This is a genomic window from Sphingobium sp. Leaf26 (genome assembly GCF_001421665.1).
In the GTDB taxonomy this organism is placed as follows: domain Bacteria; phylum Pseudomonadota; class Alphaproteobacteria; order Sphingomonadales; family Sphingomonadaceae; genus Sphingobium.
Window position 1 is genome coordinate 57,672 of the sequence record NZ_LMKV01000012.1, and the last position, 452,019, is coordinate 509,690.

430 protein-coding genes, 8 tRNA genes, 3 pseudogenes and 1 riboswitch (2 of these 442 running past the window's edge) are annotated in these 452,019 nt (G+C 64.4%); of the genes and pseudogenes, 238 read left to right on the top strand and 203 right to left on the bottom strand.

Annotated elements, in window-relative coordinates:
* From ASE85_RS09190 to ASE85_RS09220, 7 genes are all read left to right on the top strand, one after another.
* Positions 1-1,290 carry the 3' end of an SIR2 family protein gene (locus tag ASE85_RS09190; RefSeq protein WP_162237440.1) on the top strand. 2,457 nt of this gene lie to the left of the window's left edge, so the window shows 1,290 of its 3,747 coding nt (coding positions 2,458-3,747); its start codon lies beyond the left edge, outside the window; the stop codon is at positions 1,288-1,290.
* Between the two features lie 656 nt (positions 1,291-1,946).
* Positions 1,947-3,008, top strand: coding sequence for a hypothetical protein (locus tag ASE85_RS09195; protein WP_056686991.1), 1,062 nt, complete (start codon positions 1,947-1,949; stop codon positions 3,006-3,008).
* On the top strand, positions 3,005-3,679 hold the full coding sequence (locus ASE85_RS09200) for a hypothetical protein (RefSeq protein ID WP_056686994.1): 675 nt from the start codon (positions 3,005-3,007) through the stop codon (positions 3,677-3,679). The genes ASE85_RS09195 and ASE85_RS09200 overlap by 4 nt, the downstream gene beginning before the upstream one ends.
* Positions 3,680-3,859: 180 nt before the next feature.
* Positions 3,860-4,303: an AbrB/MazE/SpoVT family DNA-binding domain-containing protein gene (locus ASE85_RS09205; RefSeq protein WP_156358272.1), complete on the top strand. Its 444-nt coding sequence runs from the start codon at positions 3,860-3,862 to the stop codon at positions 4,301-4,303.
* 45 nt (positions 4,304-4,348) lie between these two features.
* Positions 4,349-5,731 carry a site-specific DNA-methyltransferase gene (locus tag ASE85_RS09210; protein ID WP_056687001.1) on the top strand — a complete coding sequence of 461 codons (1,383 nt, stop codon included), beginning with the start codon at positions 4,349-4,351 and terminating at the stop codon, positions 5,729-5,731.
* Positions 5,721-6,110: a hypothetical protein gene (locus ASE85_RS09215; RefSeq protein WP_156358273.1), complete on the top strand. Its 390-nt coding sequence runs from the start codon at positions 5,721-5,723 to the stop codon at positions 6,108-6,110. Before ASE85_RS09210 ends, ASE85_RS09215 begins: the two co-directional genes overlap by 11 nt.
* A complete protein-coding gene (locus ASE85_RS09220) occupies positions 6,094-6,411 on the top strand; it encodes a hypothetical protein (protein WP_056687008.1) in 318 nt (105 codons plus the stop codon). Before ASE85_RS09215 ends, ASE85_RS09220 begins: the two co-directional genes overlap by 17 nt.
* Before the next feature lie 695 nt (positions 6,412-7,106).
* Here the strand turns inward: ASE85_RS09220 and ASE85_RS09225 are convergent.
* Positions 7,107-7,197: transfer RNA gene (locus ASE85_RS09225), tRNA-Ser, on the bottom strand.
* 100 nt (positions 7,198-7,297) lie between these two features.
* Here ASE85_RS09225 and ASE85_RS09230 point away from each other — a divergent pair.
* The 7 genes from ASE85_RS09230 to ASE85_RS09260 all read left to right on the top strand — a co-directional run bounded on the left by ASE85_RS09230 (position 7,298) and on the right by ASE85_RS09260 (position 13,786).
* Positions 7,298-8,188, top strand: coding sequence for a peptidylprolyl isomerase (locus ASE85_RS09230; protein ID WP_056687011.1), 891 nt, complete (start codon positions 7,298-7,300; stop codon positions 8,186-8,188).
* A 100-nt stretch (positions 8,189-8,288) separates the two neighbouring features.
* Entirely contained in the window at positions 8,289-9,404 is a 1,116-nt protein-coding gene (ald, locus tag ASE85_RS09235; RefSeq protein ID WP_056688588.1) for an alanine dehydrogenase, read from the top strand.
* Positions 9,405-9,709: 305 nt separating this feature from the next.
* Positions 9,710-10,540, top strand: a complete 831-nt coding sequence (locus tag ASE85_RS09240; protein ID WP_056687014.1) for a sulfite exporter TauE/SafE family protein — start codon at positions 9,710-9,712, stop codon at positions 10,538-10,540.
* A 99-nt stretch (positions 10,541-10,639) separates the two neighbouring features.
* The gene (locus ASE85_RS09245; RefSeq protein ID WP_056688591.1) at positions 10,640-11,350 is read left to right on the top strand and encodes a response regulator transcription factor; all 711 of its coding nucleotides are present in this window, start codon (positions 10,640-10,642) and stop codon (positions 11,348-11,350) included.
* Complete coding sequence (locus ASE85_RS09250) at positions 11,343-12,695, top strand: sensor histidine kinase (protein WP_056687016.1); 1,353 nt, start codon at positions 11,343-11,345, stop codon at positions 12,693-12,695. The genes ASE85_RS09245 and ASE85_RS09250 overlap by 8 nt, the downstream gene beginning before the upstream one ends.
* Positions 12,688-13,248: a hypothetical protein gene (locus tag ASE85_RS09255; RefSeq protein WP_056687018.1), complete on the top strand. Its 561-nt coding sequence runs from the start codon at positions 12,688-12,690 to the stop codon at positions 13,246-13,248. The genes ASE85_RS09250 and ASE85_RS09255 overlap by 8 nt, the downstream gene beginning before the upstream one ends.
* A 172-nt stretch (positions 13,249-13,420) precedes the next feature.
* A complete protein-coding gene (locus tag ASE85_RS09260) occupies positions 13,421-13,786 on the top strand; it encodes a hypothetical protein (RefSeq protein WP_056687020.1) in 366 nt (121 codons plus the stop codon).
* 34 nt (positions 13,787-13,820) lie between these two features.
* On the opposite strand, the gene ASE85_RS09265 is transcribed toward ASE85_RS09260, so the two are convergent.
* Positions 13,821-15,023, bottom strand: a complete 1,203-nt coding sequence (locus ASE85_RS09265) for a phospholipase D-like domain-containing protein (protein WP_056687023.1) — start codon at positions 15,021-15,023, stop codon at positions 13,821-13,823.
* Between the two features lie 127 nt (positions 15,024-15,150).
* Between ASE85_RS09265 and rpoZ the strand changes: the two genes are divergently transcribed.
* Positions 15,151-15,495 (top strand): DNA-directed RNA polymerase subunit omega, encoded by a 345-nt coding sequence (gene rpoZ, locus ASE85_RS09270; protein ID WP_056687026.1) that lies wholly within the window; start codon positions 15,151-15,153, stop codon positions 15,493-15,495.
* A gap of 123 nt (positions 15,496-15,618) precedes the next feature.
* Here rpoZ and ASE85_RS09275 read toward each other — a convergent pair whose 3' ends face one another.
* On the bottom strand, positions 15,619-15,978 hold the full coding sequence (locus ASE85_RS09275; RefSeq protein WP_056687029.1) for a glycine zipper 2TM domain-containing protein: 360 nt from the start codon (positions 15,976-15,978) through the stop codon (positions 15,619-15,621).
* A gap of 114 nt (positions 15,979-16,092) precedes the next feature.
* Positions 16,093-16,806 carry a uracil-DNA glycosylase gene (gene ung, locus ASE85_RS09280; protein WP_056688594.1) on the bottom strand — a complete coding sequence of 238 codons (714 nt, stop codon included), beginning with the start codon at positions 16,804-16,806 and terminating at the stop codon, positions 16,093-16,095.
* A 109-nt stretch (positions 16,807-16,915) separates the two neighbouring features.
* Between ung and bla the strand changes: the two genes are divergently transcribed.
* From bla to ASE85_RS09295, 3 genes are read left to right on the top strand one after another with little or no spacing between them, the layout of a single operon-like run.
* Complete coding sequence (bla, locus tag ASE85_RS09285; protein WP_056687031.1) at positions 16,916-17,971, top strand: class A beta-lactamase; 1,056 nt, start codon at positions 16,916-16,918, stop codon at positions 17,969-17,971.
* Between the two features lie 55 nt (positions 17,972-18,026).
* The gene (locus ASE85_RS09290; protein WP_056687035.1) at positions 18,027-18,392 is read left to right on the top strand and encodes a DUF962 domain-containing protein; all 366 of its coding nucleotides are present in this window, start codon (positions 18,027-18,029) and stop codon (positions 18,390-18,392) included.
* Between the two features lie 39 nt (positions 18,393-18,431).
* The gene (locus tag ASE85_RS09295) at positions 18,432-19,499 is read left to right on the top strand and encodes a GNAT family N-acetyltransferase (RefSeq protein WP_056687037.1); all 1,068 of its coding nucleotides are present in this window, start codon (positions 18,432-18,434) and stop codon (positions 19,497-19,499) included.
* Here the strand turns inward: ASE85_RS09295 and ASE85_RS09300 are convergent.
* Together ASE85_RS09300 and ASE85_RS09305 are read right to left on the bottom strand one after the other, a co-directional pair.
* Positions 19,477-20,346 (bottom strand): cupin-like domain-containing protein, encoded by an 870-nt coding sequence (locus ASE85_RS09300; RefSeq protein ID WP_056687040.1) that lies wholly within the window; start codon positions 20,344-20,346, stop codon positions 19,477-19,479. The genes ASE85_RS09295 and ASE85_RS09300 overlap by 23 nt on opposite strands.
* Positions 20,343-21,479 carry a GNAT family N-acetyltransferase gene (locus ASE85_RS09305; protein ID WP_056687043.1) on the bottom strand — a complete coding sequence of 379 codons (1,137 nt, stop codon included), beginning with the start codon at positions 21,477-21,479 and terminating at the stop codon, positions 20,343-20,345. The genes ASE85_RS09300 and ASE85_RS09305 overlap by 4 nt, the downstream gene beginning before the upstream one ends.
* Before the next feature lie 171 nt (positions 21,480-21,650).
* On the opposite strand from ASE85_RS09305, the gene ASE85_RS09310 reads away from it, so the two are divergent.
* From ASE85_RS09310 to ASE85_RS09325, 4 genes are all read left to right on the top strand, one after another.
* Entirely contained in the window at positions 21,651-22,652 is a 1,002-nt protein-coding gene (locus ASE85_RS09310; RefSeq protein ID WP_056687046.1) for an NAD-dependent epimerase/dehydratase family protein, read from the top strand.
* A gap of 350 nt (positions 22,653-23,002) precedes the next feature.
* On the top strand, positions 23,003-23,962 hold the full coding sequence (locus ASE85_RS09315; protein WP_056687049.1) for a KpsF/GutQ family sugar-phosphate isomerase: 960 nt from the start codon (positions 23,003-23,005) through the stop codon (positions 23,960-23,962).
* Complete coding sequence (locus ASE85_RS09320) at positions 23,959-24,768, top strand: 3-deoxy-manno-octulosonate cytidylyltransferase (protein ID WP_082462740.1); 810 nt, start codon at positions 23,959-23,961, stop codon at positions 24,766-24,768. The genes ASE85_RS09315 and ASE85_RS09320 overlap by 4 nt, the downstream gene beginning before the upstream one ends.
* Positions 24,769-24,778: 10 nt before the next feature.
* Positions 24,779-25,369, top strand: a complete 591-nt coding sequence (locus ASE85_RS09325; protein WP_056687055.1) for a histidine phosphatase family protein — start codon at positions 24,779-24,781, stop codon at positions 25,367-25,369.
* A gap of 164 nt (positions 25,370-25,533) precedes the next feature.
* Here the strand turns inward: ASE85_RS09325 and dmeF are convergent, their stop codons facing one another.
* A complete protein-coding gene (gene dmeF, locus ASE85_RS09330) occupies positions 25,534-26,574 on the bottom strand; it encodes a CDF family Co(II)/Ni(II) efflux transporter DmeF (RefSeq protein ID WP_056687058.1) in 1,041 nt (346 codons plus the stop codon).
* The gene (locus ASE85_RS09335) at positions 26,571-26,843 is read right to left on the bottom strand and encodes a metal/formaldehyde-sensitive transcriptional repressor (protein ID WP_056687061.1); all 273 of its coding nucleotides are present in this window, start codon (positions 26,841-26,843) and stop codon (positions 26,571-26,573) included. Before ASE85_RS09335 ends, dmeF begins: the two co-directional genes overlap by 4 nt.
* A gap of 62 nt (positions 26,844-26,905) precedes the next feature.
* Between ASE85_RS09335 and crtY the strand changes: the two genes are divergently transcribed.
* The 4 genes from crtY to ASE85_RS09355 all read left to right on the top strand — a co-directional run bounded on the left by crtY (position 26,906) and on the right by ASE85_RS09355 (position 31,131).
* Positions 26,906-28,054 carry a lycopene beta-cyclase CrtY gene (gene crtY / locus ASE85_RS09340; protein ID WP_056687064.1) on the top strand — a complete coding sequence of 383 codons (1,149 nt, stop codon included), beginning with the start codon at positions 26,906-26,908 and terminating at the stop codon, positions 28,052-28,054.
* Positions 28,036-29,538 (top strand): phytoene desaturase, encoded by a 1,503-nt coding sequence (locus ASE85_RS09345; RefSeq protein WP_200928332.1) that lies wholly within the window; start codon positions 28,036-28,038, stop codon positions 29,536-29,538. The genes crtY and ASE85_RS09345 overlap by 19 nt, the downstream gene beginning before the upstream one ends.
* Positions 29,539-29,542: 4 nt before the next feature.
* Positions 29,543-30,124: a TIGR00730 family Rossman fold protein gene (locus ASE85_RS09350; protein WP_056687068.1), complete on the top strand. Its 582-nt coding sequence runs from the start codon at positions 29,543-29,545 to the stop codon at positions 30,122-30,124.
* 110 nt (positions 30,125-30,234) lie between these two features.
* Complete coding sequence (locus tag ASE85_RS09355) at positions 30,235-31,131, top strand: phytoene/squalene synthase family protein (protein WP_268795128.1); 897 nt, start codon at positions 30,235-30,237, stop codon at positions 31,129-31,131.
* 159 nt (positions 31,132-31,290) lie between these two features.
* Here the strand turns inward: ASE85_RS09355 and ASE85_RS09360 are convergent, their stop codons facing one another.
* From ASE85_RS09360 to lptB, 11 genes are all read right to left on the bottom strand, one after another.
* A complete protein-coding gene (locus ASE85_RS09360) occupies positions 31,291-32,637 on the bottom strand; it encodes an ammonium transporter (RefSeq protein ID WP_056688600.1) in 1,347 nt (448 codons plus the stop codon).
* Positions 32,638-32,649: 12 nt separating this feature from the next.
* A complete protein-coding gene (locus ASE85_RS09365) occupies positions 32,650-32,988 on the bottom strand; it encodes a P-II family nitrogen regulator (RefSeq protein WP_004209785.1) in 339 nt (112 codons plus the stop codon).
* A 157-nt stretch (positions 32,989-33,145) separates the two neighbouring features.
* On the bottom strand, positions 33,146-33,721 hold the full coding sequence (locus ASE85_RS09370; RefSeq protein WP_056688603.1) for a DUF924 family protein: 576 nt from the start codon (positions 33,719-33,721) through the stop codon (positions 33,146-33,148).
* 93 nt (positions 33,722-33,814) lie between these two features.
* Positions 33,815-35,257 (bottom strand): metalloprotease TldD, encoded by a 1,443-nt coding sequence (gene tldD, locus ASE85_RS09375; RefSeq protein WP_056687074.1) that lies wholly within the window; start codon positions 35,255-35,257, stop codon positions 33,815-33,817.
* Positions 35,258-35,302: 45 nt separating this feature from the next.
* Entirely contained in the window at positions 35,303-35,530 is a 228-nt protein-coding gene (locus ASE85_RS09380; RefSeq protein ID WP_056687076.1) for a zinc-finger domain-containing protein, read from the bottom strand.
* A 45-nt stretch (positions 35,531-35,575) separates the two neighbouring features.
* Complete coding sequence (locus ASE85_RS23500; protein WP_200928333.1) at positions 35,576-35,743, bottom strand: hypothetical protein; 168 nt, start codon at positions 35,741-35,743, stop codon at positions 35,576-35,578.
* A 148-nt stretch (positions 35,744-35,891) separates the two neighbouring features.
* A tRNA-Val gene (locus ASE85_RS09385) sits at positions 35,892-35,967 on the bottom strand.
* Positions 35,968-36,023: 56 nt separating this feature from the next.
* The gene (locus ASE85_RS09390; protein WP_056687079.1) at positions 36,024-37,043 is read right to left on the bottom strand and encodes a MarR family transcriptional regulator; all 1,020 of its coding nucleotides are present in this window, start codon (positions 37,041-37,043) and stop codon (positions 36,024-36,026) included.
* A gap of 244 nt (positions 37,044-37,287) precedes the next feature.
* Positions 37,288-38,139, bottom strand: coding sequence for a D-amino-acid transaminase (locus ASE85_RS09395; RefSeq protein WP_056687082.1), 852 nt, complete (start codon positions 38,137-38,139; stop codon positions 37,288-37,290).
* A gap of 865 nt (positions 38,140-39,004) precedes the next feature.
* On the bottom strand, positions 39,005-40,528 hold the full coding sequence (gene rpoN / locus ASE85_RS09400; RefSeq protein WP_056687084.1) for an RNA polymerase factor sigma-54: 1,524 nt from the start codon (positions 40,526-40,528) through the stop codon (positions 39,005-39,007).
* Positions 40,529-40,573: 45 nt separating this feature from the next.
* Positions 40,574-41,356: an LPS export ABC transporter ATP-binding protein gene (gene lptB, locus ASE85_RS09405; RefSeq protein WP_056688606.1), complete on the bottom strand. Its 783-nt coding sequence runs from the start codon at positions 41,354-41,356 to the stop codon at positions 40,574-40,576.
* A 434-nt stretch (positions 41,357-41,790) separates the two neighbouring features.
* Here lptB and ASE85_RS09410 point away from each other — a divergent pair, with 434 nt between their 5' ends.
* Positions 41,791-42,093, top strand: a complete 303-nt coding sequence (locus tag ASE85_RS09410; RefSeq protein WP_056687087.1) for a hypothetical protein — start codon at positions 41,791-41,793, stop codon at positions 42,091-42,093.
* Between the two features lie 194 nt (positions 42,094-42,287).
* A complete protein-coding gene (locus ASE85_RS09415; protein WP_235523457.1) occupies positions 42,288-43,046 on the top strand; it encodes a hypothetical protein in 759 nt (252 codons plus the stop codon).
* 137 nt (positions 43,047-43,183) lie between these two features.
* Here the strand turns inward: ASE85_RS09415 and ASE85_RS09420 are convergent, their stop codons facing one another.
* The 7 genes from ASE85_RS09420 to araD1 form a co-directional block, all read right to left on the bottom strand.
* Positions 43,184-45,238 (bottom strand): MGH1-like glycoside hydrolase domain-containing protein, encoded by a 2,055-nt coding sequence (locus ASE85_RS09420; RefSeq protein WP_056687091.1) that lies wholly within the window; start codon positions 45,236-45,238, stop codon positions 43,184-43,186.
* Between the two features lie 116 nt (positions 45,239-45,354).
* The gene (locus ASE85_RS09425) at positions 45,355-48,183 is read right to left on the bottom strand and encodes a TonB-dependent receptor (protein WP_056687094.1); all 2,829 of its coding nucleotides are present in this window, start codon (positions 48,181-48,183) and stop codon (positions 45,355-45,357) included.
* A 253-nt stretch (positions 48,184-48,436) separates the two neighbouring features.
* Positions 48,437-49,864, bottom strand: a complete 1,428-nt coding sequence (locus ASE85_RS09430) for a glycoside hydrolase family 43 protein (RefSeq protein WP_056687097.1) — start codon at positions 49,862-49,864, stop codon at positions 48,437-48,439.
* Between the two features lie 38 nt (positions 49,865-49,902).
* Positions 49,903-50,952: an arabinan endo-1,5-alpha-L-arabinosidase gene (locus tag ASE85_RS09435; protein ID WP_056687100.1), complete on the bottom strand. Its 1,050-nt coding sequence runs from the start codon at positions 50,950-50,952 to the stop codon at positions 49,903-49,905.
* Positions 50,953-51,059: 107 nt separating this feature from the next.
* A complete protein-coding gene (locus tag ASE85_RS09440; protein WP_056687103.1) occupies positions 51,060-52,628 on the bottom strand; it encodes an alpha-N-arabinofuranosidase in 1,569 nt (522 codons plus the stop codon).
* Between the two features lie 20 nt (positions 52,629-52,648).
* Positions 52,649-53,575: a Gfo/Idh/MocA family protein gene (locus tag ASE85_RS09445; protein ID WP_056687106.1), complete on the bottom strand. Its 927-nt coding sequence runs from the start codon at positions 53,573-53,575 to the stop codon at positions 52,649-52,651.
* A gap of 10 nt (positions 53,576-53,585) precedes the next feature.
* A complete protein-coding gene (gene araD1, locus ASE85_RS09450; RefSeq protein WP_056687109.1) occupies positions 53,586-54,578 on the bottom strand; it encodes an AraD1 family protein in 993 nt (330 codons plus the stop codon).
* Positions 54,579-54,781: 203 nt separating this feature from the next.
* On the opposite strand from araD1, the gene ASE85_RS09455 reads away from it, so the two are divergent.
* On the top strand, positions 54,782-55,546 hold the full coding sequence (locus tag ASE85_RS09455) for a FadR/GntR family transcriptional regulator (protein ID WP_200928348.1): 765 nt from the start codon (positions 54,782-54,784) through the stop codon (positions 55,544-55,546).
* Between the two features lie 144 nt (positions 55,547-55,690).
* On the opposite strand, the gene ASE85_RS09460 is transcribed toward ASE85_RS09455, so the two are convergent.
* Complete coding sequence (locus ASE85_RS09460; RefSeq protein ID WP_056687112.1) at positions 55,691-57,001, bottom strand: sugar MFS transporter; 1,311 nt, start codon at positions 56,999-57,001, stop codon at positions 55,691-55,693.
* Between the two features lie 124 nt (positions 57,002-57,125).
* On the opposite strand from ASE85_RS09460, the gene ASE85_RS09465 reads away from it, so the two are divergent.
* Both ASE85_RS09465 and ASE85_RS09470 read left to right on the top strand, forming a co-directional pair.
* Complete coding sequence (locus ASE85_RS09465; protein ID WP_056687114.1) at positions 57,126-58,271, top strand: aldose epimerase family protein; 1,146 nt, start codon at positions 57,126-57,128, stop codon at positions 58,269-58,271.
* Positions 58,271-59,143 carry an SMP-30/gluconolactonase/LRE family protein gene (locus ASE85_RS09470; RefSeq protein ID WP_056687117.1) on the top strand — a complete coding sequence of 291 codons (873 nt, stop codon included), beginning with the start codon at positions 58,271-58,273 and terminating at the stop codon, positions 59,141-59,143. Before ASE85_RS09465 ends, ASE85_RS09470 begins: the two co-directional genes overlap by 1 nt.
* A gap of 193 nt (positions 59,144-59,336) precedes the next feature.
* Here ASE85_RS09470 and ASE85_RS09475 read toward each other — a convergent pair whose 3' ends face one another.
* The 4 genes from ASE85_RS09475 to ASE85_RS09485 form a co-directional block, all read right to left on the bottom strand.
* Positions 59,337-59,636, bottom strand: coding sequence for a hypothetical protein (locus tag ASE85_RS09475; protein WP_056687120.1), 300 nt, complete (start codon positions 59,634-59,636; stop codon positions 59,337-59,339).
* Positions 59,637-59,746: 110 nt separating this feature from the next.
* Positions 59,747-59,899 carry a hypothetical protein gene (locus tag ASE85_RS23505; RefSeq protein ID WP_200928334.1) on the bottom strand — a complete coding sequence of 51 codons (153 nt, stop codon included), beginning with the start codon at positions 59,897-59,899 and terminating at the stop codon, positions 59,747-59,749.
* An 18-nt stretch (positions 59,900-59,917) separates the two neighbouring features.
* Complete coding sequence (locus tag ASE85_RS09480) at positions 59,918-60,628, bottom strand: hypothetical protein (RefSeq protein ID WP_056687123.1); 711 nt, start codon at positions 60,626-60,628, stop codon at positions 59,918-59,920.
* 121 nt (positions 60,629-60,749) lie between these two features.
* Positions 60,750-61,967 (bottom strand): toxic anion resistance protein, encoded by a 1,218-nt coding sequence (locus tag ASE85_RS09485; protein WP_056687126.1) that lies wholly within the window; start codon positions 61,965-61,967, stop codon positions 60,750-60,752.
* A gap of 165 nt (positions 61,968-62,132) precedes the next feature.
* Here ASE85_RS09485 and ASE85_RS09490 point away from each other — a divergent pair, with 165 nt between their 5' ends.
* Both ASE85_RS09490 and ASE85_RS09495 read left to right on the top strand, forming a co-directional pair.
* Entirely contained in the window at positions 62,133-62,828 is a 696-nt protein-coding gene (locus ASE85_RS09490) for a DUF899 family protein (protein ID WP_056687130.1), read from the top strand.
* 114 nt (positions 62,829-62,942) lie between these two features.
* The gene (locus tag ASE85_RS09495; RefSeq protein ID WP_235523459.1) at positions 62,943-63,881 is read left to right on the top strand and encodes a 3-keto-disaccharide hydrolase; all 939 of its coding nucleotides are present in this window, start codon (positions 62,943-62,945) and stop codon (positions 63,879-63,881) included.
* Between the two features lie 33 nt (positions 63,882-63,914).
* Here ASE85_RS09495 and ASE85_RS09500 read toward each other — a convergent pair whose 3' ends face one another.
* Positions 63,915-65,465, bottom strand: a complete 1,551-nt coding sequence (locus ASE85_RS09500; RefSeq protein ID WP_056687136.1) for a S10 family peptidase — start codon at positions 65,463-65,465, stop codon at positions 63,915-63,917.
* 297 nt (positions 65,466-65,762) lie between these two features.
* Positions 65,763-66,998, bottom strand: coding sequence for an aminotransferase class V-fold PLP-dependent enzyme (locus ASE85_RS09505; RefSeq protein WP_056688616.1), 1,236 nt, complete (start codon positions 66,996-66,998; stop codon positions 65,763-65,765).
* A gap of 162 nt (positions 66,999-67,160) precedes the next feature.
* Here ASE85_RS09505 and typA point away from each other — a divergent pair, with 162 nt between their 5' ends.
* The 7 genes from typA to ASE85_RS09540 all read left to right on the top strand — a co-directional run bounded on the left by typA (position 67,161) and on the right by ASE85_RS09540 (position 71,966).
* Positions 67,161-68,978, top strand: a complete 1,818-nt coding sequence (gene typA, locus ASE85_RS09510; protein ID WP_056687138.1) for a translational GTPase TypA — start codon at positions 67,161-67,163, stop codon at positions 68,976-68,978.
* A 185-nt stretch (positions 68,979-69,163) separates the two neighbouring features.
* On the top strand, positions 69,164-69,361 hold the full coding sequence (locus ASE85_RS09515; protein ID WP_056687141.1) for a hypothetical protein: 198 nt from the start codon (positions 69,164-69,166) through the stop codon (positions 69,359-69,361).
* A 78-nt stretch (positions 69,362-69,439) separates the two neighbouring features.
* Positions 69,440-69,841, top strand: a complete 402-nt coding sequence (locus tag ASE85_RS09520) for a DUF805 domain-containing protein (RefSeq protein WP_056687144.1) — start codon at positions 69,440-69,442, stop codon at positions 69,839-69,841.
* 187 nt (positions 69,842-70,028) lie between these two features.
* Positions 70,029-70,559 (top strand): response regulator transcription factor, encoded by a 531-nt coding sequence (locus ASE85_RS09525; RefSeq protein ID WP_268795124.1) that lies wholly within the window; start codon positions 70,029-70,031, stop codon positions 70,557-70,559.
* 67 nt (positions 70,560-70,626) lie between these two features.
* Complete coding sequence (locus ASE85_RS09530) at positions 70,627-70,971, top strand: hypothetical protein (protein ID WP_056687147.1); 345 nt, start codon at positions 70,627-70,629, stop codon at positions 70,969-70,971.
* A 112-nt stretch (positions 70,972-71,083) separates the two neighbouring features.
* Positions 71,084-71,521: a hypothetical protein gene (locus tag ASE85_RS09535; protein WP_056688621.1), complete on the top strand. Its 438-nt coding sequence runs from the start codon at positions 71,084-71,086 to the stop codon at positions 71,519-71,521.
* Positions 71,499-71,966 (top strand): MarR family transcriptional regulator, encoded by a 468-nt coding sequence (locus ASE85_RS09540; RefSeq protein ID WP_056687149.1) that lies wholly within the window; start codon positions 71,499-71,501, stop codon positions 71,964-71,966. The genes ASE85_RS09535 and ASE85_RS09540 overlap by 23 nt, the downstream gene beginning before the upstream one ends.
* 10 nt (positions 71,967-71,976) lie before the next feature.
* Here the strand turns inward: ASE85_RS09540 and ASE85_RS09545 are convergent, their stop codons facing one another.
* From ASE85_RS09545 to ASE85_RS09555, 3 genes are read right to left on the bottom strand one after another with little or no spacing between them, the layout of a single operon-like run.
* Positions 71,977-73,299 carry an ATP-binding protein gene (locus tag ASE85_RS09545; RefSeq protein ID WP_056687152.1) on the bottom strand — a complete coding sequence of 441 codons (1,323 nt, stop codon included), beginning with the start codon at positions 73,297-73,299 and terminating at the stop codon, positions 71,977-71,979.
* The gene (locus ASE85_RS09550) at positions 73,296-74,063 is read right to left on the bottom strand and encodes a response regulator (protein ID WP_056687155.1); all 768 of its coding nucleotides are present in this window, start codon (positions 74,061-74,063) and stop codon (positions 73,296-73,298) included. The genes ASE85_RS09545 and ASE85_RS09550 overlap by 4 nt, the downstream gene beginning before the upstream one ends.
* A 13-nt stretch (positions 74,064-74,076) precedes the next feature.
* Positions 74,077-74,976: an intradiol ring-cleavage dioxygenase gene (locus tag ASE85_RS09555; RefSeq protein ID WP_056687159.1), complete on the bottom strand. Its 900-nt coding sequence runs from the start codon at positions 74,974-74,976 to the stop codon at positions 74,077-74,079.
* A gap of 171 nt (positions 74,977-75,147) precedes the next feature.
* On the opposite strand from ASE85_RS09555, the gene ASE85_RS09560 reads away from it, so the two are divergent.
* The 3 genes from ASE85_RS09560 to ASE85_RS09570 all read left to right on the top strand — a co-directional run bounded on the left by ASE85_RS09560 (position 75,148) and on the right by ASE85_RS09570 (position 78,485).
* Positions 75,148-76,461, top strand: a complete 1,314-nt coding sequence (locus ASE85_RS09560; protein WP_056687162.1) for a NupC/NupG family nucleoside CNT transporter — start codon at positions 75,148-75,150, stop codon at positions 76,459-76,461.
* A gap of 67 nt (positions 76,462-76,528) precedes the next feature.
* Positions 76,529-77,608, top strand: coding sequence for a DUF1176 domain-containing protein (locus ASE85_RS09565; protein ID WP_056687164.1), 1,080 nt, complete (start codon positions 76,529-76,531; stop codon positions 77,606-77,608).
* 172 nt (positions 77,609-77,780) lie between these two features.
* The gene (locus tag ASE85_RS09570; protein WP_056687167.1) at positions 77,781-78,485 is read left to right on the top strand and encodes an HAD family hydrolase; all 705 of its coding nucleotides are present in this window, start codon (positions 77,781-77,783) and stop codon (positions 78,483-78,485) included.
* A gap of 154 nt (positions 78,486-78,639) precedes the next feature.
* Here the strand turns inward: ASE85_RS09570 and egtD are convergent, their stop codons facing one another.
* The 6 genes from egtD to gluQRS form a co-directional block, all read right to left on the bottom strand.
* A complete protein-coding gene (gene egtD, locus ASE85_RS09575; RefSeq protein ID WP_056687169.1) occupies positions 78,640-79,599 on the bottom strand; it encodes an L-histidine N(alpha)-methyltransferase in 960 nt (319 codons plus the stop codon).
* A 1-nt stretch (position 79,600) separates the two neighbouring features.
* The gene (gene egtB / locus ASE85_RS09580) at positions 79,601-80,869 is read right to left on the bottom strand and encodes an ergothioneine biosynthesis protein EgtB (RefSeq protein WP_056687172.1); all 1,269 of its coding nucleotides are present in this window, start codon (positions 80,867-80,869) and stop codon (positions 79,601-79,603) included.
* Positions 80,870-80,950: 81 nt separating this feature from the next.
* Positions 80,951-81,805, bottom strand: a complete 855-nt coding sequence (locus ASE85_RS09585) for a GGDEF domain-containing protein (protein ID WP_056687174.1) — start codon at positions 81,803-81,805, stop codon at positions 80,951-80,953.
* Positions 81,806-81,947: 142 nt separating this feature from the next.
* On the bottom strand, positions 81,948-82,517 hold the full coding sequence (locus ASE85_RS09590) for a cob(I)yrinic acid a,c-diamide adenosyltransferase (RefSeq protein WP_056687177.1): 570 nt from the start codon (positions 82,515-82,517) through the stop codon (positions 81,948-81,950).
* Positions 82,518-82,622: 105 nt separating this feature from the next.
* Entirely contained in the window at positions 82,623-82,853 is a 231-nt protein-coding gene (locus tag ASE85_RS09595; RefSeq protein ID WP_056687180.1) for a twin transmembrane helix small protein, read from the bottom strand.
* 11 nt (positions 82,854-82,864) lie between these two features.
* Positions 82,865-83,767: a tRNA glutamyl-Q(34) synthetase GluQRS gene (gene gluQRS, locus ASE85_RS09600; RefSeq protein ID WP_082462742.1), complete on the bottom strand. Its 903-nt coding sequence runs from the start codon at positions 83,765-83,767 to the stop codon at positions 82,865-82,867.
* A 94-nt stretch (positions 83,768-83,861) separates the two neighbouring features.
* Here gluQRS and ASE85_RS09605 point away from each other — a divergent pair, with 94 nt between their 5' ends.
* On the top strand, positions 83,862-84,428 hold the full coding sequence (locus ASE85_RS09605) for an HNH endonuclease (RefSeq protein WP_056687184.1): 567 nt from the start codon (positions 83,862-83,864) through the stop codon (positions 84,426-84,428).
* 54 nt (positions 84,429-84,482) lie between these two features.
* Here the strand turns inward: ASE85_RS09605 and ASE85_RS09610 are convergent, their stop codons facing one another.
* The gene (locus ASE85_RS09610) at positions 84,483-85,217 is read right to left on the bottom strand and encodes a Crp/Fnr family transcriptional regulator (protein WP_056688624.1); all 735 of its coding nucleotides are present in this window, start codon (positions 85,215-85,217) and stop codon (positions 84,483-84,485) included.
* Between the two features lie 207 nt (positions 85,218-85,424).
* Here ASE85_RS09610 and murA point away from each other — a divergent pair, with 207 nt between their 5' ends.
* Positions 85,425-86,708, top strand: coding sequence for a UDP-N-acetylglucosamine 1-carboxyvinyltransferase (gene murA / locus ASE85_RS09615; RefSeq protein WP_056687187.1), 1,284 nt, complete (start codon positions 85,425-85,427; stop codon positions 86,706-86,708).
* Positions 86,701-88,227, top strand: coding sequence for a PAS domain-containing protein (locus tag ASE85_RS09620; protein WP_056687190.1), 1,527 nt, complete (start codon positions 86,701-86,703; stop codon positions 88,225-88,227). Before murA ends, ASE85_RS09620 begins: the two co-directional genes overlap by 8 nt.
* On the opposite strand, the gene ASE85_RS09625 is transcribed toward ASE85_RS09620, so the two are convergent.
* The 3 genes from ASE85_RS09625 to ASE85_RS09635 all read right to left on the bottom strand — a co-directional run bounded on the left by ASE85_RS09625 (position 88,175) and on the right by ASE85_RS09635 (position 89,544).
* Positions 88,175-88,609: a response regulator gene (locus ASE85_RS09625; protein ID WP_056687194.1), complete on the bottom strand. Its 435-nt coding sequence runs from the start codon at positions 88,607-88,609 to the stop codon at positions 88,175-88,177. The genes ASE85_RS09620 and ASE85_RS09625 overlap by 53 nt on opposite strands.
* A gap of 95 nt (positions 88,610-88,704) precedes the next feature.
* On the bottom strand, positions 88,705-88,923 hold the full coding sequence (locus tag ASE85_RS09630) for a hypothetical protein (protein ID WP_056687196.1): 219 nt from the start codon (positions 88,921-88,923) through the stop codon (positions 88,705-88,707).
* Between the two features lie 3 nt (positions 88,924-88,926).
* Positions 88,927-89,544 (bottom strand): DNA-3-methyladenine glycosylase family protein, encoded by a 618-nt coding sequence (locus ASE85_RS09635; protein ID WP_056687199.1) that lies wholly within the window; start codon positions 89,542-89,544, stop codon positions 88,927-88,929.
* A gap of 91 nt (positions 89,545-89,635) precedes the next feature.
* On the opposite strand from ASE85_RS09635, the gene ASE85_RS09640 reads away from it, so the two are divergent.
* A complete protein-coding gene (locus ASE85_RS09640) occupies positions 89,636-89,953 on the top strand; it encodes a 2Fe-2S iron-sulfur cluster-binding protein (RefSeq protein ID WP_056687202.1) in 318 nt (105 codons plus the stop codon).
* Between the two features lie 21 nt (positions 89,954-89,974).
* Here the strand turns inward: ASE85_RS09640 and ASE85_RS09645 are convergent, their stop codons facing one another.
* Positions 89,975-90,718 (bottom strand): hypothetical protein, encoded by a 744-nt coding sequence (locus tag ASE85_RS09645; RefSeq protein WP_056687205.1) that lies wholly within the window; start codon positions 90,716-90,718, stop codon positions 89,975-89,977.
* 29 nt (positions 90,719-90,747) lie between these two features.
* Complete coding sequence (gene rlmB / locus ASE85_RS09650) at positions 90,748-91,488, bottom strand: 23S rRNA (guanosine(2251)-2'-O)-methyltransferase RlmB (protein WP_056687208.1); 741 nt, start codon at positions 91,486-91,488, stop codon at positions 90,748-90,750.
* Between the two features lie 103 nt (positions 91,489-91,591).
* Here rlmB and ASE85_RS09655 point away from each other — a divergent pair.
* From ASE85_RS09655 to ASE85_RS09665, 3 genes are all read left to right on the top strand, one after another.
* Positions 91,592-91,678, top strand: a tRNA-Tyr gene (locus ASE85_RS09655).
* A 56-nt stretch (positions 91,679-91,734) separates the two neighbouring features.
* Positions 91,735-91,810: transfer RNA gene (locus tag ASE85_RS09660), tRNA-Lys, on the top strand.
* Positions 91,811-91,914: 104 nt separating this feature from the next.
* Positions 91,915-92,235 (top strand): DMT family transporter, encoded by a 321-nt coding sequence (locus ASE85_RS09665; RefSeq protein ID WP_056687211.1) that lies wholly within the window; start codon positions 91,915-91,917, stop codon positions 92,233-92,235.
* 165 nt (positions 92,236-92,400) lie between these two features.
* Here ASE85_RS09665 and ASE85_RS09670 read toward each other — a convergent pair whose 3' ends face one another.
* Positions 92,401-93,423 carry a hypothetical protein gene (locus ASE85_RS09670; protein ID WP_056687214.1) on the bottom strand — a complete coding sequence of 341 codons (1,023 nt, stop codon included), beginning with the start codon at positions 93,421-93,423 and terminating at the stop codon, positions 92,401-92,403.
* A gap of 435 nt (positions 93,424-93,858) precedes the next feature.
* Here ASE85_RS09670 and ASE85_RS09675 point away from each other — a divergent pair, with 435 nt between their 5' ends.
* On the top strand, positions 93,859-95,733 hold the full coding sequence (locus ASE85_RS09675; protein ID WP_056687217.1) for an ABC-F family ATP-binding cassette domain-containing protein: 1,875 nt from the start codon (positions 93,859-93,861) through the stop codon (positions 95,731-95,733).
* On the opposite strand, the gene ASE85_RS09680 is transcribed toward ASE85_RS09675, so the two are convergent.
* Both ASE85_RS09680 and cysS read right to left on the bottom strand, forming a co-directional pair.
* A complete protein-coding gene (locus ASE85_RS09680; RefSeq protein ID WP_056687220.1) occupies positions 95,730-98,666 on the bottom strand; it encodes a CHAT domain-containing protein in 2,937 nt (978 codons plus the stop codon). The genes ASE85_RS09675 and ASE85_RS09680 overlap by 4 nt on opposite strands.
* Before the next feature lie 82 nt (positions 98,667-98,748).
* Positions 98,749-100,263 carry a cysteine--tRNA ligase gene (gene cysS, locus ASE85_RS09685; RefSeq protein ID WP_056687223.1) on the bottom strand — a complete coding sequence of 505 codons (1,515 nt, stop codon included), beginning with the start codon at positions 100,261-100,263 and terminating at the stop codon, positions 98,749-98,751.
* 420 nt (positions 100,264-100,683) lie between these two features.
* On the opposite strand from cysS, the gene ASE85_RS09690 reads away from it, so the two are divergent.
* Both ASE85_RS09690 and ASE85_RS09695 read left to right on the top strand, forming a co-directional pair.
* A complete protein-coding gene (locus ASE85_RS09690; protein ID WP_056687227.1) occupies positions 100,684-101,394 on the top strand; it encodes a Bax inhibitor-1/YccA family protein in 711 nt (236 codons plus the stop codon).
* Positions 101,394-101,699, top strand: coding sequence for a TFIIB-type zinc ribbon-containing protein (locus tag ASE85_RS09695; protein WP_056687231.1), 306 nt, complete (start codon positions 101,394-101,396; stop codon positions 101,697-101,699). Before ASE85_RS09690 ends, ASE85_RS09695 begins: the two co-directional genes overlap by 1 nt.
* Positions 101,700-101,736: 37 nt before the next feature.
* Here the strand turns inward: ASE85_RS09695 and polA are convergent, their stop codons facing one another.
* Genes polA through ASE85_RS23350 form a run of 6 tightly spaced genes read right to left on the bottom strand, consistent with a single transcriptional unit; the run spans position 101,737 to position 107,537 of the window.
* Positions 101,737-104,520, bottom strand: a complete 2,784-nt coding sequence (polA, locus tag ASE85_RS09700; RefSeq protein WP_056687234.1) for a DNA polymerase I — start codon at positions 104,518-104,520, stop codon at positions 101,737-101,739.
* Positions 104,521-104,561: 41 nt separating this feature from the next.
* Entirely contained in the window at positions 104,562-105,287 is a 726-nt protein-coding gene (locus tag ASE85_RS09705; protein ID WP_056687237.1) for an anti-sigma factor family protein, read from the bottom strand.
* Positions 105,277-105,798 carry a sigma-70 family RNA polymerase sigma factor gene (locus ASE85_RS09710; protein ID WP_056687239.1) on the bottom strand — a complete coding sequence of 174 codons (522 nt, stop codon included), beginning with the start codon at positions 105,796-105,798 and terminating at the stop codon, positions 105,277-105,279. The genes ASE85_RS09705 and ASE85_RS09710 overlap by 11 nt, the downstream gene beginning before the upstream one ends.
* 7 nt (positions 105,799-105,805) lie before the next feature.
* Entirely contained in the window at positions 105,806-107,071 is a 1,266-nt protein-coding gene (locus ASE85_RS09715) for a glycosyltransferase family 4 protein (protein WP_082462743.1), read from the bottom strand.
* 35 nt (positions 107,072-107,106) lie between these two features.
* On the bottom strand, positions 107,107-107,286 hold the full coding sequence (locus ASE85_RS23870; RefSeq protein ID WP_235523464.1) for a hypothetical protein: 180 nt from the start codon (positions 107,284-107,286) through the stop codon (positions 107,107-107,109).
* Positions 107,283-107,537 carry a hypothetical protein gene (locus ASE85_RS23350; protein ID WP_056687244.1) on the bottom strand — a complete coding sequence of 85 codons (255 nt, stop codon included), beginning with the start codon at positions 107,535-107,537 and terminating at the stop codon, positions 107,283-107,285. Before ASE85_RS23350 ends, ASE85_RS23870 begins: the two co-directional genes overlap by 4 nt.
* Positions 107,538-107,659: 122 nt before the next feature.
* Here ASE85_RS23350 and ASE85_RS09730 point away from each other — a divergent pair, with 122 nt between their 5' ends.
* Positions 107,660-108,445 (top strand): transporter, encoded by a 786-nt coding sequence (locus tag ASE85_RS09730; RefSeq protein WP_056687247.1) that lies wholly within the window; start codon positions 107,660-107,662, stop codon positions 108,443-108,445.
* Position 108,446: 1 nt separating this feature from the next.
* Here ASE85_RS09730 and ASE85_RS09735 read toward each other — a convergent pair whose 3' ends face one another.
* Positions 108,447-109,598: a serine hydrolase gene (locus ASE85_RS09735; protein WP_056687250.1), complete on the bottom strand. Its 1,152-nt coding sequence runs from the start codon at positions 109,596-109,598 to the stop codon at positions 108,447-108,449.
* 162 nt (positions 109,599-109,760) lie between these two features.
* On the opposite strand from ASE85_RS09735, the gene ASE85_RS09740 reads away from it, so the two are divergent.
* Positions 109,761-110,603, top strand: a complete 843-nt coding sequence (locus ASE85_RS09740) for an alpha/beta fold hydrolase (RefSeq protein ID WP_056687254.1) — start codon at positions 109,761-109,763, stop codon at positions 110,601-110,603.
* A gap of 117 nt (positions 110,604-110,720) precedes the next feature.
* On the opposite strand, the gene nadB is transcribed toward ASE85_RS09740, so the two are convergent.
* The 3 genes from nadB to ASE85_RS09755 form a co-directional block, all read right to left on the bottom strand.
* Positions 110,721-112,325 (bottom strand): L-aspartate oxidase, encoded by a 1,605-nt coding sequence (gene nadB / locus ASE85_RS09745; RefSeq protein ID WP_056687257.1) that lies wholly within the window; start codon positions 112,323-112,325, stop codon positions 110,721-110,723.
* An 87-nt stretch (positions 112,326-112,412) separates the two neighbouring features.
* Positions 112,413-112,952, bottom strand: coding sequence for a hypothetical protein (locus tag ASE85_RS09750; protein ID WP_056687260.1), 540 nt, complete (start codon positions 112,950-112,952; stop codon positions 112,413-112,415).
* Positions 112,953-112,970: 18 nt separating this feature from the next.
* Positions 112,971-113,897 (bottom strand): ABC transporter ATP-binding protein, encoded by a 927-nt coding sequence (locus ASE85_RS09755; protein ID WP_056687264.1) that lies wholly within the window; start codon positions 113,895-113,897, stop codon positions 112,971-112,973.
* Positions 113,898-113,992: 95 nt separating this feature from the next.
* Here ASE85_RS09755 and ASE85_RS09760 point away from each other — a divergent pair, with 95 nt between their 5' ends.
* Positions 113,993-114,439, top strand: coding sequence for a hypothetical protein (locus ASE85_RS09760; protein ID WP_056688626.1), 447 nt, complete (start codon positions 113,993-113,995; stop codon positions 114,437-114,439).
* 101 nt (positions 114,440-114,540) lie between these two features.
* Here the strand turns inward: ASE85_RS09760 and purN are convergent, their stop codons facing one another.
* Positions 114,541-115,491 (bottom strand): phosphoribosylglycinamide formyltransferase, encoded by a 951-nt coding sequence (purN, locus tag ASE85_RS09765; protein ID WP_056687269.1) that lies wholly within the window; start codon positions 115,489-115,491, stop codon positions 114,541-114,543.
* A gap of 102 nt (positions 115,492-115,593) precedes the next feature.
* A complete protein-coding gene (gene purM / locus ASE85_RS09770; protein ID WP_056687273.1) occupies positions 115,594-116,688 on the bottom strand; it encodes a phosphoribosylformylglycinamidine cyclo-ligase in 1,095 nt (364 codons plus the stop codon).
* A gap of 186 nt (positions 116,689-116,874) precedes the next feature.
* Here purM and ASE85_RS09775 point away from each other — a divergent pair, with 186 nt between their 5' ends.
* From ASE85_RS09775 to ASE85_RS09830, 12 genes are all read left to right on the top strand, one after another.
* The gene (locus ASE85_RS09775; protein ID WP_056688627.1) at positions 116,875-118,140 is read left to right on the top strand and encodes a hypothetical protein; all 1,266 of its coding nucleotides are present in this window, start codon (positions 116,875-116,877) and stop codon (positions 118,138-118,140) included.
* Positions 118,137-118,787 (top strand): hypothetical protein, encoded by a 651-nt coding sequence (locus ASE85_RS09780; protein ID WP_056687275.1) that lies wholly within the window; start codon positions 118,137-118,139, stop codon positions 118,785-118,787. The genes ASE85_RS09775 and ASE85_RS09780 overlap by 4 nt, the downstream gene beginning before the upstream one ends.
* A 3-nt stretch (positions 118,788-118,790) precedes the next feature.
* Positions 118,791-120,932, top strand: a complete 2,142-nt coding sequence (locus ASE85_RS09785; protein ID WP_056687278.1) for an RNA degradosome polyphosphate kinase — start codon at positions 118,791-118,793, stop codon at positions 120,930-120,932.
* On the top strand, positions 120,929-122,446 hold the full coding sequence (locus ASE85_RS09790) for a Ppx/GppA family phosphatase (protein ID WP_056687282.1): 1,518 nt from the start codon (positions 120,929-120,931) through the stop codon (positions 122,444-122,446). Before ASE85_RS09785 ends, ASE85_RS09790 begins: the two co-directional genes overlap by 4 nt.
* A gap of 55 nt (positions 122,447-122,501) precedes the next feature.
* A complete protein-coding gene (locus tag ASE85_RS09795) occupies positions 122,502-123,182 on the top strand; it encodes a queuosine precursor transporter (protein WP_056687285.1) in 681 nt (226 codons plus the stop codon).
* A gap of 106 nt (positions 123,183-123,288) precedes the next feature.
* Complete coding sequence (argB, locus tag ASE85_RS09800; protein WP_056687289.1) at positions 123,289-124,206, top strand: acetylglutamate kinase; 918 nt, start codon at positions 123,289-123,291, stop codon at positions 124,204-124,206.
* 93 nt (positions 124,207-124,299) lie between these two features.
* The gene (locus tag ASE85_RS09805; RefSeq protein WP_056687292.1) at positions 124,300-124,818 is read left to right on the top strand and encodes a hypothetical protein; all 519 of its coding nucleotides are present in this window, start codon (positions 124,300-124,302) and stop codon (positions 124,816-124,818) included.
* Between the two features lie 211 nt (positions 124,819-125,029).
* Positions 125,030-125,344: a YggT family protein gene (locus ASE85_RS09810; RefSeq protein ID WP_056687295.1), complete on the top strand. Its 315-nt coding sequence runs from the start codon at positions 125,030-125,032 to the stop codon at positions 125,342-125,344.
* Between the two features lie 28 nt (positions 125,345-125,372).
* Entirely contained in the window at positions 125,373-125,711 is a 339-nt protein-coding gene (locus ASE85_RS09815; protein ID WP_056688628.1) for a DUF167 domain-containing protein, read from the top strand.
* Positions 125,708-126,601: a bifunctional methylenetetrahydrofolate dehydrogenase/methenyltetrahydrofolate cyclohydrolase FolD gene (gene folD, locus ASE85_RS09820; RefSeq protein WP_056687298.1), complete on the top strand. Its 894-nt coding sequence runs from the start codon at positions 125,708-125,710 to the stop codon at positions 126,599-126,601. Before ASE85_RS09815 ends, folD begins: the two co-directional genes overlap by 4 nt.
* Positions 126,598-127,272 (top strand): YybH family protein, encoded by a 675-nt coding sequence (locus ASE85_RS09825; protein ID WP_056687301.1) that lies wholly within the window; start codon positions 126,598-126,600, stop codon positions 127,270-127,272. Before folD ends, ASE85_RS09825 begins: the two co-directional genes overlap by 4 nt.
* A complete protein-coding gene (locus tag ASE85_RS09830; RefSeq protein WP_056687303.1) occupies positions 127,269-127,889 on the top strand; it encodes a MarC family protein in 621 nt (206 codons plus the stop codon). Before ASE85_RS09825 ends, ASE85_RS09830 begins: the two co-directional genes overlap by 4 nt.
* Positions 127,890-128,032: 143 nt before the next feature.
* Here the strand turns inward: ASE85_RS09830 and ASE85_RS09835 are convergent, their stop codons facing one another.
* The gene (locus ASE85_RS09835) at positions 128,033-128,713 is read right to left on the bottom strand and encodes an OmpA family protein (RefSeq protein WP_056687306.1); all 681 of its coding nucleotides are present in this window, start codon (positions 128,711-128,713) and stop codon (positions 128,033-128,035) included.
* Positions 128,714-128,922: 209 nt separating this feature from the next.
* Between ASE85_RS09835 and ASE85_RS09840 the strand changes: the two genes are divergently transcribed.
* Positions 128,923-130,239 carry a hemolysin family protein gene (locus ASE85_RS09840; protein ID WP_056687309.1) on the top strand — a complete coding sequence of 439 codons (1,317 nt, stop codon included), beginning with the start codon at positions 128,923-128,925 and terminating at the stop codon, positions 130,237-130,239.
* A 159-nt stretch (positions 130,240-130,398) separates the two neighbouring features.
* On the opposite strand, the gene ASE85_RS09845 is transcribed toward ASE85_RS09840, so the two are convergent.
* Together ASE85_RS09845 and ASE85_RS09850 are read right to left on the bottom strand one after the other, a co-directional pair.
* Positions 130,399-130,977, bottom strand: a complete 579-nt coding sequence (locus ASE85_RS09845; RefSeq protein WP_056687312.1) for a GNAT family acetyltransferase — start codon at positions 130,975-130,977, stop codon at positions 130,399-130,401.
* A gap of 33 nt (positions 130,978-131,010) precedes the next feature.
* A complete protein-coding gene (locus tag ASE85_RS09850; RefSeq protein ID WP_056687315.1) occupies positions 131,011-131,640 on the bottom strand; it encodes a c-type cytochrome in 630 nt (209 codons plus the stop codon).
* A 173-nt stretch (positions 131,641-131,813) separates the two neighbouring features.
* Between ASE85_RS09850 and ASE85_RS09855 the strand changes: the two genes are divergently transcribed.
* The 8 genes from ASE85_RS09855 (at position 131,814) to ASE85_RS09890 (ending at position 137,222) form a co-directional block, all read left to right on the top strand.
* The gene (locus tag ASE85_RS09855; RefSeq protein WP_056687319.1) at positions 131,814-132,704 is read left to right on the top strand and encodes a prephenate dehydratase; all 891 of its coding nucleotides are present in this window, start codon (positions 131,814-131,816) and stop codon (positions 132,702-132,704) included.
* 133 nt (positions 132,705-132,837) lie between these two features.
* On the top strand, positions 132,838-133,566 hold the full coding sequence (locus tag ASE85_RS09860; RefSeq protein WP_056687321.1) for a sterol desaturase family protein: 729 nt from the start codon (positions 132,838-132,840) through the stop codon (positions 133,564-133,566).
* A gap of 29 nt (positions 133,567-133,595) precedes the next feature.
* A complete protein-coding gene (locus ASE85_RS09865) occupies positions 133,596-133,994 on the top strand; it encodes a DUF2141 domain-containing protein (protein ID WP_056688629.1) in 399 nt (132 codons plus the stop codon).
* A gap of 86 nt (positions 133,995-134,080) precedes the next feature.
* Positions 134,081-134,926, top strand: coding sequence for a MipA/OmpV family protein (locus ASE85_RS09870; RefSeq protein WP_056687323.1), 846 nt, complete (start codon positions 134,081-134,083; stop codon positions 134,924-134,926).
* Between the two features lie 98 nt (positions 134,927-135,024).
* Complete coding sequence (locus tag ASE85_RS09875; RefSeq protein ID WP_056687326.1) at positions 135,025-135,936, top strand: tetratricopeptide repeat protein; 912 nt, start codon at positions 135,025-135,027, stop codon at positions 135,934-135,936.
* A 5-nt stretch (positions 135,937-135,941) separates the two neighbouring features.
* On the top strand, positions 135,942-136,556 hold the full coding sequence (locus tag ASE85_RS09880) for an LON peptidase substrate-binding domain-containing protein (RefSeq protein ID WP_056687329.1): 615 nt from the start codon (positions 135,942-135,944) through the stop codon (positions 136,554-136,556).
* Positions 136,557-136,565: 9 nt separating this feature from the next.
* Complete coding sequence (locus ASE85_RS09885; RefSeq protein WP_056687333.1) at positions 136,566-136,745, top strand: Trm112 family protein; 180 nt, start codon at positions 136,566-136,568, stop codon at positions 136,743-136,745.
* Positions 136,746-136,787: 42 nt separating this feature from the next.
* Entirely contained in the window at positions 136,788-137,222 is a 435-nt protein-coding gene (locus ASE85_RS09890) for a hypothetical protein (RefSeq protein ID WP_056687335.1), read from the top strand.
* A gap of 247 nt (positions 137,223-137,469) precedes the next feature.
* Here ASE85_RS09890 and ASE85_RS09895 read toward each other — a convergent pair whose 3' ends face one another.
* The 7 genes from ASE85_RS09895 to ASE85_RS09925 all read right to left on the bottom strand — a co-directional run bounded on the left by ASE85_RS09895 (position 137,470) and on the right by ASE85_RS09925 (position 145,244).
* Entirely contained in the window at positions 137,470-137,907 is a 438-nt protein-coding gene (locus ASE85_RS09895) for a RidA family protein (protein WP_056687338.1), read from the bottom strand.
* A 20-nt stretch (positions 137,908-137,927) separates the two neighbouring features.
* Positions 137,928-139,196, bottom strand: a complete 1,269-nt coding sequence (locus tag ASE85_RS09900) for an aminotransferase class V-fold PLP-dependent enzyme (protein WP_056687341.1) — start codon at positions 139,194-139,196, stop codon at positions 137,928-137,930.
* Positions 139,193-139,597: a c-type cytochrome gene (locus ASE85_RS09905; protein WP_082462745.1), complete on the bottom strand. Its 405-nt coding sequence runs from the start codon at positions 139,595-139,597 to the stop codon at positions 139,193-139,195. The genes ASE85_RS09900 and ASE85_RS09905 overlap by 4 nt, the downstream gene beginning before the upstream one ends.
* 2 nt (positions 139,598-139,599) lie before the next feature.
* Complete coding sequence (locus ASE85_RS09910; protein WP_056687344.1) at positions 139,600-141,186, bottom strand: flavin monoamine oxidase family protein; 1,587 nt, start codon at positions 141,184-141,186, stop codon at positions 139,600-139,602.
* 112 nt (positions 141,187-141,298) lie between these two features.
* Positions 141,299-141,796 (bottom strand): RidA family protein, encoded by a 498-nt coding sequence (locus ASE85_RS09915; RefSeq protein WP_082462746.1) that lies wholly within the window; start codon positions 141,794-141,796, stop codon positions 141,299-141,301.
* Positions 141,797-141,864: 68 nt separating this feature from the next.
* Positions 141,865-144,396, bottom strand: a complete 2,532-nt coding sequence (locus tag ASE85_RS09920) for a TonB-dependent receptor plug domain-containing protein (protein WP_056687347.1) — start codon at positions 144,394-144,396, stop codon at positions 141,865-141,867.
* Positions 144,397-144,650: 254 nt separating this feature from the next.
* Positions 144,651-145,244 (bottom strand): TlpA family protein disulfide reductase, encoded by a 594-nt coding sequence (locus ASE85_RS09925; protein WP_056687350.1) that lies wholly within the window; start codon positions 145,242-145,244, stop codon positions 144,651-144,653.
* A gap of 43 nt (positions 145,245-145,287) precedes the next feature.
* Here ASE85_RS09925 and argH point away from each other — a divergent pair, with 43 nt between their 5' ends.
* The 4 genes from argH to ASE85_RS09945 are packed head-to-tail and all read left to right on the top strand — an operon-like array spanning position 145,288 to position 148,942.
* Entirely contained in the window at positions 145,288-146,658 is a 1,371-nt protein-coding gene (gene argH / locus ASE85_RS09930; protein WP_056687352.1) for an argininosuccinate lyase, read from the top strand.
* Positions 146,655-146,912, top strand: coding sequence for a hypothetical protein (locus ASE85_RS09935; RefSeq protein ID WP_056687354.1), 258 nt, complete (start codon positions 146,655-146,657; stop codon positions 146,910-146,912). Before argH ends, ASE85_RS09935 begins: the two co-directional genes overlap by 4 nt.
* A 15-nt stretch (positions 146,913-146,927) precedes the next feature.
* On the top strand, positions 146,928-148,193 hold the full coding sequence (gene lysA / locus ASE85_RS09940; protein WP_056687356.1) for a diaminopimelate decarboxylase: 1,266 nt from the start codon (positions 146,928-146,930) through the stop codon (positions 148,191-148,193).
* A complete protein-coding gene (locus tag ASE85_RS09945) occupies positions 148,193-148,942 on the top strand; it encodes a precorrin-2 dehydrogenase/sirohydrochlorin ferrochelatase family protein (RefSeq protein WP_056687358.1) in 750 nt (249 codons plus the stop codon). Before lysA ends, ASE85_RS09945 begins: the two co-directional genes overlap by 1 nt.
* Before the next feature lie 15 nt (positions 148,943-148,957).
* Here the strand turns inward: ASE85_RS09945 and ASE85_RS09950 are convergent, their stop codons facing one another.
* Both ASE85_RS09950 and ASE85_RS09955 read right to left on the bottom strand, forming a co-directional pair.
* Complete coding sequence (locus tag ASE85_RS09950; RefSeq protein ID WP_056687359.1) at positions 148,958-149,578, bottom strand: response regulator transcription factor; 621 nt, start codon at positions 149,576-149,578, stop codon at positions 148,958-148,960.
* Positions 149,579-149,670: 92 nt separating this feature from the next.
* Positions 149,671-150,264, bottom strand: a complete 594-nt coding sequence (locus tag ASE85_RS09955) for a TetR/AcrR family transcriptional regulator (protein WP_056687360.1) — start codon at positions 150,262-150,264, stop codon at positions 149,671-149,673.
* 140 nt (positions 150,265-150,404) lie between these two features.
* Between ASE85_RS09955 and ASE85_RS09960 the strand changes: the two genes are divergently transcribed.
* Genes ASE85_RS09960 through ASE85_RS09970 form a run of 3 tightly spaced genes read left to right on the top strand, consistent with a single transcriptional unit; the run spans position 150,405 to position 154,603 of the window.
* Entirely contained in the window at positions 150,405-151,919 is a 1,515-nt protein-coding gene (locus tag ASE85_RS09960; protein ID WP_056687362.1) for an efflux transporter outer membrane subunit, read from the top strand.
* Positions 151,912-153,060: an EmrA/EmrK family multidrug efflux transporter periplasmic adaptor subunit gene (locus ASE85_RS09965; RefSeq protein WP_056687364.1), complete on the top strand. Its 1,149-nt coding sequence runs from the start codon at positions 151,912-151,914 to the stop codon at positions 153,058-153,060. Before ASE85_RS09960 ends, ASE85_RS09965 begins: the two co-directional genes overlap by 8 nt.
* Positions 153,061-153,073: 13 nt before the next feature.
* A complete protein-coding gene (locus ASE85_RS09970; RefSeq protein WP_056687365.1) occupies positions 153,074-154,603 on the top strand; it encodes a DHA2 family efflux MFS transporter permease subunit in 1,530 nt (509 codons plus the stop codon).
* On the opposite strand, the gene ASE85_RS09975 is transcribed toward ASE85_RS09970, so the two are convergent.
* Positions 154,600-156,177 carry an ABC-F family ATP-binding cassette domain-containing protein gene (locus tag ASE85_RS09975; protein WP_056687367.1) on the bottom strand — a complete coding sequence of 526 codons (1,578 nt, stop codon included), beginning with the start codon at positions 156,175-156,177 and terminating at the stop codon, positions 154,600-154,602. The genes ASE85_RS09970 and ASE85_RS09975 overlap by 4 nt on opposite strands.
* Before the next feature lie 266 nt (positions 156,178-156,443).
* Here ASE85_RS09975 and ASE85_RS09980 point away from each other — a divergent pair, with 266 nt between their 5' ends.
* The 8 genes from ASE85_RS09980 (at position 156,444) to cobA (ending at position 167,754) form a co-directional block, all read left to right on the top strand.
* Complete coding sequence (locus ASE85_RS09980; RefSeq protein WP_056687369.1) at positions 156,444-157,025, top strand: ANTAR domain-containing response regulator; 582 nt, start codon at positions 156,444-156,446, stop codon at positions 157,023-157,025.
* Positions 157,022-158,236, top strand: coding sequence for a CmpA/NrtA family ABC transporter substrate-binding protein (locus tag ASE85_RS09985; protein ID WP_056687371.1), 1,215 nt, complete (start codon positions 157,022-157,024; stop codon positions 158,234-158,236). The genes ASE85_RS09980 and ASE85_RS09985 overlap by 4 nt, the downstream gene beginning before the upstream one ends.
* Positions 158,237-158,590: 354 nt before the next feature.
* The gene (locus ASE85_RS09990; protein ID WP_056687373.1) at positions 158,591-159,838 is read left to right on the top strand and encodes a nitrate/nitrite transporter; all 1,248 of its coding nucleotides are present in this window, start codon (positions 158,591-158,593) and stop codon (positions 159,836-159,838) included.
* Between the two features lie 229 nt (positions 159,839-160,067).
* Positions 160,068-161,288 (top strand): hypothetical protein, encoded by a 1,221-nt coding sequence (locus ASE85_RS09995; protein ID WP_056687375.1) that lies wholly within the window; start codon positions 160,068-160,070, stop codon positions 161,286-161,288.
* 207 nt (positions 161,289-161,495) lie between these two features.
* Positions 161,496-164,033, top strand: coding sequence for a nitrite reductase large subunit NirB (gene nirB, locus ASE85_RS10000; protein WP_056687377.1), 2,538 nt, complete (start codon positions 161,496-161,498; stop codon positions 164,031-164,033).
* A gap of 4 nt (positions 164,034-164,037) precedes the next feature.
* Positions 164,038-164,373, top strand: a complete 336-nt coding sequence (nirD, locus tag ASE85_RS10005) for a nitrite reductase small subunit NirD (protein WP_056687379.1) — start codon at positions 164,038-164,040, stop codon at positions 164,371-164,373.
* Positions 164,373-166,985, top strand: coding sequence for a nitrate reductase (locus tag ASE85_RS10010; protein ID WP_056687382.1), 2,613 nt, complete (start codon positions 164,373-164,375; stop codon positions 166,983-166,985). The genes nirD and ASE85_RS10010 overlap by 1 nt, the downstream gene beginning before the upstream one ends.
* Positions 166,972-167,754 (top strand): uroporphyrinogen-III C-methyltransferase, encoded by a 783-nt coding sequence (cobA, locus tag ASE85_RS10015; RefSeq protein WP_056687383.1) that lies wholly within the window; start codon positions 166,972-166,974, stop codon positions 167,752-167,754. Before ASE85_RS10010 ends, cobA begins: the two co-directional genes overlap by 14 nt.
* A gap of 97 nt (positions 167,755-167,851) precedes the next feature.
* Here the strand turns inward: cobA and mobA are convergent, their stop codons facing one another.
* Positions 167,852-168,376 (bottom strand): molybdenum cofactor guanylyltransferase, encoded by a 525-nt coding sequence (mobA, locus tag ASE85_RS10020; protein ID WP_056687385.1) that lies wholly within the window; start codon positions 168,374-168,376, stop codon positions 167,852-167,854.
* 61 nt (positions 168,377-168,437) lie between these two features.
* Between mobA and ASE85_RS10025 the strand changes: the two genes are divergently transcribed.
* The 7 genes from ASE85_RS10025 to ASE85_RS10055 all read left to right on the top strand — a co-directional run bounded on the left by ASE85_RS10025 (position 168,438) and on the right by ASE85_RS10055 (position 177,910).
* Complete coding sequence (locus tag ASE85_RS10025) at positions 168,438-169,340, top strand: LysR family transcriptional regulator (protein ID WP_056687387.1); 903 nt, start codon at positions 168,438-168,440, stop codon at positions 169,338-169,340.
* Between the two features lie 96 nt (positions 169,341-169,436).
* The gene (locus ASE85_RS10030; protein WP_056687389.1) at positions 169,437-169,889 is read left to right on the top strand and encodes an NAD(P)H-dependent oxidoreductase subunit E; all 453 of its coding nucleotides are present in this window, start codon (positions 169,437-169,439) and stop codon (positions 169,887-169,889) included.
* Positions 169,886-171,520 carry an NADH-ubiquinone oxidoreductase-F iron-sulfur binding region domain-containing protein gene (locus ASE85_RS10035; protein WP_056687391.1) on the top strand — a complete coding sequence of 545 codons (1,635 nt, stop codon included), beginning with the start codon at positions 169,886-169,888 and terminating at the stop codon, positions 171,518-171,520. Before ASE85_RS10030 ends, ASE85_RS10035 begins: the two co-directional genes overlap by 4 nt.
* Complete coding sequence (gene fdhF / locus ASE85_RS10040; RefSeq protein ID WP_056687393.1) at positions 171,517-174,363, top strand: formate dehydrogenase subunit alpha; 2,847 nt, start codon at positions 171,517-171,519, stop codon at positions 174,361-174,363. Before ASE85_RS10035 ends, fdhF begins: the two co-directional genes overlap by 4 nt.
* Before the next feature lie 10 nt (positions 174,364-174,373).
* Positions 174,374-174,679 carry a formate dehydrogenase subunit delta gene (locus ASE85_RS10045; RefSeq protein ID WP_082462748.1) on the top strand — a complete coding sequence of 102 codons (306 nt, stop codon included), beginning with the start codon at positions 174,374-174,376 and terminating at the stop codon, positions 174,677-174,679.
* Between the two features lie 134 nt (positions 174,680-174,813).
* Complete coding sequence (fdhD, locus tag ASE85_RS10050; RefSeq protein WP_056687395.1) at positions 174,814-175,611, top strand: formate dehydrogenase accessory sulfurtransferase FdhD; 798 nt, start codon at positions 174,814-174,816, stop codon at positions 175,609-175,611.
* Between the two features lie 67 nt (positions 175,612-175,678).
* A riboswitch (cobalamin riboswitch) is annotated at positions 175,679-175,889 on the top strand.
* 170 nt (positions 175,890-176,059) lie between these two features.
* Entirely contained in the window at positions 176,060-177,910 is a 1,851-nt protein-coding gene (locus ASE85_RS10055; protein WP_056687397.1) for a TonB-dependent receptor plug domain-containing protein, read from the top strand.
* A gap of 16 nt (positions 177,911-177,926) precedes the next feature.
* Here ASE85_RS10055 and ASE85_RS10060 read toward each other — a convergent pair whose 3' ends face one another.
* Positions 177,927-178,739, bottom strand: a complete 813-nt coding sequence (locus ASE85_RS10060; protein ID WP_056687399.1) for an ABC transporter substrate-binding protein — start codon at positions 178,737-178,739, stop codon at positions 177,927-177,929.
* Positions 178,740-178,777: 38 nt separating this feature from the next.
* Between ASE85_RS10060 and ASE85_RS10065 the strand changes: the two genes are divergently transcribed.
* Positions 178,778-179,776, top strand: coding sequence for a FecCD family ABC transporter permease (locus ASE85_RS10065; protein ID WP_056687401.1), 999 nt, complete (start codon positions 178,778-178,780; stop codon positions 179,774-179,776).
* Positions 179,770-180,546, top strand: coding sequence for an ABC transporter ATP-binding protein (locus ASE85_RS10070; RefSeq protein WP_056687403.1), 777 nt, complete (start codon positions 179,770-179,772; stop codon positions 180,544-180,546). The genes ASE85_RS10065 and ASE85_RS10070 overlap by 7 nt, the downstream gene beginning before the upstream one ends.
* A 39-nt stretch (positions 180,547-180,585) precedes the next feature.
* Here ASE85_RS10070 and ASE85_RS10075 read toward each other — a convergent pair whose 3' ends face one another.
* The gene (locus tag ASE85_RS10075) at positions 180,586-181,791 is read right to left on the bottom strand and encodes a penicillin-binding protein activator (protein WP_056687405.1); all 1,206 of its coding nucleotides are present in this window, start codon (positions 181,789-181,791) and stop codon (positions 180,586-180,588) included.
* An 11-nt stretch (positions 181,792-181,802) separates the two neighbouring features.
* Here ASE85_RS10075 and rsmI point away from each other — a divergent pair, with 11 nt between their 5' ends.
* The 4 genes and pseudogenes from rsmI to ASE85_RS10095 all read left to right on the top strand — a co-directional run bounded on the left by rsmI (position 181,803) and on the right by ASE85_RS10095 (position 184,841).
* On the top strand, positions 181,803-182,645 hold the full coding sequence (rsmI, locus tag ASE85_RS10080; protein ID WP_056687407.1) for a 16S rRNA (cytidine(1402)-2'-O)-methyltransferase: 843 nt from the start codon (positions 181,803-181,805) through the stop codon (positions 182,643-182,645).
* Positions 182,642-182,946, top strand: a pseudogene (locus tag ASE85_RS10085) (YraN family protein). The gene rsmI and the pseudogene ASE85_RS10085 overlap by 4 nt, the downstream one beginning before the upstream one ends.
* 150 nt (positions 182,947-183,096) lie before the next feature.
* Entirely contained in the window at positions 183,097-184,071 is a 975-nt protein-coding gene (gene gshB / locus ASE85_RS10090) for a glutathione synthase (RefSeq protein WP_056687409.1), read from the top strand.
* A gap of 170 nt (positions 184,072-184,241) precedes the next feature.
* A complete protein-coding gene (locus ASE85_RS10095; protein ID WP_056687411.1) occupies positions 184,242-184,841 on the top strand; it encodes a DedA family protein in 600 nt (199 codons plus the stop codon).
* A 1-nt stretch (position 184,842) separates the two neighbouring features.
* Here ASE85_RS10095 and ASE85_RS10100 read toward each other — a convergent pair whose 3' ends face one another.
* Positions 184,843-185,733 carry a tyrosine recombinase XerC gene (locus ASE85_RS10100; protein ID WP_056687413.1) on the bottom strand — a complete coding sequence of 297 codons (891 nt, stop codon included), beginning with the start codon at positions 185,731-185,733 and terminating at the stop codon, positions 184,843-184,845.
* 189 nt (positions 185,734-185,922) lie between these two features.
* Complete coding sequence (locus ASE85_RS10105) at positions 185,923-186,339, bottom strand: hypothetical protein (protein WP_162237438.1); 417 nt, start codon at positions 186,337-186,339, stop codon at positions 185,923-185,925.
* A gap of 149 nt (positions 186,340-186,488) precedes the next feature.
* Here ASE85_RS10105 and ASE85_RS10110 point away from each other — a divergent pair, with 149 nt between their 5' ends.
* Genes ASE85_RS10110 through ASE85_RS10130 form a run of 5 tightly spaced genes read left to right on the top strand, consistent with a single transcriptional unit; the run spans position 186,489 to position 190,756 of the window.
* Positions 186,489-187,367: an MBL fold metallo-hydrolase gene (locus ASE85_RS10110; RefSeq protein ID WP_056688639.1), complete on the top strand. Its 879-nt coding sequence runs from the start codon at positions 186,489-186,491 to the stop codon at positions 187,365-187,367.
* On the top strand, positions 187,352-188,071 hold the full coding sequence (locus tag ASE85_RS10115; RefSeq protein WP_056687416.1) for a DUF4230 domain-containing protein: 720 nt from the start codon (positions 187,352-187,354) through the stop codon (positions 188,069-188,071). Before ASE85_RS10110 ends, ASE85_RS10115 begins: the two co-directional genes overlap by 16 nt.
* A gap of 45 nt (positions 188,072-188,116) precedes the next feature.
* Complete coding sequence (gene nadA, locus ASE85_RS10120) at positions 188,117-189,106, top strand: quinolinate synthase NadA (protein WP_056687419.1); 990 nt, start codon at positions 188,117-188,119, stop codon at positions 189,104-189,106.
* Positions 189,103-189,951 carry a carboxylating nicotinate-nucleotide diphosphorylase gene (gene nadC / locus ASE85_RS10125; RefSeq protein ID WP_056687421.1) on the top strand — a complete coding sequence of 283 codons (849 nt, stop codon included), beginning with the start codon at positions 189,103-189,105 and terminating at the stop codon, positions 189,949-189,951. The genes nadA and nadC overlap by 4 nt, the downstream gene beginning before the upstream one ends.
* Positions 189,944-190,756 (top strand): ribonuclease T2 family protein, encoded by an 813-nt coding sequence (locus ASE85_RS10130; RefSeq protein WP_056687423.1) that lies wholly within the window; start codon positions 189,944-189,946, stop codon positions 190,754-190,756. Before nadC ends, ASE85_RS10130 begins: the two co-directional genes overlap by 8 nt.
* Positions 190,757-190,765: 9 nt before the next feature.
* Here ASE85_RS10130 and ASE85_RS10135 read toward each other — a convergent pair whose 3' ends face one another.
* Positions 190,766-191,188, bottom strand: coding sequence for a DUF4112 domain-containing protein (locus tag ASE85_RS10135; RefSeq protein WP_056688642.1), 423 nt, complete (start codon positions 191,186-191,188; stop codon positions 190,766-190,768).
* 90 nt (positions 191,189-191,278) lie between these two features.
* On the bottom strand, positions 191,279-192,772 hold the full coding sequence (locus tag ASE85_RS10140) for an ABC transporter substrate-binding protein (RefSeq protein WP_056687425.1): 1,494 nt from the start codon (positions 192,770-192,772) through the stop codon (positions 191,279-191,281).
* A 213-nt stretch (positions 192,773-192,985) separates the two neighbouring features.
* Between ASE85_RS10140 and ASE85_RS10145 the strand changes: the two genes are divergently transcribed.
* Positions 192,986-194,422, top strand: coding sequence for a porin (locus tag ASE85_RS10145; protein ID WP_056687428.1), 1,437 nt, complete (start codon positions 192,986-192,988; stop codon positions 194,420-194,422).
* Between the two features lie 487 nt (positions 194,423-194,909).
* Here the strand turns inward: ASE85_RS10145 and rplL are convergent, their stop codons facing one another.
* The 3 genes from rplL to ubiG form a co-directional block, all read right to left on the bottom strand.
* Positions 194,910-195,284 (bottom strand): 50S ribosomal protein L7/L12, encoded by a 375-nt coding sequence (gene rplL / locus ASE85_RS10150; RefSeq protein ID WP_024020785.1) that lies wholly within the window; start codon positions 195,282-195,284, stop codon positions 194,910-194,912.
* Positions 195,285-195,352: 68 nt separating this feature from the next.
* Positions 195,353-195,868: a 50S ribosomal protein L10 gene (rplJ, locus tag ASE85_RS10155; RefSeq protein ID WP_056687431.1), complete on the bottom strand. Its 516-nt coding sequence runs from the start codon at positions 195,866-195,868 to the stop codon at positions 195,353-195,355.
* A 342-nt stretch (positions 195,869-196,210) separates the two neighbouring features.
* Entirely contained in the window at positions 196,211-196,948 is a 738-nt protein-coding gene (gene ubiG, locus ASE85_RS10160; RefSeq protein WP_056687433.1) for a bifunctional 2-polyprenyl-6-hydroxyphenol methylase/3-demethylubiquinol 3-O-methyltransferase UbiG, read from the bottom strand.
* Positions 196,949-197,314: 366 nt separating this feature from the next.
* Between ubiG and ASE85_RS10165 the strand changes: the two genes are divergently transcribed.
* The 3 genes from ASE85_RS10165 (at position 197,315) to ASE85_RS10175 (ending at position 200,685) form a co-directional block, all read left to right on the top strand.
* Positions 197,315-198,580, top strand: a complete 1,266-nt coding sequence (locus tag ASE85_RS10165) for an aspartate kinase (protein ID WP_056687435.1) — start codon at positions 197,315-197,317, stop codon at positions 198,578-198,580.
* A gap of 123 nt (positions 198,581-198,703) precedes the next feature.
* The gene (locus tag ASE85_RS10170; RefSeq protein ID WP_056687438.1) at positions 198,704-199,717 is read left to right on the top strand and encodes an NAD(P)H-dependent flavin oxidoreductase; all 1,014 of its coding nucleotides are present in this window, start codon (positions 198,704-198,706) and stop codon (positions 199,715-199,717) included.
* Between the two features lie 86 nt (positions 199,718-199,803).
* Positions 199,804-200,685, top strand: coding sequence for a hypothetical protein (locus tag ASE85_RS10175; protein ID WP_235523473.1), 882 nt, complete (start codon positions 199,804-199,806; stop codon positions 200,683-200,685).
* 383 nt (positions 200,686-201,068) lie between these two features.
* On the opposite strand, the gene ASE85_RS10180 is transcribed toward ASE85_RS10175, so the two are convergent.
* Complete coding sequence (locus ASE85_RS10180; RefSeq protein WP_056687442.1) at positions 201,069-201,503, bottom strand: winged helix-turn-helix transcriptional regulator; 435 nt, start codon at positions 201,501-201,503, stop codon at positions 201,069-201,071.
* 98 nt (positions 201,504-201,601) lie between these two features.
* Between ASE85_RS10180 and ASE85_RS10185 the strand changes: the two genes are divergently transcribed.
* Both ASE85_RS10185 and ASE85_RS10190 read left to right on the top strand, forming a co-directional pair.
* Complete coding sequence (locus ASE85_RS10185) at positions 201,602-202,342, top strand: SDR family oxidoreductase (RefSeq protein WP_056687444.1); 741 nt, start codon at positions 201,602-201,604, stop codon at positions 202,340-202,342.
* 145 nt (positions 202,343-202,487) lie between these two features.
* Positions 202,488-202,808: a DMT family transporter gene (locus ASE85_RS10190; RefSeq protein ID WP_056687446.1), complete on the top strand. Its 321-nt coding sequence runs from the start codon at positions 202,488-202,490 to the stop codon at positions 202,806-202,808.
* On the opposite strand, the gene ASE85_RS10195 is transcribed toward ASE85_RS10190, so the two are convergent.
* Positions 202,783-203,460 carry a winged helix-turn-helix transcriptional regulator gene (locus ASE85_RS10195; protein ID WP_056687448.1) on the bottom strand — a complete coding sequence of 226 codons (678 nt, stop codon included), beginning with the start codon at positions 203,458-203,460 and terminating at the stop codon, positions 202,783-202,785. The genes ASE85_RS10190 and ASE85_RS10195 overlap by 26 nt on opposite strands.
* Before the next feature lie 112 nt (positions 203,461-203,572).
* Between ASE85_RS10195 and ASE85_RS10200 the strand changes: the two genes are divergently transcribed.
* Genes ASE85_RS10200 through ASE85_RS10220 form a run of 5 tightly spaced genes read left to right on the top strand, consistent with a single transcriptional unit; the run spans position 203,573 to position 206,188 of the window.
* The gene (locus tag ASE85_RS10200) at positions 203,573-204,013 is read left to right on the top strand and encodes a VOC family protein (protein WP_056687450.1); all 441 of its coding nucleotides are present in this window, start codon (positions 203,573-203,575) and stop codon (positions 204,011-204,013) included.
* Between the two features lie 23 nt (positions 204,014-204,036).
* A complete protein-coding gene (locus tag ASE85_RS10205) occupies positions 204,037-204,399 on the top strand; it encodes a DUF1428 domain-containing protein (RefSeq protein ID WP_056687452.1) in 363 nt (120 codons plus the stop codon).
* 36 nt (positions 204,400-204,435) lie between these two features.
* Complete coding sequence (locus ASE85_RS10210; protein WP_056688645.1) at positions 204,436-205,233, top strand: VOC family protein; 798 nt, start codon at positions 204,436-204,438, stop codon at positions 205,231-205,233.
* Positions 205,233-205,724: a VOC family protein gene (locus ASE85_RS10215; protein ID WP_056688647.1), complete on the top strand. Its 492-nt coding sequence runs from the start codon at positions 205,233-205,235 to the stop codon at positions 205,722-205,724. The genes ASE85_RS10210 and ASE85_RS10215 overlap by 1 nt, the downstream gene beginning before the upstream one ends.
* Positions 205,721-206,188 (top strand): SRPBCC domain-containing protein, encoded by a 468-nt coding sequence (locus tag ASE85_RS10220; RefSeq protein ID WP_056687453.1) that lies wholly within the window; start codon positions 205,721-205,723, stop codon positions 206,186-206,188. The genes ASE85_RS10215 and ASE85_RS10220 overlap by 4 nt, the downstream gene beginning before the upstream one ends.
* A gap of 80 nt (positions 206,189-206,268) precedes the next feature.
* On the opposite strand, the gene ASE85_RS10225 is transcribed toward ASE85_RS10220, so the two are convergent.
* A complete protein-coding gene (locus tag ASE85_RS10225; protein WP_235523475.1) occupies positions 206,269-207,552 on the bottom strand; it encodes an oligogalacturonate lyase family protein in 1,284 nt (427 codons plus the stop codon).
* A gap of 133 nt (positions 207,553-207,685) precedes the next feature.
* Positions 207,686-209,134 carry an amidohydrolase family protein gene (locus tag ASE85_RS10230; protein ID WP_056687454.1) on the bottom strand — a complete coding sequence of 483 codons (1,449 nt, stop codon included), beginning with the start codon at positions 209,132-209,134 and terminating at the stop codon, positions 207,686-207,688.
* Between the two features lie 93 nt (positions 209,135-209,227).
* On the opposite strand from ASE85_RS10230, the gene ASE85_RS10235 reads away from it, so the two are divergent.
* Positions 209,228-210,079, top strand: a complete 852-nt coding sequence (locus ASE85_RS10235; RefSeq protein WP_268795125.1) for a LysR family transcriptional regulator — start codon at positions 209,228-209,230, stop codon at positions 210,077-210,079.
* A gap of 216 nt (positions 210,080-210,295) precedes the next feature.
* On the opposite strand, the gene ASE85_RS10240 is transcribed toward ASE85_RS10235, so the two are convergent.
* Together ASE85_RS10240 and ASE85_RS10245 are read right to left on the bottom strand one after the other, a co-directional pair.
* The gene (locus tag ASE85_RS10240; RefSeq protein ID WP_056688653.1) at positions 210,296-211,462 is read right to left on the bottom strand and encodes a pyridoxal phosphate-dependent aminotransferase; all 1,167 of its coding nucleotides are present in this window, start codon (positions 211,460-211,462) and stop codon (positions 210,296-210,298) included.
* Positions 211,463-211,694: 232 nt separating this feature from the next.
* Positions 211,695-212,855 (bottom strand): pyridoxal phosphate-dependent aminotransferase, encoded by a 1,161-nt coding sequence (locus tag ASE85_RS10245; protein ID WP_056687457.1) that lies wholly within the window; start codon positions 212,853-212,855, stop codon positions 211,695-211,697.
* 160 nt (positions 212,856-213,015) lie between these two features.
* On the opposite strand from ASE85_RS10245, the gene ptsP reads away from it, so the two are divergent.
* From ptsP to ASE85_RS10300, 11 genes are all read left to right on the top strand, one after another.
* Positions 213,016-215,289 carry a phosphoenolpyruvate--protein phosphotransferase gene (gene ptsP, locus ASE85_RS10250; RefSeq protein ID WP_056687458.1) on the top strand — a complete coding sequence of 758 codons (2,274 nt, stop codon included), beginning with the start codon at positions 213,016-213,018 and terminating at the stop codon, positions 215,287-215,289.
* Positions 215,290-215,363: 74 nt separating this feature from the next.
* Complete coding sequence (locus ASE85_RS10255; protein WP_056687459.1) at positions 215,364-216,347, top strand: helix-turn-helix domain-containing protein; 984 nt, start codon at positions 215,364-215,366, stop codon at positions 216,345-216,347.
* Positions 216,348-216,416: 69 nt separating this feature from the next.
* On the top strand, positions 216,417-217,343 hold the full coding sequence (locus ASE85_RS10260; RefSeq protein ID WP_056687460.1) for a tetratricopeptide repeat protein: 927 nt from the start codon (positions 216,417-216,419) through the stop codon (positions 217,341-217,343).
* On the top strand, positions 217,334-218,290 hold the full coding sequence (tilS, locus tag ASE85_RS10265; RefSeq protein WP_056687463.1) for a tRNA lysidine(34) synthetase TilS: 957 nt from the start codon (positions 217,334-217,336) through the stop codon (positions 218,288-218,290). Before ASE85_RS10260 ends, tilS begins: the two co-directional genes overlap by 10 nt.
* Positions 218,291-218,423: 133 nt before the next feature.
* Positions 218,424-218,612 carry a hypothetical protein gene (locus ASE85_RS10270; RefSeq protein WP_056687466.1) on the top strand — a complete coding sequence of 63 codons (189 nt, stop codon included), beginning with the start codon at positions 218,424-218,426 and terminating at the stop codon, positions 218,610-218,612.
* A 98-nt stretch (positions 218,613-218,710) separates the two neighbouring features.
* On the top strand, positions 218,711-220,660 hold the full coding sequence (gene ftsH / locus ASE85_RS10275; RefSeq protein WP_056688655.1) for an ATP-dependent zinc metalloprotease FtsH: 1,950 nt from the start codon (positions 218,711-218,713) through the stop codon (positions 220,658-220,660).
* Positions 220,661-221,031: 371 nt separating this feature from the next.
* A complete protein-coding gene (gene guaB, locus ASE85_RS10280) occupies positions 221,032-222,489 on the top strand; it encodes an IMP dehydrogenase (RefSeq protein WP_056687468.1) in 1,458 nt (485 codons plus the stop codon).
* Positions 222,490-222,530: 41 nt separating this feature from the next.
* Positions 222,531-223,706, top strand: a complete 1,176-nt coding sequence (locus tag ASE85_RS10285) for an RsmB/NOP family class I SAM-dependent RNA methyltransferase (protein ID WP_056687470.1) — start codon at positions 222,531-222,533, stop codon at positions 223,704-223,706.
* A gap of 77 nt (positions 223,707-223,783) precedes the next feature.
* Positions 223,784-224,305, top strand: coding sequence for a tetratricopeptide repeat protein (locus ASE85_RS10290; protein ID WP_056688657.1), 522 nt, complete (start codon positions 223,784-223,786; stop codon positions 224,303-224,305).
* A 125-nt stretch (positions 224,306-224,430) separates the two neighbouring features.
* Complete coding sequence (locus tag ASE85_RS10295; protein ID WP_056687472.1) at positions 224,431-225,582, top strand: cupin domain-containing protein; 1,152 nt, start codon at positions 224,431-224,433, stop codon at positions 225,580-225,582.
* A 15-nt stretch (positions 225,583-225,597) separates the two neighbouring features.
* Positions 225,598-225,774 carry a hypothetical protein gene (locus ASE85_RS10300; RefSeq protein WP_443018516.1) on the top strand — a complete coding sequence of 59 codons (177 nt, stop codon included), beginning with the start codon at positions 225,598-225,600 and terminating at the stop codon, positions 225,772-225,774.
* A gap of 110 nt (positions 225,775-225,884) precedes the next feature.
* Here ASE85_RS10300 and ASE85_RS10305 read toward each other — a convergent pair whose 3' ends face one another.
* The 5 genes from ASE85_RS10305 to ASE85_RS10325 all read right to left on the bottom strand — a co-directional run bounded on the left by ASE85_RS10305 (position 225,885) and on the right by ASE85_RS10325 (position 232,159).
* Complete coding sequence (locus ASE85_RS10305) at positions 225,885-226,436, bottom strand: pseudouridine synthase (protein ID WP_056687475.1); 552 nt, start codon at positions 226,434-226,436, stop codon at positions 225,885-225,887.
* A gap of 142 nt (positions 226,437-226,578) precedes the next feature.
* Positions 226,579-227,430 (bottom strand): 16S rRNA (adenine(1518)-N(6)/adenine(1519)-N(6))-dimethyltransferase RsmA, encoded by an 852-nt coding sequence (gene rsmA, locus ASE85_RS10310; RefSeq protein ID WP_056687477.1) that lies wholly within the window; start codon positions 227,428-227,430, stop codon positions 226,579-226,581.
* Positions 227,423-228,418, bottom strand: coding sequence for a 4-hydroxythreonine-4-phosphate dehydrogenase PdxA (pdxA, locus tag ASE85_RS10315; RefSeq protein WP_056687479.1), 996 nt, complete (start codon positions 228,416-228,418; stop codon positions 227,423-227,425). Before pdxA ends, rsmA begins: the two co-directional genes overlap by 8 nt.
* 4 nt (positions 228,419-228,422) lie before the next feature.
* Positions 228,423-229,808, bottom strand: a complete 1,386-nt coding sequence (locus tag ASE85_RS10320; protein ID WP_056687481.1) for a peptidylprolyl isomerase — start codon at positions 229,806-229,808, stop codon at positions 228,423-228,425.
* Between the two features lie 86 nt (positions 229,809-229,894).
* On the bottom strand, positions 229,895-232,159 hold the full coding sequence (locus ASE85_RS10325; RefSeq protein WP_156358276.1) for an LPS assembly protein LptD: 2,265 nt from the start codon (positions 232,157-232,159) through the stop codon (positions 229,895-229,897).
* Positions 232,160-232,332: 173 nt separating this feature from the next.
* Here ASE85_RS10325 and ASE85_RS10330 point away from each other — a divergent pair, with 173 nt between their 5' ends.
* Both ASE85_RS10330 and ASE85_RS10335 read left to right on the top strand, forming a co-directional pair.
* Entirely contained in the window at positions 232,333-233,778 is a 1,446-nt protein-coding gene (locus ASE85_RS10330) for a leucyl aminopeptidase (protein ID WP_056687487.1), read from the top strand.
* 9 nt (positions 233,779-233,787) lie between these two features.
* Positions 233,788-234,225 carry a DNA polymerase III subunit chi gene (locus tag ASE85_RS10335; protein WP_056687489.1) on the top strand — a complete coding sequence of 146 codons (438 nt, stop codon included), beginning with the start codon at positions 233,788-233,790 and terminating at the stop codon, positions 234,223-234,225.
* Between the two features lie 126 nt (positions 234,226-234,351).
* On the opposite strand, the gene ASE85_RS10340 is transcribed toward ASE85_RS10335, so the two are convergent.
* The gene (locus ASE85_RS10340) at positions 234,352-235,800 is read right to left on the bottom strand and encodes an efflux transporter outer membrane subunit (RefSeq protein WP_056687491.1); all 1,449 of its coding nucleotides are present in this window, start codon (positions 235,798-235,800) and stop codon (positions 234,352-234,354) included.
* A gap of 142 nt (positions 235,801-235,942) precedes the next feature.
* Between ASE85_RS10340 and ASE85_RS10345 the strand changes: the two genes are divergently transcribed.
* The 3 genes from ASE85_RS10345 to ASE85_RS10355 all read left to right on the top strand — a co-directional run bounded on the left by ASE85_RS10345 (position 235,943) and on the right by ASE85_RS10355 (position 240,818).
* Positions 235,943-236,506, top strand: a complete 564-nt coding sequence (locus ASE85_RS10345) for a TetR/AcrR family transcriptional regulator (RefSeq protein ID WP_235523476.1) — start codon at positions 235,943-235,945, stop codon at positions 236,504-236,506.
* 113 nt (positions 236,507-236,619) lie between these two features.
* Complete coding sequence (locus ASE85_RS10350; RefSeq protein ID WP_056687493.1) at positions 236,620-237,669, top strand: efflux RND transporter periplasmic adaptor subunit; 1,050 nt, start codon at positions 236,620-236,622, stop codon at positions 237,667-237,669.
* Positions 237,666-240,818, top strand: coding sequence for an efflux RND transporter permease subunit (locus ASE85_RS10355; protein WP_056687496.1), 3,153 nt, complete (start codon positions 237,666-237,668; stop codon positions 240,816-240,818). Before ASE85_RS10350 ends, ASE85_RS10355 begins: the two co-directional genes overlap by 4 nt.
* Before the next feature lie 48 nt (positions 240,819-240,866).
* Here ASE85_RS10355 and ASE85_RS23510 read toward each other — a convergent pair whose 3' ends face one another.
* Entirely contained in the window at positions 240,867-241,829 is a 963-nt protein-coding gene (locus ASE85_RS23510; protein WP_268795129.1) for a tyrosine-type recombinase/integrase, read from the bottom strand.
* A gap of 244 nt (positions 241,830-242,073) precedes the next feature.
* Positions 242,074-242,147 (bottom strand) — tRNA-Cys (locus ASE85_RS10365).
* Positions 242,148-242,364: 217 nt separating this feature from the next.
* On the opposite strand from ASE85_RS10365, the gene ASE85_RS10370 reads away from it, so the two are divergent.
* The 8 genes from ASE85_RS10370 (at position 242,365) to ASE85_RS10405 (ending at position 252,413) form a co-directional block, all read left to right on the top strand.
* On the top strand, positions 242,365-243,003 hold the full coding sequence (locus ASE85_RS10370; RefSeq protein WP_056687499.1) for a protein-L-isoaspartate O-methyltransferase family protein: 639 nt from the start codon (positions 242,365-242,367) through the stop codon (positions 243,001-243,003).
* 20 nt (positions 243,004-243,023) lie between these two features.
* Positions 243,024-244,514: a TolC family outer membrane protein gene (locus ASE85_RS10375; RefSeq protein WP_056687502.1), complete on the top strand. Its 1,491-nt coding sequence runs from the start codon at positions 243,024-243,026 to the stop codon at positions 244,512-244,514.
* A 70-nt stretch (positions 244,515-244,584) separates the two neighbouring features.
* On the top strand, positions 244,585-245,067 hold the full coding sequence (locus ASE85_RS10380; protein WP_056687504.1) for a DUF2497 domain-containing protein: 483 nt from the start codon (positions 244,585-244,587) through the stop codon (positions 245,065-245,067).
* Positions 245,068-245,163: 96 nt separating this feature from the next.
* Complete coding sequence (locus tag ASE85_RS10385) at positions 245,164-247,206, top strand: alpha/beta hydrolase family protein (RefSeq protein ID WP_056687506.1); 2,043 nt, start codon at positions 245,164-245,166, stop codon at positions 247,204-247,206.
* A gap of 38 nt (positions 247,207-247,244) precedes the next feature.
* A complete protein-coding gene (locus ASE85_RS10390; protein WP_056687508.1) occupies positions 247,245-247,460 on the top strand; it encodes a hypothetical protein in 216 nt (71 codons plus the stop codon).
* Positions 247,457-248,059, top strand: a complete 603-nt coding sequence (locus tag ASE85_RS10395) for an AAA family ATPase (RefSeq protein WP_235523478.1) — start codon at positions 247,457-247,459, stop codon at positions 248,057-248,059. Before ASE85_RS10390 ends, ASE85_RS10395 begins: the two co-directional genes overlap by 4 nt.
* 47 nt (positions 248,060-248,106) lie before the next feature.
* A complete protein-coding gene (locus ASE85_RS10400) occupies positions 248,107-250,806 on the top strand; it encodes a valine--tRNA ligase (RefSeq protein ID WP_056687510.1) in 2,700 nt (899 codons plus the stop codon).
* A 155-nt stretch (positions 250,807-250,961) separates the two neighbouring features.
* Entirely contained in the window at positions 250,962-252,413 is a 1,452-nt protein-coding gene (locus ASE85_RS10405; RefSeq protein WP_056687512.1) for an MATE family efflux transporter, read from the top strand.
* A 9-nt stretch (positions 252,414-252,422) separates the two neighbouring features.
* Here the strand turns inward: ASE85_RS10405 and ASE85_RS10410 are convergent, their stop codons facing one another.
* Positions 252,423-254,081, bottom strand: coding sequence for an ATP-binding protein (locus ASE85_RS10410; RefSeq protein ID WP_056687514.1), 1,659 nt, complete (start codon positions 254,079-254,081; stop codon positions 252,423-252,425).
* 212 nt (positions 254,082-254,293) lie between these two features.
* Between ASE85_RS10410 and ASE85_RS10415 the strand changes: the two genes are divergently transcribed.
* A complete protein-coding gene (locus ASE85_RS10415) occupies positions 254,294-255,433 on the top strand; it encodes an acyltransferase family protein (protein ID WP_156358277.1) in 1,140 nt (379 codons plus the stop codon).
* On the opposite strand, the gene ASE85_RS10420 is transcribed toward ASE85_RS10415, so the two are convergent.
* From ASE85_RS10420 to ASE85_RS10470, 11 genes are all read right to left on the bottom strand, one after another.
* Positions 255,403-256,407 carry an LLM class flavin-dependent oxidoreductase gene (locus tag ASE85_RS10420; protein WP_056688665.1) on the bottom strand — a complete coding sequence of 335 codons (1,005 nt, stop codon included), beginning with the start codon at positions 256,405-256,407 and terminating at the stop codon, positions 255,403-255,405. The two genes, ASE85_RS10415 and ASE85_RS10420, sit on opposite strands and share 31 nt — an antisense overlap.
* A 47-nt stretch (positions 256,408-256,454) precedes the next feature.
* Complete coding sequence (locus ASE85_RS10425) at positions 256,455-256,895, bottom strand: Hpt domain-containing protein (RefSeq protein WP_056687516.1); 441 nt, start codon at positions 256,893-256,895, stop codon at positions 256,455-256,457.
* 95 nt (positions 256,896-256,990) lie between these two features.
* Positions 256,991-257,203 carry a sulfurtransferase TusA family protein gene (locus ASE85_RS10430; RefSeq protein WP_056687517.1) on the bottom strand — a complete coding sequence of 71 codons (213 nt, stop codon included), beginning with the start codon at positions 257,201-257,203 and terminating at the stop codon, positions 256,991-256,993.
* A 2-nt stretch (positions 257,204-257,205) separates the two neighbouring features.
* On the bottom strand, positions 257,206-258,573 hold the full coding sequence (der, locus tag ASE85_RS10435) for a ribosome biogenesis GTPase Der (protein WP_056687519.1): 1,368 nt from the start codon (positions 258,571-258,573) through the stop codon (positions 257,206-257,208).
* Positions 258,574-258,668: 95 nt separating this feature from the next.
* Complete coding sequence (locus tag ASE85_RS10440; protein WP_235523480.1) at positions 258,669-260,006, bottom strand: outer membrane protein assembly factor BamB family protein; 1,338 nt, start codon at positions 260,004-260,006, stop codon at positions 258,669-258,671.
* Positions 260,007-260,014: 8 nt separating this feature from the next.
* The gene (locus tag ASE85_RS10445) at positions 260,015-260,713 is read right to left on the bottom strand and encodes a tetratricopeptide repeat protein (RefSeq protein ID WP_056687523.1); all 699 of its coding nucleotides are present in this window, start codon (positions 260,711-260,713) and stop codon (positions 260,015-260,017) included.
* Positions 260,714-260,787: 74 nt separating this feature from the next.
* The gene (panB, locus tag ASE85_RS10450; protein WP_056687525.1) at positions 260,788-261,660 is read right to left on the bottom strand and encodes a 3-methyl-2-oxobutanoate hydroxymethyltransferase; all 873 of its coding nucleotides are present in this window, start codon (positions 261,658-261,660) and stop codon (positions 260,788-260,790) included.
* A gap of 86 nt (positions 261,661-261,746) precedes the next feature.
* On the bottom strand, positions 261,747-264,203 hold the full coding sequence (locus ASE85_RS10455) for a TonB-dependent receptor (protein ID WP_056687527.1): 2,457 nt from the start codon (positions 264,201-264,203) through the stop codon (positions 261,747-261,749).
* A gap of 159 nt (positions 264,204-264,362) precedes the next feature.
* Positions 264,363-264,551, bottom strand: a complete 189-nt coding sequence (locus ASE85_RS10460) for a YezD family protein (protein WP_056687529.1) — start codon at positions 264,549-264,551, stop codon at positions 264,363-264,365.
* Positions 264,552-264,654: 103 nt separating this feature from the next.
* Complete coding sequence (locus ASE85_RS10465) at positions 264,655-265,326, bottom strand: RBBP9/YdeN family alpha/beta hydrolase (protein WP_056688667.1); 672 nt, start codon at positions 265,324-265,326, stop codon at positions 264,655-264,657.
* Positions 265,327-265,504: 178 nt separating this feature from the next.
* Complete coding sequence (locus ASE85_RS10470; protein ID WP_056687531.1) at positions 265,505-265,870, bottom strand: PRC-barrel domain-containing protein; 366 nt, start codon at positions 265,868-265,870, stop codon at positions 265,505-265,507.
* Between the two features lie 87 nt (positions 265,871-265,957).
* Between ASE85_RS10470 and ASE85_RS10475 the strand changes: the two genes are divergently transcribed.
* A complete protein-coding gene (locus tag ASE85_RS10475; RefSeq protein WP_056687533.1) occupies positions 265,958-266,389 on the top strand; it encodes an OsmC family protein in 432 nt (143 codons plus the stop codon).
* Here the strand turns inward: ASE85_RS10475 and ASE85_RS10480 are convergent.
* The 4 genes from ASE85_RS10480 to ASE85_RS10495 form a co-directional block, all read right to left on the bottom strand.
* A complete protein-coding gene (locus ASE85_RS10480; protein WP_268795130.1) occupies positions 266,361-267,239 on the bottom strand; it encodes a DMT family transporter in 879 nt (292 codons plus the stop codon). The two genes, ASE85_RS10475 and ASE85_RS10480, sit on opposite strands and share 29 nt — an antisense overlap.
* 99 nt (positions 267,240-267,338) lie before the next feature.
* Entirely contained in the window at positions 267,339-268,139 is an 801-nt protein-coding gene (locus ASE85_RS10485) for a class I SAM-dependent methyltransferase (protein ID WP_082462750.1), read from the bottom strand.
* Positions 268,140-268,251: 112 nt separating this feature from the next.
* A complete protein-coding gene (locus ASE85_RS10490) occupies positions 268,252-269,784 on the bottom strand; it encodes a CpaF family protein (RefSeq protein ID WP_056687537.1) in 1,533 nt (510 codons plus the stop codon).
* Positions 269,781-271,355, bottom strand: a complete 1,575-nt coding sequence (locus ASE85_RS10495; protein WP_056688670.1) for a hypothetical protein — start codon at positions 271,353-271,355, stop codon at positions 269,781-269,783. The genes ASE85_RS10490 and ASE85_RS10495 overlap by 4 nt, the downstream gene beginning before the upstream one ends.
* Positions 271,356-271,470: 115 nt before the next feature.
* On the opposite strand from ASE85_RS10495, the gene ASE85_RS10500 reads away from it, so the two are divergent.
* Positions 271,471-272,448, top strand: a complete 978-nt coding sequence (locus ASE85_RS10500) for a glycosyltransferase family 2 protein (protein ID WP_056687539.1) — start codon at positions 271,471-271,473, stop codon at positions 272,446-272,448.
* Here ASE85_RS10500 and ASE85_RS10505 read toward each other — a convergent pair.
* The 8 genes from ASE85_RS10505 to ASE85_RS10540 form a co-directional block, all read right to left on the bottom strand.
* Entirely contained in the window at positions 272,445-273,938 is a 1,494-nt protein-coding gene (locus tag ASE85_RS10505; RefSeq protein WP_056687541.1) for a hypothetical protein, read from the bottom strand. The genes ASE85_RS10500 and ASE85_RS10505 overlap by 4 nt on opposite strands.
* 95 nt (positions 273,939-274,033) lie before the next feature.
* Positions 274,034-274,288, bottom strand: a complete 255-nt coding sequence (locus ASE85_RS10510) for an ATP synthase F1 subunit epsilon (RefSeq protein WP_056687543.1) — start codon at positions 274,286-274,288, stop codon at positions 274,034-274,036.
* A 155-nt stretch (positions 274,289-274,443) separates the two neighbouring features.
* The gene (gene atpD / locus ASE85_RS10515) at positions 274,444-275,889 is read right to left on the bottom strand and encodes a F0F1 ATP synthase subunit beta (protein WP_056687544.1); all 1,446 of its coding nucleotides are present in this window, start codon (positions 275,887-275,889) and stop codon (positions 274,444-274,446) included.
* Positions 275,890-275,910: 21 nt separating this feature from the next.
* Positions 275,911-276,795 (bottom strand): F0F1 ATP synthase subunit gamma, encoded by an 885-nt coding sequence (locus ASE85_RS10520; protein WP_056687546.1) that lies wholly within the window; start codon positions 276,793-276,795, stop codon positions 275,911-275,913.
* 3 nt (positions 276,796-276,798) lie between these two features.
* Entirely contained in the window at positions 276,799-277,425 is a 627-nt protein-coding gene (locus ASE85_RS10525; RefSeq protein ID WP_056687548.1) for a LysE family translocator, read from the bottom strand.
* 6 nt (positions 277,426-277,431) lie between these two features.
* The gene (atpA, locus tag ASE85_RS10530) at positions 277,432-278,961 is read right to left on the bottom strand and encodes a F0F1 ATP synthase subunit alpha (protein ID WP_056687550.1); all 1,530 of its coding nucleotides are present in this window, start codon (positions 278,959-278,961) and stop codon (positions 277,432-277,434) included.
* 3 nt (positions 278,962-278,964) lie between these two features.
* Positions 278,965-279,519, bottom strand: coding sequence for a F0F1 ATP synthase subunit delta (locus ASE85_RS10535; RefSeq protein ID WP_056687552.1), 555 nt, complete (start codon positions 279,517-279,519; stop codon positions 278,965-278,967).
* Positions 279,520-279,703: 184 nt separating this feature from the next.
* Positions 279,704-281,275 (bottom strand): S1C family serine protease, encoded by a 1,572-nt coding sequence (locus ASE85_RS10540; protein ID WP_056688672.1) that lies wholly within the window; start codon positions 281,273-281,275, stop codon positions 279,704-279,706.
* A 115-nt stretch (positions 281,276-281,390) separates the two neighbouring features.
* Between ASE85_RS10540 and ASE85_RS10545 the strand changes: the two genes are divergently transcribed.
* Entirely contained in the window at positions 281,391-282,455 is a 1,065-nt protein-coding gene (locus ASE85_RS10545) for a bifunctional transcriptional activator/DNA repair enzyme AdaA (protein WP_056688674.1), read from the top strand.
* Positions 282,456-282,531: 76 nt separating this feature from the next.
* The gene (locus tag ASE85_RS10550; RefSeq protein WP_056687555.1) at positions 282,532-284,043 is read left to right on the top strand and encodes a hypothetical protein; all 1,512 of its coding nucleotides are present in this window, start codon (positions 282,532-282,534) and stop codon (positions 284,041-284,043) included.
* Here the strand turns inward: ASE85_RS10550 and ASE85_RS22390 are convergent.
* From ASE85_RS22390 to ASE85_RS10560, 3 genes are read right to left on the bottom strand one after another with little or no spacing between them, the layout of a single operon-like run.
* Positions 283,964-284,239, bottom strand: a complete 276-nt coding sequence (locus tag ASE85_RS22390) for a DUF1289 domain-containing protein (RefSeq protein WP_327196616.1) — start codon at positions 284,237-284,239, stop codon at positions 283,964-283,966. The two genes, ASE85_RS10550 and ASE85_RS22390, sit on opposite strands and share 80 nt — an antisense overlap.
* Entirely contained in the window at positions 284,167-286,338 is a 2,172-nt protein-coding gene (locus tag ASE85_RS10555) for a primosomal protein N' (protein ID WP_056687557.1), read from the bottom strand. Before ASE85_RS10555 ends, ASE85_RS22390 begins: the two co-directional genes overlap by 73 nt.
* A 47-nt stretch (positions 286,339-286,385) precedes the next feature.
* Complete coding sequence (locus tag ASE85_RS10560) at positions 286,386-287,048, bottom strand: DUF2490 domain-containing protein (RefSeq protein WP_056687559.1); 663 nt, start codon at positions 287,046-287,048, stop codon at positions 286,386-286,388.
* Between the two features lie 130 nt (positions 287,049-287,178).
* On the opposite strand from ASE85_RS10560, the gene fsa reads away from it, so the two are divergent.
* Both fsa and ASE85_RS10570 read left to right on the top strand, forming a co-directional pair.
* Complete coding sequence (fsa, locus tag ASE85_RS10565; RefSeq protein WP_056687561.1) at positions 287,179-287,832, top strand: fructose-6-phosphate aldolase; 654 nt, start codon at positions 287,179-287,181, stop codon at positions 287,830-287,832.
* A 102-nt stretch (positions 287,833-287,934) separates the two neighbouring features.
* Positions 287,935-288,267, top strand: coding sequence for an antibiotic biosynthesis monooxygenase family protein (locus tag ASE85_RS10570; protein WP_056687563.1), 333 nt, complete (start codon positions 287,935-287,937; stop codon positions 288,265-288,267).
* Positions 288,268-288,364: 97 nt separating this feature from the next.
* On the opposite strand, the gene ASE85_RS10575 is transcribed toward ASE85_RS10570, so the two are convergent.
* A tRNA-Arg gene (locus tag ASE85_RS10575) sits at positions 288,365-288,441 on the bottom strand.
* 68 nt (positions 288,442-288,509) lie between these two features.
* A complete protein-coding gene (gene proP, locus ASE85_RS10580) occupies positions 288,510-290,012 on the bottom strand; it encodes a glycine betaine/L-proline transporter ProP (protein WP_056688675.1) in 1,503 nt (500 codons plus the stop codon).
* Between the two features lie 296 nt (positions 290,013-290,308).
* Between proP and ASE85_RS10585 the strand changes: the two genes are divergently transcribed.
* Both ASE85_RS10585 and ASE85_RS10590 read left to right on the top strand, forming a co-directional pair.
* Positions 290,309-291,028 (top strand): queuosine precursor transporter, encoded by a 720-nt coding sequence (locus tag ASE85_RS10585; RefSeq protein WP_056688676.1) that lies wholly within the window; start codon positions 290,309-290,311, stop codon positions 291,026-291,028.
* 62 nt (positions 291,029-291,090) lie between these two features.
* Positions 291,091-292,059, top strand: a complete 969-nt coding sequence (locus tag ASE85_RS10590; RefSeq protein ID WP_056687565.1) for a sensor domain-containing diguanylate cyclase — start codon at positions 291,091-291,093, stop codon at positions 292,057-292,059.
* Here the strand turns inward: ASE85_RS10590 and truA are convergent.
* Entirely contained in the window at positions 292,052-292,807 is a 756-nt protein-coding gene (truA, locus tag ASE85_RS10595) for a tRNA pseudouridine(38-40) synthase TruA (RefSeq protein ID WP_056687567.1), read from the bottom strand. The two genes, ASE85_RS10590 and truA, sit on opposite strands and share 8 nt — an antisense overlap.
* An 18-nt stretch (positions 292,808-292,825) precedes the next feature.
* Complete coding sequence (gene fmt, locus ASE85_RS10600) at positions 292,826-293,734, bottom strand: methionyl-tRNA formyltransferase (protein ID WP_056687568.1); 909 nt, start codon at positions 293,732-293,734, stop codon at positions 292,826-292,828.
* Between the two features lie 53 nt (positions 293,735-293,787).
* Between fmt and recR the strand changes: the two genes are divergently transcribed.
* Complete coding sequence (recR, locus tag ASE85_RS10605; RefSeq protein WP_056687570.1) at positions 293,788-294,384, top strand: recombination mediator RecR; 597 nt, start codon at positions 293,788-293,790, stop codon at positions 294,382-294,384.
* Between the two features lie 228 nt (positions 294,385-294,612).
* Positions 294,613-295,143 (top strand): peptide deformylase, encoded by a 531-nt coding sequence (gene def / locus ASE85_RS10610; protein ID WP_056687572.1) that lies wholly within the window; start codon positions 294,613-294,615, stop codon positions 295,141-295,143.
* A gap of 81 nt (positions 295,144-295,224) precedes the next feature.
* Here def and phoB read toward each other — a convergent pair whose 3' ends face one another.
* The 7 genes from phoB to ASE85_RS10645 form a co-directional block, all read right to left on the bottom strand.
* Positions 295,225-295,926 (bottom strand): phosphate regulon transcriptional regulator PhoB, encoded by a 702-nt coding sequence (gene phoB, locus ASE85_RS10615; RefSeq protein ID WP_056687574.1) that lies wholly within the window; start codon positions 295,924-295,926, stop codon positions 295,225-295,227.
* A 3-nt stretch (positions 295,927-295,929) separates the two neighbouring features.
* The gene (phoU, locus tag ASE85_RS10620; protein WP_056687576.1) at positions 295,930-296,625 is read right to left on the bottom strand and encodes a phosphate signaling complex protein PhoU; all 696 of its coding nucleotides are present in this window, start codon (positions 296,623-296,625) and stop codon (positions 295,930-295,932) included.
* Between the two features lie 17 nt (positions 296,626-296,642).
* A complete protein-coding gene (pstB, locus tag ASE85_RS10625; protein ID WP_056687578.1) occupies positions 296,643-297,431 on the bottom strand; it encodes a phosphate ABC transporter ATP-binding protein PstB in 789 nt (262 codons plus the stop codon).
* Between the two features lie 8 nt (positions 297,432-297,439).
* Complete coding sequence (gene pstA / locus ASE85_RS10630) at positions 297,440-298,684, bottom strand: phosphate ABC transporter permease PstA (protein ID WP_056687580.1); 1,245 nt, start codon at positions 298,682-298,684, stop codon at positions 297,440-297,442.
* Positions 298,681-300,075 carry a phosphate ABC transporter permease subunit PstC gene (gene pstC / locus ASE85_RS10635; RefSeq protein ID WP_056687582.1) on the bottom strand — a complete coding sequence of 465 codons (1,395 nt, stop codon included), beginning with the start codon at positions 300,073-300,075 and terminating at the stop codon, positions 298,681-298,683. The genes pstA and pstC overlap by 4 nt, the downstream gene beginning before the upstream one ends.
* 7 nt (positions 300,076-300,082) lie before the next feature.
* Positions 300,083-301,150 carry a substrate-binding domain-containing protein gene (locus ASE85_RS10640; RefSeq protein WP_200928335.1) on the bottom strand — a complete coding sequence of 356 codons (1,068 nt, stop codon included), beginning with the start codon at positions 301,148-301,150 and terminating at the stop codon, positions 300,083-300,085.
* A 90-nt stretch (positions 301,151-301,240) separates the two neighbouring features.
* Positions 301,241-302,527, bottom strand: coding sequence for an ATP-binding protein (locus ASE85_RS10645; RefSeq protein WP_056687584.1), 1,287 nt, complete (start codon positions 302,525-302,527; stop codon positions 301,241-301,243).
* 147 nt (positions 302,528-302,674) lie between these two features.
* Between ASE85_RS10645 and ASE85_RS10650 the strand changes: the two genes are divergently transcribed.
* The 7 genes from ASE85_RS10650 (at position 302,675) to ASE85_RS10680 (ending at position 308,611) form a co-directional block, all read left to right on the top strand.
* Positions 302,675-303,079, top strand: a complete 405-nt coding sequence (locus ASE85_RS10650; protein ID WP_443018521.1) for a hypothetical protein — start codon at positions 302,675-302,677, stop codon at positions 303,077-303,079.
* A gap of 101 nt (positions 303,080-303,180) precedes the next feature.
* Positions 303,181-304,341 (top strand): glycosyltransferase, encoded by a 1,161-nt coding sequence (locus ASE85_RS10655; protein ID WP_056687589.1) that lies wholly within the window; start codon positions 303,181-303,183, stop codon positions 304,339-304,341.
* A 72-nt stretch (positions 304,342-304,413) separates the two neighbouring features.
* Positions 304,414-304,710: an HPr-rel-A system PqqD family peptide chaperone gene (locus tag ASE85_RS10660; RefSeq protein WP_056687591.1), complete on the top strand. Its 297-nt coding sequence runs from the start codon at positions 304,414-304,416 to the stop codon at positions 304,708-304,710.
* Entirely contained in the window at positions 304,707-305,570 is an 864-nt protein-coding gene (locus ASE85_RS10665; RefSeq protein WP_056687593.1) for an HprK-related kinase A, read from the top strand. The genes ASE85_RS10660 and ASE85_RS10665 overlap by 4 nt, the downstream gene beginning before the upstream one ends.
* Entirely contained in the window at positions 305,567-306,556 is a 990-nt protein-coding gene (locus tag ASE85_RS10670; protein WP_056687595.1) for a nucleotidyltransferase domain-containing protein, read from the top strand. The genes ASE85_RS10665 and ASE85_RS10670 overlap by 4 nt, the downstream gene beginning before the upstream one ends.
* Before the next feature lie 118 nt (positions 306,557-306,674).
* On the top strand, positions 306,675-307,754 hold the full coding sequence (locus ASE85_RS10675) for an endonuclease/exonuclease/phosphatase family protein (RefSeq protein ID WP_056687597.1): 1,080 nt from the start codon (positions 306,675-306,677) through the stop codon (positions 307,752-307,754).
* A gap of 62 nt (positions 307,755-307,816) precedes the next feature.
* Positions 307,817-308,611, top strand: coding sequence for a hypothetical protein (locus ASE85_RS10680; protein ID WP_235523482.1), 795 nt, complete (start codon positions 307,817-307,819; stop codon positions 308,609-308,611).
* 99 nt (positions 308,612-308,710) lie between these two features.
* On the opposite strand, the gene ASE85_RS10685 is transcribed toward ASE85_RS10680, so the two are convergent.
* Positions 308,711-309,259, bottom strand: a complete 549-nt coding sequence (locus tag ASE85_RS10685; protein WP_235523484.1) for a TetR/AcrR family transcriptional regulator — start codon at positions 309,257-309,259, stop codon at positions 308,711-308,713.
* Between the two features lie 129 nt (positions 309,260-309,388).
* Here ASE85_RS10685 and bdcA point away from each other — a divergent pair.
* Positions 309,389-310,107, top strand: a pseudogene (gene bdcA, locus ASE85_RS10690) (SDR family oxidoreductase).
* 10 nt (positions 310,108-310,117) lie between these two features.
* On the opposite strand, the gene ASE85_RS23875 reads toward bdcA, so the two are convergent.
* From ASE85_RS23875 to ASE85_RS10710, 5 genes are all read right to left on the bottom strand, one after another.
* Positions 310,118-310,504, bottom strand: coding sequence for a hypothetical protein (locus tag ASE85_RS23875; protein ID WP_082462752.1), 387 nt, complete (start codon positions 310,502-310,504; stop codon positions 310,118-310,120).
* A 167-nt stretch (positions 310,505-310,671) separates the two neighbouring features.
* The gene (locus tag ASE85_RS10695) at positions 310,672-312,045 is read right to left on the bottom strand and encodes an amidohydrolase (protein ID WP_056687603.1); all 1,374 of its coding nucleotides are present in this window, start codon (positions 312,043-312,045) and stop codon (positions 310,672-310,674) included.
* A 214-nt stretch (positions 312,046-312,259) separates the two neighbouring features.
* Positions 312,260-312,412 (bottom strand): type II toxin-antitoxin system RelE/ParE family toxin, encoded by a 153-nt coding sequence (locus ASE85_RS23880; RefSeq protein WP_235523487.1) that lies wholly within the window; start codon positions 312,410-312,412, stop codon positions 312,260-312,262.
* A gap of 8 nt (positions 312,413-312,420) precedes the next feature.
* Positions 312,421-312,573, bottom strand: coding sequence for a hypothetical protein (locus ASE85_RS23885; RefSeq protein WP_235523488.1), 153 nt, complete (start codon positions 312,571-312,573; stop codon positions 312,421-312,423).
* A 150-nt stretch (positions 312,574-312,723) separates the two neighbouring features.
* Positions 312,724-314,241 (bottom strand): S10 family peptidase, encoded by a 1,518-nt coding sequence (locus ASE85_RS10710; protein WP_056687605.1) that lies wholly within the window; start codon positions 314,239-314,241, stop codon positions 312,724-312,726.
* A gap of 534 nt (positions 314,242-314,775) precedes the next feature.
* On the opposite strand from ASE85_RS10710, the gene ASE85_RS22970 reads away from it, so the two are divergent.
* Entirely contained in the window at positions 314,776-315,315 is a 540-nt protein-coding gene (locus ASE85_RS22970) for a hypothetical protein (protein ID WP_162237441.1), read from the top strand.
* Positions 315,316-315,353: 38 nt separating this feature from the next.
* On the opposite strand, the gene ASE85_RS10715 is transcribed toward ASE85_RS22970, so the two are convergent.
* From ASE85_RS10715 to ASE85_RS10725, 3 genes are all read right to left on the bottom strand, one after another.
* Positions 315,354-315,644, bottom strand: a complete 291-nt coding sequence (locus tag ASE85_RS10715; protein ID WP_056687608.1) for a hypothetical protein — start codon at positions 315,642-315,644, stop codon at positions 315,354-315,356.
* Positions 315,645-315,775: 131 nt separating this feature from the next.
* A complete protein-coding gene (locus ASE85_RS10720) occupies positions 315,776-316,567 on the bottom strand; it encodes a 3-hydroxybutyrate dehydrogenase (RefSeq protein ID WP_056687610.1) in 792 nt (263 codons plus the stop codon).
* Entirely contained in the window at positions 316,564-317,757 is a 1,194-nt protein-coding gene (locus ASE85_RS10725; protein WP_056687611.1) for a DUF3734 domain-containing protein, read from the bottom strand. Before ASE85_RS10725 ends, ASE85_RS10720 begins: the two co-directional genes overlap by 4 nt.
* 260 nt (positions 317,758-318,017) lie before the next feature.
* Between ASE85_RS10725 and ypfJ the strand changes: the two genes are divergently transcribed.
* Positions 318,018-318,893, top strand: coding sequence for a KPN_02809 family neutral zinc metallopeptidase (gene ypfJ, locus ASE85_RS10730; protein WP_056687613.1), 876 nt, complete (start codon positions 318,018-318,020; stop codon positions 318,891-318,893).
* Between the two features lie 6 nt (positions 318,894-318,899).
* Here ypfJ and ASE85_RS10735 read toward each other — a convergent pair whose 3' ends face one another.
* A complete protein-coding gene (locus ASE85_RS10735; RefSeq protein ID WP_056687615.1) occupies positions 318,900-319,241 on the bottom strand; it encodes a hypothetical protein in 342 nt (113 codons plus the stop codon).
* Positions 319,242-319,330: 89 nt separating this feature from the next.
* Positions 319,331-319,522 (bottom strand): hypothetical protein, encoded by a 192-nt coding sequence (locus ASE85_RS10740; protein WP_056687617.1) that lies wholly within the window; start codon positions 319,520-319,522, stop codon positions 319,331-319,333.
* 100 nt (positions 319,523-319,622) lie between these two features.
* Between ASE85_RS10740 and ASE85_RS10745 the strand changes: the two genes are divergently transcribed.
* The 8 genes from ASE85_RS10745 (at position 319,623) to ASE85_RS10780 (ending at position 326,539) form a co-directional block, all read left to right on the top strand.
* A complete protein-coding gene (locus ASE85_RS10745; protein ID WP_056687619.1) occupies positions 319,623-322,307 on the top strand; it encodes a bifunctional [glutamine synthetase] adenylyltransferase/[glutamine synthetase]-adenylyl-L-tyrosine phosphorylase in 2,685 nt (894 codons plus the stop codon).
* A gap of 2 nt (positions 322,308-322,309) precedes the next feature.
* Positions 322,310-322,771 carry a thioredoxin-dependent thiol peroxidase gene (gene bcp, locus ASE85_RS10750; protein WP_056687621.1) on the top strand — a complete coding sequence of 154 codons (462 nt, stop codon included), beginning with the start codon at positions 322,310-322,312 and terminating at the stop codon, positions 322,769-322,771.
* A complete protein-coding gene (locus ASE85_RS10755) occupies positions 322,768-323,577 on the top strand; it encodes a ferritin-like domain-containing protein (RefSeq protein WP_056687623.1) in 810 nt (269 codons plus the stop codon). The genes bcp and ASE85_RS10755 overlap by 4 nt, the downstream gene beginning before the upstream one ends.
* A 109-nt stretch (positions 323,578-323,686) precedes the next feature.
* Positions 323,687-324,412 (top strand): M23 family metallopeptidase, encoded by a 726-nt coding sequence (locus ASE85_RS10760; protein WP_082462753.1) that lies wholly within the window; start codon positions 323,687-323,689, stop codon positions 324,410-324,412.
* A gap of 80 nt (positions 324,413-324,492) precedes the next feature.
* On the top strand, positions 324,493-324,819 hold the full coding sequence (erpA, locus tag ASE85_RS10765) for an iron-sulfur cluster insertion protein ErpA (protein WP_056687625.1): 327 nt from the start codon (positions 324,493-324,495) through the stop codon (positions 324,817-324,819).
* Positions 324,820-324,899: 80 nt separating this feature from the next.
* Positions 324,900-325,676, top strand: a complete 777-nt coding sequence (xth, locus tag ASE85_RS10770) for an exodeoxyribonuclease III (RefSeq protein ID WP_056687627.1) — start codon at positions 324,900-324,902, stop codon at positions 325,674-325,676.
* Positions 325,677-325,745: 69 nt separating this feature from the next.
* Positions 325,746-326,264: a DUF2239 family protein gene (locus ASE85_RS10775; RefSeq protein ID WP_056687629.1), complete on the top strand. Its 519-nt coding sequence runs from the start codon at positions 325,746-325,748 to the stop codon at positions 326,262-326,264.
* Positions 326,261-326,539 (top strand): hypothetical protein, encoded by a 279-nt coding sequence (locus ASE85_RS10780; RefSeq protein ID WP_056687631.1) that lies wholly within the window; start codon positions 326,261-326,263, stop codon positions 326,537-326,539. Before ASE85_RS10775 ends, ASE85_RS10780 begins: the two co-directional genes overlap by 4 nt.
* A gap of 514 nt (positions 326,540-327,053) precedes the next feature.
* Here ASE85_RS10780 and ASE85_RS10790 read toward each other — a convergent pair.
* From ASE85_RS10790 to ASE85_RS10800, 3 genes are all read right to left on the bottom strand, one after another.
* Entirely contained in the window at positions 327,054-327,560 is a 507-nt protein-coding gene (locus ASE85_RS10790) for a hypothetical protein (RefSeq protein ID WP_327196617.1), read from the bottom strand.
* Positions 327,557-329,902, bottom strand: coding sequence for a patatin-like protein (locus ASE85_RS10795; RefSeq protein ID WP_056687635.1), 2,346 nt, complete (start codon positions 329,900-329,902; stop codon positions 327,557-327,559). Before ASE85_RS10795 ends, ASE85_RS10790 begins: the two co-directional genes overlap by 4 nt.
* A gap of 189 nt (positions 329,903-330,091) precedes the next feature.
* Positions 330,092-330,790, bottom strand: a complete 699-nt coding sequence (locus ASE85_RS10800) for an endonuclease/exonuclease/phosphatase family protein (protein ID WP_056687637.1) — start codon at positions 330,788-330,790, stop codon at positions 330,092-330,094.
* An 88-nt stretch (positions 330,791-330,878) separates the two neighbouring features.
* Here ASE85_RS10800 and radA point away from each other — a divergent pair, with 88 nt between their 5' ends.
* Positions 330,879-332,246 (top strand): DNA repair protein RadA, encoded by a 1,368-nt coding sequence (radA, locus tag ASE85_RS10805; protein WP_056688684.1) that lies wholly within the window; start codon positions 330,879-330,881, stop codon positions 332,244-332,246.
* A gap of 113 nt (positions 332,247-332,359) precedes the next feature.
* A complete protein-coding gene (locus ASE85_RS10810) occupies positions 332,360-332,878 on the top strand; it encodes a CvpA family protein (protein ID WP_056687639.1) in 519 nt (172 codons plus the stop codon).
* A gap of 43 nt (positions 332,879-332,921) precedes the next feature.
* Here the strand turns inward: ASE85_RS10810 and ASE85_RS10815 are convergent, their stop codons facing one another.
* The 4 genes from ASE85_RS10815 to ASE85_RS10830 form a co-directional block, all read right to left on the bottom strand.
* A complete protein-coding gene (locus tag ASE85_RS10815; protein ID WP_200928336.1) occupies positions 332,922-333,839 on the bottom strand; it encodes an NAD-dependent epimerase/dehydratase family protein in 918 nt (305 codons plus the stop codon).
* A gap of 5 nt (positions 333,840-333,844) precedes the next feature.
* A complete protein-coding gene (gene proB / locus ASE85_RS10820; protein WP_056687641.1) occupies positions 333,845-334,975 on the bottom strand; it encodes a glutamate 5-kinase in 1,131 nt (376 codons plus the stop codon).
* Positions 334,976-335,121: 146 nt separating this feature from the next.
* A complete protein-coding gene (gene obgE, locus ASE85_RS10825) occupies positions 335,122-336,219 on the bottom strand; it encodes a GTPase ObgE (protein ID WP_056688687.1) in 1,098 nt (365 codons plus the stop codon).
* Positions 336,220-336,350: 131 nt separating this feature from the next.
* Positions 336,351-336,968, bottom strand: a complete 618-nt coding sequence (locus ASE85_RS10830) for a TetR/AcrR family transcriptional regulator (RefSeq protein ID WP_056687644.1) — start codon at positions 336,966-336,968, stop codon at positions 336,351-336,353.
* Positions 336,969-337,022: 54 nt separating this feature from the next.
* Between ASE85_RS10830 and ASE85_RS10835 the strand changes: the two genes are divergently transcribed.
* The 3 genes from ASE85_RS10835 to ASE85_RS10845 all read left to right on the top strand — a co-directional run bounded on the left by ASE85_RS10835 (position 337,023) and on the right by ASE85_RS10845 (position 339,075).
* Positions 337,023-337,859, top strand: a complete 837-nt coding sequence (locus ASE85_RS10835) for a metal-dependent hydrolase (protein ID WP_056687646.1) — start codon at positions 337,023-337,025, stop codon at positions 337,857-337,859.
* A 101-nt stretch (positions 337,860-337,960) separates the two neighbouring features.
* A complete protein-coding gene (locus ASE85_RS10840) occupies positions 337,961-338,521 on the top strand; it encodes a GNAT family N-acetyltransferase (RefSeq protein WP_056687647.1) in 561 nt (186 codons plus the stop codon).
* Positions 338,518-339,075, top strand: a complete 558-nt coding sequence (locus tag ASE85_RS10845) for a hypothetical protein (protein WP_156358281.1) — start codon at positions 338,518-338,520, stop codon at positions 339,073-339,075. The genes ASE85_RS10840 and ASE85_RS10845 overlap by 4 nt, the downstream gene beginning before the upstream one ends.
* Positions 339,076-339,123: 48 nt before the next feature.
* Here the strand turns inward: ASE85_RS10845 and ASE85_RS10850 are convergent, their stop codons facing one another.
* The 3 genes from ASE85_RS10850 to rplU all read right to left on the bottom strand — a co-directional run bounded on the left by ASE85_RS10850 (position 339,124) and on the right by rplU (position 340,600).
* Complete coding sequence (locus ASE85_RS10850; protein WP_056687651.1) at positions 339,124-339,699, bottom strand: GNAT family N-acetyltransferase; 576 nt, start codon at positions 339,697-339,699, stop codon at positions 339,124-339,126.
* 307 nt (positions 339,700-340,006) lie between these two features.
* On the bottom strand, positions 340,007-340,276 hold the full coding sequence (gene rpmA, locus ASE85_RS10855) for a 50S ribosomal protein L27 (protein WP_056687653.1): 270 nt from the start codon (positions 340,274-340,276) through the stop codon (positions 340,007-340,009).
* 27 nt (positions 340,277-340,303) lie between these two features.
* Positions 340,304-340,600: a 50S ribosomal protein L21 gene (gene rplU / locus ASE85_RS10860; RefSeq protein ID WP_056687655.1), complete on the bottom strand. Its 297-nt coding sequence runs from the start codon at positions 340,598-340,600 to the stop codon at positions 340,304-340,306.
* Positions 340,601-340,823: 223 nt separating this feature from the next.
* On the opposite strand from rplU, the gene ASE85_RS10865 reads away from it, so the two are divergent.
* The 3 genes from ASE85_RS10865 (at position 340,824) to ybaL (ending at position 343,171) form a co-directional block, all read left to right on the top strand.
* Positions 340,824-341,225 carry a hypothetical protein gene (locus tag ASE85_RS10865; protein WP_056687657.1) on the top strand — a complete coding sequence of 134 codons (402 nt, stop codon included), beginning with the start codon at positions 340,824-340,826 and terminating at the stop codon, positions 341,223-341,225.
* A 59-nt stretch (positions 341,226-341,284) separates the two neighbouring features.
* On the top strand, positions 341,285-341,416 hold the full coding sequence (locus ASE85_RS24210) for a hypothetical protein (RefSeq protein ID WP_268795126.1): 132 nt from the start codon (positions 341,285-341,287) through the stop codon (positions 341,414-341,416).
* A gap of 117 nt (positions 341,417-341,533) precedes the next feature.
* Positions 341,534-343,171, top strand: coding sequence for a YbaL family putative K(+) efflux transporter (gene ybaL / locus ASE85_RS10870; protein ID WP_056688689.1), 1,638 nt, complete (start codon positions 341,534-341,536; stop codon positions 343,169-343,171).
* Here the strand turns inward: ybaL and ASE85_RS10875 are convergent.
* The 16 genes from ASE85_RS10875 to ASE85_RS10955 form a co-directional block, all read right to left on the bottom strand.
* Entirely contained in the window at positions 343,168-344,706 is a 1,539-nt protein-coding gene (locus ASE85_RS10875) for a cryptochrome/photolyase family protein (RefSeq protein WP_056687659.1), read from the bottom strand. The two genes, ybaL and ASE85_RS10875, sit on opposite strands and share 4 nt — an antisense overlap.
* Positions 344,707-344,758: 52 nt before the next feature.
* Complete coding sequence (locus tag ASE85_RS10880) at positions 344,759-346,549, bottom strand: DEAD/DEAH box helicase (RefSeq protein ID WP_056687661.1); 1,791 nt, start codon at positions 346,547-346,549, stop codon at positions 344,759-344,761.
* A 249-nt stretch (positions 346,550-346,798) separates the two neighbouring features.
* Positions 346,799-347,497 (bottom strand): 50S ribosomal protein L1, encoded by a 699-nt coding sequence (rplA, locus tag ASE85_RS10885; protein WP_056687662.1) that lies wholly within the window; start codon positions 347,495-347,497, stop codon positions 346,799-346,801.
* 4 nt (positions 347,498-347,501) lie between these two features.
* Positions 347,502-347,933 carry a 50S ribosomal protein L11 gene (gene rplK, locus ASE85_RS10890; protein WP_056687664.1) on the bottom strand — a complete coding sequence of 144 codons (432 nt, stop codon included), beginning with the start codon at positions 347,931-347,933 and terminating at the stop codon, positions 347,502-347,504.
* Between the two features lie 409 nt (positions 347,934-348,342).
* Positions 348,343-348,879, bottom strand: a complete 537-nt coding sequence (gene nusG / locus ASE85_RS10895) for a transcription termination/antitermination protein NusG (protein ID WP_056687666.1) — start codon at positions 348,877-348,879, stop codon at positions 348,343-348,345.
* A gap of 70 nt (positions 348,880-348,949) precedes the next feature.
* Entirely contained in the window at positions 348,950-349,153 is a 204-nt protein-coding gene (secE, locus tag ASE85_RS10900; protein ID WP_056687668.1) for a preprotein translocase subunit SecE, read from the bottom strand.
* 172 nt (positions 349,154-349,325) lie between these two features.
* Positions 349,326-349,401, bottom strand: a tRNA-Trp gene (locus tag ASE85_RS10905).
* 63 nt (positions 349,402-349,464) lie between these two features.
* Complete coding sequence (locus tag ASE85_RS10910; RefSeq protein ID WP_056687670.1) at positions 349,465-350,382, bottom strand: YihY/virulence factor BrkB family protein; 918 nt, start codon at positions 350,380-350,382, stop codon at positions 349,465-349,467.
* Between the two features lie 145 nt (positions 350,383-350,527).
* Positions 350,528-350,983, bottom strand: coding sequence for a hypothetical protein (locus tag ASE85_RS23515; RefSeq protein ID WP_200928337.1), 456 nt, complete (start codon positions 350,981-350,983; stop codon positions 350,528-350,530).
* A 568-nt stretch (positions 350,984-351,551) separates the two neighbouring features.
* Positions 351,552-351,965 (bottom strand): excalibur calcium-binding domain-containing protein, encoded by a 414-nt coding sequence (locus tag ASE85_RS23890; RefSeq protein WP_235523489.1) that lies wholly within the window; start codon positions 351,963-351,965, stop codon positions 351,552-351,554.
* 64 nt (positions 351,966-352,029) lie between these two features.
* Entirely contained in the window at positions 352,030-353,253 is a 1,224-nt protein-coding gene (locus ASE85_RS10930) for a dihydroorotase (protein ID WP_056687674.1), read from the bottom strand.
* Complete coding sequence (locus ASE85_RS22975; protein WP_156358282.1) at positions 353,250-353,459, bottom strand: hypothetical protein; 210 nt, start codon at positions 353,457-353,459, stop codon at positions 353,250-353,252. The genes ASE85_RS10930 and ASE85_RS22975 overlap by 4 nt, the downstream gene beginning before the upstream one ends.
* Positions 353,456-354,451 carry an aspartate carbamoyltransferase catalytic subunit gene (locus ASE85_RS10940; protein WP_056687678.1) on the bottom strand — a complete coding sequence of 332 codons (996 nt, stop codon included), beginning with the start codon at positions 354,449-354,451 and terminating at the stop codon, positions 353,456-353,458. Before ASE85_RS10940 ends, ASE85_RS22975 begins: the two co-directional genes overlap by 4 nt.
* A gap of 52 nt (positions 354,452-354,503) precedes the next feature.
* Entirely contained in the window at positions 354,504-356,114 is a 1,611-nt protein-coding gene (locus ASE85_RS10945) for a phytoene desaturase family protein (RefSeq protein ID WP_056688693.1), read from the bottom strand.
* Positions 356,111-357,271, bottom strand: a complete 1,161-nt coding sequence (locus ASE85_RS10950) for an aromatic ring-hydroxylating oxygenase subunit alpha (protein ID WP_235523490.1) — start codon at positions 357,269-357,271, stop codon at positions 356,111-356,113. The genes ASE85_RS10945 and ASE85_RS10950 overlap by 4 nt, the downstream gene beginning before the upstream one ends.
* A gap of 81 nt (positions 357,272-357,352) precedes the next feature.
* Positions 357,353-358,354: a bile acid:sodium symporter family protein gene (locus ASE85_RS10955; protein WP_056687682.1), complete on the bottom strand. Its 1,002-nt coding sequence runs from the start codon at positions 358,352-358,354 to the stop codon at positions 357,353-357,355.
* Positions 358,355-358,455: 101 nt separating this feature from the next.
* Here ASE85_RS10955 and ASE85_RS10960 point away from each other — a divergent pair, with 101 nt between their 5' ends.
* Positions 358,456-359,214, top strand: a complete 759-nt coding sequence (locus ASE85_RS10960; RefSeq protein ID WP_056687684.1) for an enoyl-CoA hydratase — start codon at positions 358,456-358,458, stop codon at positions 359,212-359,214.
* A gap of 86 nt (positions 359,215-359,300) precedes the next feature.
* Here ASE85_RS10960 and ASE85_RS10965 read toward each other — a convergent pair whose 3' ends face one another.
* Positions 359,301-360,239, bottom strand: a complete 939-nt coding sequence (locus tag ASE85_RS10965; protein WP_056687686.1) for a DMT family transporter — start codon at positions 360,237-360,239, stop codon at positions 359,301-359,303.
* Between the two features lie 27 nt (positions 360,240-360,266).
* On the opposite strand from ASE85_RS10965, the gene ASE85_RS10970 reads away from it, so the two are divergent.
* The gene (locus tag ASE85_RS10970) at positions 360,267-360,860 is read left to right on the top strand and encodes a helix-turn-helix domain-containing protein (RefSeq protein WP_235523491.1); all 594 of its coding nucleotides are present in this window, start codon (positions 360,267-360,269) and stop codon (positions 360,858-360,860) included.
* 125 nt (positions 360,861-360,985) lie between these two features.
* On the opposite strand, the gene ASE85_RS10975 is transcribed toward ASE85_RS10970, so the two are convergent.
* Together ASE85_RS10975 and ASE85_RS10980 are read right to left on the bottom strand one after the other, a co-directional pair.
* Complete coding sequence (locus tag ASE85_RS10975; RefSeq protein WP_056687689.1) at positions 360,986-361,333, bottom strand: hypothetical protein; 348 nt, start codon at positions 361,331-361,333, stop codon at positions 360,986-360,988.
* Positions 361,334-361,405: 72 nt separating this feature from the next.
* On the bottom strand, positions 361,406-361,915 hold the full coding sequence (locus tag ASE85_RS10980; protein ID WP_056687691.1) for a MarR family winged helix-turn-helix transcriptional regulator: 510 nt from the start codon (positions 361,913-361,915) through the stop codon (positions 361,406-361,408).
* A 123-nt stretch (positions 361,916-362,038) separates the two neighbouring features.
* On the opposite strand from ASE85_RS10980, the gene ASE85_RS10985 reads away from it, so the two are divergent.
* Positions 362,039-362,113: transfer RNA gene (locus ASE85_RS10985), tRNA-Gln, on the top strand.
* Positions 362,114-362,400: 287 nt separating this feature from the next.
* Here ASE85_RS10985 and ASE85_RS10990 read toward each other — a convergent pair.
* Both ASE85_RS10990 and ASE85_RS10995 read right to left on the bottom strand, forming a co-directional pair.
* Positions 362,401-363,726 (bottom strand): sigma-54-dependent transcriptional regulator, encoded by a 1,326-nt coding sequence (locus tag ASE85_RS10990; RefSeq protein ID WP_056687694.1) that lies wholly within the window; start codon positions 363,724-363,726, stop codon positions 362,401-362,403.
* Positions 363,723-365,480: a sensor histidine kinase gene (locus ASE85_RS10995; RefSeq protein ID WP_056687697.1), complete on the bottom strand. Its 1,758-nt coding sequence runs from the start codon at positions 365,478-365,480 to the stop codon at positions 363,723-363,725. The genes ASE85_RS10990 and ASE85_RS10995 overlap by 4 nt, the downstream gene beginning before the upstream one ends.
* 213 nt (positions 365,481-365,693) lie before the next feature.
* Between ASE85_RS10995 and ASE85_RS11000 the strand changes: the two genes are divergently transcribed.
* Positions 365,694-367,040 (top strand): dicarboxylate/amino acid:cation symporter, encoded by a 1,347-nt coding sequence (locus ASE85_RS11000; protein WP_056687700.1) that lies wholly within the window; start codon positions 365,694-365,696, stop codon positions 367,038-367,040.
* Positions 367,041-367,105: 65 nt separating this feature from the next.
* Positions 367,106-368,548, top strand: a complete 1,443-nt coding sequence (locus ASE85_RS11005; protein WP_056687703.1) for an alginate export family protein — start codon at positions 367,106-367,108, stop codon at positions 368,546-368,548.
* Positions 368,549-368,844: 296 nt separating this feature from the next.
* On the opposite strand, the gene ASE85_RS11015 is transcribed toward ASE85_RS11005, so the two are convergent.
* Positions 368,845-369,507: a TetR/AcrR family transcriptional regulator gene (locus ASE85_RS11015; protein ID WP_235523492.1), complete on the bottom strand. Its 663-nt coding sequence runs from the start codon at positions 369,505-369,507 to the stop codon at positions 368,845-368,847.
* A gap of 138 nt (positions 369,508-369,645) precedes the next feature.
* Between ASE85_RS11015 and ASE85_RS11020 the strand changes: the two genes are divergently transcribed.
* The 11 genes from ASE85_RS11020 to yaaA all read left to right on the top strand — a co-directional run bounded on the left by ASE85_RS11020 (position 369,646) and on the right by yaaA (position 380,218).
* A complete protein-coding gene (locus tag ASE85_RS11020) occupies positions 369,646-370,815 on the top strand; it encodes an amine dehydrogenase large subunit (protein WP_056687709.1) in 1,170 nt (389 codons plus the stop codon).
* Positions 370,815-371,303, top strand: coding sequence for a MauE/DoxX family redox-associated membrane protein (locus ASE85_RS11025; RefSeq protein WP_056687712.1), 489 nt, complete (start codon positions 370,815-370,817; stop codon positions 371,301-371,303). The genes ASE85_RS11020 and ASE85_RS11025 overlap by 1 nt, the downstream gene beginning before the upstream one ends.
* On the top strand, positions 371,303-371,890 hold the full coding sequence (locus ASE85_RS11030; protein ID WP_200928338.1) for a methylamine dehydrogenase: 588 nt from the start codon (positions 371,303-371,305) through the stop codon (positions 371,888-371,890). The genes ASE85_RS11025 and ASE85_RS11030 overlap by 1 nt, the downstream gene beginning before the upstream one ends.
* Positions 371,891-371,893: 3 nt before the next feature.
* A complete protein-coding gene (locus ASE85_RS11035) occupies positions 371,894-372,439 on the top strand; it encodes a methylamine dehydrogenase light chain (RefSeq protein ID WP_056687717.1) in 546 nt (181 codons plus the stop codon).
* Positions 372,436-372,885: a c-type cytochrome gene (locus ASE85_RS11040; protein ID WP_056687720.1), complete on the top strand. Its 450-nt coding sequence runs from the start codon at positions 372,436-372,438 to the stop codon at positions 372,883-372,885. The genes ASE85_RS11035 and ASE85_RS11040 overlap by 4 nt, the downstream gene beginning before the upstream one ends.
* A complete protein-coding gene (locus ASE85_RS11045) occupies positions 372,882-373,355 on the top strand; it encodes a c-type cytochrome (protein ID WP_156358284.1) in 474 nt (157 codons plus the stop codon). Before ASE85_RS11040 ends, ASE85_RS11045 begins: the two co-directional genes overlap by 4 nt.
* Positions 373,356-373,367: 12 nt before the next feature.
* Positions 373,368-375,569, top strand: a complete 2,202-nt coding sequence (locus tag ASE85_RS11050; RefSeq protein ID WP_056687723.1) for a TonB-dependent receptor — start codon at positions 373,368-373,370, stop codon at positions 375,567-375,569.
* A 10-nt stretch (positions 375,570-375,579) separates the two neighbouring features.
* The gene (locus ASE85_RS11055) at positions 375,580-376,983 is read left to right on the top strand and encodes an aldehyde dehydrogenase family protein (RefSeq protein ID WP_056688699.1); all 1,404 of its coding nucleotides are present in this window, start codon (positions 375,580-375,582) and stop codon (positions 376,981-376,983) included.
* Positions 376,980-378,611, top strand: coding sequence for an AMP-binding protein (locus ASE85_RS11060; protein ID WP_056687726.1), 1,632 nt, complete (start codon positions 376,980-376,982; stop codon positions 378,609-378,611). Before ASE85_RS11055 ends, ASE85_RS11060 begins: the two co-directional genes overlap by 4 nt.
* The gene (locus tag ASE85_RS11065) at positions 378,601-379,398 is read left to right on the top strand and encodes a thioesterase family protein (RefSeq protein WP_235523493.1); all 798 of its coding nucleotides are present in this window, start codon (positions 378,601-378,603) and stop codon (positions 379,396-379,398) included. Before ASE85_RS11060 ends, ASE85_RS11065 begins: the two co-directional genes overlap by 11 nt.
* 67 nt (positions 379,399-379,465) lie before the next feature.
* Entirely contained in the window at positions 379,466-380,218 is a 753-nt protein-coding gene (gene yaaA / locus ASE85_RS11070) for a peroxide stress protein YaaA (RefSeq protein WP_056687729.1), read from the top strand.
* Here the strand turns inward: yaaA and ASE85_RS11075 are convergent.
* From ASE85_RS11075 to ASE85_RS11085, 3 genes are all read right to left on the bottom strand, one after another.
* Entirely contained in the window at positions 380,215-380,859 is a 645-nt protein-coding gene (locus ASE85_RS11075; RefSeq protein ID WP_056687732.1) for a DedA family protein, read from the bottom strand. The two genes, yaaA and ASE85_RS11075, sit on opposite strands and share 4 nt — an antisense overlap.
* 124 nt (positions 380,860-380,983) lie before the next feature.
* Entirely contained in the window at positions 380,984-381,901 is a 918-nt protein-coding gene (epsC, locus tag ASE85_RS11080; protein ID WP_056687734.1) for a serine O-acetyltransferase EpsC, read from the bottom strand.
* Between the two features lie 191 nt (positions 381,902-382,092).
* A complete protein-coding gene (locus ASE85_RS11085; RefSeq protein ID WP_056687737.1) occupies positions 382,093-384,885 on the bottom strand; it encodes a TonB-dependent receptor plug domain-containing protein in 2,793 nt (930 codons plus the stop codon).
* A gap of 169 nt (positions 384,886-385,054) precedes the next feature.
* Here ASE85_RS11085 and ASE85_RS11090 point away from each other — a divergent pair, with 169 nt between their 5' ends.
* From ASE85_RS11090 to ASE85_RS11185, 20 genes are all read left to right on the top strand, one after another.
* Entirely contained in the window at positions 385,055-386,977 is a 1,923-nt protein-coding gene (locus ASE85_RS11090) for an isoaspartyl peptidase/L-asparaginase (RefSeq protein ID WP_056687740.1), read from the top strand.
* Positions 386,977-387,423 carry an Lrp/AsnC family transcriptional regulator gene (locus tag ASE85_RS11095; protein WP_056687743.1) on the top strand — a complete coding sequence of 149 codons (447 nt, stop codon included), beginning with the start codon at positions 386,977-386,979 and terminating at the stop codon, positions 387,421-387,423. Before ASE85_RS11090 ends, ASE85_RS11095 begins: the two co-directional genes overlap by 1 nt.
* 79 nt (positions 387,424-387,502) lie before the next feature.
* Positions 387,503-388,978, top strand: a complete 1,476-nt coding sequence (gene pdxR / locus ASE85_RS11100) for a MocR-like pyridoxine biosynthesis transcription factor PdxR (RefSeq protein ID WP_056688702.1) — start codon at positions 387,503-387,505, stop codon at positions 388,976-388,978.
* 35 nt (positions 388,979-389,013) lie between these two features.
* Positions 389,014-389,667 carry an FMN-binding negative transcriptional regulator gene (locus ASE85_RS11105; protein ID WP_056687747.1) on the top strand — a complete coding sequence of 218 codons (654 nt, stop codon included), beginning with the start codon at positions 389,014-389,016 and terminating at the stop codon, positions 389,665-389,667.
* A complete protein-coding gene (locus tag ASE85_RS11110) occupies positions 389,664-391,334 on the top strand; it encodes an amidohydrolase (RefSeq protein ID WP_056687750.1) in 1,671 nt (556 codons plus the stop codon). The genes ASE85_RS11105 and ASE85_RS11110 overlap by 4 nt, the downstream gene beginning before the upstream one ends.
* A 66-nt stretch (positions 391,335-391,400) precedes the next feature.
* On the top strand, positions 391,401-393,641 hold the full coding sequence (locus ASE85_RS11115) for a TonB-dependent receptor (protein ID WP_056687754.1): 2,241 nt from the start codon (positions 391,401-391,403) through the stop codon (positions 393,639-393,641).
* 77 nt (positions 393,642-393,718) lie between these two features.
* Positions 393,719-396,904: an amidohydrolase family protein gene (locus ASE85_RS11120; RefSeq protein WP_056687757.1), complete on the top strand. Its 3,186-nt coding sequence runs from the start codon at positions 393,719-393,721 to the stop codon at positions 396,902-396,904.
* A 75-nt stretch (positions 396,905-396,979) separates the two neighbouring features.
* Positions 396,980-397,969 carry a threonine ammonia-lyase gene (locus tag ASE85_RS11125; protein WP_056687760.1) on the top strand — a complete coding sequence of 330 codons (990 nt, stop codon included), beginning with the start codon at positions 396,980-396,982 and terminating at the stop codon, positions 397,967-397,969.
* A complete protein-coding gene (locus ASE85_RS11130) occupies positions 397,969-398,868 on the top strand; it encodes a LysR family transcriptional regulator (RefSeq protein WP_056687762.1) in 900 nt (299 codons plus the stop codon). The genes ASE85_RS11125 and ASE85_RS11130 overlap by 1 nt, the downstream gene beginning before the upstream one ends.
* A gap of 79 nt (positions 398,869-398,947) precedes the next feature.
* Positions 398,948-400,174, top strand: coding sequence for an amidohydrolase family protein (locus ASE85_RS11135; RefSeq protein ID WP_056687765.1), 1,227 nt, complete (start codon positions 398,948-398,950; stop codon positions 400,172-400,174).
* 16 nt (positions 400,175-400,190) lie between these two features.
* Positions 400,191-401,690, top strand: a complete 1,500-nt coding sequence (locus ASE85_RS11140; protein WP_056687768.1) for a bifunctional 3-(3-hydroxy-phenyl)propionate/3-hydroxycinnamic acid hydroxylase — start codon at positions 400,191-400,193, stop codon at positions 401,688-401,690.
* Positions 401,687-402,118, top strand: a complete 432-nt coding sequence (locus ASE85_RS11145) for a GlcG/HbpS family heme-binding protein (RefSeq protein ID WP_056687770.1) — start codon at positions 401,687-401,689, stop codon at positions 402,116-402,118. The genes ASE85_RS11140 and ASE85_RS11145 overlap by 4 nt, the downstream gene beginning before the upstream one ends.
* Positions 402,115-403,035, top strand: a complete 921-nt coding sequence (locus tag ASE85_RS11150) for a VOC family protein (protein WP_056687773.1) — start codon at positions 402,115-402,117, stop codon at positions 403,033-403,035. Before ASE85_RS11145 ends, ASE85_RS11150 begins: the two co-directional genes overlap by 4 nt.
* Positions 403,035-403,865, top strand: coding sequence for a fumarylacetoacetate hydrolase family protein (locus ASE85_RS11155; protein WP_056687776.1), 831 nt, complete (start codon positions 403,035-403,037; stop codon positions 403,863-403,865). Before ASE85_RS11150 ends, ASE85_RS11155 begins: the two co-directional genes overlap by 1 nt.
* Before the next feature lie 38 nt (positions 403,866-403,903).
* On the top strand, positions 403,904-406,264 hold the full coding sequence (locus ASE85_RS11160) for a TonB-dependent receptor (RefSeq protein ID WP_082462756.1): 2,361 nt from the start codon (positions 403,904-403,906) through the stop codon (positions 406,262-406,264).
* 57 nt (positions 406,265-406,321) lie between these two features.
* Positions 406,322-407,176 carry an alpha/beta hydrolase gene (locus ASE85_RS11165; protein ID WP_056688704.1) on the top strand — a complete coding sequence of 285 codons (855 nt, stop codon included), beginning with the start codon at positions 406,322-406,324 and terminating at the stop codon, positions 407,174-407,176.
* Positions 407,177-407,201: 25 nt separating this feature from the next.
* The gene (locus ASE85_RS11170) at positions 407,202-408,506 is read left to right on the top strand and encodes a glycoside hydrolase family 1 protein (protein ID WP_056687782.1); all 1,305 of its coding nucleotides are present in this window, start codon (positions 407,202-407,204) and stop codon (positions 408,504-408,506) included.
* Positions 408,507-408,519: 13 nt separating this feature from the next.
* A complete protein-coding gene (locus ASE85_RS11175) occupies positions 408,520-409,428 on the top strand; it encodes an alpha/beta hydrolase (protein WP_056687785.1) in 909 nt (302 codons plus the stop codon).
* Entirely contained in the window at positions 409,425-409,859 is a 435-nt protein-coding gene (locus ASE85_RS11180) for a hypothetical protein (RefSeq protein ID WP_056687788.1), read from the top strand. The genes ASE85_RS11175 and ASE85_RS11180 overlap by 4 nt, the downstream gene beginning before the upstream one ends.
* 25 nt (positions 409,860-409,884) lie before the next feature.
* A complete protein-coding gene (locus tag ASE85_RS11185) occupies positions 409,885-413,211 on the top strand; it encodes a glycosyl hydrolase (protein ID WP_056687791.1) in 3,327 nt (1,108 codons plus the stop codon).
* Positions 413,212-413,214: 3 nt separating this feature from the next.
* Here ASE85_RS11185 and ASE85_RS11190 read toward each other — a convergent pair whose 3' ends face one another.
* From ASE85_RS11190 to ASE85_RS11215, 6 genes are all read right to left on the bottom strand, one after another.
* On the bottom strand, positions 413,215-414,537 hold the full coding sequence (locus ASE85_RS11190; RefSeq protein WP_056687794.1) for a DUF3422 domain-containing protein: 1,323 nt from the start codon (positions 414,535-414,537) through the stop codon (positions 413,215-413,217).
* A gap of 87 nt (positions 414,538-414,624) precedes the next feature.
* Entirely contained in the window at positions 414,625-415,377 is a 753-nt protein-coding gene (locus ASE85_RS11195) for a TIGR02186 family protein (RefSeq protein ID WP_056687797.1), read from the bottom strand.
* Positions 415,377-416,291, bottom strand: coding sequence for a sulfite exporter TauE/SafE family protein (locus ASE85_RS11200; protein WP_056687800.1), 915 nt, complete (start codon positions 416,289-416,291; stop codon positions 415,377-415,379). The genes ASE85_RS11195 and ASE85_RS11200 overlap by 1 nt, the downstream gene beginning before the upstream one ends.
* Positions 416,292-416,348: 57 nt before the next feature.
* The gene (locus ASE85_RS22405) at positions 416,349-417,446 is read right to left on the bottom strand and encodes a hypothetical protein (protein ID WP_082462758.1); all 1,098 of its coding nucleotides are present in this window, start codon (positions 417,444-417,446) and stop codon (positions 416,349-416,351) included.
* Positions 417,443-418,831 (bottom strand): glycosyl transferase family protein, encoded by a 1,389-nt coding sequence (locus ASE85_RS11210; protein WP_056687803.1) that lies wholly within the window; start codon positions 418,829-418,831, stop codon positions 417,443-417,445. Before ASE85_RS11210 ends, ASE85_RS22405 begins: the two co-directional genes overlap by 4 nt.
* Positions 418,832-419,514: 683 nt before the next feature.
* Positions 419,515-419,913: a low affinity iron permease family protein gene (locus ASE85_RS11215; protein WP_056687806.1), complete on the bottom strand. Its 399-nt coding sequence runs from the start codon at positions 419,911-419,913 to the stop codon at positions 419,515-419,517.
* Positions 419,914-419,971: 58 nt separating this feature from the next.
* Between ASE85_RS11215 and ASE85_RS11220 the strand changes: the two genes are divergently transcribed.
* The 4 genes and pseudogenes from ASE85_RS11220 (at position 419,972) to ASE85_RS11235 (ending at position 423,311) form a co-directional block, all read left to right on the top strand.
* A complete protein-coding gene (locus ASE85_RS11220) occupies positions 419,972-420,304 on the top strand; it encodes a hypothetical protein (protein ID WP_443018517.1) in 333 nt (110 codons plus the stop codon).
* 147 nt (positions 420,305-420,451) lie between these two features.
* Positions 420,452-421,651, top strand: a complete 1,200-nt coding sequence (sucC, locus tag ASE85_RS11225) for an ADP-forming succinate--CoA ligase subunit beta (protein WP_056687809.1) — start codon at positions 420,452-420,454, stop codon at positions 421,649-421,651.
* 96 nt (positions 421,652-421,747) lie between these two features.
* Positions 421,748-422,382, top strand: a pseudogene (locus tag ASE85_RS11230) (electron transfer flavoprotein subunit beta/FixA family protein).
* Entirely contained in the window at positions 422,379-423,311 is a 933-nt protein-coding gene (locus ASE85_RS11235; protein WP_056687812.1) for an electron transfer flavoprotein subunit alpha/FixB family protein, read from the top strand. The pseudogene ASE85_RS11230 and the gene ASE85_RS11235 overlap by 4 nt, the downstream one beginning before the upstream one ends.
* A 63-nt stretch (positions 423,312-423,374) precedes the next feature.
* Here the strand turns inward: ASE85_RS11235 and ASE85_RS11240 are convergent, their stop codons facing one another.
* Both ASE85_RS11240 and ASE85_RS11245 read right to left on the bottom strand, forming a co-directional pair.
* Positions 423,375-423,722, bottom strand: coding sequence for a glycine zipper 2TM domain-containing protein (locus ASE85_RS11240; RefSeq protein WP_056687815.1), 348 nt, complete (start codon positions 423,720-423,722; stop codon positions 423,375-423,377).
* A 159-nt stretch (positions 423,723-423,881) separates the two neighbouring features.
* The gene (locus ASE85_RS11245) at positions 423,882-424,094 is read right to left on the bottom strand and encodes a hypothetical protein (protein ID WP_056687818.1); all 213 of its coding nucleotides are present in this window, start codon (positions 424,092-424,094) and stop codon (positions 423,882-423,884) included.
* 122 nt (positions 424,095-424,216) lie between these two features.
* Between ASE85_RS11245 and ASE85_RS11250 the strand changes: the two genes are divergently transcribed.
* The gene (locus ASE85_RS11250) at positions 424,217-424,819 is read left to right on the top strand and encodes a hypothetical protein (protein WP_056687821.1); all 603 of its coding nucleotides are present in this window, start codon (positions 424,217-424,219) and stop codon (positions 424,817-424,819) included.
* Between the two features lie 7 nt (positions 424,820-424,826).
* On the opposite strand, the gene ASE85_RS11255 is transcribed toward ASE85_RS11250, so the two are convergent.
* The 5 genes from ASE85_RS11255 to relB form a co-directional block, all read right to left on the bottom strand.
* Positions 424,827-425,009, bottom strand: a complete 183-nt coding sequence (locus ASE85_RS11255) for a hypothetical protein (RefSeq protein ID WP_056687824.1) — start codon at positions 425,007-425,009, stop codon at positions 424,827-424,829.
* A gap of 199 nt (positions 425,010-425,208) precedes the next feature.
* Positions 425,209-425,421: a cold-shock protein gene (locus tag ASE85_RS11260; RefSeq protein WP_056687827.1), complete on the bottom strand. Its 213-nt coding sequence runs from the start codon at positions 425,419-425,421 to the stop codon at positions 425,209-425,211.
* Between the two features lie 185 nt (positions 425,422-425,606).
* Positions 425,607-426,674 carry a hypothetical protein gene (locus ASE85_RS11265; RefSeq protein WP_056687830.1) on the bottom strand — a complete coding sequence of 356 codons (1,068 nt, stop codon included), beginning with the start codon at positions 426,672-426,674 and terminating at the stop codon, positions 425,607-425,609.
* An 89-nt stretch (positions 426,675-426,763) separates the two neighbouring features.
* Positions 426,764-427,027: a type II toxin-antitoxin system RelE/ParE family toxin gene (locus ASE85_RS11270; RefSeq protein WP_200928339.1), complete on the bottom strand. Its 264-nt coding sequence runs from the start codon at positions 427,025-427,027 to the stop codon at positions 426,764-426,766.
* A complete protein-coding gene (gene relB, locus ASE85_RS11275) occupies positions 427,027-427,203 on the bottom strand; it encodes a type II toxin-antitoxin system RelB family antitoxin (RefSeq protein ID WP_056687835.1) in 177 nt (58 codons plus the stop codon). The genes ASE85_RS11270 and relB overlap by 1 nt, the downstream gene beginning before the upstream one ends.
* A gap of 203 nt (positions 427,204-427,406) precedes the next feature.
* On the opposite strand from relB, the gene ASE85_RS22410 reads away from it, so the two are divergent.
* On the top strand, positions 427,407-428,759 hold the full coding sequence (locus ASE85_RS22410; RefSeq protein ID WP_082462759.1) for a J domain-containing protein: 1,353 nt from the start codon (positions 427,407-427,409) through the stop codon (positions 428,757-428,759).
* Positions 428,760-428,761: 2 nt separating this feature from the next.
* Here the strand turns inward: ASE85_RS22410 and uvrA are convergent, their stop codons facing one another.
* The gene (uvrA, locus tag ASE85_RS11285; RefSeq protein WP_056687841.1) at positions 428,762-431,680 is read right to left on the bottom strand and encodes an excinuclease ABC subunit UvrA; all 2,919 of its coding nucleotides are present in this window, start codon (positions 431,678-431,680) and stop codon (positions 428,762-428,764) included.
* Positions 431,681-431,972: 292 nt separating this feature from the next.
* On the opposite strand from uvrA, the gene ASE85_RS11290 reads away from it, so the two are divergent.
* The 3 genes from ASE85_RS11290 to ASE85_RS11300 all read left to right on the top strand — a co-directional run bounded on the left by ASE85_RS11290 (position 431,973) and on the right by ASE85_RS11300 (position 436,988).
* A complete protein-coding gene (locus ASE85_RS11290) occupies positions 431,973-435,167 on the top strand; it encodes a calcium-binding protein (RefSeq protein WP_056687845.1) in 3,195 nt (1,064 codons plus the stop codon).
* 69 nt (positions 435,168-435,236) lie between these two features.
* Complete coding sequence (locus ASE85_RS11295; RefSeq protein WP_056687848.1) at positions 435,237-436,052, top strand: phosphotransferase family protein; 816 nt, start codon at positions 435,237-435,239, stop codon at positions 436,050-436,052.
* 591 nt (positions 436,053-436,643) lie between these two features.
* Positions 436,644-436,988, top strand: coding sequence for a UrcA family protein (locus ASE85_RS11300; RefSeq protein ID WP_056687850.1), 345 nt, complete (start codon positions 436,644-436,646; stop codon positions 436,986-436,988).
* Between the two features lie 68 nt (positions 436,989-437,056).
* Here the strand turns inward: ASE85_RS11300 and ASE85_RS11305 are convergent, their stop codons facing one another.
* Together ASE85_RS11305 and ASE85_RS11310 are read right to left on the bottom strand one after the other, a co-directional pair.
* A complete protein-coding gene (locus ASE85_RS11305) occupies positions 437,057-437,818 on the bottom strand; it encodes an enoyl-CoA hydratase/isomerase family protein (RefSeq protein WP_056687853.1) in 762 nt (253 codons plus the stop codon).
* A 1-nt stretch (position 437,819) separates the two neighbouring features.
* Positions 437,820-438,488, bottom strand: a complete 669-nt coding sequence (locus tag ASE85_RS11310; RefSeq protein ID WP_056688712.1) for an HAD family hydrolase — start codon at positions 438,486-438,488, stop codon at positions 437,820-437,822.
* Between the two features lie 153 nt (positions 438,489-438,641).
* On the opposite strand from ASE85_RS11310, the gene glmU reads away from it, so the two are divergent.
* The 4 genes from glmU to glmS all read left to right on the top strand — a co-directional run bounded on the left by glmU (position 438,642) and on the right by glmS (position 443,134).
* Positions 438,642-439,934, top strand: coding sequence for a bifunctional UDP-N-acetylglucosamine diphosphorylase/glucosamine-1-phosphate N-acetyltransferase GlmU (gene glmU / locus ASE85_RS11315; protein WP_056688715.1), 1,293 nt, complete (start codon positions 438,642-438,644; stop codon positions 439,932-439,934).
* Between the two features lie 59 nt (positions 439,935-439,993).
* A complete protein-coding gene (locus ASE85_RS22980; protein WP_156358285.1) occupies positions 439,994-440,221 on the top strand; it encodes a hypothetical protein in 228 nt (75 codons plus the stop codon).
* Positions 440,222-440,426: 205 nt separating this feature from the next.
* Positions 440,427-441,191 carry a metallophosphoesterase gene (locus tag ASE85_RS11320; RefSeq protein WP_082462790.1) on the top strand — a complete coding sequence of 255 codons (765 nt, stop codon included), beginning with the start codon at positions 440,427-440,429 and terminating at the stop codon, positions 441,189-441,191.
* Between the two features lie 119 nt (positions 441,192-441,310).
* A complete protein-coding gene (gene glmS / locus ASE85_RS11325) occupies positions 441,311-443,134 on the top strand; it encodes a glutamine--fructose-6-phosphate transaminase (isomerizing) (RefSeq protein WP_056687859.1) in 1,824 nt (607 codons plus the stop codon).
* A 333-nt stretch (positions 443,135-443,467) separates the two neighbouring features.
* On the opposite strand, the gene ASE85_RS11330 is transcribed toward glmS, so the two are convergent.
* Both ASE85_RS11330 and ASE85_RS11335 read right to left on the bottom strand, forming a co-directional pair.
* Positions 443,468-445,081 carry a bifunctional GNAT family N-acetyltransferase/carbon-nitrogen hydrolase family protein gene (locus ASE85_RS11330; RefSeq protein ID WP_056687862.1) on the bottom strand — a complete coding sequence of 538 codons (1,614 nt, stop codon included), beginning with the start codon at positions 445,079-445,081 and terminating at the stop codon, positions 443,468-443,470.
* Between the two features lie 241 nt (positions 445,082-445,322).
* The gene (locus tag ASE85_RS11335) at positions 445,323-446,546 is read right to left on the bottom strand and encodes an NADP-dependent isocitrate dehydrogenase (RefSeq protein ID WP_056687865.1); all 1,224 of its coding nucleotides are present in this window, start codon (positions 446,544-446,546) and stop codon (positions 445,323-445,325) included.
* A 314-nt stretch (positions 446,547-446,860) separates the two neighbouring features.
* On the opposite strand from ASE85_RS11335, the gene ASE85_RS11340 reads away from it, so the two are divergent.
* The gene (locus tag ASE85_RS11340; RefSeq protein WP_056687868.1) at positions 446,861-447,595 is read left to right on the top strand and encodes a phosphatidylserine decarboxylase; all 735 of its coding nucleotides are present in this window, start codon (positions 446,861-446,863) and stop codon (positions 447,593-447,595) included.
* Positions 447,596-447,770: 175 nt separating this feature from the next.
* Positions 447,771-448,505: a CDP-alcohol phosphatidyltransferase family protein gene (locus tag ASE85_RS11345; protein ID WP_056688718.1), complete on the top strand. Its 735-nt coding sequence runs from the start codon at positions 447,771-447,773 to the stop codon at positions 448,503-448,505.
* A 100-nt stretch (positions 448,506-448,605) separates the two neighbouring features.
* Here ASE85_RS11345 and ASE85_RS11350 read toward each other — a convergent pair whose 3' ends face one another.
* Entirely contained in the window at positions 448,606-448,833 is a 228-nt protein-coding gene (locus ASE85_RS11350; RefSeq protein WP_056687871.1) for a hypothetical protein, read from the bottom strand.
* Between the two features lie 255 nt (positions 448,834-449,088).
* Between ASE85_RS11350 and rpsB the strand changes: the two genes are divergently transcribed.
* The 4 genes from rpsB to frr form a co-directional block, all read left to right on the top strand.
* Positions 449,089-449,847, top strand: coding sequence for a 30S ribosomal protein S2 (gene rpsB / locus ASE85_RS11355; protein ID WP_056687873.1), 759 nt, complete (start codon positions 449,089-449,091; stop codon positions 449,845-449,847).
* Positions 449,848-449,944: 97 nt separating this feature from the next.
* The gene (tsf, locus tag ASE85_RS11360; protein WP_056687876.1) at positions 449,945-450,877 is read left to right on the top strand and encodes a translation elongation factor Ts; all 933 of its coding nucleotides are present in this window, start codon (positions 449,945-449,947) and stop codon (positions 450,875-450,877) included.
* Between the two features lie 210 nt (positions 450,878-451,087).
* A complete protein-coding gene (gene pyrH / locus ASE85_RS11365) occupies positions 451,088-451,813 on the top strand; it encodes a UMP kinase (RefSeq protein WP_056687879.1) in 726 nt (241 codons plus the stop codon).
* A gap of 3 nt (positions 451,814-451,816) precedes the next feature.
* A protein-coding gene (gene frr / locus ASE85_RS11370) for a ribosome recycling factor (RefSeq protein WP_056687882.1) crosses the window boundary here: on the top strand, positions 451,817-452,019 show its 5' end (the start). The gene runs 355 nt beyond the window's last position; only the first 203 of its 558 coding nucleotides appear in the window; its start codon is at positions 451,817-451,819; its stop codon lies off the right edge, out of view.

The window sequence follows — 452,019 nt, forward strand, 5'->3', positions numbered from 1 at the left end:
GCCAAGGATCCGTTCAAGGCGCTCGCTGCGCTGCGCCTCGTCGCGCGCCGCAAGGAATTTCCGTCGCGCTTCTGGCACAGCCTGGTCGACAATTGGCCTGAAGGCGCACCGCCGCGACTGGTCCGGCTGATGGCGCTTGCCCTGGCGCGCCTCCCACAGGAAATGTTCGTATCGCTACGGCACGGTATCGCCAGCTGGGCACAGAAGCATCTGCCTGCACTGATGCGCACCAATCTCGACCTCGGCCTGGCGGCATTCGACGCCATCGTAGCGCGCTACTTGGGCGCCGAACCCGAACTCCTTCACAGCGGTATCGGGATGGGGAGCGTGGGCGGCGTGCCGCTCGAGCGTTCCGAAGTGTCGCTGATGAAAGCAATCAATTCGCCCGGCGGTCATCTTGCCCAGACCGTGCTGGCCTTGCTCGAGCCGGCCGCTCCGGACGCCATGCCCGACTGGGCCGCGAGACGCTTCGCGCACTTGCTGACCTTGCCCGGGCATGGTGCCGGACACGCCGCCTGCGTCCTCGCCCGGCATTTCCGCTGGTTCGACTATTGGTTCCCGGACTGGACTCGGTCGCTATCCCCGATCTTCGCACTCGACAATCCGCTCGCTGAGGCGGCCTGGCACGGGTTGGCGTTGGCTCCCGACTTCATCGGCGACGACGCCGGGCGGCGGATCAAGCCGCAGCTGATCGCCTTGCTCAGGCGCACCGCACCATTCGCGCTCGATGATGAGGCCCACAAGCGGCTGATCGGGCTGATGGTCAATCTGACGCTCGGACGCGATGGCAAGCGCGCGGTAATCGGTTTCGCCGAAGCCCGGCGGGTGCTGATCGCGACCGACGATGAGGGTCGCGTGGAAGCGCTTGGGATGTTGGCACGGACCAAGCAGACCGACGAAATGTGGACCTACCTGATTCGCCCGTTCCTGCTCGAGGCATGGCCGCGCCAGCTACGATATCAGACCGGCAATACGGCCCGCCAGCTGGCCCAGATCGCCGAACACGCCGAGGCCCGCTTTCCGGAGGTCGTTGCCCTGATCCTGCCGTTCCTGCGACCGGTGGCGCACCTCGACACCTTCGCTTATCGGATCAAGAAGCAGGGCGAAGAGGGTAAGGGTTACAGCGTCGACTATCCGGCTGATACGCTGACGCTGCTCAATGCGTTGGTCGGCGATGATCGCCAAGCGCAACCGTGGAACCTGCGCGAACTGGTCGAATTGATTGGCGAGGCGCAACCGGCGCTGCGGCAAAGCGATCCTTGGCGGCGCCTGAAAGCGCTGACTCAGTGACCTGCCCTCCCTCATTTTCAGGCGTAGGTACGGTTCTTCTCCCAGCGCAGTACCACAACGCCCTGCTGCACAGCATAGGCGGCGTCTAGGCTGAACGAACGGCCGGTTTCGGGATCACGACAATCCAAGCCCAATGGCTGAAATGGGGCGCAAAGCCGCCATCGCGCATTGCGGCTCAAATGTCCGCTATTCTGCTGTCGCTTCTCCAAACCGGACAGAGCGCAAAGTCCCAGCCCTTGGCAAAAGAGGAAAATGCTTCAGCCCCAGATGCAGCCATTTCTCGCAGCTGGTGATGGCTTTCATGGTGGCCAATATCAGTCGACGGTCCGTCAGAAAGCATTTTTCAGAGTGGATTTGGTGAGGCCTGACTCCAAAATATGCCCCGCCGGACGTTGTGTCGACGGCGGGGCCAAGGTTCAGGGAGGTGTCACTCAAGGGGAAGAGTGACGATGCGTTTATGACGGAGATGGCCTGAACACCTGCTGAAACCGCCATTCATCTCCCTGAAATCCCCCAGCATTTGCGCCCATCGCGACATTCCACTTGCCTGCGCCCCCAAGTCGAGCAATGTGGCCTCGCTTCCCGAGAAAGCCGGGAAGCGGGGCGTAGTAACCCCAATTCGCTAGAACTCGGTCACGGCATATTGCTGGGGCCGGGTGGCATGCGCGCATGTCCAGCCGGCAACGGTAAAGGCGCATGCGCCTGCTCTAGCGATCAGGTTACTAACATCCGGCTTCCGAGCCGTCGCCCCGAGAGGACATAGGAGCGACGCACGAGGCCAGGGCCAGAGCGCGGCGCTCCTGAACAGAGGAGCGCGACCACTGAGTGCATCTGCCATCCGCAACGCCGCATCGAAGGGCGAGCTGTCCCGTCAGTCCACACTGATCGAGAACACGCTCGAATATCAGTTCTGCGGCGCCATCACGTCCGAGCTTCTGCTGCGGGGCCATGCCTTCGATCTGCTGCGCAGCGACCGCGACCTGACAGGCTATGACCTTGTCATCGAGGCCAATGGCGTCACGCGGCATATCCAGCTCAAGGCCCAGATCGCAGGCGGCAGGGCAGGGGAGGTGAGCGCCCAGACAAAGCTGGAGACAAAGCCGTCAGCCTGCATCATCTGGAGCACCTATGACCCCGTGACGCTGCGCCCTGCCGCATGGCGCTTCTTTGGTGAGAAGCCGGGTAAGCGCATCACGCCGCTGGGTGACCGCATCGCAAAGCATAGCAGGGGTGACAAGGGCTTCCGACCCCATCACCGGATTGTGAAGGCAAGCCGGTTCGAGAAGGTCAGTGATGTCGAGGAGCTTGTAGACAGGCTCTTCGGCACCACCGACCATGAGATTGCCAGCCTCGTCGACCATATGGCGATCCTTCCTGCACCCGACAGAGAGCCATGGCTGGACGCCGTCCGCGCAGGAGACTTCACCGCGATCCCTGCAGAACTGGACTGGGAAAGCTCCACCGACCTTGCCCATCTGATCGACGGCTACGCCCTGCTCGAACAGCGCGGGCGGGCTGACTTCTCCCTCTTCGCCGATCACGCACTGTCGGTCGCCACCCAGATCGGCCGCTGGTGTGGCGGCGTGACCGAGCTCTGGATCGCCCTGTTCCTCGAGCATCGCCGCTGGCGCCATGCCTCGCCAGTTGAACCTGACGCCGCGCAGCGTGCGCTGCTCGAAACCCTTGTCCGCCAGCTCTGGGAGGCCCTTGTCGCATGAAAATCCGTTTTGCCACGGCTGCTGCCCTTGTCGCAGTCGCCAGCATCTCCGCGCCTGCTCCCGCAAAGGAAAAGACCCCACGAACCTGGTTCGTGACCCGCACCGGAGATCCGGTCACCGGGCAGACGCGCTGCGTGGTGTCAGCCATGGATTATGTAGGGAAGGCCCGATATTCGCGCACCGGCTTTCTCTATCCGGTGATCGAGAATCATCCTAAACATGGTCTGCTGATCGGCGTAAGCAGTGGCGGCCGCTTCCGCCTGCCCACAGGCAATATCCTCTGGCGGGTCGATGACCAACCCTTCCGCGAGATAAAGCCCGAAGACGGTCCGATGCCCGAGGGTACAGCCATCGCAGTACCGCCCGTGCCAGCCGGTACCGATCCTGCGGCGGCAAAGGCCATGGCCGATACGATGGCGCTCGCTACCCGCATGGCCGCCGGCTTCTCTGCCACCAGCACCTTTGCGACCGGCGAGGTGGCAAAGGCGATGCTGGCCGAACTGCGGGCAGGACATGGCCTGCTCTATCGCGCGAAGGCAGCAGCTACCGATACGGGTCTGCCCGACAGCGGCATGTACCGGGTCGGGCAGTTCACGAAGGATGGCCTCAAGCCGATACCGGTGGACGAATCGCTTGAAACATCGCTCGCCCAATGTGGTATGGCCGGGTGAGAAGTGCTCACACTGCCGATGACGCTGATGCGACACGGTGACGGCAGCAAAAATAAATACGTTCCGGAACAGTAGCTTGCTCATTAAAAGTTAGAAGAGTGAGTAACTGAGTTATGTTCCCATATTGACGCCACACCATCGATGAGGGATATCCACATCATCGATGATGTGGAGTGTGCCGTGACCAATGAAGAAATGGACCGCCTGACCGAGGGGCTGACAGCCAAGGCGGCCAAGGTACGTGCCCTCCATGCGGCAGGAGTGTCGACCGGTGATATCGGCCGCTATCTCGGGATCCGGTACCAGCATGTCTACAATGTTCTCCTGCGCGCGGGGCTGATCGAGAAAGCAGCGCCGCCTGTATCGGAAAGACTGCCGCTGAGTGGCGACGAAATTATCGTCGCGCAGGTTGGAAAGGCAGGAGGCATCGAACTCCCTGCCGAAGTGATGGAACGATATGGCCTTGCTCCTGGCGGGACCGTCTACTGCCAGGCCCTGCCCGAAGGCCTGATGATCCTCAGCCAGGAAGCAGCCCTGCGGCAGGTCACTGCACTGGCCCGCGAGAAAATGCCCGAGCAGGCAGCGCTCATCGAGGCGCTGCTGCGAACACAGCGCGACGGGTAGTCGCGCTCCCGCACGGCGGGATAACCCTACACAGGAACCTCACCCATGACTGACCATGACAGCATCCGGGGGGACGGGCTCATCCGTTCCCTCAAGGTAGAACTGCGTCCGCTCGAGGCGGTCCGCCCGGCAAAGCGCAATCCGCGCACCCACAGTGAAAAGCAGATCGGCCAGATCGCATCGTCGATCCGGCAGTTCGGCTTTACCAATCCCATCATCGTAGATGACGAGGGTGTGATCGTCGCCGGGCACGGCCGACATGCGGCAGCAAGGCTGCTTGGCCTTGCCGATGTGCCGGTTATCCCGATTCGCGATCTCGATGCGGCGGAGCTGCGGGCCTATGCGCTGGCCGACAATCGCATCGCTCAGAACGCCGGTTGGGACGAGGAGGTGCTGCGCATCGAGTTTGAGGAGCTTCATGCGTTGGAGCTAGGCTTCGATCTTGAGATCACCGGCTTCTCGACCACGGACATGGACCTGCTGATGTCGCTGACACCTGCCGACGCCAGGCTCGAGAAGATCCCGGAGGTGGACAGCCGGCAGACCTGCAGCGTGGAACGGGGCGACCTCTGGATCCTTGGCAACCATCGCCTGCTGTGTGGCGACACCCGCAAGCCCGAAAGCTTCGTCCGATTGATGGGTGAAGATCAGGCGCGGCTCGTCTTTTCCGATCCGCCGTTCAACGTGAAGATCAACGGTCATGTGGGCGGGCTGGGCAAAACGAAGCATGCCGAGTTTGCCATGGCGACCGGTGAGATGAGCGAGCCGGAGTTCACAGGCTTCCTTGAAACCGCTTTTCGTAATGCGGCCGATGTCAGCATGGATGGGGCCATCCATTATCAGTGCATGGACTGGCGGCACGTTGAGGAGATGATGCGGGCGGGCAGGGCGGTCTATTCCGAGCTCAAGAACATCTGCGTCTGGTCGAAGGACAACGCCGGCATGGGCAGCTTCTACCGGTCGCAGCATGAACTGGTCTTTGTCTGGAAAGTAGGAACGGTGCCGCATCTCAACACGGTCGAGCTGGGTAAGAACGGTCGCTACCGCACTAACATCTGGAACTATCGCGCCGCCACGAAGACGGGCGCTGACGCGGAACTGGCCATGCATCCGACGGTAAAGCCGGTGACGATGGTGATGGATGCGATCAAGGACACCTCGAAGCGGGGCGAGATCGTGCTCGATCCCTTTGGCGGATCGGGCTCCACGCTCATCGCCGCGGAAAAGACCAAGCGACACGGACGGCTCATTGAATATGAGCCGGGCTATTGCGAGGTGACGATCCGCCGTTGGCAGGCGCTGACCCGTAAGTCGGCCATCCTCGAAGCGACTGGAGAGAGCTTCAATGACGTATCCGCGCGGCGGATCGCTGACATGGAAAGGCTGGCCGACGCGGCGCTGGGTGGAGGTGTAAGCGATGGTGACTAACCGTGATCCCCAAGGGCGCTTTCCCAAGGGCAGTTCGGGAAACCGGAAGGGACGCCCCCTAAAAAAGGTGCAGCGCTACGAGACGCTGGAGGATTTCGACAGGGTCATAATCGACACAGCGAATCGTTCGGCAGGCAGAACAAGCGACGGTAAGGAAGGGCCGGTGTTATTCGCCTATGCGGCGCTGAACCTCGCAACTGGCGCAAGCGAAAACCGGCTCGCCGCGCGGCACTTCATCAGGACGGTCCAGGAGGCGGCAAGGCGTCAAGAGGTTCGGGAACAGCAGCGCTGGGAAGCCGAGCATCGGGAGGCGCGTCGTGAAGCCTTTGAGGATGGAGGCGCAGCGGGGCTTGCGGAATTTGATGCGCGCCATCGGTGACATGATGGATGGATGGTCTCCAGGGCAGGATTTGCGCGCGGATCTTCTTGCTCTGGCGGCAAAGCCAGTGCGGATCATCAATGCACACGGAAAAAAAGAAACAGTCTCGCTATTCGAGGCGCGACTGCTCGAACTTGCCACGGGTAAGGCTCCCCGACGCATTCACTGCCAGGATTTCATCTGGCTGCTACTGCAGGCAGCGTCGATGACAGCGCAGGAGTTTGACGCCACTCACATCAGGCATAGGCTCGCACATTCGTCAATCCGCGTTGACAAAGAGATCAGCCAAATCTCGTATTGACCGAGGGATACTTCTGAGCGGTCAGCCAATGATAGCAGGTGAAAAACTGCCTGCTCATTGTTATGAGATGTCCTGCAGCGACGCTCTTTTCTACCTGTTTTTGAAATTAATTCAGAACCGCTCAATTTCCGAAAAATGCTTTAATATCAGTAATATTCGTGGATTTTCGTCTGTCTGTTTCCGAGCATTTTGCCCAAAAGTGAACCATACTCCCATCAGGTACCTTCCGTTCCATCGACGGGCGTTCCTGCTCTCTGCTGAAAAGCTGGAAGGCGGAGGCTTCTGCTCAGCCAACGGAAGTTTATGATGGCACAACTGCCATCCCACCGATTCCGTACGGAGGCACTTGCGGTGGAGAAAAGCAGCTCGGACCCCCCGCGAATCTGGCGCGATCCAAATTCCCTGCGGAAGGAAATCACACCGAAAGGCGCGAAACAGCGCAGTTCAGGGGAGATTTACCCAATTATCTGGATTGTCTGAGACTGTTTGGCGGCGCCAAAGTGGATCGAACCATCGATATGCAATCGACAATTTTCACTTCCGTACTGCTGGCTATCGGCGCGGAGAATTTTGACCGAAATTCCATATTTCAAGTTTGGTTCTGACTCTCTGCAGTACCAAACGAGATTGGAAAGGCGCAGTTTCGCGCGCAAATCTTGGATTTTATCCAGTCTTTTGAACTACTTAAGACTAAATGGCGGAGCGGCAGGGATTCGAACCCTGGATACGCTTTTGGCGTATACTCACTTTCCAGGCGAGCGCCTTCGACCACTCGGCCACCGCTCCGCATGCTCTGGAGGCGGCTCCCTATCGTGGCGCGTCGCACTAGGCAAGGGGCATTGATACAAGGCTTTACATTATCCCGCGCGCCCTGTTTGATCGCGACATGACCCATCGCCTTCCCGCCCTGCTGCTCGCGGCCCTCGCTGCAACCCCGGCTTTCGCCGCCGATCCACCGGCAACGCCCGCCGCCGTCGTGGCACAGGCGCCCGATGCCGCCTGGCAGGCCATCCCTGCCGAGGACCTGCTGGTCATGACGGTGGAAGGTGGCAAGCGCGTGGTGATCCAGCTGGCGCCCGGCCTGTCGCCGCGCCACGTCGCCAATATCGTCAAGCTGGCAAAGGCCCATTGGTGGGACGGGACCAGCATCAACCGGGTGCAGGACAATTATGTCGTGCAATGGGGGGATTCGACCGAAAAGAAGCCGACGCCGCCGGGCCTGTCGGCTACCAGTGCCGATGATTATGGCCTGCCGCTGGCGAACCGCCGTCTGGCCGTCACGCCCTTGCCCTATCCCGATCCCTATGCGCCTTCGACCGGTTTCGTTGCCGGATGGCCGGTGGCGATGGATGGTGCCGCCGCCTGGCTGCCACATTGCTATGGCTATGTCGGCGTGGGGCGCAATGTCTCGCCGGACGCCGGGACAGGGGCGGAGCTTTATGCCGTCATCGGTCAGGCACCGCGTCAGCTCGACCGCAACATCGCCGTCGTGGGCCGGGTGATCGAGGGGATGGCGATCCTGTCCAGCCTGCCCCGTGGGTCGGGCGAACTCGGCTTCTACACGTCGCAGGAACATCCGGTGCCGATCCTGAGCGTCCGCCTCGCCAGCGAATTGCCCGAAGCGGAGCGGCCCCGCTTCGTCATGATGGACACCGGCTCACCCAGTTTCGCACGATATCTCCACCTGCGCGCCAACCGGAAGGATGATTTCTACGATCGCCCCGCCGCTGGTGTAGATCTGTGCAACGCGCCGGTCCCGGTCAAGCCGCTGCCCTGAGCCTAAGGTAAGGTGAGAGGGGCGGATAAAGAAGGAGAATCCTGCGTTATGCTGATGCCATGATGGCGCGGTCCACCGCGCCCTGATCGGGAGAGGCATGATGATCATAGGCACCGTCAAGGAGATCAAGAATCACGAATATCGCGTCGGCCTGACGCCTGAGAGCGTGCATGAACTGACCGCGCATGGCCATCGCGTGCTGGTGGAAAGCGGCGCGGGTGAGGGGATCGGCGCCAGCGATGCGCTTTATGAGCGGGCCGGCGCCGAGATAGGCCCGGCCGCCGCCGGCATTTTCGCCACGGCCGATATGATCGTGAAGGTGAAGGAGCCGCAGCCGCAGGAGCGGGCCATGCTGCGCCCCGGCCAGATTCTCTACACCTATCTGCATCTGGCGCCAGACCCGGAACAAACCAAAGACCTGATCGCTTCGGGCGCCGTCTGCATCGCTTATGAAACCGTGACCGATGCCCATGGCGGCTTGCCGCTGCTCAAGCCCATGAGCCAGGTTGCAGGCCGCATGGCGATCCAGGCGGGCGCCACCGCTCTGGAAAAGGCGCATGGCGGGCGCGGCGTGTTGCTGGGCGGTGTGCCGGGCGTGCTCCCCGCAAAGGTGGTTGTCATCGGGGGCGGTGTGGTCGGGTTCAACGCGGCGCAGATGGCGGCCGGGCTGGGTGCCGACGTCACCATCCTCGACCGCAGCCCGGAAGTGCTGGAAAAGCTCGGCATGTATTTCGAGGCACGGGCCAAGACCCGATTTTCCAATCGCGCCAACCTTGCCGAATGCGTGGCGGAGGCGGATCTGGTGATCGGCGCGGTGCTGATCCCCGGCGCGGCCGCGCCCAAGCTGGTCAGCGCGGCCATGCTCAAGACGATGAAGAAGGGGGCCGTGCTGGTGGACGTTGCGATCGACCAAGGCGGCTGCTTTGAAACCAGCCATGCCACCACCCATGCGGACCCGACCTATATCGTCGATGGCGTCGTCCATTATTGCGTCGCCAACATGCCCGGCGCGGTCGCCCGCACCAGCACCTATGCGCTCAACAATGTGACCTTGCCCCATGCCCTGCACATTGCCGAATTGGGCTGGAAGGAGGCGCTGCGCCGCGACCTGCATCTGCGCGCAGGGCTGAACGTGTGGGACGGGAAGATCACATATCAGGCCGTGGCCGACGATCTTGGCCTGCCCTACACCCCGGCGACAGAGGCCCTGAACTGATCGATCCTGCGACATGATCAAAAACGAACGGCGTCATCCCTTGGCCGGGGATGCGTCGTTTTTCTCATAGGTTGCCGCCATGATTTTGTTTCTCCCCTGCGTCATAGTTTGGGAGAGGGGCTTGCGGGTTCCTGCCCGTCGTTCGTTGAACGGGGCAGGGGGACATGACCACATGCCCCCCATGCAGCTTGATTCCGCCGAAGAGAGGCATGGTCTAACGTCATGGTCGATTACCCCATTTTCGCCGCCTTGATCCGCAAAGGCGAACGCCGCAATATGCGCACCGGACAGGAAGGGGCTCGCTGATGCACACCGACGTCATGACCTGGCTCATTCCACTCGTTTCCATGCTTGCTGCCGGCCTGCTGGCGGGTTTTGCCGCGGGTATCTTCGGCATCGGCGGCGGCTTCGTCGTCGTGCCGGCGCTGCTGGTCGTGCTGCCGCTGCTGGGCGGGACGCATGATGCCATCGCCCATGTCGCCATCGGCACGTCGGCTGCGACCATCATCGTCACCTCGATCCGCTCGCTGCTCAGCCATGCCAAGCGTGGCGCGGTGGAGTTCGAGGTGCTCAAGACCTGGGCGCCCTGGATCGTGCTGGGGTGCGGTGCGGGCGTCATGCTCGCCAGTCATGTCGATGGCACCACGCTCAAGATGATCTTCGGCGGCGGCGTCCTCCTCATGTCGCTCAACTTCCTGTTGCCCAAGGTCAGCGGCAAGGTGGTCAGCGATCATATGCCCTCGGGCATCCTGCGGGTCGGCATCGCCGGCGGCCTCGGCACCTTTTCTTCGCTGCTGGGCATCGGTGGCGGCACCATTGCGATCATGGTGATGACCTTGTGCGGCCGCACCATCCACCGCGCCATTGCGACCGCCTCTGGCATCGGTACGCTGATCGCCATCCCCACCACCATCGGCTTTGCCATCATCGGCCTCAAGGAAGGCGGCCTGCCCTGGGGTTCGCTCGGCTATATCAACATCCCCGCGACGCTGGCGATCGCCTCCATGTCGATGCTGACGGCGCCGCTCGGCGTCGCCGCCGCGCACAGCTTGCCGGCCGGCCCGCTCAAGAAGATATTCGGCGTCTATCTCCTCCTCATCGGCGCCCTCATGCTGCGTGCTGGTCTGAAGTTCTAAAGCCCCTCAGTCCGATATTGCGCAAGGCCGCCAGAGACACGCTTTAACAGGCTTTGTCACTGGCGGCTTTTCGCGTTATCTGCGAGCGGGGGGATCATGATGGCGCAGGCGGACGCAATTTCGGTATTGCTGGTGGAAGATGACGAGGCGGCGCGCGCCAATATCGCCGCCATCCTCGGCGGCGCCGGCATGGTGGTGGAACAGGCGATCGACGGCGCGACCGGCCTTAACCGCGCCGGCGGCGGCAGCCACGACGTCATCATCCTCGACCGCATGCTGCCCCATTTGTCGGGCATCGACATCGTCACCCGCCTGCGCGTCGCGGGCGTCGGCGCACCGGTCCTTATGCTGTCCGCGCTCGGCCGCAGCGAACATCGGGTCGAGGGGCTTGAAAGCGGCGTCGACGACTATCTCGCCAAGCCGTTCGAGCCGGACGAACTGGTCGCCCGCGTCCGCGCGCTCTGGCGCCGTGCCAACCGCCGTAGCCATGAACCGGTGCTGCTGTTCGGCGATCTGGAATGTCATGTGAAGGCGCGCACGGCCTTTCGTCATGGCAAGCATCTGCCGCTCTCGCCCAAGGAATTCGAACTGTTCCGCTATCTGATGGAACATGCCGGCGAAGTGGTGACGCGCGAAATGCTGTTGCGTCAGGTGTGGAAACTCAGCTTCGATCCCCAGACCAACGTGGTGGACGTCAATGTCGGCCGCCTTCGCCGCAAGCTGGAAGACGGGTTCGACGGGCCGGTACTCGAAACCGTCTGGGGCACCGGCTACCGGCTGATCGCGGCGACGGGACCGGGCCTTGCCTAGACCCGGCCTGTTCCGCTCGGTCTTCGGGCGGGTTACGCTTTCGGCGCTGCTGGTCAGCCTGCTCTCCACACTGGCGCTGTTCCTGGTGGTGCAGAAGATCGTGGATGATGACGGCCGGGCGATGCTGGCGCGTGAAGTCGACACCGACCTCGCTGGCCTTGCCGACATCTATCTCAGCAGCGACGTGACGGAATTGCGCGCGCGCATCGCCGACCGGCTCGCCATGAACCGGGAGGATGGCGAGCGCAGCTGGTATCTGCTGACCGACCCGGCCGGTCGTCGCCTCGCCGGCAATCTTGATCGCTGGCCGGTCATCGCCTCCGAAGTGTCGGAGGCGCGCTATATCACCCTGCCCGATGGCGACCGCATGTTCGCCCGCGCCACCCAGTTGGGCACCGGCGCCCGCCTGCTGGTGGGGCGCAGCAGCTATCGCGGGCAGGCATTGCTCGGCCGCCTTGCCACGGCCTTCGCCGTCGCCGGCGCGGGCATCGCGCTGCTCAGCCTGGTGGCGGGGCATTTCGCCGCCCGACGCCTGCGCGCGCGGGTGGAGGTGGTGAACGCCACCTTCGCCGCCGTACGGGCCGGACGGATCGCCGCTCGCGCACCGGGGGCCGGGGGCAATGACGAACTGGCGGAATTGGCCGGCAATACCAATATCATGCTCGATCAGGTCGAACGACTGGTGGAGGCGCAACGCGCTGTGTCGGACCAGACCGCGCATGAAATCCGCACGCCGCTGATGCACCTCGACACCCGAATCCTCAAAGCGATGGAAAGCACGCAGGATGTCGCCCTGCTGCGTACGCTCGACCAGTCGCGCGGGGAAATACGTGGCGTCGTCCGCCTGCTCGATTCGCTGCTAGACATTGCGGGGACGCAGGCGATGCGCGGCGATCCGCGCGGCCTTGCCGAAGTCGATCTCAGCGACATCGCCGAAAGCCTGGCCGATCTCTACGGCGCCAGTGCCGAGGATATGGGGATCGGCTTCCACGCGCGGATTGCGCCGGGGGTGCGCTGCCGCGCCGATCCGATGCAGATGACGCGCCTCATGTCCAATCTGCTCGATAACGCATTCAAATATGTGCCGAGCGGCGGCTCGATCATCCTCGAACTGGCGCCGGGGCCGCGCATCGTGATACAGGATAACGGGCCGGGCATCCCCGCCGCCGATCGGGAACGGGTGTTCGAACGCTATGTCCGGCTTGACGGCGCGCGGGGTGGCGGGCATGGCCTTGGCTTGGCGCTCGCCAGGGCGATCGCAGAGCGGCATATATTGTCGCTGCATGTGGAGGACGCCGCGCCCGGCGCGCGCTTCGTGCTCCAGCCGGAGGTTCGCGATGATTAGGCTGCTCTTGTCCGGATTGCTGCTTGCTGCTGGCCCCGCTGCGCCGGCGGCGGACCTGTCGCCGTCCGATCCCGTATTACGCACCCTGCTGGAGGGTGATGCGGCAGAGGGCGCAGGCAATCATGCGGCGCTGCTCGACACGGCGCAGATACTCAAGGCGCTGGGTGCGACGCCCGCTGACGGACAGGACGATCTGGCGACGCAGTGGACGCAGCAGGCCCATGACCATGGCGTTACCGATTCGGGCCTTGGCTTTCGCGGTCGTGCGCTGGGGCCGGCCTATCGCCATGGCTCGCTCAACGCGGGGGGTAGCGTCACCGTGCGCCAACTGTTCCTCGCGGGGCAGCGGGCCCAGATATCGGTCGCGCCCGCGCGGGGCGCCGCCAATCTGTCGATGCGGGTGCAGGGCGCGGACGGCAATACGCTCTGCGCCAAGCCGGTCGGCGGATCGCAGGCCGACTGCATCTGGTTGCCGCTTTTCACCGACCGCTATGACATCGTCATCGAAAATGGCGGCCCGGCACCGGCGGCCTTCTATCTGGTCGTCCGTTAACAGCATCTACTTGATTTCAGGCGGAAAAATTGCGATGGAGCGGTGATATCCACATCACGGCTCGTCGCCTGCATCTCTCACTTCGTCCATTCTGCACATCCGTTCAGGCGAAAAAGGCCGGGGTTGGCGCGTTGTGCCCGTCATGGTTCAGATCGAAAGAGGAGAAGTGCCCATGACTCGTTCGAAGATTCTCGCCGCCGCTGCCCTGATCGCCATGATCCCTGCCGCCGCAATCGCACAGGAAGGCCCGGTCAGCTATGAAGAGCAACTGGCGCAGGTGGAAACCCAGCTCGTCTATCAGGCGCCGATCGCCGGGGTCGAAAACGACTATTGGTTCAACTATCAGACCGACCTGGCCGAAGCGCGCAAGGAACTGACCAAGGATTTGCGTGGCGCGTCCGATGCAGAGGATAATCGCGACGCCTGGGAGGAATATCGCGCCGAACTGGCCGATGCCCGTGGCGACTATGCCAAGGAAATGGCCGAAAAGGGCTATCCGGTCGGCGAAGTGCGCGTCCTGACGGACAATGGACGCTGACAGATTGTGGAAGGGGTGGGCGCGACCTGCCCCTTCAATCGTCGTCGGGGTCGCGAAAATTCAGCCGCCGCGTCACCGTATAGTCCAGCACCCCGACCAGCAGATAGCTGATCCACTGTTTCAGCAGGGAAAGGCCGCTGCGCCCGGCGCGATAGGCCTCCAGTTCGATCGCGCGGCTGGCTCCGGCTTCCTGCGCGATAAAATCGCGCACCTGCGCGGCAAAGCCGGCATCCTCGATCCGCAGCATCACCTCCAGGTTGATGAACAGGCTGCGCATGTCGAAATTGGCTGACCCCACATAGACGGCATCGTCGATGACGATCAGCTTCATGTGCAGCTTGCAGGGCTGATATTCGAAAATCTCCACCCCGCGTTTCAGCAACGGCCCATAGAGCAACCGGGCGGCCGCCACGGTGGCGCCATTGTCCGACCTGGCCGGCAGGATCAGGCGCGCGCCCTTGCGCCGCGCGGCTCGCGCGATGCGTTTCAGCATGCCGCGCCCCGGCGAGAAATAGGCGGCGATCATGTCGACCCGGCCGGCTTGCTCCAGATCATGTTTCACCACCTGCGCCCAGGGGCTGAGGCGCCGGGTCGGCCCGCCGATCAGCCAGCGGAACGGGTCAGCCGGATGATGATGGAGCGAGGGATGCCATTGCCGCACCATGTGCCGCAAAGTGCGGAAACGGTGCCGGCGCGTCGCCGTCCAGCGCCACAACTGCCCATACCAGCGGCTCATCGCCTCGACCCGATCCCCCTCGATCAGCAGGCCGACATCGCGCCAGCAATCCTCCGCAGGAATGCCGAAATAGCCGTCCTCGACGTTGAAGCCGCCGATCAACAGGCATCGATCGTCGGCGATCGCCATCTTCTGATGATTGCGGATCAGATAACGGGTGGTGCGGCTGGTGCCGAATCGCGCGAAATGCGCGCCGGCCTCGACCAGCGGCGCAAAGAAGCTGTCGGGGGTATGGGACGATCCGAACCCGTCGACCATCAGTGTCACCGTGACGCCCCGGTCGCGCGCCGCGATGAGCGCGTCCCGAACCAGCGTCCCGCTGCCATCCCCGGCAAAGATATAATAATAAAGCTTCAGGCTATGACGTGCGCCGTCGATCAGGGCGATCAGCGCATCACGCAGGGCGGGGCCGTCCGCGATCAGGCGCAGATGATTGCCGTGCAGCGACAGGCGGATATCATCCGCTTCGGTGCAGGCAGGGGCAGGCTCGATGGTCGCCATCGCGCCTCCATGCCTCTTTTAATGACACCCCGCCATGGCTTTATGGCCTTTTCATTGACTCTGCGGAGGGGTGCTGCTAGGCGATCGGTTCAGAATTTTTCCATTCCTTGTTAGCAGGAGGCCCTGTTTGGCCCGCGTTACAGTCGAAGATTGCGTCGACAAGGTTACCAACCGTTTTGACCTCGTCCTTCTCGCCGCCCAGCGTGCGCGGGAAATTTCCGGCGGTGCCGAGCTGACGCTCGACCGCGACCGTGACAAGAATCCGGTCGTCGCCTTGCGCGAAATCGCCGAAGAAACCGTCTTGCCCGCCGATCTCCATGCGTCGGTCGTCGCCTCGCTGCAAAAGGTGCAGATCGACGATGACGATACGCCGGACGAAATCGGCTCGATCGCCCAGTCGGCGGAGGCGCTGCGTCTCACCGCCGCCGCGCCGCCGCGCAACCAGAATATCGGCGGCGATTACGACGGCTGATCGCCCTGCCAGTTTGGAGAGGGAAAGAGGCCCGGCCCGCGCAAGCGGGACCGGGCCTCGACCTTCTTGGAAACGCAAAAGGCGCGGAGGGATGCCCTCCGCGCCTTTCTCTATGGATCGCTGTTAGCAGCTACCGTTGCGGTCGATCGCGCGGCCGGCCAGCGCGCCGGCGCCAGCGCCGATGATGGTGCCGGGGGCACGGTCGCCACGGGTATCGACAGCTCGGCCCAGCAGGGCACCCGCTACACCGCCCAGCAGCAGGCCGGTGGTGCCGCCCGACTTGCGGCAGCCATAGCGGCGATTGTCGCGATAGTCGCGGCGGTCGGCATAGCGCTGGCCACGATAATGATCGCCACGATCGCCACGATATTCGCGATGATGGCCACGACGGTCATGATCGCGGGCGTAAGAGGCCGACGGGATGACGGCTGTCATGGTGGCGGCGGCCAGGGCGGTGGCCATGATGGCCTTGCGAATGAACATTATGTTTCTCCTCGAACCTGTAATCTCTGACTGTGATTCGAGTTATGGCATGCCCCGCTTGTGACGATCCTGAACCGCCCTGTTATCCACCGTTCAGCTAAGCAAATTCTGTCCTTAAAGGGACAGCCCCCGCTGCTCGCCATCCAGTTCCGGCAACGCCCAGTCGATCGCCCCGCGCCCCTTCGCCTCCAGGAAGGCATTAGCCTTGGAAAAGGGCCGCGATCCCAGAAAACCGTTATGTGCGGACAGGGGGGAAGGGTGGGCGGACTTGATCACCAGATGACGGCTCTGGTCGACGAAGCCGGCCTTGCGCTGGGCATAGGCGCCCCACAGAAGGAAGACGACCGGCTCCTCCTTCTGTGCGACGAGCCGGACGATCGCGTCGGTGAACAGTTCCCAGCCCTTGCCCTGATGCGACGCGGCGCGACTCATCTCCACCGTCAGCACGCTGTTCAGCAGCAATACGCCCTGCCTGGCCCAATGCTCCAGAAAGCCGTGGCGCGCGCGCGGGATGCCCAGGTCCGTCTCCATCTCCTTGTAGATATTGACGAGCGACGGCGGCGTCCGCACCCCCGGCTGCACCGAAAAGCATAGGCCATGCGCCTGACCTTCGCCATGATAGGGGTCCTGCCCCAATATCACCGCCTTCACCTGATCCAGCGGCGTCAGGTCCAGTGCGCGGAAATATTCGCCGCCCTTGGGGAAGATGCGCTTCCCCGCCACCTTCTCGGCCTGAAGAAAGCTTTTCAGGCCCTGCATGTGCGGGGCGGCAAATTGTTCGGCCAGCGGCGCGCGCCAGCTTTCGTCCAGCTTGATGGTATCGCTCATGCCGGCCAGATGGCGCGTGGCGCAAAGGCCTGTCAACCGGGCGCATTTGCGGGGCGCGATCACGGTAAAGACTCTTGCCTCGCGCGCCGCTATCCGTAACAGCACATCCATGCCGCTTCACCGTTCGATCAGCCTGCTGGCCGCCCTGGGCCTGTTTTTTGCGCCCCTGCCCAGCGCCGACGCCTTCGGCCCGCCGCCAAAGCCGCTGGTCCAGCAAACCGCCGAGGCCAAGCTGCTGGCCGAATTTACCCGTTTCGCGACCTTGTCCGACGGCACGGTCGGCGTTGCCGTGCGCGATCTCCAGACCGGCGAGACGCAGGCGCTGAACGGCGACACGCTGTTCCCGATGGCCAGTGCCTACAAGGTCGCCGTGGCCGGGCGTATCTTCGCACTGGTCGATGCCGGTGAAGTGCGGCTGGACGACCAACTCGCGCTCGATCCCGCGCTGGCGAGCGAAGGCGGCATTGCCTGGATGTTCAATCGCCCCGGCGCGACCCTGTCGGTCGATCGGTTGCTGGAACTGATGCTGCAAAAGAGCGACAATAATGCGACCGACGTGCTGGTCGCGCGCGCTGGCGGTCCGCAGGCGATTACCGCCTTCGTGCAGAAGCTCGGCGTCACCGGCCTGCGCGTCGATAGCGATACCGCGCATCTTCTCTACCGCGCCATGGGCATCCATCCGCTCTCGGGCAGCTTCCGTCAGAATGCCGACGCCGCGCGCCGGGCCGATCCGCAACTGGTCACGCGCGATATCCGCGACCTGCCCAATCTCGCCTTCGCGATGGAACCGCAGGATACCGCTACGCCGACGGCGATGCTCGACCTCATCACCGCCTATGAATCGGGCCGCGCTTTGTCGGCGGCCAGCACCCAGCGGCTCTTCACCATCATGGCCCATTGCGAAACCGGCAAGGCGCGGATCATCGGCATGCTGCCGCCCGGTACGGCGGTTGCGCACAAGACCGGCTCGCTCAACGGTACCGGCAATGATGTCGGCATCGTCCGCCTGCCCGACGGCCGCCGCTTCGCCATCGTCGCCTTCGTCATGAAGGACAGCAAGGGCCATGTGTCGCGCGACCGGATCATCGCGGAAGCATCTCGCGCCGCCTATGATTATTTCCTTTACGCTCCCGACCGGGCGCACGGCCTGACGCATAACGGTTAACATAGATCGATTCGACCGCTACGCTGGCTTCGGAGAGGATGCCAGAGAGAGACGCATGACCAGCATCACCCGTTTCCGCGACTTTTGGCCCTATTACTTACAGGAACATGCGCGGCCGGGCACCCGCGCGCTCCATTATGCCGGAACCAGCCTGGTCGTGGGGCTGCTTGCCAGCCTGCCCTTTGCCGGCGGCTGGTGGATGGCGGCGGCGGTGCCGCTGGCAGGCTATGGCTTCGCCTGGGCCGGCCATGGCCTGATCGAACGCAATCGTCCCGCGACCTTTCGCTATCCGCTCTGGTCGCTGCGCGCCGATTTCGTCATGTGGTACCGCTTCCTTACCGGCCGCATGGGCCGTGATCTGGCCCGCGCCGGGGTGCGCGCGGACGGCACGGTCGATCCCGCCCGCCGCCTTTCCGCCTGACGACTTGACCGGTTCCTGCGCTCTGCCACAAGGGGCGCGATGACAGTATCCGCGACCTTCTCGCAGCCCGACCGGGCGACTTTGGCGCAGCGCTGGCAGGCGCTGGAGGCGCGATCGGACGGCAGCGTCTTCCTTGGATGGACCTGGGTGTCGGCCTGGCTCGACAGCTATGGGGTAAGGCCCGACCTGCTCGCCGTCACGGACGCGTCAGGGGCCGATGTGGCGCTGGCGCTGGTCGGCCATGCGATGGAGCCGCGACGGCTCGGCCCGGTGGCGACGCTCAGCCTCAACCAGTCGGGCGATCCACAGGCCGATCGGCCCTATGTCGAATATAATGGCCTGCTGGTGGAGAAGGGGCGGGAGGCGGAAGCGACCGCCGCTGCTCTGGCCGCGCTGACCCGTCGCCGCGACTGGCGCGCACTGCGGCTGAGCGGCATCGCGCCCGATTCGCCGCTGCTCGCCCTGCCGGCCCGCCGCCGCACCCGCGTCGACCATTCGCCGGTCTATCAGGTCGATCTCGACGCCGTGCGCGTCGCCGATGGCGATTATCTCTCCTTGCTCAGCAGCAATACGCGCAGCCAGATCCGGCGCGCGATGAAGGATCATGGCGGCCCGCTCCCCGACGTCAGTATCGGCACGCTGGACGATATCGGCCCCTGGCTGGAGGCAATGGCGGCGCTCAATGGTGGCCGTCATGCCGACAATGCGTGGGACGATGCCAGCTTTCGCAACTTCGTCGGCGCGATCGCTGCGCGCGGCCTGCCCACCGGCGCGGTCGAGCTGCTGCGTTTCACTGATGCTGGCGGCGTGGTCGGGCTGCTGGTCAATTTCGTCCATCGCGGCGCGGCGATGAACTATCAGTCGGCCTTCGCCAGCCCGCGCACGGCCAAGGACAAGCCGGGCCTGCTCTGCCATGCTGCGGCGGTCGGCCATTATGCCGCCCGCGACCTCAGCCGCTATTCCCTGCTGGCGGGCAAGGATCGCTACAAGCAGAGTCTCGCCACCTGCGAGGAAACCTTGGAATGGTGGGTGCTGGAACGGTTCAGTCCCCGCCTCGAAGCCGAATCGCTGCTCCGCCGCCTGCTCAGGCGCCCAGCTTCCGCATGATGCGATAGACCAGCCGGCGGATACCCTGCGTCTCAGGCTGGGCGCTGACTGTCCCGACCGGCAAGCGACGCTTGCGCAGCAGGGCGTTGAAGCTGTGCAGTTCGCCCTCGGCTACGCTGCGTTCTGACCGCCACGTCACCGACAGGCTGACCGACACGGTCGGGCCATTTTCGACGAAATGCGGCGCCTTCACCGGCACATGGATGGCATCGCCCGGTTCAAGGCGCACAGCCTTGCCGCGCGCCTTGAATCCGTCCTGCCAGATCAGGTTACGATGCCCGCCGCCATGGAAATCCTCGCTCTTCTGCGCCGGGACCAGATGGTCGTCGCGCGCGGGAAAGACGGTCATCGTCTTCTGCCCCATGATCTGGAGCAGGATATTATGCTCCGGGTCCATATGGAACGGCGTCACGCTGCCGGGAGAGGACAGGAAGATGAAGGCTTCCCGGTGCAGCATCGACCCGGTCTTGCTCGCCACGATCGGCTCCAGTTCCGCCAGCGCATCGTCCAGCAACGCGGCGTAGGCCGGGTCGCGCTCGACATTCTTCAACACTGCCCAGCTACCGTTCGTTTCGATCGTGCGGATCGTCTCGCCCAGCGTCAGCCCGTTGGTCGGCGTGTCTTCGGCGGTCACGCCCAACGGCAGCTTGCCCAGATTATATTCCACCGACGTTGCCGGCATGCGCTCCGCCAGCGTCGCCAGCGCGTCCAGCGTCAGCAGGCCATGGCCTGCCAGTCCATGGCTCAGCTTGGTCGACTGGTCGGGATAGGCGGCGGCAAAGATGGTGCGCGCTTCATCGGGGAAGATGGCGCCAGCGACCGGCGCGATCGGGCTATGGGCGGTCATGCCTGTCCTTTCAGTCTTCTGGCGAGCGCTTCGACGCCATTGGCGATGGCGAAGGCGGCGCTGCGCTGCAACCGTGCCATGCCGCTGCCGTGCAGTGCGATACGATATTGTACGATGGTCCGCCGTTCGGCCCACAGGCTGTCGATCATCGGATGATCGGCGGCGGCGCAACTGTCCATCCAGCCTATCGTCGGATCGTCCTGCACCGCGTGAAGGTTGGCGATCTCGATCAGCACGCCGGGCGAAAAGCGGCCCAGCGATTCGTCGAAGGCGATCTTGAAGGAAAAGGCGCCCTCGCCATGGCGGAAATTGACGAGCATCGCGATCGCCCGCCCGTCCAGGTCGACGCGCAGCATATGCAGCCGCCCCGCCTCGAAGGCGGCAGCGCAGGCGGCACGAAAGAAAGCCTCGTCGGCGGGCCTGCATCCCAGCGCCGTCCCTTCCTGTCCCTTCCATCCCGACGCTTCGAGCGCCAGGAAATCATCGCACCACAGCGCCAGATCGTCCTGCGCGCTCAGCAACCGCGTCTCGACCGTGCCCAGTTCGGCCAGCCTTTTTTGCAGGCGTCGCAATTCCTTGCGCTTCTTGGATCGGACATGCGTTTCCCAATAGGCGTCCGCACTCAGGTCCGACCGCAGCATCGCCCGGTCGTAGCGATGGATCTCCAGCCGCCCGCGCCGCTGCTCGACGCACAGCGCCTCCAGCGCGGCCGCATTGGCGCCCGCTGCATCCAGCCCCTCCAGATGCAGGAAGCCCCCGCCCCAGGGCGCCGCGTCCAGTTGCGCCAGAAAGCCGCGCCAGGCCGCGATCTCGTCGCCCCGCCGGATGATCGGTGCGCCAAAAAAGCCATGATCGTGCATCCAGTTGGCAACGCAACCGATCGGCAGTCGCCCGTGCCGCGCTCGCCGTACCACCGGCAGCAGCCCGATCAGGCGATCACCGTCATATACTTCGATCAGATGCACATCCTGCCCGGCGGCCAGATGGTCGATCGCCGCGCCCAGCATGTCGGGCGCGTAGAAGGCGTTGGCTTCGGCGGCGTCCTGCGCCAGCGCCAGCCAGCGCGCACGCTGGCTCTGCCCGCTTGCGGCGGGAACGGCGGTCGGAAGCGCAGGATGGTATGCCATGTCCATGGCCCTGCCATAGGCGACAAAGATTAGAGTGCGGTAAAGATGCCGAAAAGCCTGCCAGTCGCCGCCCGTTCACGGCCCGGCGATACAGGAAGGGGGGTTTACAAGCCGACATGGATTGGTCGAGACGGGGGTAATGGCCGCGCGCCTGCACCCATGCCGAGAGGGACATTCATGACGATCCTCGTTACCGGAGCCGCCGGATTCATCGGCATGCACGTCGCCGATCGACTGATGGCGCAGGGCCATGCCGTGGTCGGCATCGACAATATGAACGACTATTATCCCGTCTCGCTGAAGCGCGATCGCATCGCCCGGCTCCAGGCGAATCATGGCCGCCTCTTCACCTTCCACGAACTCGACTTTGCCGATCTCGACGCGCTGCATGCGGCGCTTGCCGATCAGGTGATCGAATCGATCGTCCATCTGGGCGCACAGGCGGGCGTGCGCTATTCGCTCATCAATCCCCATGCCTATGTCCGCTCCAATCTGGCCGGCCATGTCAACATGCTGGAACTGGCGCGGGAGCGGCGGGTGCGGCATCTGGTCTATGCCTCCTCGTCGTCCGTCTACGGCGGCAACGACACGCTGCCCTTCCGTGTGGAGGACCGGGTCGAGCATCCCGTCTCGCTCTACGCCGCGACCAAGCGCGCCGACGAACTGATGAGCGAAACCTACGCCCATCTCTTCCGTATTCCGATGACCGGGCTGCGCTTCTTCACCGTCTATGGTCCATGGGGGCGTCCCGACATGGCCATGTGGATCTTCACCGCAAAGATTCTGGCGGGCGATCCGATCCCGGTCTTCAATCATGGCCGGATGCAGCGCGACTTCACCTATATCGACGATATCGTCAGCGGCATCATCGGTTGCCTCGATCATCCGCCGGCGGACGATGGCGCGGCCAAGGCGGGAGGCAGCCGTGCGCCGCACCGGCTCTACAATATCGGCAACAACCAGCCTGAAGAACTGATGCACCTCATAGCCGTGCTGGAGGATGCGATCGGCAGGAAGGCGCAGATCGATTTCCAGCCGATGCAGCCGGGCGATGTCCATGCGACCTATGCGGACATCAGCGCCATATCGCAGGATATCGGCTTTGCGCCCACCACGGGAATCGACTCGGGCGTGCCGCGATTCGTCCAATGGTATCGCGACTACCATGCTGCATCATGACATCATGGTGCGGTGCACCTGCGGAACCCTGAAAGGTTCCGCTGTTTGTCGCTGATATTGCTCGCTTCATCTTGTGCCATTCTGGTTTGTCTCGTTTCGACCCTTCCAATTTTCTTTCGCACTTGCAAAATAGATTGCCATAAGTGCCTGAAACGGCGTAAGCCATCATCCCATGCTGGTTGCAAAACCGGCTAGGGGTCGCGGAACGAGGGAAAGACGACACGTCGAATACGATGGTTCGTCGCCGTGGATCCGGTCGGGGTCTTCCGGTCGGTTGAAACGGAAAAAAGGGCAAACGCGTGTCGACACCAGCTTCGAAGATAGTCCCGTTCGGCTCCGGCAGCCGTATCGTGGAGACTGCCTGCCGCAGTCTGTCCGTTGCGGCCTTCGGGCTCAATGCGCTGGAAGCCAAATTCGCCGACCGCGACTTTGCCGCCACTTTCCTGCGCGTGATCGGCGTCATCATGAAGGTGCGCGGCCGCGTGATCGTCACCGGCATCGGCAAGAGCGGCATCGTCGCCCGCAAGATGACGGCGACCCTCACATCCACCGGTACGCCCGCCATCTTCCTGCATCCGGCCGATGCGGGTCATGGCGATCTTGGCATGATCACCCCGGACGACGTCGTACTGATGCTGTCCCATTCGGGCGAATCGACCGAACTCGGTCCGATCATCCATTATTGCAAACGCTTCGCCATTCCGCTGGTCGCGATCACTGCGCAAGTCAATAGCACCGTCGCCGCCGCGGCCGACATGGCCATATTGATGCCGGAAGTGGAGGAGGCCTGCCCCAACGCGCTGGCGCCCACCACGTCGACCACGGTGCAGATGGCGCTGGGCGATGCGCTCGCCATCTCGCTGATGGAAATGCGCGGCTTCTCGGCCGACGATTTCCACAAATTCCATCCCAATGGCCGGCTTGGCGCGCAACTGGTCAAGGTGCGCGAACTGATGGCCAAGGGCGGCGATGTGCCGATGGTGCGTGAGGATGCCTCGCTGCTCGACGCCACCATCGAAATGACCCGCGCACGCCTCGGCGGCACTGCGGTGGTCGATCGCAATGGCCGCCTGATCGGTGCCTTCACCGACGGCGACCTGCGCCGAACCGTCACCGGCAAGCAGAATCTGACCGATGCGGTCGGTCGCTTCATGACCATGACGCCGTTTGCCGTCACCTCGGACGAACTGGCCTCCGAAGCGCTCCGCCTGATGCACGAGCGGAACATCATGCTGCTCTTCGTCTGCGACAATGGCCGCCTGATCGGTGCCGTCCATATGCACGATTTGCTGCACGCCGGGGTCGCCTGAGCCTTCTCGTCGTCATTCCGGCGCGGGCCGGATCGTCCCGCCTGCCGCGCAAACCGCTCCGCCTGATTGCCGGGCGGACCCTGCTTCATCGTACCATCGCCATGGCGCGCGCCGCGATCGGCGACCGCGCCGACGTGGCGCTGACCGTCGCCACCGATGATGATGCCATCGCCGATCATGCCCGCGCCGTCGGCTGCGATGCGGTGATGACGGACAGCGCCATCGCCACCGGCTCCGGCCGCGCCCTGGCGGCGGCCCTGACCCAGCCGTCGCCACCCGGTTTCGTGGTCAATCTTCAGGGCGATTCGCCCTTTCAGCCGGAGGGCGCTCTGGGTGCCGTGATCGCCGCATTGCAGGCCGGCGCACCGGTCGCCACGCCGGTCATCTCGCTCGACTGGCCCTCGCTCGACGCGCTGCGCGACCACAAGACCCGATCGCCCTTCAGCGGCACCACCTGCGCCCGTGCACCGGATGGTCATGCCCTCTGGTTTTCCAAGACCATCATCCCGGCCATTCGGGGCGAGGAGAAGTTGCGCGAAACCGCGCCTCGCTCGCCGGTGTGGCGGCATGTCGGCCTCTATGGCTATGCGCTGGATGCGCTCCAGCGGTTCGAGGCCTGCCCGCCGACGACGCTTGAAAATCTGGAGGGGCTGGAGCAGTTGCGCCTGCTCGAACTCGGCATTCCCGTCATGACCGTCGCCGTCGATCCGCCGCGGTTCGACAGCAGCGGCATCGATACCGAAGCGGACATCAGCCGGGTCGAGGCGCTGATCGCGCTGCATGGCGATCCCACCCCGCTGCTCTGACCCTGCCCTGATGCGCCGCCTTTTCATCATCCGCCATGGCAACACCTTCGCCAGCAGCGTCGAAGCGCGGCGCGTCGGCGCGCGGACCGATATTCCGCTGGTGGACAGCGGCCGCGCCCAGGCCGACCGGCTGGGGGAATGGTTCGCGCATCAAGCGCTCCCGATCGACCGCCTGTTCTCCAGCCCCCTGAAGCGCGCCCGCGAAACCGCCGATCGCATCGCGGCGGCAACCGGCCATGCGTGCGACGGCAGTCTCGATTGGCTCGGGGAGATCGACCATGGCCCGGACGAGGGCAGGCCGGAGGCGGATGTGCTGGCCCGGATCGGCGCGCAGGCGCTGGCCGACTGGGACGAGCGTGGCATCGCGCCCGATGGCTGGATCGTCGATGCCGACCGGCGCATCGCCGCCTGGCGCGCCTTTTTTGCGGAGGGCAGGGCGGGCACGGACCTGCTCGTCACCAGCAATGGCGCCGCCCGCTTCGCCCTGCTCGCGGCCGGCCTGCCGCTCGCCACGCTCAAATTGCGCACCGGCGCCTTTGGCGAACTGGCCGTGGATGCTGCCGGTGGGGTCGCATTGGTGCGCTGGGACGAGCGGCCTTAGGTTTCAGACCCCGATCCTCGTAAAATCTACTTGCCCTGAGCCTGGCCAGGGCGCTCAACCGCCTGAAGGGTGATGCGATTAGATTGAATCGCATCACCCTTCAGGAGTCTTTTGCTTTCCGCATTGTGCGAGCCGTCATCCGTTCCAGATGACGTCAAAATGCTCTAGCCGCACTCCACCGTGACATGCTCCATGCGCGGCAGCGACCGTACCCGCGCCCGCACCCTGGGGGCATCTGCGCCGGGCGCCAGGCTGATGATCGCGGCATGGGCATGCGGCCCGATGCGCCAGACATGCAGGTCGCGAATGGTCGCGCCTTCGGCCTCCACCAGCCCGCGCACCCGCGCCATCAATGCCGGCTCGGCCGTGTCGAGCAGGATCGCGGCGGTATCCTTCATCAGCCCCCAGGCCCAGCGGGCGATGACCACCGCGCCCAGCAGGCCGACCGCCGGGTCCATCCACCACCAGCCCAGATAGCGCCCGGCCAGCAGCGCCGCGATCGCCAGCACCGACGTCAGCGCATCGGTCAGCACATGCACATAGGCGGCGCGCAGATTATTGTCGGCATGCCCCTGCTTATGGTCGTGCGCATCCGCATGGTCATGGCCATGGTCGTGATCGGCATGTCCATGCCCGTGATCGTGACTATGGTCATGCCCCAGCAGGAAGGCGCTGATGATGTTGATGATAAGGCCGACCACCGCCACCAGCGTCGCCTCGCCAAAGGCGACATGGATCGGCTGAAAGAATCGCATGCCCGATTCGATGGCGATGAACAACGCGGTGCCCATCAGCAACAGGGCAGAGGCAAAGCCCGCCAGATCGCCCACCTTGCCCGTGCCGAACGTGTATCGCGGGTTGCGCGCATGGCGCTTGGCATAGTCATAGGCCGCCGCCGCGACCGCCAGCGCCCCGGCATGGGTCGCCATGTGGAAACCGTCGGCCAGCAGCGCCATCGACCCGGTGATCCATCCGAAGACGATCTCCACCACCATGGTCGCGGCGGTCAGCCAGACGACCCACAGGGTTCGCTTCGCATTCTGGTCATGCCCGGCGGACAGATAGATATGGTCGAAATAATGGCTGTCCCCGCTCTCGTCCTCGTCCGACGCGGGCAGGGCAATCGCCGGTGCATCATGGTCATGGTCATGCCCATGCCGATGATGATGGCCGTCAGAATGATTATGATCGTCGTGCATCGTCATTTCCCGTAGCGGCGGATCAGTGCCAGCATTTCCTCGGTCGCGGCGGTGCGCGCCTCGTCGGACAGGCCCGGCCGGGCAACATGCTCCCGCACATGCTGCTCGATCAGTTCTTCCATCAGGCTGCCCACCGCGCCGCGCACCGAAGCGACCAGTTGCAGCGTTTCCGAACAGCCCGCATCGCCGGTCAACTGCCGTTCGACGGCGGCGACCTGTCCGGCGATCCGGCGCACCCGCGCCAGCAACTTGTCTCGATCCGCAATGATGTGCATAGGGTACCCCCCTATACTATATTTCGGAAGACGCCTAGCCCTCCTTTCGCCTAACAGAGGGCATGATGAATGACCTCGACTGTGACCTGGCCATTATCGGTGGCGGCCTGTCCGGCGGCCTGATCGCGCTGGCCTTTGCGCGCCTTCGCCCGGAGGTTCGGCTGTTGCTGGTCGAGCAGGGCGATCGCCCCGGCGGCAACCATGTCTGGTCCTTCTTCGACGGCGATGTCGCGCCCGCCGATCGCTGGCTCGTCGATCCATTGGTCGCCCATCGCTGGCCGCAGGGCCATCACGTCGATTTTCCGGGCTACCGCCGGGATCTGGATACGCCCTATAACAGCGTAACTACTGTCCAACTCGCTGTCGCACTGGAGCGCGCGCTCGGCGACCGGCTACTCACCAGCGCGCCGGTCACGACACTTGCCCCCGATCATGTCGCACTGGCCGACGGCCGGACGATCAGGGCACGGGCAGTGATTGATGCGCGGGGGGCGGGCGACCTGACCGCCTTGCGCTGCGGCTGGCAGAAATTCGTCGGCCATAGCCTGCGATGTGATGAACCCCATGGCATCGACCGCCCGGTCATCATGGACGCGACGGCCGACCAGCAGGACGGCTATCGCTTCGTCTATCTGCTCCCCTGGGACGACCGGACCATTTTCATCGAGGATACCTATTATAGCGACACGCCGGACCTCGACATCGCCACCCTCGACGCCCGCATCGCGGCCTATGCGCAAGGGAAGGGCTGGCAGGGCGAAGTCGTCCATCGCGAACAGGGCGTGCTGCCGGTCGTCCATGGTGGCGACTTCGATCGCTACTGGCCCACTGACGATCCCGTCGCCCGTGCCGGGGTGCGCGCCGGCCTGTTCCAGCCGATGACGGGCTACTCCCTGCCGGATGCCGTGCGATTCGCGTGCTGGCTGGCGGATCAACCGCTCGATGGCCTGGCCGCCGCCTCCCGCACGTACGCCAGGGCACATTGGCGGCGCGGCGGCTATTATCGCCTGCTGGGCAAGATGCTGTTCGGCGCAGCCCGCCCCGACCAGCGCTGGCGCATCTTTGCCCGCTTCTATCGGCTGCGCCCGGACCTCATCCAGCGCTTCTACGCCGGTCGTTCTTCGGTGACTGACCGTTTGCGCATCTTGTGCGGACGCCCCCCTGTACCCATAAGGGACGCCATGCGAACATTATGGAATCCGCCCGCCTGATGACCAACAGGACAGCGATCGTTATCGGCGCGGGCTTTGGCGGCCTGGCGCTGGCCATCCGGCTGCAATCGGCCGGCGTCGACACGACTTTGGTGGAGGCCCGCGATCGCCCCGGCGGCCGCGCCTATATGTGGGAAAAGGACGGCTTCACCTTCGACGCCGGCCCGACCGTCATCACCGACCCGGATTGCCTGGCCGAACTATGGCGGCTGTCGGGTCATGACATGGCGCAGGACATCGGGCTGGTCCCGGTATCGCCCTTCTATCGGCTCAACTGGCGCGACGGCACCAATTTCGACTATTCCAACGACGAAGTCGCCTTGCGCGCCGAGATCGCCAAGCTCGATCCCAACGATGTCGCAGGCTATGATCGCTTCTGCGACTATGCCGCGGGCGTCTATGAAGAGGGCTATCGCAAGTTGGGGTCGGTCGCCTTCCTCGACTTCGCCTCGATGATCAAGGCCGCGCCGTCGCTGGCGAAATATCAGGCCTGGCGGTCGGTCTATTCGGTCGTCGCCAGTCATGTGAAGAATGAGAAGCTGCGCGAGGCGCTGTCCTTCCACACCTTGCTGGTCGGCGGCAACCCGATGAAGACCAGTTCCATCTACGCCCTGATCCACAAGCTCGAGAAGGACGGCGGCGTCTGGTTCGCCAAGGGTGGCACCAACCGTCTGGTGCAGGCTATGGCGACGCATTTCGAGCGGCTGGGCGGCACGCTGCGTCTGGGCGATGCGGTCACGCGGATCGAAACCTATGGCGACAAGGCAACGGCGGTCCACACCGCGTCGGGCTGGCGCGGGGAGGCGGATGCGATCGCCACCAACGCTGACCTGATGCACAGCTATCGCGACCTGCTCGGCCATCATCCTCGCGGCCAGAAACAGGGCGAGAAACTGGCGCAGAAGCGTTGGTCCCCCAGCCTGTTCGTCCTCCATTTCGGGATCAAGGGCAGTTGGCCCGGCATCCCGCACCATATGATCCTGTTCGGTCCCCGCTATGAAGGGCTGCTGACCGACATCTACGATCACGGCGTACTGCCGCAGGATTTTTCGCTCTACCTGCATCACCCGACCGTCACCGATCCATCGATGGCGCCCGATGGCTATTCGACCTTTTATGCACTCGCTCCCGTGCCGCATATGGGCAAGCTGCCGATCGACTGGGACCAGTTCGGTCCTGCCTATGCCGAGCGCATCCTGGACGAGATCCAGCACCGGCTGATCCCCGATATCCGGTCCCGCATCGTCACGCGCTTCCATTATGCGCCGACCGATTTCGGCCGCGATCTCAACGCCCATATGGGCAGCGCCTTCAGCCTGGAGCCGCTGCTGACCCAGAGCGCCTGGTTCCGCGCGCATAATCGCGACGATGTCATTCCCAACCTCTATCTGGTAGGGGCCGGCACCCATCCGGGCGCCGGCATCCCCGGCGTGGTGGGCAGCGCCAAGGCGACCGCGGCGTTGATGTTGCAGGATCTGGGTTGAATTCATGAAAAGACTGGCTGTTTATTGCGGTTCGGCGACGCCGGCGGACCTCACTTATATCGACGCGGCCCGCCATGTCGGCCGCACGCTGGCGGAGCGCGGCATCGGCGTCGTCTATGGTGGCGGGCGGCTGGGCCTGATGGGCGCGGTGGCGGATGCGGCGCTGGAGGCGGGTGGCGAAGTGATCGGCGTGATCCCCGAAGCACTGGTCGGCGCGGAAGTGGCGCATCGCGGCTGCACGCAGTTGCATGTCGTCCAGACCATGCACCAGCGCAAGCAACTCTTCACCGACCTGTCGGACGGCTTCGTGACCTTGCCGGGCGGCGTCGGGACGATGGACGAATTGTGGGAAGCGATCAGTTGGGCGCAACTGGGCTATCATGGCAAGCCGGTCGGCCTGCTCAACGTCGCGGGCTTCTATGACCAGTTGATCGGCTTCAACCGGCAGATGGTAGAGGCGGGCTTCATCCGTGCCCAGCATGCCGGCATCCTGATCCATGAAGACAGTATCGAATCCTTGGTCGACGCCATGGCCGCCTATCAGCCCCACGAAACGATCTTCGCGATGAAGGCGGCGCGGTTGTGACTGATAGTCCCTCCCCTTCAGGGGAGGGGTTGGGGTGGGGCCGTGCCGCAAGCGCAGCTTCCGTCTCACCCCTGGACCGCGCCGCTCTCGTCACCCATGCCCGCGATAGCATCGCGCGCGGCTCCAAATCCTTCGCCATGGCCTCGAAACTGTTCGACCGGGTAACCCGCGAGCGGGCCTGGCTGCTTTACGCCTGGTGCCGTAAGTGCGACGATATCGCCGACGGGCAGGACCATGGCGGCGCGATGACCGGCGTGCCGGATGCGCAGGCCCGTCTTTCCATGATGCGGGTGCTGACCGACAAGGCGCTGCGCGACGAACCAACGGGCGATCCGGCCTTTGACGGCTTTGGCGTGGTGATGCGCGAATGCGCGATCCCCGCCCGCTACGCCCATGACCTGATCGAAGGGTTCGCGCTGGATGCCCGCGACTGGCGACCACGCAGCCAGGACGACATGTTGCGCTATTGCTATCATGTCGCCGGCGCGGTCGGTTGCATGATGGCGGTGCTGATGGGCGTCGACCCGGAGGATCAGGCGACGCTCGACCGCGCCTGCGACCTCGGCCTGGCTTTTCAGCTTGCCAATATCGCCCGCGACATCAGTGAGGATGAGGCGGCGGACCGCTGCTATCTGCCGCAGGAGTGGCTCGCGGAAATGGATATCCCGCCCGGCGAACATATGAAGCCCTGGGCTCGCCCGCGCCTTGCCATCCTCGCCCGCCGCATGGCCGACATGGCCGCCGTCTATGAACAAAGCGCCCGCCACGGCACCGGGGCCTTGCCGCCCCGCGCGGCCTGGGCGGTGCTGGCGGCGGCGGGCATCTATGGCGACATCGCCCGACAGGTCGCGCGCCGGGGCGATCATGCCTGGGATCATCGCGTGGTCACGTCCAAGCGCGAGAAGCTGGGCTGGGTGGCGCGGGCGGGAGTGCAGGTCATCGGTCGTGGCCGTCGCTGGCCTTCCGGGGCGTCGCGTCCCGCTACCCTCTGGACCCGCCCGGACTGACGGGAACAGCGTCTTTGATCGAAGCATGGGAGCCGATGCTTTCGTATCGGTCCGCCAAAAAAAGGGCCGGTACTTTCGTACCGACCCAAGGCATGTTCGCAGGAGGAACATCGGAAGGCGGGGCGGCGGAACATGCCGCCCGGCCAATATGGTGAAAACTTACTGGTTGTAGGCACGCTCGCCATGTTCGCCCAGGTCGAGGCCTTCATATTCGACCTCCTGGCTGACCCGCAGACCGGTGACGGCCTTGGCGATGAAGATGGCGATGGCGGTGCCGATCGAGGCCCAGATGATGGTCACGACGACCGCTTCGATCTGGACCAGCAGCTTGGCGCCGATCGCATAGTCTGCCGCGCCGGGGCCACCAAAGGCGGGCGAGTAGACGATGGCGGTGCCGATCGCGCCGATCATGCCGCCGATGCCGTGGATGCCGAAGGCGTCCAGCGAGTCGTCATAGCCAAGCTTGGGCTTGAGGACGGTGACGGCGTAGAAGCAGACGATCGAGGCGACGGCGCCCAGGATGATCGCGCCGAACGGGCCGGAGTTGCCGGCGGCAGGCGTGACGGCGACCAGGCCGGCGATGATGCCCGAGCAGAAGCCCAGAGCCGAACCCTTGTGACCGTTCAGCTTTTCGGCAAGCATCCAGAACAGACCACCCGAAGCCGTGGCGACGAAGGTGTTGATCATGGCGAGCGCGGCAGAGCCATTGGCTTCCAGCGCCGAACCGGCGTTGAAGCCGAACCAGCCGACCCACAGCAGGCCGGTGCCGACACCGGTCAGAGTCAGGCTGTGCGGGGCCATCGGCTCCTTGGGGAAGCCGATACGCTTGCCCAGGATGAGGCAGGCGACCAGAGCGGACACGCCGGCGTTGATATGCACCACGGTGCCACCAGCGAAGTCGAGAGCGCCGGCCTTGAAGAAATAGCCCGAAGCGGCCCAGACCATATGCGCGATCGGGAAGTAGACGATCGTCAGCCACACGGCGGCGAACACCATGACGGCCGAGAATTTGATGCGTTCGACCACAGACCCCAGCACCAGCGCCACGGTGATCGCGGCGAAGGTCATCTGGAAGCAGATGAACACATATTCGGGGATTTCGACGCCAGCGGTGAAGGTTGCGGCCTGCGAAGCGGGCGTGACACCCTTCAGGAACGCCTTGTCGAAGGTCGAAACGAAGTTGGAAAGGCCGCTGGTATAGTCGGGGCCGAACGCCATCGAATAGCCGTACATGACCCAGATAAGCATCGCGAGGCAGGCAGCCGCGCCGATCTGCGTCATCACCGACAACATGTTCTTGCTGCGGACCAGACCGCCGTAGAAGAGGGCGAGGCCTGGCAGGATCATCGCCAGCACCAGGATGGTGGCGGTCATCATCCAGGCGGTGTCGCCCTTGTCGACCGTGGCGACGGGCGCCGCAGCGTCCTGCGCCCAGGCGGGCAGGGCAGCGAACAGCGAAAGCGCGGTTGCCCCCGCCACGCTGCCAATTTTCTTGGAAAAGGTCATCATTCCCCCCTTTTACAGCGCGGTTTCGCCGGTCTCGCCGGTGCGAATGCGCACGGCCTGACCGACATCGAGGACGAAGATCTTGCCATCGCCGATGGCGCCCGAATTGGCGGCCGCCTGGGTCGCTTCCACGACGCGCGGGGCGAGGTCGTCATCACAGACCACCTCGATCTTGATCTTCGGGACCATGTTCGTCGAATATTCGGCGCCGCGGTAGATTTCGGTCTGCCCCTTCTGGCGGCCGAAGCCCTTCACTTCGCTGACCGTCATTCCTGCGATGCCGAGCGAGGATAGTGCCTCGCGGACATCGTCAAGCTTGAACGGCTTGATGATAGCCATGACAAGTTTCATGTCGCCCCCTGTTACTGGTGTGCGGGGACATACTCAGCAAGAGCTGTGCCAAACCGTAAAAGGCGCGTTAATGCGGGTTAGGAAGTTCGGCGTGCGCGTTTGACGCCAAAAAATTGTGCAGCGCGACTTTGCTGCCTAAATTTTGTGCAATCGGACGCTACCAGCGCGCGCCTTCTGCGACTGCTGCCGCCTCTTCGGGCGATGTGGGCCGGCCGAGCACTGCGTTTCGATGGGGGAAATGCCCGAACCGCTTTATGGTTGCATGATGTTTTCGCGCGAAATCAAGCGATCGCTCATCGCCGGTGCCTTCGAACAGGGTCAGCGACAGTTCCTGATCCTCGATCGCTTCGCTATGCTGGAACGGCATGTAGAAAAAGAGCCGCCCGGCGCCGCCGATCTGGATATCATAGCCCATCGCGATTGCGCCACGCGCCACGTCCCGCGCCAGCGCATCGGTAGCAAAAGCATCGGCAGTCCCCCGGAACATATTGCGGGGCAACTGGTCGAACAGCAAAATCGCCGCCAGCGCGTCATCCGCGCGATCCAGAAAGCTTTCGGCAGGCAGGCGCTGCTTTTCCAGCCACAATGTGTGGAACCGAGTGGTACATGATTGGTCGAGTGAAGGGTCGTGGTTGTACCAGCCCTGCTCGCCCACCTGATTGAACCAGAAATCGAGCAGGGCGGCGGCCCAGTCGTCCGTCACCGCGTTATGGCTGTCGATCAGCATGTTCATGCGCAAATAAACAAAGAACGCCGGATCGCGTTCCGCCATTCATGCCGCCGCAGGCTCGGGTCGTCGCGTCTCAGCCCGACGATCATCACCCGTTCAGGTTGCGGTGCCACCCACGGTCAGGCCTTCCATCAGCAGCGTGGGCTGGCCCACGCCGGCCGGCACGCTCTGTCCACCCTTGCCGCACATGCCGATTCCCTCGTCCAATGCCCAGTCATGGCCGATGCCGATCACCTTGGTCAGCGCGGTCGGTCCATCACCGATCAGAGTCGCACCTTTGATCGAATCGCCGATCTTGCCATTCTCGACCTTATAGGCCTCGGTGCAGGAGAAGACGAACTTGCCGGACACGATGTCGACCTGTCCACCGCCGAAGCTCTTGGCGAAGATGCCGGATTTCATGCGGCTCAGCAATTCCTCCGGATCGTCCTGCCCGCCCTTGATGAACGTATTGGTCATGCGGGGCATGGGGGCATGGGCGTAGCTTTCGCGGCGGCCGTTGCCGGTGGGGGCGACGCCCATCAGGCGGGCGTTGAGCCGATCCTGCATATAGGCTTTGAGAATGCCATCCTCGATCAGGATATTTTCCTGCGTCGGCGTGCCTTCATCGTCGATGGAGAGCGAGCCGCGGCGATTGAGGATGCTGCCATCATCGACCACGGTGACGCCTGGCGCTGCGACGCGCTGGCCGACGCGGCCGGAAAAGGCGCTGGTGCCCTTGCGGTTGAAATCGCCCTCCAGGCCGTGGCCGATCGCTTCATGCACCAGCACGCCGGGCCAGCCGGGGCCGAGCAGCACGGTCATCTCGCCAGCGGGGGCGGCGATGGAGCGCAGATTGACCTGCGCCTGGGCCAGCGCCGCGTCGATGGCGCGGTTCCAGATCGCCGGATCCATCACCTCGTCATAGAGGTAGCGGCCGCCGATACCGAACACGCCGGTTTCGCGGCGGCCATTTTCTTCCAGAATGACGGAGACGTTGAGGCGCACGAGCGGGCGGATGTCGGTTGCGGTAAAGCCGTCGGCGCGAACGATCTCGACCACCGACCAGCTACCGGCCAGGTTGACCGACACCTGTGCCACGCGCGGATCGCGGGCGCGGGCGGCCGCGTCGATCTCGCCGCACAGCTTCACTTTTTCGGCGAAGGGCACGATCTCCAGCGGATTGGCGTCGGTATAGAGATGGCGGTTGGTGCGCAGCGGTGGCGGAGCGGGCTGGCCCTTGGCCGGATCGAGCAGGCTCAGCGTCTGCGCCGCTTTGGCGATCGCCGCTTCGCTGATGTCATTGGCGTGGGCGAAGCCGGTCATTTCGCCGGACACGCCGCGCAGGCCGAAGCCGGCATCGGTCGAATAATCGGCGGTCTTCAGCCGGCCATCGTCAAAGCCGAAGCTCTCGCTCGCCCGATATTGCAGATAGAGTTCGCCGTCATCGCAAGCGCCCAGCGCCTGTGCGGTCAGGCGGCGGGCGCCATCGGGATCGAGCAGGCCCGGACGATAGAGAAGGCCGCGGGCATCGGTGAAGAGGGGAGCGAGTTCGGTCATGCCGCCCGATATAGGGGCGGCACGGCGGAAGCCCAATAGAAAAGCTTAAAGGCTGGCGCCCGATGCGATATCCGGCTTCGCAGTGACGTCACCATGGTCGGCCACGCCACCGATCAGCACGAAGCGCCGATCGCAATAGCCGCAATCGACATAGCCATGCTCGTCAATCTCCAGGAAGACGCGCGGATGGCCAAGCGCGGCGGGAATGTCGCCGCTGCCGTCGCAGGACACGCGGGACTTGGAGACTCGGATGGTTTCTGGCGGCTGGATCATGGTCCAGCGGTTAGCAGCGGTGCCGCGGCGCTGCAATATGCGGCTTCACATCATCGGCGGTTGGCGCCGGGTGCAGGACTTCTGGCCGTGCGCGTTCGCGGCCTTGACCACGGGATGCCAGTCCGTGCAAGGGGCCGCCGCCATCACCGCAAGCGGGGAGAGCATCAGCACGAGCGGCAGGATCGTCCCGCTGAAAAAGGCTGCGAATGGCATGCACTGACAATGCTATCGGCATGCTTGCTGCGCGATGAACGTTACGGAAGCGGATTGGATGTTCAAGCTGCGCGATTGAGGCGCCCTTCGCGGTCGCTCAGGCGTTTTCCGCGAAAATGTCCCCCGGACATCGTCTTTTCCGAAAAACTGGTGGGCGATGACGGGCTCGAACCGCCGACATTCTCGGTGTAAACGAGACGCTCTACCAACTGAGCTAATCGCCCCCTCTCGGGAGAGCGCCTATCTAAGGGAAAAAGCCGGCCCGTCAAGCACTAGCGTGTCAGGTCGCGAGCAGGCGGCGGCTGGCCCCGAACCAGCGGGTCAGCGCGTCGGCGGCTTCCTGCGCCAGGGCGATGAAGACGCGGCGGCCGTCATGCGGATCGGCCTGGCGCTCGACCATCCCCTTGTCGGTGAGGGTGCGTATCCAGCGCAGGGCGGTGGTCGGCGGCACGGCGGCGGCGATGCACAGGCTCGACACCGACACTCGCTCATGTTCCAGCCGCGCGGCCAGCAGGTCCAGCATCATGTCCCAGGCGGGATCGGCGAACAGGTCACCGGGCAGGAAATCGGCGCGAATCCGCCGGGCGCGCAGCAGATCGCGGACCTGGGTGGCGGTGATGGCCGGTGCCGCCTTGTCCACCGTTGGCGCCGGGAAATCGGCGGGTGCACCGATCGGCGCGAGGGCGGGCATGCCGATATAGTCGCTCGGCCGGTCGGAAATGCGCGGGCCAAGGTCGAAGCTGGGCACGGCCATCCGCGTCCGTTCCGTCAGCGCGTCAAGCGTGCGGGCGAGGCGGCCGACCTCTTCGCTCAGCTGCTGAAGCCGGGCGCCTTCGCGATCAATTTCATGCACCTGACCATTGGCGGGCCGATGTTCGCCGGCGGCGACCAGAGCGGCGGCCAGTTCGGTCCGGTCGGGATTGCATAGCAACTGGCTGTGCGGGCTGCGCAGGCAGGCGAAGGCCAGGTCGACCGTCGCCAGTCCGGCGACCAGAATCACGGCCATCCCGTTCTGAATCGCCTGCGTCTCGATCTGCACCAGCAACCGTTCCAGCAGCGGATTCATGGTCGGGCAGAAGAACAGGATCGCGTCGCATTGCGCCTGAAGATCGAGCCGGATCGGCGCGTCGGCCGATGGCGTCACGCCGAGCAGGCGGAAGCCCGCCGCGTTCGCCACCGGTTCCAGGTCGGCCGCCTCCATCCGGTCCGCCACCACCAGCAAGCTGGCGCGCTCATCACGCGGCATCAGCGGCGCGGCGGAACCCGTTTGGGGGCGTGCGTAGGAAAAATCTTCCATCATGATCTGACTCCCGTTCTACCTTCGTTCCGGAGAATAAAGCAAGAACGGATCGTTTCAGCCGGCAAATCGGCCATAATGGAGTGGCTCTGGAGGAAAACTGGCGTCCGGCCGCGATCAAGGCCCGGTCCGGCATGCCGTTCCGTCCAGCTTGCCGCCATTTCGGCGCCACAATGAAGGAAGTTTCCTATCTCTCAATTAGGGATGGCACTTCCTCCATTATGGAGTCATTTCTCAGCGTCCGATGTCAGACCCCGGTGCGGCGCGCGAAGTCGACATAGAGGCTGCGCATCCGCGTGGCGACCGGGCCGGGCGTGCCGTCGCCGATCGGCTGGCCGTCGATCCGCACCACCGGCAGGCAGAGGGTCGATGCGCTGGTGATGAAGGCTTCCCTGGCGGCGAGCGCTTCCGCGACGGTGAAGGGGCGGCGGATGACGGCAAGGCCGCTTTCCTCCGCCAGCGCGGTCAGCGCCGCGCCGGTGCAGCCGGCCAGCACCGCCTGGCTGTAGGGGCGGGTGACGATGCCCTCGTCGGTGACGATGAAGGCGGTGGAGGAGGCGCCTTCGGTGACGAAGCCATCCTCGATCATCCAGGCTTCCTGCGCGCCGGCGTCCTTTGCGGCCTGCTTGGCCATGGCCTGTGCCAGCAGGCCCACGCTCTTGATGTCGCGCCGCGCCCAGCGCAGGTCGGGCATAGTGGCGACCGCAATGCCGGTTTGCACGCCGGGCAGGTCGACCACGGCCTTGTCCTGCATGAACATGAACAGGGTCGGCTGGGTGCCGGGCGAGGCGATGAAGTCGCGGCTGGCGTCCGCGCCACGGGTGATCTGGAGATAGACCAAGCCCTCGGTGAGGCCGCTGCGCACCACCAGCTCCTTCTGGGCCGCCTCGATCGCATCGAGAGACAGGGGCAGGGCGATGCCGATCGCGGCGGTGGAGCGCTCCAGCCGGGCGAGATGGCTGGCGCTGTCGACCAGCTTGCCGTCGATCACGGCGGCGACTTCATAGATGCCGTCCGCGAACAGGAAGCCGCGATCGAGCGGAGAGATGCGGGCCTCTTCGAGGGGCAGGAAGGCACCGTTCAGATAGGCGACGGACATGATGGGTGCGATCCTTTGATCTGGTTCTGGCGTTTCTGGCCGCCGCTTTTGCCGGTCATGCCGGCGCGGTCAAGGGGCAGGCCGGCGCGGCACGGAAATAGGATTGCGCCCGCTTAACTTCGCACATTTCCCGCACATTGGGACATTGCATGTCCTATGTTGGACATTTTGTTGCGTCGGACGCCTGCGGTTCCCGCATGGGAGTTGGAAAGCGTCGCAGCGATCATAGCGGGTGGTGGCGTAGTAGGACAGGCTTGGGGGATTTGGGTGGATTCACGACTGTCGGCTTTCGGAGAGTTTGGCGGCGATAGCGGACACTGACGAATATGCTATGGATGTTCCATGACCCAACATTGCTGTGACACGATGTCCCATTTTGTAATGTTACCTAAAGAGCACTTGAGTAGAGGCGCTGGCCTCACTGCGTCTCTTGGAATTGAGCAACCGGAACCACCAGAACCGCTCGTCGATTTTTACGCAGCGGTGCCAGTCTATTGCATACAGTCAGTAGCACTGCGATTCTGTCCTTGGTGTGGCGCTTCACTGCCTCTACCAGATGTTGACGCTCTTCCTGACCTAAACTGATCGAATGTCCGCTTTCGGAGTGCAACTCGGCTCAGCTGAACGGCAACAAGTGGTCGGGAGCGGGCTTGTCCCTTACCGTGATCTTCCACCGTCATGCCAGCGAAGGCTCGCATCTCAGGCAGGAGAGCTGAGCGTTAACGGATGGCGCAAGAGGGCCGGCCTCCTTCTACTCCCGCCTGAGACCCCAGCCTTCGCTGAGGTGACGGCAATGAGGCAAGCCACAACAGCCGCCGCGCTTACGCTTCTGGCCGTCAGCCGTCAGAACTCAAAGCTTCCACCTTCACGCCGCCTTGCCCTTCAACGCCTTCTGGCGCCGTCTCTGCACCGACGACCCTATCCCCAGCGCCTCGCGATATTTGGCGACGGTGCGGCGGGCTATGTCCATGCCCTTGGCGCGCAGCAGGTCGACCAGCGTGTCGTCGGACAGGATCGCCTGCGGGTCTTCGGCGCCGATCAGCGCCTTGATATGGCTTTTGACCGCTTCGGCCGAGACGGACCCGCCGTCGCCGCCCGATGACGCCACGCCGCTGGTGAAGAAATATTTGAGTTCGTACAGGCCGCGCGGGCAGGAGAGATATTTGTTGGAGGTGACGCGGCTGACGGTGCTTTCGTGCATGCCGATCGTGTCCGCCACGGCCCTGAGCGTCAGCGGTTTCAGATGGGCGACGCCCTGCTGGAAAAAGGCTTCCTGGGTGCGGACGATCTCGCTCGCGACCTTGATGATGGTCTTTTGCCGCTGGTCCAGTGCCTTCACCAGCCAGTTGGCGCTGGCGAGGCAGTCGGCGAGCCAGGCCTTGGCCGTCTTGTCCTGCGGGCCGCTGGCCAGTTCGACATAATAGCTGCGGTTGACGAGCACGCGGGGCAGGGTGGCGCTGTTGATCTCGATCCCCCAACCTTCGCGTGTCGGTCGCACGAACAGGTCGGGCGTCACCGGCGCGGCGCGGTCATGTGCGAATTGCAGGCCGGGCTTGGGATCATAGCCGCGCAGTTCGGCGATCATGTCCGCCATATCCTCCTCATCCACACCGCAGATGCGGCGAAGCTGGGGCAGGGCGCCCTTGGCCAGCAGGTCGAGATTGGCGAGCAGCCGCGCCATGCAGGGGTCGTAGCGGTCGGCTTCCTTCGCCTGCAACGCGAGACATTCGGACAGGCTGCGCGCGCCGACGCCGGTGGGATCGAAGCTGTGGATGACGCCCAGCACCCGCTCTACGTCGGACAGCGGCAGGCCAAGGCCATGGGCGGTCTGGAGCAGGTTCGCCTCCAGATAGCCGGCCTCGCTGATCTGGCCGATGAGTTGGGTGGCGATGAGCAGGTCCATGGCCGTGAGGGCCGCGCGGGCCTGCCCCATCAGATGTTCCTGCAGGCCGATGTCGGGCGCGGCGAAACTGTCGAAGTCCGGCGCATCCTCGGCATAGCTGCCTGATAGCGCATCCTTGCCGCCGCCGCTGGCGCCATGGGCTTCGGCCATCCGGTCGCCCGGACCATCGTCGATGAAACTGTCCGCGCCATGATCGACGTCGAGCGGGCCGTCGGCCGCGCCCAGCCCCTGCGCGATCAGATCGTCCGCGCCGCCGGTTTCGGCGGGCAGGACGGGCGTTTCGACCATCTGGTCGATGCCGTCGGGTGCCGGCGGGCCATCATCGCCGCCGCCCGATTCGAGCAGCGGGTTTTTTTCAAGTTCGCCCGCGACGAAGGCCTCTATCTCCAGATTGGACAGAGCCAGCAGCTTGATCGCCTGCTGGAGTTGGGGTGTCATCACCAGAGACTGGCTCTGGCGAATGTCCAGGCGGGGGCCGAGCGCCATTAACCGCCGCTCCGATCATAGGGAAGGGCGCGCGCGGTCATCATATCAAAGCTGGAAATTCTCGCCCAGATAGAGGCGGCGGACGTCGGCATTGGCGACCAGTTCGGTCGGATTGCCGGCAAAGAGCACCTGCCCGCCATAGATGATGCAGGCGCGGTCGACGATTTCCAGAGTCTCGCGGACATTATGGTCGGTGATGAGCACGCCGATGCCGCGCGTCTTCAAATCCTTCACCAGATCGCGAATGTCGGCGATCGACAGCGGGTCGATGCCGGCAAAGGGTTCGTCCAGCAACACGATCGACGGATTGGCGGCCAGCGCGCGCGCGATCTCGCAGCGGCGGCGCTCACCGCCCGACAGCGCCATCGCGGCGGAATCGCGCAGGCGGATCAGGCCGAACTCCGACAGCAGTTGTTCGAGGCGGGCGGCGCGGGCGGCCTTGTCCGGCTCCGCCTGCTCCAGCACCGCGCCGATATTCTGCGCCACGGTCATGCCGCGAAAGATCGACGTTTCCTGCGGCAGATAACCCAGGCCCAGGATCGCGCGGCGATACATGGGCAGGTTGGTGATGTCCTGCCCGTCCAGCACGATGCGGCCATGATCGGGGCGGACGAGGCCCATCACCGAATAGAAGCAGGTCGTCTTGCCCGCGCCATTGGGACCGAGCAGGCCGACCACTTCGCCCTTGCCCACGGTCAGCGATACGTCGGACAGGACGACGCGCTTGTCATAGCTTTTGGCGATCGAAATGACCGACAGGCCTTCACCCACTTCCTGCGGGATTTGCGGGCGCTGGGCGGTCCGGTCAGGGGTCATCACATCGTCCATCGTCTTGTCCTTGCAGCCGTTCATGGGGGCACGCGGGAAATTGGTGCGCGCACGGCAGTTGGCAAGCTTTGTGCATGGGATCGCGGCCGGGGCAAGGGGGAAAATGGCGACCGGGGCTGAACAGGAGCGGGCGGGCGTACATTCCGGCCTGCTCTGCGGCGGCCCTTTTACGGTGCGATCAGGCGGACGAATCGCCGCATTCCGTCCTGCGCCCGCGACGTCGGCTCGACGGAGCGTGGCCGATGCGGGATAAGCGGAAGGGCGTATTTCCATCCGGGTTAATCCGCAATTCATGTCGGTTTTTGGCGGAATAGCGTGGGTTTGCCGATCGCTCCATTCGACTGGCAGCACGCACGGCCGGTCAGAATTTCGTTGTCGGTCCTTCCGCGCTCAGCTTCGACTGTTGCGGCTGTGTTACCAATAAGGAGAAAAATATGTCGCTGTCCCTGACGAAAATGGCCCCACTGGCCGTGGTTCTGATCGGTTCGCTGGGCCTGGGTGGCTGCGCCACGAAGGGGTTCGTCCGTGAACAGGTCGCGACCGTGAATCAGCGCGTCGATGCGCTCGACGCGAAGCTTCAGACCACCGATGGCACCGCCCAGCAGGCGTTGGCGGAAGCGCAGTCGGCATCCGGCCAGGCGCAGCAGAACAGCCAGCGCCTCGACCAGTTGAACGGCCGCGTCGATGGTGTCGAGCAGCAGCTTCAGGCCGCCCAGCGCAAGCGCGCGCGCAACTGAGGCCGCAGGGCGGCCTCAAATATCGCATGGACGGCGGGGCACATCCGTCCGTCCATGACGATATGACCATAAAGCGGACGCGCAGCTTCCTTTGCGACCGACCCCCATCGGTGTGCGTCCGTGCCATAAGATCATGACCTTTCCGGCCGGCGCTTCCCCCCTGAGCGCCGGCCCTTTTGTGCCAGAAGTTATTCATGAGTGTAGAGAAGAAGATGATCCGTGCTTTTCTGGCGCTGGCGGGTTTCGCGCTCGTCACCGCCGTCCCGGCCCAGGCGGTGGTCAAGAAGTCCGTCGCCAAATCCGCCGCCGCCAAGAAGAAAGCTGCTGCGAAGAAGAAGGCTGCTGCTGTCGTGAAGGCCGAGCCGGAGGCGCCGCCGCCGATCCTGTCGGACGGTGCGACCCGCGTGGCCGATTGGGTGGGGTCGGCGAAGGACAATCGCGCGCTGCCCTATATCGTCATCGACAAGCCGGGGGCCGTTGCCTATCTGTTCGATGGCAAGGGCAAGATGCTGGACCATGCGCCGGTGCTGATCGGCATCGCGCCCGGCGACGATGCGACGCCGGGGATCGGCGCCAAGAGCCTGGCCGAGATCGGCCCGGCGGAAAAGACGACGCCGGCCGGGCGTTATCTGGCGAAATTCGGCGTGGCGGCGGGTAGGCAGCGGGTGTTGTGGGTCGATTATGCGACGTCGGTGGCGCTGCACACCATCCCGCCGGGCAATCCCAAGGAGAAGCGCAAGGAGCGCATGCTCTCGCCGGGGATCGAGGATAACCGCATCACCTTCGGCTGCATCAACGTGCCCAAACTCTTTTATGCCAAGGTCAGCCCGCTGTTCGGCAAGAAGGGCGGCTATGTCTACATCCTGCCCGACAGCAAGCCGATCGAGGAGATTTTCCCCCGGCTGCGCGTCCAGCCCTTCCTGAACGCCGGCCAGGCGACGGAGGCGGGGTGAGGGCATAACCCGGCGGGGTTATTCAGCAGGGGCGCGGGCGATGCTAAGGCCAGTGTGCGACCCGAAGACTTGCCTTGTCAGGCGAGACTTCACGACTGGCCCGGTGCGTTTGCGCGCACCGGGCTTTTTGCTGTCGATCATTCCGCGAACAGTTTGAATTCGGCAAGGCGGACGGCGGTGTCTTTGGCCTGCGTGAAGAGCAGCCGGACCTTGTTCGTTCGAAGCCGGGACCAACGGACGTCGGTGACGCCGTTGGCGACCGGGCCGCCCTTGGGCACGGCGATGTCGCGCCAGTCTCCGTCCACCCACGCCTGCAACCGGTAGCTTTGCGGCACGGCAAAGCTCTTGTCGTCGGCGAAGAAGGCGAGTTCCGCGCGGGAAAGCTCGGTCGGCTTGCCCAGGTCGATCGCATACCATTGATCGGCGGGCGAGGGTGCCGACGACCAGCCATTGGGCAGTTCCGGGAAGAACCAGACGCGCCCGTCGATCGCGTCATGGACATTTTCCACGTCGGCGTTGCTGGAGGCGGACCCCAAGGGAAATTGGCCGCGCACCAGTTGCACCGCCCGGTTGATCGGGCGCTGGATGGCGGGCGTGGCGGCGCGCGTCACCGGCACTTCGATCCGGCCCAGCGTTTCGCGATGGGCGACCTGCCGCCCGTCCACTTCGATGAAGAGGCCCTTGCCGCGCTTGTAATGGCTGCCGTCCGCGTCCCATGTCACCGCGACCTTGTGGCCATGATAGGGGACGTCCTGCACCCGGAACCAGGCCAGCGCCTGCGGGTCGCCAGCGGCGGGCAGCAGCGGGTTCACCTCCAGCACATCGTCGGCGCGCGGACGGATGCCGACAAGGCCGGTCAGGATCAGGTCGTTGAAGCCGGAGTGGAAATAATGATGGCTGCGGTCCAGGCCGACGATCGGCTTGCCGGTTTCGGGGTGATAATCCTCCTCGATGTCGAGGCGATCCCCCTGATAATGAAGCGCGGCATATTGGCGCAGCAGGCGCATATAGGCGCTGCGCGTGACAGGACCGGTCTGCGTCTGATGATCGAGCAGGTTGGCCATGCCGTGCAGCACCTGCGTCGTCTGATAGGGCCAGACCGGGCCGTTCCACTGACATTCCGGGTCTTTGCCCAGATAGCGATATTGCCGCATATAATATTCGTAGTTGGCTTCGACCGTGCGCATCCCCGCCTTGCCCGCGAGCGAGGCGGGGTCGAGCAGATGTGCCCAGGCCGCCGCATATCTGGCGTCGTCGGGAACGAGGTCGAACATCCAGGGTAGGTAGCCGACCAGTTCGCGATTGCGGATCGGATCCCAATAATTGACGAAGTCGGTCTTCGACTGGTGGCGGTCGATGAAATGGCCGAGCCTGTCGCTCCAAAGGTCGGTCAGGACGCGCTTTTGCAGGGCGTCGGCGCGGGCGGCATAGTCGCCGGCCATGGCCTTGTCGCCGGCCATCTCCGCCATCTTCGACAGGGCACGGGCATTGGCGAACATGTAGCTGTTGACCGAGGGGCGGAAGGCATCGCCGCCCCGGAACCCGTCCTTGCCGCCCGATGCGTCGATCGAGGAGACGGTATATTCGGTGGCGTCGAGCAGCGGCTCCACGAAATACAGCCCCTTGGCGAAGTCATATTTATCGTCCCACAGGCGATAGATATGGTTCATCACCGGCAGATGCTCGATCGCGTCCGCCCGGTCGCCATCGACCAGATAGCGGCCCCAGACGCTGTCCGCCATATGATCGGTGAAATGGCGGTCGTTGCCGCCGCTGCGATACATGAAATTGATATAATCGTCGGTAAAGCGCCGGTCGTTCAGCCAGCGCCCTTCGCCGATATGGAAGCCGCTGGCGTCGTTCAGGCTGGCATAGGGATGCCGCTGCCAGTCGACATCGTCGAAAAATTCGGTGGTGATATAGCCGTCCGCGCCAAGGTCGCGCTGATGCCCGCGATAGAGCGCCCAGCGATAATAATAGACGGCGTCGAGCTTCGGGTCGGCGGATTCGAAGAAGGGGATTCGGCCCCGATACCAGGGCGCGTCGTTGCCGAAGCGCTGCGTGGCGATGGCGGCGGTATCCATCGTGGCGGTGTCCATCCCGGCCATGTCCATCGCGGAACGCGGCGGCGAGGCGGCGCCGATGCCCATCAGGGCGGCCCCCGCCAGCAGGATCATCTTCATCGCGCGCATCGGTCGTCCCTTCGGTGGCGGAAACAAATATGGCGGCCGTAACGGGACTGGAGAGCATCCCGGAACGGCCGCCATGTTATGAGGCCCGGCGAGGAGACGCCAAGCCCCATGGGCACTCAGTCGAACTTGAAACGGACACCCAGCGCGAAGGTGCGGTCGATCAGCAGCGTGCTGGAGTTGAACTCGGTCGGGTTGCCGACATCGCCGAACTTGTAATAATTCTGCTGCTTCGCCTTGGTGATGTTCACCGCGTCGAAGGTGATGCCGATATCCTCGTTCACGTTCAGGGTGAGCTGGAAGTCCAGGCTCTTTTCAGGCGCACGCCACATGCCGATCGGGTTGGCGAAAGCGCGGGCTTCATTGTTGTTCAGGAAGCCCTTGCGCCAGATATAGGACAGGCGCGCGCCAACTGGACCCTTATCGTAGGCCAGCGTGGCGTTGTAGGACAGCTTCGACACGCCGAAGAAGGCGGACTTGGCGGTGCCGGTGATTTCGCCTTCATTGTTGACGACCGGGATCGTCTGTTCGGAATCCAGGATCGTCGCGCTGCCGGTGAAGCCCAGACCGTCCAGGAAACGGGGCAGGTAGGAGGGGAAGTAGGTCAGCCCCAGTTCCAGGCCTTTCAGCGTGCCGTTGGAGGCATTCGCCGGACGGGTGATGTTGAAAAATTCGGTATAGGTTTCGTTGCGCGGCAGATAGTTGTCCGGGATGAACTCCCGCACGGTCAGCGGCACGACCAGACCTTCGATCTTGCGACGGAAGGCGGTCGCATAGATGGCGCTGTTGCGGTCGAAATACCATTCGATCGCCAGATCCATATTCTCCGACTTGGTCGCCCGCAAATTGGGGTTGCCCGAAGACCCGGTGCCAAAGCCGATGCGCGACAGATCGCCGCCCAGCGCCAGATTGGGGTTCAGGTCGCCGAATGCCGGACGACGCAGCGTTTTGCCATAGTTGAACCGGATGCGCAGATTGTCGGTGATGGCGTAGCGCGCGGTAAAGGACGGCAGGAAATCATCGGAACCGGTCGACACGCCGGTCCGGGCGAAATTCGCGCCCCGGTCGAAATATTCATAGTCGGTGTCGATCGCGACATAGCGCACGCCGCCCTGCAATTGCAGCGGGCGCCCGAAAATCTCGACCTCTGCATCGGCCACGATATAGGCGGCCAGGTTGCTTTCCTTGATGCCGAATACGCGGCCAAAGCTGAGCTGATCCGACAGCAGCAGGCCGGGGGCGACACGACGATACAGGTTGCGGACGGCATCCTTGTCCATGCTGCGCGGATCGGCCAGCACCCAGCTGGTCGGTATGTCCGCCCGGCCGTCGAAAAAGCCTTCGTTGGTGAAGGGGGTGCCTTCGCCAAAGGCGTCGAGCGTGACGCCAAGTCCGCCAGCGCCCTGATCGCGGACATAGCTGTCGGCCGAACGATTGTCATAGCGCCAGCCCGCCTTGATGCGGCGCAGGAAGCCTTCGTCCCATTTATATTCGCCGTCCAGCATCATCGTCAGCGCGCTGCCGGTATTCTTGGTGCCGCTGTCGAACAGGTTGCCGACGGTCCACTTGCTCGCGTCGGTCAGGACGTCCTGATTGGCGAAGCTGTAAGCGGGCAGGCCGCCCCCGGCGTTGAAATCGACATCAATGTCGAGCGGACCGCGATCGGTGCGGATGGCAAAGAAGCTCGTTTCGTTCTTGCTGTCCTGATAGGCGATGTCGGCCGAAATCTTGCCGCGCTCACCCACATCCCACTTGGCGTTGAGGGCATAGACATAGCTGTCGGTGCGGTTGGTCGCCATGTCGCCGCTGTTGAAGCCCGCGACCGCGCCGGCCCGACGCGACTTGATGATGTTGGTGCCTTCGAACAGTTCGAAGCTGTTGGCGACGTCGGTGGGCAGGTTGCCCCACCAATCGACGAAGCTGAAGTTCAGGCTGTTGAACGTTTCGCCTTTGAATCCCGTGTAGAACACTTCGGCGGTATAGACTGAGCTGTCGTTCGGCGCCCATTGCAGCGCGGCGTTGATCGCCTTGCGATCGCGCTTGCCATAGACATCGGATGCAATCACGGCGTCGCGTGAGAGATAATAGGGCGTTTCGACGCCATTGATGTTGAGCGTCGATCCCGGCGCGGTGGGCAGGCCCGCGTCGAGGCCAGGCGTCCAGTTTTCATTGGTAGCGCCGGGGAAGATGCGCTGCAACGGCGTCAGGCCCGATCCGGCAGGCGGGGTTTCGGTGGCGAACGGCACCATGGCGCCGGCCTGCAGATTCTGGTTGCGGAATTCGGCGCGGGTATAGCTGCCATTCACCAGGAAGCCGATATCGCCGATGCCGGTTTCCCAGCGGTCGCTGACGAGCAGCGCGACGTTGGGGTTATATTTGTCCGCCAGTTCCGAATAGACGCCGCGCGCCAGGCCCGAAATGGTGAAGCCATCGAAGTCGAGCGGGCGACGGGTCTGCACGTCGATCTGGCCGGCGAGGCCGGTTTCCAGCTGGTCGGCCGACCGGGTCTTGTAAACGTCGACCTGCTTGACGAGGTTGGCGGAGATATCCTGCAACGCGAAGGATGTGCCAGCAGCGGTGAAGATGTTGCGGCCATTGAGCGTGGTCAGCGGATCGGTCAGGCCGCGAATGGTGATGGTGGCCGCTTCGCCGCCGGCGCGATCGGTGACCTGGATGCCGGTGACGCGCTGGAGCGCTTCGACGACATTGTTGTCGGGCAGCTTGCCGACGTCTTCCGACACGATCGAATCGACGATCTGGATCGAATTTTTGCGGACGTTGACCGCGCCGACGATCGAAGCGCGGACGCCGGTGACGACGATGTCGGCGGCGTCATCTTCTGCGGCGACCTGCGGCGCGGCGGTGGTGGCATCCTGTGCGTGGGCGGCGCCCGACAGCATCAGTGCGAAGATGGACGCAGAAGCGAGTGCGACCGGCTTGAAAGCCATTTGGATATCCTCCCCATTTGAGCTGGCGTATCTACGCCATGCATGAATTACTCTGACTAATTATTGCTCCGACAAATGAATCGCAAGCGGAAATTTGCAGTACGTTGCAGTGAAATTTCAGGGATGTGATATTATTGCCGCAGCCAGCAAGATGGGGATAATTCCGCCTGTTCCCGTCCCATCAACACAGAAAATCGGGCGCCCGGAGGATTGCCGGACGCCCGATTGCCTTTGAATAGTCTGACTTATGATGTCAGTCGAGATGCCACCAGACGCTGGGGTCACGGCTCTCCACCAGCGTCAACCGGTCTGCCGAAATGCCGATGGCCTTGCCTGCCACGGCGATCGACACGAAGCGCGCGGCGTGCAGCGTCTTTTCGTCGAAGCGCACGAACTGGCTGCGCAGATTGAAGTCCGCGCTTTTGCTGTCGGGTTGCAGGTTCAACGATCCGTCCCTGCCGGCCACCAGATAATGGTCCGGCATCAGGATGGGGGAGAGCATGACGCTGCGCGCGCCGGCCCGGCCCGGCGTCTGACGGAACTGGGTCTGCGCCAGCGACGGATTGCCCAGGATCAGCGCCATGCCGTCATGCGCCATCAGCCGCGTCGGGTCAGTGGACGAAATGAAGCGTTCCGGCAGGGGACCATTGCCCACCGGTACGCCGAAATCGGGCGTGCCGTCCGCCGTATAATAGAGGCGCTGGACGCGGGTGTGGCGGTCGGGATTCAGCAGCGGGTCGCCCTGGATCACCTTATAGTCGCGGCCGTGATAGACAAGGATGTCGCGGCCCTTTTCGTCCACGGTGAAGCTGTTATGGCCGGGACCGTAGACGCTGGTCTGGTCGTTGCTGACGAACACCGGCTGCGGCGACTTGGTCCAGCTCTTTGCATCCAGCAGGTCGGCATTTTCGTCCGCCGTCAACAGCCCCAGGCAATAGCGGTCGTCGGTGGCGCTGGCCGAATAGGTCATGAACAGGCGGCCGTTGCGGTGCAGGATGGCAGGGGCTTCGGCGACCTTGTAGCCGCGCACTTCCCAGTCGAGCGTCGGCACGGTCAGGCGTGTGACCTGCTCGCCCAGCTTGAGCGGCGATTCCAGTCGGGCGATATAGAGGTTGCTGTTCGTCTCGATCCCCGGTTCGCGCTGCGCCCATGCGAAATAGCGCACGCCCTTGTGCACGAAGCTGGTCGAATCGAGGTTGAAGCTGTCCCATGGCGTTTGCAGTTCGCCCAGCACGCTCCACTTGCCGGTCATCGGATCGGCGCCGTCGCAGACGATCGCATAGGTGCGGATGCGGAACACATCGTCACCGCCGCCTGCTGGGCCGGCCGCGAAATACATATACCATTTTCCGTCGATCTGGTGGAGTTCGGGCGCCCAGATATAACCCGAACGCGGGCCGCTCTTTTCATGGCGCCACAGCACCGCTTCCTTGGCGGTGGCGAGACCCGCGATCGTCTTCGACCGCCGCAGGACGAGGCGATCATATTCGGGGACCGAGCCGGTCAGATAGTAATAGCCATCCTCATGGCGGAAGACCTGCGCATCGGCGCGCTGCTTGACCAGCGGGTTGACCGGCACCGGCGCGTTCGCCTGGGTCGATGCCGCACGGGCGACGCCGGGTACGGCAGAAAGGGCGGCGGCGGTGCCGATGAAGCCACGGCGGGACAGGTGGAAGGGCATCAGAATCTCTCCGAAATCGTTAGTCGGACTAAAAGGGCTCAATATTCGGCTTGCGGCCAGCCGTCAGCCCCCCACCGCACCGGCGCGATACGCAAAGTGGGGGCGCCGTTCGCCTGTTTGTCATAGGCGTGGTAGACGACATAATCCTTGTCTTCCTGGCCGTTGCCGCCCTTGTCATGGAGCCAGCCGGCATGGCCGGGGCCACGGAAGCGCTGCTGTTCCTGAAGGTCTGCGCGCAGGAAGATGGTGCCGCCGCCCTCCATCAACGGGCTGCCATCCTTGCCCAGATAGGGGCCGGTGATATCCTTGGAGCGGCCCATGACGGTGTAATAGGTGCTGTTCACGCCCTTGCAGCAATAGTCATAGCTGACCATCAGCCAGTAATAGCCGCCATGGTCGATGATGAAGGGGGCCTCGACCGGGGCCGGGCCGCCGGCGGGGGCAGGGCGGCGGGCGATGGAGACGGGCGCCTTAGCATCCTTGGGCTTGCCGGTCTTCGGGTCGAGTTCGAACAGCTTGATGCCGGTCCAGAAACTGCCCAGCGACAGCCAGTGACGGCCTTCCCGGTCGATGATGAAATTGGGGTCGATGGCGTTATAATCGTCATCCTTCGTGGACATGACGACGAGGCCCTCGTCGCGCCAGCCGTAATTTTTCGCCTTGGGGTCCAGCGTCGGGCTGGTGGCGAGGCCGATGGCCGAGCGGTTGGAGCCGAAGGTCGATACCGAATAATAGAGGCGGTAGCGGCCGTTCACATGCGCAATGTCTGGCGCCCACATGCCGTCGCTGCCGGGGATCGCTTCCCTGGCCCAGGCGGGCAGGGCGGTGAAGATCGGATCGCCTGCGGTCCAGTGGATCAGGTCCGGTGAGGTGCGCGTCTCGATCAGCCGCTTGCCATGGCCGGTGCTGAACACATGATAGGTGTCGCCTTCGCGGGCGATGACGGGATCATGGGTGGGGACGAGGTCGCCGGTCAGGCGGCTGTTGAGCGTCGCTTTCGCAGGCACGGCCGCTGGCTGCGCGATGGCGGGTGCATTGGTTGCGAACAGGGCGAGGCCCGCCAGCGTGAACATGATCTGCCGCGTCATCCGGGCCTCTCCTTGTCGTCAGCGTCATGCGCCCGCCTGCTGGCGGGCGCATGACGGCAGGGGGATGGAGCGGGCGGTAATTCCACCCACCGCCCGCTCCAAACAGCTTAGTTCAGTTCCAGCACCACCACCGACTTGGCCGGCAGCGTCACGGTCAGCGTGCCGCCGCTGACCTGCGCGCCGGTGAAGGCGACAGGCTTGACGGTATCGGGCGCGTCGAAGCTGTTGTGCGCATTGATCGCCGAAGCGGTCAGCACGCGGCCGGTGACGGTGGCGGCGTTCAGGCCGTCCAGCTTGACCGTGACGGTGTTCGGCTGGTTGGGGTCGAGGTTCGACAGGCCGACATGGACCTTGCCGTCCTTGGCCCTAACGGCCGATCCGCTGACCGCGGGCATGGTGAACTGATCCTTGCCATACCAGGGCGTCTGGATGTCGATCGGCAGCACGGTCGCATCCTGCCACGGCTTGTACATTTCAAAGACATGATAGGTGGGGGTCAGCACCATCGTCTTGCCTTCGGTCAGGATCATCGCCTGAAGCACGTTCACCATCTGCGCGATCGCGGTCATGCGGACGCGGTCGGCATGTTTCGCGAAGATATCGAGATGGGTCGATGCGACCAGCGCGTCGCGCAGCGTGTTCTGCTGGCGCAGGAAGCCGGGGTGGGTGCCCTTGTCCTGCGCATACCATGTCCCCCATTCGTCCACCGCCAGGAAGACGCGCTTGGCCGGATCATATTTGTCCATGATCGCGCTGTGCCGGGTGATGAGGTCGTCCATCCGCCGGGCCTGCCACAGGATGTTGGCCCATTGCGTTTCATCGAATTCGGACGGGTTGCCGATCGGCGGGAAGGCGCCGTTGAGCAGCGTATAATAATGGAGCGACAGGCCGTCGAGCTGCGCGCCTGCCTCGCGCATCATGACTTCGGTCCAGTTGGTGTCATCGACATTCGCGCCGGCTGCGATCTTCATGATCTTCGTGCCGCGCGGCGCCTTGACGAAGGTGGCGTAGCGGCGCGTTTCGTCCGCCGCAAATTCCGGCCGCATATTGCCGCCGCAGCCCCAGAGTTCGTTGCCGATGCCGAAATAGGGGACGGACCAAGGCTCCTTATGCCCGTTCTTCGCGCGCTCGTCGGCCAGTGAACCGGCTGGCGAGGTCATATATTCGACCCACTCCGCCATTTCCTGCGGCGTGCCGTTGCCGACATTGCCCGACACATAGGCCTGTGCGCCGACCTGACGGATCAGCTCGAAAAATTCGTGGGTGCCGACCGTGTTCGGCTCGGTCACGCCGCCCCAGTGGGTGTTGATCTTGACCGGGCGCTTGTTCTTCGCGCCGATGCCTTCACGCCAGTGATATTCGTCGGCGAAGCAGCCGCCGGGCCAGCGGATGATCGGCACCGACAGATTCTTCAGCGCCGAAATGACGTCGTTGCGGAAGCCGTTGGTGTTGGGGATCGCCTTGTCGTTGCCGACATAGAGTCCGCCATAGATGCCGTTGCCCAGATGCTCGGCGAACTGGGTGAAGATCGCCTTGTCATAGACCGCGCCGGGTTTGTCGGCGTGGATGGTGGCGGTGGTGGGCTTGCCATCGGTATCGGCGAGCGCCGCCGTGGTCGACAGCGCACTGGCGCATAGCAGCAGCGCAGCGGAGGCGCGGCGTAGAGACTTCATCATATTCCTCTCCCTTGGAAATGTCAGTCGTGAAAGGCTTGGGTCGTTTCGCGTGTGCCGCGCAGGAAGGCGTCGGCGACCAGCCGCAACGGGCTGGTGTCAACATCCGACCGGCCGCCCCGGATCAAAGTGGCGAAACGGGCATAAAGGCCCGCATATTCGACATCCTCGCCATGGTCGGTGCCGCTGGGCAGGGTCAGAACCGCGCCGCCATGGGACAGCTTGAGCGTGCCCGCATCAGTCTCGACCATGATGTCCCAGCTTTGCGGGCCGGTCTGGCGCCAGTCGAGGTCCATGTGGATCGGCGCGCCCGCGGTGTCGCGAAAGGCAAGGTCGGCGGCGATCGGCGCGGCGCGGTTCTCCGGCAGCACCAAAGTCGCGTCCTTCAGGAAGAAGGGGCGCGGCAGGATATGGGTGACGATCGACAGGGCGTTGATGCCCGGATCGAACACGCCCAGCCCGCCGGGCTGCCAGATCCATGCCTGACCCGGATGCCACACGCGGACATCCTCCCGCCAGACGATCGACACCTTGTCGATCCGCCGTTCGGCCAGCCAGGCGCGCGCCGGGGCGACCCCGGCGGCGAAGCGGCTGTGCCAGGCGGCGAACAGGCTGACGCCGACCTTGTCGGCCTGGCTTTTCAGGGCCTCCACTTCCGCCAAAGTCGCGCCGGGCGGCTTTTCGAGGAAGAGGTGGATGCCCTTCTTCAGCGCCTGCGTCGCCAGATCGTAGCGGACCTGCGGCGGGGTGCACAGTGCGATGGCGTCCACCGCCGGGCCTTGCGCCAGCAGATCGTCCAGGCTGGCATGATGGGACACGCCGTCGAGGCCCGCATCATGCGGGCTGACGGTGGCGGCCAGGCTGAAGGCGCTATTGCCCAGAATCGCGGGCACATGCTGATCGCGGGCGATCTTGCCTATGCCCACGATCGCGATGCGGATCGGGTCCATGTCGATGGGTTCAGAGTTGCTGGACGGCGACCTGAACCGGGGCAGCGCGCTTCAGCGGGTTGCGCACCGGCAGGGTGAAGGGCGCGGCGATGATTTCAAACACATCGCCTTCTTCCGGCACGATGCCGTCGCTGAACGACAGGGTCGCGGTGCCGAAGAAGTGGACATGCACGTCGCCCGCGCGGCGGAACAGGTCATATTTGAAATGATGATGTTCCAGATTGGCAAAGCTGTGCGACATATTGCCTTCGCCCGACAGGAACGGCTTTTCCCAGATGACCTTGCCATCGCGCAGGATGCGGCTGGACCCTTCGATATGCTCCGGCGGGGTGCCGACCAGCAGTTCCGGGCCGAGCGCGGCCTGACGCAGCTTGGAGTGCGCCAGCCACAGATAATTGTGGCGCTCGGTCACATGGTCGCTGAACTCGTTGGCGAGCGCGAGGCCGATGCGATAGGGCGTGCCGTCTTCGCCGATGATGTAGATGCCGGCCAGTTCCGGCTCCTCGCCGCCATCCTTGGCGAAGGCGGGCATGGTCAGCGGATCGGTCGGGCCGACAAGCTGCGACCCGTCGCCCTTGTAGAACCATTCGGGCTGCTGGCCTGCGACGCCGGCGGCGGGCTTGCCGCCTTCCAGCCCTTCCAGGAACATGCGCATCGAATCGGTCTGCTTTTCGACGGCGGCGGCTTCGCGGTGCATCTTGTCGCGGCCTTCGGCGGAGCCGAGGTGGGTCAGGCCGGTGCCGGTCAGTTGCACATGCGCGCCATCTTCATGGTCGATCGGGGCGAGCAGGCGGCTGGCGTCAAATTCAGCGGCGATGTCGACCGCGTCGCCCTGGCCGGCGGCGTCGATGGCGGCGGAGAGGCTGATCTTCTGGGCGATCGCGTGCAGCGCCAGCGCGCGGATGGTGGTGAAACCGGGCACGAACCAGGCAGCGTCGCCGCGAGCGGCGATGACCGACCGATCGCCATTGTCCGAACGGTGCTGCAACAGGCGCAATGTCATGAAAACTCTCCTCCCGCGCGCCTCAAACATGGCGCTCAATCCAACGTGCAAGACATTTCGCCGCGCGCCCGCCATCGCCATGGTGGCGAGCGCGCGGCGGTGAATCTGGTAATTACTCCGACATATTACAGGATGATGGTAATGGCAATGCTTGTATTATAGGGACGGATATGCCTGACTGGGGAAAGGCGAGAGGAGCAGGAATGGTGAAGGAAAACCCGTCTTTGCACAGGGATGAGACGGAAAATGGCGGCGCGGCCAAGCCGGTCCGGGGGCCGGGCCGTCGGCTGCACGGGGCGATCGCGCATAAATTGGGCATGGCGATCTTGTCCGGCCAATATGCGCCCGGCGACGTGCTGTCGGGCGAAGTGGCCTTTGCCGAGGAACTGGAAGTCTCCCGCAGCGCCTATCGCGAGGCGATCCAGGTGCTGACCGCCAAGGGGCTGGTGGAAAGCCGGCCCAAGGCGGGGACGCGGGTCTTGCCGCGCAATCGCTGGAACCTGCTGGACCCCGAAGTGCTGGCCTGGGCCTTTGCCGGGGAACCGGACATTCAGTTCGTGCGCGACCTGTTCGAACTGCGTGCCATTGTCGAGCCGGCGGCTGCCCGGCTGGCGGCGCAGCGGCGCGACAAGGACGATCTGCGGATCATGAAGGATGCGCTCGCCGCGATGCGCCGCCATACGCTGGCGACCGAGGCGGGGCGCGCGGCCGACCGCGATTTCCACAATGCGATCCTGAACGCCACGCGCAATGATGCGCTGCTGACCCTGACCGCCAGCATCGGCGCGGCGGTCAACTGGACGACGCAATATAAGCAGCGCGCCCGCGCCCTGCCACGCAACCCGATCCCGGACCATGTTCGCGTCTATGACGCGATCGCGGCGGGCGATGCGCAGACGGCGGCGGAAGCGATGGGCGTACTGGTCGACCTGGCGCTGGAGGATACGGCCAGCGCGATGGCGGGATGATCCGCTTTGTTCCCCGGCGAAGGCCGGGGTCCAGTTGCGACGTTCCATCTGGACCCCGGCCTTCGCCGGGGAACGGGACAGTAAAAAGGCCGGAGCGGTATGTCCGCTCCGGCCTTTTTGCCGTCCGAAGTGCGACCCTCGGCCTTATTCGGCTGCGATCTGCTGGTCCGGCAGTGCGTGGGTCGTCTTCGACCCCCACAGCGCGTAGAAGAGAATGTAGAGTTCGCAGGCGGCGGTCAGCAGGAAGCTGGTCTGCAATCCATAATGGTCCGCCAGCCAGCCCTGCACCACCACCAGCGCGCCACCGGCGATAGCCATGATGAGCAGGCCGGAGCCTTCCTCGGTCAGCGGGCCAAGCCCCTTGATGCCCAAAGTGAAGATGGTCGGGAACATGATCGAGTGGAACAGTCCGACCAGGATCAGCGCCCACATGGCAGCCGGACCGGTGGTGAAGACCGTCACCAGCATCACGATGAACGCGCCGATCGAGAAGGCGGCGAGGACATGGCCCGCATCGAACTTCTGCATGATTGCCGAACCGGCAAAGCGGCCGACCATCATCCCGCCCCACAGCAGGGTCAGATAATTACCCGCCTGCTCATGCGTCAGGTTGGCGATCTGCGGCTGGCTGACGAAGTTGATGAACAGGTTGGCGACGCCGATTTCCGCGATCAGATAGATGAAGATCGCCGGGATTCCGAACACCAGATTGCGGTGCTTCCAGAGCGAATGCTTCTTGCGCTCTTCCTTGTTGTGGCGCTGCGTCGCATTGCCCATGGCGGGCAGCGGGAAGCGGGCGATGACGACGGCCAGCACCGCCAGCACGACGGCGACGATCACATAGGGCAGGACCACCGACTGCGCGTCGGCCAGCCGTTCGGCCTGCGTCAGGACGACTTCGCCCTGTGCCGTGCCGCCCTTCGACCGGCCGAGGATCAGATAGGCGCCGAACATCGGGGCCAGCATCGTGCCGGCCGAGTTCATCGCCTGCACGAGGTTGAGGCGCGAGGAAGCGGTTTCGGGCTTGCCGACGACCGCGACATAGGGGTTGGCCGCGACCTGCAACAGGGTGATGCCGCTGGCGATCACGAACAGCATGACCAACGTCACGCCATAGGAGGGGATCGACGCGGCCACCGTCATGCCCAGCGCGCCGACCGCCATGACAAGCAGGCCGATGACCATCGACTTTTGATAGCCGACCCGCTCGATCAGCTTGGCCGAGGGGATGGAGGCGAAGAAATAGGCGATGAACCAGACCGATTCGATCAGGGTCGTCTGGGTGTAGCTCAGCTCGAACACGCTGCGCAGATGGGGCAGCAACGTGTTGTTGATGACGGTGATGAAGCCCCACATGAAGAAGAGGCTGGCGAGCAACGCGAGCGCAGGGCCATAGCGCGTGCCGGGGTTATGCGATGCGACGGGCGCAGCGCCTGACGAAATCGGTCCTGCCATTCATCCTTCTCCAGTGCAGTTCCAGTAACAGGCCGCCCGATCAAGGGTTGCGCCTGCTTATTTTGTCGGAGTATATCCCCCTCAACCGCCCGTCAATGGGCGTAGGTTGTTAGGGAGGAAGTCCATGCGAAAGGTCGTCGATTTGAAAACAGCGCTGTCATGCGCTCTGGCTCTCGCCATGGCAAGTGGAACCGCCCTTGCCGCCGAAGCCAGCCGCGCGCCCGCCGGTACCGCCGACGGTGCGGCGATCGAAACGATTACGCTGAAGAACGGCGCGGGCATATCGGCGAAGATCCTGACCTATGGCGCGACGCTCCAGTCGCTGTCCGGCCCCGGCAAGGACGGCCAGATCGCGGACGTGCTGCTGGGCTATGACGACCTGAAGGATTATGTCGATCATCCCAATTTCTTCGGCGTGACCGTGGGCCGCTATGCCAACCGCATCGCCGGCGGCACATTCAGCCTCGACGGCAAAGCCTATCAGCTTCCCCTGAATGACAAGGTCAACTCGCTGCATGGCGGCGGCAAGGGCTTCGACAAGCAGGTGTGGAAGGTCGTGTCGCTCAAGAGCGGTCCCAAGGCCAGCCTGGTGCTGGGCCTGACCAGCCCGGATGGCGATTCGGGCTATCCCGGCAAGCTGGACGTGACCGTCACCTACACGCTGGACGAGAGCGGCAACCTCGGCATCGCCTTCGATGCGAAGACCGACAAGCCGACCATCGTCAACATGACCAATCACGCCATCTTCAACCTTCAAGGCGAAGGATCGCCCGATGGCGCGATGGGGCATCTGCTGACGATCCCGGCCAAGGCCTATACGCCGGTAGACGCCAACCTGATCCCGACCGGCGAACTCAAGCCGGTCGAGGGCGGCGTGTTCGATTTCCGTAAGCCCCGCCGGGTGGCGGACGGGCTGCGCGATGGCCGCGATGCGCAGATCATCGCCGGGCGTGGTTACGACCATAACTGGGCGCTGGACAAGGGCGCGACCCGGACCCCGGAACTGGCCGCCCGGCTGGAAGATCCGGTGTCCGGCCGCGTGCTCGAAGTGCTGACGACCGAACCGGGCGTGCAATTCTATACCGGCAATTTCCTCGATGGCACCTTCATCGGCAAGCAGAGCCATGTGTACCGCATGGGCGACGGCATCGCGCTGGAGCCGCAGAAATTCCCGGACTCGCCCAACAAGCCGAATTTCCTGTCGGCCCGTGTCGATCCCGGCAAGCCCTATCATCATGAGATGGTCTATCGCCTGTCGGTGGCCCGCTGATGCCGGAATGGCGGCTGATCGAGCGCGGCTTCGCCGACACGCTGGGGGAGGGGACGCTCTGGTCGGCGCGCGACAACGCCGTCTACTGGGTCGATATCCTGGCCCCGGCGCTCAACCGGCTTTCATTGAAGGATGGAGCGCTGGAGAGCGGCGCGGTCGAGCGTTTCGCCATGCCCGAGCCGCTCGGCTGGGTGGCGGAGCGTGAGGCGGGCGGGTTCATCGGCGGCTTCCAGAGCGGCTTTGCCGACATCGCGCTCGATCCGCTGGTCATCACGCCGTTTGGCGATCCGGAGCCACATTTCCCCGGCAACCGGATGAACGATGGCAAGGCGGATGCCCAAGGCGCCATCTGGTGCGGCACGATGGACATGAGCGAGTCGCATGATCGCGGCGCGCTCTATCGCCTCGCGCCGGACCGTAGCTGGACCGTGGTGGACAGCGACTATCGCGTGCCCAACGGCCCGGCTTTCTCGCCTTGCGGCCAGTGGCTCTATCATAGCGATACCGCGAAGAAGCAGATGTACCGCTTCCGCCGGACCGAAGATGGCGTCACCGAACGCGCGCCGTTCATCCGGTTCGGTGAAGAGGATGGCTATCCCGACGGCATGACCGTGGATGCGGACGGGCATATCTGGGTCGCCCATTGGGGCGGCAGCCGGATCAGCCGCTTCACGCCGGAAGGGACGCTGGACCGTGCCATCGCCCTGCCGGCGCGACAGGTGACGAACATCACATTCGCCGGCCCGAACCTCGACCGCATGTTCGTCAGTTCGGCCACCGTGGGTCTGGACGATCCGACCGAATATGACGGCGGCTTCTTCGAGGTGGACAGTGGCGTGCGTGGATTGCCGGCCAACCTCTACGCGGGCTGACGTCTGACGTCATCATGTCGATCGGGGCGCGGCTGTCATCGGGCAGCCGCGCCCTTCCTGTATCCGGCACATGGAAATCCGGTTGCGCGCTTGCCGCGAATCAGCTAGAGCGCCGGGACAACGTTGTCATGCCCTCTCCAAAGTCATGCGATGTTGCGATCCCGGACGGCCCGCTGGCGAACTGCACGCGCCATCAGCCGTCCGGGACGACTTTTTCTCTCCCGCCGCCGCCGTCCTCGACTGCATGGTCCTGCCATCGCCGGGCGACGCTGACCGGCTGCCACAGCGCTGGCCCCCAGAAAAGCAGCATCGCGCCCAGACTGGCGCAGGCGAAGCAGATTGCCGCCAGCAGTCCTTGCGCCGGCGTGATCCTGTCGGATTGACGGATCATCATGCGCAACGCCTTGCCCTGCGGCTCCAGGCTGGCGAGCAGGGCGATGCCGATCAGCCGAAGGGCGATCCGCGCGACGGGACGGTGATGGTATCGGGGCATGATGCGGGCGCCTTCCTGACCGGAGAGGCGCTCTATCTATCGCTTGGGGCGGAGGGGTTTGAAGAGGAGAAAAGGCCTGATCGCGTAGAAATTGCGTAGTAAAAGGCCCCTTATCGGCGGCGCCAGCGCCGGAACAGCGATACGCTCAGGAAACCGCCGCCGACCACGGCCGCGATCGCGCCGCCGGCAGACGCCAGCGCCCACGCACCGGCCGCCAGCAGGCCCGTCAGGAAATCGACGATGATGAGCGTCAGATGGATCATGACAGGGACAAGACGGCGCTAGGCCCCCAATTCCTTGGCTTCCTGATATTTCAGCTCAAGAAACCGGTTCTGTGTGGCCAGTTTGTCAAGGTCGCCGCTGGCCAGGCTCTCGCTCATCCGGCCGATTTCGGCGTCGATAACGGACAATCCCTCGACCAGTTGTTTTTCTGGCACGCGGCCATTGCGCGCCTCTCGCCGCAACGGGGCGGGGATCGATTGATAGCCGGTCACCAGTTCGGGCAGATGATCGGCCAGCAGCCGGCGAATTTCCTGCGCGGCCGGCTCCTGATCGCCGAGCCGCTCCAGTTGCGGCGCCAATATCTCCAGCTTGACCCCAATACTGTCGACCAGCGTGACGGCCGGCGCGGGCAGGGCCTTGCGCTGGTTTTCCAGCCAGATTTCGGTCTTGAGCGGCAGGGCCGCGAGGTCGGTCTGCGCCAGCGCCTCCGTCTTCACCCGATCTTCCGTCGGCGCGAGGGCGATCAGCAGCACCGCCGCGATCATCACGCCCAGCGCGATCATGACGCCGGTGGTGCCCAGCGGCAGGACGAAGCCCGCCACCGCGCTGCCCAGCAGGATCGCCAGCACCGCCCAGAAGGCATATTTGACCTTGCGCATCAGTCCGGCATTGCGCCGCTGCCGCGCGCGCGTGGACAGGTTCTGCCCGCGATCGCTATGGCGGCGCAGCACCGCTTCGGCATCGGCCAGCACACGGTCGGATCGGCTCAAAACACGGTCTCCAAAGTCCGTGCGCCCTGAACGAAGCCGCAGGGGGCCGCACTTTTCCTCAGTGGGAAAGAGCAGGGCTTCGACAGGCTCAGCCCGAACGGAAGGAGGGGAAGCATTGCCTTCATCCCTCGATCGCGCTCAGCAACGGATTGTCCGCGCGCACGTCCTTGGCGGCCTGCGCCTGGCCCTCCGCGCGGGCGATGTAGCCCTTGGACTTTTCCACTTCGCCCGACAGGGTGTTCACCGTCGTCTTCATATTCTCCAGCGCCTTCAGCTTGAAGGCGTCGATATTGTCCATCGTATCGTAGATATTCTGGAACGCGCGCTGGAGCGTCTCGATCGGAATCGTGCTGGACGCCGCCTGCTCGTGAATCTGCGCGGTCTGGCTTTTCAGCAATTCGCCGGTCCGGTCGATCATGTTGGCGGTCGTCGTGTTGAGTGCGCTGATCTGTTCCAGCACCAGCCTCTGCCCGGCCAGCGCCTGAGCGACCGTCACCGCCGTCCGCAGCGCCGCGACCGTCGTCGTGCTGGCGCGATCCACGCCCTTGACCAGCTCGACATTATTTTTCTTGACCAGATCCAGCGCCAGATAGCCCTGCACCGTGACCGCCATCTGCGTCAGCAGATCCTGCGTGCGCTGGCGGATGTAGAACAGCGCGCTTTCGCGGATCGCCTTCGCCTTGGCCGGGTCGGACGAATCCAGCTCCAGCGCCTTGTCTTCCAGCCGCGCGTCCATCGTCTTGCTGATATGGATCATCTGTTCCAGACGACCCATGGTCTGCCACATATTCTGGCGTTCCACGTCGATCGCGGCATTGTCCTTGATCAGCACGTCCTTGCCGCTGGCCAGCGACCCCAGGATCGAATTGATATGGCCCTGCGCGCTCTTGTAGCCGTCGAAATAGTCGCGCATCTTGTTGCCGAACGGGATGATCCCGAACAGCTTCTTGGGCGCCAGCAAATTGCCGCGTTTCCCCGGATCGAGATCCTCCACCGTGCGGCGCAGTTCGGCGAGGTCCGCGCCGACCTTGGTGTCGCTGTCCATCGCCCGCACCGGTCGATCGAGGAAGCGGTTGGAATGTCCCGCAGCTTCGGCAATTTCCTTGCGGCCCATATTGGTCAACTGATCGACCCGCGCGCCGAACTCCGGCGAATTGGCGTCCTGCGCGACCAGATCGGCGACGAAGGCATCGACCTTCTCGTCCAGCTTCGACTTCTTCTCATCCTCGATGGGGACGAGGCCCGACGCCTTTTCGGGCGCAACCACCGGCACCGGATCGGGCGGCGTCAGGTTCAGCGTGTCAGCAGTGGCAGTCGTGGTGGGCGCAGTGGTGGCCATATCGTCTCCAGTCGCCATGAGCGGCTTGCCGTGTCATATGGTGATAATACACCGTGGCGCAAGCCTTGTCCGGGGAACGATATAGGGCTTCCGGTGATTGCTTGACAATCGCCCGGCGCAAAGAACTCGCATTGCCCGGCGATCTTGACCGGAGAGGAACCTGCCATGGCCAGCCTGAAACCCGTCGCCGACCTCGTCACCCATCGCAAAGCCCGTTTCCCCGGCGAGAGCGCCGCCTATCGCGATGCCCGCATGGCCTTGCTGGCGGAAGAGATAGAGGTTCGCCGCCACATGACCCGGCTGGTGGAGCAGCGGCAGGCATTGCCGCCCGGCCCGCTGATCGAAAAAGACTATCGCTTCAAGGATGAACAGCGGTTCGATGTCGGCCTGTCCGACCTGTTCGGCGACAAGGACACGCTCGTCGCCTATTTCTGGATGTACGGGCCGGAGAGGGAGCGGCCTTGCCCCATGTGCACCAACTGGATCGGATCGGTCGACGGCAATGCCGCCGATATCAAGCAGCGCGTCGCCTACAAGATTTTCGGCCGCAGCCCGGTCGAGCGGCAGTTCGCCTTCGCGCAGGAGCGGGGCTGGCGTGACACCGACTTCGTCCAGACGATCGGCGACGATTATGCCAATGACCTGGGCCTGCTGACGCCCGACGGCGAATATCCGGCGCTGGTCGTATTCCGCAAGGATGATGAAGGCATCCGCCTCTTCTGGATGAGCGAGATGACTGGCGAGATGGCCGATCCGGGGCAAGACCCGCGCGATGCCCCCGACATCGCCTCGCTCTGGCCGATCCTCGACCTGACGCCGCAGGGGCGCCCGGCGGACTGGTATCCGAAACTGCGCTACTGACCCGGTTCCCGTGGCGCCGGCTCCGATCCGCTATCTACGACCCCAGATTCCTTGACTGCGCAACCAAAGGCGGCTGGATGGTCCGCCTGTCGATGAACGAAGGGTGCCGCAATAGTGAAGCGATGGATATGGGGGCTGCTGATCGTTCCAACGATTGCGATGGCACAGGATTCGCTCGATCGCGCCCGTCGGATTGCCGGCAATCCGGCCGGTCCCGCGCCACGATTGCAACTGGCTGATATCCCGCGCGCCACCGGGCCTGGGCGTGACCTGTTCGATGGCCGCAGCCTGTCGGGCTGGCAACCCTGGCTTGGCTATGCCGACCCCGCCGTCACGTACAAGGGCGATCCCGCCAATGTCCCCATCGGCACCGGACGGGATATGGCCGATGATTTCGCGGTGCGGCAGGTCGATGGCGCTCCGGCCATCTGGATCAAGGGGCAGACATGGGGCAGCCTGGTCCATCAGGCGGACCTGCGCGACTATCATCTGCGGCTCGAATATAAATGGGGCGACGGGCGGTGGGCGCCACGGGAAGGGCAGCCGCCCAATAACGGCCTTCTGTACCATACCCATGGCGTGCCGGGCGACGTGTTCGGCACCTGGCGCCCGTCCGTCGAGTTCGAGATCATGAAGGGATCGACCGGCATGGTCGTGACCGTGGGTGGCAAGGTGCGGGCACAGACCAGCGCCGTCGCCGATCCGTCGATCATCGCCCCGCATCTGCGCTTCCGCCTGGATGGGCGACCGGTCGAGATGATTAACGGCACCGGCACATGGAATGTGGAAGCGGCGACCGACGCCGAACGTCCGATTGGCGAATGGAACAGGCTGGACCTGTATGTGCTGGGCGATCGGGCCGTGCATGTGGTGAACGGCGTACCCGTGGCGCAGGTCAGCGGTCTGGCCACCATCGCGGCCGATGGGAGCCGCCAGCCGCTGAACCATGGCCAGATCCAGCTTCAGTCCGAAGGGGCCGAAACCTATGTGCGCGCCGTCCATGTCGAACCGATCGCCAGCCTGCCGCGCATCGTGGCTGCCTCGGCAAAGTGAAAAGGGCGGTGTCGCCACCGCCCCCTCCGTCCTTCAGCGCGCGCCCTCGGCGTAATAGCGCTCCATGTCGAGCCGCATCTGGTGCAGCGCTTCCGGGTTCAGATAGACCATGTGGCCCGCCGGATAATATTTGAATTGCAGGTTCTGGCGCAGTTGCGGCTCCAGCATCATGTGCTTCAAATCACGCTCGGTCGAGAAGAAGGGCGTCGCCATGTCGTACCAGCCGTTCAGCGACAGCACGCGCAGATGCGGGTTGGTGCGCATCGCGGCGCTCAGATCGGCGGTCACGTCCGCGACATTCTGCTTGCCGCCTTCTGGCGGGCTATGGCTCCAGTCCCACTTGAAATCGCCGCCCTCGCGCGCGCTCAGCCGATAGCTGAGGTCGGTCTTGTAGCCGATCCTGTTCGTCACCTGGTCCAGGAAGCTGCCGACATAAAGGCCGGTGATGCCGGTGCTGGAGGCGTCATATTCCGGCTCCTCGCCCGCCGCATCGGCGTCGATCCCCTTGTAGCGGCTGTCGAATCGTCCGATCGTCTCATGCGTGTCGCGCAGCAATTCCTTGCGGAAACGGCTGAGGCTGACGCGCAGGTTGGCGCGCTTCAAGTAATCGACCGACAGGCCGGTGAAGCGGCTTAGCTGCTGGGCGATCGCATCGCTTTCCTGCGCGCTGATGTCGGAGCCTTTCAGCAGTGCCGTGGCATAAGCGCCGTTGGCGAAGGTGCGCGCTTCTTCGACAAAGGCGTCCAGGCTTTCAGGACGGCCACCGGGCACGCGATTATGATACCAGGCGGTCGCCGCATAGCTGGGCAGATAGCCGACATGGATCGCGTCGAAGCCCGACTGGCGGATGCCGTAATTCATGATCGACGACAGCAGCACCACGCCGTTCAGCGTCAGCCCGCGATCTTCCAGTTGATAGGCGAGCGCCCCGGACCGGGTCGTGCCATAGCTTTCGCCGAAAATATATTTGGGCGACGCCCAGCGGCCGTTCTTGGTCGTGTAGCGGATGATCGCCTTGGCAAAGGCGTCCACATCGCCATCGACGCTGTAGAAGTCGGACGGCTTGGCATCGCCCAGGATGCGCGAATAGCCCGACCCGATCGTATCGAGGAACACCATGTCGGTGCTGCCGATCAGGCTGTCATTGTTCGGGCCGACGTCGAAGGGGGCGGGCCTGACCGCTTCGGGGTTGCCGGTGCGCACATGTTCGGGCGCGAAGCTGCCCATGCGGAGCCACAGCGACGAGGAGCCGGGGCCGCCATTGTAGAGGAAGGTGACGGGGCGGTTCCTGCCGGCCGCCGTATAGGCGGTGTAGAACATGCTGGCGACCGGCTTGCCCTGCGCGTCGCGGATGGTGAGCGTGCCGGCGGTCTGGGTATAGGGGATGCTCTTCCCATCGACGCGGGCCGTGCCCTTGCTGCTCTGGGTGACTTCCTCGACCGGCGCGCTGGCCCAGCTGGCCGCGACCGCTTCGGCGACCTTGTCGGCATGTTGCTTGGCGGCGTCGGGACCATCCTTCTGCGCAAGGGCAGGGGACGCGAGGGCGATCAGGGAGGCGAAGGACAGGATAGCGGCAGGCCGCATCGGGAAAGGCTCCTTACAAGGATATGGTATATTATTGGCGACGGGCCGCACCATAGAAAGGTCGGCCCGCGGGGCAAGGAGATATTGCGCTTTTGTAAAGCAAGGGGTTTCCTTGATCCCTCTCCCCACCGGGGAGAGGGCTGCGCAGACTTGGCAGCTTGCTGCCTAGTCGTAGCTGGGTGAGGGGGAGGCAACCTCACAGAAGTCGGCTGAGTTTGCGCCAGCCCCCTCATCCAACTCCGCCTAGCCGCTACGCGGCAAGGCTTTGTATCCTTCTCCCCCGACGGGGAGAAGGGGTCAACTCTGCCGCAGCCCCTCGATCACCGCCGCCACATCCTCATCACTATTATAGACATGCGGCGAAAAGCGAATCGCCGCGTCGCCGCCGATCTTTGACGCGGCGGTCGCGATCTTCGCCTGCCACAGCTTTGCGCGCAGTGCCGGCACATCGCGGCCGGGGAAGGCGACGGTGATGACCGGGCCGGTGATCGCCGCCTCGCCGCTGCCGAAGGGTCTTGCGCCCGGCACGGCCGACAGCGCCTGCCGCATCGACGCCGCCCGTTGTCGCGCCGCCTGCTCGATCGCCGCCTGGCCCACGCCGTCCAGCACGTCCAGCGTCGCGGCAAAGGCCATCAGGCGCGGATCGTCGCGCTGGCCCAATATCTCATATTTCTGCGCCGTGTTCAGGTTCGCCGGATCGGTCAGCCAATAGCCATGGCTCATCATGATCGGCTGCAATTCCGCCTGTCGCTCGCGCCGGACATAGAGCATCCCGCCCTCCAGCGGCCCCATCAGCCATTTGTGCGTGCTGCCCGAATAGCTGTCGACGCCCAGCGCCGCGAGGTCCAGCCCCAGCCAGCCGAATGTCTGCGCGCCGTCGGCATGAAGCCAGATGTTCTTCGATCGCGCCAGCGTCGCGATCTCCGCCACCGGATAGACGATGCCGCTGATGTTGCTCATGTGCGACAGGAAGATCGCCTTCGTGTTCGGCGTCACGGCGGCGGCAATGCCGTCGAACAGTTGCTGCGCCGATTTCGCTTCGACCGGCACCGGCACGACATGCAGGTCCAGCCCCTCGCGCTCTGCCCGCAGCTTCCAGCTATCCCAGGTGGACGGATGATTATGGTCGGTCAGGATGATCCGGTCGCCGGCCTTGAGCGCCAGCCCCCGCACCGCGACCGTGTTCGCCTCGCTCGCATTGCGGACCAGCGCGATCTCCTGCGCCGTGACGTTGAGACGTCTGGCGATCCGTTCGCGCAGCGCGTCGGCGGCCTTGGGATAGAGCGCGCGACGCTCGACCGACGGGTCCGTCTGGAAGGCGCGCGTCTCCCGTTCATGCACGGCCGCCACGCTGCGGAATGTCGGCGCGATGTTGGCCGCGTTGAAATACCGGATCGCCGGATCGAGGATCATCGCCTCGCGCAGCGCGGGCTTGCCAGCGGCGCTCAGCATGTCGGGCGTCAGGGCCAGAGGGGCGGCAATGGCGGCGGCCTGCATCAGGGTGCGGCGGCTGATGAGCGGGCTGTCGGTCATGGGCGTCTCCTTCATGGGCAGACGGTTCGACGGATGGGGCCGTTCAACCCGCCACCTGACCGCCCGCCCTTGCCGCATCGCATCATTTCCTGTAGGGGCGCGCCCGATAGTCCTGGACAGGCGTGGTGCCGGCCGGGAGAACCCGAATCCCGAAGGCACACTATGTCCCTGCGTAATATCGCCATCATCGCGCACGTCGACCATGGCAAGACTACCCTCGTCGACCAGCTTTTCCGCCAGTCCGGCACGTTCCGCGACAACCAGCGCATCGAAGAACGCGCCATGGATTCCAACGACCTGGAAAAGGAGCGCGGCATCACCATCCTGGCGAAGCCCACCTCGGTCGAATGGAACGGCACCCGCATCAACATCGTCGACACGCCCGGCCACGCCGACTTCGGCGGTGAAGTGGAGCGCATCCTCTCGATGGTCGACGGCGTGATCCTGCTGGTCGATTCGTCGGAAGGCGCGATGCCGCAGACGAAGTTCGTCACCGGCAAGGCGCTGGCGCTGGGCCTCAAGCCCATCGTCGTCGTCAACAAGGTCGACCGTCCCGACGAACGCATCCAGGAAGTGCTGGACGAAGTGTTCGACCTGTTCGTGACGCTGGACGCCACCGACGAACAGCTCGACTTCCCCGTGCTCTACGCATCGGGCCGCAACGGTTATGCCAGCGACGATCCGCAGCGCCGTGAAGGCACGCTGGAGCCGCTGTTCCAGAAGATCGTGGATCATGTTCCCGCCCCCGCGCTGGATCAGGACGCGCCGTTCAGCTTCCTCGTCACGCTGCTCGACCGCGACAATTTCCTGGGTCGTATCCTGACCGGCCGCGTCCAGTCGGGCGTGGTGAAGGTCAACCAGCCGATCCACGCGCTCGACATGGACGGCAATGTGATCGAAACCGGCCGCGCGTCGAAGATCATGTCGTTCCAGGGTCTGGACCGCGTGCCCGTGGACGAAGCCAGGGCGGGCGACATCATCTCGCTCGCCGGTCTGACCGTCGCCACCGTGTCGAACACCATCGCCGACCCGCAGGTCAGCGAACCGATCCAGGCCCAGCCGATCGATCCGCCGACCCTGTCGATGCGCTTTGCCGTGAACGATTCGCCGATGGCGGGCCGTGAAGGCAGCAAGGTGACGAGCCGCATGATCCGCGACCGTCTGGCCCGCGAAGCTGAATCCAACGTCGCCATCAAGGTGACGGAATCGGCCGACAAGGACAGTTTCGAAGTCGCCGGTCGTGGCGAACTTCAGTTGGGCGTCCTCATCGAAACGATGCGCCGCGAAGGCTTCGAACTGGGCATCTCGCGTCCCCGCGTGCTGTTCGGCGAAGACGAGACTGGCGGCAAGACCGAGCCTTACGAAACTGTCGTCATCGACGTGGACGATGAGTTCTCCGGTACGGTCGTGGACAAGATGAACATCCGCAAGGCCGAAATGACCGACATGCGTCCGTCGGGCGGCGGCAAGACCCGCATCACCTTCTCCGCGCCGTCGCGCGGCCTGATCGGCTATCATGGCGAATTCCTGTCCGACACGCGCGGCACCGGAATCATGAACCGCCTGTTCGAGAAGTACGGCCCCCACAAGGGCAAGATCGAAGGCCGCAAGAACGGCGTCCTGATCTCCAACGGCGCTGGCGAAGCCAATGCCTATGCGCTGGGTCCGCTGGAAGAACGCGGCATCCTGTTCGTGGGCGTGGGCGAAGCGCTGTACGAAGGCATGATCGTCGGCGAGAATGCGAAGCCCGAAGATCTGGAAGTCAACCCGATGAAGTCGAAGGCGCTGACCAACTTCCGCGCCAGCGGCAAGGACGACGCCGTCCGCCTGACCCCGCCGAAGAAGGCGACGCTGGAACAGGCCATCGCCTATATCGACGATGATGAAATGGTCGAAGTGACGCCCAAGACCATCCGTCTGCGCAAGCGCTACCTCGACCCGAACGAGCGCAAGCGCATGAGCCGTTCCAAGGCCGCCTGATTTATCAGGGTTGGGCTCCACAAAGGGGCCGCCTGATTTATCAGGTTGGCCTCAACGGAAAGGCCGCCTGATTGTTCAGGTTGGCCTCAACAAAAAGGCCCGCCTGATTTTTCAGCGCTGATACGTTATCAAAGGGCCGGCGTCGCAAGGCGTCGGCCCTTCGCTTTTGAAAAGGAGCCATCCGCATGGCCGATCTCTATCTCAAGGCGCTCAATAGCGAGCGCAAGGCGCTCTGGGCCGAATGCCGTCTCAAGGGCCTGGCCAAGGACACCCCCCAGCGCCAGCGCATCGTCGAGATCGACGCCCTGCTGGCCGCGCACAAGGCGAAACAGGACGGGGCGAAACAGGACGGGGCCAAGCAGGACGGCAAGAAGAGCGGCTGAAATCCTGACAGCGATTTTTGCAAGACAGACGCAATAAGCCTTCCTATCCTGCGCCCCTCACCATTCAGGGGAACGTCGATGGAATATATGCTCTTGCCGCTGAAACGCTATGCCGACTTTTCGGGCCGTTCGCGGCGCAAGGAATATTGGATGTTCGCGCTGGGCTATATCCTGCTCGCGATCGTCATCTCGTTGCTGGCTGTCGCGACCGGCGGCTTTGGGGAAGGCTCGCCGTCCGGTCCCTTCTTCTGGCTGTTGATCCTGCTGATGCTCGCGCTCATCGTCCCGTCGCTGGCGGTGCAGGTCCGCCGTTTCCATGACCAGGACAAGAGCGGCTGGTTCATCCTGCTGAACTTCATTCCCTATGTCGGCGGACTTATCGTGCTGGTCTTCATGTGCCTGGACGGGACGCGCGGAGACAATCGCTTCGGTCCCGATCCCAAGCAGACGGCGGCGGATGTCGCGGACGTGTTCAGCTAAACTGTCACAGCTATTGCGGGGATGTTCCGCACAGTATCTCCAGCCATGGCCGGCGCGGTGGATGACCGCGCCGGCCATCTACATTGCGCCTGTTGCCCATATCGTGCGAATTTAGACCCAGCGTGAACCGAATCATAACGGCTGGTTCGCAAATTGGGGAAGGCGTAGGGCCTTTCCATGCCGGTCGATGTCTCAGGCCGGCGGCGCACGCAGGAGGAATGACGACGTGGCGGAAACCCTTCCGGCCTTGAGCGAGGGGGAAAAGCAGTGCCTGCGGCTGGTGGCGCAGGGCTTCAATTCCAAGGAGATCGCCCGTCAGCTCCATGTGTCGGAGCATACGGTCGATCAGCGCGTCCGCACCAGTTTGCGCAAATTCGGCGTGCCATCGCGCAAGGAAGCCGCGCGCCTGTTCGTTTCGGTGGCGGAACCAGCGCCCCAAAGTGACACATATCAGCCTTTGATATATCAACCGGAGCCGCTTGCCTCCGATCCCGAACCTGCGTCATCCCTTGTTCAGCCGGACAGGCCGGATGGGCAGACGGAGCACAAGACGCTCCTGAACCGCATCCTCGCCTTCGGCCCGCCGCTCGGGGGATCGACCAATGAACTGAGTAAAGATGGCCGCCTTTTGGCGATGATCCGCGCCGCGGTCCTGACCGGGGTTGGCGTCGTCACTCTGCTGCTGCTCATTGCCGGGGCCTTTACGGTCCTGGGCTGATCCATCCGAAAATCGCTACGCCGAACAACGCGCCGCCCGGCCGGGGCTGGTGCGAAGGAGAAGACTTGTGCTCAACCTCGATCCCATCAAGACCCAGGCCGTCGCCGACCAGACCCGCCAGGCCTTTGCCGCTTTCGACAGTGCGCTGGTCGATGCCGCGCAACTGACCACGGCCTTTCTTACCGCGTCGCAGGGTTCGGGGCTGACCGCCAGCGAAAGCCAGCGCATCCTCAAGCAGATTCATGACAGCGCGACCAAGATCATCGAGGGCCGCAGCGATATGATCCGCGCCACCGCCCTGCTGACCCGCTGCCTGGAACATAGCGCCATTCCCGTCACGTCGGTCGGTTGTCCGATCGGTCTGGAACTGGAACAGCAGGAAACGGCGCGCCACCTGACCCTGGTCGCCTGACGACAAAAGGCGCATCAAGAAACCTGAGCGGCCGATCCGGTCGGAACGGCTGCTCCGGTGGAGGCCACCGCGTCCGCATGACCTTTGCCCCCCCTCTCAATTGGAAATGTGGATGACGGTGGCTTCCTTCTGGCTGACCCTTTTCTTCTGGATGCTGACCGCTTTCGGCTGCGTCTTCGCCGTCTTTTTCGGCGGCCGGGACGGCCGGTGGTTCACCACCGCCTTTCTGGGCTGCGTGCTGCTCACCATCCCGGCGCAACTGGCCGGGTCGTGGCACGCGACCCAGATATGGCTGATGCTGGTCGACGCCCTGCTGCTGGGCTGTCTCATCTGGCTGATGATGCGCAGCGACCGCTACTGGCCGATCTGGGCGACGGCCAGCCAGTTGATGACCGTATTGACCCATGTGGTGACGATGATGCTGCCCGGCTTTTCGGAGCGCATCTACGCGGGGCTCAGCACCGTCTGGGTGATCCCGCTGCTGCTCTTCACCATCATCGGCATCGAACTCGACCGGAAGGCGTCCCATGACCGCGCATATCCCGCCTGACCGGCACCTGCCGAGCCAGGAAGCGGTCGATCTGGTGGTCGCGCTGCAACGCTGCCTGACCAGTTTCCACGCCCGCAAGGAAGAACCCGCCATTCTGGACGGGGAGGGCACGGACCAGCTTCCCATCCTTGCCCGCTATCTGGAGGCCCGCCGCGTGCGGGCGATGCTGTTCGGGCAGAATCTCTTTTCGGACCCGGCCTGGGACATATTGCTGGCCCTCTATCAGGCGGAACTGGAGGGCGGGGCGCTCACGCTGGAGCAATTGAGCGAGACGCTGCGCCTGTCCTTGAGCGTCGTGGTCGGGCAGGTCGGCACGATGGAGCGGCGCGGCCTGCTGGACGAGCATCGCACATCCCCTAACAGCCGCCGCCGCCGCGCGATCCGCCTGTCGCCATTGGCGATGGACGCCATGGCCTCCTGGTTCTCGCTCGCCTTCGAGGAGTGAACCGGGCGCCTTAGCCCTGCCGTTCCAGCGGCAGGGTCACGCTCGCGCGCAATCCGCCCTCGACCCGGTTGGCGAAGTCCAGCCGCCCGCCATGATCGTCAGCGATGCGCCGGGCGATCGCCAGGCCCAGGCCGACGCCGCCGGTTTCCCGGTTCCGTGACGCCTCGCCGCGATAAAATGGCTCGCACAGCCGGTCGATCGTCTCGTCCGGGACGCCCGGCCCGTCATCCTCGACCGCAACGCTCACGCGCCCGCCCGTGATCGCCAGCGCGATCCGCGCCGATCCGCCATAACGCACCGCATTCTCCACCAGATTGGCGACGCAGCGGCGCAGCGCGATGGCATCGCCACGGATCACTGCGCGGGTGCTGCGCGTCACCGTCACATCCTGTCCCATATCGGCCAGATCGTCGGCCAGCGTCTCGACAATGGCGCTCAGGTCGATGCGCACATGGGCGGCGGCGTCGCCTTGACCACGCATGAAATCGAGCAGGTCGGTAACCATCGCCCGCATTTCCTCGACATCCGCCTGCGCCTTGGCGCGCGGACCGTCGGGCAAAGCCTCCAGGCGGAAGGACAGGCGGGTCATCGGTGTGCGCAGGTCATGTGCGATCGCCACCAGCATCGCCGTCCGCTCGTTCAGATAGTCGGCGATGCGCGCGCGCATGTGATTATAGGCGGCGCCGACCGCGCGCACCTCCGGCGGGCCGGTCAGCGGCAGCGGGTCGGCCCGTTCCGGCCGCTCGGTCGCCGCGCCCTCGGCCAGCCGCCGGATCGGCTGGGTAATGCGCCGCGCCACCCAATAAGCGGGCAGCAACAGCAGGACGAAAATCCCCGCCATCAGCGACAGGGTGATGGCATACCAGCGCAGATTGGCGCCCTGCCGGGCCTGCACCACCTGCCAGCCGCCGTCGCCATGGCGGGCCAGCAGGACCGACCCGTGCAGCATCATCCGGTCCGGGCCGAAACCGGGCGGGGGCCATGCTTTCCGGTCGGGATTGCCCATGCGCATCGGCGGTTGTTCGCGCAGCACGCGGACGTCGGCCGGGCGAACGCCCAGCAGGGCCGCGATCTGCGCCGCCATGCCGCGATCCTCGATCTGATCCGGTTCGGCGAGCGGCGGCGGATCGGACCGGTAGCGCGTCACCGTCCAGCTACCGGTCGGGACCGCGCCGCCCTGCATCAGCGCGGCGGCCTCGCCCAGCATCATCGGCCGGGCATGGGGCGGCGGGCCGCGAAAGGCGACCAGCATCATCGCGCCCAGCGCCAGCATCAGCGTCGCGGCGACCAGCGCGACGATGCGCGTCAGGATCGACGGATTGGGCGGCGTCAAACCGGGCGGACCTCGGCCGTGAACATATAGCCTTCGTTGCGGATGGTGCGGACCAGATCGTCCGTTCCATCCGCCCGCGCACCGCGTTCCAGCTTGCGGCGCAGGCGGCTGACCTGCACGTCGATCGCCCGGTCGTAGCTTTCGGTTTCGCTGCCGGCCGAATAGTCGAGCAACTGGTCGCGGCTCAGCACCCGGCGCGGATGCTCGATAAAGGCCCGCAGCAAGCGAAATTCGCCGTCGGTCAGCGTCACGACGACATTGTCGGGATCGGTCAGCAGGCGCGCGCCCATGTCCACCTGCCAGCCGGCGAAGCGCAGCCGCTTGCCACTGGCCTCCGGCGCTTGCGCCATCTGCCGGCGGTGGCGGCGCAGCACGGTGCGCACACGGGCGAGCAGTTCGCGCGGGTTGCAGGGTTTGGGCAGATAATCCTCCGCCCCCATTTCCAGGCCGACGATCCGGTCGATGTCGCTGCCGATCGCCGACAGCATGATGATCGGCAGGCCGCCCCGCGCCGACAGGCGGCGCAGGATCGACAGGCCATCCTCGCCCGGCATCATCACGTCCAGCACGGCGATGTCGAAATCCTGCACGGCCAGCACCTCGTCCATGCGCGCGCCATCCGGCACCGCCGTCACGGCAAAGCCATGCTGTTCCAGGAAATCCGACAGGAGCGTGCGGATATCCGCATCATCGTCGACCACCAATATGCGTGAACCGTCCATGACGGCCAGCATATCGGGGGAATGCGCCTCCTGCAAAGTCATCCCGTTCCTTCCTTCAGATTGCCAGGCCGACCGTCACGGTGCCGGTGAAGCCGTTGGTGATGTCGCCGGTCATGGTCGGCGTCATCGCCGCGACCTGCGCGGATGTATTGTCGCCGAACACATTGTCGCTGCTGGTGGTGATCTTGGCGAAATTCGTCTTGCTGCTGCTGTAGCCGCTGGTGGCGTAGACCGTGTCGCAGGCGTCGGTCGGCATCGCGAACTGCGACGTCAGCACGCGGTTGGCATAGCTGGTGGCGCGCGCCAGGCTGGGATAGACCTCGAAATGGATATGCGGGTAGCGCCCGTCATAGCAGCCGGGGAAGATGCTGGTGAAGGTCACCTGCCCGTTGGCGTCGGTCACGCCCACGCCGCGCAGGTAATTTTCGCCGGGCACGGTGTAGAGCGAATACAGCCCATCGCGGGTGCAGTGCCAGATATAGACGGCATAGCCTTCCAGCGCGGCGCAACCGCTGTTCACATTCACCACCGTCAGGGTCAGCGTCATGGTGATGCCCGCCGCCGTGCCGCTGGACGAACCGAAGCTAGACCGGATGTCGGTGCGCACGATGCCCGTGTCGTCCAGCACATTGACCACGCTGCCATTGCTGCTGTTGGACCCGTCGGCCGGATAGGGGCCGTTGGTTTCGGTCGGATCGGCGATGCAGGTGCCGGTTGGAGTAGGGGTAGGGGTGGGCGTCGGCGTAGGTGTTGGAGTCGGCGTGGGTGTCGGGGTCGCTGTCGAATCGCTCGAAGACCCGGATCCGCCGCCACATGCGCCGATCAGCGCCGCGCCGCTTGCCGAAAAAAGCAACCGCAAGGTACGCCGCCGCCCGATTGCCTCCCGCGCCAGCGCGCGCATCTGTTCCAGGTCGTGCATCAACCCATGGTCGTGCGCGTCATCCATGCCAGCCATCTACCCTGATCCCTCTCATCTTGTGTAAAGACCCTCAAGGACCGTCCCTAGCCGCGCCACATCTCCGGCCGATTGCCCAATGTAGCGACTTTGTAGCAGTCAAACGCTCTGGCTTCCCGGCGTCGGGGGCCATATAGTCGCCCGGTTCGTCATTTCCCGCGAAAGCGCTTCATGCATCTTCTTATCGGCCTCGCCGGCATCCTGCTCATTCTCGCCATCGCTTTCGCCCTCTCGTCCGATCGTCGCGCCATTCGTCCGCGCGTGGTGGGCGCGGCTTTCCTGTTGCAGGCGGGGATCGCCATATTGGTGCTCTACGTCCCGGCCGGCCGCGCGATCATCGGCGGCATGTCGCACGGCGTCGCCAACTTGCTCAGCTATGCGCAGGCGGGCACCGACTTCATCTTCGGCCCGCTGGCCAAGCCCGAAATCGGCGGCGCCAGCTTCGCCATCGCCGCGCTGCCGGTCATCATCTTCTTCGCCAGTCTGGTGTCGATCCTCTATTATCTCGGCATCATGCAATTCATCGTCCGCTGGGTCGGCGGCGCGATCGAAAAGGTGACGGGCGTGTCCAAGGTCGAAAGCCTGTGCGCCGCCGCCAACATCTTCGTCGGGCAGAGCGAAAGCCCGCTGGTCATCCGCCCCTATCTCGCCGGCCTCACCCCGCCGCAACTGTTCACCGTGATGACCAGCGGCATGGCCGGGGTCGCGGGCACTATCCTGGCCGCCTATGCCTCGATGGGGATCAAGATCGACTATCTGCTCGCGGCCAGCTTCATGGCGGCGCCCGGCGGCCTGCTGATGGCCAAGATCATGATGCCCGACGTGCCGGAATGCGAACCGGAACTGCCGCTGGAGGATGACATCCACCTGCCCGAAACGCGCCGCAGCGGAGCCGTGTCGGCGGCGCTGAACGCGGAAACCACGCCGGGCGAGCCGATGCCGGTCGCCACCCATGATGAGGAAAAGCCCGCCAACCTCATCATGGCCGCCGCGCAGGGGGCGCAAACGGGTGTCAAACTCGCCGTCGCGGTCGGCGCCATGGTGCTGGCCTTCGTCGCGCTGGTGGCGCTGGCCAATGGCATATTGGGCGGCATCGGCGCCTGGTTCGGCTATCCCGACCTCAGCTTCCAGATGCTGCTCGGCTATGTCTTCCAGCCGGTCATGTATCTGCTCAACATTCCCTGGAACGAGGCGCAGGTGGCCGGTGGGCTGTTCGGAACGAAGGTCGTGCTCAACGAATTCGTCGCCTATATCAACCTTGGCCAGGTGCAGGGTGCGCTGTCGCCCGCGACCATCGCCATCATCACCTTTGCCTTGTGCGGCTTCGCCAATTTCAGCTCGATCGCGATCCAGATGGCGGTGACCGGCAATCTTGCCCCCAATCAGCGGCCGATGATCGCCAGGCTGGGGCTGAAGGCGCTTGTCGCGGGCAGCCTCGCCAATCTGATGAGCGCGGCGCTGGCAGGGTTGATGCTCAGCCTCTGATCGCGATCGGGACGATAGCGTAACGTTGGGCCTACCCCTGCCGATGCAAATCGGTTATGGTTAACCCATGGGGGCAAAGCATTTTTTCGTGGCCGCGCTGGCGGCACTCGGCTCGACGGGCGCGGTCGCCGCGCAAGCGGCGGCATCCGAACCGATCAAAAGCGCGCAAGGTCCAAAACCCGGCGCGCTGGAAACCTTCAGGGACTGGACCATCGGTTGCGACAATCGCAACCGCTGTGAGGCCGTATCGCTGCTGCCCGAAGGCGGCGTATGGCCCGACAGCCCGATCATGGTCGGCGTCGTCCGTGATGCGGGACCGGATGCCGCCGCCGAAGTGTGGGTCAGCCGCGACGGCAAGGGCGGCGGCGAGTTCAGTTTCCATGTCGACGGGCGCCGCATCGCCAGCGCCATGAGCCGCGAGGGCGACGCCACGCTGCGCGGGCCGCAGGCGTCCGCGCTGGCCATCGCCATGGCGCGCGGCGGCACGCTCGAAATCAGGTCGGGCAATCGTTCGCTCGGCAAGCCGTCCTTGGCCGGATCGGGGGCGGCCCTGCGCTATATGGACGCGCGGCAGGGCCGGGCGGGCACCAGCACGGCGCTGGTCGCGACCGGGGCCATGGGGCCGATCGCCGTGCGCGCCGCCCCGGTGGCGCCCACCATCCGCCGCGCGCCGCTGCCGGGCACGAGCGCGCCTGTCGCGCTGTGGCGCGAGGAACTGACCGCCATCGGCAAGTTCACCGGATGCGCCAACGAGATGAAGGGCGCCGAACCGCCGCAACTCTATCGCCTGTCCAAGTCCGAGACGCTGATCCTCGTCCCCTGCGGCAGCGGCGCCTATAATTTCACGGCCATCCCCGTGATCGCGACCGGCGACCCCGGCCGCCGCGCCTTCCGCCTGGCCGGCTTCGACATGAAGCCGGGCTGGAGCGAGGAGGAATCGCGGCCGATGCTGGTCAATGCCGGCTGGACGCAGGAGAAACTCCGGCTCGACAGCTTCGCCAAGGGGCGGGGACTGGGCGATTGCGGTGGCAGCGAAGCCTATGTCTGGGACGGCACCCGCTTCCGCCTGATCGAGGCGACCAGCATGGGCGAATGTCGCGGCGCCTGGCACTGGATCAGGACATGGTCGGCGCAGGTGACGGACTGATAAGGCCGGCATGATGTGAATCTGCGGTTGCCGTTCCCCGGCCTGCGCCGGGGAAAGCTTCACACGAATGCGCGCATCCCGCCATGCTGTCATCCCTGCTTCAGGCAATATTCGCAATCGCCTCACCCGTTTTTGCAATGGAATATGCACATAGTGCCGCCATATCGGTGTCATGATCCAGCCGCTGCGCCAATCCGCCCCGTCCACCCCCTCGACCCTGCCGGACACGATCCGCGCGGTGATCTTCGACATGGACGGGACGCTGATCGACACCGAAGCGGCGCATCGTCGCGCCTTCGCGCAAACGGGCGACGCGATCGGCTGGCCGATGTCGGACGCGCTGCTCCTGTCCATGGTCGGCATCCATCGCGATGAAAATGAGCGGATGCTTAGCCGCCATCTGGGGCCGGACTTCCCCCTCGCTCAATTCTACGCCGACAGCGACGCCCTGTTCGAGGCGGCGGTCGATTCCGGCATCCCGCTGCGCCCCGGCGCGCTGCTGCTGCTCGATCATCTCAGGCAGGCGGGCATCCCCATGGCGCTCGCCACCTCCACCGCCGCGCCCTATGCGCAGCAGCGGCTGGAGAAGAGCGGCCTGCTCCATTATTTCGACGTCATCGTGACTCGCAGCGACGTCGAACGACCCAAGCCGCACCCGGAACCCTATCTGCTCGCTGCGCAGCGGCTGGGCATCGACCCGGCCCATATCGTCGCGGTGGAGGACAGCCATGCCGGCGTCCGCTCGGCCGTGGCGGCGGGCATGGCGACGGTGATGGTCCCCGACCTGCTCCCCCCGACCGAAGAACTGGTGCTCGCCTGCGCGCAGGTGCTGCCCAGCCTCACCGACCTGCGCGATCTGTTGCTGGCGACGGGGTAGGGGGGGGCTATTCGTCATGCTGAACTTGTTTCAGCATCCATCAGGCCCAATAACCCATTGCTCTGTGGGGAGAAATGGACCCTGAAACAAGGTCAGGGTGACGATGCAGGTTAAAGCAGTTTGGGTGGTCGCTTCCTGCCCCGACCGTCCTCTTTTACCCCGCCTTCGCCAGCACCAGCGCGAACAATCCCTCCGCGTCCACCCACTCCGTCGCCGGCTCCCATCCGCCGGCGCGCAGCAGCAACCGTTCGTCGCGCGCGCCATATTTATGGCTGCTCTCGGTATGGATCGTCTCGCCTGCCGCCATGTGGAAACATTGGCCCGCAACATGGAAATGCAGCGGCCGCCGCGCCTCCAGATGCATTTCGATCCGCGCCTTCCCGTCATTCCAGACGGCGCGATGGGCAAAGTCCTCGATCGGCAGATCGCCCTCCAGTTCGCGGTTGATCCGTTCGATGAGGTTCAGGTTGAAGGCGGCGGTCACGCCCTGCGCATCGTCATAGGCGGCGATCAGCCGATCGCGATCCTTGATCCGGTCCATGCCGATCAGCAATTGAGCATCATCGCCCAGCAGGCGGCGCATCGCGCGCAGCAGGTCTACCGCCGCGTCCGGCTCCATATTGCCGATGGTGGAGCCGGGAAAGAAGCCAAGGCGCGGCATCCCCTCGATCGCGGCGGGCAGCGTCAGTGGTCCGTTGAAATCGCCCACCACCGGCAGCACCGGCAGGTCGGGAAAGCCCTGCGCCAGTTCCGCGCTGCTGGCATGCAGAAAGTCGCCGCTGATGTCGATCGGCACATAGGCGGCCGGCGCGATGGCGCGCAGCAGATGCGGCGTCTTGCGCGCACTGCCCGCGCCGAACTCCACCACCGCCCGGCCCGTCCCGATCGCAGCGGCGAAATCCGCACCATGAGCCGTCAGCAGCGCGGTTTCGGTACGGGTCGGATAATATTCGGGCAGGTCGGTGATCGCCTCGAACAATTCCGACCCGCGCCGGTCGTAGAACCAGATGGGGGGCGTCGCCTTGGGACTGCGCGAGAGGCCTTCGATGATGTCGTGGCGAAAGGCCGGGTCGATGGTCGCGGCAAAGGGCACCGCCTGACCGGTCAGCAGCATGTCAAAGATCCTTGGCCAGCCGCAGCCCGGTGAACTGCCAGCGTTGATGAGGGTAAAAGAAATTGCGGTAGCTGGCCCGCCCATGGCCGCGCGGCGTGGCGCAACTGCCGCCCTTCAGCACGAACTGGCCGGACATGAACTTGCCATTATATTCCCCGACCGCGCCGGGTGCCGCGCGGAAGCCGGGATGGGGGCGATACGCGCTGCCGGTCCATTCCCATACGTCGCCGAACATCTGGGTCAGGCTGGTGCCTGCTTCCGCCGGGCGGGGGCGGGGACAGGTGGGGCCGTCCAGTTGGTTGCCGCTGATCGCGGCGACATTCTGCGCCGCGCATTCCCATTCCGCTTCGGTCGGCAAACGCGCACCGGCCCAACTGGCATAGGCGTCCGCTTCATACAGGCTGATATGGGTGACGGGGGCGGCGGGGTTGACCGGCTGCCGTCCGTCCAGCCCAAAGCGGGTCCAACCCTGCTCACCCTGTTTCCAGTAGAGCGGCGCGTCGATCCCCTCGGCCTGCGCCCAGGCCCAGCCATCCGACAGCCAGTGGGCGGCGGTGCGGTATCCGCCATCCTCGATGAAGGCGATCCATTCGCCATTGGTAATGGGTCGATGCGCCAGCGCATGCGGGCGCAGCACCGCCTTGTGCCGTGGCCCTTCGCAATCGAAAGCGAAGGCGTTGTGGCCATCCTCGCCCATTTCCACCAGCCCCTCGCGCCCCTCGATCCAGTGGAGCGGGCCGGGCAGGTCGACCGGGGCGGCGCTCGGCGCCTCGAACAGCGCCGGCTCCAGCGGGTTGAGCGAAAAAAGGTGGAGCAAATCGGTCAGCAGCAATTCCTGATGCTGCTGCTCATGATGCAGGCCCAGCGTCACCAAGGCGCGCGCCGCCTGCGGCAACATGCCCAGCGCACCGGTCAACGCCGAGTCGACATGGGCGCGATAGGCATAGATTTCGGTCAGCGACGGGCGGGTCAGCATGCCCCGCAACGGCCGGGCATGGCGCGCGCCCTCCGCCTCATAATAGCTGTTGAACAGGAAGGCGTAGCGCGGGTCGAACGGGCGATAGCCCGTCACATGATCGCGCAGCACGAACGTCTCGAAAAACCAGCTTACATGCGACAGATGCCATTTGGCGGGCGATGCGTCGGGCATCGACTGGACGGTGGCGTCGGCGTCGGACAGCGGAGCGGCCAGCGCCTGCGTCAGCGCGCGCACGGCACGATAGCGCTCCTCCAGATCATCCTGATGGGCGTCGGTCCAGCTTTTTGCCATGTCTGCCCCTTCCGATACGGTTGGCCGCTCTCGGAAGCTAAGCGCATGAAACTAGCCGAGGGTTCCACCCTGACCCAAAGGTCACACCTCTTGCAGGATCGGCACCGCGCGGCATACCCGGTCGCGGCCCGATTGCTTGGCCTCGTACAGCGCATCGTCGGCGCGGCGCAGCGCCTCGTCCAGATCGCCACCGGTCCAGCGGCATATGCCGGCGGAAAAGCTGATCGGCCGGTCGTTCACCTCGCCGATCGGGTCGCTGCGCATCAGGCTGGCGATCCGCGCCAGCGACCAGCTCGCCTCATCCTCGATACAATCCTGAAAGAAGATGGCGAATTCCTCGCCGCCCCAGCGCGCCACCATGTCGACGCGGCGGACCAGTGCCGACAGGCGGGTGGCGAAGGCGGCCAGCACCCGGTCGCCCTCTTCATGGCCCTTCAGGTCGTTGACCCGCTTGAAATAGTCGATGTCGATGATGGCGACGCAGCCCTTGCGCCGGTCTTCGGGCACGGCCTCCATATGGTTGAGGAAACCCCGCCGGTTGGCGATGCCGGTCAGCGGGTCTTCATGCGCCGCCTGGTGCAGATGGTCCATCCGCTCGCGCGTGGCATGGGCCGCACGCTGCACCCCGGCATACAGGGTGTGGATGACGTCGCCGACCTCCGGCAGGGCGTGCACTTCGCCTTCGCCCCGATGCAGCGTTTCGGCCAGCGCATGAATGGGGTTCAACAACGCGCCGATGCCCATCAGGGCGATGCCGGTGCCGACCACCGTGGCCATGGTCAGCAACAGGAATTCCGTCCACTGTATGCGACCGCTGGCAAAACCCCAACCCAGATAGGTAAGCAGCGGCAGATGGGTGGCGATGAAGCAGAGAGTGAACAAACGCAGGCGCAACGAGCGCGGAAAAATGAAGGAAGTGGCCAGATAAAAGTGCATGGCGGTCCCCGTCCGGTATCAACCGATGCCCCATCTCCGGCTGGCCCTAAACGCCCTCTGAAGAAACAGGGTTAATTGTCCGATATACGATCAGCCGTGTCGCCCAAGAGTCAGGCCGTGTTTCCAGACAGTTGCCCGGCGGTCAGCGCGACGCGCCCGGCACCCATTTCACATCGGCCGCGCCATTGCCGTTCAATCGCCGCGCCAGCACGAACAGCAGGTCGGACAGGCGGTTGATATAGGCGAGGGCCTGCGGGTTCAGCGCCACCCCGGTCGCGGCGGCGGTCGCGCTGCGCTCGGCCCGGCGCGTGATAGCGCGGGCGAGGTGAACGGCGGCAGCGGCGGACGATCCGCCCGGCAGAATGAAACTGTCGAGCGGGTTCAGATCGGCGTTCATGGCGTCGATCTGCTGCTCCAGCCGCGCGACCTGACTCGCCACGATGCGCAGCGCCCAGGGTTCGTCCGGCCCGTCGGGAATGGGCGTGGCCAGATCGGCGCCCAGATCGAACATGTCGTTCTGGATGGTGGTCAGCCAGTCCGCTTCTTCGCCCGCGCCCATGGCCACGATGGCAATCCCGATCGCGCTGTTCGCCTCGTCCACGTCGCCCACCGCCTGCATGCGCGGCGCATGTTTGGGCAGGCGCGATCCGTCGACCAGACCTGTGGTGCCGTCGTCACCCGTGCGGGTGTAGATCTTGTTCAGCTTGACCATGAAAGGGCGATTCGTCCGTCGGCGTGTTTGGGCAGATTGGTTTGGCGGCGTTTTTCGGTTTCGCGTCGTGCGCGCCGTTGGCTGTTCCAGCCGACGGCAAAACGCTCAGTGCCCCTTGGACATCAACAGGATCGCGACGATGATGATCGCCGCCGCCTGAAACAGGATGCGGTTCAGCATCATCTTGTTCTGCTTCAGGCTGGACGGGCGCACCACCCCTTCGGGCAGGTTCAGCTCTTCCTTGGTCGTCTGAAGGAAGGCGACGATGCCCCGGATCAGCGCGACCAGCGTGGCGATCATGGCAAGGATCAGGGCGATGACGAGGATCGTGTTCATAACGTCCGATGCTAGGCGCTTGCGAGGGTTATGCCAATGGGAAAGCGTCCCGCGCGCAGGTCCGCCGCCAGCACCGCCGGGTCCATGCCGTCGCGGCGCAGTTCGGCCAGCGCGATCGCCCCGTCGCGCTTGGCCAGCCGCCTGCCATCGGCGCCCAGCAGCAACGGATGGTGGACATAGGCGGGGCTGGGCAGGTCCAGCAGCGCCTGGATCAGTCGGTGGACATGGGTGGCGGTAAAAAGGTCGTCGCCGCGCAGCACATGGGTCACGCCCATGGCGGCATCGTCCAGCGTGCAGGACAGATGATAGCTGGCCGGCGCATCCTTGCGCGCCAGAACGACGTCGCCATGGATGAGCGGGGCAGCGGTGACGCGCCGATCTGCTTCGCCGCCGGGCGGAAATGGAAGCGCGCGCCACTCCAGCCCGCCAACCCGCGCCACCGCCCGGCCGATGTCGATCCGCCAGGCATGGGCCTCGCCAGCGGCGATGCGCCGGGTGCGTTCGGCCGTGCTCAGTCCCCGGCACGTCCCCGGATAGACCGGCCCTTCCGGGCCATGCGGCGCGGTCAGGCTGGCCTGTATGTCCGCGCGCGTGCAGAAACAGGGGTAGAGCAAACCCTCCGCCCGCAGCCGGGCGAGCGCCGCATCATACTGGTCCAGCCGCCGCGACTGGAACATCGCTTCGCCATCCCAATCCACGCCCAGCCAGCGCAGATCGGCCAATATCCCCGCGACATGCTCGTGCCGACTCCGCGTGCCGTCGATATCCTCGATCCGCAGGCGAAAGGCCCCGCCTGCCGCGCGCGCCATGGCATGTCCCATCAACGCCGACCAGCCATGGCCGACATGCAGCAATCCAGTGGGGCTGGGGGCGAAGCGGGTCACCATATGCAGTGGTGCGACAAGATGAGTCATACAGGCTCTTGACGGGAGATATTCGTTAATGCTGTCATGCCCCTGTCACCTTGCTGGACGATCAGCGGCGGGGACAAGGGGGAAGAAGGTTTTTATGTACCATCCCGACCTCATACGGCATCCGGAAAATTGTCCGGCACTTGTTCTGAATGCGGATTTCACGCCGCTCAGCTATTATCCGCTCAGCCTCTGGCCCTGGCAGACGGCGATCAAGGCGGTGTTCCTCGACCGGGTGGACATCATCGCCAGCTATGAGCGGCATGTGCACAGTCCCAGCCTGGAAATGAAGATACCCTCGGTCATCGCGCTCAAACAATATGTGCGGCCGTCCGAACATCCCGCCTTCACCCGCTTCAACCTGTTCCTGCGCGACAAGTTCGCCTGCCAATATTGCGGCACCGGCGCCGATCTGACCTTCGATCATGTCGTGCCGCGCCGCGCGGGCGGGCGCACCACCTGGGAAAATGTCGCGACCGCCTGCTCGCCCTGCAACCTCAAAAAGGGCGGGCGGACGCCCAGGCAAGCGGGCATGCGCCTGCATGTCCAGCCGATCCGCCCGACAAGCTGGCAATTGCTGGAACATGGCCGTGCCTTCCCGCCCGGCTATCTGCATGAAAGCTGGCACGACTGGCTCTATTGGGACGTCGAACTGCTGGCCTGACCGGCATGACCCGTTCGCCCTCAGCCGACCGGCAACCAGTTCCCAAGGACGGCTTCAGCCGACCGGCAACCAGTCTAAGTCCATGTCCTTGTGCCGGTTGGTATAATGGCCGATATCTTCCAGCCGGGCCATGTCGTTCATGATGATGCGGCCGTTGGATCGGCTGATCAGCCCTTCCAGCTCCATCTGACGGATCATGCGGTTCACATGGACCGACGTCAGGCCGATCGAATCGCCGATCTCCTCCTGTGTCAATTTCAGGTCGAAACTGTCGGTGATGCTGTCGTCGGTCACGCGCAGCCGGTCGAACATGTCCAGCAGGAAGGATGCTACGCGCGCCTTGGCCGATGTGCGGCCCAGCGCGGCCAGCCGGTCGGTCATCGCGACCCGCTCCGCATTGGACAGCAGGAACAGCAGCGCGGCGACGCGCGGATATTCCTCCAGCAGCCGGCGCAGCGCATGCTTGTCGAACGGACAGACGATCGCATCCGACAGAGCGACCAGCGATTCGGGCGCCTTGCTATAGATCGTACTGGCCGATCCGATGAAATCGCCGGGAAAATAGACGCGCAATATCTGGCGGCTCCCATCGGGCAGGATGACATAGCTCATCACCCGGCCTTCGCGCAGCACGAACAATTCCGTCACCGTCTCATTGACGCGCTGGATCATTGCGCCGCGCTTCACCTTGCGCGGATTTTCCTCGAGCCGGGCCAATGCCTTCTTTTCCGCATCGGACAGCGGCACCTGTTTTGCCAGCCTTTCCGCGAAACAACTCGTTGCCACCAAAAACACCTTCTTTGCATTGTCGTTACGATGGCAGAACGCCCTATCCGCCTTTTGGCTGCATTTTCAGAACGCGCACTAAACTCGATCAAGGTCGGGCCACGCTTTGCAATAATGTTTCACATTGCCGCCGGTCCGCCCGGATCGCGCTGTCGAATGACCCCGCAGCCGCCTTGCGCGGCTCGCATTAAGCGCTATTAACCCTGCCCAATGGACCGCATTCACATTCGCGGCGGCAACACGCTCAACGGCCGCCTTCCCATCTCCGGCGCAAAGAACGCCGCCCTGACGTTGCTGCCTTGCGCGTTGCTGACCGACGAGCCGGTGACGCTGCGCAATCTGCCGCGTCTGGCCGACGTCGACAGTTTCGGCCATCTGCTGAACCAGTTGGGCGTATCGACCATGATCGAGGGCGCCCGGCCGGAGGATTTCGGACGCGTCCTGACGATGCGCGCCGGCCGCGTCACCTCGACCGAAGCGCCCTATGACATCGTGCGGAAAATGCGCGCGTCGATTCTGGTGCTGGGTCCGCTGCTCGCCCGTGTCGGCGAAGCGCGCGTGTCTCTGCCCGGCGGCTGCGCCATCGGCAATCGCCCGATCGACCTGCATTTGAAGGCGCTGGAAGCCTTCGGCGCGACGCTCGAAACCACGGCCGGCTATGTCCGCGCCAGCGTGCCGGACGGCGGCCTGCCCGGCGGCATCTACACCTTCCCGGTCGTGTCGGTCGGCGCCACCGAAAATGCGGTGATGGCGGCCTCGCTGGCCAAGGGCACCTGCATCCTCGAAAATGCGGCGCGCGAACCGGAAATCGTCGATCTCTGCAACCTGCTCGTCGCGATGGGCGCGGACATTGAGGGCATCGGCACCGACAAGCTGGTCATCCACGGCCGCGATCGGCTGCACGGCGCGACCTACAGCGTCATGCCCGACCGGATCGAGGCGGGCAGCTACGCCTGCGCCGCCGCCATCACCGGCGGATCGATCGATCTGATCGGCGCCAATGCCGACGACATGCACGCCATCCTCGCCGCCCTGCGCGATGCGGGGGTACAGGTCGATCCGCACAAGAACGGCATCCGCATCTCCTCGGACGGCAAGCTCAAGCCGCTGACCCTGTCGACGGCGCCGTTCCCGGCTTTCCCGACCGATATGCAGGCGCAGTTCATGGCGATGCTGACCAAGGCGGACGGCGCATCGGTGCTGACCGAAACCATCTTTGAAAATCGCTACATGCACGTACCGGAACTGGCGCGCATGGGCGCGGACATCGCCGTCAACGGCCGGACCGCCGTGGTGCGCGGCGTGGACAGGCTGGTCGGGGCGCCGGTGATGGCGACCGACCTGCGCGCTTCGATGAGCCTCATCCTTGCCGGTCTTGCCGCCGAAGGCGAAACCCAGGTCCAGCGCGTCTATCATCTCGATCGCGGCTATGAACGGCTGGAAGAAAAGCTGTCCGCCGTCGGCGCGGATATCGAACGGGTCAGCGATGGCTGAGACATGCGGCCTGGCGACCGATCGGGCGACGTTGCTGGCGCTCTATGATCTGGACGCCGGCGGCTTCCACAGTCTCGATGAGATTACGGGCTTCGCCGCGCAATTGTGCGGCGTGCCGATCGCGCTGGTCAGCATAGTCGAAGATGTGCGCCAGCGTTTCCTGTCCCGTGTCGGTCTGGACGCTGAAGAAACGCCGCGCGACGTGTCTTTCTGCGCGCTCGCGATGTTGGGGGGGGACATCTTCCTCGTCCCCGATGCGACCCGCGATCCGCGTTTCGCCAACAATGCGCTGGTCACCGGCGCGCCGCATATCCGCTTCTACGCCGGTGCGCCGCTGGTCGGCTCGGACGGCGAGCCTTTGGGTGCGTTGTGCGTCATCGACACCGTGCCCCGCGACGACCTGACCCCGCTCCAGCGCCACGGCCTGACCCTGCTGGCCCGCCAGGTCATGGCCGAACTGGAAGGGCGCCGCCGCGACCGCAGCCTGATCCTGCGTCAACGGATGGACGCAGCCGCGATCGCCGACAGCGATCGTCTGTTCCGCACCTTGTCGGACGCCATGCCGCAGATGGTCTGGTCGACCCTGGCCGACGGCTATCATGATTATTATAACGCCCGCTGGTATGATTATACGGGCATGCCCGTCGGATCGACGGATGGCGAGGCGTGGAACGGTGTGTTCCATCCCGACGATCAGGACCGCGCCTGGGCGCGATGGCGTAACAGCCTGGCCACCGGCGAGCCTTACGAGATCGAATATCGGTTGCGGCATCATAGCGGCGAATATCGCTGGACGCTGGGCCGCGCGCTGCCGATCCGTGACGGCGACGGCGTGATCGTGCGGTGGATGGGCACTTGCACCGATATTCACGAACAGAAGCTGATGATGGAAGAGCGCGAGATGATCGCGCACGAACTGTCGCACCGGATCAAGAATATCTTTTCGGTGATCGCAGGCCTGATCGGCCTGTCGGCGCGCCAGCACCCGGAAATCAGCGATGTCGCGGACGATCTGCGTGACCGCATCCTGGCGCTGGGTCGCGCCCATGATTTCGTGCGGCCGCACAGCGCTGAATCCGCGCCCAGGATCGGCGGCGGACAAGGCAGCCTGCGCGGACTGCTTGCCCAGATTTTCGCGCCCTATCGCAACGAAACCGGCGCACGCATCGTGCTGTCTGGCGACGACCCGGCGATCGACGATCGCTCCGCGACGCCGCTGGCGCTATTGTTCCACGAACTGGCGACCAACGCTGCCAAATATGGCGCGCTGTCGGAAACCGATGGTCTTGTTCGCCTGCATGTCGCGGTGGATGGCAGCAATGTCTGCATCGACTGGCAGGAAGAGGGCGGCCCGGCGGTCCTGTCCGGTCGCCCGGACGGCTTCGGCACCCGCCTCATGACGCTCAGCGTCGAACGGCAATTGGGTGGGCGGATCGAACGGCACTGGCGACCGGACGGCCTGCGGCTCAGCCTCTGGATTCCATCCCGTTCCATGAGCCGGGCGGCGGGAACGGCGTAAAGCCGGCAATCTCCGCCTCGGTCAGGTCAGGCTGCTCCGCAGCGGCCAGTTGCAGCGCAGCGGCGATGCTCTGGGGACGGAACGGCTTGATGATCACTCCCAGCGCCGCACCCGACGCTGCGCCGATCTGGGCCGGGTTGGCGGTGACATAGATCACGCGAATGCCATGCCGCGCCGCCAGCTCCATGCCGATCTGCGGCCCGGTCGGCCCATCGCGCAGGTTGAGATCGACCAGCGCGATGTCGCAATCGTTCGCACCGGCCAGCGCAGCCGGACGATCGGCGGCGATCGCGGCGACGGCGAATCCGGCATCCTCGACGATCTGCTCGATCTCCAGTGCGACGAAAATCTCGTCCTCGACGATTAAAACCTTCTTGCGCATTTCATGACCTGTAAAATCTGGAATAGATAAAGTCCGATGCAGCGGTTCGGTTCCCTGTTGAGCGCTAAAACACCGCCATGGCATCCGGCAAGGATCTATTCCGGCACATTGGTCCACACAGTCTCGAACTTGGTGCCGGCCATCAGCAGCACCGACGCCGGATAGCCTGCATCGCCGGCCTTGCGCGCGGTATCGGTGGCGGTTGCCACGGCCAGCGCCTCGGTGGCGAAGGGGCCATAATATTGATTGTTCAGGTTGATCTTCCACGCGCCCTCATGGGGCACGACGATATAGCGGGCGTGGGGCAGGGACATGGATCAGAGTACCTCTGTGTTATAATGGTGCCAGGCCATGATCGCGGCGGCGCCGCGATGCGGGCGCCAGGCTTCGGCGACTTGTCGGGTCATTGCTTCGCTCGGCCTTTCGGCCATGCCCAATATCCGGCCAATCTCTATCTGTATCGCCAGATCGCCGGCGGGCCAGATATCCGGCCGTCCTTCCGCGAACAACAGGTAGATTTCCGCCGACCACCGCCCGATCCCCTTGATCTGCACCAGTTGTGCGATCGCCGTCTCGTCATCGGCGGGCAGGGCATGGAGGTCGAGCGCCCCCGCCACCACCAGTTCGGCAAGACTCCGGGCATAGCCCTGCTTCTGCCGCGATAGCCCGCATGCCCGTAACGCATCGAAATCCCGCGCCAGCAACGCTTGCGGCGCGCAGCCTTCGCCCAGTTCCGCCTCCAGCTTGCGCCACACGGCCGCGGCCGACGCCACGCTCACCTGCTGGCCCACGATCGTACGCAGCAGCGTCTCATAGCCCGGCTCCCGCACCCGCGGCGCCGGGTAGCCGACCCGCGCGATCGCCGCCACGAAGCCCGGCTCCAGCGCGGCGATCGCATCCAGGCTCGTCCGCAACTGATCGACACTGTTCACCATATTGCCGTCGCCCAGACCTTTGATTTACTGGCCTCTTGATTTCCCGCTCCCTGTCCGTCAGAGCAGAAAAAATTTTGAGGGGATAGGGTAGATGCCGAAACTGATCGTGGTCAACCGTTCGGGTGAAGAACAGGCTGTCGATGGCGACACTGGCCTGTCGGTGATGGAAGTCATCCGCGACAACGGCTTTGACGAATTGCTGGCGCTGTGCGGCGGCTGCTGCTCCTGCGCGACCTGTCATGTCTATGTCGACCCGGCCTTCGCCGACGCTCTGCCGGCCATGAGCGAGGACGAAAACGACCTGCTCGACAGCAGCGATCATCGCAACGACAGCAGCCGCCTGTCCTGCCAGGTCGTGCTGAACGACGCGCTGGACGGCCTGCGCGTCACCATCGCACCGGAAGACTGATCCCGCGCGGGTGAAGCCGGGCTACCGCTTCACCCGCAACGTCGCGGCCGGCGCGTCGCTGGTCAGCGGCGTGATCGTCCAGACGATCCGCTTGCCCTGCGGCGTGGTGTCCGCGCCTTCTTCCTGATTCTGGCTGACGATCTCCGCGTCCGTTGTCAGCGTGAAGGTGCCGTTCAGCGCCTTGGCCGCCTCATCCCCGGCGCTACCCATGCCCGCCGGCCCCTGGCTCTTGTCGAACCCGTTGGCGAATCCCGGCGCCTTCACCCGCACCCGGTCGTCCCCGCGCATCTCCACCGCGACGAAGGGCAGCACGATCTGCGCGTCGATGTTGAACGGAAACAGGAAGGCGTGGTCCAGCCGGCCCGTGATCGCATAGTCGATCTCGAACTTGTGGTTGCCCATGTAACGGGCCGACCGAAACCCCTTCTCCTTGCCCAGCGCGGCCGCGATCGCCTGCATCTGCGCCTCGTCGCTCTTGTCGTCCTTGCCGACCGCGTCGCTGAAATCCTCATCCTGCGCCGCGATCTGCATCATCGTGGGGCTATTCTCCGCCTCACCCTCCGCCGCATCGTCGCTGGACGAAGACGCGCCCGTCAGCGCCTCCTTCCCCATGTCCGACGCCAGTATCTCGCCCTTATAGGCGAAGCTGAAACTGCGGTCGGCGCGGATGTCCAGGCTCGATTCGAACCGGCCCGGCGTCACCAGACAGGCGGAGAGCGCCAGCAGCCCCGCCAGCGCCCCCAAAGTGCGATACAGCCGGCCCATGGCCTCTCTCCCCCGTGTCAAAGCCCCCGTCAGCCGACCGTCGCGGCGTAGAGCGCGATCGCCGCCGCGTTGGAGACGTTCAGGCTCTCCATGCGCGGGCTGATCGGCAGTTTGGCGATAATGTCGCAATGGGCGATGGTATTATGACGCAAGCCTTCGCCCTCGGCGCCCAGCACCAGGGCGACGCGCGATTCGCCGATCGCCTCGCCCAGCGTGGTGTCCGCCTCGCCGTCCAGCCCGATGCGCCAGTAACCGGCCTCGGCAATTTCCTCCAGCGCGCGGGCCAGGTTCACCACCCGCACCCACGGCATGCTTTCCAGCGCGCCCGACGCCGCCCGCGCCAGCACCCCCGATTCGGGCGGCGCATGCCGGTCCTGCGTCACGATGCACAAGGCGTCGAACGCGGCGGCGGAGCGCAGGATCGCGCCCACATTATGCGGGTCCGTCACCTGATCCAGCACCAGGATCGGCCGCTTGTCGTCCTGCCCCTGTTCCAGAATCTCGCCCAGCCAGACATCGTCCAGCGGCTCGACTTCGGCGACGATGCCCTGATGCGGCGCGTCGGACGGGACCATGCGGCCCATGTCGGCGACGTCGGCATAGACGATCGGCAGCACCGGCGGCAGGTCGAGGGCGCCGAGCGCCTCGCGCGTCCCCCATATCTTGCGCACGATGCGGTCGGGGTTGGCGAGCGCCGCGATGACGGCATGACGACCATAGAAGCGCGGAAAGGCGCTCTTGGGCTTGGTGGAGCGATTGGGCTTTTTCATGATTTCGCTCTTTTCACATCAGGCCATTGACAGGCAAGTCTCCATTCGCCATTGAGCCGCCTCCAACGCAGCGGGAACGCAATTTTCCGCCGCGCAGGGCACTGGACAGGTGGCCGAGTGGTTAAAGGCAGCAGACTGTAAATCTGCCCGGGTTTCCCGTACGCTGGTTCGAATCCAGCCCTGTCCACCACTGCATCGGGCCGATGCAGTCACCCCCTCCACGGAGGGGCGGAGGCAGGCCAGTGTGGACACATAGCTCAGTTGGTAGAGCAGCTGACTCTTAATCAGCGGGTCCTTGGTTCGAGCCCAAGTGTGTCCACCACCCTCCTTCCTTAGAACAACGGTCCTCCGGCGCGCCGCCTCTTTCGGGTTTCCGGCCAGCGCGCCGCCTTTCCGAGCCCGCCCTGTATGAAAGGGAAGCGCCCCATGGCGTGGCTCATCCTCGGCATTGCCGTATTCACTGAAATCTGTTGGGCCTTGAGCCTGAAATGGGCGGCCACCATAGGTAGCTGGCAAGCCTCCGCCGTGCCGATTGCTTTGAGCTTCCTCAACATGGGCCTGCTCGCCCTCGCGATGAAAGGCATCCCCGCCGGCACCGCCTATGCGGTCTGGACCGGCCTTGGCGCCGTGGGCGTCATCATCGGCAGCATGATCGTCTTCGGCGACCGCGTGAATATGGTGCAGGCGGGCTTCATGGCGATGATCGTGGTGGGGGTCGTGGGGACGAAGGTGTTTGGGAACGGGTGAGGGGCGGCGAGGGTGTCTAGATCGCACCCCGTTCGTTCATGTCGACCGGCTCAAAACATGCGGTCGCGGATTGGCCGAGATGTAGACTTGGGTTTCAACGGCGTAGAACATGGCCACAGATGGCCACATCATGGCAATCTTCCAAGATCAGAGCCAGACCTATCGCTATTCGGTGGCCTGAATGAAGTCCGAATCGAACATCCAAGAAAGCGGAAAGGGCTGGACCATGCGGCATTTGGTACAGCGCACACTTTCCGAAAGGATCATTCGCGCCGCGTTATGGCGGGTGATGCGAAGTGGTTGGCCACAATGGTCGCAAGCTATTGGGGGCAACTTTCCTAAGATACTCAGGACAGTTGCTGCCTTATCGCCCTCTTCTAGGAGCAAGTAGCCGAGAATCGACCGGGCCTCGAAGGCCAGCATGCTTCCACCCTCAGGTGGGTGCATGCGTTCGAAGAGTCCCATGACCACATGCGATAAGTAGAGGAGGATGTGCGGGAGCGCTCCGTAGACCGCGTGGTAGTTGTCGTCGTTCTCCAGATTCGCGAAGATGAAGTTGAAGTTCTCCGGCGACGTCCTGAGTTCTATCCTATCGACGGTGATGAGATGCACGGCATGCTGGAAGAGCAGTTGCAGGCCGTAAGGATTTTTCCTGTCGAAGAGGGTTTCGTCGATAAACACGCTGTCGATAACGGAAGCAACCCGCGTTCTCGTCAGCGCATCGCCTAGGATTTGCGCCCGACGCTCTTTGAGCCTTTTGGATGTCAGCGCGTTAGGGCTGTTGGTCGAAAATGCCTCATAGAACCCGTCCTCGTCCCCCAGCATCCACGAAAGGTAGAGTAGGTTGTCGGTCAGAGGTTTGCGGAGTAGGTTAGCGGCGACCACAATTTTTCGCTTCTCAAGGCACCGGAGCGCCTCGTGAATATGGTGAAGGCAGTCGGACACCATTGCCATTGTAATCTGGTTAATTATCACCCGGCGTGCCTCTGCCTCATATCCGGCCGCGCGCATCGCAGCGATGGGGCCATTAGCGCTATCGCTCGCGTTGAAGAGCGCTGTCTCGTCCTCATTCTTGAAGGTGATTGTGACGACATGTGCCTTCGCGCTTTCGTAGTCGCACAGGATGCGCACGCACTCATCGTGAAGGAAAAAACTGTACTCATGAGCAAGCCGGAGAGGGCGCGGCATCCATCTCAGTCTATTTCGGGGGATTAGGTTTGCGCTGATGCTCATGCCCAGATGTTAGCGAGCCAATCGCATCTGGCTACCCTCGCACCAGTGAAAAGGCGACAACTTGTATTAAGGCGTTAGCTTTGGTTGTTAAAAAGCTGTGCGGTTGCTTGTCTCGCAACCGGCCACAACATCCCGCTGTCCTACACTCCCCAATCCATGTCATCCTCCCGCTGGCTCTTTCCCACCGTCGGCTTCATCCACCCCGCGCCGCCTTCGCACCGGTACGGGCCGTACTTTGCAGAAATTTTCCTATTGCGAAATCCACGGCACCCGTCTGTGCCCACGCTTTTGCGTCCGCCACGACGGTATGAACTTCGCATTCCATGACCCTCTTGCAAAACGCCACCTCCCGCCTTTGCGCCTCGCCACACCTCTGCTACAGGCGCGCCCATGCTGAATCTGAATTCCATCACCGTGCGCCTGGGCGGCCGCGTCATTCTCGATCGCGCTGCCGCCGCGCTGCCGCCGCGCAGCCGTGTCGGCCTCATCGGCCGCAACGGCGCGGGCAAGTCCACGCTGATGAAGGTGATGATCGGCCAGCTCGACCCGGACGAGGGGTCGTGCGACATGCCCCGCGACACGCGGCTGGGCTATATCGCGCAGGAAGCCCCGTCCGGCACCGCGACCCCGTTCGACACCGTGCTCGAAGCCGACAAGGAACGCGCCACTTTGATGGCGGAGGCGGAGCATACGCAAGACCCCGATCGCCTGGGCCACATATACGAGCGGCTGACGACGATCGACGCCTATACCGCCCCGGCCCGCGCCGCCCGCATCCTCGTCGGCCTTGGCTTTGACGAGGAAATGCAGGGCCGCCCGCTCGACAGCTATTCGGGCGGCTGGAAGATGCGCGTGGCGCTCGCCTCTTTGCTCTTCTCCAACCCCGACCTGCTGCTGCTGGACGAACCGTCGAACCATCTCGACCTCGAAGCCACGCTCTGGCTGGAGAATTTTCTCAAAGCCTATCGCGGCACCGTGGTCGTCATCAGCCACGAACGCGACCTGCTCAACAATGTGGTCGACTATATCCTCCATCTGGAAGGGGGGAAGGTCACCCTCTACCCCGGCGGCTACGACGCCTTCGAGCGGCAGCGCGCCGAGCGGCTCGCCCAGCAGGAAGCCGCCCGCTCCAAGCAGCAGGCGGAGCGCGAGAAGTTGCAGGACTATGTCGCCCGCAACTCGGCCCGCGCCTCGACCGCGAAACAGGCCCAGTCCCGCGCCAAGGCGCTGGCCCGCATGCAGCCCATCGCCGCCGCGATCGAAGATCCCACGCTGCATTTCGGCTTCCCCAGTCCCGCCGAACTGCGCCCGCCGCTCATCACCATGGACATGGCCTCGGTCGGCTACACCGACACGCCGATCCTGCGCCGCATCAACCTGCGCATCGACCCGGACGACCGGCTGGCGCTGCTCGGCCGCAACGGCAACGGCAAGACGACGCTGGCCCGCCTGATCGCCGCGCAACTCGCCCCGATGGAAGGCGAAATGGCCTCCAGCCCCAAGATGAACGTCGGTTACTTCACCCAATATCAGGTGGAGGAACTGGACGTCACCGACACGCCGCTGGAACATATGACCCGCGTCATGAAGGGCGCGACGCCCGGCGCGGTGCGCGCCCAACTCGGCCGCTTCGGTTTCTCCGGCGAGCGCGCGGTGCAGAAGGTCGGCTCCATGTCGGGCGGCGAGCGCGCCCGTCTGGCGCTGGCCCTCATCACCCGCGACGCGCCGCACATGCTGATCCTCGACGAACCGACCAACCATCTCGACGTCGACAGTCGAGAGGCGCTGGTCCAGGCCTTGAACGACTATAGCGGCGCGGTGGTCATCGTATCGCATGACCGCCACATGATCGAACTGGTCGCCGACCGTCTGGTGCTGGTCGACAACGGCACCGCCCAGCCGTTCGACGGCAGCCTGGACGATTATACCGACATCATCCTGCGCAAGGCGGACGGCAACGCCAGCAGCAGCGGCGGAGACGCGCCCAAGGTCGATCGCAAGGCCGACAAGAAAGCCGCCGCCGAATGGCGCGAAAAGCAGAAGCTGCTGAAGAACGCGGTGAATAAGGCGGAGCGCGAGATGACCGCGCTGACCACCGAACGCGGCCGGATCGACGCCGCCCTGTCGAACCCGAAGACGGCGACCGGGGCGGAAGCGAAGATGACCAGCAGCCAGTTGATGGTGAAGCGCGCCGAGGTCGAAAAGAAGCTGGCGACGGCCGAAGAAATCTGGATGGAAGCCGGCGCGGCGCTGGAAGCGGGTTAACGCCCCATCAGGATGAAGGGCGCCCAGATATAGGGCTGCACCGCATTGGGATGCTTCGACGCGATCAGCTTGAGCATCGCCCGCTGCAACGCCACCGGCCGGGGCAGGCCGCGACGGGCGCCCTTCACCGTCTCCAGCGTGACGAAGGCGCTGGCATCGTCCCGCACCGGCCAGTGCGACACCAGCAGCGATCCCGCCCCGGCATAGCGAAACGCCTGGGCGAGGCCCGAATAGGCCGGCGACTGGCCGTTGTCGCCCGCCGCCGTGTTGCAGGCGGACAGGATGACCCAGTCCGCCCCGATCCGCATCGTCGCCACCTCCGACGCGGTCAACAGGCCGTCATCCTGGCGATCGTGGGCCGCCGGCGGCGACAGGACCAGCGCCGGTTCGCTCACCCCCTCCATCTCGCCGCTCACCAGCCCATGCGTTGCGAACAGGATGACGCCATAGCCGGACAGGTCCAGCGTGCGCAGCGCGCGCTCATTGGCCTGCGCGCCCAGCAGCAAGGTGGTGCGCGCCGACCCGAAACGCTGCGCGACCGCCTGCAACTCCGCCTGCGATCCGGGCAGCGGCGGCAAATGCGACAAGGCCTGTGCGGTGTCGCCATTGCGGGCGGACGGATCGACCGCCAGCGGCGGGCCATCGCCGCGCGCAACAGCCTCAGACCGGACAACGCCGAACGATTGTGGCGCACCGATGCCCAGGAAACGCTGGTCGCGCGCTGCAAGCTGGTGCCGATGCCGGCCGCCGGTGGAGAAACCGGGCTGCACCTCGATCGCGAAGCGATGGATCAGCCATGGCGTCGTGCGGGTCACCGTCTCCACCGGCCGCTGCGGCAGCATGGAGAAGGGCAGGGAGGCGAAGGCGCCGGTCGGCACGATGCGCAGGCTGCTGGCCTTGCCCAGTGTCGCGAGGATGCCGGGCGTGAAGATCTGGCGGTAAAGGCTGTGCGCGCTGGACCGGTCGAAACCCGCCGGGGTGAGCGAACCGCGCAATTTCCCCACCAGCGCCACCAGCCCGGCACGGTCCATCTGCGCCCGCTCGACATGCACGGCGTCGTTGCCGACCGCGAGCAGATAGACCCCGTCAAAGGCCGGCATCACCGCCAGCAACGCCTCATCCTTGCCAAGGCTGGCACGCAGCGCGCCAAGATCGGGCCGCGCGCCGCCATGCGCCTCCACCCAGCGCGGATAGTCGCGGGCGATGGCGGTCCGCTCGGCATCCACCTCCGTCGCGACGGTGGCACGGTCCGCGCGCGCCTCGGCCACGCCGCTGTCGATCGCCAGCGCTTTGAGCAAATGGCTGTCGGCGGCCTGCAACCTCTTGGTCCGGTCCTGAAGGCTGCGCACGCGCGCGGCCAGGGCCGGATCGGCGACCAGCCGCTGCGCCACCAGCCGGTTGGCCTGCGCGATCCGCGACCCGGCCAGGATCGCCATCGCGTCCAGCGCCAGCGCGCCGTCCTGCGTCTCGACGGCCACCGCCAGGATCGTGTCGAGCGCGGCGCGCTGCTCCTCGTTCAGCTCGCCATCGTCATTGACGCTGGCATTGTCGCGCAACAGGCCCGCAAGCTGGCGCGCGGCCGGCCCCAACGCCGCCTGATCCTGCCGGGTCCAGGCGACCAGCATCGCCGCCTGCGCCAGCGGAATGGCGGGCGCATTGTCGAGTTGCCGGGTCTCTGCGGCGAAGGCGTCGGCGGCGCGACGGGCATCGTCGCCCCGCTTCGCCGCAATCAGGGCCGGAACAAGATAGGGATAGACGCGCTGGCCGATGTCGCGGTCCTTGTCCGACCCGGCATGCACGCGCGCCAGCGCATCCGTCAGCCGCTCGACGGCCTGCTCGCGCCGTCCCTCGGCCAGCGCGGCCGATGCGGCAAACGCCAGCGCACGGGCGGATTGCGGACTGTCCTCGCCCTCCAGCCCGCGAAAGCCGCGCTCGGCCTCCATGAACAGGGACTCCGCGTCGGCATAGCGTTCCAGCGGCAGCAGGACCGTGCCCAGATTTTGCAGGCCGAACTGGAAATAGAGGCTGCTGGTGCCGACCGTCTCGCGCTTGATGGCGATGGCGCGTTGCAGATAGTCCAGACTCTCGGTCCGCCGGCCGGTACGGGACAGCAGCAGGCCCAGCGCCTCCAGCGCGCGGGCGTAGCTCGGATGTTTGCGATCGACATGGTCGGTGGCGATATCCACCGCCATGCGGGCATATGTCTCCGCCTCCGCGTCGCGGTCGGCGCGGGCGAGCATCTGGGCATAGCTGTAATAGGAGCCGATCGTGTCCGCACTGTTCGGTCCGGCCGCCAGGATGCGCGCCTCCATGCTGGCCTTTTGCGCCTCCACCGCCTCGTCATTGCGGCCGAGCCGGGTCAGCGCCTGCGCATGGGAGAAGGCGATGTTCGACCGCAGCATCTGGGTCGATTCATCCTGCCGGTCGGCCGGGGTGCGGGCGATATAGAGGTCCATATAGCCGCTCGCTTGCGCCAGCGTATCCGCCGCACCGGTCACGTCACCCAACGCCGCCTGAATGAACCCCTTGATCGACAGGCCCTGCATCCAGGCGACCGGATAGGCATCGGCAAAGGGCGCCAACAGCGTGAGGCCCTCGCTCGACCGGGTGAGGGCGTCGGTATTTTTGCCGTCGATCTGGTCCATGGAGGACAGGTTGATGAGCGCCACCCCGGCGAGCGGATGGGGCTTTCCGTCGATCCTGACCCGCATGGCGGCGGCGTGCAGGCGGTTCCAGGCGTCGCGGGTCTTTTGCGACATGGACAGGGCATAATCGTCGCTGTTGAACAGGTCCGACGCCTGCTGCTCCAGTGCACGGAGCCGCGCATGACGGGGATCGGTAGTGGAAAAGCCGGCGGGTGGCGCGGCAAGGGCGCATGGCGCAGGCAGGGCCAGCGTCAGCAGGATAGCCGAAACAGCAGCGGAAAGTCTCATCTTACCCCCACCATGGCGCGACCCTCGCGTCTCATGGGTCCGGTGCGGGCGGGCGTCAAGGGGACGCCGCGCCCCGTTTTGCTCAGGCGAGCGTCAGCCGCCAGTCCCAGCGCAACGGATCGCCGTCCATCACCTCGACCCCGCGGGCGATCAGGGCATCGCGAATCTCGTCGGACAGGGCGAAATTCTTTTCGGCGCGGGCAGCGGTGCGGCGCTCCAGTTCCGCCTCGATCTCCTCCGGCATGATCTGCGCATCCCTGGGCTGGACGCGCAGGTCGGCGCGGCCAAGCGTCAGCAGATTGAGGCCCAATGCCTGGTCGAAGGCGGCGATCAGGCAGAGCTTCTCGTCCACCGGCACCTTCTTCATGCCAACGGCTTCCTCCAGCAGCGGCAGCGCGCGCGGCGTCATCAGGTCGTCGGCGATCGCCGCGTCGAACTGCTCCAGCAGCGGCGCCAGCTTCGGGTGCAGATTGGCGCGCAGATAATCGAGCCGCGGCGATTGCCAGGTCACGCCCTCGGCGCGCGCCTTCAAGCCCTCGACGCCCATGACCAGCCGCTTGAGCCGCGTCAGCGCCGCCGCCAGATTGTCCGCGCTGAACTCCAGTTCCGACCGGTAATGCGCGCCAAGGCACAGCAGGCGGTAGGCGATCGGATGGACGCCCGCGTCGATCAGGCTGAACAGTGTCGTGAAGCCGCCCTTCGACTTCGACATCTTGCCCTGACGATCCACCAGGAAATTATTGTGCATCCACCAGCGCGCGCCGGTGAAGCCCGCCGCCGCCGCATCGGGTTCGCCGCAGCAGCTATGAAAGGCCTGATTCTGGGCGATTTCGTTCGGGTGATGGATCTCGCGATGGTCGATGCCGCCGGTGTGAATGTCGAACGGCTGGCCAAGCCGCGCCTGCGACATGACCGAACATTCCAGATGCCAGCCCGGCGCGCCCTTGCCCCAGGGGCTGTCCCATTCCATCTGGCGCTGCTCGCCCGGCGGCGACTTGCGCCAGATGGCGAAGTCGGACGGGTTGCGCTTGCCGGCGACAGGATCGATCCGTGCGTGCGCCGCATCATCGCGGCCACCGGCCAGCGCGCCATAATCCGGCACGCTGCTGCTGTCGAAATAGAGGCCGCTCTCCAGCTCATAGCAATGATCCGGCGCAATCTTTTCGGCGAAGGCGATCATCTGCGGCACATAATCGGTCGCGACCGTCCATTCGCTGGGCGCCAGGATGTTGAGGTCGGCGATATTGGACTTGAACGCCTCGGTATAATGGGCGGCGATGTCCCAGATGCTGCGCGCGCTCGCCTTCGCCGCTGCCTCCATCTTGTCGTCGCCGGCGTCGGCGTCGCTGGTCAGATGGCCGACATCGGTGATGTTGATGATCTGGGTGACGGCCAGCCCCTTCCACAACAGCGTCCGGCGCAGCGTGTCGACGAAGACATAGGCGCGCAGGTTGCCGATATGGGCGTAATTATAGACGGTCGGGCCGCAGCTATAGACGCGCGCATGACGGCCCTCGATCGGCGCGAACGGCTCGATCGTGCGGGTCAGGCTGTTGAACAGGCGCAGCGGCGCGGGGATGTGCTGGTCGTCGGACATGGTGGCCAGCCATGTCGCGAAGCAGGGCAGGGGTCAATCCTTCCCGGTCATCACGATGCAGAGAATTATTTAGTTAGCTAAGTAATGAAATTGCGCAGGCGATTTGGGTGTCTCACTCGCTGTCTCATTGGCGACGACCGGACCCCATCCGCGACCGTCAAGACCCTGCCCGATTGTAATAAAATGTTGCGCAGCGGCCGATCCCTTGCGGCCGCGCATGGGGCATCCGATATTGTCGATGCGGGCCGGGCCCCTCTGGCGACATGGATTTCCCCCTGATCCCTGTCGCGATGTCGGACCGCATCGGGTGTGCCCGGTGCAGGTTCTGCGGCGATTTGCCCCCTCTCGTCGCCGCAGGAGACCGCACCGGGCCACTCGAACCAACTGTTTTGGCCATTTTGAATGGAGCGAGTGTAACCCATGAATAATCCCGTTCGCATGCCGGGCTATGGTGCCAGCCAGACGGCGCAGACCGACGCCGGCCTGCGTGCGCACATGCTGGGCGTCTTCCGCAATATGGGCATCGGCCTGGTCATCACCGGTCTGGTCGCCGCTCTGGTCGGCAACACCCCGGCGCTGGCCGCCGCCATCTACGGCACGCCCCTGAAATGGGTCGCGATCTTCGCGCCGCTGGCCTTCGTCTTCTTCTTCAGCTTCCGCATGGAAAAGATGAGCACCTCTGGCGCCCGCACCGCCTTCTACGCCTTCGCCGCCGTCATGGGCGTGTCGCTGGGCAGCGTGTTCCTGGTCTTCACCGGCGGCAGCATCGCCCAGGCCTTCTTCTCGGCTGCGGTCATGTTCCTCGCCATGGCGCTGTGGGGCTATACCACCCAGCGTGACCTGACGAAAATGGGCAGCTTCCTGATGATGGGCCTGATCGGCATCATCGTCGCCAGCCTCATCAACCTCTTCATCGGCTCGTCAGCGATGGCGATGGTCATCTCGATCATCGGCGTGGTGGTCTTCACCGGCCTTACCGCCTGGGACGTGCAGCGCATCAAGTCGGAATATTTCTACTATGCCGGCCATGAAGTCGCAGGGAAGATGCAGGTCATGGGCGCGCTGTCGCTCTACCTGAACTTCGTCAACCTGTTCCAGATGCTGCTCAGCCTGACGGGTGAGCGCGAATAATGCGCGATCCCGCCATGGTGTCGGCGATGCTCTGCCCGGTCTGTCATGTCGGCCTCGCCATGACGGACCGGCAGGGGGTCGAAATCGACTATTGCCCGCAATGCCGGGGTGTCTGGCTGGACCGGGGCGAACTGGACAAGATCATCGAGCGATCCGGGTCGGCAAGCGCCCCCACGCCCCAACCCGCACCCTTCGCCCAGCAAAGCTATCGCCCGGACCGGGATTATCGTGATGACGGTCGCGACAACGGGCGCGGCTACCCGAAGAAGCGCAAGAAGAGCTTTCTGGAAGAGCTGTTCGATTGACGAAAGGCCGGCCTGACGAAGGACCGGCCTTTTGCTTTCAGTGCGCCGCGCCCCAACTCGGTCCGGTCCCGATTTCCACACCCAGCGGCACGCTCAGCGTCACGATCGGTTCGGCCGCGCTCTCCATCACCTGCCGGATGACCGCGCTGGCGGCGTCCACATCACCTTCGGGCAGTTCGAACACCAGTTCGTCATGCACTTGCAGCAGCATCTTGACGTCGGGCAGGCCCGCCGCCTCCAGCGCCGGTCCCATGCGCGCCATCGCCCGTTTGATGATGTCGGCGCTGGTACCCTGGATCGGGGCGTTGATCGCGGCGCGCTCGGCGCCCTGCCGTTCGTGCTGGACCGATGCCTTGATGCGCGGGAACCATGTCTTCCGGCCGAACAGCGTTTCGGTATAGCCGCGTTCCCGAACCTTCTCGATCGTCTCGTTGATATAGACGCTGATGCCGGGGAAGCGCTCATAATAGCGGCTGATCATGTCCTGCGCCTCGTCCGCGCTGATTTCCAGCCGCCCGGCCAGCCCCCAGCGCGAAATGCCGTAGAGAATGGCGAAATTGATCGTCTTAGCCCGGCCGCGCGTGTCGCGATTGACCTCGCCGAACAATTCCTGCGCGGTGCGGTTGTGGATGTCCTCGCCTGCGGCGAACGCCTCCTTGAGCGCCGGCACATCGGCCATATGCGCCGCCAGCCGCAATTCGATCTGGCTATAGTCCGCCGCCAGGATGACGTTGCCCGGTTCCGCGACGAAGGCGTGGCGGATCTGGCGGCCGACTTCGGTGCGGATCGGGATATTCTGGAGGTTGGGATCGGTCGAGGACAGGCGTCCGGTCTGCGCGCCGGTCAGCGAGTAGCTGGTATGGACGCGGCTCGTATCCTTGTTGATCTGCGCCTGAAGCGCGTCGGTATAGGTCGATTTGAGCTTCGATAGCTGCCGCCACTCCAGCACCTTGCCCGCGATCGGAGCGCCCTGTGCTGCCAATTGCTCCAGGATGGTGACGTCGGTGGAATAAGCGCCCGACTTGCCCTTCTTGCCGCCCTTATAGCCCATCTTGTCGAACAGGATCGCGCCGAGCTGCTGGGTCGATCCGATGGCGAAGGGCTGGCCGGCGATCGCGTGAATCTCGGTTTCCAGTGCGGCGATGCCGGCGGTGAACTCGGCCGACAGGCGGGACAGATGCTCGCGATCGACCTTGATCCCCCGATGCTCCATCCGGGCGATCACGCCGACCAGCGGGCGGTCGACCAGTTCATAGACGCGGTTCGCCCCTTCATTGGCGACGCGCGTCTTGAACCGCTTCCACAGGCGCAGGGTAACGTCGGCATCCTCGGCCGCATATTCGGTGGCGCGGGGCAGGGGGACTTCGGCGAAGCTGATCTGGCTCTTGCCGGTGCCGACCACCTCCTTGAAGCTGATGCACTGATGGTCGAGGTGCGTCTTCGCCGCCTCGTCCATGCCATGACCCGCCAGCGATTGCCCGGCGTCGAGGTCGAAACTCATGACGATCGTGTCGTCATAAGGCGCGATCTCGATCCCGTGACGGCGCAGCACGGTCAGGTCATATTTCAGATTCTGGCCGATCTTGAGGACGGAGTCATCCTCCAGCAGCGGCTTCAGCTTCGCAATGACTAGCGCCTTGTCCAACTGCTCGGGCCGTTCCGCGAACATATCCGTCCCGCCATGCCCGACCGGAACATAGCAGGCCTTGTTCGGCCCGGTCGCCAGGCTGACGCCGACCAGTTGGCAGGACACGGCGTCCAGCATGTCGGTTTCGGTGTCCACCGCGACCAGCCCTTCGGCATAGGCGGCGGCGATCCAGCGATCGAGCGCCTCTGCCGTCACGACGGTTTCATAGAGGCTCCGGTCTATCGCCGGTTCTTCCGCCCGCGCCGGGGCAGCGGCCGCGGCTTCCGCGCTGACGGCGCTGGCTGCGGCCACCGCTACGGCAGCAGCCGGCGCGCCAAGGCGGTTGAGCAGCGTCTTGAAGCCATGATGCGACAGGAATGCCTGCAAAGGCTCCTTCGGGATGCCCTTGAGCGTCAGATCGTCCAGCGGTTCGGGCAGATCCATGCTGTCATGCAGCGCCACCAGCCGCCGCGACAGCCGGGCCATCTCCGCATGGGCGATGAGGTTTTCCTGCATCTTCGACTTCTTCATCGCAGGCGCAGCCTCCAGCGCGGCTTCCAGCGATCCATATTCGGTGATCAGCTTCGCCGCCGTCTTCGGACCGATGCCTGGAATGCCGGGGACATTGTCGACGCTGTCGCCCATCAACGCCAGCACATCGCCCAATTGCTCGGGCTGCACGCCGAACTTGCCGACCACATAGTCCGCGCCGCGCCGCTCATTCTTCATCGTGTCGTACATGTCGACGCCGGGCTGGATCAACTGCATCAGATCCTTGTCGGAACTGACGATGGTGACATGCCATCCCGCGCGCACGGCGGCCTGGGTATAGCTGGCGATGATGTCGTCGGCTTCGAACCCGGCTTCCTCGATACAGGGGAGGGAAAAGGCGCGGGTCGCGTCGCGGATCATCGGGAATTGCGGGACCAGATCCTCCGGCGCGGGCGGGCGGTTCGCCTTATACTGGTCGTACATGTCGTTGCGGAAAGTGTGCGACCCCTTGTCCAGAACGACGGCGAGGTGGGTCGGGCCTTCCGCCTTGCCCAGTTCCTCGGCCAGCTTCCACAACATCGTCGTATAGCCATAGACCGCGCCGACCGGCTGGCCATGCTGGTTGGTGAGCGGCGGAAGCTGATGATAGGCGCGGAAGATATAGCCGCTGCCGTCGACGAGATAGAGGTGATTCTGGGTCATGGGTGGAGGGGATAGCGGGTAAAGAGCGCCCCCTCCAGCCTTCAGGACCAGTCGCGCGTCAATGCCTCCGCCGTGGCGTCCATCAGGCGCGGTTCACCACTGCCGGTCAGTGCATAGGACATGTCGCCGCGCCGCCAATAGGCGACCGATTCCGCGCCTTCCTGCACCGCGTCGGGCCGTTCGGGCGCACGGCTGCGATCGCGCAGGGCGAAGAGCGAGAAATTCTGGCCGCCCTCCGTCTTCACCGCCACCACCAGCGCCGGGCCGCGCTCGGTGGGGAAGAGCTGGACGTCGGTGACGCGCCAGTCGTCGGGCAGATGCGGCATGGCGATGCGGGTGTTGGACGCGATTTCGCGGGCGTCATATCTGGGCGTTTCCACCTGTGACACCATGGCTGCGCGCATCATCGCGATGCGATGCGAATTGACCGCATAGTCGACATAGTCAGGCGGGCCAGAGGGAGGCAGGAAGGCCAGGGCCAGACCGGCTGCTGCCGCAAGCGGAGCAAGCAATGGCAGGGCACGGCGCCAGCGTGGCCGGACAGGCGCGGCGTGCAACCGGGCGGCTGCGTCGGCCATGGCCGGTGGTACCGCGTCGGAGCGTGGCGTCATCAGCCGCAGAGCGCTGCGGGTCGACAGGTCGGCCATGACCTGCGCCGCCTGATCGGGGTGGCGGGACAGATGTGTCTCCACCACGAAGCGGCGGGACAGGTCCAACTGGTCATCGACATAGGCGTCTATTTCCAGCGCGTTCACATCATTGGTCATCCTGTCCTCCCACCAGCCGCAGGTGCGGATGGCCTTTTTCTGTGTTTCCGTCCCGGAGCGCCGCCCTCGCCCGCGACAGGCGTGACATGACCGTGCCGATCGGGATGCCCAATATGTCGGCCGCCTGCTGATAGCCCAGCCCTTCGATCGCGGTCAGGTGCAACACCGCGCGCTGGGCGTCGGGCAGGGTGGCGAAACCGTGCGCAATCTCCGCCAGCCGCATATGGTCTTCCTGCTGCGGATCGACGCTGGATAGCAGTGTTTCGGCGAACCGGTCGTTCCGGCGCGTTTCGGCAGCCTGGCGCCGCTTGCCGGATACGAAGACATTATGGACGATCCCCAGCAGCCAGCGCGTGCGGCTGCGGTCGGGCTGATAGGTCGCCTTGCGCTCGATCGCGCGCAGCAGCGCATCCTGAACCACATCGTCGGCATCGACATCGTCACGGGCGAGCGCGCGCGCATAGCGGCGCATCGCCAGCAGGTCCGCCTCCATGTCGTGCACGTCGTCCATAGCTGGCTTATCCGGTTCCGGCGCGCGCCGGGCAAGCGGCGGTCATAGGCGCCTGCCGATCGATCGGGGCAGGAGTGCCGAGCAGCCCGGCATAGGCGCGCACGACCGATTGCAACACGTCGTCCCAGCGATGACGGCTGGCCGCGACGGCGGCTGCCTGACGCATGGCGGCGAAGCGGGCTGGCGTACGGATCAGCATCGACGCGGCATTGGCGTAGGCACCCGCGTCAGTTGGTGGCAGCAGCAACCCGGTGCGGCCGGCGTCGATCAGGCTGGCGGCGCTGGGCACGTCGGCCGACAGGACGGCCAGGCCGGATGCCATCGCCTCCAGATTGACGTTGCCGAAGGCTTCGGTGACGCTGGGGTTGATGAGAAGGTCTGCGCTCGCCACCGCGCGGCCAAGGTCGGTACCGCTCAGATGACCCATGAAGTTGGCGTTGGGCAGGCGCTGCGCCAGCCAGGACCGGGCGGGGCCTTCGCCCACGATCAGCGGGCGGACTTGATGTCCGCGCGCCCTTATGGCGGCGATGACGTCGGCAAAGATGCCCAGTCCTTTTTCAAGGACCAGTCGTCCAAAGAACAGCGGCACCACCTCCCGATCCTCATGGCCGAGCGCGGAGCGGAGGGCTGGGTCGCGCAGCGTCGGGGCGAACTGGGTGGGGTCGATGCCCCGGCCCCAGACAGCCACTTTCGCTTCACCATGGCGCGCAGCCATCTCGTCCCGGATCGGTAGAGTTGGCGCCAAGATGCAGTCGGCATCGCCATAAAAGCGATCGAGATAGCGCTCCATCGGTCCACGCAGGAAGCCGAGGCGATAATAATCGAGATAGGTTTCAAAGCGCGTATGGAGGCTGGCGACGACGGGGATGCCGCGCGCCTGCGCATGTTTTTGCGCCTGACGGCCGAGCAGGTCGGGGGCGGAGAGATGAACGATGTCGGGCGCGAAAGCATCGAGATCGCGGCGTACCCCGTGCGTCAGGCCGATGGCGAGACGATATTCGGGGCGACCGGGCAGGCTGAGCGAGGGTACCGAACAGACGTCGCCGACCGACGCGAAGGCGGGCTGCGGCGCGGTGGGCGAGTAGATGCGGACCTGTGCGCCGATTCGATGCAGCAAATAGGCGACGAGGCGATTGAGCGCGCGGTTGGCACCGTCGCGGACGCAGTCATAATTGCCGGAAAAAAGGGCGATGCGAATCGGGCTGACGCGGGCTGCGGCCGGGCGGATTGGGACGACCCGCGAGGAGATAGGGGCAGGCAAGAGGGTGTTCATGTCCGGTATACGCCTGCCGGACGAGGCTTATTCCATCAGACGCCGCTGGCTTCGTCCTGGGCGGAGGTGACGGGCGTGGCTGGCCGGCGAATGCCGAAAGCATGGCCGATCAACAGCACCGGCAGCAGCATGGCGATGCCGATGAAGATCGCAGTCAGCCGCTCCAGCGCGGGCAGGCGTTCGGCCGCGTCATAACGATCAGGTGCCAGCGTCACCAGCACCGCGAGGGTGAATTGCGTGCCGATATAGCGATGGGCAGGATCGCGCCTTGTGCCAGCACGCCGCGCATCGGCGTTTCGGCGGCATGGCCGCGCATGACCATATAGCCGGCAAAGGCCGCCCAGGAGATGTGGGTCGGGCCGAGCAGATGGGCGATCAGGATCGCCAGCAGGACCGACGCAACGCATTCGCCTTCGTCGATGGTGGGCGCGGTGATCGGCTTCGACAGAGATCGGCCCCAAGCCATGGCCGGTTCGTGCCGCAGAGGCGCCTTTGGCCAGATTGCGTGCAGTAAGTCGATTATTTCCGGTCTGTTTCCTGCTAAGCGGTTTGATAACAAGAGGGGGAATAAGGGTGAAGCGGATTTGCATGATACTGGTCGCGCTGATGCCCGCGATGGCACTGGCACAGGAAGATAGACCACGCGATCTATGTGCAGATCGGCCGGGGCTGGGGACGCCGGCCTGTACGGTCGACAAGGGACATGTCGTGGTGGAACTGGGGCTGGGCGACTGGACACGGGAACAGGACCAGGCAAGCCGGACCGACATGATCCAGGCCGGCGACATGCTGGTGCGGCTGGGTCTGGCCGACCATCTGGAGGCGCAAGTCGGCTGGACCGCCTATGGGCATGTGCGCATGCGCGATCGGGTGAGCGGGACTGTCGAGAAGGATAGCGGGGTCGGCGATGTGCGGGTGGCGTTGCGACGCAACCTCGGCAATCCTGACGGGTCCGGCTTTTCGGTGGCGCTGATGCCCTATGCCTCTGTGCCGACCGGCGGATCGGCCATTGGGGATGGTGACTGGGGTGCCGGGCTATTGCTGCCGGTCAGCTTCGACATTGGCCACGGCCTGTCGCTTGAATGGGTGCCGGAGATCGACGCGGCGGTCGATGAGGATCGGTCCGGGCGCCATGTCGCCTATGGCAGTGTGGCCGGACTGGGCTTTGATCTGAGCGATAGCCTGTCCGGCACGATCGAGGCGTCGCTGATGCGGGACGATGATCCGGCCGGTCACGTCACCGAAGCGCTGGCCGGCCTGTCCTTTGGCTGGCAGCCGAGTGACGACATGCAGTTCGACATCGGCGTCAATGCCGGGCTGAATGCGGACAGCCCGGACGAGGAAGTCTATTTCGGCCTCGTCAGGCGATTCTGACTCAACGCGGTTCGTGGTTGGCGACGACGGCCTTGGCCACTGCCTGCATCAGCGCCCACCGTTCGGGGATGGCGACGGTGGTCGATCCGATCATCACCGCAACGGCATAGCTGGTGCCATCCGGTGCTGTCATGATGCCGATATCGTTGAAGCCGGTGGAGCGGGGCGGCAAATCCTGACCGGTCCCGGTCTTGTGTAGATAGGACCAACCGTGCGGTACGCCGCCCTTGATCCGTTGCGGCCCGGTCTTGGCTTCCGACATGATCGAGAGCAGCAGGCGCGAGGAGGCCGGGGAAAGCATGTCGTTCTGCTTCAGCTTCGCCAGTGCCTGAACGATCGAGGAGGGCGCTGCGCCGTCGGGCGGGCTAGCCAGATAATTGTCGAGCGCCTTTTGCCGCACGGACATGGGCAGTTTCGATCGTGCGGTGTAGAAGTTGCGGCCGATCGCATAATCCTGTCGCCAGTCGAGACCGGCCGTGGTCGATTGCAGCAGCCGTTCGCCGGGGCCGAAGCGGATATCCTTGATCATCCGTCGCGCCAGGAAGCTGCGCACCGCTTCCGGCCCGCCGACGGCGCGCAGCAGCGTGTCGTTGGCGGTATTGTCGCTCTGCGTCATCGCGCGGCGCATCAGGTCGGAATAGCTGGTCGTCCAGCCGCCATTCTGCGCGACCAATGCGGCGGACGGCTGGTGGAACAGGGTCAGGTCGTTGCGGGTGATGGTGGTCGTGTCGGTGATGCGCAGCTTGCCGCGATCCACCGCGTCGAGGAAGGTCATCGACACCCAGAGTTTCGACACGCTCTGCTGCGGGAAGAGCGAGGTGCCGTTCCAGGCTACGGTCCAGTCCGCGCCGACTCGGCGGACGGCGATGCCGACCTTGCCCCTGAAGCTTTGGCCAAGGTTGCGCACGACGCTGACCAGCGCGGGGGGAGGCATCTCATTCTGGTCGATGTCGCGATAGGGCAGTGGCGGGTTGGCGACTGGGCGGATCGGCCAGGTGTTCGTGGTCGGCTGCGGCCGGCCGGGGATCGGCTTTTGCGGTATGGCGGAGGCCGCCTGCGCGCGGGGCGGCTCGGGTGCGCTTACACAGGCGGACAATGCCGCAACCAACAGGACCAGGCGCGCCGAAGCCGCCCGGTTTTCATTCGATCTCATTAGCGTCCCCGCACTCTTTCAAGGTACAATAGGGGCGGTCCGCCGATCGTCCGGCAAGACCCATGCGACGAATGATTCCACAAATGCGATGTAAGGAGGCTGAACGATGCAACCGCCTGACGTCCCGTTGCGGTTCAGGGGCAGAGGGTCAATAGCGGGCGCATGACGATGAACGGACTGGACAGGCGGACGCTGTTGTTGGGCGCCATGGCGACGGGCCTGATGACGCAGGGTGGGGCGGCATGGGGTGCGCCCTTTGTTTCGCGGCGCATCGCCATGAATGTGCGTGGCGCAGGCCGAGACGTGATCCTTATTCCCGGCCTTGCCAGTGGGCCGGGAATCTGGAACGGCGTGCTGGGCGGGGTGCCGGGCCATCGCTATCATCTGGTGCATGTGCGCGGCTTTGCGGGGCTGACGCCGGAGGGCAATGCCAGCGGTACGCTGCTTCAACCGATCGCGGACGAGATCGCCCGCTATGTCGCCGCCGCCGGCCTGAAGCGCCCGGCGATCGTCGGGCACAGCATGGGGGGCACGCTGGCGATGCTGCTGGGCCTGAAAGGGCTGGCGAGCCGGGTGATGGTGGTCGACATGCTGCCGGCCGGCGCGGCGATGGTGGGCGGGACGGCCAGCGGCATGGGCTATCTGGCCGACCAGTTGAGCGGCTATTTCACCGGAACGCAGGCGGGCCGCCGTTATCTGGCGCAGATCGTCGCGCAGGCGCCGGGGGCGAAGGGCAGCGACCCCGATGTCATCGCCAACGCGCTGCGCGATCTGGCCAATACCGATCTTGGCCCGCAATTGCCGCGACTGACCATGCCGCTGGAGGTGGTCTATGCAGTCGGTAGCGATGCGCAGCAGGCGGCGTCGATTACCCGCAGTTTCCAGAGTGGGTACGCAGGCAAGAAGGGGGCGGTGCTGAAACCGCTGGGGCCGAGTGGCCATATGGTGATGGCCGATCAGCCTGTCCGCTTCAACGCGCTGCTCAAGGATTTTCTGGCCGTTTGACACGGCCCAAACCATGACGGGGAAAGCGGGAGCAGGAAAGCATAACCGGATGCGGTTGCAGCGCGTCCATCCCCATGCCTCATGGCGCGGCGTCTCCCCGGACGACTGCGCCATTTTTTATGGAGCGAGAACCGTATCCACCGCGTCCGCCAGCGTATCCGGATAGTCGAGCGTGTAGTGGAGACCCCGGCTTTCCTTGCGGTGGAGGGCGGAGCGGACGACGAGACGCGCCACTTCCAGCAGGTTGCGCAGTTCGATGAGGTCGGGCGTGACGCGGAAATTACCGTAATATTCATCGACTTCCTTCGAGAGGAGGTCGATGCGGTGCTGGGCGCGCTCCAGCCGCTTGGTGGTGCGGACAATGCCGACATAGTCCCACATGAAGCGGCGGATTTCCTTCCAGTTATGCTGGACGATGACTTCCTCGTCGCCGTTGGTGACACGGCTGTCGTCCCATGGCCGGATCGCCGGCGGGGCGGGAAGGTCGTTCCAGTTGGCGCGGATATGCTCGGCCGCCGCCTCGCCGAAGACGAAACATTCGAGCAGCGAGTTGGAGGCGAGGCGGTTCGCGCCGTGCAGGCCGCTTTCGCTCACTTCACCGGCGGCATAGAGGCCGGGCAGGTCGGTGCGGCCGTCCAGGTCGATCACCACGCCGCCGCAGGTATAATGTTGCGCCGGGACGACCGGGATCGGCTCCTTCGTGATGTCGATGTCGAGGTCGAGCAGCCGGGCGTAGATGGTCGGGAAATGGTGCTTCACGAACTCCGGCGGCTTGTGACTGATGTCGAGATGCACATAGTCGAGGCCGAGCCGCTTGATTTCATGGTCGATGGCGCGGGCTACGATGTCGCGGGGTGCCAGTTCCTCACGCGGGTCGAAGCGGGGCATGAACCGCTCGCCGCCGCCGGGAACGCCGGGGGGGAGCTTGAGATGGCCGCCTTCGCCGCGCACGGCTTCTGTGATCAGGAAATTCTTGACCTCCAGATTGTAGAGGCAGGTCGGATGAAACTGGTTCATTTCCATGTTCGACACGCGGCAGCCCGCACGCCAGGCCATGGCGATGCCATCGCCGGTCGCGCCGCGCGGGGCGGTCGAGAAGAGGTAGGTGCGACCCGCACCGCCGGTGCACAGGATCGTCGCCCGGCCGAGCAGCGCATCGACCCGCTGGGTCTGGCGGTTGAAGGCATAGACGCCCCAGACATGGCCGTCGCCCGAATAGCGTTCCCCATGGCGGGAGGTGATGAGGTCGATCGCGACCATATCCTCCATCAGGGTGATGTTCGGGTTGGCGCGGGCGGCCTTGAGCAGCGCGACCTGAACGGCATGGCCGGTGGCATCATCGACATGGACGATGCGGCGATGGCTGTGGCCACCCTCCCGCGTCAGATCCCAGCGCTTGCCGAACGCCTCGCCGCCGTTGAACGGGACGCCGAGATCGGCGAGCCGCTCGATCGCGGCGGGGGCTTCGGAGACGACGAACTGCACCGTCTCCAGATTGTTGAGTCCGGCGCCCGCGATCATCGTATCTTCGACATGCGCCTCGAAACTGTCACCCGCGTCGAGTACGGCAGCAATGCCGCCTTGCGCCCAGTTGGTGGAGCCACCATCGAGCGCGCCCTTGGCCAGCACAAGCACCTTGCGGTCCTGCGCCAGGTTGATGGCGGCCGTCAGCCCCGCCGCGCCGGAGCCGATGATGATGACGTCATGGGTGATGGTGGGCATTATTTATTGCTGCTTCTTACTTACTCCCCTCCCGCAGGCGGGAGGAGACCATAAAATTACGGCGTTACCGCAGAAGGATCGGTAGGGTCAGACCGATTTTCTTTCAATGACTGTCCAGTCGGGGCGATAACCGTGTATCTCCCACAGATCATGTCGGAAGCCAGTGACGCTGGCTGCCAGTTCGATCGGAATGTCGAAAATAAAATCCACTTCCGCACTTCCGGCGTCCTCGTTCTTTTGTTCTAAAAACAGCTTGTCTTTGATCGACAGCAGTTCTGGAGGTGGATCACCGGAAACGGAAAGGTCGTGCAGCGATTGCTGCGCGTCATGGGCCACGCTCCACAGCTCAATGCCATCTCCGGCACCGTGTGCGGCGCTGTACATCACGCCTTCATGTAACTGACAGCTAATGGCGCGTTTGGTCGGAAAGCGTAATTTGACCGGCTGGGTGGCGGCCCATTCAAAATCGTTGGACCAGATTACACTCCAGCCATTACGCAATTGAACGGCCGAAAATGGACTTTCATTCGCTTCGTCGGCTTCACCGGTATCCCGGAATTCCAAGGCATCTAGCATCGCTTCTTTTTCGATAGCCTCAAAAGCCAGCCATGAGATTTTAAAGCCCACGATCCCTCTCCTTCAAAATCAAGCCGCCGCCGTCAGGTTGAGGAACACATCCTCCAGATCCGGGTCGCGCGTCACCACGTCCACGATGGCGAGGCCGCTCGCCTGGACGGCGCTCAGCACTTGGCCCGCATTGGCGCGGTCCTTCATATAGGTGATGGTCAGGGTGCGGTCGCCCGACAGGTCTATTTTCTCGAAACAGGGGGCGTCGGGGATCGCCGTCACGTCGCGATCCACCGTCACCTGCACCACCTTTTCCTGTGCCATGGCCAGCAATTCGCGGGTCGGCTTGTCGGTGATGACCTTGCCATGGTTGATGATGCCGATGCGGTCGCACAGTTCTTCGGCCTCCTCCAGATAATGGGTGGTGAGCACGATCGTCACGCCCAATGCGTTCAATTCGCGGACATAGGCCCAGAGTTGCTGGCGCAGTTGCACGTCGACGCCTGCGGTCGGTTCGTCCAGCACCAGGATGGGCGGCGAATGGACCATCGCCTTGGCCACCAACAGGCGGCGCTTCATGCCCCCGGAGAGCGTGCGGGCATAGGCATTGGCCTTGTCCTCCAGATGGACGGCGCGCAGCAATTCCATCGAGCGGCGGCGGTCCTTGGGTACGCCATAATAGCCGGCCTGATTTTCCAGTGTTTCGAACGGGGTGAAAAAGGGATCGAAGACGATTTCCTGCGGCACGATGCCGATGCTGTTCTTCGCATTGCGGGGTTGCGCGTCGATGTCGAAGCCCCAGATGCTGACGTCGCCGTCGGTCTTGTTCACCATGCCGGCCAGGATGTTGATCGTGGTCGACTTGCCCGCGCCATTGGGGCCGAGCAGGCCGTATATCTGACCGCGCGGGATAGACAGGTTGATCCCGTCGAGCGCGCGCTTGCCACCCTGATAGACTTTGGTGAGGTTGCGGATCTCGATTGCGGCTTGGGGGGTGTCGATCATGGCTGATCTCTATGGGGATCGAAGCGGGGGAAAGAAAGGGGGCTGATGGGTTGGAGCGCACTTGTAGAGAGAGAATGTATCCGCTTGATAGCTGTATGACTCACGCTCTGACTTTCAAATGTGAATATATAAATGGCGCAACCCCGTCTTTGATGCCGTGCATTGATGGCGTTGCTTTGGCCGACCTCGTCACAAAGTTTGAACGTGAGAATGGATATACGGACCCGGCCGGTGGTTATGGAGGTATCGTGCCATCGCACTTCAATCTCGGCCCACTCTTCTCCTATTTTTTAGGAAATGAGGAGCCGATTGAAGGAGATAAAGAAGGCGAGATATATACGCTCTTCTGCGAGTGCGGCGAAGCGGGATGCTGGCCTTTGATCACTCATGTGCGTCCGATGGGCCAATTCATCATATGGGAGGATTTCGTCCAACCTCATAGGTCGCAAAGAGACTATACAGGTTTTGGACCGTTTGTGTTCGAACGTTCAGATTACGAGCAAGCAGTCGCGATTGCTTCGGCCTTTGACGACGATGCCTGAGTTCGCACTCTACCCACTTTTTGTCATCCCAGCGCAAGCAGGGGTTCTGATTTTCCGGCTTGAGCGAAGAAAAAAGCAGGGAGATGCCAGTGTTCGCACCTCTAAAACTGATCGGCGATATCCATCAGGCCCAGTAGTTTCTTCGGTGCGATCTGGCGCCAGCTTGACCGCAGGCGCTCCGCGATATGATCCCAGTCGGTGTCGCCCAGGTCGAGGCGGATGCCGATCCAGTCGGTGCCGAAATAGGCGGGGCGGTAATAACGCTCCGGGTCTGCTTCCATCAGCGTCGCCTGTTCTTCCGGCGCGGTGGTTTTTACCAACAGGGCGATGATTCCGTCGCCATGATGGTCGCGGGTGAAGTAAGCGAACTTCTTGCCCTTCACGATGCCGAAGCAGGGCATGCCGTGCGACACGATCTCGTCCGCCTGCGGCAGGGAGAGCGCGGCTTCGCGGACCTTGTTCAGCAGCCAGTCGGGTTGGCGTTCGCGGGTGACGAATTCGGCGAGGGTGCGGGAATAAAGCTGATGTTCGGCGATGAGGATGCGGGCGGCCAGGCTGTCTTCGGTGTCGCCGGGCAGGATCGCCACCGGGGTCTGGCCCAGCACCGGGCCGTCGTCCAGTTCGGCGGTGACGATGTGGACCGAGCAGCCGGCATGGCTGTCGCCCGCGTCGATCGCGCGCTGGTGGGTGTCGAGGCCCTTATATTTGGGCAGCAGGCTGGGATGGATGTTGAGCATCCGGTTTTCCCAGCCCGACACGAATTCCGGCGAGAGCAGGCGCATATAACCAGCGAGCGCGACATAATGGGCACCTGCTTCGCGCAGTTGCGCGTCGATGATGCGGTCGAATTCGGCGCGTTTGTGGCCCTTGTGGCTCTGGCCGAATGTTGCGATGCCTTCGGCGGCGGCCAGCGCGAGGCCGGGGGCTTCGGGGTCGTTGGCCGCGACCAGCACGATCTCATAGGGGCAGTCGGCGGCCTTCGCTGCGTAGAGCAAGGCCGCCATATTGGAGCCGCGGCCGGAAATCAGGACGCCGACTTTTGCTTTGGCCATTTCAAAACTCCGTTCGGGCTGAGCCTGTCGAAGCCCTGCTCCTTCTATAAAGAGAAGTACGGCCCTTCGACAGGCTCAGGGCGAACGGAAATTTTTTGAGGCTTAGCCCAGATGCGTGGCGGACCAGTCGGCCTTGGCGCTCCAGGTTTCGCTGCTGCCCTTAACGGTGCAGCCCTTGTCGCCTTCGCCGATCGCGCCGATGCGGAAGACGGTTTCGCCCGCATCCTCCAGCGATTTCGTCACGGCGGCGACATGGGCTTCGTCCACGGCCAGCACCATGCCGATGCCGCAGTTGAAGGTGCGCGCCATTTCCTGCGGCTCGATATGGCCCTGCGCCTGGAGGAAAGCCATCAGGCGCGGTTGTTCCCACGCGTCGGCGTTCACCATGGCATGGGCGCCTTCGGGCAGGACGCGGGGGATGTTTTCCAGCAGGCCACCACCGGTGATGTGGGCCAGCGCATTGATCATGCCGGCGCGGACCAGCGGCAGCAGGCTCTTCACATAGATTTTCGTGGGCGCCATCAGCGCGTCGATCAGCAGCACTTCATTGTCGAAGAGGGCCGGGCGGTCGAGCTTCCAGCCCTTGTCGGCGGCGAGGCGACGGACCAGCGAGAAGCCGTTCGAATGCACGCCCGAGGAGGCGAGGCCGATCAGCACGTCGCCGGTCTTCACCTTGTTGCCGGTCAGCACCTTCGAGCGTTCCACCGCGCCGACGCAGAAGCCGGCAAGATCATAGTCGCCATCGCTGTACATGCCCGGCATTTCGGCGGTTTCGCCGCCGATCAGCGCGCAACCGGCGATCCGGCAACCTTCGGCGATGCCGGCGATGACCCGCTCGGCGACGCCCGACTCCAGCTTGCCGGTGGCATAATAGTCGAGGAAGAAGAGCGGCTCGGCGCCCTGCACGATCAGGTCGTTGGCGCACATGGCGACCAGGTCGATGCCCACGCCGTCATGGCGATCATGGTGGATCGCCAGTTTCAGCTTCGTGCCCACGCCATCATTGGCCGCGACCAGCAACGGGTCGTCATAGCCGGCGGCCTTGAGGTCGAAAAAGCCGCCGAAGCCGCCCAATTCGGCGTCGGCGCCGGGGCGGCGCGTGGCCTTCGCCAGCGGGGCAATGGCACGGACAAGGGCATTGCCCGCGGCGATGTCGACGCCAGCCTTGGCGTAGCTGTAGGATTCGTTGTCGCTCATATTTTGGCCCCTAGAGCAAAGGGGCGGAAAACGGAACCTTCGATGTTGCTGGCATCTGTCCTGACGCCTGCGAGCGGGGGTGGGGCGGGTGGAGTAGAATTTCTACAAGTGTGTTGAGGCGAAAGGTGGGGATAAGTCGCGCCTTGCCGCTTGGCATCACGGGCAATGTTCGCCAAAAGGACGCCCGTGAGCCTGAGCCAGACCCTTTCCCGCCCGGCAGCCTATGTGCGGCTGTTTTCGCGGCCCGTCCAGATCATCGTCGCGATCCTGATCGGCCTGGCCGCCGCCGCCCTGTTCGCGCAGATGGAAGGCGAGCGGGGCGTGCCGCCGATCGCCAGCGGTGGTGATTTCGAGGTGCGCGGGGTCAAGGTCGATGTGCAGGCCAAGGATGCCGACACGGCGCGCTATGCCGGATGGCGCATGGCGCAGCGGCAGGCGTGGCGGATGTTGTGGACCCGTACCCATGGTGGGAGCGGCGCGCCGGCTTTGTCCGATTCGCAGATCGAAGCGATGGTGTCGGGCATCGAGGTGGAATATGAGCAGAACGGCCCCAATCGCTATGTTGCGACGCTGGGAATCCTGTTCGATCGCGCGCGGACCGGCGCGCTGCTGGGCGTGTCCGGCAATGTGATGCGATCGCCGCCGTTGCTGGTGATTCCGGTGCTGTGGGATGGCGGCAGCGCCGTATCCTATGAGCGGACCAATGAGTGGCAGAAGGCCTGGGCGCGCTATCGCACGGGGGACAGCGCGATCGATTATGTGCGCGTGGCCGGCTCCATCGCCGATCCGATCCTGCTGAACGCGGGGCAGACCGGGCGGCGCGGGCGGCTGTGGTGGCGCGTGCTGCTCGACCAATATGGCGCGGCCGATGTGGTCGTGCCGATCGCGCGGCTGGACCGGGCCTATCCGGGTGGTCCCGTCACCGGCACCTTCACGGCGCGCTATGGCCCGGACGACAGCCTGATCGGCAGCGTCACGCTGCGCGCGTCCAATGACAGCGGTATCCCGCAGATGATGGACGAAGGCGCGCGCCGGATCGATGAACTGTATATCCGGGCGCTCAACGATGGTCGCCTGCGACCCGACCCGTCGCTGGTGATCGAGGAACCGGTCGATCCCGCCGCGCTGGAAATCGAGAACGCGATCGAGGCGCCGGTCGAGGCGGTCGAATTGCCGACCGTGGCGACCAGCGGCGTCAGCTTCACCATCCAGTTCGAAACGCCCGACGTCGCGTCGGTCGGTTCGGGCGAGGCGACCGTTCGGTCGATCCCCGGCGTGCGGCTGGCCAATACGAGCAGCCTGGCGCTGGGCGGTACGTCGGTCATGCAGGTCAGCTTCGACGGCACGGCCGACATGCTGCGGGCCGGCTTGCAGGCGCGCGGCTTTACCGTCGCGGCGTCCGGCAACACGTTGCGGATCACGCGGCGTCAGGCATCTCCGCCGCCGCAATGACCCAGATCAGCCTGCCCTTCGAACGGCATGGGGGATCAAGCGAAGGTGATTTCCTGGTCAGCGATGCTAATCGCATCGCCGTCGCCCATCTGAAACGGTGGCGCGAATGGCCGCTGTCGATCAGCGTTTTGACCGGGCCGTCGCGATCGGGTCGATCCATATTGGCCCGCCATTTCGCGCAGATGAGCGGCGGCGAGGTGATCGACGATGCGCAGGGGGCAAAGGGCGCGCGTGACGACCATTTCCTCTTTCATGCCTGGAACGAGGCGCAGACGGCGCACCGGCCATTGCTGATGGTGGGCGATGCGCCGCCGTCCGACTGGGACGTCAGGCTGCCCGATTTGCGGTCGAGGCTGGCCGCCGCGCCGCATGTCGCGATCGAGGCACCGGACGAGTTGCTCGCGCGGGCGCTCATTTGTCGCGCGTTCGATCTGGCGGGGGCGAGCTATGCGCCTGATGTGCCTGACTGGCTGCTGCGTCGGGTCGAGCGTCGTTATGATGCGATTGCGCAGGTGACGGGGCTGCTGGATCGCGCGGCATTGTCATCTGGACGCAAGATTTCTGTCGCAATGGCGAAAGAGACCCTGCAATCGGCAGGCTTTCTGCCTATAGTCCCGCCCGATCCCTCTCCTCCGCAACGCGAGTAATCCGTGGCCGAAGCCGATCCCTCCGCCAGCCTGGCGCTGCCCAGCGACCGTTATTTCAACCGTGAGCTGTCCTGGCTGGCGTTCAACCAGAGGGTGCTGGAGGAGGCGATGAACCGCGCCCATCCGCTGCTGGAACGGCTGCGGTTCCTGTCGATTTCGGGCGCGAACATGGATGAGTTCTTCTCCGTCCGGGTGGCGGGGCTGAAGGGGCAACAGTTGCAGGATGTCGACCTGCGTTCCGTCGATGGCCTGACCCCGGTGCAGCAGTTGAACGCCCTGACCGAAGAAAGCGCACGGTTGATGCGCGCCCAGCAGAAGGTGTGGGGCGCAGTGCATGACGAACTGGCGCAGGTGGGGATCGAGGTGATCGGACCGTCCGCCGAGATGGATGCCGGTTGCGGCGAGTGGCTGCGCGAGCATTTTCTGACGCAGATTTTCCCGATCCTGACGCCGCAGGCGCTGGATCCGGCCCATCCCTTTCCCTTCATCCCCAATCAGGGGCTGTCGATCATCTTCGATCTGGAGCGATTGTCGGACAAGCAGCCGATTCGCGAACTGGTGATGATTCCGTCGACGCTGGCGCGGTTCGTGCGCGTTCCCGGCGATCCGGCGAGATATATGGCGCTGGAGGCGATGATCCGGCGCTTTTCCGCCGATCTGTTCCCCGGATACCGGGTTCGCAACAGCGGCGTGTTCCGCATCATCCGCGACAGCGACATCGAGATCGAGGAAGAAGCGGAAGATCTGGTCCGCCATTTCCGCAGCGCGATCAAACGCCGCCGTCGCGGCCGCGTGATCCGCATGGAGATAGAAGAGCGCATCCCCGAGCCGGTCGAGGAGATGTTGCAGGACATGCTCCAGGGCCATGAGGCGGTGGTGGTCGAGGTGGAGGGTTTCATCGGCATCGGCGACCTGTCCGGCATCGTGGACGCCGACCGGCCCGACCTGAAGTTCGAACCCTATGTGCCGCGTTTCCCCGAGCGGATTCGCGAATATGGCGGCGACTGTTTCGCCGCGATCCGGGCGAAAGACATTCTGGTCCATCACCCCTATGAGGCGTTCGACGTCGTCGTATCTTTCCTGAAACAGGCGGCGATCGACCCGGATGTGGTGGCGATCAAGCAGACGCTGTATCGCGCGGGCAAGCAGTCGGCGATCATCCGTGCGCTGATCGACGCGGCGGAGGCGGGCAAGTCCGTGACCGCCGTGGTCGAGTTGAAGGCCCGGTTCGACGAGGAGCAGAACCTGATGTGGGCCGACGCGCTGGAGCGGGCGGGCGTGCAGGTGGTCTATGGCTTCATCGACTGGAAGACCCACGCCAAGATTTCCATGGTCATCCGGCGCGAGGGCGGGCAGTTCCGCAGCTACTGCCATTTCGGCACGGGCAATTATCATCCGATCACGGCGCGCATCTACACCGACCTCAGCTTCTTCACCGCCGATCCGGCGTATAGCCGCGATGCAGCCGCGCTGTTCAATTACATCACAGGCTATGTCGAACCCAAGCGACTGGAAAAGCTGGTCATGTCGCCCCGCGACCTGCGTAATATGCTGAGCCAGCTGATCGACGCGGAGATAGAGCATGCGCGGGCCGGGCGGCCGGGCACGATCTGGGCCAAGATGAACAGCCTGGTCGATCCGGCGATGATCGAGAAACTCTATGCGGCGAGCAATGCCGGGGTGCAGGTCGACCTTATCATCCGGGGCATATGCTGCCTGCGGCCTGGGGTTCCGGGCATGTCGGAAAATATCCGGGTGAAGTCTATCGTCGGCCGCTTTTTGGAGCATAGCCGCATCGCCGTGTTCGGCAATGGCAAGGCGCTGCCCAATAATGGCGCCAAGGTCTTCATCAGTTCGGCCGACTGGATGCCGCGCAATTTCGACCGGCGGGTCGAATTCCTGGCGCCGGTGGAAAACCCCACCGTCCACGACCAGATTTTGGATCAGGTGATGGTCGCCAATCTGATCGACACCGAACAAAGCTGGTCGCTGGACAGCGATGGCCATTATGCGCGGCTGGAGCCGGGCGACAAGCCGTTCAACCTGCACCGCTATTTCATGACCAATCCGTCGCTGTCGGGGCGCGGGGCCGCGTTCGACAATGAGGCTGTGCCGACGCTGCGCCTGCGGGGCCTCACGGCATGAATTCGATGCTGAGCCGCGTGCGCGCCGTCGCCGAAAGCATGGCGACATCGCCCGAACCCGCCCATGCCCGCACCGCCATCATCGATATCGGGTCGAACAGCGTGCGGCTGGTCGTCTATGACGGGCCGCGCCGCATCCCCTTCATCCTGTTCAATGAAAAGGTGATGGCGGGGCTGGGCGCGTCGCTGGCGAAGACCGGCACGATCGAGGCAGAGCCGATGGAGCGGGGGCTTCGCGCCGTCGGGCGCTTTGCCCATCTGTGCCGGGCGATGAAGGTGACCGAGATACGCTGCGTCGCCACCGCCGCCGTGCGCGACGCGACCAATGGGGACCAGTTCATCGCGCGGGCCAGGGATATGGGCCTGACCGTCGAACTGCTGACCGGCGCGCAGGAGGCGATCGGCGCGGCGATGGGGGTGTTGTCCGGCATTCCCGGTGCGGACGGGATCGTCGGCGATCTGGGCGGCGGCAGCCTGGAACTGGCGCGGGTCAGGAACGGCGCGGTCGAGCAGACCATATCGTTGCCGCTGGGCGTGCTGCGCCTACCGCAGATTCGGGCGAAGGGGCCGCGCGCGCTGGAACGGACGGTCGCCAAGATGCTGGAGAAGGCGAACTGGCGGCCGGAGCCGGACCTGCCCTTCTATCTGGTCGGCGGATCGTGGCGTGCGCTGGCGCGGTTCGACATGCAGTTGACCAGCTTTCCGCTGCCGGTCGTCCACCAATATGAGATGAGCGCGGCGCGGGCCGAGCAGTTGACCCGGATCGTCAGCCATGTCGACCGCGCCCGGTTGAAACAGATACCGGCGATGACCGGATCGCGCGTGCCGACCCTGCCGGATGCGACCGCATTGCTGTCCATCGTGGTGCGGCAGTTGCGGTCCAGCCGGATGATCGTGTCGGCCTATGGCCTGCGCGAGGGGTTGCTGTACGAGGCGCTGCCGGACGATATAAGGGCGCATGACCCGCTGCTGGTCGCGGCCGAGGCGGAAGGGGAGGCGCAGGCGCGCTTTCGTGGCCATGGCGACCGGATCGACCGCTGGATCGCGCCGCTCTTTCCCGATGACGATGCCGCCGCCCGGCGCATCCGCCGCGCCGCCTGCTTGCTGGCCGATGTAAGCTGGCGTGCGAACCCGGATTTCCGGGCGGAGCGGGGCGTCGAGGTGGCGCTGCACAGCAATTGGGTGGGCATCACCGCGATCGAGCGCGTAATGCTGGGGCAGGCGTTGCACAGCCATTTCGGCGGGGGTGTGTCTGCGCCGCCGGGGCTGGAGCATGTTGTCGCGCCCGATGTCCTGCGGCGCGCGGCGCTGTGGGGACTGGCGATCCGGCTGGCGCAGCGCCTGTCGGGCGGGGTCGAAGGGCCGCTGGCGGTGTCGCATCTGGAGCGGCATGCGGACCGGATCGACCTCCATCTGCGCGATGGCGATGCCGATCTCTATGGAGAAGCGGTCGAGCGGCGGCTGAAGAACCTGGCGCAGGCCATGGGGCTGAAATATCAACTGCTGGCGGGGTAGGGCTTACGCGCCGGGCCATCTTCCCCCGCAGGGCAAATGTCGGTAAGGGCGGGCGATGACTGCTTTGCCTGCGCCCATCAGCCGTTCGCTCTTCGCCTTCTCGATCTTCTATGGTGGCATGGTCTGCATCGCGGGCGTGCTGGGGAACAAGCAGGTTGCGCTGGGGCCGCTGTCCGCTATCGGGCCGATGGTCGGGCTGGGGCCGCTGGCGGTAGAGGCAGGCATCTTCGCCTTCCTGCTGCTGGTCACCATTTCCAGCGCGGTGGCGGAACTGCATGGGCGCAAGGTCGCCAACCGGCTGGTGCAGATCGGTTTCCTGCCGCTGATCGCGTCGATCCTGATTTCCATCCTGGTACTGGCCGCGCCGGCCGCCGGAGACATGGACCCGGAGCGGGCCAAGGCCTTTGCCATGATGATGGGCGGTACGCCGCGCATCTGGCTGGGCGGGATCATCGCCTATGGCATTTCGCAGACGCTGAACGTGACGCTGTTCGCCGCGCTCAAGGGGCGGGAAGGGAGCCGGATGCTGTGGCTGCGCGCCGCGACGGCGAGCATCCTGTCGCAGATCGTGGATACTTTACTGTTCGTGTCGATCGCTTTCTATGGGGTGTTCCCCATCGGCGAGTTGCTGCTGGGGCAGATGCTGGCCAAGGTGCTGCTGTCGGCGATCCTGGTGCCGCCGGTCATCTATCTGCTGGTCGGGCTGGGGCGGCGGCTGGATCGTCCGGGCGCGTAAGTGAGACAGCGAGTTAGACAATTGTTTCGCCATGCTATTTTCGTTGCTTAGCTAACTAACTAAATGGAGCGGTGCGCAAAACTTGCGGTGCGCACCATATGCTTTTATGCGCGCGCGCATGAACAGCAAGCACGCTCCCGATCCCGCGCTCCTCGCGAAGGCCGAAACCCTTGTCGAGGCGCTGCCTTACATGCAGCGATATGCCGGCAAGACCTTCGTCGTGAAATATGGCGGCCATGCCATGGGCGATCCCGAAGCCGCGCGCGATTTCGCCGAGGATGTCGTGCTGATGAAGGCGGTGGGCATCAATGTCGTCGTCGTCCATGGCGGCGGGCCGCAGATCGGCGCGATGTTGAAGAAACTGGGCGTCGAATCGCAATTCATCGGCGGTCTGCGCGTCACCGATGCCGAAACCGCCAAGATCGCCGAAATGGTGCTGGCCGGTTCGATCAACAAGGAAATCGTCGGCTGGATCGCCGGCGCGGGCGGCCGCGCGGTCGGCATTTCGGGCAAGGATGGGGGCCTCGTCCTGTGCGAGAAGGTCGGCGGCAGGCGCGAGGCGGACCCCAATTCGGGGATCGAGCGCAATGTCGACCTGGGCTTTGTCGGCGATCCGGTGGCGGTCGATCGCCGCATCCTCGACACGTTGGCGCAGGCCGGCATCATTCCGGTCATCGCTCCGGTGGGCGTCGGCACGGACGGCCACACCTATAATGTCAACGCCGACACGATGGCCGGCGCGATCGCGGCGGAACTGAAGGCGTCGCGCTTCTTCCTGCTGACCGATGTGGCGGGCGTGCTGGACAAGGACAAGAATCTGCTGAGCGATCTGGACCCGGCGGCGATCGAAATTTTGCAAGCGGACGGCACGATCAGCGGCGGCATGATCCCCAAGCTGGAAACCTGCGTCCGTGCGGTCGAGGGCGGCGTGGACGCCGCCGTCATATTGGACGGCCGGGTGCCGCATGCGATGCTGCTGGAAATCTTTACGGATCAGGGGGCTGGTACGCTGGTGCGGAAGTGAGCGGTTAATGACCATTCCTTGCCGTTTAACGGCGTTGCCTTCATTCCTATAAGCGGACATATGCGAGGTGGTTGATACGGGAGTATTTCGCCAATGCTTATTTTCGTTTTAGTGGCGATGGCAGTGGCTTCGACACCGCCAGAAACCGACGTCTTGGCTCAGTTGCAGGCTGGGAAGGTGCTTTGCTCGAACCCAGATGCAGGCACCAAGACTTGCTCGACTATTGATACCTTTTCTAAGTCAGCAGATGGCACGATCATTGACGTGGGCGAAATCCTAATTTCTCCGGATCAGCCGGTTACACTTGAGGTCTCGACCACCGTTCAAATTGAAAGTGGCACCATCTGCGGCATGATGGCTTTAGGTGATCTTGAGAAAGGGCAAGTGCGCGTGAATGGCACGCTCTTGCCACCGGAACGCAATGCTGCGGTTATGAACAAACTTGTCGAAAAGTTAAAGCCGCTGGCTGGACGCAAAGTCTGTGAAGCCCTGCGATTACAAGACGGACAACTTATGAAATATGGGCAGGTTGAGCGAATAGACATCAATCTGCCGGGCAAGCCCGTTCGTTGGGTTATTAAGGACGACGGATATAAGGTCGCGCCCCGTTAGAATCCGACACACCCGTGATTGTCCGCTTTCCCTTTATCCGTATGAATAAGCCGACTTTCCGCAATCCACCCATCCTCGCCATGCGCTTCGATGTTGGCCGGGGGGGAAACGGGGTTGGTGGAATAAAGCCGGGCGCCTGCTTGTCCCGGCGGCGCCCCGCCGCTAGATACAGCGTCACATTCGCGGCAGCGCAGCATGGAAGGCCGGTAGCTTGTTCGAACTCCTCAACGCCCTGAACGGCATCGTCTATATCGTGCTGGAAGCGATCTGGTGGATCATCATCGTGCAGGCGGTGCTGAGCTGGCTGATCGTGTTCAATGTCATCAACACCTCCAACGACTATGTCCGCAACGGCCTCTATGCGCTCGACCGGATGACCGAACCGCTCTATCGCCCGGTGCGCAAATTCATGCCGGATCTGGGCGCGCTGGACCTGGCGCCGATGGTGGTGCTGCTGGCGATCATCATCCTGCAAGGGCCGGTCCGGCAGAATCTGTTCGCGGCGCTGATGCGGGCGGCGGCCTGAACGCTGTCTGGCCTGAATATTGTCTGGCCTGAATATCGTCTGGAACGCGGCGGGTGACGATCTGCTGCTGAGCGTCCGGCTGACGCCGGGATCGGCCAATGAGGCGATCGGCGGAGGCTGGACCGATGCGCAGGGTGCGCGCTGGCTGATGGCGCGGGTGCGCGCCGTGCCCGAAAAGGGCCGGGCCAATGATGCGCTGATCGCCCTCCTGTCGAAACGGCTGGATTGGCCGCGCAGCGCGATTTTGCTGGAATCGGGCGACACCAACCGGCTAAAGCGGTTGCGGATCATTGGCGGGGCCGCTGGTTCCGCCAGTGCATCGGCGCGCCTGACCGCCATCATCGCAACATGGGTAGAACAGACATGACCATCGGCAAGATCATCGACGGCAAGGCCTTTGCCGCCACCCTGCGCGACAAGGTGGCCGACGGCGTCGGCGCCTTCGTGGAGGCGACCGGGCGCAAGCCGGGCCTTGCCGTGGTGCTGGTGGGCGAAGATCCTGCGAGCAGCGTCTATGTCCGGTCCAAGGGCAAGATGACGGCTGCGGCCGGCATGGAAAGCTTCGAGTTCAAGCGCCCGGACAGTATCGGCGAGGAAGATCTGCTCGACCTGATCGAGGAACTGAATCAGGATGATCGGGTCGATGGCATCCTGGTGCAGTTGCCGCTGCCCAGGCATATCGACGAGGCCGCCGTGATCGGCGCGATCGACCCGGCCAAGGATGTGGACGGGTTCCATGTCGTCAATTCGGGCCGGCTGGCGACCGGGCAGGAGGCGCTGGTGCCGTGCACGCCGCTGGGCTGCATCATGTTGCTGAAGGATGAACTGGGCGACCTGTCCGGTCTGGAGGCCGTGGTGGTGGGCCGGTCCAACATCGTCGGCAAGCCGATGGCGCAGCTTTTGCTGGCGGAAAGCGCGACGGTGACGATCGCGCATAGCCGCACCCGCGACCTGGCCAGCGTGGTGCATCGCGCCGACATCGTCGTCGCCGCCGTGGGCCGGGCGGAGATGGTGAAGGGCGAATGGATCAAGCCGGGCGCGACCGTGATCGACGTCGGCATCAACCGGGTATCCGATACCGAGGATGGCAAGAGCCGGATCGTGGGCGACGTCGCCACCGCCGAGGCGCTGGCCCATGTGCGCGCCATTACGCCGGTGCCGGGCGGGGTCGGGCCGATGACCATCGCCGTGCTGTTGCGCAACACGCTGGTCGCGGCGCATGCGCGCGCGGGCCTGACCAAGCCGGCGGGCCTGTGAGGGCGCGGCTGGCGCTGCTGATCGCCGGCGCGGCGGTGCTTGTCGCTGCCCCCGGTTCAGCGCGCCCGCCGCTACGGTTCCAGCCCGATCCCAGCAGCGTGATCGCGGCGGAAATCGCGTTCAACCGGCTGGCGCAGCAGAAGGGGCAATGGACCGCCTTTGCCGAGACCGCCGCCGACGATGCCGTGATGTTTGTGCCGCAACGGGTGGTGGCGAAGGAGTGGCTGAGGAAGCAGGCGAATCCGGCGGCTTCGGTCAGTTGGGCGCCGTCCATCGCCTATGTGTCGTGCGACGGCAATCTGGCCGCCAGCACAGGCAACTGGAAGCGGCCGGACGGATCGGTCGGCTATTTCACCACCATCTGGCGGCGCGACAAGAAGGGGCGCTGGCAGTGGATCATGGACCATGGCGACACGCTGGGCGAGGCGCGCGAGGCGCCGGAGTTTTTGACCGGCAAGGTCGCCACCTGCAAGCGGCCGGCGGAGGGTGCGCCTGTGGGGCCGCCGCCCGAAGGCAAGCCGACCAAGGGCGCCCCGCCGCCACCGCCTGACGAAAGCCTGGTCTGGAGCGCCGATGTGGCGACCGACGGCAGCCGCCATGTCCGCGTGCGGATGTGGACCGGCGACGAGTATCAGACAGTGATCGATGACAGGGTAAAGGCCGGATCATGATCGAATTGTTCATTTCCGCCTTCGTCACGCTGTTCGTGGTGATCGACCCGCCCGGCTGCGCGCCGATCTATGCCAGCCTGACCAGCGGTGCGAGTCACGCGCAGCGGCGCGCCATGGCGATCCGCGCGGTGGGCATTGCGGCGGCGATCCTGCTGGTCTTCGCCCTGTGGGGCAAGCAGTTGCTGGGCGTGCTGGGCATTGCGCTGGACAGTTTCCGCATCGCGGGCGGCATCATGCTGTTCATGATCGCGATGGACATGGTGTTCGAGAAACGCACCCAGCGACGCGAGGACCGGGCGCAGAAGATCACGACCGAGGAGCCGCATGTCGAGGATGTGTCGGTGTTCCCGATGGCGATGCCGATGATTGCCGGACCTGGCTCCATCGCGACGGTGATGCTGCTGATGTCGCGCGCCAATGGGATCGCCGAGCGCGGCGTGGTGCTGGGCGCGGTGGTGCTGACGCTGGCGCTGATGCTGGGCGCGCTGATCGCGGCGGGGCCGCTGATGGCGATGCTGGGCCACAAGATCGAGGCGGTGATTACCCGCCTGCTGGGCGTGTTGCTGGCGGCGCTGGCGGCGCAGTTCGTGATCGACGGGTTGAAGGCGAGTTTTTAATCCTCCCCGGCACGGGGCGTTCAACACAGTCACGTGCCTCTGTTGAACCGGCGAAGCCTGACGGAGGGGAAGCGCCCGGTGGCACCCCCCCCTCCACCACTCGCTTCGCGAGCGGTCCCCCTCCCCGTACCGGGGAGGATATATCAGCCCTTCACGTCGGCTTCCGTCACCGGGGCGATCTTGATTTCGACGCGGCGGTTGGCGGCCTTGCCTTCTTCGGTCGCATTGGAAGCGATCGGCTGCGTTTCGCCATAGCCGCGCGTGCCGATGCGGGCGGACTGGACGCCCTTGCTGCTCAGATAGGCGGCGACCGACTGGGCGCGGCGTTCGGACAGGGTCTGGTTATAGGCGTCCGCGCCATCGCTGTCGGTATGGCCGTAAACGTCGATATAGGTCTTGGGATATTGCGCCAGGACCGAGGCGACATCGTTCAGCGTCGGCTGGAACTGGGGCTGAACGTCCGACTTGTTATAGGCGAAGGTGATGCCGGACGGCATGCGCAGCAGCAGATTGTCGCCGTCGCGAATCACGTCCACGCCACTGCCGGCGGTTTCCTCGCGCAATTTGCGTTCCTGGGCGTCCATGTAGGCGCCGATGCCCGCACCTGCGACCGCGCCGATGCCCGCGCCGAGAATCTTTTCGGTCCGGTCGTTGCGGCCGCCGACCAGATCGCCCAGCAGATAGCCGCCCAATGCGCCGCCGATACCGCCGATCGCAGCCTTGGAAATGCTGCGCTGACCCGTAGTCGGATCGGTGGTGCAGGCAGTGGTGGCGAGCATGGCGGCAAGGCCTGCGGCGCCGATGATGCTGTGAGAAATCCTCATGATCCTGTTCCCTTGTCTTTTCGTCCGGAGGGGCGACTGCACCCGTCAGAGTGTTTTTTCGCGTTCTGCGATCCATCGGTTGTTCCGGCCGACTTCAGAACGCTCTAATCGCCCGACGAAAGCGTTTGTTCCACATGCGAACTGAACTGATGATGATGGCGATGTTGTTAAATTGAAAGATTAGCGGTTATAGGGACAAACTGACCACCATGGCCACGATCCCCCCTCCCAATCCGACGCCCTTTCCCTGGGTAGACCTTGTCATCATTCTGGTGCTCGTCGCGGTGAATGGTGTCTTTGCCATGTCCGAGCTGGCCATCGTGTCGGCGCGCAAGCCGCGCTTGCAGGCGATGGAGAAGGCGGGGCGCAGCGGGGCGAAGGCCGCGCTGGCGCTGGCGGCCGATCCGGGGCGGTTCCTGTCCACGGTGCAGATCGGCATCACGCTGATCGGCATCATATCGGGCGCCTATTCGGGGGCGAGCCTGGGCGGGCCGGTGGGCGAACGTTTGCAGGGGCTGGGCCTGTCGCCCAGCACGGCGCAAAGCGCAGGCTTTGCCGTGGTGATCGGCCTGACCACCTATGCCTCGCTGATCGTCGGGGAACTGGTGCCCAAGCAGTTCGCGCTGCGCGCGCCCGAGCCGATCGCGGTGCTGGTGTCGGTGCCGATGCAGTGGCTGGCGAAGCTGACCGCGCCGGTCGTGTGGGTGCTGGATGCGTCGAGCAGCCTGATCTTCAAGGCGCTGGGTCTGGCCCGCGAATCGGAAAGCCATGTCACCGCCGAAGAGCTGCACCTGATCGTTGCCGAGGCCAGCAAGTCCGGCGTGATCGAGGAAAGCGAGCGGGCGATCATTTCCGGCGTGGTGCGGCTGGCCGACCGGCCGGTGCGCGAGGTGATGACGCAGCGCATGGACGTCGACTGGATCGACATCGCCGCCGACGACGCCACGATTCGCAGCCGGTTGCTGGAAACGCCGCATACCCGCCTGCCGGTGGGGCGCGGGTCGGTGGAGGATATCATCGGCATCGTCCAGGCGCGCGACATCATGACTGCGCTGTTCCGGGGCGAATCGCTCGACGTGCAAAGGCTGATGCGCAAGGCGGAGGTGCTGCCCGACCAGGTGGACGCGATGGACGCTCTGGAAGTGCTGCGTCGATCCGACGTGCCGATGATCATGGTCCATGACGAATATGGGCATTTCGAGGGGATCGTGACGCCGTCCGACCTGCTGTCGGCGATCGCAGGCCATTTCGCGTCCGACCGCGATGCCTATGACGAGCCGGACATGGTCGAGCGGGAGGATGGCAGCCTGCTGGTGTCGGGCCAGATGCCGATGGACCAGTTGGCCGAGCGGATCGGCATCACCCTGTCCGAGGATCGCGACTATGCGACCGTCGCGGGGCATGCGCTGTGGCTGATGCGGCGATTGCCGGAAGTGGGCGATTATATCGACGATCAGGGATGGCGATTCGAGATCGTCGACATGGACGGGCGCAAGATCGACAAGCTGCTGGTGGCGGCGCGGTAACAGCAAGATGCCATGATAGGAATCGTTTCCCGGCCTGCGCCGGGGAACGAAAAGCCAATGCTTGTTGGTGTAGAGCCTGGCAGGCGTGACGCTGCTCTGCGCCGAAGACGATGCCGCCGAAAAAGTTTGGCGTGAATGAAGCGAGGCCTGCCGAAGAGGCTAAAGCGCCTTGACCCAGAATTGCATTTCGTGGTCGCTTTCGGCCGCGTCGCCCGGTTCCTTCCAGTTGAAATGGCCGATCAGGCCATCGACCGGCGCATAGCCGCGCTTGCGCCAGAAGGGGTCGAGCGGGCTGTAGTCGGCCGGACGCGCGGGGTGGTCGGCGGGGCGGATCACGGCGCAGAAACTGGCCATGGCGAAGCCGAGTTCGCGCGCCTTTGCTTCACGGCGGTCGAAAAAGGCGTGGCCGACGCCATGGCCGCGCCATTGTGGCAGCAGCACCGATTCCCCGAAATAATAGATGCTGTTTATGTCCATGCCGCGTGCGCGAAACGGATCGGCAAAGGCGGCGGCATGATCGGCCATGGGGGCGGCGGTGGCGGCGCCGACGATCTGCTCGCGCCCGTCGACCTGCGCGAAGGCGCCTGCGATCAGCGCGCCGGGGCTTTGCGCATAGGCGGTCAGATAGCCGCGCTCATAGCCGCCGCTGCCTTCGTACAGATAGGGATAGTCGCGAAAGACGGCGATGCGCAGTTGCGCCAGTGAATCGAGCGCGGCAACCAGTGCCGCGCCCGTCAGATCGCGTATTGCGATGCTATCGGTGATTGCCGCTTACTCGCTGGCGTTGGCGGCGTTGTCCGCCGGGGCTTCCGCCGCATTGGCGGCGTTGCCGGCTTCGGCGGCATTCGCGCCTTCCGCAGCGGCCGGGGCAGCATCGGCGGCGGGGAGCGGCAGGTTGGAACCCTGGCTGTTCAGCCAGGCGATCAGGTTGGCGCGGTCGGCCGGATTGCCGAGGCCGGCAAAGGTCATCTTGGTGCCGGGCGCGAATTCACGCGGGCTTTTCAGCCAGTGATCCAGCGCTTCGAAGGTCCAGGTGCCGCCCTTGCTCTTGAGCGCTTCGGAGAAGGCGAAGCCAGCCTTGCCATGGCCGATTTCCTCACCGACCGTACCGTAAAGATTGGGACCGATGCCGTTGGCGCCGCCCTGGTTGACGGTGTGGCACGCGGCGCATTTGGCGAAGACCTTCTCACCGGCGGCGACGTCCGCGCTGGCGAGCAGGGTGTTGAGGCCGGGGCCGCTGGCCGCGCCGCCTTCACCCTCTGCTTCGACGCCTTCGATGGCATAGCCCATCTTTTCGGGCCGTTCTTCATGGAAGATCTTGGAACTGACGATCGCGCCGCCGAGCGCTACGATCCCTGCAAACAACGCCCAACCCGCCGCGGTATTGAAACGATCGCCCATCTCGCTCGACTTCCCTTGCCTTATTGTTATGGCGGCTGTCTTCCGCGCCCCCTCTTGTGGGTTGCCATAATGGCGGATACGCGCAGGCGCAAGCCGGGTTCATCCCTATTGTCATGGAATGACGTGCCAATACTTGCGCGGGGACGGGGGAAATCCTAAGCGCGCGGGCACCTATGGACAATTATCCCGCCCCCGCCCGCGCTATCGTCGCGGACCTTGCCGCCAAGGCCGCGCTCGATCCGGCCCGCGCCGTCGCCTATCAGGGTGCGCCCGGCGCCAATTCGCATCTGGCCGCCCTGGGCTATGCGCCCGATTGCGTGCCGCTGCCCTGTTTCGCGTTCGAGGATGCGATCGACGCCGTGCGCAGTGGCCTTGCCGCGCGGGCGATCATTCCGATCGAGAACAGCCTGCATGGCCGGGTGGCGGACATGCATTTTCTGCTGCCCGAATCGGGCCTGTCGATCATCGACGAATATTTCCTGCGCATCCGCCATTGCCTGATGGCGCCGGACGACAGCCCGGTGAAGAGTGCGATCAGCCATCCGCAGGCGCTGGGCCAGTGCCGCCATTATCTGCGCGAGCGGGGCATCCAGCCGGTCGCCTATGCCGATACGGCGGGCGCGGCGGCGCTGGTGGCGGAAACGCGCCTGCCCGGCGAAGGGGCGATCGCGCCCTATCTGGCGGCGGAGTTGTACGGCCTGCGCCTGATCGCCGAGAATATCGAGGATAGCGACGACAATATGACGCGCTTCCTGGTGCTGGCGCGCGATCCCAGGGTGCCGACCGCCAATGTGGGGCCGGTCATGACCACCTTCCTGTTCGAGGTGAAGAATATTCCGGCGGCGCTTTACAAGGCGATGGGTGGTTTTGCGACCAACGGGGTCAACATGACCAAGCTGGAAAGCTATCAGCGCGGGGCCAGTTTCGCGGCGACCGAATTCTTCTGCGATATCGAGGGGATGCCGGGCGACCCGGCGGTGGACCGCGCGCTGGCGGAGCTGGAATTCCATACCAAATGGGTGCGGCAGTTGGGCAGTTACCGGCAGGCGCGGCCGCGGACTTGAAATATCTGTTCCCCGGCGAAGGCCGGGGGCCAGCGCACGACTGAACCGGACCCCGGCCTTCGCCGGGGAACAGAGTTTGATTGCGGGCTTCTTCTTCTTTCGTAGTGGCGTAACCGCGCCTATAGCCCCTGCCATGGTCGCAGCCATCCTCCTGTCCGCTCTTGCCATGAGCGCCATCGTCGGCGTGCGATACCTGCTGGCCAGCGGGAGTTTTGCGCTGGCGACGCGAATCCGACAGCCGGGCCTGTACCGGGGGCTGGAGAAGCAGATGGGGCGGGAGATCGGCTGGTCGCTGTTGTCCGCTCTTATCTATGGCGTGCCGGCGGGCGTGGTCGCCTGGGGCTGGCAGGCGCGGGGATGGACGCGCATCTATGCGGATGTCGGCGCGTATCCGCTCTGGTGGTTGCCGCTGTCGCTGCTGCTCTACCTCGCGCTGCATGACACATGGTTCTACTGGACGCATCGCTGGATGCACCGGCCGCGCCTGTTCCGCATCGCCCATGCGGTGCACCATGCCAGCCGCCCGCCGACCGCCTGGGCAGCGATGAGTTTCCATCCCTGGGAGGCGCTGACCGGCGCGTTCGTGATTCCGGTGCTGGTGCTGTTGATCCCGATTCATGTCGCGGTGCTGGGGTGCGTGCTGACGATCATGACCGTCATGGGCGTGAGCAATCATATGGGGTGGGAGATGTTCCCGCGCGGACTTGTGCGCGGGCCGCTGGGCGGGTGGTTGATCACCGCGACCCATCATCAGCGGCATCATGACCATTATAATTGTAATTACGGGCTGTATTTCCGCGTGTGGGACCGTCTGTGTGGGACGGACAAAGGGCTGGGCGACTTCAAGAAGGTGGACGGGTGAAGCGGGCAATCGGGATCGCGTTGTTGGCGATGGCAGGGCAGACGGGCGCGGCGCCGGCGGGGCAGTCGCTGAGCATGACGCTGGACGGGTTGCGATCGGCCAAGGGGCAGATATTGGTATGCGTGACCCGCACGGCCGCCTATTTCCCCGATTGCACCAAAGATCCGGAGAAGCGGCATTTCGCCGTGCCGGTGAAAAGCGGGCCGATCCCGCTCGGCACGCTGGCGCCGGGCGATTATGCCGTTGCCATCATCCATGACGAGAATGGCAACGGGAAGCTGGACACTTTCGCCGGCATCCCGCGCGAGGGCGTGGGCTTCTCCCGCAATCCGGTGCTGCGCTTTGGCGCGCCGAGCTTCAAGTCGGCCAGTTTTCCGGTTGCTGGCGCGCCGGTGGAGCAGGCGATCAGGCTCAAATATTTCCTGTGAGGCGCCGGCGCCGTTCGGCGCGGGGGAACCGCCAAGGCCCTCGAAACATTCTAGACCCTGAACGCATCTTCATAAACAGGGTCATCATGGATCATTTCCGCTGCCGACTGGCCGCGACATTCGTCGTGGCCCAACTGCTTGTCGCGCCCGCCATGGCGCAGGAAGAGGAGCAGCATAGCACGCTGACCATCGGTGCGGGGATAGCAGCCATTCCCAGCTATGAAGGGTCGGATGACTACCGTGTGATGCCGCTGGTGCAGGCGCGCGGCAAAGTCCATGATTTCTCCTTCTGGACGCGCGGCACGGCGCTTTATGTCGATGCCATCCCCGATCCGGGCGGCCCCGGTGTCGATTTCGAGCTGGGTCCGGTGGTCAATGTCCGGCTGGACCGGACCAGCGGCAAGGCGATCCGTGACGACGCCGTGCGGGCGCTGGGCAAGCGCGACGTGGCGGTGGAGGTCGGCGGCTTCGTCGGCGTGGGCAAGACCGGGGTCATCACCAGCGAATATGACAATCTGGCGGCGCGCGTGGCGGTGACCAAGGATGTAGCGGGCGCGCATGGCAGCTATGTCGTGACGCCGAGCATCGAATATTTCACGCCCCTGTCGGTCACCACCTTCGTCGGCGCGTCGGTGTCGGCGGAATATGTCGGCAAGAAATATGGCCGCTATTATTTCGACATCACGCCGCAGGAGAGCCTGGCCAGCGGGCTGGGTGTCTATAACCGGGCCGGAGGATCGGGCTTCAAGCGGCTGAGCGTCAACCTGTCGGCCGGCAAGTCGCTGTCGGGTGACATTCGCAAGGGGTGGGCGGTGTTCGGCGTTGCGGGCTATTCGCGTGTGCTGGGCAAATATGCGGATTCGCCGATCGTCGCGGACGCCGGGTCGCGCAACCAGTTCGTCGGCGCGCTGGGCATCGGTTATACCTTCTGACGCTTTCCTGCGCCTTCGTCTTGTCCGCAAGGGGTGACGCCCCACATAAGGCGCGGTATGACGGCGGCGAATGACCGCATTGGCAGGAGATTATAAGCGTGGCGACCCTGGGATTGAGCGAGGCTGACAAGGCGGCCGTGGAGGCATTTCGCCTGGATGTGGTCGAGCCGTCGCGCACGAGCCTGGTGATCGTGGATTTCTGGGCCGAATGGTGCGGGCCGTGCAAGCAATTGACCCCCGTGATCGAGAAGGTGTGCGCGGAATATGCGCCCAAGGGCGTGAAGCTGGTCAAGGTCAATGTCGACGAAAATGGCTTCATCGCCAGTCAGTTCCGGGTGCAGTCGATCCCGACAGTCTATGCCGTGTTCCAGGGCCAGCCGGTCGCGGACCTGAGCCAGGCGCGCACCGAAGGACAATTGAAGCAGTATCTGGACCAGTTGCTGTCGCAATTGCCGATCGAATCGGATGAAAAGGCGCAGTTGCAGGAAATCGCGCCGTTGATCGCCATGGGGGAGGACGTGCTGGCGGCGGGTGATGCCGAGCGGGCGCTGTCGGTGTTCGGCCAACTGGCCGAGATGGTGCCTGATAATGTCGAGGTGGCGTCGGGGCTGGCGCGGGCGTTGGTGGTGCTGGGGCGATTGGACGAGGCGGAGGCGGTGTTGGCCGCGCTGCCCGCCGATGTCGCGAAGAATGTCGCGATCGATCAGGCGCGCGCGGCGATCGCGCTGGCGCGGGATGCCAAGCCGGTGGCCGACCTGTCGGGCGTGCAGGCGCGGGTCGATGCCGATGCCGACGACCATGAGGCGCGGTTCGAGCTGGCCGGCGGCCTGATGGCCAATGGCGATCGCGACGGCGCGGCCGAGGCGCTGCTGGAGATCGTGCGGCGCGACCGGGCATGGAATGACGGTGCGGCGCGGGCGCAGTTGCTGACGATCTTCGACGCCGTGGGTCTGGAAGATCCGTGGGTGTCGGCGCAGCGGCGCAAGCTGTCGCAGATATTGTTCTCGTAAAGCCCATGCCCATCGCGCGCGTCTCTATCTTTCCTTTGTCCGGCGCCTTGCTGTTGCCGGGAATGGACCTGCCGCTGCATATTTTCGAGCCGCGCTACCGGGCGTTGATCCACGACGTCATGGCGCGCGACCGGCGGATCGGCATGATCCAGCCGCGCGGCGAAGGGGCGGTGCCGGCGCTGTTCGACGTCGGATGCCTGGGCCATGTCAGCCATATCGAGGCGCTGGAGGATGGACGGTTCAATATCGTGCTGACCGGCCTGGCCCGGTTCCGGGTGGTGCGGGAATTGTCCGTGCCGACCCAGTTCCGCCAGATCGAGGCGGATGTCGAGCAGGCCCCGCAGGAGGATGAGGTGCTGCACGCGGTCGAGCGGGCGGCGCTGGAGCAGGAATCGCGGCGCTTTGCCGATATGCTGGGCTATGTGGTGGACTGGACGGCGGTGTCGCGGCTGGACGATACGGCGCTGGTGAACGGCATCGCCCAGATCGTGCCGTTCGACCCGGCAGCCAAGCAGACGCTGCTGGAGGCGGACAGCCTGTCCGAACGGTCGGAGCGGATCATCCAGTTGATGCAGATCGTCGGCCGGATCGAGCGCGACGGCGGCGCGACGATGCAGTGAGTATAGGGTTTGACTGACGTATCTCCGATCGACCCCTGGTTGCTGGCCAAGCTGGTGTGTCCGGTGACGCGCACCCCGCTGCGCTGGGACGCGGTGCGGGGCGCATTGCTGTCCGAAGCGGCGGGCCTGGCTTTTCCGGTGCGCGATGGCGTGCCGGTGCTGCTGGTGCGGGAAGCGGTGGCGCTCTGACCGGCGCTATCGTTTGTGCTGCGGGTCTGATATCATCGGGCAATGCGTGAGAGTCTGGTCTTTGCGATGCTGATGATGATAGCCGCGCCGGCCATGGCCGCCGGTACGCCGGCACCTGCACCGGCGCCGGGCGTTGCGCCCGCTGTTGCCGTGCCGACGCTGACGGACAGCCGGGGCCTGTCCTGCACCGCCGATGACCGGTCGGTGCGGGAGATCGTGATCGACTTTACCGGCGGGCGCTGGCGCGATGCCGGCGGCGATTGGAACAAGATCGCCGCGCAGGACGATGCGACCATCACGCTGGTCAATCAGGGCGGCGGAATGCTCGGCGGGATATTGAGCGACCTGCGCCGGGTGGAGACGCTGGACCGGGCGACGCTGATGCTGTCGACCCAATTGCACACCGGGCTGATCGACGAGGCGCGATCCTATCGCTGCAAGATCGTCGCGCCCTTCGATGCCAGGCGGCAGATATAGGCGAATATCTTCAGTCGCTGCCATCACCGTCATGCCGGGCGCGACCCGGCATTCCGCCGTTTTTCTTCCCCCTTTTACCTGACCAATCCAAAAGGCAGCGGAACCCCGGATCAAGTCCGGGGTGACGATTGGCGAAAACGCAGCAGCTAGAGCGCGCTGCGTTGAATCCGACGCAGGTCGCGCGCCAGTTTTTTGTTTTCGCATCGTTTCAAGCGGAAAACCGGTTCCCACTTTTCCGCACGATGCTCTATTTGAACGCGGCGATACATTCCACTTCGAGCGGGGCACCGAGCGCCAGGCCGCTGGCGCCGAAGGCGCTGCGGGTGGGCAGGCGCTTGCCTTCGAAATAGGGGAGGTAGGCGGCGTTGAAGCGGGGCCAGTCGGCCATGTCGGCCAGCATCACCGTGCATTTGACGACATGGCCATAGTCGAGACCGTTGGTCGCCAATATCTTCCCGATCGAATCCATAGCGCCTTTGACGGCGGCGTCGAACCCTTCCTTATGCTTGTCCATGCCTTCGGGCACCTGACCGATCTGGCCCGACATGAACAGCAGGTCGCCCACCCGGATAGACGGCGAGAAGGGGAGCTTGGCTGGCAAAGGCTGCGGCGCAGCGGCGGGCTGGGCGAAGGCTGGGGCTGGGGCTGCGGCCAGTAGCAGGGCGGTGGCGAGAAGGCGCTTCATGGGTGTCTCCGTTCAATGGATCAGGCGCGGGGGAGCGCGGCGAGCAGGCGGTCCACATCATGCCTGTTGTTGAAGACCGACGGCGCGATGCGGAAATGATGGTCGTGGAGTGAAATGCGGACCTGCGCCCTGGCCAGCGGGTCGGTGAGGCGGGCCTTGGCTTGTGGGTGCAGCGCGGTGAGGATCGGGGTCTTCGTGCCGGGCGGGGTGATGATGGTGTACCCCTTTGCGGTCAGGCCTTCGCGCAGGGGGGCGATCAGGCGCTGGGCATGGGCCTGGATCGTGGGGACGCCGAGCGTGCCGATATAGTCGAGGCTGTGGTCTATCGCTGCGATAACCGATTGGGCGTAGGTGCCGGTGCCGAAATGGCCGAGCGTGCCGGGGCGGATGCTGTAGCTGACCGGCGTGTCGCCGGGCGTGTCCATGGGATAGATATGGGTTTGCGGCGGCGACAGGCCGATGCCGGGCGGGGCATCCGGGGCTGCGAAACCATAATAGCCGAAGTCCGCGAGCGGCAGCGCATCCAGCACGCCGCGCCGGGCATAGAGGAAGCCGAGGCCGAAATCGCCCATCAACCATTTATAGGTGGCGCAGGCGGCGAAATCGACTGTGCTGCCGTGCAGGTCCACCGGGACCGCGCCGGCGGCGTGGATGATGTCGGCATAGACCAGCGCGCCCGCGGCATGGGCGAGGTCGCAGACGGCCTTCAGGTCATGATGGAAGCCATTATAGGTGGAGACGAGCGAGAGGCTGACCAGTTTCGTGCCGGGGGTGATGGCCTTGGCCATGTCCTCCATGGCGATGCGGCCGTCGCGCGCCTGCACCCAATGGACGTCGACGCCCTGCTTGCCCAGTTCCTGATACATGGGGAAGCCGGCGTAGAAATGCAGCGTGTCGGTGACGATGCGGCCTCCCTTATGCGGGAAGCCGAGCGCGCGCAGCACCGCCTGTTCGCCCATGGTGGTGGACTGGACCCAGCAGAGTTCGTCCGGGTCTGCATGCACCAGCCGGGCGAATTTGGCGAGGGTGGCGGCACGATCCACGGGCTTGCGCGCGGCGGCGGCGGGATCGAGCGTGCGGGCGGCGACATAGGCGTCCATCGCGGCGCGCGCGCCCAGGCTGATCGGGTGGGTGGAGGCGTTGTCGAGATAGGCGATGGGGGTAGGCGCGAAGCTGGCCCGGTCCGGCAGGCTGGGTGTGGTGGTTGCTCGCGCAGCTTGTGCCGCCAGTGGCACTGCAATCGCCGCGCCCAACGCCTGACGGCGGGACAGGCGTGCAGGATCACTCATTCTTCGCTGCCCTTGATGGCGGCGGCGATGCGCTTCACATCCGCTTCGGCGACCGGATCGGCATAGCTGTTGTCGAAATGGGTGCGGACATAGCCGACCACGGCGGCGACCTGCGCCGGGGTGAGCATTTCGGAGAACCAGGGCATGCCGCCCTGACCCTTCATGACCACGGTGATCGGATAATGGGCGTCGGCCAGCTTGGCATTATGGGCGAGCGCGGGGACGGTGCCGTCGGGCGATCCCTGCGCCTTGTCGAGATGGCAGGCGGCGCAGATCTGGTCATAGACCTGTCTCCCGTCGGGCAGGGCGATCTTCACCGGACGGCCGCCGGGGGAATCCGCCAGCGCGGGCGTGGCGGCGAGGATGGCGAGCGCGCCAAGGCGCAGGATCGGGCCGCGCATGCCTATGCCGCCTGTGTGCGTTCGTGAATCTGGGTGATGGCGTCGATGCCCGACAGGATCGACCCTTCCATCCAGCCGCCATAATAGCTGGCATGTTCGCCGGCCAGAACGACGCGATTGTCGAGCGTGACGAGATTCTTGTAATGCGCCTTGCGGTTTTCCTCGCTCCAGGCGGAGGTGCAGCCGAGAATCCAGGGCACGCGGCTCCAGGGGACGGACACGCCGCTGAGAAATTCCTTGCGATATTGGGGGTGGAAGACCTCGCCCTGCTTGAGCGCAGTTTCGATGCGCTGTTGCGGCGTCATGCTGGCGAGCTGGAAACCGGCGAGGTCGCGGGCGAAGGCGCCGAGCAGCACGGCCGGGCCTTGCCCGAACATCCTGTCATTGGGGTAGGATAGCTGGGTGATGGTCTGGTCGGTGAAGCTGTGGCCGCCATAGATATTGTCGTCTTCCTCCCAGAAGCGGCGCTTGAATTCCATGCCGATCTTCACATGCCCGCCATAGGGGACAGCCTTCATCGCGGCCTTGAGCGCCGGAGACACCTGCATGTCGACCTGGCTGATGATCGACAGCGGAATGGTGCAGACGCACCAGTCGGCGCTGACATCGTGCATCTGGCCGGTCGCGACATCCTTGTAGCTGACGGTGACGCCCTTGTCGGACTGGGCGACCTTCATCGCCCTGGCGTTGTAGGTGACGATCTTGCCGATCTTCTTCGCGAACGCCTTGCCGATCATGTCCATGCCGCCAACCGGCTGGAACATCGTCGTCTGCATCACATAGCTGAAATAGAAGGACATGGCGGTCCAGACCTGCGGGTCCAGCACATCCTGTAGCGTGGCCATCTGCGACGGGGTGGGGGCGCCGTTGCGGCCGCCGCCGGGCGCCTGGTCATAGCCGCGCTGGGCGGACACCTTGAGGCTGCTGGTGTAAGCCATATTCTTGTCGAGCACGCCCCAGTTGCGGAGCGCCTCCATCAGCTTTTCCTTGTCCTCGGCAGACAGCCTGTCGTCCAGCGCCCTGGCGCTGACCGCCTTGGCCAGCAGTTCGGAGGTGTGGCCCTTGAAGTCGGTCGCGACTTCCTTGTAGCGCATCGGCTTGCCGCCAAAGGCTTCGGTCGAATGGATGAAGCCGTTATGGTTGAGCTGGATGAAGGGTTCCAGCGCGACGCCGAACTCGCGGCAATAATGGAGCAGCGCCTTGTGATGGTGCGGGATGCGCCAGGGGCCGGGGTTGATATAGTTGCCGGGCGCGAACTGCACCTTCTGCACCGTGCCGTCGCTTTCGGTGAAGCTGTCGCCGCCGCGCAGCGAATAGTTGCGGCCGCCGGGGCGATCCTGAAACTCCAGGATCTTGACGCTGTAGCCGGCCTTTTGCAGCTCATAGGCGGCGGCCATGCCGGCCAGACCCGCGCCCAGCACGATGACGGACGCGCCGGGTTTCGCGCCGCTCAGAACCGGCGGGCCGGTGAACTGGGTTTCGGCGGCGTGGCCGAGCGCGGTCATCGCCTGATACATGGCGGCCGCGCCGCCGACCTTGCCGATCATGGTCAGGAGGTCGCGGCGGCTGGGTGCTGTGCTGTCTGTCATGCTGGCTTCCCGTTTCTACGGGCGAGTAGTGTGGCGGCAGGGGTCTCGCCCCCCAAATCCCTGCCGGTATGTCCCCTGCATCGTCTTCGTCCATCGGTGCGACCCGAGCGGCTCAGGGTGCCTTGGCCGCGATGCCTTCGATCTCGATCAGTTGCTGCGGCCGCGCGAGTGCGGCGATCTGGAAGGCCGATCGGGTCGGCAGATTGGGCTGGTCGGCGGTGCCGAAGAATGTCTTGTAGGCGCGGGTCAGGCCGTCCCGGTCCATCTTGCCGCCATTTTTGGGATCGCCGACGAGGAAGACGGTGAGTTTCACCACGTCGCCCATGGTCAGGCCCATGTCGGCCAGTTGCGCCTTCATCTTGGTGAAGATGGACATCGCTTGCGCCTCGGTATCGCCATAGGCGTCCGCGCTGTCGGTGTCGGCCGGGTTGATCGGCGCGGCGGTGGCGCCGGACAGATAGTAGAAGGTGCTGCCGGGCGGCACGATGGCCGCGCTGGCGATCATGGCGCCGGGCGCCTGCTTATGTTCGACGGTGGCGGCCGAGGCCGATCCGGCTGCTGGTCCGGTGGCCATGGCGGCCAGGATCAGCGCGGCAATCGCTGCTTTCATGACAATCCCCTTCCAGAAAGAGTGAAGGGCCGGTCCTTGCCGGACCGACCCTTCCTTCGTGACTTCGCTTAGAATTTGAAGTCGATGCGGGCGTAATAGTAGCCGCCCGAACTGCCATAGGCGCCATGGCCATAGGGTGAGTTATAGGTGGTGCTGCCGTTCACATAGGGCGAGACGCCCGGCGCGATCGTATAGCCTTCCAGCAGCTTGGGGACTTCGGGGCGCTTGTTGAACAGATTGTTCGCACCCACCGAGACGGTCACCGAGTCGGTGAACTCATAGCCCGCTTCCAGATCGGTGATGGCGGCGGCCTTGACGACACCGGTATAGGATGGTGCGCCGCTGATCGCCGGGAACACCAGAATGCTGGAGCTGCCGTAGAAGGTTTCACGTACGTTCAGGCTGAACTTGCCGCTGGTGAACAGGCCGCCCCAGCCGATCTTGTAGTCGGGCGCCGCGTCTTCCAGATAGCTGACCGACTGGGCGCTGAAGAGACCGGGGATGCGGTTCTTCGTAACCTTGGTCTTGGTGTAGTTGGCCGACAGAGTCAGGTCGAGCCGACCGAAGTCGAGCATGACCGGATAGCTGGCGGCAAAGTCCAGACCCATGGTGCGGGTATCGACGCCGTTGGTGAAGGTCGCGACGCCAAGGTTGGGCACATTGTCGATGGCCACGCCGCGCGCGGCGATGGCGTCGAGAACCTGCTGACCGGTCGGAACGCCGGTCGCGGCATTGCCCGGCTGGATCACACCGTTGACGGTGCCGCGAATCTGCGCGGTGCCGGCGATGCGATCCTTGATCTTGATGTAATAGCCATCAAGCGTGACGGCCAGCTTCGGGATCGGGCGCAGAACGATGCCCGCCGAGAAGTTGGTCGACTTTTCCGGCTTCAGCGCGCTGAAACCGAGCAACTGCGCGGCAGCCGAGGACGGCGGCAACTGAAGCACGGCGCCGGTCGGACTGACGTTGGTGGCCGAATAATTGCCTTCCTGAAGAGTCGGCGCGCGGAAGCCCGTGCTGGCCGTGCCGCGGATGGCGATGGCGTCGTTGAAGTCGTAGCGGGTCGTGATCTTGCCGATGCTGGTGTCACCGAAATCGCTATAATCTTCGTAGCGACCGGCAAGATCGACGGTCCAGCCATCGACCGGCTTCAGGATGACGTTGCCATAGACCGCCTTCACATGACGGCCGAAGGTGCCGGCGTCGCTGGCCTGATAGCCTGGGAAGGACTGGCCACCCTCCAGATAGGTGGAACCCTCGTCGCCCGCGCCGATGGTGTAGCGCTCGCGCCGATATTCACCGCCGAAGGCGAAGGTCAGCGGGCCAGCCATGCCGACGTCGAATTCCTTGCGGATGTCAAGCGTGGTGGTGAGCTGGGTCAGCTTGAACATGCCGTCATAGAAGTCGGTCGGGGTGAAACCGGTATTCTGGTAAAGCGAGCGGTTGGCGGATTCGATCGTGTAGATCTGGTTCTTGTCCGAACCATAGGTCACGCCGAAGTCGTAGTTCCAGTCCGCCACATCGCCGCGAACGCCGCCCGTGATGCTATATTCGTCCTGCACCACCTTCTGCTGCGGCACCATGCCGACGACGCCGGTATTGCCGAAGCAGAGGCTGGGGTCATAGGCTGCGGGGGTGATGCTGCCGCCGATGTTTCCGGGAACGTTGCAGATGCGCGACGGGTGGCGATAGCCCTGCTTGGCATAGCCGACGCGGTGCGAGATGTCGCCGAAGCTGTAAAATTCGATTCCGCCGAAATCATAGCCCATATTGTAGAAGAGCAGGCTGAGTTCGGATTTGGCCTGGCCGCCATTGATGCCCGACAGGGCGTCGCCGGAGAGGTTCGACCATTGCGCCGGGACGTTGGGTTGCAGCGTGCCGTCCGGCTTGGTGACCTGAACCTGGCCGGTGCCGGTGGTGGTGTAATCCTGACGACGGTGGAAGGCGGTGGCGTTGAAGAAGCCGTCTTCGCCCAGCTTGAAGCCGACATTGCCGCTGACGCTGAACAATTCGCCTTCGCTGTCGTAATATTGGCCGCCCGTCATCTTGAAGCTGCCGCCTTCATTCTGGTCCTTGAGGATCAGGTTGATGACGCCGGCGATCGCGTCGGTACCATATTGGGCGGCGGCGCCGTCCTGAAGGATTTCGATATGATCGACCGCATCTGGCGGAATGAGGTCGATACTGGGCGCGGCGGAACCCTGGAACGGGCCGGCGATGACCTGAAGGATGGAGGAGCCATGGCGACGCTTGCCGTTGACCATGACCAGCGTGTGGTTCGGCGACAGGCCGCGCAGACGGGCCGACAGCGCGAAGTTCGACATGTCGGTGCCCTGCGTCTGGGCGGTGAAGCTCGGTACGATCTGGGTCAGTGCCTGGTTGAGGTTTGGCTGGCCCACTTTGGCGAGCGCGGATTCACCCAGAACCTGGACCGGTGCGGCGCTGTCCGCGGCAGACATGCCCACGGCGCGGGTGCCGGTAACGATGATGGCGCTGCCATCATCTGCCTGCGGTTCCTGCGGCGCTTCTTGTGCGAGTGCACAGGCCGACCAGGACGAGGCGAGGATAAGTGAAAGCTTGAGTGCAGATAGTCGTGTCATTCATACCCCCTGTTTATACATTATTGATGACAAGGGGGACGACGGACGGTCTGGCGAAATCCTCTACCGCACCGCAAAAAATCGCCTTTAAAACGCAATATTTCTCAATTATTTCTCATGAAAATCCGCCCAGCATATTGGCAGTGTACGAAATGGTGCAATTGATGATTGCGCATCATGTCGATGCCATTTTGCAATCATGCGGCATGGCGGATTTTTTATCTTCGTTCGTCTTAGGTATTTCTGCGCGTGATTCAGGATTGCATCGCGGCGTCGATCAGCGCCTTGGCCTCCGGCCCTTCCCAGTCCATCGCGCCGATGACGCGCACCATTTCCTTGCCCTGTGCGTCATAGATGACGGTGGTGGGCAGCAGGCCGGTGGCATAGTGGAAGCCGAAATTGGTTTCCGGGTCGGCCCAGCCCTTCAGATGGGGCAGCTCATGTTTCTCGAAGAAAGGTTTGGCCGCCTTCAGCCCCTGATTGTCTTGCGAGATGGTGAGGACGGCGAGGCCCTTTGGCCCATAGGTCGCCGCGACCCGGTCGAGCGTCGGCATTTCGGCGATGCAGGGGGCACACCAGGTGGCCCAGAGATTGACGAGCAGTGGCTTGCCGGCAAAGTCCTTGAGCGTCTTTTCGCCGCCATCGGGGTCGAGGAAAGCGAAGTCGGGGGCGGGGGTGCCCGCCTTGCTGCGGTCGAGTCGATAGTCGAAGGTGCCGTCCTTCGCGCCGATCGCCTTCACTTCCCCGGATGCGGCCGGAACCTCGCCGCTGATGGCGGCATTGGCTTGCTCCTTGGGCGGCGATTGCCTATCGCAGGCCGCCAGAACGGCAGGCAGGAGCAGTATCATCAGCGCGCGTGAAGAAGAGATCACTGGGAAAGGCTCCAACAGCATGTGGGGCGGCCGGTTCGCCGCCGGCCCGGCATCGATCATGCGTGAGATAAATGCCTCCATCCCGTTCGACAAGCGATTGTGGAAACAGGATATCGCCGGGTCCAAGGCGCATGTCGCAATGCTGGCCAAACAGGACATCGTTTCGCAGGCGGATGCCGACGCGATTAGCGCGGGCCTCGATACGATCGCGGCGGAATATGAAGCCAATGGCGTGCCGGTCGATCTGGACCTGGAAGATATTCATATGGTCACCGAGTCGCGGCTGGCCGAGCTGATCGGCCCGGCGGCCGGGCGGCTGCACACCGCGCGGTCGCGTAACGACCAGGTGGCGACCGATTTCCGCCTGTGGGTGCGCGATGCCATCGACGAGGTGGAGGCCGGGCTGCTCGGCCTCCAGCGCGCGCTGGTGGCGCGGGCGGAAGAGAATGCCGATGCGGTGATGCCGGGCTTCACCCATTTGCAGTCGGCGCAGCCGGTGACGCTGGGCCACCATCTGATGGCCTATTATGAAATGGTGCGGCGCGACCGCAGCCGTTTCAGCGATGCGCGGGCGCGCGCGGACGAGTGCCCGCTGGGCGCGGCGGCACTGGCCGGCACCGGCTTCCCGACCGATCGCCATGCAACGGCGGCGGCGCTGGGTTTCGCCAAGCCGACCGACAACAGCCTGGACAGCGTGTCGGATCGCGACTTCGCGCTCGACTATCTGATGGCGGCGACGCAGGCCTCGCTGCACCTGTCGCGGCTGGCCGAGGAGTTCATCATCTGGGCGAGCCAGCCTTTTGGCTTCGTGAAATTGCCCGACGCCTATTCGACCGGCAGCTCGATCATGCCGCAGAAGCGCAATCCCGATGCGGCCGAACTGGTGCGTGGCCATGCCGGGCGGATCATGGGGTGCATGACGGCGCTGTGCGTGACGATGAAGGGGCTGCCGCTTGCCTATTCCAAGGATATGCAGGACGACAAGCCGCCGGTGTTCGAGGCGCACGACCTGCTGGCCCTGTCGATCGCGGCGATGACCGGGATGGTGGAGACGGTGACGTTCCGCACCGACCGGATGCGCGGCCTTGCGGAGAGCGGCTTTGCCACCGCCACTGACCTGGCCGACTGGCTGGTGCGTGAAGGCGGCATTCCGTTCCGCGAGGCGCATCATATCACAGGGCGCGCTGTGGCGGCGGCGGAGGCGGCGGCGGTGCCGATGGACCAGTTGCCGATGGCGACGCTGAAAGAGATTGATGCGCGGATAGACGAGCGGGTCTATGCGGTGTTGACGGTCGATGCGTCGGTCGCCAGCCGCCAGAGCCATGGCGGTACCGCGCCCGCCCAGGTACGGGCGCGGATCGCCGACGCGAAGAGGGAATTGGGATCATGAAGACGCGCGCGCTGGTCGGACTGGGATTGATGGCGGTAGCGCTGGCCGGGTGCGGCGGTCGCCAGCCGTTGAAACCGGTCAAGGGCCAGAGCCTGCCTGCCGTGCCGGTGGGGGCCGCGACCGCGCCGACCGCCGCTGAACTGATGCAGCCATCCATTCAGGCGCGGCCAGAGCGCAATGTGGAATTGCTGACCCAGTCGCGCAAACGCGGCGACGATCCGTTCGACCTGCCGCCCGAAAAGCAGCCGCAATAAGCCAGGAATCCGACTTTGGACCATTTTGATTATGTGAACGGCGCCATGCAGGTGGAGCAGGTGCCGCTGGACGCGATCGCCGATGCGGTCGGGACGCCCGTCTATGTCTATTCGACCGCGACGCTGGAGCGCCATGTCGGCGTGTTCCGCGACGGGCTGCGCGCGCTGGACAACCCACTGATCGCCTTTGCGGTCAAGGCCAACCCCAATGGTGCGGTGCTGGCGACGCTGGCGAAGCTGGGGCTGGGCGCGGACGTGGTGTCGGGCGGCGAATTGCTGCGCGCGATCGCGGCGGGCATCCCGGCCAGCCGCATCGTCTTTTCGGGCGTCGGCAAGACCGCCGAGGAAATGCGGCTGGCGCTGGACAAGGGCATTTATCAGTTCAACCTGGAAAGCGAGCCGGAGGCCGAGATGCTGTCGGCGGTCGCGCTGTCGATGGGGCGTCGGGCACCGGTCGCCTATCGTATCAACCCCGATGTCGATGCCGGCACCCATGCCAAGATTTCGACCGGCAAGTCGGAAAACAAGTTCGGCATCCCCTATGACCGGGCGCTGGAAAGCTATGCCGTGGCGCGCGATTTGCCTGGCCTGGATGTGCAGGGCGTGGCGGTGCATATCGGCAGCCAGTTGACCGACCTCGCCCCGCTGGAGGCGGCCTTCACCAAGGTCGGCGTGCTGATCGAGGCGTTGCGCGCGGCGGGGCATGACATTCGCACCGCCGATCTGGGCGGGGGACTGGGCGTTCCCTATGATCCGTCCCAGCCCCTGCCGCCCAGCCCCGCCGATTATGGCGCGATGGTGACGCGGGTGACTCAGGGCTGGCCGGTGCGGCTGATGTTCGAGCCGGGCCGGGTGATCGTGGGCAATGCCGGCGCGCTGGTATCGCGCGTGGTGCGGGTGAAGCAGGGCGCGCAGGCGCCCTTCGTCATCGTCGATGCGGCGATGAACGACCTGATGCGGCCCAGCCTTTATGACGCATGGCATGATATTCGCGCGGTGAAGCCGGCGGGTGCGCGCGAAACCGCCAATGTGGTGGGGCCGGTGTGCGAGACGGGCGACACCTTCGCCATGCACCGCGACATGGATGTGGTGCAGGCGGGCGATCTGGTCGCCTTCATGACGGCGGGCGCCTATGGCGCGACCATGGCGGGTACCTATAACAGCCGGCCGCTGACCCCCGAAGTGCTGGTGTCGGGCGACAAATGGGCGGTGGTGCGCGAGCGGCCGCCGCTTGAGGCGCTGATCGCGGCGGACATCATCCCCGACTGGATCGGCCACTGATGCAGAGCCTGCCCGTCTTCCTGACGTTGACGGGTCGGCCGGTCATCCTGACCGGGCAGGGCGAGGCGACCGAGGCCAAGCGCCGCCTGCTGGAGCGGGCGGGCGCGGTCATCGTCGGCGAGGATGACGGGGATGCGCGGGTCGCCATCGTATCGGATGGCGACGACGCGACCGTGGCGCGGCTGAAGGCGCGCGGGGTGCTGGTCAATGCGACCGACCGACCGGGTTTGTGCGATTTCACCCTGCCGGCAATCGTGGACCGTGATCCGGTGCTGATCGCGATCGGCACCGGCGGGGCGTCGGCGGGGCTGGCGGCGGCGTTGCGGCAGCGGCTGGAAGCGCTTTTGCCGGCGCATCTGGGCGATCTGGCGCGCGCGTTGTTTGCAGCGCGGGGCGAGTTGCGGCGGCTATGGCCGGATGCGTCGCAGCGGCGGCAGGCGATCGGCAAGGCGCTGGCGCAAGGTGGCGCGATCGACCCGCTGGGGGGCGACCCGAATGTGGACAGGTGGCTGGCGGATGCCAGTGCCGGGGCCGATACCGGACTTTATGTTGTGCGGCTGCGATCGGCGGACCCGGATGACCTGACGCTGCGCGATGCGCGGATGCTGGCGCAGGCGGACCGGGTTTTCCATACGGCCGACGTGCCGATGGCGATCCTGGACCGGGCGCGAGCGGACGCGGTGCGGGTGGTCGCGGACAATACGCCCGACGTACGAGGCGAAGGGTTGACCGTCCGGGTTACGCTTTAACCCTGCCTGGCCTGCTTAACCCTGCGCAGCCTGTAGCCGTTCGACCTCGTCATGCAGCGCCTGGATCGAGGAGACGAGGCGCGCGCGGTCGAGCTGCATTTCGCGCAGCGCTTCGCGGGTTTCGCCCAGTTCCACGGCGCGGCGGGCGATGCGGGCGTCCAGTTCGGCATATTGGCGGGTGAGTTCACCGACCTGTTCGGCGCGCTGGCAGAGATGGCGCATGCGCGCGTCCAATATGTCGAAATCGAAGGGTTTGACGACATGGTCGTCGGCGCCGGCGTCCAGCGCCTCGACGATCGACTGGCTGTCGAGGCGACCGGCGATCATCACGAAACAGGCATGGCCGGCGAGATTGGCGGCGCGGACCCTCTGCATCAGGGCGACGGCGGGCAGCATGGTCAGGCCGGTGTCGATCAGGATAATGTCGACCGGGCGGGTGACCAGCAGGTTCAGGGCGATGAAGCCATTTTCCGCCAGCACCACATCATAGTTCAGATGCGACAGGCGCCGGGCAGCGACGGCGCGCGCGGTCGGATTTTCATCGACCAGCAGCAAGCGCAGGCGGCGGTGCGGCCGCGTTTCGGCGGCGCTGTCCAATTCGCCATGACGGATTCGGTTGCGCTTGAAAAATGCCATGTCGTCCCACTTTCACGGTCGGACCCTGATCCGGCCATAGTGGGGCAGGATAGGGGGTGCGCGCCAAGAAATGGTTAACGTCTGCGCGGCGATCAGGCTGGGAGCGCATAGGCGCGCAGGAAGATATCCACGGCGAAATCGGCGTCGGCGGCGATCTCGTTCGGGGCCGGGTTTTCGATCCGGCCGATCAGCATCTGCTGGTGGCAGCCGGACAGCGAAAGAGACAGCAGGGCGCGGGCGGCGTCGATCGGGTCGCCCTTGCGAATCTGGCCGCGTTCCATCGCGCCGTGGAGAAAGTCCGCCAGCAGCAGCCGGGTATTTTGCGGGGCAAGGTCGAAGAATATCTGACCGAGTTCAGGGAAGCGGCGACTTTCCGAGATAATGAGGCGATGCAGGGCGCCCGCTTCGGCCGATGTCACTTTCTGGATCAGGCTGTAGCAGACGGTCTTGAGCGTCGGTTCCAACGGGCCTTCCGGATCGAGCAGTTGCGACAGGCGCGCGCGATAGGCGCGGGCGGCCCGATCCAGCACGGCGGCGAACAAGTCTTCCTTTGACGGGAAGTGATTCCACAAGGTGCCCTTCGACCCGCCCAGTTCCGCCGCGATGCCCGACATGGTGGTGCCGGCAAAGCCATGTTTGAGGAAATAGCCCTGCGCCACGGTCAGGATCGCGTCGCGCCGATCCATGCGGCGGGCTTCCCTTTTAGTGGGAATCAGGGGGCAGGGGGGCGATGTCATTAAATCGTACCATAGAGTACGCTATTCCTGTTGACAAGGCTCTGCACGAGGCGCAAGGGCGATATTCATACTGGATGGTACGGTTAGATATGCCCGTTAATCGCATTGCCGAAGCCGCCCGCCTGGGCGGCACGGCCTCTTCCCTTTTGCTGCTGGCCGCTTGCGCCGCAGTGCCCGATCTGGGCGCGAAACCCGAACTGCGCGCGCCGGCGAGCATTGCCGCCGAGCGCAGCCTGGCGGCCGCACCGGTCGCCTGGCCAGGGGATGGCTGGTGGACAGCCTATGGCGATCCGCAACTGGACCAACTGATCGCCGAAGGGCTGCGCGCTTCGCCGGACGTTGCCGTTGCCAGTGCCCGTTTCCGCAAGGCGGCGGGCATGGCGCAGCAGGCGGGGGCGACGCTGCTGCCATCGGTCGACCTGGAGACGAGCGCCAACGCGACCAAGCAAAGTTACAATATGGGCATGCCCAAGGCGTTCGTGCCGCAGGGCTGGCTGGGCACCGGACGCACCGCGCTGGACCTGGGCTTCGACCTCGACCTGTGGGGCAAGAACAAGGCGTCGCTGGCCGCCGCCACATCCGAGACGCGCGCGGCGGAGATCGATGCGCAGCAGGCGCGGCTGGCGCTGACCACGGCTATTGCCGACGCCTATGCCGATCTGGCGCGGCTGCATGATGAGGCCGATATTGCCCGGCGCACGCTGGACATCCGGCTGGCCAGCCAGAAGCTGGTCGCCGATCGGCGCGACAACGGGCTGGAAACGCGCGGCAGCGTACGGCAGGCGGATGCCACCGTGTCGTCCGCCAAGGCGCAAATGGCCGCCGCCAACATGGCGATCGAACTGCGCCAGCATCAGATTGCGGCGCTGATCGGCGCCGGGCCGGATCGCGGCCTGTCGATCGGCCGGCCCAAAATCGGTGCGCTGGCGCCGCTGGGCCTGCCCGCCGATGTGACGACCAATCTGGTCGCGCGCCGCCCGGACATCGCCGCCGCACTCGCGCGCGCCGACGCGGCGGCCAAGCGGATCAAGGTGGCGCGGGCCGATTTCTTTCCGGCCATTCGCCTGTCCGCGCTGATCGGTTTCCAGTCGCTGGGCTATGACACCGTGTTCAGCGGCACGTCGGCGACGGGCACGGCCAAGCCCTTCCTCAACAGCCTGTTCGACAAGGGATCGCTGTTCGGTACTGTCGGCCCGGCAATCAGCCTGCCGATCTTCCATGGCGGGGCGTTGCAGGGCCAGTATCGCGGCGCGCGCGCCACGTATGACGAGGCGGTCGCGAGTTACGACAAGACCGTGCTGGCCGCCTATCAGGAGGTGGCCGACGCCGTGACCATGCGCAAGACGCTGGACCAGCGACTGGTCGATGCGCGCGCGGCCGTCGCGGCGTCGCAAGATGCCTATGGCATTGCGCAGAAACGCTACAAGGGTGGGCTTTCCACCTACCTCGACGTGCTGAATGTCGAGGATCAGTTGCTGGGCGCGCGCCAGTCCCTTGCCGGGCTGGAGGCGAGCGCCTTTTCCACCGATATTGCCCTCATCCGTGCGCTGGGCGGCGGTTTTGCCGCCAGCGACTTCCAGTCCAAGGATCGTCCCAATGGCTGATGCCACGCCCGAAACCCCCGCTGTGGACAATGATGCGCAGCAGGATGCCCGTCAGTCGGCGCGCAAGACCTGGCTGACCCGGCTGGGCATCGTCGTTGTCGTCGGCGGCGTGCTGTGGGCCGGCTGGTATCTGCTGGTCGGGCGCACCCATGTCAGCACCGACAATGCCTATGTGAATGCCGAGCTGGCGCAGGTGACGCCGCTGATGTCGGCGCAGGCGACCGAGGTGCTGGTGAGCGACACGCAGGCGGTGAAGCGCGGCGACATATTGGTGAAACTGGACCCGACCGACGCGAAGATCGCGGTGGCGCAGGCGGAGGCCGATCTGGCCGAAGCCAAGCGCAAGTTCCGCCAGACCAGTGCCACCAGCACCTCGCTGGCGGCGCAGGTCGATGCGCGCGGCGCCGATATCGTGCAGGCGCGCGCGCAACTGACGAGCGCACAGGCCGATTTCGACAAGGCGCGGATCGACCTTCAGCGGCGCGAGGCGCTGGTCGGCGATGGCGCGGTGTCGGGTGACGAAGTGACGACGGCGCGCAAGGCCTATGTCAGCGCCAGGGCGGCGCTGGAACTGGCGCGGGCCGGTGTGCAGACGGCGCAGGCGACGCGCAGCGCGGCGAGCGGCCAGTTGGCGGCCAATGATGCGCTGGTGCGCGGATCGACGATCGACACCGACCCGGCGGTGATGGCGGCGCAGGCCAAGCTGGATACGGCGAAGCTGAATCTGGACCGCAGCATCATCCGCGCGCCGATCGACGGCGTCGTCAGCAAGCGGCAGGTACAGGTCGGCCAGCGCGTGATGCAAGGTAGCCCCATCATGAGCATCGTGCCGCTCGCCCAGGTCTATGTCGATGCGAACTTCAAGGAACGCCAGTTGCGCAACGTGAAGGTCGGCATGCCCGCCACCGTGACGTCCGACCTGTATGGCGGCGATGTCGTCTATCATGGCAAGGTCGCTGGCTTTTCGGGCGGCACGGGCGCGTCCATGGCGCTGATCCCGGCGCAGAACGCGACCGGCAACTGGATCAAGGTGGTGCAGCGCCTGCCGCTGCGTATTGCTCTCGACCCCAAGGAACTGGCGGCGCATCCGTTGCGCGTGGGCCTGTCCATGGATGTCGAGATCGACCTTTCCGGCAAGTAAGGACGCACGGATCATGAGCGGCGACGACGATATTTTTTCGCGGCTCTCCCCGCGAAGTCGGATGCTGGCCGGACTTGTTCTGGCCATGAGCAACCTGATGGTCGTGCTCGACCTGACGATCGCCAACGTATCGGTCCCGCACATTGCCGGGAATCTGGGCATCGCCCCGGATCAGGGCACCTGGATCATCACATCCTATGCGGTGGCGGAGGCGATCTGCGTGCCGCTGACCGGGTGGCTGGCGCAGCGGTTCGGCGTGGTGCGCATGTTCACCTGGGCGATGATCGGCTTCGGCCTGTTTTCGGTGCTGTGCGGCCTGTCTTCGACGCTGGGCATGCTGGTCGCCTGCCGCATTGGCCAGGGTATTTGCGGCGGGCCGATCATGCCGATGTCGCAGACGCTGTTGATGCGCATCTTTCCGCCGGAAATGCGCGGGCGGGCCATGGGCATGTGGGCGATGACCACGCTGATGGGGCCGGCATTAGGGCCGATCGTGGGTGGTTATATCAGCGACAACTGGAGCTGGCACTGGATTTTCTTCATCAACCTGCCGATCGCGGTGATGTGCATTTTGGCGGCGCAGGCGCTGTTGAAGCCGGTGGAGACGGAAACCGCCAATGTGCCGATCGACAAGATGGGCCTGTTCCTGCTGGTCTTCTGGATCGGCTGCTTGCAGGTGATGCTGGATATCGGCCGCGACCATGACTGGTTCGCCGATCCGTTGATCCTGGGGCTGGCGTTGCTGGCGATCATCGGTTTCGTCGCCTTCGTCATATGGGAGCTGACCGAAGAGCATCCGGTCGTGGACCTGCGCGTGTTCCGCCATGTCGGTTTCAGTTCCGGCCTGTTCACCATGTCGCTTTGCTTTGGCTCCTATTTTGCGAGCATCGTCGTCATCCCGCAATGGTTGCAGATGTCGATGGGCTATACCGCGACGCTGGCGGGCATCGTCACTGCGTTGACGGCGATGGCGGCGCTGTTTACAGCGCCGATCGCCGGGTACCTGCTGTCGCGGGTGGATGTGCGACTGATGATTTCGGGTGCGGTGGCGTGGATCGGCATCATGTCGCTGTGGCGGGCGCACTGGACCAGCGGCGTCGATTTCTACACGATGGCGATCCCGCAATTCGTGCAGGGCTTTGCGCTGCCCTTCTTCTTCATTCCGCTGACGACGCTGACGCTGGGGTCGGTGCGGCCGGAGGAGACGGCGTCGGCGGCGGGCCTCCAGAATTTCGTGCGGACGATGGCGACCGCGATCGCGACGTCTTTGGTGCTGACAAGCTGGGGCGACAGCCAGCGCGTGTCGCGCAGCGACATGGCCAATGTGCTGCAACCCGACCAGACCCAGTCGGTGCTGTCGAGCCTCGGCTTTTCCGCCGAGAAGGCGCGGCAGACCATTTCCAACCTGGTCGAGCAGGAGGCGATCGTCATGGCGGTCGACCATGTCTTCTTCCTGTCGGCGATCATCCTGTTTGCTGCGGCCGTGATCGTGTGGATCGCGCCCAAGCCGCGCGCCAATGTCGATACGTCGTCGGCACATTAAGGCAGGCTGATCCGGCGGGTGATGCCGATCGCATCGAGGAAGGCGGGGTCGTGGCTGACCACGACCAGCGCGCCGTCATAGGCGGCAAGTCCCTGTTCGACCGCTGCTATGGAGTCGATGTCGAGATGGTTGGTCGGCTCGTCCAGCAGCAGGAGCGGGGGCAGCGCCTCTCCGCCGAGCACGCAGGCGAGGGCGGCGCGTAGTCGCTGCCCGCCGCTCAGGTTCTCCACCCGTTGCAACGCAAGGTCCGCGCGGAAGCGGAAACGGGCGAGCGCGGCATGGATGGCGTTGCGGGTGGCGCCGGGATGCAGCCGGGCGAAATTGTCCGCGATGCTGGCGGTCGGATCGAGCAGGCTGGCATGCTGGTCGAGCAGGGCGCTGGCGGCGGGGCGGTGGACCTGGCCTGCCAGCGGGGCGAGATGGCCCGCGATCAGATGCAGCAGTGTCGATTTGCCGGAGCCATTGGGACCGGTGATCGCGATCCGTTCCGGTCCGGCGATGGTCAGGCTGAGGTCGCGCAGTGGCGGATGGGCCGGATCATGACCGGCTGTTACCGCGTCGAGAGTCAGGAGGATACGCCCCGGCGGGACATCGGCCGAGGGCAGGGTGACTGTGAGCGGGGCGAGGATTTCGATCTGCGCGCGCGCGTCGGCGATGGCAGCCTGTGCCTCAAGCCCCTGTTGCTGCGCGCGGCGGGCGGCGTCGCCGCTCGATCGTTCCGCCTGCTGCTTGCGCCGGCCCAGCAGGATGCGGGGCATGCCACCCTTTGCCGCCTGGCGCGCGCCCGCGCCGTCGCGGCGCTGCTGTCGTTCGGTCGTGACCTGGGTCTTGCGGGCGATGTCGGACGCCTGCCGCTCGGCATGGTCGAGCGCGTGATGGGCGGCGGCCAGTTCGATATCCTTGCGCGCGCGCCAGCTCGACCAGTTGCCGCCATGGCGGGCGATGCCGAGGCTGGTCAGTTCGGCGATCGCGTCCACCTGCTCCAGCAGGCCACGGTCATGGCTGACGATGATCGCGCCACCACGCCAGCGGCGGAGCAGCGCGGCCAGCGCGTCGCGCCCTTCGGCATCCAGATGATTGGTCGGTTCGTCCAGCAGCAGCCAGTCGGGACGGGCGAAGATCGTCGCCGCCAGCGCCGCGCGGGTCTGCTGGCCGCCCGACAGGCTGGCGAGCGGGGTCGGCGGGTCGGCGGTGAGGCCGACCTCCGCCAGCGCATCGGCAAGGCGGCCGGGCAGGGTCCAGTCGCAGGCATCCAGTTCGTCCATGGTCGCCTCGCCCGCCTCTGCCTTGTCGAGCAGGGTCAGGGCGGCGCGCGCGTCGAACAGGTCGGCGAGTGTGTCGCCGGGCGCCGGTTCCAGTGTCTGGCGCAGCGTGGCGATTCTACCGTCGATACGGATTTCACCGCTTGCCGGGCGCAGGTCGCCGGCGATCAGGGCGAGCAGGGTCGATTTGCCGACGCCGTTGCGGCCGATCAGGCCGATGCGCTCGGAGGTAAAGCGGAAGTCGAGGCCGGAAAGGACGGCGGTTCCGTCAGGCGCGGACCAGCCGAGTTGCGAGAGAATGATGGCAGGCATGGACGAATATTTCCCTGAAGGCAGAGCAGGTGGGCTGTGCGGTCAGGGCGATGTCCATGGGGGCGATCCTTTTGGGTCCGGGGTGAGGTGGTATCGTAAGCAGGGGAGGGAAAAGAGGCAAGTGTCAGCCATTTCCTACCATTCCCCTTTCGCTTGCGGGAGGGGGGATGATTGAAACCCACCCATACCCGCCCTTCCTCTTTCCGTCTCGCGATTGACGCGGCGCAGCATTGGCGTCACTCACGGGGCAAAAGAGGCAAGGGTAGATGCGAATCGTCATCATCGACGACAGCGGGTTGCGGGCGACCGTCCTGGAGGAGGGGCTGCGCGAAGCCGGTTATGACGATATCCATATCGTGCCCCCGCGTGGCGCGTTCGTCGCGCGGCTGGAGCGGATGGCGCCGGACGTGGTGCTGATGGACCTTGGCAGTCCCAGCCGCGACACGCTGGAGGAAATGCTGATCGTCAGCCGGGCGCTGGCCAAGCCGATTGCCATGTTCGTCGATCAGTCCGACGAGGCGATGATCGGCGCGGCGATCGACGCGGGCGTGTCCGCCTATGTCGTCGATGGCCTGCGCAAGGAGCGGGTGAAGCCAGTGCTGGAACTGGCGGTGCGGCGCTTCAATGCCTTTGCCAAGATACAGGGTGAACTGGACGAGGCGCGTACGGCGCTGTCCGACCGCAAGATCATCGACCGGGCCAAGTCGATCCTGATGAACCAGCGGTCGTTGAGCGAGCAGGATGCCTATGCGCTGTTGCGGTCGAGCGCGATGAACCAGGGCAAGAAGATCGTGGAGGTGGCGCAGGCGCTGATTACTGCCAGCGACCTGCTGGGAGGGGGGCTATGACGACCGAACTGAAGATCGCCTTCCTGCCGCTGACCGATGCGGCCGTGCTGGTGGCGGCGCAGGCGCGCGGCTTTGCCGAGGAGGAGGGGCTGCGGCTGGACCTCATCCGCACGACGAGCTGGGCGACTTTGCGCGACCGGCTGGTCTATGGGCAGGTCCATGCGGCGCAGATGCTGGCGCCGCTGGCAGTGGCGGTGACGCTGGGGCTGAGCCAGCAGCCGGCCGCGCTGGCCGCGCCCTATAAGCTGGGCGTCAACGGCAATATGCTGGTGATGGCGAGCGATTTCGCCAAAGCGCTGGAGCCGGACGTCGCGGCGCGGCTGGCCGATCCGCTGGGCACGGCGCATGATTTTGCCGCGGCGATCGGGCTGTGGCGGCGCAAGCCGGTGATCGGCGTGGTGCATCGTTTTTCCAGCCATAGCCTGATGCTGCGGTACTGGCTGGCGAGTGCGGGGGTGGACCCGGACAAGGATGTGGTGCTGCGCGTGCTGCCGCCGTCGCTGACGGTCGAGGCGATGCGCGCGGGCGAGATTGACGGCTTCATCGCCGGCGAACCCTGGGGCAGCGCAGCGGTCGAGGCGGGGCTGGCCGAGACGGTGGCGATCGGCGAGCGGATCTGGCGGCGCGGGGTGGAGAAGGTGCTGGCCTTCCGTGAAAGCTGGCTGGAGGAAAATCCCGAAACGGTGGACCGGCTGCTGCGCGCGCTGGCGCGGGCGGCGGACTGGTGCGACGATCCGGCCAATCACGGGACGCTGGCGGACCTGCTGGCCGATCCGCGCCATGTCGACCAGCCGGCCGACCTGATCGGGCGGGCGCTGAACGGGCAGATCGTGGCGCGGGCGGGGGAGGCCGCGATCGACAATCCCGATTTCATGCTTTTTTGGCGCGAGGCGACATCCTTCCCGTGGCGCAGTCAGGCGCTGTGGATCTATTCGCAACTGGTGCGCTGGGGCATGGTCGATCATGACGCGGCGACCGTGGCGAAGGCGGGCGGGGTGTTCCGGCCGGACATCTATCGCCGGGCGCTGGCGAACAGCGATGTCCCCATGCCGGGTGCGAGCATGAAGCTGGAAGGGGCGATGGACCTGCCACTGGCGGTGGGATCGCGCCGTGGGGAACTGACGCTGGGGCCGGACCGCTTCTTCGACGGTCGGGTGTTCGATCCTGAACGGATCGAGGAATTTTTGGCGGGGTTCGTGCCGGGGCGGTGAACGGCGCGGATAATCGCTTCTCCAAAAAAATCCGTGCCGGCGGAGTCCGTCGAAGACGCGGCGGCCTTTCTCCTTGCAAGATAAGAAGAAAGTGCGGCCCTTCGGCAGGCTCAGGGCGAACGGCGGGAGGGAAGATACTCGCCCCCTGAATTTGTGCCTTGCAACATGACGCATCTTGCAGGATGATCATGGAGTCGCGCATCGAAGCGCGCTGACATGGATGCGCTGTCCCAAGGGTGGGATTGCCGTCCTCACCATATTTCGCAGCAAAGCCGCTGACCGGACTTACCGATTGGGTAACGTCCGGCCTGCGGCTTTTTTCGTGTCCATTTTCCATCTATTGGGGGACGTAGCATGGCAACCGCTTATTGGGATCGTGAAGGACAGGAGGCCGAAGTGCCCGCGTCCGCGACCAGCTTCTGGAAGGCCGGTCACACGCCGACCTTGATCGCCGCCTTTCTTTATTTCGACCTTGCCTTCATGGTGTGGGTGCTGCTGGGGCCGCTGGCCCCAATGATTTCCAAGACGCTGATGCTGACCCCGGCCGAAAAGGGGCTGATGGTCGCGACGCCCACGCTGGCCGGCGCTCTGCTGCGCGTGGTCAACGGCCTGCTGGTCGACCGGATCGGACCGAAGCGGTCGGGCGCGATCAGCCAGATCATCGTGATCGTCGGCCTGTTCACGGCCTGGGCGATGGGGGTCAACAGCTTTGGCGGGACGCTGGCGCTGGGCGTGATCCTGGGCTTTGCCGGCGCCAGTTTCGCCATCGCGCTGCCGCTGGCGAGCCGCTGGTATCCGGCCGAGCATCAGGGCAAGGCGATGGGCCTTGCCGGCATGGGCAATAGCGGCACGGTGCTGGCTTCGCTCTTTGCGCCGATGCTGGCGAAGCTGTTCGGCTGGAATGCGGTGCTGGGACTGGCCTGCATTCCGCTCAGCATCGTGTTCGTCGCCTATATGCTGATGGCGAAGGATGCGCCGGGCGCGCCGCCGGCCAAGAAGATGATCGACTATTTCGAGCCGCTGAAGCAGGGCGACGCCTGGTGGCTGATGGGGCTGTATTCCGTGACGTTCGGCGGGTTCGTGGGGCTGGCCGCCAGCCTGCCCATCTATTTCACCGACCAGTTTGGCCTGACGCCGATCATCGCGGGCTATTGCACCGCCGGCTGCGTGTTCGCCGGGTCGCTGGTGCGGCCGATGGGTGGCGCTCTGGCAGACAGGATCGGCGGCGTGAAGACGCTGACCATGGTGCTGGCCGTGGCCGCGGTGGCGCTGGCGGGCGTATCCTATGCGACGACGCTGGTCGGGGCGCTGGGCTTCTTCGTGCTGGCGATGCTGGCGCTGGGCACGGGCAATGGATCGGTGTTCCAACTGGTGCCGCAGCGGTTCCAGGCGGAGATCGGCGTGATGACGGGGCTGGTCGGGATGGCTGGCGGCGTTGGCGGCTTCTACCTTGCCAGTTCGCTGGGTCTGGCCAAGCAGATGACCGGCAGCTTTGCGCCGGGCTTCCTGATCTTCGCGGGCCTTGCGCTGGTGGCGCTGGTGGGGCTGACAGCGGTGAAGGCCAAATGGCGCGCCACCTGGACCAGCGGCGCGCGCATCTGAGGGTTGGGGAGGAGGGCGGCGGCCGGTCAAGCATCGCGTGGAAAAGTGGGAACCGGTTTTCCACATCAGCGATGCCATAAGCAGTCGGACCGCCGCCCCATTTCCGCATCCATGTCGTTCGGGCTGAGCCTGACGGCATGAAGACAGAGCAGCCCTTCGACAGACTCAGGGCGAACGGATCTTATTCCAGGCCCGATGCTCCAATTCGTCCGAGGGGGGACGATTTCTCATGAAGATAGTATTCGCATCGGCGGCCGTGCTGGCCGTCGCGGGGCCGGCTTGTGCCCAGACCATCAGCCTGAAACCCGTCGCCGAAGCCCGGCTGCGCTATGAGCATGTCGATCAGGACGGGCTGGCGCAGGAGAAGGCCGACGCGCTGACCGTACGTGCCCGCGCTGGCCTGACCGCCAGCAGCGGCGCGCTGTCGGCGACGATCGTGGGGCAGGGGACGCTGGCGATCGGTGACGATTATCATGACGGGCTGAACGGCACCGCGACCCGGCCGATCGTCGCCGATCCGCAGAATATCGCACTCTATATCGCGCAGCTGCAATATAAGGCCAAGGCGTTGACCTTGACCGCCGGGCGGCAGAAGATCGTGCTGGATGACGAGCGGTTCGTGGGCAATGTCGCCTTTCGCGACAACGCGCAGACGTTCGACGCGGTGCGGGCGGAAGTGACCCCGGCCAAGGGACTGAAACTGGACGTCGCCTATGCCTGGAGCGCGCGGACCATCTGGGGATTTCAGGGCAAGGGCGCGCGCCAGCAGGCGGTGAGTGGCGACAATATCCTGGCCAACCTGTCCTATGCCACGCCCGTCGGGACGCTGACCGGCTTTGCCTATCTGGTGGATCAGGATGAGGCGGCGGTGCAGGCGTTTCGCCTGTCGAGCCAGACCTATGGCGTACGGCTGGCAGGGGCGCGGTCTTTGTCGAAGGCGGCGAAGATCAGCTACCAGCTCAGCTATGCGCGCCAGTCCGATTATCACCGCAATCCCAATGATTATGGGGCGGATTACTGGCTGGCGGACGCCACGCTGGATGTGCGCGGATGGAAGTTGAATGGCGGTTATGAGGTGTTGGGCGCCAGCAGCGGCCCAACTGCCGGAACCCCCTTCACCAGCTTTCAGACGCCGCTCGGCACCAATTTCAAGTTTCAGGGCTGGGCCGACAAGTTCCTGACGACGCCGGCGAATGGCATCCGCGACCTGTATGTCGGGGGTGGCTATGGCTGGAAGCAGATGGGTCCGCTGACGGGCTTGGCGCTGGCGGCGACGTGGCACCGGTTCGAGAGCGACCGGCTGGACCAGCATTATGGCGACGAGATCGACCTTCTCGCATCCGCGAAGATGGGGAAGACCGCGCTGTCGCTGCGCTACGCCCATTATGACGCCAAGGCGATGGCGCGTGATACGGACAAGATCTGGGTGCAGGCGGACTGGTCCATCTGATTGAAAAAGCATGAGAGGAATCGCTTGAGTGATCGGGCGATTCCCCATATGCTGCACTGCAAGGGACAAGGATGTCCTGTTCACATAGCCGCGACGGTTCAGGGTAGAACGGTCAAGGCGCGATATGATGGCAAAGCCGCCATCCTGACTCTCGGTTCTCACCGGGGGTCAGGATGGCGGCTTTTTTGGTTTCTGAAAGGCACGGGGATGGAATTTCAGATCGGGACGGGCGCGGTGACGGATTGCGAGGACGATATCCTCGTACCGACCGACGATGTGCGCGAGCATCTGGTGGTCGTGGGCAACGGCATGGCCGGGTGCCGCGCGGTCGAGGAACTGCTGGCGCGGGATAGGCCGGTAAATGGGCAGGGGCGCTATCGCATCACCATCTTCGGCGCGGAACCCTATGTGAATTACAACCGCATCATGCTCTCGCCGGTCCTGGCGGGGGAGAAGACGTTCGAGCAGATCGTCATCAACGACCGCGCCTGGTATGACGACAATGGCATCGAACTGGTCGCCGGCGATCCGGTGACGGCGATCGACCGGACGGCCAAGCGGGTGACGGCGCAGAGCGGCCGCAGCGTGCATTATGACAAGCTGCTGATCGCCACCGGCTCCGATCCGTTCATCATCCCGGTGCCGGGGAAGGATCTGCCGGGCGTCATCAGCTTTCGCGACATGAAGGATGTCGACACCATGCTGGCGGCTGCCCAGGCGGGCAAGGCTTTGGGGGGTGGCGCGGCTGTCGTGATCGGCGGTGGTCTGCTGGGGCTGGAAGCGGCACATGGCCTGACGCTGCGCGGCATGAAGGTGACGGTCATTCACCTGATGGACACGCTGATGGAGCGGCAACTGGACGAGGCGGCCGGCTGGCTGCTGAAGAGTGCGCTGGAAGGGCGTGGCCAGACGATCCTGACCGGCGCCAACACCGAAGCCATTTATGGCGACGGCAAGGTCGAGGGCGTCCGGTTGAAGGACGGCACCGAAATCCCGGCCAGTCTGGTCGTCATGGCGGTGGGCATCCGCCCGTCGACCGCGCTGGCGCGTGAAGCCGGGCTGGAGGTCAATCGCGGCATCAAGGTCGACGACCATATGGTGACGAGCGATCCCGATGTGCTGGCGGTCGGCGAATGTGTGGAACATGACGGCAATGTCTATGGCCTTGTCGCGCCGCTGTGGGACATGTGCCGCAGTCTGGCCGATGGCCTGACCGATCAGCATACGGGCTATAAAGGTTCGGTGACTTCGACCAAGCTGAAGGTCGCGGGGCTGGACGTCTTTTCCGCCGGTGATTTTTCGGGTGGTGAAGGCTGCGAGGATATCGTCCTGCGCGACGCATCGCGCGGCGTCTACAAGCGTGTCGTGGTCAGGGAAGACAAGGTCGTGGGCGCGGTGCTCTATGGCGATACCGTCGATGGTGGCTGGTATTTCGATTTGCTCAGGAAGGGCGAGGATGTCGCGGACATTCGCGACCTTCTGATCTTTGGTCAGGCCTTCGCCCAGGGAGGGGGCGCGCTGGACCCTAAGGCGGCCGTTGCGGCGCTCTCGGACGATGCCGAGATTTGCGGCTGCAACGGCGTCAGCAAGGGTCAGGTCGTCGCCTGCATATCAGCGGGCAATTGCAGCCTAGATGCGGTGCGCGGGTCGTGCAAGGCATCGGCAAGCTGTGGCCAATGCACCGGCCTGGTCGAGAATCTGCTAGCGCTGACGCTGGGTGACGATGTGGCGTCCGGTCCGAAGACGATGTGCAAATGCACCAGCTTCACCCATGACGATGTCCGTCGGGAAATCGTGGCGCAGAATATGCGCTCCATCCCGGAGGTGATGCAGCGGCTGCACTGGTCGACGCCGGACGGTTGCTCTTCCTGTCGTCCCGCGCTCAATTACTATCTGCTCTGCGCGCTGCCGGGTGAATATCAGGACGATCAGCAGAGCCGCTTCGTCAACGAACGCATGCACGCAAACATCCAGAAGGACGGTACGTATTCGGTGGTGCCGCGCATGTGGGGTGGCCTGACCAACCCGCGCGAACTGCGCGCGATCGCCGATGTGGTCGAGAAATTCAACGCGCCGATGGTGAAGGTGACGGGCGGCCAGCGTCTCGACATTTTCGGCATCAGGAAGGAAGATCTGCCCGCCGTCTGGGCCGACCTCAACGCCGCCGGCATGGTTTCGGGCCATGCCTATGGCAAGTCGCTGCGCACGGTGAAGACGTGCGTCGGGTCCGAATGGTGCCGCTTCGGCACGCAGGATTCGACCGGCCTTGGCGTCAGGATCGAGCGGATGACCTGGGGGTCGTGGATGCCCCACAAGTTCAAGATCGCGGTGTCGGGCTGCCCCCGCAACTGCGCGGAAGCGACGATCAAGGATTTCGGCGTTGTGTGCGTAGATAGCGGTTACGAACTGCATGTCGGCGGCAATGGCGGCATCCATGTCCGCGCCACCGATTTCCTGTGCAAGGTCGCGACCGAGCAGGAGGCGATGGATTACTGCGCCGCCTTTACCCAGCTCTATCGCGAAGAAGCCCGCTATCTGGAGCGCACCGCGCCGTGGATCGAGCGGGTCGGCGTGGACTATATCAAGCAGCGGATCGTGGAGGATGAGGCGGGTCGCGAGGCGCTGCGCGCCCGGTTCCTCTATTCGCAAAGCTTCAGCCAGGACGACCCGTGGGCCGAACGCGCCGCCGGCCAGCATGCCGAGTTGCATCAGCCGCTCGCCCCTATCGCCATCGCTGCGGAGTAAGATCATGACCACATGGATCGACATCGGAACGCTGGCCGACATTCCCCAGCGTGGCGCAAGAACTGTGCAGATCGAGGGTGAAAAGGAAATCGCCATATTCCGCACCGGCGACGATCAACTGTTCGCGCTGGTCAATGAATGTCCGCACAAGAAGGGGCCACTCAGCCAGGGGATCGTCCATGGCCACAGCGTCGCCTGCCCGCTGCACAACTGGAACATCGCCCTGAAAACGGGCGAGGCGCAGGGCAATGACGAAGGCTGCACGCCGACCATAGAGGTCCGGCAGGAGGGCGGCCGTATCCTGATCGCTCGGCCTGCGGCGCTGAAGGCGGCTGCCTGATGGAAGAGGCCATCCGCACCACCTGCGCCTATTGCGGCGTCGGCTGCGGCATATCGGCCACGCCGACCGGGCCACGCTCGGTCGTCATCAAGGGGGACGAGGCGCATCCTGCCAATGGCGGGCGGCTTTGTTCCAAGGGCACGCATCTGGGCGAGACTGTGGGCCTGACCGGTCGCCTGCTTGCGCCCATGATCGGCAGCAAGCGGGCTAGCTGGGACAAGGCGCTGGATCTGGTCGCGAAGAAATTTCGCGAAACCGTTGCGCGGTACGGCCCGGACAGCGTCGCCTTCTACGTTTCCGGCCAGTTGATGACCGAGGATTATTATGTCGCCAACAAGCTGATGAAAGGCTTCATCGGTTCGGCGAACATCGACACCAATAGCCGCCTCTGCATGTCGAGCGCGGTCGCCGGGCATAATCGGGCGTTCGGCGAGGACATAGTGCCCGCCACCTATGACGATCTGGAGGAAGCGGACCTGATCGTGCTGGTGGGGTCCAACACCGCATGGTGCCACCCGATCGTCTATCAGCGCATACAGGCGGCCCGCGCCGCGCGCGGTACGAAGCTGGTGGTGATCGATCCGCGCCGGACCGAAACCTGCGAAGGAGCGGACCTGCATCTGGCGCTGAAGCCGGGCACGGACGTTGCGCTGATGAACGGCCTTTTGGCGTGGTGCGATCAGGAAGGGGTGACCGATCCCGCTTATATCGCCGACCATCTGAACGCGCCCGAAGGTTTCTGGGAGCATATCCGCGCCGGCCACGACCTGTGGACGACAGCCAAGACATGCGACATCGCGCCCGCTGTGCTGGAGCAGTTCTTCCGGCTGTTCGCCGCCACCCCGCGCACCGTCACCATGTTCAGCCAGGGCATCAACCAGTCGATCCGCGGCACCGATCAGGTCAATGCGATCATCAACGTTCATCTGGCGACCGGTCGCATCGGCAAGCCGGGGGCGGCGCCCTTCTCCATCACCGGCCAGCCCAACGCCATGGGCGGGCGCGAGGTCGGCGGACTGGCCTCGACGCTCGCCGCGCATATGGATTTTGCCCCGGACAATGTGGCGCGGGTCGGCCGTTTCTGGGCCGCGCCGACCATGGCGACCAAGCCGGGGCTGAAGGCTGTCGACTTGTTCCGGGCGATCAATGAGGGGCGGATCAAGGCGCTGTGGATCATGGCGACCAACCCGGCTGTGTCGTTGCCCGATGCAGGCCGTGTGCGAGAGGCGCTGGAGGCGATCCCTTTCCTCGTCGTGTCGGACATCATGGCCGATACCGACAGTTCTACCCATGCCCATGTCCGCCTGCCCGCCGCCGGCTGGGGGGAGAAGGATGGTACGGTCACCAATTCGGACCGCACCGTCAGCCGCCAGCGCCCCTTCATGGCATTGCCTGGCGAAGCAAGGCCCGACTGGTGGATCGTCAAGGAGGTCGGCCGCCGCATGGGGTGGCGCAACGCCTTCGCCTATGACCGGCCCGCCGATATCTGGCGCGAACATGCCCGCCTGACAGCCTATCAGAATGACGGGCAACGGGTGCTGAACCTGCGCGCGCAGGCCGCGATCGGCAATGACGCCTATGACGCGATGGAGCCGTTCCGCTGGGGTGGAGAAAAGCCCTATGCCGATGGCACATTCTCCACGCCGGACGGCAAGGCCCGGCTGGTGCTGACCAGGCAGATGGAGATTCAGGCCCCCCTGAAACAATGGCCGATGACGCTCAACACCGGGCGCTATCGCGACCAGTGGCACACGATGAGCCGGACCGGCTTGTCGCCCAAGCTGGCCCGCCATCGGGAAGAGCCGCTGGTGGAAATCCACCCGGAAGATGCCGCTGACCTGGGCATTGTCGAGCGTGACCTGGCACGGGTACAGACCGCCCAGGGCAACAGTATTTTCCGCGTGGCGTTGAGCAATGGCCAGCGTCCGGGCGAGATTTTCACGCCGATCCACTGGACCGACCGACAAGCAAGCGGTGGCCGCACCGGCCTGTTGCCCCGTCCGCTGGTCGATCCCCATTCGGGCCAGCCCGGTTTCAAATCCACCCCGGCCAGCGTCGAAAAGGTCGCGACCGCGTGGAAGGGTTTCCTGATCCTGCGCGGGGACCAGCCGGTGAAGCTGCCCTGCCTGTGGGCGACGAAGATCAGCGTGCCGGGCGGCGTACTCTATGAGATTGCGGGCAATGGCGATCCGGGGCGGATCGACGCTTTCCTGCCGAAGGGCGACCGGGTCGAGGCCATCGACGCCTCTCGCGGCACCCGGCGTGTCGCCACCATCAGCGACGGCCGGTTGAATGGCGTGCTGTTCATGACGCGCACGGGTTTGCTGCCGTCGCGCGACTGGTTGATCCGGCAACTGGAGGCCGAGGGGGTAGGTGGTTCCGTCCTCGCGGCGCGTGGTCCCGGCAGCCAGCCGGACAAGGGCGCGACCATCTGCGTCTGTTTCGACATCGGCCTCAACCAGATCATCGCGGCGATCCGCGACCAGCAACTGGTCGACGTCGCCGCCATCGGCAAGGCGATCGGTGCGGGGACCAATTGCGGCTCCTGCCGTCCCGCACTCGCCAACATTCTCGCTCAAACCACGCAGGAGACGCTCCATGCAGCCGAATGACCTTATCGCGCCCGGTGAAGTGTGGCTGGTGGGGGCGGGGCCGGGCGACCCGGATCTGCTGACCCGCAAGGCCGAAAAGCTGATCGCGGCGGCGGAGATCGTCTTTTACGACGCACTGGTCGGGCCGGGCGTGCTGGACCTGATCCCGGCCGGCGTCGAACGGGTCAGCGTCGGCAAGCGGTCCGGCCGTCACTCCAAGGCACAGGAAAGCATCAACGACCTGCTGCTGGCGGCGGCAAAGGCGGGGAAGCGGGTCGTGCGGCTGAAGGGCGGCGATCCGTCGGTGTTCGGGCGGTCGGCGGAGGAGATGGCGCATCTGGCGGCCGATGGCATCCGCTTTCACATCTGCCCCGGCATCACTACGGCCAGCGCGGCGGCGGCCAGCGGCAGCGCATCGCTGACCTTGCGCGGCGTGGTGCGGGGGCTGACGCTGGTGACGGCGCATCTGAAGGTGGGCGAACCGCTGAAGCTGGACTGGACCATGCTGGCTGGCGCGGGCAGCACGCTGGGCATCTATATGGGGCGCGCGGCGGCGGGGGAGATCAGCCGCAATCTGATCGCCGCCGGACGCGATCCGGAAACGCCGGTGATGGTGGCGGTCAATGTCTCTCTGCCCCATGAGCGGCTGATCCGGGGCAAGCTGTCGGCGCTGGCCTTTCTGGTGGCGACGATCAGCGATGACGACCCGACCCTGCTGCTGATCGGTGAAGCGGTGGCGGGGACGCAGGTGCCGGCGGATATGGTGGCGCGTGTGGCGCTGCCGGTTTGACGATCCCGTCTCAATCGGTTCGGGCTGAGCCTGTCGAAGCCCCGTTCTTCGACGTTGAACGGAAGATGGCCCTTCGACAGGCTAAGGGCGAACGTAGTCAGGAGGAGAGATTCAACAGATCCTCCGGCCGGTTGATATTGGGCAGGATGAGGTCCGGCACCTCCACCACGCGCGCGCCGATGCGGTCGAGCCAGCCATAGATGGAACGGCTATTCTCTTCGTTGAGATGGGCGTCGAGTGCGAGCGCGAGCGTGGCGGGCCACCAGCCGAGCAGTTGCTGGCCGTGGAGCACTGCGGCGCCGTCCCCGATCAAGGCGGCTGGCAGGGCGTCGGGATAATGCGGCATGTCGCAGCCGGTGGTCAGCACGCCGATGAAACCATGGCCAAGTGCGTAGTGCAACGCGGCATTGAGGCCGCCCAATGGCCCCAGGTCGTGATGCGGCCGGTCCGCCAGCCCGCCATCGCGGCCACAGATCACCACCTCTGCCACATGCGGTGCAAGGCCGGCTCTGGCATGATCGAGCAGCGTCCGGCCATTCAGCAAGGCCAGCGCCTTGTCGCTGCCGAAGCGGCTGGCGCGTCCGCCGGCCAGCACGGCGCCCAAAATCGGCCCTTTGCGCATCGGCGCCTCCCGTTATAGCTCTCCTCTATCAAGGAGCGCAGGGCTGCATTATAACAGTTTCATGCAGACGCGGCTTGTCGAATATTTCCTGGCGCTGGAGCGCGAAGGCCATTTCGCCCGGGCGGCCGCGCATTGCAACGTGTCGCAGCCGACCCTGTCCGCAGGCATCGTCGCGCTGGAGACGCAACTGGGCAAGCGGCTGATCGTGCGCGACCGCAAATATGTCGGGCTGACGGCCGAGGGCGAGGCGATATTACCCTGGGCGCGGCAACTGGTGGCGGCGGCCGAGGCGCTGGGGCAGGCGGCGGAAACGGCGCGCGGGCCGTTGAAGGGGGAATTGCGGCTGGGGGCGATCCCGGCGGCGATGCCGGCGATCGGATGCCTGGTCGCGGCGATGCTGGCGCGGCATCCGGGGTTGAACGTGTCGATCCGGGCGCTGACGTCGCGGCAGATCGAGCGCGAACTGGCGGCATTCGAACTGGATGCGGGGCTGACATATCTGGATTTCGAGCCACCCGCCCACGCGCTGTCGGTGCCCCTCTATGTCGAGCGGACGATGCTGGTCAGCGCGGTGGATGGCGTGGCGGTTCCTGATCCGATCGACTGGGCCGATCTGGCGCGGTTGCCGTTGTGCCTGCTGCATCAGGGGATGCAGAACCGGCGGATTTTAGACGCGCGGCTGGCTGAACGGGGTCTGGCGCTGCGGCCGCTGGTGACGGCGGACTCCTATGTCGCGCTGCTGGCGCTGGTCCAGCAGGGACGGCTGTGCTCGATCATTCCCGACAGCCATGCCAATCTGCTGGATGGGCTGAGTTGGGCGCGGACATGGCCTTTGCCGGATATGGGTGAAGGCAGTCGGGTCGGCGTGATCGTGTCGGATCGCGCCCCCATGGGGCCGCTGGCGCAGGCGGTGCTGGGCGTGGCGCGTGACCTGACGCTGCCTTCCGGGTTCAGCGCTGCATGATAGAGATTTTCTATCGAAGATATCGGACTTCGATTTGACCCGCTGAAGGCTCAGGCGCAGGATCATGCGCAAAATGAGCCAAAAGGCAGGGTAGATATGGAAGAGTTTATCGGCGCCTGGGCCGTGCGCCATGGCGCGACGCGCGATCGGCTGTTGCCGCTGCTGCATGCGATACAGGAAGAGGCAGGCTATATCGACGATGCGTGGGTGCCCGCCATCGCAAAGGCGCTGAATATCAGCCGCGCCGATGTCCATGGCGTCATCACCTTCTACCATGATTTCAGGCGCACGCCGCCGGGCCGCCATGTGGTGAAGCTGTGCCGGGCGGAAAGCTGCCAGGCGCGGGGCGGGGCCGCGATCGAGACGGCGGCGGCCAAGCTGCTGGGCGTGGCGATGGGCGAGACGCGGGCCGACGGGCAGGTCGCGCTGGAGCCGGTCTATTGCCTGGGCCTGTGCGCGATCGGCCCCAATGCGCTGATCGACGGCCGGCCGGTGGCGCGGATCGACGCCGCCGCGCTGGAGCGGATCGCGCTGGAGGTGGCGGCATGAAGGTCTTTGTCAGCCGCGACATGGCGTCGGTGGCGCTGGGCGCCAACGATGTGGCGCGTGCCTTTGCCGAAGCAGGGTGCGACGTGGTGCGCACCGGATCGCGGGGGCTGTTCAGCATCGAGCCTTTGGTCGAGGTGGAGACGAAGGAAGGGCGGATCGCGTTCGGGCCGGTCGGGCCGGGTGATGTGGCGGCGGTGCTGGATGGCAGCCATGCGAACCGGCTGGGCCGGATCGAGCATCTGCTTTTCTTTGCGGGGCAACAGCGGTTCACCTTTGGGCGGTGCGGCGTGATCGACCCGCTGAGCCTGGACGATTATGCGGCGCATGGCGGCTGGCAGGGGTTGGGGACAGCGCGGGTGATGACCCCGCAACAGGTGGTCGATGCAGTCAAGGCGTCTGGCCTGCGCGGGCGGGGCGGGGCGGGTTTCCCCACCGGGATCAAGTGGCAGACGGTTTTGGATGCGCCCGCCGGGGCCAAGTTCATCGTCTGCAACGCCGACGAGGGTGACAGCGGCACCTTCGCCGACCGGATGCTGATGGAGGGCGACCCCTATTGCCTGATCGAGGGGATGGCGATCGCTGCCCATGCGGTCGGCGCGGGCCATGGCCATATCTATATCCGGTCCGAATATCCCTATTGCATCGCGACCATGCGGGCGGCGATTCAGGCGTCGGCGCATCTGGTCGCGCCATTCGTGCTGGAGGTGCGCGAAGGTGCGGGCGCCTATGTCTGCGGCGAGGAAACGGCGCTCCTCGATTCGATCGAGGGCAAGCGCGGGCAGGTGCGCGCCAAGCCGCCGCTGCCGGCATTGCAGGGGCTGTTCGGCCAGCCGACCGTCATCAACAATGTGCTGAGCCTGGCCGCTGTGCCGTTCATCATGGTCGAGGGGGCGGAGGCTTATGCGGCGGTCGGCTTTGGCCGGTCGCGCGGGACCATGCCGGTGCAACTGGCGGGCAATGTGCGGCATGGCGGGTTGTACGAGATTGGTTTCGGGATCACGCTGGGCGAGCTGGTGAACGAGATTGGTGGCGGCACGGCGAGCGGTCGGCCGGTGCGCGCGGTGCAGGTGGGCGGGCCGCTGGGCGCTTATTTTCCGCCCAGCATGTTCCATTTGCCGTTCGATTATGAAGCCTTTGCGGCGGCGGGTGGCCTCATCGGCCATGCGGGCATCACCGTGTTCGATGAGAGTGTCGACATGGCGCATATGGCGCGATTCGCGATGGAGTTCTGCGCGGCGGAAAGCTGCGGCAAATGTACGCCCTGCCGGATCGGATCGACACGCGGGGTGGAGATCATGGACCGGATTATCGGGGCGCGGGATGCTTCTGTCTCCGTTCGCCCTGAGCCTGTCGAAGGGCTTTCCTCCTTGGCGGATAAGGGGAAGGCTTCGACAGGCTCAGTGGGAACGGGGGAGGGGTATCTGAATAGAGCGCTCTATTCCCGTTCGCCGGATCGGATCGACGTGTCGATCGCGGCGCAGACCGGGTTGCTGCGCGATCTGGCCGATACGATGAAATATGGCTCGCTCTGCGCGCTGGGGGGCTTCACGCCCTATCCGGTGCTGAGCGCGCTCGATTATTTTCCAGAGGATTTTGGCGCGCCTGCGCCCATCAAGGAGGCGGCGGAATGAGCTTTTCCCGCGAAACCGACCATGGCACGCCGGCAGCGATCGCGACGGGCAAGAGCGTCACGCTGACCATTGATGGGCAGAGCGTGACCTTGCCCGAAGGCACCAGCATCATGCGCGCGGCGTCATTGTCGGGTGGTTCCATACCGAAACTCTGCGCCACCGACAGCGTGGAGAGTTTCGGCTCCTGCCGCCTGTGCCTGGTCGAGGTCGAGGGGCGCAACGGTTATCCCGCATCCTGCACCACGCCGATCGCGGACGGCATGGTGGTGCGGACGCAGACCGAGCGGCTGAAAAAGCTGCGGCGCGGGGTGATGGAACTCTATATCTCCGATCATCCGCTCGATTGCCTGACCTGCGGCGCGAATGGCGACTGCGAATTGCAGGATCAGGCGGGCGCGGTGGGGCTGCGCGATGTGCGCTATGGCTATGACGGCGCGACCAATATGGGGCAGGCGAAGGACCAGTCGAACCCCTATTTCGATTTCGACCCCAGCAAATGCATTGTCTGCTCCCGCTGCGTGCGCGCCTGCGACGAAGTGCAGGGGACGTTCGCGCTGACGATCGAGGGGATGGGCTTCGATTCCAAAGTCTCCGCGTCGCAGGGCGAGGGATTTCTGGGGTCCGAATGCGTGTCCTGCGGTGCCTGCGTGCAGGCTTGTCCGACCGCGTCGCTGATCGAAAAGAAAGTCGTCGAGGTCGGGACGCCGGATCGCGCCGTCGTCACCACCTGCGCCTATTGCGGGGTGGGCTGCACCTTCCGTGCGGAAATGCGGGGCGAGGAACTGGTGCGCATGGTGCCGTGGAAGGACGGCAAGGCCAATCGCGGGCATAGCTGCGTCAAGGGGCGGTTCGCATGGGGCTATGCCCAGCATCAGGACCGCATATTGAACCCCATGATCCGCGCATCGGTGGACCAGCCGTGGCGGGAGGTGTCGTGGGACGAGGCGATCGCGCATACAGCCAGCGAGTTCCGGCGGATTCAGGCGAAATATGGGACGCGGTCGATCGGTGGCATCACATCCAGCCGCTGCACCAATGAAGAGACGTTTCTGGTGCAGAAGCTGATCCGGCAGGGGTTCGGCAATAATAATGTCGATACCTGCGCGCGGGTGTGCCACTCGCCGACCGGCTATGGATTGAGCCAGACGTTCGGCACATCGGCGGGGACGCAGGATTTCGACAGCGTGATGCAGGCCGATGTCATCCTGGTGATCGGCGCCAATCCGACTGATGGGCATCCGGTGTTCGCATCCCGCATGAAGCGGCGCTTGCGGCAGGGGGCGAAGCTGATCGTGATGGACCCGCGCCGGACCGATCTGGTCAAGTCACCCCATGTCGAGGCGGAGCATCATCTGCCGCTGCGGCCCGGCACCAATGTCGCGATGCTGACGGCGATGGCGCATGTGATCGTCACCGAGAAGCTCTATGACGAGGCGTTCATCCGCGAACGGTGCGATTGGGACGAGTTTGCCGACTGGGCCGAGTTCGTATCGCAACCCGCCCGCTCGCCCGAAGCGATCGAGCCGCTGACCGGGGTGAAGGCGGACGAGGTGCGCGCGGCCGCGCGGCTCTATGCCACCGGCGGCAATGGCGCGATCTATTATGGGCTGGGCGTGACCGAGCATTCGCAAGGCTCATCGACCGTCATGGCGATCGCCAACCTCGCCATGGCGACGGGTAATGTCGGGCGCGAGGGCGTGGGCGTGAACCCGCTGCGGGGGCAGAATAATGTGCAGGGGGCGTGCGACATGGGCAGCTTCCCGCATGAGTTCAGCGGCTATCGCCATGTGTCGGACGATGCCACGCGCCAGTTGTTCGAGGCGGCTTGGGGCGTGGCGCTGGATGCCGAACCGGGGCTGCGTATCCCCAACATGCTGGACGCAGCGACCGACGGGACGTTCAAGGGGTTGTTCGTGCAGGGCGAGGATATTCTCCAGTCCGACCCCAATACCCACCATGTCGCAGCGGGGCTGGCGGCGATGGAGTGCGTGGTGGTGCAGGATCTGTTCCTGAACGAAACCGCCAATTACGCCCATGTCTTTCTGCCCGGATCGACCTTCCTGGAGAAGGACGGCACCTTCACCAATGCCGAACGTCGCATCCAGCGGGTGCGCAAAGTTATGGCGCCGCTGAATGGCCATGCCGATTGGGAAATCGTGCAGTTGGTGGCGAACGCCATGGGTTTGGGCTGGACCTATGACCATCCCGCGCAGATCATGGACGAGATTGCCGCGCTGACCCCTACCTTCGCCGGCGTGCATTATGACCGGTTGGAGGCGGAAGGGTCGCTGCAATGGCCGGCCAATGACGCCGCGCCGGACGGCACGCCGACCATGCATATAGACGGGTTCGTGCGGGGGAAGGGCAAGTTCGTCGTGACCGACTATGTCCCGACCGACGAGAAGACCGGGCCGCGTTTCCCGCTGCTGCTGACGACCGGGCGGATATTGTCGCACTATAATGTCGGCGCGCAGACGCGACGGACCGCCAATACCGCCTGGCACCCGGAGGACCGGCTGGAAATGCACCCCAGCGATGCCGAGAACCGGGGGCTGAACGACGGCGACTGGGTGACGCTGCGCAGTCGGGCGGGGGAGACGACGCTGCGGGCGCTTGTGACCGAACGAGTGGCGCCGGGCGTGGTCTATACGACCTTCCACCATCCTGAGACGCAGGCGAATGTCATCACCACCGACTATTCGGACTGGGCCACCAACTGCCCGGAATATAAGGTGACGGCGGTGCAGGTGATGGCCAGCAATGGGCCGAGCGACTGGCAGCAGGGTTATGCGGAGCAGGCCCGCAACAGTCGCCGGATTGCGCCGTTGGAAGCGGCGGAATAGGAGGACGGGCATGAGCGACGATACTTCCGTCATGTCCACGCGGGACCGATTGGTCTACATGGCGCACCAGATTGCCCGCAACCTGGCGACGATGGGGGAGGAAAAGGCCGTGGCGGCGCTGGCCGAGCATCTGACCCGCTTCTGGGATCCCCGGATGAAGGCGCAGATTGTCGCCATCGCGCTGAACCAGCCCGATCGGCTTTCGCCGAGTGTGGCTGCCGCCGTCGCGCGGATGGCGCAGGGCAAGCCGGCGCCGGATGTCGATGCGACGCAGTTCAACGCCGTGGACGAGACAGGCCATTGCGACGCCGGTTGAGCGGCACGCCGTGCGGCGCTAGAGCGCGCTGCGTTAAATCCGATGCAGGTCGCGCGCTCCAGGTTTTTGTTTTCGCATCGTTTTAAGCGAAAAACCGGTTCCCACTTTTCCGCACGATGCTCTAGGCCATCATCATGGAAGATACCGCCGCCAGCCCCCTGACATTCGATCGCCTGACCCCGGATGGCGGGACAAAGGGGATCGATCGCGCGCTGGCGGAGGAAGTGCCGGTCGCGATCGAATTTAACGGCATCGGTTATGCCGTGCTGATGGCGACGCCTGCCGATATTGGCGATCTGGTGCTGGGCTTCGCGCTTGCCGAGCGGTTGATCGGGCCGTGGGATGGGACGTTCGAGGTCGATACGCATCGCACGTCGCAGGGGATCGTAGCCCGCGCCACTTTGCCGCAGGATCGGACCGACGCCTTGCTGGAGCGGGTGCGGCATCGCGTATCGGAGTCATCCTGCGGGATATGCGGGATCGAGAATCTGGAGCAGGCGATCCGGCCGTTGCCGCACGTGACCGGCGAGACGCGGGCGGATCGGGCTGCGATTTTTCGCGCACTGGATGGCTTGCGCGATCACCAGCCGTTGAACGCCGCGACCGGAGCGGCCCATGCGGCGGCCTGGGTAGGGGCGGACGGCGCGATTCGGCTGGCGCGGGAGGATGTCGGGCGGCATAATGCGTTCGACAAGCTGATCGGCGCGATGGCGCGGGCTGGCGCAGACTGGGACGGCGGCTTTGGGCTGCTGTCATCGCGCTGCTCCTATGAACTGGTGGAGAAGGCGGTGCTTTCCGATTGCCCGCTGCTCGTCACCATCTCCGCACCGACCCGGCTGGCGGCGGCGCGGGCCGAGGCGGCGGGATTGCCGCTGGTCGTGCTGGCGCGATCCGACGCGCTGTTGCTGCGAGGCCACAGCCACCCGATCTAAACGGAGGCCCGCTTGGCAGAGCCACCGCTTTCCCTTAAGGCGCGCGGCGTGGGAGGGACTTGCTTTCCTGCAACATGATCGCGCCGGTGCCCGGAAACGGGTTAATCGGGAATGTGGTGCGGGCGTGATAAGCGCCCCAATCCACGGCTGTCCCTGCAACTGTAAGCGGATAGCGCGATGCACTGGCCCCAAAAGGGCGACCACTGGAGCGATCCGGGAAGGTGTGCATCGTGCTGCGACCCGCGAGCCAGGAGACCGGCCGGCGCATGGTCGCTCTGCTTTGGTCCAGGGGATGGTCGGGGCACGGTGGTTTTTCCGTCGAGCGACGCCATGCGGCCGGGGCCGCATCGGGCCGCGGACGGGATATGGCGTCATCCCTCCAACACCCGACCGCTGTGTCAGGCGGACGCCCCTGCCTATCGTCGCACCGACGCTTGAGGGGCAATAGATGTTGAAATATGGACTTTCGCTGGTAGCTTTGATGGCCGCCAATCCTGCTTTTGCGCAGAGGGATGACGAGATCGTCGTGACCGCCGCCGGCATCGAACAGTCGCGCGACGAGGTCGGGCAGGCGATCACGATCATCGACGCGGAGACGATCGAGACACGGCAGGCGATCGACGTGGTGGACCTGCTGGCGACGACGCCCGGCGTGCGCTTCAACCGCAACGGCACCATCGGCGGCGTGACCGGCGTATCGCTGCGCGGCGCGGAGACGACGCAGACTTTGGTGCTGATCGACGGGGTGAAGGTCAACGATCCCAGCGGCATCGGCGACGGTTATGATTTCGGGCCGCTGCTGACCGGCAACATCCGCCGGATCGAAATATTGCGCGGGTCCAACTCGGTGGTGCATGGCAGCCAGGCGATCGGCGGCGTGGTCAACATCATGACCGGCGTGCCGGCCGAAGGTTTCGGCGCCAATGCTTCGGTCGAATATGGCTATAGCGATACGTTCAGCGCCAAAGCCGATGTGTCCGGTACCGCCGGCATCGCGTCGGGCGGCGTGGGCGCGGCCTATTTTCGCACCGACGGCATTTCGTCGGCCGCCAATGGCACGGAGCGGGACGGCACCGAGAATATCGCCGCCAATGCACGGGTGAAGCTGGCCTTCTCGGACGCGCTCAGCCTCGACCTGCGCGGTTATTATATCCATGCCGATCTGGATACGGATGGTTTTCCGGCGCCGACCTATGCGCTGGCCGATACGCCCGAAGTCGCCATCACCGACCAATATGTCGGCTATGCCGGCCTGAACCTGGCGCTGCTGGACGGCAAGCTGACCAACCGCGCGGCCGTCACCTGGATGCGCAACGATCGCGACTATTATTCGGCGCGCGGCGCGGATGTGGATTATGGCTATAGCGGCACCAACCTGCGCTTTGAATATGAGGGCGTCTATGCGCCGGTCGATCAGGCCAAGCTGGTCTTCGGCTATGAGCATGAACGGCCGGACTATGATTATTTCGACGCCTTCGGCACGACGAGTGCGAAGATCAATATCGACAGCGTCTATGCACTGGCGATCGTGAAGCCGTTCACCGGTCTGGCCGTCACCGGCGGGTTGCGCCATGACGATCACAGCCAGTTCGGGGGCGCAACCACCGTTGGCGCCAATGCTAATTATTCACCCAATGGCGGCGCGACCAATATACGCCTGAGCTATGGTGAAGGCTTCAAGGCGCCGTCACTCTATCAGCTCTACGATAGCTGGAGCGGCAATGCGGCGCTGCGTCCTGAACGGTCCAAAAGCTATGATGTCGGTTTCGACCAGCGGCTGGACGGTGGCCGGGCGGTGCTGTCGGTCACGGCCTTCCGCCGCGATACCCGCAACCAGATCAATTATGACAACGACACGTTCCGTTATGCCAATCTGGACCGCACCCGCGCCAAGGGTGTGGAAGCGTCGATAGCGTTGAAGCCGGTGGACGCGCTGACCGTGACTGGCAGCTATAGCTATGTCGATGCGCGCGACCGGTCGGCCGGATCGGTCAATATCGGCAATCGCCTGGCCCGCCGCGCTGCCAATGCGGTGAGCGTGTCGGCCGACTATGCCTGGCCCTTCGGCCTGTCGACCGGCGCGACCATCACCATGGTCGGTGACAGTTTCGACAATGCGGCGAATACGCGCCGGCTGAACGGCTATGCGCTGGCCGGTGTGCGGGCGTCCTTCCCCGTGGGCGAGCATCTGGAAGTCTATGGTCGCGTCGACAATCTGACCGATGAGAATTACCAGACGGCCTATGGTTATGGCACCTATGGTCGCGCTGCCTATGGCGGCGTGCGTGTTCGCTTCTGACGATCGCCAGCGGGGGTCAGCGCGGCGCGTGCAGGCGCGTCGTGATGGCCCTTGCCGCCTGTACATAGGCGGGACCGCCGCAGACGGTCCAGCTTTGCGGCAGGCTGATCCGTGGGATGGTGCGCAGCGCGGGATGATGCAGCATCTCCGTGCCCTGATCGACCACCCGGTCTGTCGCGCTTTCCACGATCAGCCAGTCGGGCCGGGCGGCGACCATTTCCTCCAGCGATACCTGCGCCAGCGCGGGCTTGCCCAGTCGGGCGGCAAGATTGGTGAGGCCGGCACGGCGCATGAGATCGTCGATCAGCGTACCGGTGCCGGTCATATAGCCGCGTCGTTGATAATAGGCCGCGACGCCTGCGCGTTTGGATCGGGGCAGGGCGGCAAGGTCGCGGTTCATGCCCGCGATCAGCGCTTCGCCCCGGTCGACATGGCCGGTGGCGCGCGCGACCTGCCTGATCTGGTCGAGGATCGCGGCGTAGCTTTCCGCGCTGGCGAGGCCGAGCGTGCGCCAGTTGCCCGGCGGGGCACCCGCCACTTTATTCGGGCCGATCGGGAAACCCAGGATCAGGTCGGGCTGGATCGCCAGCACTTCCTCCGACGGGCGGCGCAGCGTGCGCAGGCCGCGCACCCTGTCCGCCGCTGCCGACAGGGACGGATCGCGCGCGTTGCTGCTGAGTGCGGCGATCTGCCCCGGATCGGCCAAAGCGAGCAGATATTGATCGGCGCAGACGTTGAGCGAGACGATGCGTTTCGGGTGCGACGTTGGCGCCGCCGCCCCGGTCAGCGCGAGGGCGCCGAGCGCCGCGAACATCATCCTGCCGATCATTCGCATCGCCTTATCAAGCGCAGGCAAGGAGGCAAGCCATGAGCGCGCGCCGTTATCATCCATTATTGATTCCCGGCCTGTCAGTGCTGGTCGTCGGCGCGGCCTTTGCGTCCATATTGCTGGGCGCTGTGCCGATCAGCCCGGCGCGGATCGGTGCGGTGCTGACGGGTGGCGGCGATCAAGTGGCGCGGGCGATCATCCTGGACCTGCGCCTGCCGCGCATGTTGCTGGGCCTGATCGTCGGCGCGATGCTGGGGGTCGGTGGCGCGGCGTTGCAGGGCTATCTGCGCAATCCGCTGGCCGAACCGGGCGTGCTGGGCGCGTCCAACGCGGCGGCGCTGGGTGCGGTCTGTGCGCTCTATTTCGGTCTGGTGGAACTGCATCCGCTGGCACTGCCGGCGCTGGCGATCGCGGCGGGGATGGTTGCGATCCTGATCCTGTTCCTGCTGTCGGGATCGGCGGAAAGCCCGCTGACGCTGATCCTGGCGGGGATCGCGATGGCAACGCTGACGACGGCGGGGACCAGCCTGGCCCTCAACCTGTCGCCCAATCCCTTCGCTGCGATGGAGATCATGAGCTGGCTGATGGGCAGCCTGGAGAATCGCAGCTATGGTCATGTCTGGATCGCGCTGCCCTGTGTGGCGGTGGGCGTGACTTTGCTGGTCGCGGACGGACGGACGCTGGACGCGCTGACCTTGGGGGAGGAAGGCGCGCAGGCGCTGGGCGTAAACCTGAACGCGGCGCGGGTGCGGATGATGCTGGGCGTGGCGATCGGCGTGGGCGGCGCGGTGGCGGTGTCGGGCGCGATCGGCTTTGTGGGCCTGATCGTGCCGCATCTGGTGCGGCCGCTGACCGACCGGTCGCCATCGGCGGTACTGCTGCCGTCACTGCTGGGCGGGGCGGCGCTGCTGACGCTGGCGGATGTCGGCGTCCGGTTGATCCCCACCACCAACGAACTGAAGCTGGGGGTGGTGACGGCCTTGCTGGGCGTCCCGGTCTTCCTTGTCCATCTGATGCGGGAACGGCGGCTATGGTGACGATCGTTGCGGAGGGGCTGTCAGTGCGGCTGGGGCGCCATGCGGCGGTTCGGGATGTCGGCGTGACAATGACGCCGGGCGCGCTGGTGGGGGTGATCGGTCCCAATGGGGCGGGCAAGTCGACGCTGATACGGGCGCTATTGGGGTTGGCGAAGCCCGAAGCGGGGCAGGTGCGGATCGACGGGCGCGACCTTGCCGGGCTGGACCGGCGGACGGTCGCGCGTTCCGTCGCTTATCTGCCGCAGGGGCAGGCGCTGCACTGGCCATTGGGTGTCGAGCGGCTGGTGGCGCTGGGGCGGTTGCCGCATCTGGGGCCGCTGTCGCGCCTGTCTGCGGAGGACGAGGCCCTGGTCGAGGCGGCGATGGCGCGGACGGATGTGCTGCACCTCAAAGGCCGGATCGCGACCGAATTGTCGGGGGGCGAACGGGCGCGTGTGCTGCTGGCGCGGGCGCTGGCGGTGGGCGCACGGGCGCTGATCGCGGACGAGCCGCTCGCCGCGCTCGATCCGGGGCATCAGATCGATGTGATGGACCTGCTGCGGGCTGAGGCGCGGGGCGGGGCGTTGGTGGTCACGGTGCTGCATGACCTCAGCATGGCGGCGCGCTATTGCGACCGGCTGCTGCTGATGGAGGGCGGCGCGCTCGTCGCCGATGGCGCGCCGATGGATGTGCTGACGCCCGACATGCTGGCGCGCGTCTATGGCGTCACCGCCCGGATCGAGCGGGACGGGGATGTGCCGCTGATCCTGCCGGTGGGGCGGGTTCGCTAAATCCTCCCCCCGAAGCTTTCGTTCGGGGGGAGGGCAGGCTTACTCGCCGAAGCCGCGCGGGGCGGGATCGATCACGGTGATGGCGCCGGCGCCCACTTCGCCGACTTCGAGCGCGCGTTCGGCAACGCCCGCGCGGTTGAAGCGGAAGGCGCCGTCGATGCCGGAAAAACCGCCTGTGTCGCGCAGCCGCGCTGCCGGGAAGGGTGTGCCGGGCTTCCAGTCCTGCGCGATGCGGACGGTCAGCAGCACCGAATCATAACCGAGCGAAGAGAGGCGGAACGGCGCGCTGCCGTAACGGGCGCGGTATTTGTTGGCGAGTTGGCGGTAGAGCGTGTCGGACACGCTGGCGAACCACGCGCCGCGCAATACCGGGCTGGCAGCGAGGCTGGTGTCGGTGTTCCAGAGTTCCGTGCCCAACAGGCGCGCGGCGGCGCCGCCATTCTTGCGCACGATCGGCGCGACCTGCAAAGCGACCCGGCCGCTGTCGGCGATCAGCAGCGCGTCGTAGCTGGAGGAGGCCTGCAATTTCTTGACCGCTGCGGTGATGGAAGCGGGCGAGCGGTCGAAGGTCTGCATCGATACGACGGTGCCGCCGGCCTGCTCGACCGCGCGCAGCATCGCATTGCCGGCGCGTTCGCCATAGACGCCGCGCGGCACCAGCGCGCCGAAGCGGGTCAGGCCCTTGCCCTTGGCGAAATCGACGACACGGTCGATCGACTGGGCGGTATTGTAGCCCAGCACATAGACGCCACTGCCCGCGATGCTGGCGTCGTTGGAGAAGCTGACGACGGGCACGTTGGCGCGGGCCGCGATCGGCCCGATGATGCGGGCATCCTCCGCCAGCAGGGGGCCAAGGATCAGGCGGTTGCCGTCGGCCAGCGCCTTGTTGACCGCAGCGGCTGCACCCAGCGCCGTATCATAGGTGGTGATGCGGACCCGGTCGGTCTTTGTATCCATCAGCGCCAGCGTGGTGGCGTTAGCGATCGATTGGCCCACGCCCGCATTGGCGCCGGTCATCGGCACCAGCAACGCGACGCGGTGGCGGGTCGCGTCGGTCGGCAGGCCCTGCACCACTTCGGGACCGGTAGGCTGGACAGGGCCGGTGGGCGCGACCGGTCCCGGCCCCTTGGGCACGATCGACTGACAGGCGGCCAGGAACAGCGCCGCCCCCATGAAGGCGATCCGCGCGCCCCTTTTTGCGGCGGCGAACATGTTTGCTTGCCGGGGGGCATCCGTCTCTGTCATCTGGCGTCCTTATGGAAACTGAACCTTCAGGGCTTGAGCCTGGGCTTTATATCGTTGCTGGGCCGATCGGCAACCTTGGTGACCTTACGCCGCGCGGGGCGGAGGTGCTTCGGCTGGCCGATGTGGTCGCCGTGGAAGATACACGGGTGAGCGCGCGCTTGCTACGCCATGCCGGATCGGACCGGCCAATGGTCCCCTATCACGATCATAGCGCCGAAAATGTGCGGCAACGGCTGGTGGAGCGGATGGCGGGCGAATCGGTCGCGTTGCTGTCGGACGCGGGAACGCCGCTGATTTCCGATCCGGGGTATAAGCTGGTGCGCGACGCGCGGGCGGCAGGGCGGCGGATCACGACGCTGCCGGGGCCGAGCGCGGCGATCGCGGCGCTGACACTGTCGGGGCTGCCGACCGATCGTTTCCTGTTCATGGGATTTTTGCCGTCCAAGGCGAAGGCGCGGGGCGACGTGCTGGACGAGGTGGCTGCGTTGCGGGCGACGTTGCTATTCTACGAAAGCGGGCCGCGCCTGTCGGAAAGCCTGTCGGCGATGGCGGCGCATCTGGGCGATCGGGACGCGGCAGTCAGCCGGGAAATCAGCAAGACGTTCGAGGAAACCGCCTGCGGCACGTTGAGCGAATTGTCGGCGCGCTATGCCGATGCGCCGCCCAAGGGCGAGATCGTCGTCACCGTAGGCCCGCCGGGCGAGGCCCCCCCGGCGAGCGCGGAGGATGCCGATGCGGCGCTGCTGGAGGCGCTGACCCGGTTGTCGGTGTCTAAGGCGGCGGGCGAGGTGGCCAAGAAGCTGGGGCTGGACCGGCGGACGCTGTATGACCGGGCGACGGAATTGAAAGGGTGACACGCGCGGCGGCGGAGAAGCGCGGGCGACAGGCCGAACGCATCGCCGCCTGGTGGCTGCGCCTGAAGGGCTGGCAGATCATCGGACGGCGGATGCGCACGCCCGCGGGCGAGGTCGATCTGGTCGCGCGGCGGAACTGGACCTTGCCATCGACGAGCGCAGGCTGGCGCGGGTCGCCAAAGCGGCGGAAATATTGTGGCATGATCTGGCGAAACCGGGCGACGACATGCGAATCGACGTCATCCTCCTTGCGCCCGGACGCGCGCCACGCCATCTGGCCAATGTCTGGCATGGGGGATAGGCGTTTCGCCTCCCCGTTCGTCCTGAGTAGCCGCCGAGCGAAGTCGAGGTGGCGTATCGAAGGATGGGTGCCGGGCGATGCTTCGATACGGGACTTCGGCTTCGCTCAGTCCCTGCTCAGCACGAACGGATATGGAAGGAAGCCGCAGGCATGACCGAACTCAACCCCCTGACCGTCGCCATGCAGATGGATCCGATGGAGGGCATCAAGATCGGCGGCGATTCGACCTTTCACATCATGCTGGCGGCGCAGGCGCGGGGGCATCGGCTTTACCATTATCTGGCGCCGGACCTGACATTTCGGGATGGACGGGTGCTGGCGCAGGCGCGGCCGGTGAAGGTGCAGAAGGTGCAGGGCGATCATTTCGCGTTCGGCGAGCCTGAACTGCTGGACCTTGGCCGCGACGTCGATGTCGTGTGGATGCGGCAGGACCCTCCCTTCGACCTCAGCTACATCACCGCCACCCATTTGCTGGAGCGGGTGCAGGACGAGACACTGGTGGTGAACGATCCCGCGAGCGTGCGCAATGCGCCCGAAAAGCTGTTCGTGCTGGACTATGCACGCTTCATGCCGCCGACGATGATCACCCGCGACCTTGCCCAGGTGAAGACGTTCCTGGCCGAACATGGCGAGATCGTGGTGAAGCCGCTCTATGGCAATGGCGGCGTGGCGGTGTTCCATGTCGGCAGCAATGGCGCGAACCTGTCGTCGCTGGTGGAGTTGTTCAACGCGTCATGGGTCGAACCCTTCATGGTGCAGGCCTTCATCCCCGGCGTGGCGGAAGGCGACAAGCGGATCGTGCTGATCGACGGTGAGGTTGCGGGCGCGGTCAACCGCATTCCGGGCAAGGGCGAGATCCGGTCGAACCTGGCCGTGGGCGGATCGGCGGCCAAGACCGTGCTGACGGAGAAGGAGCGCGAGATTTGCGCTGCGCTTGGCCCGGAACTCAAGGCGCGGGGATTGCTGTTCGTGGGAATCGACGTGATCGGCGGCGAGTGGCTGACGGAGATTAACGTGACATCGCCCACCGGAATCGTGTCGATCGATGCGTTCGACGGCACGGACACCGGCGGCCTGATCTGGGACGCGATCGACGCCCGGTTGGCGATTCGGGCGGCGGGGTAAGGGCACCATCAGAGATCCGTTCGGACTGAACCTGTCGAAACCCTGCTTTTTTTTGAAAAAAGAATGACCCTCCGACAGGCACAGGGCGAACGGAGGAGAGGTTGGCGCGTTGACGCATCGTTGCTGTTGACGGAACGCCTCATGCCAAGAACCGAGTTGAGTAAAATTTCATGACCGACTGGGTTCTGCGCCTGATCGATGCGGGCGGTTATTGGGGCATCTTCCTTTTGATGATCCTGGAAAATGTCTTTCCGCCGATCCCGTCGGAACTCATCATGGGCATTGGCGGTATTCGCGTCGGGCAGGGGCGGATGGCGATGGAGTGGCTGTTGCTGGCGGGCACGATCGGCACCACCATCGGCAATTATTTCTGGTATCTGGTCGGGCATGTACTGGGCTTTTCCCGGTTGAAGCCGCTGGTCGATCGCTATGGCCGCTGGGCGACGCTGGAGTGGCGCGATGTCGAGGCGCTGGACCGCTTGTTCGGCAAATATGGGCAGATCGTCGTGTTCGTGTTCCGCTTCATGCCGGCGTTCCGTACGATGATATCGCTGCCGGCCGGCCTGTTCCGCATGGGGCATGTCCGCTTTCTGCTCTGGACGATGGGCGGGGCGCTGATCTGGAATGTGATCCTGGCCTATGCCGGCTATGTGCTGGGGCAGAATTTCCGGCATATCGACCATTATGTGGGGCCGGCGGCGACGGTCTGCGTCGTCGGCGCGGTGCTGATCTATCTGTGGCGGCTCGTGACCTGGCGGCCCAAGGGGTAAGTCAGGCGCGGGGATGGGCGTTGCGGTAGATGTCGAGCAGATGGGCGGCATCGACCTGGGTGTAGATTTGGGTCGAGGACAGGCTGGCATGGCCCAGCAGTTCCTGCAACGAGCGCAAGTCCGCGCCGCGTCCGAGCAGATGGGTCGCGAAACTGTGGCGCAGGGCGTGGGGCGTGGTCCGGTCCGACAGGCCGAGTCGCCCACGCGCGCCCTGCACTGCGCGGCGGATGAGGGCGGGCGACAATGGCCCGCCGCGCGCACCCCGGAACAATGGTTCGTCGCGAACGGGCGGATAGGGGCAGAGGTCGAGGTAGGCGGCGATCGCGTCGCGCACCTGTGGCAGCAGCGGGACGATACGGGTCTTGTTCCGCTTGCCGGTGACGCGCAGCGTGTCGGCCAGCGGCAGGACATCGCCGTTCAGCCCCAGCGCTTCCCCGATGCGCAGGCCCGCGCCATAGAGCAGCAGCAGCACCGCCCAGTCGCGCGCGCCGATCCATCCGTCGCGGGCGGTTTCGGCGATATCCTGCGCCAGTGCGATCGCTTCGTCGGGGGAGACGGGGCGGGGCAGGCCGCGCTTGACCCGTGGGCCTTTCAGGTGCGGCACGCGGGCATCGTCACCACCGACGAATGTCAGGAAACCGCGCACGGCGGACAGTTCGCGCGCGGCGGACAGGTTGCCGATGCCGTCGGCGCGGCGGCTGGACAGGAAGGCGCGCAGGTCGGCCTGGCCGAGGCTGGCGAGCGTCTCTGCGGTGACGGTCCCGCCGCGATGGTCGGTCAGGAAGGCGATCAGCCGTTCGGCCGTGGCGATATAGGCGCGCACGGTGTGGATGGAGCGGCGCCGGTCGAGGGCGAGATGCTGGCGCCAGCGTTCGGGGAGGGCGGGGGTCATGTTGGAACAGCCGTGCTTAACTTCGCACATTTCCCGCTGGTTTTGACATTTTGGAACAGGAGTTGGAAATTATGTTGCGAGAAAGGTCGTGACGAGGAGGGGCGCGGCGTTGGCATGGGGGAAGCGTAGCAAAGCGGGCGCAGGTAGGACAGGGTGATGGCATATAGCGGGGTGAGTATACCCTCCATTCTAAGTTGATCGACGTCGTATCCAGCCCATCACAGTCCGGATCGCAGCCCCAATGACAAAAACCGCTGCGCCCGCAACGAACCCCACCATCGGTGCTTCTCTGTTTCTGTCTTTCACGCCGGCAAGATATTCCGGCGTGCCAGCGTCCGGGCAATGTCCGTCTTGGCAGGGTAAGACCGTGCCGTTGTTCAAATGGTAAAGCCAGACGCCGACCAGCGTCCCCGCCAGTAACAGAAGCAGCCAGAACAGCCGCTTAGGGCGCTCTATTTCCTGAAATTCTAACCTCTGACGCGCAATTTCGTCGGGCCACTCAACACCAACAGCCTTGAGTATCTTTGAGGCGGCTGCCCTGTCCCCCTGTTGAACAGCATCCTCAAAATCCTGAAGCAGCCCGGCAACGAACAGTCGCTCGTTCACGGTCATTCCAGAATAGTCGCGCTGAACCATTTCATTAAAATAGCTGACTTGCCTTGAGTCCGGTAGTGCCCGTTCTAGCGCACAGCGCTTCTGCTCGCGTTTTGCCCGTCACCCTTGAAATCCGCACACAAATGGGCACATGGGTGGGCATGGCACCTCCCTTCGATCCGGCCGACCTGCCGACCGGCCTATTGATGGCGCTCAGCCCTCTGGTTCATCGCGTGCTGGCGCCCAATCCGTCGCCTTTCACCTTTACCGGGACGCAGACCTATATCGTCGGCGCGCAGGCCGTGGCGGTGATCGATCCCGGCCCGGACGATGCCGATCATCTGGCCGCGCTGATCGCCGCGATCGCCGGGCGGCCGGTGGTGGCGATATTGTGCACCCATACCCATCGCGACCATAGCCCCGCCGCGCGGCCACTGAGCGACCTGACGGGCGCGCCGGTGATCGGTTGCGCGCCGCTGACGCTGGACGATGACGGGCCGCGTGCCGATGCCGCGTTCGATGCGGCATACCGGCCTGATCGGGTGCTGGGCGATGGCGAGCGGATCGACGGGCCGGGCTGGACGCTGGAGGCGGTCGCGACGCCGGGCCATACGTCCAACCATCTGTGCTTTGCGTTGCTGGAGGAGAAGGCGCTGTTCAGCGGTGATCATGTGATGGGCTGGTCGACCAGCGTGATTTCCCCGCCCGATGGCGACATGACCGCCTATATGCGCTCCATGCAGTTGCTGCTGGGGCGCGACGATAGCGTCTATTATCCCGCCCATGGCGAGCCGATCGAGAATCCGCAGCGGCTGGTGCGCGGGATGATGGGGCATCGCAAGCAGCGCGAAGGGCAGATTTTGCGCTTCCTCGAACGCCATGGCGACAGCGCCATCCCGGATATGGTGGCGGAGATGTACAAGGGCGTCGATCCGCGCCTGCATGGCGCGGCGGGGCGATCGGTGCTGGCGCATCTGATCGACCTGGACGGCCGGGGGCTGGCTGCACCGACCGGGGACGGGCGATGGCAGATGTGTTGAGGCGCTATGCCGGGCCGATCGGGGCGGCTTTGCTGATCCTGTTCATGGGCGCGGCGATGCTGGTCGGCTGGCAGCGCTATAATCGCGACTATGTCGTCACCGTGGAGGATGACGGGTCGGCGGTGACGAAGATCATCGCCGAGAAGATCGCCGGCACCAGCGACCTGCGCGTGTCTCGGCTGAATGGTGTCGTCCAGAGCACGGCGCAGGATGTGCGCGGCTTTGGCTGGCTGAAGTCCGATCAGGTGGTGAAGATGCCCTATTCGGTCGATTATTTCATCGATCTGTCGAAGCTTACGGCGCGCGATCTGGAATGGGATGAGAGGGGGCGGACGCTGATCGTCAATGCGCCCGACGTGAAGCCGGACAAGGCGAATGTGGATGAAGCGCGCCGGACATTGGTGCGCACCAGCGGCATGTTCGTGACGCGCGAGGCGGGCGAGGCATTGAGCCGCAAGGCGTCCGCCCATGCGCAGGCGCGGGCCGAAGCATCGGCGCGGTCGCCCGAACGCATGGCGCAGGCGCGCGAATATGGGCGCGATGCGACGGCGAAGCTGATGAGCGCACCGCTGGCCGCGATGGGTTTCGGCGACGCGCGGGTGATCGTGACCTTCCCTTCGGAACGCAAGGCGGATCGTCGCGAGCGGTGGGACGTCACCACGCCGATCAACGAGGTACTGGCAAACCGGAGACAGGCCCGCTAGGGCGCGGGTCAAGCCCGTATGGCAGGGACGCAGGAGTTACAGGGTATGAACGCTTTTACCGGGATTCCGCAGGGCACCGACCTGCGCGCTGAAATCGAGCGTTTGCGCAAGGAGCGCAACGCCGTGATCCTTGGCCATTATTACCAGTCGCCAGAGATTCAGGACCTGTCCGATTTCGTCGGCGATTCGCTGGAACTGTCGCGCAAGGCGGCGGAGACGGACGCCGACGTCATCGCCTTCTGTGGCGTGCGCTTCATGGCGGAGACGGCCAAGATACTGTCGCCGCAGAAGATCGTGGTGCTGCCGGATATGGACGCTGGTTGCAGCCTTGAGGATAGCTGCCCGCCCGCCCAGTTCAAGGCGTTTCGCGAGGCGCATCCCGATCATATCGCGCTGAGCTACATCAACTGTTCGGCCGAGGTGAAGGCGCTGTCCGACATCATCGTGACGTCGTCTTCCGCCGAAAAGATATTGGCGCAGATCCCCAAGGATCAGAAGATCATCTTCGGCCCGGACAAGCATCTGGGCGGGTACCTCAAGCGCAAGCTGGGCCGCGACATGCTGCTGTGGCCGGGCGTGTGCATCGTGCATGAGGCGTTCAGCGAAACGGAGTTGCTGAAGCTCAAGGTGCAGCATCCCGACGCGCCGATCGCCGCCCATCCAGAATGTCCGCCCTATATCGTCGATCATGCCGATTATGTCGGGTCGACCAGCGGCATATTGGATTTCGCCAAGACGATGCCGGGCGACACGCTGATCGTGGCGACCGAGCCGCATATCATCCACCAGATGGAAAAGGCGGTGCCGCACAAGAATTTCATCGGCGCGCCGGGTGCGGACGGCAACTGCAACTGCAACATCTGTCCCTATATGGCGCTCAACACGATGGAGAAGCTGTACCTGTCGCTGCGCGACTTGCAGCCCCGGATCGAGATGGACGAGACGCTGCGGTTGCAGGCGAAGAAGAGCCTGGACCGGATGCTGGAAATGGCCAGCGCCACGGTGGGGCAGGGTGATGTGGGCGCGCGGCCGTGAGTTTTGCGCTGCCCGGCTTCGACCTTGACGCTTTCCTTGCGGCCACGCTGGCCGAAGACCTTGGTCCCGATGGCCGCGATGTCACCAGCGAGGCGGTGATTCCTGCCGATGCGATCTTCGACGGGGTGATGGACAGCCGGGACGATGTGACGCTGGCCGGTTTGCCGATCGCGGTGGCGTTTTTCCGGGCGCTGGACCCGGATGTGGAGATCGAACTGCTGCATCAGGATGGTGACCGGGTGTCGGCGGGGACCGACATCCTGCGCATCCGGGGCAAGGCGCGGGCGATGCTGACGGCGGAGCGGTCCGCGCTCAATACGGTGCAGCATCTGACCGGTATCGCGACGATGACGCGGGCCTATGTCGATGCGATCAAGGGCACGGGCGCGACCCTGCTTGATACGCGCAAGACGATTCCGGGTCTGCGATGCCTTGAGAAATATGCGACGCGGCAGGGCGGGGCGACCAATCATCGCATGGGGCTGTGGGACGCGGCGATGATCAAGGACAATCATGTCGCGGTCGCCGGATCGGTCGAGGAAGCGGTACGCCGGGCCGTGGTGGCGGGCGTCGAGCGGATCATTGTCGAGGTCGATCGGATCGACCAGATCGAACCGGCGCTGGCGGCCGGGGCGACCCATCTGCTGCTCGACAATATGGACGCGCCGACATTGCGCGGGGCGGTGACGCTGGTGGGCGGGCGCGTGCCGACCGAGGCGTCGGGCGGCGTCACGCTGGACACGATCCGGGCGAAAGCCGATACGGGCGTCACCTATATCAGCGTCGGGCGGCTGACTCAGTCGGCGCCGGCGGCCGACATCGGACTGGATTTCGCTTATGCTTAAATCGCTTGTCGCCTTGATCCTGATGGCTGCCCCCGGCGTGGCGCTGGCCCAGTCGGCGCAGTGCCGCATGCCGGCGCAGATCGCCCGGCCGGACGCGGAAGGGCCGAGCGCCAAGGAACCCAAGCGCGCCCTGCCGATCGGCAGCTATACGCTGGCGATAAGCTGGTCGCCGCAATATTGCTCGACCGCGCGGGACCGGGGCAGCCTGCAATGTGGGGGCAAGGCGGGGAAGTTCGGCTTCACCCTGCATGGGCTGTGGCCCGACGGCTATGGCAAGGAGTGGCCGCAATATTGTCGCCCGGCCGATCTGGTCCCGCGCGAGGTGATCCGCCAGAATCTGTGCAACACGCCGTCGCCGCAACTGATCCAGCATGAATGGGCCAAGCACGGCACCTGCATGACGACGAAGCCGGAGCTGTATTTCAACCTGTCGCGCGCCTTCTACCAGTCGCTGCGCTATCCCGACATGGGGGCGCTGGCGCGGCGCAAGACGTTGACGGTGGGGCAGTTTGCCGAAGCCTTCGCCCGCGCCAACAAGGGGATGAAGGCCGAGATGATGCGTGTCACCACGACGCGCGGCAACTGGCTGAGCGAAATCTGGCTGTGCCTGGACCGGGCGCTGGAATTTACCCGCTGCCCGCCGCATCAGGGTGGCGCGCCCGATAGTGCCTATCTGCGGATCGAGCCGGGTCCGAGCATAGCCAATCCGCGTCGGCCTGCGCAGACGCCCACGCCGCAGCGCGAGCCGGGGCTGTTTCTGGACCTGGACCCCAATGCGCAGCCTCCCGCCGAGGGCACGCACTGACAGCCTGCTTCATCCGTCGATCGTCACCGTCGAGGGATGGTGGCGATCAAGATGCTTGCGGATGATGCGCAGATTCTTGGTGTTCGATTTATATAGGAAGTCGAACAGGTCGCCGGCGAAGGGGATGGCGCCGACCAGCGTATCCACGCCGACATTGGCGGCCATGCGGGTGATCTGCCATTTCGACATGCCCAGGTTGCGGGCTTCCCACACGATCCATGCGCCCATCGCGGCGGTGGCGATGTCGCCCACGATCGGGATCAGGCCGACCAGACTGTCCAGCCCGACCCGGCGATTGGTGCCGGGGATGACGAACAGCCCCTCCAGCACAGCCTCCATCGCCTCGATCCGGCGGCGGATCGAAGCGGGGTCGCGACCGAAGCCGGGTATGTCGCGCACCACCTGGTCGAACTGATCCTGCGAAATCGCCATCTGCAACATCTCCTCGCCCCGTTTTTGATGGGAGCCTGATTCACGCGCTGCCCCGGACGCCGGTGCGTTTAGGGTCGAACGCTCAGCATCCTAATTGGTGGCGCGGAAGAGATGGTTCAATGGGTGACGGGCGCGGGCGGACAGTTGGAAGCCGGTGAGCCGTTTCGACACCAGCGACCAGCGTACCGGAGCGCCAAGCGGGATATAGCCATTATGCGCGACCATCTGCGCTTCGGCCTCAGCGATGCGGGCGACCCGTTCGTCCACCGTGCTGGCCAGGCTGGCCGCCTGCAACTGGGCATCGGCGACGTCGCTGCAATGGATCTTGCGGGCGCAGCCGATGCGACCGAGATACCAGAGCGCGCTGTCATAGGCGGCGACTTCATCGATCAGGCGCAGATCGGCATCGGCATTGAGCGCGACGCGCTGCACCGGAAGCCCGATGCTGGCGAGGTCGCGGCGCAGCATGCCCAGCAGCAATGTGGCGCCGGGCCCGGACGGCAGGGCGATGCGCAGCGGCGGCGGCGGGCCGTTGTCGGCGCGCCAGCGGGTGACGCTGGCCCCGGCCTGCGCGCGGCGCTGGTCGAGCGGGAGGGCCGACCAGGCGGGATCGGTGGGCGCACGGCCAAGGTCCATCTGGTCCGGCAGCAGCCGTTCGCTGGTGGCCCAGCCGCCGAGCGGGAAGGTGGCGGGCAACTGGCTGCGGTCGATGCTCATGTTGATGGCCGCGCGGATGGCGGGATCGTCCAGCAGCTTGCCCCGGCCGGTGACGGCCAGGCCCAGCAGCCCGCTGACCGGGTCGACGCGGACATTGTCGCGGTCGATGCCGGCCGGGACCAGCAGCGGCAAGTCGGTGAAACGGCCACCAAGGACCAGGTCGGCATCGCGTTCCCGAAAGCGGATGATCGCCAGCGCGGCGCGTTCGGCGCGCAACACGCGCGTTTGCCAGGGGGGCAACGGTTCGTCCGCCGCATCGTCGCCGCTGGCGCGGTCGATCGGCGTCAGGATCACGGCATTGCCCCGCGCCGCGCGGCGATAGGGACCGGTGCCGCCATCGCGGGACAGGACGGCCATTTGCGGCTGGGCCAGCATTTGCAGCACATAGGGGCGCGGTGCGGCGAGGCGGATTTCGATCACTTCGCCGGTCATCGGCACCACCGCCTGTACCGCGTCGAGCGGTCCGTCCGGGTCGAGGCGGCGCAGCGATTCGATCCGCGCCATCAGCATGCGGGCGACATCGGGGGCGGTGACGCGCGTGCCATTGGCCCAGAAGGCGCGGCGCAGGCGGAATATATAGCTGCGCCCGTCATCCTCCACGATCCAGCGCTGCGCCAGTGCGGGCAGGATTTCGCCGCCGGCGTCGAAGGCGACCAGCCCTTGCGCCGTGGCCTCCAGATAGAGCTTGGCGCCGGGGTCGGGCAGATTTGGTAGCGGCTTGGCGAAATCGTCGCGGCTGCCCACGACGCTGACGACGACGGGATCGCGCCCCTCATCCGAGCAGCCGCTGGCCAGCAGGCACAGGAGCGGGGCGGCGGCCAAAAAAATGCGGCGACAGGACCGGAGAGGAGCGGTGATGAAGGGCATGTCGGGCAACGGCTTAACGCATTTCCATGGCAGGGGGAAACAGCCAGCGGTGCGAAAGACAAGCTCATGGTCACGCCGCCGCAACGCAGCACCCTCATAGAGCAGGTGAGAGGCGGGGTTGCAGGCTATTGTCATAAAAGTGAGATATAAACGTCATTTTGACGTCATCGAACTGACATAGCGCTCCGCCGCATGCGAATTGGAGGCGGGGCAATGGCAGGATTACCATTCAAGAGCGCGGCGCTGGCGGTGAGCCTGATCGCGCTGATGCCGGAGGCGGCGCAGGCGCAAAGCAACGCCGCGTTGCAGCAGCAGATCGATGAACTCAAGGCGCAGGTGCAGGCGCTGACCACTGCTCTGGCGGCCCGCCAGACGGCGACTGCCCCGCTATCCAGTCCGGTGCCTGCGGGTGAGGGGGCTTCGTCCGCATTGGCCGTGGCATCCGCGCCGCCAGCCGTTCCGGTAGCGGCGTCCGCATCTTCACCCGCTCCGAAATCCAAGGCCTGGTATGAAAAGCTTTCGCTGCGCGGCTATACCCAGATGCGCTACAATGCCTTCCTGTCGGGTGACGATACCGCGCCGGCGGGCATGTCGCGCCTGCGGTCGGTGCATGACAGTTCGATCTCGGATCGTGGCAGCTTCTCGCTGCGTCGGGCGCGGCTGGTGTTGCAGGGCGATGTGTCCGACCGCGTGTCGCTCTACCTCCAGTCCGATTTCGCGACGGCCGTGAACAATCAGGCCGGCAGCGAGCGGCGCGAGGGCTTTGCCCAGTTGCGCGATGCCTATGCCGACATATTCCTGGACAAGGACAAGAGCCTGCGTGTGCGCTTCGGCCAGTCCAAGGTGCCGTTCGGCTGGGAGAATATGCAGTCGTCGTCCAATCGGCTGACGCTCGATCGCAGCGACGCGATCAACAGTGCGGTGCCGAGCGAGCGCGATCTGGGGATCGTCGGCTATTATACCCCGCCATCGGTTCAGAAGATCTGGGACCGGCTGGGGCATGACGGACAGAAGCTGTTCGGCAATTATGGCGCTTTTGGCGTCGGTGTCTTCAACGGTCAGGGCACCAACCGGACCGAGCAGAATCGCGGGTTGATGAAGGTGGCCTTCGCCACCTGGCCGTTCGAGCTGGATGGCTTGGGCGGGGCGTTCGAGGGGCAGGTGGTCGAGGTCGGCGGATCGGCGATGCTGAACGATGTGCAGCCTGAATTGCGCAGCGGGGCGATCAGCAGCGTCGCCTATAAGGATGATCGCGTCGGCGTGCATGCCATGCTCTATCCCCAGCCTTTTGGCATCCAGGCGGAATGGAATTGGGGCAAGGGACCGGAGTTCGACCGCGCCAGCCAGACGATCGCGGTGAAGAAGCTGAGCGGCGGCTATGTCCAGATGATGTATCGCCTGCCGACGGAGACAGTCGGTGCGCTGATGCCCTATGGTCGCTGGCAACATTATCGCGGCGGATGGAAGGGCAGCACCAGCGCCCCGCGTCTGGAAACCGACGAGTTCGAGATGGGCGTCGAATGGCAGCCGTGGAAGGCGCTGGAGATCACCATCGCCTATGCCCGGATGAAGCGCGCGGAGGCGGACGAACGGCGCACGGGGCGGGCCGAGGGGGATCTGATCCGTACGCAGGTGCAGTGGAATTATTGAGGGGCGAGCAGCCATATCTGACGCAGCGGGGTGAAAAGTCGTTTGGCACCGATCGCCCAATTGCGGAGATTTCATCCTCATGAGAGGCTGGCGCGATGATTGCGCTTTGGCTTGTGCTGCTCTTTTTTCTACCAGCGCTAGTGATGTGTTCGGCTCAGTGTAGCGAGCCTCTCCTGTCAGTGGCTTTCTGCCATTCCACCAACGTCATGCTGAACTTGTTTCAGCATCCATCAGGCCCAGCAAACCACTGTGCGGGGGAGAAATAGACCCTGAAACACGGTCAGGGTGAGGATGCAGATTAAGGCGGAAGATGGTGTCGGCGGTCATATCCCCGGACGGCAATGCCCGGTGAAAGCTGGCTCGCCACCCCGGCCCAAAGTCACCACCGCAAATGCACAAAAGAGGCGGCAACCCGAAGGTGCCGCCTCTTTGTCCGGCTGGGCCGGATCGGTTCGCCCCGAAGCATGACGCTCCGGGGCCAGTCCGATTACTTCAGCTCGACGGTCGCGCCAGCTTCTTCAAGCTGCTTCTTGACCTTCTCGGCTTCGTCCTTGTTCACGCCTTCCTTGACGGCCTTGGGAGCCGATTCGACCAGCGACTTGGCTTCGGTCAGACCCAGGCCGGTGATGGCGCGGACTTCCTTGATGACGTTGATCTTCTTGCCACCGTCGCCGGTGAGGATCACGTCGAATTCGGTCTGCTCTTCAGCAGCCGGTGCAGCGGCGGCGGCGGCCGGGCCGGCGACGGCGACGGCGGCAGCGGCGCTAACGCCCCACTTTTCTTCCAGAGCCTTCGACAGCTCGGCGGCTTCGAGGACGGTGAGGGCCGAGAGCTGGTCGACCAGAGCGTTGATGTCTGCCATGATATAGTTCCTTTTGTGGGGCGAAATGCCCCGTCAGATGAGGGTCAAAAATCGGGAAGGCGAACGGCTTACGCCGCTTCCTTCTCCGCATAGGCGTTGAAGACGCGCGCAAGCTGCGCAGCCGGTGCCTGGGTGACGGTTGCGAGCTTGGTAGCCGGGGCGACCAGAAGGCCGACCAGCTTCGCACGCAGTTCATCCAGCGACGGCATCGATGCGAGCGCCTTGACGCCCTCCGCATCGAGCAGCACTTCACCCATCGCGCCGCCAACGATCTCAAGCTTGTCGTTGGTCTTGGCGAAATCGATCGCAACCTTGGCGGCTGCAACCGGGTCGACCGAGGTGGCCAGACCAACCGGGCCGGTGAGCAGGTCGCTCAGGCCGGTGTAGCTGGTGCCATCAAGGGCGATACGGGCGAGGCGGTTCTTCGTAACCTTGTAGGTCGCGCCGGCGTCACGCATTTTCTGGCGCAGGACGGTCGACTGTGCGACGGTCATGCCGAGGTTGCGGGTCACGACGACCACGCCAACTTCTGCCAGTTCTGCGTTCAGCGCGGAAACGACATCAGCTTTCTGATTACGATCCATGCCATTACTCCACTTCATGTTCGCTTCGCCTGAACAGCCAAGCGAACGGCTAACACCCACGCCTGACGGCATGGGGCACTAAAGTCCGAAGGGGAGAGATCGACTGGCCCGTGTCCAACAGGATCAGGCAGACCCGAATCGGGCGCATGGCCCGTCCGGTAAAGAACTTTTCCCCGTCTAGGCTGGAGATTAAGAAGGGCATATTCCCTTCACCAACTGTCTCGGACGGAAGACCCGCGCCATTGCCGGCAGGGGTCCGCTGGGCGCGCCATTAGGGCAAAAGGGCGGCTATGTCACGCGGAAAAACGGGCGACGGCGCGGGTCAGCGCTGTCCTATCGTTATCAGGGCTTGTGGCGCGCGGTCAGGAGATAGTTGATCGCGGTGTTGGCGGACAAAGTGAAGCCGCGCCCCGGATCGAAGCTGAGGCCGATATTGTCGGTGACGTCGAGGCCGGCCTGATCGAGCAGCGCGGTCAGTTCGTCGGGCGTGATGAATTTGTGCCAGTCATGCGTGCCCTTGGGAATGCCGCCGACGCTTTCACCGATGGTGATCATGGCGAGGCGGGAGAGCGGCGTACGATTGGGCGTGGACAGGATCATCAGGCCGTCGGGCGAGAGCTTCGCGGCGAGGGCGCGCACGAAGGCGGCGGGGTCGGCGACATGCTCTATCACTTCCATCGAGGTGACGAGATCGAAGCCGGCGTCGGCCATCGCTTCTACCGGGGTGGCGCGATAGTCGATGGTCAGGGCCTGCCCGGCGGCATGGGCGGTGGCTGCGGCGATATTTTCCGGGGCGGCGTCGAGGCCGGTGACGGTAGCGCCGAGGCGGGCGAGCGGTTCGGTGAGCAGGCCCGCGCCACAGCCGACATCGAGGGCGCGTTTGCCTGCGAGCGGACGGAATGCCTGGGCCTCGCCGGGCCAATGCCGGTCGATCGCGGTGCGGATATAGCGCAGGCGCACCGGGTTCAGCTTGTGGAGCATCGCGCTGGAACCGGCGGGATCCCACCAGTCGGCGGCCATCGCGCCGAAATGGGCGGCTTCCTTCGGGTCTATGGTGGCGGTGACGGTTTCGATTGTCATGACTGCCTTCTAGTGGATTGATTTTGACATTTGCATCCCCTGGCGGCTGGGATGGGTCTGCAAATGTCAAAATCGCAAAATCCACTAGAATCAAAAGATTGCTAGTGGTCCGAAAAGATTCTGACATTTGAACACGCCTTATCCGATAGGGTAGCAAATGTCAGAATCGGATCACTAGCAGGGCGACAAGCGAAGGCCAATGTCCGGCCATCCGCTTGAACGGAAAAGCGCCCGCGGCAGGTGATGTCGCGAAGGGGCGTGAAGCGGCGGGATTGCTTGCCATATGCGCCCGCGCTGCTAATAGGAGCGCCGTTTCGCCCCTTTGGGAAATTTTGTTTCACAATAACGAATAGGTTCGACAAGCAAATGGCGCGCATCGTGATGAAATTCGGCGGCACCTCCATGGCGGGGATGGAGCGAATTCGTAACGTGGCGGCGCGTGTCAAACATGTCGTCGAACAGGGGCATGAAGTCGCCGTCGTCGTATCCGCCATGGCCGGCGAGACGGACCGTCTGGTCGGTTTCTGCAAGGAAGCGTCGGCGCTGTACGATCCGGCCGAATATGATGTCGTGGTCGCGGCGGGTGAGCAGATCACCAGCGGATTGCTGGCGATGACGCTCAAGGCGATGGACGTCGATGCGCGGAGCTGGCTGGGCTGGCAATTGCCGATCCGCACGGTCGAGGCGCATGCCAAGGCGCGGGTGAGCGATATCGACACGCTGGACCTGCTGGCGTCGATGCGGTCGGGCACGGTGGCGGTGATCCCCGGTTTCCAGGGCATGATGGCCGATGGCCGCGTGTCGACGCTGGGCCGTGGCGGTTCCGATACGTCGGCGGTCGCCGTGGCCGCCGCGATCAAGGCCGATCGCTGCGACATCTACACCGACGTCGACGGCGTCTATACCACCGACCCGCGTATCGTGGCGCGCGCGCGCAAGCTGAACCTCGTCACCTATGAGGAAATGCTGGAACTGGCATCGGTCGGCGCCAAGGTGTTGCAGACGCGCTCGGTCGGCCTCGCCATGAAGGAGGGCGTGGTGGTGCAGGTGCTGTCGTCCTTCGACGACCCCACGCAGGATGATTTGCCCGGCACGCTGATCGTCAGCGACGTGGAACTGGAAGCCAAGCTCAAGGAAGACAAGATGGAACGTCAGCTCATCACCGGCATCGCCCATGACAAGAATGAGGCGAAGATCATCGTGACGCGCGTACCCGACAAGCCGGGTGCGGTCGCCAATATCTTCGTGCCGCTGGCCGATGCGGCGATCAACGTCGACATGATCATCCAGAATGACAGCAAGGACACGGAAGAGACGGACGTGACCTTCACCGTCCCGCGCGCCGACCTGGCCCGCAGCGTCGATATTTTGGAAGCGAACAAGGACGAGATCGGTTTCCGCCGCATCATCACCGACACCGAAGTCGCCAAGATCAGCGTCGTGGGTGTGGGCATGCGCAGCCATGCGGGCGTCGCCGCCACCATGTTCAAGACGCTGGCCGAGCGCGGCATCAACATCGAGGCGATTTCCACGAGCGAGATCAAGGTTTCGGTGCTGATCGACGAGGATGAGACGGAACTGGCGGTGCGTGTGTTGCATACCGCTTATGGTCTGGATGCGCCGGTGGGTTGATTTTTTGGCGCTCCCCGGTCAGGGGAGTGATGAGGAAGGGCGAGGGTCCGTGTTGCGGCACGCCCTCGGCCGGACCCCTCCCCCGCAGGGGAGGGGCTTTTTTTGATTCTGGAAAGTCCGTTTATGACCCACGCCAAGCTCACTTCCCTCATGGCTCGCGGCACCGAATTTTTCGGGTGCGAGACGGCGATCCTGTGCGGGGCGATGAGTTGGGTCAGTGAGCGCAACCTGGTGGCGGCGATTTCCAATGCCGGCGGGTTCGGCGTGATCGCCTGCGGCGCGATGACGCCGGAACTGCTGGACGCGGAGATTGCGGCGACCAAGGTGCTGACCGACAAGCCGTTCGGCGTGAACCTGATCACCATGCATCCGATGCTGTTCGACCTGATCGATGTGTGCGCCAGGCATGACGTGTCGCATGTCGTGCTGGCTGGTGGCCTGCCGCCCAAGGGCAGCATCGAGGCGATCAAGCAGAAGGGAGCGAAGCTGATCTGCTTTGCGCCTGCGCTGGCGCTGGCGAAGAAGCTGGTGCGGTCGGGCGTGGATGCGCTGGTGGTGGAAGGCATGGAAGCGGGCGGCCATATCGGCCCTGTGGCGACCAGCGTGCTGGCGCAGGAAATATTGCCGGAAATGGCGAGCCAAGTGCCCGTGTTCGTGGCGGGCGGTATCGGTCGGGGCGAGGCGATCGCCGCCTATCTGGAAATGGGCGCGGCCGGCGTGCAACTGGGCACCCGTTTCGCCTGCGCGAGCGAGAGCATCGCCCATCCCAATTTCAAGAAGGCGTTTTTCCGCGCGTCGGCGCGCGATGCGATCGCCAGCGTGCAGATCGACCCGCGCCTGCCGGTCATTCCGGTGCGCGCATTGAAGAATGCCGGCACCGAAGCCTTTACCGCCAAGCAGCGCGAAGTCGCCAACCTGCTCGACAGCGGCACGGTGGACATGATGGAAGCGCAGTTGCAGATCGAACATTATTGGGCCGGGGCGCTGCGCAAGGCGGTGATCGACGGCGATGTCGAGGGCGGGTCGCTGATGGCGGGCCAGTCGGTCGGCATGGTGACGAAGGAAGAGCCGGTCGCGGACATCATCGCGCAACTGATGGCGCAGGCTGCCGAGGCGCTGGAACGGCGAGTCGCTTAAAGGGTTGCGGTGAGTCGCGGGTTAGGCATATTTCCCCTAGCCCAACGCCCGGCATGACCGGTGCTATCGTCCTGCCGGAGAATTTGATGTTGTCCTCGCGCCTTATCGGCCGTCTTTCCCTTGTCTCGCTGGCCGTGCTGGCGGCCTGTTCGACGCCGCCGCCCCCGCCGCCGCCCACCCCGCCGCCGCCGGTGGTGCCGACCGTGCGCCCGGTGCCGCCAGCGAGCGCGGCCGCAGGGATGAGCATCCCCGAAAAGGGCGAGGACGGCAAATATCTGACCGCCAATCGCGGCGTCACGTCCAATACGGCGCTGTGGCATATCCGCATGGCGCTGAACGTCGCGGCGCTCAATTGCGACAAATATGGGCCGACCGCGCGGCTGCAATATAATCAGATATTGGCACAGCATAAGGTGATGCTGAGCAGCGCGAACGCAGCGGTCGATCGCAACTACAGCGTGGCCTATGGCAGTTCGGGCATGGCGTCGCGCGAGCGGCTGAACACGGTGGTCTATAATTTCTTCGCGCTGCCGCCGGTCATCAAGACGTTCTGCCCGGTCGCGGTGACGGTGGGGCAGAAGATCATCGCCATGCCATCCTCGCAATTGCTGGAGGAGGCCCCCGCCCTGCTGGCCGAGCTGGAAAAGCCGTTCCAGGATTTCTATGAGGCCTATGCCGATTATCTGCGGCGGCTGGCCGAATGGCAGTCCCGTTTCGGTGCGACGGTGACGGTCGTCGTGTCGCCGACGCCATTGCCGCCGCCGCCGATCCCGCCGGGTGAGGCCCCGCCCAAGGGCTGGACGCCAAGCTACAAAAGTTCGATGGACGCGACCCAGACGCCGCCGGCTGCCGCACCTGCACGCTCGACCGTCGCGCCGTCAGGTCCGCCCGCGCCGGCGCGGACGTTGCCGGATAACAGCACACCCAAGCTGATCGTGCAGCCGGTGCCTACGACGTCGGGCGAGTAAGCTATCAAACATGTCCGTTCGGGCTGAGTTTGTCGAAGCCTTGTCCTTTCCTACCAAGAAGAAAGGCCCTTCGACAGGCTCAGCGCGAACGGATTTGAGGTAAAACCCACAGCGTCTAGAGCGCGCTGCGTTAAATCCGATGCAGGTCGCGCGCTCCAGTGGATTGATTTTGACATTTGCATCCCCTGGCGGCTGGGATGGGTCTGCAAATGTCAAAATCGTAAAATCCACTAGAATCAATGATTTCTAATGGTCCTGAAAGATTCTGACATTCGATCGCCACATGGCTTCATTCGGTATCGAATGTCAGAATCGGACCACTCGTTTTTTGTTTTCGCATCGTTTTAAGCGAAAAACCGGTTCCCACTTTTCCGCACGATGCTCTAATCGCGCGCATCGAAGCTGGCGCGGGCGGCTTCCACCGTTTCCAGATTGCGACCGGCCCAGACCCATACGCCGCAAAAAGCCGCGCTGAGGCTGTTGCCGAGCGGGGTCAGCGTATAATCGACGCGGGGCGGCACCACCGGGTGGACGGTGCGGGTGAGCAGGCCGTCCCGTTCCATCCGGCGCAACGTCTGGGTCAGCATCTTCTGGCTGATACCCTCCACCGCGCGGCCGATTTGTGTGAAGCGCAGCGTGCCTTTCTCCTCCAGTTCCTCCAGCACCAGCAGCGTCCATTTGTCGGCGATGCGGCCGATCAGCTCATTGACGAGCCGCTCGATTCGCGGGTCGATGTCGGTGGGCGGTTCATGCGCCAGATAATGCTCGGCCTGCGCGATATCGGCGGCGGCGAAGCGGGATTGCAGCGGATTTGCCATTTCTCACCTTTGGGTAACTACAGCACTTTATGGTGCCTACTTTCCAAAAGAGAGTATAGGCCTAGATTGGGTGTCAGCCAATCGAAAGGAGCTGACCCATGCAAAGTTCAGGCAATACCATCCTCATCACCGGCGGCGGATCGGGCATCGGCGCGGCGCTGGCGCATGAATTTCATGCAGCGGGCAATCAGGTCATCATCGCCGGGCGGCGGCAGGCGGCGCTGGACGCGGTCGTGGCCGACCATCCTGGCATGGCGGCGCTGACGCTGGACATGGAAGATCCCGCAGCGATCGTGGCCTTTGCGCAAAAGCTGGTGAAGGATTTTCCGGCGCTCGATGCCGTGTTGCTCAACGCCGGGATCATGGTGGCGGAGGACAAGATCGACCTGGCGATCGCGGAGGCCACGGTGGCGACCAATCTGCTCGGTCCGATCCGGCTTGCCCATGCGCTGCTGCCGCATCTGGAAGCGCAGGCGGCGTCGACCATCCTGACCGTGTCGTCGGGGCTGGCCTTCGTCCCGCTGGCCGCGACGCCGACCTACAGCGCGACCAAGGCGGCGATCCATGGCTGGTCGCTGGCGATGCGCGAACAGCTCAGGGCGACGCGGGTGGAGGTGGTCGAGATCGTGCCGCCCGGCGTGCAGACGGACCTGATGCCCGGCCATGCGGAGAATGACCAGATGATGCCGCTGGCCGACTTCATCGCGGAGACGATGGCGCTGTTGCGGCAGCAGCCGACCCCGGCGGAAATCCATGTCGAGCGGGTGAAGTTTTTGAGCGAGGCGACGCAGCGAGGGGAGTTTGCGCAGGTGTTCGGGATGTTGAACGGGGCGCATTGAGCGCGCTCGGCCTGTCGAAGTTCAGAAAAGGGCTTCGACAGGTTCAGCCCGAGCGGGTATGAGCGTGGCAGCGAGGCCACGTCCTCCACCCCTGCGGGTCTTCAAGTCCGGGACGGCCCGGCTCTCTGTTGGAAGGAGAGCCGTCATGGCCTGGGTCTATCTCTTCATTGCCGGTATATTGGAAATCGTCTGGGCCTTTGCGATGAAACAGTCGCATGGGTTCAGCCGGCTGGTGCCGAGCCTTATCACTTTGGGTGCGATGGTCGCCAGTTTCGGATTGCTGTCGCTGGCGATGCGCAGCCTGCCGCTGGGCACGGCCTATATGATCTGGACCGGGATCGGGGCGCTGGGCGCCTTTGCGGTCGGGGTCGCCTTTCTGGGCGAGGGGATCAGCGCCGCGCGACTGGTCGCGGCGGGGCTGATCCTTGGCGGGCTGGTGCTCATGAAGCTGTCGGCGCAGGGCTGACCATGTCGGGCGCCTTGGGGGGCAGGGGGAAGAGCGTGGCGAAATGGTCTGCCAGCGCCTCGTCCCCCTCGACCGTCAACAGGACATCGGCATAGCGCGCACCGCCATAGAGGACCGCGATCAGGCTATTCTGGTCGCCGCTGAGGATCGTGTCTGCGCCAGCGGCCACGCCCCGGTCGATCAGGACATCACCCTTTGCCAAGGTGGCGCGAAACTCTTCCTCACCGAAGCGGAAGCCGATGGTGGTGTTCAGGTCGCCGATGCGGCTGCGGTCGATCATCGTGCGCATCGACAGGATGACCGACACCGGACTCATCGGCTTGCCCGGCTCCATCGTGGGTGATCGGCAGGCCCAGCGGCCCAGCACCTGGAACAATATTTCCGATTCGCGGCCCCAGTCCGTCAGTTCGTAGATCTGGCTGGCGGCAGGCGGGGGCAGGCGGCGGCGGACGAGGATACTGGATGCTTCCAGTTCCTCCAGCCTTTGCGTCAGCACATTGGCGCTGATTCCGGGCAGGCCGGCGCGCAGGTCGGTGAAGCGCTTTGGCCCCAGCATCAGTTCGCGCATGATCGGCATCGCCCAGCGATCCCCGATGATGTCGAGGGCGTGGGCGACGGCACAACCGTCCTGATAGGCGCGTTTTTGGCTCATGGTTATCTTTTCTAACGTAACAGTTGCATAAAGTAATTACCAAGCGCACAAAGTTCAAGCGGTGAGTCGCATAAGAGATGCGATCGTCGGGAAAGTTCAGAGGAGAAGCGTGATGGCAAATGAACCCGCTCCGAAGATGATTTTCGTCAACCTGCCCGTCAGCGACCTTCGCGCTTCGATCGCTTTCTATGGAGCGGTGGGCGCGGTGCCGAACCGGGATTTCGCCGATGACAGCGCGCAGATGATGAACCTGTCCGAAACGATCCATGTGATGTTGCTGACCCATGACCGGTTTCGCAGCTTCACGCCCCGCGCCATCCCCGATGCGCATGAAACCGCGCAGGTGCTGCTGTGCTTGAGCGAGACGAGCCGCGATGCCGTGAATGCGACGGTGGATAAGGCGTTGGCGGCGGGCGGCAGCGAGCCGAACCCGACGCAGGATCATGGCTTCATGTTCGGCCGCAATTTCGCCGACCCGGATGGTCATATCTGGGAAGTGATGTGGATGGATATGGACGCCATGATGGCGGCCGGCCAGCCTGCCACCGCCTGAACGAAGATAAGAGGAGAGAGACAATGGCCTATATGGACGGTTTCGTGATCCCGGTGCCCAAGGGCAACAAGGAACGCTATCGCGAGGTTGCGGCCTTTGCCGCGCCGATCTTCATCGAATATGGCGCGTTGCGCGTGGTGGAATGCTGGGCGAACGACGTGAAGGTCGGCAAGACCAACGACTTCCGTACCGCTGTGATCGCGGAAGAGGATGAGGAGGTCGTCTTTTCCTGGATCGAATGGCCCGACAAGGCCACCCGCGACGCCGGCGCCGAGAAGGTCATGAAGGATGAACGGATGCAACCCAAGGAGGGCGAGGACATGCCCTTCATCGGCGCGCGGTTGATCTATGGCGGGTTCGAGGTGCTGCTGGACGCGAAGGCCTGACCTTCCTGCCCTGACCTCCATGCAAGGAGACAGATGATGACCGACTCTACCGGCAAATTCTTCTGGTATGAATTGATGACCAGTGATCCGCAGGCGGCGCTGGCTTTTTATGGCGATGTGCTGGGTTGGAGCCATGCGCCCTTTGGCGGCGATCTGGGCGAACCCTATCATGTCGTATCCGGCAGCGCAGGCGCGGTCGGCGGGATCATGGCGATCCCGGCCGAAGCCAAGGACTGCGGCATGACGCCCTGGTGGGGCGGCTATATGGGATCGGCGGATGTCGATGCGGATGCGCAGCGGCTGGGTACGGCAGGCGGCAAGGTGATGCGGCCGGCCGAGGATATTCCCGGCGTCGGGCGCTTTGCGGTGATGGCCGATCCGGGCGGTGCTGTCTTCATGCTGCTGAAGGGATCGAGCGACGAAGGGATGGAGGCGGCCCCGCCCATGGCGCTGGGCCATGTCGGCTGGCATGAGTTATATGCAGGCGACTTCGACAAGGATCTGGCCTTCTACACCGGACAGTTGGGTTGGACGACCGGGGACGCCATGGATATGGGCGAGATGGGCAGTTACCAGTTGGTGTCGCAGACCGGCGGCAGCGATTTTCAGGACATGACGGGCGGCATCATGCCGATCCCGAAGGAAATGCCCCGGCCGGCCTGGCTCTTCTACTTCGTCGTCGGCGATATCGATGTCGCGGTGGAGACAGTGAAGGCCAGCCGCGGCACGGTGCTGAATGGCCCGACGGAGGTGCCAGGTGGCGGCTGGATCGTGCAGGCGCGCGATCCGCAGGGCGCGATGTTCGCGGCTGTAGGCAGCAAGGCGGCGGCATGATGGACAAGATCACCCCCTGCCTCTGGTTCGATGGCAAGGCCCAAGAGGCGGCGCAATTCTATGTGTCCGTCTTTGGCGGGTCGATCGACCATGTCAGCTACTATCCGCAGGAGAATCCGTCGCCATCGCCGCTGCCGGGTGGCAGCGTGCTGCTGGTCGAATTCACCCTGTTCGGACAAAGCTATCAGGCGCTGAATGGCGGGCCGCAATTCAGCTTCGACGAGGCGATATCGCTGTCTGTGGCGTGTGCGGACCAGGCGGAACTGGATCGCCATTTCGACGCGCTGACCGCCGATGGCGGCAAGGATGGACCGTGCGGGTGGGTCACCGACAAATATGGCCTGTGCTGGCAATTGGTGACGCGCCAGATCATGGACAATTACAAGACCGATGACCGCGAGGGCATAGCCCGGATGATGGGGGTGATGATGACGATGCGGAAGCTGGACACCGCCGCGATGCAGGCGGCGTTCGAAGGGAAAACGGCATGAACAGTGCTGAACATATATTGTCGGTGACCTGTCATATCGCCGCGCCGCGCGAGATATGCTGGAAGGTGTGGACCGACCTGAAGGAAGAATGGTTCTGCCCCAAGCCCTGGCGCGCGGAGGTGATCGAACAGGATTTGCGCCCCGGCGGGCGCAGCGCGGTGCAGATGTTCGGGCCGAATGGCGAGGAAACAGGGCCGATGGAGGGCGTGTTCCTGGAGGTGGTGCCGAACGCGTTGGCGGTGACGAGCGATGCCTATGCGGCGGGCTGGGTGCCGCAGACTCCTTTCATCACTGCCGTCTGGCACTTTGTCGAGGAAGGGGACGGCACGCGCTTCACCGCCACAGCGCGCCATTGGGATGCCGAGGCCAAGGCGCGGCATGAGGCAATGGGCTTTCATCCCGGCTGGGACATGATGATGGAGCAGTTCAAGGCATTGTGCGAAACGTCGGCGGCGAGTGCCTGATATCGGCGCGCTATGACGTAGACTTATATGGAGCGTTCCCCGGCCTGCGCCGGGGAGCAGATTGTGGCACTATATCTGTTTTATTCCGGCTTTGCCACTTCCACCGCGTAGATGGCCGGCTTACCCTCCACATTGGCGCGGTAGACCAGCCATTTGCCGTCGGGCGTGAAATGCTGGTTGGGTTCCAGGGTATAATCCTGTTTCGACAGGTCGGCGAGCCGATCGGTTTGCAGGTCGCCGGCCGCGATCAGCCTGTCGCCGTCCAGCGTGTCCGGGACGCGGGGATTTGTGTCGGCGCGGGGATGAAAGAGGCTGATATATTTGCCATCATCATTGCCGTCGCCGGAAAAGAGGCGATTGTCCGGCGAGGAACTGTAATGATAGCTGCCTTGCCCTTCACCCAGCTTGTACCAGATGCGCTTGCCGCTCACCACGTCGAGACTGGCGAGCCAGCGCACGCCCATCGGCTGGATGAGGTCGTACCAGATGGTGCGGCCGTCGGGTGGCCAATATTCATGGCCGGCTATTTCGCCCTGAAAGGTGCGCTGATGCACCTTCGTCTTCTGGCTGCCGTCGGTGCGGATGGTCCAGATGCGGTCGACTTTCTGCCAGGGGCCTTCATGGCAATAGGATAGCAGGGTCGGGTCCGATGGCGAGAAAAGGACGTGGTTCAGCCAGTCGTTGGACTGGGTGACGGTCTTCCGTTCGCCGGTGCGGATGTCGATGGTGAAGATTTCCATCGGGACCCCGGCGGCGAGGCGCTTGGCCATCCATTGTTCCTTGGCGACCGCGAAAGGCAGGGGCTTCCCGTCCGGGCCGTTGGCGGCATAGGTGGGGGAGCCGGTTTTCGGATCGCGATTGCCCTGCGCGGCGATGGCGGCGGGCGGCGGTTCCAGTTCGCGATGGCCGGCCAGCAGCGTGTCGTCGGCGTTGATGGAGGCGATGCGGCCGCCGGGCAGGTCGGCGATGCGGCGACGCTTGCCGGTGTCGAGATCGACCGACCAGATGGTGGAGGCGGCTTCGTTGCCGATCGGACTGGTGCTGTAATAGGCGACGGGCGTGCTGTTGCCGACGAAGAGCAGCCGGTCGATCTTTTCCTTCAGTACCAGCTTCGTGGTCCAGTTGGCCGTGTCGGCAACGCGGATGCCCTCCGGCGTCAGGTAGATCATCCGCTTCCCGTCCGGCGTGAACGGGTTATAGTTGAAATAGAGACCGTAATTGCCGGGCCGGTCATCTACCCGCACGATGCGGTGGCCGGTGGTGGCGTCGATCCATGATGCGGGCATGGCAGCTTTTTGGGGCGCCGGAGCCGCCGCGACCAGCAACGGCAACAGTCCCATCAGAGCCAGCCCTTTTCCGCGCATCTTCGTCTCCAAATATCCATTTTGTGGAACGTGGTAACGCATGGTGGAAATTTAGGCAATGCTTGGTCGCCGGTGTCTGCCTTGAGCCAGCCTGGTATCCTGCTGGAGAGAAATCAGGCTATGTCTGCTCGCGTCAGGGGGCCTTGTTCCAGTTTGCGACCTTTTCCTTCGTGTCGGCCAGCATCCCGTCGAGCGCGGCGCGGTCGTAGGGTTTTCCGCGCATGACGACCGTGGCGATCGCGCGGGTCGCCTCGATATCCTTGAGCGGATTGCGGTCGAGGAGGACGAGGTCGGCGGCCTTTCCGGCTTCCACGCTGCCATAACGGTCGAGCTGGCCGAACCAGGCCGGGCCGGCGCGGGTGGCGGAGAACAGGGCCTGGGCGGGTGTGAGGCCTTGGCGGACGAACAGCGAGAGTTCGTCGTGCAGGCCGATGCCGGGATAGTTGAAACTGTTCAGGAAACCCGCGTCGGTGCCGGCGATGATCGTGACGCCCGCCTTTTGCAGCAACGGAAGGATGGCGGCCATGCGTTCGAAATGCTCATGGCGTGCCGTGATGGCGGCGGCATCGGCCCCTGCCGCACGCTGGATGCGCCAGTCATAGGTCTTGCGCAGCTTCGGCCCGATATAGGCGAGATAGGCATCGTTCGCGTGGGTGTCGCGATCGAGATAGGTCAGGATGCGGCTGCCATTGAGGGTCGGGGTGACGAACACGCCCTTCGCGGCGAAATTGCGATAGGCGGCCATGGCGGTGGCGCTGTCGAAACCACTGTCGAGCCGGCGGCTGGCCTCCGCCCGGTCGATGCGGCCCGCAGCGAAATCGGCGGCGATGGCGGCTTCGTCATTCACCCCGGCCTTATAGGCATAGTCGAGATGCTCGATCGAACTGATGCCGGCGTCCACCGCCTGCCCCACGGTCAGCGCCATGGGGATATGGCCGGAACTGCGCAGGCCATGCGCCTTCGCCTGCGCCACGGCGTAGAGGAACAAGTCGGGCTTCAGTGTGCTGTCGGTGATCTTCACGAAGTCGACATGGTCGCGTTGCTGGAGCCGGGTGATGGCGGCGTCGACATCGGCCTTGCTGCCGACCTCGATCGTACCCTTCCAGACAGGGGAAATCCCCTCGATCTTAGCGCCGGAGGAGAGCAGGCGCGGGCCGAACAGACTGAAGTTGGCGATGTCGTGGCGCCATTGGAGGACGGTTTCGGGCAAATCGCCCGAACAGTCGCGGATGGTGGTGATGCCATGGGCGACATAGAGGGGGAGAAGCGCCTTATTCTCCTCGATCAGGTCCGGGCCGCCGCCGAAATGGACGTGCATGTCCCAGAGCGCGGGGATGAGGAAGCGGCCCTTGCCCTCGATCGCACCGGTCGCGCGCCAAGCCCTGGCTATCGCCTTGTCCGGGCCGACGGCGACGATATCTTCGCCGCGCAGGACCACGGCCTGATCCGCATCGGCGCGGCCCTGTTCGACGTCGATGACCGAGACATGGCGGATGATCATGTCGGCCCGTTGGGGAGCGGCGCGCGCTGGGCCGGCAATGAGCGCGATCAGGGGCAAGGTGGTGGCCAGCAGGGTCTTCATCGTCGGTCCGCGCTCCAGAGGGGAAATATAACTCTAGCGGCGCCCTCATCATGCGCAAATTAGATGTTGGAATGGATAGCATGCGGATTGATAATGGCGGTCATGTTCGATCCCCGCCTGCTGCGCAGCCTTGTCGCCATTGCCGATAGCGGCAATTTCACCCATGCAGCCGAGCGGCTGAACATGACCCAGTCGACCATCAGCCAGCAGATCGGCCGACTGGAGGCGATGACGGGGCACAGGCTGGTCGATCGGTCGGCGCGGCCGGTGTGCCTGACCGCGATGGGCGAGCGGCTGATCGGCCATGCGCGGCGGATCTTGCTGTTGAACGAGGATGCCGCGCTGCTGCTGCGCGATCCGGCGGGGACGGTAGCGATCTCGATCGGTCTGCCGGAGGATCTGGCGACGGGTGCGATGGCGCAGGCCTTTGCCGGTTTTGCGCGGGCGCACCGGCATATCAGGCTGGATGCGACCACCGGCCTCAGCCGCGATCTGGCGCAGCGATACCGGCAGGGGGAGTTCGATGTCGTCATCGTGAAGGAGGCCGTGGCAGGGCCGGATTGCCGTGCGGCCTTCGCCGAGCCGCTGGGCTGGTTCGCGGCGGCGGGTGTGGAGACGGTGGATGAGGCGGCGTTGCCATTGGTCTGCTTCCCGGCAGGCGGGCTGTACCGCGAGCAGATGTTCGCGCTGCTGGAGCGGGAGGGGCGGCGCTGGTTCGTCGCATTTTCGGGGAGTAGCCTGCAAAGCGTCGTGGCGGCGGTCGCGGCCGGGGTTGGCGTGTCGCTGCTGCCGCTGGCGGGCGTGGGCGCGGCGGCGGTGGCGCGGCGGCACGATCTGGGCGGGGTCGAGCCGATGCTGGTGTCCCTCTACGCCCGCGAAGGGGACGGGCCGCTGGCGGATCTGGGGCGGGAGATGATCGCGGTGCTGGCGGCGCGGGCGGGATGAGTTTGGTTCTCCCTCCTGTTTGCGGGAGGGGCCAGGAGCTGGGCTGGACGTTGCGATGCCCACCCGGCTGCAACTAACGCGCTGCGCCCGTAAGTCTCGCTGCCCCTCCCGCAGGCGGGAGGGGAATGACTTGTTCCCACCTTCATTCACCATCACCAAAAAAGGCGCCCGGTTGCCCGGACGCCTTTCTGCGTGCCTATGGGAGGCTCCGGCCTTTCAGGCCTTGTAGACCTTGTCCACGGCGGCGCGGAACTTGGCCATGTCATCGGCTGAACCGACGGTCACGCGCGAGACTGTGGGCCAGATGGGCCAGTTGCGGCCGATCTGCACCTTTTCGGGCGTGGCGAGCAGGGCGGCCTGCATCTCCTTGGCCGGCTTCTTCCAGTTGATCATGAACATGTTCGCCTGGCTGCCGGGCTGCACTTCGATGCCCTTCTTGGTCAGCCATGCGATGGTTTCGTCGCGGTTGGCGATCATTTCCGCGCGGCGCGCCTTGATGAGGGCGGCTTCCTTGTAGACCGCATTGCCGCAGTGCATGGCGGTGATGGCAAGGCCGCCGGCCGAGGGTCCGAAGAGCGAGATGCGCTTCTGGACTTCGGGATCGGCGAAGGTGAGGCCGAGGCGAACACCGGCCATGCCGAACAGCTTCGAGAAGGTCCGCATGACGATGATGTCCTTGCGGTTGCCGATCAGGCTGGCAGCGCTGGGCGCTTCGGAGAAGTGGATATAGGCTTCGTCCACCAGCAGCATCGCGTCGGCGGGCTTGTTGTCCAGCAGCCACTTGATGTCGGCCAGCGGGGTGATGGTGCCGGTCGGGTTGTTGGGCGTGCAGATATAATAGAGGCCGGCGTTCGGGTTGGCGGCCAGCATCGCCTTGACGTCATGGCCCTTGCCGATCGCCTGGGGGGCCTTGGCGATGGGAGCCTTCATATAGTCGGCGGTGCGCCAGGCGGATTCGAAGGTCGGATCGGCCGTCACCAGCCCCTTGGTCGGCGAGCAATAGGCCGCGACGATGCTGACCAGCGGGCCGCCCGAACCGGGCCAAGGCATGACCTGCGCTTCGGGGATGCCTTCGACCGCGGCGACGGTGGTGATCAGGTCGCCCTTATAATTGTCCGGGTCGTACCAGTTACCGAACGAGGCGGCTTCGGCGGCGGCCTGAACGCCCGAAGGGAAGGGGCCGGTCCAGCATTCGTTGGAGCCGATGCGTACCGCACCCTTGACGCCGCGGGCGGCCTGTTGCTGCGCGAGGGCCGATCCACCCAGCAGCGAACTGGCGGCGACACCGGCACCCAGCAATGCGGCGACTTCGCCCAACTGGCGGCGCGAATAGCCGCGTTCGATCAGGTCTTCCTGCGCGTCCTTGTTCAGCATCATGGTCATGTCGTCCGTCCCCTTGTCCTGCAAACAATCTGGTCATGGGGAAAGACGAAAGGGCGGCGCATTTCCGCAATGCGTTGTGCGTCTTTTTAGTAATTTTCCTACGGAAAATTATGCGGCACCGGCCCGCTCCCCTGCCCGGCCACCCATATGATACTGCCGTTGGGTGGCCGGGTGGGGGAGCGGGCCGGTGCGGTCCCAGAAATGCGCTCTTTCGCGCATTTTTCAGAGAGCTTTACGCTTTCCACACCTTGTCGATGGCGGCGTTGAACGCTTCCATTTCGGCCATGGAGCCGACCGACACGCGCGAGATATTGGGCCAGATCGGCCAGTTGCGGCCGATCTGCACATTTTCCGCCAGCAACGCGGCCTGCATGTCCTTCGCGCTCTTCTTGCCCCAGTCGACCATGAACATATTCGCCTGGCTGCCGGGGATGACCTTGATCCCCTTGGCAGTCAGGTGGCTGACCGATTTTTCGCGGGCGGCGTTCATTTCGGCGCGGCGCGCTTTGATGAGGTCGGCCTGCGCGACCGAGACGGTGCCGCAGGCCACGGCGGTCATCGGCAGCATCCAGGTGACCTGCATGCCGTCATAGCGCATCATCTTTTCCATCAGCTTGGGGCTGGCGAAGGTGAGGCCGAGGCGCATCCCCGCCATGCCGAACAGTTTCGAGAAGGTGCGCAGGATCAACACGTCGTCGCGGGTCGCGGCCAGCTTGGCCGCGTTGGGACCGTCGACCCAGTGGATATAGGCTTCGTCCACGACCAGGATCGCATCCTTGGGCTTGTTGTTGGCCAGCCATTCGATGTCGGCGACCGGCGTGACGGTGCCGGTCGGGTTGTTGGGCGAGCAGATATAATAGACGCCGGCATTGGGATCGGCCGCGAGCATCGCCTTTACGTCATGGGCGTAATCCTTGGTCAGCGGTACTTTCTTGACCGGGGCGCCAATCCAGGCGGCGGTACGCCAGATGGCTTCATAGGTCGGGTCGGCGGTGACGATGCCGCGCGTTGGCGAGGCATAGGCGACCGCGACGCGGCTCAACGGATCGGACGAGCCGGGCCAGGCGACAATGCGGTCGGCCGGGATGCCCTCGACCGAAGAGACGGCGTCGAACAGCTTTTGATGTTCATTGTCCGGCTCGTAGCGATTGCCTTCCTGTACCAGCTTGAAGGCGGCTTCGGCGGCGACGGGGAAGGGGCCGGTCCAGCATTCGTTGGCGCCGATCTGTACCGCGCCGGCCCGCGCCTTCGCCGCCTGCTGCGCGCCCGCGCCGGTGACGCGGATGGCGGCCGCGCCGGCGCCGAGCAGCGCCGCGACCTTCGCCATCTGTCGGCGCGAATAGCCGCGCTCGCCGAGTTCCTGTTCCATTGCCGGTTCCAGTCGCGTCGCCATGATCCCGTTTCTCCCTGCGTGCCCGCCTGCGGGCTTTCAGCCTGTCTGACGAATGTCCGTTATGTTTCCGCCATGCAAATCAGCTCTGCTTAACAATATTGCGAGGCCGATCATAGGAAACGCCTTGGAAAGCGGTGCGTCAATCTGATAGCGCAACATCATGCCCAGCACACCCGCCGCCGCCGCCCGCCAGATCCTCATCCGCCTTCAGGAAGTCATGGCCGCGCGCAACAGCGCCCAGGCCAAGCTGAACAAGGTGGTGGAGATCATCGGCGAGTCGCTGTCGAGCGAGGTCTGTTCCATCTATCTGGTGCGCGAAGGCGTGCTGGAACTGTTCGCGACGCGCGGGCTGAAGCAGGAGGCGGTGCACGTCACCCGCATGGCGATGGGCGAGGGGCTGGTCGGCCTGATCGCCACCAATGTCGAGACGCTGAACCTGGACGAGGCGGCGTCCCATCCCGACTTCTCATATCGCCCGGAAACCGGCGAGGAATTGTTCCACAGCTTTGCCGGCGTGCCGATCGTACGGCGCGAGCGCGCCATCGGCGTCCTGTGCGTACAGCATGCGGAGCCGCGCAAATATGAGGAAGTCGAGATCGAGGCGCTCCAGACCGTCGCCATGGTGATGTCGGAACTCATCGCCAACGCCGAGCTGGCCGACGACGGTCCGGCTGATGCACGGATCGCGGACACCGGCACCAACATGCTGCACGGCCTGCAACTGGTGATGGGCATGGCGCGCGGCCATATCGTCTTCCACCAGCCGCGCGTCCATATCGAGCATACGGTGGCGGAAGATACGGAAGCGGAACGGCAGCGCGTCATTTCCGCCTTCACCAAGATGCGCGAGCAGATCGACCGGATGACCGGCGCGGCCGAGTTCGGCATGGAGGGCGAGCATCAGGAGGTGCTCGAAACCTACAAGATGTTCGCCTATGACGAGGGGTGGACGCGGCGCATCAACGAGGCGATCGACAGTGGCCTGACGGCGGAGGCGGCGATCGAGCGGGTGCAGCAGCGTACGCGGATGCGGATGCGCCAGATCGACGATCCGCTGCTGTCGGACCGGATGCACGATCTGGAGGATCTGGCCAACCGGTTGCTGCGGATCGTATCGGGGCAACTTGGCACTGCCGCGCAGATGGGGTTGCGGCAGGACGCGATCCTGATCGCGCGCAATTTGGGTCCGGCGGAGCTGCTGGAATATGACCGGCGGCGGCTGAAGGGCGTGATCCTGGAGGAAGGGTCGCTCACCGCGCATGTCACCATCGTCGCGCGCGCCATGGGCGTCCCGGTGCTCGGCCGGGTGCGCGACATCCGCCATCTGGTGAACGAAGGCGATCTGGTGCTGATGGACGTGGGCGCCAATTCGGTGCTGATCCGCCCGACCAGCGACATGGAGGAGGCGTTCGAGAACCGGCTGCATGTGACGCAGAAGCGCCGTGCGGAATTTACCGCGATGCGCGACCTGCCGTCGGTGACGGCGGACGGGCAGCGGGTCGAGCTGATGGTCAATGCCGGCCTGCGCGAGGATGCGCAGGCGCTCGATCTGGTAGGTGCGGACGGCATCGGCCTGTTCCGCACGGAATTCCAGTTCCTGGTGTCGGCGACCTTGCCGCAACGCGAAAAACAGCAGCGGCTTTACAAGGATGTGCTGGATGCGGCGGGCGACCGTCCGGTCATCTTCCGCACGGTCGATATCGGCGGGGACAAGGCGCTGCCCTATATGCAGCGCGACGATGATGAGCATGAGGATAATCCGGCGATGGGCTGGCGCGCGCTGCGGCTGGCGCTGGACCGCGACGGGTTGATGAAGGCGCAGGCGCGCGCGCTGCTGGAGGCGAGCGCGGGCAAGATGCTGTACGTCATGTTCCCGATGGTGTCGGAGCCTTGGGAATATGAGCAGGCGCGCGCGCTGGTCGAGCATCAGCGCGAATGGCTGTTGGCACGCAAGAAGAAGCTGCCGATCGCGGTCAGATATGGCGCGATGCTGGAGGTGCCGGCGCTGGCCGAGGTGCTGGACCTGTTATTGCCCAAGCTGGATTTTCTGTCGATCGGCACCAACGACCTGACCCAGTTCCTGTTCGCTGCCGACCGGGCGCATCCCCGGCTGGCCGAACGTTATGACTGGCTGAGCATCGCGATCTTGCGTTTCCTGGACCGGGTGGCGCGCACTTGCCACGACCATCAGGTGCCGGTCGGCGTATGTGGCGAGATGGGCGGGCGGACATTGGAGGCGATGGCGCTGATCGGCCTTGGTATTCGTCGCCTGTCAATCACGCCGGCGTCGGTCGGTCCGGTCAAGGCGATGATCCGCGCGGTGCATGCCGAGGAATTGCGCGCATTGATGCGCGAAATGCTGGATGGCGGGGCGATCGACATTCGCGCGCGGCTGACGCAATGGGCGGTCGAACGGAATATCGAACTCGGCTGATTTGGCGGGATGCGGCGTTGACAACGCCCGTCCCGCAATGAGACAAGGCCGGCCATTACAGGTCGCGGAGCAGCATGGCAGACGAAGCAGAAACCGAAGCCGGCGCCATCGGCGTGCCGGAAGCGCAGCCTTCAACCCCCGGCGCGAAGTTGCGTGCCGCGCGGGAGGCGCAGGGCCTTTCGATCCAGGATGTCGCGACCCGTACGCGCATTGCCCAGCGACAGCTGGAGGCGGTCGAGCGGGATGATTATGCCGCCCTGCCTGGCATTCCCTATGCTGTGGGTTTCGCCCGCGCCTATGCCCGCGCCGTCGATCTGGACGAAGTCGCCATCGCCGCCGAAGTGCGCCATGGCGTGCACAACAGCGATATCGGCGCCAACCGTTACGAGGCGTTCGAGCCGGTCGATCCGGCGCGGGTGCCGCCCCGGCGACTGGCCTGGGTCGTGCTGGCCATCGTGGTCGTGCTGATCGCGGGCTACACCGTGTGGCGGACGCAGTTGATGACGCCGCCGACCACGGAGGAAATCGCGCAGGACAAGCAGGAAGCGACCGGCGCGCGTCCCGCCGGTGCCGCCCCGGCCGCGCCTGTCGTGCAGACCGTTGTGTTCACCGCCGTGGACGATGTGTGGCTGCGCATCGTCGATGAAGCGGGCGAGCGGCTGAAGGACGGGACGCTCAAGAAGGGCGAGAGCTTCACCCTGCCGGCCGACGCCAAGGGGCCGACCATCCTGACCGGCCGTCCGCAGGCGCTGAACGTCACGGTGGGTGGCAAGCCGATCCCGCCGCTGGGCGCGCCCGATCGCACCATCTCCGACGTGCCGGTAAGCGCGGCCGCGCTGCTGGCGCGGGCGGCGGAAACGCCGGCAGCCCCAGCCGCCGCACCTGCCACGATACCTGCACGGGCGCCGGCGGCGCGGCCGGCCCAGCGGCCGACGACCGCGGCGCCTTCCGCAACCAATGGCCAGATGGCTGGCCAGCCGGGCGGACTGAGCGTGCCATTGCCTGCGTCGCCAGCCCCTGCACCGGCCACGGGCGGCGCGACCGGCATCCAGCCCTGAGCCATGTCGCGCTTTACCGCGCGAAATAACGGCTTATGGTCAAGCCAACAGATTTAGTCGGGGAACATCATGCGTAACGCCCTTTTTGCGACATCGGCAGTGCTGCTGGCGATAGCCGCGCCCGCCATCGTTCAACCCGCCGCCGCCCAGAGCGCGCCGGTCGAGGTGCGGGTCGATCGGCTGGAAAAGGAAATGCGCGCGGTGCAGCGCAAGGTGTTTCCGGCCGGCACGCCGATCGAGGCGGAGATCACCCGCCCGGCCACGCCCACGGTCGCGCCCGGATCGCCGGCTTCGACCCCGATCGCGGACCTGACCGCGCGGGTGGGCGCGCTGGAATCGCAGCTCGCCTCGATCACCGGGCAGGTGGAGGAAAATAGCTACAAGCTGCGCCAGCTGGAAACGGCCTTTACCAAATATAAGGCCGATAATGAGGCGCGCATGGCCGAGCCTGCGCCTGTTGTGCCGACATCCGTGACGCCTGCGCCGGTCGCGGCTGCGCCCCAGTCCCAGCCCCAGCCAAAACCCGCTGCGCCCAAGCCAGTGGCGCCGGTCGCCAGCGAGGCGCGCAAGAGCGCCGTGGCGGCGGTGGAGCGGCCCGATACGGGTGATGCGGCCAGCGACGCCTATAATTATGGCTTCCGCCTGTGGGACGCGAAATTCTATCCCGAGGCACAGGGCCAGTTGAAGGCCACGGTCGAGAAATATGGCACCAGCCCGGTTGCCAGCAAGGCGCAGAATCTGCTGGGCCGCGCCTATCTGGACGATGGCAAGCCGGCGCTCGCGTCGGTCGCCTTTTATGAAAATTACCAGAAGCGGCCGCGTGGCGACCGGGCGCCCGACAGCCTGACCTATCTGGGCGAGGCGCTCATTCAACTGAAGAAGCCGGCCGACGCCTGTAAGGTGTATCAGGAACTGGAGCAGGTCTATGGCGACAATCTGTCGTCCAGCCTGCGCGGCATGATGACCGCAGGGCGCGCCAAGGCGAAGTGCAGCTAAATACAGGCAGTGCAGCGCTGACGGCGCGGCTGGAGTCCGTGCTCGTCGGGGCGACGCAGGCGCTGGTCGGCAACGACCCGGCGGCGCGGTTCGGCGTGGCCGTGTCGGGCGGGCCGGACAGCATGGCGCTGCTGCTGCTGGCGGCGCGCGCCTTTCCGGGGCGGGTGGCGGCGGTCACGGTCGATCATCAATTGCGGGCAGCTTCGGCCGATGAAGCGGCGATGGTCGGGGACTGGTGCGCCGGGCAGGGGATCGCCCATGCGACGCTGACACCCGATGGCCCGGTGGCGGGCAATGTGCAGGCCTGGGCGCGGGCGATGCGATACCGGCGGATCGAGGCATGGCGCACCGACCAGGGCATCGACTGGATCATGACCGCCCATCATGCCGACGACCAACTGGAAACGATGCTGATGCGGCTCAACCGGGGATCGGGCGTCGGTGGCCTTGCCGGGGTCCGGGCGCGATCGGGGCGGGTGATCCGGCCGCTGCTCGCGGTGCGCAAGGCGGCGTTGCAGGCTCTGGCGGAGGCGGAGGGGCTGCCCCACGTCCATGATCCGTCCAATGCCGATCCGCGTTTCGACCGGGCGATGCTGCGGACGGCGCTGGCCGGGGCAGACTGGCTGGATGCGCAGGCGGCGGCGCGCAGCGCGGCGGCGCTGGCCGAAGCCGAAGCCGCGCTTGTGTGGAGCGTGGCGGACCTGGCGCAGGCTTATGTGCGCAGCGACGGGGCCGGATGGCGGCTGGAGCGGACCGATCTGCCGCGCGAATATCTTCGGCGGCTGGTGCTGCATATGCTGGAGCAGGCGGGCGTACCGCAGCCGCGGGGCGAGAGCCTTGACCTGGCGCTGGCCGAGGCGCTGGCGGGGCGACAGGCGAGTCTGGGCGACTGGCTGCTCAAGGGTGGTGGGCAATGGCGGCTGGCGCCGGCGCCACCGCGCCGCTGACGGTCGTTACGGAAAGGTTCCACGGATCGTCGCATCTGCTCCACGGACTGCCGATTTACGTGGGTATGAGGCTCTTTCCTTCATCGGTTTCCGCTTTAATCGGTCCGATGGGTTTAGCGGGATTTGGCATATCATGATGGAGTTTGCGGCACTGACCTATGGCCTGCTGGCCAGCGTGATCCTGTCGGCGGCGCAGCAGAACCGAAAACTGGCGCGGCCGCATCCGCCGCTGCTGTTGTATATGGGCTATTTGCTGTGTGGTCTGTCGGCCGGCCTGGCGCTGGCGCTGGGCTATGTTGCGCTGACGTTGCTGGGCGTCTGATCATCGACGGGACCGGGTGAATTAGCGGGCGGGACGGGCCTGCGCCTGCTTGCGCTTTTGCGGACGCGCCCTATCTTGGCTGGCGAAAGTGAGTGATGATGAACGACGAGAAAGACCCGCAGGGCAACCCCTGGATCAAGAGCGCCATGATTTGGGCGGGCGTGATCGTCGCCCTGCTGCTGTTCGTATCGCTGTTCGACAGCCGGACGACGTCGGCTGCTGGATCGGCCATCGCCTATTCCGAATTCCGGTCCAAGGTGCAGGAAGGCCAGGTCAAGGACGTCGCTATTGCGCCGGACCGGATCAGCGGCACCCTGTCGAGCGGCCAGAAATTCACCACGGTTCCCGTCACTGATGCGGGCCTGACGGGCCTGCTCGATGACTATAATGTCAAATATTCCGGTCAGGCGCAGGATCAGCCGAGCTTCTGGCAGATACTGCTGTACCAGTCGCTGCCGTTCCTGCTGATCCTGGGTATCGCCTTTTTCGTGCTGCGCCAGATGCAAAAGGGCGGCGGCGCGGGTGGCGCGATGGGCTTCGGTAAGTCCAAGGCCAAGCTGCTGACCGAAAAGCATGGCAAGGTCACGTTCGATGACGTCGCAGGCATCGACGAAGCGCGCGAGGAATTGCAGGAAATCGTCGAATTCCTGAAAGACCCGACCAAGTTCGCGCGTCTGGGCGGCAAGATTCCCAAGGGTGCGTTGCTGGTCGGTAGCCCCGGCACCGGCAAGACACTGCTGGCCCGCGCGATCGCGGGTGAGGCGGGCGTGCCCTTCTTCACCATTTCGGGTTCGGACTTTGTCGAAATGTTCGTCGGCGTGGGCGCAAGCCGCGTACGCGACATGTTCGAGCAGGCCAAGAAGAACGCACCCTGCATCGTCTTCATCGACGAAATCGACGCGGTCGGCCGCCATCGTGGCGCGGGCCTGGGCAACGGCAATGACGAGCGCGAACAGACGCTGAACCAGTTGCTGGTCGAGATGGACGGTTTCGAAGCGAATGAGGGTATCATCATCGTCGCGGCGACCAACCGCCCCGACGTGCTGGACCCCGCGCTGCTGCGTCCGGGCCGTTTCGATCGTCAGGTCGTGGTGCCCCGTCCCGACATCGAGGGCCGCGAGAAGATCCTGGCCGTGCATATGAAGAAGGTGCCGCTGGCCCCGGACGTCAATCCGCGCACGATTGCGCGTGGCACGCCCGGTTTCTCCGGCGCTGACCTTGCCAACCTCGTCAACGAAGCGGCTTTGACGGCGGCCCGGCGGGGCAAGCGGCTGGTCGCCATGGACGAGTTCGAATCGGCCAAGGACAAGGTGATGATGGGTGCGGAACGCCGCTCCATGGTCATGACCGACGATGAAAAGAAGATGACCGCCTATCATGAGGCTGGGCACGCCATCGTGTCGGTCCATGAAGCCGCGTCCGATCCGATCCACAAGGCGACGATCATCCCGCGCGGCCGTGCGCTGGGCATGGTGATGCGCCTGCCGGAACGGGACAGCTACAGCTATCACCGCGACAAGATGCATGCGAACATGGCCGTCGCCATGGGCGGGCGCGTGGCCGAGGAAATCATCTTCGGCTATGACAAGGTGTCGTCGGGTGCTTCGGGCGACATTCAATATGCCACCAAGCTGGCGCGCGACATGGTCACGCAATGGGGCATGTCCGACAAGCTGGGGCCGTTGCAATATGAAGAGCAGCAGGGCGAAACCTTCCTGGGCTATTCGCAGAGCCAGCGCGTCCATATGTCGGACGAGACGGCCAAGCTGATCGACGCCGAAATCCGCGCTCTGGTGGAGCAGGGCTATGCCCGCGCGCAGGAACTGCTGAAGGGTCATGAGGACCAGTTGCACCTGCTCGCCAACGCGATGCTGGAATATGAGACGCTTAGCGGCGAGGAGATCAAGGCGCTGCTGGAAAAGGGTGAGATCACCCGCGACGACGGCACGACGATCAAGCCTTCGGTCATTCCGGCGGCTGGGTCTTCGATCCCGCGCATCCGCAAGCGCAAGGGTCCGTTCGGCGAGGCTTCGCCGGCTGGGGCGTAAGGGCTGGGTTTAACGATAGGAGAAAAGAAGGGCGTGGCGGTGGCCGCGCCCTTCTTGCATTATGGATACGGCATTTTCGGCCGCTTGCGGACATCCAATAGCCATTCAGACTGAGCGTGTCGAAGCCCTTTCTTTTCTTTAAAGCCTCGTGTTTTGAAGAAGAAGTAAGCCGTTCGACAGGCTCAGGGCGAGCGGCATTCGGGAAATGGAGCGGCCGAAAGCCATCCAATCGCGTTGTCCCACCATCCCCGCAATAAAATCCCGTAGGGGTCTGGCCGTTTGGCGTCGGAGTGGTTACATGGGCCGCCACAAATCCCCCAGCGATCCGGCTTCCCTCCGCCGGGTCGGCACAAAAGAAAGTGGCTTTTTCCATGGACATCCGCCTTGGCCTCACCTTTGACGACGTGCTGTTGCAGCCCGCCGAATCCGATGTGCTGCCCAGCCAGGCGGATACGTCCACCTATGTGACCAAAGCGATCAAGCTGAACATCCCGATCCTGTCATCCGCCATGGACACGGTGACGGAGGCCGACATGGCGATCGTGATGGCGCAGCTTGGTGGGATCGGCGTGTTGCACCGCAACCTGACGGTCGAGGAACAGGCCGACGCCGTGCGCGCGGTCAAGCGGTTCGAAAGCGGCATGGTCGTCAATCCCATCACCATCCTGCCCACCGCCACGCTGGCGGACGCGCAGATGCTGATGCAGCGGCACAAGATCAGCGGCATTCCGGTGGTGGAGCAGAGCGGCAAGCTGGTCGGCATTCTGACCCATCGCGATACGCGCTTCGCCGAAAATCCCGCCCAGCCGGTCAGCGAATTGATGACGAAGGACAATCTGGCCACCGTCAAGGTCGGCGTGGGTCAGGAAGAGGCGCAGCGTCTGTTGCATGGCCGCCGGATCGAAAAGCTGCTGGTGGTGGACGACGCCTATCATTGCGTTGGCCTGATCACGGTCAAGGATATCGAAAAGGCAGTCACTTACCCGCAGGCGACCAAGGACGGCACCGGCCGCCTGCGCGTTGCCGCCGCGACGACGGTGGGCGAAAAGGGGCTGGAGCGCAGCCGCGCGCTGATCGACGCGGAATGCGACCTGATCGTCATCGACACCGCCCATGGCCATAGCCGTCAGGTCGCTATCGCGGTGGAAGCGGTGAAGAAGCTGTCCAGCCATGTGCAGGTGGTCGCCGGCAATGTCGCCACCGCCGAAGCGACCAAGGCGCTGATCGGCGCAGGTGCGGATTGCGTGAAGGTCGGCATCGGACCGGGATCGATCTGCACCACGCGCGTCGTCGCGGGCGTGGGCGTGCCGCAACTGACCGCCGTGATGGATTCGGCCGAGGAAGCACATAAGCAGGGCGTGCCGGTGATCGCCGATGGCGGGCTGCGCACGTCGGGCGACCTGGCCAAGGCGCTGGCGGCCGGCGCGGGCTGCGTCATGGTGGGGTCGCTTCTGGCGGGTACGGCAGAGGCGCCGGGCGAAACCTTCCTGTATCAGGGTCGCGCCTATAAGAGCTATCGCGGCATGGGCAGCGTCGGCGCGATGGCGCGCGGCAGTGCCGACCGCTATTTCCAGGCGGATATCAAGGACCAGATGAAGCTGGTGCCCGAAGGTATCGAAGGCCAGGTGCCGTTCAAAGGCCCGGCCAAGGATGTCATCCATCAGCTGGTCGGCGGCGTGAAGGCCGCGATGGGCTATACCGGCAGCGCCACGATCAGGGATTTGCAGGAACGCGCGCGTTTCGTGCAGATCACCAATGCAGGCCTGTCCGAAAGCCATGTCCACGACGTGACGATCACGCGGGAAGCGCCCAATTATCCGACGCGGTAAATAATATTCCCCTCCCTTAAAAGGGAGGGGGGAAGGTAGAGATGACACCATCTGCCCGCATACAGGCCGCGATCGATCTGCTGGACGCCATCATCGCGTCCGCCCGCGATGGCGGGCCGGCGGCCGATACACTGATCGCCCGCTATTTCAAGGAACGGCGCTATGCCGGTTCGCGTGACAGGCGGGCGGTGCGCGACCATGTCTATGACGCGATCCGCCGGGCGGCCGAACGGCCCGATACCGGGCGCGCGGCGATGATCGGCGTGGCGTCGGAGCGGCCGGAGGTCGCGGCGTTGTTCGACGGGTCGGTCCATGCGCCGTTGCCGATCGAGCCGGGTGAAACGTGTGCGCACGCTGGCGCGGTGCCGGGCTGGTTGCAGCCGCTGCTGGCCGCGCCGGTGGAGCAGGATGCGCTGCTGGGGCGGGCGCCGGTGGATCTGCGCGTCAATCGGCTGAAGGGCGATCCCGCCCGTGTCGCGCCGATGCTGTCCGATGCGGTGGCGATCACGGGCTTGCCCGATGGACTGCGGCTGCCCGAAGGCTATCCGGTGGAGCAGCAGGCCGTCTGGAAGGACGGGCTGGTCGAGGTGCAGGATGCGGGCAGTCAGTGGATTTCGGTGGCCTGTGGCGCGCAGCCGGGCATGACGGTGGTGGACCTGTGCGCGGGCGCGGGTGGCAAGACGCTGGCGCTGGCCGCAGCGATGCAGGGCAAGGGTAGGCTGATCGCGGCCGACACGATCCGGTCGCGGCTGGCGAGGCTGGAGCCGCGGGCCGAGCGGGCCGGGGCTTGTCTTATCGAGACGCTCCTGCTGGACCAGAGCCATGAGGTGAGCGGGCTGGAGAGCCTGCGCGGCAAGGCGGACGTCGTGCTGGTCGATGCGCCCTGTTCGGGCACCGGAACCTGGCGGCGCAACCCTGAGGCGCGCTGGCGGCTGACGCAGGCGCGGCTGGACCGGCTGGTCGCCGAACAGGCGCGTATCCTCGATTTCGCGGCGCCGCTGCTGGCGCCCGGCGGGCTGCTGGTTTACGCTACCTGCGCGCTGACCGACCGCGAAGGGCGGGGGCAGGTCGATGCTTTCCTGTCGCGCCATGCTGGCTGGACAGCCGAGCCGGTCGCCCTGCCCGTGGGCCGCGCCCATGGCGCCGGACTGTTGCTGACGCCAGGGCATGACGGCAGCGACGGTTTCTTCTTTGCACGGTTGCGTCGGGGGGCGTGAAACAGGCGATGGACAAGCGCCCGCAAAATAGCGACACTTGTTCTGAATTAGCGCCTGAAACATGGCTGGAGATAATGATGCGTTTCACCCCTGCCTCGATCGCCCTCGCCGTCGTCCTGACCACTGTGTCGAGCGTGGGATTGAGCCAGAAGCCCGACAGCCAGATCATTCCGCAGTCGCTTGAATGGCAGAAGGCAGGCGAAGCGGCGCACAAGGCCGGCAATCTGGAAGGCGCGACCGACGCGCTGGAAAGCGCGCTGGCGATCGACCCGCGCAATCGCGCCGCCTATGTCGAACTGGCCGAGGTCGCGCGCGCGCAAGGGCTTCAGGGCAAGGCGATCCGCCTGTACAAGGAAGCGCTGCTGCTGGATCCGACCGACCTCGTTGCGCTGGCGGGACAGGGTGAGGCGATGGTCGAGAAGGGCGCGGTCGCCAGGGCCAAGGAGGTGCTGGCGCAGGCGCAGGCCCTGTGCAAGGGCGATTGCGCACCGGTCGGCAAGCTGTCGGCCGCGATCCAGAAGGGGCCGCCGGCCGTTGCCATGACGACGGCGAAGGACATGGACCCTGCGGCCAAGAAGGCGCCGACCGAAACGCAGTAAGCGGTTATGGCATCGGGCGTATTGAAGGCTCGATCATCCGCGCGGTATTTTGACTTAACCGGCCGGGCGGGGCAAGGCCGGGTCGACGGGCGCATGCAGCGCGCCGTTCGCTGGCGAGATTTTCCATGACCTTCACCGACTTCGACGTCGATCTGTTCCTGCGCGATTATTGGCAGAAGAAGCCGCTGCTGATCCGCAATCCCTGGGGGCGCTGGACCAATCCCGTGGAGCCGGACGAACTGGCGGGCCTGGCCTGCGAGGACGGGATCGAATCGCGGCTGATCGGCCGGGCGGACGGGCGCTGGACGGTGGAGCATGGTCCGCTGCCGGAGGATCGCTTCGGGCATATGGGGGATCAGCCCTGGACTTTGCTGGTGCAGGCGGTGGACATGCATGTGTCCGATGTCGCGGCGCTGATCGCGCCGTTTCGCTTCGTGCCCAACTGGCGGATCGACGATGTGATGGTCAGCTATGCCACGGACGGCGGGGGCGTGGGCGCGCATTACGACCAGTATGATGTGTTCCTGATCCAGGGGCTGGGACGGCGGCGTTGGCGCGTGGGGCAGCATTGCGATGCCGACACGCCACTGCTGGTGCAGGAAGATTTGCGCCTGCTCGCCGCGTTCGAGCAGACGGACGAATGGGTGCTGGAGCCGGGCGACATTCTCTATGTGCCGCCGGGAGTCGCGCATGATGGCGTTGCGGTGGGTGATGACTGCATGACCTATTCGGTCGGTTTCCGCGCCCCGGCGCGCAGCGAACTGGTCGAGCAGTTTTGCGCGCATGTCGTGGGCGAGATGGAGGAGGACGACCGCTATGCCGACCCGGACCTGACCGTGCAGGCCAATCCGGGCGAGATCGGTGCGGCGGCGCTGGCGCGGTTGCAGGCGATGGTGATGGAGGCAGTCAGCGATCCGGCGGCCTTTGCCCGTTGGTTCGGTGGTTATAGCAGCGATCGCAAATATCCCGAACTGGACTTCCGGCCGGAGGAGTCGATCGGTGCCGAAGATGTACGCGAACTGGTGCAGGATGGCGTGGCGCTGTGCCGCAACCCCGCGAGCCGCTTTGCCTTCGTGGCGCAGGGGGCAGGGGCGGTGACGTTGTTCGTCGATGGGCAAGACTATGGGTGCAGTGGAGCGGCGACGGTGTTGGCCGAACAGTTGAGCGCAGCGGATAGGCTGGTGGTCGATCCCGCACTGCTGGCGGATGCGACGGCGGTGGCGTTGATCGTGACGCTGTTCAACGAGGGCAGCGTGAGCTTCGACCCGGAGGACTGAGCGATCCGCACACGGTTGAGCATCTGCGCGAAGAAGACGCGCTTTGCGTCGCAGGACGCGGCGCTGGCGGTGGCGTTGCGGGCGGATGTGCCGCTGCGGCCCTATCGCTGCGACCGGTGCCGGCAATTTCACCTGACCAGCCGGACAAAGGGGAAGCGGGTGCTGCGCGGGACGTTTGTAGACGGAAATTGATGCGTCATTGAGAGCGTGTAGTGGGCGTTCCCCGGCGTAGGCGGGAGACGAGTCTCACGCTTCGGACTGGACCCCGGCCTGCGCCGGGGAACGCGGAAGGCGGGGGAAGGTCAGCCGACCTGAACTTCCCGCCATTGCCCCGGTTGCAGGCCGTCCAGCGTCCAGTCGCCGATGCGCCAGCGGACGAGGCGCAGCGTGGGGTGGCCGATGGCTGCGGTCATGCGCCGAACCTGGCGGTTGCGGCCTTCGTGGATGGTGAGGCTGATCCAGCAATCGGGGATGCTCTTGCGCACGCGGATCGGCGGGTTGCGCGGCCAGATGTCCGGCGCATCGACCCGCTTGGCTTCCGCCGGGCGGGTGAGGCCGTCCTTCAGGTCCACGCCTCGGCGCAGGACGGCGAGCGCTTCGTCCGTCACCTCGCCCTCGACCTGCGCCAGATAGGTTTTGGCGGTCTTATATTTGGGGTCGGCGATGCGGGATTGCAGGCGACCATCGTCGGTCAGCAGCAGCAGCCCCTCGCTGTCGCGATCGAGCCGGCCGGCGGGATAGACGCCGGGGATGGCGATGCAGTCGGACAAAGTCGCGCGCGCGGTTTCGGTGCCGCGATCGGTGAATTGCGAGAGCATGTCATAGGGTTTGTTGAACAGGATCAGGCGGGGCATGGGCTATCCAGTCGGTTCGGAATGCGGGTCGGTACGAGAGCATCGACTCTTACGCCGATCGCCCTGAGCGACGTCGAAGGGTCTTTCAAGAAGCAAGGGGCTTCGACAGGCTCAGCCCGAACGGTTTGAAGTGGTCGCTTTTTCAGCGGCTCAATATGCGGGCGACTTCGACAAACTCTTCGACGCTCAACGTTTCGGCGCGGCGCTGTGGGTCGATGCCGAGCTGCTCCAGCGCGTCGAGCGCGCCGGGCAGGCCTTTGAGGCTCTGGCGCAGCATCTTGCGGCGCTGGCCGAAGGCGGCGGCGGTGAGGCGTTCGAGAAATTTGAGTTGTACGCCGTCCGGGGCAGGTTTGGGCGTGATGTGGACGACCGCCGACATGACCTTGGGTGGCGGCGTGAAGGCGCTGCGGTGCACCTTCATCGCGATCTTCGCGTCGCTGCGCCATTGGGACAGGACGGCGAGCCGGCCATAATGGTCGGTGCCGGGCCTGGCGACGATGCGCTCGGCCACTTCCATCTGGAACATGAGCGTCAGGCTGTTCCACCATGGGAGCGGCGACCAGTCAGCCGAGAGCCAGCCGATCAGCAGGGGGGTGCCGACATTATAGGGCAGGTTGGCGATGATGTGGGCGCCTGTCCCTGCCTCGGTCAGCGCGTCGACCTGCATCGCGTCGCCGGAAATGACGCGCAATTGGCCGGGGAAGGCTACCTCCAGTTCGGCGAGAGCGGGAAGGCAGCGATGGTCGCGCTCGACCGCCACCAGCTTTGCGCCGGCGCGCAATATGGCGCGGGTCAGGCCGCCGGGGCCGGGGCCGACCTCGAACGCCGGGGCGTCCTTGAGCGGGCCGGGAATGGCGGCGATGCGGTCCAGCAATTGCTCGTCGAGCAGGAAATTCTGGCCCAGAGCCTTGCTCGCGGCAAGGCCGTGGCGTGCGATCACATCACGCAGCGGCGGCAGACCAATTTTGTCTTGGTCGGGGCGGGCGTCAGCCATGGGCGATACGGGCGCGGGCGGCTTCGGCCGCCATCTTGAGCGCGGCGATCATCGCGCCGGGATTGGCGCTGTCGGTGCCGGCGATGCCGAAGGCGGTGCCATGGTCGGGCGAGGTGCGCACGATGGGCAGGCCCAGCGTGATGTTGACGCCATCGTCGAAATTCAACGTCTTGATCGGGATCAGAGCCTGATCATGATACATGCAGAGCGCCGCATCATAGGTTTCGCGGGCGCGGGCGTGGAACATGCCGTCGGCAGCGAGCGGCCCCACGATGTTCAGCCCTTCGGCGCGCAGCGATTCGATCGCGGGGCGGATGATGTCGATCTCTTCCCGTCCCAGCGCGCCATTTTCGCCGGCATGCGGATTGAGACCGGCGACCGCGAGGCGCGGGCGGGCGATGCCGAAATTGCGTTGCAGCCCCTTGACCGTGGTCAGCGCACGAGCGCGGATCAGGTCGATGGTGAGGACCGACGGCACGTCCGCCAGCGGGATATGGATGGTGATCGGCACGACCTTCAGGGAGGGGCCGGCGAGCATCATCACGGCATTATGCGCCGACACGCCGCAGCGTTCAGCCACGAATTCGGTCTGGCCCGGATGGGTGAAGCCGACGCCGTATAATTGTTCCTTGCCCACCGGGGCGGTGACGATGCCGGCCGCCGACCCTTGCCGCGCCAGGCCGACCGATACTTCGAGCGCCTGAAAGGCGGTGCGGGCGCCGTCGATGCTGGGGCTGCCCGGTACGATCTCACCTGCATCCGCGACCTGAAGGCACGGCAGGGCGCTATCGAAGACCTGCGCCGCCTCTTCGGGCGAACTGATCGGTGCGATCGGCCCCAGCCAGACGGCGCGCAGCGACGCGGCGTCGCCGACCGCGAAGAAGGACGGCAGGCCACGCGCCTGTCGCATCACCCAGCTTTTTGCGACGATTTCCGGCCCGATCCCGGCGGGATCGCCCAGCGACACCGCAAAGGGTGCAAGAGGCACGGCGTCAGTTATATTCGATCACCGCATCGCGACGCAGGTCGCGCAGATAGATGCGCGCGCGCTTGTTGACCCGTTCCTCTTCGAGCTGGGCCATGATCTGTTCGGCATTGGGGGCATTGGCCGACGCCGGTTCGTCGCGGCCGCAGACCACAAGCACACGCACGCCGTCGGTGATCGAGCCGAAAGGCGGGGTCGCTTCACCCACTTGCAGGTTGGCAAGGATATCCTGCAACTGCGGCGGCAGGTCGCGCACCTTCACATTGTCATTGTCGACAACATCTGCGCCGATCTTCTTGCCGACATCATTGGCCTGGCCACAACCCTTGATCTCCTTGATCGCGGCGGCGAAGGCGGCGGCCTTGGCGCTGGCCTGATCCTTGGTCGTGCCCTGCGGGAAGAGGACCGACAACTGCTTCAGGCTGAGCAGCGAATCGCGCGGATCGGCGGTCAGCACCTTGCGCTTGTCCATGAGATAAAGCAGCGACACGCCGCCGGCGACCGGGATTGGTCCGGCAATCTGGCCGACCTGCATCTCCGCTGCCGCCTGGGCCAGTTCATTGGGCAACTGCGCCGAACGGACCCAGCCAAGATCGCCACCGACCGCCGCCGTGGAGGCTTCGGAGAATTGGCGGGCATAGGCCTGGAAGCTGCCGCCCTGCTGGATCTGCTGAATGATGTTGCGCGCGTTGGCGACGATCTGCTCCTGATTTTCGGGCGTTGCCGACAGGTAGATTTCGCCTACGCGATATTCGTCGCTGCCCTTGGATGCGTTCAGCCGGTCGACCACCGACTTCACTTCATCTTCCGACACGTTGACGAAGGGCTGGATATTGCGCCGCTGGAGCCGGCTCCAGGCCAGTTCGCCCTCGATCTGGCGCTTGATGCTGGCGGCAGAGCTGCCCTTTTCGCGCAGATAGGCGTCGAATTGCGTGGGCGACTGGCGGAAATTGGCGGCCACGCGCTCATAGCTTTGCTGGATTTCGGCCGGGTCGATCTTGATATCGTTGGCGGCGGCTTCCTGAATCTGGAGCGTTTCGTCGATGAGGTTGCGCAGCACCTGCACGCGCAGCCGTTCCTTTTCTTCCGCTTCCACCTTGCCGCCATTGGCGGTGATGATGAGGGCGAGGCGCTGGTCGATGTCAGTGCCGGTGATGATCCGGTTGTTGACGATGGCCGTCGCCTTGCGGACGTTCGGGTCGCTCTTGCCAAAGACTGTGACGTCCTTGGGCAGGTTGAGCTGCTGGCTCGCGACATTGCCGTCATCATCGACCGTCTGGGCGAGAACCGGCTGAATACCGGCGCTGAGCAGCGCGGAGGACAGGAGCAGGGTGCGAAGGCCCGAGCGAACGCCATGGTACAGGCTGTTGGGCGAGGAAACGACAGGCAGCATCGTCGGCAATAATCTCCAATACGAACCCGCACCTGATGCGCTGGTCCGCCTTAACCGGCCCTGACGGGGATGCAGGAGCCTGTTCCTTATATACCAATATTGCGGAAAGCTAGCCGTAGCTGGAAGCCATTGCCCTTTCGCGCGTCGCCATTGGTCTGATAACTGCGGACCCAGGTGAAGCCCAGGGTCAGGCAATCATCCTCATAGGCGAAGCCCAGACGATGGCGAACAGGCTCGAACCCGTCGGCTTCGCTGATTGGATCTTCCTTGGTATCGGTCAGGTCGATGACGGTCGAACCGAAGACGGACCAGAAGCGCGCGAACTGGGCGCGGGCGCCGAGGCGGATTTCCTCGCGGTCCTGCAAATCCTCCAGCCCCGAACTGGCATTGCGGTTGAGCCGCAGATAGCCCGCCATGACATAGGTGTTCTTGCTGCCGATCGTCGTGTCGATCTCGTTCCGGCGGACCGACAGACTGTTCTTGTCCAGCCGGAAGCGGTGAGTGAGGGCGATGAAATCCTTGTAGCGTACGGTGGTGCGGCCGACGACGTCGGACGAGCGGTCGGACAGGCCGGTGCCGTCGGGCAGGATGCTTTCGCGGCTGTCGAGGCGATAGCTTTGACCGACGATGCTCTGGAGCGAGAAATTGGGCAGGTCGAGGCTATATTCGAGGCCATAGGTGATGCGCGAACTATCCTCGAACCGGTCATAGCCCGCGAAACGGTTGAGCGCGAAGAGGTTGCTGTCCTCCAGATCGACGGCGCGGGCGTCCTCATTCGGAAGGGAGAGGTTGGCGATCTTGGGCGAGGCGACGATCTGGACCCGCGGGGCGATGCGCTGCACGCCGCCGAACGCTTCACCGACGAAGGGCCAGCGCATGTCGACGGCCGCCGCCGCGATGCCGCGCGACTGCCAGCCCGGATCGCCGGCATAGCTGACCACGGAGGTCAGGGCGTTGTCGCTGCTGTGATAGACGTCGCCGCGCAGATAGCCGGTGAAGGTCACTTCCTGACCCATGCCCGTCAGTTTCCGCAGATTCCACTCGGCGGCCGCGAAGGCGCGCTGTGTATCCTGCCCGTGGGTGCGGGTGATGGCGAGCGTGTTCGCCTGCAATTGCAGCACGCCGCCCAGCCATGGGTCGGTGAACCGGCGGCGATAGTCGATGACGGGTAGCGCGATCGGCGTCTGGCCCTGCGAATCGCCCTGACGCAGGGTCTGGACGGCCCAGCCGCGAATTGAAAAATAGCTGTCGTCATCGATCCGCTGCGCGCCGATGGTCGAGCGCAGCCGGTCTTCGCGACTGATGTCGTAGCGGCGCAGGAAGGTGCGGTCGGTGGTAACGCGGATCGAGCCGTCGAGGCTCCATTCGGGTGACAACTGCATTTTGCCGCTGGCATCGAGATAGCCGCGAATGTCTTTTTCGGTGTTCGCCGACACCGCTTCGCTGCCGATGCCCACGCGCCGGCCGTAGGTTGCATAGCCGGTGATCGTATAGGCGCCCCGGTCGTAAAGGTGCCGGTAATTGGCCTCCAGCATCGGCAGGACGCCGGTGTAGACATGCGGAGTGATGGTGACGTCGCGGTTGGGCGCCAGCTTGAAATAATAGGGAAGGTCCGCTTCGAACCCGTTGTTGCGGTCGTAGCGCAGATTGGGAACCAGCAGGCCGCTGCTGCCGCCATCGCCGACCGGGTGGGACAGGCCGGGCAGCGGGATCAGCGGCAGGCCGAACAGTTCGATATTGGCGTTGGTATAGGTGACGCGCTCGCGCGTCGGATCATAGACGACCTTGATCGCGTTGATCTGCCAAGTCGGTTCCTTGGGGCAGCCGTCGCTATCCTCCACCGCGCAGCCGGTATAGGTGGCGCGATTGAGCGTGTAGACGCCATTGACCCGCGTGCCCTTGACCGAGGCGAGGCGTCCGCCGGACTGGAGCACCAGCAGCATATTGTCGACCGCCCCGTCCTTGAGCGTATCGGTGACGTCGAAGCGATCGCCATAGGCGACATTGCCGTCCGCATCGATGATCGACACATTGCCCTGCGCCTCGACCTTGCCGCTGTTGCGGTCCCACACGATCTTGTCCGCGCGCAGGCGGTTGCCCTCTCGCAGCAACTGGACATTGCCGTTGGCGGTCACGACCTCGTTATTGCTGTCATATTGCAGCGCGTCGGCGGCGAAACCGATCTGATCGTCATTTTCCGGCATCGGCGCGTCGGGCGCGCTGATCGGGGCGGCAGGCTCGTTCAATTGCTGCGCCAGCGCATGGGGCGCGGCGACAAGCGCGGCGCTGCCCAGCAAGGCGGCGCGGAAGGAGAGGGATAACAGGGCGTTTTGCAAGCGGTGGTGCCTCATAGACAGGCGCGTCTGGCTGTCCCGCCTATCGCACACAAGCCGTGTCGGCAATCGCTCGTCGTGCATCAGTCATGGGAAAATCGGTCGAACGGCTTTGCCAGACGGAGAAAGCCGCACTATCTGGCAGACAAGAGCGCGGTTCGCGCCGCACAGACAAGAGGAAAAGCGCCCCGATGGATATCCAGTTCAGCCCGACCCGCCCCGATGCCGACACGCTGGCCTTCGTGGTGCCCAAGGGTGGATTCGACGCCCTTCCGCTGGCCGCCGCGCCGGTGCTGGCGGCCGGTGCCGCCGCGTCGCGCTTCACGGGCGAGACGGGCACGAGCTTCGAAAGCTTCATCGAGGAAGGCGGCAAGACGCTGCGCGTGCTGTTGCTGGGTGTGGGTTCGGGCAGCGAGACGGATTATGAAAAGGCCGGGGCAGCACTGACCGCCAAGCTGAACAATAGCGGCGCGACGCATGTTGCCGTGGAATTTTTCGGTGGAGCGAGCGCCGAGCAGGCCGCGCATCTGGCGCTGGGCGTGCAGTTGCGCGGCTGGCGGATCGACACATATCGCACGCGCCAGCCCGAAAAGGCCAAGCCGACGCTGAAGACGGTGACTCTGGTCGCGGCCGGCGCGGCAGCGGCCTGGGAGACGCTGGCGGCGGTCGCGGCGGGTGTGGCCTTCACCCGTGAACTGGTGTCGGAGCCGGCGAATATCCTCTATCCCGAAAGCTTCGTGGAGCGTTGCCAGCATCTGAGCGACCTCGGCATCAAGATCACCGTGCTGGACAAGGCGGCGATGGAAGAACTGGGCATGGGATCGCTGCTGGGCGTGGCGCAGGGTTCGGTGCGGGAAGCGCGTCTGCTGGCGATGGAATGGGACGGCACCGGCGGTACGTCGGACAAGCCGGTCGTCTTCGTCGGCAAGGGCGTGACGTTCGACACGGGTGGCATTTCCATCAAGCCGGCCGCCGGCATGGAAGATATGAAGTGGGACATGGGCGGCGCGGGCGCGGTCGCCGGCGCAATGAAGGCGCTGGCCGGGCGCAAGGCGAAGGCGCATGTCGTCGGCATCTGTGGCCTCGTTGAAAACATGCCCGACGGCAATGCCCAGCGCCCCGGTGACATCGTGACGTCCCTGTCGGGCCAGACGATCGAGGTGCTCAATACCGACGCCGAAGGGCGTCTGGTGTTGTGCGATGCGCTGACCTGGGCGCAGCGCACCTACAATCCGGACGTTATCATCGACCTTGCCACGCTGACGGGCGCGATCATCGTGTCGCTGGGCACCGAATATGCGGGCATCTTCTCCAACGACGACGGGCTGGCGAACGACCTGATCGCAGCGGGGCAGGCGGCGGGCGATCCGCTGTGGCGTTTCCCGCTGTCGCCCGCCTATGACAAGTTGATCGACAGCCCGATCGCCGACATGAAGAATATCGGTCCGCGCTATGGCGGGTCGATCACGGCGGCGCAGTTCCTCAAGCGCTTCATCGACGATGGCGTGAAGTGGGCGCATCTCGACATTGCCGGCATGGTGTGGGCAGACAAGCCCGGCGCGACCTGGGACAAGGGCGCGACCGGCTATGGTGTGCGCCTGATCGACCGGTTCGTGGCTGAGAAGTTCGAGGGCTGATCGCACTCCATGCAGGTCGATTTCTACCAGTTGAGCCGCGATCCCGTGGACCAGGTGCTCCCCGCGATTGCGGCGCGCATCCTGGATCTGGGCGCGCGGTTGCTGGTGGTGGCGCAGGATAGCGACCGGCTGGAGCGGATATCGCAGGGCTTGTGGGCCGGGGCGCCTGAGAGCTTTCTGGCGCATGGCCGGGCAGGCGAGGGCGGGGAGGCGCAGCAGCCGATCCTGCTGGCCACGACCTGCGACGCGGCCAATGGTGCGCGGCATATCGCGCTGGCCGACGGGGTCTGGCGCGACGAGGCGCTGGGGTTCGAGCGGGCTTTCTATTTCTTCGATGCCGACACGATCGACGGGGCGCGGGCGAGTTGGCGCGTGCTGAGCAAGGCGGACGATGTCGAGCCGCGTTTCTGGCGACAGGAAGGTCGCAAATGGGTGCAGGGGCCTTGAGCGGTTGAAAATGGATCGGCTGGTTCCGAACAGAGCCGGTCCCTCGCCGAAAATTGGTTGGTTAAGATCCGTACGAAACCTGACCATATTTCGTTTTCTCTTACCGCCGACTCCTGCCAGCGACAATTACGAGATGTTTTTCGGGTCCCAACCGCCGCCGAGCGCCCGGAACGATGCTATCGACCCTCGTGTTGCCGCAGCCCGCGCCTGGATTGCGCCATCGCGGGTTTCGAGAAGGCGCCGATCGGCATCAAGCACCTCGATCAGGCTCGCCATCCCGCCTTTGTAGGCCGCCATGGCCGAGACTCGGGCGCGCGACAAAGAGCCCTCTCCCTGGACGAGAGCCGCCGCGCGCGCCTCTTGCTGGACCAAGGTCGAGAAGGCGTCCTCGACGTCCTGCGCGGCGCGCAGCACCGTCAACCGATAGGCAGCCAGCGCCTCCGCATTTTGCCCCTCGGCCGCCTTGATCTCGGCGTCCACGCGCCCGAAGTCGAACAGACGCCAGCGCAGGCCCAATAGGCCACTGGCCTGCGTCGCATTGCCGGTGAAGAGGCCCCCTGTGGCGGTGGAAGCCGTTCCAAGCAGGCCACTCAGCGAGAATTTGGGATAATATTCCGATACCGCTGCCCCGATGCGCGCGTTGGATGCGGCGAGCATCCGCTCGGCCGCGATGATGTCGGGCCGGCGTCGCAGCAGCGCAGCCGGCCCGCCCGCCGCCGATACCGCGGGGGCATGCGGGATCGGAGCAAGGGCCGCCAATTCGGTGCGGGTCGTGCCCGGTTGAACGCCGATCAGCACATCGAGTGCGTTCATCGCCATGTCGAGTTCGTTCTGCAATGCCGGGACGGAGGCGCGGACCCGGGCCAGCGCGCCTTCCGCCTGCCTCCACTGCAATTCGGCAGCAACGCCCTTGCGATACTGGAGCGCCACGAGATCGACCAGATGCTGCTGGACGTCGAGTTGCGCACGCGCGACATCAAGGCGCGCTTGCAGCATGCGGATGGCTACATAGGTGTCGGCAATTTGCGCCGCGACGGTGAGGCGAGAGGCGACCGCACCGGCCTGCGAGGCTTGCCAGTCGGCCCGCGCTGCGTCGCGGGCGGCGTCCCGGCCGCCGAACAGATCGATTTCCCAACTGCCCCCAAGGTTCAGTTCATAGGTTTCCGTAGAGCGCTCGAACGGCGGGAAAGCACTGCCGATCCGCCCGATCGGCGTTTCCCGAGATTGATAGACTTCACCCGCCTGGCCGCTGATTTGGCCGGAAGGCAATAGCGCGGCATGAGCGCCCCTGAGCGCGGCGCGCGCCTGCACGACACGCGCGCTTGCCTGTTGCAGGTCGAGATTCTGCGCGAGTCCCCGTTCGACAAGACTGGTGAGAAGCGGATCATCGAATGCCTGCCACCAGGATATCAAATCTGCGGTCTCTGCGCCCGGCGCGCGCGCCTCGACCGCCGGTCCGCCTTGAAAGGCTGCGGGCTGCGTCGAAACCAGTGGCACATAGCGCGGCCCGACTGCGCAACCGGCGAGAAGGATGGAGCCGACGAGGGCTGTAAGGATCGAATTCACGGAACGCATTGCTTCCCCGGTACGCAAATAGGCAAGACGTGACCGATATATATTATGGTCACTCGTTGTCAATTAGTTTCCGTGTCATTATGCTTGGATGATGAGCAGCAGCACCCCAGACACCCCCAGCCGCGGCCCCGCGGAACATGCCGTGCGCGATCAGATCATTGCGGCGGCCCATGAATGTTTTGCCCGCTACGGCTATGCGAAGACGACCGTCGCCGACCTCGCCAAGGAGATCGGCTTTTCCAAAGCCTATATCTACCGCTTCTTCGAATCGAAGCAGGCGATCGGGGAAGAAATTTGCGGCTCGCGCCTGACGCAGATCGTTGCCGAGACTCGCGCCGCAATCGAGCAAGGCCATACTGCTACGGATCGTCTGCGACGCATGTTCAAAAGCCTTACGACACGGAGTGTCGACCTCTTTTTTCATGATCGCAAGATTTATGACATCACCGCCCATTCGGCTGCCGAGCGATGGGGATCGTCGGAGGCCTACAAGGAAACGCTCAAGGATATCCTGGCGGAGATCATCAAGAGCGGTCGGGAAAGCGGCGAGTTCGAGCGCAAGACGCCGCTCGACGAAAGCTGCCGCGCCATCCTCTACGCCATGACGCCGTTCATCGACCCGCTTCACCTGGAGCGCAACCTCGATCTCCTTCCGGAGGCGCCGCAGGAAGTGACGAGCCTCATCCTGCGCAGCCTTGCACCATGAGCCATCGACCAGTGACTCATTGACATATTGGTTATAAGGAAACAAATGATCCTCCAAGTCTGGAGGATCAACCCTTGTCGAGTCGGATCATCACAGCGGGATTGCCCGCACTCATGCTCTTGCTTCCCCTGGCCGCGTGCCAGAAGGCGGAGAGCGACCCGCGTACCGAGCCGCCGCTGGTGCGCGTCATGACGCCCACGGCGCAGGGTGCCGCCAATCGTGCATTCACCGGTATCGTCGCCGCCCGTGTGCAAAGTGATCTCGGCTTCAGGATCGGCGGAAAGGTGATCGAACGGCTCGTCGATGCCGGGCAGGTCGTCCGTCGCGGGCAACCGCTGATGCGGATCGATCAGGCCGATCTGGCGCTGGCCACGCGGGCGTCGCAGGAAACGGTTCAGGCGGCCCGCGCGCGCGCGGTGCAGACCGCCGCCGATGAACGGCGCCTGCGCGATCTTGTAGCCGCAGGCGCCGTCTCCGCGTCAACATATGACCAGGCAAAGGCGGCGGCAGATTCAGCCCGCGCGCAACTCTCTGCGGCAGAAGCGCAGGCGAGGGTTTCCCGCAACGAAGCCGGCTACAGCCTTCTTCTCGCCGATGCGGACGGCACCGTTGTCGACACCCTGGCGGAACCCGGACAGGTTGTCGCCCCCGGCCAGATCGTTGTGCGTCTCGCACGGTCGGGTCCGCGCGAGGCGCTGGTGCAGTTGCCCGAGACGATCCGCCCGGCGGTGGGTTCGATCGCGCGCGCCAGCACCTATGGCGGTGAGACCGGACCAGCGCGCCTGCGTCAGTTGTCCGACGCCGCCGATCCCGCGACGCGCACATTCGAAGCCCGCTATGTGCTTGAGGGCGCGCCGGCTGGTTCGCCTCTCGGCTCCACGGTCACCGTTTCGCTGACACAGCCGGGAGAAGCGGCGTCGACTGTCGTGCCGCTCGGCGCCATCCGGGATGAAGGCAATGGCCCCGGTGTGTGGGTGATCAGTTCAGGCTCTCCTGCAAAGATTGCGTGGCGGGCCATTCGCATTTCTGCCGTCGGCGAAGAGACAGCGACTGTCACGTCAGGCCTCAAAGCGGGCGAGCGCTTTGTGGCGATGGGCGCCCATATGTTGCATGAGGGCCAGACCGTTCGCATCGCGCGGCCTGTTGCAGGAGCTACGCGATGAACGAGCATGTCCCTGAAGCATCCCCGCCCGAAAAGAAGAGCTTCAACCTTTCCGCTCTCGCTGTACGTGAGCGATCGGTCACGCTCTTCTTCCTGATCGCGATCGTGGGTGCAGGCATCTTCTCCTTCCTCAGCCTTGGCCGCGCCGAAGATCCCAGCTTCACGATCAAGGTCATGACCGTGGTCACCGCTTGGCCTGGCGCGACTGCAAAGGAGATGCAGGACCAGGTTGCCGAACCGCTCGAAAAGCGGTTGCAGGAACTGCGCTGGTATGACCGCAGCGAAACCTTCACGCGACCCGGCCTTGCCTTCACCACCTTGACCTTGCGCGATAAAACGCCGCCTCGGGAAGTCCCGGAGCAATTCTATCAGGCGCGCAAGAAGCTGGGCGACGAGGCGGCCAGGCTGCCGCAAGGCGTGGCAGGGCCATTCATCAATGATGAATATGGCGATGTCACCTTCGCGCTCTATGCGCTCAAGGCGAGGGGAGAACCGCAGCGGTTGCTCGCCCGCGAGGCAGAGAGCCTGCGGCAGCGCCTGCTCCATGTCCCCGGCGTCAACAAGATCAACATCGTCGGCGAACGCCCCCAGCGCATCTACGTCGAATTCGCGCAGGAGCGCCTCGCAACGCTGGGCGTGGCACCGCGCGATATCTTCACGGCACTCGCCAGCCAGAACCTGATCACGCCGGCGGGCGCGATCGAAACCAAGGGGCAGCAGACCGTGGTGCGCCTTGATGGTGCCTTCGACGACCTGTCGAAAATCCGCGATGTCCCGATCGTCGCCAACGGCCGCACCCTGCGTCTCTCCGACATCGCCGATGTCGCACGCGGCTATGAAGATCCTGCGACCTTCCTGGTCCGCAGCGAGGGTGAGCCTGCCATATTGCTGGCCGTCATCATGCGCGAAGGGTGGAACGGGCTTGATCTTGGCAAATCGCTCAAAGCCGAGGTAGGAAAAATTTCGACCGAGTTGCCGGTGGGCATGAGCCTGACGCCTGTCACCGACCAGTCAGTGAACATCAGCGAAGCCGTCGACCAGTTCATGCACACCTTCCTCGAAGCGCTCGCGATCGTGATGATCGTCAGCCTTATCAGCCTGGGCTGGCGGGTCGGCATCGTCGTGGCTGCCGCCGTACCGCTCACCCTTGCCGTGGTCCTGCTGATCATGTGGGCGACGGGGCGCGTACTCGATCGCATCACGCTGGGCGCGCTCATCCTCGCGCTTGGGCTTCTGGTCGACGACGCAATCATCGCCATCGAGATGATGGTGGTGAAGATGGAGGAAGGTTACGACCGCATCAAGGCGTCGGCCTATGCCTGGAGCCATACGGCCGCGCCCATGCTGGCGGGCACGCTGCTGACGGTGATCGGCCTGATGCCGGTCGGCTTCGCCCAGTCGACCGCCGGTGAATATGCCGGCAACATCTTCTGGGTCGTCGGTTTCGCCCTTATCGCCTCCTGGTTCGTCGCGGTCATCTTCACCCCCTATATGGGCGTCAAGCTGCTGCCCCACATCAAGCCGGTCGAAGGAGGGCATGAGGCGATCTACCAGACCGCGCGCTACCAGAAGGTACGCAGGCTCATCGGGTGGGCCGTGCGCCGCAAGAAGCGGGTGGCGCTGGCTACGCTCGTCGCATTCCTCGTCGCTGGCGCCGGCATGCCGCTGGTCAAGAAGCAGTTCTTCCCCACCTCTGACCGGTCCGAACTATTGGTCGAAATTCAGATGCCCAAAGGCACGGCGCTCGCGAATACCGGTACGTCAGCCAGAGAGGTGGAGGACTGGCTTCGCAAGCAGCCTGAATCAAAGGTCGTCACCTCCTATATCGGACAGGGGCCTCCGCGCTTCTACATGCCCATTTCGCCGGAATTGCCCGACCCTTCCTTCGCCAAGATCGTCGTGCGCACCGACAGCCAGGACGATCGCGAGATCCTAAAACTGCGTTTGCGGCGGGTCGTAGCGGACGGACTCGCGCCGGCGGCGCGCGTGCGGGCCACGCAACTGGTCTTCGGACCGCCATCACCCTTCCCCGTCGCATTTCGCGTGAACGGTCCCGACCTCGCCACCGTTCGCACGATTGCCGGCAAGGTGCAGGACGTCTTGCAGGCCGATCCCATGATGCGCATGGTCAACAGCGACTGGGGCGAACGCGCGCCGGCCCTCCACTTCGTCCTTGATCAGGATCGCCTGCGCGCCATCGGTCTCACCTCCAGCGATGTGGCCCAGCAGCTTCAGTTCCTGCTGACCGGCGTCACCGTCAGCCAGGCTCGCGAGGACATTCGCACCGTCGATGTCGTCGTGCGCTCCGCAGGAACAGACCGCCTCGATCCGGCGCGGATCGGCGATTATACGCTCACCGGTGCGGGCGGGCAGCGCATCCCTGTCAGCCAGATCGGCCGCATGGAGGTACGCATGGAGGACCCGATCCTCCAGCGCCGCGACCGGACACCCACGATCACAGTGCGCGGCGACATCGCCGACGATCTTCAGCCGCCCGACGTGTCGACCGCGATGATGAAGAAGTTGCAACCGATCATCGATGATCTGCCGATTGGCTATCATATCGATATGGCGGGCTCGATCGAGGAAGCCGGCAAAGCCAACGCCGCGCTCGCTCCGATCTTCCCGATCATGATCGTCCTGATGATGATCGTCATCATCCTTCAGGTGCGCAGCCTGTCGGCGATGTGGATCGTCCTGCTGACCGCGCCGCTGGGTGTCATCGGAGTCGTTCCGACGCTGCTGTTGACGGGACAACCGTTCGGCTTCAACGCGATTCTCGGGCTGATCTCGCTTGCTGGCATCCTGATGCGTAACACGCTCATCCTGATGGGGCAGATCCATGACAATGAGCGCGCCGGACTCTCTCCGTTCGACGCGGTGGTCGAGGCGACGGTGCAGCGCTCGCGGCCGGTCATCCTGACCGCGCTCGCGGCCGTGCTGGCATTCGTGCCGCTCATCAGTTCCGTCTTCTGGGGGTCGATGGCGATCACGCTCATTGGCGGCACAGTGGGGGGCACGGTCATGACACTCCTGTTCCTGCCCGCGCTCTACGCGCTCTGGTATCGCATCACCCCGCCCATGGATGGTGATCGATCGGCGGAGACGTCGAATGTGCATGGCGCGGGGGCAAAAGACCTTCCGGCATGAGCAGCATCCTGACGGCAAAGGCCGACATCCTTAGGAGAGCCAGGATGGCTATTGGCGAACTGCCGACAAGAGCTTGGTCCGGGACGCTGCGCTATCTCGAAATGCTCGATCATCTTTGGAATAGCCCATGCGCCGCAATGCCGCGTTGATGGTGTTTTCGCTGATCGGCCTTGCTCGGGTGCGGATCGAAGGGAACACATAGCGACGGGAGCCGGATAAGGATCGCATGGCTTGCAGTATCGCGAGAGCATGTCGAGACAGAGGCACCGAATGGGGCTGGCGCATTTTCATCTTTGTCACCGGGATCGTCCAGGCAGCTTTGTCGAAATTGACCTCAGCCCATTCCATTTGCCGCAGTTCGCCCGGACGCTGGAAGACATGGGGTGTCAGTTTCAAAGCATATATGACGGCGGGGTCACCCTGATAATCTTCGATAGCGCGCAGGAGGACGCCGAACTCGTTCGGATCGATGACAGCGGCAAAGTGTTTGACCCGCGGTGTGGTCAATGCGCCGATCAGGAGTTGCGCCGGATCACGTTCGGCACGCGCTGTTGCAACTGCAAAGCGGAAAACACGGCTGGCAAAGGCGCGCAGGAGATTGGCGGTTTCCAAGCGGCCACGCCGTTCATGCTTCTGCAGTTCATGAAGAAGTTCCTGAGGCGTGATATCGGTGACAGGTCGCTTTCCGAACTCTGCCCCCATCAGTTTCACAAACCGGCGCATCTTCTCCAGCGTTGGCTCAGCCAACCCCTCACGCGCTTTCTTCTCTATCAATTCCTCGGCTACGCTAGCGAAGCTGTTGCTGGCCCGAATGCTCGCCTCGATGCGGGCTTGTCGTTTGGCTACGTTGGGATTGATCGCATGAGCCCGCTGCCTACGGGCGGCATCCCTGGCAGCGCGCGCCTCTGCCAAAGTAATCTCGGGATACGCCCCGAGTGACAGTTTTCGCTCTACGCCGTCGATCCGGTATTTGATTCGCCACAGCTTGCTGCCTCTTGGATTGACGAGCAGATACTAACCTTGGGAGTCAGTAACCTTGTAAGGCTTATCTGCGGGCTTGGCATTGCGGATAGCGGTATCGGTTAGCGCGATTGGGGGCCTCGATTCTGCCGGGGCCTTTTGAGGCCCCCAAATTAGGCCCCCATCATCCGCAATTGCAGGCAAACAAGGGCATCCACTGACAATCAGAGAATGCCCATAAACTACCGGAAATCAGGAATTTTCAACTGTTGGCAGACGTTGCCAGACAGGATTTTGGAGGCCCGAGCCGGAATCGAACCGGCGTGCAAGGATTTGCAGTCCTCTGCGTCACCACTCCGCCATCGGGCCTCGGCGTGGGACGCCGCAAATGTGCGGCTTTGGATGCAAAGTCAAGCGGCCAGTGCCGCGTGCGTGCCAAGAATCTGTGCCATAGCGTCAAGAATCTTGGGGCATGTCGCGCAAAGCCGCTTGGCGCGGCGCGTCCGCTGATTTAGAGGTCCGATGACATGCTTAGTGTATTGCATTGCCAATACAGTTGTGCCAAGCCCACCGGACGAAGCGAGAAATGATCGTGACCGAGCAGACTTATTCTTCGATGCGGACCGCTATGGTCGAAAGCCAGTTGCGCACCAGCGACGTGGACGACCAGCGCGTGATCGCTGCGATGGCCAGGGTGCCGCGCGAGGAATTCGTTCCCGCGCATCGCCGGGCCATGGCCTATATCGACCGTCCGATCCCGCTGGATGGCGGCCGTGCGCTCAATCCTCCGCTGGTGACCGGCCGATTGCTGACCGAAGCGCAGATCGTGCCGGGCGACAAGGTGCTGCTGATCGGCGCTGCCACCGGCTATGCCGCCGCGCTGCTGGCGGACATGGGTGCGGTGGTGACGGCGGTCGAGGAAGAGGGCGGGCCGGAGATCGCGGTTGCCGGCGTGACCGTCGTGCGCGGCGCGCTGAATGCCGGTGCGGCCGATGGTGCACCTTATGACGTGCTTTTCATCGACGGTGCGGTGGAGGAAGTCCCCGCAACGCTCGTTCAGCAGCTTGCCGAGGACGCCCGCGTAGTGACGGGCGTCGCGGATCGCGGCGTCACGCGCCTGAGCAGCGGCCGGGTGGTTGCCGGGGTTTTGGGCCTGAACAGCCTGGTCGATATTGAAATGGTGGTGTTGCCGGGGTTCGGCGCGCCCAAGGCTTTTGAATTCTGAAAGATGATGGGCGGGGATAGATGACGGCGAAGCGCAAATTTTATCGGCACCATGCCGCGGCTGCTTTGTTGTTGCTGTCCTCCGCCCTCACGGTTTCGGCGCAGGCCGAAACATTGCAGGGCGCGCTGGCGAAGGCCTATACGTCCAACCCGACGCTGACCGGCGCGCGTGCCGGGCAGCGCGCCACGGATGAGAATGTGCCGATCCAGAAGGCGGCCGGGCGTCCCAATGCGGACGTCACCGGCAGCTTCTCCGAAAGCGTGTTGAAGCCGACGATCAGCTTCACCTCGCCGCAGCGGACGGTGAATGCGCAGGCCAATCTGAATGTCCCTATCTATTCCGGCGGCGCGGTGCGCAACGGCGTGAAGGCGGCGAAGGTTCGGGTCGAAGCCGGGCAGGCCAATCTGCGCGGGACGGAAGCCAGCATCTTTTCGCAGGTGGTCGCGGCTTATATGGACGTGATCCGCGACAATGCGGTGCTGTCGCTCAACCAGTCCAACGTGAAGGCGCTGGAAGTCAATCTTCAGGCGACCAACGACCGGTTCGAGGTCGGCGACCTGACCCGCACCGACGTGGCGCAGTCGCAGTCGCGGCTGGCGATCGCGCGGTCCGATCTGCAAACGTCCGAGGCCAATCTGGTGGCGAGCCGGGAAAATTATCTGGCGCTGGTGGGTGAAGCGCCCGACACGCTGGATGCGCCGCCGGCCTTGCCGGGTCTGCCCGCCACGCCGCAGATCGCGGTACAGGTCGCGCTGGACGATAATCCCGACATATTGGCGGCCAAGCAGAACCGGATTGCGGCCGGCTATGATGTGAAGGTGGCGCGGGCAGGACGCCTGCCGACCGTCGCTGGCTTCACCCAGGCGGGCTATACCAATTATCTGCACACGTTGGGCGGCACCGCGCAGGATGCGGAGGGCAATGCCGTAGAGGGGCCGCAGATCAACAAGCAGGCCGTCGCCGGCGTGCAAATCAGCATCCCGCTCTATCAGGGTGGCCGCCCCGCCGCGCAGGTGCGCCAGAATCAGGCGCTGGAATCGCAGGCGATCGAACGCGAGATCGAGGTCGAGCGCGGCGTCATTTCCCAGACCCGCGCCGCCTATGCGAGCTGGCAGGCATCGCTGGAGAGCATCGAATCGAATCAGAAGGCGGTGGAGGCCGCGAACCTGTCGCTGGAAGGCGTACGCGCGGAAAACAGCGTGGGCAGCCGTACCATCCTCGACATTCTGAATGCCGAGCAGGAAGCGCTCAACGCCAAGGTGTTGCTGGTGACGGCGCAGCGCAACGCCTATGTCGCCGGTTTCAGCGTGCTGGCCGCCATGGGTCATGCGGAAGCGGGCGATCTGGGGCTGGATAGCGGCACGCTCTACGACCCGATGGTCAATTACGAACGGGTGAAGGGCAAGTGGCTGGACTGGAGCTTTGACGGCAAGCCGGCGCCGGTTGCGACGCGGACCGTTGACACGCCCGCGCAAAACGCCAATGTCGCATCCGCTACACGGCAGCCTTAACCGCTTGTTAACCCGGCTGGGTAATTTTAACGGTTAAGGATGCGCAATGCGGGTTGGACGGGGACTATCCATGGGTGACATGACCAAGGAACCCTCGATGGAAGAGATACTCTCGTCCATCAAGCGGATCATCGCTGAAGAAGGCGAGGAAGCGGTGCAGGCCGCGCCCCGTCGTATGCGGGCCGAAGCGAAGGCCGCGTCCGCGCCGGTGGAACCCGTTTATATCGAGCCGGTTGTCGAGGAAGTGCTGGAACTGACCGACGAGATCGCGGAGGAGGAAGTCGTGCCCGCTCCCAAAACCACGGCCAAGGCCGCCCAAGTCGCCGAGACGGACGATTCGATCCTTTCGGTGGAAAGCGAAGTCGCCGCTCGCCATTCGCTGTCGGCGCTCTCCTCCATGCTGGTCACGCCCAAGGATGGCGGCGACAATACGCTGGAAGGGCTGGTTCGCGCGATGCTCAAGCCCATGCTGAAGGAATGGCTCGATACGCGCCTGCCTTCGATGGTCGAAGAGATGGTGGCGAAGGAAATCGCGCGCATCACCGGGCGCTGATTCGCGTTCTTGCGGTCGCTTTCGGGGCGGCCTAGACCCTTGGCATCCTGACGGCGCGCGTGATGCGCCGCCTGCGCGATCCGAGGGTGATTTTCCATGAAGACTTTTCTGCTTGCAGCGGTTGGCGCGATGGCTCTTGCCGCCGCGCCTGCGCTGGCGCGTCCGTTCACGCCGGCCGACATGGTGGGACTGGACCGCATTGCCGCGCCGGCCGTGTCGCCGGATGGCAAATGGCTGGCCTATCAACTGCGCAGCACCGATCTGGCCGCGAACAAGGGGCGGACAGACCTCTATCTGCTGGATATCGGCAAGGCCGGGCAGACGCCGAAGCTGATCGCGTCGAAGCCCGACAAGAATGAGGCGTCGCCGGTCTTCTCACCCGATGGGACCGCGCTCTACTATCAATCCAATGCCAGCGGCGATGATCAATTATGGCGCGTGGCGTTGAACGGCGGTGATCCGGTGCAGATCAGCAAGGCGCCCGGCGGCATCAGTGGTTTCCTGCTCAGCCCCGATGGTGCCAAGGTGGCGCTGTGGGCCGACCGTCCCGTGGGCGCGAAGACGATCGACGATGTGAAGGCGGACGCGCCCAAGGAGGCAGGGTCGGGCCGCGTCTATGAGCAGATGTTCGTGCGCCATTGGGATACATGGTCCGACGGGCAACGCTCGCAAATCTTCGTGATGCCGGTTGCGGGCGGCCCCGCCGTGTCGGTCATGGGCGCGCTTGTGGGGGATAGTCCGTCCAAGCCCTTTGGCGGCGCAGAAGAAATCGCCTGGAGCAAGGATGGCAAGACGCTGTTCTTTGCACTGCGGGAGGCGGGGCGCATCGAGCCGCTGTCGACCAATCTCGACATCTTTGCCGTGCCCGCGGACGGCAGCGCTGCGCCGGTTAACCTGACCGACGCCAATGATGCGACCGATACGCTGCCCACGGTGTCGCCGGACGGGAAATGGATGGCCTATGTCGCGATGAAGCGGCCGGGCTATGAAGCCGATCGGCAGGTGCTGATGCTGCGCAACATCGCCAGTGGCGAGACGAAGGCTCTGACGGAAGGCTGGGACCGGTCGGTCGCCTCGATCGCGTGGGAGGCGAATGGCAAGGGTTTGCTGGTCACGGCCAATGACGTGCTCGACAATCCGGTGTTCCGGGTCGATGCCGCGTCAGGCAAGGTGACGCGGCTGACGCAGAAGGGCCATGCCGGCAGCGTCGTGCCCTTGCCACGAGGCGGCTTCGTCTATGCGATGGACAGCATCCAGTCGCCGGCCGATTTCTGGAAGATGCCGGTGAAGGGGAAGCCCGTCCGCCTGACCGATGTGAACGCGGCAAAACTGGCCGGCGTGGATGACGTGTCGGTCGAGCGGTTCAGCTTCAAGGGCGCCAATGGCGATACGGTGTGGGGGCAGATCGTCAAGCCGTTGAAACCCTCCGCCAGCGGCACGGTGAAGACGCTGCCGGTCGCTTTCCTGGTGCATGGCGGGCCGCAGGGCAGCTTCAACGATTCATGGTCCTATCGCTGGAACCCCAAGGCGTTCGCGGCGCATGGCTATGCCGCCGTGATCGTCGATTTCCACGGTTCCACCGGCTATGGACAGGCCTTCACCGATGCGATCAACAAGGATTGGGGCGGCAAGCCGCTGGAGGACTTGAAGCTGGGTCTGGCGGCGGCTGCGGCAAAGGATGCCGAGGTCGACGCGACCAATGCCTGCGCGCTGGGGGCCAGCTATGGCGGCTACATGATGAACTGGATCGAGGGGCAGTGGGCCGATGGCTTCAAGTGCATCGTCCAGCATGACGGCGTATTCGACGCCCGCGCCATGGCCTATGAAACCGAAGAATTATGGTTCGACGAATGGGAACATGGCGGGCCCTATTATGCCAAACCCGAAGAGTTCGAGAAATGGAACCCAGTCAACCATGTGACCGCGTGGAAGACGCCGATGCTGGTGGTGACGAGCGAGAAGGATTTCCGCATTCCCTATACGCAGGGTCTGGCCGCCTTCACCGCGCTCCAGCGGCGGGACATTCCGTCCAAGCTGTTGGTGTTCCCGGACGAGAATCACTGGGTTCTGAAGCCGAAAAACTCGCTGCAATGGTATGGCGAAGCGCTGGGCTGGCTGGACAAATGGACGGGGAAATGAGGCTTTAAGCGGATGGCACGGCCTGCTATATTGATCCGATGGCAAAGATGAAGGTCGATATCGTCGATGGTCCCATCGACATGGGCATGCCGGGCAAGCCGAAATACCGGACGGTCCACAAGAACGGACAGACGGTGAAGCTGCGGGTGGTCGATGCCGACAGCCCCAATTTCGGGGCGGAGTTCCTTGCATCCTTCAAGGCAAGCGTCCGCAAGGCGCGGGAAGAGAATCGGGCGATCAAGGACAAGATTTGATCGGGCAGGGGAAAGGCCATGCCCGCCCGCGCCTCTGGATCGTGGCGGGGCCGAATGGTTGCGGCAAAAGTTCCGCCTATGGACGCAGCGATGTCGCCGAGTTCGACGGATCGGTTTGGATCATCAACCCCGACTTGCTGACCGATCGCCTGCGCGATGGCGAAGCGCTGGATCGGGAGGCCGCCAATCTGGCGGCGGTGCAGCGGATCGAGGCGTGGCTGGATGCGTCGATCGACGTGCATCAGACGATCGGCGTCGAAACGGTGCTGTCCAGTCCCAAATATCGCCGGTTGGTGGAGAAGGCGCAGGCCAGGGGTTTCGAGATACTGCTGATCTACGTCTATCTCGATTCGGTTGCGCGGCAGTTGGAACGCATTGCCTATCGCGTTGCCAAGGGCGGCCATGATGTGCCAGCGGACAAGGTCGCCGCGCGGCGGGCGCGCTCCTTCACGCAGCTTCGCTGGTTCTTCGATCGGGCGGATCGGGCATGGGTGTTCGACAACAGCCTGTCGGAGCCGCAACTGGTCGCGCGAAAGGGCGATGGCGGCATTACCGTCCGTTCGGGATTGCCTGCGGAAGTCATGGATAGTCTGGTCTGAAGCCCGGCATCTCTTGCGTGTCGTGCGGCAGGCGCTAAAGCGCGATCATGACCGAATTGCCCAAAACCTTCGACCCTGCCGATATCGAATCCCGCTGGTATGCCCATTGGGAAGCGAATGGCCTGTTCCGCCCCGAACGGCCGGACGCGACGCCCTTTACGATCGTCAATCCGCCGCCTAACGTGACGGGCAGCCTGCATATCGGCCATGCGCTCGACAATACGTTGCAGGACATCGTGATCCGCTACGAGCGGCTGCGCGGCAAGGATGCGCTGTGGGTGGTCGGCACCGACCATGCGGGCATCGCGACGCAGATGGTGGTCGAGCGGCAGTTGAACGCCAAGCAGCAGAAACGCACGAACTTCACCCGCGAAGAGTTCGTCGCCAAGGTGTGGGAATGGAAGGCCGAAAGCGGCGGGACCATCACCGGCCAGTTGCGGCGGCTGGGCTGCTCCATGGACTGGGCGAACGAACGCTTCACCATGGATGAGGGGTTTTCGAAGGCGGTCGTCAAGACCTTCGTGGAACTGCACAAGCGAGGGCTGCTCTATCGCGACAAGCGGCTGGTGAACTGGGACCCGCATTTCCGATCGGCCATTTCGGACCTTGAGGTCGAAACGGTCGAGACGAAGGGCGGTTTCTGGCGCTTCCGCTATCCGTTGGCCGATGGCGTGACATTGGCGGACGGCAGCGATCACATCGTCGTCGCCACGACGCGCCCGGAAACGATGCTGGCGGACATGGCGATCGCCGTGCATCCCGATGATGAGCGCTACAAGGCCGTTATCGGCAAGGAGATTCTCCAGCCGATCACCGGTCGCCGGTTCAGGATCGTGGCCGACGAACATGCCGACCCGGCACTGGGCACCGGCGCGGTCAAGATCACGCCGGGGCATGATTTCAACGACTTCGACGTGGGTAAGCGGGCGGGCTTCAAGGCCGGCGACATGCTCAACATGTTCGACGCCGACGCCAATGTCGTGCAGACCGCCGATGGCCTGATCCCCGATCGCTTCCTGGGGCTGCACCGCTTCAAGCGCGACGGGGTGGACGGCGCGCGCGAGGCCGTGGTCGCTGAGATGAAGGCGCTCGGCTTCCTCGTGCGCCATGTCACCAAGGACAAGGAAGGCGAGGACGTCTCCGCCGATTTCGAGCCGCGCACGATCCAGACGCCGTTCGGCGATCGTTCGGGTGTGGTGATCGAACCCTGGCTGACCGACCAATGGTATGTCGATGCGGAAAAGCTGGCGGTTGCGCCGATGCAGGCCGTGCGCGACGGCGCGATCGAAATCGTACCCAAGACATGGGAAAAGACCTTCTTCAACTGGATGGAGAATATCCAGCCCTGGTGCGTCTCGCGGCAATTATGGTGGGGGCATCAAATTCCTGCGTGGTTCGATGAAGACGGCAACAGCTATGTCGCCGAAAGCGAGGCCGAAGCGCAGGCTCTGGCTGGCAACAAGACGCTGACCCGCGACCCCGACGTCCTTGACACCTGGTTCTCCTCCGCGCTCTGGCCCTTCGGCACGCTGGGCTGGCCGGATCAGAGCGAGAAGCTGTCGCGCCATTATCCCAATGATCTACTCATCAGCGGCTTCGACATCCTGTTCTTCTGGGACGCCCGCATGGCGATGCAGGGGATGGAGTTCATGGGGGAAGCCCCGTGGAAGAAGCTCTATCTCCACGGCCTCGTCCGCGCGGCGGACGGGCAGAAAATGTCCAAGTCCAAGGGCAATGTGGTCGATCCGCTGGGCCTGATCGACAAGTTCGGTGCGGACGCATTGCGCTTCTTCATGGCGGCGATGGAGAGCCAGGGCCGCGACGTGAAGATGGATGAGAAGCGGGTCGAGGGATATCGCAACTTCGCGACCAAGCTGTGGAACGCGGCGCGCTTCCTCCAGTCGAACGGTGTCACGGCCTCGACCAGCCATGAGGCTCCCCTTGCACATCTGCCGGTCAACCGCTGGATCATCGCGGAGACGGTCGCGACCGTACAGGCGATCGACACGGCGCTGGCCGACCTGCGCTTCGACGCGGCGGCCAACGCCATCTATCATTTCGTGTGGGACCAGTTTTGCGACTGGTATATCGAACTGACGAAAGGCGCGATGGACGATGAGACGCGCGCCGTCGCGGGCTGGGCGTTCGACCAGATATTGGTGATGCTGCACCCGTTCATGCCGTTCATCACCGAAGAATTGTGGCACCTGACCGGCGAACGAGAGAGCGAACTGATCGTCGCGCAATGGCCGCAGGCTCTCGCCGCGGTGGATACGGAAGCACAGGCGGAGATCGACTGGCTGATCCGGCTGGTGAGCGCGATCCGCACGGCGCGGACCGAACTCAATGTGCCGCCCGGCGCCAAGCTGCCGATGGTGGTGCGCGACGGATCGGAAGAAACGCAGCGTCGTCTTGACCGTCAGGGCGTGGCGTTGGCGCGGCTGGGTCGCGTCGAAAGCCTGACCTTTGGTGAGGCTCCGGCAGGCGGGGCGGCGCAGATCGTAGTGGATGAAGCGACCTTCATCCTGCCGCTGGAAGGCGTGATCGACATCGCGGCGGAGAAGGCGCGGCTGACCAAGGCATTGGCTGCGGTGGAGAAGGAACGGGACGGGCTTGGCAACCGCTTGGGTAATCCTGCCTTCGTAGACAAGGCAAAGCCTGAAGCCGTCGCCAAGGCGCGCGAGGATCATGCCGAAAAGACGGCCGAGGCCGAGCGGTTGAAGGCGGCGCTGGAGCGACTGGGGTAATCCATCTCCGATAGCCGGGCATAAATGCCACTATCATTGGTTCGCAGCTTGTCGAAGTGGCGTTCTTTCTTCAAGGAAGAGAAGGGCTTCGACAGGCCCAGCCCGAACGGGGACGGGAAACCGCTCTCCAGGCGTTATGGGGACGGAAGACGGCAATGGCAGCGAGCAGACCGGGCACCAAAGACCTGACGCAGGGGCCGATCGCGGCGACCCTGTTGATGTTCGCCATTCCCACGCTGGCGTCCAATATCCTCCAGTCGCTCAACGGGTCGATCAACGCGATCTGGGTCGGGCGCTTTCTGGGCGCGCAGGCACTGGCGGCGACGGCCAATGCCAACATCATCATGTTCCTGATGTTCTCGGTCGTGTTCGGCTTCGGCATGGCGTCGACTGTGGTCATCGCCCAGTCGGTCGGCGCGCGCGATATCGACGCGGCGCGGCGGGCCTTCGGCTCTGCGGTCGGTTTCTGCTCGATATTGGGCCTGGGCGTCGCGATCACGGGATGGATCGGCGCGCCTGCGCTGCTGCACATGCTCGCGACGCCGGTCGAGGCCTATGATCTGGCTTTGGTCTATCTGCGCGTGATCTTCTTCGCCATGCCCGCGACCCTGCTGGTGGTGATGATCATGATGGGCCTGCGCGGTGCGGGCGATGCGCGCACGCCGCTCATCTTCATGATCGTCAGCGTGGCGATCGACCTGATCCTCAATCCGGTGCTGATCCTGGGGCTGGGACCGATCCCTGCCTATGGCATCGCCGGATCGGCCGCCGCGACGGCTGCTGCGGGGATCATCAGCCTGATCGGCGTGGTCGCCTTCATTTACGCCAAGGACATGCCGCTGCGGCTGCGGGGGGCTGAACTGCGCTATCTCTGGCCCGCCGCCGACCAGTTGCGCATCCTGGTGGCCAAGGGGCTGCCGATGGGCCTCCAGATGATCGTCATGTCCGCGTCCGGCCTCGTGATGATCGGCCTCGTCAATCGGGAAGGGTTGCTGGTGACGGCGGCCTATGGCGCGGCGCAGCAGATATGGACCTATCTCCAGATGCCGGCGATGGCCATGGGCGCAGCGGTCAGCGCCATGGCGGCGCAGAATGTCGGGGCCGGGCGGTGGGACCGTATCGGTCGGATCGCGGGCTATGGCATATGCTATCTGCTGGCGATCACCGGGGCGATGATCGTCATCATCCTGCTGTTCCATGAGGCTTTGCTGTCGCTGTTTCTGGGGACCAATCAGGCGGCGATCGACGCGGCGTGGCATATGCAGTTGCTCGCCAGTTGGAGCTTCATGATCTTCGGCGTCACCATGATCCTGTTCGGGGTGATGCGTGCGAATGGCGCCGTGGTGGCGCCTTTGCTCATCCTGATCTTCACTTTGTTCGGGGTGCGGCTGGGCTTCTACGAACTGGGCTATTCGGCGCTGGGTTCCGATGCGCTGTGGCTCAGCTTCCCGGTCGGTTCGGGGGTCGCGCTGCTGCTGGCATGGGCGGTCTATGCGAAGGGCGGATGGCGCAAGGCGCGCCTGTTGGTGCCGGTGCATGAAGAACAATGCCGGGAGTTGGCCAACAGCGATGCCGAACCGGCCGGGCGGATCGCGCCGGCGGGGTAACGCCGCCGCTTAACGCCCTTGATTGCGCCAGCGGGTGATGGTGCGTTCCAGGATGTCCGCTTCGCTGCCGGACTGACGCCATAGCTCCGTGAAGCTGGGATCGCTCGACGCCGGACGACGATGTTCTTCCAGATTGTCGAGCGCGACCCGGATCGGCACGGCGACACCTTCGCCGCAGATGATCGCCTCCCGATTGCGCAGCGCCGGTATTGAATCGAGGAAGCCGCGCGCGCCTTCGGGCATGGCGGCCTTCACGAAGGCCTGATCCCGATCGTTGTTCAGGCGCATCGAGATGATGGTGCCGCACTGCGACAAAACGCCTTCGGCCAGATCCGACGGACGCTGGGTGATCAGGCCCAGCGAAATGCCGTATTTACGACCTTCCTTGGCGATCCGTTCCAATATCTTGCGCACCGCCTGCCCGGTGCCGGTGGTCGTGTTGGGGATGTAGCGATGCGCCTCTTCGCAGACGAGCAGGATGGGGCGCTGAGGCTCGTCGCGCGCCCAGATGGCATAGTCGAACACCAGCCGCGACAGCACCGACACGACGGTCGAAGTGATGTCGGATGGCATGGCCGACACGTCGATGATCGAAATCGGCTTGCCGTCCGACGGCAGGCGGAAAATCTTGGCAAGGAAGGCCTGCATCGTGTCGGCGACCAGCATGCCCGAGAACATGAAGCTGTAGCGCGGGTCGGCTTTGATCTCGTCGATCTTGGTCTTCAAGCGCATATAGGGCAGCGAATTGGTGCCCTTGTCGAGCTTGCCCATCTCGTTCTGGAGAATGGTGGTCAGGTCAGACAGCAGATAGGGGACAGGCGAATCGACCGTCAGCCGGCCGATGCTTTCAGCGAGGCGGTTCTTCGAGCGGGCGGCGAGCAGGCATTTGGCGAGGATGTCGCTGTCCACGGTGCGCTCGGAACCGGAGGAGGTGACGAACACCTCGCAATGCTCCTCAAAATTCATCAGCCAGTAGGGCAGGGCCAGGTTGGTGACGTCATAGACCGCGCCATTGGTCGCGAAGGCCGCGCCATATTCGCCATGGGGGTCGATCATCACGATATGCCCCTGCGGCGAAAGGTCGCATATGCGGTGCAGGATCAGCGCGGCGCTGGTCGACTTGCCCGTACCGGTCGATCCCAGCAGCGCGAAATGCTTGCCCAGCATCGAATCGACATAGAGCGCGGCGCGCGTGTCCGTCGTGGGATAAACGGTGCCGATTTCCACATTGGCGCGATCATCGGCGGCGTAGATCTGCTGCATGTCATGGCTCGACACCGGGAAAATATCGGTACCGGGCGTGGGATAGCGGGTGACGCCGCGCCGAAAGCGGTAGATGCGGCCGGTCAGTTTCTCTTCATCGCCTTCGCCCAGGAAATCGATGTCGGCGACGATGCCCTTGCTCGCCTGATCCAGCGTCATGGCGCGCACGCTGGCGACCAGCCAGCTATTGCCGACGCGCATCTTCACCTGACTGCCGACCTGACCCGCCATGGCGGTGCAGGGGTCGGGATCCTGCCCCAGGACCGCCAGCGTCTGCGCGTCGATCAGTACCTTGGAACTCGACCCGGCGATCTGGAACACCATGCCCATCGACGGGACCGAAGCAAGATGCGCGGGCGCGGCGGCGGCAGGGGTGAAATGTTGTGCGCCCGGCATATGGGTCATGAGCCTTTGTCGTCCCTTCGACCGGAAAGGCTTCCGGTTAACAGGCCGCTTCTAGGCAAAAGAGGTAAATATTGGCTTAGCTGCCTTTGCAGCACGGATTTGCAAGCCCCCCATCAGTGTGGAGCGACAAGGTTAAGAGGCGCTGAGCCGGGGTCCGATACGGACCAAATACAGGTTCGGGTAGGAACATGGCGCAAGTTCGGGCATTGAGGATGCGTAACAATCAGGATGGCCGCTTGTCCAATACCCTCAAGCCCGATGGAGCGCGCCGCTCCGATGCGATCGCGATAGCAAGGGTCATCTGCATCCTGGGCGTGGTCTATGTTCACGCCTGGACCGGCATGAATGGAGAGGCGCTGCACGCGATGCGTGGTACGGGCCAGGAAAATCTGCGCTGGCTGCTGATGGAATTGTTCGGGCGCAGCGCGGTGCCGCTGCTGGGGCTGATTTCCGGCTGGCTAGTGGCGAACAGCAGGCGGACGCTCGACTGGGGCGAGCATGTCCGGCGCAAGGCGCGGACGATCCTGTTGCCGATGGCGCTGTGGAACATCATCGCGATCCTGCTGGTATCGGGCGCTGCCTGGCAGTTCGGGCTGGCTGCGCCGGTGCCGCAATCGGTCTGGTGGACGATCGACGAGATTTTCATCATCACCCGCAATCCCGACATCAATGTGCAGATGCCGTTCCTGCGCGACCTGTTCCTGTGCATGGTCGCCGCGCCTTTGCTGGTGCGCTTGCCCAACTGGTCGCTGCTGCTGATCGCGCTGGTCGCGGCCGGATGCCAGATCGCAGGGTTCGGTCCGCCGGTGTTGATGCGGGCATCGATCCTCGTCTTCTTTGCGCTTGGCATAGTGGCGCAGCGCGGCGGCTGGGCGGAGAAAGTGGCGGCGCGGCCGCTGTTGCTGATGGCGGTGCCGTTCGCATTGTTGATGGCGGTACAACTCTATGTGGCTGTTTCCACCACTGACGATGCCTGGCCTGCGGCACAGAGGGCGCTTGACCTGACGTTGCGGATCGCGGCTGCCATGGCCTTCTGGCGCTTCGCTTGGGGGCTGGCGGGCAGTCCCGCGCGCGCAATGCTGTTGCGGATCGAACCTTACGCCTTCTTCCTGTTCAGTGCGCACCTGATCCTGATCTGGCTGGGCGGGCCGCTGCTGGGCGGACTGTTCGGGCGGATGGGTTCGCCGCTCTATCCCTTCTACCTGATCGCCCAGCCCTTCATTATCCTTGGCGTGGTGATGCTGATCGGTGGCGGGTTGCGCCGGGTCGCGCCAGCCGCGGCCGGGATATTGAGCGGCGGCCGGCTGAAAAAGCCTGAACCTCAGACGGTTTCGCGACTCGCCACCGTCTGAGCGGCCGCCATGGCGATGGCGAAGCTGTACTTGCGCGCGGCGACGTCGAAAATCTGGCCGGTCAGGATCAGTTCGTCTGCTTGGGTGCGACGGAGGAAGGCGGCGATATCGCGCTCCACATCCGCCTGCGTACCGATGCTGGAAACGCTGAGCACGTCGGACAGCATCGCCTGCGCCTGCATAGGCAGGTCGTCATAATAGCCCGGCACCGGCGGTTGCAGCTTGCCCGGCTGGCCGGTGCGCAGTCGCACGAAGGCCTGCTGCATCGAACTGGCGAGCAACTGCGCCTCCGCCTGCGTGTCGGCGGCAAACACATTATAGCCGGCCATCACATAGGGATATTTGAGCTGCGTCGAGGGGCGGAAGTCGCGGCGGTAGATTGCGATCGCCTCGTCCAGCGCGGCTGGGGCGAAATGCGATGCGAAGGCATAGGGCAGGCCCAGCGCTGCGGCCAGTTGCGCGCCGTAAAGGCTGGAACCGAGAATCCACAACGGAATGTCCGCACCGGCGCCGGGCGTCGCCTGAATGGGCAGCCGTTCGTCATCGGCGAAATAGGCCTGCAATTCCATCACATCGCGTGGAAATTGATCAGCCCCGCCCGACAGGTTGCGGCGGATCGCCTGCGACACGCGCTGGTCGGATCCCGGCGCACGGCCGAGGCCCAGATCGATACGGCCGGGGAAGAGCGCGTCGAGCGTGCCGAACTGCTCCGCGATCAGCAGCGGCGCATGATTGGGCAGCATGATGCCGCCCGCACCGATGCGGATGGTGGATGTCGCCTGGCCAATATGGGCCAGCACGACGGCCGTTGCGGCCGACGCGATACCGGGCATGCCATGATGTTCGGCTACCCAGAAACGGTGATAGCCAAGCTGTTCGGCATGGATGGCAAGGTCCGCCGCGTTGGCGAGCGCCGTAGCGGCATCATCGCCTTCACGGACGGGAACGAGGTCGAGCAGGGAGAAGCGTGTCATGCCCGCCATATGGGAGCATGATGCGTTTTGTTTCAAGACTTAAAAGCTCAGACGGCCCGGCCGAATGTCGGTGCAGGGGCGTCAACCCGGCGGCCAAAGCCGGTGGGACGGCGCGCGACCAGCGGATTGGCGTCGCGGTCCAGCAGCGCCATCGTCTCGGTGAAACAGGGGCGCAAGGCGACGACCACCTCGATCAGTTCGTCAGGCCCTTCGTGCATTTCCACGCAGCGGCGGGCGACCATTTCGATCTCCTCCGCCATGGCGCTCAGGCGATAGGCGCCGAACTGCGCCGATTCGCCCTTCAGCGTATGGGCCGGGCGAATCACATCAGCGGCGCTGCGGGCGCGAAAGGCATCCTCGACTGCGCTGATGGACTTGGCGCCGTCTTCCCGGAAATAGCCAAGGATGCGAAGGAAAGCCGCACCCAACTCACCGCGGGTGCGCGAAAATTCGCTCCAATTGACCAATTCGGTATCTTGATAGGACACCCGTGCCGCTCCTTCACTCTAGCGAGGCCAAAATAGGCACAGGCGGTAAATAGCGAGTTAAAAGTTGGCGCGATGCTATCTGTTTCCGAGGCAATTCAGTCCGGGCGGGCGAGGGCGAAGCGATGATCGCCCAGCGCGGAAAATCGCCACCCCTGCGCCTGCGCCAGCGCCTCCAGTTCGCGTGGGGCGATCGGGTCGTCGGCCTCTATGACGATGGCCTGCGCCGCGCGCAGCGCGCGGGCGGCGCGCAGGGCGGGCCAGGGGCATTTCATGCCCCTGGCATTCACGATCACCGGGTCGGCGGCCATGCCTATTTGGTCGCGTAGGGATTTTTCTGGCTGCGCAGCGTCAGCCGCACCGGCACGGCGCCAAAGCCCAGTTCCTTGCGGATGCCGTTCACCAGATAGCGACGATAGCTTTCGGGCAGATCGTCCAGTCGCGTACCGAACAGCACGAAGGTCGGTGGGCGGGTCTTGTTCTGGGTGATGTAGCGCAGCTTGATCCGCTTGCCGCCCGGCGCCGGCGGCGGATTGGCCTCCAGCGCGGTTTCGAACCAGCGGTTGAGGATGCCGGTGGACACGCGCTGCGACCAGGCGGTGCGGGTTTCGAAGGCGACATGGATCAGGTCGTCCAAGCCTTTGCCGGTGGCGCCCGAAATCGTCATGATCGGCACACCACGCACCTGCGCCAGACCATCGGACAGCGCCTGCTTGATGCCCTGATAGAGCGCCGATCCATGCTCCACCGTGTCCCATTTGTTGAGCGCGACGACGAGGGCGCGGCCCTCCTCCAACACCTTGTCGGCGATGCGCAGATCCTGCGCTTCCAGGCCGCGTGTAGCATCGATCATCAGCACGACGACTTCGGCGAAGTTCACGGCGTTCAGACCGTCCGACACGGCCAGCTTTTCCAGCTTTTCCTGCACCTTGGCGCGCTTGCGCATGCCAGCGGTGTCGATCAGGCGGACAGGGCGCTCCACGCCTTCACGGCTGGTCCACATCCAGTCGACGGCGATGCTGTCGCGGGTGATGCCCGCTTCCGGGCCGGTCAGCAGGCGGTTTTCGCCCAGGAATTTGTTGATGAGCGTGGACTTGCCCGCATTGGGACGGCCGACGATGGCGAGCTTGAGCGGCGCGCCTTCCTCATCCTCGTAAAATTCCTTCTCTTCCGCCTGAAATTCCTCGCGGTCGAGATGGGGCAGAAGCGCCTGGAACAGGTCGGCCAGGCCCTGGCCATGTTCGGCGGAGAAGGGGATCGGTTCGCCCAGCCCCAGGCTGAAGGATTCCATGACGCCGTCGTCCGCCGCCTTGCCTTCCGCCTTGTTCGCCACCAAAATGACAGGCGCGTCATTGGCGCGCAGCCAGCGGGCGATTTCCTCGTCCAGCGGGGTGATGCCCGCGCGGGCGTCGATCACGAACAGGGCGACGTCGCAATCCTCGACGGCGGCCTCGGTCTGCATCCGCATCCGGCCGGGCAGGGAGTTGGCGTCCTCATCCTCATAACCGGCCGTATCGACGATGGTGAAGTCGAGGCCGAGCAGACTTGCCTCACCCTCACGCCGGTCGCGGGTCACGCCGGGCTGATCGTCGACCAGCGCCAGCTTCTTGCCGATCAGGCGATTGAACAGGGTGGACTTGCCCACATTGGGACGTCCGACGATGGCTACCGTGGGCAGCATGCCCGTATTCCTTCCGAAAATTCAAACTTATTAAATGCGCTACTCCCGCGCAGGCAGGGCCTGCGCGGGAGTAGCGCTTAGCATAGTTTTGGCGTTTAGCGGAACGCCGTCAATTTTCCGTCGTCGGCCAGCACATAGAGCATGTTGTTGGCGACGATGGGGGACAGCGACATGGACTTGTCCATATCGACGGTCGACTGGACGGAGCCGGTCGCCGGATCGACATAGACCATCTCGCCGCGTGTCGACACGACGATCAGGCGGCCGCCCGCCAGAACCGGACCGGTCCAGCGGATCGCCTTGTCCTTCTTCTTTTCCTTCTGCCAGCGGCGCAACTGGCTGACCCAGCGGATCTTGCCGGTCGCGCGCGCGACGCACAGCAGGCGGGCGTCGCTGGTCACGGCGAACACCCATTCGCCGACCACGGCCGGGGTCGAAATGCCGGCGATGTTGATTTCCCACAGGCGCTGGCCGCTGGTCAGTTCATAACTGGCCATGCGACCGCCCTGACCGATGGCAAAGACGCGCCCACGATCGATCACCGGATCGGCGTCGATATCGGTCAGCGATGCCACGGCAGTAGAAATGCTGGTGCGCGAGAGGGCGTCACCCCACAAGGTACGGCCATTTTCATATCGATAGGCATTGATTTCGCCCGAGCTGTAGCCCGCGATCACGGTGCCCTGCGCCGCGGCGGGGGCGGCCACGCCGAAAATGCCGGTGACCTGCAACGTGCCGCTGTCGGTCCATTGGGTTTCGCCGTCGCTCTGGTTCAGGGCGAAGATCTGGTTGTCCTGACCCATCACATAGACATGGCCATTTTCCAGCGTCGGGGCGCCGCGCAGCGGGCCGGACAGATGCTTCTTCCAGACGATCGCGCCATCGGCGACATTCAGCGCGAAGACATCGCCAAAGCCAGTGCTGGCGAATACCCGGTCGCCCAATACGCTGACGCCACCGCCGAACAGCACGCGGCCATTGCCCTTGCCCTCGGACGGCAGGTTGGTCTGCCACAGTTTCGACCCGCTCGCGGCGTCGAAGGCGATGACATGCGCGCCGGCGTCGGTCACGAACAGCTTGCCACCCAATACGACCGGCGATGCGGCCAGGCGCGCCTGCGGCGAACTGCCTTCGATCTTGGTGCTCCACACCTGGCTTGGCGAACCGCCCAGCGAGACATGGCCCATCGTCTTGGACGGATCGCCGCCCGGCTGCGCCCAGGCGTCGTTGACATAGGGCGCGGGCAGGGTGACCTGAACATCGGCCAGGCTAGGCTCCACCTCGACGCCCTGTTCATTGCTCAGGATCGAGACGCGGTTGCCGACCACGGGGGTCTTGGGTCCGCCCTTCTTGCCACCGACGATGCCGCAGCCCGCCAGCAGCGCGACCATGGCGGCCATCGTCACCACCCGGCCCATCTTCATGCTTGCCATCCGCTCGATCATCCTTCGGTGGTTTCAGTCGGAATTTCGACCGCGTCGATGCCCATGACACCTGCCATCTGACGGGCGCGTGAACGGATCGATTCGGGCACATTGGCGTCCTTGGCCAGTCCCGCGAACATCGGGCCGGCAAGGTCCGTCTTGCCCATCTTCATATAGGCGATGGCCACCAGTTCGCCGGCGCTGCCGAACCAGGGCGCGCCCTCGATCGCCAGCGGCTTCAGCCGATCGACGACCTGCTGGGGCTTGAGGCTCTCAAACTCCAGCGCGGTCTGGCGGATCAGCGCCAGATCGCGATAGGGCTGATCCAGCTTCGAGTCGGCGGCAATGGCGGTGTAGAGCGCGATCGCGCTCTTATTGTCGCCTTTGCGCGATGCTACGCCGGCCTGGGTCAGCAGGGCCGCAGCGCGATAGCCCGGCTGGCTGGCCTTGGTCAGCGTTTCCAGTTGCTTGGCGTCGGGCGTGCCGCCACCGGCCGCCGTCGTCAGTACAGAATCCATCTGCTCCGAAACGGCTTGCGACTGGGTCTTGCTATAATGTTGCCAGTAGAGCCAGCCACCGAACGCCGCGAGGCCAAGGACCACCACAACCAGCAGGGCGCGGCCATAGCGTTCCCAGAAGGTCAGAAGCTGGTCCTGGCGGACGGCTTCGTCGACCTCGCGCATGAAGGCTTCGCTGTTTTGCGGCGTGAGGGCCACGTCATTCTCCGAGAAATAGAACAGAAACTCTGCCGGAAGGCGCGATCAATAGCGGTGCTTATGCCACAGGCAAATCAATTTTTGGGGCGGTACACCTGATCGTCGGTGGGAAAGCTGCGGTCGCGCACATCGTCGGCATAACGTTTCGCCGCATTACTGATTGTTTCAGCGATATTGTCGTAGCGCTTCACGAAGCGCGGCACCCGTTCGAACATGCCCAGCATGTCTTCCGTCACCAGCACCTGCCCGTCGCACCGGGCGGATGCGCCGATGCCGATGACCGGCACGTCGACACTGTCGGTCACGGCATTGGCGATATCCTCCAGCACGCCTTCGATCACCATGGAGAAGGCGCCGGCCTGCGCCACGGCGCGGGCGTCGGAGATGATCTTGGCATGTTCCTCCTGGCTCTTGCCGCGCGCGCCATAGCCGCCCAGCGCATTCACCGCCTGCGGCGTCAGGCCGATATGGGCCATGACCGGAATGCCGCGCTGGGTCAGGAAACTGATCGTTTCCGCCATGGCGACGCCACCTTCCAGCTTCACGCCGGCCGCGCCGGTTTCCGCCATGATGCGGCTGGCGCTGGCAAAAGCCTGCTGCGGGGAGGCTTCGTAGCTGCCGAACGGCATGTCGACCAGCACGACGCTGTGATAGCTGCCACGCACCACGGCGGCGCCATGGGCGATCATCATGTCGAGCGTGACGGGCAGGGTGGAGGGCAGGCCATAAATCACCTGGCCCAGCGAATCGCCGACCAGCAGCATGTCGCAATGCGGGTCGAGCAACTGCGCCTGCCGCGCCGTATAGGCGGTCAGCATCACCAGCGGCTCTTGCGTCTTCCCCTCGAACTTGCGCCGCTGGATCGCGGGCACGGTCAGGCGCTTCATCGGCGCGGGCGTGGGATTGGCGCGGCTGGTCGCGGTGTCGAGCGTGAAGGTCGTGGACATGGCGCGCGGTCTAGCCCAGCGCAGGGCGCGGCGCAAATGGCAGAAGGGGGCAGCGACGCTGATGCCGCTGTCCCCTTCTGTCTCTATCAGAAACTGAACTTGATCGTGCCGCCCCAGGTCTGGGGGTCGCCGACCTGACCGGCGATCAGGCCGGTATTGCCCGGCGCGACCTGAAGATTTTCTATATAGTTCACGTCGAAGGCATTGCGGACCCAGCCGAAGATGTCGAAGCGCTCGCCGCGGAAGCCGGCGCGGACGTTGGTCAGCGCATAGCCTTTCACCTGGGTATAGATGGACGGCGAGGCATTGCTGTTCCAGTCCGAACGATAATTGCCGTCGACGCCCAGATAGACCTGTCCTTCCTTCGCCAGCAGCGTGACCGGGATGTTATATTCCCCGCCATAGGAGAAGGCCCATTTCGACACGCCGGGCAGATCCTGTCCCGAAATGTCGCACTGGCGCGGGCTGAGCGCACCGGGCACGCCGGCCTGCGAATAGTCGGCCGCCTGTCCGGACGGCTGCAACGTGCCGCCCGACAGTTCGGGCGGGCAGGGCGCGTTGGTGAACTTCTTATATTTGGCGTCGGTATAGGCGCCGTTGGCATAGGCGGTGAAGCGGTCGCTCACGACCACCTTGAAATCGGCCTCGATACCTTGCGAGCGCACCTTTTCCGCATTGGCGAGATAGCCGCGCACGGTGCCGAACTGGCCGCCATTCACCGTCGCCTGGAAATTCTTGATCTCCGTGCGGAAGGCGGTGAGGTTGAAGGTGGCGCGGCGATCCCAGAATTGGGTCTTGAGGCCCAGTTCATAATGGTTGACCGACTCCGGCTTCACCGTGCTGGCATCGTAATTGACCGTATTGTCGGCGTTGAGCGGCAGGCCGTTCTGGTTGATGCCCAGCGTCTTGAAGCTCTTGGCATAGGTCGCATAGGCCAGAACGTCGCGAGCCACCTTGTAGTTGACGTTGAAGTCGTAGGTGAAGTTCCAGGCGCTGTCCGACGGCGCGCTGACCTGCGGCTGGTAGACGCCGCACTGCTGGGTAGTGCCCTTGATGGTGCCGGGTTCCGCAACCGTGGTGCAACTGATGGTCTGGCCCTGCGCATTGGTGACGACGCGCTGGTAGAAGCCGGACTTCTTGTCATAGTTGAGCCGCACGCCCGGCTGGATGGTCAGGGCGTCCGTCACCTTCCAGCTAAGCTGCCCGAAAAGGGCGGCGCTGTCCGCCTTCAGCCATTGTGTGTTGCTGGCGGTCAGGCCTGACAGCGTCGCCGGGATATTGGCGGGGTTGGTCGGATCGGTCGAGGGCGCAAGGCTCCACTGGGCCGCATCGTCGCCCTGCTGCTCGGTGCCCTGGGTGTCGATCCGCTGCTTGAAACCGAACAGGCCGACGACGAAATCGACATCCTTGCTTTCGTAATTATAGCGGAATTCCTGGCTATACTGGTCCTGCTGCGACGGGTTCTGAGACTTGGACACGATCGACAGGCCGGTAAAGTCACGGTCGTTTTCCGGCTTCCAGTCCCAGAAGCGCCAGGCGGTGACGGAAGTCAGCGTGCCTGGGCCGACATCCCATTTGATCTTGGCCGACACGCCGCCGATCTTGTTGCCGGCGTTCAGGTTGCTGTCGAGATCGGTCAGCCGGTCATAGGGATTGCGGCTGGGCACGACATAGCCCTGCGCAGCGGCCAGCGCGTCATATTGGCGGGCGAGCGGACGCTGGGTCTTGCCGACGCGCACGAAGGTCGTGCCGCAGCATTCGGGGTCCTGCTTGCTGTAATCGCCCGACAGGGTGAGGCTGAAATCGTCATTGGGCTTGAACAGCAACTGGCCGCGAATGCCCAGATTGTCCTGCTCGTTGATCCAGCGCTGACTGGTCACATTGTAGAGCGTGCCGCGACGGCTGGTCGATGCGATGGCGACGCGCGCGGCGATCGTGTCCGACAACGGGCCGGAAATTGCGGCCTTGGCCTGCTTGAGGTTGAGATTGCCGACGGTCAGTTCGGCGCGGCCTTCGAAATCGAAGGTCGGCTGGTTGGTCGTGATGTTGATCGCGCCGGCCGTGGTGTTCTTGCCGTAAAGCGAACCCTGTGGGCCGCGCAGCACTTCGACCTGGTTGACGTCGAGGAAGTCGAAGGTCGCGGCGGCCACGCGGCTGTTATAGACGTCATCGACATAAATGCCGACGCCCTGCTCGAAGCCGTCGCTGGTCAGGCCGAACGGCACGCCCAGGCCGCGGATATTGACCGATGTGTTGCGCGGGTTGGTGGTGTAGACCTGAAGTGTGGGCGCGAGCTGTTGCAGCTTCACGATGTTGAAATTGCCGGTCGCCTCGATGCTGTCACCCTTCACGACGGAAATGGCCAGCGGCACTTCCTGTGCGGTTTCCTGACGGCGGCGGGCAGTGACGACGATCACGTCGCCGCGGACGTTGGGCTGCTGGACCTCATCCGCCGCCGGCTGCCCAGCATCCTGGGCAAAGGCATTGGGCGTGATGATGGAAGCGCCAGCGACGCTGGCGAGCAACAGGAAACGCGCAATCATGATATTCCCCTTTTATCCGGCTGTCCGGTGGTGTGTGATCGCGGCCGTTCCGGTGGTCCGGTCAAAGCCGATATATTGGGAATGAAGCTGTCTGCGGCTCATCCCCTGCCGCATGGGTCTGTTCCCCGACCCGATTGTCATGTGCCCCCGTCCGACCCTTCAATTGGTCAGGCGCGTCTTTTCCGTCACGTCGATCTGGACCACGCGGGCGTCATGGACGGTCAGCGTGATCGACCCGAAACGCAGCGCTTCCAGCACGCCGCGCACCTTGTCGATGCTGGCGGCAATGTCGGGGCGCTGGCCCTCGATACGGGCGTGATGGAGTTCGATGGGTTTATGTTCGCTCATGGACACCTCTTGTTCCGTCTAATATCTCAACTTTAAAGATAGACAAAAAAGCAAATATAAGGGGCGCGCAAGTTTGTCTTGTCGCGCCCCTCGGGGGTGAGCTTTATGAATGAAGGGTGGGCCGTCCGGGCCTGCGACGCTCCTGCTGGGCCATGGGCAGGGCGGGGCGCATCTGCCGCATCGCGGACGCCTGCTCCTGCGCATTGTCGATCAGCCGTTCGAGCAGCGATTGTCCGAACTGCCAGTCGTCTAGGGCGGAATCGGCGTTGATATGGCCGGCATGGCCCGCATCGACGAACTGGCTGCCCCAATTCTTGCCGATGCTGTGGGCGCGTTCGAAGAAGATATAGGGGTCGTCACGACTGGCCACCAATATGGACGGGAAAGGCAGTTGCGCGCGCGGGGTCGGGCCGAAGCCGCCGATCGTCTCTGGCGTTTCCATCCGGTCGCAATCGGGCGGCGCCACCAGCAGCGCACCCGTCACCGGCCAGCCATAGGCCTGGCTCTGCAAGGCGCCCCACCAGGCGACCGCCATGCAGCCCAGACTGTGCGCGGCCAATATCACCGGCCCGTTGGCTTCACGAATGGCGGCGTCCAGCCGCGTGACCCAGGCATTGCGGTTGGGGCTGGCCCAGCTGCCCAGATCCACCCGCTCGCAATCGCCGCGGGTGTCTTCCCATAGAGTCTGCCAGTGACCCGGCCCGCTATTGTTCAGGCCGGGGATGGTCAGCACGACCGGCTGGCGCGCGTCACCCGAAAAACCGAATCGCTCCATCGTCTGATCCTCATCCTGCAAATAGAGCATCCGAGAGTAATTCTATTTATATGGTAGACAATGGGCAAGCGGTGAAATGTGGTGAAATCTGGGCAGCCGGAAAGGTCGTTCCGCAGGCGCGCGAAAGGCCGGGGTGGCCGCATGCCAACCCGGCCATCCGATGGCCGCCTAAACCGGCCTACCAGGGATAGATAAGACCATAATATTGATACACATTGCGGCCATAGCCCTCATCATAATCGGGGCGCTGGTCGGTGGCGTAACGGGGTGCATTGTCCAGCAACTGCTTGTCGAGGTCCACGACGTAACCGCCTTGTGCGACGTCATAGGTCAGCATCGACCAGGGCAGGGGATAATGGTCATGGCCCATGCCGAGGAAGCCGCCGAAGGACAGCACGGCGTAGCGGGCCTGCCCGCTGCGCTTGTCCACCATGAAGTTGGATATTTTGCCCAGCCGCTCGCCCTGCCGATTGTAGACGGCGGTCCCTTCGACGCGGTCGGACGCGATCAGGTCGCCCCGGTTTTCGAGCGTTAGATCAGTCATTGTCACTCTCCTGCACATTCCTATCTGTTAGGATGCAACCATGGGGGACCGCTGGGGTTCCTCCGCTTCACAAGAAGGAGCATGCGCATGAAGATCAATCGCAGCGGTTCGGCCGTCTGGAGTGGCGGCCTGAAGGATGGGAAGGGCACGATATCGACCCAGAGCGGTGCGCTGGACGCCTATCCCTATGGCTTTGCGACCCGTTTCGAAGGCGTACCGGGCAGCAACCCGGAGGAACTGATCGCGGCGGCCCATGCCTCCTGCTTCACGATGGCGCTCTCGCTGATCCTGGGCGAAGCCGGGCTGACCGCGGAAAAGATGGAAACCAGCGCCGTCGTGACATTGGAAAAGCAGGACGATGGCTTCGCCGTCACCGCCAGCCACCTGACGCTCAAGGCGACCATCCCCGGCACCGACGACGCGACTTTTCAGGAATTGGCGGCCAAGGCGAAGGCGGGCTGTCCCATTTCCAAGCTGTTGAAGGCGGACATCAGTCTTGAGGCGGAACTTCTAGGCTGACGATCGGCCTTCTGGCGCGGACATGTTCGCGCCAGGCGATATAAAGGCCGCTGGCGATGATCAGGGTCGCCCCGATCCAGGTCGTCGCCATCGGCCAGTCCTCGCCGATCGCGACGCCCAGCAGGGTGGTCCAGATGATCGCGCTATAATCCATCGGCAGCACGACCGACACCGGCCCCCAGCGCAATGCGGCGGTCAGGCAGAGTTGCGCAATGCCGCCGAACAGCCCGATCGTCAGCAACAGGCCCCATGTCGCCGGATCATGCGCCTGCGCGACGAAGGGCATGGCGATGCCCAGCGGGATCATCGACAGCGCCGTGAACCAGAAGACGACGACGCCAGCCGCCTCGGTGCGGCCCAGTTCGCGCAGCACCAGACTGACGCTGGCGGTCATCAGCGCGGCGGCGATGGCGACCGCGACACCCTGTAACGGGAAATGGCCGGCATCCGGGCGGATCATCACCAGCACGCCGATAAAGCCGATCAGCACCGCGCCCCAGCGATGGATGCCGGTCACTTCGCGCAGGATCAGCGCAGACAGGATCGTGCCGAAAATCGGCATGGTGAAACCGATCGTGGCCGCCTCGGCCGGGGGCAACAGGATATAGGACAGGAAATTGAGCAACATGCCGGTCAGGCCCAGCATCATCCGGCTGGCATGGACGCGGATGCGCCGGGTGCGGATGGTCTGCAACCCGCCGGCCATCGCCACCCAAGCCAGCACCACCGGCAGCGCCAGCGCCTGACGATAGAAGAGCGATTCGACGACATGGACGCCACGCTCGCTCGCCAGACGCACGGTGATGAACATGACCGACAGACATAGGACGGCGATCAGGCGCAGCGCGATGGCAAAAAGCGGACGGTGGGGGCGGTCGGCGGCGGTCACGCCCCCGCCTTTAGCCCGGTCACGCCGTGGCGCAACCGGGGGGCAGGGCAGAAACAGGACTTATTTGGCGGGCTTGCGGAATTTCAGCGTCATCCGGTCGCTTTCGCCGATGGCCAGATATTTGTCCTTGTCGACATCCTTCTGGCTCAGCGTCGGCGGCAGGGTCCAGACGCCCTTGGGCCAGTCTGCCGTATCCTTGGGATTGGCGTTCACCTCCGACGCGCCGACATATTCGAAGCCGGCCGCCTGCGCGATGCGGCGGATGGTGGACAGCTTCAGGTAGCCGCTGCTCTTTTCCAGCGCGATGTCGCGATCTTCGGGCAGGCGATGGTCGACCACACCCAGCGTGCCGCCGGGCTTGAGCACATCGAAAAAGGCCTTGAAGGTCGCGGCCTCGTTGCCGGCCATGACCATGTTGTGCACGTTGCGGAACGTCAGCACCGTGTCGACGCTACCGGCGGGAATCTTCGCCGTCTCTTCGGGGAAGGCGACGACCTTCACCTTGTCATAGACGGCCGGGTTGGCGGCCAGGAACGTCTTGTAGCCATCCAGATAGCGGCCGGTGGGTTGCAGCGCATAGAAAGTCCCATGGTCGCGCAGCAACGGCGACAGGATTTCCGTGTACCAGCCGCCACTCGGCGCATATTCGACAACTGTCTGACTCGGTGTCACACCGAAGAAAGCCAGCGTCTCGGCCGGATGGCGATAGGGGTCGCGGGCGACATTTTTGGGCGTACGGCTGGACGCGGCGATCGCGGTGGCGATCGGGTCGACGGCCTGATGGTGGCCGGCATGTTGGGCGATGACGGCGCCGGCTGGCAGGATCAGGGCGGCAGCGGCGAGCAAGGCGGGCAGGCGCATTGGGCAATCCTCTCTCATGGAATGAGGGAGGGTGTGCCGCCTGCGCCGGTCCAGCGCAAGAGGCGGCTGGCGACCGGAAGGTCACCAGCCATAATAAGTTACAGATGAAGGATCAGAGGCAGGCTTCCAGGAAGGGCTGGTCGAAGCCGAACATGCGCGCCTTGTCGAGCGTGTAGGGACGCAAGCCCATCGAGCGATATTCGCCTATGATCTTTCCGCTGTCATCTTCGTCATGATATTCGAACTTGAACAGTTCCTGCGTGACGATGACGTCGCCTTCCATGCCGATCACCTCGGTCACGTTGGTGACGCGGCGCGAACCATCGCGCAGGCGCTTCACCTGCACGATCAGGTCGACCGAATCGGCGATCTGCTTGGAAATGGCTTCCTTGGGAATCTTGATGTCGCCCATCAGGATCATGTTTTCCATACGGCCCAGGCATTCGCGTGGGCTATTGCTATGGAGCGTACACATGGAGCCGTCATGGCCGGTGTTCATCGCGGCGAGCAGGTCGAAACATTCCGCACCACGAATTTCGCCCAGGATGATGCGGTCAGGGCGCATACGCAGGGCGTTCTTGACGAGGTCGCCGATGGTGATCGCGCCTTGCCCTTCCAGGTTGGGCGGACGGGTTTCCAGCGGCAGCCAGTGCGGCTGTTGCAGTCGTAGTTCGGCGGCGTCTTCGATCGTCAGCACGCGCTCGCCCGGATCGATCATCTTCGACAGGGCATTGAGCATCGTCGTCTTGCCCGAACCCGTACCGCCCGAAATGACGATATTGAACCGGCACGCGCCGGCGATCTTCAACGCCGTCGCCATCTTCGGTGACATCGCGCCCCATCCGGCCAGCATGTCGATGGTGATCGGCTTGGCGGAAAATTTACGAATCGAGATGGCGGTGCCGCGCAGGCTGAGCGGCGGTACGATCACGTTGACACGCGAACCGTCGGGCAGGCGGGCGTCGGCCAGCGGCGTGGTCTGGTCGACGCGGCGACCCACCTTGTTCACGATGCGCTGGGCGATCTGGAACAGATGTTCCTCATCGCGGAACTTGATGGGCGCTATGACCAGCTTGCCCTTCTTTTCGATATAGGTCTGTTCCGGGCCGTTCACCATGATGTCGGTGATGTCCGGATCGTTTAGCAATTCTTCGAGCGGGCCGAGGCCGAGCAACTCGTCCACCAGCACCTTTTCCAGCGCAAACTGCTCGCGCCGGTTGAGCGTCAGCTTCAACTCCGCCAGCACTTCCATGATGATCGGGCGGAATTCCTCCGCCAGTTCATCCTTGGTCAGTGTCGCGGCCGCTTCCGGGTCGACGCGCTCCAGCAGGCGGGGAAGCACCTGCTCCTTGATCTTGTGAACGCTCGCTTCAAACCCCTGCGGCCCTGCGTCGGGTACATGATCGGAATTGGCGCGGTCGGACAGGCGCGCCATAGCGTCGGCGTTGCGCTGCATCTGGCTGGTCGGTGCCGCCAGCGGATCGAAAGGCGCCTCGCCGGGCAGCGATGCGATGTCCAGCGGCGGGAACTGATCGCCGCCACGCGGTGCCTCTTCCTTGGGGGCAACGCCGCCCTGCATCGGGCGGGCCACGCCGAAGCCGGGCTTGATGCCCGCAGGTCCATTCTTCCGTCCAAAGGCGCTCATATATCTCCGCCGCTCTGTCGCGATCGGTCCCGGCGCGTCGAAACGCGCCGATCCAATCTGTGTGATGAAGGTGAATAGGATGGAAACTTTGACAAATGGCTAATGGCGCGTTGACCCATTAGGAGTGCGACCATCAACGCCGCAGCGAGCAGGCTGATTACGGCACCCCATGCCTCCTGCCACAGACGCACACGCTCGACGCGATAGAGGCCGGGCGCGGCATCGAACCGCAGCAGGGGACCGCTACTGGCCACCGGACGCCCATCCCGCGTCACCTGCCAGATCGGGAAGGCGGCATGGCCCAGCGTCATGGGGCCGGCGTGATTCACTATGATCGTGTCGCCGCGCGGCAGGGCGCGCCAGGGCGTCAGATCGGTCCAGTGATTGTCGGCCCGCACCCGCGACAGGTCGAACCCGCGCGGCAGATATTCCGGCGCATCGGGCGCAATCCGTGCGATCCGGTCCTGAGCGACCGGCTGGCGCAGGAAGGCGGCGGTCAGCAGGCCGCCGAACAAATAAGGGAACAGCAGCATCACGCCCGCCGCTGCCAGCAAAGGCGCGCGCGGACGGCTGGCCATCAGCGCGGTGATCGCGGCAAATTCGGCGATGCAGAAAGCGCGCCAGGGGAATTGCACCTTGTCCAGCAGCGGTACGTCCCAGACGAAGGGCACCAGGCGGATCGACAGTAACGCGGTCAGGATCGCCACTATGCCCCAGAAGGAACGGGCGGCAGGCCAGGCCAGCAGGATCAGCCCCAGCGTCAGGCAGGGAAACAGCTCGAAGCTGCTGGTCCAGATCGACCAGTCGGTCGCGCGATAATCCTGCCCCCACAGCATCGCGGTCGACACATGGGATTGCAACGTCAGCGCCGGGATCAGGTAGAAGGCGGCCAGCCCAAAGGCGAATGCGCCTGCCACCGTTCCGGACAGCAGCACCGGATCGCGCTGCCACAGCCGACGCCCGATCATCGGTGCGATCAGGAACAGGCCAGTCAGCATCGCCAGCGGCAAATGACTGAGCAGCAGCCCGGCATAAGCGATCGCCAGCAACATCATGCCCCGGCGCGTCGGCAAGCGATCGACCGCCAGGGCGATCAGCGGCAGCCAGATGAAGGCCGCCGCCTCGGCCAATGCGCCGCGCACATAGATATCGTAGAGATGATAGGGTGCCGCCATATAGAGCGCCGCGCCCAGCAGCGGCCGCGTCCCCCGCGCGGCCAGCCAATGGTGCATGGCCAGCCCCGATGGCACCAGCAACGCCAGACCGGTCAGGTTCACGGCCATCGCTACGCTGAAGCCGATCGCGCAGAAAGCGCCGCCGATCCAATAGGCGAAGGGCGGATAGAAATAGAAGGTCGGGCTGCCCAGCCCCTCGAAACTGTCCGGCAGCCAGCGTTCATACAGATGGCCCACCGCCATTTCCCGACCGAAATGCGCGGTCCACAACAGATTATACTGGTGCGAATGAGTAAATCCCGGTCCCCAGAGCAGGGCTGGCAGCATCAACGCTACGCCCAGCAGGCTGAGCAGGCAGGCAGGGCTGCGGATCAACAGGGCAAGACGCGGGACCATGGCGCGATCCATGCCGCAACATCGTAAAGAAATGCTGTGCGCCCCTCGCCTGCTTACGCGGCGTTAACCATTGTGGCCGATAGCGGGGACAGGATTTTGGGAAAAGTTGCGCGCGATGCCGACCCTGTCGATCGTCATTCCGGTCTATAATGAACAGGATGCCATATCCCTGTTCCTCGACGCCGCGCGCCCGGCCGTGGCGCAGGCGCTGGCGCTGGTCGGGCCGGATGCGCGCGCCGAATATCTGTTCGTGGACGATGGCAGTTCCGACCGCACCGGCGACATCGTGGCGATCCTCGCCCGGCTGAATCCGGATGTGCGCTGCCTGTCCCTCTCGCGCAATTTCGGCAAGGAAGCGGCACTGGCGGCCGGTATCGATCATGCGCTGGGCGACGCGGTGATCCCGATCGACGTCGATCTGCAAGATCCGCCGGCGGTCATCATCGACATGGTCCGCGCCTGGCTGGGCGGGGCGCAGGTGGTCAATGCCCGCCGCACCGACCGGTCGAGCGATAGCTGGTTCAAGCGGTGGAGCGCACATGGCTTCTATCGCCTGCTCAATCGCCTGTCCGACTATCCGATCCCGGAAAATGTCGGTGATTTTCGCCTGCTCGACCGACAGGCGGTGGATGTCATCAAGCAACTGGGCGAGCAGGCGCGTTTCAACAAGGGGCTGTTCTCATGGATCGGCTTCCGTGTCGCTACGGTCGACTATGTCCGTGCCGCGCGCGGGGCGGGGACGACCAAATGGCGGCTGGGCAAGCTCTGGTCGCTGGCGATCGACGGTATCACGGCGTCGACCACCATGCCGCTGCGTATCTGGTCCTATGTCGGTGGGGGCATCGCGCTACTTGCCTTCGCCTACGCGGCCTTCCTGATCGTGCGGACGCTTGTGACGGGCGTCGACGTGCCGGGCTATGCGTCGATCATGGTCGCGGTGCTGGCGCTGGGCGGGCTCAACCTGCTCAGCCTTGGCATCATCGGCGAATATCTCGGCCGGGTGGCGCGCGAAGTGCGCCAACGGCCGCTCTATGTGCTGGCCGGCAAGACCGAGGCGCAGCCCGCGCCGACTGTCGAACGGCTCCGCGCCTAAATCAGCTTCTCGTTCGGATGATACCAGTGGCCGTCCCAGCATGTCGCGGGTTCGGCTGGGCTGACGCGCGTAGGATCGGCGGGCCGGACCAGCGCGGGCATGTCCGGCAAGGGCGCAAGATAGGAGCCTTTGGGCTGGAAGCCGAAACTCTGGTCCCATGCCTTGAAGAAACTGCACCGGACCTGCGGCGCGGGCGGATGGGCGAAGGCGCGGCGGATCTCGTACAGGCCAGTGATGCTGCCGATCAGCAACGGCACGATCAGCCATATGCGGCTGCGCGGTTCGTGGATCAGCGCGTCGGCGACCATCACTGCCAATAGGGTGAGCGCGCTGACCGACGCGCGCATCATGAAGTCGATCGACCAGCCCACCTGAACGAAGGGAATGGCGAGCAGCCACAGCGTCAGCAGCGCCAGCGTGTCGCGGCCAAGGCGCGGGTGCCGGACGATCAGGGCCAGCGGCGCGACATAGACCAGCACCTCCAGCAGTTCGAACAATCCCCATTGCAGCGGCGCGACCGTCATCAGCCTAGCCCCCACGCCGTCATTGGCGGCGCCCAGATAGAGCAGTCCGGGGATGCAAAGCAGGGTAGCCAGCGCCGGAAGGGCGATGTCCATGACCCGCAACTGACGACGGAGCACCGTCTGCACGCCGGCCAGCGCGACGAAGGGCACCGCCCCCATCAGCCCCAGTGGCGAGAGCAAGGCAGTCAGCGGCAGCAGCGCCAGCACCGCGCCCAGCGGCGTCTTCCCCGCGCGCCAGAGTAGATAGGCCAGCGCCCCGATCCAGCCCGACAGCGCATGTTGCGGTACCCAGAAGGCGAGCGTGATGGTGGAGCTATATTGGAGATAGGCCCAGTTTTCGAGATGGTCGGACAGGCCGCCGCGAAACAGGATGCGGCCCAGTGCATCCAGCCCGGAAAAGCCGATCACCACAGCCAGCGCCACCAGCCGGTGCCGCCGGCTGTCGAACAATGTCGATCCCAGCGCCAGCACACTGCCCAGCATCAGGCTGTTCTGGACCAGCAGCGCGATGTCGCCCGCGCGCGCACCCAGCGTCTTGGCGGCGAGGGCAGGGACCAGGAACATGCCAATGGGCGCACGCAGCACATCGGGCGTGGCGCGGGCGGTGTAGACGAAGGGCCAGGGGTTTACGACCATGTCGCGCATCGCGGCCAGCCGCACCTGCCAGTCGATATTGGCGTAGAAGACGCGCCCCTCGCCACCCAGCAGCAGCAGGATCAGCGCAACGCCGATGCAGACCAGCAAAGTGGCGGGACGGGGTCCGACGAAGCCGCGCGTCGCCCGGACGATCAGCACGCAAAGCCCGGCGAGTATCGCTGCGCCCAGCCCATAGGCCCAGAGCGGCATGACGTCGAGGAAGCGCCACAGCAGCAACTGGTCCGCGCCCAACCACGCCGCGAGGAAAGCCAGCAAGGCCCCGCCGGGCAACGGGCGGGCGAGCGGGGGAAGGGGGGCTGACGAAGTCATGGCGCCAGCGTCATGGCAAAGAAAAAGGGGCGCGGAAAGCGCCCCCTGTCCAATTCATGCTGTCCGACGGGATCGCCCTGACGGACCGGTCGCCTTCAGCCGGCTTTCTCAGCCAGGACCGTCAGGCCCTTTTCATTCACTTCGGCAAAGCCACCCTCGACCGGAATGACTTCCGGCGCGGCGCCCGCGCTGCTGAATATCTGGATATTGCCGTCGCGCACGGTCGACATGAAGGGGGCATGGCCCTCCAGCACGCCGAAGTCGCCGTCGGTGCCGGGAACGACCACCTGATAAACCTCTTCGGAGCGAACGAGCTTTTCCGGGGTCACGAGTTCGAAATGCAGTGCCATCAAATAAACTCCCCCCTCCCTTTCAAGGGAGGGGCCGGGGGTGGGTGCGATTGCGCAGCAATCGCCTGCAACCTTTCGGGATAGGTTGCCGGTTCGCTCTGCTCACCACCCATCCCACCCCCTCCCTTCGAAGGGAGGGGGTATTTCCGTTCAGCTTACGCCGCTTCGGCCGCCAGCTTCTTGGCCTTCTCGACGGCTTCGTCGATGCCGCCGACCATGTAGAAGGCGTTTTCGGGCAGATGGTCATATTCGCCATCGACCACGGCCTTGAACGACTTCACCGTGTCTTCGATCTGGACGAACTTGCCGCTGATGCCGGTGAAGACTTCGGCGACGTGGAAGGGCTGCGACAGGAACTTCTGGATCTTGCGGGCGCGGGCGACCGTGACCTTGTCCTCTTCCGACAGCTCGTCCATGCCCAGAATGGCGATGATGTCCTGAAGCGACTTGTACTTCTGGAGGATCGACTGGACGGCGCGGGCGGTGTCGTAATGTTCCTGACCCACGGTGCGCGGCTCCAGGACGCGGCTGGTCGAATCCAGCGGATCGACCGCGGGATAGATGCCCAGTTCCGAAATGGCGCGGTTGAGAACCGTCGTCGCGTCAAGATGCGCGAAGCTGGTTGCCGGCGCCGGATCGGTAAGATCGTCCGCGGGAACATATACGGCCTGCACCGAGGTGATCGAACCCTTGTTGGTCGACGTGATGCGTTCCTGCAACTGGCCCATATCGGTCGACAGGGTCGGCTGATAGCCCACGGCCGAAGGAATACGACCCAGCAGAGCCGACACTTCCGCGCCTGCCTGCGTGAAGCGGAAGATGTTGTCGACGAAGAACAGCACGTCCTGATTTTCGACGTCGCGGAAATATTCGGCGATGGTCAGGCCCGACAGGGCGACGCGCGCACGGGCGCCCGGCGGCTCGTTCATCTGGCCGTATACCAGCGCAACCTTCGACCCTTCGCTGATCGCGTTGCCGTCGGCATCCTTGGCGATGACGCCGGCGTCGAGGAATTCGTGATACAGATCGTTGCCTTCGCGGGTGCGTTCACCCACGCCGGCGAAGACCGAAGTGCCACCATGGCCCTTGGCGATGTTGTTGATCAGTTCCTGAATAAGAACCGTCTTGCCGACGCCCGCGCCGCCGAACAGGCCGATCTTGCCGCCCTTGGCATAAGGGGCCAGAAGGTCGATGACCTTGATGCCGGTGACCAGGATGCTGCTTTCGGTCGACTGATCGACGAATTCAGGAGCCTTGGCGTGGATCGGCGAGCGCATCTCGGTCAACACCGGGCCGCGCTCGTCGATCGGCTCACCGACGACGTTCAGGATGCGGCCGAGCGTAGCCGGGCCGACGGGGACGCTGATCTGCGCACCGGTGTCGGTGACGTCCTGACCGCGGGTCAGGCCCTCGGTCGAGTCCATCGCGATGGTGCGGACGGTGTTTTCACCCAGATGCTGGGCGACTTCCAGCACCAGACGCTGGCCGTTGTTGCTGGTCTCCAGCGCCGAAAGGATCGACGGGAGCGCATCCGGGAAGGTCACGTCGACGACGGCGCCGATGATCTGCGAAATGCGGCCTACATTATTGGTGGTTGCCATGACTACTGTCCTTGCCTGCACTTAAAGGGCTTCGGCGCCCGAGATGATTTCAACGAGTTCGGTGGTGATCGCGGCCTGACGACCACGGTTATACTGGATGTTCAGCTTGTTGATGAGGTCGCCGGCGTTGCGGGTCGCATTGTCCATGGCGGTCATCGACGCGCCCTGTTCCGATGCGTTGTTTTCCAGCAGCGCCTTGAACAGCTGCACCGTGATGTTGCGCGGCAGCAGGTCGTCCAGGATCGCTTCCTCGCTCGGCTCATATTCCACCGTCGCGGCGATCGCATTGCGATCGGCGTCGGCCGGGATCTTCACCGGAATGATCTGCTGTTCGGTCGGTATCTGGGCGAGAGCCGACTTGAAGCGCGAATAGAACAGGTGCGCGATGTCGAACTTGCCGTTCAAATACATGTCGGTCAGTTCGTGCGCCACTGCCTGCGCCTGGGCGAAGCCCGGCTCCTTGGTGCCGGTCGTGTCATAATGGGCGACGATCTGGCCGGGGAAGGTGCGGTTGATGACCGGACGGCCCTTGCGGCCGATCAGGTAGAACTGGACCTTCTTGCCGGCGTCTTCCAGCTCGCGCGCCTTGACGATCGCTGCCTTGACGATGTTGGCGTTGAACGCGCCGGCCAGGCCACGGTCGGAGTTTGCGACGACCAGCAGATGGACCTCGTCCTTGCCGGTGCCGGCGAGCAGCGGGGACGCGCCTTCGCCCGAACCGCCGGCGATCTTCGACGCGAGGCTGGCGACGACCGCTTCCAGACGGCTGCTATAGGGGCGGGCGGCTTCCGCGGCGGCCTGCGCCTTGCGCAGTTTCGCAGCGGCGACCATCTGCTTGGCCTTGGTGATCTTCTGCGTCGACTTCACCGAGTCGCGGCGGATCTTCAGTTCTTTGAGACTGGGCATAATTCAAATATTCCGCGCAAGGGCCAGGCGGCCCGCTAGACCAAAGAAACCGACGCCCATGGCGCCTTCGAACCAGCGCATCGCGCTGCTTTGACCGACCTTGCGGCCTGCCTTCACCGCGAGCGCCGCAAGCAAGGCGCACCAGAAAAAGCCCAGCGCATAGACGATCGCGATCAGCAACATGCCCTGCCACGGCGCATCCGGGCCGGTGCCGACGAACTGCGGCAGTGCGGCCAGGAAGAAGATCGCGACCTTCGGGTTCAGCACGGTGCTGATGAAACCCTGCATGAAGGGCGATCCGCCGATGCGGACTTTCGCTTCTGCCGATACCGGCGCAGCTTTGATCGCGCCGCGCAGCAAGCCGATGCCCATCCAGGCAAGGTAGAGCGCCCCGGCGATCTTCACCGCCATGAACAGCCCCGGCACCGCGTTCAGTACACTAAGGAAGCCGAAGCCGCACAGCAGCATGTAGAACAGGCCGCCCAACTGGATGCCGCCGATCGCCGCCATCCCCGCCTTCAGCCCACGGCGCGCTGCGTGACCGGCCACCAACATGGTGTCCGGTCCCGGCAACAGCACCAGACCGATCGACATCACGGTCCAGGCAAGAAGGGATTGGGCGGTCAGCATTGTCGCTTAGGCGAAGGTCTTGCCGAACGAGTCCAGCGCAGCCTTGAGCTTGCCCTTGGCGTCGTCGCCCAGATCCTTGCTGTCGCGGATGGCGGTCAGCACGTCGGGGTGGTCGTGACGCAGATAGGCGAGCATCAGTTCTTCGTAACGGGTCACATCCTTGACCGCCACGCTGTCAAGATAGCCGTTGGTGCCCGCAAAGATCGACGCGGTCTGCTCCTCGAACGGCAGCGGCGAGAACTGGCCCTGCTTGAGCAGCTCGGTCAGGCGCGCCCCACGGTTCAGCAGCTTCTGGGTCGAAGCGTCGAGGTCCGAACCGAACTGGGCGAAGGCGGCCATTTCGCGATACTGTGCCAGCTCCAGCTTGATCGAGCCGGACACTTTCTTCATCGCCTTGGTCTGCGCGGCGGAACCGACGCGCGACACCGAAAGGCCCACGTTGATGGCCGGACGGATGCCCTGATAGAAGAGGTTGGTTTCCAGGAAGATCTGGCCGTCGGTGATCGAGATCACGTTGGTCGGGATGTAGGCCGACACGTCGCCCGCCTGCGTCTCGATGATCGGCAGCGCGGTCAGCGACCCGGAACCGTTTTCCTTGTTCATCTTGGCCGCGCGCTCCAGCAGGCGGCTGTGCAGATAGAACACGTCGCCCGGATAGGCTTCGCGGCCCGGAGGACGGCGCAGCAGCAGCGACATCTGGCGATAGGCCACGGCCTGCTTCGACAGATCGTCATACACGATCACGGCGTGCATGCCGTTGTCGCGGAAATATTCGCCCATGGTCACGCCGGTATAAGGCGCGAGATACTGGAGCGGCGCGGGTTCCGAAGCGGTCGCGGCGACGACGATGGAATATTCCATCGCGCCATTTTCTTCGAGCTGCTTGACGATCTGCGCGACGGTCGAGCGCTTCTGGCCGATAGCGACGTAGATGCAGTAGAGCTTCTTGCTCTCGTCATCGCCCGCGTTCGCGGTCTTCTGGTTGATGAAGGTGTCGATCGCCACGGCGGTCTTGCCGGTCTGACGATCGCCGATGATCAGTTCGCGCTGGCCACGGCCGACGGGGACCAGCGTGTCGATGGCCTTGAGGCCGGTCTGCACAGGTTCATGGACCGAGGTGCGCGGGATGATGCCGGGCGCCTTGCGCTCGACGCGCATGCGGGTGTCGGACACGATCGGCCCCTTGCCGTCGATCGGGTTGCCCAGACCGTCCACGACGCGGCCCAGCAGGCCCTTGCCGACGGGAACGTCCACGATGGTGCCGGTGCGCTTGACGACATCGCCTTCCTTGATTTCGGCGTCGGAGCCGAAAATCACGACGCCGACATTGTCGGCTTCCAGGTTCAGCGCCATGCCCTGCACGCCATTGGCGAACTCGACCATTTCGCCCGCCTGGACGTTGTCGAGGCCATGGACGCGGGCGATGCCGTCACCCACGGTCAGTACGGAACCGACTTCGCTGACCTGCGCTTCGGTGCCGAAATTGGCGATCTGGTCCTTGATGACCTTCGAAATTTCTGCGGCGTTGATATCCATGACTTAGCCTTTCATGGCCTGTGCGAGCGTATTCAAACGGGTGCGGATGGAGCTGTCGATCATCTGGCTGCCGATCTTGACGACCAGCCCGCCCAGGATCGCAGGATCGACCTTCGCGTCGAGCGTGACGGTGCGACCGACGCGCGCTTTCAAGCTCTGCGTCAGAGCGGCGATCTGGGTTTCGGTCAACGGGTGGGCGCTCGTCACTTCGGCGCGGGCTTCACCCTTGTGATTCGACAGCAGCGTTTCATAGGCACGGATGACGGCGGGCAACTGGCTCAGGCGACGATTCTGCGCGAGCACGCCCAGAAATTTCGTCGTCAGTGCGTCGGTACCCATGGAGGATGCGACGGCGGCGATCGTCTTGCCTGCTGCGTCCCGGCTCAACACCGGGCTGTTGATGAGTCCCTTGAAATCGGGGGATTGCGCAATAGCTTGCTTCAACCCGGCCAGGCTGTCCGCCACCGTGTCGAGCGATTGTGCGTCGCGAGCCAAGTCGAACAGCGCCACCGCGTAGCGGCCGCTGAGACTGGCCTGTATGCCGCTGTTAATCTCCACGCGCCTGCCGTCCTCCGTGATTTGCGGGTCATGCAAAAAGAGGGCGCGGTCTGATCCCGTCCCGAGCCCCTGTTGCCGGGCCGGTTAGCAGTGCGATTATGACTATGCAAGTCATGTGACGCGATTCCATCGATAGTGCGAAAAACGCCCTATTTGACTGAGTATTTCCACTGCGACGAATCGGTCAATCGGCAGGATCGGTCGGGGCAAGCCGTCCCTTCTGGCAATGATAGATGATCCGCTCGTTGGGTTGGGCCGGAAGCAACGTTGTCATGTCGCTCTGGAGCGTCGCGATCCGTGACAGCAGTTCGGAGTTGCTGCCGCAACCCTTGATCGGCCCCTTGCCCGGACCCTCCTTCAACAGGGCGCGTGCCTTGTCCATCGTGTCGAGGTCGGGCAGCCAGCGCTGCACGCGCAGCGTGCCGGTGGCCGGGTCGAACTGGCTGCTGGTCACATAATTGGCTTCGTCGGGCACGGTGGCCCGCTGCCAGACCGTGCCTGACGCGACATATTGGGTGTCGCCGTTGACGCATCCGCCATCGGCCCAGTTCAGCCCGATATCATTGGGCTGCGACACGGTCAGGCGACTGCGGGCCAGATCCACCTTGCAGACATTTTCGCCGGTCCAGGCGAAGGCGCCGTTGCCGACCACATTCTTGTCCTCCGGCAATTTCACCCGTTCATCGACGCTGGAAAAGCTGGGGCGCAGGAAGAAAAGGCCCAGCGCCGCCAGCAGCGCAACGCCGCCGCCGGCCAGGAACCAGGTGGACTTGCGTTCCTTGCCCTGGCTGTAGAACAGCCCGCCGGCCCCCAGGCCCAGCACGGCGAGCGCCAGCAGAACGGCCGCGCCGGCCATGGCGTTTTCCCGCGCGGTGATGACGTCACGCTCGGCCGCGTCGCGGGCGCGGGCGACTGCCTGCTCGCGGGCATCGGCGCTGGCGCGGCTCTTCTGCTCGGTCATCTGCGATTCGCGCTGGGTAATGCTGGCATCGGCCGCATCCGCTTCGGCCATCGACCGGCAGGGGACGACGCTATGCAACGACGACACGCCTGCCTGCCGCAGGAAGGACGCGACCTCCCGCCAGGACACGGCAAAGCCGAACTCCGCGTCATTGCCGTCCGACACGGAGCCGAAGCTGTTGACGCCCAGCACCCGGCCGCAGTCGTCGGCGAGCGGCCCGCCACTATTGCCGGCCGCCAGCGGGGCGGTATGCAGGATCGTGTCGAAGCTCTGGCTGGCGCGGCCGGAGGAGATATTGCCGCTGGTCTTCACCGTGGCGAGCGGTTGCACCAGTTGCTTGAGCCCCAGGCCCTGCGCCCGGTCGACCGTGCCGGGATAGCCGATCGCGGTGACATGCTGGCCATCGGTCACTGCGCCGGCATAGAAGGTGGACACCGGCAGGCGCCCTTCCTCCAACTGGATCAGGGCCAGGTCGTTGCCCGGCGAATAGGCGATGATTCGCCCGCCATAGGTCTTCGTGCCCTCTGAAGGGATCACCCCGATGACGAGATTTTTCTCCTCGCGCGCCAGCTCCACCACATGGGCGTTGGTCAGCACCTTGTCCGGCGCCACCGCAAAGCCGCTGCCATGGCCGACGAAATAGGCGTCCGACCCGTCGGTCGCAACCAGCGCGACGCGCACCACCCCGCGCGCGGCGGCGGCGATGTCCTGCTGTTCGGCATGGAGAGACACAGGCGCCAACAGCGCGAGCGTGAAGCCAAGGATCGGGGCGAAGCGGCGGGGGAGGGCGGTCATGGTTGCGCGCATCAATATTGCATGGCGCGCGCGGCGCAATGTGGAAAAAGATGAAATGCTTTGAACGCAAGGCGCGGGAAGCATGGCGACGGGCGATCATCTACCCCATATCGTCATGAACCAGATGACTCGCCTTGCGCCTTCTCCCCTGCCGGGCATGCCCGACCCGGATGCCTGCTGGGATGCTTTCCTGCGTCGCGACCGGGCGTTGGACGGCCTGTTCGTCGGCTGCGTCCTCACCACGGGCATCTATTGCAAGCCCAGTTGCGCCGCGCGGCATCCGAATCGGGAGAATATGCACTTCCTGCCCGATCCCGCCGCGGCGCGGGCGGCGGGTTTCCGCGCCTGCCTGCGCTGCCGCCCGGACGAGGTCGGGCGGGACCGGATCGCGGTGGAAAGGGCGATCGCCTTCATCGAGGCGGCGGAGGATATGCCGCTGCTGGAGGCGATTGCCGCCCATGCCGGTTATGCCCCCCATCATTTTCATCGCCTGTTCAAACGGGAAACGGGGCTGACCCCGGCCGCCTATGCGCGTGGAGTGCGCGCGGCGCGGCTCAAGGAGGCTCTTGGGCGCGAGAACAGCGTGACGGCCGCCATCTACGAGGCGGGCTATAACGCCCCCAGCCGCGCCTATGCCGATGCGCAGGCTCATCTGGGGATGACGCCGACGGCATGGAAGACAGGCGGGCGCGGAGCCACGATCCGCTGGCGCACGGTGGAGAGCAGTCTGGGGCCGATGCTGGTGGCCGCGACGGACAAGGGGCTGTGCCGCATCAGCTTTGGCGAGGGCGGCGAGGCGTTGCATGCCCGCTTCCCGCATGCCGACCTGCAACCCGCCGATGCGGCGCTGGACGCGATGGCGGCGCGGGTCGCGGCGCTGGTCGATGACCCGGCGGCCGGCGCCGATTTGCCGACAGACATTGCCGGCACGGCTTTCCAGCAGGCGATATGGGCCGCCCTGCGCGCCATCCCGCCGGGGCAGACGCGCAGCTATGGGGATGTCGCGCGTGCGATCGGCCGTCCCGGCGCGGTCCGCGCGGCGGGCACGGCCTGTGGCGACAATGGTCTTGCAGTCCTCATTCCCTGCCACCGTGTGGTGCGCAGCGATGGCAGCATGGGCGGCTATGCCTGGGGACTGGACAAGAAACGGGCGCTGCTTGCCAAGGAAAAAGGCAAGTAACGGGAAAATTGCATCTTTTCATCCACGCGGCACTCCTTCACCCTGTCATCAAGGTCTTTGGGGAAAGAGTGGATCAATGCGATTCTGGATGAGGGCGCTGGCCGGGTTGGGGCTGGCCATGACGGGCATGGGCACGGCGCAAGCCGCATGGTGGCAGGCGCAGACGCAGCATTTCACCGTCTATAGCGAGGGCAGGGACGAAACGCTGCGCGGCTTTGCCGAGCGGCTGGAGAAGTTCGACTATCTCCTGCGTCGCCTGACCGGCGTGACCAGCCCGGACAAGGGCAGTCCGGTGAAGGTCTATCTCCTGTCCAGCGAAGCCAAGGTGAAGGAACTGGCCCGCAATCCCAACATCGCCGGCTATTATACGACATCCGATCGTACGGCTTACGCCTTCCTCGCGCGTGGCGCGAAGACCGGCAAGTTCGACATGGGCGCCGAAGAGGTGCTGTTCCACGAATATACCCACCATTTCATGCTGCACCATTTCCCGGCCGCCTATCCGGCCTGGTATGTGGAGGGGTTCGCCGAATTTTTCTCGGTCGTCGATTTCCCCAAGGATGGATCGATCCATTTCGCCAAGGTGCCGATGGGCCGGGTTCCAGGTCTGGTGCTGGGCCAGCCCTATCCGCTTGCCCAGTTGCTGTCACGCACGACCGATGGCCTGAATCTCAAGGATGGCGATCGCTATTATGGCACGGCCTGGTTGCTGACCCATTATTATTTCCAGAACAAGAATGGCTATACGACGGGGATGACCCGCTATCTCAACGATCTGGCGCAGGGGAAGCCGGACGTACAGGTCGACAGCTATTTCGAAGGCGGGCTGGGTGGGCTGGAGAAGGAACTCAAGGCCTATATGCGCAAGCGCCTCTCCATGTCGGTGCTGAAGCCGCAGGAGATGAATATCGGCGCGATCACGGTCGTTCCGGTCGATCCGGCGCAGGCGGCTCTGATCGAGGATGAACTGCACCTCATCCACCGGCCGCAACAGGATGAGATACCGGCTCTGGTCACGTCCATCCGCGCGACTGCCGCCAAATATCCCGACAGCGCCTACGCGCTCGCGCTGCTGGCAGAGGCGGAATGGGAAGCCGAGCAGGCGGACGCGGCGCTGACCGATGCCGATCGGGCGATCGCGATCGACCCCAAATCCGCGCGCGCCTATGCGGTCCGCGCCGAAGCCTTGCTGGCCCGCGCACAGGACAGCGACAAGGCAGAGGATTGGAAGGCGGCGCTGACCTCCATCGTCCGCGCCAACCGCGCCGATACGGAAGATCCCGTGCCGCTCGCGCTGTTCTACCGCTATCATGCGATGCGCGGGGGCAAGATGCCCGATATCGGCTATGACGGCCTATACAAGGCGTTCAGCCTGCTGCCGCAAAATCCCAACTATCGTTTCCAGATCGCGCAGGCGATGGCCTATCGCGGCGAATATGAATCCGCGTCGATCATGCTTGATCCGATCGCCTTTTCACCGCACGGATCGGACATGCGACAAGCCGCGATCAGGATGAAGGCGGGCTATGACGCGCAGGCGGCGGAGAAGAAAGCCGCTCCGGCTGGAAATCCTTTACCCGCGTCATGATCGTGGCCCGTCGCGCATCGCCCAGGCTGCGCCAGTGGACGATCTCCTCGATCGTCCGGCCGCATCCGGTGCAATAACGCCGGTCGCGGTCGAGGGCGCACAGGTTGCGGCAGGGGCTGTCCATCACATGAAACTGTAGGGGTCGACGTCCACCGCGACGCGCGTGCCTGACTTCCACGCCAGGTTGCCCAGCCATTCGCGGATCGCCGCCTGGATATCCACCTGTCGCGTGGCATGGACCAGCAGCCGGTGGCGGTGTCGGCCACGCAGGACGGACAGCGGCGCAGGGGCGGGGCCATAGACGCGCATCCCCTCGATCACCGGGGCGGACTTGCCGATCAGCCGTGCGGTTTGCACCGCCTCGTCCGCATCCTCGCTCGATATGATGATCGCGGCGAACCGGCCGAAGGGCGGGGCGTTGGCCCGCCGCCTGTTCTCCGTCTCGACCGCATAGAAACGCTCGGTATCGCCCTCGATCAGCGACTGGATCACCTCGCTGCCCGGCATGCGCGTCTGGATATAGACCTTGCCCGGCTTCTCGCCACGCCCGGCGCGGCCGGCCACCTGCACGATCTGCTGGAATGTCCGCTCAGCCGCGCGCAGGTCGCCCCCCTCCAGCCCAAGGTCCGCGTCGATCACGCCCACCAGTGTCAGGTTGGGGAAATGATAGCCCTTTGTGACCAACTGCGTGCCCACGATGATATCGACATCGCCTGCCTCCACCGACTTCACGAAATCGGCGGCGCGGGCCGGGGACCAGAGCGTGTCGGACGTGGCGAGCGCGATGCGCGCCTGCGGCCACAGCGCCTTCACCTCGTCCGCGATCCGCTCGACACCCGGACCACAGGCGACCAGGCTGTCCTCCTCCTTGCACTCCGGGCAGCGGCGCGGAGCCGGGATCACATGGCCGCAATGATGGCAGGCCAGGCGATGGGTCAGCCGATGTTCGACCATCCAGGCGGTGCAATTGGGGCATTGGAACCGGTATCCGCAATGGCGGCACAGGGTCAGCGGCGCATAGCCGCGCCGGTTGAGGAAGAGCAGGCTCTGCTCCCCCTTCGCCATCACCTCGTCCATCGCCTTCACCAGCGGAGGCGCGATCCATCGGCCGCGCTCGGGCGGATCGGTCAGCAGGTTGACGCCCTCGATCCGCGGCATCTCCGCCCCGCCATAGCGCGAGGGCAGCTTGATCTCGGCATAGCGGCCCAACTCCACCTGATGCCGCGTCTCGATGGCGGGCGTAGCGGACGCCAGAATGACCGGAAATTTCTCGATCAGGCCCCGCATCACCGCCACGTCGCGGGCATGATAATGGACGCCATCCTCCTGCTTGAAGCTGGCCTCATGCGCCTCGTCCACCACGATCAGGCCCAGATTGGGATAGGGCAGGAACAGCGCCGACCGCGCGCCGACCACCACCTGCGCCTGACCCGAAGCGATGGCGCGCCAGGCCCGCCGCCGTTCGCTCTGGCGCAACCCGCTATGCCAGTTGACCGGCACGGTGCCGAACCGCTTTTCGAACCGCTCCAGAAAGGGTTCGGTCAGCGCGATTTCGGGCAGCAGCACCAGCACCTGCCGGTCGGCGCGGATCGCGGCGGCGATCGCCTCGAAATAGACCTCCGTCTTGCCGGAGCCGGTGACGCCATCCAGCAGGAAGGGCGCGAAGTCATGCGCCCGCACGGCGTCGGCCATCTGTTCCGCTGCGCTCGTTTGCGCCTCCGACAGCACGGGCTGCGCATGGGCCGGATCGGGCATGGGGAAGGGCGTATCGACGCTCACCTCGACCGGCTCGAAGATATCCTGTTTGATGAGGCCGCGGATCACCGCGTCGCTCACCCCGCCGATCATCGCCAGTTCGCGGATCAACCCCTGTCGATCGCCGATCCGCTCCAATGCTTGCGCCCGCTGCTCGGTCATCCGGTCGGGCACGGCCCCGGTGGCGCGATATTCGATCACGGTCCGTGCACCCTCCAGCGCCGCCATGGAGGATAGCGCCATGCGCAGCACGGCGGCCGGGGGCGCCATATAATAGTCCGCCGTCCATTCGATCAGCCGCCGCAGCGTTTCGGGCAAAGGCGGGGCATCCACCACGTCGATCAGGTTGCGCAGCCGATTGTCGCCGACCGTCTCGCTATCGGGGAAACTATCCTCTTCCCACACCACGCCGATCAACTGGCGCGGCCCCAGCGGGGCGACGACGATGCTGCCGGGCTTCACGCTCATGCCATGCGGCACGCGATAGTCGAGCGGCCCCAGGGCGGCGTTCAGGATCAGGACACGGGCGCGAGACGACATGGCCCTAGTCCTTAAAGCGCTGGACGCGGGGCGCAATGGCTTGCTGCCTACAGTCGCCAGCTCAGCGTCAGCCACGGGATGTGCGACACGACATCAGGCCGGCCATCGCGGAAATTCTGCTGCCGCATATAGAGCAATTGGGCATCGATCGCCTTGGCGACCGGATGGCGCAGGCCGATCTGATGGCGCATCATGGCAAGGCCGGTCTTGTCGCCCGGCCGGGCGCGATTGAGGTGAAAGAAGAGTTCGGTTGCGGCGATGACCGTCCATTGCTTTGCCCGGTCGATCGGCACGGATGCCTGTATCCGCTGCCGCAGCCGCCAGCCTGGATCGTTCGCCGTACTGAAGAATCGCTGTTCGATCCGGGTGCGGCTCAGCCAGATGCCCCTGGTGACGATCGCCTGCTGGAACAGGCGCAATTCCTTGTCCGTCTCGCTTTCCAGATAGGCGATGCCGCCGCCCAGTTGCAGATGGGGGGCAACCGCATGGTCCAGCCCGATCCGCGCGACGAATTGCTCGCCGCCACTATCGGCGTCGGACCGCAGGCGCTGGCTCGAATCGACGGTGACGATGTCGGTCGGGCTTATCCTGATGGTTGCCAGTTCGGTCAGCCAGGCTTGGCTTTCCTCGGTCGCGGCCCGCGCCTGGCAGGCGAAGGACAGGGTCAGGCAAAGCCCCGCGATCAGGCGGGCGCGGCGCAAACGGGGCATGTCTGGTCCTTTGGAAAGGTGCGCGCGCCTTAATCGCAGCGTGCGCCAGATGCAAATCGCCGCGTCCGACATGGCGAATCCCGCCCGCAACCGCTAAAGGGGCGCGATTCGAACCTCCCCGGAGCATCCCATGAAATTCTTCGTCGATACTGCCGACACCGCCGACATCCGCGATCTGGCCGCCACCGGCCTGCTGGACGGCGTCACCACCAACCCGTCCTTGATCCACAAGTCGGGCCGCAAGTTCCTGGAAGTGGTGGAAGAAATCTGCGGCATCGTCGATGGCCCGGTATCCGCCGAGGTCGTCGCGCTCGACCATGAGACGATGATGAAGGAAGCCGAAGTGCTGCGCAAGATCGCGGACAATGTCTGCATCAAGGTGCCGCTGACCATCGACGGTCTCAAGACCTGCAAGGCGCTGACTGACGAAGGTACGCTGGTCAACGTCACCCTCTGCTTCTCGGCGAATCAGGCGCTGCTCGCGGCCAAGGCCGGCGCCAGCTTCATCTCGCCTTTCGTCGGCCGTCATGACGACAATGGCTTCGACGGTATGGCCCTGATCGGCGATATCCGCCTGATCTACGACAATTATGGCTTCGACACCGAAATCCTGGTCGCGTCGGTACGCCATCCGATCCATGTGCTGGAAAGCGCCCGCATCGGCGCCGACGTGATGACCGCGCCGCCCGCCGTCATCCGTATGCTGTCCAAGCATGTGCTGACCGACAAGGGCCTGGAAGGCTTTGCCGCCGATTGGGCGAAGACCGGCCAGACGATTCTGTAATGTCATTATGCCGGCTCTCCCGCGCTTTTGGGAGGGCCGGCAAGACTATTGGAACCCTCGCCCGATCCGGCTCATTCTCCTTGAAAGGCAAGGAGAGAGTCGATGTTCGTCGCAGTCTATTGGTGGCGGGTTCATCCCGGCAAGGAAGAGCAGTTCCGCACCGCCTGGTGTCGCGGTACCGACCTCATCCGCGAAAAATATGGCAGCTACGGCTCCCGCCTGCATCGCGATGCCGATGGCCGTTTCGTCGGCTATGCCGAATGGCCGGACGAGGCGACATGGCGTGCGGCATTCGATCGGAAGATGGTCTATGATGAACCCGCAACCCGCGCCGCCTTTGTCGATGCCGTCGCGGAAGTGCCGGCGGACGCCGACCCGATCTTCACCATGACGGTGATCGATGACCTGCTGACACGCAATGAAGGAAAGGCTTGATGAGAGATCCTGACAAACCGGACTTGGGCTTTCTCGCCTTCGCCTTCATGCTGACGCTGTTCGGCCTGGCGATGCTGATCTTCAACTTCTGATTCGGTGGCGACCCCGGCAGGATTCGAACCTGCGACCATTCGCTTAGAAGGCGAATGCTCTATCCAACTGAGCTACGGGGCCGTGCGCGTGCCGCGATAGCGGGCGATCCGGCCGGTTGCAATCGCCTGACTGCTCCGGCCGCCAGATCGTCAGGCCATGCCGGGTGCTGGCGCCGCCGATCCGCTGACCTGTCCCGGCTGGACCAGCATGGGCGGCGAGGCGTCCACCGTGACGGGCTGATCGCCCCGCACCAGCGCGATCGCCTCCGCCCGGCTTTCGACCGCCGGGGGCGAACCGCGCAGCGGCATGCCGGCGGTTTCGCGTACGCGCCACATTGTGAGGATGCCGATCGCCGCCGCACCCATCAGATAATAGGCCGGCACCAGCGGATCGCCGGTCCGGCTCACCAGCCAAGCGGTGACGAGCGGGGTCGTCCCGCCGAACAGCGAGACGGAAATGTTGAACGCGATCGACAGGCCGCTGTATCGCACCGGCGTATAGAACAGCGCCGGCAGGGTCGACGGCATCGAACTGGTGAAGCAGACAAGGGTCACGCCCAGCAGCATCAGCCCGGCAAAGATCAGCCAGTCATTGCCCGTCCCGATCAGCCACATGCACGGCACCGACAGCAGGATCAGCGCGGTACAGGCGCCGATGATCATCGGCCGCCGCCCCAGCCGGTCGCTGATCGCCCCGCCCACGATATTGAGCGGCATCATCACCAGCATCACCAGAATGATGAGCAGTAGCCCCTTGCTGTCCGCATAGCCCATGGTGACGCTCAGATAATTGGGCATATAGGTCAGCAGCATATAGTCGGTGACGTTGAAGACCAGCACCAGCCCCATGCACTTGACCAACTGGCGCCAGTGGGTGCGCAGCAGGGCGGTCATCGGCAGGCGATCCAGCTCACGCTTGTCGGCTTCCTGCGTATAGGCGCGGAACGCGGGCGTTTCCTCCAGCTTCAGTCGCATATAAAGGCCGAGCAGCCCCAGCGGCCCCGCGATCAGGAATGGAATGCGCCATCCCCATGCCAGCATATCGGCATCGCCCAGCGTCATTTGCAGCGCCGTGACCGTACCAGCACCCATTATATACCCGCCCAGCGTGCCGAACTCCAGCCAGCTCCCCATGAAGCCGCGCTTCTGGTCGGTCGAATATTCCGCGATGAAGGTCGCCGCACCACCATATTCGCCGCCGGTCGAAAAGCCCTGGATCAGCCGCGCGACCAGCAGCAATATCGGCGCGCCCATGCCGATCCGCTCATAGGAAGGAATGAGGCCGATGGCGAAAGTCCCGATTGCCATCAGGGTCATGGTGAAGGCCAGAACCTTGTGCCGGCCGTATCGGTCGCCCAGCGGCCCGAACACCAGCCCGCCCAGCGGCCGGACGAGGAAGGCGGCCGTGAAGGTCGCAAATGTCGCGATCAGTTGCGCGGTGGGATCGCCGGCGGGAAAGAAGACGCGGCCCAATGTCACCGCCAGATAGCCATAGACGCCGAAATCGAACCATTCCATCGCATTGCCCAGCGCAGCCGCGCCCACGGCCCGGTTCAACTGCGACTTGTCGACGATGGTGATGTCGTCGACCTTCAGGTCGTGACGACGTTTGAACCAGCCAAGATGCGCGCGATGCGCGCTGGAAGTGGACATATATGTCTCCGGTCCCGCCACCGGGACGCGAAAGCTCGCGCCGCGCACGATGGGCGGATGAGGGGTCGAACAGGCGACCGTGAAAGGTGCGACGCCGCTGCGGCATCATGCGAGGAAGGGCGGACATAGGCAGCCCATGCGCAAAAGTGGGCAGCTAAGGGACGGGCCGTGGCCACAAGGGGATGAAGCGACCAGAAATGCTGCAATGCAATATTGCGGTGCAGCAAAATGACGAAACCGGCGACCCGGCTGGCGGTGGCTTGCAATCGCCCGCCTGCGCGATAAGCATCGTCTGTATGATGGATGGGGCGGTTCACAAGATCGAAGCGGATTCGCTGGGAAGCCGGCCGCTGCGCTATTATGATTTCTTCATGGCGGCCTTCGTCGCGATACTGCTGCTATCCAACCTGATCGGTGCGGCCAAGCTGTCGACGCTGGGCGGCTTCACCTTCGGCGCCGGCATCCTCTTCTTCCCGCTCGGCTATGTCATTGGCGACGTACTGACGGAAGTTTATGGCTACTCCCGCGCGCGCCGCTGCGTCTGGGCCGGTTTCGTCGCGATGCTGTTCATGGCGCTGATGAGTTGGGTCGTCGTCGTCCTGCCACCGGCAGCGGGCTGGCCCGACCAGAACGCCTATGAAGCGGTGTTCGGCAGCACCTGGCGCATCGTCTTCGCCTCGCTCGTCGCCTTCTGGGCGGGCGAGTTCGCCAACAGCTTCGTCCTCGCCAAGATGAAGCTGCTGACGCAAGGGCGGCATCTGTGGATGCGCACCATCGGCTCGACCGTGGTGGGACAGGGGGTAGACAGCCTGCTTTTCTATCCGCTCGCCTTCCTTGGCACCTGGACCCATATGCAGGTGCTGACCGTCATGGTCACCAACTGGGGCATGAAATGCCTGTGGGAAGCGGTGCTGACCCCGGTCACCTATATGGTCGTGAATTTCCTCAAGCGCCGCGAAGGGCTGGACGTCTATGATGCCGGCACCAATTTCACGCCCTTCCGCACCCGGCTCTGAAAATTTGACCACTGCGCAACGCGGTAAAGTCTCTATTTACCGCTCGCCATCAATAAGGGCGCATGAGCCGCCATCTGCACGACGATTTTGCACAACCCTTTGATTGCAATCCTTTGCCTGCCGTGGTGGAGGCCGATCTGCTCGACTCGCGCAGCAACATGATGATGGAACTGGGGCGGGCGCAGCGCCGGTTCGAGGCGACGTTTCACCATGCCCCGATCGGCATCGCCCATGTCGGGCTGGACGGCCATTTCCTGACGGTCAATCCGCGCTTCTGCGAAATCAGCGGCTATGATGCCGATACGCTGATCCGCACCGGCTTTCAGCAGATCACCCACCCCGACGATCTCCATGCGGACGAAGCGCTGCTGGCGCGGCTCAATGCCGGCGAACTGCCCCGCTACTCCATGGAAAAACGCTATATCCGCTCCGACGGCACGGTGATCTGGATCAACCTGACCGTGGCCATGGTGCGCGATGATGATGACCGGCCCGAATTCTACGTCGCGGTGATCGAGGATTTGTCCGACCTGCGTCAGGCCAGTTTCGAGGCGCTCCACGATCCGTTGACCAGCCTGCTCAACCGACGCGGCTTTGCCTGTCGCGCCAAATATATGCTGATCCATGCCGCACAGACGGGCCGCGCCGCCAGTCTTCTGTTCCTCGACCTCGACGGGTTCAAGCAGGTGAACGACCATCACGGCCATGCCGTCGGGGATGCGTGCCTGGCCGATATCGGCGCGATCCTGCGCAGCCATACGCAGGCCGGCGATGTGATCGCCCGGCTGGGCGGCGACGAATTTCTGGTGCTGCTGGCCAACCGGGAAGAAGCCGCCGTCGCCACCCTTGCCGAAGATGTGCGACTGGCGCTCGCCGCCTATGGCATCGGGATCAGTGGCAGTCTCGGCCTGGTCACCACCGACAGGCCCGACCCGGCCGACCTCGACTGGCTGATCGCCTGCGCCGACGATGCGATGCGCGACGCCAAGCGCGCCGGCAAGAATCAGGTGCGGGTCGCCGCCTTCACCTGACGCCGTCGTCCGGATAGGAGGCGCGCACGAAATACAGCCCGTCCGGCGGCGCATTCAGGCCCAGCGCCGCCCGATCCTTCGCCTCCAGCGCAGCGCGCAGATCATCCGCGCTCCATCGTCCCATGCCGACCATTGCCAGGCACCCGACCATCGACCGCACCTGATGGTGCAGGAAGGATCGCGCCGCCGCATGGATGGCGATGCGATCGCCGTCGCGTTCCACCGCCAGCCGGTCCAGCGTCTTCACCGGACTATGCGCCTGACAATGGGCGGATCGGAAGGTGGTGAAATCATGCAACCCCACCAGGAACTGCGCCGCCTCGTGCATCGCATTGGCATCCAGCGGCTGGATCACCCGCCACATCAGCCCCCGGTCGAAGGTCAGCGGCGCGCGGCGATTGGCGATGCGATAGACATAGGATCGCCCTACGCAGGAAAAGCGCGCATGCCAGTCGTCCGGCATCACCTCGCACGCCAGGATTGCCACCGGATCGGGCCGCAGCCGTGCATTGACCGCCTCCATCAGCCGGAAGGGGGCGATATCCTTGTCGATCTCCGCATGGGCGCGCATCGCCAGCCCATGGACGCCCGCATCGGTGCGCCCCGCGGCATGGATGACCGCCCGCTCGCCCGTGACCGCGAAGATCGCATCCTCAAGTCGCTGCTGCACGCTCGGCCCATGCGCTTGCCGCTGCCATCCCATGAAGGGGCGACCGTCAAATTCGACGGTGAAGGCGAAGCGGGTCATATACGACCTTCGCGCCTATTACCCATCCACCCGGCTCCCCTGCGGCATTTCGTAACCGCGCAGCAGATCGCCCGGCGTCATCACGGCTTTTCCCGCGCGCTGGATTTGCGTGACGCGGATCGCCCCATGGCCGCACCCGATCAGCAGGGCGTCGTCCAGCAATGCGCCGGGCGCGCCATCCTCATGCTCGACATGGGCCGCCAGAATGCGGAACCGTTCGCCGCCATATTCAAAGAAAGCGCCGGGGAACGGATTGAAGGCCCGCACCTGCCGCTCGACCTGAATCGCCGGGCGCGTGAAGTCGATCCGCGCCTCCGCCTTGTCGATCTTGGCCGCGTAGGTGACGCCTTCTTCGGGCTGCGCCATCGATGGATGGAGGGAAATATCGTCCAGCACCTCGACCATCAGCGCGCCGCCGGCCTGCGCCAGTTCGGCGGTCAGCGCGCCAGCAGTCTTATATTCGATCGGCGTGATATATTTGGCCCGCATCGGCCCGGTGTCCAGACCAGCCTCCATGTCCATGATGGTGACGCCGGTGACATTGTCGCCGGACAGGATCGCCCGCTGGATCGGGGCCGCCCCGCGCCAGCGCGGCAGCAGCGAGGCATGGATGTTCATGCAGCCATGGCGCGGCGCGTCCAGCACCGCGCGCGGCAGGATCAGCCCATAGGCGGCGACCACCGCGACATCGGCGTCCAGCGCGGCGAAGGCAGCCTGCACGTCCGCATCCTTGAGCGATACCGGCGTCCGTGCCTCCATGCCCAATTCCTCGGCGCGCATATGAACGGGGGAGGGTCGCAACGCCTTGCCGCGACCGGCGGGCCGGGGCGGCTGGCTGTAGACCGCGACGACGTCATGCCCTGCCTTGACCAGCGCATCGAGCGAAGGAACGGCGAAATCGGGTGTGCCCATATAGATGATACGCATGACCGATGCTCAAACCCCTTGTCTCTCCCAGTTGCAACCCCTTATCTCATGATATGGCCTCTCCTGAAATCGAAGCACTTACTCAAGCGCTGTCCCGTCTGCCCGGTCTTGGGCCCCGTTCGGCGCGGCGCGCGGTGCTGCATCTGCTCAAACGCCGCGAAGGCGCGATGGAGCCGTTGCTGCGCGCGCTGGAGGCGGTGAATGAGCGGCTCGTCACCTGTCACATCTGCGGCAATGTCGACACGGTCGACCCCTGCGGTATCTGCACCGATCATCGCCGCGATCCGCGCGCGCTGTGCGTGGTGGAGGATGTGTCGGACCTGTGGGCGCTGGACAAGTCACGCCTCTTTCCCGGCCGCTTCCATGTGCTGGGCGGGCGGCTCTCTGCGCTGGAAGGGATACGGCCGGAGGATCTCACCATCGACGCCCTGATCGCACGGCTGGAACCGGGCGGCATAGATGAGGTGGTGCTGGCGATGAACGCCACGCTGGAGGGGCAGACCACCGCTCATTATCTGGCCGAACGGCTGGAGCGCTTTCCTATCCGCCTGACGCAACTGGCGCATGGCGTGCCGGTCGGCGGCGAACTCGATTATCTGGATGAGGGCACGCTGGCGCAGGCGCTGCGGGCGCGGCGGCCGGTGGGGTAGGGGCAGGATGTGCGTTCCGGGGAACGATGGGCGGAACATGCTCGCGAACATACTGTCCTATGCTTCCCATCTCCGCTATGCTACCCGACAGCCGCCGCAGATTTTATATGTTAATTTCCAACTCTTGATCTTATATTTCAAAATATGCGGGAAATATGCGAAGTTAAGCGGCGCGCACCCCTTGTCGCCCCGCTTGATATTGCCACCTGTTCCGCCTATGTTCGGACCATGGCTATCCGTCCCATTCTTGAAGCGCCCGACCCGCGCCTGCGCACCATCTCGACCCGCGTCGAGGCGATTGACGACGATCTGCAAATGCTGATCGATGACATGTTCGAAACCATGTACGACGCGCCGGGTATCGGCCTCGCCGCGATTCAGGTCGGTGTGCCCAAGCGTGTGCTGGTCATGGACCTTCAGGAACCCGAATCGGACGAAGAAGACGCCAAGCCGGTCAAAAATCCGATGGTGTTCATCAACCCCGAAATCCTCAAGGGTTCCGAAGAATTGTCGGTCTATCAGGAAGGATGCCTGTCGGTGCCCGACCAATATGCCGAAGTGGAACGCCCTGCCACCGTCCGCGCCAGTTGGATGGACCGCGAAGGCCGCATCCATGAAGAGCAACTGGACGGGCTGCTCGCCACCTGCCTCCAGCATGAGATGGACCATCTGGAGGGCATCCTCTTCATCGACCATCTGTCCCGCATGAAGCGCGACATGCTGCTCAAGAAACTGAGCAAGGCCCGCCGCGCCGCCTGATCCGATTCGGCGGATAGCCAAAACAAAGCCTCCCCAAATTGCCTTGGGGAGGCTTTGTTTTTTCAGCCCTGGTTGGTGAAATCAGCTTATTCCGTCCGTATCGAGCGCATAGCCGGCCGACCGAACGGTGCGGATGATGTCCTGATACTGGCCGTCGCCGTTGATCGCCTTGCGCAGACGGCGGATATGCACGTCCACCGTCCGCAACTCGATGTCGCTGTCCTGGCCCCAGACGCTGTCGAGCAGCCGCTCGCGCGAAAAGACCCAGCCCGGATGCTCCAGGAAATGCTTGAGCAGGCGGAACTCGGTCGGTCCTAGCGGGATCACCTGGCCGCTGCGGCGGACCTTGTGCCCCACCGTATCCATCTCCACGTCGGAGAAGGTCAGCGTCTCACCAGCCAGCGCCGGGCGCACGCGACGCAGCACCGCGCCGACTCGCGCCACGAGTTCGCGGGGACTGAAGGGCTTGGTCACATAATCGTCCGCGCCCGTTTCCAGCCCACGGACCCGATCCTCTTCCTCACCGCGCGCCGTCAGCATGATGATGGGCACGTTGGCCGTGCCGTTCATGCGACGCAGGCGGCGGCATACCTCGATGCCGGACAGGCTTTCCACCATCCAGTCGAGCAGCACGATGTCTGGCGTACTTTCCTGCGCCATCAGCAGCGCCTCTTCGCCGTCGACCGTATGGGCGACCTCGAAATCCTCCCGCTTGAAATGCCAGATCAGCAATTCGGCCAGCGCCGCGTCGTCCTCGACCAGCAGCATTTTCGCGCGTGCCATGGATCAATCCTCCGTCTGCAAGCCGGCGCCGCGCTCACGCTCCGGCAGGGTCTGGCCGGTGGCCGCATAATAGACCATCTCCGCGACATTGGTCGCATGGTCGCCGATCCGCTCGATATTCTTGGCGACGAACAGCAGGTGGGCGCATTCGCTGATCGTCTTGGGATTTTCGACCATGAACGTCACCAGCGTGCGGAACACGCTGTTGTAGAAATCGTCCACCACCGCGTCCCGCTCGATCACCGCCAGCGCCAGGTCGGGATCGCGTGCGGCAAAGGCGTTCAGCGCATCATGCACCATCTCGCTCGCGACCTGCCCCATGGACGGCAGCAGCGAAATCGGCTCCAGCGTGCGCGTGTTGGTCGCGATCAGCGGCACGCGCTTGGCGATATTCTTGGCATAGTCGCCGATGCGTTCCACGACGCTCACGATCTTGAGCGCCGCGATGACGTCGCGCAGATCATTCGCCATGGGCGCTCGAAGCGCGATCACCTGGATCACCAGTTTCTCGACCTCCGCCTCGATCGCGTCGATCCGCTTGTCGTCGGCCACCACTTCGGCAGCCAGCTTCTTGTCCTGCCGCTGGAGGGCCAGCATCGCATTCTCGATCGCGGCTTCCGCGCGCCCGCCCATCTCGGCGATCAGCCCGCGCAACCGGTCGATTTCCTCGTCAAATGCCTTGATCGTATGTTCAGCCATGTCTGTCTCTCCCGCGATCAGCCGTAGCGACCGGTGATATAGTCCTTGGTCCGCTCCTGGCGGGGATTGGTGAAGATGTCGCTGGTCACGCCATATTCGACCAGGTCGCCCAGATGGAAAAAGGCGGTCCGCTGCGACACGCGCGCGGCCTGCTGCATATTGTGCGTGACGATGACGATGGCATAACGGCCGCGCAGTTCGTGGATCAGCTCCTCGATCTTCGCCGTCGCGATCGGGTCCAGCGCGGAACAGGGTTCGTCCATCAGGATCACCTCCGGCTCCACCGCAATGGCGCGCCCAATGCACAGCCGCTGCTGCTGGCCACCCGACAAGGCGGTGCCGCTGTCATGCAGCCGATCCTTCACCTCGTCCCACAGGCCCGCACGGCGCAGCGATTTTTCGACGATGACGTCCATGTCCGCCTTGCCCGCGGCCAGGCCGTGGATGCGCGGCCCATAGGCGATATTCTCGTAGATCGACTTGGGGAAGGGATTGGGCTTCTGGAACACCATGCCGACGCGCGCGCGCAACTGCACCACGTCCATCGACGGAGCATAGATATTTTCGCCGTCCAGCGTGATCTCACCCTCGACCCGCGCCGAAGCGACCGTATCGTTCATGCGGTTCAGCGTCCGCAGGAATGTCGACTTGCCGCAGCCCGACGGGCCGATGAAGGCGGTGACATGGTCCATGCCGACGTCGATCGACACGCCCTTGATCGCCTGCTTTTCGCCATAGAAAACCTTGACGTCGCGAGCCGACATCTTCGGGTTTTCAATGGCCAGCTTGATTTGTTCTTCTGTCATATTGCGGTTTACCACCGTGTTTCAAACTTGTTGCGCAGGTATATGGCGAGGCCGTTCATCGCGAGCAGGAAGGCCAGCAGAACGATGATCGCGGCGGACGTCTTTTCGACGAAACCCTTGGAGACTTCATCGGACCAGAGGAAAATCTGCACGGGCAACACGGTCGCCGGATCGGTGATCCCGCCCGGCGGCGTCGCGATGAACGCGCGCATCCCGATCATGAGCAGCGGCGCGGTTTCGCCCAGGGCGCGGGCCATGCCGATGATCGTGCCGGTCAATATGCCGGGCAGGGCGAGCGGCAGCACATGCTGGAACACCACCTGCACCGGACTGGCCCCAATGCCCAATGCCGCGTCGCGGATGCTGGGCGGCACCGACTTGATCGCGTTGCGCCCGGCGATGACGATGACCGGCATCGTCATCAGCGCCAGCGTCATGCCACCGACCAGCGCCGCCGATCGCGGCAGATGGGCCAGGTTCAGGAAGATCGAAAGCCCCAGCAGGCCGAAGATGATCGAGGGGACCGCCGCCAGATTGTTGATCGACACCTCGATGATGTCGGTCCACCAGTTCTTGGCCGCATATTCCTCCAGATAGAGCGCGGTCGCTACGCCCACCGGGAAGCTGAGGATCAGCGTGACGAGCATCGTCAGCAACGATCCCTTGAACGCGCCCCAGATGCCGACCTGCGTCGGATCGGTACCGTCGCTGGCAGTCAGGAAGCCCATGTTGAAACCGGTCGACAGGATACCCTGCTGTTTCAGCCGCGCCACTTCCGCCTCCATTTCGGGAGAACCTTTGCTCTTGGCGGCAAGGTCCAGACCGGTGGAGGCCGGCACGCTGATCGTCGCGGTGCGGCTCAGGATCATAGGATCGGCCTTGATCGCGTCACGGATGCTGATCCAGGCGGTGGGCGACAGCAGGTCGTCCGCCTTCTCGCCCAACACCGTCTTGGCCACCGTGCCCGTCACCATCGGCAGATTGGCGTTGGCCAGAGCCTCGTCCGTGATCGCCTTGGGATCGAGCAGCAGTGGCGAGGCCGGGAAATCGACCTTCAACGCAATCTCGGTCCGGGTGAAGCCGCGCAGGCCATTGCCCATCATGGTGACGAGCAGAAAGGCGAGGAAGGATGCGGACAGGACCACGGCGAACAGGCCGGCGAATTTGAAGCGGCGTTCGGCGGCATAGCGCCCCGCGATCCGCTTGCGCATGGCCTCCGACTTCCAGTCGGTGGGGTTGCGAACAGCGGTCATTCGTATGCCTCGCGATATTTCTTCACGACCCGCAGGGCCACGATGTTGAGCAACAGGGTAACGATGAACAGCACCAGACCCAGCGCAAAGGCTGCCAGCGTCTTCGCGCTGTCGAACTCCTGGTCGCCGGTCAGCAACTGGACGATCTGGGTCGTCACGGTGGTCACGCTGGCGAAGGGATTGGCGGTCAGGTTGGCGGCAAGGCCGGCGGCCATCACCACGATCATCGTTTCACCGATGGCGCGGCTGACGGCCAGCAATACGCCGCCCACAACACCCGGAAGCGCAGCGGGGATCAACACCTTGCGGATCGTCTCGCTGGTCGTCGCGCCCATGGCGAGACTGCCGTCGCGCATGGATTGCGGCACGGCGGCGATGCTGTCGTCGGCCATGGAGGACACGAAGGGAATGATCATCACGCCCATCACCAGACCAGCGGCCAGCGCGCTTTCGGACGACGCGCCATGGATGCCAATGGCGACCGCGAAGTCACGCAGGGCAGGGGCGATGGTCAGCGCGGCAAAATAACCGTAGACCACCGTCGGCACGCCCGCCAGCATCTCCAGCGTCGGCTTCATCCACTTGCGGACGGTCGGGCTGGCATATTGCGTCAGGTAGATGGCGCTCATCAGGCCCAGCGGGATGGCGACGATCATCGCGATGATCGCACCGATGAAGATGGTGCCCCAGAAAAGCGGTACCGCGCCGAACGCATCATCATTGCCATAGCCCATGGCCGCCGATTGCGGCGACCATTTGGTGCCGAACAGGAAGTCGATAGGATTGACCATGGAGAAGAAGCGGAAGCTTTCCCACAGCAACGACGCGACGATGCCCACCGTCGTGATGATGGCGATCAGCGATGCGATCAGCAGGCTTGCCATCACTAGCCGCTCGACCCGCGTCCGCGCCCGGAAATCGGGACGGATGCGAGTGAAAGCGAAGGCGCCGCCGGCAAAGGCCAGCACCAGCGCCAGAACAGCACCCGCGATGCCATATTTGTCGAGCGCGGCGCGATAAGGTTCGACCAAGCCCTGCGACAGGGGGTTGAATGCGCCCGCCTGATTGCCGCTGGCGATCGCCCGCGCCTCGCCCAGGATGGCGGAGCGGGAGAAGCCATCGAGAGGCAGGCTCTGCGCGGCCGGGTCGGCCAGCACGCTCTGCGTGACGAGGCCGGGTGCGACATTGACCCATATGATCAGGAATATCGCAGCCGGGATCAGCGTCCACAGCGCGACATACCAGCCATGATAGCCAGGCAATGAGTGGACGGCGTCACGCCGCCCCGTGGCCCGCGCCACGGTTTGCAGCCGCAGCGCGCGGGCGCGGGCGCTGACCCAGGCGATCGCGCCCAGGCCCGCCAGCAGCAGGAGGATGGCTGGTCCGGTCATGTCGCCCTTACTTCAGCTGCGAACCGTCGAGGACGGTCAGCGCCTTGACGATCTCGGCGCTCTTCTTGCGCACATCTTCCGGCGCCGCGACCATGCCGCGCTTGGTCAGCGCGCCATCGGGGTTCCAGTTGGCGGCAAAGGCGTTCAGGAAGCCCTGAAGCCCAGGTATCGCCTGCATATGCGCCTTCTTCACATAGATGTAGAGCGGGCGGGCGCCGGGATATTGGCCGGTCGACACGGTTTCATAGGTCGCCTCGACCCCGTTGATCGAAACGTCCTTCAGCGTGTCCTTATTTTCCTCCAGGAAGCTGAAGCCGAACACGCCGACCGCATTGGGGTTCGCGCCCAGCTTCTGCACGATCAGATTGTCGTTCTCGCCGGAGTCGACATATTTGCCGTCTTCGCGAACACGGGTGCAGGTCGCCTTATATTCGTCCTCGCTCTTTTCCTTGAGCGCCTTCATCGCCTCGTCCGACTGGCAGCCCTTTTCCAGGATCAGTTCGGCGAGCGAATCGCGCGTGCCGCTGGTGGACGGCGGGCCGAAGACGGAGATGGCGATCGCGGGCAGGCTGGGGTCCACGTCTTTCCAGGTCTGGGCCTTGTTCGGACCCTTGCCATAGGGATTGGCGGCCAGCGCCTCATAGACGATCTTGGGGGTCAGCTTCAGGCCCGGACCCTTGTTCGATTCGGCAAAGGCCAGGCCGTCGACGCCGATCTGGATTTCCACGATGTCCTTCACGCCATTGGCGGCGCATTGCTCATATTCCGCCTTCTTCATCCGGCGCGATGCGTCGGCGATGTCGGGATATTGAGCGCCGACGCCTGCGCAAAACAGCTTCATGCCACCGCCAGTGCCGGTCGATTCGATGATCGGCGACTTCATGCCGGCATTGCCCTGCACGAACAGTTCGGCGACCGCCGTGGCAAAAGGATAGACGGTGGACGAACCGACCGCGCGGATCTGGTCGCGGGTCTGGCCGGCACCGCCGCTGGACTGGTCGCCGCAGGCGGAAAGGCTGAGAACGCTGACGGTCGTGGCGGCGAGCAATGCGAATGTCTTCACGGAAACCTCCATAAACAAGGCCGCGATTCGCAAGTCGCCGCCCCCCTGTGGAAGCGCCCTAGCCGCGGACAGTCGCGCATTTGTGACAGTCAGGTTTCGTTTTTATGACATCGTCCCCGAAAGCGCTGATGGTCGCTTCTTTTCGTCATTTTTTGCAGGGGCCTCCTCGACAGGCGGTGGCAGCAGCACGGTGATGGTCGTGCCCTTGCCCAACGTGCTGGCGATGTCGAACCGCCCGCGATGCCGTTCCACGATATGCTTGACGATGGCCAGGCCCAGGCCAGTGCCACCCATCGCCCGGCTCCGCCCGGAATCGACACGGTAGAATCGCTCGGTCAGGCGCGGCAGATGATCGGGGCCGATCCCTTCACCTTCGTCGGCAACGGTTAGCCGGGTCATGCCGCTCGGCCCCTCGTTCAGCGTCACGCGGATCGGCGTGCCGGGGCGCCCATATTTGATCGAGTTGCCGATGAGGTTGTGCAGCAACTGGGACAATTGCGCCCGGTCGCCCTGAACGCTCGGCAATAAAGGCGTGATCTCCATCTCTACCTCGCGTCCCCGCTCGCCATGGCTGGATCGGAAGACGCCTACCACCTCGGCCGCCAGTTCGGACATATCGACCAGTGCGTCGGGCGCACGATATTTCTCCGCCTCGATCCGGCTGAGCGAGATGAGGTCGTCGATCAGCCGCTGCATCCGTCGCGCCTCGCCGTCCATGATCTTCAGGAAGCGCTGGCGCGTTTCGGTGTCCTTGCCCAGTTCCGGGTCGGCCAATGTCTCGATGAAGCCCAATATGCCGGCCAGTGGCGTGCGCAGTTCATGGCTGGCATTGGCGACGAAATCGACCCGCATCCGTTCGGCCGCGTGGGTGCCGCTATGATCGACCAGATGGACCAGCCGGCGTATATCGGCGACCTGCCCGATCGGCGCCACGCGCATCTGCCAGCGCTGGTCGCGGCTGCCCAGGCCCACCAGTTCCACCATCACCGGTTCGGCCATCGGCGCGCTGTTGGCCAGCCGTTCGGCGGCGGCGGGGTGGCGAATGGCGATACGGGCATCCTCCCCCTCGATATGGTTACCCAGCAAGCGCTGCGCCGCCCGATTCGCCCGCACGATCCGTCCGCGCTCCACCAGCATCAGGGGGTCGGAAATCCCTTCCAGCAGGCTGGCGAAATCGGGATGGGCGATCAGGTCGGGCGTATCCGGCGCGACCTGTGCATGCACCGGTCGGACGGCAATGCCTTCGGCGCAGATGAGCAGTACGATCAGCCCCGCCAAGATGGGCAAGGCGATGGTGATGGGCGAAGCGCCCAGCAACAACGCGCCGCCAGTACCAAGCAACAGCATGGCGAGGGAGGCCGTGATCTGGGATATTGTCAGTCGATTCATGGTTACCGCGCTGGATTTGTCGCGCAATTGCTGCGATGGCTATGGCAATAATGTGCAATCTTTACGCTTTGACAAGCGGGACGAACGGATCTTGACGCAATGAGCGACCAGAAGCCCGAACAGGATGATGCGCAGGCGCCCGATGCAATGGTTGCGCCCGTTGTGCAAGAATCGCCGGACTCTCTGGCTGTGCCTACCCGCCGGCAATTGCTGATGGGCGGTGCGGTGGCGGCATCCGCCATTGTGTCGATTCGCCCCGCGCTCGCCAATACCGCCGCTTCGGTGCTCAACTGCACCATCCCTGTGCCCGATCAGGGGCGTGCCGGCAATTTCATCGCGCCCAGCGGGCAACTGGTGCCGTCGGGCACACCCGGCGCTTATCCCGGAACCGGTCGCAGCTTCACCGGCGAACAGGTGAAGCAGGCGCTGCGCGGCGGGCGACTGCCCGGCACCGGCTATGAGCAGAATCAGGCCTATCTCAACTATATCCGCCGGCTTCAGCGGGGGACGAGCGGCTTTACCTGCTACGCCTCGCTGCAAATGCCGCGCTGATCCGTTCTGCTATCGCCCTGAGATGATTTGAACGAATACGGGTTGCCCGCGTTGACGACGTCGAACCTGCAACGGTCCGATCTTTCGTCGAGGGCATATCCATGTTTCAGTCCCGCCGCACCTTGGCGCGCGATTTTTCGGTGGCGGTCTATCTGTACCAACCCGGTGACGGCGGGCTGGACCGCGTCGCCATCCTGCTGGCCAATCACTTGCTGCACCGGGGCGTTCCGGTGGAATTGTGGATGACGCACACGGATGGCGCCTGTGCGCATCTGATCGACCCGGAACTGACGATCCGGCAGGTGCCTGCTCTGGGCGGGACGCGCCGCCTGTCGATGATCGCGCAATTCCCGGCGCTCGCCGCGATGGTCCGTCGGCATCGGCCGGACATTCTCTATTCCGCCGGCAATCAGAGCAACATGCTGGTCGCGCTCGCGACGCTGGGCACCGCAACCCGCGCCGTCAGCCGCATTTCCAATCCGATCGTGCGTCCCGGTCAGCAGGGGCTGGGCGCCTGGATGCGACTGAAGCGCTTCCGCGCCATCGCGTACCTCAGCGACCTGACGATCGTCATGGGCGAGCATGATCGCGCCCTGCTGGACGGCAGCGGTGACGCGCGGTTGCTGCCTCGCCCGACCGTCACCCATGCGATGGAGCAGGCCCGCGCCGGGCGCATGCCACGCCAGGCTGGCGATCCCTGGCGGCTGTTGATGGTCGGACGACTGGCCGGGCAGAAGGATCAGGCGCTCGCCCTGACCGCGCTGGCGCGGTTGCGCCATCATGACTGGCGCCTCACCATTGCAGGACAGGGGCCGTTGCGGGATGATCTGGAACGGCAATGCGTGGCGCTGGGCATCGCCGATCGGGTCGATTTTGCCGGCTTCGTCTGTGACCCCGACCGACTTGCTGCACTGATGGGGCGGGCCGATTTGCTGCTTCAGCCCTCCCGCTGGGAAGGGTTGTGCGCCACCCTGATCGAAGCGATGGCCTGCGGCACGGATGTCGTTGCTACCGACTGCACGCCCAATATCCGGCTGTTACTAGCTACAGGCGGGCAGCATCCCGCGACGCCGGTCGGCGATGCAGGCGCCTTCGCCCGCGCCATCGAACGCAGCATGACCCGGCCGGCCCCTGCTGCCATGCGCGCCGCCGCGATCCGCGACCATGGCGTCGATCGTGCACTCGACCGCTATCTGCGCGCCTTCGAAGGGCTGGCCGGCAGCCATGTCCGCCAAACCGTGCCGGCGCCAGCCCTCTCCTGATATATCATGGCCTGATGCGTTAGGCTCTTGGCTACGTCTTTCGCGCTACAGCGAGTTGGACAGTAGTTTGGGATGCCGGATTTGGACGCGACGACAGCCTATCGCCGGGATGCAGCGGACGCGGTTACGGCCTGTATCCTCGACGATCTCACGCTTTTCTACCACCATCGCTCCGGCCAGACCCATATGGTCATCAGCCCCGTGCCGGAAATCATGGAGCGCATGGCCGATGGCGCATCTGTCACCGCGCAGGTGATGCACGACCGGCTGGCACGGGATTATGATCTGGGGCCGCAAGAGGAAGCGATAGCGGAAATCACCGCGCATCTCGACGCACTGGTCGCGCTGGGTCTGGTGCGCCTCGCATGAAGCACAACATCACCCTGCGCATCGGCCCCGCGACCTTTCGCATCGGTTCCGCCTGGCCGCAGCCGATTGCACAATTGGCGCAGCTCTATGCGGCCTATCCCGATGTCCGGGGTGCGGTCGCCGACTTTACGGTCCGTCTCCAGCCGACCAACCTGCTGCGTCGTGTCCTACGCCCGTCCATCTTCATCACCGGCGACCATGGCCTGGCCGATGCCGCACCGATGAGCCTTGCCCATGGCCTGCTGGCCGCCGAAATGGGGATGAATCTGCAAATGGCGCTGGGCTGGCGGCGGCACTTGCTGCTCCATGCCTCCAGCGTGGAGAAGGATGGCCGGGTGCTGGTCATGACCGGCGAGTCCGGGTCGGGAAAGTCGACCCTTTCGGCCCTGTTGGGCGAGCGGGGTTGGCGCTTCATGGGCGACGAGTTCGCTCTGCTCGATTGCGATAGCGGCGCGATCCTGCCCTTTCCCCGGCTCGTCAGCCTGAAGAACCGCGCGATCGACGTCGTGGCCGATGCGGTAGGGGAAGCGCGCATGGGACCGCTGCTGAACGCCACGGCCAAGGGCGACATTCGCCATATGGTGCCCCGCTCCGACGCCGTTGCACGGATGGATCAGGGTGGGATGCCGGCCCTGCTGCTCTTTCCCCGTTTCGGCCATGCCGCCGACGTGCGTACGTTGGGGCAGGGCGAAATCTTCATGCGTCTCACCCAGGCCTCCACCAATTATGTCGCGTTGGGAGAACCGGCCTTCACCGGCCTCACGCGCTTCGTGCGACAGGTGCCGGCGCGGGCGATCGACTTCGCATCGGGCGAGGAAGCCTTCGCCATGGTCGATCGGCTGTGGGAGGAACTGGCATGAGCGCGGCCCTGCTGGTGCGGGTGTTGCGTGATCCGGCGCAGGTCGGGCGGCTGGACGCGGATGGCTGGAACCGCCTGCTCGCCGCGGCGCGGGCCGAGCGGCTGATCGGGACGCTGGCCTTTCGACTGGATGATATCGCGGTGCCCGACGGGGTGCGGCCGATCCTAACGGATGCGAAGCGCGACACGGCGCGGGAGGCGCAGCAGGCGCTGTGGGAAGCGGACCGGGCGGGGCAAGCGATGCGCGGGCTGGGCGTCAGGCTCGTGCTACTCAAGGGCACGGCCTATGTCGCGGCCGGCCTGCGCGCCGGGCAGGGGCGCTTCATCGGCGATCTCGATATATTGGTGCCGCGCGACACCATGCCGGCGGTGGAGCGGGCGTTGATCGCGGCGGGATGGGAATGGGTCAAGGAAGACCCCTATGACGACGCCTATTATCGGCAATGGATGCACGAGCTGCCGCCGATGATCCATGTCGAGCGCGACCGGATGATCGACGTCCATCATACCGTGCTGCCGCTGACTGCAAGGCAGACCCCCGATGCCGCCGCGATGATCGCCGACGCCGTTCCCATAATCAATGGGTTATATGTCCTATCGACCGAGGATCGGATCGTCCATTCGGTCGCCCACATGCTCGCCGATGGCGACATGCAGGGCGGCCTGCGCAATCTGTGGGATATTCATTGCCTGCTGCCCGATGCCGATCCGGCGGCGCTGGAGGCGCGGGCCACGCATCACGGCCTCGCCAGCCATGTGCGGCAGGCGCGGCGACTGGCGGCTGCGATCTATGGCGATGGAGCATGCCTGACCCTGTGGGACCGGCTGGCGCGGGCGCGACTGCTGGCCCGCAATGGCTGGGGGCAGGAAAGCCGCAAGCTGCTGGTCTTTGCCTTCTACCTGCGTTCGCACTGGCTGCGCATGCCGCCGCTGATGCTGCTGCGGCACCTCTGGACCAAATGGCGCAAGGGGCATCGGCCCCAATAGATGACAGGCGTGCGTCGACGCGATGACACTGGCTGACTTGCAACTTTAACCGCACTGCCATCGCGCGGACATGGGCATGACCCACGGGCGGGCTAGACGCCGTTCAGGGGTCTGTATCATGTTCAAACCAGCGCGCGCCTTATTGTTTGCGAGCCTGACGGCCTTGCTGGCCGCCAGTTCGCCCAGCGTCAGTTCGCCCGGTGATCGGCGAATGCCGTCGCCTGTCGCGGCAAAGGCTGACCTGCCGCTCTCCATCATGACCTATAATGTCATGGGCCTGCCATGGCCGATCGCCTTCGGCCGGGACGAGGCGCTGGGACGGATAGCCGATCGGCTGGCGGGACTGCGGGTGGAGGCGCGCCAGCCCCATATCGTGCTGATCCAGGAAGGTTTCGTCGCCGACCCGACCGCGTTCGCACGGCGCGCCGGCTATCCCTATGTCGCGGCCGGGCCTGACCCGGCGATGCGCAGCGCCATCTCCGCTACCGCCGCCGACCGCGCCTATCTGCACGCCGCGCGCTGGGACCGGGGAGAGGCGCTGGACAAACCGTTGAGCAGCGGCCTCATCATCCTGTCCGACTATCCGATCGAAGCGGTCGATCGCATCGCCTATCCCGCCTTTGCCTGTGCCGGGTTCGACTGCCTGGCCAATAAGGGCGCGATGATCGCCCATCTGCGCGTGCCGGGCATCGACCGGCCCGTCGCCGTGGTGAACACCCACCTCAACGCGCGCAAGGCCGCTGGCGTACCGATCGCCCGATCGCTTCGGGCGTTCGATCGGCAGGCGGGGCTGCTCGCCCGCTTCGTGGCGCGCCATGTACCGCGCGATCGCATGCTGTTGCTGGGCGGCGACCTCAATATCGGTGGCGATGCACAGCGCATCCGAACCTTCTTTGCGCATTGGAACCGTCCCGGCCTGACGTTCGTCGCGCCGCTTCTTGGTGGCGGGGAGCAGGCAAAGGCACAGGCATTGCTGGCCGATCCGGCCGACCAGCGCGATCTGGACGAAGCGGTCCTCCGGTCGAAGGACTGGATCTTCGCCCGCAGCGCAGTCGGTGCGCCGATGCCGGTGGCGGCCGCACATATCCCCTTTGGCGGCCCGGTCGACCAGCGCCTGTCCGACCATGTCGGCTATGCTATCGGCTACGGACCAACCGAGAAAAGGCCGCTGCGCTTCGCCGATGGGGGAGGCCGCTGATGCGCATCCTATCGGCGGGACTTTCTTGATCGGAGCGGGCGATGCGGCACGGAATGACGATAATGGCTATAACGGTACTGGCGATCGCCGGTGCAGCGCAGGCGCAGGATGCCGATGCGCCGTCACCCCCTCCGTCGCCCGTCGCGCTGCGCCTGCCCGCGCCCGAAGCGCATCAGGGCGTCGCGTCGGATGGCGTCCATGTCTATGCGATCGACAACGACCGGATCGGCAAATATGTCATCGCCACCGGCCAGCGTGTCGCGCAGTGGCAGGGCGAGCGCCGCCTCTTCCCGCATATGAACAGTTGCACCGTGGCGGACCGCGAACTTGTCTGCGCCGCGTCCAACTATCCCGCCGTGCCGCAGACCAGCGCGATCGAGATTTTCGACACGAAGACGCTGCGCCATCTGCGCACCGTCAGCCTCGGCTTTGGTCCCGGCTCGCTGACCGTGCTGGATCGCCATGCCGGCAAATGGTGGGCGGTCTACGCCAATTATGCGGGCAAGGGGGGCGAGCCGAACCGTGACCATCGCTACACATTGCTGGTGCGGATGGACGATGGCTTCCGGCAGGAAGCGGCCTGGACCTTCCCGCAGCAGGTGCTGGCCCGGTTCGCGCCCTTCAGTTGTTCGGGCGGCAGTTGGAGCAAGGACGGTCGCCTCTATGTGACCGGCCATGACCGGCCGGAAATGTACGAACTCGCCCTGCCGGAGGCGGGGTCGGTGCTGGAATGGAAACGCACCATCGGCATAGCATCGCCGGGGCAGGCGATCGACTGGGACCCGAAGGTCGCCGGTCGCCTCTGGTCGGTCGATCGCAAGCAGACGACGCTGGTCGCCAGCGGCATCGCGGACTAGAGCGCGCTGCGTTAAATCCGATGCAGGTCGCGCGCTCTAAGTTTTTGTTTTCGCATGGTTTTAAGCGAAAAGCCGGTTCCCACTTTTCCGCACGATGCTCTAGGCGGTGGGCAGCATCGCCGCGATCGCCAGCGCCGCCATGTTGGCGACGGCGGTCAAACGTTCGGTCGAGTGGCCGGCGCGCGCATCGGCGGACATGCCGGACATCACCGCCGCCACATAATCAGCCACGACGTCCGCCTTGTCGGGATGGGTGACGGCGATGAAGCCATGCAATTGCTGCACGCTGGCGTCCTTGCAACTGCGCGCGCGACAGGCGGCATCGGCGTCCGTGCTGCGTTCGCCCTCCAGCACCAGGCACCCCGCCGTCGCCGGATCGGCCGAATAGATGCGGGCCGCCTTGCGCAACAGGTTGGTCAGCGCTTCCGCAGGGCGGGCGTCAGGATCGGTTGCTGGCCCGATCAATGGTTCGCTCAATGGCGAGGCGCGCGAATAGCGATCCAGCACTTCCGCATAGAGTAGGGCCTTGCTGCCGAACGCGGCATAGAGGCTGGGTGGATTGATGCCCATCGCTTCGGCGAGCGCAGCCACGCCGACTCCCTCATAACCCTGCGCATGGAACAGCGCCTGGGCCTGATCCAATGCCATGTCCCGGTCAAAAGCGCGGGGGCGCCCACGCCCTCTGGTTTTTATTTTATCACTCACTACAAAAATCCTTGAAGCGACCTTGTGCTGATTTATATAGCGATCACTAATCATTTCTCAAGGAACAGGATCATGACCGACTTCACTGGAAAGAAAGCCCTCGTCATCGGCGGCAGCCGTGGCATCGGCGCCGCCATCGTTCGCCGCTTCACCAAGGATGGCGCCGCCGTCACCTTCACCTATGCCGGATCGCATGACGCGGCGCAGGCGCTGGCCGCCGAAACAGGATCGACCGCCGTCCGCTCCGATGCGGCCGACCGCGACGCCACCATCGCCACGGTCGCCCGGCAGGGCGCGCTCGACATCCTCGTCATCAATGCCGGCGTCGGCATATTGGGCGATGCGCTGGAGCAGGATGCCGATGCGATCGACCGGATGATCGACATCAATGTCCGCGCGCCTTACCACGCCGCAGTCGAGGCTGCCCGCCAAATGCCCGATGGTGGCCGCATCATCGTGATCGGATCGGTCAATGGCGATCGCATGCCCTTCGCCGGCGGGGCGGCCTATGCGCTCACCAAATCGGCGTTGCAGGGGCTGGCCCGTGGTCTGGCCCGTGATTTCGGTCCGCGCGGCATCACCGTCAACATCGTCCAGCCCGGCCCGACCGATACCGACATGAACCCGTCGGATGGCCCGATGGCCGACATGATGCATGATTTCATGGCGATCCGCCGCCATGCCACTGGTGAGGAGATTGCCGGCCTGACCGCTTATCTGGCCGGACCGGAAGCGGGAATCATCACCGGGGCGATGCACACGATCGGATCGATGGTGGCTTCGGAGCCTGAGCCTCTCCTGTCAGGCTGCGATGCCCGGCGGCTGGAGGTCTTCGGACATCAGCCACATTTCCGCCGGCAATTGCGAAGAGAACACGCCGACGATCGCCCTGCCGAGGCGCGCGCGGACATACATCTTGTCCGCGACGTCGGCGACCAGGATGGCCACACGGTCGGTGGGCAGATAGGTCCGTTCCATATGATGCAGGATGCGGGCTTCGGTTTCTCGCGCCTGCCGCTGCGCCTCGGTCACGTCGGACAATATGCGAATCGGCAGGCCATTGCGGCGTCGATCGGCGATGACCAGGCCCAGATGCGTGTAATGGCGATCGACATCGGCGATCGACCATAGTCCGGTTGCGTGGACAAAGATGATTCCGTCAGGATCGTCCAGTTCGCATGCGATCATAGGGCACCTTGGAGCAACACGGAAAACATAACCTAAATCAAGTCAATGCAGCAAACCGCTTCACCAAAGGATTGCAGAAAAGTCCGCGCGACACTCATGACAAATGCTGTTGTAGCTTCATCGAATCGGGGCAATGCGCCGTAGCGGCATTGCCCCGGCTATCTGGCTCAGTCCTTCTTCAGGATATCCAGCGCCAGCACGGTCATCGCCTCGCTCGCGGTGGCGATCACCTTGTCCGCTTCGGGCGCCCAGAACGGGCTGTGCAAAGAGGGCAGACTGGCCTGACCGGCTGCCGCTGCGGCCATCTTGTCCGCCGGCACACCACCGACCCAGAAGATGAAGCTGTTGATGCTCTTGTCGGCGCGATAATATCGACTGAAATCCTCGCCGCCCATCACGGCCGACGTCTTGATGACGCGGCCCTCGGGGAAATGGCCCTTGAGCACGCCTGCCATCTGCTCGGCGAATTCGGGCGGGTTGTAGGTGGAGGGGGTGAACTCGTCCTGCACGCTGACCACCGGCATCCGGTCGTCCGGCACGCCTGCCGCGATCGCCTCCCCCCGGCTGATCCGCTTGATCCCTTCGATCAGTTTCGCGCGCGTTTCGTCCGAATAGCTGCGCACGGTCAGCAGCAGCTTCGCTTGATCCGGGATGATATTATGCTTGGCGCCGGCCTGAAAGCTGCCGACGGTGACGACGGCGGGATCCTGCGGATCTTGTTCCCGGCTGACGAGCGTCTGGAGCGAGGTGACGATGCGCGACGCCAGCACGATCGGGTCGCGCGTCGTCTGCGGATAGGCGCCATGGCCGCCCAGTCCTTTCACCAAAATGTCGACACTGTCGACATTGGCCAGTGCATAGCCCAGCGTATAGCCGATCTGGCCCGCGGCGATATTGGCCGCGTCATGGAAGGCGATGGCATGGGTCGGCTTGGGGAAGCGGGTATAAAGCCCGTCCTCCAGCATGTTGCGCGCGCCCTTGCCCACTTCCTCGGCCGGCTGAAGGATCATGACCAGCGTGCCCTTCCACTTGTCCTTCGCCCCGGCCAGAAGCTTGGCCGTCTCGATGAAAGCGGTCATGTGGGTGTCGTGGCCGCAGGCGTGCATCACGCCTGTCTCCACACCTTCGGGCGTCTTGGTGCGGACCTTGGAGGCGAACTCCAGCCCGGTCTGCTCGACCACCGGCAGCCCGTCCATGTCTGCGCGGATCAGCAGCACCGGGCCGGAGCCATTCTTCATCACCGCCACGACGCCGGTGCCGCCGACTTTCTCGGTGACGTCGAACTTGAGCGCCTTCAACCGCTTGGCGAGTTTCGCGGCGGTGTTGACTTCCTGCAACGACAGTTCGGGATTGGCGTGCAGGTCGCGATAGAGCGTCATCAGCCCGTCCATATCCTTCGCCACGGCTGCGCCGATCTCGCTTTGTGCGGGCGGGGCGGGGGCGGGCGTCTCCGGTGCGGGAGCCGAAGCCGGGGGCGTCTGGGCGATGGCGATGGACGCAAAACTGACGGCGGCCAGAACGGCCGTAAGCGCATGGCGCATGTTGATAATCTCCCTTGCTGATCCGGAGCATAGGGTCATTTCGTGACCGGGGAAGGGGGAATTGTTACGGGCGCGCCTATGCCTGGTCGAGTTGGAGCCGCTCCAGATAATCGCTCGCACCATGGAGGATATGCAGTACGACCACCCGCTCTGCTTCGACCCTGTAGAAGATCGGATACTGGCCATGCACCCGTGGCCGTACATCCGGCTGGGCTTAGCGGGGCACCACCGGGAACGCTCCGGGATAGTCGGCAAGGCTCAGGCATTTATCGCGCAGTTCGAGGATGAAACCAGGCGCACGAGCGGGATTGTCGGTCGCGATATGATCGGCAATCGCTTCCAGATCGCGTTCAGCGTCCGCGGCCAACTGGCCCTTCATTCTGCCCTGTCGGGCAGTGCGCGATATTTGGTTTCCAATCGGTCAAAGACGGACCCGGCCTCCTTCGTGCGTCCGGCATCGACGTCGGCGATACCGCGCAGGATCGAAGCGTCCAGTGCGGCCAGTCGTGTTTCACGCTCCTGGATCAAGCCCACGCCTTAGCGCCGCACTTCGCTCTTGCTGTTATAACGGCCGGTTTCGACCAGACCGGCGACGAAGGATTCCAGTTGTTTGCCCAGATCGGCACTGATCATATCTCTATTCTCCGGCACCGATCATGAGGCGTTTATCAACTATTATCAACGCGCCGCGATGAACGCCCGGATGTCTGCGCTCAGCTTGCGCAGGTCGTCGGGGCGGACATACATCATGTGGCCGGCGTCATAATAATGATATTGGATGCGCGAAGCGTCGAAGCCGGTCCGGCTCATCGCATATTCCGCGCCGAAGAAGGGCGTCGCGAAATCATACCAGCCCTGGCCGACGAAGACCTTGAGGCCGCTATTTTCGCGCAACGCCTTGCCCAGATAGGGGGCGACGCTGCCATAGACTTCGCTGGCCCGGCCGCTCTTGCCGTCCAGCTTCCAGTCCCAGCCGCTGACCCCGCCGATCGTCACATAGGAGCGATCCGTCTTGTAGCCCAGATCGTCGCGGGCATAGCTGTTCATCGCGGCGGTATAGGCGCCGTCGATCGCATAGAAGCTGGGATCATTGTCCGGCTCCTCGCCCGCCGCGTCATAATCCTTGCCGGTGTAGCGGGTGTCGAGCCGGCCGATGCTCATCCCCCGGTCGCGGAGCAATTCCTTGTAGAAACGGCCGGGCGAAATGCGCAGGTCGGCATGGTCCACGAACGTTTCCGACAGGCCGGTGAGCCGCGCCAGTGCCGCGCGCACGCTGGCGCGTTCTTCGGCGGGCAGGGCGTTGCCCTTCAGAAGCGCGGCGGCATAGGGGCCGATGGCGAAGGCGCGGGCCTGCTGCGCGGCCTCCGCCACGGTTGCGGGCGGATTGCCCATCTTCTTATGATACCAGGCGGTCGTCGCCATCGACGGCAGGTTGAGGATATAGGGCATTTCATTGCCCTGCACCTCGGCCGTGGCGCCGAAGTCGAGGATGGTCGAGATCAGGATGATGCCGTTCACCGCGACATCATTATAGCTGCCCTCCAGTTCGTTGATCAGCGCCACCGACCGGGTCGTGCCATAGCTTTCGCCGCCGATATATTTGGGCGACGACCAGCGGCCATTGTCGTTCAGCCACAGCCGGATAAATTCGGCGATCGACTTCGCGTCGGCCGACACGCCCCAATAATCCTTGGGGTCTTTCTTGCCGATGGCATGGGAAAAGCCGGTGCCGACCGGATCGATGAAGACGAGGTCGGTGACGTCCAGCAGGGATTCCGCATTGTCCACCACCGGATAGGGCGGCGCGCCGTCATCCTGCGCATCGGGCAGCACCACCCGCTTGGGACCGAAGGCGCCCATGTGCAGCCAGAGCGATCCCGATCCGGGGCCGCCATTATAGAGGAAGGTGATCGGCCGCTTCCTGTCGCCGCCATCCTTGACATAGGATGTGGCGTAGATCGCCGCGAGCGGCTTGCCGTCCTTGTCCTTGAGATAGGTTTCGCCGGTGGTCGCGGTGTAACTGATCGCCTTGCCGCCGAACACGCCCTTATGTCTGGTCACGGATATGTTGGGGGCGGGGACGGGGCTTTCCGCCGCGTCGTCCTTCTTGCCGTCGTCCTGGGCCATGGCGGCGGTGGCGGGCGCCATGGAAATCAGGGCCAGCGCCAGGGCGGCAAGGCTGGTGGTGAAGCGCATCATAATCCCCTTGTTTTACGCTCGTCTGGCTAGCGGAGAGAGGGCGCCATGGAAAGAGGGGGCGGCATGTTGGGATGACAGCGACGCGACAGTGCAAAGTTCACACTGTTGCAGGGCTTTTTCGGCTTGAAGCGCTCGCAAGGCGCTCGCGAAGCGCCTGCGACGCGCTACCTGCGCGTCATCCGGGTCACGGCGGCGCGCCTTCGACGCGACAGACGCGCGGCAGGGAGGCGTTGGGGAAGAAGGGGCCGGTTCCATCGCCAGGAGTGGATCAGGGATAACCCTATTAGGAAAGAGGTTTGTGATGCCACGGGTACGGGGGAAGCGAACGCGCCCATCCCATTTGGTCATCCCCGCAGGCGGGTATCCATTTCCCCAGCGCAGTCCCTGGCGCAAGGTCAGGAAATGGGTTCTCGCTTTTGCGGGAATGACGAAGTTGGGTGGAGTGCGGACTGACTCCTTATGATGGCGACCAAGCTAAAAGCTGCCATCGTGGCATGGCCCTAGATTTCCATCACCGCAAAAATATTATATATGGTGCATATGAAGCTCTTCGGCATCTTTCCTAATTTATCTGGCAGTAATGTAGAAGCAGACGCTCCTAATTCGGACCAAGCCAAAATTGAAGCAGTAGCCGATTTGATCGTGGCTCATATGTCGTCTGACCCGGCGCTTTTTGCCATGGAGCATGCAGGAGAATTTTCTGGATCGCCCATCGAGTTGGATCAAACTTATGGCCATGTGCGGGCCTCGCATATTACTGATCCAAAAGCGTTGCGTGAAATGCTCTTAGATTTCGGTAACCCTAATAGTGGCAAATGGCTTTTAGTTCGGTCGCTGGTTACGTGCAGATCGATTATGTATGGCTGGGACGGTCAAGCGTTCGTGTGCCTTCCTAACTCGGCTCCCGCAATTTCTTCCCCGGATGCAGACTTCATAACAGTCCAAGACCTATCAAATTTAATTTTGGAAACGGACTATATGGATGGTCTTTTCTCTGACGAGGAATTGGACGGTTGGGCGGAAGGTGCATCACTAATGAGAGGGAAAGAGGGCATAGCAAAGTTTCATTAATGTCTGCCTATGGTCGATAAAGACAGGTTGGCCTGCGACTACAATCGAACCTCAGATATCGCGTCGCCCCGTTCCATTTCCCAATGTTTGACCATGTTGAGCACGTCGTCATATGTTTCGTCAGAATGAGACGTGGTGCAAAGAAAGCGGTCAGTTACGGACCCATCGCCCACAACGATTTCATCAATCAAATCTTCCAATTGCGAACAGCCCGGCCCGACAATTGCAACCAGAGACACCTCAGCCTGAAGGCAACGCTCTACAAAATCATCAAGAAGGGTTTCGTCAGAAATAGGCGAATGCAGGATGATTTTACGTGCGAGTCCCATGACCCTGATTTAGCAAACCTAACGTCCGCTGTCAGGAGTGCAGATCGCGACCCGGAACGGCAACAAATGGTCGAAACCCGCCATTCCCTTTTCGCTGAAGAAGGAACGGCGGGCCATGTTGGCAACGCCCCTTATTGCGCGGTCCATCCCCCGTCGATCGACAGGTTCGCGCCCGTCACCTGCGCGGCGGCGTCGCTGCACAAATAGAGCGCCGTCGCGGCCACCTGCTCCGCCGTCACGAACTGCTTGGTCGGCTGTCCGGCGAGCAGGACGTCGTTCATCACCTGCTCGCGGGTCAGGCCGCGCGCCTTCATCGTGTCGGGGATCTGGTTTTCCACCAAAGGCGTCCAGACATAGCCGGGCGAGATGCAGTTGGCGGTCACGCCGAAGGTCGCGACTTCCAGCGCGACCGTCTTGGTGAAGCCGGCAAGGCCGTGCTTGGCCGTCACATAGGCCGCCTTGAAGGGCGAGGCGACCAGCGAATGAGCCGAGGCGGTCTGGATGATCCGACCCCACTTCTTGTCCTTCATGTAAGGGATGGCGAGCCGGGTCGTGTGGAAGGCCGCGTTCAGGTTCAGCGCGATGATCAGATCCCATTTGTCGATCGGAAATTCCTCGACCGGCGCGACATGCTGCATCCCGGCATTGTTGATGAGGATATCGACGCCGCCGAACATGTCGGCCGCTTCCTTCATCATCGCTTCGATCTGATCCACCTTGGTCAGGTCATGACCCGAATAGAGCGCCCTGGCCCCGCTCAGGGCTTCCAGCCCGACCCGTTCCTTTTCGATCGCGTCCTTGTCGCCGAACCCGTTGATGACGATGTTCGCGCCTTCGCCGGCCAGCGCCTTGGCATAGGCAAGGCCAATGCCGGAGGTGGAGCCGGTGATCAGGGCGGTCTTGCCGTTCAGCGACTTGCTCATGCCTTTTTCTCCTTGAGATGATCGGGTTCGTCGAGGTCGAAGGTCGCGCTTTTCCCGTCGAGGATGTTGCGGGCGATCAGGTCGCCCTTGTGCATCACTTCCTCCACGGCCTCGCGGCCCTGGCTCCAATGGTCCAGCATGGTGGCGCGGGAAAATTCGAAATCCTTGGCGCCGCTTTCCCAGGCGCGCGACCGGTAGATGAGGTGGACGATATTGACCGTCCCCTGATCCAGGCACTGGCGCAGTTCCTGCGCCTCCGCACTGTCCTGCAATTGCGGCGGCAGCTTGTCGAGCAGCGCCTTGATCGCGCCATGCTCGCGGCGCAGGCGCAGATACTGGTCGGTCACCTGCCGGGTGCGGCTGCTATATTGCACGTCCTTCATGCGCGAATAGACATCGGTCATCTGCCGCGGCATCGGCCCTTCGGCGGGGAAGAGGTCGACCTGGAACACCAGCATATCCTCGGTCTGGTGGGTGAGGACATGGGCAAGCGGCGTGTTGGAAACGAGGCCGCCATCCCAATACCAGCGGCCGTCGATCTCGACCGGGGGCAGGCCGGGGGGGAGCGCGCCCGACGCCATGATGTGGCGCGCGTCGATCCGCGTGTTGCCGCCGGGACCGCGCGTGTCCCAATAGGCGAAATTGCCCGTCTCGACATCGACCGCGCCGACCGACAGCCGCACCGGGCCGTCGTTCAGCAGATCCCAGTCGACGCAGGCGTCCAGCGTATCTTTCAGCGGGGCCGTGTCATAGAAGCTGATCGCGCCCGGCGTGCCTTCGGGCATCAGCATGGCGGGCCAGAGGCGCGGGCGGAACATGCCGGGCACGCCGAAGCTGGCGACGGTGGCGGCCGCGCCCAGATGGGCGGCTTCGCGGATATGGTCGATTTCGGGCAGGATCATGTTGGGGATGCCGCCCGACAGCGTGTACCAGAATTTCTTCAGCCGGCTGAGGCGGCGATGCGGTTCGTTCCCTGCGATGATCGCGGCATTGACCGCGCCGATGGATATGCCCGCGACCCATGTGACGTCGACGCCCAGTTCGTCCAGTCGTTCATAGACGCCCGACTGGAAGGAGCCGAGCGCGCCGCCGCCCTGCAACAGCAAGGCGACTTCACGGGGGAGGGGGAGGGGCGTGCGTGCGCGGCGGGCCGGCTTCGCATCCTGTCGGGGAAATTCACTATCAGCCATGTCGCAGTGCAATATAGGCTTTGCCCGCGCCATTCCAACTTAATGTCTCGTAACAAATCGGGAAGGGTCGCAACCTTGACTTGCAAGGACCGTTTCACCCCCGGCCTGAATCAGATAGGCAAGGGGCCAGAAGATGGTGCCATTAGAGCAGTTCCGATCCGATTGCATCGGACCGGCTGCGCTAAGTTTTTGGTTTACCGCGTTTTCCGGGTCAGCAGGTGAGTCCACCGGCTTGGAAGGCGCTCTGAAGGGACAGCGGGATGCGGCTCGACGACGAACAGGAAAGCAGCCATTATGAAGTGCAGGACGGGCGCGGCGGTGGCGGCTTAGGCGGTGGCCTGGGCGGAGGCCTGGGCATGTTGTTGCCGCTGATCGGCAGCCGTTTCGGCTGCGGTGGCATAGCCGTCGTCCTGATCATCATGGTGGTGATGGGCGTCAATCCGTTGAGCCTGATCGGCGGTGGTGGTGGCGGGCAGCAGGTGCAAACGCAAAAGCCGGCCAGCGGCCAGTTGACCGACGTACAGCGCACCTCGCTCAAGGTGCTGGGATCGACCGAGCGCCGCTGGACCGACATTTTCAAGGCGGAGGGGCAGCAATATCCGGCGCCCACGCTGGTCTTCTACAGCCAGAACGGCCGGTCGGGTTGCGGCGCGGCGCAATCGGCGATGGGGCCTTTCTATTGCCCCGCCGACCAGCGCATCTATCTCGACACCGATTTCTTCAAGGAGATGGAGACGCGCTTCAATGCGCCGGGCGACTTCCCGATCGGCTATATCATCGCGCATGAGGTCGGCCACCATATCCAGACCATCACGGGGCAGGCCGACAAGATCCGCAAGGCGCAGCAGAGCGCGAGCGAGGCCGAGGGCAACGCGCTACAGGTGCAGATGGAGTTGCAGGCGGACTGCTATGCCGGCGTATGGGCGGCGCGCGACACCAATTTGATGGAGCCGGGCGATCTGGAGGAAGGCATGCGCGCGGCCGAGGCGATCGGCGACGACACGTTGCAGCGCGAGGCGGGACGGCGTCCGGTGCCCGACAGCTTCACCCATGGTACCAGTGCGCAGCGGATGCAGTGGCTGCGCAAGGGGCTGAACAGCGGCGACCCCGCCCAATGTGACACCGGCGCAGCCTGAGCGCGCTCAGCGCTCGCCGTTGGGGGAACCGGCGGGCGCGCTCTGCGGCGAAAAGCCGCTGGGCATGCCGGTGGTGATCGGCGGTGCGGACGTGTCGGGCAGGCCGGCGCCCGGCGCCATCGCCGGTTGACCAGCGCCCGCCATCGGCTGGCCGAAGGACGCATCCGCCGACGGCGCGCCCGGCACGGACGGCGGCGGGGCGACCGGAACGGGCACGGGCGGTGGCGGCACATCCGGCTGAATGGCGGATTGCGCTGGTTGCTCCGGTCTGGGCGTGAAGCTTTGCACCGCCATCACGATCAGCGGGGCGCCGAGCAGCGTGGCGATGGCGAAATTGCGGTACATCATGAGCGCGTGCGACTTTTTTCTGGCAAAGGATGAATTATTCTACCCGGAATGGGTAAATAAAGCCTTCCGCCAGGGTGCCGGGCGAAAGGTCAGTGCCGGTCGAGCTTGGCCAGCAGCGCCATCATATCAGATGGCATGCCGCCGTCGCCGGGTACAAAGGTGGCGCGAAGCGCATTGCCGACCCCCTCATAAGGCTCTGGCAAAGCGACATTAAGCACCCGCGTACCGCCTTCGTCGCATGCCGTTGCCGATCGGCCAAAGGGTTTACGTTGGGACTCCATATGGCCAGAACGGCTTCATGGGCCAAAAGTTTCTGGCGTTCGTCGCACGGCCAAGCGATAGCGCACCGGAATAAGGGAAATCCCATAAGAGAGAGTAGATGTGATCGACTGGCTGGATACCGAAAAGCGGATCAGGGGCCATTCCCCCTTTCTGGCGCGCGCGCTGGACCGCTATCCGGCGGTGACGGAGCGGTTGGCGGTCGGCGATTTCGACGGCGCCTTTGCCGCGGCGCAGGCCGCCGGGGTGCCGGAAGATGGTATCGCCAGGTCGCTGCGGCGACGACGTGGGGCTATCGCGCTGGCGGTGGCGGCGGCCGATCTGGCCGGGGCCTGGGATATGGACCGGGTGACGCGCACCCTGTCCGACTTTGCCGACCAGGCGCTGGAAGAAGCGCTCGCCGCCGCAATGCAGGAACGGTATCCCGATGCCGAGCATCAGGGGTTCGTCATACTGGCGCTGGGCAAGCATGGCAGCCGCGAGCTGAATTATTCGTCCGATATCGACCCGATCCTGCTCTATGACCCCGCCACATTGCCGCATGGCGAGCGGGAGGATGTGGCCGACGCCGCCGTGCGCATCGGCCGGCGGGTCAGCGAATTGCTCAACGCGCGCGATGGCGACGGCTATGTCTTCCGCGTCGACCTGCGCCTGCGTCCCTCGCCTGAAGCTACGCCCATCGCCCTGCCGGTGGAGGCGGCGATCGGCTATTATGAATCGACCGCGCTCGGCTGGGAGCAGGCGGCGTTCATCCGCGCGCGGCCTGCGGCTGGTGACAAGGCGCTGGGCGATTATTTCCTGCGCCAGATCCGGCCCTTCGTCTGGCGGCGCAGTCTGGATTTCGGCGCGATCGACGCGATCGTCGACATATCGCGCCGTATCCGCGACCATTATGCGCAGGGGCAGGCGTTTGGGCCGGGGTACGACCTGAAGCGCGGGCGCGGCGGCATTCGCGAGGTCGAATTTTTCGCGCAGGTGCATCAGTTGATCCATGGTGGCCGCGACCCGTCGCTACGGTCGGGCAACACGCGCGAGGCGCTGCGCGCGCTCGCCGCCGCCAATGTGATCGAACCCGATGTCGCGGCGCGGCTGGACACCGCCTATATCCTTTTTCGCACCATCGAGCACCGGCTCCAGATGGTCGAGGATCGCCAGACCCATGAACTGCCCAAATCGCCCGACAGCCTGGACAATGTCGCCCGCCTGCATGGTCTGACCGACAGCGCGGCGCTGCTCGACCGGTTGCGGCCGCATGTCGAATGGGTCGGCCGCAATTATGACCGGCTTAGCCCGGAGAAGGCGGATGCCTCGCTCTCGCATGATGAGGATCGGCTGAAAGAGCAATTGATGGAACTGGGTTTCGCCGACCCTGACACGCCGATCGCCCGCATCGCCCGCTGGCGCGGCGGTACTGTTCGCGCGCTGCGTAGCGCGCCCTCGCGCGAGGCGCTGGAGGCGTTGCTGCCCGGCCTGATGCGCACGCTGGCCAAAGCGCCCGATCCGTCGCGCGCACTCAACCGGCTGGACGACATGATCGGCCGGCTGCCCAGCGCGATCAACTTCTTCAAGCTGCTCGCCGCCCGTCCGGCACTGGTCGAACTGCTGGCCGAAATATTGAGCCATGCCCCGACACTCGCCGATGCGCTCAGCCGCCGGGCGGAATTGATCGACGGGCTGATCGACGCCTCCGCCTTCGATCCCGCGCCACCGGTCGCCCAGCTTGCGCAGCAACTGGGTCGGCTGGAGCCGGGTGAAGATTACCAGACCCTGCTCGACCGGGTGCGCCAGCGCGTGGGCGACCGCCGCTTCGCATTGGGCGCGCAGATCATCCGCGGCGGCGATCCGCTGGAGGCGGGCCGGGGCTATGGTCGCGTTGCCGAGGCTGCGATCGAGGCGCTGGCGGCCGGCACCGTCGCCGAGTTTGAGAGCGCCCATGGCAAGGTGCCGGGGGGCGAATTGCTGATTCTGGCGTTGGGTCGCATGGGCGGCGGGGTGTTGACGCACGCATCGGACCTCGACCTCGTCTATCTCTTCACCGGCGATTTTTCCACGGAATCGGACGGGGCCAAGCCATTGGGCGCGACCCAATATTTCAATCGCCTTGCCCAGCGCATCACCAACGCCCTGTCGGTGCACACCGCGTCCGGCCCGCTTTACGAGGTCGACACGCGGCTGCGCCCGTCCGGCGCGCAGGGGCTGCTGGCGGTCAGCCTCGACAGCTTCGCGCGCTACCAGCGGGAGGAAGCCTGGACCTGGGAGCATCTGGCGCTCACGCGCGCGCGGCCGGTGTTCGGATCGCTGCAGGCACGCGCCGCGCTCGACGCGATATTGTCCGAAACGCTCCAGCGCCCGCGCGATTTCGATGAACTGGCGCGGCAGGCGGTGAAGATGCGCGGCGACATTGCCAGGCACAAGCCGCCGGCCGGCGACCTCGATGTCAAGCTGGTGCCGGGCGGCCTGGTCGACCTGGAGTTCCTGATCCACGTCAACCAGTTCCATTATCGCATGGCGTTCAACCCCGATCTGGGCAAGGCGCTGGCCGATCTGGTCGCGGCCGGTCATCTGCCTGCCGACCTCATCGCCGCGCATGACCTCATCACCCGCTATCTGGTTGTCTCTCGTCTTGTGTCGCCCAAATCGACCGAGCCGGCGGAAGCCACCCGGCCGCTGGTCGCGCGCGCCTGCGGCGCGGAAGATTGGGACGGGCTGCTTGCCAGCTATGCGCAGGCGCGGATATGCGTCGGTGAAGCCTGGGCCGCGCTCGCCGCGCCCTATCAGGAGGAATGACCATGCTCGAACAGGGTGACGCGATCCCGGAAGTTACGCTCAAGGATGCCGATGGCGTCGATTTTGCGCTGCACGGCTATCAGGGCAAGCCGCTGGTCGTCTATTTCTATCCCAAGGCGGATACGCCCGGTTGCACCAACGAAGCCAAGGATTTCACCGCGCTGGCCGATGAATATGCCGCCGCCGGCGTGTCGGTGATCGGCATTTCCAAGGACAAGCCGGCGAAGCTGAAGAAATTTGCCGAGAAATATGGCCTGTCCGTCATTCTCGCTTCCGACGAGCCGGGCGCCGTCTGCGAAGCCTTTGGCACATGGGTCGAAAAGTCGCTTTATGGCCGCAAATATATGGGAATCGAGCGGGCGACCTTCCTGGTCGGGGCGGACGGCAAGATCGCGCGCGTCTGGCCCAAGGTGAAGGTGAAGGGCCATGCCGAAGAGGTGCTGGGGGCCGTGACCGCGCTTTGAGCCTGCCGCTGTCCGTGACGAGTGTGGGCGCGGCCTGCGCCCATGTGCTGCTGACCGCCGACCCGCAAGCCAAGCTGATGGCCGCGCGGTCGGTGGCGCGCGCCTGGCGGCTGGGGCGGCTGGAGCATCGCTTCGACGCCGTCATGCCCGATCGGCCGGCGCGCCCGGATGCGCCGGAGCTATTATCGCCCGCGCACATGCCCCGGCGTGGCAAGATCGGATCGGAACGGGCGCGCATCGCCATGCTCCATGCGCTGGCCCATATCGAATTTGTCGCGATCGACCTGGCCTTCGACCTGATCGGGCGGTTCGGCGACCAGTTTCCCCCGGACTTCACGAGCGAATGGATGAAGGTCGGCGCCGACGAAGCCATGCACTTCGCGTTGCTCGACCGGCGATTGCGGCAGATGGGCAGCCATTATGGCGCGCTGCCCGCGCATGACGGGCTGTGGCAGGCGGCCGAGGAGACGGCGGGCGATGCGCTGGCGCGACTGGCCATCGTGCCGATGGTGCTGGAAGCGCGCGCGCTCGACATCACGCCCGCTACGGTCGAGCGGTTCGAGGGGGCAGGGGACATGGTTTCGGGCAGGATGCTGCGGCGCATCGTCAAGGACGAAATTCGCCATGTCGCGGCGGGGACGACATGGTTCGTCTGGGCGACGAACCGCATCGGCGTCGAATCCCCCAAACATTATCAAATGCTTGTGAAAAGGCATTTTCGCGGCGGCGTTAAGCCACCGTTCAACGACTCGGCGCGTCGGCAGGCCGGTCTGACGGAAGAATTTTACGTCGCGCTTGCAACATGACCGGCAATTTGCAGTCTGCATTTTGCGGGGGCGATCCAGGTCGCCAAAAAATTTTAACACGGGAAGCGCCGAGGGGCATCAAGCCTCCGGTGACATAGTCGGGGTCTGCATGTCGGTTCTTCATTCGGTTAATGTTCGTCCGTCGCTTTGGTTCCAGGCGAATAAGGTTAAAACGGTTTTAGCGAGTATCGGGGTTGTCGGCGCGCTGTGCGCAACCGCCCCGGCCCACGCCACCGGAACCGACGACCCCTATGGCGATGCTTCGGAAATCAACACCAGCGCGCTCGGCCCGTCCGATGTCGGCTTTTCCAACCTCTTCTCCAGCCTCCAGCGGCTGGACGGCAACGCCAAGACCGCAGCCTATATCCCGTCGGGCCGCCCGGTCGAAAAGCTTGTCCTGACCTCCAACTTCGGCGTCCGTTCCGACCCGTTCAACCGCTCCGCCCGCATGCACAAGGGCATCGACATTCCCGGTCCCATCGGCACCCCGATCCACGCCACCGCAGACGGCATCATCAGCCGCGCCGGCTGGGCCAGCGGCTATGGCAACCTCGTCCAGATTTCGCATGGCAGCGGCATGGAAACGCGCTACGGCCATATGTCGAAGCTGCTGGTCGCCGAAAACTCCTATGTGAAGCGTGGCCAGGTGATCGGCCTGATGGGTTCGACCGGCCGCTCCACCGGCAGCCACCTTCATTATGAAGTCCGCGTCGACGGCGCCGCGATCAACCCGCTGCCCTTCGTCGCCGGTCCCGACTATCTGGTCGCGATGAACACCAAGCCGCCGCTCGCCATGGGCGGCCCGACCAAGGCGGAAGAAAAAGCGGCCGACTGATCGGCTTCATGACGAAATTCGCAAAAGGCCCGGCGCCCGATGGGGTTGCCGGGCCTTTTGCTTGATCCTATCTAGGCACCATGTCCGACATCGACCTGACCCCGTCCGCTGCCGCCCGCGTCGCCGCCATCGCCGCCAAGCAAGGCAAGCCCGCCATCCTCCGCCTGTCGGTGGAAGGGGGGGGCTGTTCGGGCTTCCAGTATAAATTCGGTCTGGCCGAAGCGATCGAGGCGGAAGACCTGACAGTCGAACGCGATGGCGTGACCCTCGTGGTGGATGACGTCAGCCTCGATCTGGTGCGCGGCTCGGCGGTCGATTTCGTGTCGGACCTGGGCGGGCAGGCGTTCAAGGTAACGAACCCCAACGCGACCGCCGGCTGCGGTTGCGGCACCAGCTTCTCGGTCTGACTTTCCACCTCCGTTCGCCCTGAGCTTGTCGAAGGGCTGTCCTTTCTCCAAAGGAGGGACAAACGGAAGAGAGAGTCATCATGCGCATCGCCACCTTCAACATCAACGGCATCAAGGCGCGCCTGCCGCGTTTGCTGGAATGGCTGGACGAAGCGCGGCCCGACATCGCCTGTCTTCAGGAAATCAAGACCAGCGACGACACCTTCCCGGTCAAGGATATCGAGGCCGCCGGCTATGGCGTGATCTGGCACGGGCAGAAGGGGTTCAACGGTGTCGCCATCCTTGCGCGCGGCGAAACCCCGGTCGAGGTGCGCCGTGGGCTGGAGGGCGAGCCGGAGGACGAACATAGCCGCTATCTGGAGGCCGATGTGAAGGGCGTGCGCGTCGCCAGCATCTACTTGCCCAACGGCAATCCGCAGCCCGGCCCGAAATTCGATTACAAGCTGCGCTGGATGAAGCGCCTGCGCGACCGCGCCGCCGAAATCTGGGCGGAGGAAGTCCCCGCGATCCTGGCCGGCGACTATAATGTCATCCCGCGCGACGTGGACACATTCTCGGTCAAGGCGATGCAGGACGATGCGCTGATGCAGCCGGAAAGCCGCGCCGCCTATCGCCGGCTGCTGGGCGACGGCTGGACCGACGCGATCCTCAGCCGTCACCCCGATGGCGGTGTATGGACCTTCTGGGACTATCAGGCGAATAGCTGGCCGCGCGACGCGGGCTTCCGCATCGACCATCTGCTGCTCAGCCCCGCCGCCGCCGACCGCCTGATCGACGCGCAGGTCGACAGGGAATTTCGCGGCCGGGAAAAGGCCAGCGACCATGCGCCGACATGGGTGGAATTGCGCGATATCTAATTATTACCCGGATTATATTGACTCCATAAAACCCGGATAATAATATCCGTGCCGAAAGGGAGATTCGGCATGGAACGGACGTTGACGGCCTTTGCGGGTGAACTGTGGATCGCCACCGGCGATGAGGGCGAAGTGCGCGCGGCCCTGCGCGCCATGGGTGATGAGGCCCAGAATATCCTGCTGTTCGATGATGCGACAGGCCGGCAGGTCGATATCGACCTGCGCGGACCAATCGTGGAGGAGGCACGGGGCAGGGGGCGGCCCAGGCTGGGTGTCCAGCCGCGCGAAGTGACGCTGTTGCCGCGCCATTGGGACTGGCTCGCCACCCAGCCCGGCGGCGCATCGGCCGCCATCCGTCGCCTGGTCGAGGACGCCCGCAAGGCCAGCGCCACGACGCCCGACCCGCGCGCGGCGATGGACGCCGCCTATCATTTCATGACGGCGATGGCCGGCGACCGCCCCGGCTACGAACCCGCGATCCGCGCGCTCTTCGCGAAGGACGGGGCGCAGTTCATGGCCCTGTCGCAGGACTGGCCCTCCGGCATCCGCGACCATGCACGGGCCTTGGCGGCGCCGGCTTTTGGGTGACAGGCCTGCTGACGATCAAAGATTGCCGCTGGTATTCCCGTTTGAACTTGCCGATTGCGGACGTTCCCGATCATGATATTTTCGGGTTCATGAAGGCACGTCAGAAGAAGCTACGCCTGACCGAAGCGACCGCCCGATACTTGCGGCAGATCGGGCGGAAGGCGCAAAAAGGTGAGGAACCGAACGATCGCGGCTTTGATCGCAAGCTTGATGAAAAACTTAAGCGAATGCGGCCTGAAGACGTTGACGCTCTTTTTCGTGGCGAAGACGAATAGCGCTGTTGCAGCGGCAACAAGTGACCAACAGCCGACCCTACGATGCCTCCTTATTAGTCGGCGCGACCAACGTAGCTATCTGACCGGCAGCGGCCGAAAGTAGAACAGCGGGAAAGGCGAGTCCGACGAGAAAGAACAGACCAACTACCAAGAGCGGGCCGGTCCCCGAGTTTAGCAGCATCACTGGAAACTGCGCCAATATTATGATCACACCGGCAGACCATCCCCACAACCGCAGACAGAAGCCGCTTACGGCGGAAGCCGCTAATGCGACGGGATACCATTTGGTCATGAAGTCCGCAGCGTCCCAAGGCTCGTTGGCACCAGTCACGTCGCAGACCATTTGCCAGTAGAGCAACGCGAAGGCGGAAATCGCCACCAAAAGGACCGAGCGAAAGAGCATTTTGTCACCGTCTCACGCCGAAGCGGGCTTCACAAGTCTTCCTTCGCAGTCCAGCGGTTAGGTCTGCTCACCACCCTTCCCGGCCATCCCATCATGCCGCAGCGGCCAGCCTCAATAGCGCGATACACCCTCGATATGCGCGTCATAGCCCCGGAGCGCGGCAGTCACGGGGGCGTCGCCGGCATAGCGGCGGCGTAGCATGGACAGCCGGGCGTCGGTGCCGTGGCACAGTTCGGCGATATTCTCCGCGATATAGGCGCGTCGTTCCGCGTCATAGGCTTCTTCGCCGCGGAAATGGTCGCACCCGTCACGGTCGACCATGAAGGCGGTGACCTCCTGCGGGAAGGGCAGGGCGGACATGTCGTCGTCGGACGGCGGCAGGTCCATCACGTTGCGTGGAGCCGGCTGGGCGCGGACCGTGACGACCGGCGACGGCTTGACCGGAATCGTGGCATTTTCGACCGGCAGCGGTGCGGGTTCCTGGGGTAGGATGGCGGCGACAGCGGGGGCAGGCGCCATGCCATTGTCGGCCTGTGCGCTGTCATCGGACGAGCCGCGACAGCCGGCGAGCAGTGCCAGCATCAGCCCAACAGCAACCAGACCCACACGCCCGCTCACCCGATCTCCTCCCGCAAGCTGGCAATGAGATCGGCCACATGGGGCAGCCGCGACTCTTCCTCATCAAGGATCGCCAGAAACGCGGCCCGCCTATAGTCGGCCAGCGCGTCGGGCGAAAGGCGGCTTGCTGTGGGCATGGCAGAAATCACGATGTCCAGAAGCCGCTCGGCCCCGTGCAGGCGACCCCACAGATAGTCATTCTCGCGATAGACCCTGCTAAAGAAGGCGCCGAAGTTGTTGAATTCAATGCCCTTGAGGGTGGCGGTGGCGCCACCGCTGCGGATCGCGGTGCAATCTTCGGGCGAAATCCGGTCGACCTTGACCGGATCATATTCATCCAGAGTGTCACCCTGGAGCAACGGTAATGTGGCGATATCGGTGAAGGGGAAGCCCAGATAGGCGAGCAGCATCGTCCGGCGACCGGCCTTGGGCAGGCCGGCGAAGGCTTCGGCCAGCATCAGGTCGGCCGCCTCGTCCCGCGCCTTCAATCCGCGCGCCTGCGCCACCGCCGCCATGGCCGCCGCCGCGTCGGTCGGCACGGCCTTGGCGGCGGCGATCACCTCGGCTCCATGAAACTCGCTGTCCTCGCATTCGGCATAGAGCGACAGTGCGCCATAGATGGCGTCGTGCATCGCCTGCACCGCCGGATCGTCCGCATCGGCTTCCAGTTCGAGCGTATCGGCCAGCCGCCGCGCCAGATAGCGCAGCCGCCGGATACGAAAGGCCAGATCATGCGCCCGAAAGAAGGCGACCGGGGTGGATGCAGACCCGCTTTCCTCGCTTAGCTGGTCCGCGCCCTCCTTGCGGATCGCGGCCCAGATCGCCTGGCGATAGCTTTCGCGCATCATTGCGCTGTCCTCGCCGCTCAGGCGGAACAGCAGCGAGCAGAGCGATTCGACGATCCCCGACAGCTTCAGATGGCCATAAGCGGGGTAGGCAAAGCCCGCCGCGCTTGCCGCCCGCTGCTGCGCCTTGGATCGCCAGGCCGACAGGCGCGCGGGCGTCGGCCGGTCCAGGAACAGCATCCGCCCGATCGCGCTTTCCACGTCCGCCTCTATGCCCGGCCGCAGCGCGTCCAATATCCGCCGCATCCGCCGGATACGCGCGCTATGCCGGTCGATCGCCTCCAGATTGTCGCGGATCGGCTGCTCGCGCGGAATGTCCGACAGCGCGCCGAAAATGGTGCGGAAGAAGCCGGGCAGCGGCGCATCCTCACCCGTCGGAGCGTCCTGCTGCTCGCCTTCCTTGTTCAGGCGGATGGAGCGGTGCCCCGGCTTGGGGTCGATATAGACGAAGCGCCGGTCGACCTCGCGCCGCGACGGCCGGTTGCGCAGCGCGCCGATCGCCTGCGCAAAGGGCGCATTGGCCAGCACCGACCCGTCGATCAGCACGGCGTCCTCCGCCGTCCCCCGCGCGGCATGGCGGGGCAAGGCGCGGCCCAGAAACGCCTCGCGCCCCGGCCAGCCGCGATGCCGGCGCTTGAGCACCCGATCCAGTTCCCGCACGGTGAAGGGCGGGAAGGCACCGGGAAAGCTGGCCGTCGCCCGCGCCGCAAACACCAGTTCGGCCGGATCGGCAAAGGGGCGGCCATTCCCATTCTGGCCGCGCCCCCGCGCGCGGAAGCCGATCGAGAGCCGATGCTCCGTCTCGATCACCTGTGCCGGGCTGTTGAGGTTCAGGCTTTGCGGATGCCCTTCGAAATCGGTGACGGTCACGAACAGGTCGAGCGGGTGGCCGTCCGGCAGCAGCGGCTGTCCCTTCTCCGCCGCCGCCATCGCGTCGAAGGCGTCGATCAGCATGTTGGAAAATATCTCTCCGCCAAAGGGCGGCTCGAACCAGCGTGACCGGATGAAGCGGGAGAGTTTCATCCGCACTTCCTCGCGCGTGTCGGGCGCGACCGTCCGCTCCACCGCATCGCCCGGCCGGCGCGCCGCCATCCACACCAGCGGCGTCGCCCAGAATTTCGTCATGGCGCGCGCGGGGCGGGCGTCCGGGTCGAGCAGCCGGTCCACATCGGCATTGTCCAGCCACAGATGAGTCAGCGGCTCCAGCGACTGGCCGGTCTCGATCGCCTGCGCGAGGAAGATGCCGTTGATCCCGCCCGCGCTTGCGCCCGCGATGATGTCGGGCATGACGCGCAGCCTGATCCCGCTCGCTGCCTCCATCGCCGCCAGCACCTGCGCATAGACGGCCTCGCTGCCGCCTTCTGGCTGCACCCCGTCATAAAAGGCCCGGCTGGCCCGCGCCAGATGCCACACCTCCTTGGTGATGCCGTGCATGTAGATCGCCAGGCTGATCCCGCCATAGCAGACCAGCGCCAGCCGCAATTCCCTCTCCTTCATGGGGTGAACGTCGCAGAGCGCGGCGGCAATGTCGAGCATTCAGATAAGAGGATTTCCATCATCCCCGTTCGCCCTGCGCTTGTCGAAGCCTGTCCTGAGCTTCGCCGAAGGGGGGCTGTGCTTCCTGAAAGTGAAGAGCCGCGCTTCGACAGGCTCCGCCCGAACGGAGGATGATCCATGGAAGTGCGTTCACCCAACCGCAAATTCCGCCCAGATCGGCAGATGGTCCGAAGCCTTCCGCGCCGCCGCGCTCTCATGCACGCCGCAATTCTTCAGTGTGAGTTTCCCGCAGTGCATGATCCGGTCCAGCCGCGCCACCGGCCGCCGCGCATGGAAACTGCGCCCGCATGGCGCGAAATGATAATGGCGGGCAAAATCCGCCAGGCACCCGCGCCCGGCGCTCCATTCGTTGAGGTCGCCCATCAGCACGGTGGGCATGACTGCACCCTGCTCCGCCGCATGGATCACCGCCGCCGCCTGCCGCCGCCGCCAAAGGCCCGACAGGTCGAGGTGCATGCCGAACACCCGCACGGCCGCGCCGTTCAGCCTCACCTCCGCCATGGTCGCGCCGCGCGGCTCCAGACAGGGCAGGTGCAGCACGTCATGGGCCGCAACCTCCGCCTCCTTGCGCACCAATATCGCATTGCCGTGCCAGCCCATCGAATCGGTCTGCACATTCAGTGGAACGGGTCGATACCCACTCTGACTATCCATCAGCAGGGGCGGGATCGCGGCGGATCGTACGCCAAAGCGTCGGTCTGCCTCCTGCAAGGCGACGATGTCGGCATCCACCTCACCCAGCACCTCCAGCACCCGCTCCGGCACGCGGCGCCGGTCTGTGCCTATGGCCTTGCGGATATTATAGCTGGCGACCCGGATCGTTTTCATGCCGTATCAATGCGCCAGAGCGGCGGATGTTTCCAGCGGCACCATTGATGTTCTTGCAATGTTCGCATGGCATCGGCATATCCGTGCCATGGCCAAGGCAAAACGCAAATTCGTCTGTCAGCAATGCGGCACCGTCGCCAGCCGGTGGCAGGGCCAGTGCGAGGATTGCGGCGAATGGAACAGCATCGTCGAGGAGGCGGCGGAGACGGTCTTCTCCTCCCGCCACGATCTGCAAAATGGCGGACGCGCCATCACGCTGGTCGGCCTTGACAGCCAGGTCGAACTCCCCCCGCGGACCAGCACCGGCATCGCGGAGTTCGACCGGGCGCTCGGCGGCGGCATCGTCCATGGCTCGGCGACCCTGATCGGCGGCGATCCGGGTATCGGCAAATCGACGCTGCTGTTGCAGGCGGCGGCGCGCATCGCCGCGCGCGGGCTGTCCGTGGCCTATATCAGCGGCGAAGAAGCCGCCGATCAGGTTCGCCTGCGCGCGCAGCGCCTCGGCCTTGGCAACGCCCCGGTGCAACTGGCCAGCGCCACGTCCGTCCGCGATATCCTCACCACGCTGGGGGAGGGGCCACCGCCTGCTCTGCTCGTCATCGATTCGATCCAGACGATGCACAGCGACCTGATCGAAGGCGCGCCCGGCACCGTCAGCCAGGTCCGTGCCGCCAGCCAGGAACTCATCAAATTCGCCAAGCAGCGTGGCACCGCGCTGATCCTGGTCGGTCATGTGACCAAGGATGGCAGCATCGCCGGTCCCCGTGTGCTGGAACATATGGTCGATACGGTGCTGGCGTTCGAGGGTGAGCGCAGCCACCAATATCGCATCCTGCGCGCGGTCAAGAATCGCTTCGGCGGCACGGATGAGATCGGCGTGTTCGCCATGGTGGCGGAGGGGCTGGAGGAAGTGGCCAACCCGTCCGCCCTGTTCCTCACCAACCGCGACGAGACCGTGACCGGCGCGACCGTCTTCCCCGCGCTGGAGGGTACGCGGCCGGTGCTGGTGGAAATACAGGCGCTGGTCGTTCGCCTGTCGAGCGGCGCCACTCCCCGGCGCGCCGTGGTCGGCTGGGACAGCGGCCGGCTCGCCATGATATTGGCGGTGCTGGAGGCGCGCTGCGGCCTCAGCTTCTCGACCTGCGAAGTCTATCTCAACGTCGCGGGCGGCTATCGCCTGACGGACCCGGCCGCCGATCTGGCGGTCGCTGCCGCGCTCATCTCCGCCATGTCGGAACGGCCGGTGCCGGTGGACGTCGTGCTGTTCGGCGAAATCGCGCTCTCCAGCGAAATCCGCCCCGTCTCCCACTCGCCCCTTCGCCTGCGCGAAGCCGCCAAGCTGGGCTTTACCCGCGCCTATATCCCGGCCTCGGCCGCCGACGGGGTGAAGGGAATCGCGGTCAGCGGTTTCCGCACCCTCGCCCAACTGGTTGACCAGATGCTGGGACGCGGATAGCGACAGCGGGAAATCTCCAACTCGTTCCCCGGCGCAGGCCTGGGTCCAGTTGAGAGCGTGAAACTGTTCTCTGGCCTTCGCCGCAGAACAGTGCTGGAATTTGAAGGCTTGCCATGAACGCCATCGACATTCTCGTCCTGCTCGCCATCGGCGGTTGCGCCGTGCTGGGCCTCATGCGCGGCTTCGTGCTGGAAACCCTCTCGCTCATCGCCTGGGTGCTCGCGATCTTCGCCATCCGCCTGTTCCACGCTTCGGCCGCCGAAATCCTGAGCGCCTTTATCGGCAACAGCAGCGGCGCGGCGATGCTGGCGCTGGTCCTCGTCTTCGGCGTGACATTCGGCGTCGGCAAGCTGATCGCCCACGCCATCGGCCGGCGTACCCGACAGTCGATCCTTGGACCCGTCGACCGTGTGCTGGGCGCGGGCTTCGGCGCGGTGAAGGGGCTGATCGGCGCGACGATGGTCTTCCTCGCCTTCAGCCTCGTCTACGACACCTTCTACGGCAGCGGCGCCCGCCGCCCCGACTGGCTCAGCGACGCGCGCACCTATCCGCTGCTCAATGCCAGCGGCCAGGCGATCAGCGAATTTCTGGCCGAACAACGCGCGAAGAAGCCCGCTGCGGCGGATCAGTAGAAGCTGCATCCCCGCCCTGGCGGGGAGGACGAGCATGAATGCCCTACAGCCACCCCTTCAACCGGTAAGCCGCCACCGTCGCGCTTAGCCCGTCTTCGGTGTTCACCTGCGGCAACCACAGCCTTTTGGGCGGCTGCCTGCGCTTGCCCACCACCCAGTCGGGGTGACAGAAATAATCGACCCGGTCCGGCGTCAGCTTGGCATTCTTGCCACGCACCAGCCGGTCGGTCCGCGCCGCGACGTTCAGCAGCCATTCCGGCGTCGCCACGGTCTTCACCGACCGCCCGACAGCCCGGCCGATCGCCTGCCCGAAATCCTTATGATCCCATCCGCCCGGCGTGCCGTCGTCCACCTCATAGGTGCGGGTCAGGCTATTCTCCCGCTCGCCCGACAGCGCCAGCAACAGCGCGGCCAGATCGCCCACATGGATCACCGACAACCGCCCGCCCGGCGGCAGCATCATGATGCCGCGCTTGGCCATGCGGAACAGTTCCAGCATCTCCTTGTCGCCCGGCCCGTAAATCGCCGGCGGCCGCACGATGGTCCAGTCCAGGCCGCTCGCTTTCACATGCTTTTCGGCCAGTTCCTTGGACCATCCATAGTCGGACAGGCCCGGCTCCCGCGCTGCCAGCGACGACACATGCACCAGCCTTTTGATCCCGCGCTTCCGCATCGCATCGACCACCGCCATGGTGCCGCGCGCATTGCCCGCCTCGAACCCGTCGCGGTCGGGCGCGTTCACCACGCCCGCGATGTGGATCACCGCATCGGCATCGCGCACCAGCGTATCGAGCGCTGCTGCATCTTCCAGCGACCCATGCACCCATTTCAGCTTCGCGCGCGGCGGCTGCGCCCGCCGGGTCAGCGCATTGACGCGCAACCCATCGCTTAGCGCCTGCTCCAGCACTTCCGCGCCGACGAAGCCCGTCGCACCGGTAATGGCAATCCGCATCTGCTGCATCGCGCTCAGACCATCGCCATATGGTCGCGATGGACCAGCACGGATCGCGGCATTTCGCCCAGCAGCGCAGCGATATCCTCGCTACGCTTGCCCGCGATCTTCACCGCCGCTGCGCTGTCATATTCGATCAGGCCGCGTGCGATCACACGCCCGTCCTGCGCCACGATGTCGACCACGTCCCCGCGATCGAACACCCCTTCGACGCTGGCCACGCCGGCGGGCAGCAGGCTGTTGCCGTTGCCCAGCGCCTTTTCCGCGCCTGCATCCACGATGATCCGGCCGCGCGTCGTCAGCCGCCCGGCCAGCCAGCCCTTGCGCGCGCCCTTGCCCTGGGCCGCGAGGAAGATGGAGCCACGCCCGCTTGTCGCCCACTGCGCCAGCGGCGAATCCACCTTGCCCGAAATGATGGCGAGGTGCGCGCCTGCGCCGGTCGCGATGCGCGCCGCCTGTATCTTCGACACCATCCCGCCCGATCCCATCCCGGACGCAGAGCCGGTGTCGGCCATCGCCGCGATCCGGGCGTCGATCGTCTCGATTGTCTCTATCAGCATGGCGTTGGCATCGACGTGCGGGTTGGCGGTGTAAAGCCCGTCGACATCGGAAAGCAGCGCAACCGCGTCAGCCCGTGCCGCCTGTCCGATACGCGCCGCCAGCCGGTCATTGTCGCCGAACCGGATTTCGCTCGTCGCCACGCTGTCATTCTCGTTGATGACCGGCACCACATCCAGCGCCATCAGCCGCTCCAGCGTGGCCGAAGCGTTCAGGTAGCGCCGCCGGTTTTCCAGATCGTCCAGCGTCACCAGCATCTGCGCGGCGGTGATGCCCTTTTCATCCAGCAGGCTGGCCCAGCATTGCGACAGCGCGATCTGCCCGGTCGCCGCCGCAGCCTGCGCATCTTCCAACGATCCGCGCCCGCCCTTGGGCAGTTTCAAACGCCGCGCGCCAAGGGCGATCGCGCCCGACGATACGATGATGACCTGCTGCCCCGCCGCCTTGCGCTGCGCGACATCGGCGACCAGCGTACGCAGCCAGTCGACACGCACCTGTCCCGCCGGATCGACCAGCAGGGCCGACCCGATCTTGATGACCAGACGGCGGACAAGGGCAGGGGGGAAACCGGAGAGGGAAGAGGTCATGCTTCATTTCCCCCCTCCCTTTTCAGGGAGGGGCAGGGGGTGGGTGCGCCGCGTCAGTGGCGCTTCAACGTCTCAACCGGAAGCAGCGCTCGCTTCGCTCGCGACCCACCCCCGCCCTCCCTCGAACGGAAGGGGAGATTAATCAGTCAGATCGGCGACCAGCCGGCTTCGCTTTCCGTGCCGCCTTCATCCGCGTCGTCACGCGCCTCGTCATCCATCATCAGCAGCACCGCGTCCAGCAACGGACCCACGCCCTCGCCAGTCGCGCCGGAAATGATGAACACATCCTCCACGCCCGCTTCCTCGCGGAGCTGGTCGGCAATATCTTCCATCAGTTCCTGCCCCAGCAGGTCGCCCTTGTTCAGCACGACCAACTGCGGCTTTTCGTCCAGCCCCTCGCCATAGGCGGCGAGTTCCTCGGTCACGATATGGAAGGCCTCGACCGGATCGTCGGTCGTGGCGTCGATCATGTGCAGCAGTACGCGGCACCGCTCGATATGCCCCAGGAAGCGATCGCCAATCCCCACGCCCTCGGCCGCGCCCGCGATCAGGCCCGGAATATCGGCCAGCACGAATTCGCGGTCGCGATGCAGCACCACGCCCAATTGCGGCTTGGTGGTGGTGAAGGCGTAGGCGCCGACCTTCGCCTTGGTATTCGTCACCTGATTGATCAGCGTGGACTTGCCCGCATTGGGCATGCCCACCAGCCCGACATCGGCCAGCAGCTTCAGCCGCAGCCACACCCACATTTCCTGCCCCGGCCAGCCCGTGCCATGCTGGCGCGGCGCGCGGTTGGTGCTCGTCTTGTACGACATGTTGCCCCGGCCGCCATCGCCGCCGCGCAGGAAGGTGACGCGCTGCCCGACCTCGGTGAAGTCGGCCAGAATGTCCTGATCCTCATAATCGGGGATGCCGTCCTCGTCCTCGCTACCCTCGATCGGCTTGGGGTCGGACAATATCTGGGTGCCGACCGGCACCTTGACGATCAGATCCTTGCCGCCCGCGCCATAGCGGTTCTTGCCCATGCCCGGCGTGCCGCGCTGCGCCTTGAAATGCTGGGTGTAGCGGAAGTCGATCAGGGTATTGAGGCCCTGCACCGCTTCGAAGATGATGTCGCCGCCCTTGCCGCCATTGCCGCCGTCGGGGCCGCCATATTCCTCGTATTTCTCACGACGGAAACTGACCGCGCCGGGGCCACCCCAGCCGGATTTGATGTAGATTTTGGCTTGATCGAGAAAATGCATGGCGCGCCCATAGAGCATTCTGGAGGCGGCTGGAACAGCCGACGGCTCTCAGAATGCGTAAAACAAGAAACAACGGGACGATGCAGGGATCGTCCATCCTGCCCGCGCCCATAGCGCCATTGGGGACAAAGTTAAACCTTGGCCTTCGAAGCAAAGGCCGCCACCTCCTGCATCAGCGCAAATGTCAGGCTGCGCGTGGCGATTTCCCGCGCTTTTTCGCGCGGCAGGGCCAATGCGCCGGCCATCGCGCCGCCCAGTTGCGAATCACCCAGCGCGAACAGGACCAGCATCAGCGTATTTTCCCGGATCAGTTCGGCGAGGTTCGGGGTCAGCGCGCTCGCCGCCAGCTTGTCGACCAGCCGGTGGATCGCCTCCACCACCGGGTCCAGCGCATCCTCATTGCCCGACGCCAGCATCCAGCTTGCCAGCGCGCCCGCGCCTTCCCGGTCGAAGGCGTCGAACGTCATGTCCACGATCGTGCGCGGGCTGACCTCGCCGCGCCGCGCGGCATTGACCGCATCGCCGATCTTGGCCGTGATCGTGTCACCCAGATGCGCGGCCAGCGCCTTCTGCAACCCCGCCGCCGACCCGAAATGATGCAGCAGATTGGCATGCGTCCGCCCGACCCTGCCCGCCACGGCCTTCAGCGTCACCGCCTGCGGTCCCGCCTCGATCAGCAGGGTGCGCGCGGCCTCCACGGCGACAAGGCGGCTTTCATCCGGGCTGAGGCGGGCGCGTTTTATTGACATGAGTGTCAGTTACTCTTATTTACATCAATGTAAGTAACAACCGGAGGCATCCTCGTGACCCCGACCGATCTCACCATCACGCCCCGCGACCGTCGCTTTGCACGCGATCGCCGGGCCGCGCCACATTGGCTGAACGGCGATCCGATCGCCACGGCTTTCTTCAACGCGCTGTCGATCACCTTCCCGCGCGGCGAAGCCTATTTCATCGACAGCGTCCGCGCCTTTCGTGACGGCGTGCCGGACAAGCTCGCCGGCGAAATCGCGGCCTTCATCAGACAGGAAGTCGTCCACAGCCGCGAACATCTGGCGTTCAACCGGCAGGTGACCGACCATGGCTATGATGTCGCGCGGCTCGATGCCGACGTGGTGATGGTGCTGGACCTCGCGCGGCAACGCCCGCCCATCGTCAGCCTCGCTGCCACCATGGCGCTGGAGCATTTCACCGCCATCCTCGCCCATGAACTGCTCAGCGATCCGCGCCATCTGGACGGCGCCGACCCGGAAATCGCGGCGCTGTGGCGCTGGCACGCGATCGAGGAAATCGAGCATAAGGGCGTCGCCCATGATACATGGGTGCACGCCACCCGTGACTGGAGCCGCTTCAGACGCTGGTGGGTGAAGAACGCCATGATGCTCGTCGTGACGAAGCATTTCCTCCACCACCGCGCGCGGGGGATGATGGACCTGCTGCGGCAGGACGGTATCACCGGCCGTCGCGCCTGGGGCGGGCTGCTCCATTATGCGCTGGTCCGTCCGGGCATATTGCGCCGTGTCGCGCGGCCCTGGCTTGGTTATTTCCTGCCCGGCTTCCATCCATGGAAAGTGGACGACCGCGCGCTCATCGCGCTGGACGAGAGCGCTTATGCAGCGGCCTTGCCCGCGGCTGCTTGATCCAAAACGCTCACATCCGTTCGCCCTGAGCTTGTGGAAGGGCCGCTTCTTTCTTTAAGAAAGAACGAGGCTTCGACAGGCTCAGCCCGAACGGAGGATAAGTGGGCACTGCACCAACCCTGGAAACCATTCGGCTGATCCTCCGTCCGCACCGGGTGGAGGATCATGCCGAATGCCGCAGATTATGGGCCGATGCCGGCGTGGTGCGCCATATCGGCGGCATGCCGCTGGACAGCCAGGCGGTCTGGTTCCGCATCCTGCGCTATGCCGGCATGTGGTCGCTGCTCGGCTATGGCATGTGGGTGATCGAAGAGCGTGACAGCGGCGCTTTCCTGGGAGAGGCTGGCCTGCTCAGCGCCGAACGCGGCCTGCCCGAACTGGAGGGCGTACCCGAAGCCGGCTGGGTGCTGGGGCCCAATGCCTGGGGCAGGGGCATCGCCACCGAAGCGATGCAGGCGATCCTCGACTGGGCCGACGTCCATCTCGACGCGCCCTCGCTCCGCTGCATTATCGATCCGGGCAATGCCGCCTCGATTCATGTCGCCAAGAAGCTGGGATTTCAGGCGCTGGTCGACACCGACTATGGCGGCAAGCCGACCCGCATATTCGACCGGCCCAAAGCCAGAGACGGTCGCACGATCAAAACAGGGGTAATTATGTGAAGACAGGAACGCTACGGGTGATCGGCCTCGCCGCATGGTTGCTGGCCGGATCGATCGGCATTCAGGTTCACGCGCAAGAGATCGCACCGGCCGATCGCACCGCGATCGAAAGTCGGATTGCTGCATTCGATGCGGCGATGAAGGCAGGGGAAATAGCCCGGAGCATCGACTTCATCCCGCCGCGCCTGTTGCGCACCATGGCGGACAAGGTCGGCCTGCCGGAAGCCAAGTTGAAGGATATGGTCGCCGCTCAGGCCGCCGCAGCGGTCGATGGCATGACATTCCTGTCCTTCGGCATGGACCTTTCGGCGGCAAAGATCGTCGCGACCCCCGATAAAAGCCGAACCTATATGCTGATCCCGACGCAAAGCGTCATCGCCATCCCCGACGCGGGCAAGATGCAGAGCAAGACCAGCACGCTGGCGCTCAAGGATGAGGGGCAATGGTTTCTCGTCCGCATCGACAATGCGCAGCAGGTCGCGCTGCTGCGGTCGGCCTACCCGGAATTTTCGGGCGTCGATTTCCCGTCCGGCTCGACCGCCATCATCGATTGAGGCCATCGTCGGCGCGGGTGCAGCGAACCGGACCCGCGCCCATGGTCGTCACGCCGCCATAGGCACGACCGCATCGCGATACAGGTCCATGGCCGGGTCATTATCCTGTCGCATGGCGTCGCCTTCCTCGAACAGCAGGCAATCGACCATCGCGTCGCGCCCCAGGCTATAGCGCTGCGCCCTTTGCCCGGTGAAACGGAAGCCCAGCTTGCGCAGGACGTTGCCCGACGCCGGATTGTCGGCAAAGTGGCAGGCGCGGATATCGCGCACGCCATTGGCCCGCGCCATGCTCATCACGGCCCGCGCAGCCTCGGTCGCAAAGCCCAGCCCCCAATAGGGGCGGGCGATCCAGTAACCCAGTTCCGGTGCGCCATTCTCATCCAGATGGACGCCGCACCCGCCAACCAGACGCGGGGCGCCCTGCGTGCGGGTGAAGGCCAGCAAGCGCGGCAGTTGCGGATGGTGCGGCAGCGCCAGGAATGCTTCCGCATCATCGACGCCATAGGGGCTGGGTGCGCGGCTCAAATTGCGCAGGACCGAGCGATCACCGATCGTCCGGGCCAGCATGGGGGCATCTTCCATCCAGCCCGGACGCAGGAGCAGGCGGGGGGTACGGGCAAACATTCTCGTCTCTCCTCTTGTCTTGCGCCCTTAGTCGCCAATGATGACGACTTCGCGACGGCATGTTCTGGATGAATCCCTGCCCGCAAGACGCGCGAGAAGGCGTGGAGTTCCAGAGGCTTGAGGGAAATCGGAGGAGGAAGAGCCGCTCTATTCCTTTGTCACGATCCGGCTGGAATCGCGCAACGGAAAAAGGGGCGCTCCCATGAAAGGAGCGCCCCTTTTTCCCTCGAAACCGGCAGGTGCCTGTACGACATCTGCCGGGAGGATCGCCCCTTTTGCGGAGGACGACCCGTCATCAAGTCGTCCGTTATTCGGCGGCCTGCGCCATGGCGTCGACCGACACATATTTGCGGCCGAGCTTGCCGGTGTGGAATACCACGCGGCCTTCGTTCAGCGCGAACAGCGTGTGGTCCTTGCCGATGCCGACATTGCGGCCCGGATAGACGCGCGTACCGCGCTGGCGGATGATGATGTTGCCGCCGATCACTTCCTGACCGCCGAACTTCTTCACGCCAAGGCGCTTCGACTCAGAATCGCGACCGTTGCGCGACGAACCGCCAGCTTTTTTATGTGCCATGACCTAAACTCCTTACTTAATCTGCGCTCAGGCGATCGACACGATCTTGAGGATCGTGTGCTTCTGGCGGTGGCCGTTCTTGCGGCGATAGTTGTGACGACGACGCTTCTTGAAGACGATGACCTTCTCGCCCTTCGCCTGCGCGATGATCTCGGCTGCGACGGTCAGCTTGGCAACGTCCTTCAGGTCGCCGCCTTCACCGGCCAGCAGGACGTCGTCCAGCGTGACCTTGTCGCCGGCTTCGCCAGCCAGCTTCTCAACGACGATCTTGTCTCCGGCGGCGACGCGATACTGCTTGCCGCCTGTGCGCACGATAGCGAACATGGCTTGTCTCTTCTCGTTCAAATCTGCTTTACGCAAATCACCAAAGACATGACGCCTTAGCCGACCCGCGCGGGAATGTGGCCCGTTAGTGGAATGACTCGGGCCTGTCAACCGATGGCGGTTCGGAACCGGGGTGGTCTTCCCGCTTTTTCGTCCCTATCTTCACGGCTACACAGGCGAAGGCGGCGTTATACGCGCGCCCTTGAAGGAGCAAGTCTCGCGCATGCGGCAGGGTACAGGGCCATGGTGGAACGGAAAGGGCGCGATGATGCGCCTGCCGATCCTTGCCGCCCTGTGGACGTTGCTGGCGGTGACCTTGCTGTCCGCGCTCGCGCCGCTGGGGCCACCGCTCAGCCGCGCAACCGGGTCCGCCTTCAACCCCGCGACTCTGGACGTGGTGCTGAAGGCGCGAACCCAGTCGGCGTCCCAGGCGGTTGTGCTTGCGCCGCGCCCGGAAGGCGATGGCGATGGCGGTCCACCGCCCATGCTGCTGGCGCTGGCTCTGGCCATCGTCCTGCCGGGGCTTGCCCGTCCGGCCGGGCGCGTCCCTCTTCATCGCTATAGCCTCCCGTCCTTCGCCCCCGCGCGCACCCGTCGCGCCCGCGCGCCGCCCGCCGCTTCCTGACGATTCGCGTCCCTGCCCGGATCACAGCCGGGCATTCGTCGGAAGAAGGAGCATCTCCCATGGCTCGCAGGAAATCCGCGCGGCGCATCCGGCGCCGTCGCCCGCCCTGGTGGTTCATGCCCGCCGTCATGTCCGGCCTCGCCATCGCGGCGGCCGGCCTGTCGGCGGTGATGATGACCGTCGTAGAATGACCCAGCTATCCAGGTTCGTGTGTGCGAAGCGAACGGACTTGGATGGACTCGGCGCACACTGCTAATTTCCCGCCGGACGCATCGCATCGCGTCCGGCGACAGGATCGAAAGGCTTTCATGCCCCACCACACGCCCCTGATCGGCACCATCGTTGCCGGCCTCGTCGTCGCCTTCATCATGGGCGCTATCGCGCACCGTCTCAAACTCTCGCCGCTGGTCGGCTATCTGGTCGCCGGCATATTGGTCGGTCCCTTCACGCCGGGCTTCGTCGCGGACGCGGGCCTGGCCAATGAACTGGCTGAAATCGGCGTCATCCTGCTGATGTTCGGCGTCGGCCTGCATTTTTCGTTGAAAGACCTGTTGTCGGTCAAGAATATCGCCGTCCCCGGCGCGCTGGTGCAGATCACGGTCGCGACCCTGCTCGGCATGGGCCTTGCCTATTATATGGGTTGGGGCCTGATGGGCGGCATCGTCTTCGGCCTCGCGCTCTCGGTCGCCAGTACCGTGGTGCTGCTGCGCGCTTTGCAGGGCGCCGACCTGGTCGAAACCCGGCGCGGCCGCATCGCGATCGGCTGGCTGATCGTGGAGGATCTGGTGATGGTCCTCGCCCTCGTCCTGCTCCCTGCGCTGGCCGGCGTCCTCAACAATGCCGATGGCAGCGGCGGGGCAGGGGCGCTCATAGCGCCGCTGCTGGGCACCTTGCTGAAGGTCGCGGGCTTCGTCGCCGTCATGCTGCTGGTGGGCCGCCGTGTCATCCCCTGGACGCTCCACTGGGTCGTCCATACCGGATCGCGCGAACTGTTCCGCCTCGCGGTGCTGGCCATCGCGCTGGGTGTCGCTTTTGGCGCCGCACTGGCCTTCGACGTCTCGTTCGCGCTGGGCGCTTTCTTCGCCGGCATGATCCTGGGCGAAACACCACTCAGCCGCCGCGCGACGGAGGAGACGCTGCCCCTGCGTGATGCCTTCGCCGTGCTGTTCTTCGTGTCGGTGGGGATGCTGTTCAACCCGTCGATCGTGCTGGAGCATCCGCTGCCGCTGCTGGCGACGGTCCTCATCATCGTCATCGGCAAATCGATCGCCGCCTGGGGCATCGTCCGCGCCTTCGGCCATGCCAATGTCACCGCGCTCACCATCGCCGCCAGCCTCGCGCAGATCGGCGAATTTTCCTTCATCCTCGCCTCGCTCGGCACCGGCCTTGGCGTCCTTCCGGCCGACGCACGCGACCTGATCCTCGCCGGCGCGCTCGTCTCCATCTTCCTCAATCCCATCCTCTTCTCGCTCATCGTGCGCGACCATAAAAAGGATGACGATGAGCAAGTGGAAGCCGCCAAGGCACCGGAGAAACCGCGCATCGGTCATGTCATCCTCATCGGCTATGGCCGGGTCGGCAAGATGATCGCTGCGCGCCTTAAGGATCGCAACGTCCATTTCGTGATCGTGGAAGGGGACGCGGAACGGGTGGAGGAGGCCGAGGAGGCCGGCCTGTCCGTCGTGAAGGGTAATGCGCTGGAGGACAAGCATCTGCTCGCCGCCGGCATCTGTGAGGCGCGTCACCTGCTGATCGCCGTGCCCGAAGGCTATGAGGGGGGCGCGATCCACGAACATGCCCGCAACCTCAATGACAAGGTTCAGGTCATCGCCCGCGCGCATAGCGATGCAGAGGTCGCCCATCTGGAGCGGCTGGGCGTGCCCCATGTCGTCATGGGCGAACGCGAACTGGCCGGCCGCATGCTCACGCTGTGCGGGGCGGGTTAAGCCAGACTGTCGAGAAACCGCGCCGCCTGCTTTCGCGTGGCGGCGCGGTCTTCCTCCGCCATCCGCTCCCAGTTGCGATAGGGCATGGCGAGGCGCGGATTGCGCGCCAGCTTGTTTTCGTTTCGGATCAGGAAATCCCAGTATAGCGCATTGAACGGGCAGGCATTCTCCCCCACGCGCTGCTTCACGTCATACCGGCACGACCCGCAATAATCCGACATGCGGTTGATATAGGCGCCCCCGGCCGCATAGGGTTTGCTTCCCAGCAATCCGCCATCGGCGAACTGGCTCATGCCCAGCGTATTGGGCAACTCCACCCATTCATAGGCGTCGGCATAGACCTCCAGATACCAGACATGCACCTGGAATGGGTCGATCCCGGCGATCAGCGCGAAATTGCCGGTAATCATCAGCCGCTGGATATGGTGGGCATAGCCATGGTCGATGGTCTGGCCGATCGCCTGGGCCATGCAGTGCATGTCCGTGTCGCCGGTCCAGTAGAAAGCCGGCAGGTCGCGGCTCGCGCCCAGCGCGTTGCGCTGCGCGTAATCCGGCCCCTCATGCCAATAGACGCCGCGCACATATTCGCGCCAGCCGATGATCTGCCGGATGAAGCCCTCGGCGCAGTTCAGCGGCACCTTGCCTTCACGATACCGCTTCTCCACCGCCCGGCACAGGTCCAGCGGATCGAGCAGTCCTGCATTGATATAGGGCGACAGGATCGAATGCCACAGGAACGGCTCGTCGGTCAGCATCGCGTCCTGATAGTCGCCAAAGCGCGGCAACGCCTCGTCCAGAAACCGCGTCTGCTGGCGTAGCGCCTCCTCCCGCGTCACCGCGAAATGAAACTGGTCGAGGCGGCCGATATGCTCGGCAAAGCGCACCTCCACCATCGTCATGATCGCCTGCGTCACCCTGTCGGGGCGAAAGCGGATCGGCCGGGGCATCAACAGGTCGCGTTGCGGCGGCGGCTTGCGGTTTTCCGCATCATAATTCCATTCGCCGCCTTCCGGCTTGCCGTCCTGCGTCATCAACAGGCCGGTCTTGCGGCGCATGGCGCGATAGAAATATTCCATCCGCCACTGCTTGCGGGCTACGGCCCAACTGTCGAATTCGGCATGGGAACAGAGGAACCGATCATCCTCATGGATCGTCACCGGCATGGCGAACCGCGTTGCCCAGCTTTCCAGCATGGCGCGGACCCGCCATTCGCCCGCTTCGGTCACATGGACGGCGCGCGGGTCATGCCGCTCGATCGCCCGCGCGACCTCGGCCGTGAAGCTGCCCTGATTGGCGGGATCGTCCAGCCGCACATAATCGACCGTCCATCCCGCCATGCGCAAGGCGTCCGCATGATGGCGCATGGCCGACAGGATGAAGGCGATCTTGGCCTTGTGATGCTTCACATAGGTCGTCTCGTCCGCCACCTCCATCATCAGGACGATGCTGTTCGCCTTGTCGGCGTGGCGCAGGGCAGCGATGTCGGGCGTCAACTGGTCGCCCAGCACCGCAATGAGAAAGGGGCCGTCGGTCATGCTGACAGCAATGACCGACGGCCCCTTTGGCTCCTACCTGTCCTAAAAGACGTCAGCCCCGGCTGCGGGGCGGCCCCTTGCGTGGGCCACCGGCGCCTGCGCCCTTGAACGGGCGGGCGCTATGCGGTGCGCCGCCGCCACGCGAAGGGGCGCCGGGACCGCCACGGGGCGGGCCGCTGCGGGCAGGGCGGTCGCTGTTGGACGGGCGCAGTTGCTTGCGATTGCCACGCGCCTCTTCACGCGGTGCGCCGTCGACGGGGTCGAACATGACGTCCGCGCCTTCGTCGCCCGCTTCGCCGGACCGGCGAACGGCGGCCAGGAACTTGGTCGAAATCGCCTTGGGAATTTCGAACATCGTCTCGGACGCGGTGATGCGGATCGCGCCGATGTCGCCCCGCGACACATGGCCCCGGCGGCAGATCAGCGGCAGGATCCAGCGCGGATCGGCATTCTGGTTACGGCCGATGTTCATGCGGAACCACTGCGTATCCTCAAAGCCCGGACGCGGCCCTTCACGACGCGCAGGCGCTTCGCTGCCATCCAGCAGCTCTTCGGGCGCAGGCATGGCCGCACGGGCGCTGCGCACCAGCATCGCGGCGATTTCCTTGGCGCTCTTGGCTTCCAGCAATTCGCCGCCCAGCGCCCAGTCGGACTCTTCCAGTTCCATCGGCTCCAGCAGGCGGGCGCGCAACCGTTCGGCGTCCTGTGCGGCGATCTGCTCCTTGCTCGGCGCGGTCGTCCATTCGACCGGGATCTTCGCACCCTTCAGCATCGATTCGACGCGGCGACGGCGCGGATAGGGCACGATCAGCACGGCCGTACCCTTCTTGCCCGCGCGGCCGGTGCGACCCGACCGATGCTGCATGGTTTCGGCGTCGCGCGGCAGCTCGACATGCACCACCAGCGTCAGCGACGGCAGATCGATGCCGCGCGCGGCCACGTCAGTCGCCACGCACACCCGCGCCCGCTTGTCGCGCAGCGCCTGCAACGCATGGTTGCGCTCATTCTGGCTATGCTCACCCGACAGCGCCACGGCGGCAAAGCCACGCTCGGTCAGGCTGGCATGCAGATGACGCACATTGTCGCGGGTGGCGCAGAACAGCATCGCCGTTTCCGCCTCATGGAACCGCAGCAGGTTCACCACCGCATTTTCGATGTCGGACGGCGCGACGGTCATCGCCTGATAGCTGATGTCGCCATGACCGCGCTCGGCGGAGATGGTGGCGATTTGCAGCGCGTCCTTCTGGTAACGGCGGGCCAGCGCCACGATCGGCTTGGGCATGGTCGCCGAAAACAGCAGGGTGCGACGGCCATCGGCAGTCGCGTCGAGAATGCCTTCCAGATCTTCGCGGAAGCCCATGTCGAGCATTTCGTCCGCTTCATCCAGCACGGCGGTCTTGAGCGCCGACAGGTCGAGCGCGCCGCGTTCCAGATGGTCGCGCAAACGGCCCGGCGTACCGACCACGATATGCGCGCCCTGCGACAGGGCCCGGCGTTCCTTGGCGGCGTCCATGCCGCCCACGCAAGTCGCGATGCGCGCACGGGCACCGGCGTACAGCCATTCCAGCTCGCGGCTCACCTGCAACGCCAGTTCGCGCGTCGGCGCGATCACCAGCGCCAGCGGCCAGGCGGGCGGGGGCAGGCGATCGGCGTCGCCCAGCAATTCGCCGGCCATCGCCAGGCCGAACGCCACGGTCTTGCCCGAACCGGTCTGCGCCGACACGATCAGGTCGCGGCCAACCGCTTCTTCCTGCGTCACTTCGGCCTGAACGGGGGTCAGCGCCTCATAGCCCTTGGTCGTCAGCGCCTGGGCAAGAAGGGGGTGGAGTGTTTCAAATGTCATTTTCTGTTTTCTCGTCGGTTAAAGCGACCCGCCTTCATCCGACGGAATCAACATAACCTTTCTCGCTGTCGCCGGTTCGCGATCAGCCGGTGCGTCAGGTCATTTCGCACCCGTTCCAGTTGGTTGCCCAACCGCCATTCTCTCTCTGGAATGGCGAAAGGGACGGCGCATGCGCTACGTCCCTTAAAAAAGAAAGCCTCCTTCCGCTTTCCGAGGAAGGAGGCTTTCCTATTATCTATAGCGCAAAAATCAGGCCGAGGCGACTTCCGCCACATCGACCTTCACGCCCGGACCCATCGAGGACGACAGGGCGATCTTGCGAACATATTTGCCCTTCGAACCGGTCGGCTTCGCCTTGACGATCGCATCGACGAAGGCGTCGAAATTCTTGCGCAGGTCTTCGGCCGAGAAGCTCGACTTGCCCAGACCAGCGTGAATGATGCCGGCCTTTTCGACGCGGAATTCGATCTGACCACCCTTGGCGGCCTTCACGGCTTCGGCGACGTTCGGCGTCACGGTACCCAGCTTGGGGTTCGGCATCAGGCCCTTGGGGCCAAGCACCTTACCCAGGCGACCGACCAGACCCATCATGTCAGGGGTGGCGATGACGCGCTGGAAGTCGATGTTGCCGGCCTGGATCGATTCGAGCAGGTCTTCGGCGCCCACGATGTCGGCGCCGGCGTCGAGCGCCTGCTGAGCCTTGTCGTTGCGGGCGAACACGGCGACGCGGACGTCCTTGCCGGTGCCGGCGGGCAGGGTGACGACGCCACGGACCATCTGGTCGGCATGACGGGGATCGACGCCCAGGTTGATCGCGATTTCGACGCTTTCGTCGAACTTGGCGGTCGCGTGGGTCTTGATGAGGCCCAGCGCCTCGTCAACGCCGTGCAGCTTTTCGCGGTCGACTGCGGTGGCCAGGGCCTTCGCCTTCTTGGTGATCTTCGCCATTATATCAGCCCTCCACCACGTCGAGGCCCATCGCGCGAGCGGAGCCTTCGATGATCTTCGTTGCAGCGTCGATGTCGTTCGCGTTGAGATCGACCATCTTGGCCTGCGCGATTTCGGCGAGCTGGGCGCGGGTGATCTTGCCGGCGACGACCTTGCCCGGTTCCTTGGAACCCGACTTCAGGTTGATCGCCTTCTTGATCAGGAAGGTCGCGGGCGGCTGCTTCATCACGAAGGTGAAGCTGCGATCCGCATAGACGGTGATGATCGTGGGCAGCGGGGTGCCCTTGTCCATGCCGGCCGTCTGCGCGTTGAACGCCTTGCAGAATTCCATGATGTTCACGCCGCGCTGACCCAGGGCAGGGCCGATCGGCGGGGCGGGCTTTGCGTCTCCAGCGGGCACCTGGAGTTTGATATAGCCCGTAATCTTCTTGGCCATTGTCACTCACTCTTTAGCTGGGCAGCGTGCAAGCATGCCGCCCGGTTCAAGTTTAGCGGTCGAACGGTCATCCGAAAACGACCTCCCGCATATGGTCCGGCAACCCAGGGGGCGGCACGGAAGCGCGGGCCTATAGCGATGTTCGTACCGAAAGGAAAGGGGGACTGTCGCGTTTGTCTATGATGGCGCAGCCGTCTTGCCATCCACGCGACCCTGCCGACACAGTGCGTTCACGCGGAGGCGCGGAGACGCAGAGGAATTGCGCTATCCCTCCGCGTCTCCGCGCCTCCGCGTGAACATTTGCATAAGGCTGCCGAGAAAGAGGATGGGGCAAACAAAAAGGGTCGCCAACCCTGCGGTGGCGACCCTTTTTCAGAACCCGTCCTGCGACCGGTCGTCCTGCGACCGGTTACTTCGACAGTTCGACCTGCTCGAAGTCCAGTTCCACCGGGGTCGCACGACCGAAGATCGACACCGACACCTTGACGCGGTTCTTTTCGAAATCCAGTTCCTCGACCACGCCGTTGAAGCTGGCGAAGGGGCCGTCCAGCACCTTGACGCTGTCGCCGATTTCGTAATCGACGCTGACCTTGTGCTTGGGGGCGGCTTCGGCTTCCTTCTGGGCGCCGAAATAGCGGGCGGCGTCCGCCTCGCTGATCGCCTGCGGCTTGCCCATCGAACCCAGGAAGCCCGTCACCTTGGGCGTGTTCTTCACCAGGTGATAGATGTCGTCGTTCATCGCCAGCTTGGCGAGGACATAGCCGGGCATGAACTTGCGCTCGACCTGGACCTTCTTGCCGCGCTTGACCTCGGTGATGGTTTCTACAGGCACTTCGACCTGCTCGACCAGTTGCGACAGGCCCATGCGCTCGGCTTCGGACAGGATCGATTCCTTGACCTTGTTTTCGAAGCCCGAATAGGCGTGGATGATGTACCAGCGCGCCATGTTACCGTCTAAACTCCTGTTCAGAGCATTATGCTCAATGTCCCGACGCCCGCAAATCTAAGCTTGAAGCTTAACGACCTGCTGCAACGCCCAGCAACCACTGGACGATCGCGCCGAAGAAAGTGTCGATGCCAAAGAAGAACAGGCCCAGCAGCGTCGTCATGATGACGACCATCACGCCGGTCATCACCGTTTCGCGACCGGTCGGCCATACGATCTTCTTCGCTTCGGTCTGTACCTGGTTGACGAATTCGCCGGGGGATACCTTCGCCATCGTCTGCCTTTGCACGTCGTGAAACCAACACCAAATCGCGAAGCAACAGTCCGCCCTCCCGATCCCGCTCTGTTTCAGCGTCCGGGGGTGCGGCCGCACGCTCCGCGACCAAATTCGCCAGCAAACCTAGCCGCGAACCCTTGGTTTTTCAAGGTTTCGCGGCCAGTTCGCTTGGCAGGAGTGGAGGGACTCGAACCCACGGCATTCGGTTTTGGAGACCGACGCTCTACCAACTGAGCTACACTCCTGCACTGGCCGGAACCAGCGAAGGAGGGCGCTTTAGCGCGGGCGGTCGGGCAGGGCAAGCGCCATTATGCCGCTTTCTGCATTGGCTCGGCAACTTGCGTGTCGGCGCTGGTCTGGCGCTCGGCCTCCGCGTTGATCTGCGCGCCCAGCAGGACGATATAGGCGGACACGAACAGCCATAGTTGCAGCACCACCACAGCGCCCAGCGACCCGTAGGTCTTGTTATAATTGCCGAATGTGGAAACATAGAAGGACACGCCCAGCGTCGCGGCCAGCCAGAACAGGGTCGCCGCCACCGATCCCACCGTCAGCCACTGCCATTGCGCATGGCGCCGGTTCGGCCCGAACCGATAGATCATGCCGAAGATCACGCTCGCCAGCAGCCCGGCCAACACCCATGTCGCCGCCTTGATCGCGAACAGCACGCCCGGCCCCCAATTGGTCAGGAAATCCTGCAACAGCCCGATGATCGTGGCGGTGAACACGCCGGCCACCACCACCAGCACCGCCGAAAAGGTGATGCCCATCGACGTGCGATAGAAACGCAGGATATTGCGGCCTTCCTTCTGGCCATAGACGATATTGAGCGCCTCCATGATCGCCGACGCCGCGCGGGTTGCGCCATAGACGGCGATCGCCAGCGCCAGCAGCAGCCCGAACCCGATCGCCGGCTTGCGCGTGCTGACGACACCCAGCAACTGGTCGTTGATCAGCGAGGCCGCGTCCTGCGGCACGACGGAAATGATCGCCTGCATATGCCGCCCGACCATCGCCGGATCGCCGAACAGCCCATAGGTCAGCACCACGGCCGCCAGCAAAGGCGCGATCGACAGAAACGCATAATAGGCCACGCCCGCCGCCAGCAGCCCGACATGATTGGCCGACAGCGCGCCATGGACCCGCTTCAAAATCTCCCACCATCCCCGCGCCGGTATCTTCCACGGCGCATCGACATGCACTTGGCTCGCGACTTTCGCGGTCATCACATTCCCCTGCTGTCCACAAAGGCAAGCGCGCGAGGGGGGAGGGTGGTTCCCTTATGGGCGGGTAGATGGGCGATGGAACGGTGGTGTCGGGTGGGTTGGAGACAGTCGGCTTTGTATTCTGGATCAGGAAAAGCCGACAAACCTAAACCCGGCCATGCCTGTTGAGTGCTACTACCTCAGGATCATACGGTCCGACCTTCTTACGCTTATTGCGTAGAGATACGACCACAATGCCTAGCGCGGCTGGAATCAGGAAAAGTTGAGGATTTTGAAACAAGCCTGCGCCGGGAATGTAACTGTTCCACCAGAGAACGGCACCAGCGAGTAGCCCACAAACAACTCCGGTTACCATGCGCCAAGGCCTTAGCTTTGCGATGTCAGCTTCAGTCAGTAGCTGTGCCTCGTCACGCAGTGCCATCAAGACGGTCTCGCCATCCGCATTGAGCGGCAAATCTAAAGCAGCGGCCCGCAAGCGAATGCTGTTCAGTTCCGCACTGCGCAGCGATGTCGACGTGAAGTCATCCCAGTCCCGCTCACCACTGGACCCGTTTAGGAATGCCCCAATCGTATCAACTACGTATTTCCGCTCATCTTGCATGGTTGTTGAACTGCCCCAATGGCAGCTTGCAGGCAATCGCGCTTTTCGATGGAACGGCAATAAATGGTCGGGAGTGGCGATTCCCTTACCCCTCTCCCCCTTGAGGCAAAGGGCTGCGCAGACTTGGCAGCTTGCTGCCTCCTCGTAGCTGGGTGAGGGGGATGCAACCTCACGAAAATAGGCCGGCCTTGCGCCAGTCCCCCTCATCCAACGCCGCCTAACCGCTTCGCGGCAAGGCTTCATATCCTTCTCCCCCCGGAGAAGAAGGATGACCGCTTTCGATCGCCGCCAGCCACCCCGCATCGCGCTTCCAATGTAGGATTTTCTCTGGTCTATCCTGCGGGATGAAAGCCTCGCCCTTCAACAGCGCGATCCATCGGCCAGTTGTCATCCGCATCGCTGCGGCGTCGGCGCGCGGGAGTCGCGGCCATGTCGCTTTGATGGCGCGCGGTCGAAACCCGAATGTGGCGCCGGTGACGCTTCGCGAGCGCGTCGCGAGCGCCTCGCGGACGCTTAAGGTCCAAAAAAGCCGCACGACACCATGAACTTCGCCCTGTCGCGTTGCGCATCAGCGCCCCGGATAATCCTCGCAGGCGATGCCGTCCCCGTCGCCATCCATATGCACGCCATAGCCCGGCTGTCCGCGATGGAGCGGCGTGGCGCCCGCGGCCCTGGCTTCGCGACAGCCTCGATAGGACCAGCTTGCGCGGGACGACGCCACTGCGGCTGGCGATGTCGCAACCTGCCGCACGCGCGGCGCGGTGGTTGCGCCACCGCCGCTCGGCTGTTGTCCGTCCAGATCGGCAGCGGACATCGGTCGTTCAGGGCCGATCGTGTTGCGGGTCGGTCGCCATGGCGTGCTGTCGACCGCCGGCGTGGCGACCGCCGGTTCGCGCGTGACATAGCGCGATGCCATGCCGCCGATACCGCCGATGGCCACGGCCGCCAACGCCGCCTTGATGGCAAAATTTCCTGCTGTCATGCTCTGCGGATATGTCGATCACGGTAAAGGATCGGTTGCCGCAAAGATGACAAATGCCGTTCGGCTACAGGAAAACGCCGCCCTTCATCACCCGCCGTGCACGGCCCTGCACCGGCACCCGGTCGAAGGGCGTGTTGCCCGCCGATGCCGCCATCTTCGCGCTGTCCACGATCCACGGCGCATCGGGATCGACGAAGATCAGGTCCGCCGCGCTGCCGCTTGCAAAACTGCCGGCGTCGACGCCCAATATCCGCGCCGGATTGGCGCTCAGCAGCGTCATCAGCCGGCCCATGCTGACATGCCCCTCCCGCACCAGATTGAGCGACAGCGCCAGCAAAGTCTCCGCCCCCGCCATGCCCGGCGAAGCGTCGGCGAAGGGCAGGCGCTTGTCCTCCGGCCCGCGCGGATCGTGGCTGGATGTGATGACGTCCACCGTCCCGTCCGCCACAGCCGCCAGACTGGCCTGCCGGTCGCGCTCGTCCCGCAATGGCGGGGACAGCCGCGCGAACGTGCGGAAATCGGTCGCGGCCTGATCGTTCAGGAACAGATAGGCCGGGCTGATGCCGCATGTGACCTTCAGCCCCTCCGCCTTGGCCGCGCGGACAAGCGAGAGGCCCGCCCGCGTCGTCACCAGCCGGAAATGGATCGCCGCGCCGGTTTCGCGCACCAGCATGATGTCGCGCGCGATCGCCAGCGCCTCGGCGCAGGCCGGCGCATGCGGCAGGCCGAGCCGCGTCGCCGTCTCGCCGCTGGTCGCCACGGCCTTGGCCGTCAGCCCGCCATCCTCGGCATGGGCGATCAGCGTCAGGCCAAGGCCGCTGGCATAGGACAGCACGCGCAGCATCACGCCTGAATCGGCGATCCATTGCCGCCCGGTGCCGACCGCCCTGGCGCCCGCCATCTGCATCAGGCCCATCTCGGCCATTTCCTGACCCAGCAGGCCGCGCGTGGCCGCCGCGATCGGATGGACCCAGAAATCGGGCTTGCCTGCCCGCGTCGCCTGCCGGATCAGGCCGACGTCGTCCAGCGGCGCGCGCTGGTCGGGCATCAGCGCCGCGCGCGTGATCCCGCCGAAATGAAAGGCCGGCTTGTCGGTGGCGAACACGCCCAGGTCGATCAGGCCCGGCGCCACGACCAGCCCGCCCGCATCGACCCGCTGCGCATCGTCCGGCACCGCGACATCGCCCGTCGCGACGATCCGGTCGCCCTCGATCAGCACAGTGCCGGGCGTCAGCGTGTCACCGGCGGGATCGGCCAGCTTGCCGTTGATGATGGCTATCTTGCTCAAGCGCCGACTCCCTCAAAACTAACTCCGTCATCCCCGCGAAGGCGGGGATCCATCTCCCAACCTTGCGACTGGGGATCGGGTGGGAGATGGATTGCCGCCTGCGCGGCAATGACGAAGAGGGGCGATGCCATCATGCCCATCCCGCTTTTCATGTCGGTCGGGACGGTCAAGACCATCCCGCTTTTCATGTTGGTCGGGACGGTCAAGACCATCCCTCCACGCCCCGCGCACTGCGCGTCAGCACATCCAGGCACGCCATGCGCACCGCCACGCCCATCGCCACCTGTTCGGTGATGGCGGACCGTTCGGGATGATCGGCCACCGAACTGGTAATTTCCACGCCCCGGTTCATCGGCCCCGGATGCATCACCAGCGCATCGGGCTTGGCGATGGCCAGCCGCTCCGGCGTCAGCCCGTACAGCGCATGATATTCGCGCGGAGAGGGGATGAAGGCCCCGTCCATCCGCTCATTCTGGAGCCGCAGCATCATGACGACATCGGCGCCATCCAGCCCCTCGTCCATCCGCGTAAAGGGCGTCGCCCCCAGCATCTCGACCTCCGGCGGCAGCAAGGTCGGCGGCGCCACCGCGCGAACCTGCGCGCCCAGCGCGGCCAGGCACAGCATGTTGGACCGCGCCACCCGGCTGTGCAGCACATCGCCGCAGATCGCGACCACCAGCCCCTCGAACCCGCCCTTGCGGCGACGGATCGTCAGCGCGTCGAGCAGCGCTTGCGTGGGATGCTGATGCCACCCGTCCCCCGCGTTCAGCACCGGACAGTCCACCTTGTCAGCGATCAGCCGCACCGCGCCCGAACTGGCATGGCGGATCACGATCACGTCGGCCGCCATGGCGTTCAGCGTCATCGCCGTGTCGATCAGCGTCTCGCCCTTCTTCACGCTGGACGTGGCCGCTGCCATGTTGACGACATCCGCGCCCAGCCGCTTGCCGGCAATCTCGAACGACAGCAACGTGCGGGTGCTGTTCTCGAAAAAGGCGTTGATCTGGGTCATCCCCGCCAGCCGGTCGTCATGCTTGCGCGCCCGGCCCTTGTTCGCCTGCGCCCAATGTTCGGCCTCATCCAGCAGGAACCGGATTTCCCAGGGCTTCAGGTCCGCGATGGACAGAAGATGCTTGTGCGGAAACAACGCCCGGCCGGTCAGCTCGGGAGTCGCATCGGGAATGAAGATGTCGGGCATGAGCCGGTGCTTTAGGGGAGCCAGCCGGGGAGGGCAAGGCGTCCTGACACGCTTATCCCCGCCCGCGCCATTTCCCGAAGATCGCCTTGTCCTTCATCACTTCCCGCGCTGCATTATGGCCCGGCGCACCCGTCACGCCGCCGCCCGGATGCGTGCCCGCGCCGCACATATACAGCCCCTTCACCGGCCCGCGATAGGCCCCATGGCCCAGCACCGGGCGCGCCGCCCACATCTGGTCCAGCGTCAGATTGCCGTGCATGATGTCGCCGCCGACCAGTCCGAACTTGCGCTCCAGGTCGAGCGGCGAATGAATCTGCCGCGCGATCACGCTCTTGGCAAAGCCCGGCGCATGCGCCTCCACCGTCGCGATGATATGGTCCGCCGCGGCATCCCGCTCATCGTCCCACGAACGCCCGTCGGGTAATTCCGGCGCGAATTGCTGGCAGAACAGGCTTGCGACATGGCACCCCTCCGGCGCGAGGCTGTCGTCGATGGTCGACGGAATCAGCATCTCCACGATCGGCGCCTTCGACCAGCCGTCCCGCTTCGCGTCCAGAAACGCCCGGTCCATATAGTCCAGTGTCGGCGCGATGATGATCCCCGACTGGTGATGTTCGCCCATACCGGGCAGGCAGGTGAAGTCAGGCAGGGCGGACAGCGCCACATTCATGCGGAACGTGCCCGACCCCGCCTTGAACGCCTTGATCCGCTTCGCGAAATCGGTCGGCAGGTCGGCGGGGTCCATCATCCGCTCATAGAGCAGCTTCGGCCCGACATTGGCGATCACCGCGCCGCCCATCACCTCCTCGCCGCTTGCCAGCTTCACGCCCACCGCGCGCGCGCCATCCACCAGCACGGACGCGACCGGCGCCTCCAGACTGATCTCCACGCCCATGGCGGTCACGATCTGCGCCATGATCTGCGTGATCGTGCCCATGCCGCCGACGCTATGGCCCCAGGCGCCTTTCTTGCCGTTCACCTCGCCAAACACATGGTGCAGCAGCACATAGGCGCTGCCCGGCGTATCGGGGCTGGCATAATTGCCGACCACCGCGTCGAAACCGAACGCCGCCTTTACTGCGTCGCTCTCGAACCAGCTATCCAGGAAGCTGCGGGCCGATTTGGTGAACAGGTCCAGCACGTCGCGCTGCTGTTCCAGCCCCAGTCCCGCGATCCGCCGCCCCTGCTTCAGCGCCTCCACGATCATGGTCAGCCCGTCGCCGACATTGGGCGGGCTTTTCAGGACCAGATCGCGCAATATATCGGCCACCACCTCCAGCGCGTCATAATAGGCCGGCAGGGCCGCCGCGTCATGGGCGCTGAACTTGGCGAACTCGGCCTGCGTCTTCTCCAGCCCGCCGCCCAGCTTCAGATAGCCGCCATCGGGCTGCGGCAGGAAATTGCTGATCGGCCGCTCGATCACGCGATAGCCATGGTCCGCAAGCTTCATGTCGCGGATGACCTTGGGGTTGAGCAGGCTGACCGTATAGCTGGCGGTCGAATTGCGGAAACCGGGATGAAACGCCTCCGTCACCGCCGCGCCGCCGACGATATCGCGCCGCTCCAATATGCGGACCTTGTACCCGGCCCGCGCCAGATAAAAGGCGCAGACAAGGCCATTATGCCCACCGCCAATGATGACCGCGTCATAGGATTTGCTCATGCCTTGCTGCTCCATCCCATCCCCGGCGCGCGATGCAGCCGCGCCTGCGGAATCACCGCCCGCACCCGCCCGCAAAAATGCCGCAGCGCCACTTCCTGTTCGCTCAATGGCCCCACGGTGAAGCTGGCCGATGCCATCCCCGCCTGCACCCGCCCGACCAGCGCCGTATCCTCGGCATTGACCTGCCGGTTGATCCGCCAGTTCAGATAGCGCGCGGCTTTCATCTCCCTGCGATCGTCGGGCAGCGCATAGCTGATCTCCCGGATCAGCGTCTGCGTCGGCGACACCGGCAGCCATGCCATGAAATCCACCTGATCGGGATAGATGTCGAAGGCGAAGTTGGGCCACAGCTTATAATAGGTCCACAGCCGCTGCCGCTCCGTCGGCAAGTGCGGCACTTGAGGCAGGAAATGCTGATAGGCCCGCTCGGACAGGTTGGCCGATGGCCGGTCGATGATCGGCCCCCACATCTTGTCGGCATGGGCGGACGCTTCCACCCCATAGCCATCACCCATCAGCCGCTTCAGCCCCGGATGCGCGACCGCGATATGCAGCCCGTCCGAATAATTGTCGCCGATATTCTTCCAGTTCACATCGCGCGGCCGCAACGTCACCCGCCCCAGCGCGCGCAAGTCCCCGAAGCGATAGGGTGAGACCTCCGCCTCATGGGGCGCCATCATCTGCGCCACGGATGGCCCGCCATCATCGTCCAGCCGCACGAACAGGAACCCCTGCCAACTGTCCACGTCGACGCCCGCCAGCCCATGATCGGCCAGCGCAAGGTTCTCGCCATAGCTGGCCTTCATCGGCACGCCGGTCAGCCGTCCGTCCGTCTCATAGGTCCAGCCATGATAGGGGCAGACCAGCTTCTTCGCGCAGCCGCTGGCCCCATCGACGATCCGCGCGCCGCGATGGCGGCAGACATTGGTGAAGGCGCGCACGGCGCCATCGTCGCCACGCATCACGATCACGCTTTCGCCGACATAATCGAGCGTATGGAAATCGCCGGGGTTCGGGATATCGCTGTCATGGCAGACGATCTGCCAGGACGGGCGGAAGATGCGCTCCACCTCCGCCCCGAAAAACTCGGCGTCGGCATAGGTCCAGGCCGGCAGGCTCCATCCCGCGTCGGGATCATTGCCGGACAATGGCCTCACCTCATCCCCTTCCATCACGTCCAATGCCCCCCGGCCTCGTTATGTTTTACGTCTGTATAACAGTGTGTCGCAAAAGTCTATTTACCTGTCCAACTCGCTGTCTCGATTTGCAGCCGGATCGGCCTGCGCCTGCGCGCCATAGCGCCGCGCCAGCCAGGCGCAGGCCATCAACTGGATCTGGTGGAACAGCATGATCGGCAACAGGATCGGCCCGACGGCTGCTGCCGGGAACAAGACGCCGGCGATCGGCACGCCCGACGCCAGGCTCTTCTTGGACCCGCAAAATTGCAGCACGATCGCATCTTGCCGCGACAGGCCCAGCATCCGCCCCAGCGCCAGCGTGAACAACAGGACCACCACCAGCATCGCGATGCACAGCCCCGCCAATACCAGCAGTTCCTCGCTCGATACCTTGGCCCACAGCCCCTCGACCACGGCGGCGGAGAAGGCGGCATAGACGACCAGCAGGATCGACCCGCGATCGACCCGCCCGATCATCGCCTTATGCCGCGCCACGAAACCGCCGATCCACGGCCGCAGCAAATGCCCCACGACGAAGGGCAACAGCAGTTGCAGCACGATCCCTTCGGCCGACGACAGCGAAATCAGGCTGCCGCTGCCGCTCTTCTGCATCAGCAGCGCGACCAGCACAGGCGTCAGGAAAATGCCCAGCAGGTTGGAGAAGGACGCGCTGACCACCGCCGCCGCGACATTGCCCCGCGCGATCGCGGTGAAGGCGATGGACGACTGCACCGTGGACGGCAGCAACGTCAGGAACAGCAGTCCCGCGCGCATATCCTGCGGCACGAACCCGAATCGCCCTATCAGAAGCCCCAGCAGCGGAAAGGCGGCAAAGGTCGTCGCCAGCGTCGCCAGATGCAATTTCCACGCCTTCGCCCCGTCCCATATCGCCTCGCGCGACAATTTTGCGCCATGCAGGAAAAAAAGCAGCACGATGCCGGCATCCGCCACCCAGTCCGCAATCCGTGCGCCATCGCCGCGCGCTGGCAGGATCGACGCTAGGGCAACGGTGGCGATCAGCAGCATCAGGAACGGGTCGAGGGCTTGGCGCAGGCGGTTCATGGCTATTCCGGGTCGAGCGATGGATTGCGGCGGGGGATAGACGCGGCGTCCTGCCTGCGCCAACAATTTCCCCTTGGATGCAGACAAGGAGAGGCTGGCCCATGAACGACCATATCGCGATCACGAAAAACCAGGGCGTCGTGGAAATCATGATCGACCGCGCCGACAAGAAGAATGCGCTGACCGCGCCCATGTACCGCGCCATGACCGCCGCGCTGGCGGATGCCTCCGCGCGTGCCGAAATCGGCGCGGTGCTGATTACAGGGCAGGGCGATGCCTTCTGCGCCGGCAACGACCTTAAGGATTTCATGGCCGGGCCGGAGGGCGGAGCGGCCGCGTTCGATTTCATCCGCGCCATCGCCGCCTTCGACAAGCCGCTGGTCGCGGCGGTGCAGGGGTTGGCCGTGGGCGTCGGCACGACCATGCTCTTCCATTGCGACCTCATCTACGCCGCGCCGGACGCGCGTTTCGTGATGCCCTTCGTCAATCTGGGAATCGTGCCGGAAGCCGGCTCCAGCCTGCTCGCGCCGGCGGTGATGGGGCATGCGAAGGCAGCGGCGATGCTGTTGCTGGGCGAACCGCTGGATGCCGAAGGCGCCGACCGCGCGGGTCTCGTCACTGCGGTCGTTCCGGCGGACGGCTTGCTCGCACATGCCCGGACCAGGGCGGCGGCGCTGATGGCCAAGCCACCCCAGGCCCTGCTCGCCACCCGCCGGCTGATGAAGGGCGATCCCGCCTTGCTCATCGCCCGGATCGAGGAAGAAGCACGCCTGTTCCGCGAAAGCCTGTCCTCGCCCGAAGCGCAGGAAGCCTTCGCCGCCTTCTTCGAAAAGCGCGCGCCTGTTTTCAACCGGAAATGAGGGTTTAACCCCTCCCCTTCAGGGGAAGGGTTGGGTGGGGCGGGTGATCGTCAAAAACATCTCTGTCCTACACGCCCCGATCTGCGTTAGGCCGATGCCGGTTCTTTGACAGCGTCGGCTCCCGCGCATTTTTTCTTCCGCCCGAATTGCATCTCGCTGACGATCACCGCCGCGACGATCAGCAGGCCGCCCATCAGCGCCGTGGGTGGCAGCCTCTCGCCTGCGATCCGGCCGATGATTCCCGCCCAGACCGGTTCGCCGGCGTAAATCAGCGTCGCCCGCGTCGGTGACACCGTCCGCTGCGCCCAGTTCATCACGAACTGGATCAGCGCCGTCATCGCGCCCAGCCCGCAAGCGCTCAGGCCTACGGTCCAACTGAGCGGCGGCACAGGCTCGCCCACCGCGCCCATGCAGGCAAAGGCCAGCAGGGATGTCACTGCAAGCTGCACCAACGTCACCCGCGCCACATTCACCTTGCCCGCCCACAGGCTGATGAAGATGATTTCCAGCGCGATCGCCACCGTGCTGATCAATGTCAGTGCTTCGCCCTTGCCCAGCGCCAGCCCGTCCTTGGGCGCAGCCACCAGCATCAGCCCGATGAAGGCCAGCGCCACGCCGATCCAACTGGCCAGGCGCGGCCGCCGCCGCAAGATGATCCACTGCATGATCGGCACCAGCGGCACATAGGCGGCGGTGATGAAGGCGGACGTACTGCTGCTGATCGTCTGCAATCCCCATGTCTGGAGCGAATAGCCGACGAAAATTCCCAGACCGATCACCAGTCCGGCCCATAATTCCTTCGCGGTAAGCCCGCGCATCACCGGTAGCGCCATTGGCAGGGCGATCAGCGCGGCAGTGCCAAAGCGCAGGCCGACGAAGAAGAAGGGGCCGGTTTCCTGCACGGCATGATGCACGATCAGGAAAGTGCAGCCCCAAAGCACCGTCACGCCGATCAGCGCAAGTTCGGGGCGGCCGATCATCAGGTGCGGAGAGTCGGGCTTGCCGGAGGCGTCATTGTGCAACATAATGCACATCGCCCTATGAGCAATATATTGCACAGTCAAGACACGCCGACGCTGGATTCGCGCATGCCGGAATCGCGTCCCGACGTCCTCGCCCATGTCGCCGGCAATGTCCGCGCGCTTCGCGCCGAACGCGGCCTCAGCCAGGATGGACTGGCAACGGCGGCCGATGTCAGCCGTCGCATGATCTCCGGCATCGAAAGCGGGGAGGCGAATGTCAGTCTTTCGACGCTGGACCGGCTGGCCCACGCGCTCGACGTCAGTTTCTCCCGCCTCGTCCGGCCGCCCGAAATGCCGGACAACAGCCGCATCGACAGCCTTGCCTGGCGCGGGCAAAGCCCGGACAGCCGGGCCACGCTGCTCGGTACGGTGCCGGCTGCACGGGAAGCCGAATTATGGACATGGTCGCTGGGGGCAGGGGAGTTCTATCCGGCCGAAGCCGACGCCGCCAACTGGCATGAAATGCTCTATGTGATGGACGGCGCGCTGACCGTGGAGGTGGAGGGCGCGGACCCCCGGCGCGTGGAAAGGGGCGACTTCCTGATCTTCACCAGTGATCGCCCCTATCTTTTCGCCAACCGCGAAACGGAACCGGTCCGCTTCGTCAGAAATGTGGTATTCTAGAGCGCGCTGCGTTAAATCCGACGCAGGTCGCGCGCTCTAGTTTTTTGTTTTCGCATCGTTTTAAGCGAAAAACCGGTGCCCACTTTTTCGCACGATGCTCTAGCCGAATGGACTAAGGCTGAACCTCAGTCCTTCTTCAGGTCACTGCCGGCTTTTTCCAGCGATGATCCGACGTCATGCTTGGCGTCCTTGGCCTCACGCTTCGCATCGGCCGCTGCATTCTCGCTCGCCGCACCGATCCGTTCGGCGCCATTGTCGATCGCGCGGCCGGCATGGTCCAGCCCGTTGTCGATCTTTGTCCCGGCATGATCCAGCCCGTTGTCGATCTTGGCTCCGGCATTATCGACCGCATTGGTCACGTCATCACCGATCGCCGACCCGGCATTTTCCAGATTGTCCTGGGCCTTTTCCGAGCAGGCGGACAGGCCGGCGACGGTCAGCACCGCGACCGCAGCGAGTAGGGATGTGCGCATGGTGGCTCCTCTTGCCATTGAATGATGCGTGTCTAAGCGCAGGAGACGGCAGAAGGTTTCGCAGCCGTGTCGTTATCCGCCGCGCAGACCGAACACCATCGACCGGTCGGCCTCTGGAATAAGCCCTTCCAGCACGCGCCAGAACCCCGTCACCGATCCCTGTCCTGCCTGGGCATAGGCGGTCGCCATCTTCTCGCGCAGCGCGCGGAACAGTTCGGCCTCCAGCGCCTTGCCGGCTGGACTGAGCCGCAGCAATTTCTGTCTGCGATCGCTCGCCCCGGTGCGGGTCTCGATATAGCCGCGTTCGACCAGATCGTTCAGCACCCGCCCCAGCGACTGTTTGGTGATGGCCAGCAGCCGCAACAAATCCTTGACCGTCAGGTCCGGCTGGCGGGAAATGAAATAGAGCGCCCGGTGATGCGCGCGGCCCAGCCCCTGTGCCAACAGCCCTTCGTCGATCGACCGGGTCAGCGCGGAATAGCCGAAATAGAGCATCTCTATCCCGCGCCGGATCTCGTCCTCGCGCAGGAACAGGGGGGAAGCAGGGCTGATCTGCGTGGCGGAGGCGTTGGAAACCGACATGAAGGGTTGTGATCCGGCAAAAGGGGTGCGCGCATATTGGCGTCATCAAACTATCATGACTAGGGCTTTCCTTTCGCAGATGACGCGCTATATGCCGGTCCGCGCCGACAAGATCGGCGCTGCTGGGGCGTCGCCAAGCGGTAAGGCAGCGGCTTTTGATGCCGCCATGCGCAGGTTCGAATCCTGCCGCCCCAGCCAGTTCTTCATATAGATTTCTCTGCTGATCGAGATGATCGTGCCGCATTCGTTGGGTTTGGTTGCCCGGCGTGGCGATTGTGCCGACTTTCATCGAGAAGCGCTCCCCCCGGCCCGACGCCAGGGTCTGGACCCGATAGCCGGGGGACTTGCCGCCAGATCCCGTTTCACTGGGTGAATGAGGAGGCGATGGGGATGGCGGATTTCTTCCGGTTTTCCGATACGCAATGGGCAGCGGAGCGAGCCGCTGCCGCCAACCGACGATCGTCTTGGTGAAGCGCGTGGCCGGCTCAATTTCGATATCGATCGATCTCTATCCCGTGGCGGTTCAATTTGTCGTAGAAGGTTTTGCGCGGAAGTTGCAGTTCGGCCATGGCGGATCGGGCGTCGCCCTGGACGCGCTCCAGAACCTGGCGGATGATGCCCGCCTCGAACCGTTCGACCTGATGAGCGAGCGAGAGAAGCCGCCCATCGGCAGCGCCATCCGCCTGCATCCCCAACAGGGTCCGCTTGGCGAAATTGGTGAGTTCGCGCACATTGCCGGGCCAGTCATGGTCGGCCAGATAGGCTTGGATGTCCGGGCCGATCCGGGGGACGTCCCGCTTCATCTGATCCGCGGCCTGATGCAACAGATAGCCGAACAGCAGCGGAATATCGGCGCGCCGTTCGCGCAGTGGCGGGATTCGCAGGCGCACCATGTCCAGCCGGTAAAGAAGGTCGGCGCGAAATCGCCCTTCAGCAACGCTGGCCTCGATCCCCGGCTTGGTCGCTGCGATCACGCGCAAGTCCACCGCTTGCGGCTGCTGCGCACCGACCGGCAGGATTTCCCGCTCCTCCAGCACGCGCAGCAACGCACCCTGCAACCAGGCGGGGCTGCTTTCTATCTCGTCCAGAAACAGCGATCCCTTGTTCGCGCTCGCAATCCTGCCTGGCTGGATCGAACGGTTGTGCGACGCCCGGCCGCTTTCCTGTCCGAACAGATCGACCTCCGCAATGGCATCGGGCAGTGCGGCGCAATTGATCGCCACGAAGGGGCGGCCGCGCCTGCGGCTCCAGCGATGGAGCAGCGTCGCGACCAGTTCCTTGCCGGTGCCCGTCTCCCCTTCGATCAATATATCGACATCGGCGTCGGCGACCTGGCGTATATTATCGCGCAGCCGGATCATGGCGGGCGTTTCACCGATCAGCGGCTCGCCGCCCGCGCTCTCGTCCGCCGCCGCTCTAAGGCGACGATTATCGAGTACCAGCCTCCGCATCTCCAGCGCCCGGCGCGCCGACGCGACCAGATGATCGGTGGCAAATGGCTTGGCGATGAAATCGAACGCCCCGGTTCGCAGCGCCGCGACCGCCATCGACACGTCGCCATGGCCGGTCATGAGTATCACCGGAATTTCATGATCGATCGCGGCAACCCGCTTGAACAATTCCATCCCGTCCATGCGCGGCATACGGATGTCGGATATGATGGCGCCGCCAAAGCCTGCGTCCAGCCGCGCCAGCGCCGACTGGCCATCGGCGAAGGCCTCCACCGTCATGTCCGCAAGCTGGAAGGACTGTAGCAGGGCGTTGCGCAGGTCGTCGTCGTCATCGATCAGGATGATCGGCATCTCGCTCATAGGGCTTCCAATGTCATACGGAACAAGGTGTGTTCGTCAGTCGCCACATGGTCGAGCGTGCCGCCAAACTCGACCATGATGTCGCGCGCAATATGAAGGCCGAGGCCCAGGCCGCCCGCTTTGGTCGTGGCAAAGGGCATGAACAGTTGGTCGGCTACGGCGGGATCGATCCCCCCTCCACTGTCGCGGACGTCCAGCGCAATTTTGCCTTGCGATTGCCCCAGGTCGATCCTGACCCAGGGGTCGGGCCTGTCGCGCACCGCCTCCAGAGCATTGGTCAGCAGGTTCACCAATACCTGTTCCAACCGCACGCGCCCTGCCTTTACGATCAGGTGAGGACCGGGCGTTGGCAGCGACAGCGCCACGCCAGCCCGGCGGAACTGGTCACCGACCAGCAGCCGCGCTCCATCCATCGCCTGTGCCAGCGATACAGGGCCGATCGTACCGACGCCGCGTCGCGCATAGCGCCGCAACTGTGCGGTGATGCTGCCGATCCGGTCCGTCATCGCCACGATTTCGCGCAGGTTGGTGGCGGCCTGTTCGGGCTGCGCGCGCACCAGAAAGGCGGCGGCATTTTCGGCGAAGGTGCGGATCGTCGCCACCGGCTGGTTGATTTCATGCGCCACCCCGGCGGAAATCGTGCCCAGCGTGCCCAGGCGATTGGCATGGGCCAGTTCCTCACGCGCCTGCCGATAACGTAGATCGGCCGCCGCCCGCGCGTCCATCTCCCGCGCCAGATCGCCGGTGCGCAGGGCGACTTCCCGTTCCAGAAGCGCGCGCGTGTCGAGGGACCGGCGTCGCCGCACAATGGCCCATGCCAGCCCGGCGAGCAGCAGCGACAGCAGGATGGCGAACAGAATGGCGGCGATCTCCGCCCGCTGTCGCGCCGCCTGCAACGCGCCATCCAGCGGTTCGATATGATAGAGTCGCCAGCCGGGGACCGGCGCGGCGAGCGTGGCAGTCATCGCCTGCGATCCATCGCCCATCCGGGTAAGTCCGTCGGACCCGATCGTCATGCCCAGCGGCGTCAGCGGTGCGCCGCCAAATTGCAACGCCTGCTTGATCTGTGCCTTGCGCGCCGGATCGATCGGCCGCAGCGCGCGAAAGCGTAGCGCAGGGTCGCTGCTGATCAACAAGACGCCATTGGCGTCTGCGACGAAACTGAGCGCTGGCCGGTCCCGCCAGGTCCGTTCGATCGCATCGAACTCCACCTTGATCACGATCACGCCGATCGGACCGTCGCCATCCTCGATCCGACGAGACAGATAGAGGCCCGGACGGCGGCTGACAGTGCCAAGCGCGAAATATTCGCCCCCGCCTTTGGCCCAGCCCAGGCGATAATAGGGGCGAAAGCTGTAATCCTGTCCCACGAAACTGCTGGGCAGGCGGGCGTTGGACGCGGCGATCGTGCGCCCGTGCCGATCGAGCGCGAAGATCGCGCCCGCGCCGGTCTTGGCCTTCAGCACCGCCAGCTTATCGTTCAGCGTCATGTCCGTGCGCCCCGAACGCAGCGCCACGCGCAGATCGGGATATTCGCTCAGGACCACAGGCAACAGACGGAACTTCTGTAATTCTGAGTCCAGCAGGCTCAGCACGGCGCGGGTCTGTTGCGTGGTTTCACCCCGTTCCGTCGCGATCGCCTGCGCGCGCAGGGCGACATGGTAGCGATCGGCGAACAGGGCGGAGGTCGCGACGATCCCCGCAATCGCCAGCAGCCACGAAACCCAGGCCGGGAGGGAAGCGAAACGTCTCATGGATGTGTGGATTATCACACAATCGTCATCGAAGCGATGCGGTAATCCACATATGCGCGGCTGTCAGACGGAAGCTGGACTGCAATAATAATGTTCATTATCAATGCACTGATCGATATTTGCTCCAGCATTTGGCGCTGGCCACATTTCGCCGCACCATCAGCATGCCGCAAAGACTGAGCCAGCGGCGGCTATGGAGATGGAGCAAGCGCTATGATCAACCAGACCTTCCCGGCCTCCGTGCCACCGCCCCGGCGCAAGGGATTTGCCTCCCAACTCTATGTGCAGGTGCTGGTCGCGATCATGCTCGGCGCGCTGCTCGGCCATTTCTGGCCCGTCTATGGCGAAGCTATGAAGCCGCTGGGCGACGGCTTCATCAAGCTGGTCAAGATGATCATCGCCCCGGTCATCTTCCTGACCATCGTCACCGGCATTGCGGGCATGAAGGAATTGGGGTCGGTCGGCCGCGTGGCGGGCAAGGCGTTCGCCTATTTCCTGACCTTCTCCACCCTGGCGCTGGTCGTCGGCCTGATCGTCGCCAATGTCGTGCAACCGGGTGCGGGCATGAACATCGATCCGGCCACGCTGGATGGCGGCGCGGTCGCCGATTATGCCGCCAAGGCGCATGAATCGACGCTGACCGGCTTCCTGCTGGGTGTCATTCCTGCCACATTGGTCAGCGCCTTTACCGACGGCAACATCCTGCAAATCCTGCTGGTTGCGATCCTGTTCGGCATCGCCATCAGCATGGTCGGCGAACCCGCCGCGCCCGTCATCCGCTTCCTGGAGCGGTTGAGCCTCATCGTTTTCAAACTGGTGTCGATCCTGATGCGCGCGGCCCCCATCGGCGCGTTCGGGGCGATCGCCTTCACCATCGGCAAATATGGCGTCGGCAGCCTCGCCAATCTGGGCGCGCTGGTCGCGACCTTCTACCTCACATCGTTGCTGTTCGTGGTCGTGGTGCTGGGCACCGTGGCGCGGCTCACCGGCTTTTCGATCTTCAAGCTGCTGCGGTACCTGAAGGCCGAACTGCTGCTGGTGCTGGGCACATCCTCGTCGGAAGCTGCGCTGCCAAACCTCATCGAGAAGATGGAGCGGGCGGGCTGCGAGAAATCGATCGTCGGGCTGGTCGTCCCTACCGGCTACAGCTTCAACCTGGACGGCACGAACATCTACATGACGCTGGCCGCGCTGTTCATCGCGCAGGCGACGGGTGTGGAATTGACGCTGGGACAGGAACTGCTGCTGCTGGGCGTTGCGATGTTGTCGTCCAAGGGCGCGGCAGGCGTGACCGGCGCGGGCTTCATCACGCTGGCCGCGACGCTCTCGATCGTGCCGACGGTGCCGCTGGCAGGCATGGCGCTGATCCTGGGCGTGGACCGCTTCATGAGCGAATGCCGCAGCCTGACCAACTTCATCGGCAATGCCGTGGCCACCATCGTCGTTGCACGCTGGGAAGGCGGACTGGACCGCGAGAAGTTGAACGCCGCGCTCGACGGGCGCATCGCCGCGCCGGTCGTGGCTGCCGCGTCGCCGCAGGCCGCCGTCCACGCCGCCTGAGATACGTCCCCGGAGGCGCGCGCCGACCATAGGCGGCCCTCCGCTACCCGATCGGTTTCAAAGCCATGTTCATGACTCGCTTGCTATGCGGCGCGTTCACGCTCGCCTGCGCGATGCCTGCCGCCGCCCAGACCGCAGCCCCGCAAACCTATCCCGCCGCTGCGCAAGGCGATGGCGCGACAACAAAGGGCTATAATCTCTCCCGCTGGGCGGAGGATTGGACAGCCTATCGCGACAAGGCCAAGCGCGACGATATCCTGGACCGCCTGAAATATCTGCCGCTGGACGATGACGGCGACATCTATCTGACGCTGAGCGGCGAGGCGCGGTTGCGGATGAACCTGACCAGCAATCCGCAACTGATCGAAGGGCCGGAGCAGCGACAGGACATCCTGCGCCTGGTCGGCGGCGCCGACCTCCATATCGGCGATCATCTGCGCTTCTATGGCGAGATCGCCCATGGGCGATTGTCGGGTAAAAATGTCGGCACGCCATCGGGATCGCTGCGTAATAATTTCGTCCGCCAGCAATATTTTGCTGAAGCCAAAGGCGGGATCGGCGACGTCGATCTGGGCATCCGCTATGGTCGGCAGGAATTTACCGATGGTCCCAACCTGCTGATATCCCAGCGCGACAACAACACCATACGCTTCGTCCTGAACGGCGCGCGGGTCTGGGCGCGCACGCCGACCATGCGCGCGACGTTGTTCGATTTCGAAACGACGGATCTGGGCAATGGCGGGCTGGGCGACGATGTGCCGGACAAGAACCGGCGGTTCAGCGGCGTGTCGGCGGGTTTCGTGCTGCCGACCCACTGGCTGGGCGGATCGAACCTCTATTTCGACCCCTTCTTCTGGCGGCGGCGCAATCGCGTGGGGACGTGGGGCGGTGTCGTGTCGCCCGCCGTGCGCTATTATGCCGGGGCGCGGCTGTGGGGCGATGTCGGTCCCGTGGCGCTCGACTGGACGCTGGTCCACCAATATGGCCAGTTCAACGATCGCCCGATCCGTGCCTGGCAGGCCTTTGCCGCGCAGACGGTCCGGCTCGGCGCGGACAAAAGTGCGCCGCGCGTCGGCGTCCATGTCGATTATGGCAGCGGCGGAGGCGGCTATGACAAGGGCACGCTACGGAACGCCTACGCGCCGTTCGGCAACAATATCTATTTCAGCTATGGCCTGTTCCTGACCGCCACCAACCTGATCGCGGTCGCACCGAATGTCTCGTTCCAGCCAGCGAAGGGCGTGCGCGCCAGCCTGGAATATCAGTTCAGTTGGCGCGACGATCAACGCGATGCCGTCTATCGCGCCAACTACACGCCCTATGTCGGCACGGAGCGGGTTGCGGGCAAAGCGGTGGCGCAACTCGCACGCGCACAGATCGTCTATTCCATCTCGCCACGAGTCACCCTGACCATGCGGGCCGAATATCTTCAGGCGCAGGCGGTGTTGAAGGCAGCCGGCTATCGGAATTCGGCCTTTCTTGCGACTTGGCTGAGTTTTCGATTCTGATGTCAACTATCCTGTCGTCGTCGGACCCGGCCTCGCCACAGCCTTGCCAATCAGACGGAAAACCTCACCAGAATCGCCTTTGCCGATGTCCGTTATCGGGCGGGATCGGTCGGCCTGCGCGATATACTGGTCGCCCGGACAGCGTTGCGGGATGCGCGGGCGGCGCAGGCGTCCTCGCGCCAGCCCCTTTCATCGCTGCGGTTGGATGTGTTCAAGGCGCTCGGCGGCGGCTGGGCAGGGCAGCCCGCCGGCTTGATGGCGATGCAGTCCGGCAGGGGCATGTTCCTGCCGGACGGTCAGCCGGTCTTGCCATATGTTTCGACCAGCGTGACGAAAGAATAGAGGGCGATCTCCTCCAGCTTGGGCATCAGCGGCTCGAACGGCTTCTCGAAGCCGGCAAAGGGCGTCATGCCCTCGATCGACGCGGAGATGAACAGGGCGATCGCCTTGCGATCCCCGCCCGGCAGGTCCGGGCGCATTTCGCCGACGATCTCGCTCAGCGGCGCCCGCGCACGGTCATACAGATCCTGCACCCGGCCCAGCACAAAGGCATCATGATTGGACAGTGCCCATAGTTCCGGGAACAGGTGCGTCGTCTTCTTGCTGCGAATATCCTCCAGGATGAAGCGACAGATATGTTGCAATCGCTCGGCCGGCGTTCCGGGCAGATGGATGATCTGGTCGAACTCCACCTCATAGCTGCGGATCACCGCTTCCAGCAGTTCGCGGACCAGATCCTCCCGCGTGCGATAATGATAGGTCAGATTGCCGAACTTGATGCCGCAATCGACCGCGACTCGGCGCATGCTCATCGCCCGATACCCTTCCTCGATCAGGATATGGAGCGCGGTGTGCAGGATCATCTCGCGCGTCTCATGCCCTTTGGAATAACCGCCATCGCGGTCCGCCATGATCAGGACCGCGGGTTGGGCCTCCACCTCATCCATCTGATTTTCCATCCTTTCCCGTTCCAGGAAATGGATCATATGGGTTCGTAAAAACTATGTCGAGCGACAAATTTAGGTCAATTGACAGTTTTGTTGCTTATTCGTCATATTTCCGGGCAAGCGGACGAGAGCCGCGACAGGGAGAATGACATGCGCTCCATTATTGCGAGCTTGCTGCTTGGCGCGGCAATGCCCATCCCGGCGTTCGCCGACACGCAGAAATTTCCGGCCCCTCTGCCGGAAGAAACGCTGCCGAGCGTCCAGCAATTGCCCGACAAATGGCCGAAAAGCTGGGTGTTGATCCATGATCTCAACTTCGCCTCGATCCTCGACGGGAAGCTGGCGCTGGTCGACACGCATTCTGTCGACCGGCCGCTCAAGGGGCTGGTGCGCGCGGCCCAGTTCGCCAATGAACTGATCGCACCGGACCGGGGCGAGATTTACACGGCAGAAACATTCTACAGCCGCCTGACCCGTGGCGCGCGTACCGACGCGATAACCATATGGGATATGAAAACGCTCCAGCCCAAGGGGGAGATCATCCTGCCCGACGGCAAGCGGCAACTGTCCGTCACCTATCCCAATGTGTTCCAGTTCACCAATGGCGGCAAATGGGCGCTGGTCGCCAATTTCACCCCGGCCCAGTCGGTCACGGTGGTCGATCTGGAAGGGCGCAAGGTGCTGAGCGAGATCGACCTCCCCGGCTGCACCCAAATCTATCCCAGCGGCCAGCGCGGCTTCAGCAGCCTGTGCGCCGATGGGTCGGTCTTCAGCGTGACGCTGGATGACAGGGGGCAGGCCGCATCCTCCGGCAGCGTCGCCGGGGTGCAGGATATCGACCGGCAACCGCTGTTCGGCACGCCCGCCATGGTCGGCCGCACCGCCTGGTTCGTCAGCTATCATGGCATGGTGCAGGGCATCGACCTATCCGGCCCGGTCGCCAGACCGCTCCCCGCTGCCTTCAGCGTCGGAAAAGCGGACGGCGGCACGCCCCAATGGCGCCCCGGCGGCTGGCAGGTCATCGCGTCCGACGCGAAAGGGCTGCTCTATGTGCTGATGAGCGCCAACGGCAAGGAAGGCAGCCACAAAGACGGCGGCACCGAAGTCTGGGTCGTCGATCCGGTCAGGAAAGCCCGCCTCTCCCGTATCGCGCTCAAGGGGCAGGGGCTGGCCATCGCCGTCACCCGCGAGGATGCGCCGCAACTGATCGTGGCGCGGGCGGATGGCGTGGTCGATGTGCATGATGCCGCGACCGGTGCCTTCGTGCGCACGCTGGGTGCGACGGTCGCCGCCAACCCCATCGTCATCACGGTGCCCTGATGGCCGCGCTCCCCCTGTTCCTCGCCCTGCTGCTCGGCGGCTCGGCCCTGCACAAGGCGCTCGATCGCCGGCGGCTGGGCGGCGCTGCGGAGCGGCTGGCCGGAACGCCCCTCTCGACCGGCCCGTTGCTGCTGATCGCGGCGGGTGTTGCGGAAGGGACTGCCGCCCTCTGCCTGCTGCTGGCCCCGTTGCGACTGGTCGGCGCGCTGGTCGCGCTGCTCCTCTGGGCGCTCTATGCCATGCTGCTGCTGCGTCGTCGCGGCCAGTCGCTCGATTGCGGCTGCGATCTCGTTGCGCGGGAACGGCCGGTTGGCGCAGGCCAGATCGCCCGCCCGGCCCTGCTCGCCGGTCTTGCCGCGCTGACGGCCCTGCTACCGCCGACGCCCTTCACTCTCGACGCGCCTTTCGCCGCCGCCGGCTTTCTGGCGCTCTGGTTGGGCGCGGCCGAAATCCTTGTCATCCCCCGGCCTGTTTGGAGGAACAACTGATGCTGACATCCCAGATATTGCTGTGGGCGGCGGTGATCGCCCAGGCTCTGCTCATCGCCGCGCTCGCCCGGCAGGTCGGCATATTGCATGAGCGGATCGCTCCCGCCGGCGCGCTGACCCTGCATCAGGGCGTGAAGATCGGTGAGGTGGCGACGCCCATGGACCTGCTCACCATCGACGACGCAAAATTGCGCGTCGGCGGCAAGCGGGACGGGCGCAGCCAGTTGCTCTTCTTCGCCTCGCCCGATTGTTCGATGTGCAAGTCCTTGTTGCCGGTGCTGCGCTCCGCCGCCCGTGCGGAGGCGGACTGGATCGACGTGGTGATCGCGGGCGACGGCACAAAGCCCGCCTATCGTGCCATGGCATCCGATCATGGGCTGGATGGCCTGCCGATCATCCTGTCCGAAGCCCTGGGCCGCGCCTTCGGTGTCGCGAAGCTGCCCTATGCCGTGCTGCTGGACGAAAGCGGCAGGATCGCCTCGCTCGGCCTCATCAACAGCCGCGAGCATCTGGAAAGCCTGTTCGAGGCGAAGGAGCGCGGCGTGGCCTCGCTCCAGGATTATCTCGCCCGCCGGAAGGAGGCCTGAGCCATGGCCGGTTTCGATACATTCACGGAGCGGATGGCGCGCGGCGTTGCGCGCGGCACCTCCCGCCGGTCGCTGCTGGCGTGGCTGGGCGCGGGCATGACTGGGACGGCCATGCTGCCCGCCTTGCCGGTGGCGCGCGCCGCCACCCATCCCGATGCCGCCCGGCCGGAAATGAAGTCCGGCACACCACAAGACCCCGGCAATCCGGCCAGTTGCGACTATTGGCGCTATTGCGCGATCGACGGCTTTCTCTGTTCCTGCTGCGGCGGCACGGTCAATAGCTGCCCGCCGGGTACGGAAATGTCACCCATCACCTGGATCGGCACTTGCACCAATCCGGCGGATGGCCGCGCCTATATCATCAGCTATAATGACTGTTGCGGCGTGTCCTCCTGCGGCCAGTGCCTGTGCAACCGCAATGAGGGCGACCGGCCGCAGGTCCGGCCCCAATCGAACAACGACTATAACTGGTGTCTGGGCACGGAAAGCAGCATCTACAACTGCTCGGTCGCCGCGATCGTCGGCACCGCGCTGGACCAGCCGCAATGAAGGCGATCTTCGCTCTCATCTTGCTGACCGGCGCTGGCGTGGCGCAGGCCGCGCCCGACGGCGCGACCATCTATAATCGCTGCGCCGCCTGCCATACCCGCACCGGCGCCGGCGTACCGGGCGCCTATCCACCGCTCGGCGCCGATTTCCGTGCGCTGGCAGCCAGGCCGGGCGGCCGCCGCTATCTGGCGCTGGCCGTCATCAAGGGGCTGAACGGCCCGATCAGCGTGGAAGGCAAGCCCTATCGCGGCATGATGCCGGCGCAGGGCGGGCTGGACGATATGGGTGTGGCGGCCGTGCTCAACCATGTCGGTGGCACGATCGCCAGGGCCGGGCCGGCCTTCAAGCCCTTCACCGATCAGGAAATCGCCGGCTATCGCGCCGGGGCCAAGCCGCTGGGTTCCGCCGATGTCGCGAAACTCCATGAAGGGGCGGGCGGCAAATGAAACTGGTCCCGCTCGCCTTGGTAGCCCTTGTCGCATTGTCCGCGACACTGGCAGCCAGGGCCAGCGAGCGGGCGATGCCGGGCGTGATGAACCCACGTCAGGCGCATCAGGACTATATCCTGAAATGCCAGGGCTGCCATCGGCCGGACGGCAGCGGCGACGATCGGTCCAACCCGCCTATGCGCGGCGTCGTCGCCCGTTTCCTGACCGTGCCGGGCGGGCGGGCCTTTATCGGCCGGGTACCGGGCGTCGCCACTGTCGATCTGGACGACGAACGCCTCGCCGACCTGGTCAACTGGACGCTGCACAGTTTCGACGCGGAGCATCTGCCACGCGATTTTCAGCCCTATTCGGCGGCGGAAATCGCGGCCCTGCGGCGCAATCCCATCCGTCTGGACCGCGTCGCCACAAGAGCGCGGCTGGTGGAGGGCTTTTCTTCACAAGAGGCAAAACAAGCACAACAGGATTGAAGGGGAAGAGACATGGGGAAAATCTCCACGAAAATGCTGGCGCTGAGTGGCACGATCTGGACCGGGCTGGCGCTGGCCCAGCCGGTCGCCGCGCAGGAAGCGGCACAGCAGGCATCACAGGACGAAATCGTCGTCACCGCCGCCAAGCGATCCGAAAATGTGCAATCCGTTCCCATTTCCGTCTCCGCCATCGGCGGGGACATGCTGGCCAAGTCCCGCATCAGCAACGTCGACAGTCTGGTGACGAAGGTCGCCAATCTCCAACTCACCTCGATCGTGGGCGACAACACGCCGATCTTCGCGCTGCGCGGCGTGTCGATGTCCGATTACAGCCTCAACCAGTCCAGCCCGGTCGCGACCTATTATGACGAAGTCTATAAGGGCAATTTCGCCTTTCTGGGCGTCGCCATGTATGATCTGGAGCGGGTCGAGGTGCTGCGCGGGCCACAGGGGACGCTGTATGGCAAGAACACCACCGGCGGCGCGGTCAACATCATCAGCCGCGAAGCCAAGCTGGGAGAGACCAGCGGCTATCTGAACGCGGGCTATGGCAATTATAATCGTTATGAGGCGAGCGGTGCGGTCAATGTCCCGCTGGGCGAGAAGGCGGCACTGCGCGTGGCGGGCACCTTCGCCCGCGCGGACGGCTGGTTCAAAAATGTCGAGCCGGGCATGCCGGACCTTGCCAGCACCCGCGAATATGCGTTTCGCGGTACGCTGAAGGCGCAGCCGGTCGAGGGCCTGACCTTCGTGCTGCGCGCCTCCACCAGTTTCCAGAACCCGCAAAATTACGGCATCTACGCCCAGCCGGAAGCCGACCATCGCGCCGGCCTGTCGCGCCGGGAGATCGCATCGGACGTCGCCACCCGCCGCCGCGCCCGCACCACGTCGGTGGCGTTGACCACCAATATCGACCTGTCCGACGCGATCGCGCTGACCAGCATCACCTCCTATGACAAGGGGACGCTCTTCTTCCGGGAAGATACGGACGGCACGGCGACGAAGCTGCTGGAAATCCCCTATTATGACAAGGCGAACCAGTTCGCACAGGATCTGCGCCTGACCAGCGACACGGGCGGCCCGTTCGACTTCATCCTCGGCGCCTATTTCAACCGGGAAAAGGTCTTCAACCGCACCGCCTTCGAAATCGCGACCGACGTGGATGTGAATGAGGATGGCGCGATCGACGCGCAGGATTGCGCCGCTGGCCTGCCGCTGGCCTGCAAGGTCCAGAACCAGTTCAGTCAGGTGAAGAAGAGCGTCGCCATCTATTCCGACCTCAAATATAAGCTGGGCGGGGCGGTGACGCTGCGCGGTGGCCTGCGCTACACCCACGACACAGGCCGCCAGACCGGCTTCATCTCGCAGGCGCTGGGCGTGGACGACAGCGTCGTCGCCACCCTGATCCCGCTATCGAACCTGCGCTTCAACAAGAATAATTTTTCCGGCAAGATCGGCCTCGACTATAAATTGGCCGACGGCAATCTCCTCTATGCCAGCCTCAGCCGCGGCTATCGCGCGCCCAGCTTCAATGCCCAGGCCTTCTTCGATCCGTCCGAACTGTCGGTGGCGAAGGCGGAGCAGGTGACATCCTATGAAGTCGGCGCGAAGACCCAGTTCTGGGACCGCCGCATCACGCTGAACGTCGCGGGCTTCTATTATGATTACAAGAACCAGCAGTTCATCAACGTCGATCCTGCCAGCGCCGCCCAGACGCTGCTCAACATCCCCAAATCGCGCATCTATGGCGGGGAAGCGGAACTGACCGTCCGCGCCGCCGACACGCTGACCGTCCGTGCGGGCATGGGAATATTGTCGGCCAGGATAAGGCAGGGCACCGTCAGCGGCGTCGACGTATCCGACAATCGCCTGTCCAACGCGCCCAGCATGACGCTCAATGGCGGCATCGACTGGACGGTGGCGCAGGGCAGTTTCGGCAGCCTCTCCTTCCACCCCGAAGTCGCCTATCAGTCGAGCCAGTATTTCGAGGTGGTCAACATCCCCCGCCTGAAGCAGAAGGGCTATGCGCTGCTGAGCGGCCATATCGACTGGGAAAGCGCGGACGAGCGGTTCAACGCCTCGCTCTGGGCCAGGAATCTGACCAAGCAATTCTACTTCACGTCGCGGGTCGATCTGCTCGCCGGCTTTGGCTTCGACTATAATCATATCGGCAATCCGCGCACCTATGGCGTGAGCGTCGGCGCGAAATTTTAAGGAGAGGATGATGGCTGACTATAAGCTGCTGATCGGCGGCGAGCTGGTCGATGGCGACCTTGAAATGGAGGTCGTCAATCCCGCGACCGGCGCGCCCTTCGTCACCGTGGCGCGCGCCTCGCCCGCACAGGGGGATCAGGCGATCGCCGCTGCCAGGGCGGGCCAACCGGGCTGGGCGGCGGTGCCCTATGCGGATCGACAGGCCAGGCTGCTGGCATTGGCCGACGCCATCGCCGCCAATGCCCATGACCTTGCCCGGCTGCTGACGCTGGAACAGGGCAAGCCACTGCCTGAAGCGCAGGGGGAAGTCGCCTGGACCGAGGGGTTCCTGCGCCATTACGCCACGCTGGAGTTGCCCGACCGCATCATTCAGGACGATGACGCCGGCTATATCGCGGTGAAGCACCGGCCGCTGGGCGTCGTCGTCGGCATCATCGCCTGGAACTTTCCGCTGCTGGTCGCGTGCTGGAAGATCGGACCGGCGGTGCTGGCGGGCAACGCCATCGTGCTGAAACCCGCCCCCACCACGCCGGTCACGGCACTGGCGCTAGGTGCCCTTTGCCGCGATATCTTCCCGGCGGGCGTCGTCAACATCATCACCGACGCCAACGACCTTGGCCCGCAACTGACCGCCCATCCCGATGTCGCCAAAATCGGCTTCACCGGATCGACCGCGACCGGCAAGCGCATTGCTGCGGGCAGCGCCGACGGGCTGAAGCGCGTCACGCTGGAACTGGGTGGCAATGATCCGGCGATCGTGCTGGACGATGTCGATGTGCGCGAAACGGCCAGGGCGATCTTCGGCAATGCCTTCCTCAATGCCGGGCAGGTCTGCCTGGCGGTGAAGCGCGCCTATGTCCATGCCGACATTTACGACGCCATGTGCGCCGAACTGGCGGCGCTGGCGCAGGCCGCGATCGTGGGCGACGGACTTGAGCAGGGGACGCAGATCGGCCCGATCCAGAACGCCGCCCAATATGAAAAGGTGAAGGGCTTCCTCGACGCGGCGCGGGCGGATGGCACGATCGTCGCGGGCGGACACGCCATGGAACGCGCCGGCTATTTCATCGCGCCCACCATCGTGCGCGACGTGACCGACGGCATGCGAATAGTGGACGAGGAACAGTTCGGCCCGATCCTGCCGCTCATCAAATTCGACGATGTGGAGGATGTGATCGCGCGCGCCAATGCGTCCGACTATGGGCTGGGCGGGTCGGTCTGGTCCGCCGATGTCGAGCGCGCTGCCGCTATCGCCGCGCGGATCGAAAGCGGGCAGGTCTGGGTCAACCAGCATATCGCCATCGGTCCGCACATTCCCATGGCCGGCTTCAAGCAAAGCGGCCTGGGCGTCGAGCAGGCCGAGGAGGGACTTGCCGAATATACCCAGTTGCAAGTCATCAACATCAAACGATGAGCGCATTGTCGATCGCAAGGAGCGCCACCGACGTCCCGCTGCTGGAAACCACCATCGGTCAGGCGCTGTTGCAGATCGTGGCTGACCATGGCGACGGACTGGCGCTGGTGTCGCGGCACCAGGCCATCCGCTGGACCTGGGCGCAGTTGCTGGCGCAGGTGGACGCCGTCGCCACTGGCCTGCTGGGCCATGGCGTGGGGAAGGGCGACCGGGTCGGCATCTGGGCGCCCAATTGCGCGGAATGGACGGTGATCCAGTTCGCCACGGCGCGGATCGGGGCCATCCTCGTCAACATCAACCCGGCCTATCGCACCAGCGAGGTCGACTATGCCCTGAACAAGGTCGGATGCAGCCTGCTGGTCACGGCGCCGCGCTTCAAGAGCAGCGACTATGTCGCCATGCTGCGGGAAATCGGGCCGGACCGGCTGCCCGCGCTGCGCCATGTGATCGTGCTGGGTGATGAACGGCATGACGGCTGGCTGAACTGGACCGATCTGCTGGTGGAAGCCGATCCCGACCGCCTTACGGCGATCGAGGCGACGCTCGACCGCAATGACGCGATCAATATCCAGTTTACCAGCGGCACCACCGGCCAGCCCAAGGGCGCGACGCTGACCCACCGCAACGTGCTCAACAACGGCTATTTCTCGGCCCGCACGATGCGCCTGACCGCCGCCGACCGGCTCTGCATCCCGGTCCCGCTCTACCATTGTTTCGGCATGGTGCTGGGCAATATGGCGGCGCTGACCAGCGGCGCGGCGATGGTCTATCCGGGCGAGGCCTATGATCCCCGGCTGGTGCTGGACACGGTGCAGGCGGAAGGCTGCACCATGCTGCACGGCGTGCCGACCATGTTCATCACCATATTGAACCAGCCGGACCTCGCCGCCTTCGACATATCGACGCTGCGTACCGGCATCATGGCGGGGTCGCCCTGTCCCGAAACGGTGATGCGGCAGGTGATGGAGCGGCTGAACCTGCGCCAGATCACCATCGGCTATGGCATGACCGAAACCAGCCCGCTCACCACCCAGACCGCGACCGACGATCCGCTGGAGGAGCGGGTGACGACGGTCGGCCGCGTCCATCCCCATGCGGAGGCGAAGGTCGTCGGTCCCGATGGCGCGATCCTGCCCATCGGCCAGCAGGGCGAATATTGTTCGCGCGGCTATGCGGTGATGCTGGGCTACTGGGACGATCCCGACCGCACGGCGGACGCGATCGACGCCGATGGCTGGATGCACTCGGGCGATCTGGCGACGATGGACGCGCGCGGCTATGTCCGCATCACCGGCCGGATCAAGGACATGATCATTCGCGGCGGGGAGAATATCTATCCGCGTGAGATCGAGGACTATCTGCTCCGTCATCCGGCCATAGCCGACGCGCAGGTGTTCGGAGTCGCCGACGACAAGTTCGGCGAAGCGGTCTGCACCTGGATCATCCCCAGGGCGGGCGCGATCCTGTCGGAACAGGATGTGCTGGACCATTGCCGGGGGAGGATCTCCCATTTCAAAATCCCCCGCTATGTGCGTATCGTCGACCGGTTCGAAATGACGGTGACGGGAAAGGCGCAGAAGTTCGAGATGCGGGCGATCATGGAACGGGAACTGGGCCTTGGGGTCTGAAGAGGGCGACGCGCAGGCCTATTTCCTGCGGATGGACGATGGCCGCTTCATGCCCACGGCGCATGTCGGTGGCGCCTGGAATGTCGCGGAACAGCATGTCGCGCCGGCGATCGGTCTGCTGCTCCATGCGGTAGAGGCGGATCATGCCGCACGCCGCTCCGACTGTTTGCAGGTCGCACGCCTGTCCTACGACATATGGGGCGTCATTCCGATGGACGCGGTGGAGATCGCGGTCACCGTGCTGCGCCCCGGCCGGACCATCGAACTGGTCGAGGCACGCCTCAGCCATGGCGGCCGCACCGCCATCGTCGTGCGCGCCTGGCTGACCCAGGCCTATGACAGCAATGCTCTTGCGATGGACAACTTCCCCCCGCTTCCGCCGCCTGAAGCCATGCCTGCCGGCGATCCGTCCGCCCTGTGGGACGGCGGCTTCATCGCCAGCGTGCAGGTGCGGCGGCTGGGCGAGGGGCAGGGGCGGGCCCGCTGCTGGGTTCGCTCGCCCTTCGCTTTGCTGGAGGATGAGTCCGTGTCGCCGACCGCACGGATGATGGGGCTGGCCGACATTGCCAACGGGCTTGCCCCGCTGGCCTCGCCAAAGGATGCTGCCTTCCCCAATCTCGACCTGACGGCCCATCTTTTCCGGCAACCTGTAGGCGACTGGCTGGGCTTCGACGTGTCCGTATCCGGCGGTACGACCGGCCTCGGCATCACCCACAGCATCCTGCACGACGGCGACGGCGCTTTCGCCACCCTGATGCAGTCGCTGACGATCCGCCCCAGACCCTGACGATGGTGGCGGACGGCAAGAGGCGACCCGTTTGACGCCATCGTCCGCCGCCGCTACCGGCAGTGCCATGATCGTCCTTCTATCCCCCGCCAAGACGCTTGATTTTGAAAGCGCGCTGCCCGCCTTCACCCCGACCGCCCCGCATTTCGCGGAAGAAGCGAGCAGCCTCGCCCGATCGGCCGCAAACCTGACGCAGAAGAAGCTGGCGGAGTTGATGCACATCTCGCCACGGCTGGCGAAACTCAATGCCGACCGCTTCCGCGACTTCGCCGACCTGCCCGATCGGCCGGCGCTCTTCGCCTTCGCCGGCGACGTCTATACCGGCTTTGAAGCGCATACGCTGGACGATGCCGGTATCGCCTTCGCGCAGGATCATGTCCGCATGCTCTCTGGCCTCTATGGCCTGCTGCGGCCGCTCGATGCGATCCGCCCCTATCGGCTGGAAATGGGTACGCGCTGGGCGCCGCGGCAGAAGCGCCTGACCGACTGGTGGGGGGACCGGATCGCGGCCCTGCTGCGCGCGCAACTGGCGGAGGAAGGATCAGGCACGATCCTGAACCTCGCCAGCCAGGAATATTATGCGGCGGTCGAGGGCAAGCTGGCCGGCGCCCGGATCATCGACGTCGATTTTCGCGAACCGGGACCAAACGGCCCGCGCTTCGTCAGCTTCAATGCCAAGCGGGCGCGCGGCATGATGGCGCGCTGGATGTGCGAGCATCATGTCACCGATCGTGATGCGATGCGCGGCTTCGACAGCGACGGCTATCGCTTCGATGCGGCGGAAAGCGACGATAATCGCTGGCGCTTTACCCGCAGCTAAACCGCGCGGGCGCGGGACGGGCGCAACCGGGGCTTGCTCGCGATGCGCAGGGCGATCCAGCCCAGCAGCATCGGCACGACACACAGGCCGATCGCGATCAGCATCAGATGTTCGGCCTGCAAATCGAACTGCGCCAGCTTGCCGCCGGCAAAATAGCCCGGCAGCAGCAAGGCCGGCGCCCACAGCATGGCGGACAGGATATTGGCGGTCTGGAACAGGCGCGGCGGCATCTTCACCACGCCGGCCACGACCGGCACGGTGGAGCGCACCGGCCCCAGGAACCGCCCGATCAGCACCGACATGAAGCCATGGCGGCGAAAGAACAACCGCGCCCGCGCAAAGGCCAGTCGCTGCCCCTTCAGCCAGCGATGGCGATAGATGGGGGGGCCGATCCGCCGACCCAAGGCATAGGACACCCAGTCGCCCAATATGGCGCCGATGATCGCGCAGGCGAACACCGGCGCAGGATGGATGATGCCCGCGCCGATCAGCCCGCCGACTGCAATCATCGTGGCGATGGCGGGCACGAACAGGCCGATCAGCACCAGCGATTCGAAAAAGGCCAGCAGGCCGATGATCGGGCCGCTCCACCCGGCATAGCGGGACAGGGTATCGAGGAGGAGGTCGGATGGGTCGGACATGCGCGATCGTTCGATGAAGGGATGGTCAGCTTAGCCGGGTTGGATGAGCCTTTGGTTAACGAAAGCCCGTCCCCGACCCGCCATGGCCCCGGTCCGGCGCGTAAATCCGGTAGCCCTCATCCTGTCAGACGCGGATCGTCGGCGCCGGCGCTTCGACCATGCCGCCGGCCGGCACATCCTGACGCAGCCACACATTGCCGCCGACCCGCGCGCCCGCGCCGATCGTCACCCGACCGATGATGCTGGCATTGGCGTGGATGACGACATCGTCGCCGACGATCGGATGACGCGGCACGTCGTGCCGGCCGTCGACATCGGGATCGCCGCCCAGCGTCACGCCCTGATACAGGCGCACCCGGTCGCCGATGATCGCCGTCTCGCCGATCACGACGCCGGTGCCATGGTCGATGAAGAAATGGCTGCCGATCGTCGCGCCGGGGTGGATGTCTATGCCGGTGCGTTCATGCGCGATCTCGGCGATCACCCGCGCCACCAGCGGCGCGCCCAGTCGATACAGAAGATGGGCGATGCGATGATGGATGACAGCGGTCAGCGACGGATAGGCCAGCAACACCTCGTCCACACTGCGCGCGGCGGGGTCGGCGGCATAGCCGGCCTCGACATCGGTATCGAGCAGGCGGCGAAGGTCGGGCAGGCGCGCGGCGAAGATGCCGATGGCCCGTTCGACGTCCAGCGCGATCGCGGTCTGGTCGCTGCCCTGCGCATCATAGCCGCGTTCCAGCCTGATCTGCGCCGCCAGTTGCGACAGGGTCGATTCCAGCGACGCCGCGACATAATTATTTTCATTCTGCGCGGTCAATTCCGGCGGGCCGACGCGCAGCGGAAACAGCGCGATCATCAACTCGTTGGCGATGCGCTTGAGCGACTGGCGCGACGGAAAATAGACGCCCTGTTCCGCGTGGCGCGCATGACCCGCCCGCCAGTCCAGCCGCGCCTGATGCAGGCCCTCGACCACCAGGTCGATCTGCTGGGGAAACTGGATGCCCTCCTGGGGCAGCAGCGGATCGGAAGAAAAGGTCATGGCATATCCTGAATGACGATCGGCCAAAGCCAGCCGAAAAAGCTGACGACGGCCATATATCTACTCATTCAGTAGTGAAATTCAGCTTTATTATCCGTCTGGAAAGCTGGGGTTTCAAACAGTCCGTAAAGACGCAGGAAATACGCCATCCCCCGCCCGCTCACCGGGCAGGAGACGGGGCATCCGATATCTTACAGCGCCGATCCACCCAGCTTGTAGGTCAGCTGCATGAACATGCTGCGCCCGACGCTGTCGAACCAACTGATGTCATAATAGGGATAGGCAGCGTAGGTCGCGTCCTTCACCGGCTTGCGATCCAGCAGGTTCGTGACCGACAACGACCCGCGCAGATGGTCGGTAAAATCATATTGCAGCGTCGAATTGAACAGATAGCTCGCCTTGATATAGGCGTCCTCGTCATAATTGGGCAGCTTGCCCAGACGCCGCCCCTCCAGCGTCCATTTCAGCCCCTCGACCGCCCAGGTGATGCTGGCCGTGCTCTTGTCGCGCGGGATATAATAGCCGCTGGTCGCCGCCAGCTTGTCGATCGACGCATCGCCCGGATATTGGCGGAATTTATGGTCGAACACATGGGTATGCGCCACCGACAGGCTTAATTCGCCAAAGCTGGTCGGCACGTTGCCATGCACCGCGATGTCGATGCCGCTGGTCTTTTCGTGCGCGATGTTGATCGGGTTGATCGACACCGAATCCAGATAGCCTTCGTTCACGCCGCTGGTGAAGCGATGGACGCGCGTCAGAGCGTCCTGGCAGGTGGGCGAATTGATGTCGACCGCGGCGCCGCCCATGGTGGTGCCGATCCGGCAGTCCGCCTCGTCGCGCAACAGCGTGTCGATATCCAGATCCTGCACCTGATTGGACAGCGACACGCGGAAATAGTCGACCGACACATCGAAATGGCGCGACGGCGACCAGACGATGCCGGCATTCAACGACTTGGCCGTTTCCGGTTTCAGCGCGCGATTGCCGTTGCGCTGGGCGACGATGCCCTCGTCGGCATAGCTGCAATCGCCCAGATCCTCGTCCGGCTCCTCGGTGCGGCAGCTATAATAGTCGGTTGCCGAAGGGTGGGTATTGCCCGGCCCGGTAAAGACATAATGCAGGTCGGGCGCGCGGAAGCTGGTGCCGTATGCGGCGCGCAGCAACAGCGTATTCGTCGGCCGCAATTCCGCGCCCGCATTATAGGTGAACTTGCCGATACCATTGCCGGCAAAGCGGAAATGGTCGAACCGCGCCGCGCCCGACAATTGCAGGAAGCTGGTCACCGGCACGCGCAATTCGCCGCCCAGCGCCCAATGGCTGCGCTTGCCCTTGCCGGCGCTGTCCTTCAGCCCATAATAATAGTCGGTCAGCGCCAGCGGATCGGGGTTCAGGTCATAGCCTTGCTTGCCGATTTCCCCGACCGCCGCGAAGCCGACCGGCCCGGCCGGCAGGCTGAACAATTCGGTGCTGGTCAGTGTGGCGGAGACGTTATCGGTCCAGCTCTTGGGATTATAGACGCTGTAGACCGCGATGCTGTCATATTCCGCCTTGGTCAGCGGCGTATAGAGCCGGGTCGGGTCAGCGTTGAAGATCGGATAGCCGCTATCTTCGTCCACGCCCTGCTGCTCGCCCAGGAACAGGGCATTGGCCTTGGCCGCGATGATCTGCGGGAATTTGACCTTCGCCTTATATTCGCTGTGGTTGTAGGACAGTTCATAGGACCATTTGTCGGCGAAGCTACCCTTGATCCCCGGCGTGATGCTGAACGTCTGCTGCCGGTTGCGGGTCATGACATTGCCGAAGCCGCCGGATTCCTCCGGCGTGAACTGGCGATACCAATCGTCCAACTGCCCGTCGAAACTGTTATAGAAGGTCGTGTCGCTGCTGCCTGAACTATTCTGATAGCCCCAACTCAGCACATCGGACATCAGCGCCACTTTGCTCACGCCGAACTGCGCATCCACGAACAATTGCGCCGCGTCGGACAATTCATATCCGGCCGAGGCGAAACTGTTGAACCCCTCACGCCGCGAAATGACCGTGCCGTAACCGATCGACGTGTTGCTGCCGCAGAAATAGCCGGGGCCATAATCCTCCAGCGCATCGTCATAAGCGCCATAGCGCGGGCGCGATGCATAATAGGTGGACCCGCCGTTCAGGTAAGACAGCGCGCCACAGGTCGCCGCAGTCGGATCGACATATACGTCCTCATCGGGATTATAGCGCAGGAAGGTCCGGCGGGCGAGCGGCACGGCGGTATCGGGATTGTCCGCCGTGCTGTCCTGTATCTTGCGCTGATAGGCCCAGAGCGGCTTTTGCAGCAGATATTCCGCGCCCGCGACGATATGGAAGCGATCGTTGGACCAGCCCGTCGTCGCGGTGATACGATGCGACGCGCCGCCGCCATGCTCGGTGCGGCCATGGCGATAGTCGATCGTCGTGCCGTCCACCTTGTCCTTCAGCTTGAAGTTGATGACGCCGGCGATCGCGTCCGACCCGTAAATGGCCGACGCGCTGCCGCTCAGCACTTCGACCTGTTCGATCAGGCCCAGCGGGATGTTGGATACGTCGGTGAAGTTGCTGCGGCCGTTGAAGGGCAGCGGGAAATCGGCGATGCGGCGGCCGTTGACCAGCACCAGCGTATGGTTGGGGCCAAGCCCGCGCAGGTCGACCTGCTGCGCGCCCGGCGTGAAGCTGGCGCCGCTGAACGACTGCTGGCTCTGCGTCTCGCCGCCATTCTGCGTCACCGCGCGCAGGATGTCGGGCACGCTGGTATAGCCATTGGCGCGGATCGTGTCGGCGGTGATGGTCGTGACCGGCGCCGGCCCTTCCTGCGCAGCGCGGGGAATGCGCGATCCGGTGACGATGATCTCGCTCTCGCCGCTCGGCTCCGCCGCCGTCTGCGCCATCGCCCCGCCGATCAGCGCCGGCAGGCTGCACCCCAGACCCAGCGCCAGACGTACCGTTCCCGACAACCGCATAATAACCCCCTGTTCGCGGCCCCTGATGCCGCATGTCCCCATATTTCTACATATTACAACAGAAATGGCTTTCCGTTTCAATCAGACTGATCGTAAAAAGGAACATATTGTTTTGCGCTGTGGACAATATGTGACATGAAAATGCGCATATCGAACGAAGGAGATAGATATGCGGGGCAGGCTGAAGGCCTTGATCGCGCTCGCCGCCCTGGCGACAACCATGGTGACAGCGCAGGCGAAGGAGGCGGCCTATCGCCATTACCGGCTGGGCAAACTGACCACGCCCACGCCTGATCCCGTATCGGGCGGGCTGCTCCTGATGGGCGGCGGTGATCGCAATCACGACGCCATGCAATGGTTCTTCGCCAAGGCGGGCCATGGCCATATCGTCATCCTGCGCGCTTCGCAGGAAGGGCAGATCGGCGAGGAGTTTTTCCGCGAACTGGGCGGCATCCAGTCCGCCGAAACCTTCGTCTTCACCAACCGCGCCGCCGCCACCGATCGCAAGATCCTTGCCAGCCTGAAACGGGCCGACGGCATCTTCATCGCCGGCGGCGATCAGGCCCGCTACGTCCGCTTCTGGAAGGGCACGCCGGTCGCTACGTTGCTCGACGCCCATGTCGCGGCGGGCAAGCCGATCGCCGGCACCAGCGCCGGCCTCGCCATGCTGGGCGAGAAGCTTTACGGCGCGATGGACGATGGCAGCATCACAAGTCCCGAAGCGCTGGCCGCTCCCTTCGGCCCCGCCAACACGATCGAGGGCGATTTCCTGCACCTCGCGCTGCTCAGGGGCATCGTCACCGACACCCATTTCAAGGAGCGCGATCGTCTCGGCCGCCTCTTCGCCTTCGTGGCCAAGGCGCAGGCCGGTCGCCCGGCCGACCAGCCCGCCATGCTGGGCCTGGGCGTGGACGAAAGCGCGGCTCTTGCGGTAGAGCCGGACGGCAGCAGCCGCATCTACGCCACCGATGCAGAAGGCAGCGCCTGGCTGGTCGATGGCAGCAGCCTGCGCGGCCTCGATCCCAGGGGGCCGCTAAACGTCGCCCGCATCAAGGTGACGGGCATCGGCCCGAATTCGGTCCTGCACCTGCCGCAGGGCACGGTCGATCGCCCCCTGTTCGAGCGCATCTACAGCGCGCAGGGCGGCAAGGTGGCGCAACCGCCCCGCTGGTCATTGGCCATCCACGGCGGCGCAGGCGTGATCGAGCGCAGCAGCGTCACGCCCGAAAAGGAAAAGGCCTACCGCGCCGGACTGGACGCCGCCCTCCGGGCTGGCGGCGCCGTCCTCGACAAGGGCGGCGCGTCGCTCGATGCGGTCGAAGCGGCGGTGCGCGTGCTGGAGGATAATCCGCTCTTCAACGCCGGGCGCGGCGCGGTCTTCACGGCGGAAGGCCGCCATGAACTCGACGCCGCGATCATGGACGGCGCGACACTCAGGGCCGGCGCGGTCGCAGGCGTCACCCGCACCCGTCACCCGGTCGACCTGGCCCGCGCGGTGATGGACCAGAGCCGCCATGTCATGCTCGCCGGTCCGGGGGCCGATCGCTTCTCGGCCGAACAGGGCCTGGAGCAGGTCGATCCCGCTTACTTCAGGACGGAAGAACGCTGGCAGCAATTGCTCGCCTGGCACAAGAAGCAGGCGGCGGCGGTCGATCGCACCCATTTGTTCGGCACCGTCGGCGCGGTCGCGCTGGACCAGCAGGGCAATCTGGCTGCGGCGACATCGACCGGCGGCATGACCGGCAAGCGCTGGGGCCGGGTCGGCGATTCCCCCATCATCGGCGCCGGCACCTACGCCAAGAACGGCCAATGCGCCGTTTCCGCCACCGGGTCGGGCGAATATTTCATCCGCGAAAGCGCCGCGCGCCAGTTGTGCGATCGTGTCGCCTGGCATGGCCAGACGATCGCCGACGCAGCGCAATCGACCATAGGGGCGGTCGGCGCGATCGGCGGCGACGGCGGCCTGATCGCCATGGGCGTCGATGGCGCCCCCGCCTTTGCCATCAATGATCTGGGCATGTATCGTGGCCGCATGTCGGCCGGTACGGAACCACAGACCGCGATGTTCGCGGATGAAGCCATGGCGCCGTGATGCCCCATGGCAGCCAGCGCCTCGACGAAGTGGACGATCGACTGCTGACGCTGCTGCGGCAGGATTCGCGCCAGCCCATCGCCCAGCTCGCCAAGGAACTGGGCGTCTCGCGCGGCCATCTCTATTCCCGCATCGCCCGGCTGGAGGAAGAAGGCATCGTCGCGGGCTATACCATCCGCCTCGGCGCCGAATTTTCCGCCAGCCGCATGCGCGCACACATGATGATCAAGACGCTGCCCCGCCATCGCCGCGCCGTCGAAAACGCCCTTATCCGCATCGGCGATGTTCAGGCCGTCCATGCCATCAGCGGCGAATATGACATCATCGCCGTGCTGGAGGCGGAGGGCGGCGCCGAACTCAACGACATCATCGACGATATCGGCCAACTGGACGGCATCGAAAAGACCACGACCCTGGTGCTGCTGGCGACGAAGCTGGAGCGGTAGGGCAGGCTGTCGTCGCGCGGTTCGTGCCTGGAGCGAGACGATATGGATTTTTCCCACGGACGTCGCCATGATGCGGCCGATGTTGCGCCCCTGGACCCTTCTGCTGAAGGAACGTGTCAAAATCGCGCCGGACAGCCCGCGCTACATGCAGATCGCCCATGGCCTGATCCATGAGATAGAGCGTGGGCGCCTGCTGCCGGGCGAATATCTGCCCAGCAGCCGCGATCTCGCCGACGCGCTGGATGTCAATCGCAAGACCATCGTCACGGCCTATGAGGAACTGATCGCCCAGGGCTGGCTGGCGAGCGCGGGCACGCGCGGCACGCGGGTATCGACCTCTTTGCCGCGCAGCGAGGCGGCCGATGCCGTCCACCTCGCTGCCGCGCCGGCCATCGCGGCGGACGAAACCGAATATCCCTTCCTCGCCGCGCCCGACCGGCCGATCGCCATCCCCGTCGGCCATTGGCGCAAGCTGGACGAGGGCGTGTCGGACTCTCGCCTGCTGCCTGCCGATCTGCTGCCGCGCGCCTATCGCAAGGCGGCCGAGGATGCCGCCCGCACCAACAGCCTGTCCTATCGCGATCCGCGCGGATCGCCGCATCTGCGGCGCGAGATTGCCGACATGTTGCGGCGCCAGCGTGGCCTGATGGTCAGCGCCGACCATATCTGCATCACCCGCGGCAGTCAGATGGGCGTCTTCCTGACCGCGCGCGTCCTGATCCGGCCGGGCGATGCGGTGCTGGTGGAACGGCTCACCTACGAACCCGCCGTCGCCGCCTTCCGCGCCTGTGGAGCCAGGATCGTCACCGTCGGGCTGGACGAGGATGGCGTAGACGTCACCGATGTCGAGCGCGCCTGTCGCAAACATCGCGTGCGCGCCATCTTCGTCACCCCGCACCATCAATTTCCCACCACCGTCTCGATGCGCCCGGATCGGCGGCTGCGCCTGCTGGAACTGGCGCGGCAGTTCGCCTTCGCGATCATCGAGGATGATTATGACCATGAATTTCATTTCGGCGCGCAGCCGCTGCTGCCTATGGCCAGCTATGCGCCGGCGCGGGTCATCTATGCCGGCTCCCTGTCGAAGCTGCTCGTGCCGGCGCTGCGCATCGGTTACATCGCCGCCGCGCCACGGATGATCGACGCGCTCGCCTATCAGATTTCGATGATCGACGGCATGGGCAACAGCATTACCGAAGGGGTCGCCGCCCATCTGCTGGAAAGCGGGGAGGTGCGCCGCCACATCCGCAAGACCGCGCAAATCTACGCCGCCCGGCGCGATGCCTTCGCCCGCAGCCTGGACGCCACGTTGGGCGACCTGATCGACTATCGCATCCCCGATGGCGGCCTCGCCTTCTGGCTGCGCTTCCGCGATCCCGCCGCGCTCGACCGGATCGAGGCGCGCGCGCCCGATCTGGGCCTCAGCTTCGCCTCGTCCCACAGCTATGCCACTGACGACAGTGCCGAACGCGGCCTGCGCCTCGGCTTTGCCAGTCTGGATGAAGCGGAAGCGCGGGCGGTGCTACAGGCGTTGCACGATTGCACGGCGCCATGAAAAACAGCTTGGACCCCTCCACTTTGTAGAATTGGATGTTTCTGACGGGTCCATTGCGACTCATTGTCACCAACATGAAATATCCGCCGCGCACCCCGGACGACGTGATCGCCCTGATCGACCAATATCCGCTCTGCTGGCTGGTGTCGGCGGGGGCGTCCGGCTTCGGCGCCAGCCCGCTGCCGCTGCTGGCGGAATGTGACGCGGATGGCGCGCTGGTCGCCCTGTTCGGCCATATGGCCCTGTCCAATCCCCATGTGGCTTTGCTGCGGCATCAGCCCGAAGCGCTGATACTGGTCAATGGTCCGCAGGGTTATATTTCGCCAGAGTATCAGGGTAATCCGCAATGGGTGCCGACCTGGAATTATGCCGCTGCAACTGTCCAAGTCGTTGTCTCATTCGTGCCCGAAGAAACCCGCGAATCGATCGAGCGACTGACCGATCGCATGGAACAGGGCCGCGCTGCCCCATGGCAGGTCAGCGATGCCGAAGGTCGGCTACCTGCCATGCTGCCGCACATCATCGCCTTCCGCGCCCATGTCCGCAGCATCGACGGCCGGTTCAAGCTGGGCCGCGACGAATCGCGCACCGGCATCAACCAGATCGTCGGCACCATGGACCGGGGGCCGCTGCGAGACTGGATGCGGCTCTACAATGAAGATCGTCTGGAAGAGGAGACACAGGCATGAGCATCAGCCGTCGCGACCTGCTGGCCGGGGGCGCGGGGGGCGTCGCGCTGGCGTTGATGTCGGCACGCGGCTGGGCAAAGGGGCCGGCGCTCGACACCGCTTATGTCAACGCGCTGGTCTGGACCGGGCAGGGGACGCCGGCCCTTTCCGCCATCGGCATCGCCGGCGGACGGATCGCGGCACTGGGCAGCGCAGCGGTCAAGGCGCACATGACCAAGGCCACCCGCGTCGTGGATCTGGGTGGCGCCTTCGTCATGCCCGGCTTCATCGACTGCCACACCCATTTCCTGATCGGCTCCGACCTTCTCACCCAGCCCAACCTGCGGGAGGCGAAAAGCCCGCAGGAATTCGCCCGCATCGTCGGCGAAGCGGCCCGCCAGATAAAGCCTGGCCAATGGGTGCAGGGTGGTAGCTGGGACGCGGAACTATGGGGCGGCGCGCTGCCCGACCGTAGCTGGATGGACCCGGTGACGCCCGACACCCCGGTCGCGGTGCAGCGGCTCGACCTGCACATGCTGGCGCTCAACGGCGCGGCGCTCAGGGCTGCGGGCATCGACCGCAACACGCCGGACGTCCCCGGCGGCGTCATCGTCCGCGACAAGGACGGCAACCCCACCGGCATCCTCAAGGACGCGGCTATGGATCTGGCCAAGCGCGCCATTCCCGCCCCGACCGAAGCGGATCGGGAGGGGGCGGTGCGCAAGGGGATCGCCCATGGCCTGTCGAAGGGCGTGACGCAGGTGCACACCACCGAACTGGACTGGATGACCCATGACGCGCTGCGCCGCCTGCGCGCCAAGGGCGAAACGGACATGCGCTTCTATTCCTTCCTGCCGTTGCAGGACTGGGCGAAGGTCAAGGCGCTGGTCGATGCCGAAGGGCGCGGCGACGACTGGGTGCGCTGGGGCGGGCTTAAGCTGCAATATGACGGCTCGCTGGGGTCGCGCACGGCTATGTTCTACCAGGCCTATGACGATGCGCCCGGCAATAGCGGCATGCCGATCCACACGCTGGCTGACGTCCAGCAATGGACCAATGACGCCGACGCAGCCGGCCTCCAGATCACCATCCACGCCATCGGTGACAAGGCGAATGACGAGGCACTCGATATCTTCGCCGCCGCCGCTGCCAAAAATGGCGCGCGCGACCGCCGCTTCCGCATCGAACATGCCCAACATCTGGCGCCCGCCGCGATCCCGCGCTTCGCCAAACAGCAGGTCATCGCCTCGATGCAGCCCTATCATGCGATCGACGACGGCCGCTGGGCGATCCAGCGCGTGGGCACGGAGCGGTTGAAGGGCACCTACGCCTTCAAGTCGCTGCTCGACGCCGGGGCGAAGGTCGCGTTCGGGTCGGACTGGCCCGTCGCCCCGCTCGATCCGCTGACCGGCGTGGCCGCCGCCGTGTTGCGCCAGACGATCGACGGCGCCAATCCGGGCGGCTGGCTGCCCGACCAGAAGCTGACCATGGCGCAGGCGCTCCACGCCTATACCGCGACCAACGCCTTTGCCGGTTTCCAGGATGATCGTGTCGGCCGGATCGCGCCGGGGATGCTGGCGGACTTTGTCGTCATGGATGCCAATCTGTTCGCGATCGACCCGGCCAGAACCGGCGCGACGAAGATACTCAAGACCATTGTGAACGGCACTGAGCGGTTCAGCGCCTGACGCGATTTCATCATCGGGCGGGGGCGACCGAACACGGCGCTCCGGCCCAGCCATAAGGGGAAAGACATGAAGACGATTATGCCCATAAAGTCGGTCAGCCTCGCCGCATTGGCGGCCGCAACCCTGTTCGCCGCGCCCGCCCTGGCGCAGGTGCCCGCCGAAGATAGTGACGCCATCATCGTGACCGCCGGCAAGCGCAACGAAGATATCCGCCAGGTCGCGATGCCGATCAGCGCGGTGACCGGCGAACAGCTCAAGGCGATGAACGCCAACAGCCTGTCGGACTATATCACCCGCCTGCCCGGCGTGGTCTTCAACGACTATCAGCCCGGCATTTCCGAAGTCGTCATCCGCGGCGTCGCCGCCACCACCTATCATGAGCAGGGCCAGACCACGGTCGGCTATTATCTCAATGAAGTGCCCATCGTGGAGCCGGGCTTCCCGATCGGCATCCCCGACATCGACACGTTCGACCTGCAGCGCGTCGAAGTGCTGCGCGGGCCGCAGGGCACATTGTTCGGCTCGTCCACGCTGGGCGGCCTGGTCAACTATGTCGCCAATGTCGCCGACGCCAGCAAGATCGACGCCGCCGCCTCCGGCCTGATCGGCACGACGAAGAACGCCAGTGGCGAACTCAACTATGCCGCCAAGGCGATGATCAACATTCCCCTCGTGCAGGACCAACTCGCCCTGCGCTTGGTCGCGTTCCAGCGTTCGGACGCGGGCTATCTCGACAATCCGGGCATCGGCGTGAACGGCTCCAACGACTTCCGCAGCCGCGGCCTGCGCGGGTCGATCGTCGCGCATCTGGGTGAAACGACCAAGGTGACGTTCTTGTCCAACTATCAGGACAGCAAACTGGACGACCAGACCTATCTCGACCTGCCCAACCCCTATGTCCGCAACCTGCCGCGCGCCGAAACGCAGAAGACCGATTTCTGGATGAGCAGCCTGCGCCTCGACCAGGAAGTGGGCGACATCGCCAACCTGACCGTGCTGGGTTCGATCACCAAGAAGAACAACACCACCGTCTTTTCCTATCCCTCTCCCTATGTGACCGGCGTGACGACCGGCGACGGCGCGGCATATTCGCTGGGCGACGCGGATGCGCTCATCAAGACGGTGGAGGCGCGCCTGGCCTCCGCGGGCGAAGGGCCGTTCAAATGGCTGGTCGGCGTCAGCTATATGCAGGCGAAGAAAACCAGCTACGACCAGATCATTCAGGCGGGCGCGGCGGACTTCATCGACGCCAATCCCGTCTTGTTCGGCGGCTTTAGCGGCGCGCAACTGACGCCGGGCGACCGCCTCTATGGCTATTATACCAGCAGCACGAACGAGGATTTCGGCGTGTTCGGCGAATTGTCGTTCAAGCCGATCGAACAGTTCGAGATCACCGTGGGCGGCCGCTATTTCGACACCACCGCCAAGGCCGACGTGCTGAACCAAGCCGGCGCATTGGGCGGCTATCCGGGCGGCTATACGCCGACCGACAGCACCGGCAGCGTCAACCAGAAGGAAGACGGCTTCACCCCCAAAGTGACGGTCGCCTTCCGTCCGACCAAGGACGTGATGGCCTATGCCACCTATTCCGAAGGCTTCCGCGTCGGCGGCATCAACCCCAATGCCGGCCTGCTGCCGACCATCCCCGCCTCCTATGAAAGCGACACGGTCAAGAATTACGAAGCCGGTATCAAGGCGCAGACCCCCGACGGCCGCTTCGCCATCGACCTCACTGGCTTCCAGATCGACTGGGACAATATCCAGGCCCGTCTCTTCGGCCCGGCGCCGTCCTACTTCTCCTATGTCGTCAATGCCGGCGGCGCGCGGATCAAGGGCGTCGAATTTTCCGGCACGGTCAATCTGAACCGCATGGTCCGCTTCAGCAGCAACGTCACCTATCAGGACGCCAAGATCACGACTTTCCTGCCCTATCCCTTCGATGCGGCAGGGCTGGGCGGCTATCCCAAGGGGACGACGCTCCCCGGTTCGTCCAAATGGTCGATATCCAACAATCTGACCCTGACCTTCGCGGACGTGTCGGGCGCGCCGACCTTCGACATTGCGCATCGCTATCTGTCGTCGGCGCCGACCAGCTTCGACGATGTGTCGCGCCGCGGCGACTTCAATGTCTTCGACCTGCGGGCTTCGGTGGGTCTGGGTGAAAAGGTCCGCTTGATGGCGTTCGCGAACAATCTGTTCGACAAATATGGCGTGCTGAACGCGCCCTTCGCCAACGACGCCTTCACGCCGCAGGGGTCGATCATCCGTCCCCGCACCATCGGCCTGCGCGCCGACTGGAGCCTCTAAGCCCTTTGGTGGGGCCGCTTGCCACAGGGCAGGCGGCCCCATTTTCTTTGCATCCCATACCTGCCAGAAAGGCCGCCATGCGTTTTGCCGCTTCCCTCCTGCTTGGCGCCGCCCTTCTGGTGGCACCCGCTCTCCACGCGCAGGATAAGGACAGCCTCAGCCTCCAGCCGACCCGCACGCTCGCCTACGACGCGCATGAAGGCACCTGGATGCAGCCGGACATATCGCCGGACGGCAGGACCATCCTGTTCGACCTTCTGGGCGACATCTATGCGCTGGATGCGTCGGGCGGCACGGCGCGCCCGCTGCTCACCGGCATGGCGTTCGAGCGCAATCCCGTCTTTTCGCCGGACGGCAAGCAGTTCGCCTTCATCTCCGACCGGTCGGGCGTCACCAACCTGTGGGTCGCCAATGTCGATGGCACCGGCCTCAAGCAACTCTCGCACGACAGCAGCGTCGCCATCTACACCTCGCCCGCCTGGTCGCCGGACGGCCGCTTCGTCACCGTGTCGCGCACTGTCCATGCCATCCTCGCCTTCGAACTGTTCATGTATGACAAGGATGGCGGCAGCGGCATCCAGATCACCAAGGCGGGATCGCCCGACAATTGGGACGCGAAGATGAACGCCATGGGCGCCGTCGCCGCGCCCGATGGCCGCATGCTCTACTACGCCACCAAGCGCGGCCATACCTGGACCGAAAATGACCTGCCCAACTGGTCGATCGCGCGCCGCGACCTCAAGACCGGACAGGATGAAACCGTCATCCAGTCCGCTGGCGGTGCGATGCGGCCGGCTTTGTCGCATGATGGCCGGTTGCTTGCCTATGCCAGCCGAAAGGGGCAGGCGGACGGGCTGCGCCTGCGCAATCTGGACACGGGCGAGGACAGATGGATCGCCTTTCCGATCGACCGGGACGGGCAGGATGGCGGCTATTATGCCGATCTGCTGCCACGCTTCACTTTCATGCCCGGCGACAAGGCGCTGCTGATGAGCGTGGGCGGCAAGTTGCAACGGCTCGACATCGCCAGCGGCCTGGCGACCGACATTCCCTTCACCGCGCCGGTCAAACTCGGCCTCGGCCCGCTCACCCGCGTCCGCCAGAAGGAGGAAGATGGCCCGGTCCGCGTCCGCGTGGTGCAGGCGCCGCGCCAGTCGCCCGATGGCAAGAGCGTGACTTTCACCGCGCTGGGCGGCCTCTATGTCCAGAACCTCACTGCCGATGCCAAACCACGCAAGATCGTCGCCGAAGACGCCTTCCAGCCTGCCTGGTCGCCCGATGGCCGCACCATCACTTACGTTAGCTGGACCGCGAAGGATGGCGGCCAAGTCTGGACCATCCCGGCCACCGGCGGCGAGCCAAAGCGCCTGACCCAATTGCCGGCCTATTACACCCAGCCGATCTTCGCCCCGGACGGCAAGAGCGTGGTCGCGCTCAGGGCGAACCACTATGACCGGCTGCGCGCTGTGTCGGAAATCGACCCGTCACGCCCCACCGACATCATCCGCCTGCCGGCGCAGGGTGGGTCCGCCACCCTCGTCACCCACGCGATGGGCGCGCGCCTGCCGCATTTTGCGGACGATGGCCGGCTGCTTTTCTACAGCCCCGCCGGCGTCAGCGCCGTGCCGCTATCGGGCGGCGATCCGCAGGTCGAACTGCGCGTGCTTGCCCCCGGCCTCGGCCAATATTTCCCCGGCCCCGCACCTGTCGAGGAAGTCCGCCTCAGCCCGGACGGCCATCATGCGCTCGTCAAATCCTTCAGCCAGGTCTATCTGATCGACGTCCCGCCCGCCAATGGCAGCGAACCGCCGACCATCGACCTGTCCGCGCCGATCGTCGCAAAGGCGAAGCTGACCCGCATCGGCGCGGATTTCACCGACTGGGCGGACAAGGGCGCGACCGTCACCTGGTCGGTCGGTGCGACCTTCCGCCGCCTTCCCACCGCGCAGGCGCTATCTGGCGGTGGTGAAACGACGGCGCAAAGCGTCGCTCTCCCGGTAGAGCTGCCGCGCGATGTGCCCAAAGGCAGCACCGTCCTGCGCGGCGCGACCGTCATGCCGATGGCGGGCGGGCAGGGCGCGATCGCCCATGCCGATGTCGTCATCACCGACAACCGCATCGTCGCGGTCGGCCTGTCCGGCTCGGTCGCCATTCCCGCCGGCGCGACCATCCGCGACGTAACCGGCAAATTTATCGTCCCCGGCTTTATCGACACGCACGCCCACTGGTTTGAAATCCGCCGCGCCATCCAGGAGCGCGGCCATTGGGACTTCGCGGCCAATCTGGCCTATGGCGTGACATCCGGGCTGGACGTCCAGCCCTTCACCACCGACGTCTTCGCCTATCAGGACATGATCGACGCCGGCATGATGCGCGGACCCCGCGCCTGGTCGACCGGGCCGGGCGTGTTCGTCAACGCCGAAATCCACAGCAAGCAGGACGCGATCGACGTTCTCACCCGCTATCGCGACCATTATCGCACGCGGAATATCAAAAGCTACATGATCGGCGATCGTGCCCAGCGACAATATATGATCGAGGCGGCGAAGGATCTGGGCATGATGCCCACGACCGAGGGCGCCAGCGACATGGTGCTGAACATAACCCATGCGATCGACGGCTTTTCGGGCAATGAACACAGCATCCCGGTCGCGCCGCTGCATGAGGATATCGTCCGCCTCTTCGCGCAGAGCCGCACCAGCTACACGCCGACCATCATAGTCGCCTATGGCACCACGCCGATGCTGTTCGACTATATCATCAACAAACGCCCGCAGGACGATCCGAAATTCACGCATTTCGTGCCATCCGGCATCGTCAGCGAAAAACTGCGCAACCGCCACTGGATGCCGCCCGAAGCGCAAAGCTGGCAGCAGATCGCGGCCGACGCCGTCGCCATCCAGCGTGCCGGCGGGCTGGTCGGCATCGGCAGCCATGGCGAGATGCAGGGGTTGGGCTATCAATGGGAAATGCAGGCCCTCGTCGCCGGCGGCGCAACGCCGATGGAAGCCTTGACGGCAGCGACGATCGGATCGGCCGAGGTCATCGGCCATAGCGACGATGTCGGCAGCCTGGAGCCGGGCAAGTTCGCCGACCTGCTGATCCTCGACGCCGATCCGCTCGCCGATATCGCCAACGCCATGAAGATCAGTGCTGTCATGAAGAATGGCCGCCTCTATGATCCGATGACGCTGGACGAGATAGGGCCGCGCCCCGACAAGGCGCCGGAGACGTGGTTCGCCGCCGAGGGCAGGGGAGAGTAGGCCACTGGCGCAAGGTTGGCGCTTCTCCTCGACTTGGCCTGCGGCTAGAGCCGGGGGTGCAAACAGGAGCAGCGCATGGACCAATCGCCCGTCATCACCATCGCCGACATCATCGATGCCGCTAACGTCATCGCGCCTACCGCGATCCGCACGCCCTTGCTGGAAAATGATGCGCTCAACGATCGGGTCGGTCGCCGCGTCCTGCTGAAGTTCGAAGGGGCGCAGCGGACCGGATCGTTCAAATTTCGCGGCGCCTATAACCGCCTCGCGCGTCTGGACGAGCGCGAGCGGGCGGCGGGCGTCGTCGCCTGGTCGTCGGGCAATCATGCGCAGGGCGTGGCCGCCGCCGCAAAGCTGCTCGGCATGCCGGCGACCATCGTGATGCCGGCCGATGCGCCCGCGATCAAGCTGGCCAACACCCGCGCACTCGGCGCGGAGATCGTGACCTACGACCGCCATAGGGAAAGCCGCGAGGAAATCGCCACCGCTTTGTCGCAGGAGCGGGGCGCGACGCTGGTGCCGTCCTTCGACGATCCCTTCATCATCGCAGGGCAGGGGACGACCGGCCTTGAAATTCTGGATCAGGCGGCGGAAGCGGGCGCGGATATCGGCCAGATTCTCGTCTGTTGCGGCGGCGGTGGCCTGACCGCCGGCATCGCCACGGCGGTCAAGGCGCGCGCGCCCGGCATCGACCTGTACTCGGTCGAACCCGTCGGCTTCGACGATACCGCCCGTTCGCTCGCCAGCGGCCAACGCGAAACGGTGTCGGCCGATGCCCGCAGCATTTGCGACGCGTTGATGGCACCTAGCCCCGGCGCCATGACCTTCCCGATCAACCGGGCGCTGCTGTCCGGCGGTCTGGTCGTCAGCGACGATCAGGTGCGGGATGCCATGCGCTTCGCCTTCTCTTCGCTCAAACTGGTGGTGGAGCCGGGCGGGGCGGTCGCACTGGCCGCGATGCTCAGCGGCCTCGCGCCGTCCTGCTATGGCGCCAGCGTCGTGGTGATGTCGGGCAGCAATGTCGATCCTGCCGCTTATGCCGCCATCATCGGGGATATCGGCTGATGATCGACCCGCGTGCCATTCGCACCTTTCTCGCTGTTTGCCGTGCCAACAGCATCAGCGGCGGCGCGCGGGCGCTCAATATTTCGCAGCCGTCCGTGTCGAATGCGATCGCGCAGCTGGAACAGTCGCTCGGCGGAGTGTCGCTGTTCGAGCGCTCGCGCAGTGGTATCCAATTGACCCCTGAAGGCGAAGCGCTGCTGCGCCGGGCGGAGGCGATCGACAGCCTGATGGCCGATGTGCAGACGGAGGTTAAACTGGCCAGCGCCGGTGTCACCGGGCCGCTGCGCGTCGGTGGTACGCCCGGCGCGCTGGTCAGCCTGCTACCCGACGCCGTGCGTCGCATGGAGGCACGGATCGGCCATTTCGCCCTGCATGTGGTGGAACGGCCAGACCATGATCTGGCGGCGATGCTCCATCGCGGCGAGATCGAGCTGGCGTTCGTCACGACCGGCATCGAACAGCCGCCTGAAGGCATTGAAGAACGCACCTTCTCCCGTGATCCCTTTGCCCTGATCGTGGGCAAGCAGAATGATCATATGCCTGCGCGCCTCTCGTTGCGTGACACGGCGCATATGCGCTGGGTGCTGCCCGAAGCGCGGGGCGCGTTCCGCCGTCAGGTCGATGCGCTGTTCATGGCCGCCGACATCCCCGTGCCGCAGGATATCATCCGCTGCGACTCCCTGCTCACCACCAAGGCGATGGTGCGCGGCAGCCAGCGCGTCACGATATTGCCGATGCAGGTCGCCTCGGCAGAGTTGTCGATCGGCGTGCTGCGCGCCATCACCATCGAGGAAGCGCAATTCGCTCGCAGCATTGGCGTGCGCAAATTGGCGGGCGCTCGCCTGTCACGCCTGGGCACTGAATTGCTCGATACGCTCATCCATAGTTCCAAGCTATGACATATCGAAAAATCATTATTTTTCTTCCCGGTCGGAGAGGTCCATAACGTCTCCATAACGACGGCAGGAGAGACTTCAGGTGCGACAGCTTATCCGCAATGTTCGGATATTCGACGGAACGGGCAGCGATCCCGTCCCCGGCGCCGTCCTGATCGAAGGCGATCGCATCGCTGCTGTCCTGCCTGCCGATACGGATGTCGAAGCCGACAGCGTGATCGACGGCCAGGGCGGCACTCTGATGCCCGGTATGGTCGACGCCCATACCCATCTGACCTGGGGCAGCTCGGTCGAGAAAATCTATCACCAGTTCATCCTGCCGCCCGAAGAGTTGAAGGTTGCCGCCTGGCGTAACGCCCGCGTGCTGCTCGACCATGGCTATACCAGCCTCTATTCGGCCGGCGCGCTGGGCGACCAGATCGAACCGGAACTGGCTCGCGCGATCGAGGCCGGCGAAACGCCCGGCCCGCGCCTCGTCCCTTCGACGCTGGAACGCAGCCCGGAAGGCGAAGAAGGCGTCGAGACCGGCGACGTGTTCAACGGTCGCGGCCCCGAAGCCATGCGCGGCTTCGTCGCCTATTGCGCGGCGGAAGGGGTCAAGTCGCTGAAGCTGGTCATTTCCGGTGAGGACGCACTCAAACCCGGATCGTCGGGCGACATCCTCTACACGGACGAGGAAATGCTGGCTGCGGGCGAGGCTGCCAAAGAGGCGGGCCTGTGGATCGCCACCCATGCCTATTCGCCCCGCGCCATCACCCTCGCACTCGAAGCTGGCGCGCGTATCCTCTATCACTGCTCCTTCGCTGACGATGCTGCGATCGACGCGATGGCGGCGAAGAAGGACGCAATTTTCTACGCCCCCGGTCCCGGCGTCTCGGTAGCCGCGCTCGAAGCGTCGCCGCCGCCGCATATCGACATGTCGTCGATGAAGGCCAGCGCTGCCGAGCGTCTGGAACTGGAAAAAGCGCTGGTGCCCAAGCTCAAGGCGCGGGGCGTGCGCATCCTGCCTGGCGGGGACTATGGTTTCCCCTTCAACCCCCATGGCCGCAATGCCCGCGACCTGGAGCATTTCGTCACTTATTACGGCTTCACCCCGGCCGAAGCCCTGAGCGCCGCCACCATGCTTGGCGGACAGCTTATGGGACAGCAAGTTGGACAGGTGAAGCCGGGCTATCTGGCCGACCTGCTGCTGATCGACGGTGATCCTGCAAAGGACGTTCGCATCATGCAGGATGCCAATCATATCAAGATGATCATGCTGGGTGGGCGGCTATATAAGTCGCCGGCAGAACAGCCCGTGACCGCCTGACCGGAAAGACGCTTTCATGTTCGATGTTGCGATCATCGGCTGCGGGCCGGTGGGGGCCTTTGCGGCCAATCTCCTTGGGAAATCCGGTGCATCGGTCCTGGTGATCGAGCAGGAGGCGCATCCCTATCCGCTGCCCCGCGCGGTGCATCTGGACCATGAGATGATGCGCCTGTTCCAGTCGGCCGGCGTGATCGATCGGGTCGCAGGCGACATGCGCGATACCGAAGGGCATCTGCATGTCGGCGCAGACCATGGCGTAATCCGCTACATGGGCACGGTCGGCCGCGCGCGCCCGTTCAGTTGGTCCAACGACTATTTCTTTTATCAGCCCGAACTGGAGGATCACCTCCGGAATGCGCTGAATGATTACCCCAATATAACTGTCCAACTCGGTGTCGCATTTGAAGGGCTGGATCAGGGTGCGGATGGCGTCACGCTCCACCTTTCGGGCGGTCGCAGCGAACAGGCGCGCTATGTCATCGCCTGCGACGGCGCACGCAGCGCAGTGCGCAAGGCGCTGGATATCAGGCTGGACGATCTGGATTTCGAAGAACCCTGGCTGGTGGTCGATGCCGAGGTCGATGGCCCGGTCCGCTTCCCCGACCTCTGGGCCGTGCCCGAAGCAGCCGACCTCCAGAAATTGTCGGTCATGATGTGCGATCCCAGGCGGCCCGCGACCATCGTGCCGGGACGCGGCAATCACCGCCGCTGGGAATTCATGTTGCTGCCAGGCGAAGACGACCGGGCGATGATGGAGCCGCAAGCCGTCGCAGCCCTTGTCGAACCTTATCTCTCCGGGGTTCCACACAAGGTGGTGCGCGCAGCCACCTATCGCTTCCACGGTCTGATCGCCGAGCGGTGGCGGCAAGGCGCCGTCTTTCTGGCCGGCGATGCCGCGCACCAGACGCCGCCCTTTTTTGGACAAGGCATGTGCCACGGTCTGCGAGACGTCGCCAATCTGGCGTGGAAGCTGGATCTGGTGCTGGCAGGCAAGGCGCCCGACGCGCTGCTCGACACATATCAGCCCGAACGCGACCCCCATGTCCGCGCCGTCATTTCCGCCGCCGTGGGGGCGGGCCGCTATATTTGCATGCTTGATCCGCAAGCCGCCGCCGAGCGCGACGCGACCATGCGCGAAGCCGCCAAGGGCGCGCAGCAGGGCACCGCCGCCGATTTGATCCCCGCCATTGCGACAGGCATCGTCGCGACCGGTACGGCTGGCGCAGGCGAGCGCTTCATTCAGCCGCGCGTCGGCGACCTGTTGCTGGACGATGTGACCGGCGGCGGCTGGCGCCTCTTCACCCGGACGGCGATCGATGGCGGTGATGTGACCATCGTCGATCTCGCGCACCTGGCCGATGGCGGCGCGATCGCCGACTGGCTGGCCGACCGCAATGCCGACTCCGTGTTGATCCGGCCCGACCATTATGTCTTCGGCACCGGCAAGGCCGCCGACCTCATCGCCCGGCGCAACGCCCTCATCGCCGGCGCAGCCCATCAGGAGATTGCCGCATGAGCCTCACGCTCGTTCAGGCGCGGACCATCATCGATGCCGCCCTTGCCAAGGGGCGCACTGATGGCGCCCAGCCGCTGGCCGTGGTGGCGCTGGATGCCGGCGCGCATCCTGTTGCCATGGTGCGCGAGGATGGCGCCAGCCTGTTCCGCTTCGACATCGCAAAGGCCAAGGCCACCGGCGCACTGGGGATGGGGGCGGATACGCGGATACTTGCCGCGCGTGCCGCTTCCAACCCTGTATTTTTTCAGAGCGTCGTCGCCGCCACCGGCGGTCGGCTCGCTCTGTCCCCCGGCGGCGTCCTGATCCGTGACGTGGAAGGAACGGTAATGGGCGCCGTCGGGATCAGTGGCGACACCGGCGAATGCGACGAAGCCTGCGCCATTGCCGGCATCCTGGCCGCCGGCCTTTCCCATGGAGACAAGCAATGAAGTTGCGCAGCATCGAACTGGCGCTGCCCGGCGCGGCGGAGGCAGCGGCCTTCCTGACCGACATCTGGGGCATGGCCCCGGCGGATGTCGTCGGCGACATCCATTATCTGCGCGGATCAGGCAGCTATCCCTATCTGGTCGCACTGGAAGAGTCGGCGCAGCCTTATGTTCGCTCAACCACCTTCGTCTGCACCGCCGATCGGCTGGAGCAACTGAAGCACAGCGTGACCGATGCGGGCCTGATCGCCGCGCCCGTCACCTCCAGCGATCTGGGTGGCGGCCACGGTATCGTTGTCGAACTGGCGGAGGGCGAACTGCTCCGCTTCCTGGTCGACGCTGCGGAAGTGGCACCGATCGAGGGCGCGGACCTGCCGGTCAAGCTGACCCATGTCGTGTTCAACAGCGCGGACGCCGAAGCGACCGGTCATCTGGTCGAGGACGCGCTGGGCTTCCGCGTATCGGACCGGACCAAGGGCATGGTCTTCGTACGCTGTAATGACTCGCATCACAGCACTGCCTTCGCCCGTGCCGGCTTCGCCAGCCTCAACCATATCGCCTTCGAGATGGAGGATATGGATGCAGTGATGCGCGGCATCGGCCGCCTTCGCGATCAAGATATGGCGCCAGCCTGGGGGCCGGGCCGTCATGGTCCTGGCGCCAATGTCTTTGCTTATTTCATCGCGCCTTTTGGACCCGTCATCGAATTTTCGACTGCCGTGAACAAGGTGCCTGACGATTATCAGGCTGGTGCGCCGGAAGACTGGACCTGGCCGGAAAACCGAATCGACCAATGGGGCATGTCCGACAAGGATTTCGGTGGCCTGCGCGCCGCTGAAGAGAAATTTCGCCATCGCCGCGACTGGGATGCCAAGCCTTTGGCCCAGCCGCTGGACGTCCTGACAGAGGAAAATCACTAATGCGTTATGTCAGCTTCCGCCGCCCCAACGGCACCCCAAGCTTCGGCCGTCTCGATGGCGAAACCATCGTCGAACTGGCGACCGATGCGACGCCCAGCCTGAAGGCGGCGCTGGCCGAAGGCAGTCTGGGCGCGCTGGCGGATGGTGCGACCTTTGCTGCCGCCGATATCGTGCTGCTGCCGGTTATTCCCGATCCCGCCAAGATACTCTGCGTCGGTTTGAACTATGCCGAGCATGTCAAGGAAACAGGCCGCGAGCAGAAAGCGCATCCGGCGATCTTTGTCCGCTATGCCGACAGTCTGATCGCCGACGGCCAGCCGATGGTGAAGCCGGCCGTGACCGAACGCTTCGATTATGAAGGCGAACTGGCGGTCGTCATCGGCAAGCCCTGCCACAAGGTCGCAGCGGCCGACGCCTGGAACTATGTCGCCGGTTACGCCGCCTTCAACGATGGCAGCGCGCGCGACTGGCAGCGTCACAATATCCAGTTCACGCCCGGCAAGACCTTTCCCGGCACCGGCGGTTTCGGCCCTGCGCTGGTGACGGCGGATGAGATCGAAGACCTTGCCGCGCTGCGCGTCCAGACCCGCCTCAACGGCGAACTGCTTCAGGACCAGCCGGTCAGCGACATGATCTGGGATATCCCGACCGTGATCGAATATGTGTCGGCCTTCACCCCGCTCGCCCCCGGCGACGTCATCGCCACCGGCACGCCCGGCGGCGTCGGCGATAAGCGTACCCCGCCGCTCTACATGAAGGCCGGCGACAAGGTCGAAATCAGCATCGGCACGGTCGGCACGCTCACCAACCGCATCATCGACGAACAATAAGTCCAATCGACCCAATCATAAGAAGGGGAGGAGTAATCATGCGTAAGTTCCAAAAGTCCATCTTGGCCATGGCGGGCGTCAGCACGCTCGCCATCGTCGCGCCCGTCTTCGCACAGGACGCCACGGTGCCGCAGGAAGCTGCCGATGCCGCGCCTGCCGGCGTCGACATCGTCGTCACTGCGACCCGCCGCGCCGAGCGTTTGCAGGACGTGCCGCTCGCCGTGTCGGCGATTGGCGCGGAGCAACTGGCGGCGACCGGGTTCAAGGATCTGACCAACATCGCCTATACCTTCTCCGGCGTGCAGTTCGGGACTACCCCGAACGATGCCGGTTTCCGCGTTCGCGGGGTTGGTACGCTTGGGGGCTTTACCAGCGCGTCGGAAGCGCCTGTTGGTCTTGTGGTCGATAACGTCGTGGTCGGCTTCGGCAGCCCGGTGAACAGCCTGGGCGACCTGGAGCGGATCGAAGTGCTCAAGGGACCGCAGGGAACTCAGTTCGGCAAGAACGCTTCGTCCGGCGTCATCAACATCACTACCAAGAAGCCCGAACTGGGCGCTTTCAATGGTAATGCCTTTGCCTCTTACGGCTCGCTCAACGAGCGTGACATCCATGGCGCCGTGAACATTCCGCTGGGCCAGAAGGCGGCGCTCAACATCTATGCCTTTGATCGCGCCTATGACGGCTTCATCAAGAATACCGTCCGCGATGAAAGCTGGGGTGGCCAGCATTTCTACGGCACCCGTGCCAAGCTGCTGATCGAACCGACTGACGGCTTTTCCGTCTATGTGATCGGCGACTATTCGCGTCAGAAGCAGAAGGGACCGGGCCAGACCTGGACGCTCAACAAACTGTCTGCGGCCCAGACTGCGCCGGGTGGTATTGCAGGCCTTCCATTTGTTAACTTCGCCGCGCTGGGTGTGAACCCGGGACTGCATAACGACGTGTCGATCGAAGACGGTCAGGGCTATTACGACGTCGAAAATTATGGTGCGTCGTTGCAGGCCGACCTGGAACTGGGCGATTATACCTTGTCGTCGATAACCGCCTATCGTGAATTTAACGAAGCGCCTTACACTTATTCGATCGATGGATTGCCCTATGAAAAGTTCTTTGCCAAGGCAAAGGGCGAAACCAAGCGCTTCTACTCGCAGGAATTGCGCCTGACGTCGCCGTCTGGACAACCGCTTGAATATATTGCGGGCCTATATCTTTCACGGCAGAAATCGGGATTGGGCGGCGGACAGAGTGCTATTCTTCGTCCCGCGCTTCCCTATTCCTCCTTCCCCACCGTATCGATTACGTCGGGTTACAATGTGACGCGAACGACGTCGGATAGCGCGGCGCTGTTCTTCGACGGCAAATATCACATCACCGACACGCTCAGCCTGATCGGTGGCGGTCGCCTGACCCGGGACAAGGTAAAGGCAAGCAACTTTTCCTATGTCGATACGGATCTTGATCCGTTCGTGCCGCCAATGCCGTCCAACGGCTTCACGCCATCAGGTACCATACCCTACGCCGCGCGTGACCTTCAGACCGGCAGCGCAAAAAAGACGGACGTGTCCGGCCGCTTTGGCATGGAATATAAACCGGACCGTGATCTACTGTTCTACGCAACCTTTGCACGCGGTTATCTCGGTCCCACGGTCACTTTCTCGGGTCTGACCGGTACGCGCAGCTCGGTCGCGCCACAGACGGTTAAGGATCTCACGGCTGGTGCCAAGATGCAGTTTCTGGACCGCACGCTGACGCTCAACATCAACGGTTTCTGGGACAAATATAAGGATCTTCAGACATCCGTTTTCAACGGTCAGGAGTTCCTGACAGAAAATGCGGGTGGGGCGGAAGTCAAAGGCTTCGAGATTGAAATGGTCGCACGCCCGGTCAAGGAGTTCTCAGTCAACGCCTCGCTCACCTATTCGGACGCCAAATTCACCGATTATCTGACCGCTTGCCCGTCGGTATTCGTGCTGGCTGGCACGTCCGCTACGGTATGCAACGCACCAGGATCGACGGCCACGACGCCACTTTATCAGGCGAAGGGACAGGTTTTGCCCGGATCGCCCAAATATAGCATCGTGCTTGGTGCGACATGGGAAAAGCCGGTTACCGAGACTCTCACCTTTGATGCGTCGGCTAATCTGTCTTTCCGCAGTAAGACCCAGAATGCGGTTGGCGACAAGAACACGATCCAACCCGCTTATGAGATCGTGAACCTGAATATCGGTCTTGGCGATGCGGATGGTGCCTGGCGGATCGGCGGCTTTGTCCGCAATCTGTTCAAGACCGATTTTAACTCGGCCATCCTGGGATTGCCTTTCTCCGATGGTGGCTATGTGAACTGGCGCAGCCGTGAAGCCGAGCGCACCTTCGGCGTTTCGCTTGAGGGTCGCTTTTAAAAAAAAGATGCGGGGGGGCATGTTGCCTCCCCGTTTACCAGCGGGAGAGGATGAATGATGCAGCAGGCTGACATCAGACAGGCGATAGCCGCTCTGGGTACCAGCCTTGGCCCGGACGTGCTGATCCGATGCCGTGCGCTGTTCGATGCGGACCAATCGGCTCTGGTGCTAGGGCAGCCGGTGTCGCAGGCCGATATCGCCTATGGCCCGCATGATCGGCATCGCCTCGACCTCTACCAGACACAGGGTGATGGCTTGGCGCCGATCCTCGTCTTCGTCCATGGCGGCGGTTTCCTCAAAGGGAACAAGGGCGGGGCGGAGGACTGGCCCAACGCCAATGTCGGTCGCATGGCGGCGCAGGCGGGTTTCCTGGGCGTCGTCATCAACTATCGTCTGGCGCCCGACCATGCCTGGCCGGCGGGGTCGGAGGATGTCGCTTCGGTCGTCGACTGGCTGAAGGCTCATGCCGCAGAGCATGGGGGTGATCCCGATCGCATCGTACTGATGGGGACATCGGCCGGAGCCGTGCACGTCGCCGGCTATCTGAAGCTGGCGGGAGCGCGCGACATTCGCGCCACCATCCTGCTGTCGGGCCTTTATGGCTACACGCCGCTCGATGAGCGCGACATGCTCTATTATGGCGATCCTGCGCTCTATCCCGACCGGATGCCGCTGGAAGCGGTCGCCGCCACCGACTTGCCGTTGCTGCTCGCCTGCGCCGAGTTCGACCCGCCGCGTTTCCAGGCCGAATTTCTGGGTCTGATGCAGGATCGGCTTTCCCGTCACGGCATCATGCCGCGCGGTTACATTCATTCGGGCCACAATCATTACAGCATGGCAATGCACCTTGGCACCGCCGACCGGCGGCTCGCCGACGAAATCTGCGCCTTCGTGCGCGAAACCACCGCCTGACAATCATAAGAGGAGAGACGGACATATGCTCAACCGCAGGACCCTTCTGGCCACCGGCGCCGCACTGATGGCTGCCCCCGCCTTCGCCGCGCGCAAGACAGTAGATCCGGCCTTCCCCAAGGGTTTCCTATGGGGCGCGGCTACCGCGCCGCACCAGATCGAAGGCAATAATATCGCCAGCGACCTGTGGTTTCTGGAAAACCAGCAGCCCACCGTCTTTAGCCAGCCGTCCGGTGATGCCTGCAACAGCTTTACATTGTGGGAAACCGATCTGGATCTTGCCAAGGCGATGGGCCTCAACTGCTATCGCTTCGGCATCGAATGGGCGCGGATCGAGCCGGAGAAAGGCTTGTTCAGCCAAGCGATGCTCGATCACTACAAGGCTGTGATCGACGGCTGCCGGTCGCGCGGTCTGACCCCGGTCGTCACCTACAGCCATTTCACCGCACCGCGCTGGTTCAGCGCGCAGGGGGGGTGGACCAACCCGGAAAGCGCCGCGCTCTTCGGCCGCTATTGCGACAAGGCGACCCGCGCGCTTGGGCAGGGGATCGACCGCGTCATCACCTTCAATGAACCTAATATCCTGCTGCTGCTGAAGCCGATGCTGCCTCCGCAGGTCTGGGACATTCAGAAACTGACGCTGGAAACTGCGGCCAAGCGCCTCGGCGTGCCCAAATTCGTCAGCGCCAATGTCGCCGGCTTCGACGATCTACCCGCGCTGCAAACTGGCCTCGTCGCCGCGCACAAGGCGGGCAAGGCCGCGATCAAGGCGGTACGCCCCGACCTGCCGGTCGGTATTTCGCTGGCGATGATGGACGATCAGGCCGTGGGCAAGGCGTCCATCCGCGACCGGATGCGCAGCGAACTCTACGGCCAGTGGCTCGATATCGCGAAGGGCGACGATTTCATCGGCGTGCAGAATTATGAGCGCGCTCTCTGGGGCGACAAGGGCCGCCTGCCCGCGCCCCAGGGATCGATGGTCAACTGGTCGGGCACAGAAGTCTGGCCGGGTTCGCTCGTCGGCGCCGTCCGCTACGCCCATGAAGCGACCGGCGTGCCGATCCTGGTATCCGAACATGGCGTTGGCACGGAAGATGACGCGATCCGCGCGAAATTCATCCCAGAAGCGCTCGCCGGCCTCAAGGCGGCAATGGACGATGGCGTGCCTGTGCTTGGCTATTGTCACTGGTCGCTGCTCGACAATTTCGAATGGATTTTCGGCTACAAGCCCAAATTCGGGCTGCACAGCGTTGATCCCGTCACCTTCGTCCGCACGCCCAAGCCCAGCGCCGCTGTCTACGGCGCCATCGCTCGCCGCAACGCGCTCTAAAGGAGCATCCGCCATGAAGAGTCTCGCCCTTACCGCCCTGTTGCTGGTCGCCGCCCCGGCGGTCGCGCAGATGCCCATTCCGGTCCCGGCTCAGGCGCCAGCCGAACCCGATGCCATTCCGCTTTACCCGGACATGAAGGCGCCCAACGGGTCGATCGAAAACTGGGTGCGGTTCGGCGAAGATCTGGCTGTCCGCAATGTCACCGTGCCGACCATCACTCCCGTCCTGCCCGATCCCGCCAAGGCGACCGGCGCGGCAGTGGTGGTCGCGCCGGGCGGCGCCTTCATGCTGCTGGCGATGGACCATGAGGGCTGGAGCGTCGCTCGCTGGCTGGCTGACCATGGCGTCGCCGCCTTCGTCCTGAAATATCGGCTGAACCCGACCCCGGCAGATACGGCGGCAGCCTCCGCCTATATGGGTAAGCGTATGGAGGAATCGCTCCGCGATTCTGCTGCGCCGCCTTCGATCAGGGAGCCGCGCGCGACGCTCGATGCATTGGCAGCGCTCAAGCTGGTGCGGGCAAGTGCCGGAAAATGGGGCGTAGATCCGCAGCGCGTCGGCATGATTGGCTTTTCCGCTGGCGCGATGACGACGCTCAACGCGGCGCTGGAAGGGAAGGGGGGCAATCGCCCGTCCTTCATCGGCTATGTCTACGGTCCGATGCTCGCGCAGGATGTGCCGGCCGATGCGCCGCCGATGTTCGCGGCCATCGCCAATGACGACGGCCTGTTCCCCAATCCCTCCTATGCGCTGGTCGAAAGCTGGCGGCGGGCGCATGTGCCGGTGGAACTGCACGCCTATGAGCGCGGCGACCACGGCTTCGGAATGGGCAAGCCCGGCACGACGACGATCGGCCTGCTGCCGCAATTCCTGTCCTGGATGGAGATGCGCGGGCTTTTGAACAGGAAGGTTGAACCATGACCAGGGCCATTTCGATCCGGCGGGAAGCGGCGATCAGCGTGGTCATCAATGGCTTGTTGAGTTTCGCCTTCTTTTTAGCTGTGTTTGGGGTGCAGCCGCGACGGATCGGCTGGGTGGCGCCCGACAATCTGGCGCTGGACTTCATACCCCAGAGCATCGCCGTCGCCTTGATGAGCGCTTTGGTTCCGGCGCTCATCGCGCGGCGACGGCTGGGCCATGCGCCGACGCTTGGGCCTGTCCTGACCCGCGCGGCGCTGTTTGCGCTGGCCGGTGCAGTTCTGGGCGGTGCGCTCGCCTTTTCTATCGGCAGCGTCTCCTTTCCGTCTATCGCCTGGGGCGCTGCCCTGACGATCAAGATCGCCTATGGCGGCGCGCTTGGCGCGCTGGTCGCCACATTGGCGCTGCGGCGGCTGCTGTCGACCGCCCGATAAATTTGAATTTGAGGATTGCCCGCCGATGACATCCCGCACGCTTCGCCTGTCCGCTTTGCTGGCTTGCACACTCCTCGCTGCACCCGCGCTGGCGGATGAACTGGCCGACGGCTTCGCGAACCCGCCCCAGTCGGCCCGCCCGCGCGTTTGGTGGCACTGGATGAACGGCAATGTCACCAAGGACGGGATCGACAAGGATCTCGACTGGATGGCCCGTATCGGGATCGGCGGGGTCCAGAATTTCGATGCCAGTCTGATGACGCCGCAGATCGTCAAGGAGCGGCTGATCTATATGACCGACGGCTGGAAGGATGCGTTCCGCCATGCCGTTCAGACCGCTGATGCGAAGGGGCTGGAATTCGCCATTGCCGCCTCGCCGGGCTGGAGTGAGACGGGCGGTCCCTGGGTCAAGCCGCAGGATGCGATGAAGAAGCTGGTCTGGAGCGAAACCGACCTTCGCGGCGGCCAGCGGTTGAAGGGCGCGGTGCCGACGCCGCCCTCCATCACCGGTCCTTTCCAGAGCGCGAAGTTCAGTGACCCTCTGGCCAGTGGCGCCGAGAGTGGCGCGCTGCCGAGCTATTATGCCGATGCGTGCGTTCTCGCCTATGCGGTCAGCGCAACGCCGCTGCCGCTGCCGCAGGTGACCCAGGCCGACGGCAGTACGCTCATCGCCGCTCCCCTGCTCGACCATGACCTGGAAACCGTGGCGCAGGTCGCCAAGGGTGACGCCGCCAACCCCGGTGCGCTGATCCTCGACTATGGCAAGCCCGTCACCATCCGTTCCGCCAGCCTGTTCGTGCCCCATGCTCGTCCCCCGTTCGGCGATCCGGCCTATCGTCCTACGTTGGAGGCCGAGACAGCGCAGGGCTGGCAGCCAGTCGGCCGTTTCGCCCTGACCGAAGTGTCCGCGACGATAGGCTTCGCGCCCGTCACCGCGCGGCGCTTCCGGCTGGTCCTGTCCGCCAATGATGCGCCTAAGTCCCCCGGTCTGGGCGATGGTGCCCCTGGCGCAATCATGATGGACGTCTTCGCCCGCCCGGACAGTCCGATGCTGGGCATCGGCGACCTGCGCCTCTCGACGGAAGCGAAGATTGATCAATTTGAAGCCAAGGCGGGCTATGCGATCGTGCCCGACTACAACCGGCTGAGCGACGGCGTCGCGCCGTCCGCCCCGGCGATCGATCCGGCAAAGGTGTTGGATATCACCAATCGGTTGCGCTCCGACGGCACGCTGGACTGGACCGCGCCGAAGGGCAGCGACTGGCGCATCGTCCGCATGGGCTATTCCCTGACCGGCAAGACCAACCATCCCGCGACGCCCGAAGCCACGGGCCTTGAAGTCGACAAATATGACGCCGCCGCCGTCCGCCGTTATCTCGAAACCTATGTTGGCATGTATCGCGATACGGTGGGGGCGGACTGGATCGGCAAAAAGGGCATCCGCGCCCTTCTGACCGACAGCATCGAGGTCGGAGCATCCAACTGGACGCCGCGCATGGTCAATGAATTCAAGGCGCGGCGCGGCTATGATCCGGTCCCTTTCCTGCCCACGCTGACCGGCGCGGTGGTGGGATCGGCCGCGCGCAGCGATGCCTTCCTTCATGACTATCGCCAGACCTTGGCGGATTTGCTCGCCAATGCGCATTATGGCACTGTGGCCAAGGTTGCGCATGAAAATGGCATGACCGTCTATGGTGAGGCGCTGGAAAATGCTCGCCCGGTACTGGGCGACGATCTCGCCATGCGCGCCCATGCCGATGTGCCGATGGCGGCGATGTGGACCTTCAACCGCGGCGCGGCACCGCGCCCGACCCTGATTGGCGACATGAAAGGCGCAGCCTCGGTCGCCCATATTTACGGCCAGAACATCGTTTCGGCCGAAAGCATGACCTCGGCCTTTGCGCCCTGGGCTTTCGCGCCATCGGACTTAAAGCGCGTCATCGACCTGGAGTTCGTATCGGGCGTCAATCGCCCAGTCGTGCATACATCGGTGCATCAGCCGGTGGATGACAAGCTACCGGGCCTCAGCCTCATGATTTTCGGCCAATATTTCAACCGGCATGACAGCTGGGCGAACATGGCGAAGCCGTGGATCGATTATATGTCCCGTACCGGCTATCTGCTGCAACAGGGCCGCGATCATGCGGACCTCGCCTATTTCTATGGCGAGGATGCGCCTATCACCGCGCTGTTCGAACATGGTGTGCCATCGGATTTGCCGACCCGCTATGCCTATGATTTCGTCAATGCCGATATCCTCGCCCACCGCATGAGCGTGGACAAGGGCGAACTGGTCGCCGGTAACGCTCGCTACCGCGCCCTCTATCTTGGCGGGTCGAGCCGGGTGATGACGCTGGCGACGCTGCAACATATCGCTGCGCTGGTGGAGGCCGGCGCGACCGTCATCGGCACAACGCCTCAACGCGCGCCGGGCCTTCAGGATGACGGCGCTGCCTTCAGGGCATTGGCCGATCGTCTGTGGAGCGGCGGCCCGGTCGGCAAGGGCAGGGTGATCACCGCGCATGATGTCGAAGCTGCACTTGCCACAGCCGGTGTCGAGGCGGACTTCCGCATCACTCAGGGCGCGTCCGATGCGGATTATCGTTTCGTCCATCGCAAGCTGGCGGATGGCGACCTCTATTTCGTCAACAACCGCACCGACAAGGCGAGCCGCATCGAGGCGCGCTTCCGCGTGACCGGCAAGCGGCCCGAAATCTGGCGCGCGATCGACGGCTCGGCGGCTCCCGTCTCGTACCGCATTGAAAGCGGCGAGACGGTGATCCCGCTCGATGTCGGGGCGGAGGACGCCTTTTTCATCCTGTTCCGCACGCCCGCGACGTCGTCCGCCGCCGTTGTTGCCGTAAAGGCGGCCCGCCCGGCTGCGACGCTTGCCAATCCCTGGACAGTCCGCTTCCAGCCCGGACGCGGCGCCCCGGCGCAGATCGCGATGCCGACACTGACGCCATTGGAGAACAACGCCGATGCCGGCGTGCGCTATTTCTCCGGCGAAGCAACTTACAGCAGCCGCTTTACCTTGCCCAAAGGCGTGAAGCCAGGCGCGCCGCTCTGGATCGATCTCGGCAAGATCGGCGATGTCGCGGAAGTGCGCGTCAACGGCCAAGCCGCCGGCACGACATGGTTCGCGCCCTACCGCCTCGACATCGGCAAGCTGGTGAAGCCAGGCAACAACGCAGTGGAGATCAAGGTCGCCAATCTGTGGGTCAATCGCCTGATCGGCGACCAGCAGCCCGGCGCACAGAAAATTACCTTCACCGCTGCGCCAACCTACAAACCGGATGCGCCCCTGCGCTCTTCTGGTCTGATCGGGCCGGTGCAATTGCTTGTCGAATGAACTTCAATGATCGAGCGTCTCGCCGTTCCGCAAGGGCGGCGGGCGTTTCACCTTCTTGATCTGGCGCAGCCCCAGGAACACCACGCCGATGATCGCGGGGATCAGCGCCAGATCGATCCCGCTGGGCAGATGCGCACCCTGATGCTCGATGGCTTCCTTGATATGGTGCCACAGACCCAGCGCGTAATAGCTGATCGCCACGACCGACAGGCCTTCGACCGTATGTTGCAGGCGAAGCTGCAATCCGGTTCTGCGGTCCATGGAAGCGAGCAGGTCGCGATTGCGACGGGCGAGCGCGGTATCGACGCGGGTGCGGAGCATGGCGCTGGTCCAGGCGATCCGCTGCGACAAATCCTCCAGCCGTCGCCCGAATGCGTCGCAGGTGCGCATGGCGGGGAGGAGCCGACGCTCGGTAAAATCGTCGAGTGAGCGATAGCCGCGAACCTGCGCCACTTCCAGCCGACGGATGCGGTCGAAGCAGAGTTCGGCATAGGCATGGGTTGCGCTCATTCGATAACGGGTGCGTGCGACGATCTGCGCCAGTTCGGCGCTGAGCGAGGACAGGGTTTCCAGCACGGCGTCCGCGTCCGCCTGCGGTTCCGCTACGCATGTAGTTACGTCGGTCAACCGCTGTTCCAGTGTGGCGAGAAGGGGCGTTGCCTGTTGCGCTTCGGGCAGGCCCAATAGCGCTATCTTGCGATAATTGCCCAATTCCTGAAGCCGCTGAACCAGCAGGGAGGCTTCCGCTCCCTCCAGCCCCCGGTCGTGAACAAGCAAGCGGCCAAAGCCATTATCGTGGAGGCGGAAATCGGCCCAGACCCGCGCACGCCCCTGCGCCACATCGGAAATGGTCAGGTCATCTGCCATGAAATAGCTGGAGATCGATATATTGGTCGGCTCCTGCCGGGTCAGCGCGATTTGAGTCGATCGGATGATCTGGCCGGGAAGGCTATCGATCCAATGGGCAACCGGCGTGAAAGGCGACAGGTCGAACGGTTCGCCATAGCCGTCTGCAATAAAGCTGTAGGTTATAAATTCGCTATGCCGTTCCCAGGAGAAGCCGAGTGCGCCGACGCGACAGGCGAAGAAGCGATCGCCTGCATCAGGGGAGGGGCCATCCGATGGCAGCAGGTCATTGAGCGCGGCGATGCTGGTGCGGGCCTGCTGCTCATCGACGATCATCATGAATTGCACGGCACGCGCCGGCGCATCCATGCGTGGCATTTTGCGAATGTGCATCTCGCGCGAGAGCGAAGCGCGCAGGGCATGGCTGCGCCGCGTCAGATTTTGGAAGGGACCATCGCCCGTTGGTGTGCCGGCTTCCATTTGTGTTTCGATCCCCCCCGATCTGTTTGCTGCTATGCTAATGGCCCCTGAACATGCTGCAATGGGTCCGGTCCAAAGAATGAGGCATCAAATGCGGCGGGCGATGGCGCCGGCGGCCCATCCCATGCCGACTGCCATGGCGATCGCCACCAGCCCATAGACGAAGGACCAATGTTCGGCCGCGGTGGCGATGAACTGTTCGAAGCCGGACTTGCGCACGGTGATGTCGCGCACAGCGGCGGCGACGACGCGGCCATCCTGCACCAGGAAGGTTTCGGCGGTATAGTCGCCCACGATGACGCGCGCAGAGAGCGGCAGGCGGGCGCGATAGAGGACGCCGTCAGTGATTTCGACTGTGCCGGGGCGTTCCACGAACAGACCGGACCGCGCGCGCAGGTCGACCAGTCCTTCCTGGAAGCGGGACAGTTCGCCGCTCTCGTTCAACGAGGCGGGGGAAAGTTGCAGCTTGTCGACGCCCAGTTCGTAGATGGCGGCGGTGCGTTCATCGACGATCCGGTCGATCGGCCGGGATGAAGCCATGGCGTAGAAGCTGGGCGCGGAGCGGAAGCGCGCTGTATCGGCATTGACCCAGATGCCAGCAACCTTCTGCTTTTCGCGCATGGTGATCGATTGTTCCGGCCCTTTCAGCACCACGACGATGTCGGCTGGCTTGTCGGGCTGGCGCCCATCGGGATAGACGATCGCACCGAACAGCAGCAGATCCGCGCCGGTGAAGCTGTATTGAATCTCCACGTCGCGCTGCGATACGTCGGGCACAAGTTGCGGTTCGTCCGCACCGATCAGCAGCAGGGCGGCGAGCAAAACGGCAAGGCTGCGCATCAGCCCACCTCGATCATATAGATTTCGTCCGGCCGCCAGCCCAGACCCAGCGCCATGCGCACAGCAACCAGCAGCACGATCGCGGCGAGGAGGATGCGCAGATACTCCGGGCGGATCGACATGGATATGCGGGTGCCAATCTGCGCGCCCACCACGCTGCCGATCAACAGCAGCAGCGCCAGCACCAGGTCTACCGCTTTGGTCGTCATGGCGTGCATCATCGTTGTCGCCATGGTGACGAACAAAATCTGGAACAGCGATGTGCCGACCACCGCCTGTGTCGCCATGCCCAGCAGATAAAGCATGGCCGGGACCAAGATGAAACCGCCGCCAACGCCCAGCAACATGGTGAGGATGCCGGTCGCCATGCCGAGCAGCAGCGGTGCCAGCGGTGAAATAAAAAGGCCTGACCGATAGAAGCGCCAGCGCATCGGCAGGGCGGCGACCAGCGGATGATGGCGGCGCTTGCGGGCGGGCGGTCGCTTGCCGGTCTTGAGCGCGACCAGCGCCTGAATCGATTCCTTTGCCATAAGGGCACCGATGCCACCCAGCATCAGCACATAGAGGATGCCGATGACGGTATCTATCTGTCCCAGATATTGCAGCAGGCGGAAGATGAAAACACCCATGCCAGCGCCGATCACGCCACCGGCGATTAGGACGCCGCCCATGCGGAAATCGACGGTGCCGCGTGACATATGGGTAAATACGCCCGACACGCTGGCCCCCGTGACCTGCGACGCGGCCGAGGCGGCGGCGACGGTAGGAGGGATGCCGTAGAAGATCAGCAGCGGCGTGGTCAGAAAGCCGCCGCCCACGCCGAACATGCCGGACAGCAGGCCGACGACGCCGCCAAGGCCGATGATGACAAGCGCGTTGACCGACAGATTGGCTATGGGCAGGTAGAGATCCATGCCAGTCGGGGTTACCGCCAACCAGCGCCGATATAAAGCCGCGATGGCACCGTTGAATCAAAAATCTGCTGCCAAGGTGACGGCAAGGCCAGATCCGGGGCGGGCATGCCCAGCTATCCGCTGTCGCCATTCGACCGAAAGGCGCGCGTTGTTCTGCGGCAGGGGCAGGCGAATTTGTAGCTCAGGACCGATGTCGAGGCGGCTGGCACCAGGCTGCGCACCACCGGACAGGGCGATACCAAGACGCAAAGGCGTGGCGGACAGCGGCGTCGTCAACGAGAACTTGCCGTCTATGAATGCATCCCGTTGCCGAAAGCCCACGAATCCGGTCTGGACATAGGCTTCCGTCATGAGCGACGGTGCGATCGCTGTCGGGCCGAAGCCGCCCACTGCCATCACCGCATTGGCGTTGCGACCGCCGACTCCCAAGGCGATACGGCGTTCTGTCGCGAGGCTGATGGGAAGAGAACGGACCGGCTGGATGGCCAGGCCGACCGCCCCTTCCGGCGCGGCCGGGCGGTGGAGCGCGCTGGTCGCACGACCATAGGCGGTCATTCGGGTCGCGGCGTGAGGCGCGAGGTCATAATCCAGACGCAGACCGGCCTGCGATCCGCCGAGTTGGCCTGCCGTGACTGTCTTGCTGCCCACTGATCCACCGGCGCGCCACAGGAGCCAGGCGCCAGCGTGCCATCGGTCAGCTGTAGCCGTCTTCCTGAGTAGCGGTGGCATGCTGACGGTCAGGCTGTGGGAGCCACTGATATAATCCGGGTCGCTCGCATAATGGCGGTTGGCGAAGCCGGTTGTGAAGGTGATGAAGTTCATCAGGTCGACCGGTATCTCTTCCTTGCGCGTTGGCGGCGGGTTGGAAACCGGAGAGAGCACAGTGCTGGGCGGTACAGGCGTCATGCCCATGGTCAGGGCGGAAAGGGCGGTGGCGGGCATAGTCACGATAGCGCTGGCTGCCAGCCGGGCTGACGGAGCAATCACCGGTACAGGCATTGGTAAAGGCACGGATATGGGCACGAATGTCGGCAAGGCGATGGGGGCGCGCTGTCCCGTGGTCATGATGTCGGGGCCAAAGAGGCGCAGCATCATCCAGCCTGCCAGCAGCACGGCGAAGAAACGCAAGGGGCGACCGCTTGCGCTGCGCGTCATGGCTCGGTCTTCAGATCGGGGAAACTATGCTGGGTCTTGTCCCAAGTGAGCGGTTGCCCCAGCAGTGACCGGGCGTAGAGGGCCATCGCCCGCCGGGCTGCCAATATGGCGATATAGTTGGCAATGACGGTGCGGGGAATGGCCATCAGCCCGTGATGCCATCCATAGGCGCGGCCCACGAACAGGGCGCGCATGATCGTGCGCCACAGCATCAGGCCGAGGTTGCACCAGAGTAGTCCGTTGATCAAAGGCGGCAGCGGTGGCTGGAGGAATGGCACCACGATTCCGATCGCCGCGATCAACGCCCAAAGGATCAGCGCCAGATAGGCGGCGAACAGGACGAAGGCGGCCAGAGTGGCGCGGCGATCGCGGATGCGCATCCACCATTCGGCCGGCCCGCCATGCCATCCCATCCGGTCCCACCCGGCCAGCGATATGCCCACCATCCAGCGCGCCTTCTGCTTGACGGCGGCATGGATGCTGTCGGGGAAATATTCGCGGGTGGCCACCAGCGCGCCAGTCCGGTCGCGCATCCGTACGAACACGCCGCGTCCACCCATATGGGCGATCCGAAGGCCGGCCTCATAATCCTCCGTCAGCGAAGACGGGTCGAACGGTCCTTCATGGATCGGATCGACCAGGCGACCGAGCATATGCCGTTCGAAGGCACAGGCGACGCCGGCGGATGGGATGGAAGCGCCCAGCGCCTCCCTTACGGTCAGCGCCTTTCCATGGTTTTCAGCAAATTCATCCCCATAATGATTACCGATGGCGCGGGCCAGCCAGCCGCCACGACCGCGTAGAGGCAGAACCGGCAACTGCACCAGCGGGAAACGGTCGATCATGAAATCGAACAGACGGATCTCGTCGGGATGCACCACATCCTCGGCATCGTGCAGCAGCACGGCCTTGAAAGGGCGACCGATGCGGCCTTCCATGTCGATCATCGCGCGCCATAGGGTGTTGAGGCAGTCGGCTTTGGTGCTGGGACCGGGGCGTGGATTGACTCCGATGATGATGCGGGGATCACCGGCCGCGACCGGGGCCACCATGTTCAATGTTTCCGGATCGTTGGGATAGATGCCGACAAAAATCCGGAAGTCATCCTGCGGCCAGCAAGCAAGCGCATGACGTAGCATCGGACCTATGACATCGGCTTCCCGCCAGGCTGGGATGAATATGGCGATGCTGCCGGGGCTGCATGATGCCGGAAGGGTGGCAGTGGTCATGCGTGGGTGGCGGGCATAGATGGTCAGATTGCGCCAGCAACGACGGAACAGAAAAAGGGCATCGACCATCAGGTCGTCCAGTCCGCCGATTGCCAGTCCGACGACGGCGAACAGCAGGATTTCACGATGCAGGGCCATCAGGCCCGCGGTCAGCATGTCCCCCAAAGGCTTGACCCCCACCCCTATCGCAAAGAGGATGACATTTGCGTCAGGTGGTTCCAAGTCTTTTGCAGATTTTACGCATAAGCCATTGTAATACGGTGCAGGATAAATGCTGTACCTGCCTTTGGGCGAGTGGTCGGCTGGAAAAACGGCATGAATCGAGTGCTTTCAATCCTGACCTTCGCGCGGGCAAGGCGATGCTGTGCGAGGCCGGTTTTGCCATAAGCATGTCCACCGATATCCTCGTTTTTTAAGCCGAGGTCTGTCCGAAAAAAGAAGCGAAGGGCGACATATTTCCGGGGTCTTTGCTGTCTACCTCGTCCGATTACGCCACGCTGCGCCGGATAGCGCGGCCGGTTGCCTCGGTGTCGCGATAAGCGGGTTCGCCAAGGGAACGCGGCGATGCTATTATTCCTGCGCTCGTGGTGCGAGTCGAACGCGGTATGGGCCAATCGACCAGTCTCTACATTCTACTGTACGGGAGGAGGGCGACCATGGAGATGGATGTCAATTATCTGCTGCATCGCCAGCAAGTGTCTTTGATGCGGGCACAAAGTTCGCGGTCCCGACAGGCGCGTGATGCCTATGAAAGTTTGGCCCATAGCTATGCCGACCGGGTCGACGCGCATCGTCGGGAAAATGAGAGGCTGATCATCCGGTCGCATTGATCGCTTTGCTCAGCGCCGCTGGATCAGCCTGTCGATCGCCAGGCGGTGGGTTTCGTCGTCACCGCATTCGCGTTCCAATACGGCCTTGATGCGCTGAAGATCCGCCTCGGTCAGATGTTCGATGCCGATGAAATCGTTCCGGGCCGCATCGACGGCGCGGATCAGCTCATCAAGTTTTGCCTGAATCGCGGAGCCGTCGCGATTTTGCGCATTCTGGATCAGGAACACCATCAGGAAGGTGACGATGGTAGTGCCGGTGTTAATGACCAGTTGCCATGTGTCGGAATAATGGAAGATCGGACCCGTTACCAGCCAGAGGGTGACCGTGATGAGGGCGAGGACGAAGGCGCTGGGCTGGCCCGCCCAACTGGCAACGCGGTGTGACAAGGCCGCGAAAATTCGATCCATGTGCGATTCTTTCTCTACAAAGTTGCGTCATTTATCCCTTGTTCAGCCGGAAAACGCCATGGACGGCGCGATGCGATCCTTTCATTTTCGTGCTGCAATGGCGGCAGCACTTTTCGCCCTTCCTGCTTGCACATCCCTTTCGCCCGAATCACGGCTGCGGTCCGAACTTGTGGAGGCTGGCATGTCGCCGCGCATGGCCGGTTGCATGGCCGAGCGGATGGTGGATCGACTGAGTCTGATGCAGTTACGAAAGCTCCAGTCGCTCGCCTCGCTCCGCAAATCTCACAGTGGCAGGATGAGCGCGGACCAATTGCTTCACAAGGTCCGGGCCTTGCAGGATCCGGAGATTTTCGCTGTCACCAGCAGTTCCGCGCTGGCTTACGCCTTCTGAACTTGGCGGACCGATCCGGTCCGAAAACGCTCAGATCGGCTTCCCGGGCTTTGCAATTTTGCAAAGTCGTTTTGCGAAATTTTCTGGCGCCCTGCTTTTGCCTGTGCTTAGCCGCTGACATCAGATTTCAGCGAAAGGGCGCGCCCCATGAACATTCACGAATATCAGGCCAAGGAACTGCTGGCGAAGTATGGCGCGCCGATCGCTGCCGGTTATGCCGCCTTCACGGTCGAAGAAGCCGTCGAAGCCGCAAAGAAACTGCCTGGGCCGCTTTACGTCGTGAAGTCGCAGATCCACGCCGGTGGCCGCGGCAAGGGCAAGTTCAAGGAACTGGCCCCCGAAGCCAAGGGCGGCGTCCGGCTTGCCTTCAACCTGGACGAAGTGAAGGCTCATTCGGCCGACATGCTGGGCAACACGCTGGTCACCATCCAGACCGGCGACGCGGGCAAGCAGGTCAACCGTCTGTACATCACCGACGGTGCCGATATCGCCAAGGAATTCTACTTGGCGCTGTTGGTCGATCGCGCCACCAGCCGCATCGCTTTCGTCGTGTCGACCGAAGGCGGCATGGACATTGAAGAGGTCGCCCATTCGACCCCGGAAAAGATCCACAGCTTCTCGGTCGATCCCGCTTCGGGCTTCCAGCCGCACCATGGCCGCGCCGTCGCCAACGCTCTGGGCCTGACCGGCGATCTGGCCAAGCAGGCTTCGAAGGTTGCAGCGTCGCTCTATGCCGCGTTCGAAGACACCGATGCCGAGCAGATCGAAGTTAACCCGCTGGCGCTGACCGAGCAGGGCAACCTCCTCGTGCTCGACGCCAAGGTGGCTTTCGATGGTAACTCGATGTTCCGTCACAAGGATATCGCCGAACTGCGCGACCTGACCGAGGAAGATGCGGCCGAAGTCGAAGCGTCGAAGTACGACCTGGCTTACATCAAGCTGGATGGCAACATCGGCTGCATGGTCAACGGCGCTGGCCTGGCCATGGCGACGATGGACATCATCAAGCTGAACGGCGAATTCCCCGCCAACTTCCTGGACGTAGGTGGCGGCGCCACCACCGAGAAGGTGACGGCTGCCTTCAAGATCATCCTGAAGGACCCGGCGGTGAAGGGCATCCTGGTCAACATCTTCGGTGGCATCATGAAGTGCGACATCATTGCCAATGGCATCGTCGCTGCCGCCAAGGAAGTAAACCTGTCGGTTCCGCTGGTCGTCCGTCTGGAAGGCACCAACGTCCAGCAGGGCAAGGACATATTGGCCAATTCGGGTCTTCCGATCGTCCCGGCAGACGATCTGGGCGACGCGGCCAAGAAGATCGTGGCGGAAGTGAGGAAGGCGGTCTGACCGTCTACTTCGCCTGAACGATACACCAAAGGGTGCGGGGGGACCGGAAACGGTCCGCCCGTGCTCGCATTGGCGTTTATAGAGGAGGATGTTGAGATGAAGATCCTTGTGCCCGTGAAGCGGGTGATTGACTATAATGTGAAGCCGCGGGTGAAGGCGGACGGTACGGGCGTCGATCTGGCGAACGTGAAGATGAGCGCACGGCGCTCGCCATGGGCGCGGACCGGGCGATCCTGATCCAGACCGATGACGAGGTCGAGCCGCTGGGCGTCGCCAAGCTGCTCGCCAAGGTGCAGGAAGAGGAAGGCGCAGGCCTCATCATCCTGGGCAAGCAGGCGATCGACGACGACAGCAACCAGACCGGCCAGATGCTGGCCGCGCTGCTGGGTCTGCCGCAGGGCACCTTCGCCAGCAAGGTCGAGGTCGAAGGCGACAGCGTCAACGTGACCCGCGAAGTCGACGGCGGCCTGGAGACGGTGAAGCTTTCCACCCCGGCGATCATCACCACCGACCTGCGTCTCAACGAACCGCGTTACGCTTCGCTGCCCAACATCATGAAGGCGAAGGCCAAGCCGCTGGCGAACAAGACCCCCGCCGATTATGGCGTGGACACAAGCGCCCGTCTGGAGACGCTCAAGGTGTCCGAACCGCCCAAGCGCTCGGCCGGCATCAAGGTCGCCGATGTCGATGAACTGGTGGGCAAGCTCAAGGCTCTGGGAGTGGCAGCATGACGAAGGCTCTTGTCTGGGTTGAACATGAAGGCGGCGCGGTCAAGGACGCGACGCTTTCGGCCGTGACCGCCGCAGCGAAGCTGGGCGAAGTGCATCTGCTGGTTGCGGGTCAGGGCGTCGATGGCGTCGCTGCCGCCGCCGCCAGGATCGCCGGCGTGGGCAAGGTCCATGTCGCCGACGACGCGGCCTTTGGCCATGCGTTGCCGGAAAATGTGGCGCCGCTGATCGTCGAACTGATGGGGCACCATGATGCTTTCGTCGCGCCAGCCACCAGCAATGGCAAGAATATCGCACCGCGTGTCGCTGCGCTGCTCGACGTCATGCAGATCAGCGACATCCTGTCGGTGGAGAGCGAAGACATGTTCACGCGCCCCATCTACGCCGGCAACGCCATTGCGACGGTCAAGTCGAAGGATGCCAAGAAGGTCATCACGGTGCGCGGCACCGCTTTCGAGAAGGCGCCGAGCGAGGGCGGTTCGGGCGTCGTGGAAGCTGTCGCCTCGACCGGGGACAAGGGCATTTCGTCCTTCGTCGGCGCCGAGATCGCCAAGCTGGAACGGCCGGAACTGACCAGCGCCAAGATCATCGTATCGGGCGGCCGGGCCTTGAAGGACGGTGAGACGTTCGAGGCGACCATCTTCCCGCTGGCCGACAAGCTGGGTGCGGCGGTGGGTGCTTCACGCGCTGCGGTGGATGCGGGCTATGTGCCAAACGACTATCAGGTCGGGCAGACCGGCAAGATCGTCGCGCCGGACGTCTATATCGCGGTCGGCATTTCCGGGGCGATCCAGCATCTCGCCGGCATGAAGGACAGCAAGACCATCATCGCCATCAACAAGGATGAGGATGCGCCGATCTTCCAGGTCGCAGATATCGGCCTGGTCGGCGATCTGTTCAAGATAGTGCCGGAGCTCACCGAAAAGCTGTAAGCTATCGTTACGATGTAGGAAAGGGCGCGGGGAGTGATCCTCGCGCCCTTTTTCGTTGTCGGCTTATTCGCAGTTGATGTCGTTCTTGTCGATGGCCCGACCAGCCAGCGCGCCGCCGGCACCGCCGAGGATGGTGCCGAGTGTCTTGGAACCCCCGGGAGCGATGATGTTGCCCAGCACGCCGCCAGCGATTGCGCCGACGATGGTGCCGGTGGTGCCGTCATCGCGTTTGCAATAATAGCGGCCGTCGCGGTCGCGATAGATCTGATCATTGTCGCGGATCGGACGACGATGGCCACGGCGGTCGCTCGGGCGGTCATAGCCATAACCGCCGCGGCCGCCATTGTCGGACATGCAGGCGCTGAGCGGCAGTATCGCCAGAATGGCCGCGGCCAGGATTGGTTTGCGCATGGGGTTCTCCTCTAATCTCCCTGTCGGCGGATCAACCTTTTGAAGCGCCGATGTTTCCCAAAAAGAAACCGCCCGTCGCTGCCATGAGAGGGGGGTATGGCAGCGAGCGGGCGGTGACCGGCGGCGAGCGGGGGACTGAGCCGCCGGGAGGGGAAAAGATTAGTTGGGCAGCGGGCGGTTTCCGGTGACGGACGGCGTCACCAACGGCGCAGCGGGTGTGGTCGCGGTTTCGACGCGCTGTTCGTCCAGCTTGGCCTTCGCCTCGCCATAGCGGGCGACGATGTCGTCCTTGAATTCGGTCAGCTTGCCTTCGTCGTAGAGCTTCTTGCCGACATAGCCGGCGATGGCGCCGAAGATCAGGGTGCGGATCATGGGGGTCTCCGTTGATTATGGGTTCGGGAAAGATAACCGGCCAGCCGGGAAGCGGTTCCGACGATGATTGCCTGTTTTCCGCTTTCCGCTAGTCTTGCGACGGGTTGTGGGGGAATTGCGGCATGTCGGCTTTCGATCTGGTGTTCGCGGTGTTCGGCCTGTTGCTGGGGCTGGCCGTTGCCGAAGTGCTGGGCGGATTTGCCAGGGTGCTGAAACTCAAACGGTCCGCCAAGCCGGTGCGGGTCGGTTGGCTGACGCCGCTGCTGGGCCTGTTCGTCATGCTGGACCTGACCAGTTTCTGGGGCATGGCATTCGGCATGCGGGACCAGATGGACGCCAGCTATCTGACACTGGTGGTCGTGCTGGCCATCGTCGGTGTCTATCATCTGGTGGCGTCGGTGATCTTTCCCGACGAGCCGGAGCAATGGCCCGATTTCGATGACTGGTACGACCGGCAGAACCGGCTGGTGATCGGCGGGCTGCTGGGCATCAATATCGCCACGATGGTCGTTCAGGGGGTGCTGGACAGCATCCATCCCTTGCCGGAGACGCCCGTGGGACCGGCCGGCGATATCGGGTTCCTATTCTATGCCGGGGGGGCGATGTCGCTGTTCGCGCTGCTGATCGCCCTGCTGTTCGTGCATAATCGCCGGTGGAATGTGGCGATGCTGGCGGCGCTGAACCTGATCCTGCTGAGCACCAGCATATTGGAGGATTATATCTGAAGCCCGGTCAGCCCGGATTGCCACCCCGTTCGCGCAGCGCGCGGCTGACGTCGATCTGGTCCTGGCGGCGGGCCATGGCGAGGAAAGCGGCTTCGGAGCGGAGGCAGCGGTTGCGGACATTGTCCAGCGTGGCGGCGGCGGCGTCACCATTCGCCTTGGCGGCGAGGGCGTGATAGTCGGGATTGGCCATGACTTGCGCTCCTGAGTTTTTCGCGGGCCTCGTTTTCCGGGTCGGCAGGTGCTGTCACCTGCGTAGAAAACGCTCCAGGACAAGCCGGGCGCCACGGGTGCGGCACCCGACCGGATCGCGCGCCGCGCCAGCCGATAAGCAGGCGCGGCGGACGTGAGCAGCGGGGCGGCGAACCCGAAAGTCCGCCGCCCCAGGCCGCTTATTCGGCGTGAGCGATGTTCACAGCCGCCATCTTGCCGCGACGGTCCTGCTCCAGATCATAGGAGACGCGGTCCTTTTCGCGCAGCGTGGCGAGGCCGGCGCGCTCGACGGCGCTGATGTGGACGAACGCGTCCGGGCTGCCGTCATCGGGAGCGATGAAGCCAAAGCCCTTGTCGGCGTTGAAGAATTTGACGGTGCCTACGATGGCCATGGGAAAATTTCCTTCTTTCAATGCGACGCGTCCCGTGTGGACGCACCGGGTTGCTAGAGGGGCAGGGAAAGATGGAGAGAAGGAGCCGCAAAGCGCCGAACAACCGTCGATTTGCGACTATAGCCTGACCCATATAGGGCAAGGTCCGTGAAATAGCAAATGGCGGGCCGGCAGGGCCATGAAGATCAGGCCGGTGCGGGCATGGCGGCCGCCCCGGCACCGTCCATTGCCGGTGCAATGGCCGCGCTGTCCATCCACTGCATCGTGAAACCGAAATAATCGTCGCGCGCCTGCGCCGCAGCGGCCTCATAGGGGCGGCGCCAGACTTCATGCTGGGCATCCATTTCCTCTTCCTCGTCCGGCGTCAGGTCGCGCTCATAATCGTCAATCTCGTAGATTTCGGCGCTCGCATCGCCCTTGAAACCGAGCGGCGGGGGAAAATCGGTGCGCCAGCGGGCCAGCTTTGCATTCCACCAGATGCCGCGCAGCCGGGCGGCGGCCTCTTCCGGCGGAAAATCGGAGCGGTCGGGCTTTGGTTCGGGGCGAAGTTCACACCGTTCATTGGTGACGGAGAATAGCGGTTTTTGACCGGCTGCAAGCGGCAGGCGCGCGGCGACGAACAGCGCGGCCGAGGCGCCGGAGGAGATGGCGGCGGCGACCGCCTCCACCGCCGGTTCGGGGGTGTCGGGGCGCGCCCCGTCGAGCAGTTGCGCATCGGCCATGGTCCGGGCGTGGGGCTCCTGACCGGTGCGGGGGAGGGCGAGGCCGTCCAGTTCCGCCTGCGCGATATCCTCCGGGCAGAGCATGTCGAGATAGGCGGCGAAATCCTGCGCCACGACGCGGGCGAGCGCGGCGTCGGAGCCTTCGGGAGGGCTGTCGGCCATGCGATCCAGCCGGGACAGCATCGACATGGCGCGGCGGTTGTCGTGGCGGTGGCGGGTGATTTCGTGATTGTCCGGGTCTTTGCGGATCGTTTCCTCATTGCCGGTGAGGGCGCGGGCGAGCAGATCCGTCGCGAGACGCGCGCGGGCGATCAGGATCGCCGCGTCCCAGCCGAGGCGAAAGGCCGCGCCGTCATGGCGGGTGCGCAGGGCGTAGGCGGAACGGGCGGTGATGCGCACGGCTTCGCAGGCGAGCATGATGACGCCGGACGCGGCGAGGACTTCAAGGAAGCGGCGCTGGCGCGCGGGCGACCAGCCATCGGCGCGGGATCGGGGCGCGGCGGTGGGGAGGATGGGGTCGTGAACGGACATGGGTTGGTGCCTCCGGCTTGAGGGGTTTGCCGGGAGGATGGGCAGAAAGGGGGCGTGTAGGACAGGGGAATAGGATTTTGGGGGCGGGGTCAGGGGTATTGTTGCCGAGTATGTTTGACGGCCAGTATTTCGATGCTGTCGATGCCGATGCGATAATTCGGCGTCACCAGAGCCTCGCGCGTGCCGGGAACGCGGCCGGTCCGGTGCATATAGGGATGCTGCGGCAATTGGGCGGCGGTGTCACGGATGGCCTGGCCGGTGCGCTGCGCGGCGGCAGGGTTTTGAACCTCCATAAAGTCGATGATGGCTTCAAGATCGTCCAGCGCTTCCTCAAGCCAGACGAGCGAGAGCATCAGGCTTTCTTTCGGCGATCAATGATCGCCTGCATTCGCGCCATCGCCTCGTCATGCGGAATGCGCGGGCTGTTGGACGCCATGCGCGCTTCGACCGTTGCGCGGAACCATGCGTCATAGGCATCCGCTTCCTCGGTCGTCGCGAACTCGGACTCGATGGGGGTGAGTTTGGTCATCGGGAGAGTGTAGCAGATGGGTGTGGTGGGGCCAATTGGGGTAGCGTTGGTTGGTCCGATGTGGATTAGGTTTGGTGCGATTTTCGTATTTAGTAAACTGTCACCGTAATCCGTCACCGTAATCCAGTAAGCCACACAGGATTCTGTTGCTGTGTTCGTGATTTACCGCAAAGGCTGACTTTAATCGTTACGGGGGCGACAAGATGGCGGGTGATGCAAGGGGATTTTACGCGACGCTTGAGTTAGATAGCTCGGCCTCGGCGGCAGACATCAAGAGTGCTTACCGTCGATTGGCGAAAGAATATCACCCTGATACTGGAAGGGTTCGAGACGGAGGGGCGCGTTTCCAACAGATTGGCGCGGCGTATGAAATTCTGGGCGATGCCGAAAAGCGTGCCGACTACGACAATTTATCTGAACAAGCTGATCAGGCTGACTATTCAGAAAAGCGCCGTCCCTTAAGTCCAATCCGGTGTGGAACCTGTCGACAGATCACCGCCCAACCGCGCTATATCATTTTTTGGCGCGTCATCAGCGTGGTCCTGGCAACGACACGTACACCTGTTCAAGGCATTTTTTGCTCTACCTGCGCGGCGAAGGAATCATTGAAGTCCACAGCAATCACAGGGCTTTTAGGGTGGTGGGGATTTCCTTGGGGACCAATTTGGACGGTGTTGGAGGGGGTCAAAAATCTTTTTGGCGGAGTCCAAAACAAGGAGCATGAAGAAGCTCTTCTTTGGCACAACGCTTTAGCTTTTGCCGATGCCGGTAAAGTACCGTTATCGTATGCGCTCGCCGAACGACTCTTGTCTGCGAAAAACGGGGAAATAAGAGCTGGGGCAGCCCAATTGACAACCTTCTATCGTTCTCAGGGATTTAAGCCGACAGGAACACTGAAAAATAACTGGATCAACAATCCGGCTCAATTTCTGGCTAAACTGCTGTTGCTATCTATGGTGCCGGTCGCTTTGACCGCTGCAATTATGTACTCGGATCGCTCATCTCCTGAGGCATCTTATGGCGTCGCGAGCGACCTATCAGAAGCATATCGTGAGCCAACTGCAAATTCTTTGGAAGCTCCAGCAGATGACTACAATGCTTCTGAACCTGCCACGCCAACGTGCACCCGCAAAGTGGAAAACGGCAAAATATTGGTCGGTGCCAAGCGCTTAGGCGAAGACGGGCATATATTACAGATCAGTAATGGTTCAAGCGGCGACGCTATAGTGAAGGTGCGTAGTACCGATACTGGTAACCTACTCGCTTCCTTTTTTGTTAAACAAAATAGTGAATCTCAGCTTTCTGGAATACCAGATGGTTCCTACAAAATTCAGTATGCCATCGGAACGCAACTAGCCGAGAACTGCAAATCGTTTACTGGAATGTCTGCTGTAAATGAGTTTCCAAACCCCGAATCATTGACAACAACAAGTGAAGAGACATTTGAAGGCACGCTGGTTAAACGGAAGCGGCTTTCATACACTCTATATGCAGTGCCGGGCGGAGACGTCGCTCCAACGTCCATAAGTCCCGAAGAGTTTGAGAGCGGAACTTAGCGTTACTCCGCCGCCACACTCTCCAACCCCAGCAACGGCGCGAGATAGTGCCCCGTAAATGACCGCGGCTCCTTTGCGACCTGTTCGGGGGTGCCGACAGCGACGATCTCTCCCCCTTTTACCCCACCCTCTGGACCGAGATCGATTATGTAATCCGCGGTCTTGATGACGTCGAGATTATGTTCGATCACGACCACGCTATTGCCTTGCTCCACCAGCGCGTGGAGGACTTCGAGCAGTTTGCGGACATCCTCGAAATGCAGGCCGGTGGTGGGTTCGTCCAGGATGTAGAGGGTCTGGCCGGTGGCGCGGCGGCTCAGTTCCTTGGCGAGTTTGACGCGCTGGGCTTCGCCGCCGGACAGGGTCGTGGCCTGCTGGCCGACCTTGATATAGCCAAGGCCCACTTCGGCGAGCATCGCCATCTTGTCGCGGATGGGGGGGACGGCCTTGAAGAATTCGACCGCGTCCTCGACCGTCATGTCGAGCACGTCGGCGATCGAGTGGCCCTTGAACTTCACCTCCAGCGTTTCGCGATTGTAGCGCGCGCCGTGGCAGACGTCGCACTCCACATAGACGTCGGGGAGGAAGTGCATCTCGATCTTGAGCACGCCATCGCCCTGACAGGCTTCGCAGCGGCCGCCCTTGACGTTGAAGCTGAAGCGGCCGGGCTTGTAGCCGCGCGCCTGCGCTTCGGGGAGGCCCGCGAACCAGTCGCGGATGTTGGTGAAGGCGCCGGTATAGGTCGCCGGGTTGGAGCGCGGGGTGCGGCCGATGGGCGACTGGTCGATGTCGATCACCTTGTCGCAATGTTCCAGGCCCGTCACCTTGTCATGCGCGCCGGCAATGATGCGCGCGCCGTTGAGGGCGCGGGCGGACGCGGCGTAGAGCGTGTCGATGGTGAAGCTGGACTTGCCGGAGCCGCTGACGCCGGTGATGCAGGTGAAGGTGCCGAGCGGGATCGACGCGGTGACGCCGGTGAGGTTGTTGGCGCGGGCGTTGTGGACGGTCAGCTTCTTGCCATTGCCCTTGCGGCGCTTGGCCGGGACTTCGATGCGGCGGGTGCCGTTCAGATAGGCGGCGGTCAGGCTGTCCTTGTTCTTGAGGATCTGCTTGAGCGTGCCCTGTGCGACGATGGTGCCGCCATGGACGCCCGCGCCCGGTCCCATGTCCACGATATAGTCGGCGTGGCGGATCGCATCCTCGTCATGCTCCACGACGATGACGCTGTTGCCCAGGTCGCGCAGGCGCTTGAGGGTGACGAGCAGGCGGTCGTTGTCGCGCTGATGCAGGCCGATCGAGGGTTCGTCCAGGACGTAGAGGACGCCGGACAGACCGCTGCCGATTTGCGACGCCAGGCGGATGCGTTGGCTTTCGCCGCCGGAGAGCGTGCCGCTGGTGCGGTCGAGGTTCAGATAGTCCAGGCCGACATTGTTGAGGAAGCCGAGGCGCTCCACGATTTCCTTGAGGATGGCTTTCGCGATCTGCTGCTGCTGGTCGTTCAGATGATCGGGCAGGGTGGTGAAGAAGGCGAGCGCGTCCACCACCGAGCGGCGGGTGGAGACGGAGATGTCCTCGCCCGCGATCTTGACGGCCAGCGCTTCGGGTTTGAGGCGCGCGCCGTGGCAGGTCTCGCAGGGCATGGCGGTCTGGTATTTGGCCAGTTCCTCGCGCATCCAGGCGGAGTCCGTTTGCAGCAGGCGGCGGTTGAGGTTGCCGATGACGCCCTCGAACGCTTTCTTGACCTCGTAGCTTTTCTTGCCGTCCTGAAAGCGCAGGGTGACGGGCTTGCCGCCGGTGCCGTGGAGGATGATGAGCTTCACTTCGCCCGGCAGGTCGGTCCATGGCGTGTCGAGGGAGAAGCCGAATTCCTTGGCGAGGGAACCCAGCACCTGCATATAATAGGGGCTGGGCGGGTTGGATTTGGCCCAGGGGACGACGGCGCCCTTCTTGATGGTGAGCGCTTCGTTGGGGACGACGAGGTCGGGGTCGAACTCCTGCCGTTCGCCCAGGCCGTCGCAGGCGGGGCAGGCGCCCAGAGGGGCGTTGAAGGAGAAGAGGCGCGGTTCGATGTCGGGAATGGTGAAGCCGCTGACCGGGCAGGCGAATTTCTCGCTGAAGACGATGCGGTTCAGGGGGATGCCCGCGCCCTTCATCTTCTTGTCGGTGGACTGCACTTCGCCTTCGCGGCCGGGGACGATGCCGTCGGCAAGGTCGACATAGGCGAGGCCGTCGGCGAGCTTGAGCGCCTGCTCGAAACTGTCGGCGAGGCGCGTGCCCATGTCCGGCTCTACGGCGAGGCGATCGACCACGACTTCGATATCATGCTTGTATTTCTTGTCGAGGGCGGGGGCGTCCTCGATCAGCATCATCTCGCCGTCGATGCGGACGCGGGTGTAGCCCGCCTTCTGCCACTCCGCCAGTTCCTTGCGATATTCGCCCTTCCGCCCGCGCACCACGGGGGCGAGCAGGTAGAATCGGGTGCCTTCTGGCAGGAGCGCGACGCGGTCGACCATCTGCGACACCGTCTGCGCGCTGATGGGCAGGCCGGTCGCGGGGCTGTAGGGGATGCCGACGCGCGCCCACAGGAGCCGCATATAGTCGTAGATTTCCGTGACCGTGGCGACGGTGGAGCGCGGGTTGCGGCTGGTGGTCTTCTGCTCGATGGAGATGGCGGGGGACAGGCCCTCGATATGCTCGACATCGGGCTTCTGCATCATCTCCAGAAACTGGCGCGCATAGGCGGAGAGCGATTCCACATAGCGGCGCTGACCCTCCGCATAGATGGTGTCGAAGGCGAGGGAGGATTTGCCGGAACCGGACAGGCCGGTGATGACGACGAGGGCGTCGCGGGGCAGATCGACGTCGACGCCCTTGAGGTTATGCTCGCGCGCGCCGCGGACGGAGATGTGGGTGAGACTCATGGGGGCCGTTCTATAAATGTTCCAGGCTTAATGCCAGTGTGGAAATAGGAACCGGGTTGGCGAACCTCAACAGGTGGCGGGCGTCGCGGCCATCATCCGGAGTGATGGGCCGGCCGCGGCGGATTTTGTCGTGCTGTAATTCTCGTGAGGCGGTCAGCGTTAGGCGCTTTGCCATCCTTTGTTTCCCCGCCCGTCAGGTCGCGCACATGATGATCGTGATAATTGCTGTCATGTATAAGTCGTTGACGAAATTTCCGAATTCCGCCAGTCATCAAGTCAACAGGGGGATATTATGGCAAATTTTTCGGGGACTTCGGGCAACGACATCTTTACTGGCGGTGATGAGGACGATGTTGCGACCGGCGGGCTGGGCAACGACCGGCTGACCGGTGGTGAAGGCAGTGACATATTGAGCGGGGACGAAGGCGCCGACACGCTCAATGGCGGTGGCGGGGACGATTATCTCTTTTCGGCCGGCCGCTATTATGACTTCTCCTTTTCCGGCATCTATTATCTCAACAAGCCGGTGCTGGACACAGGCGCAGAAGCCGACACGGTCTTGGGTGGCAACGGAGACGACGTGATCTTCGCCGGCTATAATGATGTGATTGATGGCGGTGCGGGCGGGGAAGACACGCTCTACTTCAGCCTGATGGGTGCGACGCACGGTGTGACGATGGATTTCCGTCTGCCGGTGATCGCGAACGGCACGGGCAGCATCAGCGGGATCGAGAATATCGGCTGGGTGCAGGGCAGCAATTATGGCGACACTCTCATCCTCGACCAGCAGGGGAGTTACGGCCCCTTCGGCGTGGTCTATGCCATGGGTGGTGACGATCATGTCGTGGCCTCCTATTATACCGATCATATCTATGGCGGCGGAGGGAACGACATATTGGACGGGCGTCCGTCGGGCTATCTGGACATCCTGGATGGCGGCGACGGCAACGACACGCTTTATAGTAACGATGGTTCCGGCGAAGCCTATGGCGGCAATGGCGACGACACCATCTATGCCGGCGGGCTGGTCCGTGGCGGTGCTGGCAACGACCGGATCGTCATGCAAAGCAGCTATTATCATAGCGGTGTCTTTGGTGATGAAGGCAATGACGAGATCCGGACCTCGCGGGAAGGCAATGTCGTGTCGGGTGGGAGCGGAGCCGACCGCCTGATCGGCGATGCGGGATCGGACACGTTGATCGCCGGCGATTATTTGCCCGGCCCCTATTATGTCGGATCACATGACATGGGCACGGAACGCGACGTCCTGTCGGGTGACGGCGGCGACGACATATTGTGGGCCGGTTGGGGCGACAGTGTCGATGGCGGCAGCGGCACCGACCGGCTTTATTATTCACTGGGCGGCGCGACCGCAGGAGTTGCCCTGTCCACCGGCATTTTTGCTAGCGCCAGCCCGCAGGCTCTGGGCGGCGGTACGGTGCAGAACGTCGAGCGGCTGGTCGAGCTGATGGGCAGCGCCTTTGCCGACCGGATCACCGTGGCGACGCAGGACAGCCTGCTCACCATCCATGCCGGCGCAGGCGACGATGTCGTCACCACGGGCGACAGTTCGGTGACGCTGAATGGCGGTGACGGCAATGACCGGCTGGTCAGTGGCGCGGCCGCCGACAGCTTTGACGGCGGTGCGGGTGTCGATACGATCGACTATGACGCCTATGCTTCGGGTGTGTCGGTCAATCTGCTCGTCGGCAAAGGCGCGGGGGGCGACAGCCTGCGCAATGTCGAGAATATCGTCGGATCAGCCTTTGCCGACACGTTGGTGGGCGACGGGTCCGCCAACCTCATCACCGCAGGCGCAGGCAATGATAGTCTTGACGGAGGCGCGGGGGCGGACCGGCTGGTCGGCGGGCTGGGCAACGACACCTATTATGTCGACAATGTTGGCGATGTCGTGGTGGAGCAGGCGGGTGAGGGCTATGATGTGGTCATCACCAACATCGACTATACGCTGGGCGCGAATGTCGAGGGGATCAAGCTGCTGAACCTCACCAAGGGCGTCGAGGTGCATGGCAATGGGCTGAACAATTCGGTCAACGCCGCCTATGCGAGCGCGCCGCTGGCGGCGGGGACGCAGATACGCATGTTCGGCGAGGGCGGCGATGATACGCTGCTGGGATCGCGCCATGACGATTATCTGGATGGCGGCACGGGCGTCGACACCATGACCGGCGGGCTGGGCAACGACAGCTATGTGGTGGACGATGCCCGCGATGTCGTGGTCGAGCAGGCCGGGCAGGGCTATGACGTGGTCATCACCAGCATCGACTATACGCTGGGCGCGAATGTCGAGGGGATCAAGCTGCTGAACGTGACGCGCGGCGTGGAGGTGCATGGCAATAGCCTCAACAACTCGTTCAATGCAGCCTATGTGGGGGCGTCGCTGGCGGCGGGGACGCAGATACGCATGTTCGGCGAGGGCGGCAATGATACGCTGCTGGGGTCGCGCCATGGCGATTATCTGGACGGCGGTGCGGGCATCGACACGATGACCGGTGGGTTCGGTAACGACACCTATGTGGTCGACAATAAGGGCGATGTCGTGGTGGAGCAGGCCGGGCAGGGCTATGACGTGGTCATCACCAATATCGATTACACGCTGGGCGCGAATGTCGAGGGGATCAAGCTGCTCAATCTGACGCGCGGCGTGGAGGTGCATGGCAATGGGCTCAACAACTCGCTGAACGCCGCCTATGCCAATGGGCCGCTGGCGGCGGGTACGAAGATCCAGATGTTCGGCGAAGGCGGCAACGACACGCTGCTGGGGTCGCGCAACGACGATTATCTGGATGGGGGCACCGGCGTCGACACGATGACCGGCGGATTTGGCAACGACACCTATGTCGTGGACAATGCCGGCGACATCGTGGTCGAGCAGGGCGGTCAGGGTTACGACGTCGTCGTCACCAGCATCGACTATATGCTGGGCGCGAATGTCGAGGGGCTGAAGCTGCTCAACCTGACCAAGGGTGTCGAAGCGCATGGCAATGGGCTGAACAACTCGCTGAACGCGGCTTATGTGAATACGCCGCTGGCAGCGGGCACGACGATCCGGCTGTTCGGCGAGGGGGGTAGCGACAGCCTGCTGGGGTCGCGTTATGGCGATTTCCTGGATGGCGGGGCGGGCAACGACACGCTTCAGGGCGGGGGCGGCAATGACCGCTTCCATTTTGGCGATGGGCTGCATGCGCTGAGCAATGTCGATACGATCCTGGATTTCCAGCTTGGCGATATGATCGAACTGGACGATGCGGTGTTCAACGGGCTGTCGACCGGCGCGCTGGGGGCGGGTGCTTTCGTCGCCAATGCGGCGGGCGCGGCGACGAGCGCGGAGCAGCGGATCGTGTACGACACGGACAGCGGGCAGTTGTTCTTCGACGCGGACGGATCGGGCGCGGGCGGCGCGGTGCTGTTTGCGGTGCTGAACGGCCATCCGGCGATCGGCGCGGCGGATTTCGTCGTGGTGTGAGGATCGGCCTGGCCAGCCTGTCATGAAAGAGGCTGGCCAAGTCGGCCGTGCTGGGGCAAGGCGACGGGCATGACCCTGCCCGATCCGTCCGATTTCGTTGCTGCCGGGCAAAGTGCCGAGGTGTTCCGGCTGGATGGCGGGCGCGTGCTCAAGCTGTTCCATGACGGCGTCGATCCCGGCATCGTGGAGCGCGAATATGGGTTGATGCAGGCGATCCAGGCGACCGACCTGCCGGTGGCGCGGGCGCTGGATCTGCGCGAGGCGGGCGGGCGACCGGGCATCGTCTATACGCGGATGGAGGGGCCGGATTTGCTGGCCTATCTGCGCGAGAAGCCGTGGCGCTGGCGCTGGGCGCTCACGCAGATGGCGCGGTTGCAGGCGCATATCCAGGCGCAACATCTGCCGGCGCTGCGCAGCCGGAAGGCATTGCTGGCCGAGGATATAGAGGCGGCGCCGATCGGCGAGACGCTGCGCGCGGCGGCGATCGAGCGGCTGGAGCAACTGATCGAAGGCGATGCGCTGTCGCATGGCGACCTGCACCCCGCCAATCTGATCGTGACGCCTGACGGGCTGGCCGTGATCGACTGGTCGCGCGCGGCGCAGGCGGCGGCGCCGACCGACGTGGTGCGCAGCGAGATGCTGATGCGCTTTGGCCCCGGTCAGGCCGGCCGCTGGTGGGAGGAGCAGATACGCGACCAGGCGGCGGCTTATTATATCAAGCGCTATCGCGCCTTGACCGACATGGAGCCGGAGGCGCTGGCGGCGTGGCGGCCGCTGGTGGCGCTGGCGTGGACAAGGCACCGGTTGCCGGCGCGCGACGATGGCTTTGCGCTGTATCTGGCGGATGCGCTGGTCGCGGCCGGATTGCCGCCGGTCGACGCCTGACCCCCGGCACCCCCGATCACTTGGGCATGTCGTTGGTGGGGCGATGAGCGCCGTTCGTCCCCCGGCCATGCCGCCGGGCGCTGCGCATGGGCGGATCATCGAACCAGCCGGGAACGTCATCATCCTGTCGCTATGATGGCGGCATAGGGCGAGCGCGGGTTGCACCCGTTAAGCGACGGTTCAGTCCGAATGGCGTCGTTTCCCTCTCATACAGTTTATCCTGATCCGGAGTGCCCGACAGCATCTGGATACGCCCCCGGCATCCCTTGCGCCGGGGGCGTTTTCATGTCCGCGCGATTCGCGGATTTCCCCTACGGAAATGTCGTTTGCAGAAGGGGCGGATGTCGTTCGTCCCGCCGTTCGTCCGCGCCTGTCTGCGCTTGGTCGGCTGTCCGGTCGTTGGCCGATGGAGCGCGTTGCCGGGTCGAAGCGGGCGGGCGTCGCGCGGATCGCAGGCGTAACACAATGAGGCGAACGGGACAGGGGCCGACCCCTGAAAGACCTTCCGGCTCCGCCCGTTCGCACCCCGGCGCGCCGCGCAGCCCCCTTTGGCGGCGGGCCGGCCACAACAGAATTCGAGGAGATAGTCCCATGTTCGTTTCGACCAAAATCGCCGCCGCCCTTGCCTCCGTCGCTTTGCTGGCCAGTGCCGGCGCAGCATCGGCGCAGGAGTTCCAGTCCAACGGCCGCACCACCGGCGTCTATCATGGCGACCTGGACCTGACGAAGCCGGGCCAGCAGCAGCAGTTGCGCAGCCGCATCGCCCGCGCCGCCAACCGTGTCTGCTCCTCCATGGACCTGCAAGCGCAGATGAGCTGCAAGGCCAAGGCGATCGCCCATGTCGAAGCGCCGATCAGCGCTGCCATCGCCCGCGCCGAAACCGGCGAGCGTTATGCCGATGCCGGCAAGAGCGTGCGCCCGGTGGTGGGGAACTGATCCGCGCGGTTCGTGTGGCTGGTTCAGCGATAAGGCCCGGTTTACGCCGGGCCTTTTTGCGTGGGGTGTCAGAAATCGGGGCGGCGTTTGGCGCGGAAGGCGGCGACGCCCTCGGCGAAGTCGGGCAGGGTGAAGGCGTCGCGGAACAGGGCCAGCGTGGTGGCGTCGTCGTCCGGCTGGCCGTCGAGGATGCGGCGGATGATCGCCTTGGACGCGCGGACGCTGTGCTGGGCGTTGGCGGCGATGGTGCGGGCGAGCGTGTCGGCCGCGGTCAGGGGATCGGGCGCGATCTCTTCGATCAGGCCGATCGCCAGCGCTTCGTCGGCGGTGTGGAGCGCGCCGGTGAAGAGGATGCGTTTGGCGCGGGCCGGGCCGACCAGGTCGACCAGCAATTTCGTGTCGAACAGCGAATAGACGATGCCGAGTTTGGCGGGCGTGATGCCAAGGCGCGCGGCGGGCGATGCGATGCGCAGGTCGCAGGCGATGGCAAGGCCGCAGCCACCCCCGATACAATCGCCGTCGATCGCGGCGATGACCGGCTTTTCGGCATGGGCCAGCGCATATTGGCTGGCCCGGATCGCGGCCTGATTGGCGACGCGCCAGTCTTCGCCCGCAGAGCAGGCGGCAAATTCGTGGATGTCGGCGCCCGCGCAGAAGAGGCCGGGGGTGGCGGAGGCGAGGATCAGGACGCGGATGGCGTCATCCGCCATGGCCTGGCCGACGAGGTGGGGGAGTTGCTCCCACATGGCCTGGGTCATGGCGTTGCGCCGGTCGGGCCGGTCGATCAGCAGCCGGGCGACGGGGCCTTCCTGTTCCAGCCGCAGGTGCATGTCAGGCGGGCCAGCGTTGCAGCAGTGGAACCAGTTCGTCGAAATGCTGGATGACGGCGTCCGCCTCCAGATTTTCCACGGGACCGTCGAGGAAGCCGAAGCCGACCGCGATATTGGCGATGCCGGCATTTTTCGCGCCGGCGATGTCGTTGATCGTGTCGCCGACGAAGATGGTGCGGCCGCCGCCCGCGCGTTCGATCATGGCATGGATCGGGGCAGGATCGGGCTTGGCCACGCCGACCGTGTCGCCGCCGACGATGGCGGCGAAGCGGTCCGACAGGCCGATCTGGTGCATCAGGGGGATGGTGAAGCGTTCCGCCTTGTTGGTGCAGATGGCGAGTGTGACGCCCGCGTCGGTGAGCGCATCCATCGCGTCCAGCAGGCCGGGATAGGGTATGGAGTGGATGGCGAGATTCTGCTCATAATAGTCGAGCAGGATCGGGAGCAGGGTGGCCAGCGTTTCTGCGTCATAGCCGCCCGATGCGTCGAGCGCGCGTTCCAGCATCACCTTTGCGCCCTTGCCGACGAAGGGATGGATCGCCGCGACGGGAAAGGGCGGGCGGCCGATCGTGCCGATCGCATGGTTGACGGCGGCGGCGAGGTCGCCGCTGGTGTCGAAAAGGGTGCCGTCCAGGTCGAAGCCGACGATGTCGAAAGGGATGCTGCTCATGGCGCCAGCCATGCCGCCTGCGCGGTGGCAAAGGCAAGGCAAACATGGCAGAGAGCGGACAAGTCCAAAGCTTTTGCCGGGAAAATCATCGTGACCAGTTCCGCCAGCCGCCCGCTCGCCGTCATCATCCTTGCCGCCGGGCAGGGGACGCGGATGAGATCGTCGCTCCACAAGGTGCTGCATCCGATCGCGGGGCGATCCATGCTGCTGCATCTGCTGGCGAGCGTGGAGGAACTGGCGCCCGAGCGGCAGGTGGTGGTCGTGGGCGCGGGGCGCGAACAGGTGGAGAAGGCGGTGGCCGGCACCGGGGCGATCGTCGCGGTGCAGGAGCAGCAACTGGGCACCGGTCATGCGGTGAGCCAAGCGCATGATGCGCTGGCCGGGTTCGCGGGCGATGTGCTGATCCTCTATGGCGACGTGCCGCTGGTGAGCGCGGCGACGATGCGCGCGATGCTGGATCGGCTGAACCGGGGCGACGAGCCGCGCGCGGTGGTGCTGGGCTTCCGCCCCGACGAAGCGGCGGCCTATGGCCGGATCATCGCCGACGGGCAGGGCATCATCGAGAAGATGGTCGAGTATAAGGACGCCAGCGAGGCCGAGCGGGCGGTGACGCTGTGCAACAGCGGGTTGATGGCGGTGCGATCGACCGACCTGTTCGTGCTGCTGGACCAGATCGGCAACAATAATGCGGCGGGCGAATATTATCTGCCCGATATCGTGATGCTGCCCGGCGGAGCGAGCGCCGTCATCGAGACGGAAGCGTGGGAAGTGGCGGGGGTGAACAGTCGGGCCGAACTGGCGGGGGTCGAAGCGGTATGGCAGGCGCGCCGCCGGGCCGATGCGATGCGCGACGGTGTGACTTTGGTGGCGCCGGAGACGGTGTTCTTTGCGCATGACACCGTGCTGGGGCGCGATGTGGTGGTGGAGCCGAATGTGGTGTTCGGGCCGGGCGTGCGCGTGGCGGACGATGTCGTGATCCACGCCTTTTCGCATCTGGAGGGGGCTACGATCGCGCGTGGCGCGGATATCGGTCCCTATGCGCGGTTGCGGCCCGGCGCGGAGATTGGCGTGAAGGCCAAGGTCGGCAATTTCGTGGAGATCAAGCAGGCCGTGCTGGGCGAGGGGGCGAAGGTCAATCACTTGTCCTATATCGGCGATGCCAGCGTGGGGGCGGGCGCGAATATCGGCGCGGGGACGATCACCTGCAATTATGACGGCTTCTTCAAATATCGGACGGAGATTGGCGCGGGGGCGTTTGTCGGGTCGAACAGTGCGCTGGTGGCGCCGGCGACGATCGGTGCGGGCGCGATCGTGGCGGCGGGCAGCGTGGTGACGAAGCCGGTCGAGGCGGATGCGCTGTGCCTGGTGCGGCCGGAACAGATCGGCAAGACCGGATGGGCCGCGCGGTTCCGGGAGCGGATGGCGGCGGCGAAGGTGGGGAAGTGAGGGAGCAATCAGCGGCGTGAGGCTGATCGTTGCATTTCAGGAAAGTGGAGGACCGCTCAGTGAATGATGATCTCGCTTTGATAATATCCGGAACCTGTATCAAGGCAGCTCGGGACATTGGGGACTTGGCGCGATTAATTCCTGAAGACGGGAAAGACCTGAAAATCGCGATTGCATCCGCTGTTCATGAAATTCATGCCAATATTATCGATCTGATATTCGCTGAAGCTCCTGCAATGAAGGAGGATATGGCGAGGAGATTGGCGATATATGATCGTTGCATATGATAAGCGGTCGTGACTTGAAGGAAATCTTGGTGCTCCTGCGAAAGCAGGAGCCTAGGGTCGATCGGACTGCCTTACACCCTGGGCTCCTGCTTTCGCAGGAGCACGGTTGCCTGTGAATAAGGGGCGGAAAGTCCTTTGGGCGCTTCTGGCCCTGATTCTGATCGTCGCAGCGCTTGCCCTGTGGCTCATCCACAATGCCAGCGCCATGCCGGTCGTGCGGCGGGCCGAGATCGTGCTGCCCTTTCCGGCCGATGCGCCGCGCAAGGCGGTGACGGTCGCGCTGCTGACCGACACGCATCTGTCCGGGCCGGACAACAGCCCGGAGCGGTTGGCGCGGATCGTGGCGCAGATCAACAGGTTGAAGCCCGATCTGATCCTGCTGGGCGGGGACTATATCGGCGATGACAAGGGCGGGTCGATTCATGATGCGCGGGCCAGCATCGCGCCCTTTGCCGGGTTGCGCGCGCCGCTGGGCGTGGTGGCGGTGCTGGGGAATCACGACAGCCGCAGCAAGATCAATCGCCGGGCGCTGAGCGGGTCGGACTGGCGGGCGGCCTTTGCGAAGATCGGCATCACCCTGTTGCAGGACAGCGCGGTGCGGCGCGGGCCGCTGGCGGTCGGGGGATTGAAGGACATCTATACCCGCAGGATCGACCTGCCCGGCACGCTGGCGGCGATGGCGCGGGTCGGCGGCGCGCCGGTCATCCTGTCGCATGGGCCGGATGTGTTTCCGCAGGTGCCAGACGGGCGGTCGCTGACGCTGGTGGGGCATACCCATTGCGGGCAGATCGCCTTTCCCGTTGTCGGCATCACCTATGTGCCGTCGAAATATGGCACCCGCTATGCGTGCGGTCTGTATCGCGATGGCGCGCGCACGATGATCGTGTCGGGCGGGGTGGGGACGAGCAGCGCGCCGTTCCGCATGCTGGCGCCGCCGGACCTGTGGCTGATCACCATTCGCCCGGCATGAAATTCTTGTCACCGCGCGGCCATGGCGCTGTTGCGTGACGGTCATTAATGGCATGGCGATAACTTCACCCTATATGGGCGGATATCTGACTTAATTTCGGTTCGACGGGGCTTTCCTGCATGTGCGGTATCATTGGAATCATCGGCAAGGACGACGTTGCGGAACGGCTGGTCGACGGCCTGAAGCGGCTGGAATATCGCGGCTATGACAGCGCCGGGGTCGCCACCGTGCATGACGGCGCGATCGACCGGCGGCGGGCAGAGGGGAAGCTCAACAACCTGGTGAAGGAACTGGCGGGATCGCCGCTGCCCGGAACGACCGGCATCGCGCATACCCGCTGGGCCACGCATGGCGCGCCGACGACCAGCAATGCCCACCCCCATGCGACCGGCGAGGTGGCGCTGGTGCACAATGGCATCATCGAGAATTTCAAGCCGCTGCGCGAGGAACTGATCGGGCGCGGGCGGACCTTCGACAGCCAGACTGATACCGAAGTGGTCGCCCATCTGGTGAGCGAGTTGGTGGAGCAGGGGGCCAGTCCCAGGGACGCGGTGGCGCAGGTGCTGCCGCGCCTGCATGGCGCATTCGCGCTGGCGATCCTGTTCCGCAGCCATCCCGACATGCTGATCGGCGCGCGGCTGGGGTCGCCTTTGGTGGTGGGCTATGGCGATGGCGAGACCTATCTGGGGTCGGACGCGCTGGCGCTGGCGCCGCTGACGCAGCGCATCGCCTATCTGGAGGAGGGCGACTGGGTCGTCATTACGGCACAGGGCGCGGAGATTTTCGACAAGGACAATGTGCCGGTCGAACGGCCGGTGACGATTTCCGGCGTGTCCGGCGCGATGATCGACAAGGGCAATCATCGCCATTTCATGCAGAAGGAAATCTACGAGCAGCCGGTCGTCGTGGCCCAGACGCTCAAAGCCTATCTGCAACGGATGGACGATCGGGTGTCGTTGCCGATCCCCGATTTCGACCTGTCGGCGATCCGCCGCGTCACCATCGTCGCGTGCGGCACCAGTTTCTATGCCGGGATGGTCGCGCGCTACTGGTTCGAGCAGTTCGCGCGGGTGCCGGTGGATTTGGATTTCGCGTCGGAGTTCCGGTACCGCGATCCTGTGATGGAGGAAGGGGGCCTTGCCCTGTTCATCAGCCAGTCGGGCGAGACGGCCGATACGCTGGCGGCGCTACGCTATGCGCGGGCGCAGGGGCAGAAGATCGCGGTCGTCGTCAACGTGCCGACCAGTTCGATGGCGCGCGAGGCCGACCTGCTGCTGCCCACCCATGCCGGGCCGGAAATCGGCGTGGCGTCGACCAAGGCCTTTACCTGCCAGTTGGCCGTTCTGGCCGCCTTCGCCGCAAATCTGGCGCGGGCGAAGGGGCGGCTGACCCTGGCGGAAGAGAAGGAGATCGTGCGGCATCTGGCCGAAGCGCCCGCCGCGATCAACGGCGCGCTGGCCTATGACGAGGCGATCGAGGCGATGGCGCACCATATCGTGCCGGCGCGCGACGTACTCTATCTGGGGCGTGGCACCGACTATCCGATCGCGCTGGAAGGCGCGCTGAAGCTGAAAGAGATCAGCTATATCCATGCCGAGGGCTATGCCGCAGGCGAGATGAAGCATGGGCCGATCGCGCTGATCGACGAACTGGTGCCGGTGATCTGCATCGCGCCGTCGGGGCCGTTGTTCGAGAAGACCGTGAGCAACATGCAGGAAGTGCAGGCGCGCGGCGGCAAGGTGGTGCTGATTTCCGACTATGACGGGGTAAAAGCGGCGGGCGAGGGGTGCCTGGCGACCATCACCATGCCCAAGGTCCACCCGCTGATCGCGCCGATGGTCTATGCCGTGCCGGTGCAGTTGCTGGCCTATCATGTCGCGGTGCTGAAGGGCACGGATGTGGACCAGCCGCGCAATCTGGCGAAGAGCGTGACGGTGGAGTGAGTGGGGGCGCCACCTTCGTCATCATACTGATGCTGGCCTTTTTCGGGCTGGCCTGGTGGAACGACCGGCATGGCGAAGGCCGCCGCCGGCGTGGTAGCGGGGGCGATGGTGGTGGTAGCGATTCAGGCTGTGGCGCGGATGATGGATGCGATGGCGGGGATGGTGGCGATTAGGTTGGTTTGATCCCGGCAAAGCGTAGCTGGGTGAGGGGGGAGGCTGGCGCAAGGCCAGCCTGTTTTCGTGAGGTTGCCTCGCCCTCACCCAGCTTCGACCAGGCAGCAAGCTGCCAAGTCTGGGCAGCCCTCTCCCCCTGAGGGGAGAGGGATCAGAGGTTTACCCGCCGCCCGGTGCATTGTGGCCGCCGGCGGGGACGGGGCCGCCGCTGGGGGCGTGGCTGTGGTCGGGATTGCTGTCCCATTCGATATGGTAGAGGTCGAAGCGGCGGTCGCGCAGGTTGCGGACGGTGCCTTCGGCGCGCGCCCAGCTCAGGTCGGCGAGGTTGACGTCCGCCATCGTGAGCGTCTCGACATTTTCGGTCGATTCCGCCGCGATGCCGTCGCGGGCGAAGGGCAGGTCGCAGGGGGTCAGGATCGCGCTCTGGGCGTATTGGATGTCCATATTGTCGACGTTCGGCAGATTGCCGACATTGCCCGACATGACGACATAGCATTGATTTTCGATCGCGCGGGCCTGCGCGCAATAGCGGACGCGCAGATAGCCGAGGCGCGAGTCGGTGCAGAAGGGCACGAAGATGATGCGCGCGCCCTGATCCACCAGACGGCGGGCCAGTTCGGGAAATTCGCTGTCGTAGCAGATGAGCACGCCGATCGGGCCGCAGTCCGTCTGGATCACGTCGAGGGAATCGCCGCCCTTGATGTTCCACCAGAAGGCTTCGTTGGGGGTCGGGTGGATCTTTTCCTGGGTGTGGATGGAGCCGTCGCGCAGGGCGACATAGGCGATATTCTGGATGTCGCCATCGTCGGCGCGGGTCGGGTGGGAGCCGCCGATGATGTTGATATTATATTCCAGCGCCATCCGTCCCAGTTCCTTGGTCAGGCGCGGGGTGTAGCCGGTCAGCTTGTCGATCGCCTCGATCGGGCTCAGCTTCTTCGTTTCGAAGGAGAGGAGCGGCAGGGTGAAGAGTTCGGGGAAGATGATGAAGTCCGACCGGTAATCCGCCGCGACATCGACGAAATATTCGACATTGCGGATGAATTCGTCGAAATTCTCGACGGCGCGGGCCTGAAGCTGGCAGGTGGCGATGCGGACGCTTTCGACGCCGCGCGGCACCCGCATTTCAGGCGCTTCGTCGGGATCGACATAGGGGTTGCGCCAGACGAGATGGGCGGCGTGGCCGTCCGACTGCTTGTCTTCGGGCAGGTAGTTTTCGAGGATGCCGAGCGGTTCGAACTGGTTCTTGAGCTGGAAGCTGATGACCTGATCGCGCATCTTGCCGGTGACGACCTTGTCCAGATAGTCCTGCGGCCCCTGAACGCGGCGCCGGGCGCGGGCATAGCCGGGCATGCGGCCGGCGATGACGATGCCGTGCAGGTCCAGTTCCTCGGCCAGTTCCTTGCGCTCGTCATAGAGGCGCTGGCCGATGCGCAGGCCGCGCAGTTTGGGATCGACCGCCATTTCATAGCCGTAGAGCCATTCGCCCGCCGCGCTGTGCCGGGTGCCGAAGCCGTTGGCGGTAATCTCGTCCCAGTCGTGGGCGGCGAAGGCCATCGCCTTGCTGACCCGCATGGTGGCGCAATAGCCGACCACCTTGTCGTCATAGAGGGCGACGAAGCAGCCATTGGGGAAATTGTTGATCTGCCCGCGCAGGGTGGCGAGCGAATAATTGGGCAGGCCCGGATAGACACGGGCGATCAGCCGCTGGATGCCGCGCACGTCGGACGGCAGGGCGGCGCGCGTTTCGAGACGCTTCTTGGCGGTGTTGGTCATGGGGGGAAGCCTCCGGGCGCGTTCCCCGGCGAGGGGCGGGGTCCAGTTCCGACGGCAGGACTGGACCCCGGCCTTCGCCGGGGAACATGTTGGATCATAGAAAAAGGCGGCGTCGGATGATCCGGCGCCGCCTCGTTCCGTTAGCGTACTGAAACCGCGAGCGGTGGGATCAGTTCCACACTGGCATTTTCAAGTCGGCCGGGAACCGGCCGACGCCTCGGAAAATGCGCTCAACAAGGGCTTAGGCCCACTTGCCCATTTCGGTTTCGAGGTTGGCGCGGATTGCTTCGAAGAACTGCTCCGTGGTCATCCACGACTGGTCCGGGCCGATCAGCAGGGCCAGATCCTTCGTCATCGCGCCGCTTTCGACGGTCTGGATGCAAACGCGCTCCAGCGTTTCGGCGAACTTCACCACTTCGGGCGTTTCGTCGAACTTGCCGCGGAACTTGAGGCCGCCGGTCCAGGCGAAGATCGAGGCGATCGGGTTGGTCGAGGTCGCCTTGCCCTGCTGATGCTGGCGATAGTGGCGGGTGACGGTGCCGTGGGCGGCTTCGGCCTCGACGGTCTTGCCATCGGGCGAGAGCAGGACCGAGGTCATCAGGCCGAGCGAGCCGAAGCCCTGCGCCACCTGATCCGACTGGACGTCGCCGTCATAATTCTTGCAGGCCCAGACGAATTCGCCGCTCCACTTGAGCGCGGAGGCGACCATGTCGTCGATCAGGCGATGTTCGTAGACGATGCCGGTGTCCTTGAACTTCTGCGCGAAGCCCTCGGTTTCGAACACTTCCTGGAACAGATCCTTGAAGCGGCCGTCATAGGCCTTGAGGATGGTGTTCTTGGTCGACAGGTAGACCGGCCATTTCAGGTTCAGGCCATAGTTGAACGAGGCGCGGGCGAAATCGCGGATCGAATCGTCCAGATTATACATCGCCATGGCGACGCCCGAACCGGGGAAATCGAACACTTCGCGGTCGATCGTCTCGCCATTTTCGCCTTCGAAGACGAGGCGCAGCTTGCCGGCGCCGGGCACCCTGAAATCGGTTGCGCGATACTGGTCGCCAAAGGCGTGACGGCCAACGACGATCGGCTTGGTCCAGCCGGGGATGAGGCGCGGCACGTTGGAAATGACGATCGGTTCGCGGAAGACGACGCCGCCCAGGATGTTGCGGATGGTGCCGTTGGGTGACTTCCACATCGACTTGAGATTGAATTCCTCGACGCGCTGTTCGTCGGGCGTGATGGTGGCGCACTTCACGCCGACGCCATATTCACGGATCGCGTTGGCGGAATCGATCGTGATCTGATCGTTCGTCTCGTCGCGCTTTTCGACGCTGAGGTCGTAATATTTGAGGTCGATGTCGAGATAGGGGAGGATGAGGCGCTCGCGAATCCACTCCCAGATGATGCGGGTCATTTCGTCGCCGTCGATTTCCACGACGGGGTTCTTCACCTTGATCTTCGCCATAGCGCCTATTCGCCTTCTTTCTACTGGGTGGAATATGGGGACGCCCTAGGCAAAGCGGCGCCAATGTTCAACCTTTGAGAGTCTGTTTGGAAATGCGCGGAAGAGCGCATTCTGGAAGCTGCACCGGCCCTCACCCCACCCGACTGCCCATCAGCTTGCCATGGCTGGGTGGTCGGGCAGGGGGGGCGGCCGGTGCGGATATGCCGGAGACGCATTTCAAAACGGCATCCAGGGCCGATATATCTGTGTTGCGTGGACCCTTGGAAGGGATCGGTCGTTGTCAGGGCGCGGCTCTCTCCCTAAAGACGGTGGCCATGGAAAATGATGAGATCACGATTGCCGCCGGCGGCAATGTCAAATGGCGCTTCCCTTCGGTTCATCCGGAGGGGATGAAGTTCGGCCTGATCGCCGTGGCGATCACGGCGGTCCTGTTCCTGATGGGGTGGGACATCGTCGGCTGGCTGATGCTGATCGTGACGATCTGGGTCTTTGCCTTTTTCCGCGATCCGGTGCGTGCGGTGCCGCAGGATGAGGGCGCGATCATCGCGCCGGCCGACGGGCTGGTGACACTGATCCAGCGCGTACCGCCGCCGCGCGAGATGGCCGGCGCGAACGGCCTGGGCGACCAGCCGCTGATCCGCGTGTCGATCTTCATGAGCGTGTTCGACGTGCATATCAATCGCACCCCGATCGGCGGAACGATCAAGTCGGTCGTCTACATCAGCGGCAAGTTTCTGAACGCGGACCTGGACAAGGCGAGCGAGGATAATGAGCGCCAGCATATATTGGTCGAGCGGCATGATGGCGTGCGCATCGGCTTTACCCAGATTGCAGGACTGGTCGCGCGGCGGATCGTGCCGTTCGTGAAGCCCGGCGACATGGTCGCGGCGGGACAGCGGATCGGCCTTATCCGCTTCGGCAGCCGCGTCGATGTGTATCTGCCCGCCGGCACCGCGCCGCGCGTGATGCTGGGCCAGCGCACCGTCGCGGGCGAGACGATCCTGGGCCAGATGGGCGACAGGCGCGTGATTGCGGGTATCCAGCAGTGATGGTGATGCAATTGCCCATATCCGTTCGTGCAGAGCCTGTCGAAGGGCGCGAGCGTGTTTCGACAGGCTCTGCACGAACGGAGGTTGGTGCATTGGTCCTGACATTGGCGGCGCGCGCATGAGCCGGCAGCGGCGCGCGGTGCCGCGCGGGCTGCGGCGGGGCATTACGCTGCGGATGCTGGCGCCGAACGCGGTGACGGCGATGGCTTTGTGCTTCGGCCTGACCGGCGTGCGCTACGGCATTTCGGGCGAGTGGGAGCGGGCGGTTCTGTCCATCCTGTTCGCCGGCGTGCTCGATGGTCTGGACGGGCGGATCGCGCGGATGCTGCGCGGCGAGAGCCGGTTCGGCGCAGAACTGGATTCGCTGTCCGATTCGATCGCGTTCGGCGTGGCGCCGGCGTTGATCCTCTATCTCTGGTCGCTTTATGCCATGCCGAAATTCGGCTGGATCTTCGCACTGGCCCACGCGCTGTCCTGCGCTTTGCGACTGGCGCGGTTCAATGCGGCGATCGATGCGGATGAGCAGCCGCACAAGTCGGCCGGATTCCTGACCGGCGTACCCGCGCCGGCGGGGGCTGGGCTGGCCTTCGTGCCGCTTTATCTGTGGCTGGTGACGGGCGAGGATATTTTCCGCGCCTGGTATGTGGTGGCACCATGGGCCGCTTTCGTCGCCTTCCTGATGATTTCCAACATCGCGACCTATAGCTGGTCGGCGCTGCGGTTGCGCAAGCGCATCCGGCTGGAGATGATCGCGCTGGCGGGATTGCTGGCGGCGTTGCTGGTGACGGACCCGTGGCTGACGCTGCTGATGATCTGCGCCGTCTATGTGGCGCTGATCCCGTTCGGCGTCATGTCCTATGCCAAGGTGCGCAGGCAGCGGGAAAGTGCGGCGGCAGCGACGACCGGATGAACTGGTCCGACTGTCTGAACCGGGATTGTAAGAAGAAAGAGGCTTCGACAGGCTCAGCCCGAACGGGATGGGGGAAGCCCTATTGTTCAGGCTTCGTCGTTCAGGCGGCCAGCGCGCTGCTGTGCGTGATCCGGGTCGTGCGGGGAGCCGACTGCGCCACGCGCGGGCGGCGGATGCGGATGTTATAGACCGGCGGGTTCTGGGGGATCGGTTCGAACTGAAGCGCGGCCACCATCTTGTCATGATAGTGGGCGAACATCCAGGCGATGGTGCCGATCGCCAGCAGGAACGCGGCGGAAAACAGGGTTGCGGCAACAAGAGCGAACATAAGGATCACTTTCTGTCTTGCCATCTACACGACATGGCGCATTATGACGGATTGAACGGTGGTTAACCGTATTTGTTCCATCTGTTCCCTTTATGTTCTCATTCGAGGACAACGTCAACCCTTGCATTTGCTTTTTTCGACGTCTAAAGGCGCGACCATTCCACATGGGAATCAACATATCCGGTGCCGGCAACGCCTTTCAGGCTGTTTTCCGTGTTCCTGATTCCCAGAGGTGTAACCGGAAGGAGAAATATTATGGCGGCACCTGTCGTCACCATGCACCAATTGATCGAGGCTGGCGCCCATTTCGGCCACCAGACCCACCGTTGGAATCCGCGCATGAAGCCGTACATCTTCGGCGAGCGCAACGGCATCCACATCCTTGACCTGTCGCAGACCGTGCCCCTGTTCGGCCGTGCGCTCGACTTCGTGTCGGGCACTGTCGCCGCCGGCGGCAAGGTGTTGTTCGTGGGCACCAAGCGCCAGGCGCAGGACCCGATCGCGGACGCGGCGCGCAAGTCGGGCCAGCATTTCGTCAACCATCGCTGGCTGGGCGGCATGCTCACCAACTGGAAGACGATTTCGGGTTCGATCAAGCGCCTGAAGACCCTCGAAGAGAAGCTGTCGGGCGATACCCACGGCTTCACCAAGAAGGAAGTGCTTCAGATGACTCGCGAGCGCGAGAAGCTGGAAGCCTCGCTCGGCGGCATCCGCGACATGAACGGCATCCCCGATGTCATGTTCGTGATCGACGCCAACAAGGAAGAGCTGGCGATCAAGGAAGCCAACACGCTGGGTATCCCGGTCGTCGCGATCCTCGATTCGAACGTCTCGCCCGACGGCATCGCCTTCCCGGTTCCGGCGAACGATGACGCCAGCCGCGCCATCCGCCTTTACTGCGACGCGATCGCCGCCGCCGCCACCAAGGGCAACCGTGGTGCGCAGCAGGCTTCGGGCGTCGACCTGGGCGCCATGGACGAGCCGATGGCTGAAGAAGTCGTCGCCGAAGCGTAAGCCCGTCGCACGACTGCAAGAATAACAGGCTAGGGCGCGCTCTTTAAGAGACGCGCCCTCCTGCGTATTGTGAAACATTCAAATTAGGAGCCGAAACATGGCCGAAATTACCGCTGCCGCCGTCAAGGAACTGCGCGACCGTTCGGGCGCGGGCATGATGGACTGCAAGAAGGCGCTCACCGAAGCCAATGGCGACATCGAAGCGGCAACCGACTGGTTGCGTGCCAAGGGCCTGGCCGCCGCGCAGAAGAAGTCGAGCCGCACTGCCGCTGAAGGCCTGGTCGGCGTTGCCGTTTCCGGCACCAAGGGCGTTGCCGTCGAAGTGAACAGCGAAACCGATTTCGTCGCCAAGAACGAACAGTTCCAGGACTTCGTGCGCACCGCTTCGGCTATTGCGCTGGAAAGCGGCGCGGCCGACGCCGAAGCGCTGACCGCGCAGGCGCACCCCGCCGGCGGCACCATCGCCGAGAAGCTGGTCGCCAACGTCGCCACCATCGGTGAAAACCAGACCGTCCGTCGCGTCGCCCATGTCGAAGTGACGCAAGGCGTCGTGGTTCCCTACGTCCACAACGCCGCTGCGCCGGGCCTGGGCAAGATCGGCGTTCTCGTTGCGCTGGAAGGCGATGCGCCCGCCGACGTGCTGGAGCCGCTGGGCAAGCAGCTTGCCATGCACATCGCCGCCGCTTTCCCGCTGGCGCTGTCGGCTGCCGACATCGACCCGGCGATCATCGAGCGTGAAGCTGCGATCGCGCGCGAAAAGAATGCCGACAAGATCGCCGGTAAGTCGGAAGAGATCGCCGCCAAGATCATCAACGGCCCGGTCGAAAAGTTCCGCAAGGAGAATGCCCTGCTGACGCAGGCGTTCGTCATGGATGGCAAGACCCCGGTGCAGGACGTGATCGCATCGGCGGCCAAGGATGCCGGCGCGACCATCACGCTGAAATCCTATGTCCGCTTCCAGCTCGGCGAAGGCATCGAGAAGGAAGTCAGCGATTTCGCGGCGGAAGTCGCGGCCGCCGCCGGCGTCTGATCGACCGCTTCAGTCGACACGAAACAGGGAAGGGGAGTGGCCGCAGGGCCGCTCCCCTTTTCCTTGCCCGTCGATCGGGCGATTGCCGGCCTGCATATATTCTCCATCGGGCAAGCTGCATTATGGCAACAATCGCCCTTCCCATTGCCGGCTTGCGCCCCTAATGTCCGGCCGCTTCCCTGCTACTCTACCCAAGGATTCTTGCCCCGCATGACCCGGCCTGCCTACAAGCGTATCCTGTTGAAATTGTCCGGCGAAGTGCTGATGGGGCAGGGGCAGTTCGGCATCGAGCCGGAAACCGTGGCCCGTGTCGCAGGCGAGATCGCCGCGGCCAAGGATGCCGGGTTCGAGATTTGCGTGGTCGTGGGCGGCGGCAATATCTTCCGGGGGCTGGCCGGCGCGGCCAAGGGCTTCGACCGGGCGAGCGCCGATTATATGGGCATGCTGGCGACGGTGATGAACGCGCTGGCGGTGCAGAATGCGCTGGAAAAACTGGGTTATGACACCCGCGTCCAGTCGGCCATCCCGATGGCGTCGGTATGCGAACCCTATATCCGTCGCAAGGCCGAGCGCCATATCGAGAAGGGCCGGATCGTCATCTTTGCAGCCGGCACGGGCAGCCCCTTCTTCACCACCGACACGACCGCAGCGTTGCGCGCGGCCGAGATGAATTGCGACGCGCTGTTCAAGGGTACGAGCGTCGACGGCATCTATAATGCCGATCCCAAGAAGGTGGCCGACGCGGTCCGTTATGACAGCATCAGTTTCGATCAGGTGCTGAACGATAATCTGAAGGTCATGGACGCCAGCGCCATCGCCTTGTGCCGCGAGAATAACATTCCCATCGTCGTGTTCAACATCCGCGAAACCGGGAACCTTGCCACCGTGCTGGCCGGGCAGGGTGTCGCGACGATCGTTCAGAATCAGGAGTCCTAAGTCATGCCGCAATATAACAAGTCCGACCTAGAGCGCCGCATGGCCGGCGCGATCGAAGCGCTGCGTGGCGACCTGACGGGCCTGCGTACCGGCCGCGCCAATGTGCAACTGCTCGATCCCGTCACGGTCACCGTCTATGGCGCGAACATGCCGCTCAATCAGGTGGCGACCGTGTCGGCGCCTGAACCGCGCATGCTGTCGGTGCA

What these genes read in the sequence shown, in the direction of transcription:
- ASE85_RS10285 (WP_056687470.1), top strand. Translation starts at nt 222,531, where the DNA reads ATGACACCATCTGCCCGCATACAGGCCGCGATCGATCTGCTGGACGCC.
- ASE85_RS10760 (WP_082462753.1), top strand. Translation starts at nt 323,687, where the DNA reads ATGTCGGTTCTTCATTCGGTTAATGTTCGTCCGTCGCTTTGGTTCCAG.
- ASE85_RS23515 (WP_200928337.1), bottom strand. Translation starts at nt 350,983, where the DNA reads ATGCAAGATGAGCGGAAATACGTAGTTGATACGATTGGGGCATTCCTA.
- rplU (WP_056687655.1), bottom strand. Translation starts at nt 340,600, where the DNA reads ATGTTCGCTATCGTGCGCACAGGCGGCAAGCAGTATCGCGTCGCCGCC.
- ASE85_RS09555 (WP_056687159.1), bottom strand. Translation starts at nt 74,976, where the DNA reads ATGGCTGGCATGGATGACGCGCACGACCATGGGTTGATGCACGACCTG.
- ASE85_RS09445 (WP_056687106.1), bottom strand. Translation starts at nt 53,575, where the DNA reads ATGGACCCGATCCGCATCGCGATCGTGGGCATAGGCAAGATCGCCCGC.
- ASE85_RS10665 (WP_056687593.1), top strand. Translation starts at nt 304,707, where the DNA reads ATGAAGCACAACATCACCCTGCGCATCGGCCCCGCGACCTTTCGCATC.
- ASE85_RS10240 (WP_056688653.1), bottom strand. Translation starts at nt 211,462, where the DNA reads ATGACCATGATGCTGAACAAGGACGCGCAGGAAGACCTGATCGAACGC.
- ASE85_RS10045 (WP_082462748.1), top strand. Translation starts at nt 174,374, where the DNA reads ATGAGCGACGATACTTCCGTCATGTCCACGCGGGACCGATTGGTCTAC.
- ASE85_RS10145 (WP_056687428.1), top strand. Translation starts at nt 192,986, where the DNA reads ATGGCAGGATTACCATTCAAGAGCGCGGCGCTGGCGGTGAGCCTGATC.
- fdhD (WP_056687395.1), top strand. Translation starts at nt 174,814, where the DNA reads ATGGAAGATACCGCCGCCAGCCCCCTGACATTCGATCGCCTGACCCCG.
- ASE85_RS11255 (WP_056687824.1), bottom strand. Translation starts at nt 425,009, where the DNA reads ATGGCCAATCCCGACTATCACGCCCTCGCCGCCAAGGCGAATGGTGAC.
- ASE85_RS09345 (WP_200928332.1), top strand. Translation starts at nt 28,036, where the DNA reads ATGGAATCCGCCCGCCTGATGACCAACAGGACAGCGATCGTTATCGGC.
- ASE85_RS09245 (WP_056688591.1), top strand. Translation starts at nt 10,640, where the DNA reads ATGGCGCAGGCGGACGCAATTTCGGTATTGCTGGTGGAAGATGACGAG.
- ASE85_RS11115 (WP_056687754.1), top strand. Translation starts at nt 391,401, where the DNA reads ATGAAGACGATTATGCCCATAAAGTCGGTCAGCCTCGCCGCATTGGCG.
- ASE85_RS10980 (WP_056687691.1), bottom strand. Translation starts at nt 361,915, where the DNA reads ATGTCGGTTTCCAACGCCTCCGCCACGCAGATCAGCCCTGCTTCCCCC.
- araD1 (WP_056687109.1), bottom strand. Translation starts at nt 54,578, where the DNA reads ATGACATTGCGCCTGTTGCAGCACCGTTCGGACAATGGCGATCGGTCG.
- ASE85_RS10270 (WP_056687466.1), top strand. Translation starts at nt 218,424, where the DNA reads ATGATGGAGTTTGCGGCACTGACCTATGGCCTGCTGGCCAGCGTGATC.
- ASE85_RS10590 (WP_056687565.1), top strand. Translation starts at nt 291,091, where the DNA reads ATGAGCCGCCATCTGCACGACGATTTTGCACAACCCTTTGATTGCAAT.
- egtB (WP_056687172.1), bottom strand. Translation starts at nt 80,869, where the DNA reads ATGGCAAAAAGCTGGACCGACGCCCATCAGGATGATCTGGAGGAGCGC.
- ASE85_RS10260 (WP_056687460.1), top strand. Translation starts at nt 216,417, where the DNA reads ATGCGTAACGCCCTTTTTGCGACATCGGCAGTGCTGCTGGCGATAGCC.
- ASE85_RS11125 (WP_056687760.1), top strand. Translation starts at nt 396,980, where the DNA reads ATGGACCAATCGCCCGTCATCACCATCGCCGACATCATCGATGCCGCT.
- ASE85_RS09415 (WP_235523457.1), top strand. Translation starts at nt 42,288, where the DNA reads ATGAGTGTAGAGAAGAAGATGATCCGTGCTTTTCTGGCGCTGGCGGGT.
- ASE85_RS11025 (WP_056687712.1), top strand. Translation starts at nt 370,815, where the DNA reads ATGGCCGCGCTCCCCCTGTTCCTCGCCCTGCTGCTCGGCGGCTCGGCC.
- ASE85_RS09630 (WP_056687196.1), bottom strand. Translation starts at nt 88,923, where the DNA reads ATGTCCCTGCCCCACGCCCGCTATATCGTCGTGCCCCATGAGGGCGCG.
- ASE85_RS10525 (WP_056687548.1), bottom strand. Translation starts at nt 277,425, where the DNA reads ATGCTGACCGCCCAATCCCTTCTTGCCTGGACCGTGATGTCGATCGGT.
- ASE85_RS09975 (WP_056687367.1), bottom strand. Translation starts at nt 156,177, where the DNA reads ATGCCTGCCATCATTCTCTCGCAACTCGGCTGGTCCGCGCCTGACGGA.
- ASE85_RS10165 (WP_056687435.1), top strand. Translation starts at nt 197,315, where the DNA reads ATGGCGCGCATCGTGATGAAATTCGGCGGCACCTCCATGGCGGGGATG.
- ASE85_RS09310 (WP_056687046.1), top strand. Translation starts at nt 21,651, where the DNA reads ATGACGATCCTCGTTACCGGAGCCGCCGGATTCATCGGCATGCACGTC.
- ASE85_RS09550 (WP_056687155.1), bottom strand. Translation starts at nt 74,063, where the DNA reads ATGACTTTGCAGGAGGCGCATTCCCCCGATATGCTGGCCGTCATGGAC.
- ASE85_RS09835 (WP_056687306.1), bottom strand. Translation starts at nt 128,713, where the DNA reads ATGAGGATTTCTCACAGCATCATCGGCGCCGCAGGCCTTGCCGCCATG.
- argH (WP_056687352.1), top strand. Translation starts at nt 145,288, where the DNA reads ATGTGGGGCGGCCGGTTCGCCGCCGGCCCGGCATCGATCATGCGTGAG.
- ASE85_RS11035 (WP_056687717.1), top strand. Translation starts at nt 371,894, where the DNA reads ATGGCCGGTTTCGATACATTCACGGAGCGGATGGCGCGCGGCGTTGCG.
- ASE85_RS09790 (WP_056687282.1), top strand. Translation starts at nt 120,929, where the DNA reads ATGAATTCGATGCTGAGCCGCGTGCGCGCCGTCGCCGAAAGCATGGCG.
- ASE85_RS10245 (WP_056687457.1), bottom strand. Translation starts at nt 212,855, where the DNA reads ATGGCGACGCGACTGGAACCGGCAATGGAACAGGAACTCGGCGAGCGC.
- ASE85_RS10295 (WP_056687472.1), top strand. Translation starts at nt 224,431, where the DNA reads ATGACCTTCACCGACTTCGACGTCGATCTGTTCCTGCGCGATTATTGG.
- ASE85_RS09690 (WP_056687227.1), top strand. Translation starts at nt 100,684, where the DNA reads ATGAATAATCCCGTTCGCATGCCGGGCTATGGTGCCAGCCAGACGGCG.
- uvrA (WP_056687841.1), bottom strand. Translation starts at nt 431,680, where the DNA reads ATGAGTCTCACCCACATCTCCGTCCGCGGCGCGCGCGAGCATAACCTC.
- ASE85_RS09365 (WP_004209785.1), bottom strand. Translation starts at nt 32,988, where the DNA reads ATGAAACTTGTCATGGCTATCATCAAGCCGTTCAAGCTTGACGATGTC.
- ASE85_RS11310 (WP_056688712.1), bottom strand. Translation starts at nt 438,488, where the DNA reads ATGAGCAGCATCCCTTTCGACATCGTCGGCTTCGACCTGGACGGCACC.
- ASE85_RS10560 (WP_056687559.1), bottom strand. Translation starts at nt 287,048, where the DNA reads ATGCCCCGTTTGCGCCGCGCCCGCCTGATCGCGGGGCTTTGCCTGACC.
- ybaL (WP_056688689.1), top strand. Translation starts at nt 341,534, where the DNA reads ATGCCCCACCACACGCCCCTGATCGGCACCATCGTTGCCGGCCTCGTC.
- ASE85_RS09525 (WP_268795124.1), top strand. Translation starts at nt 70,029, where the DNA reads ATGTCTCAGGCCGGCGGCGCACGCAGGAGGAATGACGACGTGGCGGAA.
- ASE85_RS10070 (WP_056687403.1), top strand. Translation starts at nt 179,770, where the DNA reads ATGGTGACGATCGTTGCGGAGGGGCTGTCAGTGCGGCTGGGGCGCCAT.
- ASE85_RS09350 (WP_056687068.1), top strand. Translation starts at nt 29,543, where the DNA reads ATGAAAAGACTGGCTGTTTATTGCGGTTCGGCGACGCCGGCGGACCTC.
- ASE85_RS09230 (WP_056687011.1), top strand. Translation starts at nt 7,298, where the DNA reads ATGACCCATCGCCTTCCCGCCCTGCTGCTCGCGGCCCTCGCTGCAACC.
- cobA (WP_056687383.1), top strand. Translation starts at nt 166,972, where the DNA reads ATGCAGCCGAATGACCTTATCGCGCCCGGTGAAGTGTGGCTGGTGGGG.
- ASE85_RS09470 (WP_056687117.1), top strand. Translation starts at nt 58,271, where the DNA reads ATGCCGGAATGGCGGCTGATCGAGCGCGGCTTCGCCGACACGCTGGGG.
- ASE85_RS10055 (WP_056687397.1), top strand. Translation starts at nt 176,060, where the DNA reads ATGTTGAAATATGGACTTTCGCTGGTAGCTTTGATGGCCGCCAATCCT.
- ASE85_RS11210 (WP_056687803.1), bottom strand. Translation starts at nt 418,831, where the DNA reads ATGCTGACCGCGGGCCTGATGGCCCTGCATCGTGAAATCCTGCTGTTC.
- ASE85_RS10330 (WP_056687487.1), top strand. Translation starts at nt 232,333, where the DNA reads ATGGATATCCAGTTCAGCCCGACCCGCCCCGATGCCGACACGCTGGCC.
- ASE85_RS10675 (WP_056687597.1), top strand. Translation starts at nt 306,675, where the DNA reads ATGTTCAAACCAGCGCGCGCCTTATTGTTTGCGAGCCTGACGGCCTTG.
- ASE85_RS09915 (WP_082462746.1), bottom strand. Translation starts at nt 141,796, where the DNA reads ATGAAAGCAGCGATTGCCGCGCTGATCCTGGCCGCCATGGCCACCGGA.
- ASE85_RS09635 (WP_056687199.1), bottom strand. Translation starts at nt 89,544, where the DNA reads ATGGTGAACAGTGTCGATCAGTTGCGGACGAGCCTGGATGCGATCGCC.
- ASE85_RS09325 (WP_056687055.1), top strand. Translation starts at nt 24,779, where the DNA reads ATGCGCCGCCTTTTCATCATCCGCCATGGCAACACCTTCGCCAGCAGC.
- ASE85_RS09645 (WP_056687205.1), bottom strand. Translation starts at nt 90,718, where the DNA reads ATGGGCCGGCTGTATCGCACTTTGGGGGCGCTGGCGGGGCTGCTGGCG.
- rpsB (WP_056687873.1), top strand. Translation starts at nt 449,089, where the DNA reads ATGGCGGCACCTGTCGTCACCATGCACCAATTGATCGAGGCTGGCGCC.
- ASE85_RS11330 (WP_056687862.1), bottom strand. Translation starts at nt 445,081, where the DNA reads ATGACCAACACCGCCAAGAAGCGTCTCGAAACGCGCGCCGCCCTGCCG.
- ASE85_RS09570 (WP_056687167.1), top strand. Translation starts at nt 77,781, where the DNA reads ATGATCCAGCCGCTGCGCCAATCCGCCCCGTCCACCCCCTCGACCCTG.
- tldD (WP_056687074.1), bottom strand. Translation starts at nt 35,257, where the DNA reads ATGACCGAACTCGCTCCCCTCTTCACCGATGCCCGCGGCCTTCTCTAT.
- ASE85_RS09860 (WP_056687321.1), top strand. Translation starts at nt 132,838, where the DNA reads ATGGTCGCAGCCATCCTCCTGTCCGCTCTTGCCATGAGCGCCATCGTC.
- ung (WP_056688594.1), bottom strand. Translation starts at nt 16,806, where the DNA reads ATGAGCGATACCATCAAGCTGGACGAAAGCTGGCGCGCGCCGCTGGCC.
- ASE85_RS10185 (WP_056687444.1), top strand. Translation starts at nt 201,602, where the DNA reads ATGCAAAGTTCAGGCAATACCATCCTCATCACCGGCGGCGGATCGGGC.
- ASE85_RS09240 (WP_056687014.1), top strand. Translation starts at nt 9,710, where the DNA reads ATGCACACCGACGTCATGACCTGGCTCATTCCACTCGTTTCCATGCTT.
- panB (WP_056687525.1), bottom strand. Translation starts at nt 261,660, where the DNA reads ATGTCCACGACCTTCACGCTCGACACCGCGACCAGCCGCGCCAATCCC.
- relB (WP_056687835.1), bottom strand. Translation starts at nt 427,203, where the DNA reads ATGACCAAACTCACCCCCATCGAGTCCGAGTTCGCGACGACCGAGGAA.
- phoB (WP_056687574.1), bottom strand. Translation starts at nt 295,926, where the DNA reads ATGGCACGCGCGAAAATGCTGCTGGTCGAGGACGACGCGGCGCTGGCC.
- ASE85_RS11170 (WP_056687782.1), top strand. Translation starts at nt 407,202, where the DNA reads ATGCTCAACCGCAGGACCCTTCTGGCCACCGGCGCCGCACTGATGGCT.
- ASE85_RS10455 (WP_056687527.1), bottom strand. Translation starts at nt 264,203, where the DNA reads ATGATTGCGCGTTTCCTGTTGCTCGCCAGCGTCGCTGGCGCTTCCATC.
- ASE85_RS09705 (WP_056687237.1), bottom strand. Translation starts at nt 105,287, where the DNA reads ATGACCAATGATGTGAACGCGCTGGAAATAGACGCCTATGTCGATGAC.
- recR (WP_056687570.1), top strand. Translation starts at nt 293,788, where the DNA reads ATGGCCTCTCCTGAAATCGAAGCACTTACTCAAGCGCTGTCCCGTCTG.
- polA (WP_056687234.1), bottom strand. Translation starts at nt 104,520, where the DNA reads ATGACCCAGAATCACCTCTATCTCGTCGACGGCAGCGGCTATATCTTC.
- murA (WP_056687187.1), top strand. Translation starts at nt 85,425, where the DNA reads ATGGACCGCATTCACATTCGCGGCGGCAACACGCTCAACGGCCGCCTT.
- ASE85_RS09910 (WP_056687344.1), bottom strand. Translation starts at nt 141,186, where the DNA reads ATGACAGACAGCACAGCACCCAGCCGCCGCGACCTCCTGACCATGATC.
- rplK (WP_056687664.1), bottom strand. Translation starts at nt 347,933, where the DNA reads ATGGCCAAGAAGATTACGGGCTATATCAAACTCCAGGTGCCCGCTGGA.
- folD (WP_056687298.1), top strand. Translation starts at nt 125,708, where the DNA reads ATGACCATCGGCAAGATCATCGACGGCAAGGCCTTTGCCGCCACCCTG.
- ASE85_RS09460 (WP_056687112.1), bottom strand. Translation starts at nt 57,001, where the DNA reads ATGGCAGGACCGATTTCGTCAGGCGCTGCGCCCGTCGCATCGCATAAC.
- ftsH (WP_056688655.1), top strand. Translation starts at nt 218,711, where the DNA reads ATGAACGACGAGAAAGACCCGCAGGGCAACCCCTGGATCAAGAGCGCC.
- ASE85_RS09960 (WP_056687362.1), top strand. Translation starts at nt 150,405, where the DNA reads ATGCCCGTTAATCGCATTGCCGAAGCCGCCCGCCTGGGCGGCACGGCC.
- ASE85_RS10335 (WP_056687489.1), top strand. Translation starts at nt 233,788, where the DNA reads ATGCAGGTCGATTTCTACCAGTTGAGCCGCGATCCCGTGGACCAGGTG.
- ASE85_RS09670 (WP_056687214.1), bottom strand. Translation starts at nt 93,423, where the DNA reads ATGCCGCGCCCTCTCCGGCTTGCTCATGAGTACAGTTTTTTCCTTCAC.
- ASE85_RS10200 (WP_056687450.1), top strand. Translation starts at nt 203,573, where the DNA reads ATGGCAAATGAACCCGCTCCGAAGATGATTTTCGTCAACCTGCCCGTC.
- ASE85_RS11180 (WP_056687788.1), top strand. Translation starts at nt 409,425, where the DNA reads ATGACCAGGGCCATTTCGATCCGGCGGGAAGCGGCGATCAGCGTGGTC.
- ASE85_RS09950 (WP_056687359.1), bottom strand. Translation starts at nt 149,578, where the DNA reads ATGGCATTTTTCAAGCGCAACCGAATCCGTCATGGCGAATTGGACAGC.
- ASE85_RS11155 (WP_056687776.1), top strand. Translation starts at nt 403,035, where the DNA reads ATGCGTTATGTCAGCTTCCGCCGCCCCAACGGCACCCCAAGCTTCGGC.
- ASE85_RS09215 (WP_156358273.1), top strand. Translation starts at nt 5,721, where the DNA reads ATGGTGACTAACCGTGATCCCCAAGGGCGCTTTCCCAAGGGCAGTTCG.
- ASE85_RS11015 (WP_235523492.1), bottom strand. Translation starts at nt 369,507, where the DNA reads ATGGAAAATCAGATGGATGAGGTGGAGGCCCAACCCGCGGTCCTGATC.
- ASE85_RS11220 (WP_443018517.1), top strand. Translation starts at nt 419,972, where the DNA reads ATGGACGGCGCGATGCGATCCTTTCATTTTCGTGCTGCAATGGCGGCA.
- ASE85_RS09515 (WP_056687141.1), top strand. Translation starts at nt 69,164, where the DNA reads ATGGCCGATCTCTATCTCAAGGCGCTCAATAGCGAGCGCAAGGCGCTC.
- ASE85_RS09995 (WP_056687375.1), top strand. Translation starts at nt 160,068, where the DNA reads ATGAAGATAGTATTCGCATCGGCGGCCGTGCTGGCCGTCGCGGGGCCG.
- ASE85_RS09935 (WP_056687354.1), top strand. Translation starts at nt 146,655, where the DNA reads ATGAAGACGCGCGCGCTGGTCGGACTGGGATTGATGGCGGTAGCGCTG.
- ASE85_RS11095 (WP_056687743.1), top strand. Translation starts at nt 386,977, where the DNA reads ATGCCCCATGGCAGCCAGCGCCTCGACGAAGTGGACGATCGACTGCTG.
- ASE85_RS10230 (WP_056687454.1), bottom strand. Translation starts at nt 209,134, where the DNA reads ATGAAGACCCTGCTGGCCACCACCTTGCCCCTGATCGCGCTCATTGCC.
- rplA (WP_056687662.1), bottom strand. Translation starts at nt 347,497, where the DNA reads ATGGCGAAGATCACCAAGAAGGCGAAGGCCCTGGCCACCGCAGTCGAC.
- ASE85_RS11270 (WP_200928339.1), bottom strand. Translation starts at nt 427,027, where the DNA reads ATGCTCTCGCTCGTCTGGCTTGAGGAAGCGCTGGACGATCTTGAAGCC.
- ASE85_RS10405 (WP_056687512.1), top strand. Translation starts at nt 250,962, where the DNA reads ATGGCAGCGAGCAGACCGGGCACCAAAGACCTGACGCAGGGGCCGATC.
- ASE85_RS11045 (WP_156358284.1), top strand. Translation starts at nt 372,882, where the DNA reads ATGAAACTGGTCCCGCTCGCCTTGGTAGCCCTTGTCGCATTGTCCGCG.
- ASE85_RS09945 (WP_056687358.1), top strand. Translation starts at nt 148,193, where the DNA reads ATGCAGAGCCTGCCCGTCTTCCTGACGTTGACGGGTCGGCCGGTCATC.
- ASE85_RS10175 (WP_235523473.1), top strand. Translation starts at nt 199,804, where the DNA reads ATGTTGTCCTCGCGCCTTATCGGCCGTCTTTCCCTTGTCTCGCTGGCC.
- ASE85_RS10715 (WP_056687608.1), bottom strand. Translation starts at nt 315,644, where the DNA reads ATGGGACTCGCACGTAAAATCATCCTGCATTCGCCTATTTCTGACGAA.
- ASE85_RS10640 (WP_200928335.1), bottom strand. Translation starts at nt 301,150, where the DNA reads ATGGAGGTTTCCGTGAAGACATTCGCATTGCTCGCCGCCACGACCGTC.
- ASE85_RS11300 (WP_056687850.1), top strand. Translation starts at nt 436,644, where the DNA reads ATGTTCGTTTCGACCAAAATCGCCGCCGCCCTTGCCTCCGTCGCTTTG.
- gluQRS (WP_082462742.1), bottom strand. Translation starts at nt 83,767, where the DNA reads ATGACTCATCTTGTCGCACCACTGCATATGGTGACCCGCTTCGCCCCC.
- ASE85_RS11020 (WP_056687709.1), top strand. Translation starts at nt 369,646, where the DNA reads ATGCGCTCCATTATTGCGAGCTTGCTGCTTGGCGCGGCAATGCCCATC.
- pstC (WP_056687582.1), bottom strand. Translation starts at nt 300,075, where the DNA reads ATGACCGGACCAGCCATCCTCCTGCTGCTGGCGGGCCTGGGCGCGATC.
- ASE85_RS09755 (WP_056687264.1), bottom strand. Translation starts at nt 113,897, where the DNA reads ATGATCGACACCCCCCAAGCCGCAATCGAGATCCGCAACCTCACCAAA.
- ASE85_RS09535 (WP_056688621.1), top strand. Translation starts at nt 71,084, where the DNA reads ATGACGGTGGCTTCCTTCTGGCTGACCCTTTTCTTCTGGATGCTGACC.
- ASE85_RS10025 (WP_056687387.1), top strand. Translation starts at nt 168,438, where the DNA reads ATGCAGACGCGGCTTGTCGAATATTTCCTGGCGCTGGAGCGCGAAGGC.
- ASE85_RS09305 (WP_056687043.1), bottom strand. Translation starts at nt 21,479, where the DNA reads ATGGACATGGCATACCATCCTGCGCTTCCGACCGCCGTTCCCGCCGCA.
- ASE85_RS23505 (WP_200928334.1), bottom strand. Translation starts at nt 59,899, where the DNA reads ATGATCCATCTGACGCTCATCATCGTCGATTTCCTGACGGGCCTGCTG.
- ASE85_RS10655 (WP_056687589.1), top strand. Translation starts at nt 303,181, where the DNA reads ATGTTTCAGTCCCGCCGCACCTTGGCGCGCGATTTTTCGGTGGCGGTC.
- ASE85_RS10215 (WP_056688647.1), top strand. Translation starts at nt 205,233, where the DNA reads ATGGACAAGATCACCCCCTGCCTCTGGTTCGATGGCAAGGCCCAAGAG.
- ASE85_RS09890 (WP_056687335.1), top strand. Translation starts at nt 136,788, where the DNA reads ATGCGTGAGAGTCTGGTCTTTGCGATGCTGATGATGATAGCCGCGCCG.
- ASE85_RS10500 (WP_056687539.1), top strand. Translation starts at nt 271,471, where the DNA reads ATGCCGACCCTGTCGATCGTCATTCCGGTCTATAATGAACAGGATGCC.
- ASE85_RS10830 (WP_056687644.1), bottom strand. Translation starts at nt 336,968, where the DNA reads ATGTCAATAAAACGCGCCCGCCTCAGCCCGGATGAAAGCCGCCTTGTC.
- ASE85_RS23890 (WP_235523489.1), bottom strand. Translation starts at nt 351,965, where the DNA reads ATGACAGCAGGAAATTTTGCCATCAAGGCGGCGTTGGCGGCCGTGGCC.
- ASE85_RS09505 (WP_056688616.1), bottom strand. Translation starts at nt 66,998, where the DNA reads ATGACCGACAGCCCGCTCATCAGCCGCCGCACCCTGATGCAGGCCGCC.
- ASE85_RS09390 (WP_056687079.1), bottom strand. Translation starts at nt 37,043, where the DNA reads ATGATGGAAGATTTTTCCTACGCACGCCCCCAAACGGGTTCCGCCGCG.
- ASE85_RS10995 (WP_056687697.1), bottom strand. Translation starts at nt 365,480, where the DNA reads ATGAGACGTTTCGCTTCCCTCCCGGCCTGGGTTTCGTGGCTGCTGGCG.
- ASE85_RS11075 (WP_056687732.1), bottom strand. Translation starts at nt 380,859, where the DNA reads ATGTCCGACCCATCCGACCTCCTCCTCGATACCCTGTCCCGCTATGCC.
- ASE85_RS10225 (WP_235523475.1), bottom strand. Translation starts at nt 207,552, where the DNA reads ATGCGCGGAAAAGGGCTGGCTCTGATGGGACTGTTGCCGTTGCTGGTC.
- ASE85_RS11185 (WP_056687791.1), top strand. Translation starts at nt 409,885, where the DNA reads ATGACATCCCGCACGCTTCGCCTGTCCGCTTTGCTGGCTTGCACACTC.
- ASE85_RS11150 (WP_056687773.1), top strand. Translation starts at nt 402,115, where the DNA reads ATGAAGTTGCGCAGCATCGAACTGGCGCTGCCCGGCGCGGCGGAGGCA.
- ASE85_RS09695 (WP_056687231.1), top strand. Translation starts at nt 101,394, where the DNA reads ATGCGCGATCCCGCCATGGTGTCGGCGATGCTCTGCCCGGTCTGTCAT.
- ASE85_RS10585 (WP_056688676.1), top strand. Translation starts at nt 290,309, where the DNA reads ATGATGGATGGGGCGGTTCACAAGATCGAAGCGGATTCGCTGGGAAGC.
- ASE85_RS10130 (WP_056687423.1), top strand. Translation starts at nt 189,944, where the DNA reads ATGCTTAAATCGCTTGTCGCCTTGATCCTGATGGCTGCCCCCGGCGTG.
- ptsP (WP_056687458.1), top strand. Translation starts at nt 213,016, where the DNA reads ATGCCCAGCACACCCGCCGCCGCCGCCCGCCAGATCCTCATCCGCCTT.
- ASE85_RS09605 (WP_056687184.1), top strand. Translation starts at nt 83,862, where the DNA reads ATGTACCATCCCGACCTCATACGGCATCCGGAAAATTGTCCGGCACTT.
- atpD (WP_056687544.1), bottom strand. Translation starts at nt 275,889, where the DNA reads ATGGCAACCACCAATAATGTAGGCCGCATTTCGCAGATCATCGGCGCC.
- def (WP_056687572.1), top strand. Translation starts at nt 294,613, where the DNA reads ATGGCTATCCGTCCCATTCTTGAAGCGCCCGACCCGCGCCTGCGCACC.
- ASE85_RS11340 (WP_056687868.1), top strand. Translation starts at nt 446,861, where the DNA reads ATGGAAAATGATGAGATCACGATTGCCGCCGGCGGCAATGTCAAATGG.
- ASE85_RS10235 (WP_268795125.1), top strand. Translation starts at nt 209,228, where the DNA reads ATGGCGGTCATGTTCGATCCCCGCCTGCTGCGCAGCCTTGTCGCCATT.
- ASE85_RS09640 (WP_056687202.1), top strand. Translation starts at nt 89,636, where the DNA reads ATGCCGAAACTGATCGTGGTCAACCGTTCGGGTGAAGAACAGGCTGTC.
- ASE85_RS10205 (WP_056687452.1), top strand. Translation starts at nt 204,037, where the DNA reads ATGGCCTATATGGACGGTTTCGTGATCCCGGTGCCCAAGGGCAACAAG.
- rlmB (WP_056687208.1), bottom strand. Translation starts at nt 91,488, where the DNA reads ATGAAAAAGCCCAATCGCTCCACCAAGCCCAAGAGCGCCTTTCCGCGC.
- ASE85_RS10955 (WP_056687682.1), bottom strand. Translation starts at nt 358,354, where the DNA reads ATGAACCGCCTGCGCCAAGCCCTCGACCCGTTCCTGATGCTGCTGATC.
- ASE85_RS10740 (WP_056687617.1), bottom strand. Translation starts at nt 319,522, where the DNA reads ATGGAGTCCCAACGTAAACCCTTTGGCCGATCGGCAACGGCATGCGAC.
- ASE85_RS10555 (WP_056687557.1), bottom strand. Translation starts at nt 286,338, where the DNA reads ATGTCGTCTCGCGCCCGTGTCCTGATCCTGAACGCCGCCCTGGGGCCG.
- ASE85_RS10795 (WP_056687635.1), bottom strand. Translation starts at nt 329,902, where the DNA reads ATGAAGGAGAGGGAATTGCGGCTGGCGCTGGTCTGCTATGGCGGGATC.
- obgE (WP_056688687.1), bottom strand. Translation starts at nt 336,219, where the DNA reads ATGCATTTTCTCGATCAAGCCAAAATCTACATCAAATCCGGCTGGGGT.
- ASE85_RS10415 (WP_156358277.1), top strand. Translation starts at nt 254,294, where the DNA reads ATGCGTAACAATCAGGATGGCCGCTTGTCCAATACCCTCAAGCCCGAT.
- ASE85_RS09795 (WP_056687285.1), top strand. Translation starts at nt 122,502, where the DNA reads ATGACTGCTTTGCCTGCGCCCATCAGCCGTTCGCTCTTCGCCTTCTCG.
- proB (WP_056687641.1), bottom strand. Translation starts at nt 334,975, where the DNA reads ATGACCTCTTCCCTCTCCGGTTTCCCCCCTGCCCTTGTCCGCCGTCTG.
- ASE85_RS09335 (WP_056687061.1), bottom strand. Translation starts at nt 26,843, where the DNA reads ATGCACATCATTGCGGATCGAGACAAGTTGCTGGCGCGGGTGCGCCGG.
- ald (WP_056688588.1), top strand. Translation starts at nt 8,289, where the DNA reads ATGATCATAGGCACCGTCAAGGAGATCAAGAATCACGAATATCGCGTC.
- ASE85_RS09620 (WP_056687190.1), top strand. Translation starts at nt 86,701, where the DNA reads ATGGCTGAGACATGCGGCCTGGCGACCGATCGGGCGACGTTGCTGGCG.
- ASE85_RS09955 (WP_056687360.1), bottom strand. Translation starts at nt 150,264, where the DNA reads ATGGATCGGCGCGACGCGATCCTGACCGTGGCGCAGGGCTATTTCCTC.
- ASE85_RS10695 (WP_056687603.1), bottom strand. Translation starts at nt 312,045, where the DNA reads ATGCGCCATGCGCTTACGGCCGTTCTGGCCGCCGTCAGTTTTGCGTCC.
- ASE85_RS09380 (WP_056687076.1), bottom strand. Translation starts at nt 35,530, where the DNA reads ATGATCCAGCCGCCAGAAACCATCCGAGTCTCCAAGTCCCGCGTGTCC.
- pstB (WP_056687578.1), bottom strand. Translation starts at nt 297,431, where the DNA reads ATGACAGAAGAACAAATCAAGCTGGCCATTGAAAACCCGAAGATGTCG.
- ASE85_RS11245 (WP_056687818.1), bottom strand. Translation starts at nt 424,094, where the DNA reads ATGATCCGCACCCTGATCTTCGGCGCCATCGCCGGCTATGTCGGCAAG.
- ASE85_RS10475 (WP_056687533.1), top strand. Translation starts at nt 265,958, where the DNA reads ATGAAGATCAATCGCAGCGGTTCGGCCGTCTGGAGTGGCGGCCTGAAG.
- ASE85_RS10060 (WP_056687399.1), bottom strand. Translation starts at nt 178,739, where the DNA reads ATGATCGGCAGGATGATGTTCGCGGCGCTCGGCGCCCTCGCGCTGACC.
- ASE85_RS09990 (WP_056687373.1), top strand. Translation starts at nt 158,591, where the DNA reads ATGGCAACCGCTTATTGGGATCGTGAAGGACAGGAGGCCGAAGTGCCC.
- atpA (WP_056687550.1), bottom strand. Translation starts at nt 278,961, where the DNA reads ATGGATATCAACGCCGCAGAAATTTCGAAGGTCATCAAGGACCAGATC.
- pdxR (WP_056688702.1), top strand. Translation starts at nt 387,503, where the DNA reads ATGTTGCGCCCCTGGACCCTTCTGCTGAAGGAACGTGTCAAAATCGCG.
- ASE85_RS09870 (WP_056687323.1), top strand. Translation starts at nt 134,081, where the DNA reads ATGGATCATTTCCGCTGCCGACTGGCCGCGACATTCGTCGTGGCCCAA.
- ASE85_RS09710 (WP_056687239.1), bottom strand. Translation starts at nt 105,798, where the DNA reads ATGGACGACGTGCACGACATGGAGGCGGACCTGCTGGCGATGCGCCGC.
- ASE85_RS10965 (WP_056687686.1), bottom strand. Translation starts at nt 360,239, where the DNA reads ATGTTGCACAATGACGCCTCCGGCAAGCCCGACTCTCCGCACCTGATG.
- ASE85_RS11040 (WP_056687720.1), top strand. Translation starts at nt 372,436, where the DNA reads ATGAAGGCGATCTTCGCTCTCATCTTGCTGACCGGCGCTGGCGTGGCG.
- ASE85_RS10470 (WP_056687531.1), bottom strand. Translation starts at nt 265,870, where the DNA reads ATGACTGATCTAACGCTCGAAAACCGGGGCGACCTGATCGCGTCCGAC.
- ASE85_RS10320 (WP_056687481.1), bottom strand. Translation starts at nt 229,808, where the DNA reads ATGCTGCCTGTCGTTTCCTCGCCCAACAGCCTGTACCATGGCGTTCGC.
- ASE85_RS10170 (WP_056687438.1), top strand. Translation starts at nt 198,704, where the DNA reads ATGACCCACGCCAAGCTCACTTCCCTCATGGCTCGCGGCACCGAATTT.
- ASE85_RS11030 (WP_200928338.1), top strand. Translation starts at nt 371,303, where the DNA reads ATGCTGACATCCCAGATATTGCTGTGGGCGGCGGTGATCGCCCAGGCT.
- mobA (WP_056687385.1), bottom strand. Translation starts at nt 168,376, where the DNA reads ATGCGCAAAGGGCCGATTTTGGGCGCCGTGCTGGCCGGCGGACGCGCC.
- ASE85_RS10810 (WP_056687639.1), top strand. Translation starts at nt 332,360, where the DNA reads ATGAACGCCATCGACATTCTCGTCCTGCTCGCCATCGGCGGTTGCGCC.
- ASE85_RS10710 (WP_056687605.1), bottom strand. Translation starts at nt 314,241, where the DNA reads ATGCGCTTCACCACCAGCCTTGCCGCCCTGGCGCTGGCCCTGATTTCC.
- ASE85_RS10865 (WP_056687657.1), top strand. Translation starts at nt 340,824, where the DNA reads ATGCGGCAGGGTACAGGGCCATGGTGGAACGGAAAGGGCGCGATGATG.
- ASE85_RS09255 (WP_056687018.1), top strand. Translation starts at nt 12,688, where the DNA reads ATGATTAGGCTGCTCTTGTCCGGATTGCTGCTTGCTGCTGGCCCCGCT.
- bla (WP_056687031.1), top strand. Translation starts at nt 16,916, where the DNA reads ATGCCGCTTCACCGTTCGATCAGCCTGCTGGCCGCCCTGGGCCTGTTT.
- ASE85_RS10325 (WP_156358276.1), bottom strand. Translation starts at nt 232,159, where the DNA reads ATGAGGCACCACCGCTTGCAAAACGCCCTGTTATCCCTCTCCTTCCGC.
- rpmA (WP_056687653.1), bottom strand. Translation starts at nt 340,276, where the DNA reads ATGGCACATAAAAAAGCTGGCGGTTCGTCGCGCAACGGTCGCGATTCT.
- guaB (WP_056687468.1), top strand. Translation starts at nt 221,032, where the DNA reads ATGGACATCCGCCTTGGCCTCACCTTTGACGACGTGCTGTTGCAGCCC.
- ASE85_RS11130 (WP_056687762.1), top strand. Translation starts at nt 397,969, where the DNA reads ATGATCGACCCGCGTGCCATTCGCACCTTTCTCGCTGTTTGCCGTGCC.
- ASE85_RS11055 (WP_056688699.1), top strand. Translation starts at nt 375,580, where the DNA reads ATGGCTGACTATAAGCTGCTGATCGGCGGCGAGCTGGTCGATGGCGAC.
- fdhF (WP_056687393.1), top strand. Translation starts at nt 171,517, where the DNA reads ATGAGCTTTTCCCGCGAAACCGACCATGGCACGCCGGCAGCGATCGCG.
- ASE85_RS10180 (WP_056687442.1), bottom strand. Translation starts at nt 201,503, where the DNA reads ATGGCAAATCCGCTGCAATCCCGCTTCGCCGCCGCCGATATCGCGCAG.
- ASE85_RS10195 (WP_056687448.1), bottom strand. Translation starts at nt 203,460, where the DNA reads ATGAGCCAAAAACGCGCCTATCAGGACGGTTGTGCCGTCGCCCACGCC.
- pyrH (WP_056687879.1), top strand. Translation starts at nt 451,088, where the DNA reads ATGACCCGGCCTGCCTACAAGCGTATCCTGTTGAAATTGTCCGGCGAA.
- ASE85_RS09985 (WP_056687371.1), top strand. Translation starts at nt 157,022, where the DNA reads ATGACGACCGAACTGAAGATCGCCTTCCTGCCGCTGACCGATGCGGCC.
- ASE85_RS10210 (WP_056688645.1), top strand. Translation starts at nt 204,436, where the DNA reads ATGACCGACTCTACCGGCAAATTCTTCTGGTATGAATTGATGACCAGT.
- ASE85_RS10410 (WP_056687514.1), bottom strand. Translation starts at nt 254,081, where the DNA reads ATGACCCATATGCCGGGCGCACAACATTTCACCCCTGCCGCCGCCGCG.
- ASE85_RS09780 (WP_056687275.1), top strand. Translation starts at nt 118,137, where the DNA reads ATGACCCAGATCAGCCTGCCCTTCGAACGGCATGGGGGATCAAGCGAA.
- ASE85_RS10520 (WP_056687546.1), bottom strand. Translation starts at nt 276,795, where the DNA reads ATGCCCAGTCTCAAAGAACTGAAGATCCGCCGCGACTCGGTGAAGTCG.
- ASE85_RS11290 (WP_056687845.1), top strand. Translation starts at nt 431,973, where the DNA reads ATGGCAAATTTTTCGGGGACTTCGGGCAACGACATCTTTACTGGCGGT.
- lptB (WP_056688606.1), bottom strand. Translation starts at nt 41,356, where the DNA reads ATGGACGATGTGATGACCCCTGACCGGACCGCCCAGCGCCCGCAAATC.
- ASE85_RS10135 (WP_056688642.1), bottom strand. Translation starts at nt 191,188, where the DNA reads ATGGCGATTTCGCAGGATCAGTTCGACCAGGTGGTGCGCGACATACCC.
- ASE85_RS10685 (WP_235523484.1), bottom strand. Translation starts at nt 309,259, where the DNA reads ATGGCATTGGATCAGGCCCAGGCGCTGTTCCATGCGCAGGGTTATGAG.
- ASE85_RS10940 (WP_056687678.1), bottom strand. Translation starts at nt 354,451, where the DNA reads ATGCCCGACATCTTCATTCCCGATGCGACTCCCGAGCTGACCGGCCGG.
- ASE85_RS23350 (WP_056687244.1), bottom strand. Translation starts at nt 107,537, where the DNA reads ATGGCTTGGGGCCGATCTCTGTCGAAGCCGATCACCGCGCCCACCATC.
- ASE85_RS11195 (WP_056687797.1), bottom strand. Translation starts at nt 415,377, where the DNA reads ATGCGCAGCCTTGCCGTTTTGCTCGCCGCCCTGCTGCTGATCGGTGCG.
- ypfJ (WP_056687613.1), top strand. Translation starts at nt 318,018, where the DNA reads ATGCGGCTCGACGACGAACAGGAAAGCAGCCATTATGAAGTGCAGGAC.
- xth (WP_056687627.1), top strand. Translation starts at nt 324,900, where the DNA reads ATGCGCATCGCCACCTTCAACATCAACGGCATCAAGGCGCGCCTGCCG.
- ASE85_RS10460 (WP_056687529.1), bottom strand. Translation starts at nt 264,551, where the DNA reads ATGAGCGAACATAAACCCATCGAACTCCATCACGCCCGTATCGAGGGC.
- ASE85_RS11005 (WP_056687703.1), top strand. Translation starts at nt 367,106, where the DNA reads ATGTTCATGACTCGCTTGCTATGCGGCGCGTTCACGCTCGCCTGCGCG.
- ASE85_RS09455 (WP_200928348.1), top strand. Translation starts at nt 54,782, where the DNA reads ATGGTGAAGGAAAACCCGTCTTTGCACAGGGATGAGACGGAAAATGGC.
- ASE85_RS10385 (WP_056687506.1), top strand. Translation starts at nt 245,164, where the DNA reads ATGAAGACTTTTCTGCTTGCAGCGGTTGGCGCGATGGCTCTTGCCGCC.
- ASE85_RS09430 (WP_056687097.1), bottom strand. Translation starts at nt 49,864, where the DNA reads ATGCCCTTCCACCTGTCCCGCCGTGGCTTCATCGGCACCGCCGCCGCC.
- rplL (WP_024020785.1), bottom strand. Translation starts at nt 195,284, where the DNA reads ATGGCAGACATCAACGCTCTGGTCGACCAGCTCTCGGCCCTCACCGTC.
- secE (WP_056687668.1), bottom strand. Translation starts at nt 349,153, where the DNA reads ATGGCGAAGGTATCCCCCGGCGAATTCGTCAACCAGGTACAGACCGAA.
- ASE85_RS09680 (WP_056687220.1), bottom strand. Translation starts at nt 98,666, where the DNA reads ATGAGACTTTCCGCTGCTGTTTCGGCTATCCTGCTGACGCTGGCCCTG.
- ASE85_RS10065 (WP_056687401.1), top strand. Translation starts at nt 178,778, where the DNA reads ATGAGCGCGCGCCGTTATCATCCATTATTGATTCCCGGCCTGTCAGTG.
- ASE85_RS09900 (WP_056687341.1), bottom strand. Translation starts at nt 139,196, where the DNA reads ATGAGTGATCCTGCACGCCTGTCCCGCCGTCAGGCGTTGGGCGCGGCG.
- ASE85_RS22970 (WP_162237441.1), top strand. Translation starts at nt 314,776, where the DNA reads ATGGTGCATATGAAGCTCTTCGGCATCTTTCCTAATTTATCTGGCAGT.
- ASE85_RS23500 (WP_200928333.1), bottom strand. Translation starts at nt 35,743, where the DNA reads ATGCCATTCGCAGCCTTTTTCAGCGGGACGATCCTGCCGCTCGTGCTG.
- ASE85_RS10375 (WP_056687502.1), top strand. Translation starts at nt 243,024, where the DNA reads ATGACGGCGAAGCGCAAATTTTATCGGCACCATGCCGCGGCTGCTTTG.
- ASE85_RS10660 (WP_056687591.1), top strand. Translation starts at nt 304,414, where the DNA reads ATGCCGGATTTGGACGCGACGACAGCCTATCGCCGGGATGCAGCGGAC.
- der (WP_056687519.1), bottom strand. Translation starts at nt 258,573, where the DNA reads ATGCTGCCCACGGTAGCCATCGTCGGACGTCCCAATGTGGGCAAGTCC.
- ASE85_RS09560 (WP_056687162.1), top strand. Translation starts at nt 75,148, where the DNA reads ATGCATCTTCTTATCGGCCTCGCCGGCATCCTGCTCATTCTCGCCATC.
- ASE85_RS23875 (WP_082462752.1), bottom strand. Translation starts at nt 310,504, where the DNA reads ATGATCGCATGCGAACTGGACGATCCTGACGGAATCATCTTTGTCCAC.
- ASE85_RS09265 (WP_056687023.1), bottom strand. Translation starts at nt 15,023, where the DNA reads ATGGCGACCATCGAGCCTGCCCCTGCCTGCACCGAAGCGGATGATATC.
- nusG (WP_056687666.1), bottom strand. Translation starts at nt 348,879, where the DNA reads ATGGCGCGCTGGTACATCATCCACGCCTATTCGGGCTTCGAAAACAAG.
- ASE85_RS10390 (WP_056687508.1), top strand. Translation starts at nt 247,245, where the DNA reads ATGGCAAAGATGAAGGTCGATATCGTCGATGGTCCCATCGACATGGGC.
- ASE85_RS09200 (WP_056686994.1), top strand. Translation starts at nt 3,005, where the DNA reads ATGAAAATCCGTTTTGCCACGGCTGCTGCCCTTGTCGCAGTCGCCAGC.
- ASE85_RS10975 (WP_056687689.1), bottom strand. Translation starts at nt 361,333, where the DNA reads ATGCGCACATCCCTACTCGCTGCGGTCGCGGTGCTGACCGTCGCCGGC.
- ASE85_RS11145 (WP_056687770.1), top strand. Translation starts at nt 401,687, where the DNA reads ATGAGCCTCACGCTCGTTCAGGCGCGGACCATCATCGATGCCGCCCTT.
- egtD (WP_056687169.1), bottom strand. Translation starts at nt 79,599, where the DNA reads ATGCTGCTGACCGGTCAGGCGGTGCCCTTTGCCGCGACCATCGACCCG.
- ubiG (WP_056687433.1), bottom strand. Translation starts at nt 196,948, where the DNA reads ATGACAATCGAAACCGTCACCGCCACCATAGACCCGAAGGAAGCCGCC.
- ASE85_RS09565 (WP_056687164.1), top strand. Translation starts at nt 76,529, where the DNA reads ATGGGGGCAAAGCATTTTTTCGTGGCCGCGCTGGCGGCACTCGGCTCG.
- ASE85_RS10420 (WP_056688665.1), bottom strand. Translation starts at nt 256,407, where the DNA reads ATGACACGCTTCTCCCTGCTCGACCTCGTTCCCGTCCGTGAAGGCGAT.
- ASE85_RS11085 (WP_056687737.1), bottom strand. Translation starts at nt 384,885, where the DNA reads ATGCGGTTGTCGGGAACGGTACGTCTGGCGCTGGGTCTGGGGTGCAGC.
- rpoN (WP_056687084.1), bottom strand. Translation starts at nt 40,528, where the DNA reads ATGGCGCTCGGCCCCCGCCTGGACATTCGCCAGAGCCAGTCTCTGGTG.
- ASE85_RS10030 (WP_056687389.1), top strand. Translation starts at nt 169,437, where the DNA reads ATGGAAGAGTTTATCGGCGCCTGGGCCGTGCGCCATGGCGCGACGCGC.
- ASE85_RS11345 (WP_056688718.1), top strand. Translation starts at nt 447,771, where the DNA reads ATGCTGGCGCCGAACGCGGTGACGGCGATGGCTTTGTGCTTCGGCCTG.
- ASE85_RS10720 (WP_056687610.1), bottom strand. Translation starts at nt 316,567, where the DNA reads ATGAGCAAGTCGCTGAACGGCAAGACCGCCCTGATCACCGGCTCCACC.
- ASE85_RS11200 (WP_056687800.1), bottom strand. Translation starts at nt 416,291, where the DNA reads ATGGATCTCTACCTGCCCATAGCCAATCTGTCGGTCAACGCGCTTGTC.
- ASE85_RS10775 (WP_056687629.1), top strand. Translation starts at nt 325,746, where the DNA reads ATGGAACGGACGTTGACGGCCTTTGCGGGTGAACTGTGGATCGCCACC.
- cysS (WP_056687223.1), bottom strand. Translation starts at nt 100,263, where the DNA reads ATGTCCGACGACCAGCACATCCCCGCGCCGCTGCGCCTGTTCAACAGC.
- proP (WP_056688675.1), bottom strand. Translation starts at nt 290,012, where the DNA reads ATGTCCACTTCCAGCGCGCATCGCGCGCATCTTGGCTGGTTCAAACGT.
- ASE85_RS09805 (WP_056687292.1), top strand. Translation starts at nt 124,300, where the DNA reads ATGCTTATTTTCGTTTTAGTGGCGATGGCAGTGGCTTCGACACCGCCA.
- ASE85_RS09435 (WP_056687100.1), bottom strand. Translation starts at nt 50,952, where the DNA reads ATGACGCGGCAGATCATGTTCACGCTGGCGGGCCTCGCCCTGTTCGCA.
- ASE85_RS10540 (WP_056688672.1), bottom strand. Translation starts at nt 281,275, where the DNA reads ATGACCGCCCTCCCCCGCCGCTTCGCCCCGATCCTTGGCTTCACGCTC.
- ASE85_RS10430 (WP_056687517.1), bottom strand. Translation starts at nt 257,203, where the DNA reads ATGGCCGCCGACCCGGTGATCGTGAATGCCAGGGGCATGAAATGCCCC.
- ASE85_RS10305 (WP_056687475.1), bottom strand. Translation starts at nt 226,436, where the DNA reads ATGCCCCGCCTGATCCTGTTCAACAAACCCTATGACATGCTCTCGCAA.
- ASE85_RS09520 (WP_056687144.1), top strand. Translation starts at nt 69,440, where the DNA reads ATGGAATATATGCTCTTGCCGCTGAAACGCTATGCCGACTTTTCGGGC.
- ASE85_RS10990 (WP_056687694.1), bottom strand. Translation starts at nt 363,726, where the DNA reads ATGAGCGAGATGCCGATCATCCTGATCGATGACGACGACGACCTGCGC.
- ASE85_RS10220 (WP_056687453.1), top strand. Translation starts at nt 205,721, where the DNA reads ATGAACAGTGCTGAACATATATTGTCGGTGACCTGTCATATCGCCGCG.
- pstA (WP_056687580.1), bottom strand. Translation starts at nt 298,684, where the DNA reads ATGACCGCTGTTCGCAACCCCACCGACTGGAAGTCGGAGGCCATGCGC.
- fsa (WP_056687561.1), top strand. Translation starts at nt 287,179, where the DNA reads ATGAAATTCTTCGTCGATACTGCCGACACCGCCGACATCCGCGATCTG.
- ASE85_RS10095 (WP_056687411.1), top strand. Translation starts at nt 184,242, where the DNA reads ATGACCGACTGGGTTCTGCGCCTGATCGATGCGGGCGGTTATTGGGGC.
- typA (WP_056687138.1), top strand. Translation starts at nt 67,161, where the DNA reads ATGTCCCTGCGTAATATCGCCATCATCGCGCACGTCGACCATGGCAAG.
- ASE85_RS09220 (WP_056687008.1), top strand. Translation starts at nt 6,094, where the DNA reads ATGCGCGCCATCGGTGACATGATGGATGGATGGTCTCCAGGGCAGGAT.
- ASE85_RS09715 (WP_082462743.1), bottom strand. Translation starts at nt 107,071, where the DNA reads ATGAACACCCTCTTGCCTGCCCCTATCTCCTCGCGGGTCGTCCCAATC.
- phoU (WP_056687576.1), bottom strand. Translation starts at nt 296,625, where the DNA reads ATGGCTGAACATACGATCAAGGCATTTGACGAGGAAATCGACCGGTTG.
- ASE85_RS10140 (WP_056687425.1), bottom strand. Translation starts at nt 192,772, where the DNA reads ATGCCCTTCATCACCGCTCCTCTCCGGTCCTGTCGCCGCATTTTTTTG.
- ASE85_RS09730 (WP_056687247.1), top strand. Translation starts at nt 107,660, where the DNA reads ATGATACTGGTCGCGCTGATGCCCGCGATGGCACTGGCACAGGAAGAT.
- ASE85_RS22410 (WP_082462759.1), top strand. Translation starts at nt 427,407, where the DNA reads ATGGCGGGTGATGCAAGGGGATTTTACGCGACGCTTGAGTTAGATAGC.
- rplJ (WP_056687431.1), bottom strand. Translation starts at nt 195,868, where the DNA reads ATGGATCGTAATCAGAAAGCTGATGTCGTTTCCGCGCTGAACGCAGAA.
- nadB (WP_056687257.1), bottom strand. Translation starts at nt 112,325, where the DNA reads ATGCCCACCATCACCCATGACGTCATCATCATCGGCTCCGGCGCGGCG.
- ASE85_RS10485 (WP_082462750.1), bottom strand. Translation starts at nt 268,139, where the DNA reads ATGCGCCTGCCCGCCTTGCTCGCCGCTGCCGCCCTGATCCTGCCAGCC.
- ASE85_RS09290 (WP_056687035.1), top strand. Translation starts at nt 18,027, where the DNA reads ATGACCAGCATCACCCGTTTCCGCGACTTTTGGCCCTATTACTTACAG.
- ASE85_RS10550 (WP_056687555.1), top strand. Translation starts at nt 282,532, where the DNA reads ATGCGATTCTGGATGAGGGCGCTGGCCGGGTTGGGGCTGGCCATGACG.
- ASE85_RS09880 (WP_056687329.1), top strand. Translation starts at nt 135,942, where the DNA reads ATGCCCATCGCGCGCGTCTCTATCTTTCCTTTGTCCGGCGCCTTGCTG.
- ASE85_RS10800 (WP_056687637.1), bottom strand. Translation starts at nt 330,790, where the DNA reads ATGAAAACGATCCGGGTCGCCAGCTATAATATCCGCAAGGCCATAGGC.
- ASE85_RS10645 (WP_056687584.1), bottom strand. Translation starts at nt 302,527, where the DNA reads ATGAATCGACTGACAATATCCCAGATCACGGCCTCCCTCGCCATGCTG.
- dmeF (WP_056687058.1), bottom strand. Translation starts at nt 26,574, where the DNA reads ATGACGATGCACGACGATCATAATCATTCTGACGGCCATCATCATCGG.
- ASE85_RS10340 (WP_056687491.1), bottom strand. Translation starts at nt 235,800, where the DNA reads ATGCGTTCCGTGAATTCGATCCTTACAGCCCTCGTCGGCTCCATCCTT.
- ASE85_RS10290 (WP_056688657.1), top strand. Translation starts at nt 223,784, where the DNA reads ATGCGTTTCACCCCTGCCTCGATCGCCCTCGCCGTCGTCCTGACCACT.
- nadA (WP_056687419.1), top strand. Translation starts at nt 188,117, where the DNA reads ATGAACGCTTTTACCGGGATTCCGCAGGGCACCGACCTGCGCGCTGAA.
- ASE85_RS09590 (WP_056687177.1), bottom strand. Translation starts at nt 82,517, where the DNA reads ATGGTCAAGCTGAACAAGATCTACACCCGCACGGGTGACGACGGCACC.
- ASE85_RS09855 (WP_056687319.1), top strand. Translation starts at nt 131,814, where the DNA reads ATGGACAATTATCCCGCCCCCGCCCGCGCTATCGTCGCGGACCTTGCC.
- ASE85_RS11110 (WP_056687750.1), top strand. Translation starts at nt 389,664, where the DNA reads ATGAGCATCAGCCGTCGCGACCTGCTGGCCGGGGGCGCGGGGGGCGTC.
- ASE85_RS10075 (WP_056687405.1), bottom strand. Translation starts at nt 181,791, where the DNA reads ATGACAGAGACGGATGCCCCCCGGCAAGCAAACATGTTCGCCGCCGCA.
- ASE85_RS09965 (WP_056687364.1), top strand. Translation starts at nt 151,912, where the DNA reads ATGGCTGATGCCACGCCCGAAACCCCCGCTGTGGACAATGATGCGCAG.
- ASE85_RS11090 (WP_056687740.1), top strand. Translation starts at nt 385,055, where the DNA reads ATGCGGGGCAGGCTGAAGGCCTTGATCGCGCTCGCCGCCCTGGCGACA.
- ASE85_RS10035 (WP_056687391.1), top strand. Translation starts at nt 169,886, where the DNA reads ATGAAGGTCTTTGTCAGCCGCGACATGGCGTCGGTGGCGCTGGGCGCC.
- ASE85_RS09625 (WP_056687194.1), bottom strand. Translation starts at nt 88,609, where the DNA reads ATGCGCAAGAAGGTTTTAATCGTCGAGGACGAGATTTTCGTCGCACTG.
- ASE85_RS09895 (WP_056687338.1), bottom strand. Translation starts at nt 137,907, where the DNA reads ATGAAGCGCCTTCTCGCCACCGCCCTGCTACTGGCCGCAGCCCCAGCC.
- ASE85_RS09595 (WP_056687180.1), bottom strand. Translation starts at nt 82,853, where the DNA reads ATGAACACGATCCTCGTCATCGCCCTGATCCTTGCCATGATCGCCACG.
- gshB (WP_056687409.1), top strand. Translation starts at nt 183,097, where the DNA reads ATGACCGAACTCAACCCCCTGACCGTCGCCATGCAGATGGATCCGATG.
- ASE85_RS10255 (WP_056687459.1), top strand. Translation starts at nt 215,364, where the DNA reads ATGGCAGACGAAGCAGAAACCGAAGCCGGCGCCATCGGCGTGCCGGAA.
- ASE85_RS10370 (WP_056687499.1), top strand. Translation starts at nt 242,365, where the DNA reads ATGATCGTGACCGAGCAGACTTATTCTTCGATGCGGACCGCTATGGTC.
- ASE85_RS09925 (WP_056687350.1), bottom strand. Translation starts at nt 145,244, where the DNA reads ATGATACTGCTCCTGCCTGCCGTTCTGGCGGCCTGCGATAGGCAATCG.
- ASE85_RS10350 (WP_056687493.1), top strand. Translation starts at nt 236,620, where the DNA reads ATGCTCTTGCTTCCCCTGGCCGCGTGCCAGAAGGCGGAGAGCGACCCG.
- epsC (WP_056687734.1), bottom strand. Translation starts at nt 381,901, where the DNA reads ATGACCTTTTCTTCCGATCCGCTGCTGCCCCAGGAGGGCATCCAGTTT.
- ASE85_RS22390 (WP_327196616.1), bottom strand. Translation starts at nt 284,239, where the DNA reads ATGGCTGGGCAACCTGGCGTGGAAGTCAGGCACGCGCGTCGCGGTGGA.
- ASE85_RS10380 (WP_056687504.1), top strand. Translation starts at nt 244,585, where the DNA reads ATGGGTGACATGACCAAGGAACCCTCGATGGAAGAGATACTCTCGTCC.
- ASE85_RS09760 (WP_056688626.1), top strand. Translation starts at nt 113,993, where the DNA reads ATGACTCACGCTCTGACTTTCAAATGTGAATATATAAATGGCGCAACC.
- nirB (WP_056687377.1), top strand. Translation starts at nt 161,496, where the DNA reads ATGGAATTTCAGATCGGGACGGGCGCGGTGACGGATTGCGAGGACGAT.
- ASE85_RS10115 (WP_056687416.1), top strand. Translation starts at nt 187,352, where the DNA reads ATGGCAGATGTGTTGAGGCGCTATGCCGGGCCGATCGGGGCGGCTTTG.
- crtY (WP_056687064.1), top strand. Translation starts at nt 26,906, where the DNA reads ATGATGAATGACCTCGACTGTGACCTGGCCATTATCGGTGGCGGCCTG.
- glmS (WP_056687859.1), top strand. Translation starts at nt 441,311, where the DNA reads ATGTGCGGTATCATTGGAATCATCGGCAAGGACGACGTTGCGGAACGG.
- ASE85_RS09425 (WP_056687094.1), bottom strand. Translation starts at nt 48,183, where the DNA reads ATGGCTTTCAAGCCGGTCGCACTCGCTTCTGCGTCCATCTTCGCACTG.
- ASE85_RS10400 (WP_056687510.1), top strand. Translation starts at nt 248,107, where the DNA reads ATGACCGAATTGCCCAAAACCTTCGACCCTGCCGATATCGAATCCCGC.
- ASE85_RS09850 (WP_056687315.1), bottom strand. Translation starts at nt 131,640, where the DNA reads ATGGGCGATCGTTTCAATACCGCGGCGGGTTGGGCGTTGTTTGCAGGG.
- radA (WP_056688684.1), top strand. Translation starts at nt 330,879, where the DNA reads ATGGCCAAGGCAAAACGCAAATTCGTCTGTCAGCAATGCGGCACCGTC.
- argB (WP_056687289.1), top strand. Translation starts at nt 123,289, where the DNA reads ATGCGCGCGCGCATGAACAGCAAGCACGCTCCCGATCCCGCGCTCCTC.
- ASE85_RS09665 (WP_056687211.1), top strand. Translation starts at nt 91,915, where the DNA reads ATGGCGTGGCTCATCCTCGGCATTGCCGTATTCACTGAAATCTGTTGG.
- ASE85_RS09485 (WP_056687126.1), bottom strand. Translation starts at nt 61,967, where the DNA reads ATGGCCACCACTGCGCCCACCACGACTGCCACTGCTGACACGCTGAAC.
- ASE85_RS09865 (WP_056688629.1), top strand. Translation starts at nt 133,596, where the DNA reads ATGGCAGGGCAGACGGGCGCGGCGCCGGCGGGGCAGTCGCTGAGCATG.
- ASE85_RS09295 (WP_056687037.1), top strand. Translation starts at nt 18,432, where the DNA reads ATGACAGTATCCGCGACCTTCTCGCAGCCCGACCGGGCGACTTTGGCG.
- ASE85_RS10545 (WP_056688674.1), top strand. Translation starts at nt 281,391, where the DNA reads ATGAACCAGATGACTCGCCTTGCGCCTTCTCCCCTGCCGGGCATGCCC.
- ASE85_RS10670 (WP_056687595.1), top strand. Translation starts at nt 305,567, where the DNA reads ATGAGCGCGGCCCTGCTGGTGCGGGTGTTGCGTGATCCGGCGCAGGTC.
- ASE85_RS11120 (WP_056687757.1), top strand. Translation starts at nt 393,719, where the DNA reads ATGCGTTTTGCCGCTTCCCTCCTGCTTGGCGCCGCCCTTCTGGTGGCA.
- ASE85_RS10465 (WP_056688667.1), bottom strand. Translation starts at nt 265,326, where the DNA reads ATGGAGCGATTCGGTTTTTCGGGTGACGCGCGCCAGCCGGTCGTGCTG.
- ASE85_RS10110 (WP_056688639.1), top strand. Translation starts at nt 186,489, where the DNA reads ATGGCACCTCCCTTCGATCCGGCCGACCTGCCGACCGGCCTATTGATG.
- glmU (WP_056688715.1), top strand. Translation starts at nt 438,642, where the DNA reads ATGAGATCGTCGCTCCACAAGGTGCTGCATCCGATCGCGGGGCGATCC.
- ASE85_RS10725 (WP_056687611.1), bottom strand. Translation starts at nt 317,757, where the DNA reads ATGGCTGATAGTGAATTTCCCCGACAGGATGCGAAGCCGGCCCGCCGC.
- ASE85_RS10505 (WP_056687541.1), bottom strand. Translation starts at nt 273,938, where the DNA reads ATGACTTCGTCAGCCCCCCTTCCCCCGCTCGCCCGCCCGTTGCCCGGC.
- ASE85_RS11175 (WP_056687785.1), top strand. Translation starts at nt 408,520, where the DNA reads ATGAAGAGTCTCGCCCTTACCGCCCTGTTGCTGGTCGCCGCCCCGGCG.
- ASE85_RS11215 (WP_056687806.1), bottom strand. Translation starts at nt 419,913, where the DNA reads ATGGATCGAATTTTCGCGGCCTTGTCACACCGCGTTGCCAGTTGGGCG.
- ASE85_RS09260 (WP_056687020.1), top strand. Translation starts at nt 13,421, where the DNA reads ATGACTCGTTCGAAGATTCTCGCCGCCGCTGCCCTGATCGCCATGATC.
- ASE85_RS09395 (WP_056687082.1), bottom strand. Translation starts at nt 38,139, where the DNA reads ATGTCCGTCGCCTATCTGAACGGTGCCTTCCTGCCCCTCGAAGAGGCC.
- ASE85_RS10570 (WP_056687563.1), top strand. Translation starts at nt 287,935, where the DNA reads ATGTTCGTCGCAGTCTATTGGTGGCGGGTTCATCCCGGCAAGGAAGAG.
- nirD (WP_056687379.1), top strand. Translation starts at nt 164,038, where the DNA reads ATGACCACATGGATCGACATCGGAACGCTGGCCGACATTCCCCAGCGT.
- ASE85_RS11105 (WP_056687747.1), top strand. Translation starts at nt 389,014, where the DNA reads ATGTTTCTGACGGGTCCATTGCGACTCATTGTCACCAACATGAAATAT.
- ASE85_RS10680 (WP_235523482.1), top strand. Translation starts at nt 307,817, where the DNA reads ATGGCTATAACGGTACTGGCGATCGCCGGTGCAGCGCAGGCGCAGGAT.
- ASE85_RS09540 (WP_056687149.1), top strand. Translation starts at nt 71,499, where the DNA reads ATGACCGCGCATATCCCGCCTGACCGGCACCTGCCGAGCCAGGAAGCG.
- ASE85_RS10910 (WP_056687670.1), bottom strand. Translation starts at nt 350,382, where the DNA reads ATGACCGCGAAAGTCGCGAGCCAAGTGCATGTCGATGCGCCGTGGAAG.
- fmt (WP_056687568.1), bottom strand. Translation starts at nt 293,734, where the DNA reads ATGCGTATCATCTATATGGGCACACCCGATTTCGCCGTTCCTTCGCTC.
- ASE85_RS10190 (WP_056687446.1), top strand. Translation starts at nt 202,488, where the DNA reads ATGGCCTGGGTCTATCTCTTCATTGCCGGTATATTGGAAATCGTCTGG.
- ASE85_RS10815 (WP_200928336.1), bottom strand. Translation starts at nt 333,839, where the DNA reads ATGCAGCAGATGCGGATTGCCATTACCGGTGCGACGGGCTTCGTCGGC.
- ASE85_RS10510 (WP_056687543.1), bottom strand. Translation starts at nt 274,288, where the DNA reads ATGGCACTGCATTTCGAACTCGTGACCCCGGAAAAGCTCGTTCGCTCC.
- ASE85_RS09475 (WP_056687120.1), bottom strand. Translation starts at nt 59,636, where the DNA reads ATGCCCCGATACCATCACCGTCCCGTCGCGCGGATCGCCCTTCGGCTG.
- ASE85_RS09275 (WP_056687029.1), bottom strand. Translation starts at nt 15,978, where the DNA reads ATGTTCATTCGCAAGGCCATCATGGCCACCGCCCTGGCCGCCGCCACC.
- ASE85_RS09300 (WP_056687040.1), bottom strand. Translation starts at nt 20,346, where the DNA reads ATGACCGCCCATAGCCCGATCGCGCCGGTCGCTGGCGCCATCTTCCCC.
- ASE85_RS11000 (WP_056687700.1), top strand. Translation starts at nt 365,694, where the DNA reads ATGATCAACCAGACCTTCCCGGCCTCCGTGCCACCGCCCCGGCGCAAG.
- erpA (WP_056687625.1), top strand. Translation starts at nt 324,493, where the DNA reads ATGTCCGACATCGACCTGACCCCGTCCGCTGCCGCCCGCGTCGCCGCC.
- ASE85_RS10875 (WP_056687659.1), bottom strand. Translation starts at nt 344,706, where the DNA reads ATGACCGACGGCCCCTTTCTCATTGCGGTGCTGGGCGACCAGTTGACG.
- purN (WP_056687269.1), bottom strand. Translation starts at nt 115,491, where the DNA reads ATGGCCAAAGCAAAAGTCGGCGTCCTGATTTCCGGCCGCGGCTCCAAT.
- yaaA (WP_056687729.1), top strand. Translation starts at nt 379,466, where the DNA reads ATGATCGTCCTTCTATCCCCCGCCAAGACGCTTGATTTTGAAAGCGCG.
- ASE85_RS09840 (WP_056687309.1), top strand. Translation starts at nt 128,923, where the DNA reads ATGGCCACGATCCCCCCTCCCAATCCGACGCCCTTTCCCTGGGTAGAC.
- ASE85_RS10880 (WP_056687661.1), bottom strand. Translation starts at nt 346,549, where the DNA reads ATGACATTTGAAACACTCCACCCCCTTCTTGCCCAGGCGCTGACGACC.
- ASE85_RS10440 (WP_235523480.1), bottom strand. Translation starts at nt 260,006, where the DNA reads ATGGCAAGCATGAAGATGGGCCGGGTGGTGACGATGGCCGCCATGGTC.
- ASE85_RS09905 (WP_082462745.1), bottom strand. Translation starts at nt 139,597, where the DNA reads ATGCGCGGCCCGATCCTGCGCCTTGGCGCGCTCGCCATCCTCGCCGCC.
- ASE85_RS11240 (WP_056687815.1), bottom strand. Translation starts at nt 423,722, where the DNA reads ATGCGCAAACCAATCCTGGCCGCGGCCATTCTGGCGATACTGCCGCTC.
- ASE85_RS09370 (WP_056688603.1), bottom strand. Translation starts at nt 33,721, where the DNA reads ATGAACATGCTGATCGACAGCCATAACGCGGTGACGGACGACTGGGCC.
- ASE85_RS10010 (WP_056687382.1), top strand. Translation starts at nt 164,373, where the DNA reads ATGGAAGAGGCCATCCGCACCACCTGCGCCTATTGCGGCGTCGGCTGC.
- ASE85_RS11160 (WP_082462756.1), top strand. Translation starts at nt 403,904, where the DNA reads ATGCGTAAGTTCCAAAAGTCCATCTTGGCCATGGCGGGCGTCAGCACG.
- ASE85_RS10735 (WP_056687615.1), bottom strand. Translation starts at nt 319,241, where the DNA reads ATGATGTACCGCAATTTCGCCATCGCCACGCTGCTCGGCGCCCCGCTG.
- ASE85_RS09210 (WP_056687001.1), top strand. Translation starts at nt 4,349, where the DNA reads ATGACTGACCATGACAGCATCCGGGGGGACGGGCTCATCCGTTCCCTC.
- ASE85_RS11250 (WP_056687821.1), top strand. Translation starts at nt 424,217, where the DNA reads ATGTCGGCTTTCGATCTGGTGTTCGCGGTGTTCGGCCTGTTGCTGGGG.
- ASE85_RS11295 (WP_056687848.1), top strand. Translation starts at nt 435,237, where the DNA reads ATGACCCTGCCCGATCCGTCCGATTTCGTTGCTGCCGGGCAAAGTGCC.
- ASE85_RS11235 (WP_056687812.1), top strand. Translation starts at nt 422,379, where the DNA reads ATGACGAAGGCTCTTGTCTGGGTTGAACATGAAGGCGGCGCGGTCAAG.
- purM (WP_056687273.1), bottom strand. Translation starts at nt 116,688, where the DNA reads ATGAGCGACAACGAATCCTACAGCTACGCCAAGGCTGGCGTCGACATC.
- ASE85_RS09465 (WP_056687114.1), top strand. Translation starts at nt 57,126, where the DNA reads ATGCGAAAGGTCGTCGATTTGAAAACAGCGCTGTCATGCGCTCTGGCT.
- ASE85_RS09970 (WP_056687365.1), top strand. Translation starts at nt 153,074, where the DNA reads ATGAGCGGCGACGACGATATTTTTTCGCGGCTCTCCCCGCGAAGTCGG.
- ASE85_RS11260 (WP_056687827.1), bottom strand. Translation starts at nt 425,421, where the DNA reads ATGGCCATCGTAGGCACCGTCAAATTCTTCAACGCCGACAAGGGCTTT.
- bcp (WP_056687621.1), top strand. Translation starts at nt 322,310, where the DNA reads ATGCTCGAACAGGGTGACGCGATCCCGGAAGTTACGCTCAAGGATGCC.
- ASE85_RS09740 (WP_056687254.1), top strand. Translation starts at nt 109,761, where the DNA reads ATGACGATGAACGGACTGGACAGGCGGACGCTGTTGTTGGGCGCCATG.
- ASE85_RS10945 (WP_056688693.1), bottom strand. Translation starts at nt 356,114, where the DNA reads ATGAGCAAATCCTATGACGCGGTCATCATTGGCGGTGGGCATAATGGC.
- ASE85_RS09980 (WP_056687369.1), top strand. Translation starts at nt 156,444, where the DNA reads ATGCGAATCGTCATCATCGACGACAGCGGGTTGCGGGCGACCGTCCTG.
- ASE85_RS10650 (WP_443018521.1), top strand. Translation starts at nt 302,675, where the DNA reads ATGGTTGCGCCCGTTGTGCAAGAATCGCCGGACTCTCTGGCTGTGCCT.
- rsmA (WP_056687477.1), bottom strand. Translation starts at nt 227,430, where the DNA reads ATGGCTGACGCCCGCCCCGACCAAGACAAAATTGGTCTGCCGCCGCTG.
- ASE85_RS11335 (WP_056687865.1), bottom strand. Translation starts at nt 446,546, where the DNA reads ATGGCGAAGATCAAGGTGAAGAACCCCGTCGTGGAAATCGACGGCGAC.
- ASE85_RS11265 (WP_056687830.1), bottom strand. Translation starts at nt 426,674, where the DNA reads ATGTCCGTTCACGACCCCATCCTCCCCACCGCCGCGCCCCGATCCCGC.
- ASE85_RS11190 (WP_056687794.1), bottom strand. Translation starts at nt 414,537, where the DNA reads ATGGAAGCCGGCACACCAACGGGCGATGGTCCCTTCCAAAATCTGACG.
- ASE85_RS11060 (WP_056687726.1), top strand. Translation starts at nt 376,980, where the DNA reads ATGAGCGCATTGTCGATCGCAAGGAGCGCCACCGACGTCCCGCTGCTG.
- ASE85_RS09360 (WP_056688600.1), bottom strand. Translation starts at nt 32,637, where the DNA reads ATGACCTTTTCCAAGAAAATTGGCAGCGTGGCGGGGGCAACCGCGCTT.
- ASE85_RS11050 (WP_056687723.1), top strand. Translation starts at nt 373,368, where the DNA reads ATGGGGAAAATCTCCACGAAAATGCTGGCGCTGAGTGGCACGATCTGG.
- ASE85_RS11165 (WP_056688704.1), top strand. Translation starts at nt 406,322, where the DNA reads ATGCAGCAGGCTGACATCAGACAGGCGATAGCCGCTCTGGGTACCAGC.
- ASE85_RS10355 (WP_056687496.1), top strand. Translation starts at nt 237,666, where the DNA reads ATGAACGAGCATGTCCCTGAAGCATCCCCGCCCGAAAAGAAGAGCTTC.
- ASE85_RS22405 (WP_082462758.1), bottom strand. Translation starts at nt 417,446, where the DNA reads ATGACGCGCAGCGCAAGCGGTCGCCCCTTGCGTTTCTTCGCCGTGCTG.
- ASE85_RS11140 (WP_056687768.1), top strand. Translation starts at nt 400,191, where the DNA reads ATGTTCGATGTTGCGATCATCGGCTGCGGGCCGGTGGGGGCCTTTGCG.
- rsmI (WP_056687407.1), top strand. Translation starts at nt 181,803, where the DNA reads ATGGAAACTGAACCTTCAGGGCTTGAGCCTGGGCTTTATATCGTTGCT.
- ASE85_RS11305 (WP_056687853.1), bottom strand. Translation starts at nt 437,818, where the DNA reads ATGCACCTGCGGCTGGAACAGGAAGGCCCCGTCGCCCGGCTGCTGATC.
- truA (WP_056687567.1), bottom strand. Translation starts at nt 292,807, where the DNA reads ATGACCCGCTTCGCCTTCACCGTCGAATTTGACGGTCGCCCCTTCATG.
- ASE85_RS09675 (WP_056687217.1), top strand. Translation starts at nt 93,859, where the DNA reads ATGCTGAATCTGAATTCCATCACCGTGCGCCTGGGCGGCCGCGTCATT.
- tsf (WP_056687876.1), top strand. Translation starts at nt 449,945, where the DNA reads ATGGCCGAAATTACCGCTGCCGCCGTCAAGGAACTGCGCGACCGTTCG.
- ASE85_RS10960 (WP_056687684.1), top strand. Translation starts at nt 358,456, where the DNA reads ATGAACGACCATATCGCGATCACGAAAAACCAGGGCGTCGTGGAAATC.
- ASE85_RS10100 (WP_056687413.1), bottom strand. Translation starts at nt 185,733, where the DNA reads ATGACCCCCGCCCTCCCCGAACGCTGGCGCCAGCATCTCGCCCTCGAC.
- ASE85_RS09410 (WP_056687087.1), top strand. Translation starts at nt 41,791, where the DNA reads ATGTCGCTGTCCCTGACGAAAATGGCCCCACTGGCCGTGGTTCTGATC.
- ASE85_RS09735 (WP_056687250.1), bottom strand. Translation starts at nt 109,598, where the DNA reads ATGAGATCGAATGAAAACCGGGCGGCTTCGGCGCGCCTGGTCCTGTTG.
- ASE85_RS11350 (WP_056687871.1), bottom strand. Translation starts at nt 448,833, where the DNA reads ATGTTCGCTCTTGTTGCCGCAACCCTGTTTTCCGCCGCGTTCCTGCTG.
- ASE85_RS09440 (WP_056687103.1), bottom strand. Translation starts at nt 52,628, where the DNA reads ATGATGAAGTCTCTACGCCGCGCCTCCGCTGCGCTGCTGCTATGCGCC.
- sucC (WP_056687809.1), top strand. Translation starts at nt 420,452, where the DNA reads ATGAACATTCACGAATATCAGGCCAAGGAACTGCTGGCGAAGTATGGC.
- ASE85_RS09490 (WP_056687130.1), top strand. Translation starts at nt 62,133, where the DNA reads ATGGCCAGCCTGAAACCCGTCGCCGACCTCGTCACCCATCGCAAAGCC.
- ASE85_RS10490 (WP_056687537.1), bottom strand. Translation starts at nt 269,784, where the DNA reads ATGAGCGCCTTTGGACGGAAGAATGGACCTGCGGGCATCAAGCCCGGC.
- ASE85_RS09420 (WP_056687091.1), bottom strand. Translation starts at nt 45,238, where the DNA reads ATGCGCGCGATGAAGATGATCCTGCTGGCGGGGGCCGCCCTGATGGGC.
- ASE85_RS09500 (WP_056687136.1), bottom strand. Translation starts at nt 65,465, where the DNA reads ATGCGGCCTGCCGCTATCCTGTCCTTCGCCTCCCTGATCGCCCTCGCG.
- ASE85_RS09830 (WP_056687303.1), top strand. Translation starts at nt 127,269, where the DNA reads ATGATCGAATTGTTCATTTCCGCCTTCGTCACGCTGTTCGTGGTGATC.
- ASE85_RS09920 (WP_056687347.1), bottom strand. Translation starts at nt 144,396, where the DNA reads ATGACACGACTATCTGCACTCAAGCTTTCACTTATCCTCGCCTCGTCC.
- ASE85_RS24210 (WP_268795126.1), top strand. Translation starts at nt 341,285, where the DNA reads ATGGCTCGCAGGAAATCCGCGCGGCGCATCCGGCGCCGTCGCCCGCCC.
- ASE85_RS10495 (WP_056688670.1), bottom strand. Translation starts at nt 271,355, where the DNA reads ATGGTCCCGCGTCTTGCCCTGTTGATCCGCAGCCCTGCCTGCCTGCTC.
- ASE85_RS09585 (WP_056687174.1), bottom strand. Translation starts at nt 81,805, where the DNA reads ATGCACTTTTATCTGGCCACTTCCTTCATTTTTCCGCGCTCGTTGCGC.
- ASE85_RS10850 (WP_056687651.1), bottom strand. Translation starts at nt 339,699, where the DNA reads ATGTTTGCCCGTACCCCCCGCCTGCTCCTGCGTCCGGGCTGGATGGAA.
- ASE85_RS11320 (WP_082462790.1), top strand. Translation starts at nt 440,427, where the DNA reads ATGCCGGTCGTGCGGCGGGCCGAGATCGTGCTGCCCTTTCCGGCCGAT.